Below are 461,373 nucleotides of genomic sequence, written 5' to 3'. Positions count from 1 at the left end.
GGGGCGGACGCCGGTGACGGACGCCTGTGACGTCACGATGTGGGTGGAAGGCGGTGCCGGAACGGCGGAGACGGAACGGGCGCAGACGGAACGGCGCATACGGAACGGCGGAGACGGAACGGCGCAGACGGAACGGTCGTCGGCCGGTGCGCGGCGGCCGGGCCCGGCCGCACCTCCTCCGCCCGGGGCGGTGACCGTCCCAGCCGGGCGGCGACCCGGGTGACCGGGGGCGACCGGGGCGACCGGGGCGACCGGCGTGACCGTCCCGACCGGTGGATGAGCGGTTCCGACCGGCCGGCGACCGCGCTCGACAACTGTTGGCCATCCCCTGACCGACGGTGACCGTCCCGCGGCATGGCGGGGCCCCGCCGCGGAGCACGGGACGGACGGGCCCGTACGGCGGCTACAGTCGGGGAAGCCAGCCCGTCCGGGGGAACCGCCGTGCCGCGCAAGGGCGGTGCGGCCGTCGCACGGCACCGTCCCCGGCTCCGGGTCCAGCGGGGGAGGGAGAACCGTGCAGCCGCTCCAGCCAGACGACCCCGGGCGGGTCGGCCCCTACCGGCTGCTGGCCCGACTGGGCGCGGGCGGCATGGGCGCCGTCTACCTGGGCAGCTCGCCGGGCGGCCGGATGGTCGCCGTCAAGCTCGTCAGGACGGGCCTCACCCGGGACGCCAGGTACCGCGCCCGGTTCCGCCGCGAGGTGGCCGCGGCCCGCACGGTCACCGGCGCGTTCACGGCCCCGCTGCTGGACGCCGACCCGGACGCCGAGGTGCCGTGGCTGGCCGCGGAGTACCTGCCGGGGCTCTCGCTGCGCGCGGCGACCGGCGCCTTCGGGGCCCTCCCCGTGGACACGGTACGACTACTGGCCGGCGCCCTCGCCGAGGCGCTCGCCGACATCCACCGGGCCGGGCTCGCGCACCGCGACCTCAAACCGGAGAACATCATCCTGACCGCCGGCGGCCCCCGGGTGATCGACTTCGGCATCGCCCGTCCCGACGCCGCCACCGCGATCACCCTGCCCGGCGCGCTCCTCGGCACACCGGGCTTCATGTCCCCCGAGCAGGCGTCGGGCGGGCTCGCCGGTCCGCAGAGCGATGTCTTCTCGCTCGGCGCGGTGCTCGTGTACGCGGCGACCGGACGGGAGCCGTTCCGCGCCGCGGACCGGGCGGCCACGCTGGAGCGGGTGCGGCTGGCCCGGGTGGACCTCGGCGGGCTCACGGACCGCCGGCTGCGCTCGCTGGTCGCGGCCTGCCTGCGCCGCGACCCGGCCCACCGGCCGTCCGCGGCCACGCTGCTGGCCCGTCTCGGCGAGCCCACCGCCTCGGTGCACGGCACCCGCTGGCTGCCGGCACCGCTCGCCGAGGAGGTCGACCGCCGCCTCGCCCACCCCCAGCCACCGCCCGGCACGGTGCTGCCGCCGACCGCGTTCCCGCTGCCCGCGCCCGGCGGTGCGGCGCCGGGCGGTGCGGACGCGGCCGGGCCACCGGGGCTGCACGACGAGACGACGGAGGACCCGGCCGCGGGTCCGGGAGCGGTGGGCCCGGGAGCGGTGAGCCAGGGGGCGGTGAGCCCGGGGGCGGTGAGCCCGGGGGCGGTGAGCCCGGCACCTCTTCCCGTGGCGCCCGCCGCATACTCGGCGGTGACGGCGGATTCGGCGGATCCTGCGGACGCGGGGGATTCGGCGGGCGTGAGCGATTCCTCGGGATCCGCCACGGGTTCAGGGGCCACGGGCCCGGGCGCGGCCGGTCCCAAGACCCCGGGCCCAACGGCAACGGCTCCGGGTGCGGCGAGTCCAGCGGCGACGGGCCCGAAGGCCGCGTACGAACCGACGGTCACGGACCGTCAGGCCGACGGGAGCCGGCCGGGGCGAGGAGCCGGAGCCTCCGCCGAAGCGGGGAGCCCCGCAGGCCCGGGGAGCCCCGCCGGGCCCGGCACACCCGGGACACCCGCCGCCCCCGGCACACCCGGCACACCCGGGACGCCCGGAACACCCGGCACACCCGAAACCCCCGGGGGACCCGCAACAGCCACAACGACCGCAGCACCCAGAACAATCGTGCCGCCCGAATCACACGGCACACCCGGCACACCGGGCGCCCCTGGCATGCCCGAGCCACCCGGCATACCCGGACAGGCCGCCACACGCATACCCGGACCGGCCGCCACACGCGTACACCGCGCCGCACCCGGACCGGGCGCCGCGCCACCGGCACCGGGCACCGCCCCACCCGCACCGGACACCACGCCCGCACCAGACACCACGCCCGCACCAGACACCGCCACAGCCGCACCGGACACCGCACCCGCACCCGCACCCACAGCCGCACCGGACACCACACCCGCACCGGACGCCGCCACACCCGCTCCGGGCATCCCGCCCGTGCCCGGCGTCCCGCCCGCCGCGGGCGCCCGGCCCGGGGCGGCCGGAACCGCCACCGACCACCGCTCCCGCACGCCGTTCCCGTGCCGCCCGAGCCGCCGCGGCCTGCTGACGGCCGCGGTGGCCGTGCCCGTGGCCACGGGGGCGGCCCTGCTGGTCCGGGAGTTCCTGACGGCACCGGACCCGGGGAAGCCCTCCGCGCGCCCCCACTCCCCGGCGCCCTCTCCCCCGTCGTCCTCCCCCGCCCCGCCTCCCGTGGCCGCCCGGCAGTGGCGGACGAAGGTGCTCGGGGGCGACTCGTCGTACCCGGACCTCTACGCCACCGGCGGCGTGGTGCTCGCGACGGACACCGGGGGCAGCAAGGTGCACGCCCTTGACGCGCGCACCGGCCGGGCCCTGTGGTCGCGCCCCGCCGACATGGGCCCCGCGGAGAAGGTCACCACCGGCCCAGGGGGCGTGTACCTGGTGGACCCACGGGCGCACGACTCCTCCGTCCTGCACGCCCTCGACCCGGTCTCCGGCCGTACCCGGTGGTCGTACACCGTGCCGCTGAACGACTTCGCGTGGGGCGTGGCGGCCACCGGACCGGTGGTGTGCGTGGCCCTCAGCGGCCGGCTCAGGGGACTCGACGCGAAGACCGGCCGGATCCGCTGGACCGCCCCCGCCAGCGACACGACCCTCACCGCGGGCGCGGGCCTCCTGCTGGTCCTCGCCAAGGACGAGCTGATCGCGCTGGACCCGTCCGACGGGCGCACCCGGTGGACGTACAAGGTGCCGGACTCCGCACAGCCGCCGCTGGTCGGCGACGGCGTGGTGCTCGTCCAGGACACCTTCGGCACGCTGTTCGCGATCCGCTCGAAGGACGGCGAGGGCGCCTGGAAGAAGCCGCTCGACTACCGCAGCACGGTCCGCCGCGCCGGCGCCGGCATGGTCTTCGTGGACGACCAGGACGGCCGCATCCGTGCGCTGCGGGCCGGCACGGGCGAGCCCGCGTGGTCGCGCCGGCTGGGCCAGGGGGAGCAGAACCCGTACGGCGGGTCCAGCGCGCTCGGCGTGTCCGGCGGGATCCTCTGGGCGGGCAGCACCGACCGGACGGTGTACGCGCTGGCCGCCGCGGACGGCCGCATCCTGTGGACCTACGGCGCCGACGCGACGTACAGCAGCAGCTCCGCCCACGGGTCGGGCGCGCTGGCCGTCGCGGACCTTGTGGTGCTCAGCACCCAGGAGGGACACGTGGAGGCGGTACGCCCGCCCGGAAGCGACGCGGAGGGCGGCAGCGGCGCCGGTGACGGGAGCGGTGCCGGTGACGGGAGCGGTGCCGGTGACGGGAGCGGTGCCGGTGGCGTCAGCAGGACGGGCGGCGGCAACCGGCGGGTCAGCGCACGCCGGGCGGCCGGCGGGCGGGCCGGGGCGCCGAACACGCGGGCAGCGGGGGCCGGAACGCAGAGCGGGGGGACACCGGGCGCGGGGACCCCGAGAGCGGGGACACCGAGCGCGGGGACGCTTGCCTCCGCGGCGCCCGCCGCCTGGACACCCACCGCCGCGACGCCCACGGCCGGGACGCCCGCCACCTGGACACCGGGCGCCGGAACGCCGGGTACCGGAACGCCGGGCATGGCCGGCCGGGCGGAGAGGACCGCACATGGAACCGCTTGAGCAGGGCGATCCCCGCACCGTGGGAGGCTTCAGGATCCTCGCGCGGATCGGCGCGGGCGGCATGGCCGCCGTCTACCTGGGGCGCTCCCGGGGCGGGCGGGCGGTGGCGGTCAAGGTGATGCACCCGGAGCTGTCCGCCGAGGCGGAGTTCCGGGACCGCTTCCGGCGCGAGGTGGCGGCGACCGCGGCGGCCGGCGGGGTGCACAGCCCGCCCTTCGTGGCCGCCGACCCCGACGCGGCGCCGCCCTGGATGGCGACGGCGTTCCTGCCGTCGGTGCCGCTGCGGGAGGCGGTGGAACGGTTCGGCCCGCTGCCCGCCGCGACCGTACGGCGGTTGGCGGCCGGGCTCGCCGAGGCGCTGGCGGCGCTGCACGGCGCCGGGATCGCGCACTTGGACGTCAACCCGTCGAACGTCCTGCTGACGGCCGAGGGCCCGCGGCTGATCGACTTCGGCATCGCGGCCTGGCCGAGCGGGGAGCCCTCCGCCGCGCCACCGTCCACCGCGCCACCCTCCGCCACGCCACCGTCCACCACACCACCCTCCGCCACGCCCCCCTCCGCCTCGCCACCCCCCGCCACGCCCCCCTCCGTCGCCCCGCGAACCAGCCGCTCCTCCGAGCCGCCCCCGGCCACCCCGCACCGGCCCGCCGGCCGCGCCGGTGCGCCACCGCGGCCCCCGGCCCCCGCCGGCCGCCCCGCACCCGGCACCGCCCCCGCCCCGTCCCCCGTCCACGCCGGCACCTGGGGCTTCATGTCGCCGGAGCAGGTGGCCGGGGCCGCCGGGGCGCCGAGTGACGTGTACTCGCTCGGCGCCACGCTGGAGTACGCCCTCGCGGGCCGGGGCACCGCGGACGGCCGCGCCGGCGGCCGGGACACCGCGAACGGGCCGGGCGGCCGACGCCCCGTCACCTCGGACGCCGCCCTGGCCGCGCTGATCGCGGACTGCCGGCGCGCCGACCCGGCCGCGCGGCCGACCGCCGCGGGCCTGACCGCCCGGCTGGCCGGTCCCGTACCGGGTGAGGACCACCCCGGCGCGCCCTGGCTGCCGCCGGCCGGCAGCCCCTGGCTCACCCCGGCGGTGCTGGCGGCGATCCACGCGAGGGCGAGCGAGGAGGACAACCCGCCGGTGCCGCTCACCACGCCGCCGCGCCGCCGGCTGCTGCTCGCCGTGGGCGCCGCCGCCGTCGCGGCCGTGACCGGCGGGACCGTGCTCGCGCTCGGCCATGACGGGACGTCGAAGGACCGGCCGGCACCAGGCGGCGACCGGGCGTCCGGCGCGCCCCCGCCCGCCGCGCCCGCCGCGCCCGCGGCCACCTCCGGGTCCACGGCCGCGTCCCCCTCGCCCACCGCCGCCGGGCCGCCCGTGAAGCTGGAGTTCGAGCTGACCGGCGAGGGACCGCTGACCTCGCTGGCGTATGCGGTGGACGGCAGGTTCACCAGGCTGAAGGACGTCCGGCTGCCCTGGCGCAGGACCGTCGAGGCACCGCGTACGGCGTCCGGCGGCTTCGACTGGCGGGTGCGCTTCACGTTCCCCCAGGGCAAGGTCCGGCTGCGGGTGCTGGTGGACGGGGCCGAGCAGCGGGACGAGACCTACCCCGTCAAGATCGCGAACTTCCCGGTCCCGTACCCGTACGACGTCGACACGAGCGGGGCCGGCACGATGCCGGGACCCCTCCCCGGCGTCGGTGGTTAGCGTGGGGCGAAGGCGCCGCGGGCGCGGCAGTGGGCGCCGCGGGGCGGCATCGAGGGAGGGCACATCATGGCGAGCAAGGTCAGCTTCCTGCCGAAGGGCATGGGCAGCCTCAGCCGCGGACTGCCCCCGGCCCAGCCGGGCACGCTCTTCGTGCTCGGCGCGGACGGCGGGATGAGCGTGGCGCCGGACGCCGGCTTCCGGCTGCTGTTCGGGCGGAACCAGCCGGATGTGCACGTGTGCGTCGGGGCCGGCGACACCTGCGTCAGCCGCAGGCAGGGCCTGATCACGCACGAGTACTCGCGCTGGGTGCTGCGCAACACCGGCAAGCTGCCGATCCGCTTCCCCGGCGCGCGCATGGTGCTCAGCGGCGACGAGGCGGAGCTGCCCGCCGGGTACACGCCGCTGTTCATCGTGGCGCCCCGTCAGGAGCACCTGCTGGAGGTCAGGATCGCGGCGGGCGCGCTGCCGCAGCGGGTGGACGGCGCGGAGCTGTACGGCGAGGAGACGCAGGACCGGGACGCGCGGGACGTCAGCGAGGCGGAGAAGCTGGTGCTGGTCTGCCTCGCCCAGCGCTACCTGCGCAACGACCCCCAGCCGCAGCCGCTGACCTGGGCCCAGGTCGCCTTCGAGCTGAGTGAGCTGCGGCCGGGCGAGCGGTGGACGCCGAAGCGTGCCGCGCATGTCGTCGCGCGGGTGCGCAAGCGGCTCAGTGCGCGGCACGGGGTGCCCGGGCTGATGGAGGACGAGGTCCCCCAGCCCGTGGGCAACGCCCTCAACCACCACCTGATCACCGACCTCCTCGTCACCACGACGATCGTCAAGGCGGACCTGCACCTGCTGACCGCGCCCCGATGAGGGCGGCGCCCTGCGGGCGGAAACCGCGGGCAGGCCACGACGAGCCCCCAGGCGTCCCCGAAGGCGCGCCCCGCGCGGAACCCGCTCCGGAGGAGCGGCGATCCTCCCGACCCACGTGTGCCGCCGGTGGGGGTGCCGGCGGCACACGTGCCCGCTGCGGGCGGTCAGCGCACCAGGGGCAGGAAGACCGTGTCGACGATCTCTTCGAGGACGTGGTCGGGCACGGGGGCGAAGGTCGTGAGGATCTCGTGGCGCAGCAGGTCGAAGGGGAGGGACTTGATGCGCTCGGTGAGGCGTTCGGGGCTGATCTCGCCGCGGTCGGCGGCGCGGTCGAAGAGCACGTCGACGGACTTCTTGCGCCCCGTCGCGAGGGGATCGCGCAGGTCACCGGGGCTGGTTCCGGTCTCCTGGTAGTAGCCGGCCAGGTGCACGCCCATGAGGGTGATGAGCTGGACACGGGTGGCGTTGATCTCCCGCATGAGGGTGAGGACGTCCTCCCGCAGGCTTCCCGTGTCGGGGATGCCGAGGCGGTACTCGTTCAGGATGTGGACGATGGCCGCCCGGACGAGTTCGTCGCGGTCGGACCAGCGGCGGTAGAGAACGGAAGGGCTGGTGCCCGCGCGCTGGACGACGGCGTCCACGGTGAACCCGGCGTAGCCGCTGTCCGTGAGTTCTTCCCAGGCCGCATCGAGGAGCGCCTTCTCCAGTGCCGCCCCGCGGCGCCGCTCGGGCATCCACACCTCCGTTAGATAGAGTTGCCTATCTTATTCCGGCGCCCTACTCTGGCAGCCGTAAGATAGAACTCTATATCTTAGGTGGCTGTTCGTGAGCACTCCCCACGGGACCGGACCCGCGCCCGCGGCGGTCCGGTCTCCCGGCGCGCCCCGGTCGCTGCGCGAGGCCTGGGTGGCCCTGGCCGGGCTGTCGGCGGTGTTCCTGTTCGAGATGCTGGACAACTCGATCCTGAACGTCGCGTTGCCCACGATCGGACGCGAGGTGCACGCTTCGACGGTCGCGCTCCAGTGGGTGACCGGCGCGTACGCGGTCGTGTTCGGCGGGTTGATGCTGCTCTTCGGGGCGATGGCCGACCGGTTCGGCCGACGGCGGGTCATGCTCGTCGGTCTGGTGCTGCTCGGCGTCGCGAGCCTGGCGACCGCGTTCGTCACCACTGCGGGGCAACTGATCGTCGTCCGCGTGCTGACGGGTGTCGCGGCGGCGATGACGACGCCGGGGTCGATGGCGCTGGCGTTCCGGCTGTTCGACGACGACGGCCTGCGCGTCCGGGCGACGACCCTCATCTCGACGGTGGGTCTGGTCGGTCTCGCGATCGGCCCGCCGGTGGGTGGCTTCGTGCTCGCGATCGCCCCGTGGCAGGTGCTGCTGCTGGTGAACGTGCCGATCGCCGTGCTCGCCGTCGTCGGCGTACGCGCAGGCGTCGCCGAGGACCGAGCGGCCGATCTCCACCGCGATCCGGTGGACGTCCTCGGCGCGGTGCTGGGCACGGCGGCGATCGTGCCGGCGCTCGTCGCGCCCACCGTGTTCGTGGACGACGGCACCGGTTCCTGGCAGCCGTGGACGGTGACCGCCGCTGCCGCCGTGGGGGCGGTCCTCTTCCTCCTCCGCGAGCGCTCGGCGCGCCATCCGCTCCTCGACCTCCGGCTCCTCGCCCACCCCCTCGTCTCGGGCGGCCTCGCCCACAAGGCCGCGGCCGGGCTGGCGACCGCCGGTCTCGGGTACCTGGTGACGCTGCAACTCCAGCTCGACTGGGGCTGGACGCCCGGCCTCGCCGCCATCGGAATGCTGCCGCAGGTCATCGTCCTTGTCGCGGCCGGACCGTTCGTCAGTCCGCTCGTGCGGCGGGTCGGCAGCGGCCGGGCCGCGTGGCTCGGCTCTCTGGCGGTCGTGTGCGGGCTCGCTGACTACGGTCTGCTGAGCGGCTTCGGATACATATGGGTGGCGGTCGCACTCGTACTCGTGGCCGCCGGGATGCGCGTGGTCGGCGTGGTCGCCGCGGTCGACGTGCTCCGTGGCCTGCCGGAGAACCGGACCTCGATCGGCGCCGCGCTCACCGACACCGCCACCGAAGTCACCTCCGGCGTCGGCATCGCCGTCAGTGGCACCGTCCTCGCGGCGCTGTTCACCGGAGACATCGCCACACCGAACTGGACCACGCGGCAGGCCGCGGAGTTCCACGACGCGGTCACGACCTCCGGCCTCGTACTCACAGTCGTGGCCGCATCACTCGTCGGCTGGGCGATCCGGCGCACGCGGCACGCCCCGAACGCCCAACCGAGCACGCTCGCCGCCGACCCGACGGGCACGTAGGCCAAGACCCCGCGTCGCGGGCCCGCAGGAGGGCCTCGGCCGGCAGGACGGGACCGGCTCCGGCACCACACACGCGGACGCAGCGGCACCCCCTGCCGCGGCACCCCCGGAACGGGCCGGCACCGGCAAGCAGGGCTGCCCCGGCGCACCGGGACCCGGCGCACCGGGCCCCGCCGCCGGGCCGCACCGCGGGGCCGCCCCGCCTCACCGCGGGCCCCCCGGCCCCTCCCCCCGTCCCCGCGACCGGCGTGCGTGGACGGTGCCGCCGATCACCCCGCACACCAGCCCCGGCACCAACGTGACCACCACCGGTGAGAAGACGTCCGCCGTCGCGCCGTCCAGCCCGTCCAGGGCGCCGCTGAGCAGGAGTACGAGGAAGAGCACGACGAAGACCAGCATTCCGCCGAGCCCCACGGCCGTGCCGACCATCCAGGCGCCGTACCGTTCGGTGCTGCGGTGTGCCCGCGCGACCCGGACGGCGGTCTCGGGACGGGCCGTCCAGCCGGGGCCGCGGTGCCGCTCCCACAGGGCGCGCAGGTGCCCCACCTCGTCCCGAAGCGCGGGCACCGCCTTGTCGTCGAGGTGCGGCAGGACGGTGCTGCGCCCCTCCGCGTCGTGGACGACGACCATCTGCGCCACCATCTTCGCGTCCGTCATCGCGGCCGGGTTGCCCTGGATCTCGATCGCCTGGATGTCGCTCCAGGCCAGCGCCCGGGTACGGAACGGCGTCCGGGCGGTGATGCCCGCCGCGTCCGTGACCGTCGCGCTCCGCCGGCCCACCGCCCGCATCGCCAGGTACAGCACGACGAGCAGCACCGGCAGCCCGATCAGCAGAAACGGCGGCGCCCCGGCCCTGGTGAGCTGGGTCAGGCCGATGAGGATGCCCACGAGCCCGAAGCCGGGCACCGCCACGCCTCCGCTCCGGTCCGCGGCCCGGTACTCCGGAAACCGCTCCTTCTCCGCTTCCGCCCGCGCCCCGCCGTCCATCGGATCCTCACCTGCCCCGCTCGCCGTTCGGGCCCTGCGCCCCGGTGCCGACGCACGCTACGGGGTTCCGCCGGGACCGGTCCCCCACCACCCGGGTGGCCCCCGCAGGAGCGCCGCGTGCGCACCGCACCGAGCCGGCCACCCCGGGACCACCCCGAGCGACCACGCCGAGCCGACCACCCCGAGCCGGCCCCCGGCCGACCGCCCCGGCGCACCGCCGTGCGGCCACCGCCGTGAGCCCTCCGACGCGCGCCCGTCACACACCCCCGTGCGCGGAAACACCTCCGTCACCCCGCGCGCCGCCCGGTGAAACACCACGCCCCTACCGTCCGGGACATGGACACAGGGCTGTATGCACGGCGGGACACACCGGACGGTGCCGGCCCGCCGCCCCGCCGGGAGCTGGTGTACGCGCGGCTCCGCGAGGAGGTGCTGGGCGGCGGGATCGGGCCGCGCGAGCGGCTGACCGAGGTGCGGCTCGCGGGGCGGTTCGGGGTGTCGCGGACGCCCGTGCGGGAGGCGCTGGCGCGGCTCGTGGCGGACGGTCTCGTCGAGCGCGGCGACGGCGGCTACTTCGTGACCGTGCCCAACCTCGCGCAGCTCAGGGACCTCTACGAGCTGCGGGTCACCCTGGAGCTGCGCGGGGTCGCCCGCGCCCTGGAGGACCCCTCCCTACGGCACGACCCGGCGGTGCTGGCGGCGGAGCTGACGCGCTGGTACGCGCTGCGGGCCGCGCCGCCGGCGCCGGGGCCGCAGTTCGTGGTGCTGGACGAGGAGTTCCACACCGCCCTCTCCCGGGCCTCCGGCAACCCCGCGCTCACCGAGGCGCTGGTCGCCGTCAACCAGCGCATCCGGCGCGTGCGGATGTACGACTTCCTCACCCGCGACCGGGTGGAGACCACCGTCGACGAGCACATCGAGATCATGGAGCTGGTGCGGGACGGCCGCCTCGACGAGGGCTACCGGGCGCTGCACCGCCATGTCGGGGCCTCCATGGACGTGGTGATGGAACGCGCGCAGCGCGCCCTGACCCACCTCGCCCTGCACACCGGCCCCACCTGACCCGCGCCGCCCGGCTCCCCGCCGCCCGGCTCCGAGCCACCCGGCTCCGCGCCGGCACGCACGCCCCCGTTCCCCCGCGGGCGCCCGCGACCGCACACCGTCCCGCACCCCGCACCCCGCACCCGCACCCGCACCCGCACCCGCACCCGCACCATCCCCCAGCACCCGCCGTACGCCGTCGACCTGTCGCAACCCCCACCGCACCCAGGAGGCGTGGATGAGCGCTGAGCCAGGAGTGGCAGCACCCGACAGCAGTCACAGCAGGCCGGTACCGGGCGGTGCCCGCACCGTCGCCGGTACCGCTCCCGTCCCCCGTACCGCTCCCGTCCCCGACGCACCCGCCGAGCACACCGGCCGCCCGGCCACCGTCCGGGAGACCCTGGAGGACTACACCCTGCGGTTCGCGCCGCGCGGCTACCGCCGCTGGGCGCCCATGGTGGTGGCGACCACCGCGCTCGGCGGCATCGCCTACATGGCGGACTTCTCCATCGGCGCCGGCATCGGCCTCACACACGGCACCGGCAACGCCCTCGGCGCCATCCTCGTCGCCGCCGTGATCATCTTCGTCACGGGCCTCCCGCTCGCGTACTACGGCGCCCGGTACAACCTCGACCTGGACCTGATCACCCGCGGCTCCGGCTTCGGCTACTACGGGTCGGTGCTGACCAGCGTCATCTTCGCCAGCTTCACGTTCATCTTCTTCGCCCTGGAAGGCTCGATCATGGCGCAGGGCCTGAAGCTGGGCCTCGGGCTGCCGCTCTGGCTGGGCTATCTGGTCTCCACCTTCCTGGTGATCCCGCTGGTCGTCCACGGCATGAAGGCGCTCAGCACCCTCCAGGTGTGGACCACACCGATCTGGCTGCTGCTGATGGTGGCCCCGCTCCTGTACCTGATCGCCGCCGACCCGGGCACCGTCGACCGCTTCCTGTCGTACCCGGGTACCGACGGCAGGGCGGGCGTGAACACGGCGTCCGTGCTGCTGGGCGCCGGGGTCTGCCTGTCGCTGATCGCGCAGATCGGCGAGCAGATCGACTACCTGCGCTTCATGCCGCCGAAGACGCCCGCGAACCGCCGCGCCTGGTGGACGGCGGTGGTGCTGGCCGGGCCCGGCTGGGTGGTGCTGGGCGCGCTGAAGCAGGCCATCGGGGTGTTCCTCGCGGTGTACGTGCTGGCCGAGGTGGGCCCGGCCGCGGCGACCGAGCCGATCCAGCAGTTCAGGGGCGCCTTCGACGCGATGCTGCCGGGCTGGCTGGTGGTGCCGCTCGCCGTGGTGCTGGTGGTGATCAGCCAGATAAAGATCAACGTCACCAACGCCTACTCGGGCTCGCTCGCCTGGACGAACTCCGTGACGCGGCTGACCCGGCGGTACCCGGGGCGGCTGGTGTTCGTGCTGGTCAACCTGGCGTTTGCGCTGGCGCTGATGGAGGCGGACATGTTCAGCTTCCTCAACGGCATCCTGAGCTTCTACTCGAACTGCGCCATCGCCTGGGTCGTCACCGTCGCCGGCGACATCATGGTCAACAAGTACGTGCTGCGGCTGTCGCCGCGGGTGCCGGAGTTCCGGCGCGGGATGCTGTACGCCGTCAACCCGGTGGGGGTGGTGGCGTTCGTCGCCGCGTCCGGGCTGTCGATCGCGCTCCACTTCCGGGCGTTCGGTGCGGGCCTCCAGCCGTACTCGCCGGTGGCGGCGGCGGTGATCGCGTTCGTGCTCACACCCCTGATGGCCGTCGCGACCCGGGGGCGGTACTACCTGCGGAGGGACGCGGACGGGATCGAGGAGCCGCGGTTCGACGCGGACGGGAACCCGTCCGCGGTGCGGCTGAGGTGCCATGTGTGCGAGCAGGAGTTCGAACGGCCCGATCTTGCGGCGTGCGAGGCGCACGGGGCCGTCGTGTGCTCGCTGTGCCTGAGCACGGACCGCACCGGTGCGCACGTCCTGGCCGCTCAGCGGCCCGTGTAGAGCGGGCCCACGCCCGGTCACCCGGCTTCGGGCCGGTGGACCGGCGGTCCGGCCGCCCGGCCGGCGGCCCCTGGCGGTTCGGGCTGCCCGTGCGGCCGGTGACGATCCGACGGTGTCGTCGGGTCGGTCGCGCAGTTCCCCGCGCCCCTTCCGGGGCGCCGCACCCCCGGTGCCCGAGCACCGTTGCCCCGCGCACCACCACGTTGGCTCGCCCCTCCGGAGGAGAACCGTGTTCGACACCGTGCTCATCGCCAACCGCGGCGAGATCGCCTGCCGGATCATCCGCGGCGCCCGGGCGCTCTCCCTGCGGACCGTGGCCGTGTACTCGGACGCCGACGCCGCCGCCCCGCACGTGCGGATGGCCGACGAGGCCGTGCGGCTCGGGCCCGCGCCCGCCGCCGAGAGCTATCTGCGGGCCGACCTGGTGCTGGCGGCGGCCCGGGACACCGGCGCCGGGGCCGTGCACCCGGGGTACGGGTTCCTGTCCGAGCACGCCGCCTTCGCCGCCCGGGTGGAGGCGGCGGGGCTGGTGTGGATCGGCCCCACCCCGGAGCAGATCGAGATGTTCGGCGCCAAGCACACCGCGCGGACCGCCGCCGCGGCCGCCGGGGTGCCGCTGCTGCCCGGCAGCGGGCTGCTGGCCGGCGTCGACGACGCCCTGCGCGCCGCCGGCGAGACCGGCTACCCCGTGATGCTCAAGGCCACCGGCGGCGGAGGCGGCATCGGCATGCAGGCGTGCGCGGGTCCCGACGAGCTGCGGGAGGCGTTCGCGCGGGTGACCCGGCTGGCGCGCGGCAGCTTCGGCGCGGGCGGGGTCTTCCTGGAGCGGTACGTGGCGCGGGCCCGGCACGTCGAGGTGCAGGTCTTCGGCGACGGCACCGGGCGCGTGGCGGTCCTCGGCGACCGCGACTGCTCCCTCCAGCGCCGCAACCAGAAGGTCCTGGAGGAGGCGCCCGCGCCGGGCCTGCCGCCCCGGCTGCGGGAGCGGCTGCACACCGCGGCCCGCGAGCTGTGCGCGTCGGTGGCCTACCGGTCCGCGGGCACGGTCGAGTTCGTCTACGACGCGGACCGCGGCACGGCGGCGTTCCTGGAGGTCAACACCCGCCTCCAGGTGGAGCACCCGGTCACCGAGGAGGTCACCGGGGTCGACCTGGTGGGGTGGATGCTGCGGCTGGGGCGCGGCGAGAAGGACGTACTGGCGGCGGAGGCGGGGCCGTTCGCGGAGACGCGACCGTTCGCGGAGACGCGACCGTTCGCGGAGACGCGGCGGTTCGGCGGGACGGGACCGTTCTGCGGGACGGAGCAGGCGCCAGGGACCGGGGCGACCGCCGGGACACAGCCGGCACCCGGGACGGGGAGGAGCGCGGGGACGAGGACGACCGCGGGGGCAGGGACAGCCCCCGGGACGGGGACGGCCGTCAGGTCGGGGGCGGTCGGCGAGGCGGGGCCGTTCGCGGGGACGTTCGCGGGGACGTTCGCGGGGACGCCGGCGTCCGCCGGCGAGACGGTGCCGGCCGGCGGTGGGGCGGGCGTGGGACATGCTGTGGAGGCGCGGATCTACGCCGAGGACCCGGGCGCGGGGTACCGGCCGAGTCCGGGGCTGCTGACCCGGGTGGAGTTCCCCGCCGGGGTGCGGGTGGACGGGTGGGCGGAGACGGGGCAGGAGATACCGGCCGCCTACGACCCGCTGCTGGCGAAGGTGGTCGCGACGGGGCGGGACCGGGCGGAGGCGTTCGCGCGGCTCGCCGAAGCGCTGGACCGCACCCGGATCGACGGCGTCGAGACCAACCTCGGCCTGCTGCGCGCCGCCTGCCGGGACGCCGGCGTACTGGCCGCCCGGCACTCCACCGGCACGCTCACGGGCCTCGCGGACCCCCGGCCCCGGATCGACGTGGTGCGCGGCGGCACCCTCACCACCGTCCAGGACTGGCCGGGCCGCACCGGGTACTGGGAGGTGGGTGTGCCGCCCAGCGGGCCGATGGACGACCTCTCGTTCCGGCTGGGCAACCGCGCCGTCGGCAACCCGGCGGGCGCACCCGGCCTCGAATGCACCTTCCAGGGCCCGGCCCTGCGCTTCTCGCACCCGCTCACCGTCTGCGTCACCGGCGCCCCCGCCGAGGTGACGGTGGACGGGCGGCCCGCCGCGCAGTGGGAGCCCCTGGACGTACCGGCCGGCGGGCTGCTGGAGGTCGCGGCGCCGCCCGGGCCCGGCGTGCGGACGTACGTCCTGGTGCGCGGCGGCCTCGATGTGCCCGAGTACCTGGGCAGCGCGGCCACCTTCACGCTGGGCGGCTTCGGCGGGCACGGCGGGCGGGCGCTGCGCACGTCGGACGTGCTGCGGCCCGCCGCGCCGGCCGCGGACGCGCCGCCGCCCGCGCCGGTGCCGCGGAGCGAGCGGCCCCAGTGCACCGGCGAGTGGCGGATCGCGGTCAGCGAGGGCCCGCACCCGGCACCGGACTTCCTCACCCGGCGCGGCATGGCGACGGTGTACGGCGCACGCTGGAAGGTGTCCGCGCAGTCGGCCCGCACCGGGGTGCGGCTGATCGGACCGAAGCCGGAGTGGGCGCGCGCCGACGGCGGCGAGGCGGGCCTGCACCCGTCCAACGTGCACGACACGCCGTACTCGGTCGGCGCCGTCAACTTCACCGGGGACACCCCCGCCATCCTCGGTCCGGACGGGCCCAGCCTCGGCGGCTTCGCCTGCCCCGTCACCGTCGTGCGCGGCGAGCGCTGGAAGGTGGGGCAGCTCAGGCCCGGTGACACGGTGCGCCTGGTGCCGGTCACCGAGGCCACGGCCCAGGCGCTGCGGGACACGGCACGGACGCCGGGCGGCACGGCACAGGCATCGGGCGGCACGGCGGAGGCGCGGCGGGGCACGGCCACGGGGAGACGGGAGCGGGGGCAGGGGCGGGAGCGGTCCAGGGCCCTTGGGCCGTCCCGGACCGCCCCGGCTCCCGGCCCGTACCGGACGCCCGACGGGCCCGACGGCGACGACGGCGTGCTGGCGCGCCGGCCCGCCACGGAGAGCACCCCGGAAGTGGTGCACCGGCGCGGCGGGGACGACAACATCCTCGTCGAGTACGGTCCCATGTCCCTCGACCTGGGCCTGCGGATGCGGGTGCACACGCTCGCCCGGCACCTCCACGAGCACCGTCCGCCGGGCCTGGTGGACATCACCCCCGGCGTCCGCTCCCTGCACCTGCACACCGACCCCGACGTGCTGCCGCTGCGCACCCTGCTGGGACTGCTCGCGGAGGCGGAGGACGCGCTGCCGCCGGCCGGCGAACTGACCGTGCCGAGCCGTGCGGTGCACCTGCCGCTGTCGTTCGACGATCCCACGGTGGGCGAGGCGATCGACCGCTACACGGCGTCGGTGCGCGCGGACGCGCCCTGGAACCCGTCCAACATCGAGTTCATCCGCCGCGTCAACGGCCTGGACAGCGTGGCGGACGTGCGCCGCACCGTCTTCGACGCGCAGTACCTGGTGCTCGGCCTCGGCGACGTCTACCTCGGCGCGCCCGCCGCGACCCCGCTGGACCCGCGGCACCGCCTCGTCACCACCAAGTACAACCCGGCCCGCACCTGGACCGCCGAGGCCGGGGTCGGCATCGGCGGGGCCTACCTGTGCGTCTACGGGATGCAGAGCCCCGGCGGCTACCAGCTCATCGGCAGGACCGTGCCGATCTGGGGCGGCCTGCGCCCGCCGCGCTCCTTCGCGGACGGCACGCCCTGGCTGCTGCGCTTCTTCGACCGGATCGTCTGGCACCCCGTCGGACCCGGGGAACTGCTGGACATCCGGGCCGACCTGGCCGCCGGGCGCACCGGGCTCGACATCCGGCCCGGCACGTTCGCGCTCGCCGAGCACGAGGCGTTCCTGAGGGAGAACGCGGCGTCCATCGCCGCGTTCCGCCGCCGGCAGGCGGCGGCGTTCGAGGCGGAGCGGCGGGCGTGGGAGGCGGCGGGGGAGTTCGCGGACCGGGCCGCCCCCGTCGTCTCCGCCCCCACCGCGGGGGCGCCCGCGCTGCCGCCCGGGGTCTCGTCCGTGGACGCGCCGCTCAGTTCCTGTGTGTGGAAGATCGTCGCGGCGGCCGGCACGCGGGTCGAGGCGGGGGCGCCTCTCGTCGTTCTCGAGGCGATGAAGATGGAGATCGTGGTGCGGGCACCGGTGGCGGGGGTGGTGGGGCCGGTGGTCGTTGCTCCGGGGGAGCACATCGCCGCGGGGGCGCGGTTGACCAGCGTTGAGGCGGTGTGAGGGTGCGCCTCTTGGCCCGGCACGGGCTCCGGTTGTCGCTGTTCGTCGTGATGGGAGAGGAAACCGTATGAGCCCGGGTCAGGTCTCCACCGGAGTATCGGGTGCCGTCGAACGTGTCCGTGCCGCCTACCGGCGGATCGCCGAGGTGGACCGGAGCGAGGTGTGGATCACCCTGCGGCCGGAGGCGGAGGCGGTGGAGGAGGCGCGGCGGGTGGACGGGCGGGCGGCGGCGGGCGAGCGGCTGCCGCTGGCCGGGGTGGTCGCCGCGGTGAAGGACAACATCGACGTGGCCGGGCTGCCCACCACCGCGGCCTGCCCGGGGTTCGCCCGCACCCCGGCCGCCTCCGCGCCGGCCGTGGCGCGGCTGGTGGCGGCGGGGGCGGTGGTGCTGGGCAAGACGAACATGGACCAGTTCGCCACCGGCCTGGTCGGCACCCGGAGCCCGTACGGGGCCGTGCGGGCGGCCACGCGCCCCGAGAAGGTGGCGGGCGGGTCGAGTTCGGGCTCGGCGGTCGCGGTGGCGCTGGGCATCGTGGACGTGGCGCTGGGCACCGACACGGCGGGCTCGGGCCGGGTGCCGGCCGCGTTCAACGGCATCGTGGGGCTGAAGCCGACGCTCGGCCTGGTGCCCACGACCGGGGTGGTCCCGGCGGCCCGCCCGTACGACGCGGTGACCGTCTTCGCCCGCACCCTCACCGAGGCCCAGCGGGCGCTCGCGGTGCTGACGGGTCCGGACGACGGCGATCCGGGCGGCCGCCGCTGGCCCGACGGCGTCCGGCTCGCGGCACCGCCCGCGCCCCGGGTCGCGGTGCCCCGCGGCGCGGACCTCGGACCGCTGACGCCCGGGTACCGCACGGCCTTCGAGGCAGCCGCCGAGCGGCTGAGGGCCGCCGGCGCGCGCACGGCGGCCGTGGACGTGGGGCCGTTGCTGGCGGCGGCCCGGCTGCTGTACGACGGGGCGCTGGTCGCGGAGCGGTACGCGGCGGTGGGCGAGGTGCTCGCCGGGCGGCCGGAGGGCGCGGACCCGACGGTGGCCGGCATCATCCTGGCCGCGGCCGCGCTGCCCGCCCATGCGCTCGCCGCCGACCAGGAGCGCCTGGGCCGGTACCGGGCCGCGGCGGCGCGGCTGCTGGCCGGCCACGACGCGCTGCTGCTGCCCACCACCACCGAGCACCCGGACATCGCCGCGGTGCGGGCCGACCCGGTCGGCGTCAACGCGCGGCTCGGCACGTACACCAACTTCGTCAACCTGCTCGACCTGTCCGCGGTCGCGGTGCCGGCGGGCGAGGCGGACGGGGGGCCGTTCGGGGTGAGCGTGGTCGCCCGCGCCTTCGACGACCAGGTCGCGATCGACGTGGCCGCGCTGCTCACCGGGGAGCAGGCGCCCGAGCCGTACCCGGGCGGCGGCGTAGCGCTGGCCGTGTTCGGGGCGCACCTACGGGGGCAGCCGCTGAACCACCAGCTCACGGAGTTGGGGGCGCGGTTCGGGAGCGAGGTGGTCACCGCCCCCGAGTACCGGCTCACCGCGCTGGCCACCAGCCCGCCGCGGCCCGGGCTCGTGCACACCGGGGCCGGGGCCGGCGGGGCGGCGATCCGCGGGGAGCGGTGGTTGCTGAGCGCGGCGGCGCTCGGCCGCTTCCTCACGGTCGTACCGGCGCCGCTGGCGCTGGGGCAGGTGCGGCTCGGGGACGGGGAGTGGTGCCTGGGGTTCGTCTGTGGGGCGGGGGTGGGAGTGGAGGGGGCGCGGGACATCAGTGAGTACGGGGGGTGGGTGGAGTATCTGGCGGCGGGGGAGGGATGAACGGCGCGGACTGCACGCGCGCCCCCACAACGAAACCGTCGGCCAAGGGCCTGGGAGGTGCCCCCGGGACGGACCGCGCGGAAGGCCGCACGCGCGGACTGGACGGGGCCCTCCGGCGCCGGACGGCCCGCGGTGAGCAGCCGGGGCCGTCCCTCAAGCCCGTCGCGGCCGCCGCGTACAGGCCCGCGAGACCGGTCGCGGAGGCGACCGCGCCCGCACCGGGCGGCTCCATGCCGAGCAGCGCGGGGTCGTTCCAGCCGCGCGGGTCGTCGAGGCCGGGGAAGACCAGCGCCCCGTTCATCGTGACGATCCGGGTGAGCAGCGACTCCGGCGGCGGCATCGGAGGGCGTCCCCGGCCTCCACCAGCACGAACGCGCCGGCCACGGGCCGGAAGCCCTCGTCGGCCCATCCGTTGTTTTCCACAGCCGCGGGCCCCGGCGGCCGGGCGCACGCCGTTGGAGTGAGGGGAAGGTACCCGCCATGCCCCGCACCGCCCCCCACCCGCACCCCCTGTGACCTGCGACGGCACCCCAGGGGATCACCCGTTCGGCGGCACTGCGGTGGTGGGGCTCCTGACGGGCGCACACGCTCGAAATGAGCTAGGGACACGGGCGTGCCGCCAGGTGTCCCCCTCCGACATAAGGAGCCCTCTCATGGCACAGTCAGCAGCACCCCGCACGCCCCACCGCCCCCCGCCCACCGGGATGGCCGGCGGCCTGGCCAGGGGTGGCACGATCTTCGCGGGCATCCTGCTCTTCGTGGAGGGCGTGCTCGGCATCCTCAAGGGCATCGCGGGGATCATCACGAACGACGCGTTCGCGGGGGTGGGCAACTACGTCTACCGGTTCAGCGTGAACTCGTGGGGCTGGCTGCACCTGGGCGTCGGCATCGTGGTCGCCCTCGCCGGCCTGGGCATTCTGGCCAGGGCACCGCTGGCACGCGCCTTCGGCGTGGCGGTGGCGTCGCTGAGCCTCATCGCCAACTTCATCTGGCTGCCCTACCAGCCGGTCTGGGCGATCATCTCCATCGCCATCGACATCTTCGTGGTGTGGGCACTGTGCACGGACCGCAGGCGTGCACAGGTGGACTGACCACGGCGAAGGCGACCGACCCCGCTCCCGCGGGGACGACCGGCCGCACCCCGGCGGGGGCGACCCCGGCGGGCCGGTGGGCCCGGGGCGCCCCGCCGGCCCCGGCCCCGCGCCGGGCCCGGGCGGGCACCGCCCCCTCGCGCCCGCGCGGACGTACACGGCGGCGGTCCTGCTCGCGGGCGCGATGGTGACGGCGTACTGGCTGCTCCCCCTGGACGGTCTGGGCCCGAGCCACCCGGCGGCGAGCTGGACCGGCTTCACCGCCGCCCTCACCCTCGTCGCCGCGGTCCTCGTCCGTCAGATCCTGGCGGTCCTCAGGGACCGACCGGGCACCAGGCCCGGCCTGGCCATCCCCCTCCTGGTCTGCCTCACGGCCCTGATCTTCTCGGCCGCGTACTTCGCCCTCGCGAAACAGCCCGGCGAGATCCGCGGCATCCACACCCGCCTCGACGCGGTGTACTTCACCCTCGTCACCCTCTCCACCATCGGCTACGGCGACATCGCCCCGACGGGCCAGTCCGCCCGCCTGGTGACGGTGATCCAGATCCTCTACACCTTCGTGTTCCTCACCGCCGCGACGACGGCACTGTCACGGTTCGTACGGAAGAAGGTGGGTGCGTAGCGCGCCTACGGTGCGCCGTCCCGGCCGGCCCGAGCGGTGGGGCCGCGCTCACCGATGGCGCGGCCACCGGCGGTGCCTCAGGGCGGCGGGGTGTGAAATGGCCTCATGCAACCTGTCCCCCTGGAGCCCGACCGGGCCACGATGGCCGGCATGGGCAGGCTCGTGCTGGACCGGATCGTCGACCGCACCGAGCGGCTTCCCCACCGCCCGGCGAGCAACCCGTTGGGCCGACAGGCCACGGCGGACCTGGTGGAGTCCTTCCTGGCGCCGCCGCCCGCCCAGGGCGGCGACCTGAAGACGCTGCTCGCTCTCCTGGACGAGGCCGCCGACTGCGCCCAGGAGAGCGCCGGGCCCGGTCACCTCGCGTACATCCCGGGCAGCGGCCTGTTCAGCGCCGCGCTCGCCGAGTTCTACAACCGCGCCACCAACCGCTACGGCGGCGTGGCCGCGGCGGCCCCGGCGCTCGCCGCGCTGGAGGAGAGCGTGGTCCGCTGGATGGCGACAGAGGTGTGCGGACTGCCCGCCGGCAGCGGTGGCGTGCTGACCAGCGGCGGCTCCATGGCCACCTTCTCCGCGACCGTGGCCGCCCGCCACGACCGGCTCGGCGAGGACCTCGCCACCGGCACCGTTTACACCACCGCCTTCGCCCACCACTCCGTCGCCAAGGCCGCCCGCCTCGCCGGCATCCGCGCGGCACACGTACGCCTCGTGCCGCACACCCCCGAGCTGCGGATGGACCCCGACGCCGCGGCCGCGGCGATCCGCGCCGACCGGGCGGCCGGGCTGCGGCCGTTCCTGCTGGTGGCCACCGCCGGCACCACCGACACCGGCACCATCGACCCCCTTCCGCGGCTCGCCCGGCTGGCCCGCCGCGAAGGCCTGTGGTTCCACATCGACGCCGCCTACGGCGGCTTCTTCCGCCTCACCGCACGCGGCCGGGACCGCCTCGCCGGGTTCGAGCAGGCCGACTCCATCACGCTGGATCCGCACAAGACCCTGTTCATGCCCTTCGGCACCGGCGCCCTCGTGGTCCGCGACATCGCTGTGCTCGACGCCGCGCACGGCGGCACCGGCAGCTACCTCCAGGACGTGGACGACGGCGGCGGCGTGCCCGACTCCGGGCGCCTCGGGCCCGAGCTGACCCACGAGATCCGCGGCCTGCGCGTCTGGCTCCCCCTGCACCTGCACGGCACCGACGCCTTCCGCGCGGCCCTGGACGAGAAGCTCGACCTGGCCGAGCACGTGCACGCCGCCCTGTCCGCCGTCCCGGAGCTGGAGGTCCCCCAGCGCCCGGACCTGTCCACGGTGATCTTCCGCATCCGTCCCGCGGACGTCAGCCGGGCCGCCGCGGAACGGGCCGACGAGGCGAGCCGGCGCCTGCTGGCACGCATCAACGCCGACCGGCAGGTCCTGCTCTCCAGCACGGTCATCGACGGCCGCCACACCCTGCGCGTCTGCGTCGTGTCCCACCGCACCCACCATGAGCGCATCACCACGGCACTGGAGACCATCACCGCCGAGACCGCCCGTACCGCCTCCCGCGCCGCCCCCGGGGACGGGTGAGGCCCCGCCGCCGGACGGCCGTGGGCCGAGGCCACGTTCCAGGGAGCCGGACGCCGTCTTCCGACGACTGCCGGGGTCAATGTGCCCGAACGGCTGGGACGATGGGGGCATGAGTGCCGAACAGAGTGTCGTGGGCCGGGCCGTCGTGCTGGAACAGGCAGGACGGCCGACTGTGTTGCGGGAGTTCGACGTGCCTCAGGCGCCGCCGGGAGGCGCGGTGGTTGCGTGCGGGTACGGCGGGGTGTGCGGGACCGATCTGCATCTGCAGCAGGGGCACCTGCCCGTGCCCACCCCGCTCGTGCTCGGGCACGAGGGCCTCGGCACCCTGCGCGAACTCGGATTCGGACTGACGCACGACGCGACGGGCGCGCCGCTGCGCGAGGGCGACGCGGTGATGTGGGCGTCGTCGATCGCCTGCGGCACCTGCCCTCCGTGCCGCCTGCACCGCGAGCCCACGCTCTGCGAGAACCGCCGCACCTACGGCGTCAACCGCTCGATCGCCGACGGCCCCGCCCTCTCCGGCTCCTGGGCCGACCACATCGTCCTGCAGCCCGGCACCACCCTGGTCCGCGCCCCGGGCGACGTGTCACCGCTCGCCGCGATGGCGCTGGGGTGCGCGGGCCCCACGGTCGTGCACGCCCTCTACGAGCGCCGTCCGGTCCGGCTCGGCGAGACCGTGGTGGTGCAGGGCAGCGGTCCTGTGGGGCTGGCCGCCGCGGCGCTGGCGCAGCTGTCCGGCGCGGGGCGCGTGATCATCGTGGGCGGGCCCGCCGAACGGCTGCGGGTCGCCGCCGCGGCCGGCATCGGCGACGTCCACCTGAACATCGTCGACGGCGACGACCCCGGGGCCGTCCTCGACGAGGCGCGCGCCGCCGCCGGGGGAACCGGGGCCGACCTGGTGATCGAGTGCGCGGGCGTCCCCGCGGCCGTCGCCCAGGGTCTCGCGCTGGCCCGGCGCGGCGGCTCCTACCTGGTGATCGGCCAGTACACGGACGCCGGGGACACCCTCCTCAACCCCCACCAGATCGTGCACCGCCAGCTCGACGTCATCGGCTCCTGGGCGTTCTCCGGCGCCCACCTCGTCGAGTACGTCCGCCTCCTCCCCGCCCTCACCGCCCGCTTCGACCTCACCGGCCTGGTGACGCCGTTTCCGCTCGCGGACCACGGCCGCGCGCTGTCGGCTGTCGCCGAGGGGGCCGTGATGAAGGCTGTCCTCACGAGCTGACGTGCTCGTATGCTCCGTGCCCCGTCCGGGGCGCGGGGAACTGCGCGAGCATCCCACCACTGGCCTGCGCCCTGGCTGCGACAGAAACAGCCCCCTCGGGCCGGTGACGACCCAACGGTCTCGTCGTGGCCGATCGCGCAGTTCCCCGCGCCCCTGAGGTGGGCCGGGGCACGCCCGACGTAGGGGCACACACCAAAAGGGGCGCGGGGAACCGCGCGAGCAACCCACCACCGCCGGTGGTTCCGGAGACGGCAGAGACCGCCCCCTTCGGACGGCGACGAACCAACGGCGGGCCGGGGCGCAGCCCCGCCTTGAAGGGGCGCGGGGAACTGCGCGAGCAACCACCCACCCGCCGGTGGTCCGCCTGCGACAGAAACAGCCCCCTTCGGACAGCGACGAACCGACGGCCTCGTCGCGGCTGGTCACGCCCACGCGACGGAACCGCACGATGAACACGGACCCGCGCCCCTCCCGGGGCGCGCCCCAGAGGGTCAGGAGGTGCCTTCCTCCGTCTCCGTGCCCTCCTCCAGTGACGCCTCCGCCTCCAGGAACGCCTCCCGCAGGGCCGCGAGGATCTGCGGGTCCGGCTTGGACCACATGCCGCGGGACTCGGCCTCCAGGAGGCGTTCGGCGATACCGTGCAGGGCCCAGGGGTTGGACTCCTGGAGGAACGCGCGGTTCTCCGGGTCGAGGACGTACGTCTCGGTGAGCTTGTCGTACATCCAGTCGGCGACCACGCCCGTCGTCGCGTCGTACCCGAAGAGGTAGTCGACGGTGGCGGCCAGCTCGAACGCGCCCTTGTAGCCGTGCCGGCGCATCGCCTCGATCCACTTCGGGTTGACCACCCGGGCCCGGAACACCCGCGAGGTCTCCTCGGTGAGGGTGCGGGTGCGCACCGTCTCGGGGCGGGTGGAGTCGCCGATGTACGCCTCGGGGGCGCTGCCCGTGAGGGCGCGGACCGCGGCGACCATGCCGCCGTGGTACTGGAAGTAGTCGTCGGAGTCGGCGATGTCGTGCTCGCGGGTGTCGGTGTTCTTCGCGGCCACCGCGATCCGCCGGTACGCCGACTCCATCTCGGTGCGCGCCGGGCGCCCTTCGAGCCCGCGGCCGTACGCGTAGCCGCCCCAGACCGTGTAGACCTCGGCGAGGTCCGCGTCGGTGCGCCAGTCGCGGGAGTCGATGAGCTGGAGCAGGCCCGCGCCGTAGGTGCCGGGGCGGGAACCGAAGATACGGGTGGTGGCGCGCCGCTCGTCGACCCCGGCCGCCAGGTCGGCGCGGGTGTGGGCGCGGACGTGGTTCCGCTCGTCCGGCTCGTCGAGCCCCGCGACCAGCCGCACCGCGTCGTCCAGGACGGCGACGGTATGCGGGAACGCGTCCCGGAAGAAGCCCGAGATGCGCAGGGTGACGTCGATGCGGGGCCGGCCGAGGTCGGCGAGCGGCACCGGTTCCAGGCCGGTGACCCGGCGCGACGCGTCGTCCCACACCGGGCGCACCCCGAGCAGCGCCAGCGCCTCCGCGACGTCGTCGCCCGCGGTGCGCATCGCGCTCGTCCCCCACAGCGACAGGCCCACGGACGTCGGCCAGGCGCCGTCGTGGTCGGCGCGGTAGCGCTCCAGGAGGGAGTCGGCGAGGGCCTGGCCGGTCTCCCACGCGAGCCGGGACGGCACCGCCTTCGGGTCGACGGAGTAGAAGTTCCGGCCCGTCGGCAGGACGTTGACGAGGCCGCGCAGCGGCGAACCCGAGGGGCCCGCGGGCACGAAGCCGCCGTTCAGGGCGTGCACGGTGCGGTCCAGCTCACCGGTGGTGGCGGCGAGGCGGGGCACCACCTCGCGGGCCGCGAAGCGCAGGATGTCCGCGACGGCCGCCGGCCGGCCCGCGGCCACCTCGGACACGGCCGCCGGGTCCCAGCCCGCGTCCTCCATCGCCTCGACCAGGCCGCGGGCCTGCTCCTCGGCGGCGTCGGCCGCACCGCGGGCCGCCGCGGACTCGTCCAGGCCGAGCGCCTCGCGCAGCCCGGGCAGCGCCTCGCCACCGCCCCAGATCTGGCGGGCCCGCAGGATCGCCAGCACCAGGTTGACCCGGTCGGCGCCGGCCGGCGCCGACCCCAGCACATGCAGGCCGTCGCGGATCTGCGCGTCCTTCACCTCGCAGAGCCAGCCGTCCACGTGCAGGATCAGGTCGTCGAAGCCGTCGTCGTCGGGCCGGTCGTCGAGGCCCAGGTCGTGGTCGAGCCGCGCGGCCTGGATCAGCGTCCAGATCTGGGCGCGGATCGCCGGCAGCTTCGCCGGATCCATCGCCGCGATCTGCGCGTGCTCGTCGAGGAGCTGCTCCAGGCGGGCGATGTCGCCGTAGGAGTCGGCGCGGGCCATCGGCGGCACCAGGTGGTCGACGAGGGTGGCGTGCGCCCGGCGCTTGGCCTGGGTGCCCTCGCCCGGGTCGTTCACCAGGAACGGGTACACCAACGGCAGGTCGCCCAGCGCCGCGTCCGGCGCACACGCCGCGGACAGGCCCGCGTTCTTGCCCGGCAGCCACTCCAGGTTGCCGTGCTTGCCCAGGTGGATCACGGCGTCCGCGCCGAAGCCCCCGTCCGCGGTGGGCGCGGCGAGCCAGCGGTAGGCGGCCAGGTAGTGGTGGGACGGCGGCAGGTCCGGGTCGTGGTAGATCGCGATCGGGTTCTCGCCGAAGCCGCGCGGCGGCTGGATCATGATGAGGACGTTGCCGTGCCGGAGCGCGGCCAGCACGATATCCCCGGCGTCCCCGGCGTCCGCGCCGCTCGCGGTGCCGGCCCCCCCGGTCGGTGCGCCGCCGGAGCCCGCTCCCGCCGCGGTCCGGCTGTGGCCGGTCCGGCTGTGGTCGGTCCGGCTGTGGTCGGTCCGGCTGTGGTCGACGAACATCTCCCCCGGCGGCGGCCCCCAGTGCCGCTCGACCTCGTCCCGCAGCTCCTTCGGGAGGGTGGCGTACCAGCGCAGGTAGTCGGCGGCGGGGATGCGCACCGGGTTGCGGGCGAGCTGCTCCTCCGTCAGCCAGTCCTGGTCGTGGCCGCCCGCGTCGATCAGCGCCCGGATCAGCTCGTCCCCGTCGCCGGAGGCCAGCCCCGGCACGGCGGGCACGCCCGTCTCCGGGTCGGCCGCCCCGAGGTCGTAACCCTCCGCCCGCAGCCGGCGCAGCAGCGCCACCGCGGAGGCGGGGGTGTCCAGGCCGACGGCGTTGCCGATCCGGGAGTGCTTCGTCGGGTACGCCGACAGGACCAGCGCCAGGCGCTTGTCCGCCGCGGGTATGTGCCGCAGGCGGGCGTGCCGGACGGCGATTCCGGCGACCCGGGCGGCCCGCTCCGGGTCGGCCACGTACGACGGCAGCCCGTCCTCGTCGATCTCCTTGAACGAGAACGGGACGGTGATCAGCCGGCCGTCGAACTCGGGCACCGCGATCTGGCTCGCCGCGTCCAGCGGCGAGACCCCCTCGTCGTTCTCCTCCCACGCGCTGCGGGAGCTCGTCAGGCAGAGCGCCTGGAGGACGGGCACGTCGAGCGCGGCGAGCGCGCCCGCGTCCCACGCCTCGTCGTCGCCGCCTGCCTGCGCCTCGGCGGGCCGGCTGCCGCCCGCGGCGAGCACGGTGGTGACGATCGCGTCGGCCGCCCGCAGCTCGTCGATCAGCTCCGGCTCCGGGGAGCGCAGGGAGGCGACGTACAGCGGGAGGGCGCGCGCCCCGGCGTCCTCGATGGCGGTGCACAGCGCCTCCACGAAGGCGGTGTTCCCGCTCATGTGGTGGGCTCGGTAGTAGAGGACGGCGACGGTGGGGAGGGGGGCCGGGTCGGGGGCGGGTGTCGCTGCGGGGGCGGGCGCGGCCGTCGGACCGGTGGTGCGTTCGGTGCGTTCCAGGGGGCCCCAGGTGGGGGCGGGGGCGGGCGGTTCGAAGCCGTGGCCGGTGAGCAGGACGGTGTCGGAGAGGAACCGGGCGAGCTGCTCCAGGTTGCCCGGGCCGCCGTGCGCCAGGTAGGCGTGCGCCTCGGCGGCGATGCCGATGGGCACCGTGGAGGCGGCCATGAGCTGGGCGTCCGGGGCCTGTTCGCCGGTGAGGACGACCACGGGGAGGCGGGGCACACCGGGTGCGCCGTGCCCGCCCGCACCCGCCGCGGCGCCCGGTGCCCCGGCCCCGGCCGCGTCCCGGCCGAGCAGCAGGTCGAGACCGTCCTGCCAGGCCCGGATGCCGCCGAGGAGGCGGACGACGACGAGGTCGGCCCCGTCGAGCAGGGCGGGCAGCTCGTCCAGGGAGAGCCGGGCCGGGTTCGCGTACCGGTAGCGGACGGGGCCGGTGGCGGCGCGGGCGCTGAGCAGGTCCGTGTCGGAGGTCGACAGCAGCAGGATCATGCGGGGCCTTCCTCGGGGTGTCCACGCCCCGGGTGGTCGTGAGGACGGCGGGAGTTCCTGACTCGCCCGGTCCGGGGTCACCCCGGACCGGGTTCACAGTGGCGGGACCGCGCCGGACTCACACCGGCTTCCTCCCTCGGGCCCTGCGCGGGCCCGCGCCGTCTCGGTCAACCGAATGGTACGGGTCACCGCGTGGGGCGCGCCCCGAAAGGGCGCGGGGCTGTGCCTGGGGTACCTCTGGGGTACCTCTGGGGTACCTCTCGGGCACCTCTGGGGGAGGCAGGCAGGAGCCCAGCCGCCTCCACCGCCGCACGCCCGCGACCCCCGCCCCGCGCCCCTCCGGGGCGCGCCGCTCAGGTGCAGCCCCGCTTCTTGACGGCGGCCGGGAAGTAGGACCGGAAGGAGGAACTTCGTCTGCCGGGTCGGGTCCTCCCCACGCGGTGGTCCGCCGTGCGTGGCGCGGGCGAGTGTGGGGGCGGGCACTCGGGGGGCGAGCCCCTATGGGGTGGAGGGGGGTGCGGGGTGAGGGGGGCGGTTGCGTGCCGTGGCGTGGGTGAGCGCGGCCGTGGTGGCCAGGGCCGCGCTGGTCCACGCCGCGTGGGCGTAGGCGTGGCCCGCCGTGGTGGCCCCGGCCAGGAGAGGTCCCGCGAACGCCCCGGCGTTGAGGGCCGCCGTGGCGAACGAACCGGCCAGCGAGGGCGCGTCGGACGCGGCGGACAGTACGCGGCTCACCAGCACGGACCCGGCGAAGAAGGACAGCGCACCCTGGACCACCGTCGCGGCGAACAGCGCCGGCGGGTACGGGCCGGTCACCGCCAGCACCGCCCAGCCCAGCGGCAGGAGACCGAGGGCGGGCCCCAGGCCCCGCCCTCGGCCGGCGGCTGCGACCCCCACGGAGGCCCCCACGCCGAACGCGGCGAGCAGTCCCGGCACCGCACCCCCGGGCAGCTGCGCGACCCGGGTCGCGATGACCGCGAGATAGGCGAACGTCGCGAACGTCGCCCCGTTGACCAGCGCCCCGAGCCCCAGCGCCAGCCGCACCGGCCGGGACCGCAGCGTCCGCGCCTCGCGCCGCAGCGACACCCGCCGCCCGTCCGCCCCGCGCGGCGCGGACCTGAACACCAACGCCAGCGCCGGCAGGCACAGCGCCGCCACCGCCCAGAAGGCCGCCCGCCAGCCGGCCCGCTCCCCCAGCAGCGCCCCGGCGGGGACGCCGGCGACACACGACAGCGTCACCCCGGACAGCAGGACCGCCGTGGCCCTGGCCTGGCGCCCGGGGCCCGCCAGCACGGCCGCCGTGGACATGGCGACCGCCAGGAACCCGGCATTGACGACCGCCGCCACCACCCGGGTGGCGAACAGCACGGCGAAGTCGGTCGCGACGGCGCCGGCGACGTGCACGGCCACGAACGCGGCGAGAAAACCCGCCAGCGCACCCCGCCGCGACCACCGCGCACTGAGCGCCGCCATCGCCGGCGCACCGGCGATCATCCCGACGGCATACGCGGACGTCAGGCTCGCCGCCGCGCCCACCGGCACGGACAGGTCATGGGCGATGCCCGGGACCAGCCCGGACAGCATGAACTCGGAGGTGCCCTGCGCGAAGACGGCAAGGCCCAGGACATGGATGAAGAACGGCAACGGACGGCTCCGGCACTCGGCACTGCGGGATGCGGACGGAAGGCATCCGTGCGCCGGCAGCCGACGGGCGCGGCGGCGAGGCCGCGCCGCGCGTCCAGGTGGATGTCCACGGCGGGCGCCGCGTAGCAGGGGGCCGGACACACGGATGGTGTGCGTCCGGTTGCCGGTGGCGAGGTCGGAGGGGGACCGGTCGGCGACCGGTCAGTGGGCGATCCGCCGCCGGGCAACCGGCGGCTCCGCTCTGTCCGACTCAGGGCTTGTCATGGGCCGCACCGTATCCGTCGGGACGCGGCGGCATCAACCGGTCGAGCCCGATCGCCCGGCGTCGATCCCGGTCGCCCGGCGCGGTGCCGGAGGCGCCCGGGGTCCGGCCCTGCGGGACCGCTGTCAGGACGAAGGGACCGCGCCGTTCAGGGGGACGCGGCGCGGGGACACCTTCCGGTAGCGGATGCGCCAGCCCTCGGAGGTGCGCACCACGATGTCGTCGTACGAGACCGAGCCGCACACGCCGTCCGTGGTGATGCCCAGGCCCTTGGACCGGACCCGGACGCCCCGGCCGCCGTCCGTCAGCCCGACGATGACGATGTTGGTGACGTGGTGCGCCACCGGGTTGGCCGCGCCCAGGGCCAGGGCCGCCTCGCGGATGGCCGCGACGCCCGCCAGTTGGCCCTGTTCGAAATCCGTCAGGTCGTAGAGCGCCTCCGTGGTGAACAGCTCCCCGAGCCGGTCGAGGCTTCCGTCGTCGACGAGGTGTCCGTGCAGCGAGATCAGGTCGGTGATGGCCAGACGGTCCTCGATCGTCAGCGTCATGCGGGTGCCTTCCGTGCCGGTTCCCTGTGCGTGGGGTTCTGCCATATCGGTTCTCCGTTCCGGTTCTCTCCGTTCCGGTTCTCTCCGTCCCGGTTCTCCCCGTCCCGGTTCTCCCCGTCCCGGTTCCCTCCGTCCCGGTTCCCTCCGTGTGGGGTTCTCCCCTGCCCGTTCGCCCCTGTCCGTTCTCTCCGCGCGTGTTCCCCCGCCGGTTCCCCCTGACGGGTCGCGCCTTACCGGTTTCTGCGGTTATGCGGTGGTGGGTTGTCCGGTGGGGCTCCGCGGTTCGTGATCTGCCGGTCGGGTGGCCTGCCGGTCGGGTGGCCTGCCGGTCTTGTGGCCGCCGGTCTTGTGGGCTGTCGGGGTCCTCCGGAGGGCCATGGCTTTGAACGGTATCCGGCCTCGGGAGCTTGTGGTGTCCGCCACGGCGAGGCGCGGTCCGCCGGCGTCCGGCCCGTCCGCTCCCGTCCGGTCCCGCGGCCTTCCGCGGCGTGGACGGTCCTGTCCCCGGCGGGAGGGCCGGACGGTGCGTACATTTCGGCTGAAGACCGTAGGTATGCTCGCCCGCATGCCCCCACCCAGCAGGTCCACCCCCGACGCGTGCCCCGGCGCGCTGCGGTTGCACCGTGCCGAGGACGGCCGGGTGGCCCGGATCCGGGTGCCCGGCGGTGTGCTGACGGGGCGGCAGGCCGGGCTGCTCGCGGATGCCGCCGAGCGCCTCGGGGACGGCCGCCTCGGCCTCACCTCCCGAGGCAACGTCGAGATCCGCGGCCTCGCCGAACGGCACGCCCCCGAGTGGACGGCGCTCCTCACCGACGCGGGCCTGCTGCCCTCGCACCGGCACGAGCGGGTCCGCAACATCATCGCCACCCCGCTCGCCGGCCTGGACGGCCGCGGCCACGCCGACGCCCGCGCCTGGGCCGCACGGCTCGACGCCCTGCTGTGCGGGCAGGACTGGACGGCGGAACTGTCGGGCCGGTTCCTGTTCGTGCTCGACGACGGCCGCGGCGACGTCGCCGGCCTCGGCGGCGACGTGACGGCGGTCGGCGCGCCCGGCGGCCGTGCGGTCCTGCACGTGGGCGCGCAGCGGGTGGTCCTCGCCGCGTCCGACGTGCCCCGCGCCGCCCTCGCCGCCGCCCGTGCCTTCCTCGACGCGGCCCGTGCGGCCGGCAGCGGCGCCTGGCGGGTGGGTGAGCTGCCCCCCGGTCACCGGCCGGACCTGCCCGGCGCCCTGCGCCGCGCGGGTCTCACGGACGCGGAGCCGGACGGCCCCTCCGGTGGTCTGCCGGGCGGCGGTGCGGAGGGCGAGTCCGGCGCCGCGTCCGGCGCGCGCCCCGGGCCCGGCGGGTCCGGCGGGTCCGGCGGGTCCGGCGGGTCCGGCGGGTCCGGCGGGTCCGGCGGGTCCGGCGGGTCCGGCGGGTCCGGCGGGTCCGACGGGGGGCCGGGGCCCGGGCTGCTTGCGGCCCCCGACGGGACCGTCGTGCTCTCCGTGTTCCCCCGGCTCGGCCGGCTCTCGGTCGTGCAGTGGCGGGCGCTGCTGCCGGCGCCCGGCGGGGAACTGCGGCTCACGCCGTGGCGCGGGATCCTGCTGCCCGGGTGCCCGGCGGCGGACGCGGATGTGCGGCTGACGGAGCTGGAGCGGGCCGGGTTCGTCACCCGGGCCGACTCCCCCTGGTACGGCGTCGGCGCCTGCACCGGGCTGCCCGGGTGCACCAAGTCCCGTACGGACGTGCGGTCCGACGCGGCGGCCGCCGTGGCGTCCGGGGCGCGGGTCCCGGGTGCCGGGCCGGCCGGCGGGCGGCGGCTTCCCGTCTACTGGTCGGGGTGCGAACGGCGCTGTGGCCATCCGTACGGCGAGTGGATCGACGTCCTCGCGACGGGCCGGGAGCCGGAGCCGGGTCCGGATGGTCCGGGCGGTTCGGGAAGCCCGGGAGGCTCGGGAGGCTCGGGCGGCTCCGGTGACGCGCCTGGTCCCAACGGTGCGGGTGGGTTGCCCGCCGCTGCGTCCTCCGGCGGCAGCCAGGCGGTCCACGCGCCGCCACCGGGCTACCGCGTCACCGTCCGCCGCACGCCCGCCGCGCCCCCGCCCCCGGAACCCGCACCGGCACCGGCACCCGCACCCGCACCCGCACCCGCACCGGCCGACCACGTCCCCGACCACGTCCCCGACCCGGCACCGGAACCCCCGGCCGGATCCCGCCCCGTACCCGCCCCACCGACCCGAGCGAGCGCACAGTGACCGTGTTCGAGTATGAGAAGGACGGAGCTGCGATCTACCGGCAGTCCTTCGCGACCATCCGCGCGGAGGCGGACCTCGCGGGCCTGCCCGCCGACGTGGCGCAGGTCGCGGTCCGGATGATCCACGCCTGCGGCATGGTCGACCTGGTGCGCGACCTCGTGTACACGCCGGGCGTGGTGGCGCGGGCCCGCGCCGCGCTGCGCGCCGGGGCGCCGGTGCTGTGCGACGCGCAGATGGTCGCGAGCGGAGTCACGCGCCGTCGGCTGCCCGCCGGGAACGACGTCGTCTGCACGCTCTCCGACCCGTCCGTGCCTGCGCTCGCCGCCGAGCTGGGCACCACCCGCAGCGCCGCCGCGCTGGAACTCTGGCGCGACCGGCTCGACGGCGCCGTGGTCGCCGTCGGCAACGCCCCCACCGCCCTCTTCAGGCTTCTGGAGATCCTCGCCGAGGGCGGTCCCGGCGGGCCCCGCCCGGCGGCCGTCATCGGGGTGCCGGTCGGGTTCGTCGGCGCCGCCGAGTCCAAGGAGGCGCTGGTCGCGGACGCCTCGGGTGTCGAGCACCTGGTGGTGCGCGGCCGGCGCGGCGGCAGCGCGATGGCAGCCGCCGCCGTCAACGCGATAGCGAGCGAGGCGGAGTGAGCAGGGAGCAGAGCACCGGGTCCGGCCCGCGTCCGGGCGCCCCGGCCGCGGGCGGCACGGCGCACACCGGCACCGGCACCGGCACCGGCACCGGCACCGGACAGAACCAGATCCGCACCGGCACCGGTCAGGGCCACCCCGCCACCCAGCAGGGCCGCCGGGCCGAAGCGGACGGCGCGCCCCCCACCGGGCGGCTCTACGGCGTCGGGCTCGGCCCGGGCGACCCGGCGCTGCTCACCGTGCGGGCCGTCGAAGTGATCCGCGCGGCGGACGTGGTGGCGTACCACAGCGCACGGCACGGGCGGTCGATCGCGCGGTCCATCGCGGCGCGGTACCTGCGCGCGGACCACATCGAAGAGGCGCTGGTCTACCCCGTCACCACGGAAGGGACCGACCACCCGGGCGGCTACCGGGGCGCGCTGGACGAGTTCTACGAGACGGCGGCGGCGCGGCTGGCCGCGCACCTCGACGCGGGGCGCAGCGTCGCGGTGCTCGCGGAGGGCGATCCCCTCTTCTACGGCTCCTACATGCACATGCACAAGCGCCTGGCGCACCGCTACCCGACCGAGGTGGTGCCCGGCGTGACGTCGGTGAGCGCCGCCGCGGCCCGGCTGGGCACCCCGCTGGTGGAGGGCGAGGAGGTGCTGACGGTGCTGCCGGGCACCCTGCCCGAGGAGGAGCTGGCGGCACGGATCGCGGCGACGGACGCCGCGGTGGTGATGAAGCTCGGGCGCACCTTCACCACGGTGCGCGGCGCGCTGGAGCGGGCGGGACGGCTGGCCGACGCGCGCTACGTGGAGCGGGCCACCATGTCCGGCGAGCGCACCGCCGAACTGGCCGCCGTCGACCCGGAGTCCGTGCCGTACTTCTCGGTGGCGGTCCTGCCGAGCCGCCGCACGCTCCCGCCGGTCTCCCCCGGCCCGGCGACCGGGACGGACCCGACCGGGACGGACACCCGGGCGGACACGACCGGAACCGACACCCGGGCGGACACAACCGGAACCGACACCCGGGCGGACACAACCGGAACCGACACCCGGGGCCCGGGGACGGACGCCGAGGACCCGGGCACGGATGCCGGGGCTCCGGCCGCGGGCACCGCGGGGCCGGCCGCCGCGGGCACCCCGTCACCGGCCGCTCCGCGCACCGGCGACCCCACCTCACCGGCCCCCGACGCCGCGCCGGACCCGGCTCCCGCCCCGCGCGGCGAGGTCGTCGTGGTCGGCACCGGGCCCGCCGGGCCGCTGTGGATGACGCCGGAGACCCGGGGCGCGCTGGCCGCGGCCGAGGATCTGGTCGGGTACACGACCTACCTGGCGCGCGTGCCGGTCCGGCCCGGGCAGCGGCGGCACGGGTCCGACAACAAGGTGGAGGCGGAGCGCGCCGAGTTCGCGCTGGACCTGGCGCGGCGCGGGCGGCGGGTCGCGGTGGTGTCGGGGGGCGACCCGGGCGTCTTCGCGATGGCGACGGCGGTGCTGGAGGCCGCGGCGCAGGACGCGTACCGGGACGTGCCGGTGCGGGTCCTGCCGGGCGTGACCGCGGCGAACGCCGCCGCGGCGCGTGCGGGTGCCCCGCTCGGGCACGACTACGCGGCCCTGTCCCTCTCCGATCGGCTGAAGCCGTGGGAGGTGATCGCGGCACGGTTGCGGGCCGCGGCCGCCGCGGACCTGGTGATCGCGCTCTACAACCCGGGGTCCCGCAGCCGCACCTGGCAGGTCGGCAAGGCCCGTGAGGTGCTGCTGGAGCACCGCGCCCCGGACACCCCCGTGGTCGTCGCGCGGGACGTCGGCGGGCCCGGCGAGCGGGTCCGTGTCGTGCGGCTCGCCGCGCTCGACCCGGCCGAGGTCGACATGCGCACCCTGCTGATCGTGGGCTCGTCCCGGACGCGGACGGCGCGGCGCGGCGGCCCGGGCGGCCCGGAGACCGTGGTCGCGTGGACGCCGCGCAGCTACCCGGACGGCGCGGGCGCCACGGACGACGACGCGGGCGGAACAGGCGGCATGGACGACATAGACGGCATAGGCGGCGCGAAGGGCTCGAACGGGACACGCAACACGGACGGCACGGACGGAACACGCGGCCCGGACGGAACTCACGACCCGGCCGGCGCGAACGGCGCGGACAGCCCGCACGGCGCGGACAGTCCGCACGGCGCGGACAGTCCGCACGGCGCGGACGGAACACGCGGCCCGGGCGGCAGAGGCGCCGCGGGCGGCGCGGGCGGCGCCCCGCTACCCCTCGCCCCACCGCACCCGTAGCCAGGCGACCGCCTCCTCGGGTGTGGTGACCACGGGCACGCCCTCGGGCAGCGGCGGTCGGCGGACCATCACGACCGGGACGCCGGCCTCGCGGGCCGCGGTCAGCTTGGGCGCGGTGGCGAGGCCACCGCTGTCCTTGGTGACGAGGACGTCGACGCGGTGCCGGCGCAGCAGGTCGCGCTCCCCGTCGAGGGTGAACGGGCCGCGGTCCAGCAGCACCCGCATGCGCGGCGGGCAGGGCGGCTGCGGCCGGTCCACGGAGCGTACGAGGAACCAGAGGGTGTCCAGCGCGGCGAACGCGGCGAGTCCGGTGCGGCCGGTGGTGAGGAAGACCCGGGTGCCGAGCGCGGGCAGCAGCGAGGCGGCGTCGGCGAGCGAGCCCGCCGGATGCCAGTCGTCGCCCGCGGTGGGCACCCACCCGGGGCGGCGCAGCGCCAGCAGGGGAACATGGGCCCTGTCGGCGGCCTCGGCCGCGTGGAAACTGATGGTCCTGGCGAAGGGGTGGGTGGCGTCGATGAGCACGTCGACCCGGTGGTCGGTCAGCCAGCGCGCCATGGGGCCGACGCCGCCGAAGCCCCCGACGCGCACCTCGCCGGGTGGCATCCGGGGCGCGGCCACCCGGCCGGCGAGCGAGGTGGTCACCCGCGTCACGGGCCCCTCCGGCACGGGCCCGGGGGCAGCGGACGCGTGCGGGGCGCCCGGAGCCCGGCCGGGGACGCCGGACGGGCCCACCGGGGGAACCGTGTCCGTGGCACCCGCCGCACCCGCCGCACCCCCCGCGGCCAGCAGCTCCGCCACCCTCCGGCCCTCCGTGGTGCCGCCGAGGACGAGTACGTGCATCGCGGGGAGGTCCTTTCGTGAGTGAGGCGGCGGACGGCGCGCCGCGGGGCGGGCGCCGGGGTCAACTGAAACACAGCGGCCTGCGGCCCGGCTGGACCACCGGGGCCTGTGCGACGGCCGCGGCCACCGCGGCGTACGTCGCGCTGCGCACGGGCGAGTTCCCCGACCCGGTGACGATCGTGCTGCCGGGCGGCCGGAAGGTCGCGTTCGCGCTGGCCGTGGAGGAACGGGACGAGGACGGCGGCGCGGCCATGGCGGGGGTCGTCAAGGACGCCGGGGACGACCCGGACGTCACGCACGGCGCGCTGGTCAGGGCGACCGTGCGGGGCCTCGCGCCGGGCTCGGGCGTGGTCTTCAGGGCCGGCCCCGGCGTGGGCACCGTCACCCGCCCGGGCCTGCCGCTCGACGTCGGCGAGCCCGCGATCAACCCCGTGCCGCGGCGGATGATCCGTGCCAACCTGGCCCGCGCCGCGGCCCCCGCCCCCGCCGGCCGGCCACCCGGTCCGCACGCCGGCCCGGACGGACGCACCGACCCCGGATCCCACCCCGACGTGGACGTGGACGCGGAGGTGACCCTCTCCATAGACAACGGCGCGGAGATCGCCCGCTCGACCTGGAACCCGCGGCTCGGGATCGTCGGGGGCCTCTCCGTCCTGGGCACCACCGGCATCGTCGTGCCGTACTCCTGCTCGGCGTGGATCGACTCGATCCGGCGCGGGGTGGACGTGGCGCGCGCCGCGGGGCGCCGGCACGTGGCCGGATGCACGGGGTCGACGTCCGAGCGTACGGTCGTCGCCGAGTACGGGCTGCCGGAGGACGCCCTCCTCGACATGGGCGACTTCGCGGGCGCGGTGCTCAAGTACCTGCGCCGGCACCCGGTGGACCGGCTCACCGTCTGCGGCGGCTTCGCGAAGCTGTCCAAGCTGGCGGCCGGGCACCTCGATCTGCACTCGGCGCGTTCGCAGGTGGACAAGGGCTTCCTGGCCGGCCTGGCCCGGCGCGGCGGGGCGGGCGAGGCGCTGGCGGCGGCGGTCGCGTCCGCCAACACCGGCCTTGAGGCGCTCCAGCTGTGCACGGCGGCGGGCGTGCCCCTGGGCGACCTGGTCGCCGAGGCCGCCCGCGACCACGCCACGGCGGTACTGCGCGGCGCGCCGGTCGCGGTGGACGTGATCTGCATCGACCGGGCGGGGACGGTGGTGGGGCGCAGCACCGTGCGGTGAGCGGCGAGCGGGCCGCCCGCGGGGCGGGCGCGCCGGTACCGAGGGCTGAGGCGTACCACGCGCCGGGCCCGTCGCTCGTCTACGGAGGCGGGGCCGCCGGGTATCCGGGCCACCCCGCGCCGACGGCGGGCGGCGCGGACGCGGACGCTCGCGCGGGCACCGCCGCGGGTGCGGGCACCGCCGCGGGTGCGGGTGCGGGTGCCGGTGCGGATGCGGGTACGGCCGGGGCGGCGGCTCGGCGGGAGGGTTTCCGGCGGCTCGCGCCGGTGGGCCGACGACGGCCACGGCGGAGACGGGCTCCTGGTGGGCCGAGGGCGGCTTCTGGTGGCCGAGGCGGGCTCTGGTGGGCCGAGGCGGGCCCCGGTTGGGCCGAGGCGGGCCCCAGTTGGGCCGAGGCGGGCTCCTGGTGGTTCTACTGCAGGCGGGAGACCCGCCCGCGGTCCGGGACGGCGGGGGCGGCGGGGACGGCGGGTGGGGGCGCCGGGGTCCGCGGTGGTGCCGGGCGGCGCGCCCAGACCGGGATCCAGGTCCGCGTCGTGGGGGTCGGCGTCACCCGCTTCCGTGGGGTCGTCGGGGTCCGTGTGCCGCGGTCGGCGGGTGGCAGGGCGGCGGCGAGGTGGGCGCGGAGTGCGGTGAGCGCCGGGTGTGGGTTGTCGGCACGCCAGATCAGCGAGTGCGGGTAGACCGGTGTGGGGTCGTGCAGGGCGACGCGCCGCAGGTCGTAGTCGGCGGGCCAGACGAACTGGGTCTGCTCGCCGATGAACGTCGCCACGGCGGGGGAGCCGGCGACGGTGTCGAGCAGCGGCTCGGTGCCGTAGTGCGGGCCGATGGTGTCGATGGTGAATCCGAACGCCGCGGCGAGATCGGTGTAGTAGGCGGCCCACTCGGTGCCGGTGACCATGTCGGGCATCCAGATGGTGCGCCCGGCGAGCCGGGTGGGGCTGATCGCGCCGGCTCCGGCGAACTCGTGGCCGGGGCCGGTCAGCAGCTCGACCGGTTCGTCGAAGACGCGGGTGGCCTCGACGCCGTCGGGAAGCTGCTGGCCCGGGGCGGGCACGGCGCGGAAGGACGCGTCGATGGCGCCGGAGCGCACGGCGGTGACGGCCGAGTCGGCGTCGAAGTAGGTCACGACGTCCAGTACGACCTCGGGGTGGGCGCGGTGGAAGTCGCGCAGCAGCACCGCGGGGCCCAGCCGCCTGCCGATCACGTCGACGCGCAGCGCCCGGTGGGCCGGGCGCACCGAGGCGGCCGCCCGTTCCTCGGCGCGGAGCAGGTCGCGGGCGTGCGGCAGGAACGCCTGCCCGTCGGGGGTCAGCCGGGCGCCGCGTGGTGTGCGCGTGAACAGGCGGGTGCCCAGTTCCCTCTCCAGCGCGGCGACCCGCTTGGAGACGGCCTGCTGGGTGATCGACAGGTCGTCCGCCGCGCCCTGGAACTGGCCCGCGTCGGCGACGGCGACGAAGGTGCGCACGGCCTGGAGGTCCACGTCGGCCACCCTAACCTCGCGCCCCTCCCGGACCGCGCCCCGGCCGACGCGGAACCCCCACCCGGTCTCGCCGTACCCGATCGCGCAGTTCCCCGCGCCCCTTGGGAGAAGCGGGGCCGCTCGGCACCGACACGGCAGAGACAGCCCCCTCCGGCCGGTGGCGACCACCCCGTCTCGTCGTGGCTGGTCGCGCAGTTCCCCGCGCCCCTTGAGGAAACCGGGGCCCCCGGCACCACCACTCCCGGCAGCGGCGCCAGAAACCGCCCGCGACAACCCACCACCGGGCCGGTGGCCCGCAGACGACCAAGACAGCCCCCACCGGCGGTGACGACCACCCCGTCTCGTCGTGGCTGGTCGCGCAGTTCCCCGCGCCCCTTGAGGAAACCGGGGCCCCCGGCACCACCACTCCCGGCAGCGGCGCCAGAAACCGCCCGCGACAACCCACCACCGGGCCGGCGGCCCGCAGACGACCAAGACAGCCCCCACCGGCGGTGACGACCACCCCGTCTCGTCGTGGCTGGTCGCGCAGTTCCCCGCGCCCCTTGAGGAAACCGGGGGGCTCGGCGCGGTCGGGGCGAGGTGGGGCTAGTCCAGCCGCGGGGCGGGGGCGCCGGCGTGCCGTTCGCGTTCCGCCGAGTACAGATGGCTGTCGCGGAACTCCGCCGCGGCCAGTGTGCGGCCCACGATGATCACGGCGGTGCGGGTGACGCCCGCTCGGCGCACCTGGTCCGCGATGTCGGCGAGGGTGCCGCGCAGCACCAGTTCCTCCGGCCGGCTGGCGAAGGCCACCACGGCGGCCGGGCAGTCGGGGCCGTAGTGCGGGAGCAGTTCCGCGACGACCTCGTCCGCGTACCGCACCGCCAGGTGCAGTACGAGGAGGGCGCCGCTGCGGCCCAGAGTGGCGAGGTCCTCGCCGTCCGGCATCGGGGTGGCCTGCCGGGCGAGCCGGGTGAGGATCACGGTCTGGCCGACGGTCGGCACCGTCAGCTCCCGTCCCAGCGCCGCCGCGGCCGCCGCGAACGCGGGTACGCCCGGCACCATCTCGTACGCCACGCCGGCCGCGTCGAGCCGCCGCATCTGCTCGGCGACGGCGCTGAAGACGGACGGGTCGCCGGAGTGCAGCCGCGCCACGTCCTGCCCGGCACGGTCGGCGGCCACCAGTTCGGCGGTGATCCGGTCCAGATCGAGCTGCGCGGTGTCCACGAGCCGGGCGTCCGGCGGGCAGGACTCCAGCAGTTCGCGCGGGACCAGGCTGCCCGCGTACAGGCAGACCGGGCAGGCGGCGAGCAGCCGCGCGCCGCGCACGGTGATCAGGTCGGCGGCGCCGGGCCCCGCCCCGATGAAGTACACGGTCACGGCCGGCCTCCTGGGCGCTCGGGTACGTCGGGTGTGACGGGTGTGCCAGGTGCGATGGGTGTATCAGGTGCCATGGGTGTGTCAGATGCGATGGGGGTGTCAGATGCGTCCGGAGCTGCGGATGCTTCGGGAGCCTCGGGTACTTCGGGGGCCGCGGATGCTTCGGCAGCCTCGGGTGCCTCGGGTGCCTCGGGGTGCTCGCGGTTCCGGCGGGGGACGGCGACGGACCCGGCTGGGCGGTCGGAGGGGCGGTCGGAGGGACGGTCGTCCCGGTCCTCCTCCGGCTTGGTCACCGCCCACTGCGTCACCGGCATGGCCGCCCGCCAGCCGGTGAAGGTGCCGACGGGGACGGCGTGGGCGACGGTGAGGCGGACGAGGTCGCCGCCGTGTCTGCGGCGGGCCTCGGCGAGGAGCGCCTCCGACTCCAGGGTGACGGTGTTGGCGACCAGCCGTCCGCCGGGCGGCAGCGCGGCCCAGCAGGCGTCGAGCAGGCCGGCGGCGGTCAGGCCGCCGCCGATGAACACCGCGTCGGGGGCGGGCAGACCGGCCAGCGCGGCGGGCGCGGTGCCGGTGACGACGCCGAGTCCGGGCACACCGAGCCGGGCGGCGTTGCGCGCGATCCGCTCGGCGCGGACCGGGTCGCGCTCGACGGTGTAGGCGCGGCAGGACGGGTGGGTGCGCAGCCACTCGACGGCGATCGAGCCGGAGCCGCCGCCGATGTCCCACAGCAGTTCGCCGGGCGCGGGGGCGAGCGCGGCGAGCGTGGCGGCACGGACGTGCCGTTTGGTCAGCTGTCCGTCGTGTTCGTACGCCGCGTCCGGCAGCCCCGGCACGGCGCCGAGCCGGAGTGCGCCGGGTGCCCTGCGGCACTCCACGGCCACGATGTTGAGCGGGTCCCCGGGCGGTTCCGCCCAGGTGTCCGCGGTGCTGCCGGTGCCGCCGACGACGTTCTCGCGCGGCCCGCCGAGCTGTTCGAGGACGCGCAGGGTGCTCGGGCCGAAGCCGCGGTCCCTGAGCAGCTCCGCGACCTCGGCGGGTGTCGTGGCGCCGGCGCTGAGCACCAGCAGCCGGCGGCCGTGGTGCAGCGCGGCGGCGAGCCGGGCGGTGGGGCGGCCGACGAGGGTGACGACGTCCGTGTCCTCGACGGCCCAGCCGAGCCGGGCGCAGGCGTACGACACGGAGGAGGGGTGCGGCAGGAAGCGGGGGGCCGCGACGCCCCGGCCGTGCAGCGCCGCCGCCTCCTCGGCGACGGCGCGTCCGACGCCGTGGAAGAGCGGGTCGCCGCTGGCGAGGACGGCCACTCTGCGGTCGGCGTGGGCCACGAGCAGCCGTGGCACGGCGGGGCGCAGGGGGGAGGGCCAGGTCACCCGCTCGGCGTGGCACTCCGGGGGGAGCAGGGCCAGTTGCCGGGCCGCGCCGATCACGACGTCCGCGGCCCGCAGCTCGTCCCGGGCCGGGTCCGTGAGTCCGGCCCACCCGTCGGCCCCGATGCCGACGACGCTCACGCCGGGGCGCGGGGCGGGGGCGGGGGGCATGGGGGTGCGGTGCCTCTGGGGTTCGGCCGGTACGGCGGGGTGGGCGGGTCGGTCCGGTCGGCCACTCTACGACGCCGGTGAGGCGCGTGTGCGCGTGGCCCACCACCGGCCGGTGGTCCGGGAGCGACCGGGACGGCCCCCTTCGGCCGGCGGCGAACCTCCCGCTCCGCCGTGGCTCGTCCCGCGGTTCCCCGCGCCCCTCCCCGGCGGTGTAGAAGTCGGCGGTGTCGATGAAGTTGCCGCCTGCATCGAGGTAACGGCGGAAGATCGGCCGCGCCGACCAGCCCGCCACGGACCGACCCGCACCGACCAGCCCGTTCCCACGCACCGACCCGCGCATCGGGGAACCGGTCCCCCGCCCTCTTCGAGCGCCGGCAGCGGAGGCCGGCCAAGGGGCTTACAGCTACGTGATCGGCCGGACAGCTCCTCGGTCTACGCCTTGCGGGCGAGGAGCTGAACCTCCTGGAACTGCCGCTTGTCGGTGGGCTTCGGCTCGATCACCGTACGGGCCACCTCCGCCAATCCGTGCTCGCGCAGCAGCGCGGCGAGGCGGTCGGGTGACCAGCGGTAGGCCGTTACCACCGCGTGGTCGTAGGCCTGTGTCTCGTGGTGGGGGCCGTCAGTGGCGGGGAAGCCGATCAGCAGGTGCCCGCCGGGAGCCAGCACCCGGGCGATCTCGGCCAAGACGGCGGGCACGTCCCGCGGCGGGGTGTGGATGAGGGACCACCGCGAAAGCACTCCGCCCAGCGCGCTGTCCGCGATGTCCAGCGCGGCCATCGAGCCGACCTCGAACCGCAGACCGGGGTTGGCTTCGCGGGCGAGCCGGATCATCACGGGCGAGGCGTCGACACCGAAGGCATTCAGGCCCAGCCCGTGCAGCTGAGCTGTGACGTAGCCCGGACCGCAGCCGAGGTCCGCGACCTCGCCGTCGCCGTTCGTCCGCACCAGCTCGGTGAAGGCGCCCAGGAGGGCACGCTCCACGGCCCTGTCACGCAGGGAGTCGCTGAACTGCTGCGCGTAGAGGGATGCGACGGCGTCGTAGGCCTCGCGGGTGGCGTCCAAAGTGTCGAGTTCGGTCACCCGGAGACCATAGCGGGAGGCGGGACATGCGCCTCAAGAACGTGTGACCGATTGACCGAGGCGCTGCGCGGCCGTCATGTGCGGAGCCGCACCACAAGGGCCGCCGCGGTGGCGGTTCCGGGGAACACCTCACGGGCCCACGCCCACGCCCGCAGCCGTACCGGGGAGCGCGGACCGGCGCCCTCATCGGTCGCCGTGCCGGTCTCACCGCGCCCCGCGTCACTCCCGGGCCGTCGGCCGCCCCAGGTACGTCACCTGGCCCGGGTCCGGCACGGCCAGTTCCCGGAAGCCGAGCCGGTCGTAGAAGGCGCGGGCCCGGACGTTGGCGGTGGCCATGGTGAGGTGCACCGCCGGGACGCCCCGGCCGTGCAGTTCGTCCAGGAAGCGGTGCATCAGGGCACGGCCGAAGCCGCGGCGCTGCCACTCGGGGAGCAGGTCGATGTGCAGGTGGGCGGGGTGGTCGGCGAGTTCGGGGCGGACCATGCGCTCCGGGTCGCGCAGGAGCGTGATCATCATTTCGGTGGGGGTGGCCGGCGGACCGCTCGGCACCGGGTAGCGGTCCGCGACCCTCGGCAGCCACTCGGCGCGGAACCGCGCGACAAACCGCGGGGTGTCCGCGGTGCCCAGCACATAGCCGACGGCGTGCCCGGCGCCGTCGTCCAGCACGAACGTCAGCTCGGGTTCCAGCTCGGCGTAGGGCGCGGCGAAGATCGTCGACAGCAGGGCGTGGTCCGGGTAGACCGGCCGCGCGTCACCGCCCTGGTGGCCGGTGCGGACGCAGATGTCGTCCAGCGCGGGGCGGTCCTCCGGACGGTAGCGGCGCACGGCCGGTTCATTGCTCACCCCGGCATCCTCACCCGTGAGAGAGCGCTCCCACAAGGGAGACCGGCGCCACACCGCCGACACCGCCCGCAGCGGCGCCGGCCAGCCCTCTGGTCCCGCCGGATCCACCGGGACCACCGGGACCACCGGGACCACCGGGACCACCGGGACCACCGGGACCACCGGGACCACCGGGACCACCAGACGCATCGCACGCACCGGACGCACCGGATGCACCGGACGCACCGGACACACCGGACACACCGGACCAATTGAACCCATTGGCCCCATTGGCCCCACTGGCCCCACTGGCCCCACTGGCCCCCAGGCCACCAGACCCACCAGACCCACCAAGCCCCACCAGCCCCCGGACCGCGGACGTACGGCCCAGCTCAGGTGTTCAGAACCGCCAGGTCCAGGGACCGGAGGCCGTCAGGGTCGGCGTGGACCGTGTAGGACGTGATGCGGCCGGACTCGACGGTGACGGTGAGGGCCAGACGGAGGCTGCCGTGCGGGGCGACGACCAGGCCGGGCGCGCCGTCCACCAGGGCGGGCGCGGCGTGAGCGGCGTTGGCCGCGAGGAGAGCCGTCTCGCGGGCCACCTCGTCGGCACCGCGCAGCACCGGTGCCCCGCCCGGCCGCAGCGCCGCCGGGTCCGCGCGGCGCACGACGTCCGGGGCCAGCACCTTCAGCAGCGCCGCGATGTCACCACCGCGCGCCGCCGCCAGGAACGCCTCCACCACGCGCCGCTGCCGGCCCAGTTCCGGCTCCGCCACCACCGGCGTGCCCCGCACCCGCCGCCGCGCCCGGCTCCCCAACTGCTTCGCCGCCGCCTCCGAGCGGCCAAGCACCGCCCCGATCTGCTCGAACGGCACCGCGAACATGTCGTGCAGCACGAACGCCACCCGTTCCGCCGGCCCCAGCCTGTCCAGCACCACCAGCAGCGCCCGGCCCACCGACTCGACGAGCACCGCCTCCTCCTCCGGCGACCGCTCCGGCGCTGCCCCTCCCGGCTCCGCGGCACCGTCCGGCCTGCGGGCGTCGTACCCGACCGGCCCGTGCACGTCGTATCCGGCCGGATCCTCCCGGCGCGCCCGCCGCGCCCGCAGCATGTCCAGGCACACCCGCGAGACCACCGTCGTCAGCCACGCCGCCAGATTGCCGATGCCGTCCGCGTCCACCCGGCCCAGCCGCAGCCAGGTCTCCTGCACGGCGTCCTCGGCCTCGGCCGCCGAGCCCAGCATCCGGTAGGCGAGCGCGTGCAGCCGGTGGCGGTCCCGCTCGAAGCGTTCGGCCAGGACGCGTGCGTCCTGGCCGTCCGCAGGTCCTGAGGAACCGTTCCACTCCCGCCGCTGAGCCATCCGTCACCTTTCCTCATGCCGAGCCGTCGGTCCCGTGCCGGCGAATCACCGCTCCCACGACAGCGCGCCGCCGCACCCACGACAGCAAGCCACCACTCCCACGACGACGCGCCGCCGCACCCACGACAACAAACCGCCCCCAGGGCAGCGAGCCGCCGCCCACCCATGACGACTCGGCACGAGCAGAAGTGACAGAAGGAGACGCACCATGCACGACACGCCCGTCCTGCTCCACCTGGACGCCAGCGCCGGCCCGCCGGAGGAGTCCGTCAGCCGGGAGCTGACCACCCTCTATGCCGACCTCTTCCGCGCCCGGCACGGCACGGCCGGGTACCGCCACCGCGACCTCGTCGCCGACCCCGTGCCGCCCATCGGTCCCGGTTACGCCGCGCTCGGCCGCCGCGTGGAACGGCACGGCGGCGTCCCGCCGCACAAGGTCGCCGCGCTCGCCGAGACCCCCGGGGAGGCGCGCGAATGGGCGCTCACGGAGCCGCTGATCCAGGAGGTGCGCGCCGCGCACACCCTCCTCATCGGCGCGCCGATGTACAACTTCTCCGTCCCCGCCGCCCTCAAGGCCTGGATCGACCGCCTCACCTTCCCGGCCGCCTTCACCGACCCCGACACCGGCGCGCCCCTCCTCCGCGGCACCCGCGTCGTCGCCGTCCTCACCCGCGGGGGCGCCTACGGCCCCGGCACGCCCCGCCGCGACCACGACTTCCAGGCCCCCTACCTGCGGGCCTACTTCGCCAACCTGGGCATCGCCGAGGAGCGGGTGCACTGCGTCAAGGCCGAGATGACCATCGCGGGGCTCGTCCCGCACCTGGCCGGCTTCCAGCAGTTCGCCGCCGACTCCCTGGCCTCCGCCCGCGCCGCCCTGCGCACCCTCGCGACGGACGGCGACCGGTGAGCCCCCGGACGCGACGGGCCTACGTGGGCCCGGCCCCCGCGCCCGCCCCGGGGCGGGGCCGTGCTGGGGAGGGCGGTCGGCGCGGGGGTGGCAGGCCTTCCCTTTCGTCCCTGGTGCGCCCGGTGAGGTCCGGGCAGCATGGCTGCCCGGACCCCGCACAACGCGACACCCTGCGGATCCCGAGAGCCAACTCCCACCACTTCAGCCCGTCCGGCGTTTGAGGACGAGCCCGGAGGGCGACCCCACCACCCCCCACCCGCAGACGAGAACGACACCACAACCACCCACACCCACCAGCCCGTCCGGCGTTTGAGGACGAGCCCCGAGTGCGGTCACTCAGGGGCGGGCGGGAGGGGAATCCCCCGGAAGACGCCCCCGGCGTCATACCGCCCCTTGACCGCCCCCAACCGCGCCGCATTGGGCCCGTACGCGTGCGCGACCTGCTCATGGTGATCGTCCCCGAGCAACCCCGCGTACCCCCCGGGCAACGCGTGCGAACCGAGCGCACGGGACACCCGCTCGCACCACGCCCGCTCCGCGCCCCCGTCCCCCTCGTCCCAGCTCGCCACGATCTCCACCACGAAGTGCGCCCGCCGGAAACCGAACGCCGTCGCCACGTCCGGCATCCGCGTGACCGCCCCGTGGACATGGTGGATCGCGACAGCGGTCGACGCGGACGGCAGCGTGTCCCCCGCCTCGACCAACTCGGCGATCACATGCGGGCTGAACCGCGACACCGTCCTCGTCCGCAGGTCGTAGCTGCGGCCCGTGGTGACCCAGACGTCCGTGAGCGCGAACATCTCGTCGTACGAGCGGGGCCCGACCTCCGCGAGCACCGGCGTCCCGAGGCGCTGAAGCTCGTCGACGTAGGTCCGGCCCTCCTCCAGCACCCCGCACCACACCGGGCTCAGGAACACCACCAGCTCGCCCTCCGGGCCGGTGATCAGGCCGCTCTGGACGGTGAGTTCGTCGGGGGCGGCGCGCAGGGCGGTGCCGAGGCGCTCGAAGACGTCCGCCGCCTGGGACCAGGGGTAGAGGATCAGGCCCGCGAGCACCCTGGGCACCGGGTGCAGCCGGACGCGCATCTCCGTGACCACGCCGAAGTTCCCGCCGCCGCCCCGCAGCGCCCAGTACAGCTCGGGCTCGCGCCTTGCGTCGGCGGTCACGGCGCTGCCGTCGGCGAGCACGGTCTCCGCGCCGAGCAGGTTGTCCGCCGCCAGGCCGTAGCGGCCCATCAGCGGACCGTAGCCGCCGCCGAGGGTGAGCCCGGTGAGACCCACGGAACGGACGGTTCCGGTGGCGGCGACCAGGCCGTGCGGGAGGGTGGCCGCGATGACGTCGTCCGCGGTGGCGCCGCCCTGGACGGTGGCGGTGTGGTACTCCGCGTCGACGGTGGTCCGGCGCATGGCGGTGAGGTCGATGACGAGGCCGTCCGGGCGGAGGGCGCGGCCCGCCCAGTCGTGGCCGCCGCCGCGGACGGAGAGCGGCAGATGGTGGGCGCGCGCGGCGCGGACGGCCGCCTGGACGCCGGAGGTGTCGGTGGGGCGGACGACCAGGACGGGCCTGTGGGTGACGGCGGCGTTCCAGAGGCGGATGGCCTCGTCGTACCCGGGGGTGCCGGGGAGGATGACATGGTCCGCGGGGAGGTGGGCGCGGAGTTCCGCGGCGGCGGCCTCGGCGGCGGTCCGGGCGGTGTGCGGGACGGATGTCATGCCGGTGCTCCTCCGCGATGGGGTGCACGTTCCGCGATGGCAGCGACCCACCGCGTGCGCATGCGGTACCTCGTACGCGACCAGGCTAGCCCCAAAAGCGACATACGGAATAATCGATGAATAATCTATACATTCACTCCCTCACAGGTGCACCGCTCGCACCCCGCAGCCGCACCGCTCGCACCCCGCAGCCGCACCCCTCACCCCCGCGGCTTCCGCCACACCGACACATGGGTGCGGCTCTCCGCGGTGAACGGGTTCTCCCGCCAGTCCTCCCACCGTTCGCTCGGCTCCAGGCCCGCGAGCCTGGCCATCAGGTCCAGCTCGGAGGGCCAGACGTAGCGGTGGTGGGAGAGGAACGTGTCCGCGCGGCCCTCGGCGATCCGGTAGTGGTGCGAGACCATGCGCTGGCTCGGCAGGTCGTAGGTGTCGAAGCCCACGTGCCCCGCGCCGATGTGGAAGGGGCGCGCCGTCTCCCCCGGCGGCAGGCGCCGGAGGTCCGGGACGAAGACCTCGATGACGAAGCGGCCGCCGGGGCGCAGGTGGCGGGCGGCGTTACGGAAGCAGTCGACCTGTCCGTCCTGCGAGAGGAGGTTGGTGATGGTGTTGTAGACGAGGTAGACGAGGCTGAACTCACCCGGCACCCGGGTGGTGGCCATGTCCCCGACGGCCACCTCCAGCTCCGCGCCGCCGGGCTTCCCACGCAGCTCCGCCAGCATCGGCTCGGACAGCTCGATGCCGGCCACCCGGACACCCCGGGCGGCCAGCGGCAGCGCGACGCGGCCGGTGCCGACGGCGAACTCCAGGGCCGGGCCGCCGTTCGCGCGGGCGGCCAGGAAGTCGACGGCCGGACCGAGCACCTCCGGCGTGCTCATGAACGCGGACGACTCGTCGTAGTCCCGCGCCACCCGCTCGTCCCACACCTGCGTGTCCGTCGTGTCCGTCGCCACGACCCGCAAGGCTGCCACCCCGGCCGCCCGCCGGCCACACCTTTTCGCGCGGGGGGACGGACCGGCCGGGCCCGGAGCTTACGGAGATGTGACGTGCGGCCGCGGCACCGGCGGCGCGGGCGCCGCGGACTCTAGCGTGAGGCCATGCACGTACTGGTCACCGGAGCAGCCGGTTTCATCGGGTCGCAGATCGTGGAGGTGCTGACGGACCGTGGGCACGACGTCGTCGGGTACGACGTCCTGCTGCCCGCGGCACACCGCGAGCCGCCCCCGCCCACACCGGACGGCGTGCCGCGCGTCATCGCGGACGTCCGGGACGGGGACGCCCTGCGGGCCGCGCTGACCGGCGTCGACGTGGTCTGCCACCAGGCCGCGATGGTCGGCCTCGGCAAGGACTTCTCCGACGCCCCCGACTACGTCGGCTGCAACGACCTCGGCACCGCCGTGCTGCTCGCCGCGATGGCGGAGCGGGGCATCAAGGCACTCGTGCTCGCCGGTTCGATGGTGGTGTACGGCGAGGGCCGCTACGAGTGCGGCCGGCACGGCGTCGTACGCCCGGGCCCGCGCACCGTCGACGACCTTCAGGCCGGCCGCTTCGAGCCGCGCTGCCCGCGGTGCGGGGCAGAGCTGCGCCCCGGTCTGGTCGGCGAGGACGCGCCGATGGACCCGCGGAACGTCTACGCCACCACCAAGCTCGCCCAGGAGCACCTGGCCGCTTCCTGGGCGCGCACCACCGGCGCCCGCGCCACCTCCCTGCGCTATCACAACGTCTACGGCCCCGGCATGCCCCGCGACACCCCTTACGCGGGCGTGGCCTCGCTGTTCCGCTCGGCGCTGGCACGCGGCGAGGCGCCGCAGGTCTTCGAGGACGGCGGGCAGCGACGGGATTTCGTCCATGTGCGTGATGTCGCGGAGGCGAACGCGCTGGCCGTGGAGGAGGTGACGGCCCCGGACGGCGCGGCGGGCCCCGGCGGCGGCCGCGCCGGAACGCTGGTCGCCTACAACACGGGCAGCGGGGACCCGCACACCGTCGGCGAGATGGCCGGCGCGCTCGCCGACGCGTACGGCGGCCCCGCCCCGGAGGTCACCGGCGGCTACCGGCTCGGCGACGTGCGGCACATCACGGCCGACTCCGCGCGGCTCCGCGCAGCCCTGGGCTGGCGGGCCAGGGTCGGCTTCGAGGAGGGCATGCGGGAGTTCGCCAAGGCCCCGCTGCGCGGCGGAAGTTGAGCGGTCGCGAGGGCTTCGCTGACGCAGCGGCACGGAGCGAGAGCCATACGTGTTCATTTGGTGACCGAGTCAACGCGTTGCCATCACATTAAGGATTAGCTCCTTGACGCCGTGGGGCACCCGGGGTTGGCTTTCAGCCAGCTCGGGCCCGTGCAGTGGCCACGCCAGGGAGGTGCACCGGAGTGAAGGCCTTTATACGTGGCACAGCTGAACCCGGCACGGCGCGCGGTGTCGCGCCCGGAGCGGCGCGGGGCCCGGCCGACCGGTTCTCCGACCGGTTCTCCGACCGGTTCTCCGACCGGTTCCCGGCCGCCCGGTTCAGGGCCGCCCGGGGCCCGTTGGGACGCGGCGGGACCGCAGCCGCGGCGGTGTGCGCGCTGGCGCTCTCCCTCACCTCCTGCGGCCACCTGCTGGGCTCCGACGACGCCGACCAGCACCGCGAGGTCAAGGGCGACGACGTCAGGGTGGGCCTGCTGCTGCCCGAGAGGGAGACCGCGCGCTACGAGAAGTTCGACCGCCCCGTGGTCGAGCAGGAGGTCAAGGCGCTGACGCACGGCAAGGGAACGGTCGTCTACGCCAACGCCGACTCCAGCGCCAGCAGGCAGAAGGCCCAGATGAACAAGATGGTCGACGCGGACGACGTCGACACCATCCTCGTCGACGCGGTGGACGCCAAGGCGATCGCCCCGGCCGTCAAGCACGCCAAGGCCGCCGGCATCAACGTCATCGCCTACGACCGGCTCGCCGAGGGCCCCGTCGACGGCTACATCACCTTCGACGGCGAGCTGGTCGGCCAGGTGCAGGGCCAGGCGCTGATGGAGGCGCTGGGCAAGCACGCGGACAAGAGCAGCAAGATCGTCATGATGAACGGCTCGCCGACCGACCCGAACGCCGCCCTCTTCAAGAAGGGCGCGCGCTCCGAGCTGCAGGACGTGACGATCGCCAAGTCCTACGACACGGTGGACTGGAAGCCGGAGAACGCCCGCGCCAACATGGCCGCCGCCATCAGGTCGATCGGCGCGCAGAACATCGCGGGCGTCTACTCCGCCAACGACGGCATGGCGGGCGGCATCATCACCGCCCTCAAGAAGGCCGGCGTCACCCGGATGCCGCCGATCACCGGCCAGGACGCGGAGCTTCCCGCGGTGCAGCGGATCGTCGCCGGTGAGCAGTACATGACCGTGTACAAGCCCTACCGCGAGGAGGCGGCGGTGGCCGCCCAGATGGCCGTCAAGATCTCCAAGGGCCGCATGATCGAGTACGACGCCCTCGCCATGGACCGCTCCAAGAACGCCACCACCACGGACATCCCCTCCCACCTCGTCCCCGTGCGCCCCATCACCCGGAAGACGATCGCGTCCACCGTGGTCAAGGACAAGATCTACACGGTCGGGGACATCTGCACGGCGGCGTACAAGCTGGCCTGCCAGTCGATCGGGCTGGAGAAGTAGGGGCGGGGTCGGCCGGACGCGTTGCCGGTCCGCGCCCGGGCCCCACACGCCGTTCCGCGTGACCGCCGGACGCGTTGCCGATCCAGGGCCCAGGTCCCGCGCCACCCCGCGTGACCGCCGGACGGATGACCGCGGGACCCGTGACCGCCCGACCCGTGACGCCGGACGGATGACCACCCGACCCGTGACGCCGGAGGGAGGACCGCCCGCCCCTTGGCGCCGGACGGAGGACCGCCCGCCCCTTGGCGCCGGACGGAGGACCGCCGGGCCGGGGTCCGTCAGCCCGCGGGCTCGGCGGCCGGCAGGGTGACCTCGAAGCGGCAGCCGCCGGTGACGTTGCGGACGGTGGCCTTGCCGTGGTGGGCCTCCACGATGCCGCGCACGATGGCGAGGCCGAGGCCCGCGCCTGCGGGGGGCGTCCGGGCGTGGGAGCCGCGCCAGCCGGTGTCGAAGACGCGGGGCAGGTCGTCCTCGGGGATCCCCCCGCAGCCGTCCGTGACCGACAGCACCACGCCCTGCCCGGCCCGCCGCGCCGCCACCGCGACCGTGCCGTCCGCCGGGGTGCGGCGGATCGCGTTGATGAGGAGGTTGCCCAGCACCCGGCTCATCTCCTTGCCGTCCACCTCCACCGGCACCGCCTCTATGCCGTCCCCCACCAGCCGAACGCCGTGCTCGCGCGCCAGCGGGTCGGCACCCGCGAGCGCATCACCGACCAGGTCGTAGACGGACATCCGGGACGGCGTGAGCGCCAGCGTCCCGGCATGGATCCTGGACAGCTCGAAGAGGTCGCCGACCATGTCGTTGAGCCGCTCCACCTCGGTGCGCATCCGGCGCAGGTAGCGGTCCGGGTCGGCCACCACTCCGTCCTCCAGCGCCTCCGACATGGCCCGCAGCCCGGCGAGCGGGGTGCGCAGGTCGTGCGAGATCCATGCGACCAGCTCCCGGCGCGAGGTCTCCAGGGTGCGTTCGCGGTCCCGGGAATCGGCCAGCCTGGCGCTGGTCAGCTCCAGCTCGCGGGTGAGGGCGGCCAGCTCGGCGGTGGCCGGCTCCTGTGGGGCCGCGAAGCTGCCCGCCTCGCCGAAGGACCGGGTCGCCGCGGCCAGGGCGCGGCCGCTGGCCACCACCCAGCGGCCCAGCAGCAGGGCGGTGGCCAGCGAGACGACGGCGGCCATCGCCACCACCGTCGTCACCACCGACAGGTCGTGCTCGGAGAGGAACATCGCCCACGCCACCGCCAGCGTGCCCGCCAGCATCGCGGTCACCGCGACCCCGGCGACCACCGCCAGCGACACCATCAGCGACCGCCGCCGCAGCGCCCGCAGCACCACGACACCGAGCAGCCCCGCGGCGGCGGCGCCGAGGAAGGCGAAGAGGGCGATGAGGAGGGTGGCGTGCACGGGAGTCCCTTCGGGAACCTTCGGTCCGGGGGCGGACGCGGCGGGTACGGCGCCGAGGAGGGGTACGGCGCCGAGGCGCGGCCTCGCGGGCCCGGCCCGGGGAGCGGGACCGCGGGCCGTCCGGCCCCGGCAGAAGTCTAGGAGGGGGCCGGACCGGACGGGGTGACCGGGCCGGGCGAATCGAACAGGGCAGCCTGACCAGACGAATTACGTGAACCAGGCGAACCGGAAAAATAGGCCTATGTCACCTGGCCGGACGATCCCGCGGGGGCGGAGGGATCGGCGGTGCCTCCGGCTGCGGGACCGGCGGTGCTTCCCGCTTCCCCGCCACGGCCGGACGCGTCCATGCGGTAGCCGACGCCCCAGACCGTCTGGATGAGCGTCGGCCGGGCGGGGTCGTCCTCGATCTTGCCGCGCAGGCGGCGGACGTGGACGGTGACCGTGGAGAGGTCGCCGAAGTCCCACCCCCACACCTCGCGCATCAGCTCCTCCCGGCCGAACGCCCGGCCGGGGTTGCGCAGGAAGAAGGTGAGCAGGTCGAATTCGCGGACGGTGAGGGCGAGCTCCGTCCCGGACTTGGTGGCGCGCCGCGCGTCGGGATCGACGGTCAGCCCCGCGGCGGACAGCAGGCCGCCGGGCTGCCGGCTGCCCCCGGACGCCGACAGCCGGCTGCGGCGCAGCACGGACCCGACGCGGAGCACCAGCTCACGGGGGCTGAAGGGCTTGGTGACGTAGTCGTCCGCGCCCACTTCCAGGCCGAGGATCCGGTCATCCTCGTCACCGCGCGCGGTGAGCATGATCACCGGAACGGGGCCCTCCGCGCGCATCCGGCGGCACACCTCCAGGCCGTCCATGCCCGGCAGCATCAGGTCGAGCACCACGAGGTCGGGCCGGTGCGCGGCCGCCCGCTCCAGCGCGGTGGGCCCGTCGGCGGCGCGGTCCACGGTGTGCCCGGCCCGTTGCAGGTAGCCGGCGACCACCTCGGCGACGGTGGGGTCGTCGTCCACGACGAGAACGCGGGCGGCCGCCGCCGCCCGGTCCGCGGGCCGCTCGGCCGCCGCGGCCGGCCCGGCCGCCGGGGGCCGGTCAGGGGACGGGGACTGGTCCGATGACGGGCGCTGGTCCGATGACGGGCGCTGGTCCGATGACGCGGGCTGGTCCGATGACGGGGAGGAGTACGCCATACCCCTCAGCGTCGCACCACCCCGCCCGCCCACGGCCTCCCCACCGGTACGAACCGCACGATGTTCCCGATTCGTAAGGACTCCGGCGCGTCCTCGGCCAGGCCCCGACGCCCTCGGCCCATGCGCCCCCACGAGTGGCCGCCCGCCCGCCTCACGCGGCCGTGCGGTGCAGCCCGAGAACCATCACGTCGTGCAGGACCGCTCCGTCCCAGGGATGGGCCTCCCCCACCTTGCGGTAGCCCCATGCCCGGTAGGCGGCCTGCGCCGCCTCGACGTCCGGCCGCGCGTTGAGCAGCACTCGTTCCTCCGCACCGCCGGCGAGGACCGCCTCGTGCAGGCGCCGCGCCACGCCCCGACGCCGCCAGTCAGCCCGCACGGCGAGCTCCATCAGCCCGAACGTCCGGCGTCCGTCCTCCCGGCGCAGCTCGTCACTCACGGGCGTGGTCAACCGGTCCCACCACCCGGTGGCCGGACTGAGCGGATAGCCGTACGCGATGCCGACCGGTTCACCGTCGCCCGTGCGGGCGAGGGCTCCGCGGAACGTCGCTTTGCGGACCTGGGAGCGGAAGCGGCGGAAGTTCGCTTCGACCGAGTCAGGCGTTTCCCGGTACGGCTCTTCGGCGAACACCTCCGCGTAGACACGCCGGAAGGCGGCCTCGGCATCCCCGGCTGCCGCTCCGTCCATCCGCTCGATCACGATGGTCTCCGGTGGCGTCATGGGTGGCCTCCTGGCACGGCTTCTCGTATCCGGTCCGAGAGATCGCGGGCTACTGGGGTGTCGATCGTGTGGACCATCTTCTGGAAGCCGCGGATGCGATCGACGAGGCGGTCGGAAGCGACTTCCCGGCAGGACTCCAGGACGCCCGTCATCTCCGCGCAAGCCTCCTCCACCTCTCCTACCTTGAGAAGCGTGTGGGCAAGCTTCGACCGGTACCATGCCGTGTTCCGGCCATATCCACCCCCGAGCCCGTCCACGGCGGCGCGTAAGAAGGGCACAGCACGCTGCGGTTTCCCGGCCCTCGCATACATGTCCGCCGTTGCGTAGTCGATCTCCACGGGACCCGCGAACCGTGCCCACGCAGGCACCTCGTCGCCGCCTGCGTTCCGGCCCTGGAACGTAAGCGCGCGGCTGAGCGCGCGAGAGGCGGCAGTGGTGTCCCCGATGTGCGTGGCGACATTCGCCTCCCGCAGAGCGATCACAAGGCGCACAGCCGGCCCTGCCCCCGCCTCTTCTGCCAGGTTGTACGCGGTCTCGACAGCTGATCGGGCTTCCCAGTGCCGGCCTGTTCTGACGTCGATCAGCACGAGCGTCTCCAGTGCCGAGATCTGCAAAAGGCCATCGCCGATGAGCTGGGCCGTCGTCAGGGCCTCTATCGAGGCGTCGCGGGCGTGCTCAACAGGACCAGTGTCGTAGCCGTACCACGCTTGGTTGCTCTGCAGTTCGGAGAGCAGGCGTTGAAGCTCCCGGCCGATCCTGCTCGTGTAGACGCTGTTGGCCAGAGCACCTGTGATCTGCCGCTCAAGGTGGAGTGCCCGCGCCTTGGCGGGGATGCCTCCGGAGCGGTGGTCGACGGTGTAGAGGTCGGCCAACCGGAGCCGGAGCGCCGCCACCTCGGCGGCGCCGATGCGCGGGCCGCGCCGCTCGGGGAGCATCGCCGCGGCGGCGATCGCCCCGGTACCGGTGACCAATGCCCGACGTTTCACGTCTCCATCGTCACCCATTTCGGCGATTCCGTTCCGATGGGCGGGAACCTCGAACCCCATCTCGGCCAGTGGTAGGCCGAACATCGCTTCCAGAACGGCCTGCTGGGCCGGGTGCGGTAACGGCGGAGGCGTCTCGCTCTCCCACCGCCGCAGTTGGCGAACGCTCACCGAGGCGGCGACGCCGAGGCGCGCGGCCTCACGGGCGAACGCGGCGACGAAGGTCACCTGCGTGTGTCCGGCGGCCTTGCGCAACCGCGCCAGCCGACCGGAGTTGATGTCCCCCATGTGCTCCCCCCAACGTTCTACGGATCGTTCTGCCACCGTCCTGCCCAGCCCCGGAGCCGGATGGGAAAACGTCCGCCCAAACGTCCGGTCGTCCACGGCCCACATCCGCCGCCGAGGCGGTGCACTGGTGGCACAGGGTCAACGAGCCGGAGGCCGGCAAGGTGACCGGTGCTCAGCGATGCCTGGTCGAAGGCGTGCGGGGAAGAGACGGGAGGCACGGAGGCCATGGTCGACGGGACCGATTCGGGCCCTGCCCTTGCCGGGGCGCACGGCCCGCCGGACAAGCCGCGGGGAATGCGTGAACCCGGCGGCGGCCCGGAGTCCGGCGCCGGTCGGCCGCCCGTGCCCGTGGCCGGATGCGCGACGTGCGCACGGCTCTCGGCGCGGCGGCGCGCCGCGCAAGCCGTGTTCGATCGCAGCGAGGAGACCGACGCGAATGTGTTGCTCCGTCGCCATCAAGCGCACGAGCACGCTCCGCCCGACCACTGACGATCGGCCGAAAGACGCCATGCCGAAGGCAGAAGAGAAGAACTGCGACCACCGGAAAATCGTGCAGCGCGACGGCAAGACCTACTGCAAGCGCTGCAAGCGACAGCTCTACCTGTGAGATGAGCGCTCCCCGCCGCAGAGGTGGGTGCAGGCCCGCTGCGAGTCCACCACCGACCTCAGCACCACCCCATGGCGACCGTTCGGGTCAGGGTCGCACCCCCACGACGCCCTCAACGGGCGTAACCGATATCCAACCGAACCAACGGAGGGACAGTTCAGTGTTCGCTCACTCGGACCGGTTGCCGGCCGGCACTCCTTTGCCGAACGGCGTTTCCACCCCGCGCACGTGGGGAGTACGGCGCCTGGCGCCGTATCCGGCGAGCGGTTCCACGGTCTACGCTCGGGCCGTGTTGGACCCCGATACGCAGACCACGCGCTACCTGGACGCCGGTGGCGCAGTGATCGAGGCGCCGGGGCACGGCACCAGCACGGGAACCAACCCGCCAACCGGCACGGGGAACCCGAATGACGGTGCCGGTCCGGGCGGTCCCGGCGGCGGCGGAGACCAGGACACGGGGAACGACAGCGACCAGTGAGAGACACATCCCGCTTCACCGTTCGCCAGGGCGGCCCCGTGCACATCTGGGACGTGATCGAGCGCGCTGTCGGAGACTGGCGCGAACAGGGCTCGCCGGGGGTCACCGACTTCCGACTCCGGGTGACCCACGAGGCGCATACGATCCACCTGGAATCAGCGCCCGACGTCTCCTGGGTGAAGCCGACCGGCCGGGCGCCGGCCCGCTGAACGCCGGCGCCCGCTCCCACGCTTCACCCGATCGGCCCAACCCCGCCCCCACGGCCCCGCGCCCGCCCCATCGCGGCCGGCGGCCGCCGACGTCCGAGTTTCGTAAGGCACCGCCACCCGATTTGCCCGTTTTGCGTCCGTAGGGTGAGGGGCGTGACTCCCTCAGATCCCCCACCCCGACCAGCCCCGCGGGAACGGGCCGCGTCGGCCGTGCCGGCACCGTCGGCCGTGCCGGTACCACCGGTCGCGCCCGCGCCCGAGGCCTCCCCCACCGTCGACGTCGTCCTCCCCTGCCTGGACGAAGCCGAGGCACTCCCGTGGGTCCTCTCCCGCATCCCCGGCGGATGGCGCGCCATCGTCGTCGACAACGGCTCCACGGACGGCTCCGCCGACCTGGCCAGGACGCTCGGAGCCACCGTCGTCCACGAGGCGCGGCGCGGCTTCGGAGCCGCCTGCCACGCGGGCCTGACCGCGGCCACCGCGGAGATCGTCTGCTTCTGCGACTGCGACGCGTCCCTGGACCCGGCGCTGCTGGCGCCGTTCGTACGGGAGGTGACGGCGGGCCGGTCCGACCTGGTGCTCGGCCGCAGGAGGCCACAGGAGCGCGGCGCCTGGCCGCCGCACGCGCGCGTCGGCAACTTCGTGCTGGCCCGGATGCTGCGCCGGCGCACCGGCGTGCGCCTGCACGACCTGGGCCCGTTGCGCGCCGCCCGGCGCACCGCACTCGTCGGCCTCGACCTCACCGACCGGCGCAGCGGCTACCCCCTCCAGATGGTGGTGCGCGCCGCCGACGCCGGCTGGCGGATCGCGGAACACGACGTGCCGTACCGCCCCCGCGCCGGCAAGTCCAAGGTCACCGGGACCTGGCGGGGCACCTGGCACGCGGTGCGCGACATGCGCAAGGTCCTGGCGGAACCGGCGCCCGAGGGAGGCCCCGCGACCGGCCCCTCGGCGGGCCCCGCGACCGGCCCCTCGGCGGGCCCCTCCGCGAGTCCCTCGGCGGGCGGCCGATCGGCCCCGTTCCGCTCCTCCGCGCACCCTGTGGACGGGCCCGGCACCACCGCAGCGCACCGCGCACGTCCCGCACACCCCGCACACACAGAAACCCCCGCCCCATGAGCGCGGCGCAGAGGACCGGGAGAACGGTCGGAACGTCACGGACCAGGCCGACGCCGGCCGGCACCGCGCCGCCCAGGCGCACACGGGCCGTCCCGGCGCCGACCGACACCGCACCGACCAAGCCGGCACCGGCCGAGGCACCACGGACCACCCCGACGCCATCCGGCCCCACACGACCGGATCCGGCACCATCGGGCCCCGCACGGCCCACCCCGGCGCCATCCGGCCCCGCACGGCCCACCCCGGCGTCGGTCGGGGTCGGCCCGGCCCGGCGCCGTGGTGGCACCACCGTGCTGGTCATCGCCAAGGAACCCCGCCCGGGCCGGGTGAAGACCCGGCTGACCCCCCGCTTCACCCCCGGGGAAGCCGCCCGGCTCGCCGCGGCCGCCCTCGCCGACACCCTGGACACCGTCCTGGCCGTCCCCGCGCGCCGCCGCGTGCTGGTGCTGGACGGCGCGCCGGGCCCCTGGCTGCCCCCGGGCGTGGACGTGCTGCCGCAGGCGGCGGGCGGCCTGGACGAGCGGCTGGCCGCTGCCTTCGCGCAGTGCACCGGGCCCACCCTGCTGGTCGGCATGGACACCCCGCAGCTCACACCCGCACTCCTCGCCCCGGCGCTCCGCCCGGACGCGTGGCGGGACTGCGAGGCGTGGTTCGGTCCCGCCGAGGACGGCGGCTTCTGGGCGCTCGGCCTGGCCGCGCCCGACCCCGCGCTGCTGCGCGGCGTCCCCATGTCCACCGCCACCACCGGCGCCGTCCAGCGCGCCCGGCTGACCGACGCGGGGCTGCGGGTGCGCGACCTGCCCCCGCTGCGGGACGTGGACACCCCGGACGACGCCGAGAAGGTCGCCGCGGACGCCCCGGCCACCCGCTTCGCCGCCACCCTGGCCGACCTCACCCGGGCTGGCGCCCGATGAGCCCGGCGAGGACGGAACGGATGCGGCAGCGGACCACCCAGCAGACGCCGCAGCGGACGCCACAGCGGCCGGCGGAACGGACAGCGGCACGGACAGCGGCACGGACAGCGGGACGGACGTCCCCACAGGCGCCCCGTCAGACACCCCCGCAGACGCCCCAGCAGATGTCCCACCGGACAGCGGAACCGACAGCAGGACGGACAGCAGAACGCACAGTGGAACGCACAGCGGAACGAGTGTCCTGGTCCGTGGGACCCGTCGACCCGTACGCGGAGGCGCTGCGCAGCGGGCGCGGGCCGCTGTTCCTGCGGCGTACCGACGGCTGGCTGCTGCCCCTGGAGGTGGAGCGCTGGTGCGCGGGCCCCGACGCGGCCGACCTGTCCGCGCTGCGGCAGTGCGAGGGCACCGTGCTCGACATCGGCTGCGGTCCCGGCCGGCTGGTCGCGGAGCTGGCGGCGCGCGGCCACCGGGTGCTCGGCATCGACGTCAGCGAGGCGGCCGTCGCGCACACCGTCCGGCGCTTGGCGCCCGCCCTGCTTGAGACCGTTCGAGAGCTCGGGGAGGGGCAGGCCCTGCGGCGCTCCGTCTTCGAGCCGCTGCCGGGCGAGGGCCGCTGGGACACCGCCCTGCTGATCGACGGCAACATAGGCATCGGCGGCGACCCGCTCGCCCTGATCACCCGCGTCGGCACCCTGCTCGCGCCCGGCGGGCTGCTGCTCGCCGAGACCGCTCCGGTGGACGTCGACGAACGCGTGCTGGTCCGGGTGGACGACGGCCGGGGCGCCGCGGGCTCACTCTTTCCGTGGGCCCGGGTCGGCACCCCGGCACTGCTCCGGTACGCGCGCCGGCTCGGCTGGCACACGGTGCGTCAGTGGACCGCCGGCGGCCGGTCCTTCGTCGCCCTGCGCCGGCGCGCCACCCGGCCGCCGGCGATCCGCGCCACCAGCCACAGCGCGGACAGCGCGAACAGCCCGACCGTGATCAGCAGCCAGCGGGACAGGAAGCCGCTGCCGGTGAGGGCCGTGGCCGACTCGTAGTGCGCCCTGCGCTGCCCCGAGATCAGCGGGAAGTACACCAGCAGGAGGAGGGCGGAGAGGAGGGCGGGCACGCGGAGGTGGTTCAGCCAGGCGGTACGGCGCCGCCGGCGCACGTCCGCCCGGCCACCGGCTCCGTCCTCGCGGGCTCCGTCCTCGCGCCCGTGGCCGGCCCGCGCGTACGCGCCCACGGCGAACACCGCCTGGGCGGCGCGGTCGGCGAACCCGTACACGGGGACCAGGACCAGGTCGTGCACGAGGGCCGCACCGACGAACCACAGCACCAGCGTGAGCGCGCTGTCCGCGCCGTGCACCAGCCGCACGCCCGCGTACGCCGCCACCGCGAACGAGACGACGAGCAGCACCAGTTGGAGCGGCCCCTCGCCGTACCAGCGCGCCGCGCGCCGCGCGAGGGCGCCGCCCGGCGCGTGGGAGCCGCCCGGCGCCTGGGAGCCGCCCGGGGCCTGGGCGCCGTCCAGGCCCCGGGCCCCACGAGGTCGGTGGTCGTCGGGGCCGGGGCCGCGATCGGAGCCGTTGCCGGAGGCGCCGGAGGCATCGGACGCGCCGGACGCGCCGGAGGCATCGGAGGCGTCGCCGGGTCCGTCGCCCGAGCCGTCCGCGTGGGCGTCGCCGGGGTCGTGGTCGTCGGTCATCACAGGTCTCCGAAGGTCAGGCCGGACACCCACTTGGTGTTGAGGACACCGGGCGCGGCGGGGACGATGACGCGGGCCGGGAAGCCGTGGTCGGGGGAGAGGTCGGCGCCGTTGACCCGCAGGGCGAGCAGTGAGCGGGCGTCACGGACCTGGTTGGAACGGAGCGCGGCCTTCCGGAAGGCCCCGCGGCGCTGGAGGGACTCGACGAACACATCCGGCGCGGGCCGGCCGCCGCCGCGCACGGTTCCGTCGTCCCGGTAGTCGTCCCCCGCCGCGTAGCCCACGAGGGCGGCGAGGTCGCGCAGCCGTACCCCGCTCCAGTGCTGGTCGTCGGTCGACCAGCCCTCGACGCAGGCGATCGGCAGCGCCGCGGTGTGCTGCGGCATCCGCAGCAGCGCCGCCCGGTCGAGGCGCACCGTGCCCCCGGGACCCTGCACGGTGAGCCGCCAGGCCGTGCCCGTCTCCCGGTCGTCGATCGCTATCGAGGCGGCGGTCTTGTTGATCTGGAACGAGTTGGGGCCGCGGTTCGCGCCCGTGTCCGGGCTGCTCCAGCCGTGCGGGGCGAGCAGCGCGAGGCGGCGCAGCGGACCGCCGATGCTCTGCCCGGCGGTCACCACCAGCAGCGCCAGCGAGCCCGCCCCGACCAGGCCGAGCGAGCCCCGCCGGCTGAGCGTGGCCGCGGCGGGCCGGGGCGAGGTCAGGCCCTCGGCCTCGGCCGCGACCCGCTCGGCCGCGGGGCCCGCGCCGCCGGTCCGCCACCGGCCGTCCCGCAGCACCCGCACGGCCTGCGGCGCCCGCAGCACCACGTGCAGCAGGAACGCGCCGAAGAACACCCACGCGCCGTAGAAGTGCAGTGGATAGAACGAGCCGGGGAAGATGTAGTCGAGCTGGACGTTGAGGACGCCGGTCGTCAGCTCGAAGAGGATGCCGCCGACGAGCAGCAGCAGCGAGATCCGTTCCAGCGCATGCCCGATCGAGCGGGCCGGCGGCAACTCGAAGAGCTTGGGCACCACCGACCAGAGCTTCGCCAGCACGACCGGGATCAGCACGATACCGAGCGTGACGTGTACGCCCTGGGTCAGCCGGTACAGCCAGTGCGGGTGGGTCGGCCAGGAGAAGAGGTAGAAGCCGAGCAGGCCCTTGTCCGGGGTCTGGTCGTTGACGCCGCCGAGATTGGGGTTGTACGCGGCGTAGGAGAGCAGCCCCGTGACGAAGACCAGGGTGATCCCGCCCAGCAGGACGACACCCAGCAGCGAGGTCAGCCAGGGGCCGCGCAGTGGGCTGCGCCAGAAACGGGGGGAGGTGGGGAGTCTGTCGTCCCGTGGATCGAGGTGCCGTAGGTCGAGCATGGGGCGACCGTAAGCCGGTGCCGGGCCGATCCAGGGTTCTTCCCCGATGACGAAACGCTGACGTCGTGGCGGGTACGGCCGGGTGGGCGGCGAGGTGGCAGCGGGTGGGTGGCGGGATCTGACGGTTCGGTGACAGGGGGCCGTCAATCGGGGCTTGGGGCGCGTTTCGCGCCTAGCGTGCCGAAGGTGACGCCCGCGATCCCCGACGACGGCTCCCCGCTCCAGCCCGGCGCCCGGTCCCCTTCCGGCACCGGCGAACGGCCCGCCTCCCGCACCAGCGCCCGGCCGGCCTCCGGTGTCGAAGAACGGTCCTCTTCCGGCCCCGGCGAACGGACTCCTTCCGGTACCGGCACCGGCACCGGCACCGGCACCGGCACCGGCACTCGGTCTACCTCCCGGACCGGCGGCCGGTCCGCCTCCCGCACCGGCGGTCCCGTCCCGGGGCGCCGGGCGGATCTGGTGGTCGTCGGTCTCGCTGCGGTCCTCTTCGCCGCCGCGGCCGGTGTGGGTACGTACATCGAGCGCACCGACCACAGCCTCTTCCTGAGCTGGCCGCCGCTCTTCGCCTCCTGGGAGCCGCACGTGGGGCCCGGGACGCCCGCGGCGCTCGCGGTCGCGGCGGCCGTGATCGCGTACGGGCCCGCGCTCGCCGACCGCCTGCGCTGGCGCGCCCTGCTCCCCGCCGCCTGGGCCGCCGCGCTCGCCTGGACCTGGTCACTCGCCCTGATCGACGGCTGGCACCGGGGCGTCGCGCGGCGGCTCACCACCGGCAACGAGTACCTCCGGTCCGTCGGCAGCTTCCGCCACGTCGGCGCGGCGCTGCGGGACTTCACCCACCACATCCTGCTGCACTCACCGCAGCACTGGCCCGCGCACGTCGCCGGGCACCCGCCGGGCGCCACGCTCACGTTCGTCTGGCTCGACCACCTCGGGCTGCGGGGCGGTGCCTGGGCGGCCGTGTGGGTGCTCGTCACCGGTACCTCGGGGGTGGCCGCCGTGCTCGTCGCACTGCGCGCCCTCGCCGGTGAGGCCCTCGCGCGCCGAGCGGCGCCCTTCCTCGTCCTCACGCCCATGGCGGTCTGGGCGGGGGTGTCCGCGGACGCGTACTTCGCCGCGGTCGCCGCGTGGGCCGTGGCGCTGCTCGCGCTGGCCGCCACGCGCACGGTGCGGGTGCCCGCCGCCTGTGCGTTCGGCGGCGGGCTGCTGCTGGGGCTGACCTGCTACCTCTCGTACGGCCTCACCCTCATGGCGGTGCCCGCCGCGGCCGTCCTGCTGCTCGCCCGGACGCTCCGGCCGCTGCCGTACGTGGTCGTGGGCGCGGCGGTGGTGCCGGCCGCGTTCACGGTGGCCGGCTTCGACTGGTGGGAGGCGTACCGGTTGCTCGTCACCCGGTACGACGAGGGGGCGGGGGGTGTGCGGCCGTACTGGTACTGGATCTGGGCGAACCTCGCCTGCACGGTGCTTGTGGTGGGGCCTGTGACGGTGGCGGGGGTGCGGCGGGTGCTCGCGGCTGCGCCGGGGGTGGTGGTGCGGTGGCGGGGGGTGGCCGGGTTCCGGGGTGTGCGCGGGGCGGGGTCTCGCGGGGCGGAGGCGCGCGGGGCGGAGGCGCGCGGGGCCGAGGTCCGCGGGGCGGAGGCGCGCGGCGCGGAGGCGCCGGGGGCGCGGGGGGCTGAGGCTCTGGTGGTGTTGGTGCTGGCCGGGCTGGTGGCGGTCCTGCTGGCGGATCTGTCCGGGATGAGCAAGGCGGAGACGGAGCGGATCTGGCAGCCGTTCGCTCTGTGGTTGCTGCCGGCGGCGGTGCTGGTGCCCGCGGCGGCTGGGCGGTGGTGGCTGGTGACGCAGGCGGGGCTGGCGCTCGTGGTCAACCACTTGCTGCTGACGGGCTGGTGACTCCGTAGCTGACCCCGGTACGCCTTCTGTCGCGTTGCGGGGCGGGTGCTTGCCGTGGACGCGGGTCAGGAGCGGGTGAGGTGGTCGGGGCGGACCTCTGTGACCTGGTAGTAGTAGTGAGTCATCGCGATCGTGCCGGCCGCAGTCAGGATGCTGATGATCACCTCACGGATGTGCGGTGCGTCCGTGAGGCTGTAGATCCAGCCGAAGGTCACCCCGGCGAAGACGCCCCAGGAGAGGGAGCGGAGCCCGCGGGGCAGCCGTGGTGACACCTGGTGGAGGGCGAAGCTGAGCACGGCGACCGCCAGGCCGCTGAAGACGCCGAAGAGGACGTTACCGGTGGTGATGGGACCCGCGTCGCGGTCGATCATGCTGGACCAGAAGCCGTAGACGATGCCCAGCGTCAGGGGCAGCGACCAGGCAGCGGTGCTGCGCGGACGGACGGGGCGGGGCAGAACCGCGGCACGGTTGTCGCGCGCGGTGATCGCATGGGTCATGGCGGACTCCTCTCGGTAATCCTTATCTCCCGCACTACCCCTTTTGTTCGCACTGACGCCCGAGAGCCGCGGGCGGCCGACCGGCACCCGGATGCAGTCCCCCCGCTCGCGCCCCGCGCACCAGGGCTTTTGCCTTGGGGTATGTCCCAGCGACGCACCACCCTGCGGAACATCCTGTCGACGGTGCTGATCACCGTCGCCTGCATCCTGGTGCCCCTGGCGACGGTCTCCGCCTGGGCCGTCCACGACATCGCCGACACCGACACCTATGTGGCGACCATGGAGCCGCTGGCCTACGACACCGCCGTCAAGGACGACGTGGCGGACGCCGTCACCGGCGCGATCATGACCTACCTGAGTCACAACCACCGGGACGGCGGCGACTCCGGCGAGCGGGGGCCGCTGCACGGCAGCGTCAGGATCTTCGTGAACGACGCGGTGCGGTCGTTCACCGGGACGAAGGCGTTCCGGACAGCCTGGAACGCGGCGAACCGGGCCACCCACGACGCGGTGCTGCGGGAGCTGCGGAGCGGGCACAGCGGGAAGGTCGACTTCGATCTGGCGCCGATCAGCGCGCACATCAAGCAGCAGTTGCTGGACGACTCGGTGCCGTTCGCCGAGCACATTCCGGTGGAGCACACCGATGTCACGCTGCTCGGCTCCGAGGACCTGGCGGTGTCGCGGAAGGGGTTCCGGATGCTTCAGGTGATGGCCGTGTGGTTGCCGATCGCGGCGGCGGTGTGTGCGGCGGTGGGTGTGCTGGCCGCGGTGCGCAGGCGGCGGGCGGTGGCGGCGACCGCGCTGGGGACGGCGCTCGGGTCCGGCCTGCTGCTGGGGGCGATCGCGGTGGGGCGGGGGCTCGCGCTGGGGGATCTGCCGCCGGATGTGTCCCGGGCGGCGGCGGGGGCGGTGTACGACGCGTTGACGCACACGTTGTGGGTGGCCGCGTGGAGCATCCTCGCGGCGAGCCTCGCCGTCGCCACGGTCACCTGCCTCACCCGCCGCAAGCGTCCGTCTCCCTGAGCCGGGGCCCCTCCCCCGCCCCCGACGGTGCGCCCGTGCGGCGCGCCGGGCCCCTTCGCCGGCACCGGTACGCCGGCCCGGGGGCAGCAGCAGCGCGGTCGCGGTGGCGAGCAGGGCGGCGGCGAACGCGGTGAGGAACGCGGCGCGGAAGGCGCCCTCCGTGGGGACGAGGCCACCGCGGAAGACGGTCACCCTGCTGGTCAGGATCATCCCGAGTACGGCACCGGACGACGAGGTCCCGAGCGACCTCGTCAGGGTGTTCAGGCCGTTGGCGGACGCCGTCCGGTCGGCCGGTACGGCGGCCATGACCAGCAGGGGCATCGCCGCGTAGGCCAGCCCGGCACCGGACCCGGTGAGGCAGCCGGCGGCCACCAGCTCCCAGGCCGTGTGCATGAGCGGCACGCTCAGCACCCAGCCGAGCGCGACCACCGCGCAGCCGGCCACCGCGGCGGCGCGCTCGGGGTCGCCGCCCCAGACGGAGCCGCCGAGTCCGAAGTGGGTGCCGTTCGCCCGGGCCAGCTCGTCCGCCACGTCGCGGTAGCCGATGATCGGCAGCGCGGGCCCGAACTGCTCCTCGTCGACGATCCGGACGCCGTCGCTGATGTCGGTGAGGATCGTGGGCTGGTAGAAGAAGCCGCTCCCCTCGATCTCGCGGCCCCCGGCGGCGACCCTCGCCCCCTGCCGCACCGCGTCGCCGACCAGCTCCGCGACGCGCTCGCGCTGGGGGCGGTTGTTGAGCGGGCCGTACTGCGTCGCGGGGTCGGCGCCGTCGCCGACGCGAGCACCGCGGGCCAGCTCCGCGAACGCCTCGACGACCGCCGCGCGCAGCGTCTCGGGGACGTAGACGCGCTTGGGGGCCACGCAGACCTGGCCGGTGTTGTGGAAGGCGCGGGGGAAGGTGCCCACGGCGACCGTGGCGGGGTCGGCTGCCGGAGCGCGCATCCGACCTCATCAAGAACTAGTTCGTTCGGTATGCTGGTCGCGTGGTCAACGACTCCGGCGCCACCAAGGCGCGCATCCTCGAAGCGGCGTACCGCGAGTTCGCCGCCCACGGCCTGGCGGGCGCCCGCATCGACCGGATCGCCGAGCAGGCGAAGGCCAACAAACGCGCGATCTACGAGTACTTCGGCAAGAAGGAACACCTCTTCGACCACGTCGTCACCACACGTCTGGAGCTCAGCCTGGAGACGGTGCCGGTCTCCCTGGAGGACCTTCCGCGGCACGCGGGTGCCGTCTTCGACTACTACGCCTCCGACCCCGACCGCGTGCGCCTGACCCTGTGGCGCCAGCTGGAACGCCCCGCGCCCACCCAGCCGGAGCTCGACTTCTACCGGCAGCGCCTCGGCGCGCTGGCCGAGGCCCAGCCCGACCGGTCGCTCGCCGCCGCCGACCTCTACGCCCTGGTCTGGGCCGTCCACCACGTCCACGTGCTCACCCCGCTGGGCCTCCAGATCGCCGACAGCGGTGCGCCGTGGACGGCCGAGCGGTGGCGGCAACTGCGGGAAGCCGTCGTCGCCTCCGTCCGCCGCATCGTCGAGGAGCACACCTCACAGCGCTGACGGCTCCCTCCGGCCGGGGGCCTCGTGCGGCTCCGCCGCGCGGGCGCGCGGACCACGAGCCACCCGGGGGCTCACGGGGTGCGAGAAGATGCGTCCAGGATGAGCAGGCGTGGGAGTGTCGACGGGCCGCCGGCCGAGTGGCCGGGCGGGGAGGGGGCCGCGCCCGGCGACGGCCGCACGGCGCGGCGCCGGGGCCACCCCGGGGCCGCCTGGCTCGCCGCGCTCCTCCTCGCCGCCGTCACCACGGTCGTCATCTGCCGGGCCACCGACACGGACGCCGTCACGCCCGTCCCCCAGCTCCTCGCGTTCTGGCCCTGGCTGATCGCCCCCACCGCCCTCGCCCTCCTCCTCTCCGCCTTGGCCCGCTCCCGCACCGGCCTCGTCTGGTCCCTGGCGGCCCTCGCCGCCCTCGCCTGGTACACGGAGCCCTACGGCAAGGTCTCCGACCCGCACGGCCTGCCCGTCGCCGAGCTCCGCGTGCTGACCTCGAACGTCGAGCACGGCCGCGCCACCGGTGCCCTCACCCGCGCCGTCCGCCGCGAACGCCCCGACCTGGTGTTCGTCGAGGAGTGCGACGGCCACTGCTTCCAGGTGCTGGACCGAGCCTTCGGCGCGCCGGAGTCCGCCGGGCGGGACCATCCGCAGGCCGGTCCCCGTGGCACGTACCCGTACCGCCGGGAGGCCAGGGCGCCGGGCTCGCACGGCTCCGTGATCCTCAGCCGCTACCCGCTCACCCCGGCACCCCCGGTCCGGGGCACCATGGCGATGCCGGGCGCCACGGCCACCGTGCGCGGCCACCCGGTACGGCTCCAGTTGGCGCACCCGATGCCGCCGTTGCCGCGCGGCCTCGACCGCTGGCGCACGGAGCTGGGGGCACTGCGCGGCTTCGCCGCGGCGGCCGCGGCCGAGCACCGCTCCACGATCCTCGCCGGCGACTTCAACGCCACCCAGGACCACGCGGCGTTCCGCCGCATCCTGGACACCGGCCTGCGCGACGGCGCCCGGCTCGCCGGCGCGGCCCGGGCCCCGAGCTGGCCGTCCCGCACCACGCCCACACTCGGCGCGCAGATCGACCACGTCCTCGTCAGCGCCGACTTCTCCGCCCGCGGCGCCCGCTTCCTGAAACTACCGGGCACCGACCACCGCGCGCTCCTCACGGATCTCACCCTGCACACCACGCCACACCCAGCCGCCGGAACGGAGTGAGGCACACCCCGGATCCGGACATGGAACCGGCCTCCCCGGGCCGTTCGTGACGGTACGGACCGCACGGTGGGAGAGCGGCCCGTACCGGTGGGGGGTGACGGCCGGGGGAGGCCGGAGCTGGCGGAACGGGTGCGCGGGGCCCGGAAGCGTTCCGGACGCCGAGGAAGGGGCGCGAGGAACCGGGGCACCTCCCGCGCCCTTCAGGCAGTGGGGAGCGATCAGCCCCCACCGGCCCGCACCCGGGACACGGACCGCAAGGGCCGGCCGCCCCAAAGGGGCGCGGGGAACTGCGCAGAAACCCCACCGGCCCGCACCCGGAACACGAACCGCAAGGGACCGACCGGACCGGCCCCGCCCGGCCGACAGGCCGCCCGCGCGCGAGCGCCGGACGGAGCCGAGCCGGGCCGGCCGGAACACGTCAGTGAACCTTGTTCAGCTTCTGCAGCGCCTTCTCGAACCCGTTGGCCCACAACTGGTTCACCCGCGCCCGCTCGTTCGAGTCCGGGTACCGGTTCGTGCAGGACGGGCCGGGTCCACCGCCGGACATCAGCTCGCTGCACGGGCCGGAGTAGTGGTCCGGCAGCCCCAGCACGTGACCGGTCTCGTGCGCCACGATGCGGATCTGGTCGTACTGCTGGCTCTGGGCGTAGTCGATGAAGATGTAGCCCCGGCCGTGGCCGTCCGTGGACGCGTACGACCCGCGCGGGTCGTTGCCCTCGCGGTAGGAGAAGTCCGAGCCGCTGCCGCCCGCGGCGAGCCGCACGTTGGTGACCGAGCTGTTCCAGATCTGCGCGGCGCTGGATATCTGCGACCGGTAGGTGGGCGCCCCCGAGGGGTTGTACGTGATCGTGACGGCCTGCAGGCTCGGGTTCGCGGCCCGCTTCTCCGCCACGGACTTGAGCACGGCGTCGAAGAACGCCCTGGTGTTGGCGGCGTCCTCGGCCGAGCCCGCGTACCGCGCGTACGAGGCGGTGGTGGCGGCGGGGGCGGCGGGGGCGGCCGGCTGCGCGAGCGCCGGGCCCGCGGTCGTCAGGGCCGCGGAGGCGAGGCCGAGGCCGAGCACCAGGGCGAGAAGTCTCTTGGAGGGCTTCCTGCTGGACATGTGGGGGCTCCTAGTCGTTCATGTGTGGGGTCGAGAACGAACTGTCGGTAGCAGGAGTGTCACGGAGCACTCCGGCCCAGCGGATGATGGCACTTGGGGATAGTCCGGAGCTATCAGCCCCGGACTAGTGGCGTTCTGGCCCGGTTTGACCATCTGGCGCGGCGCTGGGGGCGGGCCTAATCTCGGGCCATGGAGCTGGAGGTCAGGCACCTGCGTGTGCTGTGTGCCATCGCCGACACGGGCAGCCTGCACAAGGCCGCGCGTGAACTCGGCATGGCCCAGCCCTCGTTGAGCACCCAGCTCCGCCGTATCGAGCAGGCCCTCGGCGGGCAGCTCTTCGCCCGGGAGCGCACCGGCTGCCGGCCCACCCCGCTCGGCCGGGCGGTGCTCAGCCGGGCCCGGCCGCTGGTCGCCGAGCTGTCGGCGCTGGTCCGCGAGGCCCGTTCGGCCGCGGCACGCGCCGCCGGCGGCCCCCACCTGCGGATCGGCGCCACCGCGAGCCGCGCCATACCGGGCTGGCTGCGCAGATTACGCGCGGGGCCGGCGCGCGGTGAACCCACCCTCCAGATGGACGTCTCCGCGAACGCCCTGCTGCGCATGGTGGCCGCCGGCCGGCTCGACGTGGCGTTCGTCCACGAGGTGGAGGGCAGCCCGCTGCGGATCCCCCAAGAGCTGTGCGTGCGGGTGCTGGTGGAGCGTGAGCCGCAGTTCGTGATGGTCGCCGCGGACCATCCGGCGGCGGCCCGCCCGGTGGTGCGGCTGTCCGACCTCGCCGGGGACCGGTGGATGGTGGACGCCACGGTCGACGGCGAGTGGGACGCGATGTGCCGGGTGTTCCGGGACGCCGGGCTCGACCCGTGCATGCTGCACGGGGACTACCTCACCGCCTGCTCCCTGGTCGCCACCGGCGATGTGGTGACGGTCAGCCAGCCCACCTCACGGCCCCGGCCCGACCTGGTGATACGGCCCCTGGAGGGCGATCCGGTCGGCGTACGGCTGCTGCTCGCCGCCCGCTCGGAGGCGGAGGCCGACGCGGTCTTCGCGGAGTTGGAGGAGGCGTACTGGGAGGTGGCGTGGGAAGCGCCCGCCTACCGTGCGTGGTTGCGGCGGTCTCCTCCCGCACTGCGGGAGGAGGACATGCGCTTGCTGCGGGCCGACCTCACGAACCTGTAGGGAATGCCGGGAGTGTGGGGACGTGCGGGTGTCCCGCGTCCCCGGCGGTCCGCCACCCTTCCCAAGATCGAGTGCCGTGGGGGCTAACCTTACGTGTCCGTCCTGGCCATGGATTACCAGGGATCTTGGGAAGCACGTCACGCGGAGGGTTGTGCACATGGGCATTCTGAGTCGGCTGCGGGATGCGTGGGGAGGGCGGTCTCGGAAGCGGGCGCAGTCGGGTGCCCCGGTGGACGACGCGGGCTCGGCTCCTGCGGCCGCTGCGGCTTCTCCGGAGCCCGAGGCCACTGCGGCGCCTGCGGCCACTCCGGGGCCTGCGCCCTCCCCGGCGCCTGAGGCTGAGTCCGTGGCCGCTCCTTCCGCTCCTTCCCCCGCCTCCGCGTCCTCGCCTGCGGCGGGCTCGCCTTCGGCGGGTGGGTCCATGGCGGACGATCTTGTGGCTGCGGCGTTCGACCGGGTGGAGGTGGGATCGGACGCGCCGAAGCGGGCGGCAGCCGCCGGGGCCGGGGACGAGACGGTGGACGGCGACCCCGAGTCGCCCGAGCCATCGGCCGCCGCCACGGCCGACCCTGGGTCGGTGGACGTCGACCCCGACGCACCGGAACCCGTGGAGTCGGAGCCGGCGGCCGACGCGGCGCCCGAGCCCGAGACCGCCGGCGAACCGGCGACCGAGCCCGCAGCCGCCGGCGAGTCCGAGCCGGAGACCGCGCACGCCGCCGAGAGCGCGCCGGAGTCCCAGGCCGAGGACGAGGCCGAGCCCGAGCAGACGGTCGACGTCCCCGCGGAGCCCGCCACCGAACCCGTGGCCGCCACCGAACCCGCGCCCGAACCGGAAACCGAGCCCGCCGCCGGACCCGCGCCCGAACTGGAGCACGAGCACGAGCCCGAGCACGCCGCCGAGACCGTGTCCGCGGCCGCCGGCGAGCCGGAGCCCGAGCCCCAGCCCACCGCCGAACCGGAGCCCGGCCCGACCGCCGAGCCCGAGCCCGAGCCGGCCGCCGAGCCCGAGCCGAAGCCCCAGCCCACCGCCGAGCCGGCCGTGGGGACCGCCGAGGACCCCGTCTCCGCCGAACCGGCCGAAGCCACCGAGCCCACCGCCCCCACCGAACCGGCCGAAGCCACCGACCCGGCCCAAGCCGCCGACCCGGCCGAAGCCACCGACCCGGCTCAAGCCAGCGAACCGGCCGAAGAACCGGAACTCGCCGAAACGCCCGAACCCACCGCCGTCCCCACCCCCACCCCCGCGGCAGCTGCCGCCGCCCCCGCCCCCGGTGACGGGCGTGCCGCCGATGTCCCTGCGGGGCTGGCCGCGGCCTACCGGGCCGCGGGAGACGCGCTCGGACGGGCCGGGATCGCCGGGGCGCGGGCGCGGGTGTACCTCGTGCTCGACCGGTCCGGCTCCATGCGCCCGTACTACAAGGACGGCTCCGCACAGAGCCTCGGGGAGCAGGTGCTCGCGCTCGCCGCGCACACCGATCCGCAGGCGACCGCGCACGTCGTGTTCTTCTCGACGGACATCGACGGGACGGGCGAGCTGACCCTCGACGCCTACGACGGCAGGATCGACGAGCTGCACGAGGCGTGCGGCCGGATGGGCCGCACCAGCTACCACCGGGCCGTCGAGGAGGTCGTGGCCGACTACGAGAAGTCGGGCAGCACGGACCCCGCGCTGGTGGTGTTCCAGACCGACGGGCCCCCGGACACCAAGGGCCCGGCCACCCAGGCGCTGGCGGAGGCGGCGCGACTGCCGCTGTTCTTCCAGTTCGTGGCGTTCGGCGAGCACGACGCCAAGGGCTTCGACTACCTGCGGAAGCTGAAGGCGGACAACGCCGCGTTCTTCCACGCGGGGCCCACGCCCCGCGAGCTCACCGACGCCGAGCTGTACGACGGCCTGCTCGCCGCCTGGCGCCCCTAGGCACCGGCCGGCTCACGCACGCGACTCCGGCCTCCGGCCGGCCCGTGACCGGGCCGGCCGGAGGCACAACTGGTCACCGTACGTAATCGGTGTGAGTCGATCTTTCCCGGACCAGTAGGATTTCGAGCATGGCGGCCACTGGATCCGAGAAGCAGGGTGGCAAGGCGTACTACGTCTCCACCCCCATCTATTACGTCAACGACGCTCCTCACCTGGGCCACGCCTATACGACCGTCGCAGGCGACGTGCTCACGCGCTGGCACCGTCAGCGCGGCGAGAAGGTGTGGTACCTCACCGGCACGGACGAGCACGGTCAGAAGATCATGCGCACCGCCCAGGCGAACGGCGTCAGCCCCCAGGAGTGGTGCGACAAGCTCGTCGAGGAGGCCTGGAAGCCCCTCTGGGAGCACCTGGAGATCGCGAACGACGACTTCATCCGCACCACGGAGAAGCGGCACACCGACCGTGTGCAGGAGTTCGTGCAGGCGCTGTACGACAAGGGCGAGGTCTACAAGGGCGGGTACGAGGGCCCGTACTGCGTGGGCTGCGAGGAGTACAAGCTCCCCGGCGAGCTGCTGGACGGCGAGGGCGCCTTCGCCGGGCAGAAGCTGTGTCCCGTGCACAAGACGCCGGTGGAGATCCTCAAGGAGGAGAACTACTTCTTCCGGCTGAGCGAGTACGGCCCGAAGCTGCTGGAGCTGTACGAGTCCCGTCCGGACTTCGTCCAGCCCGAGTCCGCGCGCAACGAGGTCGTGAACTTCGTCAAGCAGGGCCTGCAGGACCTGTCGATCTCGCGCTCCACCTTCGACTGGGGCATCAAGGTGCCCTGGGACGACAAGCACGTCATCTACGTCTGGATCGACGCGCTGCTGAACTACGCCACGGCCGTCGGGTACGGCGCCGACCAGGAGCGGTTCGACTCGATCTTCCCCGCCGACATCCACCTGGTCGGCAAGGACATCCTGCGGTTCCACGCGATCATCTGGCCGGCGATGCTGATGGCGAACGGCCTGCCGGTGCCGGGCCGGGTCTTCGCGAACGGCTGGCTGCTCGTGAGCGGCGAGAAGATGTCGAAGTCCAACCTCACCGGCATCAAGCCGCAGGACCTGACGTCGCACTTCGGCGTGGACGCGTACCGCTGGTACTTCCTGCGCGCCATCGCCTATGGCCAGGACGGCTCGTTCTCCTGGGAGGACTTCTCCGCCCGGTACACCAGCGAGCTGGCCAACGACTACGGCAACCTGGCGTCGCGGGTGGCGGCGATGGTCGCCCGCTACTTCGACGGGGCGCTGCCGGAGGCGACGGCGGTCGGCGCGGCGGAGACGGCGGTGCACGAGGGCCTGACGAAGGCGGTCGCGGAGGCGGACCGGCGGATCGGCGAGGAGCTGGACTTCTCGGGCGGCATCGCCGCGGTCTTCGAGTTCATCCGGCTGGTCAACGGCTACCTGACCGAGCAGGAACCCTGGAAGGTCGCGAAGGACGAGAGCGCGGAGGGGCAGGCTCGGCTGGCCACCATCCTGTACACCGCGGCGGAGGCGCTGCGGGCCGTGGCCGTGCTGCTGAATCCGGTGATGCCGGAGACGTCCCAGAGGCTCTGGGACTCCCTGGGGGCTCAGGCGGCCCTGGGCGCCCTGGCCGACCAGCGCGTCGCGGACGCGGGCGTGTGGGGGCGGCTGCCCGCGGGTGCGACGGTCACCAAGGGTGCGGCTCTCTTCCCCCGCCTGGAGGAGCGTCCCGGGGCCTGACGGCCCCGGTCACCCGTTTCTTCCGGCCCGGCCCGTGCTGGGGCCACCTGCCCGGTGGCCCCGGCGGGCCGGGCCGCCCCTTTTCGCCGGGGGGGCGACCCGCGCGTCTCGTCGTGGCTGGGCGCCCAGCCCCCACCGGCAGGAGGCCGAGAACGAGACCTCAGGGGGCTGGACGCGCCGCGGGCGCTACTGCGTGGGCCGGCGCAACGAGATGTGCAGCTCCCGGAGCCGGGCCTCGGTGAGTTCCGAGGGTGCGCCCATCATCAGGTCCTGGGCCTGCCCGTTCAGCGGGAACGCGATCGTCTCGCGGATGTTCGGCTCGTCGGCGAGGAGCATCACGATGCGGTCCACGCCGGGCGCGATGCCGCCGTGCGGCGGCGCGCCGAAGCGGAGGGCACGGAGCATGCCCGCGAACTCGCGCTCCACGGCCTCGCGCTCGTAGCCCGCGATCTGGAACGCGGTGAGCATGATCTCCGGCTCGTGGTTCCTGATCGCGCCGGACGACAGCTCCACGCCGTTGCAGACGATGTCGTACTGCCAGGCCAGCACATCCAGCGGGTCCTTGGTGCGGAGCGCCTCCAGGCCGCCCTGGGGCATCGAGAACGGGTTGTGCGAGAAGTCGATCTGGCCGGTGTCCTCGTTCCGCTCGTACATCGGGAAGTCCACGACCCAGCAGAAGCGGAAGACGTCCTCGGTGAAGTGGCCGGCGCGCCGCGCGGCCTCGACCCGTACCGCGCCCATGATCCGGGAGACCTCGTCGTACTCCCCCGCGCCGAAGAACACGGCGTGCCCGGGGGCGAGTGAGAGCCGCTTGGTCAGCTCGGCGATGTCCGCCTCGGTGAGGAACTTCGCGATCGGCCCGGACAGCGCACCGTCCGCGCCCACCCGGACCCACGCCAGGCCCTTGGCGCCCTGCTCGACGGCGTACTCGCCGAGCTGGTCGAAGAACCTGCGCGGCTGCTCGTCCACGCCCGGCACCGGCAGCGCCCTGACATGCTTGCCCGCGAAGGCCTTGAAGCCGGAGGACGCGAAGACGTCCGAGACGTCCACGAGCTCCAGCTCGGCCCGCAGGTCCGGCTTGTCGGAGCCGTACTTCTCCATCGCCTCCCGGTAGGGGATGCGCGGGAACGGCGAGGTGACGTGCCGGCCGCCGCCGAACTCCTCGAACAGCTCCGTCATCAGCTTCTCGACCGGCTGGAAGACGTCCTCCTGCTCGACGAACGACATCTCCAGGTCGAGCTGGTAGAACTCGCCGGGCGAGCGGTCCGCGCGGGCGTCCTCGTCGCGGAAGCAGGGCGCGATCTGGAAGTAGCGGTCGAAGCCGGCGATCATCAGCAGCTGCTTGAACTGCTGCGGCGCCTGCGGGAGCGCGTAGAACCTGCCCGGGTGGAGCCGGGAGGGCACGACGAAGTCGCGCGCGCCCTCGGGGGAGGTGGCGGTGAGGATCGGGGTCGCCAGCTCGTTGAAGCCGAGCGCGGTCATCTTCTGGCGGATCGCGGCGATGACGGCCGTGCGCAGCATGATGTTCCGGTGCATCCGGGCGCGGCGCAGGTCGAGGAAGCGGTACTCGAGGCGGCGCTCCTCGTTCACGCCGTCCTCGGTGTTGACGGTGAACGGCAGCGCGGCGGCCTCGCCGAGCACCTCGACCTCAAACGCCTCGATCTCGATCTCGCCGGTGGGCAGGTCGGGGTTGACGTTCTCGGCGCCGCGGGAGACGACGGTGCCGTCCACGCGGACCACGGTCTCCTTGGAGAGCTTGTCCAGCGCCTCGGCGGCGGCGGTGCCGGGGCGGGCGACGAGCTGGGTGACGCCGTAGTGGTCGCGGAGGTCGATGAAGAGGATGCCGCCGAGATCCCGGCGATTGTGCAGCCAGCCGCTCAGCCGGACGTCCGTGCCGACGTCGGAGGACCTGAGTTCGCCGCACGTATGGGACCTGTATCGGTGCATCGTCTCTTCCAGTCGTCGAATTGCGGGTGCGCTGCGGGTGGCTTTCCGGGGCCGGTGGCCCTGAAGGCCCGCGCCCCGGGGCGGGGCGCGGTGGTGCGGGCGGCCGGGCGGGCCGGGGCCGTGGGACTGCGCCGGGCTCCGGGCGCCGGTGGCCGGCCCTCAAGGTTACCGTTCGGCCCCGAGGCGCCGGGAGTCACGCTCAGTGGCCGTTAACGCCCGCATATTCCTACAGTGGACTGATGCGCACCAATAATCCCCTCTCCCAGGTAGGGGATGACTCGCACCCCGAGCTCGGCGGCGGCCCGGAGTCCCGGGCGGAGGACAGGCCGCTGCCACGCGCGGGTGAGCCGGGCGGCGCGTCCCTGGAGGACCCGCTCCCCCCGATGAGCAAGGCCGACGAGGCCGCGGAGGGCGCGCTGCCCGCACCGGACGCCGTGCTGTCCGCCGTCGGCACCGGCGTGTGGCGCTGGGACGAGGCGGCGGGGACGGTCACGCTGGACACGGAGGCGGCCCGGCTGATAGGCCTCCCCACCCGGGCGGTGACCGTTTCCATCTCGAACATGCGTTCGCGCTTTCACCCGGTTGACTGGACCGAGCTGGAGAACATCTCCCGGCTCGCCATGACCGAGGGCACCCTCGCCGAGGCCCGGCTGCGGATCGTGGACGAGCACGGCCGGGAGCTCCGGGTGGTCCGGGCGCGGTGCAGCCCGCGCGCGGCCCCGGAGGGGGACGCCCACGAGATGACCGGCACCCTCCAGGAGGTGACCGGCGCCTCGTCGGGCCCCGCCGCGCTGAGCGACGTCACCGGCGACTGGCGGCGCTCCCGTGAGGCGTTCCTGCTGGACGCCGGGCGGGCGCTGGCCGAGGCGGGGTCCACCTCGGAGGTGCTGCGGGTGGCGGCGGGCCTGTCCATGCCCGGCTTCTCGCCGGACGGCCTGGGGGTCTTCAGCACGGAGGGCGACCGGCTGGTCCTGGTCGGTCACCAGGGGCACGACCCGGGGGACGTCGGCCCGTTCGCGGAGATGCCGCTGGACTCCGACTATCCGGCCGCGGAGGTGATACGCACCGGCCGCGCCGTCTACCTCTCCTCGCCGCGCGAGTACGAGGAGCGGTACCCGAGCGCCTGGCCGATGGCGGCGCGGTTCGAGCGGAAGTCGTGGGCGTTCCTGCCGCTGACCTCGGGCGGCCGCACGATGGGCGCCTGGCTTGCGGCGTTCGCGTACCCCGTGCGGTTCACGCCGGACGAGCGGTCCGTGCTGACGACCGTCGCGAGAATGCTGGGGCAGGCGCTGACACGGGCGAGCGCCGCGGACTCGGAGAAGGCGCTCGCGCAGGGCCTGCAGCGCTCGATGATGCCGGACCTGGGGCCCCAGGTGCCGGGCCTCGGTGTGGCGGGCCGCTATGTGCCGACCGGCGGCGGCCTGGAGGTGGGCGGCGACTGGTATGACGTGATCATGCTGCCGACCGGCCGGATCGCCCTGGTCATCGGGGATGTGCAGGGGCACGACGTACGGGCCGCGGGGCTGATGGGGCAACTGAGGATCGCGCTGCGCGCCTATGCCGCGGAGGGGCACACCCCGGACGCCGTGCTCAGCCGCGCCAACCGCTTCCTGGCCGGTATCGCCGGGGCGGACGGCTTCGGGACGGGACAGGGCGACCGGCGGGAGCCCGGCGACGAGCGGTTCGCCACCTGCCTGTACGCGGAGGCGGACCCCGCCGACGGAACGCTGGCGATCGCCCGCGCCGGCCACCTGGACCCGGCGGTGCACATGGCCGACGGCACCACGCTGCTGCGGCCCACCTCGGGCGGGCTGCCGCTCGGCGTCGATCCGGATGGCGACTATCCGGTCACCCACCTCGTCATGGAGCCCGGCGAGACGATGCTGCTCTGCACCGACGGTCTCGTGGAGACGGGCGGGCACGACCTGCTGACCGGCTGGACCCGGATCAAGTCCCTCCTGGAGTCGTACGGCCCGGAGGACCTTCAGACGCTGGCGGACCGGCTCATCGAGTCCGTGCACGGCCCGGCGTCACACCACATGACCGGCCCGTACACCGACCGCCGCTACGACGACATCGCCCTGATGCTGCTGCGCAGGACCAGCGCGCCGGAGCCCGGCCGGCCGGCCCGGCGCGCCATGCTGTCGATCGCCCAGGCGGAGCCGGACCGGATCGCACAGGCCCGTTTCCAACTGCGCGGGCTGCTGCACGACTGGCCGGACCGGGACCAGGTCGACTCCGCGGAGCTGCTGGTCTCGGAGCTGCTGGCGAACGTGCTCAGGCACACGGACAGCGACGCCCGGCTGGTCGCGGAGATCACCGGGCGGCCGGGGCGGCGGTGCCTGCGGGTGGAGGTCACCGACAACAGCATCGCGCCGCCGCACCGGCGGCAGCCGGGTGAGCTGGCGTCGTCCGGGCGCGGACTGCTGCTCATCGAGTACCTGGCGGACGCGTGGGGGGTGGCGCCGCGGGGGACCGGCAAGACGATCTGGTTCGAACTGTCCGAGCCGTAGCCGAGGGGCACCGCCCCTCCGCCCCGGTGGCGTCCTGCGGGTCTGGCTGCGGCCGGTCGCGCAGTTCCCCGTGCCCCTTTTCCGGGCCACAGCCCCGTTTTGATCGGGGCGCAGCCCCGCACTGATCGGGCCGCAGCCCCGCACTGATCGGGGCGCAGCCCCGCACTGAAGGGGCGCGGGGAACTGCGCGACCAGCCACGACGAAAGCCGCAGGACGCCACAACAGGAAGGGGCTGCCCGCCCCGCACAGGCCCACCGACCGAAGAGGCCCACCGGCCGAAAAGGACCGGCCGAAAAGGACCACCGACCGAAGATGGCCACCGGCCGAAAAGGCCCACCGGCCGAAAAGGCCCACCGGCCGAAGAGGGGCCCCGCCCCGCAGGGGCGGCCGGAACCGGCCGAAGGCCGGAAACATTCGGCGCGCCCACGGCACTACTTACGCAAGGACGCCAGCACCCCGAACGCCGCAGCCGTGAGCGGCACCGCGAGGAGCAGCCCGAGGATCCCGGCCACCGACGCCCCCGCGGTGAGCGCCAGCAGGACGGCGGCAGGGTGCATCTGCACCGTCCTGCTCTGGATGAGGGGCTGGAGCACATGCCCCTCCAGCACCTGCACCGCGAGCACCACCCCCAGCGCCCACAGCGCGATGGCGAAACCGCGGTCGGCCAGCGCGACGAGCACCGCCACCGCACCCGAGATCACCGCCCCCAGGTAGGGGATGTACGCGCCGACGAACACCAGCGCACCGAGCCCGACCGCACCCGGCACCCGCAGGATCAGCAGCCCCGCGGCGATGCACAGCGCATCGATCAGCGCGATCAGCGTGGTCCCGCGCATAAACCCCTCGACGGCCCCGAACGCCCGCCGTGCCATCGCCTCCAGCGCGGCCCCGCTGTCGCCCGGCGCCACCACCCGCAGGGCCCGCAGCGCGCGCCCGCCGTCCCGCAGGAAGAAGAAGACCAGCAGCAGGGCGAGGATGGCGGTGGCGATCCACTCCGCCACCACGCTCAGCCCGCTGATCACGCCGGACGCGGCCGTCGCGCCGAACTTCGACAGCAGCTTCCCGGCGTTCGCGGCCACATCGTCCAGGGAGGTGCCCGCGGCCCCGAAGTGCTGGGCCACGGAGGTGCCCGCCCGCTTGAGCGAGGCGGTGATCTGGTCGCCGTTGTCGACCAGCGAGGCCACCACGACGTAGACGGCGCCGCCGACCACGGCGACCACGGCGACGCAGGTCAGCGCGGCGGCCAGCGAACGGTTGACGCGGGCCCGCACCAGCCGCAGGTACAGCGGCCTGAGCAGCGCGGTGCCGAGCAGCGCGAGCAGCACCGGGGTGAGAGCCGTCTGCAGCACCACGCACAGCCAGATGACGACCGCCGCGACCCCGGTGACCAGCAGGATGACGGCGCACCAGGCCGCGGTGCGCCGGACCGGTTCCGGGAGCAGGGGCTGCACGGGCTGCACCCTGACAGCCGATCACGCACCCGGTCCGCCGTCATCCGGGCCGGGCCCACGGGGGTGAAGCCCCCGATCACAGAATGTGTCATACATCACATCATCCTGATATAGCGGGCGCCCGGACACGCTGCGAATCTGCTCACCCACGGGGCGTCATGCCAGGGCGCGAGGAACAGCGCGTTGTCGAGCACGTCCGGCCACGGGGGGACGCACAGTGCCGATCCGCACAGCGAGCACCGACGGCACCATGGACGGCGCACCGCACGCGGCGTACCGGGCGGTGTGGTACGCGCTCTCCGCGGGCGTGCTCACCGCCCTGCTCTTCCTCGCCTACCACACGGCGGGGGCCTGGCAGTTCGACCTGTCCGTGTACCGGCAGGGCGTCGCCCAGGTGCTGCACGGCGCGCCGCTCTACCGGAACGACATCGACTTCACCTACCCGCCGTTCGGCGCGCTGCTGCTCGCACCGCTCTCCCTTCCCGGCGGGACGCTCTGCGCGGTGCTGGTGCTGTTCGCGTCGACGGCGCTGCTGCACGCGGCGGTGGGCGCGTTCCTCGCGCATGCCCGGTGGCCGGCGCCCCGGGTGCGGCACCGGGCCGTCATCGCCTTCAGCACCGTCTTCGTCTGGCTGTTCCCGGGCCGCACGAGCCTGATGCTGGGCCAGGTCACGTTCCTGATCCTGGCCGTGACGGCCTGGGACCTCACCCGGCCGGACACCAGTGCGGCGAAAGGAATCGGCATAGGGCTGATGGCGGGGCTGAAGCTGATCCCGGGCGTGTTCGCCGCCTACTACCTGTGCACCGGGCGGCCGCGCCCGGCCCTGGCCGCGGCGGGCACCTTCGTGGCGACGGCCGCGCTCGGCTGGCTGGTGCTGCCGCGCGACTCCGCCGACTACTGGACCCGCTACGTCTTCGCCAGCGACCGGATAGGCGCGCCGCAGACCGCGGACAGCGAGACGATAAAGAGCCTGCTGGTCCGCGCGGTGCACGGCACCGCGGGCACCACCCTGCCGTACCTGCTGACCGCGACGGCCGTCCTGGCGGCCGGGCTGTACCTGGCCAGGCGGTGCTGGCAGCGGGACGAGGAGCTGCTCGGCCTCGCGGTTGCCGCCACCCTCATGCTGCTGGTGCTGCCGGTGGCATGGACCTTCTACTGGACGTGGGCGCTGGTGCCGCTCGTGCTGCGCCTGACCCGGCTCGCCGTCGCGGACCGCTCCCGCCGGGCGGTCGCGTTCCTGCTGGTGCTGCTGGCCCTGTTCGTCCCGGACACCGTCACGCGGATCCGCGCCGAGGAGGCGGAGCTGACGCTCGCCCCCGGCGACCAGCTGCTCGCCGCCACGCACGCCGCCGCGGCGGCCTTCGTGCTGGGCATGACGGCGTGGCTGATACGGGGCGGGGACGGGCGGCGGGCCCGTCCCCCCGGCTGAGGACGGGCCCGCCGCACCCGGCGACCGCCGCTCAGGTGTGCGGGACCGGGATGGTGCCGAGCCGGCCCTTCTGGAAGTCCTCGAAGGCCTGCTGCAACTCCTCCTTGGTGTTCATCACGAACGGCCCGTAGTGCACCATGGGCTCCCGGATCGGCCGGCCGCCGAGCAGGACGACCTCCAGGTCCGGGGTGTTGGAGTCCTGCTTCTCGTCGGCCCGCAGGGTCAGCGAGGAGCCGGCGCCGAACACCGCGGTCTGCCCGGTGTGCACGGGCCTGTGCTCGGTGCCGGCGGTGCCGCGGCCCGCGAGGACGTAGGCCAGGCCGTTGAAGTCGGCGCGCCAGGGCAGCGTGACCTCGGCGCCCGGGCGGACGCTGGCGTGCACCATCGTGATCGGCGTGTGGGTGCTGCCCGGGCCCTCGTGCCCGTCCAGCTCGCCCGCGATGACGCGCAGCAGGCTCCCGCCGTCCGGGGTGCTGAGCAGCCGCACCTGGCCGCCGCGGATGTCCTGGTACCGCGGGTTCTTCATCTTGTCCGCGGCCGGGAGGTTGACCCACAGCTGAAGGCCGTGGAAGAGGCCGCCGGAGACGACCAGTTCCTCGGGCGGCGCCTCGATGTGCAGCAGGCCGCTCCCCGCGGTCATCCACTGGGTGTCGCCGTTGGTGATGGTGCCACCGCCGCCCTGCGAGTCCTGGTGCACAAAGGTTCCGTCGATGATGTAGGTGACGGTCTCGAAGCCACGGTGCGGGTGCCAGGGGGTGCCCTTGGGCTCGCCCGGCGCGTACTCCACCTCGCCCATCTGGTCCATCATGATGAACGGGTCCAGGTGCTTGTAGTTGATCCCGGCGAAGGCACGGCGCACCGGGAAGCCTTCGCCCTCGAAGCCGCTGGGGGCGGTGGTCACCGCCAGGACCGGACGGGGGGTGGCGTCTGTGGGGGGCGCCACGCGCGGGAGGGTCAGCGGGTTTTCGACGGTCACTGCGGGCATGGGGTGTACCTCCTTGTGCGCCAAGTTTAGTTGAACGTAGAACTTTCTGCCACCGCAGAACATTCCCCGGCCGCCGGGCCCGTGCCGACCCGCCGAGAATGGCTTCGAGTTCACGGGCGCGCGGACGCCCGCCCGTTCGCGGACGAGGCGCCGGAAAGGCGGAGGAGGGCCGATGAGCCGGAGGAACCACCACGTCGCCGTGCTCGTGCTGGAGGGCGCGAAGCCGCTCGACGTCGGCATCCCCGCGCAGGTGTTCGCCAACCGGCCGAGCATGCCCTACGAGGTGCGGGTGTGCGGCGCCGCACCCGGCCCCGTGACCGGCGGCGACGGCCTCTCGTACCACGTGGCCGAGGGCCTTCGGGCCCTGGAGCACGCCGACACGGTCTTCATCCCCGGCTACCGGGAGCCGGCGACCACACAGCCGCCGGCCGCGGTCGTCGGCGCGCTCATGGCCGCCCACGAGCGCGGCACCCGGCTCGCGGCCATCTCGACGGGGGCGTTCGCGCTGGCGGCGACGGGCCTGCTCGACGGAAAGCGGGCGACGACCCACTGGCACTACACGAAGGCTCTCGCGCAGCGGCATCCGCTCGTACGGGTGGACGAGAACGTGCTGTTCGTGGACGAGGGCGACGTCCTCACGTCGGCGGGCGCGGCCTCCGGCATCGACCTGTGCCTGCACCTGGTGCGGCGCGACCACGGCGTCGGGCTCTCCAACCATGTGGCGAGGCGGCTGGTGGCGGCGCCCTATCGCAGCGGAGGGCAGGCGCAGTACGTGCCGCGGAGCCTGCCCGAGCCGCTCGGCGACCTGTTCGCGAGCACGCGCGAATGGGCGCTCGCGCACCTCGCGGAACCGCTGACCCTTCAGGCGCTCGCCCGCAACGCGCGGGTGTCGGCGCGCACCTTCTCGCGGCGGTTCGTGGAGGACACCGGCTACACGCCGATGCAGTGGGTGCTCCGGGCCCGCGTGGACCTGGCACGCGAGCTGCTCGAACGCACCGATCTGGGCGTGGAGCAGATCGCCGACCGCGTCGGGCTCGGCACCGCCGCGAACCTGCGCCTGCACTTCCACCGCATCCTCGGCACCTCCCCGACGGAGTACCGCCACACCTTCTCGGCCTGAGCCCCGAAGACCACCGAGGGGCTGCTTCTGTCGTGTTCGGACCACCGGCCGGTGGTGGGTCGCGGCGCTCAGTTCCCCGCACCCCTGGGGCACCATGGGCGCTGGGGCCGCCAGGGCCGGCCACCCCGTCCTGAAGGGGCGCCGAGCACGCCGCGGGCGCCCGGCCCGCGGTGTGGCGAGATCCTTGCGCACGGTGGCGAAAGGTGGGGCGGGATCCTTGCGCACGCTGTCGTTCAGGCCACTGGCCCCCCGGCATCCGGGTGCCGACCATGGGCGGCGGGAACGAAAGGAGCCCCCATGACCCGCATCGCCGTCAACGGATTCGGCCGCATCGGACGCAACACCCTCCGCGCCCTGCTCGAGCGCGACAGCGACCTCGACGTGGTCGCCGTCAACGACCTCACCGCCCCCGAGACCCTCGCGCGTCTGCTCAAGTACGACAGCGCGCTCGGCCGCCTCGGCCGCCCCGTCGAGGTCGACGGGGACGGACTCGTGGTCGACGGCCGCCGCATCAGGGTGCTCGCCGAACGCGAGCCCGCCAACCTGCCGTGGGCCGAGTTGGGCGTCGACATCGTGCTGGAGTCCACCGGCCGCTTCACCTCGGCGGACGCCGCCCGCGCCCACATCCGCGCCGGCGCGAGGCGCGTCCTGGTGAGCGCGCCCTCGGCGGGCGCCGACGTCACGCTCGCCTACGGCGTGAACACGGACGCCTACCGCCCCGCCGAGCACGTGATCGTCTCGAACGCCTCGTGCACCACGAACGCGCTGGCTCCGCTGGCGTCCGTGCTGGACGACCTGGCCGGCATCGAGCACGGCTTCATGACCACCGTGCACGCCTACACCCAGGAGCAGAACCTCCAGGACGGCCCCCACCGCGACCCGCGCCGGGCCCGTGCCGCCGGCGTGAACATCGTGCCCACCACCACCGGAGCCGCCAAGGCCATCGGCCTGGTGCTGCCGAACCTCGACGGCAGGCTGTCGGGCGACTCGATCCGCGTGCCGGTCCCGGTGGGCTCGATCGTGGAGCTGAACACCGCGGTCTCCCGCGAGGTCACCCGCGACGAGGTGCTGGCGGCCTACCGCACCGCCGCCGACGGCCGGCTCAAGGGCATCCTCGACTACGCCGACGAACCGCTGGTCTCCAGCGACATCACCGGCCAGCCGGCGTCGGCGATCTTCGACGCCGCCCTCACCCGCGTCGACGGCAGGTACGTCAAGGTGGTGGCCTGGTACGACAACGAGTGGGGCTTCTCGAACCGCGTCATCGACACGCTCGAACTGCTCGCGCGCGACTGACCGCGCGGCGGCGCGGCTGACCGCGCGGCGGCGCGGGCCGCACACGGGAGATCAGCCGTACATCCGCCGCATGGCGAAGTCGACCATCTCCTCGACCGCCTTGGCGTCGAAGACCATGCGGTGGTCGCCCTCCATGTCGAGCACGAACCCGTACCCGGTGGGCAGCAGGTCGATCACCTCCGCACCGGTGATCACGAAGTACTTCGAGTCCTTGCCCGCGTACCGCCGCAGCTCCTTCAGCGAGGTGAACATCGGGATCACCGGCTGCTGGGTGTTGTGCAGCGCCAGGAAGCCGGGATTGTCCCCGCGCGGACAGTAGACCTTGGACGTGGCGAAGATCGACTGAAAGTCCTCGGCGGACATGGAACCGGTGGTGAAGGCACGTACGGCGTCGGCCAGCGAGGGCGGCGACGGCTCCGGGTACAGCGGTGGCGGCGGCTGTCCGTAGCCACCGGGCATCTGGGGCGGCGGCTGGTGCGGCGAGTACTGCTGCCCTGAAGCCGCGTGCTGGTCGTAGCCGTACATGTACGTAAGCGTACCCAGCGGAACGCCGCCCGGGGTGCCCGTGCTCCGGCGGGCCGCGGCGAGCGGCCGGGAACCGGACGAACCTCCGCACCGTGGGGAACGAAACCCCAGGAAGGGGTTGATTTTTATTACCGACGGGTAGCATGATGCTGCATAGCGGGTTACCAGCCGGTAGAAGGACAACGGAGCCGTAGCCATGGGCCACTACAAGTCGAATCTCCGCGACGTCGAGTTCAACCTCTTCGAGGTCCTCGGCCGCGACAAGCTGTACGGCACCGGCCCGTTCGCGGAGCTGGACACCGACACCGCCAGAAGCATCCTCGCCGAGGTCAGCCGCCTCGCCGAGCACGACCTCGCGGAGTCCTACGCGGAAGCGGACCGCACCCCGCCGGTCTTCGACCCGGAGACCAACACGGCCCCGCTCCCGGAGTCCTTCAAGAAGACGTACCGCACGTTCATGGACGCGGAGTACTGGCGCCTCGGCATCCCCGAGGAGCTCGGCGGCACCACCACACCCCCGTCCCTGATCTGGTCGTACGCGGAGCTGGTGCTCGGCGCCAACCCGGCGGTCTGGATGTACGCCTCGGGACCGGCCTTCTGCCGCATCCTCTTCGAGGAGGGCACCGAGGAGCAGAAGCACATAGCCCAGCTCGCCATCGACAAGCGGTGGGCCTCCACCATGGTGCTCACCGAGCCGGACGCCGGCTCGGACGTCGGCGCCGGCCGCACCAGGGCCATCCCGCAGGACGACGGCTCCTGGCACATCGAGGGCGTCAAGCGCTTCATCACCTCCGGCGAGCACGACCTGGAGGAGAACATCCTCCACTACGTCCTCGCCCGCCCCGAGGGCGCGGGACCCGGCACCAAGGGCCTCTCCCTCTTCCTCGTGCCCAAGTACGAGTTCGACTTCGAAACGGGTGAGCTCGGCGCGCGCAACGGCGTCTACGCCACGAACGTCGAGCACAAGATGGGCCTGAAGGTCTCCAACACCTGCGAACTCACCTTCGGCGACCGGCATCCCGCCAGGGGCTGGCTGATCGGCGACCGGCACGACGGCATCCGGCAGATGTTCCGGATCATCGAGTTCGCCCGCATGATGGTCGGCACCAAGGCCATCTCCACCCTCTCCTCCGGCTACCTCAACGCCCTGGAGTACGCCAAGGAGCGCGTGCAGGGCCCGGACCTCGCCCAGTTCATGGACAAGTCCGCGCCCAAGGTCACCATCACCCACCACCCCGACGTCCGCCGCTCGCTGATGACGCAGAAGGCGTACGCGGAGGGCATGCGCGCCCTGGTGCTCTACACCGCCGCCGTGCAGGACGAGATCGCGGTCAAGGAGGCCCGTGGCGAGGACGCCGCACAGGCGCACGCGCTGAACGACCTCCTGCTGCCGATCGTGAAGGGCTACGGCTCGGAGAAGGCCTACGAGCAGCTCGCCCAGTCCCTCCAGGTCTTCGGCGGCTCCGGCTACCTCCAGGAGTACCCGGTCGAGCAGTACATCCGGGACGCCAAGATCGACACCCTCTACGAGGGCACCACCGCCATCCAGGGCCAGGACTACTTCTTCCGGAAGATCGTCCGCAACCAGGGCCAGGCGCTGAACGCGCTCGCCGAGGAGATCAAGAAGTTCCTCGCGGTGGGCAGCGGCGGCGAGGAGCTGGCCGCCGGCCGCGAGGAGCTGGCCAAGGCCGCCGTCGAGCTGGAGGCGATCGTCGGCACCATGCTCACCGACCTCGCCGCCACGGAGAACGACGTCAAGAGCATCTACCGGGTCGGCCTCAACACCACCCGCCTGCTGATGGCCTCCGGCGATGTGATCGTGGGCTACCTGCTGCTGCGCGGCGCGGCCGTCGCCGCCGAGAAGCTCGCCGCGGAATCAGGCCTGACCGCCAAGGACACCGCCTTCTACCGCGGCAAGATCGCGGCGGCGAAGTTCTTCGCGGCGAACGTGCTGCCGGGGGTGGCCGTGCAGCGCGGCATCGCCGAGTCGGTGGGACTGGACCTGATGGACCTGGACGAGGCGGCCTTCTAGGGCCGGCCTGTCCCAGGCCCGGCCCGGCACGTTCACCACCACGAGCGGCCGGGGCGCCGGCCCGCCGGCCGGGACCCCCACCCCCGTCCGACCACCGGAGCCCCGGCCACCCACCGGCCGGCGAGACCGGCCGACGGACCGGCGCCCCGGGCCCTTCGCCCGGGGCGCGGGACCGTTCCCAAACCCTCGTTCGAGGGCCCGTTCCGCATCGCGGGGAACGGGCCCTCGAGCGTCGTTAAGGTGAACCCATGAGCACTGACGCCCGCCCGTCGACCGCCGCCGCCCCGCCAAGGGGGGCGTCGCGCGCACCCGGATCCGCCGACCGCGGCCACACCGACGATCTCATGTCCTTCCTGTCCGCCAGCCCCTCGCCGTACCACGCCGTGGCGGGCGCGGCCGAGCGGCTGGAGAAGGCGGGATTCCGGCAGGTCGCCGAGACCGACGCCTGGGACGGCTCGACAGGCGGCAAGTACGTACTGCGCGGCGGCGCCCTCGTCGCCTGGTACGTGCCGGCGAACGCGGCGGCGCACACCCCCTTCCGGATCGTCGGCGCCCACACCGACTCCCCCAACCTGCGGGTCAAGCCGCTGCCGGACACCGGTGCGCACGGCTGGCGGCAGGTGGCGGTGGAGATCTACGGCGGGCCGCTGCTCAACTCCTGGCTGGACCGTGACCTCGGCCTCGCCGGCCGGCTCTCGCTCCGCGACGGCAGCTCCCGGCTGGTGAACGTCGACCGGCCGCTGCTGCGGGTGCCGCAGCTCGCCATCCACCTGGACCGCGGCGTCACCTCGGAGGGGCTGAAGCTCGACAAGCAGCGCCACATGCAGCCGGTGTGGGGCCTCGGGCAGGTCCACGAGGGCGATCTGATCCGGTTCCTGGAGGAGGAGTGCGGGCTCGACGAGGGCGAGGTCACCGGCTGGGACCTGATGACGCACTCCGTCGAGGCCCCGTCGTACCTCGGGCGGGACCGGGAGCTGGTCGCCGGTCCCCGCATGGACGACCTGCTGTCGGTGCACGCGGCCACCGTCGCGCTGGCCGCGGTGACGGGCGCGGACGGCGGCCGGGCGGCCGGCGCCGGGCAGCCGCACGCCCAGGAGCTGCCGCACATCCCGGTACTGGTCGCCTTCGACCACGAGGAGAACGGCTCGCAGTCCGACACGGGTGCCGACGGCCCGCTGCTCGGCTCGGTACTCGAACGGTCGGTCTTCGCCCGCGGCGGGACGTACGAGGACCGGGCGCGGGCCTTCGCCGGCACCGTCTGCCTCTCCTCCGACACCGGCCACGCCGTGCACCCCAACTACCCGGAGCGGCACGACCCGACGCACCACCCGCTGGCCGGCGGCGGCCCGATCCTCAAGGTCAACGTGAACAACCGCTACGCCACGGACGGCAGCGGGCGTGCGGTGTTCGCGGCGGCCTGCGAGAAGGCGGGCGTGCCGTTCCAGTCGTTCGTGTCCAACAACTCGATGCCGTGCGGCACCACGATCGGCCCGATCACCGCCGCCCGGCACGGCATCAGGACCGTCGACGTCGGCGTGGCCATCCTCTCCATGCACAGCGCCCGCGAACTGTGCGCCGCGAACGACCCGTTCCTGCTGGCGAGCGCGCTCAAGGCGTTCCTGGCGGGCTGACGGCCGGCGTCCCGGCGCACCCGGCGGCATGCTCGCCCCGGCCGGGGGTACCCGGAGGTCGGGTCCGGATGTGCCTCATCCGGACATGAGCCGGGCGGGGCGGATCCCCTGACCCGGGCTCACCATCCGGGCGGGGATCTCCTGACCCGGACTCACCGGCCAATCCGCAAACGGGCGGACAGGAGGGAGCGAACCATGGGTCTCGGCGGATGCATCATCCTGATCGCCGCTGGCGCCATCCTCACCTTCGCGACCGACTGGCACATGAAGGGCGTCAACCTCGATCTCGTCGGCGTGATCCTCATGGCCGTCGGCCTGATAGGGATCACCACCTTCAGCAGCATCGCCAGGCGGCGTCGCGTACTGATGCCCAACTCACCGGTGGTGGAGGAGGAACGGCACCACCATCACCATCACACGAGCGGAACGTACGGGGACTACAGCGGCTACGAGTGAGCCGCCGCACCCCGGCACCGCCCGCCTGCCCCGGCCTACCTGGCCGCGGGGACCTCGGGCCCCGCGGCCGGGTCCTCCGGGAGGCGGGCGGTGATGGCTTGGACGGCGGCGAGGACGGTGCCGAAGCCGGCGTTCATGCGCTCTTCCAGGCCCGTGAACCGCGCGTCCCATTTGCGGTCCTGCTCAAGCTGCGTCTCCCGCAGCGCCTGAAGCGTCTGCCGGTGGGCCCGCAGCTCGGTCCTGACCTCCGCCACATCGCGGTCGTTTATGGCGACGAAAGCCCGCGTCGTGGTGACCTGCTCGCGCAGGGCGTCCATCTCGGCCTCAAGAGCACTGATGCGCTGGTCGAAGCGCCGAAGGTCGTCAAGCTCACTCATACCGACCACCATAGCGGAACGGACATAACGCAAATTCGTTACTGCATCATGCTATGTCGCTCATCACACCCGCGCCGCGGCCCGGCACCGCAGCGTCACTCCTCCCCCGCATCCATGCCCGCCAGCACCAGCGGCAGCCGCTCCGCGCCGCCCGCGGCGAGGCGGACCGGGACGCCCCAGTCCTGCTGGTGGACATGGCAGGCGGGGAACTCGGTGTCGGGGGAGTCGTCGCAGGAGGCGGCCATGGCGGAGATGTGCAGGACGCCCTCCGTGACGGCCGGGTTGAGCGTGAGCGTCCGGCTCAGGGCCGTGTCGGGGCCCGCGCCGTCGAGCAGCAGCTCCGGCGGGGTAGACGAGACCAGCAGGCGGGTGGCGGGACCGTACCGCTCGTCCAGCTTCTGGCCCGCGGGCGCCTGGAAGATCACATCGATCCTGAGGTCGCCGGGGGCCACCTCGGTCGCGGCGCGCTGGGTGCGGTGCGCGACGGGCGCCACGCGAACGGCCTCGTCCGGCAGCCGCAGCCGGGTCAGCCGGTGCCGGGCCGACTCCACGACCACGATCTCGTCGCCGTCGACCACCGCGCCGGAGGGCTCGCGCAGGTCGGTCGCGAGCGTGCTGACCTCGCCGGTGGCCGGGTCGTAGCGGCGCAGCGCGTGGTTGTACGTGTCGCTGACGGCGACGGAGCCGTCCGGCAGGGCGGTCACGCCCAGCGGGTGCTGGAACAGCGCCTGGTCCGCGGCGCCGTCGCGGTGCCCGAAGTCGAAGAGGCCGGTGCCGACGGCGGTGTGCACGGCGCCGTCGGTGTCGATCCAGCGCAGCGCCGAGGTCTCGGAGTCGGCGAGCCAGAGCCGGTCCCCGGCGGCCGCGAGCCCCGAGGGCTGCGCGAACCAGGCCTCGGCGCCGGGCCCGTCGACCAGCCCCTCGTTGGTGGTGCCGGCAGCGACCGCGACGGTGCGCTCCGCCGGGTCGTACGTCCACAGCTGGTGGACGCCGGCCATGGCGATCCACACGGAGCCGCCGAAGAGGGCGACGTCCCACGGTGAGGAGAGCGCCACCTCGCGCGCCGGTCCGCTGGTGGGCTCGCCCTGCCACCACTGCCGGCCGGTGCCCGCGAGGGTGGTGACGGCGCCGGTGGCGAGGTCGAGGGCGCGCAGGGCGTGGTTGACGGTGTCGGCGACGACGACCGTCTCCTCGTCCAGCAGCGCCAGGCCCTGCGGCTCGCTGAAGGCCGCCGCGTCCGCCGGGCCGTCCAGGAATCCGCGCTGCCCGGTGCCGATCCGCCGCACCACGCTCTCGCCGTCCGGGGCCAGCTCCACGAGCTGGTGCCGGGTGGTGTCCGAGACCAGCAGGTTCCCCGACGGCAGCAGCAGCGCCTTGCCGGGGAACCGGAGGTGCGTCGCCACCGGCTCCGGCGCCACATAGGGCCCTCCCCCAGAGCCTTCAGGGCCTGGGAGGGACCCCCAGCGCCGCAGCGTGCCCTTGGCCTCGTGCTCCGCCTCCAGCTCCTCCACCAGCCGCTCGATGGCGTGCGCATGCCCCTCGCCGGCGTGCTGGGCGACCACATGGCCCTCGGGGTCGATCACGACCAGCGTCGGCCAGGCCCGCACCGCGTACTGCTTCCAGGTCGCGAGCTCCGGGTCGTCGAGCACCGGGTGCTCCACCTCGTACCGCTCCACCGCGTCCACCACGGCCTGGTGCTCTGCCTCGTGCACGAACTTCGGCGAGTGCACCCCGACGATCACCACGGTGTCCCGGTGCTTCTCCTCCAGCTCACGCAGCTCGTCCAGGACATGGAGGCAGTTGATGCAGCAGAACGTCCAGAAGTCGAGGATCACGATGCGGCCCCGGAAGTCCGCCAGGGACAGGTCCTTGCCGCCGGTGTTCAGCCAGCCGCCCTTGCCGACCAGCTCGGGGGCCCGGACGCGGGCGCGCCGCGGGGCGGAGGCGGGGGCCGGGACGGGGGCGGATGCGGGGTTGCTCATGCGTCCCAGAATGCCATCGCTGTGGGCGGGTATTCCCGGGGGCCGCTCTCATGGGCATCCGTCCTGTCCGGCACAGGACCGTCGCGGGCCGACGCGCGCGTCAGGAGACGGTGGCCGGCGGCGGGGTCCAGCGGTGGGTGCGGGGGACTCCGCCGGGGACGCCGTAGGCCTTCCTCAGCTCTTCGGGGACGGCGTAGTGCATGACGCGGCCGCGGGTCAGGGAGGACAGCTCGAAGACGGTGGTGAGGTGGCCGAGACGGTCCAGGGCCCAGGCGCCCAGCGGTGAGCGGTCCTCGATCGTCTCCAGTGCGCCGAGCAGGTGGGGGACGGCCCTGACCACGGTGTCCCAGGCGGTACGGGGGACCCGGAGCCAGTCCGCGCAGGTGTCGCCGACGAGGTGCCGGATCAGGGCGGAGACGATCGGGTCGAAGAAGGTGCCGGGGACGACCTCCTCGTACAGGTCGATCAGCTGCCTGGTGAGGTGCGCGCCCTCGTCCGACGGGCCCATGTGGCGCAGCATGTACAGGTCGAGGAACTGCCGCGCTTCGGCGAGCGTCCGGGGGACGGCGTCCTGGTCGACGCCGAGGATGGCCCCGACCACGCGCCACGCGTAGTAGTAGGCGTCGGCCCCTTCGGCGGTCATGTGGATGCCGAGGCGGTGCAGGCTGTCCAGGACGAGCAGGGAGAAGAACATCTGCCCGCCGATCATGTCCTCCTGGCAGATCGGCACGCCGAGCGCGCCGGCGTCCCAGCGGTTCTCGCGCGTGAGGTGGTGGCGGATGGCCGCGTGCAGCAGCCGCACCTTCTGCGCGGCCGGGATGAAGCGGCCGCCGGCCTCGAACGCGTCGGGCTGCATGAGGTAGACGGTGAACTGGCCGGTCTCCGCCATCCGCTTGGCGGGGTAGTCGAGCCCGTGCGTGGCCGACAGCAGCTTCGCGACGTGCGGGACGACGTAACAGGCGGGCATGGAGGCGAACGACAGCGCGGTGGAGATGTGCACGTTGTTGTCGGTGAAGAACAGCCGGGCCCGCTCCATCTCGTCCCAGTCCACCCAGGACGGCGGCGCGCCGGTCGCCCGGAGGTACTCGCGGGCCACCTCGGGCAGGCCGTCCGGAAGCTCCTGACCGGCGGTGGACACGTAGCGCATCAGGGAGTTGAACGTGCCGGCCTCGCCGCGCTCGAAGAGGGTGGCGACCACGGCGTCGGCCAGTTCGTCGCCGCGGAGGCGGAGGGCGTCCATCGACGCCTCGGTGTAGGTCATCACGGTCTCCTCGCGTGGCGGCCCGGGTGGGCGGGGGTGCGGTCGCGTCGGGGGTGGGTGGCCGGGTGGGTGGGTGGCCGGGTCGTCGGCCGGGGGCTGGGGATCCGGTCGGGGGCGGCTTCGGTCGTGGTCGGGGCTCCGCTCGGGGGGAGGGGGCGGGGGGCGGGTCAGTGGGTGCGGTCGGTGGCCCGGCGCGCGAGGTCCGTCAGGACCCGCCGTGCCTGCGCGGGCACGGCGACGGCGTCCAGGGCGCGCGTGGCCTGCTCCACCCGATCGCGGATCATCCGCTCGACCCGCTCCGGCGCCCTCAGCCGGAGCATCAGGTCGCGGACGCGGTACAGGTCGGTGTCGTCCAGGTCGCCGCGGCCCAGCACGCGGCGGAGCTGCTCGCGCTGCGCGGCGTCGGCGGTCCGCCAGGCCTCCGCGAGCAGCGCGGTGGGCCGGTGGGCGGTCAGGTCGTCCAGCGCGGCCTTGCCGGTACGTTCCGGGCTGCCGAACAGGCCGAGCAGGTCGTCCCGGAGCTGGAAGGCCTCGCCCAGCGGCAGCCCGTAGGCGGAGAGGCACTCCCGCAGGTCGGGCGCGGCGCCGCCGAGCAGGCCGCCCATGAGCAGGGGCTGCTCCACGGTGTACTTGGCGGTCTTGTAGCGGATCACCTGCAAGGACGCGGCGGTGTCCGGGGGGCCGCCGGTTCGGAGGATCTCCAGGCACTCGCCGGCGACCAGGTCGCGGGCGAGGGCGGCCCACAGGTGCCGGGCACGGGCCAGGTAGGCGGCGGGCAGGCCGCTGGTGGCGAACAGGTGCCCCGCGAGGGCCATCAGGTGGTCGCCCAGCAGCATCGCCAGGGACCTGGCGGCGGCGCGGGCGCCCGGCCGTCCGCTCAGGGCCGTCTCGAGGGCGATGTGCGCGGTGGGCAGCCCGTGGCGCAGCGGGCTGTCGTCGATGAGGTCGTCGTGGACGATCGCCGCGGCGTGCACCAGCTCCATGGCGGTCGCCGCCCGCACCACGGCGTCGCTGTCGGGCTGGCCGGCCGCCCGCCATCCCCAGTAGCAGAAGCTCGCCCGCAGCCGCTTGCCGTGGACGGCGGAGTGCCGCAGACGCTCGGCCACCGGCGCGAGGTCGTCGTCGACGGCGACGAGCTGGTCGGCCTCGTCGGCCAGGAAGTCCCGCAGGACGGCGTCGACCCGGGTTCTGAAGGCGGCCGGATCCCACCCGTCAGTCATCGGATCCGGAATCGGCCTCGGAACCGGCATCGGAACCGGCCTGCGGTGCCTCCGGGGGTTGCGGTGTGTCGGAGGGCTGCCGCCTGACGGGGGGCTGCCGCGTCGTCGGGCCCTGCGATGCCCCCGGCGTCCACCCCGCCGACCCCGCCCGCCCCGCCTGCGGTGTCTCCTGCGTCTGCCCCGCCTGCCGCAGCTTGTGCCGGGCGAGCACTTCCAGGTGGGCGGGCGGCATGCTCGTGCGGCCCGCGCTCGCGCAGCGGTCCAGCGCGAGGCGGCCGCGCGCCTCAAGGTCCTGCTCCGCGTCGCGGGCCAGGTCGGCCAGGTCCGAGCGGCGCAGCAGGCCGCGGAGCGCACCCACGGCCGAGCCGACCGCCGAGCCGGCCGCGCGCACGGCCAGATCGGCCAGCCCGGCGGCGACCAGCACGGCCTGTCTGTCGAGGCCCGGGCCGCTTTCCGTCGTGTGCGTCATGGCCATCCCCCCACCCCGGGCCCATGTCCCAGGGAATCGTTTTCCCTGAAGCGGTGCGCGGGCCCGCCCGCCGCGCACACGCTCCGAGCATGACCGCCTAGACGGAACGGAATGAACCGATTACCCGATCGAGTGATGGATGGAACATATGTTCACAGGGATGCAGCGGTGTTCTCGAGCTTTAGTCGAGGGCATGGCCCGTCGTGGCGTCCACATGGGCGGGGACGGGGTCGTGGCGGTCGCCGACCGTCAAGGTCCCGGTGGGTTCGAGGAGGAGGATCGAGGCGCCGGTGGGGGCGATGGGCTTGTGCTCCGTGCCGCGCGGGACGGTGAAGACGGCGCCCTTGGAGAGGGTGACGGTGCGGTCGCCGGACTTCTCGCGCAGGGCGATGGTCAGCTCTCCGTCCAGGACGAGGAAGAACTCGTCCGTGGAGTCGTGCACGTGCCACACGTGCTCGCCGGCGACCTTGGCGATCCGGACGTCGTAGTCGTTGACGCGGGTGACGATCCTCGGGCTCCAGAGGTCGTCGAAGGTGGCCAGGGCGGCGGCGAGGGAGATGGGGCCGGTGGCCCCGGCGGGTGAGGGCGCGGCGGGGGCGGCGCCCCGCTGCTCGGGTTCGGTGCTCATGCGCCTCATCGTCCGCCGTGACCGCGCCCGGTGGCGAGTGCTAGAAATCGCATATGGCGCAAGATTTCTCGCACAGGTGGCCGGGGGCGGCCGCGGGACTCCTCCGGGACGCCGCCGAGCCCGGGGCCCCGGCCCCGGCCGGCGCCGACGGCGGTCCCCACCGCACCGCCGGAGCCCGGAAGCACCCCACCCCCGTGGTCCAGGTCCGCCCCACCCCCGTGGTCCCGGGCCGCCCCACCCCCGTGGTCCCGGGCCGCCGCACCGCCGACGCCCCCGCACCCCACCGGGTCGTCGTGATCGTCGACGACAACTCCAACCCCTTCGAGCTGGGCTGCGCCACGGAGGTCTTCGGCCTGCGCAGGCCGGAGCTGGGCCGCCGGCTGTACGACTTCCGGCTCTGCGCGCCCGAGCCCGTCACCCGGATGCGGGACGGCTTCTTCGCGCTCACCGGTGTCGAGGAGCTTGCGGCGGCCGAGGAGGCCGACACCCTGATCGTGCCGAACCGCCCCGACACCGACACCCCCCGCACCCCGGACGTCCTGGCCGCGATCCGCCGCGCGCACGCCCGCGGGGCTCGGCTCGTCGGGTTCTGCAGCGGTGCGTTCACGCTCGCCGAGGCGGGCCTGCTGGACGGGCGCCGGGCCGCCTGCCACTGGATGTGGGCGGACTCCTTCCGGGCCCGCTTCCCCCGGGTGCGTCTCGAACCCGACGTCCTCTTCGTCGACGACGGCGACATCCTCACCGCGTCCGGCAGCGCGGCGGCGCTCGACCTGGGGCTGCACCTGGTGCGCCGCGACCACGGCGCCGAGATCGCGAACGCGGTGAGCAGGCGGCTGGTGTTCGCGGCACACCGGGACGGCGGCCAGCGGCAGTTCGTGGAGCGGCCGATGCCCGAGACGGCGGACGAGTCCCTCGCCCCGCTGCTGGCCTGGGCCCAGGAGCACCTCGGCGAGCCGCTGACCGTGGCGGGCCTCGCCGGGCACGCCGCCGTCAGCACCGCCACCCTGCACCGCCGCTTCCGCGCCCAGCTCGGCACCACCCCGCTGGCCTGGCTGACCGGCGAGCGCGTCCGGTACGCCTGCCGGCTAATCGAGCGCGGCGAGGAACGGCTGGACGTGGTGGCCCGGCTGAGCGGCCTCGGCACGGCGGCCAACCTGCGGGCCCGGCTGCGCCGCGAGACCGGGCTCAGCCCGTCGGCCTACCGGCGGCGTTTCGGACCGGCGACTGGGGAACGGGTAGCAGTATGAAGTTCCAGGTGCGAGACCGGATCCTCGGCATCGGCGAGGACTACTGGATCGAGGACGAGCACGGCGCCAAGGTCTTCCTCGTCGACGGCAAGGCGCTGCGCCTGCGGGACACCTTCGAGCTGAAGGACCGGCAGGGGAACGTACTGGTCGTCATCAGGAAGAAGATGTTCGCGCTGCGCGACACCATGGTCGTCGAGGGGGACGGCCGGACGCTCGCCACGGTCCGGCGCAAGCGGCTCTCCCTGCTCCGCCACCACTACCGCGTGGAGCTCACGGACGGCTCCGAGCTGGACGTCAGCGGCAGGATCCTGGACCGCGAGTTCGTGATCGAGTACGACGGCGCCATGCTCGCCCACGTCTCGCGCCGCTGGCTGCGGATCCGGGAGACCTACGGCGTGGAGATCGTCCGCGACGACGCCGACCCGGCGCTGCTGATCGCCGTCACGGTGTGCGTGATCCACCTGGCGGAGAAGGAGCACAGGGGCGACTAGGCCTCGACCAGGCCGTGTCGTCGAACTCCCGTCGGCCGTGTCGTCGAACTCCCGTCCGCCGCGCGGGCACGACCGCGCCGGGCCCGGCCCGGACCACCGTCGGCGGCTGTGCGCCGGTCAGGCAGGCCGCTGTTCGTTGTGCAGGATCGTGTAGGCCACCATCATCGAGTCGAGGTACGCCCGCACTTCCACGATCATGTCGCCGTCGAACCGGCACACCCAGCAGTAGCGGTTGTCGAACCGGTCCCCCGCGTTGGTGCGCGAGTCGGCGACCAGCTCGGCGATCGTGGTGTCCCCGTCGACGTACAGGTGCTCGACCCTCAGCCCCGCGCCCTCCGGCAGGACACCGGCCAGCCGTTCAAAGGTGGCTTCGATGAACGCCTGCTTGCCGCGGTAACGGCCCGCCAGCGGATGCGTGCCCTGCACCGTCCAGTCCACGTCGTCCGCGACCCGGGCGAAGAACGCCGCCTGCGTCCGCCTGCTCGCCAGGTTGCCGAACAGGGCCGCACGGTCCTCGCGAACCTGCGTCATCGCACCCTCCAGACCCGCACCGACCGGCGTACGCGCGGCCACCGGCCGGCCACGCTCGACGCCGAGCGCACCAGGACCGGCGCTCACGGGCCGGTCACAAGGACACCGCCACCACGGTATCGCCCCCTTCCCGTGCGGGACCGCCGGCGCCGGCCGGCCCGGGACGGCGTCACCCCGACGGGCCAGCCGTAGCGCCCTGGGGGCGGCCGGGAAGCCACACGGCGTTCCGGAGGCGGGGAGACCACACGGGCGCCCCCGAAGCGGCGAACCGGACAGGCGATCCCGAAGCCGCGAACCACACGGCCGTCCCGAAGCCGCGAACCACACCGGCGTTCCCGAAGCCGCGAACCACAGATCGTTCCTCGGGCAGCGGTTCACGCACCGGCCCCCGGCCGGCCAGCCCGCCACCACCCCTCCGCTGTCTGACGGCGGTCAGCTCTGTCCTGCTCTTGCTGATCCATACCGAAGGATGCCCAGATGGCGAACGCTGCGCAGGAGGCCCGGCTTCGGCTGGCCGCAGCACATACGAGACGCAGATTCCTGACCGCCGGCGGCGCGGCGATGGCGCTCGCGTTCGGCACGGACCTCCCGAGCAGGGACAAGGCCTACGCGGACACGCAGCAGCTGCGTTCGGACCCGTTCACGCTCGGTGTCGCCTCGGGCGATCCCCTCCCGACGGCCGTCATGCTGTGGACCCGCCTCGCGCCGGAGATCTTCGACCCGATGGGCGGGATGCCGGACAAGAACGTCGAGGTCACCTGGCAGGTGGCGACGGACGAGACGTTCACGCGGGTCGTCCGGACCGGCTCGGCGACCGCCCGTCCCGAGTACCGCCACGCGGTGCACGTGGACGCGCGCGGCCTGGAGCCGGGCCGCGTGTACTTCTACCGCTTCCGCACGGGCTCCCACATCAGCCCGACGGGGCGGACGAGGACCACGCCGGACCTCTCGGCGCGCCCGTCCGCGCTGCGGTTCGGCATCGCCTCGTGCCAGGCCTACCTGGACGGCTACTACACCGCCTACCGGCACCTGGTCGAGGAGGATCTGGACGTCCTGTTCTTCCTCGGCGACTACATCTACGAGAACGCCGTGAACACGGTGGCCGGGGACCGTTTCGGCACCTCGGCCAACGTGCCGGACGTCTTCCAGACCTCGCCCACCACCCTCGACCAGTACCGGCTGTTCTACTCCCTGTACAAGTCCGACCCCGACCTGCAGGCCGGACACGCGGCCCTGCCCTGGATCGCCACCTGGGACGACCACGAGGTCGTGGACAACTACGCCGGCGACGTCAAGGGGACCATCCCGGTCGACGACTTCCTCGTGCAGCGCGCCAACGCCTACCGGGCCTACTGGGAGCACATGCCGCTGCGGACGGCGCAGCTGCCCGCCGGGCCCGACGCCCAGCTGTACCGGCGGTTCGACTTCGGCGACCTCATGCAGGTCAGCGTGCTCGACACCCGGCAGTACCGAACGCCCTCGCGACGGGCGGGACGGTCACCGGTGTGGCCGTCCCGCCCGCAGCGAGTACATCAGCGGCACCCGGGGCCGGCCGGCCGGGAACGTGTAGCCGTCCTCGCCGCGCTCCAGCACCGGGTACCGCCCGAAGAGCGTCGCCGGGTGCTCGCGCAGGAACTCGATCCGCAGGCCGGCCGCGGCAATCGCCGTGACCACCTCGCCGAGCGTGTGCTGCCACTCGACGTGCAGGCCGCTGGTGAGCGGCGGTCCGTCCGTGTACGTGTGCTGACTGACGTAGCGCTGCTCGCCGCCCGTGAAGTAGTCGTACGCCACCGTGGCCCCGTCGTCGTCCAGCACGTCCGTCACCGGGTGGAACTCCGCGAGGTACAGGAAGCCGCCGGGCGCCAGCAGCGACGCCACGGTCCCGGCCCACCGGGCCAGGTCCGGCAGCCAGAGGAGCGCGCCGGCGCCGGTGTAGACGACGTCGAAGCGCTCACCGGCCAGCGCCTCCCGCGCCCGGTACACGTCGGACTCGACGAACCGGGCGCGGTCCGCGAGGCCGGTCTCCGCGGCGAGACGGCGGGCGGTGCGGATCGCGGCCGGTGAGAAGTCGAGGCCGGTGACGGCGGCGCCGCGGCGCGCCCAGGACAGGGTGTCCTGGCCCATGTGGCACTGCAGGTGCAGCAGCCGCAGCCCGGTGACGTCGCCGACCTCGGTCACGTCGCGGGCGGGCAGCGTGCTGCGGCCCGCGCGGAAGCCGGGCAGGTCGTAGAACGCGCTCGCGGCGTGCACCCGCACCCGGTCGTCCCAGTTGTCGCGGTTGATGCGGAGCCAGTCCGGCACGGGTTCCGTCGTCATGGCGGCGACCGTACTGAGCGACGGGGGCGGGGCGCACCCGGATTAGGGGCGGCCGGGGCGGGGCAGGGCGGCCCGGACCGCCGGGCCCCGGTCGGCCGACGATCCGGTCGGCCCGCCGGGCCCGGCGCGGAAGGGCGGCTCAGCGGCGCGGTGCCGTGACCCCGAGGACCCGGTCCTTGAGCACCGGGAAGCGCTCCCGGGTGCTGCCCACCTTCGCCACGTCGAGGTCGACCGTCAGGATCTCCTCGCCGGGGCCCGCCTCGCCCAGCACCTCGCCCCAGGGGTCGACCGCGATGCTGTGCCCGGCCTGCGCGATGCCGGCGTGGGTGCCGGCGCTGCCGCAGGCCAGGACGTACGACTGGTTCTCCACGGCGCGGGCGCGGGCGAGCAGGGTCCAGTGCGCACGGCGCCGCTCGGGCCAGCCCGCGGGGATCACCAGGACCTCGGCGCCGTCGTCCACCAGCCCCCGGAACATCTCGGGGAACCGCAGGTCGTAGCAGGTGGCGACGCCCACGGTGGTCTCCGGCAGGCGGACCGTGACCAGCTCGGACCCGGCGCCCATCAGCACCGCCTCGCCCTTGTCGAAGCCGAAGCGGTGGATCTTGCGGTAGGACGCGGCGAGTTCGCCGTCGGGGGAGAAGACGAGGGAGGTGTTGTAGACGGTGCCCCCGCCGTCGCCGGGGGCGTCCCCGCCGTCCCCCTGGGCACTCCGGGCACCCTGCGCACCCTGGCCGCCCTGGCCTCCCCCGCCGGCCGGGCTCCGCTCCGGGATGGACCCGGCGTGCAGCCACACGCCCGCGTCGCTCGCCGCCTTGGCCATGATCTCGTACGTCGGTCCGCGCAGCGGCTCCGCGCCGGTCGCGAAGGCCTCGTACGCGAAAGCGCCGACCGTCCACAGCTCGGGGAGCACGACCAGTTCCGCGCCCGACTCGCGGGCGGCGTCCGCGACCAGGGACGCGGCGCGCTGCCGCCGGGTTTCGACTGGTTCGTCGTCGGTCACGGCGATCTGGATCAGAGAGGCGCGCACACTACCACCGTCCTGGCTTTCGAGCCGTCCATACCGGCCTACCATCGTCACGAAAGGACTGCCGGTGCACCACCGGGCAGCGTACTGTGCCTTTCCGGGGGATCAGGGGGATCCCCCGGATCCCCGGCCCTCGCCAGCCCTGCCCGGACGCCACCGCAGTCACGCACGTCAAGTCCCGTACCCGACCAGCACTCCCGTCACTCAGCCGTACGCAACAACCGCCCGAGGGGTCTCGTGAGTCTCCATCCCAGCCTTCAGACCTATGCCGACGCCTGGACCCACTCCGTGGAGTCGATCGCCGAGCTGGTGCAGCCGCTCGTGGAGGGGGAGTGGAGCAAGGCCACGCCCTGCCCGGGCTGGTCGGTGCGGGACATCGTCTCGCACGTCATAGGGCTCGACTGCGAGATGCTGGGCGACCCGCGGCCCATCCACACGCTGCCGCGCGACCTCTTCCATGTGAAGACGGACCACCAGCGGTACATGGAGATGCAGGTCGACGTGCGCCGGCACCACACCGCGCCGGAGATGACGGCGGAGTTGGAGTACACCATCATCCGCCGCCAGCGGCAGCTCAGGAACGAGTCCCGGGGACCCGACCACATCGTGCGCGGCCCGATGAGCACGGAGGAGACGCTGGAGAGCGCCATGCGGCGGCGGGCGTTCGACATCTGGGTGCACGAGCAGGACCTGCGCGCCGCCCTCGACGAGCCCGGCAACCTCGACTCCCCCGGCGCCCACGTCACCCGGGACGTCCTGCTGGACCTGCTCCCCGAGGTGGTCGCCAAGCGGGCCAAGGCCCCGGCGAACTCGGCGTTCGTCTTCGACGTGCACGGCCCCGTGGAGTTCCTGCGCACCGTCCGCGTCGACGCCGAGGGCCGGGGCACGGTCGACGGCGCCCCGTCGCTCGGCCCGCTGGTCACGTTCAGCATGGACTGGGAGACGTACGTACGGCTGGCGTGCGGGCGCGTGACGGCCGAGGCGGCCGAGGGACGTGTCAAGGCGGAGGGCGATCAGGAGATGGCGGACTCGATCCTGTCGAACTTCGCCGTGACGCTCTGAGCGGCGGGTGCCGGCGGCTCGGCTGGCGGAGCCTGCGACTCGGCTGGCGGGGCCTGCGGCTCGGCTACCGGTGCACGGGCTTGCGCCAGGTCTCCACCCGGCTGACCACCAGCCGTTCCCGCTCGATCCGGGCCACCCGGCCGCGCAGCCGGAGGATCTGGGTGATGCCCAGCGCCTCCAGGACGAAGATCACGGAGAACGCGAGGCGGTAGTCGTCGCCGGTGGCGTCCAGCAGCACGCCGACGGCGAGCAGGGTCGTCATGGAGGCGGTGAAGCCGCCCATGTTGACGATGCCGGAGGCGGTGCCCTGCCGCTCGGGCGGGTTGGCGGGGCGGGCGAAGTCGAAGCCGAGCATGGACGCGGGCCCGCACGCGCCCAGCACCGTGCAGAGCACCACCAGCACCACCATCGGCACCCGCTCCCCCGGGTAGCCCAGCGTGGCACCCCACATCACGGCCGTCGCGCCGACCGTGCCGAGCGCGAGGGGCAGCCGGGCCGCGTGGTGCCGGGCGACGACCTGCCCGTAGACGAGGCCGACCACCATGTTGGAGACGACGACCAGCGTGAGCAGGTCGCCCGCGCCCGCCGCGGACAGGCCCTGGGCCTGCACCAGGAACGGCAGCCCCCACAGCAGCAGGAAGAACATCGCCGGGAACTGCGTGGTGAAGTGCACCCACATGCCCAGCCGGGTGCCCGGCTCCCGCCAGGCCGCCACGATCTGCCGGCGCACATAGGCGGCGCCCCGGTGCGGCGCGTGCGCGGGCTCGTACCCGTCCGGGTGGTCCTTGAGGAAGAGCACCAGCAGGACGAGGACGACCACGCCGGCGAGCGAGCTGCCCGCGAACGCGGCGGTCCAGCCGAGGGAGTGCAGCAGCCGGGCCAGCACCAGCGTGGAGATGAGGTTGCCCGCCATCCCGACCAGGCCCGCGAGCTGCGCGATCAGCGGCCCGCGGCGGGCCGGGAACCAGCGGGTGCCGAGCCGCAGCACGCTGATGAACGTCATCGCGTCCCCGCAGCCCAGCAGCGCCCGCGCGGCCAGCGCCATCCCGTAGGAGGGCGAGAGCGCGAAGGCGAGCTGCCCGGCGGTGAACAGCACGGCGCCGAGGCCCAGCACCCTCTTGGTGCCGAGCCGGTCGACGAGCAGGCCCACCGGGATCTGCATGCCGGCGTAGACGAGCAGTTGGAGGATCGAGAACGTGGACAGCGCCGAGGCGCTGACGTGGAAGCGGGCGGCGGCGTCCAGGCCCGCGACGCCGAGCGAGGTGCGGAAGGTGACGGCGACGAAGTAGACGGCGACGCCGATCGACCACACCAGCACGGCCCGCCGCCCACCCGGCGGATCGCCGGGCAGGGCTATGCCACCGGACGGGCCGGAGGACGGCGGAGGGGAGGACGAGGAGGAACCCGAGGAAGAACCGGACGAGGGCCCGGACGAGGAACCGGAGGAGGAACCCGACGAGGAGGCGGAACCGGAGGAGGCGGCGCTCATCGCTCCTCGCCCCGGGCGAGGTTCGAGAACCAGTTGACGTGCCGGTGCACCAGCGCCACGGCGGCGTCCGCGTCGCCGGAGCGGAGCGCGGTCAGCATCTCCTCGTGCTCCGTGAGGGTCTTGGCGATACGGTCCGGGTGGGCGTGCATCACGGCGACGCCCATTCTGAGCTGGCGGTCGCGGAGCTGGTCGTAGAGCCGGGAGAGGATCTCGTTCCCGCCGCTGCGCACGATCTCGGCGTGGAAGCAGCGGTCGGTGACCGCCGCTTCGGCGAAGTCGCCCGCCGCCGCCTGCCGTTTCTGCTGTTCGAGCAGCTCCTCCAGGCGGGCGATCAGCCGCGGCGGGGCGGGCACCGCCTTGCGCGCGGCGTGCGCCTCCACGAGCTGCCGGGTCTCGACGACGTCCGCGATCTCCTGCGCGGAGACCGGCAGGACCAGGGCGCCCTTCTTCGGGTACAGCTTGATGAGCCCCTCGACCTCGAGCCGCAGCAGCGCTTCCCTGACGGGCGTCCGCGACACCCCCACCGCCTCGGCCAGCTCCCCCTCGGTCAGCAGCGTCCCACCCTCGTACCGCCGCTCAAGCACCCCACGCTTCACATGGTCGTAGACCCGGTCGGCGGCAGGCGGCTGCTTCCCGGCGGACGAGGCGTCCGGACGGGTACGGGGAGCACGGGGCGTACGGGGGGTGGCGGCCGTGGCGGTCGTGGGCGTGGTTGTCGTGGTGGGGGCGGCGGATGGCATGCGTACAGCATAGATACAACGTGTACGGATGACTTTTCACGTCCACCATCCGGACGTGGGGGCTCCGCTGCGCCGGTCGGGGATCAGGCACCAGGCAGGACCAGGCCCGGCATCCGCGGATGCCTCAGATGCTGTCCGCCGCCGTCGACCCGGAGCGTGAACGCCTCCGGTCCCGGCGCTCCAGCGGCGTCGTAGGCATCCAGGACATGCTCGATACGCTCCCACAGCCGCGCCGGGTCCGCCGGGCTGCCCTCGCGCACCTCCCATCCACCGCCCACGGGAGTCAGGCTCGCGGCGGAGCCGGTGACGACATCGACCAGGTGCACCACCTCGCCGACGGTCGTCATCTGGGCGTCCGGAACGGCGCTCTGGGCGAGGAACCGCAGGTGGAACGCCTCCTCGGTCGCGGCCGTGATCCGCTCCGGGGAGTGCCGCGCTGCCCGAGCCCGCGCGGGCAGGCCGGCGGCCCAGTGGGCGGGGTTACCGAACGGCGGTGCGGCGTGGGTGCGCGCGGACATGAAGGAAACGGTGCCCGGAAGCAGCGGCCCCTCGGCGGAGCCGTCCCCGTCCACCGTCAGCAGGACGCGTGCATAGCCGTAGAGCCAGCCCGACAAGGTGAGCAGGATCTTCCCGCCCGGCCGGACCTGCGCGAGCAGGGCGGGCGGGACGGCGCGGAAGGAGCAGGCGGCCACGACCCGGTCGAACGGTGCCTCGGGCCAGTACCCGTACAGTCCGTCCGCCACCGCGAGGGTGGGGGAGTAGCCGCACCCGTACAACGCGTTCGCAGCCGTCTCCAGCCGGTGCGGGTCCACCTCGATCGAGGTCAGGAGGGTGGAGCCGAGGCGTTCGCAGGCGAGCGCGGTGGAGTAGCCGGTCCCCGTGCCGATCTCCAGCACCGTATGCCCCTCCCGCACATCGGCGTCGGCCCACATCCGTACGACGAGCGACGGCAGTGTGGACGAGGAGGTCGGGGCTCCGCCGTGCCGGACGGCCGGCTGCTTCCAGTCGGGTTCGTCGCCGTCGAACTGCGTGATCAGCGTGCTGTCCGAGTAGGCGGCGGCCAGCCACCGGTCGTGGTCGAGCTCCGCGGTGACCGGCTCCCACACGGTCATGCCCTGCTCGTCGCGCCCGTCACCAGGCAGGTAGAACCCTGGCACGAACCGGTGCCGTGGCACCGCCTCCAACGCTGCCCGCCAGGCCGGATCTCCGAGCAGTCCCTTCTCGACGAGTCCCTTCACCATGGCTTCCCGCAACCTCGGGGCACCGCCCTCCCCGCCGTCGGACATGATCATGACCCGCCGGATCCTTCCGTGCTCAGAATGTCGGCGAACGCCTTGGCGATGTCCGGCGCGTCCGGGAGCCACCCCCACTGGCCGTTGGGATTGCACTCGATCGCCCACCAGTCCTCATGATTCTTCCCTGGGCCGGTGAGCGCGAAGTCGAAGCACCCGAAGACCAGCCCGAAGGACTCCAGGTAGGCGTAGAGAGCCGCCGCCACTCGGGCCGGAACGGCCACAGGGGTGTGGATCAGTTGATTCCAGTCGCCGCGGCGCCAGTCCAGCGTGCCGTTCCGGGTGGCGATCTGCTGGGCGAACACGCGGTGGCCGACCACGGTGACCCGCGCGTCCCCTGTTTTCGGGACCTCGGCCTGGAACCAGTGCGCGGTCACCGCCAACGTGTCATCGAAGGCGTCGGCGTCCACACGCTGGGTCCAGATCGCACCGGTGTGACCGTCCTCCGATCGAGGCAGACCACGGAACGTCTTGTAGATGACGTGTCCCTGTTCCGCGGCGAAACTCCGCGCGGCCTCGACGTCGTTGGTGATCAGAGTCGGCGGGATCTGAAGGCCCAGCTCGCTGAACCGCTGGAGCTGTGCGGGCTTGAAGTCCGCGTGGGTCACCGCTCCCGGGTGGTTGACGTACCGCGCGCCGCGAAGACTGGTCAGCACGCCCCCGAGTCCATGCCTCGCCTCGGCGACCGCGAAGTCCCTCTGCTGCTGGGGCAGATGTCCGAACCGGGTGGCGTAGGGCGTGGGGCGGCGGTAGTAGACCGCCGCCACCTCCTCCAGCTCCACGTTCCGGCTCGCCGTACTCAGCCGTCCACCCCAGGCCGGGCTGCCTGACCCGATCCGGAAACCGAAGGTCAGGTCGGACCCGACGTCAGCCGGATCGAGACGTGCGACGGGTACTGCGCGCTCGCTCAGCGCACCGATGACCCGGTCTGCGGTGACGTCTTCCAGAGCCGTGACGACGAGGACGGTGGAGGGCACCGGTTCAGTCCGACTCGTAGTCGGTCGTGTGGTCGTCCTGCGCCTGTGGCTGAGGACTCTGCCCGTCCCCACCGCCGGACAACGACGCCGTACCGGTGGTCTTCGAGGTACCGTGCTTGCCCATCTCCACGACCCGCCCGGCGGCGTCCGTGTAGCGAGCGGTCTGTGTGGCCTGGTCCAGTACCACGGACGCGTACGCCGGCGGGCTGACCGGCAGCCTGTCGGTCACCAGTCGCATCGCCCACGGCGCCTGGGCAGCCTCAGTCGCCACGTGTTCACCCCTCCCTCATCAATGCGGCGCAAGCCGATCGGCTCGCCCTGGGGCAAGCATCTGCCAGTGCGAGGGGCATGACCAGTGCCCTGAGGAACACGAGAGGGCGCACAGGCGCAACGCTGTGTGACGAGCAAGTCGCTGATGCGCCGTCGGCGCCTCAACCGTCGCGGCCCCTCGCCAGACGCTCTCGGCTCCCTCCGCACTCCGAACGAACGCGGCACACGCCTCCGGCGCACCGCACCACGGTGCTTGCACGTGGCCGATAGTTCCTGTGGAAACTCCTTATGGCCGGTACTGAGATGCGGTGCCCGGACGGCGGTGCGCGCCACGCTCGAACCGGGCTGGCAGTGGTCAAGGCACGTCAAACCCCTCATGGGCACGGAGAGCTGCGAGATCCCTCACCTCGGTTACCTCGCCGAGGGCAGGCTGCGGGTCCGCATGAACGACGGCCAGGAGCAGGAGTTCGGCCAGGGCGACTTCCTGAGCATCCCGTCGGGGCACGACGCATGGGTGGTGGGTGACCAGCCCTGCGTCTTCATCGACTGGCACGGCTACACGGAGCAGGCCCAGGCCGGGCGGTAGCCCGGGGCGGGTGTCCGCGCTGTTCCCGTTGCGGCACCCCGCACGAACGCGGCCCACGCCTCCGGCCCCACCCGCAGCACGGCGCCGTCCGGCGCCTTGGAGTCACGGACGGCTATGACACCGCGTATGTTGCGGGCGACTTCTACGCACTCGCCGTTCAAGGCGCTGTAGCTGGACTTGGTGAAGCAGAAGTTCATCACTCACTCATTTCCTTCGCCAGACCTTCGATGTACCGCTCCGAGTCATAGGGTGACAGGCTCACCTGGGCGATTCGTGCGAAGAGCGTTCCGTAATGCGCACTCTCCTCGGCGCCTTCGGCCCACGCAGTGGAGCGCAGGCCGTCCATGTGCACGACGTCCAAGGCGTCATCCTCAGCGAAGGACAGGATGTTGAAGGGCCCTCCGATGCACGGGTGACCACCCGCGCGATAGGGCAGCACCTGAAGCGTCACGTTCGCCCTCCGAGCCACCTTGAGAAGGTGGACCAACTGCCGAGTCATGACCTCGCGCCCGCCGACCAGCTGCCGCAGAGCCGCTTCCCAGACGATGGCGTGCATGTGCAGTGGGTTGTCGCTGTACAGGCGCTCCTGCCGTCTGGCGCGACTGTCCACGATGTGCTCGATCCGGTCGAGCTCGTCCCAGGAGAGGTCGGCGACCGCCAGGGCCCGGACGTACTCCGCCGTTTGGAAAAGTCCCGGAACAAGGGACATCTGCCAGACGCGGAGCCGGAGGGCAACGTCTTCCAACGCGATGTACTCGGCGAGCGAGTCCCGGTGCGACCCGTCCCACCAACCGCGCGCCCGCCGACGCTCCCGATCTGTCCGCGCCAGCGCCAGCAACCGGCGCACGAATTCCTCGTCACGTTGCCCGTACAGATGGCACAACGCGCGGATGTCCGGGTCCCGCATCGGCACGAGCCCCCGCTCCATCTTCGCCACCTTCGACACCGACGCCGTGAGCGCCTCGGCCGCAGCACCCTGGCGCAGGCCGCACGCCTCCCGCATGCGCAGCAGTTCACCTCCCAGTCGCCGCCCGAGGACTGTGGACACCGTCTGCCCTCGATCCGGATTGTTCCCCGCCACGCCGCACTCCTCCCTCGCCACCGTTCACCCGGGGCAGCGAATTTTCTGCCCGACTTCTTGCTGCCCTCGGGATTATATCGCTACGTTGAGTGCCCAACAGCCCACGCAGTGACACCACTCCCCGTAGGGCGGAAGCGCACCGTGCTGCCCGAAACGGGTGCCCGGCAGGCCACCGCACCGTCGGGACGAGGTCACCGCGCCGGGCGCCGCAGACGCGTGCAAGGAGGGGTGGCATGACCACAGTTCACGAGGGAATCGACGAATCCGGCGAGACGGGGAACGACCCGGACCCGGACAACGAGCCCCCGTACATCCCCGTGACCCCGCCACCGGCCGCCGTCACCGGCCCCGTCCTCCGCGAGGACGCGCACAACTACACCCCCACCGCCCACAGCGTCACCCTCGCCCGCCGGCGCGCGGAGCGCCTGGTCACCGAGTGGGGCCACCCCGCACACGCGGAGGCCACCGCGCTCATCGTGAGCGAGCTCGGCACCAACGCCCTCCTGCACGGCTGCGTGCACGACCGCCTCTTCCAGGTCAGGCTCGTCCTCACCGAGGACGTCCTGCGCATCGAGGTGAGCGACCCGCGCGGCGACCGCCCGGTGCGGATCAAGCCGCCGGGCCCGGCGGACACCTTCGGCCGCGGTCTCCTCCTCGTCGACCACCTGGCCGTCCGCTGGGGCACCGCGCCCCGCATCGTCGGAAAGACGGTGTTCGCGGAACTGGCGCTGTCGTCGGGCAGCTCTGCCGCCGGTCCGCACCACAGCCGAGCATCGGAGCGGCCGCCCTGCGGGGCGTCGCGAAAAGGCCGTCCGGACACGCCGGCTTGACGGTCCCCACAACTGGCGGGGCCCGGCGGGCAACCCTTTCGCGCCCCCATGGACTCTCATCGGCATGGAGTCGATATGACAGCGTCGGCGTCGTCGGACGACGCCTTCCGGGAGTTCATGGGCGTCCGGTGGGCCCGACTGCCGAGGGTCGCGTTCCTGGGAGTCCACCTCTCCCACCGACCACGCCCGCCCCGACGCCCTGAACCGCCGTCCGGCCGCCCGCCTCGCCGCCCGGGCCTCGCCGAGCGTGCCCGCGAACCACCGGGCGCCGAAGCCCGGTTCAGCGCCGCCCAGGCTGATGCGCCAGATGCCGTTGCAGGTCGAGGTGGCGGAACTGGTACACCGCCCCCACCTGCCGCAGCACACCCCGGTGCTCGTGGGCGTCCTGGAGGAACGCCATGAGTCTCCACGGGACGCGGCGGCGCAACGCCAGGTAGGCCCTGGCCACCACCAGGACTCCCCACGCCGTGCGTTCGAGACCCACCGCGAGCCCGGCCGTGGGACCGACGGTGAGTCCGACCATCAGTCCGGCCACGAGTGAGCCGCCGGGGAGCGCGACCGTCAGTCCGGCCGCCAGTCCGATCGCGCTGCCGAGTGAGAGACCGACCGCGAGGAAGGTGCGGCGGTCCTGGACGAGCAGCGTGACCGGTCCGACCACCGTGGTCAGGTCGGGTACCTCCGCGGTGAGGCCCCCCGTGAGCCACACGGTGAGTCCGACCGCCAGGCCGACCGTCAGCCCGGCCACCGACCCCGACGCGAACCCGGCCCCGAACCCGAGCGTGAGCCCGACCGCCAGCCCCAGCGCGAGCCCTCGTGTGAGCGAGCCGGACGACCAGCGCAGCCGCCCGCTCGGGGTGCTCGGGTGCATGTTCCTGCCGGCGATCCCGACCGCCGCCCCGCCCACGATCGCGGCCGCGAGCCCGAGCCAGGGCCCGAACCTGAGCCCGAGCCCGAGCCCGAGTGAGAGCCCGGACAGGGAACCGACCACCAGGGTGTGGGTGTGTGCGGGGATCGCGTGGCGGAGTTCCCACCAGGCAAGGTCGGGGCTGCCGCCGCAGTGGGCCTGAAGATGCCGGGCGAGGAAGACGAGGGTGCGGTGGGCCCGCGGTGCCGACCAGCGGGGCGGATTGAGGGTGCCCGAGGTGTAGGCGGCCGGAGTGAAGGCGTTGAACAGGTGGGTGTCGAGGGCGGCCCGGGTGGGGAACGCCGCGGTGTCGGCCAGTTCGTCCGGCTCGGGGACGAGGCCGGAGGCGGCACGGGCGCCCGGGCGGGGGTTGTAGATGGTGCGGGCCAGGAACAGGCCCAGCGGAGTACTCAGCGCCTGCCCGACGGAGGCAGCGGTGCCCAGGTGGGCGATCACGGTGTTCCACCGGTCGGCGGTGGGGGTGCCCGGGCCGCCCGCGTCGCGGCGCAGGTAGGCGGCCGCCTGGTCGGCGGTGAGCGGCAGCAGGTGGATACCGGCGGCGCCGTTCAGCCGCACCATGGTGCCGGGTCGGGTGAGGGCGGCACGGTAGGCGGCGGCACGACTGGCCACCACCAGGGGTTGTTTCGCCGGCACGCCCCGATTGAGGGCGTCGACGGCCAGGGCGTGCAGGGCAGGGGGCAGTTCGTCGAAACCGTCGAGGAGCGGCAGGATGCGCCGGGCGTCCAGCAGGGCCTGGGCCAGGTCGGCCTGGCCCGCACCGGGCACGGCCACCGGGGCCGGGGCACGCAGGCCGGGGTGGCTCCGCCGGAGCTGCTCCGCCAGCCAGCCGTCCAGGGGCCGGCGGGCGGGGTCCCAGGACGCCAGGGAGAACAGCACCGGCACCATGTCGCCGCCCCGCCGCCGTTCGATCAGGTCCTGCAGGAGCCGGATGAGCAGCATGGTCTTGCCGGTGCCGGGCTCGCCCAGCACCACCAGGCGGCGGGTGGGCACCCGCTGGGCGAACACCTCGCCGATCTGCGCGTCCACGCCTGCCAGTCCCGCGGCGTCCGCGGGCCACCGGGTCGGATCCCCCGGCGGCCCGCCGGGCCAGGCGGATGCCACCTCGGTCAGCAGGGGCCAGGGCTCGATCAGGTCCGGATCGGCGGCACGCCAGGCGACCGGCAGGGGGTAGGGGTCGTTCACCCGGCGGATCGCGGCCTCATGGTCCCACTGCTTCTTCACCACCTGCGCCAGCTGGTCGGCGACCGTCTCCAGGCCCACCGCGGCGGCCTCGGCCTGGTCGCGCTGGAACGACTTCCAGGCCAGGTAGGCCGGTGCCAGGGTGGGCAGCCCCGTGGCCGCCGTCGCGACCATCCCCAACTCGAAGTACCAGGCCAGCGCCAGCGCTCCGGCGATCCCCAGCACCAGCAACAGCAGATACCGCACGCCCACATGCTTCGGCCCCCGGCCGCGCCCCCCACCCCTCACGGAGAGTCATTGTGTGGCGTCCCGTCCCGCCTGAACACGGACGGGTCTCATCTACACCCTGATGAGTGAAGATCGTTTTTGACGAAGACCTCTTCCTCGGAAGTCCGGCACACAAAAAAGAGCCCTGGGCCCCGGCAAAAAGCCAGGAACGCCAGAGCACCCACCCGGTCGGCCGACGGGGGCGGCGCCCCGTCGGCCGGCCGGGTCCTAGGCCCAGGAAATCAACCGCTTGGGCTCCTCCAACAACGCCCCCACGTCCGCCAGCACCCGAGACCCCAGCTCCCCGTCCACCAGCCGGTGATCGAAGGACAACGCAAGCGTCGTCACCTGGCGGGGCTTGACCTTCCCCTTGTGCACCCACGGCTGAAGCTTGATCGCCCCCACCGCGAGGATCGCCGACTCCCCGGGGTTGAGGATCGGCGTCCCGCTGTCGACGCCGAACACCCCGACATTGGTGATCGTCACCGTCCCGCCCTGCATGGCGCCCGGTGACGTACGGCCCTCCCGGGCCGTGCTCACCAGCTCGGCCAGCGCCTGCGCCAGCTCGGGCAGCGTCTTGGCGTGCGCGTCCTTGATGTTGGGAACGATGAGGCCGCGTGGCGTCGCCGCCGCGATGCCCAGGTTCACATAGTGCTTCTGGACGATCTCCTGCCGTTCCTCGTCCCAGGAGGCGTTGACGCCGGGATTCCGCTTGATCGCGACGAGCAGCGCCTTCGCGACCATCAGCAGCGGATTGATCCGCAGGCCCTCCAGACCGTACGTCGAGGCGTCCCGCTTCAGCTCGTCGATGAGCTTCATCGTCCGGGTGACGTCCACCGTCACCCACTCCGTCACATGCGGAGCGGTGAACGCCGAGCCGACCATCGCCTGCGCGGTGGCCTTCCGCACCCCCTTGACGGGGATCCGTGTCTCGCGCACCCCGGCAGCGGCGAAGCCGGGGGCCGTGGCGGCCTCACCGGCACCGACCGGCGCACCGGCGACCGCACCGGCCGGCGCGGCGGGAGCCTTGGGCGTGGGCTCCTCGGGCGCCGGAGCCGTCGGCGCCGCGGCCGCGTGCACGTCCTCCCGGGTGATGATCCCGTCCGGCCCGGACGGGACGACCTGCGCGAGGTCCACACCGAGATCCTTGGCCAGCTTCCGCACCGGCGGCTTGGCCAGCGGCCGTGCCGCACCGGAAACCGCACCGGCCGCGGGCACCGCACCCGCCGCTGGCGCCGTCCCCGAGGGCGCACCCGTGGCCACCGCACCCGCAGGGCCCGCCTCCGGCGGAACCGTCCCCGCCGTGGACGCCGGACCCGCCGTGCCCGCCGGCCCCGCGGGGCCCCCGCGCCCGTTCAGCTCGGCCTGGACCGCCTCGGCCGCGACCCCCACGTCGCCGCCCGCCGCACTCTTGCGGGGCCGCCGCTTCGACGACGACTGCGCGACCCCGTACCCCACGAGCACGGCCTGCCGCTCCTCGCCGTCCTCGGCACGCCCGGGGGCGGCGGGAGCCCCGGAACCGCCGGGCTCGCCGCCTGCCGCGGCGCCCCCACCGGGCGCGCCGGTGTCGTCGGGCGCGGCACCGCCGGAGACGTCCACGGCGATGATCACCTGGCCGACGTCCACCGTGGTGCCCTCCGGGTAGCGGAGGTCCCGCACCACGCCGTCGTACGGAATGGGCAGCTCCACGGCCGCCTTGGCGGTCTCGACCTCGCAGACCACCTGGCCGTCGGTGACCGCGTCCCCGGGCTGGACGTACCACTTCAGGATCTCGGCCTCGGTCAGCCCCTCGCCCACGTCGGGCATCCGGAACTCGCGTACCGCGCCGCTCGCGTTGCTCGTGTTACTCGTGCTAGTCACCGTTCCGCGCTCCTCAGTACGCCAGCGCGCGGTCGACGGCGTCGAGCACGCGGTCCAGGCCCGGCAGGTACTCCTCCTCCAGGCGCGCGGGCGGGTACGGGGCGTGGTAGCCGCCGACCCGGAGCACGGGCGCCTCCAGGTGGTAGAAGCAGCGCTCGGTGATGCGCGCGGCGATCTCCGCGCCGGTGCCGAGGAACACGGGCGCCTCGTGCACGACCACGAGCCGGCCGGTCTTCTCCACGGACCGCTGGACGGTGTCGAAGTCGATCGGCGACATGGAGCGCAGGTCGATCACCTCCAGGGAGGTGCCCTCCTCCTCGGCGGCGGCCGCGGCCTCCAGGCAGACCTTCACCATCGGGCCGTAGGCGGCGAGGGTGAGCTGGGTGCCCTCACGGACCAGGCGGGCGGCGTGCAGCGGGCCGGGGATGGCCTCCGTGTCGACCTCGCCCTTGTCCCAGTAGCGCCGCTTGGGCTCGAAGAAGATCACCGGGTCGTCGCTCTGGATGGCCTGCTGCATCATCCAGTAGGCGTCGGAAGCGGTGGACGGCGAGACCACCTTCAGGCCCGCGACATGCGCGAACAGGGCCTCCGGAGACTCGGAGTGGTGCTCGACGGCGCCGATGCCGCCGCCGTAGGGGATCCGGACGACGACGGGGAGCTTGACCTTGCCCAGGGCGCGCGCGTGCATCTTCGCGAGCTGGGTGACGATCTGGTCGTAGCCCGGGTAGACGAAGCCGTCGAACTGGATCTCGACGACCGGGCGGTACCCGCGCAGGGCGAGGCCGATGGCGGTGCCGATGATGCCGGACTCGGCGAGCGGGGTGTCGATCACCCGGTCCTCGCCGAAGTCCTTCTGCAGGCCGTCCGTCACGCGGAAGACGCCACCGAGCTTGCCCACGTCCTCGCCCATCAGGAGGACCTTGGGGTCGGTCTCCAGCGCCCTGCGCAGCGACTCGTTGAGGGCACGCGCGAGCGGAAGCTTCTGTACCGCCATGGTCACCGGCTCCCCTCGGTGTCGGATGCGTCGGCGAACGACGCCTGGTAGGCGGCGAACTGCGCGCGCTCCTCGTCCACGAGCGCATGGCCGTCCGCGTACACGTGCTCGAACATCGCGAGGTGATCCGGGTCGGGCATGGACCGCACCACCTCGCGCACTCGCCTGCCCAACGCTTCGCTCTCCTCTTCGAGTTCCGCGAAGAATCCCTCATCAGTGTGGTGTTCGGACTCCAGATGGCTGCGGAGGCGCCCGATCGGGTCCTTCGCCTGCCACGACTCGTACTCCTCGGCGTCGCGGTAGCGGGTGGGGTCGTCGTTGGTGGTGTGCGCGCCCATGCGGTAGGTGAAGGCCTCGATGAGCGTCGGGCCCTCACCGCGCCGGGCCCGCTCCAGCGCCCACCTGGTCACCGCGAGGCAGGCGAGCACGTCGTTGCCGTCGACGCGTACGCCGGGGAAGCCGTAGCCCTGGGCGCGCTGGTACAGCGGCACCCGGGTCTGGCGATCGGTGGGCTCGGAGATGGCCCACTGGTTGTTCTGGCAGAAGAACACCACGGGGGCGTTGTAGACGGCGGCGAAGGTGAACGCCTCGGCGACGTCCCCCTGGCTGGAGGCGCCGTCGCCGAAGTAGGCGATCACGGCGGAGTCGGCGCCGTCCTTGGCGACGCCCATCGCGTAGCCGGTGGCGTGCAGCGCCTGGGAGCCGATGACGATCGTGTAGAGGTGGAAGTTGTTGGTGGTGGGGTCCCAGCCGCCGTGGTTCACGCCGCGGAACATGCCCAGCAGGTTGGTCGGGTCGACGCCGCGGCACCAGGCGACGCCGTGCTCGCGGTAGGTCGGGAAGACGTAGTCGTCCTCGCGGGTGGCGCGTCCCGAGCCGATCTGCGCCGCCTCCTGGCCCAGCAGCGACGCCCACAGGCCCAGTTCGCCCTGCCGCTGGAGGACGGTCGCCTCCGCGTCGAAGCGGCGGGTCAGCACCATGTCCCGGTAGTAGCCGCGCAGGTCCTCGACGGTGACGTCGGCGATGTACTCGGCGAGTTCCTCGGGTGTGGGGGCGCCCGCGGTACGGGAAGTCCGCGTGCCGCGTGCGCTCTTCGAGGGGGCGACCCGCCTGCCCTCGGGCGTCAGCAGCTGGATGAGATCGGGGTCGGGCGTGCCGCCCGGCGGCTTCTTCGCCCCTGTGCGCTTGCGCGGCTTGCGCGCGGCAGTGCTCTCCACGGTCACGTGTGCTCCTCCGTCGGTCCGGCCCCCGGGGTCGCCGGGAACTGGGAACCCTCCCGTCCTGGTGGACGGAAGGGAGCGGCTCGCCCGGACCCGGCCCCCGCACGGGGTGGGTGCGACTCGGCCGGGAACAGGCGTGACAGGTGCTCCGGCGAGTGCCCTGCAAGAGGCACGTTACCCAGAGCTTCGCATATCTGCGAAACCCCATCTGACCTGGGATTTTGCTTGGATTTCCAAGTAAAAACCGAGATTCGGACAACGTTGCTGGTCAGGACCTCGGAAGGTCCACGTCTCAGCGTTGCAGGCCACCGGAACACCGGCACGTTATCCCGCCGACCGGAGCAGCGGAAGAGATCGTGAGCGGGCGTCGTACCGGCACCGCCCCCGCGTCGGTAGCCGCCCACGGGGCCATGTGCGTATCCGGCGGGCGCGAGCGGCCTGGTGGGCGTGTACGGGTCCCGTGGACGCGCGTGTACGGGGCTTGGGACGGGGTACCTGACCGCTCGCGAGAAGCCACGAGGGCGCTCGCGAGAGGCCACGGGGGCCGGTCACGGAGACGGGCGCACGCGCGCGTGGGGGCGCGCTTGCGGTGCCGTCCCGAGAGACCGGGGGCCCGGGGCCGGGTGCGTGGGGGCACCGGGGCTCCGGGCCCGGAAAGAGCCGTTCGGATGGGCCTGCTGCCGCGTCGGCGGCTACCGCGTCGGCGGCTACCGCGTCGCCGGCTGCGGCGTCGCCAGGCGCCGCGTCGCCGGGCGCCCGTGGCGGGTCGGTGCGCGTACCGCGCACGACGGATCCCGTGTGCACCGCCGGTCAGCGGGCCGGCGGATGCCCAGCGCAGGGAGGCGGGCGGCGGGCCGGCGGGCCGGTGGGTGGAGGGCGGAGGGCCGGACAGCCGTCCGCGGTTCAGAGGCCGTTAGGGGTTCGGTGGCCGCCGCGGTTCCGTACCGCCGCGGTTCCATGGCCGTCGGCGATTCAGCGGCCGCGACGCGTGGCCGCCCCGATCCGTGGCCGTCAGCCCCCCGTTGTGGTGCCGGGGTCGCCCGTGGAACCGCCGTCGGTGCCCTCGGTCGGTCCTGTCGGCTCGTCGGAGGGCTCGGTGCTGGGCGGGGTCGGCTTGTCCGTGGGCTTCTGGGGCGGCGGGGGCTTCTGGCGGGTCTGCGAGGGGTTGCCGGACGGGGCGGATTCGGTGGGCGTCGGGTTGGACTGGCCGCCGTCCGTGGGAGGCGACGACGGCGTGAAGCCGGTGCCGGCGTCCGAACTGGTGCCGGGGTCCGTGGCGCCGTCCGTGCTCTGGTCGTCCGAGGACTGGCTGGGCTGCTGGTCGTCGGTGCTGTGCGTGCTGGACGGCGAGTGGTGCGTGGACGGCGACTCGGTGCCGCCGCCGGCCTGCTTGAGCGCCACCGCGACACCCACGGCGATCACCAGCACCGCGAGCACCACGAGCAGCCACGCCTTGCCGTGCCGTCGGCGCCCGCCGCCGTGGCCGCCGTCGCCGGGGCCCGGGTACACCACCGGGACCTGGGTGGTGCCGTGCTCGCCGGGGTGCGGCAGCGCGGCCGTGCCCGCGAGGCCCATGGCCGGGGTGTTGCCGCGCTCGTGCACATCGACGGGGCCGGTGTTCCAGGTGCCGTTGTGGCTGCCGTGGTCGTAGAGCATCTGGAGCGCGTACTGGACGAGGCCGCGCATCTCCTCGGCGGTCTGGAACCGGTCGTCCGGCTCCTTCGCCAGCGACCGCATCACCAGGCCGTCCAGCTCGGGCGGCACGTCCCCGGAGACCTGGGACGGCGGCACCGGCGGGTCCTGGACGTGCTGGTAGACCACGGAGAGCGGGGTCTCTCCGGTGAACGGCGGGCGCAGCGCCAGCAGTTCGTAGAGCAGGCAGCCCGTCGCGTACAGGTCGGAGCGGTGGTCGACGGTCTTGCCGAGCGCCTGCTCGGGCGAGAGGTACTGGGGCGTGCCCATGACCATGCCGGTCTGGGTCATGGTCTGCTGCGCGCCGTGCAGGGCACGGGCGATGCCGAAGTCCATCACCTTGACCGCGCCGGTGTTGGTGATGATCACGTTCGCCGGCTTGATGTCGCGGTGCACGATGCCGTGCTGGTGCGAGTACGCCAGCGCCTCCAGCACCCCGGAGACGATGATCAGCGCCTGCTCGGCGCCGGGCGCCTCGGCGTTGAGCAGCAGGTCGCGGATGGTGCGGCCCTCGACCAGCTCCATGACGATGTACGGGACGGTGTTCCCGCCGACGACGTCCTCGCCGGAGTCGTAGACCGCGACCACCGCATGGTGGTTGAGGCCGGCCACCGACTGGGCCTCGCGCGTGAAGCGGGCCTTGGAGATCGGGTCCTCGGCGAGGTCGGCGCGGAGCAGCTTGACGGCCACGGTGCGGCCGAGCCGTACGTCTTCGGCGGCGAACACCTCGGCCATGCCGCCCCGGCCGAGTCTGCGGGTCAGCCGGTAGCGGCCATCCCCGACAAGCCCGCCGTTCCCCCACATTTCCGGCGCATCTGACATTCCACCGCCAGTCGCCTCGGGGTCGGACGGGCCCTGGGCGCGTTGCGTCTGTGCCATCTGTCCTCGCCGTCGTTTCTGCCCGCGTCGTGCGGTGTTGCTCCCGCGACCGCGCGGTGGTTGTTACGGTCCTCCGGGGTCTCCCACGGGCCACGCTACAGCCTTCCCGCACCCCGCCGTCCCGGGATGGCCGACCGGACGACCGGCCCCGGAGCCGACCGGCCATCGAACCGCTTGCCGCCGCGCACCGCAAATCCGCCCCGCACCAGCGCGGAAGCCTGCGGGGTCGACGGCCGGGGGGAGCCGCGATCGGGCGCGGGGCCGGAAAGCGCCGTTTGCAAAGCCGTAAGGAATGCAAAGAAAACAGCAGGAACCCGAAGGAAAGGGAACCATTTCCACCCCTTTCCCGCCACGCACGCCAACCCCCGCACCAACCCCCGGGAGACGCTGAACCCCACGGCCGACCACCCGACGACGCAACAGCAAGGTGCCACCCTCCCAAGGGGCGCGGGGAACTGCGCAGAACAACCACCAGTGGCCGCCCGCGACGAAACAGACAAGAGACCACCCCGCAAGGGGCGCGGGGAACTGCGCAAAACGCCCTCCGACAGCCAGCCGGCCACGAAAGAGCAGCAGACCACCACGCGAGGCCGATCCAGGGGGCGGGGAACTGCGCAGAACAACCACCGGCGGCCGCCCGGCGACGAAAGAGCAGCGGACCACCACGAGGCGCCGCGCGAGGGGGCGCGGGGAACTGCGCGAAACCGGGGCCGGGCCCACCCGGAGCAGACCTGGAGCGAACCCGGAGCGAACCCGGAACCAGATCCGGAGCGAACCCGGAGCGAACCGGGGCGGGCGCCCCCGCCGCGCGCCGTCCGCAGAAGGCGCACGCCGGGCGCCCCGAAGACCGGCCCCCGGGCCCGCCGGGAACCCCGCACGTACTGACCCTGTAACGCTTGCCGACCGTAGGGTCACGGAACGGGCACCGAACTTGACGTGTCAGTGCCCTCGGGCAGACTTGGCCGGGAATAAGGCACGATCACGAGCCGCGGGAGCACCCGAGCAGCTACCGCCGCGCCGATGGGGGACGCAGAACATGAGCCAGGACGGCGCACAGGGCCGGGGCGCACGGGGCCGGTACGCGGGGCGTTCCGTGGCCGGAGGCCGCTACCAGCTTCGTGACCTGCTCGGCGAGGGCGGCATGGCCTCCGTCCACCTGGCGTACGACGCGGTGCTCGACCGCCAGGTCGCCATCAAGACACTGCACACGGAGCTCGGCCGGGAGCAGGCGTTCCGGGAGCGGTTCCGTCGCGAGGCCCAGGCCGTGGCGAAGCTCACGCACACCAACATCGTCTCGGTCTTCGACACCGGCGAGGACGAGTTGGAGGGCATCGGCGCCACGCCCTACATCGTCATGGAGTACATCGAGGGCCGCCCGCTCGGCTCGGTACTCGACCAGGACATCCGGCAGTACGGCGCGATGCCCGCCGACAAGGCCCTGAAGATCACCGCGGACGTCCTCGCGGCCCTGGAGATCAGCCACGAGAAGGGCCTCGTGCACCGCGACATCAAGCCGGGCAACGTGATGATGACCAAACGCAACGTCGTGAAGGTCATGGACTTCGGCATCGCACGCGCCATGCAGTCCGGCGTCACCTCGATGACCCAGACCGGCATGGTCGTCGGCACGCCTCAGTACCTCTCGCCCGAGCAGGCCCTCGGCCGCGGCGTCGACGCCCGCTCCGACCTGTACTCGGTCGGCATCATGCTCTTCCAGCTGGTCACCGGCCGGCTCCCGTTCGACGCCGACTCCCCGCTGGCGATCGCGTACGCGCACGTCCAGGAGGAGCCGGTCGCGCCCTCCTCGATCAACCGCTCGCTGCCCCCCGCGGTGGACGCCCTGGTCGCCCGCGCCCTGCGGAAGAACCCCAACGAACGCTTCCCCAGCGCCGAGGCGATGCGCGACGAGTGCCTGCGCGTCGCGCAGTCGTTGCAGCCCGCGCCCCCGAGCATCGTGCCGGGCACGCCGTCGGCGAGCGGCCAGGGCGTGGGCTCCGCGGTCTTCCCGCCCGTCGACCAGAGCACCCCGGCGCCCACCGGCCCGGTCCAGACCCCGTACCAGCCCGGTCCGTACGGCACCCCCGCCCCGGCCCCCGCCGCCGGGTACGGCTACCCGCAGCAGGGCGGCTACCAGGCGCCCGTGCCGTCCACACAGGGCCCTGGGGCGTACGGCGGCCAGACCCCGCCGCCGTACCCGATGTCGCCCCAGCCGACCACCGCCACGTCCGGTCCGTCCGACGGCGGCGGCCGCAAGGGCAGCATGCCGCTGATCGTCGGCTCGATCGTCGTGGCGCTGCTCGCCGTCGGCGGCCTGATCACGGCCCTGACGCTGAACAACGGCGACGGTGGCGAGGCCGGCGGCCAGGCGGACAAGTCCCCGTCGGCCGTGCCCGGCCACCGCGGTCCGGACCTGACCAAGACCATCGACACCACCAAGTGCACCGATCCGCAGGAGTCGTACAACGACCCCAAGAAGGTCCAGATGCCCGATTTCCAGTTCAGGAACTGGAAATCGGTCCAGGCCTGCCTCCAGGCGGCCGGCTGGCACTACGAGACCACCATGGTCGACGAGAACGTCTACGGCCAGGACTCGGTCATGAAGCAGTTCCCGGCGGCCGGCACGGACGTCGACCCGAAGAACCCGGGGAAGATCCAGCTCGACATATCCACCGGGAACCCTGCGTGAGGGTGTGACCGCGGGGCGGGTGCGGCCACGTGGCCGCGCGGCGCGGGACGGTGCGGCGCGAGGCCGTGCGGCGCGGGACGGTGCGGCGCGAGGCCGTGCGGCGCGGGACGGTGCGGCGCGGGACGGGTGTGACCGTCGGGACGGGTCTGCGCGGACGGGTGCGGCGCGGGGTGGCGCACCGGTAACGCATCGGCGGTTCGGTGAGCGACAGCCGCAGCCCCGTCTGTCGTGGGGCTGCGGCTGCGGACGTCCGTGCGGTGGGCTTCGGTGCGCCCCGGTGGGCTGCCGCTACAGGTACGGGCCGCCCGAGCGGCCGCCGGTGCGGTCGTCGCCGCCCTCGTCGGAAGCGGGGACGACGCCGGGAGGCAGCGCACGGCGCATCTGCTCCAGCTGGGCCCGCGCGGCCATCTGCTGGGCGAACAGCGTCGTCTGGATCCCGTGGAAGAGGCCCTCGAGCCAGCCGACCAACTGGGCCTGTGCAATGCGCAGTTCGGCGTCGGTGGGCGTGGCCTCCTCGGTGAACGGCAGGGACAGGCGCTCCAGCTCCTCCACCAGCTCCGGCGCCAGACCGTCCTCGAGCTCCTTCACGGAACTGGAGTGGATCTCCTTGAGGCGCTGCCTGCTCGCTTCGTCAAGGGGCGCGGCACGCACCTCCTCGAGGAGCTGCTTGATCATGCTGCCGATCCGCATGACCTTGGCGGGCTGCTCCACCTGATCCGTTACCGAGACCTCGCGGGAGTCCTCGTTGTCTCCGCCGCCGAGTGCCATGCCGTCCTGGCCCACCACCAGAACCTTGGGGCTCTCCTGCGACCTTTCGTTCCTCGGCTTCTCCATGCGTCCATTGTCTCCCATACCCCCACCCACCGGGGCCGCAGCCCCTCCCCGGCCTCTCTGCACACACCATCTACTTGCCCAGGTCATGGCCCTTGTCGTGGAGCCTGTCGTGACGCCTGCCTGTCGTGGCGCCTGTCGTGGGCCCTGCGACGGGCCGGGGCGGGTCCCTGCCGTCCGGCCTGGGTGCGGGCTGCACGGGGGCGGAGGGGCGCAGTCATGCGCGGGAACGGGGGATCATGCGCCTCTGGCGCCCCTTATTGCTTCCTCACTCCGCTTCGGGACCTCGGGAGGGTGCTGCTCCCGGCGGCGTGCCTCGGAGCCATCCCGCTCGCTGTGCCGAGCCGTGCCGTCAGGTCGTCCCGGAGCCGCGCTCCTCGCGGACCGGCGCTTCCGGGCGCCTCACCCGCGGCGCAGGTGGAGGCCCAGGAAGCCGATGCCCAGGCCGATCAGCAGGAGGCCGGCGCCGAACGAGAGCACTCCGGACGTCGCCCCCTTCACCCGCACCCGGTCCGTGCCCGTGCCGGCCGCGTCCACGTCGCCGCGGGTCCTCTCGGTGGCCGAGCTGTCGCCGTCCGTCCGGTCCCCGTCCCGCGAGGAGGAGTCCTCATCTCCATGGTTCCGTCCGGACTCCCGCCCGGACGTCCGGGACGCGGACGGCTCCGCGGGTGCCGTCCGTTCTGCCTGCCGCCTGGGCTCGGGGTGCTCTCGCCCCCGCTCTCCGGCCGGGCCGGGGGGCCTCGCCGGGCGGTGGTCGGTGTCCCGGCCGTCCGGGCCCGCCCGGTCCCGGTCCCAGGGCCGGTGGCGGTCCCAGGGCCGGTGGCGGTCGCCGCTGCCGGGGTGGCGGTCGTTCCTGTCGTCCCGGTCATGGTGCCGGTCATTCCGGTTCCGGTCGTGGGGCGGGGCTCCGCTCCGGTCGTGAGGGTGCTCCGGACGCCAGTGACGCCATTGGTGCTGCCCACCCTCGTTCCGTTCCCCGTGTCCGCCCCCGTCGCCCTTCTCGCCGGGGCCACCGGCACCCCCGGTTCGTGGTCCGGGGCGCCGTTGGGGTGCGTCGCCGGGCACGCCGTCGTACCGGGCGGCCGGCGTGTCGATTCCGGTGCGTTCCCGCCCTCCGGGGCGTGCCGTGCCGGTACCCCCCGTACCCACGTTCCGCTCTCCCGTGGGGCGCGCCCACCGGAGGGCCGCCGGGTCGTCGCCGCGGCCCTCCGCTCTCACGGGTCCCGGTTCTCCCAGAGAGCCCGGTCCTCCCAGTGATGCCGGTTCTCCCACGTGTACCGCACCGCGGGCGGCCGACCCGATCGCCCGCGCCGCGCCGGCCGCCACGTCCAGGCCGATGCCGTACTCGACGCCGCCCTCGTCCGCAACCGCGGCGCCGTACACCGGGCCCCCCTGCCAGACCAGTGCCCCGAGCGCCAGAGTCGTGACGGCCGCGCGGAGCGCCGCCCGGCACGGCCCGCGAAGGCCTCCGACGTAACCGCCACGGGGGTCACCGTGGTCACCGTGGTCACCGTGGTCACCGTGGTCACCGGCATCGTCGGGCTCGCTGGCGTCGGACTCCCCAAGGTCACCGGCATCAGCGAGGTCACCCGGACCACCGGCATCAGCCGCGTCAGCGGGCGCACTGCCACCGCCAGTTCCACCGCCCGCATGGGACGCCCGGTCACCACGGCCTGCACCGCGCTTACGGAACCTGCTGAACCGCGGAGCCACTGGGGTGACCCCCTCCCGGGCGGAGCCGTCAAGACGTACGCCATTAAGCGTTGCATAACGGCATAAGCCCGGCATCTTGTCCGCCCGGAGGCCGGGCGACCCGGCGACCCGGCGACCCGGCGACCCGGCGACCCGGCGACCCGGCGACCCGGCGACCCGGCGACCCGGCGACCCGGCGACCCGGCGACCCGGCGACCCGGCGACCCGGCGACCCGGCGACCCGGTAGGCGCGTGGGCTGCGCCCGGCGCGCCTACCGCACCAGCACCACCTTCCCCACGTGCCCGCTCTCCTCCACCACCCGGTGTGCGGCCGCCGCCTCGCTCATCGGCATCGTGCGGTCGATGACGGGCCGGACCTGGCCGCTCCCGATCAGCGGCCAGACGTGCTCCCGTACCGCCGCGACGATCGCCGCCTTCTCGGACACCGGGCGTCCGCGCAGGGAGGTCGCGGTGACGGCGGCGCGCTTGGTGAGCAGGGCACCCAGGTTCAGTTCGCCCTTGTTGCCGCCTTGCAGGCCGATGACGGCCAGCCGGCCGTTGACCGCGAGCGCCTTCACGTTCCGTTCCAGGTACTTGGCGCCCATGATGTCGAGGATCACATCGGCGCCCGCCCCGTCGGTCGCCTCGCGCACCGAGGCGACGAAGTCCTGCTCGCGGTAGTTGATGAGCACATCGGCGCCCAGCTCCGCGCAGCGCTGCAGCTTCTCCTCGCTGCCCGCCGTGACGGCCACCTTGGCGCCGACCGCCTTCGCCAGCTGGATCGCCATGGTGCCGACACCGCTGGAGCCGCCGTGCACCAGCAGGCTCTCGCCCGGACGCAGGTGGGCGACCATGAAGACGTTCGACCAGACCGTGCAGGTCACCTCGGGCAGCGCCGCCGCCTGGACGAGGTCCGTGCCCTCGGGCACGGGGAGCAGCTGCCCGACGGGCACGACGACCTTCTCCGCGTAGCCGCCGCCCGCGAGCAGCGCGCACACCTCGTCCCCGACCGCCCAGCCGGAGACGCCGGGACCGAGCTCGGCGATCCGGCCCGCGCATTCGAGTCCGGGGTACGGCGACGCGCCCGGCGGGGGGTCGTAGTGGCCCTGTCGCTGGAGGATGTCGGCGCGGTTGACGGCGCTGGCCGCCACCTCCACCAGGACCTCGCCCTCACCGGGCACCGGGTCGGGGACCTCCGCCCACAGCAGCGCGTCGGGCCCTCCGGGTTCAGGAATCGTGATCGCATGCATGGGGTGGACGGTACTCTCCGGGGCCACGGCGGGCGGTGTGCCCGGGGCCTGTCCCGTGTGGCCGCCCACCGGAGGCGGGCGCGGCGCGGACGATGGTGATCAGGCGGTCGGTGAGCTGCAGCGGGCCGACGGCGGGGTCGTCGTACCCCAGCACCCGGTGCCCGCGTACCACGCTCACCACCAGGTCCTCGGACTCCCGCACGTCACGTCCCACCTCGGCCTTGATCACGGGCCGCTCGACGAGGTCGAGCCCGCTGCCCTGCTGGATGAGGTCCTCCATGACCATCCCGGCGCTGGGGCTGAGCACCGAGAGGCCGAGCAGGCGCCCGGCCGCGCCCGCGCTGACGATAACGGCGTCGGCGCCGGACTGCCGGAGCAGCGGCGCGTTCTCCTCCTCGCGCACCGCGGCCACGATCTTCGCCCCGGCGTTGAGCTGGCGGGCCGTCAGGGTGACCAGCACGGCGGTGTCGTCGCGCTGGGTGGCGATGATGATCTGCCGCGCCCGCTGCGCCTCGGCGCGCAGCAGGACGTCGGTGCGGGTGGCGTCGCCGACGATGCCGGCGTACCCGGCGGCCATGGCCGCCTCGACGGCCTTGCCGCTGGGGTCGACGACCACCACCTGACGCTCCCGGGGGCCCGTGGCGCACAGGGTCTGGATCGCCGAGCGGCCCTTCGTACCGAAGCCGATGACGACGGTGTGGTCACGCACGGGACCTCCAGCACTGCGACGGGGCGGCCTCGGTGCGGCGAGTGCGGCCCCGGGACAGGGACGACAGGAACGACGGGGACGACGGGGACGACGGGGACGACGGGGACGACGGGGACGACGGGGACGACGGGGACGACGGGGACGACGGGGACTCAAGTCTTGCGGGAGCGTGCCCGCTCGGCGGCCCCGGAAATCCCGGGGGACACGTCCGTTCCGCGCGACGGTGCGCGGGGGCTTCCCGACGGGTCCCGTCGAGGGTCGGGCGGGAGTCTCGCGGGAGCCATATGGGCGTCCCGCGGGAGCATGTGGGCGTCCCGCGGGAGCGCCGCGGTCGCCGAACGCCACGAATACCAACCCCTTCACCGGCGTTCAGATATTTTTGCAGCAATGTTTGATTACCCTGGTTTTTCTATCTTGGCAGATCTCACCGTATATCCGGAATGCCTTTTCCCGCACCGTTTCCCACCAGCACAATTGCTTGCATCAGGCCCTCGCCACCGCTAATTTGATGCCGCATCACCGGAAATCCCGCGTCGGAGACCCATGCCTCCAGGATCCCCGGCACGGCAGGAGATTCCGCCGCACAGAAACCACTGAACCGGCGCGAGGAATTCACGCGGTATCCGCGCGCCATATGTGTTGCCGAGGAGCTGGTGTGCGCAGCCTGATGTCATCGACGACGAATCCCGGGAAATCGGTGGACCGCCCCAGGCGCCGGGGCAGACTCCGGCGGTCGGCGCTCACGAGCGCCCTCGGCGCCGTGGTCCTGGTGGTGGCCCTGCCTGCCACCGCGAACGCGGACGTCCTCCAGCCCCTGCCCCAGAACGCCGACGGACTGGAGCAGTCGTTCTCGCCCGCGTACGACTACGACGGCGACGGCTGCTACGCCACCGCCGCGATCGGCGCGGACGGCACCATCAACCCCGGCCTGAAACTGGGCGGGGACGTGAACGGGCACTGCCACGACATGGCCCAACTGGACGCCGCCAACACCTACTCACGCGAGAAGTGCAACAACGACTGGTGCGCGGTCGTCTACGCCAGCTACTTTGAGAAGGACCAGGCCACCCTGGGCCCCGCGGCCATCGGGCACACCCACGACTGGGAGCACGTCGTGGTGTGGATCAACAACAACCAGGTGCAGTACGTCTCGGTGTCCCAGCACTCCGGCTACCAGGTCGCGCCGAGTTCCTCGGTGCGTTTCGACGGTACCCACCCGAAGATCGTTTATCACAAGGACGGCATCTCCACGCACGACTTCCGGTTCGCCAACGACAACGACGAGCCCCCGGAGAACGCCACCGGCGGCTGGTTCTACCCCCGCCTCGTGGGATGGAACGGCTACCCCGCCGGGCTGCGCGACAAGCTCATGAGCGCCGATTTCGGCGAGGCCACCATCAAAATCACCGACAGCACCTTCAACTCCGCCCTGGCCAACTCCAAGCCGGACGGAATCCCGTTCGACCCGAACGCCTGACCCTGGCCGGACCACCGGGCCGGACCGCCGGGCCGCCCCGAATGCCCGGTATCGCATATAGAAGCCCTCCGCGGAATCACGGAGGGCTTCTGCGCGTCACCCGAAGGCTCCGGCCGGTCACCTCTGAGGGCCTCTGCCCAACACCGATGGCTGCTGCCCGTAACCCCGAAGGCTGCTGCCGGTCGCCCTGAGCGCTTCTGCCGGTCAAGCCCGGAATGCTCCTACCCGTCAGCCCGGAATGCTTCTGCCGTTCACGATCTTCCCCGCCCGAACTTCTTCCGCGACCATGGTCCGTGCTGACGGACTCGATCACGGGCGCGGGGAGCGAGCGATGAAGGACGGCGACCGGCCATCGGCCAGGGCAGGCAGGCTGTCGATCGTGCGGTCCCTGTGGTATCGGTCGCGATCGGAGGCCCACGACGCCGAGGCCGGACGGTCCATCACCATGCCGGTGGAGGGCACCGCGCCCCTCCAGCAGGTGCTGCGCCGGCTGGCGATGGCGCTGGCCCTCCTGGCCGTCACCACCTGCCTCGTCTGGGTCGACCGGGCGGGCTACAACGACAACTCCGACGGCAGCGTGGACCTGCTGGACGCGGCGTACTACTCGACCGTCACCCTCTCCACCACCGGCTACGGCGACATCACCCCCGTCAGCGATGCCGCCCGGCTCATCAACATCTTCGTCATCACCCCGCTGCGCGTGCTGTTCCTGATCATCCTGGTCGGCACCACGCTGGAGGTGCTCACCGAGCGCACCCGCCAGCAGGTGCGCGTGCACCGCTGGCGCTCCCGGATGCGCGACCACGTCGTCGTGGTGGGCTATGGGACCAAGGGTCGGCACGCCGTGGAGACGCTGGTCGGCCAAGGGGTCTCCAGGGAACGGATCGTGGTCGTGGACGCCCAGCGCAAGGCGGTGGACGCCGCGAGCAACGACGGCCTGGTCGCGGTCCTCGGGGACGCCAGCCGCACCGACACCCTCCGCAAGGCCGAACTGCCCGGCGCCGCCCAGGTGATCATCGCCCCGCAGCGCGACGACACCGCCACGCTGGTCACCCTCACGGCCCGGCAGCTCAACAGGCGCGCCACCATCGTCGCCGCGGTCCGCGAGGACGAGAACGTGCCGCTGCTCAAGCAGAGCGGCGCCACCACCGTCATCACCAGCTCCAGCTCCGCGGGGCGCCTGCTGGGCGTCTCCATGGCCAGCTCCCACGCGGCCAGCACCCTGGAGTCCCTGATGACCAGGGGCAGCAGGCTGGAACTGGTGGAACGCCCGGTGGCCCAGGACGAGATCGGCCGGTCCCCGCGCGGCTGCTCCGACCTCGTCGTGGCCGTCGTACGCCGCAAGCGGGTGCTCGACTACACCGATCCGGAGGCGGCGACGCTCCAGGTCGCGGATCGGGTGATCGCCATCAGGAGATCCACCTTCCGCGCGTGACCGGGCCACACCTGACCGGTCCGCACCTGACCGGTCCCCGCACCTGCCGGGCTGCCGCTGCCCATCTGTAGCTGCCTGGCTACGGCTACCGGGCTACGGCTACCGGGCTGTAGCTGTCGGGCTGTAGCTGTCGGCCTACGGCTGGCTGACGGTGGGAGTGTCAGTGCTTGACAAGCGACGGGACCGTTTCACGTGAAACACCCGGCACGCCCACAGTCCCTCGAACGTCGGCCCAGCTCCCCGTTGAGCACCCGGTCAGCCTTCCCAAGCCCCACCTCCGCCACGTGCCCACGGCAGATCCAGGATGTCGAGCTCGTCACCCGCCTCCGCGCCACCCGGCGGGACCACTGCCAGCGCGTCGGCCGCCGCCACCCCCCGGAGCATCGCGGGCCCATTGAAATGCAACGGCAGGGCATCGACGCCCCTGAGGGCGACGGGCACCAGCCGAGTGTCCCGCGGATGCCCCTGGACCGCGTCGCGGACCACGGCCCTGTGCCCCTGAGAACGGGCGGCGGCCGCCTGCGACCCACGCTCGGGATGGCCCCGGCCCCGGTACGACGCGGTGGCGGGCGGGGAGGTGGGGGACGAGGAGGCGGGCGACGACCAGTGGACGGGCCTCTCGGCGCCGGAACCGTCGAGGCCGCCGGGGTTGCCAGGGCTACCGGGGTTGCCGGAGCCGCCGAGATCACCGAGGCCGCGGAGCGCGCAGATCAGGGGCTCGGCGAGGGTGAGCAGGCCGGAGACCGCGGCGAGCGGGTTGCCGGGGAGGCCGACGAGGTGCTGGTGCTCCCCGGTGCGGGCCAGCAGCATCGGGTGGCCGGGGCGCACGGCGACCCCGTCCACGAGGAGTTCGGCACCGATCCGCCGCAGCGTCGGATGCACGTGGTCGACCGGGCCGGCGGCCGTGCCACCCGTGGTGACCAGCAGGTCGGCCCCGGATCCGGTGATGGCCCGGTAGAGCGCCCGAGCATCGTCGCCGAGCCTGTGGACGGCGGTGACCTCGACGCCGAGGGCCCGCAGCCAGTGCGGCAGCATGGGGCCGAGCGCATCCCGGATCAGCCCATCGTGCGGCAGGCCCTCGGTCAGCAGCTCATCGCCCAGGATGAGCACCTCGGCGCGCGGCCGGGGCACGGTCGGCACCTCGTCGTACCCCGCCGCCGCGGCAAGGCCCAGCACGGCCGGGGTGATCACGACGCCGGCGGGCAGCAGCCGGTCGCCCTTGCGGCACTCCTGGCCCCGGGGCCGGATGTCCTGACCGTGCACCACCTCGTGAGTGGCGTGCAGCCGGCCGTGGTGGTCGGTGCGGCCATGCTCGCTGCGGATGACGGCGGTGGCGTCGTGCGGGATGCGGGCGCCGGTGGCGATCCGGACGGCGTTGCCGTCGCCAAGGAGCTCAGGACCCTCGTGGCCGGCCAGGATGCCGGGGGCGGTCCGGGCGGTGGAGAGGCCGCCGCGGGACGAGGCGCCACGGCCGTCCTCCCCCTGGACGAGCCAGGGGCCGGGACCCGCCACGGCCCAGCCGTCCATGGCGGAACTGTCGAACGACGGCAGGTCGGTGAGCGCGATCAACGGCGCAGCCGTCACCAGCCCCAGCGCCGCGTCCAGGGGCGTCCATCGGGCCCCGGCACCGGCACCGGCTGGGGCTTCGGATCCGGCTGCGGCCTGCGGGTCCTGGGCGGGACGCCCGGGCCGTGCGCGCTGCGCGGGGTGCCCTGGCTGTGCCGGCTGTGGGGGCAGGCCGGATCGGCGGGGACGGCCGGTGTCGCCCTGGCCCCCGGCGCGGGCCGCGTGTTGGGCTCGGCCTGCCCGTGCCGCGATGGCCCGGGCCTCGGGCCAGGGGGTGGCGGCGTGGTGGTGCGGGTGGGTGTGGGAGGACGGCCGGTGCGCCTGGGGGCCGGCCTGATGGCCTCCGGAGCCGGACGGACGGCCCGCGGCAGCCGGGGGCTCCGCAGCGGCCGGGTGCCCCGGGGCGGGGTGGCCGGGCGTGGGCGGGGGGTCCGCGGCGGTCCGGCCACCGGGTGCCGGGTGCACGGGGGCGGCCGGGCGTCCCTGGGCGTCCCGGCGTGCGGGGCGGCCGGTCATCCCGCGTCCGGTTTGCCGGGCCGGTCCTCGGCCTCCCAGCGGGCGGCGAGCGCCGCCGCCTTGCGGGCCGCCTCGGCCACGGCCTCGCGTCCGCCGCCGTTCAGCGCCGCGGCGTACCCGACGAGGAAGGACGTCAGCGGTGCCGCCGGCCTGGCCACGCCGTGCGCCACATCGCGTGTGAGGTCGAGCAGGACGCCGGTGTCGACGTCGAGATCGAGGCCCAGCTCATCCTTGACTGCGGTCATCCATTCATCCAGCACGTGCCCATGCTCCCTGATCCGTGATCGCGCCGTGGCAATGTCATCCCAGGTGTCGCAGTCGAACGACGCGACCGGGTCGGACATGCGTGTGAGGGACAGCTCCGCGGTGAGCAGCCGCAGCGGCAGGCCCGTCAGGCCACCGTGCTCGGCCGCGAGCAGCGCGATCTCACGCTGCAACGGCTCACTCAGATAGGCCCCGACCAGGGGTTGCTCACGCCCCTCATCGTCCACGAGCACCACGCCCTCGGGGCGGCCCGCGGCAGTCGTGGCAGCGCCGGCCGCGGGGGTGCCGACTGTGGCGGCACCGGCAGTGGGGGTGCCGCTTCGGCCCGCGTCGACCCCGCTGCCCCGGCCGGAACCGGGGCCCTCGCCCGTACCATGGCCCCCGCCCGTACCAGGGCCTCCGTCGGCACCGGACTCGGCACCGGCCCCTGCGCCGGTGCCGTCGAGTGCCGTCAGCAGGCGCCGTACCGTCTGCTCGCCGAGGAACGGCAGGTCGGCGGAGAGTACGACGACGCGGTCGGCCGTCGTCCTGCGGAGACCGGCGTGCAGCGCCGCGAGGGGACCACCGCCCCGAGGCTCCTCCAGAGCCCACTCCACCGGCCGCGAGGTGGGCCTGCGACCGCCGACGACGACGGTGGTACCCGCGGCCGCGCAGGCGGCCAGCACCCGGTCGAGCAACGACCGGCCACCCACGCTCACCCCCGGCTTGTCGGCCCCGCCGAGCCGCCGGGCGGCACCGCCCGCCAGGACGACGGCGTCGAAGACGGGCCAGGGCGCGCCCGCACCGGCCTGCCCGTGGGCGGGGCCGGTCCCGGGGGCGCCGTCCCCGTCGGCTGCGGAGCCCGGCTCATCCGCGGGCTCGGGCGCATACGCGGTCATCCCCCGAGTATGAGCGCCCGGGCGATCTTTGCCACCCCCGCGCAGACCCCCAACTGGTCGAATCCCACGTCACAGTGCGCGCAGCAGTACCGCCGGCTGCTCCACGCTGTCGGTGACGAAGCGCAGGAAACCGGCCGCCGTGCCGCCGTCGCACACCCGGTGGTCGAAGGTGAGCGAGAGCTGCACCACCTGGCGTACCGCCAGCTCGCCCTGGTGCACCCATGGCTTGGGGGCGATCCTGCCGACGCCGAGCATGGCCGCCTCGGGGTGGTTGATGATCGGAGTGGAGCCGTCGACGCCGAACACACCGTAGTTGTTCAACGTGAAGGTGCCGCCGGTGAGTTCCGCCGGGGTGAGGGTGCCGACGCGGGCGGCTTCGGTCAGCCGGGCCAGTTCCCCGCTCAGCGACTCCGTATCCCGGGTGTGGGCGTCCCGCACGACCGGCACCACCAGGCCCCGATCGGTCTGCGCCGCGAAGCCCAGATGCACCTCCTCGAACCGGACGATCTCGCGGGCCTCCACGTCCACCGTCGAGTTGAGCTCCGGGTAGCGGGCCAGTGCGGCAGCGCATATCCGGGCGAACAGCGCCAGGACGGAGATCTTCGGCCCCTGGACGGCGTTCATGGCCGCTCGCGCCGCCAGCAGCTCGGTGGCATCGGCGTCGACCCAGCAGGTCGCCTCCGGGATCTCCCGGCGGCTGCGGGCCATCTTCTCGGCCACGGCACCGCGCACGCCGCGCAGCTGAACACGCACCCCGGGGCGGGCCTCGGCACCCTCGCCGTCCTCAGCACCCCCGGTGCGCGACCGGGCGAGCGCTCCCTGGCCCGCCGGCTGTCCGGGAGCCGCCGTCCGCCCCACCACGGCCTGCCCGGGGGCGGGCGGCTGCCCAGCGACCGTCGCGTTCCGGCCGTCGTGCTCTCTGCCGTCTCCACCGGGGGCGGCCCGACCGGGTGCGCCAGCGAGGGCGGACGCCCGTCCGCCGGGGACGGTAGGGGCCGACGGGGCGGTGGGCGCCGTCCGCGCGCGGGTGGTCTCCGGCGCCCGGGCACCGGCGGCCCGCACCGCGTACTCGACATCCGCACGGAGAATCAGCCCATCGGGCCCCGAGCCGGCCAGCTCGCGCAGGTCGAGACCGTGATCGCGGGCCAGCTTGCGCACCAGCGGCGATATGACCGGCACCGGGCCCCGGGCCCGCGTCAGGTCCGGCGGCCGCACCCTGCGGCGGCGGACCGGCGCCGCGGCCGTGCCGTATCCGACGAGGACATTGCCGGAGCCCTCGTCCGCGGTCGGCCGCCCCGCCGCCCGACCGGCGCCGGCCGCCGGCTTCGCGTCCGCGGGCCGAGCGCCCGCAGGCTGAGCGCCCTCGGGCTGGGCGTCCGCAGGCCTGCCGCCCGCAGCCTGCGCCGTGCCCTCCGGCCGCCGGCCCCCGGCCGAGTCCGCGGCCGGTCGCGTCCCGTTCCCGCCGAAGGCCACGCCCGAAGCCGCACCGGCCGCGCCGGAAGCCGTCCCGTCAGCATCGGAAGCCGGCCCATACGCCCCAGGGCCCGCCCCGGCCGGGGCCCGCGCCGCCCGACCCGCAGCCGCGTTCCACCGGGCTCCCTCGGGACCCGCACCGCCGGCTCCGCCCCCGGCACCGCCGCGCTCGGCCCGCTCGCCGCCGCCCGCGCCGGGGGCACCGGCGCCGGCCCCGGCCTCGGAAACCGCCGCCGCGCCGGGCCCCGTGCCGTCGGCCGGTCGGCCGACCGCGACGGTGAGCAGCGGCGCCCCCACGGGCAGCTCGGTGCCCTCCTCTCCGAAGCGGGCCGTGACCACGCCGCCGTAGGGGCAGGGCACCTCGACCATGGCCTTGGCCGTCTCCACCTCCACCACCGGCTGGTCGACGGCGACGAAGTCGCCGACCTCCACCAGCCAGCGGACGATCTCTGCCTCGGTGAGCCCCTCCCCCAAGTCGGGCAGCCTGAACTCCAGGCTGTGCATGTCAAAGGCCTGCCCCATCAGCCCTCAGCCTCCCACTGCAATCGCGCCACCGCGTCCAGGATCCGGTCGACCCCGGGCATATGGTGCCGTTCCAGCATCGGCGGTGGATAGGGGATGTCGAAGCCCGCCACCCGCAGTACCGGAGCCTCCAGGTGGTGGAAGCAGCGCTCCGTGACGCGCGCGGCGATCTCCCCTCCCGGGCCGCCGAAGCCGCCCGACTCGTGCACCACGACCGCCCGTCCGGTGCGCCGCACCGACGCGCAGACCGTCTCGTCGTCGAACGGCACCAGCGAGCGCAGGTCGACGACTTCGAGGTCCCATCCCTCGGCCCGCGCCGCCTCGGCCGTCTCCAGACAGACGGGGAGCGAGGGACCGTAGGTGATGAGCGTGGCGCTGCGGCCCCTGCGGCGCACGACCGCGCGGCCGATGGGTTCAACGGACGGCGGATCGTCCTGGTTCCACGCCTCCTTGGACCAGTAGAGCCGCTTGGGCTCCAGGAAGACCACCGGGTCGTCGGAGGCGATGGCGGCCCGCAGCAGGCCGTAGGCGTCGGCGACCGTGGCGGGGGTGACCACGTGGAGGCCCGGGGTGGCCATGTAGTACGCCTCGGAGGAGTCGCTGTGGTGCTCCACGCCGCCGATGCCGCCTCCGTACGGCACCCTGACGGTGATCGGCAGCGGCATGGCGCCCCTGGTGCGGTTCCGCATCCGTGCGACGTGCGAGACGAGTTGCTCGAACGACGGGTAGGCGAACGCGTCGAACTGCATCTCCACCACCGGCCGGAGCCCGTACATCGCCATGCCGACGGCCGCGCCCAGGATGCCGGCCTCGGCGAGGGGGGTGTCCGTGCAGCGGTCGTCCCCGAACTCCTTCGCCAGGCCGTCGGTGATCCGGAAGACGCCGCCCAGGGTGCCGACGTCCTCGCCCATCACATGGACGGACGGATCCGCGGCCATGGCATCACGCAGCGCCCGGCGGAGCGCCTGCGCCATGGCGACGGGCTTGACGGCACTGTCGGCCGACGTGGCCCCGGTGGTCTCCGCGGTGATCATCGCTGCGTCCCCTCCGTGCCGGTGCCGGTACCGCTGACGCCGCCCGCGCCGTCCGCGCCGCCCGCCTCGCCGCCCGCCGTGGCGGCCGCCGTTTCGGGCGCAGCAGGGGCCTGGCCCGGCACGCCGGGCACGGGGCCCTCCGCCTCAGCCGCCAGCTCGGCGCGCAACTGCGCGGCCTGCTCCCTGAGCTGACCGGTCTGCTCGGCGAAGACATGGCGGAACAGATCCATCGGGTCGAGCCGCGGGTCCTCGTTCATGTGCGCGCGCAGGGCGGCTGCCATGGCCTCGGCCTCGTCGCGCACGGCCGCCTTCCCCGCCTCGTCCAGCAGCCCACGCTCGGTCAGCTCCCGCTCCAGGAGCTCGACCGGGTCGTGCGCGCGCCAGGCCGTCACCTCGGCGTCGGTGCGGTAACGGGTCGCGTCGTCGGCGTTCGTGTGCGCGTCCAGGCGGTAGGTGACGGCCTCGACGAGGGTGGGGCCGCCGCCCTCGCGGGCGCGGCGCACGGCCTCGTCCAGGACCTCGTACACGGCCAGCGCGTCATTGCCGTCCACCAGGCGGCCCGGCATGCCGTAGCCGACGGCCTTGTGGGCCAGCGACGGCGCCGCGGTCTGCTTGGCGAGCGGGACGGAGATCGCGAAGCCGTTGTTCTGCACCAGGAAGACCACGGGGGCCTGCCAGACGGCGGCGAAGTTCAGTGCCTCGTGGAAGTCTCCCTCGCTGGTGCCGCCGTCGCCGACCAGGGCCAGGGCCACGACGTCGTCCCCCTTGAGGCGGGCGGCGTGCGCCACGCCCACGGCGTGCGGGAGTTGGGTGGCAAGGGGGGTGCACAGCGGGGCGATGCGGTGCTCGCGGGGGTCGTAGCCGGTGTGCCAGTCGCCGCGCAGCAGGGAGAGCGCCTGCGCCGGGTCGAGGCCGCGGGTGACGGCGGCGAGCGTGTCCCGGTAGCTGGGGAAGAGCCAGTCCTGCTCCTTGAGCACCAGCGCGGCCGCCACCTCGCAGGCCTCCTGGCCGGTGCTGGACGGGTAGACGGCGAGGCGGCCCTGGCGGGTGAGCGCGGTGGCCTGGGTGTTGTACCTGCGGCCGCGCACCACGTGGGCGTAGAGGCTGCGGAGCAGGGCGGGGTCGGCCGTGCGGACGGCGTCGGTGCCCAGGGCGCGGTACGGGGCCGGCTCGGGCAGCAGCGGGGCCGGGTCCGTCCGCGGCTGCCAGGCCGGCGGCGGGGCCGGCCGGTATGCGTCGGGCTGCTCCATGACGGGCGTGCTGTGCCTCTTCACCGCGTGCACCTCCTCGTGAACGGGTCTCCTCGTGGGAGCGGTGGAGGCGTGTGGGGATCCGGCACGCCTCACCAACCGATTGTTCGGTCGACAGCGCATTTTGGCTACAGGCGCCCTCAGCCTGTGGACAAACGGTTCTCCACAGCTTGAGATGGAAGCAGTGCGTCCATGCTAGGGAGGCAGGGGGACGTGGCAGCTGAACGAATGGCCCAGGACAGGGCGGGGGCACGTCCCGCGGCGGCTTCACAACGAGGGGAGCCGCCGGGGAGCGCTCAGGACGGAGCGGCACGCGACCCCGCGCACCAGGCGCCTTCCCGCGCACCAGATGCACCGGGCCACACGACGGGGACGCAGGGCCGGTCGCCGGACGTCTCGGGCCAGGCACCGGACGCTCCGGGCCGGGCCTCGGACACCCCGACCCGGGCCTCGGACACCCCGACCGTCGGGCGTCCGCGGCGCCCGGAGACGGCTTCCCGCGTGGACGACGGTGCCGCCCCGCAACTGCCGCCGCCCCGCCCGCTGGACGCCATCGACCGCGACATCCTGCAGATGCTCCAGGCCGACGGCCGCGCCTCGATACGGTCCGTGGCCGAGCGGGTCCACGTCTCCCGCGCCAACGCCTACGCCCGGATCAACCGGCTCATCGAGGACGGCGTGATCCGCGGCTTCGGCGCCCGGATCCACCATGAGCGGGCGGGGCACGGCGCCTCCGCCTACATCACGCTGAAGATCGTGCAGAACACCTGGCGGACGGTGCGCGACCAGCTCGCCGCGCTGCCGGGCGCCTCCCACATCGCCCTGGTCAGCGGCGACTTCGACGTGCTGCTGCTGGTGCACACCCCGGACAACAGGGCGCTGCGCGAGCTGGTCCTCACCAAGCTGCAGGCCATCCCCGAGGTCCTCAGCACCCGCACGCTGCTGGTCTTCGAGGAGGAGGACCTTGAACAGGACATCTGACGTGGAACGGTGGCACCGATGGAGCGGTGCCCCGGGAGTTCACTCCTCGCCGCGCAGCCCGGCGAAGATCAGGCGGACGACGGTGTCGGCGAGCCTGCCGTCGCCCGCGTCCCGGCCGTCCGGCCTGTACCACTCCACGATGGAGTTGATCATCCCGAAGACCAGCCGGGTGGCCAGGCGGACCTCGACGTCGCCCCGGACGTCGCCGTCGGCGGCGGCCTCCTTGAGGAGCTCCGCCACCTGGTGGTCGAACTCGCGGCGCCGCTCCAGCGCCCAGCGCTCGGTGGCCGTGTTGCCACGCACGCGCAGCAGCAGGGTGACATAGGGCAGTTCGGCCGTGAGCACCTCGACCATGCGCCGGGTGACGAACTCGAGCCGCTCCACGGGCCGCCCCACGCGTGCGTGCTCCTCGTCCAGGATCCCGAAGAGCCCGTCGAGGGCACGGCTGACGGCCCGCCGCAGCAGCTCCTCCTTGCCGGACACATGGTGGTATATCGACGACTTGGAGATCCCGGCGGCCTTGGAGAGGTGCTCCATGGAGGTGCCGTCGTACCCGCGCTCGTTGAAGACGGTGACCGCGACCGCGAGCAGCGAATCAGGTGTGTAGGTGTCGCGCTTGGCGGTGGTCATGAGAGTCCCTGCTTGTAGGCGAGATCCGAGCGGTGCGCGAGCGGCAGGCAGGCGCCGTAGCGCCCGCCGGGATAGGCGGCGTGCAGATTCTGCAGGGTCTGCCACGCCCAGCGCACCCCCACCTCGTCGCACCATTCCAGCGGGCCGCGCGGGTAGTTGACGCCCAGTTTCATGGCGGTGTCCACGTCCGCCCGGTCCGCCACGCCCCGTGCCTCGGCGTCCAGGGCGAAGTCGATCAGCATGGCGACCGTGCGGCCCACGATCATCCCGGGGGTGTCGGCGACGACGCTGACCTCCTTGCCGAGCTTCTGGAAGAGGCCGATCGCGGCGCGGACGTCCAGGGGGTCGGCGTCGGCGCCCGGGGCGAGCGCCACGCGCGTGCAGGTGCGGTAGTCCAGGGCCAGGTCGAGGCGGATGGCGGGGCCGGCGACGTCGCCGGTGGCGGTCGCGCCGTCGGTGACGGTCAGCCGGGTGCCCCGGGGGAGCACGATGGAGGTCATGGCGGTCTCCGACCCGGCCGGTGCCGGGTCCCGGACGGTCCGCACGCCGGCTTCCTCAAGCAGCTCGACCACGGTCGTCAGCAGGCCCTTCCGCCCGCGGTGCACGCCTATCCCGGCGGGTGCCTCGCAGGGCTCCGCGGTGTGCGGGCGGGCGGACTCGGCGTCCTGCCCGTAGTCGTACCAGCCGCGGGCCGACTTGCGGCCGAGTCTGCCGGACTCCACCAGGCGGCGCTGGGCCGGCGACGGGGCGAACTTGGGGTCGTGGAAGAACGACTCCCACACGGAGCGGGTGACGGCTTCGTTGACGTCCTGGCCGATCAGGTCGGTCAGCTCGAAGGGGCCCATGCGGAAGCCGCCGCTCTCCCGCAGCACGGCGTCGATGGTAGCGGGGTCGGCGGCCCGCTCCTCGTAGAGGCGGAAGGCCTCCGCGTAGAACGGGCGGGCGATGCGATTGACGATGAAGCCCGGGGTGTCCGCACAGCGGACCGGTGTCTTGCCCCATGCCGCGGCGGTGTCGTACGCGCGCGTGGCCGACGCTCCGTCCGTGGCGACGCCGGAGACGACCTCCACGAGCGGCAGCAGCGGCGCCGGATTGAAGAAGTGCAGGCCGACGAGCCGGCCGGGGCGGCGCAGCGCGCCGCCGATGGCGGTGACCGAGAGGGAGGACGTGTTCGTGGCGAGCAGGCACGAGTCGTCGACGATCTCCTCCAGTTCACGGAAGAGCGCCTGCTTGACGTCCAGCCGCTCGACGACGGCCTCGACCACCAGGCCCGCGCCGGCGAGCCCGGACGGGCTTCCCGCCGTCTCCAGGCGGGCCAGCGCGGCGTCCCGGCCGGCCGCTGTCAGGCGACCCTTCTCGACCAGCCTGGCCAGCCGCCCGGCGATCGCCTCCTCGGCGTCCTTCGAACGGTCCGGCACCGCGTCATGGAGCAGCACGGGATGGCCGGCCAGCAGTGCGACCTGGGCGATGCCCTGGCCCATGGTGCCGCTGCCGACGACCGCCACGGTGCTCTTCAGGTCGAGTGCTGTCATGTTCGCGATCCTCCCGCACGAGTTGTCCACAGGTTCGCCGGATCCCCCTTGCCCCGACCGATCGTTCGGTTACTCTAACCCTGTCCGCCCGTCCGCCGCGCCCGATCCCGGAACGGGGGATCCCCGCCGCAGCGCCCAGCGCCCAGCGCCCACCCGATCCCGTCCCACCCAGCCGCCGGTTCGACGAGGAACCGGCGCGAGGAGGAGTTGGTCCCTCATGGCAGCCGCACTCACCGCGCCCCAGCTCATCGCCCGCCACCGGCCCACGCTCGACGCGGCCCTGAAGACCATCGGCACGCGCGCGTACTGGTCCCCCCACCCGGAGCACCCCAAGGCCTACGGCGAGCAGGGCAGCCTGAGCCCCGAGGAGGGCCGGGCCGCCTTCGACGCCCTGCTCGGCACCCGCGTGGACCTCGCCCAGCCGGGCACCGACGACTGGGTGGGCACCGAGACGTCACCGTACGGCCCGAAGCTCGGCGTCACCTACCCCCACCCCGACGTCGACGTCCTGCTGCCCGCCATGCGCGCCGGGATGCGCGCCTGGCGCGAGGCGGGCCCGGAGGCACGCGCGGCGGTCTGCCTGGAGATCCTGTCCCGGATCAGCGCCCGCACCCACGAGTTCGCCTACACCGTCATGCACACCACCGGTCAGGCCTTCATGATGGCCTTCCAGGCCGGCGGGCCGCACGCGCAGGACCGCGGCCTGGAGGCGGTGGCGTACGCGTTCGCGGAGCAGACCCGCACGCCCGACGCGGCGGAGTGGACCAAGCCGCAGGGCAAGCGGGACCCGCTGAAGCTGGAGAAGCGCTTCACCGCGGTGCCGCGCGGCATCTCCCTGCTGATCGGCTGCAACACCTTCCCGACGTGGAACGGCTACCCGGGCCTCTTCGCCTCCCTCGCCACGGGCAACGCCGTCCTGGTCAAGCCCCACCCGCGCGCGGTGCTGCCGCTCGCCCGCACGGTCCAGGTCTGCCGTGACGTGCTCGCCGAGGCGGGTTTCGACCCGAACCTGGTGGCTCTGGCCGCCGAGCGGCCCGGCGAGGGCATCGCCAAGACCCTCGCCGTGCGCCCCGAGATCAGGATCATCGACTACACGGGCTCGTCGGCCTTCGGCGACTGGCTGGAGACCCACGCCCACCAGGCCCAGGTCCACACGGAGAAGGCCGGCGTCAACACGGTCGTGGTCGAGTCCACCGACGACTACCGGGGCATGCTCGCCAACCTCGCGTTCTCGCTCTCCCTGTACAGCGGCCAGATGTGCACCACTCCGCAGAACCTGCTGATCCCGCGCGCGGGGATCGCCACGGAGACCGGCCCCAAGGCCTTCGACGAGGTCGTCGCGGACCTCGCCCGTGCCGTGGACTCCCTGCTGGGCGACGACGCCCGGGCCGCCGCCCTGCTGGGCGCTCTGGTGAACCCGGAGGTGAAGGACCGCCTGGAGGCGGCCCCCGGCCTCGGCGAGGTGGCGCTCGCCTCCCGCGAGGTCCGGCACCCCGAATTCCCGGAGGCGGTGGTCCGCAGCCCGCTGATCGTCCGGCTCGACGCCGCCGAGCCGGACGATCTCGCGGCCTGCCGCCAGGAGTGGTTCGGCCCCGTCTCCTTCGCCGTCGCGGTCGACTCCGCCGCCGACGCGGTTGAGTTCCTGCGGCACACGATCCGCGAGCGCGGCGCGATGACCGTCGGCGCCTACACCACGTCCGGCGAAGTGGAGAAGGCCGTCGAGGAGGTCTGCATGGAGGAGTGCGCCCAGCTCTCCCTGAACCTGACGGGCGGCGTGTACGTGAACCAGACGGCCGCGTTCTCCGACTTCCACGGCTCGGGCGGCAACCCCGCGGCGAACGCCGCCCTGTGTGACGCCGCTTTCGTCGCGGGCCGGTTCCGGATGGTGGAGGTGCGCCGGGAGGTGTAGAGCGGGCGCTACGTGCGGTCCAGCGACCAGTGGTAGAGCGCCATGGCGACGCTGGTGGCCAGGTTGTAGCTGGACACCTGGGGTCGCATCGGCAGGGAGACCACGCGGTCCGCCCGCGCCCGGAGCCGGTCGGACAGGCCGCTGCGCTCGGAGCCGAAGGCGAGCAGGGCGTCGTCGGGGATCACGGTCCCCCGGATGTCCTCACCGTCGGCATCGAGGGCGAAGAGGGGCCCGTCCGGCAGGTCGCCGACGTCCATACGGGCCACGGCGGTGGCGAAGTGCAGACCCGCGCCACCGCGCACGACCGCTGGGTGCCAGGGGTCGAGGGTGCCGGTGGTGATCACCCCGGTCGCGCCGCAGCCCGCCGCGAGGCGGATCACCGCTCCCGCGTTGCCGAGGTTGCGCGGCTGGTCGAGGACCACCACGGGGGCGGTGCGCGGGCTCCGCGTCAGCGCGGCGAGGTGCGCGGCGCGGGCGGGCCGTACCGCCAGCGCGGCCACCCCGGTGGGGTGCAGCCGGGGCACCAGGGACCGCAGGACGTCCACCGGCAGCTCCACCAGATCGGCGGCCAGGGACGGCCGTACGTCGGGCGCCAGGTCGTCGGCGAGGGCGAGGGCGGCCGGCAGGTCGCCGGTCAGCGCCACCAGCAGCTCCGCCCCGAAGCGCAGGGCGTGCTTGACGGCATGGAAGCCGTCGAGGAGGACGGCGTCGTCCACGGCCCGTCGCCATGCGCGTACGGCATCGGCGGCCCGGTCTTCCGCCTGTCCGCTGCCGTGCACAGCGCCGGGCGCGGCGCCGGTCTCCCGTGGCTGCATCGTTCCGCCTTCCGAGCCTGGGGCGCCTCGGTCCTCTCCGCGCCAGGAGCCCTGTCCGTGCAGCGTACGTGCGGTGCGGCCGGGGCGGGCGCCCGGGCCGGGCCGTTCCGGAGCGCTCTAGCCGTGCGTGCCGGCCGGGCTGAGGGGCGCCTCCGGGTGGGGCTCGCGGAGACCGCCGTCCCGATCCGTACCGTCGTCCCGTCGAGCGCCGGAGCCGGGCCGCCGTGAGCCCGGCAGCAGCCGCCCGTACACGCGCGTCGCCAGGCCGCCGAGCCTGGTGAGGAACGACGTCGGCAGGAACACCGCGTCCGCGGTGATCATCGCCAGCGAGAAGAACGGCAGGCCCAGTGTGATAGCGATGACGGTGTGCTCGATGATCATCGCCACCAGCAGCACGTTCTTGACCCGCCGGTTGAAGAGGGTGAAGGGGAAGGCCACCTGGGCCATGACCGTGCCATAGGTGACCACCATGACGACCAGGCCATGGGCACCGAGTTGGTCGGAGAGGGCGGGCCAGGGCGAGAAGTAGTCGAGGTGCAGGGGGTAATAGACGGCGGTGCCGTCCTCCCAGCGGCTGCCCTGGATCTTGTACCAGCCCGCCGTGGCGTACACCAGGCAGGCTTCGGCCATGATCACCAACAGGCCGGCGTTGTGCAGCAGATTGGCGATGACGTCGAGCAGCAGCCGGGGCTCGTTGCGGCCCGGGCCACCGGGTACCGCGTCCACGACCGCCGCGTCGGCGACCGCCGCATCACGTGCGGCCGCGTCGCGGGCTGCCGCGTCTCGGGGCGCCGCGTCTCGGGGCGCCGTCTCGCGAAGCACGTCGGCGGGCAGCGCGTGGGCGGAAAACGCGTCGGCGGAAAGCGCGTCGCCGCCGCGGGCCGAGCGCCGGTTGGCGGCCCACCACAGGGCGTGCGCCCCCCACATCCCCCAGAAGACCAGCATCCAGCCCGGGCTGAGACAGCCCCGGCCGGTCACCACCACCAGCGCCGCACCGAGCACGACCCACAGCGCCGGACCGGACGCGTCCGCGCGGAAACGTGCGCCACGCGCGCGTGCCGCCGCACCGCGCCGCTTGCGGCGGGCGTCCAGGGACCAGACGGCACCGCACCGGGTGAACACCAGGTAGATCGACATCAGATGGAGGACGTTGTCGCCACCGTCACTCATGAAGATGCTGCGGTTCTCCAGGGAGAGCACGCCCACCATGAAGAGCACCGACATGGCCCGGGTGTGCCAGCCGAGCAGCAGCAGTGCGCTGGAGACGATCGCCAGGGCGTACACGATCTCGAACCAGGTCTGGCTGTCGGTCCATATGAGGGCCGTGAAGGCGCCGTTGGAGTCGATCAGCTCACGCGCCATGGACCAGCTCCACGGCCCGTCGGGCCCGTAGAGCTCCTGGCGGTGCGGGAACTCCCGCAGCAGGAACAGCAGCCAGGTGGCGGAGAAGCCGATCCGGATCACCGCGGACTGGTACACGCCGAGCGGGGCGGAGGTGATGCGGTTGATGCCGCGGGCGAGCCACACTTCGATGCTGGTCATCGGGCATCCGCCTCCGTCCGGGCGTCCTCAGGGTGCGTGTCCGCGGCGGCGGCCAGCGGCAGGTCGCCGGGGCCGACCTGCCACCAGGAGAGCGTGCGGTAGAGGGGCTTGGTGTTCATCCGGCCCTCACCGCTCCACGGCGGCGGCTGCACATTCGTCGTCCTGGACCGGACCTGAATACGCACGACCACGTCCTTGGCGCCCTCTCCGCCCACCCCGACCCGGCTGAGCCGCAGCACCATGATGCGGCGCAGATAGCCCTCGGAGAGCTTGCCGCGGGTGCCGACGGGGCGGTTCTGGTTGTCGTGCGAGGCGACGAAGAAGTCCCAGGCTCTGCGCAGTTCGTTCTGCTGCGTGTGGCTGGGCAGCGGATTGCCGTCGATGGCCGCGCCGTCCAGCGCCGAGAAGTTGTACCAGCCGGTGGTCCGCACCTTTCCGGAAGCGGAGCGCACCTCCGCCCGCGCCTCGACGGCTATGTTCTGCTGCAGGGGGTTGGGCGCGAACAGCTTCCAGTTCTGCTCGAACTCCGGGAGCACCCAGTCGTTCACCGCCTGCCCGTGCTGCCTGGTCGCCGTGTTCGACGGAGCGACATGCAGGAAGACCATCAGCAGATGCACGCACACGACGACCCCGATGCAGGCCAGGGCGACGGCGGCGATCACCTGGTAGCGGAACGAGAGGCCGTTGATTCCGGTGCGGGGGCCTATGGGTGGGTCTGTGGACGGGTCTGTGGGTGAGCCGGCGGTCGAGTCCGCCCACGGACCCGTGGGCGGGTCCGTGGGCGGATCCGTGGGCGGGTCGCCGGGCGACTCGCCGTGGCCGTGGTGCCGACCGGGGGCGTGACCGTGGTCCCGGCCGGAGTCGTGGCCGTGGTCCCGGCGGAGGCCCTGCCGGGGATCGTGGCGGGGGCCCTGGCCGGATTCGTGGCGGGGGCCCTGGCCGGATTCGTGGCGGGGGCCCTGACCCGGCTCCGCCTTGTCGCCTGCGGGGCCGCCTGCGGGCGCGGCGGTGCCGGCCCTGGGGGCTGCCCGGGGGGTGCCGGGCCGTTCGGCTGAGGCTCCTGTCGCGGTGGGCGTCCCGGGCTGCGGCCCCGGGTCGGCGGATGCCTCGGCCGACCGGGGCGCGGCGGGCTGCCGTGCGCCGGGCCGTGGGTTCGTGCGCTCGTCGTACGAGTCCATTCCGTCCCGTTCCCGCTTCTCATTCCGGTCAGTTCCGGTCAGTTCGATCCGGCCGTCCGCGGCCGTCCGGCCGGACATGCGGGGATCGTTCACGCCCGCCGCAGCCGGGGCCCATGCTGGTGCATGCACCTTCGCACAGGGCCGCGCGGCCGCACGCGCACGAGCACGGTACTCACCTCCGGCTCCGGGCGCAGGGCGCCTTGAGGTTATCCACAGGGTTGACACGTTATGGAATCGCGACCCACCATGGTCATGGCTGACCGAACGATCGGTCGGTACGGGGGAGCAAGGGTCCCGTCGCGAGGCCTGCCCGGGCACCACACGCCGCCCCGGATAGGGCCGCGGCCGAACGAGTCGAGACGAGCCAAGTCGGGAGTCGAGAGGATCGGCATGAGCACAGCGACCGTGCAGCAGACGTCCGGGGCGGGGCCCGCCCCCGGTCCCGGCTCCGCCGAGCCGGACACGGCCGCGCTGGAGGCCGGCTTCGACGCCGCCGTGGCGGCGGACGAGCGCATCGAGCCGAGGGACTGGATGCCCGACGCCTACCGCAGGACACTCGTCCGCCAGATGGCGCAGCATGCCCACTCCGAGATCATCGGCATGCAGCCGGAGGCCAACTGGATCACTCGCGCCCCCTCCCTGCGTCGCAAGGCGATCCTGATGGCCAAGGTGCAGGACGAGGCGGGACACGGCCTCTACCTCTACTCGGCCGCCGAGACACTGGGCACCAGCCGCGACGAGCTCCTCGACAAGCTCCACTCCGGCCGCCAGAAGTACTCGTCGATCTTCAACTACCCCACGCTGACCTGGGCCGACGTCGGCGCCATCGGCTGGCTGGTGGACGGCGCCGCGATCACCAACCAGGTCCCGCTGTGCCGCTGCTCCTACGGCCCGTACGCGCGCGCGATGATCCGCATCTGCAAGGAGGAGTCCTTCCACCAGCGGCAGGGGTACGAGCTGCTGCTCGCCCTCAGCCGCGGCACCGAGGCCCAGCACGCCATGGCCCAGGACGCCGTGGACCGCTGGTGGTGGCCCTCCCTGATGATGTTCGGCCCGCCCGACGACGAGTCGGCGCACTCCGCGCAGTCCATGGCCTGGAAGATCAAGCGCCACTCGAACGACGAGCTCCGCCAGCGCTTCGTCGACATCTGCGTGCCCCAGGCCGAGACCCTCGGCCTCACCCTCCCCGACCCCGACCTGGCCTGGAACGAGACACGGGGGCACTACGACTTCGGCCCCATCGACTGGACCGAGTTCCGCGAGGTCCTCGCCGGCCACGGCCCCTGCAACGACCAGCGCATCACCCAGCGCCGCCGGGCACACGAGGAGGGCGCCTGGGTCCGCGAGGCCGCCACGGCCTACGCCCACAAGCACAACGGCGGCCACCCGGACGCGGAGGCGGCGGCATGAGCGGCACCACGGCTCCGCCGGACGGGAGCACGGCGGAGGGTTCGAGGGGAGAAGACATGACCGAAGGTGCCGCGGGGGGCCACGCGGGCGAGGGTTCCGCGGGGGGCCACGTCGGCGACGATCCGGCGGGCAGGAACACGGGACAAGGCGCCGCGGGCAGCCACGCGTGCGAGGGTTCCGCGGGGGGCCGCGTGGGCGAGGGTTCCGCGGGCAGGAACGCGGTCGGCGGCTCCGCTGGAGGGAGCGCGGCGCCGTCTTCGGCGAGCGGGGCACCGGGCGGGCCGGCGGCGGGGGACTGGCCGCTCTGGGAGGTCTTCGTACGCGCCCGCCGCGGGCTGTCGCACACGCACGCCGGCAGCCTGCACGCCCCGGACGCGCAGTTCGCCCTGCGCAACGCCCGCGACCTCTACACCCGACGCGGCGAGGGCGTCTCGGTCTGGGTGGTCCCGTCGGCGGCCGTCACGGCCTCCTCACCGGACGAGAAGGACCCGTTCTTCGAGCCCTCCGCCGACAAGCCCTACCGCCACCCGACCTTCTACGAGATCCCGGAGGGGGTGAAGCACCTGTGACCGGCACCGCCGAGACCGTCCCCACGGCGACGGCCCTCGCCCTGGGCGACGACGCCCTGGTGCTCTCGCACCGCCTGGGGGAATGGGCCGGGCACGCCCCCGTCCTCGAGGAGGAGGTCGCCCTGGCGAACATCGCCCTGGACCTCCTGGGGCAGGCTCGCATCCTGCTCTCCCTGGTCGGCGACGAGGACGAGCTGGCGTACCTCCGCGAGGAACGCGCCTTCCGCAACTGCCAGCTGGTGGAGCAGCTCAACGGCGACTTCGCCCACACCATCGCCCGGCAGCTCTACTTCTCCACCTACCAGCACCTGCTGTACGAGCGGCTCTCGGCCACGGGCGACGGCACCGGGCCGCTGGCCGCGTTGGCCGCCAAGGCGGTGAAGGAGGTCGCCTACCACCGGGACCACGCCCGGCAGTGGACCCTCCGCCTCGGCGACGGCACGGAGGAGAGCCACCGCCGGATGCAGCGCGGCTGCGAGAGCCTGTGGCGGTTCACCGGCGAGCTGTTCCAGCCACTGGGGGAGGCACCGCCGGGCGTCACTGCCGGCCGCGGGGGCGGCAGTGACGCCGGCGGTCACACGGCTGGGAGCCGTGACCGCAATGAGGGCGACGGCCGCGGCGGTGACGGTCGCGCCGGCGCCGGCGCCGGCGCTGACGCTGACGGTCTCGGGATCGACCGGGCCGCTCTGGAGTCCGACTGGCTGGCGTCCGTCACGGCCGTCCTGACAGAGGCCACCCTCGCCGTTCCCGAGGGCCCCCGCCGGGGAGCGTGGACCGCGGGGGCGGGCCGTCAGGGCCTGCACACGGAGCCGTTCGGCCGGATGCTCGCGGAGATGCAGCACCTGCACCGCAGTCACCCGGGAGCGTCCTGGTGACCGGCCGCACGGTGCGGGGCCGAGACCGCGGCACCCACCCGGACGACACCCGCCGGACCGCGGCGGACCACGGCATGGACGGCCCGGCGGACCACGGCACGGAAGGCCCGGCTGACCGCGGCACGGAGGACAGGGCAGACCGCGGCACGGAGGACCGGCGAGCCGATACCCCGACGTCCCTGGAGACGGAGCTGCGCAGGCTGGCCGGTGCCGTACCGGATCCGGAGCTTCCGGTGCTCACGCTGGAGGAGCTGGGCGTCCTCCGCGGCGTGGAGATCACCGGCCCCGGCCGCGTCGAAGTCACGCTGACTCCCACGTACACGGGCTGCCCTGCGATCGAGACCATGTCGGCCGACATCGAGCGGGCGCTGCATGACCACGGCATCCCCCAGGTGACCGTCCGCCCGGTGCTGTCGCCGCCCTGGACGACCGACGACATCTCCGACGAGGGCCGGCGCAAGCTCCTCGGGGCGGGCATAGCCCCGCCCCGCGCCCGGGGCACATCCGGCCCGGTCCCCGTCCCCCTCGGCCCGACCCGCGCGGCGGACCGCCCCAGCGGCACGACGACCGCTCCGCACGCGTCGGCGCCGACCGCCGGTTCCGTGACGGTCCCCGGCTCCACTCCGGCCGCGGCAGATTCCGCAACGGCCCCCGGCTCCACGCAGAGCACGGGCAGCGCACCCGGCACGGCCACCGCACCCGGCACAGGCAGCGCACCCAGCACAGGCACCGCACCGGACACCGGCGCCGCACCCGCGCAGGGCGACGATCCCGTGCGCTGCCCGCACTGCGGGTCGGGCGCGACCGAGTTGCTGAGCCGGTTCTCCTCCACGGCCTGCAAGGCACTGCGGCGCTGCCTGGCCTGCCGGGAGCCGTTCGACCACTTCAAGGAGTTGTGATGGCCCGCTTCCACCGGCTCCGCGTGACCGCGGTCGACCGGCTCACCGAGGACGCCGTGGCCCTCACCCTCGCCGTGCCGCCCGGTCTGCGCGAGGAGTACCGGCACGCCCCCGGCCAGCACCTCGCCCTGCGCCGCACCGACGACGCCACGGAGATACGCCGCACCTACTCGATCTGCTCCCCGGCCCCGGCGCCCGGTGGCGAGGGCCCCCGCACCCTACGGGTGGGCGTGCGGCTCGTGGCGGGCGGTGCCTTCTCGACGTATGCGCTCAAGCAGCTCGCCGTCGGGGACGAGCTGGACGTGATGACGCCGGCGGGGCGCTTCACACTGGAGCCCGCAGCCGGCCTGTACGCGGCCGTGGTCGGCGGCAGCGGCATCACACCGGTGCTGTCGATCTCCGCCACCCTGCTGGAGCGTGCTCCGGGGGCACGGTTCTGCCTGGTGCGCAGCGACCGCACCGCGGCCTCCACGATGTTCCTGGAGGAGGTAGCGGACCTGAAGGACCGGTTCCCCGAGCGGTTCCAGCTGGTGACGGTGCTCTCCCGTGAGGAGCAGCAGACGGGCCTGCCGTCCGGCCGGCTCGACCGCGAGCGCCTCAGCCGCCTGCTGCCCGCGCTGCTGCCGGTGGACGACGTGGCGGGATGGTTCCTGTGCGGGCCGTTCGGCCTGGTGCAGGGAGCGGAACGGGCGCTGCGCGGACTGGGGGTACGGCGGTCCCGGATCCACGAGGAGATATTCCACGTGAACGACGGCCAGGCCTCGGAGGGATCGAAGGGATCGGCCCGGGGGCGGTCCGCCGCGAGCCGGTCGGTTCCGGCGCGGAGCACGGTGACCGCGCGACTCGACGGCCGCACCGGTTCCTGGCCCGTCGGCGAGGGCGATTCGCTGCTGGAGGCGGTCCTGCGCAACCGTCCGGACGCCCCCTACGCCTGCAAGGGCGGCGTCTGCGGCACCTGCCGCGCCTACCTGGTCACCGGCAGCGTCCACATGGACCGCAACTTCGCGTTGGAGCCGGAGGAGACGGCGGCCGGGTACGTGCTGGCCTGCCAGTCCCACCCGACAACGGAGCGGGTGGAACTGGACTTCGACCGCTGAACGACCGCGGAGCGCGGCCGGCGTCACCGGCCCCAGGGACGGACGGCCACCCGCCCGGGCCCGACCGGCCCCGGGGTCAGAGCACCGCGCCGGGCTGACCCTTGTCGTCCACGACCGGGCGGCCCGACGCGGCCCAGGCCTCCATGCCGCCGTCGACGTTCAGCGCGTCGACACCCTGCTGGGCCAGGTACATCGTCACCTGCGCCGAGCGGCCGCCGGACCGGCAGATGACATACACCTTGCCGTCCTGCGGCGCCGCCTCGGTCAGCTCGCCGTACCGGGCGACGAACTCGCTCATGGGGATGTGCAGCGCACCCTCGGCGTGGCCCGCCGCCCATTCGTCGTCCTCCCGGACGTCCAGCAGGAAATCCCCGTCGGCGACATCGCCGACCCCGACCGTAGGCACACCAGAACCGAAAACCATGGGTTCGACGCTACCCGACCCGGCCCCCTGCCCGGCCATCCCACCACGGAGACCTGTCGGCCGGGCCGCCGCACCGTGCCGGGGCAGCCGAGGACACCTCGGCCCCGGGGGCAGCCCGGCCCCGGGGGCAGCCCGGCCGGGCATGTCATAGGCGAGTGTCAGCCCAGGAGGGCCGCCAGCTCCGCCTCGCGCTCGGCGACCTGGGCCAGCAGTTGCTCCGCGATCTCGTCCAGGAGGCGGTCCGGGTCGTCCGGCGCCATCTTCAGCATGGCCCCGATCGCGCTCTCCTCGAGATCGCGGGCGACCATGGTCAGCAGCTCCTTGCGGTGCGTGAGCCACTCAAGACGGGCGTACAGCTCCTCGCTCTTGCTGGGGCGGCGTTCCTCGGGGGCGGGCCCCGCGGCCCACTCCTCCGCCAGTTCGCGCAGCAGCGTCTCGTCACCGCGACCGTAGGCGGCGTTGACACGGGCGATGAACTCGTCGCGCCGGGTCCGTTCCTTCTCGTCCTGGGCCAGGTCGGGGTGGGCCTTGCGGACGAGCTCGCGGTAGAGCTTGCGGGCCTCGTCGCCGGGCCGGACCCGGTCCGGAGGCCGGACGGGCTGCTCATTGAGCATGGCGCTGGCCTCGGGCGACAGGCCATCGGAGCCCAGCCAGTCGTGGAACAGCTCTTCCACGTTCGGCATGGGCATCACCCTGGCCCGTGCGGCGTCCGCCGCGCGGATGTCCTCCGGGTCGCCGGTGCGGGCCGCCTTGGCCTCGGCGATCTGCGCGTCGAGCTCGTCGAGCCGGGTGTACATCGGACCGAGCTTCTGGTGGTGCAGGCGGGAGAAATTCTCCACCTCGATCCGGAACGTCTCGACAGCGATCTCGTACTCGATCAGCGCCTGCTCGGCGGTTCGGACCGCCCGCTCCAGCCGCTCCTCCGGCCGCTCTCCCGTGCGCGTCCCGGCCCGTGCGGCCCCGGCCGTCGCCTCACCGTCACCGCGCCGCTCGCCGGTTCGCCGCCCGGTCGCCTCGTCGGCCCCAGATCCCTCACGCGCCGCCCCGACTCCCGCCGTTTTCTGGAACGCCTCCGCAACGGGCTCCTGGGCCACGGGCACCTCCACGGGCTCCTGGGCCCCCTGTTCCGAGGAGGACGGCCGCTGCTCGGACGAGGACGACCGCTGCTCAGAGGACGACGACCGCGCCGTGGGCTGCGGGCCACCGCCAAGGGGGGACGCCGGCTCCCGCGCCTCGGCAGGCGAGGCGGCAGGACTCTCGGGCTGGGGCGGCTCGGCTTCCGGGGTCATCACCCGTCCAGGGTAGAGGGTGGGGCCCATGGCCCCGGCGCCCCCGCTCGGGCCCCTCCGGGAGCCTCCCATCCCGGCTCCCCTCCCGGCCCCGCATCACCCCGCGGCCACCCGCTAGTCGTCCTCACACCCCCTTCTCCGCCGCCACCAGCCCGCTGCGCACCGCAGTCACCAAGGCGGCGTGGTCGGCCTCGGTGCGGTCGGCGTAGGTGACCGCGAAATCGGCGATGGCCGCGTCGAGCGAGTCGTTCTTGCCGCAGTAACCGGCGATCAGGAGGGGGTCGGCGCTGTGGGCGTGGGCGCGGGCCAGGAGGGCACCGGTCATGCGGCCGTAGTCGTCGAGCTGGTCCGCGGCGAGGGCGGCGGGGTCGACGCTGCCTTTGCGGTTGCGGAACTGCCGGACCTGGAACGGCCTGCCCTCCACCTGGGTCCAGCCCAACATGATGTCGCTCACTATCTGCATGCGCTTCTGCCCGAGCACGACCCGGCGGCCCTCATGGATCACTTTCGGCACCGGGAAGCGCGCGGTGGCCAGATGGGGGAGCAGCACGGACGGACGGGCCTCCTTCACCTGGAGCACCAGCGGCTCGCCGCGGTGGTCGAGCAGCAGCACCACATAGGAGCGGGTGCCGACGCTGCCGGTGCCGACCACGCGGAAGGCCACGTCGTGTATGGCGTGCCGGGCCAGCAGCGGGAGCAGGTCCTCGGGGAGGGTGTCGGCCCAGTCGCCGAGCGACGCGGCCACGGCCGCCGCCTCCGCGTCGGGAACACGGCGCAGGACCGGTGGGGCGTCGACGAACCGGCGGCCGCCGCCCTCCACCGGCTCGGTCGACTTGGCCGCGAACCGGCCGCTGGTGTTCTTCCTGGCCTTCTCCGAGACGCGCTCCAGGGTGCCGAGCAGGTCGTGGGCGTCCGTGTGCGAGACAAGTTCCTCGTCGGCGATCGCGTTCCAGGCGTCCAGGGCGGGGAGCCTGGCCAGCAGGCGCATGGTGCGCCGGTAGGCGCCCACGGCGTCGAACGCCGCTTGGCGGCAGACGTCCTCGGCCGCGCCTGCCTCACGTCCTGCGAGGACCAGGGAGGTGGCGAGGCGTTTGACGTCCCACTCCCAGGGGCCGTGGGCCGTTTCGTCGAAGTCGTTCAGGTCGATGACGAGATCGCCTCGGGCGTCGGCGTACAGGCCGAAGTTGCCCGCGTGCGCGTCACCGCAGATCTGGGCGCCAATGCCGGTCATGGGGGTGTGGGCTAGGTCGTGGGCCATGAGGCCGGCGGAGCCGCGCAGGAAGGCGAAGGGGCTTGCGGCCATTCTGCCGACCCTGATGGGGACGAGGTCGGGGAGACGGCCTTCGTTCGACTGCTGAACCGCCGTCACCGCGTCAGGGCGGGTGGTGCCGCTGGGGAGTTCGGCATGGGACGAGCGTGGCACCCGGTCTCTCAGCGCCTTGCCGTCCCGCTTGGGCGAACCCTTGGGAGCACGCTCGGCGAACCCCCGTACACACGGCAGGCGGAGATCCGGTGACTGCGCCGGGCCCGGGGCCGGCGCGTCCGGACGCGGGCCCGTGGGCACAGCCGCCGCGCGCTCCTCCGGCACCGCCGCACCGCTGCCGGTCATGCCGACCACCCCCGTCTCGCCGTGGGCGCGCCCGGCCCCGTCCGGCCATCGGACCGAGTGCGCTGAACATCAACTGGCCCTGACGGTACCGCCGGCGGACGAACCGCGTGAGGGCCTGTGGATAACGGGCAGCGGGGCACCGGGAGCCTGTGGATAACTCGGCGCGGCAGGCGTGGAGTACGGCAGAGCTGCGGTTTTCCGCGACGTCACCGCCACGACGGCCGCGCGCCACAGCCACGACGATCGCGCACCACCGCCACGGCGGCTGCGCAGCATCGCCGCAACGGCCAGCGAGCCGGCGCCGCGACAATCAGCGAGCCGGCGCCGCGGCCAGCGAGCCAGCGCCGCGACAATCAGCGAGCCGGCGCCGCGGCCAGCGAGCCAGCGCCGCGGCGGCCAGCGAGTCGGCGGCGCCGGTGCCCCGGCGGCAAGCACCGCCGCGGGGGGTATTCAGGTCGTGTTCGGACCATCGGGCCGGTGGGGCCTGGTCGCGCAGTTCCCCGCGCCCCTGTCAACTGCGCCCCTGTCCCCAAGGCCTGGCGACCCCGGGACACCCGGATCCCGGACACCCGGATCCCGGACGCCCCGATTCCGGATACCCGGATCCCGGACACCCATATCCCCAGGTCCCCGAAGGCTGACTCCCCCCAGACACCGGAGCCCGGCCCCCAGACACCGGAGCCCGGCCCCCAGGCACCGGAGCCTTGGCCCTCAGGCACCGGAGCCTTGGCCCTCAGGCGCCGGGGAGCACCGGCCCCCGGCCCCGGACCCGGCAGTCCGGCCCACCCCGCCCGAACGCGGGCCTACTTCCGGAACTCCTCCGGGCACTGTCCGCCCTCGGACAGGTACCGCTCGGACCACCGGCGCAGTTCGCCGAGGGCGGGGCCGAGGGCGGCGCCGGCCTCGGAGAGGCGGTACAACACGCGCAGCGGCGGGCCCTCGGCGACCTCGCGGACGACGAGGCCGACGTTCACCAGCTCGGCCAACCGGTCGGAGAGCATCCGCTCGCTGATGCCGGGGATGGCCCTGCGCAGGTCGGCGAAGTGCACGGGCTGCTGCATGAGCACGGCGATGACCAGCCCCGACCAGCGCTTCCCCAGCAAGGTGAAGACGCGCGTCATGTCGTCGTCGACCCTCGTGCAGGCCTCTTCGGTTTTCGCGCAGGCCGCCTGGGCCTCTGCGCCTACCGCCACGGCCCCCGCACAGGCCGCCTCAACGTGGATCCGGTCTGCCGCCATGGGTCCAGGGTACTGCGCCTCCGACATGGGGTGAGAAAAAGTAAGGGACTGTGGTAGTAATAGTTGCGTACTCAATAACAGGCACAGCGGCCGGCCGACCACCGGCTGTCTGGTACCACCCATTTTGGGAGAGAACGACATGGCCACCCTGCTGCACCTGGACTCGTCCATTTTCCCGGGCTCCGCATCCGCGTCCCGCACCGTCACGGACGCCTTCCGCAAGGCATGGGAGGAACAGCACCCGGAGGGCACGGTGATCTACCGCGACCTGGGCGCCAACCCCGTCCCCCACCTCGATGCGCACGGCGCGACGGCCGGCTTCGCCGACCCGTCCACGCACACCCCCGAGCAGGCCAGCGCCTTCGCCGAGCGCCTCAAGCTGATCGAGGAGCTGGAGCAGGCCGACGCCGTGCTGATCGGCGCGCCGATGTACAACTTCACGATTCCCTCGACGCTGAAGGCGTGGCTGGACAACGTGATCCTGGTCGGCCGCACCGTCGGCGAGACCTCCAAGGTCGCGGGCACCCCGATCACGGTCGTGGCCAGCCGTGGCGGCGGCTACTCGCCCGGCACGCCGCGCGCGTCCTTCGAGTACGCGCAGAGCTACCTTCAGGCCACCCTCACCGAGATGTTCAAGGCCGAGGTCGACGTCATCGTGACCGAGCTCACCCTGGCGCACTCGAACCCGGCGATGAAGGACCTCATCCCGCTCGCCGAGGAGTCCCGCGCCAAGGCGCTGGAGGACGCGGTCACCAAGGCCAAGGCCCTCGCCCAGCGCCTCGCGCCCGCCGGAGCCTGACATCCGGGGTCCGGACCCGGGCCCGGACCCCGGTGACGCCACGAAGGCGCACCGCAACCCTCCGTTCAGCCACAACGGAGGCCCGGCAGCCCGGCGCGGCGGACCACCCCTTGGGGGCCGCCACGCCGGGCTCCGTCACGCTCGGCGGACACAGCGCACCACGGACGAAGCGACGACACCGACCGCCGGCGCCGGGACGACGGCGACCTCCGGCACCACGCCCACACCGACCGCCGGCACCGCACTCACAGCGAAGCACAGCGAACACAGCGAACACAGCAGCCGGACCCACAAAAGCGAACACAAGGACATCACGGCACAACAGCAAAGGACGCGACATATACGGCACCGGAGGTCGCCCGGAAGACGCCCTCCACACTCCGCACACAATTTGAGACCCTTCTCACACCCCAGGGCCACCGCACCGCACTGCACCCCGCGGCACCCCCACTGCGCCCCGCCACCCCCGCCTCACCCCCGCGACATCCCCACTGCGTACCGCCGCACCTCCACCGCGCCCCGCCGTACCCTCTGCGCGACCCGCACCGGCCCACACCAACGCAGAAGAGCACAAAAGAAGAAGAGCACAAAAGAAGCGGTCTTCATGGTGACCACCATGAAGACCGCTTCACTGTGCGCGAGGGGGGAGTTGAACCCCCACGCCCTTGCGGGCACTGGAACCTGAATCCAGCGCGTCTGCCTATTCCGCCACCCGCGCATGGGCTGTGTCCTCGGCCCCCTCACCTCTCGGCGAGAGCGCCTTCCGACATCCAGAAGGTTAGCACGGTGGCAAGGGTGACTTCACATCCGTTTCCCCGTGCCCGCCACCCCGCCCGCCGCGCCCACCCACCCCGCTCGCGCCCCCGCTCGCGCACCCCGCTGCCGCGCCCGGCCTCCCGCCCGCGCACTCTCCCCACCACGGGAACCGCCCGCGAAACGACTCCCCGCACCGGCCCCGCCACAGCCTCCGGGCCTCCGGGCCTCCGGGCCTCCGGGCCTCCGGGCCCACCGGCGCGGCCCTGTGGAACAAGGGTTGACAAAGCAAGGCGTGTCACCACAGAACGATATGTTGACGGATCCATGTGTCACATCGGGTGTTTCTGCGTGTCGCGGAGCGAAGCGAGCTGCACCGCCGACGCGGCCGGCCCGGAAAGCCCGCCGCCCCTGCTCGCGCCCCCACCCACACCCCCCAACACATCCCGCCCGCACGCCCCACCGCGTCCCCCCATCCCCCAGACTCGCACCCGACCCGCCCATCCCCGCGCACCAGCACCAGCACCAGCCCCAGCAGCCGACACCGGCACCGGCACCGGCACCGGCAGCCGACACCCCAGCGGACCCCACCAGCCGACGCCCCCACCGACACCCCGACCAACCCCACCCCGGACACCCCGCCCGCCGCCTCCCCCCACCTCCCCCACCCCACCCGTCCCCCCGGCCCCACCCCGGCCCTCGCTCCGTATCAACCCCGCATCAACCCCGCACCAGTCCCCCCGCCGCGGGCGCGCGTGGTCCTGAGTGTGCCGCGGGTGCGGGACACTGGATTCCGGCCCCCTTTACGATCCCTACTGGGAGGTGGCCGAACGGCCGTCCTTCAAGGGCCGGACCGGTGTTCCGCGAGGCACACGGGCCGCGTCCGGCAAGGGGGCCTCGCAAGGGCCCGGGGCGGATCCCGGGGGGCCGGCGAGGGCATGTGCTGTGAGAGTCGACACCCGTCGGCCGGGCAGACAGGGGGAACCAGCCGATTTACCGGCGCGTGGATACGATCAGTAAGCAGTACCGGAACGAAGCAGAAGACCGGCAAGGCGAGCACGACGAACACCGCGGTGGGCGAGCGGTGGTGGGAAGAGAAGGAGGAGGTGCCCCGTGGGAGTCCTGAAGAAATTCGAGCAACGCCTCGAAGGTCTGGTCAACGGCACCTTCGCCAAGGTCTTCAAGTCCGAGGTCCAGCCCGTCGAGATCGCCGGCGCCCTGCAGCGCGAGTGTGACAACAACGCCACGATCTGGAACCGCGAGCGGACCGTCGTCCCCAACGACTTCATCGTGGAGCTGAGCGCACCGGACTACGAGCGGCTGAGCCCCTACGCGGGTCAACTCGGTGACGAGCTCGCGGGCATGGTGCGCGACTACGCGAAGCAGCAGCGCTACACGTTCATGGGCCCGATCAAGGTCCACCTGGAGAAGGCCGAGGATCTCGACACCGGCCTGTACCGGGTGCGCAGCCGCACGCTCGCGGCGAGCACCTCGCAGCCGTCCGGCCAGCCCCCGGCGAGCCCGGGCGGCTACAGCCACCCTTCCCAGAGCGCGCCCGGCGCCGGGCGCGGCGGCTACGGCTACCCCCCGCAGCCCGTCGGCGCCCCGCCCATGCCGTCCGCGCCGCCGCCCGGCATGCGCCAGGGCACGTCGGGCGGGCACCCGGGGGCGCCGTCCGGCGCCCAGGTCCGGCGCTGGATCGAGATCAACGGCACGCGTCACCAGATCGCCCGCCCGACGATGGTGCTGGGCCGCAGCACCGACGCCGACGTGCGGATCGACGACCCCGGTGTCTCGCGCCGGCACTGCGAGATCCGGACCGGAACGCCCTCGACGATCCAGGATCTCGGGTCCACCAACGGCATCGTGGTAGACGGACAGCACACCACCCGCGCTACGCTCCGCGACGGCTCGCGGATCGTCGTGGGCAGCACCACCATCATTTACCGGCAAGCCGAAGGGTGAAGCGGGGGCAATGTCAGAGCTGACCCTGACGGTCATGCGGCTGGGTTTCCTGGCCGTTCTGTGGCTGTTCGTGATCGTGGCCGTCCAGGTCATCCGCAGCGACCTGTTCGGGACCCGCGTCACCCAGCGCGGGGCGCGCCGCGATGCCGGGCGGTCGGCGGCCGCGAGGGCCGCGCGGGAGGCTCCCCCGCAGCAGCGCGGCGGGGCCGGCGGCCGGCAGCGCCGCGGCGCGCCGACCAAGCTGGTCGTCGCCGAGGGCACCCTGGCCGGCACCACCGTCGCGCTCCAGGGCCAGACGATCACCCTCGGTCGTGCGCACGATTCGACGATTGTGCTGGACGACGACTACGCGTCGAGCAAGCATGCCAGGATCTACCCGGACCGTGACGGCCAGTGGATCGTGGAGGATCTCGGGTCCACCAACGGCACCTATCTCGACCGGACCCGGCTGACGACGCCGACGCCGATTCCGCTGGGCGCACCGATCCGCATCGGCAAGACCGTCATCGAGCTGCGGAAGTAGTGCTACGTCATGAATGAGCGCGAGCGGAGCGAGCGAGCCGACGCTGTCCCCACCACGGACGCCAGCACGCTCCCGACCGGAGGGTGGGCAGTGTGGCTCGACACGACCGGCTGCAGTCGGAGCCGACGGGCGAGGTGCGCATGAGTCTGTCACTGCGCTTCGCCGCCGGATCGCACAAGGGCATGATCCGGGAGGGCAACGAGGACTCCGGCTACGCCGGGCCCCGGCTGCTCGCCATCGCCGACGGCATGGGCGGGCAGGCGGCGGGCGAGGTCGCCTCGTCCGAGGTGATCTCGACGCTGGTCACACTCGACGACGACGTGCCCGGCTCGGACATCCTCACCTCCCTCGGCACCGCCGTGCAGCGCGCCAACGACCAGCTGCGGGTGATGGTCGAGGAGGACCCCCAGCTGGAGGGCATGGGGACCACGCTCACCGCCCTGCTGTGGACCGGCCAGCGGCTCGGCCTCGTCCACGTCGGCGACTCCCGCGCGTATCTACTCCGTGACGGCGTGCTCAGCCAGATCACCCAGGACCACACCTGGGTGCAGCGGCTCGTCGACGAGGGCCGGATCACCGAAGAAGAGGCCACCACCCACCCGCAGCGGTCGCTGCTGATGCGCGCCCTGGGCAGCAGCGAGCACGTCGAGCCGGACCTGTCGATCCGCGAGGTGCGCGCCGGCGACCGCTATCTGATCTGCTCCGACGGCCTCTCCAGCGTCGTATCCCACCAGACGATGGAGGACGCCCTCGCCAGCTACCAGGGCCCCCAGGAGACCGTTCAGGAGCTGATCCAGCTCGCGCTGCGCGGCGGCGGCCCCGACAACGTCACCGTCATCGTGGCCGACGTCCTGGACATCGACAGCGGCGACACCCTGGCTGAGCAGCTCTCCGACACGCCGGTCGTGGTCGGCGCGGTCGCCGAGAACCAGCACCAGCTGCACGACGGCGGCGCCATGGAGACCCCCGCAGGCCGTGCCGCGGGCCTCGGCAGAGCGGTGCCAGGGCAGGGCGGCGCGGTCGGCCAGTTCGGCCCGCCCGGCTCCGGCGCGGCCGGCTACGCCTCGGAGGACGGCTTCGGGCCGTACGGCGACGAGGACTTCGTCAAGGGCCGCGGGCGCCACCCCTGGCTGAAGCGGTCCGCGTACATCGTGCTGGCGCTCGCCGTGGTCGGCGGGGGCCTGTACGGCGGGTACCGCTGGACGCAGACGCAGTACTACGTGGGCGCCAAGGGCCAGCACGTGGCGCTGTACCGGGGCATCAGCCAGGACCTCGCCTGGGTGAGCCTGTCCAGGATGGAGGCCGACCACCCGGAGATCGAGCTCAAGTACCTGCCGCCGTACCAGCGCAAACAGGTCCAGGCGACCATCACCGAGGACGGCCGCGCACAGGCCACCGACAAGATCGACGAACTGGCGGTGCAGGCCTCCGCCTGCAAGAAGGACGCCCAGCGGCGCGCCGCCGACCGCGATGCCGCGCCCGGCGGCCAGACCGGCGGCCAGACCGGCGGCGGCCAGGACAGCGGCGCCAAGAAGCCGCTCGGTGAGAGCACCAAGGCCACCGGCACGTCCTTCGAGACGTCCGCGGGCCAGGCCACCGGGGGCACGGGCAGCACGGCCGGCACCGATGGAACCGGCGACACCGGCAGCACCGGCAGCACCGGCAGCACCGACCAGAGCAAGGACGGCCAGAGCGCGGGCACGAGCTCCGACGACAAGAACACGACCGCACCGAAGCAACCCACACCCGGCCCCAGCCTCTCGGAGGAAGAGCAGAAGCTGGTCGCGCTGTGCGGTAAGCAGTAGCCGTGAGGGGCCCTGTCACACCATGAGCAGCACGCATACGGCGCAGACCGCGCATACTTCGACCATCGGGTCCATCGGCGCGCCGAGCCGCCGCAACACGGAGCTGGCGCTCCTGGTGTTCGCGGTCGTCATCCCCGTCTTCGCCTACGCCAATGTGGGCCTCGCCATCAACAACACCGTCCCGCCTGGCCTGCTCAGCTACGGCCTCGGGCTGGGTCTGCTGGCCGGTGTCGGCCACCTCGTGGTGCGGAAGTTCGCCCGGTACGCCGACCCGCTGATGCTGCCGGTGGCGACCCTGCTGAACGGCCTCGGCCTGGTGATCATCTGGCGGCTCGACCAGTCCAAGCGTCTCCAGGAGATCCACCAGGCGGGCGACGCCGCCCCCCGCCAGCTGCTGTACACGGCGATGGGCCTGGCACTCTTCGTCGTCGTGCTGATCTTCCTGAAGGACCACCGGGTCCTGCAGCGCTACACGTACATCTCCATGGTCGGCGCCCTGGTGCTGCTGCTGCTGCCGCTCGTCCCCGGGCTCGGCGCCAACATCTACGGCGCGAAGATCTGGATCTCGGTGGCCGGGTTCTCCATCCAGCCCGGTGAGTTCGCCAAGATCGTGCTGGCCATCTTCTTCGCCGGGTACCTCATGGTGAAGCGGGACGCCCTCGCGCTCGCCAGTCGCCGTTTCATGGGTCTCTACCTGCCGCGCGGGCGTGACCTCGGGCCGATCCTGGTCGTCTGGGCGATCTCGATCCTGATCCTGGTCTTCGAGACCGACCTCGGTACGTCGCTGCTGTTCTTCGGCATGTTCGTGATCATGCTGTACGTGGCGACGGAGCGGACCAGCTGGATCGTGTTCGGTCTGCTGATGTCCGCGGCCGGCGCGGTCGGCGTCGGCTCCATCGAGCCGCACGTGCACCAGCGCGTGCAGGCCTGGCTCGACCCGCTGCGCGAGTACAAGCTGAGCCAGCAGGGCGTCACCGGGCACTCCGAGCAGTCCATGGAAGCCCTGTGGGCCTTCGGCTCCGGCGGAACGCTCGGCACCGGCCTCGGCCAGGGCAACTCCGACCTGATCAAGTTCGCCGCCAACTCCGACTTCATCCTCGCCACCTTCGGCGAGGAACTGGGCCTGGCCGGCATCATGGCGCTCCTGCTCCTGTACGGCCTGATCGCCGAGCGCGGCATCCGCACCGCGCTCGCCGCCCGCGACCCGTTCGGCAAGCTGCTCGGCGTCGGCCTCTCCGGCGCCTTCGCGCTCCAGGTCTTCGTGGTCGCCGGCGGCGTCATGGGCCTGATCCCGCTGACCGGTATGACGATGCCGTTCGTCGCCTACGGCGGCTCCTCGGTGATCGCCAACTGGGCGCTGATCGGCATCCTGATCAGGATCAGCGACACCGCGCGGCGCCCAGCCCCGGCCCCCGCCGCCAATCCCGACGCCGAGATGACCCAGGTGGTCCGACCGTGAACAAGCCCCTGCGCCGGATCGCGATCTTCTGTGGACTGCTCGTCCTCACCCTCCTCATCCGCGACAACTGGCTCCAGTACGTCGACTCGGACAAGCTGAAGACCGACCCGCTCAACCGCCGGGTCTCGATCGAGCGCTATGCCGTGCCCCGCGGCGACATCATCGTCCAGGGCGGCCAGGACATCACCGGGCACACCACGACGTCGGGCAGCGACTTCAAGTACAAGCGCACGTACAAGGACGGCCCGATGTGGGCGCCCGTCACGGGCTACGCCTCCCAGGCCTTCGGCGCCTCCCAGTTGGAGAGCATCGAGGACGGCATCCTGTCCGGCACCGACGACCGGCTCTTCTTCCGCAACACCCTCGACATGCTCACGGGCAAGAAGAAGCAGGGCGGGAACGTCGTCACCACCCTGAACGCCGCCGCGCAGAAGGCCGCCTTCGACGGCCTCGGCCACAAGAAGGGCGCCGTGGCCGCGATCGACCCGTCCACCGGGGCGATACTGGCGCTCGCCTCCACGCCGTCGTACGACCCGTCGAGCTTCGCGGGGAACTCCGAGAAGGACGCCGAGGCCTGGAAGAAGCTCCAGAAGCAGAACGACCCGGATGACCCGATGCTCAACCGGGCGCTGCGCCAGACCTACCCGCCGGGCTCCACCTTCAAGGTCGTCACCGCCGCCGCCGCGCTGCAGAACGGGCTGTACACGGATCCGGACCAGGCCACCAAGTCGCCGCTGCCGTGGATCATGCCCGGCACCACCACCCCGCTGAACAACGAGGGCAACATCCCCTGCAAGAACGCCAGCCTGCGCCAGGCGCTGCGCTACTCCTGCAACAGCGTCTTCGGCAAGATCGGCGCCGACCTCGGCGAGGACAAGATGCTGAAGGAGGCGGAGGCGTTCGGATTCAACTCCGAGCAGTTCACCCCGGTTCGCTCGAACGCGTCCAACTTCGACAAGAAGATGAACCCCTCGCAGACGGCGCTCTCCTCCATCGGCCAGTTCGACACCGCGGCCACCCCGCTGCAGATGGCGATGGTCGCCTCGGCGGTCGCCAACGACGGCACCCTGATGGAGCCGTACATGGTCGACGAGCTCCAGGCCCCCAACCTGGACACCATCGAGAAGACCACGCCGAAGAAGCTCAGCCAGCCGCTGTCGCCGGAGAACGCCCAGAAGCTCCAGTCGATGATGGAGACCGTCGTCAAGCAGGGCACGGGCACCACGGCACAGATCCCGGGCGTCACCGTCGGTGGCAAGACCGGTACCGCCCAGCACGGTGAGAACAACTCCGGCAAGCCCTACGCGTGGTTCATCTCCTATGCCAAGACCGCGGGCGGCTCGCCGGTCGCGGTCGCGGTCGTCGTCGAGGACGGCAGCGCGAACCGGGACGACATCTCGGGTGGCGGCCTGGCCGCACCCATCGCGAAGAACGTGATGAAGGCGGTCATCGACAGCAAGCGCTAAGCCCGGACGTGACCTTGATCACGTCCCCTTCACATCGGTGCACGATGCGGTACCGGTCCGGTATCGGGTGACCGGGAGGGCCGTGGCACGCAAGGTGAGCCGGGTACGGTAGCCCGGACAGCACACCGCCGGACCACACATCGGGTGCGGTCAAGGCCGACGGAGAGGGCTGGTAGGTAGCTATGGAAGAGCCGCGTCGCCTCGGCGGCCGGTACGAGCTGGGCCAGGTGCTCGGCCGCGGTGGCATGGCGGAGGTCTACCTCGCGCACGACACCCGCCTCGGTCGCACCGTGGCGGTGAAGACGCTGCGCGCCGACCTCGCCCGTGACCCGTCGTTCCAGGCCCGGTTCCGCCGTGAGGCCCAGTCGGCCGCCTCGCTCAACCATCCCGCGATCGTGGCGGTCTACGACACCGGCGAGGACATGGTCTACGACCAGGCCGCCGGCGGTGGCGGGGTCTCCATCCCGTACATCGTCATGGAGTACGTGGACGGCTCCACGCTCCGTGAGCTGCTGCACTCGGGCCGTAAGCTGCTGCCCGAGCGGGCCCTGGAGATGACCATCGGCATCCTCCAGGCGCTGGAGTACTCACACCGCAGCGGCATCGTGCACCGCGACATCAAGCCCGCGAACGTGATGCTCACCCGCACCGGCCAGGTCAAGGTCATGGACTTCGGCATCGCCCGCGCCATGGGCGACGCCGGGATGACGATGACGCAGACCGCCGCAGTGATCGGCACCGCCCAGTACCTCTCGCCCGAACAGGCCAAGGGCGAGACCGTCGACGCCCGCTCCGACCTGTACTCCACCGGCTGCCTGCTGTACGAGCTGCTGACCGTCCGCCCGCCGTTCGTGGGCGACTCCCCGGTCGCGGTGGCCTACCAGCACGTCCGCGAGGAGGCCCAGCCGCCGAGCGCCTTCGACCCCGAGATCACGCCCGAGATGGACGCGATCGTCCTGAAGGCCCTCGTCAAGGACCCGAACTACCGGTACCAGTCCGCGGACGAGATGCGCGCCGACATCGAGGCCTGCCTCGACGGCCAGCCCGTGGCGGCCGCCGCCGCGATGGGCGCGCCCGCCTACGCCGGCTACGGCCCCGACGACCAGCCGACCACCGCCATGCGCCCCCAGGACCCCGGCGGCGAGCGCACCTCGATGCTGCCCCCGGTCAACCCGGACGACGGCGGCTACGGCTACGACGAACGGCCCGACCGGCGCCGCCAGAAGAAGTCGAGCACGTCCACGGTCCTGCTGGTCGTCGCGGGTGTGCTGGTGCTGATCGGCGCGGTCCTGATCGGGAAGTGGGTATCCACCGGCAACGGCTTGGGCGACGCCCAGGTTCCCGTGCCCACCCTGGTCGGCGAGACCCTCTCCGACGCCAAGGCCAAGGCGGCCAATGTCGACCTGGAGGTCTCGGTGTCCGGCAGCAAGGAGTGCAAGGACCAGCCCAAGGGCCGGGTCTGCACCCAGGACCCCACGCCCGGCGGGAACATCGACAAGAACAGTACGATCAAGGTCGTGATGTCGGCGGGCGCCCCGAAGGTGGTCGTGCCCGGGGTCGTCGGCCTCTCGCTCGACGATGCCAGGGACCAGCTGACCAGCAAGAAGTTCAACGTCGACGTCAAGTACAAGGAGTCCGACCAGCCGGTCAACCAGGTGCTCTCCCAGGACCCCTCCGCGGGCGCCAAGCGCGAGTCGGGCAGCACCGTCACGCTGACCGTCGCCCAGGAGAAGAAGCAGGTCACCGTCCCCGACGTGACCGGCAAGAGCTGGGAAGAGGCCAAGGCCCAGATCGAGGCCAACAACCTCAAGGCCGTGCGCCAGGACGTCGACAGCACCAGCGTCCAGCCGGGGAAGGTCGTCCAGACCAGCCCCGCCGCGGGCACCCAGGCCGACCCGGGCTCGACGGTCACCGTCCAGGTCGCCAAGGCCGGCCAGGTGGCGGTGCCGCCGCTCACCGGACAGACCCTGGGCGCCGCCAAGCAGGCGCTGACCCAGGCGGGCCTGCAGGTCGGCAAGATCAACGGACCGCAGGACGACACCGCCTACGTCATCACCTCCACCCCCCAGGCGGGCCAGCAGGTCGCCCCGGGCACGGCCGTCGACCTCCAGACGGTGGGCGGCGGCGGCGACGGAGGTGACGGAGGCGGCGGCCCGGGCGGACCGGGTGGCAATGTCTTCGGCGGGCAACGAGGCTTCTAGCGGCCCCCGGCCAGCCCCGGGCCCACGGTCCTCCACGAAGCCCCGGGCACGGGCCCGGTCATGGCGATGACGGGGCCCGCACAGCCGGGAAGCCTCCCTTCGGCCCCTCACCCCCGTCGCTCCTCCGGGAGCGGCGGGGGTGAGCCGTCTCTTGCCCACCGGCCCCGCCCTACCAGGGGCGCGGGGAACTGCGCGCCCAGGCCACCACCGGCCGGAGGCCCGGAGACGACAGAGACCGCCCCTTCGGGACCGGTGACGACGCTCATGTCTCGTCGTGGTTGGCGCGCGGTTCCCCGCACCCCTTCAAGGGGGCTGCGCCCCGATCCCGCGCCGGCGCAGGCGTCGTCTTCTGCATCCGCACCGCACCTCGGGCTACCGAGCCCGCCCGACCACCGCCTGACGCACCACCCCGGGACCCGGCCTGGGCACTGGCGTCGCCGCCCCAGCGGCCGAAGCGGCAGCGGGGCCGGGCCGGGCCGAGGCCGGAGACGGGGGCGGGGGCGGAGACGGGGGCGGAGACGGGGACGGGGACGGGGACGGGGACGGGCCGGGGCCGGGCCGGCAGCGTAGTCGGGGCTAGCGCAGCTCCGCCGGAGGCGTCCGCTTGCTGTCGACCTTCTCCGTGCGCTCCAGCTCGCCCCAGACCACATAGCGGTACAGGGAGGTGTACACGGGCGTGCAGGTGGTGAGGGTGATGTACCGGCCGGGCTTCTTCTTGCCGGACTCCCTGGGGATCTGGTCGATCACCTGCACGTTGTACTTCGAGGTCTCCTTGAGGATGGCGTAGACCTTGTAGACGTACCAGGTGTCCTTGGTCTCGAAGACGATCGGATCACCCTTCTTGACCTTGTCTATGTTGTGGAACTTCGCCCCGTGCCCGTCCCGGTGCGCGGCCAGCGTGACATTGCCCTCGGGGTCGCCCGGCAGGGCCGACTTGACGGGGTGGGTGTAGTAGCCGGCCACGCCGTCGTTCAGCACCTCGGCCGACGTGCCCTTCTTCACCAGGACCTCGCCGTTGTGCATGGCGGGCACGTGCAGGAAGCCGATGCCGTCCTTCGTGTCGAGCGCGCCCGGTCCCTGGTCGGCCCAGTGGTGCCTGATCTCGTCGCTCTGGCGGTGCGCCTCGCGGTCCGCGGTGACGTTCGTCCACCACAGGGAGTAGACGACGAAGAGGCCGAGCACCAGCCCCACCGTTATCAGCAGCTCCCCGAACACGCTCACCGCCAGGGCGATCCGGTGGCGCGGCCGCCGGGCGGGCGGTGGCGGCGAGGACTCTGCGGTCCTGTCGTCGGGGTCGGTCGTCGCTACCACTGCACCTGCCCTGTCTGTCCGATCCGGCCGGGCCGGGGGCACGGACCCGCCCCGCCCCGGCGCGTGCAGCCGGTGTTGTCCGTGTCAGTCTGCCTTGTCCGGGCGGCCGTCCGTCAGGCGTGCGTGCTCAGTTGACGAGGGCTGCCGGCTTGCCCTTGCTGCGCGGCCGTTCCTCCACCATCTTGCCCCAGACGATCAGCCGGTACTTGCTGGTGTACTCGGGCGTACAGGTCGTCAGGGTGATGTACCGGCCGGGCTTGGTGAAACCCGAACCGGGAGGTATGGGGCCGATGACGCCTATGTTGCTCGGCGGGGTCTGCGGCAGCATGCTCGTCACCTTGTAGACGTAGTAGGTGTCCTGCGTCTCGACGACGATCACGTCGCCCCGCACCAGGCGGTTGATGTAACGGAACGGCTCGCCATGGGTGTTGCGGTGGCCGGCCACCGCGAAGTTGCCCGTCTTGGCGTCGGGCATCGCCGTCTGGATGTCGTCGGGCCCGCCGTAGTGGCCGACCATGCCGCGGTCGAGGACCCGGTGCTTGTCGGTGCCCTGGGCGATCGGCACGATCACGTCCAGCTTGGGGATGTGCATGATGGCGAAGCCCTGGCCCGGCGCGAAGACGCCCGGCTTGCCCTTCCCGTTCGCCCAGTCGTCCTGGAGACTGTGCGCCGCGCCGTCCGCCTCCTGGTGCGCACGGACGTTCGTCCACCAGAGCTGGTAGGTGACGAACAGCAGCATCAGGACGCCGATGCTGATGAACACCTCGCCGATCGCCCGGCTGGCGATCACCCCGGCGCTTGGCTTGGCCGCGCGGGCGGCGCGCCGTGCCGCCACCCGGGACAGCGGGGCGGACTCCGCCTCGCCCTCGTCGCCGGCGGACCGCTCGCCGCCGGCCTCGGCCGGCTCGGCGGCCGCCCGGTGGCCGCGGGCGCGGTGCCCGCCGCGGCCGGCACCCCTGCTGTCGTGCCGGGCCCCGGCACGGCGCCTACCGCCGCCGGAGCGCTGCTTGGCGGCCCGCCGCCGCGCAGCGCGGCCCCCGGCCGCCGCTCCCACGGCCAGACCTGCCGCCCCCGCGGCACCCAGGGCGCTCCCGGCCGCGACCGCACCGGCCGCTGCGCCGGCGGACTCCGTCTCGCCCGTGCCCGTGCCCGTGCCCGCGCCGCTCGGGGGGGCGTGCGGGTCCTCGCCGGGGGCGGTGCCGGGAGCCGGGGGGCGCCCGGTGCGGCGGCGTGTGCCCGTGCCTGCGGCACGGCCCGCGGCGGTGCCCGGGCCGCCCGTCGCGCGGCGGATATCGGCGGTGTGCAGGCTGACCGTCGCGTCGTCCTGGGCCGACGGATCGTGGGCCGACGGCACGTGGACCGACGGGTCGTGGGCGGGGCCGAGGAGGGTCTGGGCCGCCTCCTGGTGGTCCTCGGGGGGCTTGCGGTGCGATGCGCGCCGCGCGGACCGCTGGGGGGGTTGAGGCTGCTGCGGCTCGTGCGACTGCTCCGCTGGGGCGAGTTCGGACGGCTCGTCGCTGAACCACTCGGACGAGTGACGGCCCGCGGCGGACGAGGGTTCACCTGCCGACGGCTCGTACCCGAGCGCATACGGCCCGGCCGGCGCATCGGGGGCCGGGGCGCCCAGCACGTCGTGCGCCACGGCGCCGTCGCTCAGCGGGCGCCGCGCGGCGGCGCCCGGGCCGAGCAGCGGATCCGGCGCGGGGGCGCCGCGGCCGGGCAACGGACCCCGTGCCCGGGCGGGGCCGGGCAGGGGGTCGGACGCAGGAGCGGGACCGGGCAGCGGGTCCGGTGCCGGGGTGTGCCGGAGCGTCCCCGGGTCGTACGGCGCCGCGTACCGGCCGGGCTGCTCGGGCCGGGTGGGGTGCGGGAACGGCTCGGGGGCCGCGTGACGGCCGGGCTGCTCCGGTGCGCCCGCGCCCTGGCCGGGCAGGGGGTCGTTCAGCGGGTCCGCGAGCTGCTCGACGGCCGCCTCGAAGGCGGTGGCGTCCCCGTAGGCGCCGGCCTCGAAGCGTGCCGCGTCGCCGTACGCGGCGGCCTCGAAGGCCGTGGTGTTCCTCAGGAGCGCATTGCCGAACTCGGCGCGCTCGCCCAGCTCCGTGTGCTCCCCGAACGCGGCGTGCTCCCCGAACGCGGACTCGTCCCTGTAGGCGTACGCGTCCTGCGCGTCGTACTCGCCGTACGGGGCTGCTCCGTCGCGCTCGGGGCGCAGCGCGGTCACGCCGAGGCCCTGCCCACCACGGGCGCCAGGCCCGCCGATCGCCGCACCGCGCCCTCGTCACCGCACTCGGCAAGCCAGTTGGCCAGCATCAGGTGGCCGTGTTCCGTGAGCACGGACTCGGGGTGGAACTGCACGCCCTCCACGGGCAGGTCGCGGTGGCGGATGCCCATGACGATGCCGTCGCGGGTACGGGCGGTGACCTCCAACTCGGCGGGGACGGTGGTGGGCTCGGCGGCGAGGGAGTGGTAGCGGGTGGCGGTGAAGGGGGACGGCAGGCCGGCGAAGACCCCCCGGCCGTCGTGCTCGACGGGTGAGGTCTTGCCGTGCAGCAGCTCGGGGGCGCGGTCGACCACGCCGCCGTACGCCACCACCATCGACTGCATGCCCAGACAGACGCCGAAGACCGGCAGGCCGGTTTCCGCGCAGGCGCGCACCATGTCCACGCAGACTCCGGCCTCCTCGGGGGTGCCGGGGCCGGGGGAGAGCAGCACGCCGTCGAAGCGGCCGTCCTGCTGGGCGTAGGCGGGGGTGACGGCGTCGTTCCTGAGCACTTCGCACTCGGCGCCGAGCTGGTGGAGGTACTGGACGAGGTTGAAGACGAAGCTGTCGTAATTGTCGACGACGAGGATGCGGGCGGGGCGGCCCGCGCCGGGCCGGCCCGGGGCGCCGGCGGCCGCGGGCCCTCTCACACCGGCCGGCGGGCGGGTCTGGCTGGTCATCGGAGCGCCACCGATCCCGGCCACGGCGCGCTGCCGTTGACCGTGACGTCGTTGAAGGGGAGCAGGGGCTCGGCCCAGGGGAACACGTACTGGAAGAGGACGTACACCACCGCCAGGGCGAGGACGAGCGAGATCAGCGCCTTCACCCATGTGTTGCCCGGCAGATGCCGCCAGATCCAGCTGTACATGCCGTCCCTACTCGCCGTCGCCAAAGCTTGCGTCCCCCAGACTACGGTGAGGCGAAGGGTACGTGGGCAGCCTGTGGATAACGTGACGATCGCCTCGTTCCGTTGGGCCGTGTGCCCACGTACCCACGTACTCGCGCGCCCGCGTCGCCCGCGCATCCCCTATGCCCGCGCGCCGGCGCGTACCCGGCGCCGGTGCGCCCTTGTCGCCGGTGCGCCCTTGTCACTGGTGCGTCACTGGTGCGCCGGTGTGCCTGTGAGGCATGCGGACCGCTCCGCCGGAGCCGGGCCGGGCTACTCAAGGGGCCGGGCGTAGTGGAGGTCCACAGTGCCCTTGTAGCCGGGCAGCGTCCGCGTCCCCTCCTCCTCGACGCGCCAGCCCAGGCCGTAGGCGTTGACGTACAGCATGTAGTTCTGGATCTCGGGTGAGTCGGCGAGCGCCTTCTGGAGGGTGTCCGGGTCGCCGACGGCCGTCACCGTGTAGGGCGGCGAGTAGACCCTGCCCTGCAGGATCAGGGTGTTGCCGACGCAGCGCACGGCGCTGGTGGAGATCAGCCGCTGGTCCATCACCTTGATGCCGCGGGCGCCGCCGTGCCACAGGGCGTTGACGACGGCCTGCAGATCCTGCTGATGGATCACCAGGTCGTTGGGCTGCGGCTCCGGGTAGCCGGGGAGCTTGGCGGTGGCGTCCGGCGGGGCGTCGTCCAGGGTGACGCTGACGGTCCTGCCGCGCAGCGGCCTCGTGGCCGCCTCCTTCTCCAGTGCCGTGAGCTTGTCGTCCTCTTCCTTGCTGCGGCCGTCGCCGCGGGCGGCGAGGGACTCTATGTCCGCGCGGAGCGTGCCGTTGGTGTTCTCCAGGGCGCCGTTGCTGCGGCTGCGCTCCTGAATGAGGTCGGACAGCTTCAGCAGGGAGGCGTCCGTGCGGATGTCCGTGCCCTTGGCGGTGTTGAAGCTGGTGACGAAGATCAGGCCCGCGAGCGCGAAGACGCCGGCGGTGAGCACCCTGCCGCCGTGCCGCAGAGACGCCGGCCGGACCCGCGCCGGCCGGTGGCCCCCCGCGTGCGCGGGGTTGGTGCCGGTCCCCGGGGAGTCGGCAGAATGACTCTGCTTGCTCAACGCTATCCTTACTCCTTACGGCTCCCCCAGTTCCTGGAGGGCCTGGGAGGTACCCCTGGAAGGCACTACGCTAACGGACGCCCTGGGGAGCGCTCGGTGCCCCTCGTACTTCCCCTTGTACGCTGCCCGGGAGCCCGCCCGTTTCCCTGCGCGGCCACGCAGCGCATCGACAGGAGAGTCTCTCGTGCCGAAGTCACGCATCCGCAAGAAGGCTGACTACACGCCGCCGCCGACCAAGCAGACGGCGGCGATCAAGCTGACGAACCGCGCCTGGGTGGCGCCGGTGATGCTGGGGATGTTCCTGATCGGCCTCGCCTGGATCGTCGTCTTCTATGTGACGGACGGGGACCTGCCGCTCAGCGCGCTGGGTAACTGGAACATCGTTGTCGGCTTCGGCTTCATCGCGGCGGGCTTCGGCGTCTCCACCCAGTGGAAGTGACGGCCTCGGCGGGCGCCCGGCGGGTGCCCGGCGGGACGTGACGACCCCGCGCCCCGCGCCGCCGCACCAGACACCCGAACCGGTCCCGGGGCGCGGAAACCCCGGGCGACGGCCGGGTGAACCGCGTCCCACCAGGGACGATCCGCCGAGTTATCCACAGGCCTGTCCACACGTGGGGATATTCTGAAGATCTGTGGATAACCCACGGGACGTTGACGCCGGTATGACTTCAAGACCGGACTCGGGGGCGGTCGAACGGTTCCGCCAGCTTCGAAAAAAGCCCTGGTCAGCGCGGTGACGAACAATCCGTGCAGCTGGTGCGCGGGGTGGTGCCGGGCGTTGCCCACAGTATGCACAAGATCGGCCACACGCTGTGGACAACTTCCGCCAGAGGGCGCCCGGCAACGCGCCGGGCGCACACCCTGGGATGACCACGCCGGGTGAGCGCCGCCCTACGCACCGCGCGCGTCGGTGAGCGCTGCCGGCGCGGCCATGGCCCGGGCCTCAGCCGCTCGCCTCACGCCGGCACCCCGCACCCCGCACCCCGCACGTCAGGTGAGGGCCACCGTGCGCGCCGCGAGCACGATCGCCTCGACGAGCAGCACCCCCGCGCACGTCCCCCACTGCACCAGCGCCCGCCTCGCGCGGGGGGCATGCACCATCGCGTAGGCCATCGGCACCCCGGCGACCAGGCCGCCGATGTGGGCCTGCCAGGCGATACCGCTGATGCTGAAGGTGAAGATCAGGTTGATCACCAGCAGCGCGATGACCGGGCGCATGTCGTAGCGGAGCCTGCGCACCAGGACGGCCGTCGCGCCGAAGAGGCCGTAGATCGCGCCGGACGCGCCCAGCGAGGCCTGGGTCGGGGAGGCCAGCACATACGTGAGTGCGCCGCCCGCCAACCCGGCCACCAGGTACAGCGTGAGATAACGGGCTCGTCCGAGCGCCGCCTCCAAGGGGCCGCCCAGCCACCAGAGGCTGAGCATGTTGAACCCGATGTGCCAGATCTCCTGGTGCGCGAACATGGACGTGAACAGGCGGTACCACTGGCCGGCCGCGAGGCCCTGCGTCGCGTGGTAGGGCACGCCGGGCGGGAAGAGGTTCCTCGGCGGCCAGCTGCCGATCAGCACCAGCTTGTCGACCAGGGTGTCGTTGAGCGAGATCGCGATGAAGACGGCGATGTTGATCCCGATCAGGATCTTGGTGATCAGATGCGGGTCGGCCGTCACCGCGCCGCCCGCGATCGTGCGCGGCCGGCCGGCCGCCGGGCCGCCGCCGACACCGGTGCCCGTCCCGGAGCCGCTGCGGACACAGTCCGGGCACTGGAAGCCGACCGAGGCGCTGACCATGCACTCCGGGCAGATCGGGCGGTCACAGCGGGTGCACCGCACGCCCGTCTCCCGGCCCGGGTGGCGGTAGCAGACCGGTGCGCCCCCGGCGCCCCCCGCGCCCTGCGCGCCGTCCGCACCCTGCCGGTCGCCCGGCGGCGGAGTGTCCGGCGCCTGGTCCGCCTGGCCCATGGGAATCCCCTCATTCTCCGTACGAAGGCCCGGGGCGGCGGGAAACCTCCCCCAGTGCCTCAAGGGCCCGGGCGGTACGCCCAGCCCCGCCCTTCCTTACGGACGGGCGGGGCGTATTGGTTCCCGAACGGGCGCACGAGCGCGACCGGAGCCGTACCGGGCCCGTACCAGGCCCCTGCCGGGCCCCTGCCGGCCACCGGCGGTGCGCCGGCAGTGCCTCGTCGGTGCCTCGTCGGGTGCCTCTGCGTGGTGTCTGCGCGCGGCGCCCCGGCGACGTGGCCCCGGCGGGCGGCGCGGCGGCGCCGGCCCCTCCCCCGGACGCCCTGCTCAGCTGCTGCGGGTCTCCACGACGACCGACTCGATGACGACGTCGTTGACCGGCCGGTCGGTGCGGGGGTTGGTCTGGGTGCCGGCGATGGAGTCGACGACCTTCTGGCTGGCCGCGTCGGTCACCTCGCCGAAGATCGTGTGCTTGCGGGTGAGCCACGCGGTCGGCGCGACGGTGATGAAGAACTGCGAGCCGTTCGTGCCGGGACCGGCGTTGGCCATGGCCAGCAGGTAGGGGCGGTCGAAGGCGAGGTCCGGGTGGAACTCGTCCTCGAAGGTGTAGCCCGGGCCGCCGGTGCCGTTCCCCAGCGGGTCCCCGCCCTGGATCATGAAGCCGCTGATCACCCGGTGGAAGACCGTGCCGTCGTACAGCCGGTCCGTGGACTTCTTGCCGGTCTCCGGGTGGACCCACTCCCGCTCGCCCTGGGCGAGCTCGACGAAGTTCTTGACCGTTTTCGGGGCGTGGTTCGGCAGCAGCCGTACCTCGATGTCGCCGTGGTTGGTCTTCAGGGTGGCGTAAAGCTGCTCAGCCACGATCTGCCTTCCGTTGTCGTCTGGGACCCCACGATCCTCGCATGGACCCGTCCGGCGGGGCGCTGCGACCACGGCCGACGCCCGCGCGCGGGTGCGGCCGGGGCGTCCGTCCGGGCGGCACCGTCCTGCCGTCCGCGTGCTGTCCACGTGCCGTCCGTGTGCTGTCCACGTGCCGTCCGCGTGCTGTCCGCGTGCTGTCCACGATCCTGCAAGGCCTTTCCGGGGGCTTTCCGGGCCCCTTTCGGGGCCACTTCGGCGCCTACCCGGGCCGTGCCTGGGGAACCCGGGCAGACATCCCGCGCCGGACGTGACCCGGATGCCCGTCCTCGCATGCCGGGGCACAGTCCGGCAGGCATGATCCGTAAAGGGGTGGAAAGGTGCAATACCGTACGCCACCAAGGAGGAGGATTCCCGTGACCCGCATCGACAGCGTGCGCGCCGCGACGGACTCGGCGAAGGACAGCGTGCTGCACGCCGCGGAAGTGGTGGCGCCCTACGCCGACACGGCCAAGGACCGGGCCGCCCAGTACGCCCGCGAGGCCCGGGTGCGCATCGCGCCCAAGGTCACGCTCGCCGCGGACCAGGCCCGTCTCCAGTACGACGCGCGCCTGGCGCCTCGGCTGGAGCTGGCCAGGAAGCAGGCGCGCTCGTACGTGCCGCCAGCGGTGGACGAGGCCGCCGCCCGCACCCGCAAGGCCGCGCGGCAGGCCGCCGCCGTGTCCATGCCCAGGATCGAGCAGGCCGTCGCGGTGTCGCGGCCGCGCATCGAGCAGGCCGTCGCCGTCGCGGGGCCCGCGCGGAGCGAGGCGGTCTCGCGCAGCGCCGCGGCGCTGGCGGCGCTGCGCGGGCAGGTGTCGGCGAAGGACGTCGAGAGGATCATCCGCCGCCGGGAGCGGCGGAGCCGGGCCGGCCGGGTGGCCAAGGGGGTCGTGCTCGTCGCCGCCCTGGCGGGCGGTGCCTTCGCGGCGTGGAAGTGGTGGGACAAGCAGGCGAATCCGGACTGGCTTGTCGAGCCGCCCGCCGCCACCGAGGTGCCGCCGGAGAGTTCCCGGCTCTCGGCTGTCGACGGCAGCGGGGGCCGGTCCGGGGAGGCGGACCGGCCGGGTGAGGGGGAAGGGGGCGGTGAGTCGGCTGAGGGGGTTGCTCGGGAGCGGCGCCGGAGGAAGTGATTGCAGGGCGCCCGGCGCACCCGCGCCCCTCGGCGTGGGGTGACCCCGACCCGACTCTCCCGGTGTTCCGGTATCCCCTTTGTTGCGCTTTGCTGGATTTCGGCGCGCTGGCGCGGCTTGGCGCTGTCGCGCGGCTTGGCGCTGTCGCGCCCCTCACACCGGAAGCCCCCGGGACGCCGGGGGCTTCCTTCTGTCGTCGGTCCGGGCGTCGGGCGGCGGTCGTCGATCACTGATCATCGGTCGTTGGTCGTTGGTCGTGGGTCGTGGGTCGTGGTGGTTGGTCGTGGGTCGTGGGTCGTGGGTCGTGGGTCGTGGGTCGTGGGTCGTGGGTCGTGGTGGTTGGTCGTGGGTCGTGGGTCGTGGGTCGTCGTGTGGTGCGGATTTTTCGCCCTCCGGGCTCGTCCTCAAACGCCGGACAGGCTCATTCATCGCCCTTCGGGCTCGTCCTCAAGCGCCGGACGGGCTTTTTATGGCGGCGCCCGCGCCCGCCGAGGTGCCCATCGAAGAGGACGCTGCGGTGCCCCCAGTCTCCCCGAAACGGGACGGCACCCGCCCCCACAAAGCGGCGCGGGGAACTGCGCGAACAACAAAGGGGCGCGGCGAGCTGAGCCGGTGGTCCACCGCCGGCCCGCAGCCCGAAGGTGCCTGAACGTAGCCGGGGTTGCCGGGGCGGGCGCGGCGGGGTCGGGGAGGCGTCGACGTCCGGCGGTGGGGCATTCGCCCCGGGACGCGGGAGGGGGCGCCGACCATAATGGCCGGCACATGCAGTGCTCTGACTCGCGAACGGAGCTGGGGGGCAGTGGCAGACCACGAGCACGGCCGCGCCGCGATCGACACCGGCAGGCCGCACCCCGCACGCGTCTACGACTGCCTGCTGGGCGGCAAGGACCACTACCTCGTGGACGAGGAGGTGGCCGCGCAGTTGCCCGCGGAGGCGAGGGATGCCGCACGGGAGAACCGGGCGTTCATGCGGCGCGCCGTCGCCTGGGCCGCGGACGCGGGCGTGACGCAGTTCCTGGACATCGGCACGGGGATCCCCACCGAGCCCAACCTCCACCAGGTCGTCCAGGAGATCCGCCGGGCCGCCCGGGTCCTCTACGTGGACAACGACCCGATCGTGCTGCGCCACGCCGAGGCCCTGCTGGTGAGCTCCCCCGAGGGCGCGACCGACTACCTGGAGGCCGATGTCCGTGAGCCCGCCGCGATCCTCGGCCACGCCCGCCGGTTCCTGGACCTGAGCAGGCCCGTCTGCCTCTCCCTGGTCGCCCTGATGCACTTCGTCCCGGACGAGGACGACCCCTGGGACATCACCCGTACCCTCCTCGGCGCCCTGCCCGCCGGCAGCTGCCTCGTCCTGTCCCACGGCACGTTCGACTTCGTCCCCGGCCAGGCCGGGAGAGTCCGGCGGGAGCAGCGGCGCCTGACCCCCTACACCACGCACATCACGGCCAAGGCCCGCACCCGTCCCGAGGTCCTGCGCTTCTTCGACGGCCTGGAGCTGATCGGCCCCGGTCTGGTGGCCGCCGTCCAGTGGCACCCCGAGGGGGCGCGGACGGACCTGGCCCCGAGCGGGATGTACGCGGGGGTTGGGCGGGTGCGGTAGGGGGCGCGCGGCACGTGCAGCTCCGCGGCCGAGCCGCGCCGTGACCCTCCGCACCGTCCGTCCGCCGTGACCCGCCGCACCGTCCATCCGCCGTGACCCGCGGGGCGGGCCCGGGCGCCCTCGTTCAGGAGCAGGCCCGGGCGCCGCCCTTCGGGAACGGGCCCGGGCGTCCGCCCTCAGGACTGCGGCTTGTAGCACACCGTGTACGTGCGGGCCCCCGCCACGCCGGAGGCGAAGCCCAGGTGGAGGCGGGGCGCGGAGCCGAGCTGGACGGCGAGGCCCTCGGGCTCGCGGTAGTCCAGGGAGTACGCCGCCTCGGTGCGGGCCCGCTGTTCCACCCGGCTGGTGGGCAGGTGAACCCTGGTGAGGTAGGTGTTGCCGTGCCCCGAGGGCGGGTTGTCGCCGGATTCGTCCGTGTAGTGGGTGCCGGTCATCTGGTAGACGTAGTCGCCCAGGATGGCCACGCCCTGGGGGGTCTCGGTGGCGTCGATGCCGACGCGGGGGATGTCGAAGAGCGGGCGGACGTCGCCCCACTTGGCGCGGTCCAGATCGAGCACGCGGTAGCGGTAGCTGCCGTCGTCGAGCATGTACTGCACCAGCAGCCTGCGGCTGCGCATGTCGAGCGCCGGCCGGTTACTGGTCGAGCCGCGCACCACGTGGAGCTTGTGGACGGCACTGGAGTCGCTGTCCACGACGCCCCCGTCCGCGTAGGCGAATCTCGCCACGGCCGTGCCGTATCCGCTGTCCGGATTCGCTTCCGCCTCCGTCCAGATGTACGAGGTACGGCCGGCGGGCTCCACCCCGATCGATGCGCCATGGCCGAAACCGCGGAGGTACATATGGCCGAGCTGGTCGCCGGCGAGACTCAGCTTGGTGAGGCACATGTCGCCGCGCGCGCTGCGGTCGCTGCCCGAGACGGGCCCCGGCTCCCCGGGGAGCTGTATGCCGCCCTCCATCAACTGCACCGCAAAAATACAGCCGTTGACGTCGTCGAAGGCGAACGACTGCAGGATCGTGGAGTTGAACAGCGTCTTCTCGCGGATGAACTGAACGGCGGGGGCGGTGAGATCGAACCGGTCGCCGAAGGCGGCGGCACGAGCGCCCGCCGTTCCGGCGCGGGCACCGGCCGCGGAGGGGCGGGCGCCCGCCGCCGCGGCGCGAGTGCCCGCCGCCCGGGCACGGATCGCGGCGTCCGCGGCGGCCGCGGCGGCCGAACTCGTCCAGGTGGCGGAGGCCGCCAGTCCTGCCGCGCCGGCCAGCACAAAGGCCCTTCGATTGATCATGCGGGACTCCCCTGCCTCATCCGTCACCTGGGCCACGAGATGTGCCGGCGAATGTTTCGCAGGCATGTCAGGTGCATGCCCTTCGCGCCGATGAGTCAGCCTTTGGGGCGTCCCTTTCCAGCCGCCCGATCCCGTGTTCCCACGCTCCTCGTGACAACTGAACTCCGGTCATAAAGGAAACGCGCCATAGCCTTTACGGAACACGCGGCCGGATCTGAGCTACCGAATCGCGGCCGGGGCGGGCGCCAGACAGGCGCGTTGACCGGCACATGCGTCACCCCGTCCCCCGCAGGAACAGCTGTTCACCCCCTCATCCGTACCGTGTCTCCTCCCCCATGCGCCGCCTCGCGCCCCAACGCACCCGGGACCCCTCGCGGCACCTCCCGCACCGCACCCGACCGGGGCCACCACAAGAGGGCCGAAAAGAGACATACGAACAGGAACTCTTCAGAGCGGGGTCACCGATCCGCCTCGATCGGTTCACACGCCGTTGGCCGCGACGCGGGCGGACCGGGGCCTCCGCCGACCCCGCGCCGGCCCCCGCGCCGACGCCGTGCCGATTCCCCCGCCGACCCCGCGCCGACCCGGGCCGGCGCGTGTGCGCGTCCGGGCACGGACCGTGTGCGTGAACGCGTGTGCGCCCCTGTACGTGTACGGGGACGTGGACGTGTAAAGGGACGTCGACGTGCACGACGTGTACAGCGACGTGGACGGGTAAGGGGACGTGGGCGGGGGCGCACGGAAAGGCCCCTTCAGCCCGCGTTCGCGCGGGCCGGAGGGGCACTGGGGACGTGGAGCCTAGGGGAGTCGAACCCCTGACATCTGCCATGCAAAGACAGCGCTCTACCAACTGAGCTAAGGCCCCTCGCGGGAAGCGTCCGGCCGGGCCGTGGAGCAATCCTGATCCGGGCGGGCGCCGCGACAAGAGTACCGGGTCTTCCCCGGTATTCCGCAAAAGGATTGGGGTCCCCGCATGCGACCACGCTCCGTAGGATGCCCCTCACGGGTTCGCTGGAGCGAACCGCGGTTCATGGGGAAGCGATGGGGAGACGCAATGGATGCCGCACAGCAGGAAGCAACAGCCAGAGCCCGCGAACTGCAGAGGAACTGGTACGGGGAGCCGTTGGGGGCGCTCTTCCGCAGGCTCATCGACGATCTCGGCCTCAACCAGGCACGGCTCGCCGGGGTACTCGGGCTCTCGGCTCCCATGCTGTCCCAGCTGATGAGCGGCCAGCGCGCCAAGATCGGCAATCCCGCGGTCGTCCAGCGTGTGCAGCTGCTCCAGGAGCTGTCGGGGCAGGTCGCGAACGGCAGCGTGAGCGCCGCCGAGGCCACCGACCGGATGGACGAGATCAAGAAGTCGCAGGGGGGTTCCGTGCTCAGCAACACCGCGCAGACGACGAGCAGTTCGGGGGCGCCGACCGTCAAGCGCGTGGTGCGGGAGATCCAGTCGCTGCTCAGGTCGGTCGCCGCGGCCGGCGACATCATCGACGCCGCGGACACACTCGCCGACACCCACCCGGAGCTGGCAGAGTTCCTGCGGGTGTACGGGGCGGGGCGCACGGCGGACGCGGTGGCGCACTACCAGGCGCACCAGAGCTGAGGCGGCGGGGAGCACCGCCACCGCGCTGAAGGAGAGCGACGCACGATGGGTGAGGTCTTCGCCGGCCGGTACGAACTGGTCGACCCGATCGGGCGCGGGGGAGTCGGCGCCGTCTGGCGCGCCTGGGACCACCGGCGGCGGCGGTACGTGGCCGCCAAGGTGCTCCAGCAGAGCGACGCGTACACCCTGCTGCGGTTCGTCCGGGAGCAGGCGCTGCGGATCGACCACCCCCATGTGCTCGCCCCGGCGAGCTGGGCCGCGGACGACGACAAGGTGCTCTTCACGATGGACCTGGTCGCCGGCGGCTCGCTCGCCCACCTGATCGGGGACTACGGGCCGCTGCCGCCCGCCTTCGTCTGCGTCCTGCTGGACCAGCTCCTCTCGGGGCTCGCCGCAGTGCACGCGGAGGGGGTCGTGCACCGCGACATCAAGCCCGCGAACGTGCTCCTGGAGGCCACCGGGACCGGCCGGCCCCATCTGCGGCTCTCCGACTTCGGCATCTCCATGCGCAAGGGCGAGCCGCGGCTGACGGACACCAACTTCGTCGTGGGCACGCCCGGCTACTTCGCGCCGGAGCAGATCGTCGGCTCGGAGCCGGACTTCCCGGCCGACCTCTTCGCCGTCGGCCTGGTCGCGCTCTATCTCCTCCAGGGTGCCAAGCCGGACGCGAAGGCGCTGGTGGACCGCTTCCGTGCGCACGGCACGCCGTCCGCGCCGCAGGACATCCCCGAGCCGCTGTGGCAGGTCATCGCCACGCTGTTGCAGCCCGACCCGGACGCCCGCTTCCGCACCGCTACGGGGGCGCGCAAGGCACTCGCGCACGCGGCCGAGATGCTGCCCGAGCCGGGCCCCGACGACGAACTCGTCGAGGTCTTCGACCAGATCGGTCCGCTGCCCGCGGACTTCGGACCGGACGGGCCGCTGCGGGGGGCGCCGCGGATCCCCGGGGCGGGGGCCCAGGTCGCGACTGAGGCTGCCGCAGGAGCCGACGGGGTCGGCGGGGTCGGCGGGGTCGGCGGGGCTGGCGGGGCCGGGAGTGCTGGGGTGGACGGTGTGGGTGGTCCTGGTGCGGACGGTGCGGACGGTGCGGGGGGCTCGGCAGCGAACGGTGCGGGGGCCCTGCCGGCGCACGGTGCGGGGGTCCCGGGCGCGCAGGATGCGGGCGTCCCGGGCGCGTACGGGGCCGGGCTGCCGGGGGCGCCGGGCGCGGGGGCGCAGGCGCCCGGCGCGGGGCCGGACGCCGGACAACCGTCCGCGGCCCACGCACGGCCTGCACAGTCTCCCGGCGTCCAGCCCGCCCCCGCGGTCGAGCCGTCTCCCGGCCTCCAGCCGGCCCCTGCCGTGCAGCCGGCTTCCGGGGACCGGCCGCCGCAGCCGCCGCACGTGGCCCAGTCGTCCGGCGAGGAGGCTCCGGCGGCGGGGCCGGCCATGTCCGAGACGGGGAGTTTCCACCTGCCGCCTCCTCCGGCGACGGGGACGGGCGCGGGGGCGAGGGCGAGGGCAGGTGCAGCGGCCGGGACAGGCGCAGGCGCGGGAGCCGGGAGCGAGGCCGGGGCGTCAGCGGACCAGGGCTCCTTCTCCGGTGCGGCTGCCGGTGGGACGGCGGCCGCCCCCTCCGCGCCGGGTACGGGAACGGACGCGGCCTCTCCCCCGGGTGCGCGGACGGGCGCCGTCTCCGCCTCGGACGGGGCACGGGACGCCGGCTCGTTCACCGGGGCCACGGGCGGCGGTCAGGCCGCGGGCGGTGGCTTGGGGGCCGGAGAACCGTCACGGCAACGGGGTCCCCGGGACGGTGGCCACCAGACGGGGCCCGGTGGCCACCAGACGGGGCCGGGAAGCGGGTCCCAGACGCCGCCCTCCGCGGAGCCGCATCCGGGACCGCCGCACGGAGTGGCTCCGGCCGCTCCCGCCGGACCGGGGCAGGAAGCCGCACCGGAGGCGGTGCCGGGGCAGGGCGGAGTGCGGGAGAGTGCGCGGCCGGGGATGCCGCTGTCGCACGATGCGCCCCACGCCCCGGCCGAGCACGGCGGGCCTCAACCGGCCGCCGAGCACGGCGCGCCTCAACCGGCTCCGCCCACGGGCCCCGTCACACCCCCAGGTGGCCCGTTCACAGGTGAGGGTTCATTCACCGGGCATGGCCCGCTCGGAGCGCCCGCCCCGTCCCTGGGGCCCGCGGCGTCCGCGGCGTCCGCGGCGTCCGCGGCGTCCGCGCAGGGTGCCGGACACGCACCGCCCCCGGGCCAGGAGTCGGGCCCCGTCGGCCCTCACTCGCCGCGGGCACCGCGGACACGCCCTCCACAGGCGCCGCAGACACCCCCGACACCGCAGGCACCCCAGCCGCCCGGGCACCGAGCGGCCTCCGCTCGGGAGGCGGCGCCGGGGCACCCCGCCGCGCCCGCACGACACCCGTCAGCCCCGCTCCCGCCGGCACCCTCGCACGCCCACGGGGGCTTCGAGGGCCACGGAGACCCCGAGGGCCACCTCGGCCCCGCCGGTCACCAGGCGGCGCACGCCCAGCAGTCCCCCGGGCCGGCTGTCCAGCCGTACCCCGGGCCATCCGCCCACCCGGCCGCCCGTGGCGGCCCGCACCAGAGCGCGCTGGGTGCGCCTTCGCCGGTCGGCCCGCTGTCGCCCGACCCCTCCCAGACCCCCACCACCCCGGCGCAGCGCGAGACCTCCCCCACTCGTCCTTACACCGGTCAGCAGCCGCATGTTCCCCTCCCGCCGCAGAACGGGTCTCCCTACGAACCGGTGCCGTACGAACCCGCTCCCGGCGTGCTCACGCATCCGGGCGGACGGGACGCCGACGCGGCGCACCCGGCGGCAGCGGTGGACCCCGTCCCACGCGGCCCCCGGCCGTCCCGGCGCCGGGCACGGCAGCGGCGGCCGGGGCCCTCCCCGAAGGTCGCGGTCCCGATGCTCCTCGTGGCGCTGGCCTGCATCGCCTTCGGCCTGTGGGCGGTCATCCAGGGCTGACCGCTCCGGCCCGCACCCGACCCGACCACACCCGACCCGACCGCGCGTGGCCCGACCGCGCGTGGCCGTGTCCCCGGTCGCGAGCAGGCCCCGAGCGGATCCCGAGGGAACATGGACACCGAAGCCGGCCCGCCCCGCCTTGCGGCGCCTACCAGGCCCCCGGCGGCCCGTACGGCCCCGTCCGCCCCTGCGGCGTACCGTGACCGCCCGTGCCGCCCCCACCGGCCGTACCGCCGTGCTGCGCGCCCGTGCCCGCACCCCAGCCGGAATCGGTACCGGTACCGGCGCCGTACTCGGGCCGACCGTGTTCCGCCCGGCCGTACCCGGCGCGACCGTACTCCGCGCCGCGGTCGCCGCCGTGGCCCCCGCCGTCGTACTCACCGCGGTCCCCGCCGCCGTGGGCCGCGCCGTACTCCGCACCCTCCGCACCGCCATGGCCGCCGTGGCCGCCATAGCCGCCATGGCCGCCGTGGTCCGAGGACGAAGACTCGTACCCGCTCCCGTACCCACCGATGTCGCCGGGGCCGGGAACGTGGCCGTACCCCTGATCGGAGAGGGGATCCGGCACGTCGACGGCGGCGGTACCGCGGGCGGCGCGGTCGCCGTCCCCCGTGGACGCCGGGCCCCCGGCGGACGCGGCCGCGGGCTCAGTACGGGATGCCGACGCGCCGCCCGCCGCCGCGTACCGGCGCCTGGCCAGCACCGTCCACGCGGCGAGGACCAGCAGGATCGCGGTGCCCACGCCGAGGGCGGTGACGCCGAGCGGGCGCAGGGAGCCGTCGCCGGAGACGCCGGACGTGGTGGTCCCGCCCCCGGCCGCCCCGCCGGACGGGACGTCGAACAGCCCCGCGGGCTGCGGCGCCCCCACGTAGCCGGGGCCCTCCTGGACGCTGCCGCTGACCGTCACCCGCAGTGTCACCCCGTACCCGCCGTCGCCGAACTCCTCGGCGAGCTGCGGATTCAGATTCACCGCCAGGTAGTACCACCCCGCGAAGGGCATCCCCTCGACCTGGGGCACACTGGAGTAGCGGTTCCGGTACGAGACGGGGGCCAGCGGCGGGAAGGCGGCCGACGCCTGCCGGCCGTCGTACGTGGCGCCCTCGGTGTCGACCTGGCCGCGCACCGGGTTGTAGAGGCGCATGACCAGCGCAGACCCCACGGATCCACCCCCCGTGGCACCGCCCGCGGACCCCTCACCCGTCGCGCCGCCCGAGGCGCCGTCCGAAGTCCCGTCCGAGGCGCCGCCGCCCGGGGCGCCGTCCGGGCCGCTCAGTTCGGCCGTGGCGGAGAGCCGCTGGCCCCAGCCCACGGGCACCCGGTAGAAGGCCGTCTGACCGGGCCGCACGGAGTCCCGCCAGACGCCCGCGCCGATGCGGGACGCGGTGCTGAAGCTGGTGCCGCCGTGCCGCCGCTCGCCGTGGCCGCCGGCGGGCGGGGGCGGGGAGGCGGAGTCCGGGTTCTCGGGAGGGGTGGTCGGTCCCGGCGTCCTCAGGGCGGCGGGTTCCGTGGCGGTGCTCAGCTCCAGGCCCCAGTCGTCCGACGGCGAGCCGGCGGCACTCTCCCGCTCGACGACCAGGTAGTACGTGCCGGCGTGCGCGCAGGAGGGATCGGTGGGGTCGATGATGCGGGTGGCCGTGGCCGCCACCGGCCAGGGGCTCTCCGTCGAGCCGAACTGCGCGGTGTCGTCGGAGCATTCGTAGCCCTCGGCGTCCTGGATGTGCACCTTGAGGCCGTCGGCGTAATCCGCCTTGGTGCCCAGCCGGGGGACGGCCGTCACGGACGCGTAGACGTTGTCCTTGGTGCCGAGTTCCAGCCGGTAGTAGAGCTTTCCCTGGGAGCCGCCCGACGGGCCGATCGTGCTCCTGTAGGTGGTGCCAAGCCCGATCTCCTGGGCGGCGCCCTCGCTCGCCGCGCCCTGCACGGTGCGCGCGCGGGGGTCGTAGGCGTAGGGGTCGGACGTGCCCTGCTCCGGCTGGTCCGGCTGGTCCGCCAGCGCGGTCCCCGGCAGCGCGGCGAGCGCGCAGAGGGCGACCGTCGCACAGAGCGCGCTGCGCGCGGCCGCCACGCATATCGCGCCACGGCCGGCCGGCACGCCTCCCCGGGCGCTCCGGTACGCCTCCCGGCCGGCGGCGGCCACGCCCGTGCGCGGCACGGCGAACAGGCCGGGAGCGCCGGGAGCGGACCGCTCGGCACCGGACCGCTCGGCACCGGACCAGACGGCACCGGACCACTCAGCACCGGACCACTCGACGGCGGACCACTCGGCACCGGACCACTCGACAGCGGACCACTCGACAGCGGAGCAGTCGGCAGCGGACCGGACGGCAGCGGACCGGCCGGCCGATGGCACGGGGGTGCGCGACGCGGCCCGGTCACCGTGCCGCCGGATCGTCACCGGACGCCTCATCACGCGCCACATCGTGCGCCACCCCTCCGTCCCCTGGTCGTCTCTGTCCCCGGTCGTCGACCCACTGGCTCCGCCCGGTCGCCGGCCCGGAGACTCCGCCTGGTCGCCGCCCCGGGAGACTCCGCCCGGTGGTCACCGGAAGCGCCCCTCCGGAAGCGACCCGAATCGAACCCTCGGGAAGCACCTCTCGGGAAGCCCCCTCCTGAAGCACCCCTCCGGTCACGCACCTCCCAGAGCGTGCCTCCGCGCCGACCGCTGCGGCCGCCCGCCCGCCGCCCGCCCGCTGCACCCTGTGCAGCCGAGCGCGTGCGCGCGGCAACCGCAGCGGTGACATCCTGCCTCGCCCAGGTGTCCACTGTCCGCACCGGCGACTCAATCACCCGTAAGGTCCGGCTTGTGCGCGGGCCGATGCACCCCTGCCGCAGCTTCGCGCCGTGCTCCATAAGCACCATCGACCCGAAATAAACGTCGGTTATGCGCCACCACTGGGACGCCATGTCCAACTCGACGGACGATCATTTGCTGGCGTGAATTCAATGGCCACGAGTTTGCTTCTCCGTGCCGGCGTCACGTGATCGGGATCGCAGCCGGTTCACACAGCACAGGGCCCCGGCCGCATCCGCGGCCGGGGCCCTGGCGAAAAATCTCGGGGAGTACTCACGAACCCGTGGGCACGGAGTCGGTCGCCTCCGTCCACAGATCCTGCTCGGCGCGATCCGCCTGGATCTGGCGGTACACGAGGAGCCCGCCGATGGCGGCCAGTGCGACCAGGAGAAGCTTCTTCACCGCGCGACCTCGTCTTTCCTTGACGTAGGGGACTTCTGCCGCCCGACTATACACACCGACCGATACCGATCGGTGACCTGCATCCCGGGGCTCCGCTGCCCCGTGGAACCGCTCCCCACCTGCCTCACGGCGCCCGCCGGCACCCACCCGCCCACGCCTGCCGCACCCCTGGCACACCCGGGCGGATCCCGGGGCAAACCCGGGACCAGCCCCGGACGACCGCCGGGCCGACCGGTGCAGAAGCCCACCTGCGCCACACGGCCCATTTCTGATTTTTCCGCGGTACGCCGCTATTCAGGTGGTGTTCCCCTCGCAATCACCAGGAGCCGAGCGTCGGTCCCGCGCAGGACGACCCGTATACACATCATGAGGAAAGTACGCAAATCGCCTGACCCGAAAGTGAGGGGCCATGACCGGAAACAAGGCCGCGAAGCTGTGGTCCGTCATCCTGGCCGCTTTTGTCGCACTGCTCACCGCCCTTGGACTCGCCTCCACGGCACCGACCGCTGCCGCAGTACCCCAGAGTGGGGAGATGCGCAACAGCGCCCCCGACCAGACGGCTCCCCAGCCGGTGCCGGAGCAGTTCTCCGCGGTGTTCCTGCGCTCGCTGCCCCCCACGATCAAGCAGCGGATCATGGCCGAGGCGCACGGCTCCTCGCCGAGTTGCCGGCACGGCGCGGTCCTCCCGTCCGGGGACATCGCCTGGCCGTCCGCGGAGGCGTTCGACGACGACGCGTGCTCGCCCGCCCCCACGGCTCCCTCCGGCTCGTCCACCTCCGGCAACCCCGCCCCGGACAACAGCGCCCCCAACACGACGTCCCCCGACGCCGGCTCGCCCGCGGCCCCGGCCGACCCCGCCCAGGGCCAGGCCGACGCCGCGCAGCAACAGGCCGACCCGGCGCAGCAACAGGCGGACCCCGCGCAGCAACAGGCCGCACCCGACCAGCAGCAGACCGGCCCCTCGGAGGCCGCCGCCCCGGCGGAGACGGACACCGCACAGCCCGGCGAGGGCTCCCAGCCCACGGACGCGCAGCCCGCGCAGAGCGGCGGCACCCCGGAAGGCCGGCCCGCCGAGGCCGGCGCCCCCACCACGGCCGACGGCCCCGAGGCCGCCCAGCCCGACCGCCCCGCCGAGGACACCCAGGGCGCACAGCCCACCGAGGGCGCACAGCCCACCGAGGCCGAGGGCCGCCAGGACGCCCGCCCCACTGACGGCACCGACCAGGCACGGCCGGAAACCGACCAAGGACAGCCGAACGCCGACCAGGGACAGCCGGAGTCGGGCCAGGGACAGCCGGAGTCGGGCCAGGCAGAGCCCGCCGCCGACGAGGAACAGCCGGACACCGACCAGGGACAGCCCGGCCCCGGGCAGGCAGAGCCCGCATCCGACCAGGCACAGCCGGACACCGACCAGGAACACCCCCGCGCCGACCGGGACCGGCCCGCTCGCAACCAGACGCACCGGGACAGCAACCGGGAGCAGCCAGCCCGCGACCAGGGACAGCCGGACACCCACCGGGAGCAGCCCGCCTCCGACCAGGCCCAGCCCGACACCAACCAGGGACAGCCGGACACCCACCGGGAGCAGCCCGCCTCCGACCAGGCCCAGCCCGACACCAACCGGGAAAACCCCGCCTCCGACCAGGCCCAGCCCGACACCAACCGGGAAAACCCCGCCTCCGACCAGGCGCAGCCCGCCCCGGGCCAGGCACAGGCCGCCCCCAACCAGGGCCTCGGTCCCCAGCTCCGCCCCCAGGACAGGTCGCTCGCCCAGGCTCTTCTGGGGGCGCTCACCGGCCGCAGGATCTGAGCCCAGGCCCCCCACCTCCACCGGAGTACACAAAGGCCCGGTAACTCACCAGAGTTACCGGGCCTTCCGGTGTCCGGGGACAAGACGAAACGGAGTGATCGGAAAACACCAGAGGCGGGAGGGTCCGCTTTCCGCAGACCATCCCGCCTCTCGCAATGGGGCTAACAGGACTTGAACCTGTGGCCTCTTCCTTATCAGGGAAGCGCTCTAACCGTCTGAGCTATAGCCCCGCATCATGCGGCCCGGTGACCGGACCCACGCGCAATGCGCGCTGACCACTGAAGATTAGCGCACGACAGGGTCAGTCCCAAAATCGATATCCCCGGCCCGCGAACCACCAGGACACCACGGACGCCGACGAGTGGGGGACGCCCCCGAAGGGGCGCGGGCAACTGCGCGACAAGCCCCCACGGGCCCGGGGAACCACCCCTGCCCCAAGGGCTTGCCCGCCCCACCGGGGGCACCCCGGCCAGGGGAACCCCAGCCGACTACTCGTCCTCCGCCAGCGTCAGCTCGACCCCGCCCACGAACCCCGCGGAGAGGTTGTAGATGAACGCGCCGAGGGTGGCGAGGGCGGTGGCCAGGACGACGTCGATGACCGCGATGACCCCGGTGAAGACCAGGACGTGCGGCAGCGACAGGAACGACTGGAGGTCGAAGCCGCCTGAGTCGTTGGACCCGGTGGCCTCCGAGATGGTGCCGCCCACGGTGGAGAAGACACCCATCGCGTCCATCACCATCCACAGCACCGCGGCAGCGACGACCGTGCAGATGCCGAGGGCGATGGAGAGCAGGAAGCTGACCTTCATCACCGACCACGGATCGACCCGGGCCACCCGCAGGCGCGCCTTGCGGGTCCGCGGTGTGGTGCGGGCGCCGGTCCGCGGCCGGCGCACCGCGCCGGAGGGCGTCTGGTACGCCTGCGGCGGGTGGTACGGGCCCTGTGGCGGCGAGGGCTGGCGCTCACCGGGCAGGGGCGTCGCCGCCGCGGGGACCCCCGCGCCGCCGGACGTCCCCGCGCCGTACTCCTGCGGCGCGCCGTATCCCTCGTAGGCTCCCGATCCCTCGTAGGCTCCCGCCTGAGACGGTCCCGCCTGAGACCCGCGGGTGTCGGTCACAGTTCCCCCCTGGGGTCCGTGAGGCCGCTTCGCATGGCCTCCGTGGGGCTGCTGCGCATCGGCGGCGCCACGGACGCCGTCTGCTCCGGTTCCGCCTGCTCCGGGGCCCGTGGCTCCGCTCACGATGACTCTCTCCTCGCCTTACTCGGCCGGGGGCCGGGTGTCGTCGTCCGTGCCGTCGGCTTCCCGGTCCTCAGCCGGTGCGCCGCCGGCGCCGTCGGCCGCGTCCCCTGCGCTCTCCGCAGGCTCCGGGGCCCGGGCGGCGTCCGCCGCTTCCACGGCGTCCACCCCCTCCGCCGCTTCCGCGGCTTCCGCAGCTTCCTCTACTTCCTCGGCCTCGCGGCCCGCCTCGGCGTTGCGTGCGATGCCGACCACCGCGTCGCGCTTGCCCAGGTTGATCAGTTGGACGCCCATGGTGTCACGGCCCGTCTCCCTGATCTCGTTGACCCGCGTACGGATCACGCCGCCGCCGAGCGTGATGGCGAGGATCTCGTCGCTCTCCTCCACCACGAGCGCCCCGACGAGCGAGCCGCGATCCTCGACGATCTTGGCTGCCTTGATGCCGAGACCGCCGCGTCCCTGGACGCGGTACTCGTCCACGACGGTCCGCTTCGCGTACCCGCCGTCGGTTGCGGTGAACACGAACGTACCGGGCCGGACCACATTCATCGAGAGGAGCTCGTCGCCCTCGCGGAAACTCATGCCCTTGACGCCGGAGGTGGCGCGGCCCATCGGGCGCAGGGCCTCGTCGGTGGCCGTGAACCTGATGGACTGCGCCTTCTTGCTGATGAGCAGCAGGTCGTCCGCGGCGGAGACCAGCTCGGCGCCGATCAGCTCGTCGTCGGAACCGGCCTCCGTCTCCCGGAGGTTGATGGCGATCACACCGCCGGAGCGGGGCGAGTCGTAGTCCTTCAGGGGCGTCTTCTTGACTAGGCCCGCCTTGGTGGCGAGCACCAGGTAGGGCGCGGCCTCGTAGTCGCGGATGGCCAGGATCTCGGCGATCGCCTCGTCCGGCTGGAAGGCCAGCAGGTTCGCGACGTGCTGGCCGCGGGCGTCGCGGCCCGCGTCGGGCAGCTCGTAGGCCTTGGCGCGGTAGACGCGGCCCTTGTTGGTGAAGAACAGCAGCCAGTGGTGGGTGGTCGACACGAAGAAGTGGTCGACGATGTCGTCTTCCTTGAGCTTGGCGCCGCGCACGCCCTTGCCGCCGCGCTTCTGGGCGCGGTAGTCGTCGGTCTTGGTGCGCTTGACGTAGCCGCCGCGGGTGACCGTGACGACGATGTCCTCCTCGGCGATCAGGTCCTCGATGGACATGTCACCGTCGAAGGGCACCAGCTTGGTGCGGCGGTCCTCGCCGTACTTCTCGACGATCGCGGCCAGTTCCTCGCTGATGATGCCGCGCTGGCGGATCGGGGAGGCCAGGATCTCGTTGTACTCGGCGATCTTCGCCTGGAGTTCGTCGTGCTCCTGGACGATCTTCTGGCGCTCCAGGGCGGCCAGCCGGCGGAGCTGCATCTCCAGGATGGCGTTGGCCTGGATCTCGTCGATCTCCAGCAGCCCCATCAGGCCCTCACGGGCCGTCTCGACGGTGTCGCTGCCGCGGATCAGGGAGATGACCTCGTCGATGGCGTCCAGGGCCTTCAGCAGGCCGCGCAGGATGTGCGCACGCTCCTCGGCCTTGCGCAGCCTGAAGCGCGTACGGCGGACGACGACCTCGATCTGGTGCGTCACCCAGTGGCGGATGAACGCGTCCAGGGAGAGGGTGCGCGGGACGCCGTCGACCAGCGCCAGCATGTTGGCGCCGAAGTTGGTCTGCAGGTCGGTGTGCTTGTAGAGGTTGTTCAGGACGACCTTGGCGACCGCGTCCCTCTTGAGGACGATCACCAGGCGCTGGCCGGTGCGGGAGCTGGTCTCGTCGCGGACGTCGGCGATGCCGCCGATCTTGCCGTCCTTGACCCCGTCGGCGATCTTCTGCGCGAGGTTGTCGGGGTTGACCTGGTAGGGCAGCTCGGTGACGACCAGGCACTGGCGGCCCTGGATCTCCTCGACCTCCACCACGGCCCGCATGGTGATCGAGCCGCGTCCCGTGCGGTAGGCCTCCTCGATGCCCTTGCGGCCCACCACCAGGGCGCCAGTCGGGAAGTCGGGCCCCTTGATGCGCTCGATCAGGGCGTCGAGCAGCTCCTCGTGGGTGGCCTCGGGGTGCGTCAGGTACCACTGGGCGCCGTCGGCGACCTCGCGGAGGTTGTGCGGGGGGATGTTGGTGGCCATGCCGACCGCGATGCCCGCCGAGCCGTTGATCAGCAGGTTCGGGAAGCGGGCCGGCAGGACCGTGGGCTCCTGGGAGCGGCCGTCGTAGTTGTCCGTGAAGTCGACGGTGTCCTCGTCGATGTCGCGGACCATCTCCATGGACAGCGGGGCCATCTTGCACTCGGTGTAGCGCATGGCCGCGGCGGGGTCGTTGCCCGGGGAGCCGAAGTTGCCGTTGGAGTCCACCAGCGGCATCCGCATCGACCACGGCTGGGCGAGGCGGACGAGCGCGTCGTAGATCGAGGAGTCGCCGTGCGGGTGGTAGTTGCCCATCACGTCACCGACGACGCGGGCGCACTTGTAGAAGCCCTTCTCGGGGCGGTAGCCGCCGTCGTACATGGCGTACAGCACCCGGCGGTGCACGGGCTTCAGGCCGTCCCGTACGTCCGGCAGGGCCCGCGAGACGATGACGGACATCGCGTAGTCGAGGTACGAGCGCTGCATCTCCGTCTCGAGCCCGACGGGCTCGACGCGCATGGCCAGCTCCGCGGGGTCCTCGATGCCCACGAGGCCTTCGGGGACCTCGGGTCCCGTGGGGCCCTCGGGTGGGGTGGGGGTGTTCTCGTCGGCCATTGCCGTAACTCAATCCTTTCGGACTTCTCGCATCCGGGCTTCCCGCATCCGTCACCGACGCGCGCGTGCCGCATCGGGTGCCGGGTCAGATGTCGAGGAAGCGGACGTCCTTGGCGTTGCGCTGGATGAACTGGCGGCGGGCCTCGACGTCCTCGCCCATCAGCACGGAGAAGAGGTCGTCGGCCTGCGCGGCGTCGTCGAGCGTGACCTGGCCGAGGACGCGGTGCTCCTGGTCCATGGTGGTGATGCGCAGCTCCTCGGCGTTCATCTCGCCGAGGCCCTTGAAGCGCTGGACGGAGTCCTCCCTGATGCGCTTGCCGTGCTGGCGGCCGAGCTCGATCAGGGCGTCGCGCTCACGGTCCGAGTACGCGTACTCGAAGTCGTCCCGACCCCACTTGATCTTGTACAGCGGCGGCCGGGAGAGGAACACGTGCCCCGCCTCGACCAGCGGCCGCATGAAGCGGAAGAGGAACGTCAGCAGCAGGGTGTTGATGTGCTGGCCGTCGACGTCGGCGTCCGCCATCAGGATGATCTTGTGGTAGCGGAGCTTCTCGATGTCGAAGTCCTCGTGCACACCGGTGCCGAAGGCCGAGATCAGCGCCTGGATCTCCTGGTTCAGCAGGATCTTGTCGACGCGGGCCTTCTCCACGTTCAGGATCTTGCCGCGGATGGGCAGGATGGCCTGGTACTGCGGGTTTCGGCCGGACTTGGCCGAGCCGCCGGCGGAGTCGCCCTCGACGATGAAGATCTCGCACTTGGACGGGTCGTTCGACTGGCAGTCCGAGAGCTTGCCGGGCAGGGACGCCGTCTCCAGCAGGCCCTTGCGGCGGGTCAGGTCGCGCGCCTTGCGGGCGGCCACGCGCGCGGTGGCCGCCTGGATGCCCTTGCGGACGATGTCCGCGGCCTCGTTGGGGTTGCGGTCCAGCCAGTCGCTGAGGTGCTCGTGGACGACCTTCTGGACGAAGGTCTTCGCCTCGGTGTTGCCCAGCTTCGTCTTCGTCTGGCCCTCGAACTGCGGCTCGCCCAGCTTGACCGAGATGATCGCGGTCAGGCCCTCGCGGATGTCGTCGCCGGTGAGGTTGTCGTCCTTCTCGCGGAGCAGCTTCTTGTCGCGCGCGTAGCGGTTGATCAGGGCCGTCATCGCCGCCCTGAAGCCCTCCTCGTGCGTGCCGCCCTCGTGGGTGTGGATGGTGTTGGCGAACGAGTACACGCCCTCGCTGTAGCCGCTGTTCCACTGCATCGCGACCTCGACGGAGAGCATGCGCTCCCGGTCCTCGGACTCGATGTCGATGACGGTGTCGTGGATCACCTCTCCCTTGCGGGAGTTGAGGTACTTCACGAAGTCGACGATGCCGCCCTCGTAGTAGTACGTCACCGAGCGCGGCTCGGCCACGGTCTCGTCGACCGCCTCGCCGGCGTCCGCGCCGCTGGTCGCCTTCGCGGACTCGCGCTCGTCCGTGAGCTTGATCCGCAGGCCCTTGTTGAGGAACGCCATCTCCTGGAAACGCCGGGAGAGCGTCTCGAACGAGTAGTCCGTGGTCTCGAAGATGTCGGGGTCGGCCCAGAACGTGACCGTGGTGCCGGTCTCGTCCGTGGCCTCGTTCCGCTGCAGGGGGGCGGTGGGGACGCCGAGCTTGTAGTCCTGCGTCCAGCGGTAGCCGTCGCGCTTGACCTCGACGCTGACCTTGGTCGAAAGGGCGTTCACCACGGAGACGCCGACGCCGTGCAGACCGCCGGAGACGGCGTATCCGCCGCCGCCGAACTTGCCGCCCGCGTGCAGCACCGTCAGCACGACCTCGACGGCCGGCTTCTTCTCGGACGGCACGATGTCCACGGGGATGCCACGGCCGTTGTCCACGACGCGCACGCCGCCGTCGGGCAGGATCGTGACCTCGATGGTGTCGGCGTGGCCCGCGAGGGCCTCGTCCACCGAGTTGTCGACGACCTCGGTGACGAGGTGGTGCAGGCCGCGCTCGCCCGTCGAGCCGATGTACATGCCGGGCCGCTTGCGGACCGCGTCAAGACCTTCCAGAACCGTGATGGCGCTGGCGTCGTACGCGGCAGACTCCGCGGGCTCAGCGGACTCCGCCGACACTGTGGTCCCGGTCACGGCTTCCGAGGCCGCCGCGGCGGCCTCGGAAGCGCCCACGCGGGCCTCGGCGGACTCGCCTGCGGCGGTGGACGGGATGTTCTCGTTGGGGTTGCCGGAATCGGCCACGAAGCGCCCTTTCTGGCACAGCACAACCAGGGTCCCGGCAGGGGCCGGAGCGGCTGCGGCGTGGTGCGTTGGTAAGCCTTGTCAGCGTTGCGCAGCTAGGTGCAGCGTCTGTTGGTGATCTTCGGGGTGGGTCTGTGGTACTCGGGGTGGTCCCGCGTCATGCGTGGTCGTACAGCATTCTCCTCATGCGTGGTCGTACAGCATTCTCCGAATGCGTGGTCATACAGCATTCTCCGAATGCGGCGTGCCCGGCATGCTCCGAAGTGCTCCCCCCACGAATGGACGAGATTGGCTTCAGTCTACCGGTACCGCGGACGGTGATGGGGGTTTGCGGGTACCTGAGTCCGCATGTGCCGCCCTGAACCGGCCGCCGCCGACTCCCCATATGCGGCCCCCGCCCCTAAGAGGCTCACAGCGGCACTCAGCGCTTCGGGCCGTCAACCCCCAGCTACCGGGCCAACGCCTCACCCAGGGTGCCCGGTCGCTCACCCGTAGGTGTCGCGCGGGCCCACGCTGCCGGGGGCGCGCAGAGGTCCGAAACGGCGCCCAGGGGTGTGCGGTCCCAGCACCTTGATCCGCTTCACGGTGCCCTGGCCCAGGTCGGCGTTGAGACGGGCGAGGAGCTGCGGGGCCAGCAGCCGGACCTGGGTCGCCCAGGCCGTCGAGTCGCACTGGACGGTGAGCACCCGCTGGTCGGGGGCGTCGTCATAGGAGAGCGGTGTGCAGTGGTGCGCCAGGTCCTCGCCGACGATCTGCGGCCAGCGGCCCATGACACCGCCCACCGCGGCCGGGGTCTCCCAGGCCTGGTCGGCGATCAGCCGGCTGATGGCGGAGGACAGCGGGACGGGGTCCCGGCCGTCGGCGCGCGCGCCGGACCTGAGTCCGCCCCTGCGTGCCTGCCGTTTCTGCTGGACGAGGGCTCCACGCGCGCGTGCCTCTTCCTTAGCGGCCCGCAGGGCGACGCGCGCGAGGTCCACGCCGGAGGGCGCGGGGGCCGGCGCAGGGGTGGTGGGCGGGGCGGCCGGGGAGCGCTCGGCGGGGGCGGAGGGATCGGGCAGTGGCTCGGGCGCGGGCGCGTGGGCGGCGGGTTCGCTTCGGGACGGGGAACCGCCGTCGGCCTGGGGGCCGTTGGGAGGCGGGGACCCGGGGGACCCGCCACCGGTCCGGAAGCCGCTGACCGCTGGGGAGCCGCCGCCGACCCGGGAGCCGCCGCCGGTGTCACCGGGCCCGGAGCCGCCAGTCCTGGAGCCGCCAGGCCCAAAGCCGCCGCGGGTCGGCAAGCCGCCGCCGGTCGCGGGCCACCCGCCCGGCAGGGCGGGGCCCGGGGTGGCGCCGAGTGCGGGGGCGGCACCTGATCCGGGGGCGGCACCGGCGGTGCGGGCGGGTCCGGGAGCGCCGGAGGGTCCGGGAGCGGCGCCCCGGCCCGGCAGTCCTCCGCCGCCGGGCGTGCCCTCTCCGGACGGGCCTCCGTGCGGTGTGATGTCGCTCATACGCGCTCCACCCTCCCCTCGGTCACCGCGTACCGCCGGCCCGTGAGCACGGCCGGCACGTCCTCGTCCACCGCGGCGGTGACCAGTACCTGCTCGCCCGGCGCGACCAGCTCCGCCAGGCGCTCGCGGCGGCGGGCGTCCAGCTCCGCGAAGACGTCGTCCAGCACCAGAATCGGTTCGCCGGCCCGGCGGGGCGGGGGCGGGGGGGCCGGGTCCCGGCCCTCGGGGGATCCGGCGGGCGGGGTGTCCCGGCCGGGCGGGGTGGTCGGGGGCTCCTGGGGCGGCGGCACGGCCTGGCCCGGCTCGGGCTGCTGCGGTGGCGGCACCGGCTGCGCGGACCCGGGCTGGGGCGCCCAGGGGTCCTCGGTGCGCAGCAGGTCGTAGGAGGCCAGGCGGAGCGCCAGCGCACAGGACCAGGACTCGCCGTGGCTCGCGTACCCCTTCGCGGGCAGCCGCCCCAGCTTGAGCAGCAGGTCGTCGCGGTGCGGGCCCACCAGGGTCACGCCCCGCTCGATCTCCTGCTTGCGCCCGCCGGTGAGGGCGGCCATGAGCTGCTCGAACAGTGCCTCGCGGGTCTCTCCCTCGCCGGGTGCGGACGGCCTGTACTCCAGGGTGACCGGGCCGCCGCCGGGCGCGAGCTGCTCGTACGCCTTGTCCGCGAGCGGCTGCAACGCGGCGATCAGGGCGAGCCGCTGCGCCAGCAGCTCGGCGCCCGCGCGCGCGAGGTGCTGGTCCCAGACGTCCAGCGTGGACAGATCCATCGAGCGGCCGCCGTGCCGCCGGGCGAGCGCGGCCGACTTCAGCAGGGTGTTGCGCTGCTTGAGCACGCGCTCGTAGTCGGCGCGCACCCCCGCCATGCGCGGCGCGCGCGCCGTGATCAGCTCGTCGAGGAAGCGACGGCGCTCGCCGGGGTCGCCCTTCACCAGCGCGAGGTCCTCCGGGGCGAAGAGCACCGTCCTGACGATGCCCACCACGTCACGGGACCTGACCTGGGACGACCTGTTGATTCTGGCGCGGTTGGCCCGGCCCGGGTTGAGTTCGAGCTCGATCAGCTGCCGGCGCTCGCCCTGGCGCACCGCGGCACGGACCACGGCACGCTCCGCTCCCACGCGGACCAGCGGGGCGTCCGAGGCGACCCGGTGGCTGCCGAGCGTGGCCAGGTAGCCGACGGCCTCGACGAGGTTGGTCTTGCCCTGTCCGTTGGGGCCGACGAACGCCGTGACGCCCGGTTCGAGCGGCACGTCGACCGCCGTGTACGAGCGGAAGTCGGCGAGCGAGAGATGCGTGAGGTGCATGGTCGGCGCCGACCTCCCCCTGATGTCACTGAGAACTACGGGTACGCCTGAGTGCGCGATGCTAGTGGCCCGCGCCGGCCTGTGCGCGGCCCGTGCGCGGCGCGGGCGTCCGCACGGGCCGGGAGCGGGCCGTGAACGACCGGGAAGCGCCCTGGAGCCGTGCCGACCGTGCCGACCGTGCCGGCCGGGGCCGGCACGGGCCGGACCGGCCGGGGACGGCGGTGGGCCGGAGGCGGCCAGGACGGGCCTGTGCGGGCGCCCGCGCCGCCGCACAGCGGCTCGCCCGGCCGTGGACGGACCACGGCCGGCTCCGGCCGCTGCGCCCGGCTCAGGCCTTCTCGACCTCGTGGCCGCCGAACTGGTTGCGGAGCGCCGCGATCATCTTCATCTGCGGGGAGTCCTCCTGGCGGGAGGCGAAGCGGGCGAAGAGGGACGCGGTGATGGCGGGCAGCGGCACGGAGTTGTCGATGGCGGCCTCCACCGTCCACCGGCCCTCGCCGGAGTCCTGGGCATAGCCCCTCAGGCTCTCCAGGTGCTCGTCCTCGTCGAGCGCCTTGACCGCGAGGTCGAGCAGCCAGGAGCGGATCACGGTGCCGGACTGCCAGGACCGGAACACCTCGCGGACGTCGGTCACCGAGTGCACGGCCTCCAGCAGCTCCCAGCCTTCGGCGAAGGCCTGCATCATGGCGTACTCGATGCCGTTGTGGACCATCTTGGCGAAGTGGCCCGCGCCGACCTTGCCGGCGTGCACCGCGCCGAACTCACCCTCGGGCTTGAGCGCGTCGAAGATCGGCTGCACCTTGGCGACGTTCTCCGCGTCGCCGCCGTACATCAGGGCGTAGCCCTGCTCCAGGCCCCAGATGCCGCCGGAGACGCCGCAGTCGACGAAGCCGACGCGCTTGAGGCCGAGCTCGACGGCGTGCTTCTCGTCGTCCGTCCAGCGGGAGTTGCCGCCGTCCACGACGACGTCGCCGGGCTCCAGGAGGCCGGCCAGCTCGTCTATGGTCGCCTGGGTCGGGGCGCCGGCGGGCACCATCACCCACACCACCCTGGGGCCCTCGAGCCGGCTCACCAGCTCCTCCAGGCTGCCGACATCGGACAGATCAGGATTGCGGTCGTACCCGATGACGGTGTGGCCGGCGCGGCGAATGCGCTCACGCATGTTGCCGCCCATCTTGCCGAGGCCGACGAGACCGAGCTCCATCAGTGGTTCCTTAAGTAGCGACGTCGCGTGGGGTCCCCTGCTCGAACGGAGCCGAGAGTTCGGGGGAGGCACTGTGCGTACCCGCCCCGAGCCTACGCCCGGCGTCTCACGCACACCTGTGGGCACAGCCGCTCAGGCGTCACCCGCGCGCTCCGGGGGAGGGCCCCGGCGGCGGGCTCGCCCCGGCGGCGTGGGCGGGCTCCTGGCGGGGCTCAGCCCGACAGGCGCACCGGCATGATCAGGTACTTGTAGGCGTCGTCCGCCTCGGCGTCCAGCGCGGGCTTGCCGCCCAGCAGGGCCGGCTTGGTGGAGGTCGTGAAGGAGAGCTGGGCGACGGGCGAGTCGATGGCGCTGAGGCCGTCCAGCAGGAACGTCGGGTTGAAGGCGATGGAGATGTCGTCGCCCTCCAGCCGGGCGTCGACCCTTTCCACAGCCTGTGCGTCGTCGCTGGAACCGGCCTCCAGGGTGAGGACGCCCTGCTCGAAGCTGAGGCGGACCGGGGTGTTCCGCTCGGCCACCAGGGCGACGCGCTTGACGGCCTCCACGAAGGGGGCGGTCTCGATCACCGCGACGGAGTTGAACTCCGTGGGGAAGAGGGTGCGGTACTTCGGGAGGTCGCCTTCCAGCAGCCGGGTCGTGGTGCGCCGTCCCGCGCCCTCGAAACCGATCAGGCCCTCGCCGGCGCCGGAGCCGGACAGGGCGATGGTGACGCTGTCGCCGCTGGTGAGCGCCTTGGCGGTGTCCAGGAGCGTCTTGGCGGGTACCAGGGCGACCGCGGAGGCGTCGGCCGCCTCCGGCTTCCACAGGAACTCGCGGACCGCGAAGCGGTAGCGGTCGGTGGACGCCAGGGTGACCGTGTCGCCCTCGATCTCGATGCGGACGCCGGTGAGCACCGGGAGGGTGTCGTCGCGGCCGGCGGCGATGGCCACCTGCGCGGCGGCCGAGGCGAAGACCTCACCGGGGACGGTGCCGGTCGCGGACGGCATCTGCGGCAGCGCGGGGTACTCCTCCACAGGCAGGGTGTGGAGGGTGAAGCGGGAGGAGCCGCAGACGACGGTCGCCCGTACACCGTCTGTGGAAATCTCCACCGGGCGGTTGGGGAGAGCGCGGCTGATGTCGGCCAGCAGGCGGCCGGAGACGAGGACGGTGCCCTCCTCCTCCACCTCGGCCTCCACGGAGACCCGGGCCGAGACCTCGTAGTCGAAGCTGGAGAGGCTGAGTGCGCCGTCCTCGGCCTTCAGCAGCAGGCCGGCGAGGACAGGCGCCGGCGGACGGGCCGGGAGGCTGCGTGCCGCCCAGGCCACTGCCTCCGCGAGTACGTCGCGTTCCACCCGGATCTTCACCGTAAGCCGCCTCCTGCTGTGGCCGGCCGCCTTGCGCCGGCCGCTCTCTGCTGCTGCCGGCCCGTGCCGCGCCGGCTGTGCCGTCTGGTTGCCATCTGCCGTCTGACTCGGTGTCGGCTCGTCCCCTGCGGGGAAGGACACCGGGGAACAGTCTGACGCACACCACTGACACTAGGAGCCCGTCGGGGTCAAGTCATGCCGCCCCGCGCTGGAGCGCCGTGTCGCCGCGAGCCGCGAGTTGTGCACAGCCCCCACTTCGAAACCAATTCCCCGCTCTCTCCGTGTGGGGGTAGTAGTAGGGCCTGTGGAAACCGTGGATAACCCCGTTTTCGCAGCTCAGAGGGCAGATTTTGTCCACTGCGCCTGTGGGCGCCGCCCGTGGACAACCCGGGTCCGCTGTGGACGGGGAAAAGTTCTGCACACCCGATGCACAGGGTGGAGCCACTTCTCCCCAGCTGCGTCCCCAGGTTTACCCACGTTGCCCACAGGTCATGCCGGCGTACCGATGTGACGCCTTTCACTCGACCCGGTGAGATGGCGCGTCGTGTTGCCGAACAGTGGACAGCGATGTGGAGAACTGGGGAAAAGCTGGGGACAACGGCCCCCGGGCTGTGGGCGCGCGGTGGACAACGGCCGGGAGACCCCTGTGGACGGCGGCGTCGTCCACAGTCTGTGGAGAGCCGTTGTCCACGAATCCACAGCCGGTTGACCTGGCACGAAGGATCTTGAGCAGCCTCCCCTGTGGATGCCGTCTGGACAACTTCGCTCTCCCCAGGGTGTGGACGGGAAAAAGTCCCCGCATCTGTGGAGAACACCCGTGACCTGCCCAGAAATCGAACAGCCCCGCCGCGTGCGGGCGCGCGGGGCCGCGTCGCGCGGCGCGTCGGCACGCGGCGCGTCGGCACGCGAGCGGCGGGCATGACACCCCGCCCGCGACCGGCACGGGCGGCTCTGTCTCCGCTCGCGATCGGGCAGCAGCCCGGCTCGTAGGCGGTCGGGGGGATCGGGATGCGCCCCGCCTGAAGGCGCGTGGAGGCGAACGGTCCAGGCCCCGTCCGAAGAACGCGCCGGGTGACTGGGCCGCGGGGCGAACCCTGTACTGACGGGGCCGCCAGGGGAGGATCGGGGCGCAGCCCCGCACCGCAGGGGCGCGGGGATGGGGGTACCTCCCACGCTTCGACGCAGTGGGGGAGCGACAAGCCACGACGAGACGGTCGGAGAGCCACCGGCCCGCAGGGGCAGGTCACTGTCCCCGCGAGCCCACACGGCGACGGCCCGGGCAGGCCGGAGGCCGGGTCAGGGCGGTGGACGCCGGAGACCCGCGGGTCCCGGGGCCGACGGGGCCGATGGGGTCAGGTCGACGGGATCCGAGGTCGACGGGGTCCGAGGTCGACGGGGCCCGCGATCGACGGGGCCCGAGGCCGATGGGGCCCGAGGCCGATGGGGCCCGAGGGCGAGGAGGTCCAGGGGACGGACGGGCCCGGGGCTGGCGGAAGCGTCGCCGCGCGAAGGCGCGGCGCGAAGGCGCGGCGCGAAGGCGCGGCGCGAAGGCGCGGCGCGCCTCGCCTCAGCCGTTCTTGATGCGGTTGGTGAGCTCGGTCACCTGGTTGTAGATCGACCGCCGCTCAGCCATCAGCGCCCTGATCTTCCGGTCCGCATGCATCACCGTCGTGTGGTCCCGCCCCCCGAACTGCGCACCGATCTTGGGCAGCGACAGATCCGTGAGCTCCCGGCACAGATACATGGCGATCTGCCGCGCGGTCACCAGCACCCGGCTCCGTGAGGAGCCGCACAGGTCCTCGACCGTGAGCCCGAAGTAGTCCGCCGTGGCCGCCATGATCGCGGTCGCCGTGATCTCCGGGGAGGCGTCCTCGCCGCCCGGGATGAGGTCCTTGAGGACGATCTCCGTGAGGCCGAGGTCCACGGGCTGCCTGTTGAGCGAGGCGAACGCGGTGACGCGGATCAGCGCGCCCTCCAGCTCACGGATGTTCCGCGAGATCCGCGAGGCGATGAACTCCAGCACCTCCGGCGGTGCGTTCAGCTGCTCCTGGACGGCCTTCTTGCGGAGGATCGCGATCCGGGTCTCCAGCTCGGGCGGCTGGACGTCGGTGATCAGGCCCCACTCGAAGCGGTTCCGGAGCCGGTCCTCCAGGGTCACCAGCTGTTTGGGCGGCCGATCCGAGGACAGCACGATCTGTTTGTTCGCGTTGTGCAGCGTGTTGAACGTGTGGAAGAACTCCTCCTGCGTCGACTCCTTGTCCGCGAGGAACTGGATGTCGTCGACCAGCAGGATGTCCATCTCCCGGTAGCGCTTGCGGAAGCTGTCGCCCTTGCCGTCCCGGATGGAGTTGATGAACTCGTTGGTGAACTCCTCCGAGCTCACGTACCGCACCCGCGTGCCCGGGTAGAGGCTGCGGGCGTAGTGCCCGATGGCGTGCAGCAGGTGCGTCTTGCCGAGGCCGGACTCGCCGTAGATGAACAGCGGGTTGTACGCCTTGGCCGGGGCCTCGGCGACGGCCACCGCCGCCGCGTGCGCGAAACGGTTCGAGGCACCGATGACGAAGGTGTCGAAGAGGTACTTGGGGTTCAGCCGCGCCGTCGGCTCGCCGGGACCCGTGGCCGGCGCGGGCTGCGCGGCGAGCGGTCCGGGCGCGCCGCTGGGAGCGGGCAGCGACGAGCCCACCGGCCCGCCCCCGCGCACCCCGCCGTGCCCACCCGGGCCGCCGGGCAGCCCGGCGCCCGGCATGCCGGGCCCGCGCATTCCGGGGGACGCCGGCTCGGGCCGCTCCCCGCGGTCGCCGCGCGAGGCGTAGTCCGACCGTCCCTCGTAGCCGGGCCGCTGCGCCTCGTAGTCGGTGCGCTGCTGCTCGTACTCCGCGCGCTGCTGCTCGTACGGGGAGCGCTCCTGGTCGTAGGGGGAGCGCTCCTGCTCGTAGCCGCGGCGCTCGCCCTCGTAGCCGGGACGGCCCTGATCGTACGGGGAGTGCTCGGGGGACGCCGGGTGGTAGTCGTGGCCCGCCTGCTGGGCGGTGGTGGCGTACGGGTCGCGTTCGGGGAAGCCGAGCCGGGGCTGCTGCCAGCCGACGTCGTCCCCGGGCCGGGGCCAGCCGCCGGGTTCGCGGCGCTCGTACTCGTCCGGATACGCGGGGCGTGCGGTGGGGAGCTGGTCGCCGCGCGGCGGGAGGTCGGGTTCCTCGTAGCGCTGCGGCGGGACGGGGTTCGGGGCGGGCGGCGCCGGGGGCTCGCCCGCGGAGTCGTCGACGGTGATGGCGATCCGGATCGGGCGGCCGCACTCCCGGCTCAGGGTGTCGCTGACCACCGGCGCGAGCCTGCCCTCCAGTACGCCTTTCGCGAATTCGTTCGGTACGGCGAGCAGAGCGGTGTCCGCCACCAGCGCCAGGGGCTGGCAGCGCCTGATCCAGTGCTCGTCCTTCGCCTCGACGCTGTGTTCCCGGTGGCCCCGGCCCTCGCCGAGGAGCTGCTCCAGAACTCGTGGCCACACTGCGGCAAGATCGGCAGGTACGTCAGCCACAGGGCACGCTCTCTCACAGGTCCCACGGACGGGTGGTGTCCGGGACGGGTCGGAAGAAAATCTTGAGGGGCCCGGAAGGACTCGGACCGTGGGGCTTTCGACGGGTGGCGGAACAGAGACGACGGGTCATGGAAGGGACGAATCGGAGTCCAGCCACGGTAGTCAGGGCGCTCGTACGGTTCAAGTTGTTGTCCACAGGCTGTGCACAGTGTCTCAGTGTCTCCCGGTCACGGATGCGCGCGGTCTCCGGGTCACGGGTGCGGGAGCGCCACGGGCGCTGGTTTGACCCAATGGCCTAGGCCGCCGTACCGTTACGAGGTCGAGTTGTCGATGGCTGCTGCCGCCTGCCTTCGAAGGGCGAAGATCACGCAGAGTGGTCGGGAAGCGGTGCACTCGGGCGTAGGCGAGCTACTCGTGGGCGCACGGTGACAGCCAGCCGACGCTCGTCATCCACCGACACCTTTCTGGAGCCCCCGAGTGAGCAAGCGCACCTTCCAGCCGAACAACCGTCGCCGCGCGAAGACCCACGGCTTCCGGCTGCGTATGCGCACCCGTGCCGGCCGCGCGATCATCGCGTCCCGCCGCAGCAAGGGTCGCGCGCGTCTGTCGGCCTGAGCCCCTGTGCTGAGGCCGATGTCGCTGTGCTGCCTACCGAGCATCGGCTGAGGCGGCCCGAGGACTTCGCGACCGCGGTACGACGGGGACGCCGGGCCGGGCGCCCGCTCCTCGTCGTCCACCTCCGCAGCGATGCAACGGACCCGCACGCCCCCGGGGAAAGCGTTCCCCCGGCGCGTGCGGGTTTCGTCGTGAGCAAAGCCGTGGGTGGAGCGGTGACGCGAAACACAGTAAAACGAAGGCTCCGCCACCTTGTGCGGGACCGATTGGCTCTTCTGCCTGCCGGTAGCCTGGTAGTCGTGCGCGCGCTGCCCGGTGCGGGCGACGCCGACCACGCACAGTTGGCCCGAGACCTGGACGCCGCTCTTCAGCGATTGCTGGGAGGGGGTGCGCGATGAAGTACCCACTGCTTGCCTTGATCAAGTTGTACCAGTGGACGATAAGTCCACTGCTCGGGCCCGTGTGCAAGTACTACCCGTCGTGCTCCCACTACGGATACGAGGCCATCGACCGGCATGGTGCGGTCAAGGGCACGGCACTCACCGCCTGGCGCATCCTGCGGTGCAACCCTTGGTCGCTCGGCGGTGTGGACCACGTACCGCCGCGCAAGCGTCCACGATGGCACGAAATGCTGCGTGACGCATGGCGTACACGCAAGGGCGGGCCTTCCGCCACCGGCGAGCCTTCCGGGGACCACCCCGCCGAGACCCAGAGCCCGGTCGCCGAGACCCCGACCCATGCTCAAGGAGCCTGATTAGTGGACAGTATTGCCGGCCTGTTTAGCTTCATCACGACACCCGTCTCGTGGATCATCGTTCAGTTCCACACGCTGTTCGGTGCGATCTTCGGTCCCGATACGGGGCTGGCCTGGGGCCTGTCCATCGTGTCCCTGGTGGTTCTGATCCGGATCTGCCTGATCCCGCTCTTCGTGAAGCAGATCAAGGCGACCCGCGCCATGCAGACGCTGCAACCTGAGATGAAGAAGATCCAGGAGCGCTACAAGAGCGACAAGCAGCGTCAGTCCGAAGAGATGATGAAGCTGTACAAGGAGTCGGGCACCAACCCGCTCTCCTCGTGTCTTCCCATCCTGGCGCAGTCCCCGTTCTTCTTCGCCCTCTACCACGTACTGAGCGGTATCGCCTCCGGCAAGACCATCGGCGTGATCGACCAGCCGCTGCTGGAGAGCGCACAGAAGGCACACATCTTCGGCGCCCCGCTGGCCGCGAAGTTCCTGGACAGCTCGGACAAGGTCGGGGCGCTCGGCGCCTCGCTGACGGACGTCCGGGTCGTGACCGCGGTCATGATCGTCCTGATGTCGTTCTCGCAGTTCTACACGCAGCGCCAGCTGATGACGAAGAACGTCGACACCACGGTGAAGACGCCCTTCATGCAGCAGCAGAAGATGCTGATGTACGTCTTCCCGCTGATCTTCGCCGTCTTCGGCATCAACTTCCCGGTCGGTGTCCTCGTCTACTGGCTGACCACCAACGTGTGGACCATGGGCCAGCAGATGTATGTCATCCACAACAACCCGACCCCGGGTTCCAAGGCCCAGGCCTCCTATCTGGAGCGCCTGCACAAGCACGTCACGCACCACGGCAAGACCCGTAACCGCCGTGAGCGCGCCATCGTCAAGGCCATCGTCGCCAAGGGCCGGGACCGCAACGAGTTCGAGCGCAAGTTCATCAACGGCCTCAACAAGGCCGGCCTGGCGGCCCAGGCCGACGGCACGGTGGTGCCCAGCGAGAGCGTGAAGGCCGCGGCCGGCGTGGAGAGCGCCGTAGACGGCGGCGCCCCGGCCGGGGGCGGCGTTCCGCGGCGCCAGCAGCCCAAGCGGCAGTCCAAGGCGCAGCGGCAGTCGGGTGGCGCCCAGAGCCATGGCGGTGCCAAGCCGGGCGGGGGCGCCAAGGACGCCACGGGCGGCGCCAAGGAGGACACGGACGGCGCCAAGGAGGACACGGACGGTGGTAAGTCCGAGGGCCAGCGGTCCGGCAAGCCCTCGCTGCAGAAGTCGGAGAACGCCCCGAAGGACGCCAAGCGGGAAGAGTCGGGGGATGCCAATGCGCCTGCCAAGCCGGCCCGCAGCCGGGCGTCGTCCGGTAACGCACGCCAAGCCAAGTCCGGACAGCGCAAGGGCCAGCAGCGGCCCAAGCACCCGTCCAAGAAGTAAAAAGGAGTCCATCCGTGACGGAAGGCACCACCACGGCCGCTGCCGAGGCGAGTGACAGCCTGACCCGCCTGGAGCAGGAGGGCGAGATCGCCGCCGACTACCTTGAGGGGCTGCTGGACATCGCCGACCTCGACGGCGACATCGACATGGACGTCGAGGCCGACCGGGCGTCCGTGTCGATCATCAGCGACAGCGGCAGCCGTGATCTGCAGAAGCTGGTCGGGCGGGACGGCGAGGTCCTGGAGGCTCTCCAGGAGCTCACCCGTCTCGCCGTGCACCGGGAGACCGGGGACCGCAGCCGGCTGATGCTGGACATCGCCGGGTACCGCGCCAAGAAGCGCGCGGACCTCTCCGAGCTGGGCGCGAAGGTCGCCGCCGATGTGAAGAGCTCCGGGGAGCCGGTACGGCTCGACCCGATGACCCCCTTTGAGCGCAAGGTGGTCCATGACGCGGTGAAGGCCGCCGGCCTGCGCAGCGAATCCGAGGGCGAGGAGCCGGAGCGCTTCGTCGTGGTGCTCCCCGCCTGATCATCGAACGTCCCCGGCCCCGTCTGTTCGCAGGCGGGGCCGATCTTTGTCAGCCTGATAGTCACCAGCCGTGCGCCAGCGCGGTACGGAAGGACGGTCCTCGTGACGGAGGCAGCGGAGCTTCCCCCGGCGCCCGAAGCGGCGCGGGCGATCTTCGGCGAGCGTTTCCCGGATGCGGTCCGGTACGGAGAACTGCTTGCCGATACGGGAGTACGGCGCGGCCTGATCGGGCCACGTGAGGTGCCCCGGCTCTGGGAGCGCCATCTGCTCAACTGTGCGGTGCTCTCCGAGGTCGTACCGGATGGCGTCACCGTCTGCGATGTGGGCTCGGGGGCCGGGCTTCCCGGCATCCCTCTGGCGCTGGTCCGCCCCGACCTGAAGATCACGCTCCTGGAGCCACTTCTGCGCCGCACCAACTTCCTCTCTGAGGTGGTCGAGCTGCTGGGGCTTGATCATGTGAGTGTGGTGCGGGGCCGCGCGGAGGAGGTCCTGGGCAGCCTTACCCCCGTGCATGTGGTCACGGCCCGTGCTGTGGCTCCCCTCGACCGGCTGGCGGGCTGGGGGGTGCCGCTGCTACGACCCTATGGGGAGATGCTGGCACTCAAGGGCGATACGGCCGAGGAAGAGGTGAAGGGAGCCCGCGCGGCCCTCGGAAAGCTGGGTGCCGTCGAGACCTCAGTTCTCCATGTAGGTGAAGGTCTGGTAGACCCTCCGGCGACTGTCGTCCGGGTCGAGGTCGGAGAGAGCCCTGGCGGGGTGCGGTTCGCGGCCAAGCGGGCCAAGGCGGCTCGGACGGGGCGTTCTCGGCGCCGACGGTGATCGTGTAACCGGCTCCGCCCTGGTCGGAGCCGTGATCACGGAATGATTACGTGGCTGGTCGTCCCCCGCGAGGCCGAAACCGCGGACGACGGTCATCCGTCTTGGCGATAGGCCGTACTCCACACAAGCTGCCGAAAGTACGCATCTCGGAGTGTCGCGCGGGTGTGGCGTTGACGGCTAGGCATCGTGTTTCACGTGAAACGTCGCTCACTTCTGCATGGCATCATCAGTCGAGGTCGCGCTGCGGCCCACCCGCGTGATCGGGGGCGTTTTGGCGCCCTGGGGTCACCCGAAGAGGGCATGGAGTTGTCCACAGAAGCGGATTTCTCCACAGAAGAACAGACCTCGCTGGTTCACGACCCCAAAGACATGGGAGGCTCTGTTCATCGCGAGCCTGAAGTCGAGGAGAGTGAATCCTTGCGGTCCGACGCCAACATCGCGGGACCGATGACCGATCCGGTCCCCGGTCCCCGTACCGAGACGGCGGGGGAGGATGTTTCACGTGAAACACCGACCCCGCTGGACGACACCCCCATCGGTCGTGCGGCCCAGCTGGCCGTAGAGGCTCTGGGCCGTGCCGGTGAAGGCTTGCCACGGCCAGAGCAGACCCGGGTCATGGTGGTCGCCAACCAGAAGGGTGGGGTCGGCAAGACCACGACCACCGTCAACCTCGCCGCCTCGCTGGCGGTGCATGGCGGCCGGGTCCTGGTGATCGATCTGGATCCGCAGGGCAATGCGTCCACAGCGCTGGGAATCGATCACCACGCCGAAGTCCCGTCGATCTACGATGTGTTGGTCGAAAGCAAGCCGCTGTCGGAGGTCGTACAGCCGGTCCCTGATGTGGAGGGGCTCTTCTGTGCGCCTGCCACGATCGATCTGGCCGGTGCGGAGATCGAACTGGTCTCGCTGGTAGCACGGGAGAGCAGGCTACAGAGGGCCATTCAGGCGTATGAGCAGCCGCTCGACTATGTCCTGATCGACTGCCCGCCGTCCCTGGGTCTGCTGACCGTGAACGCCCTGGTGGCCGGTGCGGAGGTCCTGATCCCCATCCAGTGTGAGTACTACGCGCTGGAGGGGCTGGGGCAGCTCCTGCGCAATGTGGACCTGGTCCGAGGGCACCTCAACCCGACCCTGCATGTCTCCACGATCCTGCTGACCATGTACGACGGCCGGACCAGGCTGGCGTCGCAGGTCGCGGAAGAGGTGCGGAACCACTTCGGGGACGAGGTCCTCCGGACGAGCATCCCGCGCTCGGTGCGTATCTCGGAGGCGCCGAGCTATGGGCAGACCGTCCTGACCTACGATCCAGGGTCGAGCGGCGCGCTCTCGTACCTTGAGGCTGCGCGCGAGATCGCCCTACGGGGGGTCGGCGTGCGGTACGACGCCACCCACGCCCATCTGGGCTCTCAGAATGAACAGCAAAGCATCGCGGAGGGGATCCAGTGAGTGAGCGACGGAGAGGGCTGGGCCGCGGCCTCGGGGCCCTGATCCCTGCGGCCCCGACAGCCGAGAAGTCCACGCCCCCGGCCGTGGGCAATGGCACATCGTCGTCGGCGTCGCCCGCCCCCGTCCTCAGTGCCGAACGGGGAGCGCCGCCGGCGGCCAAGGTGGCCACGCTGCCCAGAGGCACCGTCTCTCCCGAGGTGGAGGAGTCCTCTCCGGCGCCCCAGGTCACCGAGGCGCTGGAGCAGCATCCCTCCGGGGCGTACTTCGCGGAGCTTTCGCTCGACAGCATCACGCCCAACCCACGGCAGCCGCGTGAGGTCTTCGACGAGGATGCGCTCGCGGAGCTGGTGACCTCCATCAAGGAGGTCGGCCTTCTCCAGCCGGTCGTGGTGCGCCAGGTCGGCTCGTCCCGCTACGAGCTGATCATGGGCGAGCGGCGCTGGCGGGCCTGCCGTGAGGCGGGCCTGGAGCGTATCCCCGCCATCGTCCGTGCCACCGAGGACGAGAAGCTCCTCCTGGATGCCCTGCTGGAGAACCTGCATCGGGCACAGCTGAACCCGCTGGAAGAGGCGGCCGCCTACGACCAGTTGCTCAAGGACTTCAACTGCACCCACGACCAGCTTGCCGACCGCATCGGCCGCTCGCGGCCCCAGGTCTCCAACACCCTGCGGCTGCTGAAGCTCTCGCCGGCCGTTCAGCGTCGGGTGGCCGCCGGTGTGCTGTCCGCGGGGCATGCTCGGGCGCTGCTCTCCGTGGAGGACTCCGAGGAGCAGGATCGGCTGGCCCATCGGATCGTGGCCGAGGGACTCTCGGTGCGGGCCGTGGAGGAGATCGTGACCCTGATGGGGTCCCGACCGGCGAGCGCGCCCCGTCCCAAGGGGCCCCGGGCCGGTGCCCGGGTGTCCCCCGCACTGAGCGACCTTGCCACCCGGCTCTCGGACCGCTTTGAGACCCGGGTCAAGGTCGACCTGGGGCAGAAGAAGGGCAAGATCGTCGTTGAGTTCGCCTCGATGGACGATCTGGAGAGGATCCTTGGGACGCTGGCTCCCGGGGAGGGTCCGGTGCTGGGGAACAGCCTTCGGCAGGAGGAGTCGGAGGACAAGGAAGCCTGAGTGCGACGGCCTGGGGCCGCTGCCTCCTGAATGAGCCAGAAGCGGGCCGTGTCCGGTGTGTACCGGAACACGGCCCGCTCTTTGCTTTACTACGGTATCGGTGCAATCACTTCGTGGCTACGATGCGATCAGGTATGGCGCACCCACCTGGCGGGACTTCATCGGAGGCGGGGCCATGCAGCCGGTGAGCGGCACCGCGCTGGTGACTGCAGGGCCCGTGCTGGGGGTGGTCGGCGATCGCCGACAGCCTGCTCGGGAAACGGGGCGCTCTGGCGGCCGTCCGTGGCGCGTCGGGCGGCGGAGGAAGTGAGGAACTGCCTTCATGGGGCGTCGGCTCGTACCGCTTACCCTGGACAACCTTCCGGATCTCCCCAAGCGCTGTCGGACCTGTGTGTTCTGGGAGCTGGATCCCGTCAGCGGTGAGGCCGCACAGAAGGCCGGCACCCCCGACCTGGAGAAGGAGGCGTGGATCTCCGCCGTCCTTCTGGAATGGGGATCCTGCGGACGTGTCGTCTACGTCGACGATGTGCCCGTGGGCTTTGTGCTCTACGCACCCCCGGCCTATGTGCCGCGGTCCACGGCCTTTCCCACGAGTCCCGTATCGCCGGACGCCGTACAGCTGATGACCGCGTGGATCATGCCCGGATACCAGGGGCAGGGACTGGGCCGGGTGATGGTGCAGACGGTCGCCAAGGATCTGCTCCGCCGGGGTTTCAAGGCCATCGAAGCCTTTGGCGACGCCCACTGGAAGGAGCCTGGCTGCCTCCTGCCCGCCGACCATCTGCTTGCGGTGGGCTTCAAGACGGTCCGTCCTCACCCCGCCTATCCGCGGCTGAGGTTGGAGCTACGGACGACGCTGTCGTGGAAGGAGGACGTCGAGATGGCGATCGACCGCCTCCTGGGCGCGGTACAGAAGGAGCCGGTGCTACGGCCACTGTGAGATCCATGACGACGCCCGATACGACGACGGGCCAACCCCATGGGGTTGGCCCGTCGATGTTTCACGTGAAACAGCGCCGCAGCATCACTCAGAGATGAAGTCCTCAAGGTCGCGGACAATCGCCGCCTTGGGCTTGGCACCGACGATGGTCTTGGCGACCTCGCCACCCTGGTAGACGTTCAGCGTCGGGATGGACATGACGCCGTACTTCGCGGCAGTCCCCGGGTTCTCGTCGATGTTGAGCTTGACGACCTCGATCTTGTCGCCGTACTCGCTCGCGATCGCCTCCAGGGACGGGGCGATCTGGCGGCAGGGACCACACCAGGCGGCCCAGAAGTCCACCAGTACGGGCTTGTCGCTCTTGAGGACATCCTGCTCAAAGGAATCGTCAGTCACATGCTTCAGGGGGCCGGCCACGGCTAGCTCCTTAGATCGGTGTGGGTGGGGTGTGAGTCAGACGACGGCGCTGGCTGATGCGTTCTCGGCGTCGGCGAGAGCGGCAAGGAACCGCTCTGCGTCGAGGGCCGCGGAGCAGCCGGTACCCGCCGCGGTGATCGCCTGACGGTAGGTGTGGTCGACGACATCACCGGCAGCGAAGACGCCGGTGATATTGGTGCGGGTGGAGGGGGACTCCACCTTGAGGTAGCCCTCGTCGTCCAAGGTGAGCTGGCTCTTGAAGAGCTCGGTACGGGGGTCATGCCCGATCGCGATGAACAGTCCCGTCACCGCCAGGGGTGAGTTCTCGCCCGTCTTCACGTTGCGCAGGGTCAGCCCCGAGAGCTTCTGGTCGCCATGGATCTCGGCGACCTCGCTGTCCCAGATGAACTTGATCTTGGGGTCGGCGAAGGCGCGGTCCTGCATCGCCTTGGACGCACGGAGGGCGTCCCGGCGGTGTACGACGGTGACGGACTTGGCGAACCGGGAGAGGAAGGTGGCCTCCTCCATGGCGGTGTCACCGCCACCGATCACCGCGATGTCCTGGTCCTTGAAGAAGAAGCCGTCACACGTGGCACACCACGAGACACCGCGTCCGGAGAGGGCGTCCTCGTTCGGCAGGCCGAGCTTGCGGTGCTGCGAGCCCGTGGTGACGATGACGGCCTTCGCCTGGTGCACGGTCCCCGCGGTGTCCGTCACGGTCTTGATCTCGCCGGTGAGGTCGACCGAGACCACATCGTCCGGCACCAGCTCGGCACCGAAGCGCTCGGCCTGAGCCCGCATGTTGTCCATCAGCTCGGGGCCCATGATGCCGTCTCGGAAGCCGGGGAAGTTCTCCACGTCTGTGGTGTTCATCAGCGCGCCACCGGCGGTGACCGCGCCCTCGAACACCAGGGGCTTCAGCGACGCACGCGCAGTGTAGAGCGCCGCCGTATAACCGGCGGGCCCAGACCCAATGATGATCACGTTACGGACGTCGCTCACGGCTGATTCCTCGTCTCTGGGGACTGGCTGCTACTCCTGGCGGGAGCCGTTTCTGGACTCACACACCACCCAACGGATCCTACGGGGCCCACATTCCCGGCGTCTGCGAGCCCGGTCGACGCGTGTGTCGACACTCCTCAGGGCCGCCGACGAGTCCCCCGCACGATGCCATGGCGCAGCGCTCGGGGGCAGCTCTCCGGCACCGCGGCGCCCGGCAGGCCCCCGCGTCAGTGCCGCGCGTATGACTCCGTGAGCAGGACCGCACCGGCCGGCAGGGTGGGGCGGTGGATGCAGGTGGCATCCACCACATAGGCCGAGACCTTGTGGGGGTCGGTCGCATGGGGGAGCACGACAAGGTAGGCATCCGTGCCCTGGAAGACACCCTGCTCCGCCGCGATCGCCGGCTCGGGACGACCGATGCCCTTCCGGACGCAGTCCGGCACCGCCACAGGGGGATCGGTCCGCTGAAGCGGAGTCGCCGTCTTCGGTGGCGCTTCCGGGGATCCCATATCAAGTGAGGGCGATTGCGTGGGGGCGGGCGGGGCAGAGTCGGGACCGCTGTCCGTCTCGTCCGGAGCGGACTGATCTTCGGTGGGATGCTTCTTGAGGAGCGTGGTGACCTGCCCCTCCAGGGTGTGCTTCGAGAACGTGTGGCGGGAGTCGGACGGGCGGACGCTGGACGCCTCGGCCGGCCGCTTCGAGGAATCGTCGTCGCCGAGGGACTGGATCAAGAAGGAGCCCAGGCCCAGTACCACCAAAGTGAAGACCGCACCCAGGGTGATGGTCCGCCGGCGGTTGATCGAGCGGCCCCGCCCGGGGCGTCCCGGGCCGGTGGAGCCTCGGGGGTGGCCGGCCGGCCGACCGCCGGAGGTCGGGGAGCTCTCTCCGGGCGATGTTTCACGTGAAACATGCGTCGCGGAGGAGGACGAGGGGTCGATGGTCGCACTGGAGGCCGCGGAATCCGTGGGGGCGCCGGAGGGTGAAGCTTCCGTACCGGAGGGCGAGGAACCCATGTGTGCAAGAAGGGCCTCCGCCGCCAGAGCCGCATCGATGCGGTCGGCCACATCCTCCGGCATGGGGGTGGGCGTCGACAGCTCGCCAAGGAGCGCACGGACCTCCTCCAGGGAGGTGTGGATGTCGGAGCAGTCAGCACACCCCTCCAGATGTGCCTCGATCTCCTCGCGCTCCTCAGGAGGGAGAAGGCCTTCGACGAGCGCGGAGATCCGGTCCACGTCAGGATGCCCGGCCGCGCCGGTCGTGGATGTCACCCTCGCCCACCTCCGCCCTTCACAGAAGCTGAGTTGCCTGATTCCTCACCCACGGGGTCTTCCGCAGGTGGGACGGATGCCTCGTCCGTCCGGTTCCTTCCGGCACGGGGCTTCCTGATGCGCCCGCGCCCTCTGTGTTCCCCGGGGGAGTCTCCTCTGTTGTCAGGCCTGGCGTCATCCCCGCCCGTGCTCCCCCGCGCGGTCCCGTCCTGCGTGCCGTGGTCCGGGGCGCGGTCCAGACCGTGGTCCGGGGCTTCCTCGTCCAGCGCGCGCCGGCCCTGGGGGCCGCCGCCCGGGGTGTCGGGCGGTGCGCTGCCGTCGGCTGCGGCCCCGCTCTCGGCGCGCCGGGCGTCGTCTCTGCTGCTTCTGCGGCTCCCCCTGCTCCTGCCGCTCCCCCCGCTCTCCCCACTCCGTTCGGGACGCAGGTGGGTGAGCAGCGGCAGCAACCTCGCTCTGCCGCGCGCGCAGCGGCTCTTCACCGTGCCCGTGGCGACGTCGAGGATGCCCGCCGCCTCCGCCACCGGGTAGCCCTGCATATCGACCAGGACCAGGGCGGCACGCTGCTCCGGCGGAAGGGTCCGCAGGGCGTCCAGCAGTTCCCGGTGCAGATCCTTGCGCTCCGCGGGAGCGGAGGCGGCCTCGTGGGGCTCCAGGAGGTGCTCAAGACGCTCGGTGTCCTCGACGGGGGAGGTCTTACGGGAAGCGGTCTTGCGGGCCCGGTCCAGGCAGGCGTTCACGGTGATGCGGTGCAGCCAGGTGGTGACGGCGGACTGTCCGCGGAAGGTGTGGGCGGCGCGGTAGGCGGAGATCAGGGCGTCCTGGACCGCGTCGGCGGCCTCCTCACGGTCCCCCAGGGTCCGCAGCGCCACCGCCCACAGCCGGTCCCGGTGGCGTCGTACCAGCTCACCGAAGGCGTCCGGGTCTCCCGCGACATGACGGGCCAGGAGGGCCTTGTCGGAATCCTCTGAGGAGGTCTCCTCCGCTCGCACCGTGCCCCCTAAGCCGTCCAGGGCGCTCAGAATATAGGCGGCCCAGGTGCCTGTAAACGCCGGGCCTGAAGGAGGCAAAGGAAATGGCCCAGAAGCGGTTGACTTCTGGACCAGGTATTAGTGACGCGCATTTAACGGGCCTCGGCCGTGCACCGGCGCTCCTCGGCGCCTGCGTATCCACCCACGGTGCCGCCCCGGCCGGCCCGAATGGCGGGGCCGCCGGGCCGGCGGGAGAAACGGCTGAGGCGCTTTGCGGGGCTATTCGGAGGATGCGCCGAGGACCTTTATCTCGGAAATTCCGCCACGATATCGACTCGGTGATCCGTCTGTTGGCAATGAGGTGATGTGGATCAGGACGTACCTGGTCCGCACCGCCTTGCCCAGGGTCGTCTTGAGCGTGGCGCCGACCGTGTCAAGCTTCGTGAGCCGCTGGGGGAAGTCGCTCAGGGAAGTGGGACCGGACGCATTCGCGTCGGCCGCCAGGACCTCCACCTGCTGCCCGCTGCGGTACAGGTCGACCTCGATACCGGAGACCTCCTGCACGCTGCCGAGGTCGACGACGATGCCGCTGCCCTCCTGGCGGTTGGGGAGATTGCCGAAATTCGCATGGTTCTCGTACTGGGGGGTGACCCAGGCGGTGGCGGTGCTGCCGTCCACGGCACGGGGAACCTGCTCCCCCTTGACCGGGGGCCCCGTGGGGGCGAACTCGTCCGCAGAGACGATCTTCAGCGGCTGTCCTGCCCGGGGGGACTTCCTGCCCGTGCCGCCGTCATGGGTCCCGGAGGCACCGGGCTCCCCGCCCGACGTGCCGCCGCGGTCCATCAAGGCGTCCGCCAGCTGCCAGCTGCCGAGCCCGAGCGCGGCGATGAGCAGCGCGGAGACACCCCATTTGAGCACTCGGCCGGTACGGCTCTGCAGCGGCGGGGGCGGCTCCACGGGCGCCGGCACGGCAGGCCTGCCCGTCGGGGTCCTGCGGTACACGCCCGGCTGGTACGTGGTGCCCCGGTACTCCGGGGGCGGGGTGAACGCCGGCTCCGGCGGGCGGATCCGCGGCAGCGCGGCGATCGCCTTGACCAGCTCCTCCGCGGTGGTGCAGGGCTGCTCCTGGCGGGACGCCGTCGCCCCGTCGTTGACCAGCGCCCGCATGGCGAGCTCGGACAGCCCGCGGTGCACTCCCGCGCGCACCTGGTCGGGGGCGATCAGGCCCACGCCCTTGGGCAGCCCGTGCAGGCCGTAGGCGTCGCTCTCGTAGGGCCAGCGCTGGGTCAGCGCGGCGTACAGCAGCGCCCCGACCGCCTCCACGTCGGTGCGCTGCGGGGTCTCGGAGGTGATACCGCGCAGGGCGGCGTTGACCGCCAGCCCCCTCACCCGCCACTGGCCGGAGGAGGTCCGCAGCACGGCGTTGGGGTTGAGCCGCAGATGCGCCAGACCCTCGCGGTGCGCGGCCGCCATCGCCTGCGCCACCTGGGTGACCATCTGGTACGCCTCGTGCACCTCCAGCGGGCCCGAGGCGAGCAGCGCGGTCAGCTCCGTGGCGTCGGGTAGCCACTCCTGGACCACATAGACGAGATCGTTGTCATCGGCGGCGTCCAGCACCTGAACGAAACGGGGGTCGCCCAGCAGCGCGGAGGAGCGAGCCGCGGCGAGCACCGAGCGGGCCCGTGGATGGTCGGCGGGCAGCACATGGACGCCCACGGCCCGGCGCAGTTTCTCGTCCACCGCACGCCAGCTGCTGAATCCGTCCAAACGGGTGACGCATTCTTCGAGGCGGTAGCGCCCGGCGAGCTTGTGCCCGCTGTGCAGCTCGGGCGCGGGCGACTGGGGCGACTGTGGCGCCGCGGCCACGGGGACGGGGGGTTCGGCGGGCTGGGGGGCGGTGGGCCCGGTGGCGGTGGGCTCGGCGGTGCGCCTGGTGGGTGCCTCGGTGGTCGACTCGGCCGGCTTGGCGGTCCAGGGCGCGGTGCGGCGTGCGGCAGGCCCAGCGGGCTCGCCGGAGGCTTTGGCGCGGGGCTCCGCGGACGGCTTGGCGGTGTCCGTGGGTGCTTCTGCCGGCTTGGCGGTGGCCGTCGCCGACGGCTTGGCGGACGCTTCCCCGGCCCGCTTGGAGGCCGCTGCGGTGGGCCGGCCGCCGGACCTGCCACCGGACGCCTTCGCGGCCGCTCCCGCGGACTCTCCGTCCGGCCTCTTCACCGCGGCGGCCGGCTCACCGGACGTCCTGCCCGGACCCACCGCGCCGGTCTTCGTCGACGTCCGGTCCGGCACCCCGGCGTCGGCCTTCTCCGGCTCGCTCCCCGAATCCTCCGCAGCGGGGCGCGCGGACTTCCCGTCCCGCTTCCCGGCCGTGAGCTTTGCATCCGGCCCCTCGGACCTCGGCTTCGGGTCCGGTCCCTGGGTGGACGGCGTCGCGTCGTCGTCCGTCTTCTCGGCGGCCTCCGTGGTCTCTTCGAGGGACTCGCCGGGCGCCCGGGACACCGCTCGGGATGGAGCGGCGGCCCCGCCGGACGAGTCGTCGGACGGGTCGTCGGGCGTTCCGGGACCGGTGCCGGTCGGCTCGGACGCCTGGTCCGGGCCGACCGCGGACGCGAATGCGGTGTCCGGCTCCCGGGTCCGTGCCACCTCGTCGGCCGTGGCCTGATCCGCCTTCGCGGTCAGCGACTTCTCGCCGCTGCTGTCTGCCACGTCGATGGCAGCCGTGCTCCGTTCCGCCACCGTCGTTCCTGCCTCCCCATCCATTGCGTTCGACGCCAACCCCAATTGTGCCCACAGTCCACCGCTATGCACGACACGCGAGGGGTGGCGATGGTTGTGCGCGGACCCCCACCCGCAGCGATCGCCGGTGCTCAGCGCCCGAGTCTGCCGCGGACCATGCCGAGTACCGAGTTCAGCTCCTGGACATGCATCCGGCGGGCGGCCAGGACGAAGACCGCGATCAGCGCGAGCCCGCCGCCGAGCAGGGACGCGATCGAACCCAGCACGCCATGTCCGAGCGCCCGGGTGATCAACAGGCCCAGTGCGCCGCCGACCAGCGCCGCGGGAACGGAGGCCATGCACAGCCGCGCATAGCTGCGCAGCACCTGCCGGCCGTCCAGGTCGCCGTCCAGCCGCCTGCGCAGCCGCCGCCAGGCCACGCCCACGCCCACCGCGTAGGCCAGGCCGTACACCCCCGCCATGCCGACCACGGCCCACCTGGCGGGCAGCAGCAGGTAACAGAGCCCGGACCCGGCGGCGTTGGCGATCGCCACGATCACCGTGTTGTAGAACGGCGTCCGGGTGTCCTCGAAGGCGTAGAAACCACGCAGGACGACGTACTGGACCGAGTACGGGATCAGCCCCACCCCGAAGGCCATCACGATGTAGCCCATGGACATGGCAGGTCCCGCGCCGTTGGACGAGTACAGCAGCGTGCACATCGGGACGCCGAGGGCGACGAAGGCGAAGGAGATCGGGACGATCACCACGGCCGAGGTCCGCAGGCCCTGCGAGATGTCGTCGCGGATAGCCCCGAAGTCGTTGTCGGCCGCGGCCCGCGAGATGCGCGGCAGCAGCGCGGCCATCACGGAGACGGTGATGATGGCCTGCGGCATCGCCCAGATGAGCTGCGCGTTCGTGTAGGCGAGGAAGCCGGTGCCGTTCACATGGGAGGCCGTGCCGGCCGCGGTGGACAACTCGGTGACGACGAGCAGTCCCGCCTGGTTGGCCAGCACGAACAGCATGGTCCACTTCGCGAGCGCCACCGTCTTGCCGAGCCCGTGGCCGCGCCAGTCGAAGCGGGGGCGGAACCGGAAACCGGCCTCCCGCAGGTACGGGATCATGGCCAGGGCCTGCACGACCAGGCCGAGCAGGGTGCCGATGCCCAGCAGCCGGACGCCCTCCGGCGGGATGGTCTCGACCCCCATCCGGGTGTGCGCCGAGGTGCCGTACACCCAGATGAAGGAGCCGAAGGTGGCGATCATGACGATGTTGTTGAGGACCGGGGTCCACATCATCGCGCCGAACTTGCCGCGGGCGTTGAGGATCTGGCCCATCACCACATGGATGCCCATGAAGAAGATCGTGGGCAGGCAGTAGCGGGCGAAGGCGACGGCGACGCTGTTCGCCGCCACGTTGTCGGCGATCGTGGGCGACTGGATCCGGATCAGGTACGGGGCCCCCACCACCACGACGACGGTGATCAGGCCGAGGGTGACCATCACCAGCGTCAGCAGCCGGTTCGCGTAGGCCTCGCCGCCGTCGTCGTCCTCCTTCATGGAGCGTACGAGCTGCGGCACGAAGACGGAGTTCAGGCCGCCACCGACGGTCAGGATGTAGACCATCGTGGGCAGCGTGTAGGCGATGGTGAAGCTGTCACCGAGCAGGCCGGAGCCCAGCGCGGCGGTGATCACGATGGTGCGGACGAAGCCGGTGAGGCGGGAGACCATGGTGCCGGCCGCCATGACCGCGCTGGACTTCAGGATGCCGGAGGCGCGGCCGCCGGTCTTCGGCGCGGGAGCGGGGGCGGCCGCAGGTGCCGCCGTGTCGGTCGCCTCCGCGCCGGTCTGGCCCGGGGCGACCGGGCCGGGGCCGGACGCCCCGGGGGCCTCGGATCCCGCCACGGCGGCGGTGCCGGGGCCGGCGGGCCGTCCGGTGTCGTACTGCCGAGGTCCCGGGTCGTACGGTCCGGGACCCGCGTCGTACTGCTGGCGTCCTGCGTCGTACTGCTGGCGGCTCACGTCGTACTGCTGGCGTCCCGCGTCGTACTGCTGGTCGCGGAAGAGGTACGCGAAGGCGTCCTGCTGGGGGCTCTCCTGGCTCGCCCCGGCCATCAGGCCGTCCACGCCGACGTACTGCGTCGTCGCGTCGTCGCCGTAGGACCCGGGAGGCGTGGACCCGGGGTGCGCCCCGTCCGGCCCGGCGCCCGGGTCCGCGGCCCACATCCGCGGGTCCTGGACCTCACCGCCCGCGACCGGTGTGCCGTACGGCCCCTGCCCCGATCCGTGGCCCTGCCCCGATCCGTGGCCCTGCCCCGATCCGTGGCCCTGGCCCGGGCCGAAGCCATGCCCCGGGCCGTGGATCTGTTCCTGCCCCTGGCCCCGGTGGCCGCCGGGATACGGCGGGGGGTGGGCGGCACGGTCGTAGAGCGCCTCGGCGACCGGGTCCTGGGCGGTGGGGTCCTGCCCGCGGTACGGGTCCTGTGCGTAGGCGTCCTGTACGTACATGTCCGCGGCCTGCTGCTGCGGCATCCGGGGATCGGGCGAGCCGACGTGGCCCGAGTGGCCGGACCCCGGTCCGGTGCCGGGAGCGACGTGGTAGCCGGCATCCGATGCGTCCTGGGGGCCGGGGCCGGGCGCGCCCGGGTACGCGGGACCGGAGCCGCCGGGGTAGCCGGAGCCGGGCGCGCCGGAGTACCGGGCACCCGGGTCGGCCGGGGGGCCGGGGTGGCCGGCACCTGAGTCGCCGGGGTACCCGGTGCCGGAGCCGCCGGGAGGGCCGGGCTCGGAGTCGCCGGCGTGGGCGGGACGGCCGGGAGGGCCGGGCTCGGGCGGGCCGGGGTAGGGGTCACCGGCGGGTGGACCGCCGCTCCCCTGGCCGCGGTCACCGTCGTACGGCGCGTTCATGGTCTACCCCACCTCATCGTCCCCGGCCGGCCCGGCCACGACATCGCTCAACGGTCCACTCTCTCACCCGTCCCGGACGGGTCGGTGCTTTCCGGAGCGGTGTCCGGCGCCGGGTCACTCGGCTGCCCCGAGGCGGTGACCCGCGGCTCTTCCAAGGTGTCCGAAGCGGCCCCGGCGCCCTGGGCAGCCGTTCCGGGGGCTTCGCCGCCCGCCGGGGTGGCGGAGCCGGGCGTACCGGCCGTAGCGGGCGTGCCGGCCGTGGAGAGGCCTCCCGCGCCGTCCACCGGCTCGGGCTCGGGGCTCGTGCCGGGCACGCCCGCGTCGTCCGCCGGCGCGGCAGCCGCCTCGGGACCGCCCTCAGAACCGCCCTCTGGCCCGCTCTCGGCACCGCCGGCAGGCCCACCACCCGCGGACCCGCCGTCCGCCTGCCGAGCCGCCCTGCGCTTGCGCTGGGTGTACATGCGGAACCCGGCGAGCACCAGCAGCAGCACGCCGCCCGCGATGACCAGCATCACCGTGGCTGTGATCTCGGTTACATCCACATCGAAGGTGACCGGATCGCCGTACGGCTGTCCGTCCTCGGTGTAGAGCTGGGCGACCACCGGCACCTGACCGTTGGCGTTGGCGGTGGTGGTGAACTTCACGGACTGGCTGTGGCCACCGCTCACCTTCACAGGCTGCTCGTAGTAGGCGCCGTCGCCGATCTTGAGGCGGGTGGGCTTGGTCGAGGTGAGCCGGAGCCTGAGGTGGTCGGCGCCCTGGACCAGGTTGTTCTGCACGGTCACCGGGATCGTCGCGCTGCGCCCCGAGAGCTTGGTCTCGGACTTGTCGATCAGCCGGACGCCCTTGGTGAGGCCCTCCAGATAGGAGAAGACTCCCCTGCGGAACGTCCGCGCCTCGCCCTGGTGGCCCCGCCAGGACGTCGACATCTCACGGTCCATGGCCCGCCCGAAGGGCGTGACGACCCGGGAGGAGTCCGAGAGGATCGCCTTGAAGTCGTCGAGGGTGTGCTCGGTCCTCTCGATGGCCTCGAAGGCCCGCTTCGGCATCTCCTGCCGACGCAGTGCCGCCGGGTACGAGCGGCCGGAGGGCACGCGTGTGGCGGCGCCCGGGTCGGGCTTGGCCTTGGCGGCCGCCGCCAGGTCCTGCGGCTGGGACCAGCCGCCGCCCTGGAGGGCCTTCACCGCCTTCGCCATCGTCTGCGCCTGGCTGGCGGTGGGCATGCGCTGCGGGGCCACCACGATGCTGCGCTGCTTGTCGGGGGCCTGCTGCCGGATCATCAGGCTCTGGGCGAGGAAGTCCTGCACGGCCAGCGTGGAGGCCTCGGCACGGGTCATATCGCCCTGGAAGGCCTTCGAGAGGCCCGCGTCGGCCACCACGGCGGTCGTACCGCCGCCGATGGGCCGGGCGGCCGTGGGCGTGTAGGGCAGGGTGCCCGCCTCGTGGAAGCTGTCGCTGCGGGCGATCACCGCATGCGCGCCCGCCGAGGTGGCCACCTCGATGATGGACGGGTCGACGGCCCCGTCGGCCGGCCAGGCGAAGTCGGTGTCCGGTTTCACGTGGAGCACCGTCTCCACGGTGGTGGCGGCCACATCGGTGGCGTCCTGGAGGTGGCTCAGCGAGCCGGAGACGTTCTTGCCGGTGTGCGCGAGAGAGGCCAGATCGGGGTCGCCGAACGGCAGGGCGACGACCTTCGCCTTCGCCACGGCCTTTTCGAGGTCGTTGAGCCACTGCTTGGCCACTGCCTGGTTGGTGCCCGGCTTGGTGGTGCCGTCGGGCTGCTGGATCCGGTAGCTCCGGGTCATCGCGTCGACCGACGCCAGCAGGTCCGGGTCGATGACCCAGGTCACGTCGAGCTTGCTGCCCAGCGCGAGCATCTGCTCGAGCCGGCCGCCCGGGCCGATCTCCTTGGCCAGCGAGTCGTCGTGGAAGACGGGCGTCTGCTGCTCGTCCGAACCGGTCTCCGCGGTGACATGCGTGGCGGAGATCAGCGGCCACAGATAGGTGGTCCTGGTCTTGCGGGGGGCGGGCTCGGGCTGCCACGGCAGGACGGTCCGCTGGACACCGAGCACCTGGTTCCAGGGCTGCGCGGCGGTCTGCCCGCTCAGGGTGACACCGAGCTGGTAGACCCCGTCGGAGCCCAGATGCAGCTTGCTGACCGGCACCGAGAGGGCGAAGGTCGCGGGGACGCCCGGGGCGAGCTTGGCGATGTTCTTGCTGTACTTGTCGTCGATGTCCGAGCCCTCGGGCACCGATCCGAAGGCCGCCTGCTTGGAGACCGCCTCGACCGCCGACCGGCCGCCCAGCACGGGCCCCACACGAAGGGCCAGGGACGCGGCGGTGATCGTGTGCCGGCTCCTGTTGGTGACCGTTCCGGAGACCCTCAGGGTGTCCCCCGGCCCAGGCGTGCTCGGGGAGAGCGAGTTCAGCGCCACGTCCACGGTCCGCGACCCGCTGGCCTCCGCCTGCTCGGTGGCCCGGGCAGCCATGCCGCGGGCGGGGGAGTCGGGCGCGGTGCCGGCCGCCGCTGGGGTGGGCGAGTGCAGGGCCATGCCGACGACGAGCGGTGCCCCGGCGAGCAGTGCCCCCGTCCGCCGCAGCCACCGCCGGGCGGCCGAGGCACTCGTCCCCTGGATGTCTGCCGCCTCGGCCACGTGCTCGCCCGTCCTCGTCGTCGTCAGTGGTCGTCGGTGCCCGCCGTCGCGTCTCCGCGCCGGCGGGAAAGCTGTTCCCCGCATGGTAACGAGGCTCGCTGTGGCCACGCGCCACGCACTGCCCCGTGCGATCGCCCGACCGGTCCGGGCAGGGTACCGGGAGCCATGGTCATCACGGGCGCACGAGGGACCGTGGGCGCCCCCCGGCTCCGGGCGGCCGCTCCGGGACGCCCCCTCGGAGGCACGGTGCGTGACCGCGGCCACGTACCCTTTTCTGTTGTGCCGAACGCCAACGAAGACAAGCCCAGCGAAGACAAGTCCACCGCCCTGAACCAGGTGCAGCACCGCGCGGTCAGCGAACTGCTGCGCGTGTCCCCCGTCGCCGACGACCTGGCCCGCCGGTTCCAGGCGGCCGGGTTCTCTCTCTCGCTGGTGGGGGGCTCGGTCCGGGATGCGTTGCTGGGGCGGCTCGGCAATGATCTGGACTTCACGACCGACGCCCGTCCCCATGACGTACTGAAGATCGTCCGGCCCTGGGCCGACGCGGTCTGGGAGGTGGGGATCGCCTTCGGCACCGTGGGCTGCCACAAGAACGGTCACGTCGATGGGACCGATCAGACTTTCCAGATCGAGATCACGACTTTCCGGTCCGAGTCGTATGACCGCACCTCGCGCAAGCCCGAGGTCTCCTACGGCGACTCCATCGAGGAGGACCTCGTCCGCCGTGACTTCACCGTGAACGCCATGGCGGTGTCGCTCCCGGAGAAGAAGTTCATCGATCCGCACGGCGGGCTCGGGGACCTGGCGGAGCGGGTGCTGCGCACCCCGGGGACCCCGCAGGCCTCGTTCTCGGACGACCCGCTGCGGATGATGCGGGCCGCGCGGTTCGCCGCCCAGCTGGACTTCGAGGTCGCCCCGGAGGTCGTCTCGGCCATGACGTCGATGGCCGGGCGGATCGAGATCGTCTCCGCGGAACGGGTCCGAGATGAGCTCAACAAGCTGCTGCTCTCCGCGCATCCCCGCAAGGGACTGACCCTGCTGGTGGAGACAGGTCTTGCCGACCATGTGCTCCCCGAGCTGCCCGCCCTCCGCTTGGAGCGCGATGAGCACCACCGGCACAAGGACGTCTACGAGCACACGCTGATCGTGCTGGAGCAGGCCATGGCCCTGGAGGAGGACGGCCCCGACCTCACCCTCCGGCTGGCCGCCCTGCTGCATGACATCGGCAAGCCGAGGACCCGGCGATTCGAGAAGGACGGACGGGTCTCCTTCCACCACCATGAGGTGGTGGGCGCCAAGATGGCGAAGAAGCGGCTGACCGCGCTGAAGTACTCCAACGAGCTGGTGAAGGACGTCTCGCGCCTGGTCGAGCTCCACCTTCGCTTCCATGGTTACGGCACCGGGGACTGGACGGACTCCGCCGTGCGCCGGTATGTGCGGGACGCCGGGCCCCTGCTCACCCGGCTCCACAAGCTGACCCGCTCGGACTGCACCACCCGGAACCGGCGCAAGGCGGCCGCCCTCTCCCGTGCCTACGACGGGCTGGAGGAGCGCATCGCCCAGCTCCAGCAGCAGGAGGAGCTGGATGCGATCCGGCCCGACCTCGACGGCAACCAGATCATGAAAATCCTCGACATCCCCCCGGGGCCGATCGTGGGCGAGGCCTACTCCTTCCTGCTCGACCTGCGCCTGGAGCATGGGCCGATGGAGCATGACCAGGCGGTGGGGGCGCTGCTGGAGTGGTGGCGGGGCCGGCAGAAGGGTGTTTCGGAGGGGGAATGAGGAAGGGGCAGTGATGTTTCACGTGAAACATCACCCCTTGCCTCCCGAACGCGGACGATCGGTCGGGTTGTGGGCGACGGATCGATGTCATAGACGACGGGCCGATGTTTCACGTGAAACATCGGCCCGTCGTCGTGGTGTGACCTCTTGCGGACTCCCAGCCGCGACCTGGCTGATCCCTACCGGCGGTCCTGGCTGATCGATCCCTGCGTGGAGTCCTCTACTTGTAGTCCTTCAGACAGAGCAGGAAGCTGTCCCCGTCGCCGGTCTCGGTGTAGGCGGACTGGAAGTCCTTGGCCTGGGCCGCGCACTTCTCCTGTGCCTCGGTCTGGCCGAAGGAGCCATTGATCTTCGCGAGCACCTTGTACTGCGCCTTGGCGTCGCCGCAGTCGACGACCTCCAAGTCCGGGTGGGTGGGGTCGGAGCTGCCCTGGTGCATGCAGTCGCCGACGCCGGCGGTCTTCGCGTCGTCCCGGCTGGCGTACCAGCCGCCGATGGCCACCACCACGACGACGGCGAAGCCGACTATCCGCAGGATCGACCTCGGGCTGCGACGCGGACGTGTCGGAGCCATCGGGGCGGGAGCGGGCTGGTTGAAGTAGGGCGAGGGGCCCGGCTGTCCCGGCTGTCCCGGCGTGCCCGGCTGCCCGTGCTGCGGCGGGTAGCCAGGGCCACCCTGCGCGGGAGGCGGCGGCTGCTGCCCGTAGGCGTTCTGGCCCTGGGCGAAGGGATTCTGGCCCTGGGGCGGCGGCGTGGTCATGGGGTCCCCCTTGGATGCGGCGCGTTGGCGCGGATAAGACCCACGTAAGTTACCGGCCCCGAGCACGTGCTCCGCACCCGGTGAAATCTCTGTGGCCCTGATGTGACACTTACCGACCGTCAAACCTGGCCATTGCCCCGGCAATCGCCGCATAGACGACGGTCACGGTGACGATCAGGGTCGTGGACCGGCCGTCCGGCGGCAGGATCAGCGCGGCGACACCCGCGGCGCCGACGAAGGCGACGTTGAAAAGCACGTCGTACACGGAGAAGATCCGTCCGCGGAAGCGGTCCTCGACGGAGGACTGCACCACGGTGTCCGTCGAGATCTTCGCGCCCTGGGTGACCAGCCCCAGGACGAAGGCGGCGACCAGTAGCGGCACCGGGGCGAAGGGCAGCCCGAGCGCGGGCACGAGGACGGCTGCCGCCCCCGAACAGGCGATGATCCACCCGCCGGCGCCCAGCAGCGCCACGGCGGCGGGCGTCAGCACGGCCGCGGCGAAGAAGCCCGCCCCCGAGAGGCTCACCGCCAGCCCCAGCAGGGCAAGCCCGCCGCCCGCCCCCACGGGCCCGCCGTGCCCGGCGGGCCACGCATAGCGGCAGAGCATCAGCACCATCACCGTCAGGGCGCCGTAGCAGAACCGCATCAGCGTCATCGCCAGCAGCGCCCGCGCCGCGGGCCGCCGTCCCGGGGCCGTCAGATGCCGGATGCCGGCCGCGAGGCCACGCGCCGTGCCCACCAGAGCGACGCCGAGTCCGGGGCGCGCGTCCCCGGCACCGGGGCCCAGCAGGGCCCGGCCCATCCGCAGCGCGGCCAGCGCCGAGGTGAGGTAGAGCGCCGCGGCCAGCAGCACCACCGCCGTGGGCTCGCTCTCGTCCGGGCCCGCCAGCCGGACCACGAAGGCCAGCCCGCCGCAGACGGTCGCCGCGAGGGTGCCGGCCGTCGGGGACAGGGAGTTGGCCAGCACCAGCCGCTCGGCGTCGACGACCCGGGGCAGCGCCGCGGAGAGGCCGGCCAGGACAAAGCGGTTCACGGCGGTGATAGAGAGCGCGGAGGCGTAGAAGAGCCAGCCGGGGGCGGTGCCCGCCATCAAGGCGGCGGTGGCCACGGCCAGCAGGGCGCGCAGCAGATTGCCGTACAGAAAGACCTGCCGCCGCTGCCAGCGGTCCAGCAGGACCCCGGCGAAGGGCCCGACGAGGGAGTACGGCAGCAGCAGGACCGCCATCGCGGAGGCGATGGCGCCGGCCGAGGACTCCTTCTCCGGGGAGAAGACGACATAGGTCGCCAGGGCGACCTGGTACACGCCGTCGGCGCCCTGGGAGAGCAGTCGTACCGCGAGGAGCCGCCGGAAGCCCGGGAAGCGCAGCAGCACGCGCAGGTCACGGACGACAGCCATGGCCCCAGCCTCACATATGGCCCCCAGCGGCAGAGGCCCCGGGCATGCGCCCGGGGCCTCTTGACCGCTCACGGCAGGACAACCCGGTCAACCGGGCTGTGACTCCCTGATCCGTGCCAGGAGCGGAGTCAGCGCTCGACCTCGCCCCTGATGAACTTCTCCACGTTCTCGCGGGCCTCGTCGTCGAAGTACTGCACCGGCGGGGACTTCATGAAGTAGGAGGAGGCGGAGAGGACGGGGCCGCCGATGCCGCGGTCCTTGGCGATCTTCGCGGCGCGCAGGGCGTCGATGATGACACCCGCGGAGTTCGGGGAGTCCCAGACCTCCAGCTTGTACTCCAGGTTCAGCGGGACATCGCCGAAGGCGCGGCCCTCCAGGCGGACATAGGCCCACTTACGGTCGTCGAGCCAGGCCACGTAGTCGGACGGGCCGATGTGGACATTGTCGGCGCCCAGCTCGCGGTCGCGGATCTGGGAGGTGACGGACTGGGTCTTGGAGATCTTCTTGGACTCCAGCCGCTCACGCTCCAGCATGTTCTTGAAGTCCATGTTGCCGCCGACGTTGAGCTGCATCGTGCGGTCCAGGATGACGCCGCGGTCCTCGAAGAGCTTGGCCAGGACGCGGTGCGTGATGGTGGCACCGACCTGGGACTTGATGTCGTCACCGACGATCGGGACGCCGGCCTCGGTGAACTTGTCCGCCCACTCCTTGGTACCGGCGATGAAGACCGGCAGGGCGTTCACGAAGGCGACCTTGGCGTCGATGGCGCACTGGGCGTAGTACTTCGCGGCGTCCTCGGAACCGACCGGGAGGTAGCAGACGAGGACGTCGACCTGCTTGTCCCTGAGGACCTGGACCACATCGACCGGAGCCTCGGGGGACTCCTCGATGGTCTCGCGGTAGTACTTGCCGAGGCCGTCGAGCGTGTGGCCGCGCAGCACGGACACCCCCGTGCGCGGCACATCGGCGATCTTGATGGTGTTGTTCTCGCTGGCTCCGATCGCGTCGGCCAGGTCGAGACCGACCTTCTTGGCGTCGATGTCGAAAGCCGCGACGAACTCGATGTCACTGATGTGGTAGTCGCCGAACTGGACGTGCATCAGGCCCGGGACCTTGGTCTTCGGATCTGCGTCCTTGTAGTACTCGACTCCCTGCACCAGCGATGCGGCGCAGTTGCCCACGCCCACGATGGCTACACGAACCGAACCCATTCCGCTTGCTCCCTGTGATCTCTGCGGATAAGGCCTGCTGGCGTGCAGGTCCTTACTTGGCGGTGTCGTCGGACGGATCCGGCCGGGTCTCCCCGGACCGGGGCAGGCCGCCCGACGTCCCCGATGTGTCCTGCTGAGCGGCGTCCCCCGAGGCGGTCGGGGCGGCGTCGGCATGCTGCCGCTGGTCCCGGCCCGCTCTCTCGCTCTCGATGAGCTCATTCAGCCAGCGCACCTCGCGCTCCACGGACTCCATCCCGTGCCGCTGCAACTCCAGCGTGTAGCTGTCGAGGCGCTCCCTGGTACGGGCCAGAGAGGCGCGCATCTTCTCCAGGCGCTCCTCCAGCCGGCTACGACGCCCCTCCAGTACACGCATGCGCACATCCCGTGACGTCTGTCCGAAGAAGGCGAAACGGGCGGCGAAGTGCTCGTCCTCATAAGCGTCGGGGCCGGTCTGCGACAGCAGCTCCTCGAAGTGCTCCTTGCCCTCGGCGGTCAGCCGGTAGACGATCTTGGCCCGGCGGCCCGCGAGAGGAGCGGCGAGGGCGTCCTGCGCCGTACTGCCCGGTTCCTCGATCAACCAGCCCTGGCTGACCAGAGTCTTCAGGCAGGGGTAGAGCGACCCGTAACTGAAGGCGCGGAACACCCCCAGTGACGTATTGAGCCGTTTGCGCAGCTCGTAGCCGTGCATCGGGGACTCACGGAGCAGGCCGAGGATGGCGAACTCGAGGATGCCCGAGCGCCGGCTCATCGTCGCCTCCTTCTGCACGGTCTGGCTGTACCCGCCGTCCGGTCTGTCTCCGCGACCGGTCCGCGCGGACGCTCCGCACGGTGGGCGGACGGTCCGGGCGGTGGCGGGATCCAGTGCTGCGATCCGCGCTTATCTCGTGCTGATGTATCGGCTCGATACATCTCGACGATAGAACGGCCTGCCGGATGCGACAAGTGGGGAAGCGGTGAACGGCATCACATCAGGGATTCGTAGGAAAGAGTTGCCTGATTTTGGGCGGCCTTCCGTCTTACGCCGGTTTTGACGGTGCGTAGTCTGTGCGCCATGCAGACCACCGGGAACCGAGTGACGCTCCCCTTTCGTCGTTCTCCCTGGTGCAGTGCGGGTGAGCGCCAGCCAGGCCGCATCCGTATGTCGGGGGAAGCCGGAAAACCGTTGTCGTGCCCAGGCGGACCAGCGCCTGTCCGAGGAGTAGTCCTTCGATGAGCGAGCACCGTCGCAAATCGCCGCAGCCAGGAGGTGGCGGACGGGCCGCGGCCCGCCGTGGTGCGTCCGGCGCCTCACCAGGTCGCCGGGCCGCGCCCCGTGGCTCCGGCGCCCCTTCCGACGCATACGACTCCTATGGCTCCCATGCTTCGGGCGCCGGCGAAGAGCGGCCCTATGAGGGCCGAGCCGCCGCCCGGCGCGCCGCACAGCGTGGCGGCCGGCGCAGAGCCGCCGACGGCGCGGGCCGCGGCGGTCACGGCGGCCGAGGCCGCCGGGGCGGCGGCCCGGGCGGCCCGAACGGCCCCGGACGCGGCAAGGGCCGGGGCCCGGCGCCCAGGAAGCGATTCATCGACTACCCGCGCGCCGGCAAGTACGGCTGGGCCCGCTGGGTGCCCTCCTGGCGCCTGGTGACCGGCATGTTCGTCACCTTCTTCGGCGGCATCCTGGCGGTCGCGGGCCTCGCGTACGCGATGGTGACCGTGCCGAACGAGGCCGCGTCCGCGAAGGCCCAGAACAACGTCTACTACTGGGCGGACGGCACGCAGATGGTCGCCACGGGCGGCGGGGGCGCCAACCGTCAGATCCTCAAATACGAGGACATCCCGGAGGCGATGCGCTGGGCCGTCATCTCCGCCGAGAACAAGACGTTCTGGACGGACAGGGGCGTCGACCCCATGGGTATCGCCCGAGCCATCGTCAACATGGCCAAGGGCGGTGAGACCCAGGGTGGCTCCACCATCACCCAGCAGTATGTGAAGAACGCCCGGCTCGACGACCAGGAGCAGACCTTCAGCCGTAAGTTCAAGGAACTCTTCATCTCGATCAAGGTGGGCGCCAGCGTGCGCAAGACCGACATCTTGGCGGGGTACCTGAATACGGCGTACTACGGGCGCAGCGCCTACGGCATCCAGGCCGCCGCCCATGCCTATTTCAACAAGGACGCCAAGAACCTCGACCCCAGCGAGTGCGCCTTCCTCGCGGCGGTCCTCAAGGGCGCCACGTACTACGACCCGGCCGGCAACACGAACTACGACCCGGCCGCCACGGCGGCGGCGAACAAGGCGCGCGCCGAGCAGCGGTGGAGCTGGATCCTCGATCAGGAGGTCAGGTATCACCACATGAGCGCCCAGGAGCGGGCCAAGTACACCGCGTTCCCCCACGTGCAGGACCCGCACTCCAACGGCCAGCTCAGCGGACAGATCGGTTACCTGGTCGACCTGGCCAACGGGTACGTCGTCAACACCGCCCACATCCCGCAGTCGAACCTCGAGCGCGGCGGCTACCAGATCTATACGACCTTCGACAAGAAGAAGGTCAATGAGCTGCAGCAGTCCGTGGACAAGGTCCGGAAGGCGAAGATCAAGCCCAAGGAACGCCCGAAGACGGACACACACGTGCAGTTCGGCGGCGCCTCGGTCGACCCCAGTACGGGGGCCATCGAGGCGATCTACGGCGGTGAGGACGCCACCAAGCACTTCACCGACAACGCCGACCAGACGGGTGCTCAGGTCGGTTCGACCTTCAAGCCCTTCGTCCTGGCCGCCGCCATGAGAGACGGCGTACGGGATCCCCATGGGCCCCCGGAACAAGGCGAGGACGAACGGACCATCGTCTCGCCGAAGAGCATGTTCAACGGCATGAACAAGCTCAAGATCAAGAACTACGACCACACGGTCTGGACGGACAAGGAAGGCAAGGAGTGGCTCCAGACCAACGACGGCAATGAGTCGTACGGAACGAAGCCGGACTACCTCATCAGCCTCCGTGAGGCCATGCAGTTCTCCGTGAACTCGCCGTATGTGCAGCTCGGCATGGACGTGGGACTGGACAAGGTCAAGCAGGCGGCACTCGACGCAGGCGTCCTCGACGGCAGTCTCGCCAGCTCCAACTACCCCTCGTTCTCGATCGGTACCTCCGACCCCAGTGCCATCCGCATGGCCGGTGCCTATGGGACGTTCGCGGCCCACGGCCAGCAGCGCGACCCGTACTCGGTCAAGCAGGTCAAGCACGAGGGCGACATCGCCTACCAGCACAAGGACAAGGTCGAGCAGCCCTTCACCCCGCAGGTCGCCGACAACATCACCGATGTGCTGAAGACGGTCGTCGACAAGGGCACCGGTACCGCCGCCCAACTGCAGGGCCGCGATGTCGCGGGCAAGACGGGTACCACGGACGGCAACAAGTCCGCCTGGTTCGTCGGCTACACCCCGCAGTTGTCCACGGCGATCTCCATGTACCGCCTCGACGACAACGAGAAGAACAAGCAGCGTCAGTTCCTGGAGATGTTCGGCACGGGTGGCGAGGAGAAGATCCACGGTGCCTCGTTCCCGGCGCAGATCTGGCACGACTACATGACGCAGGCGCTCCAGGGGAAGAAGCCGATTCCCTTCACCAAGCCCCAGCCGATCGGTGAGGTCGTGGGGGCGACCCCTTCGCCGTCGACGTCGCCGTCCGACAGCGCGAGCCCGAGCGACTCGCCCACGCCCTCGCCGTCCGACTCCGGTCCGAGCGACAGCCCGTCCCCGTCGGACTCCCAGACCTGTGGTGCCTGGTACCCCTGTAACGGTGGCACGACCAATGGCGGTACCAACGACGGAGGTACCACCGACGGCGGCGCCCTCGGTGGGGGTACCGACGCCGGAACCACCGATGGCGGCACCGATCCCGGTGGCGGCACCAACGGGAACGGCAACGGCGGCAACGGCGGTAACGGTGGCAACGACGACGGGGAACTCTTCGGAGGGCCATCGGGCTGAGCCGTTGATCGCCGGGCCGGTCCGGTGACCGCCGTCACCGCTCGGTGTTTCACGTGAAACGGTGGCTGCATGAGGCCGTGTGAGGCCTCCGAGGGCCGTAGAGGGCCGTCCCCCCGGGGGGACGGCCCTCTACCCGTTCCCGGTCTTCTTAGGCTTCCTCAGGCACGTACGGCAGGATGGGCGGCATGCCCAGTGCAGAGATGATGCCCACGAGCGCCCACGAGCCCGGGACCGTGCGGCCCACCAGGGAGGACGAGGTCGCCGCGGCCGGCAGTGAGCTGATCGGCGGCCCGCTGGGACGCCGGGCGCTCCAGGGGTTCTCCTGGTGGACTCCGGTGCGGGTCATCGCGCTCGTCATGCTCGGAATGTTCGCGCTGGGCATGGTGCAGAAGTTCCCGTGCTACGACGGTGCCTGGTTCTTCGGGGCCAGCTCCCAGTACACCCATGCCTGCTACTCCGACATCCCCCACCTCTACCAGGGCCGGGGTTTCGCCGACGGTCTCGTGCCGTATTTCGACCGGCTGCCGGGGGACATGGACTACCTGGAGTATCCGGTCCTGACCGGTGTGTTCATGGAGGTGGCCTCCTGGCTCACTCCGGGCAGCGGCACCCTGCAGCACCGGGAGCAGGTGTACTGGCTGGTCAACGCCGGGATGCTGATGATCTGCGCGGCCTTTGTCGCCGTCTGTGTCACCCGCACCCACCGGCGTCGTCCCTGGGACGGCCTGCTGGTCGCCCTGGCGCCCGCCCTGGCGCTGACCGCCACCATCAACTGGGACCTGCTGGCCGTGGCCCTCACGGCCGGGGCGATGCTGATGTGGGCGCGTGGGCGGGCCCTCGCGTTCGGTGTGCTGCTGGGCCTGGCGACCGCCGCCAAGCTCTACCCCGCGCTGCTGCTGGGCCCGCTTCTCCTGCTGTGCTGGCGCGCCGGCGCCTGGCGGCAGTTCCGGGCCGCGTTCACGGGCGCGGTCGCCTCCTGGCTGGTGGTGAACCTGCCGGTGATGCTGCTGGCTCCGGAGGGCTGGGCGAAGTTCTACACGTTCAGCCAGGAGCGGGGGGTGGACTTCGGGTCCTTCTGGCTGATCCTCTCCCAGCGGATGAGCAGCCCGCTGGCCACCGGCACGGTGAACACCCTGGCCATGGTCCTGATGGTGGCGGCCTGCGCGGGCATCGCCGCCCTGGTCTTCACCGCACCCCGCCGGCCGCGCTTCGCCCAGCTGGCCTTCCTGGTGGTGGCCGCGTTCGTGCTCACCAACAAGGTCTACTCGCCGCAGTACGTGCTGTGGCTGATCCCCCTGGCCGCCCTGGCCCGGCCGCGCTGGCGCGACTTCCTGATCTGGCAGGCCTGTGAGACGGCGTACTTCCTGGGGATCTGGATGTACCTCGCCTACACGACCAGCGGGGACAAGCACCGCGGCCTGCCGACCGACGGATACCACCTGGTCATCGCCCTGCACCTGCTGGGCACGCTCTACCTGTGCGCGGTGGTGGTGCGTGATGTGCTGCTGCCGGAACGGGACCCGGTGCGGCGCTCCGGTGACGACGATCCCTCGGGCGGTGTGCTGGACGGCGCCAGGGACGTCTTCGTCCTCGGCCAGGCGGCTCATCCACCCCGGCACGCGGCCCACGCGGCGGGGGCTCAGGCGGTGCGCTGGGGCGCGCAGGATCCCGGGGCCGGGGCCTCGGGGGACCACCGGTGGGAGTGAGCGGGCCCGGCGGGTCCTGTGCGCGTGCGCGGGGAAGCCGCGGCCGGCGGTGAGCCTCGTCTGGCGGTGAGGCCTCGTCGGCGGGGAAGCCTGGGCTGGCGGTGGGCCTAGCCTCGCGGTGAAGCCTCGGCTAGCGGTCGACCAGCCGGTCGAACTGCGTCGTGGTGTGCCGCAGGTGGGCCACCAGCTCATCGCCCACCTTGGGCTCGGGGGAGCCGTCGGCCGGCACGAAGAGGATGGACACCTGCATGTGCGGCGGCTCGGCGAACCAGCGCTGCTTGCCCGCCCAGACGAACGGGGAGAGGTTCCGGTTGACCGTCGCCAGGCCGGCGCGGGCGACGCCCTTGGCGCGCGGCATCACGCCGTGCAGGGCCTTGGGAGCCTCCAGGCCCACCCCGTGCGACGTACCGCCCGCGACGACCACCAGGAAGCCGTCGGAGGCGGCCTTCTGCTGCCGGTAGCCGAAGCGGTCGCCCTTGACGACCCGGGTGACGTCGAGGACGGCACCGCGGTACTCGGTCGCCTCGTGGTCCCCCAGCCAGAGCCGGGTGCCGATCCGGGCGCGGAAGCGGGTCTGCGGGAACTGCTGCTGGAGGCGGGCCAGCTCCGTCGCCTTCAGATGGCTGACGAACATGGTGTGCAGCGGCAGCCGGGCGGTCCGCAGCCGGTCCATCCAGCCGATGACCTCCTCGACGGCGTCCGAGCCGTCGGTGCGGTCCAGGGGCAGGTGGATGGCGAAGCCCTCCAACCGCACGTCCTCGATGGCCGCGTGCAGCAGGGGCAGGTCGCGCTCGCTCACACCGTGCCGCTTCATGGACGACATGACCTCGATGACGACACGGGCGCCGACGAGTCCGTGCACCCCGTCGACGGACGAGACGGACCGGATGACCCGGTCGGGCAGCGGCACCGGCTCCTCGCCACGCCGGAACGGCGTCAGGACCAGCAGGTCACCGCTGAACCAGTCCTTGATCCTGGCGGCCTCGTACGTGGTACCGACGGCGAGGACGTCCGAGCCGAAGCGCGTCGCCTCCTCCGCGAGACGTTCGTGACCGAAGCCGTAGCCGTTTCCCTTGCAGACCGGGACGAGCCCCGGGAACTGCTCCAGCACATGTTTGTGATGTGCACGCCAGCGCGCGGTGTCGACGTACAGCGTGAGCGCCATGGCCGGTCCCGGAACCTTTCTCGTGTCTGCGGTGTATGAGGTGTATGTCATGTATGGACGGAGATTCTGCCGGATACGCCGGTGAAGCCGGTGTGACCCTCGTCTGCCTCGGCCGTGGCCACCGCCCAGGTTCGCTCTCGCGCCGGCCCGGCCGCGCTCAGCGGCGCGACATGTATATGTCGAGCGCCTTGTGCAGCAGCTTGTTGAGTGGGAAGTCCCATTCGCCGAGGTACTCGGCAGCCTGCCCACCGGTGCCGACCTTGAACTGGATCAGGCCGAAGAGATGGTCCGACTCGTCGAGCGAGTCGCTGATCCCCCTGAGGTCGTACACGGTGGCGCCGAGCGCATAGGCGTCCCGCAGCATCCGCCACTGCATGGCGTTCGACGGCCGTACCTCGCGCCCGATGTTGTCCGAGGCCCCGTACGAGTACCAGACGTGCCCGCCCACGACCAGCATGGTCGCCGCGGAGAGGTTCACCCCGTTGTGCCGCGCGAAGTACAGCCGCATGCGGTTGGGGTCCTCGGTGTTCAGGGCCTGCCACATCCGCTGGAAGTAGCCGAGCGGTCGGGGCCGGAAGCGGTCGCGCTCGGCCGTGATCTCGTAGAGCCGCTGCCACTCGGGAAGGTCGTCGTATCCGCCCTGCACGACCTCGACGCCGGCCTTCTCGGCCTTCTTGATGTTCCGCCGCCACAGCTGGTTGAAGTTCTTGTGGACCTCTTCCAGGGAGCGGTTGGCCAGCGGCACCTGGAAGACGTAGCGGGGCTGCACATCGCCGAAGCCCGCGCCACCGTCCTCGCCCTGCTGCCAGCCCATGCGGCGCAGCCGGTCGGCGACCTCGAAGGCGCGCGGCTCTATGACGTCCGCCTCGATGTCCCGCAGCCGCTTCACATCCGGGCTCTGGATGCCCTTCTTGATCGAGGCGGCGTCCCAGCGCCTGATCACCACCGGCGGACCCATCTTCACCGAGAAGGCGCCCTGCTGCTTGAGGTGCGCGAGCATCGGCCGCAGCCACTCGTCGAGGTTCGGCGCATACCAGTTGATCACCGGGCCCTCGGGCAGGTAGGCGAGGTACCGCTTGATCTTCGGCAGCTGCCGGTACAGCACCAGACCGACACCGACCAGCTCGCCCGTTCTGTCCTCGAACCAGCCCAGGTTCTCGGAGCGCCACTCCGACTTGACGTCTGCCCACGCCGGGACCTGCATGTGACTGGCCGCGGGCAGGTTCTGGATGTACGCCAGATGCTGCTCACGACTGATGGTCCTCAAGGTCAGGCTCATTCGGGACGCTCCTCGGGCTGGTGTGTCCCCATGGGTCAGGGGCTCCGGCTCTCGCGCCGAAGCCTACTGCGCCCCGTGAGCGCCTTGTCCGGGCATGCGGAAGCTCGTCCGCGGGCATGCGGAACCTCCGCCCCGGCGGGAGATCCGGACGGGGCGGAGGGCACCTCCCGGTGCGCCGTTCAGCCGATGAGGCCGCCGAAGAGGCCGCCGTGCGCCATGCCGATGAAGAATCCGATCGCGGCAGCCCCGAGCCCGATGACCAGAAGGAAGCGGGCCCGGGTGGTCTCCGAGATGAACTGTCCGTAGCCGCCCGTGAGCACCCCGATCAGGCCCGTCCAGGAGCTGAGCAGGTGGAGGTCGCTGTCGATCGTGGTGAGGGCCGCGATCGCCCCCAGGATCAGCGTCACCACCAGCAGGGAATCCTGGAGGGGGTGGGGCTTGCCGTCGCCGGAGAACAGGACGGACACGGCGTTTGATCGCATTGCATGTGCCATGGAGGGCACCTCCTGCAAGAGGCCGCGCATCGTAGTGCCGGACACACCCGTTGCTTACAGACTGCAAGCCGTGGGTGCCGGATTTCAACCGGAAGCGGGTGTGCGGGTAGTCTGTACCGTCTGCATCGGTGTCTGCCCAGGCCGAGGCCCGGGTACTCCCCCACGGGACAGCCAGTCGGCATGGCGCTGTCAGTGGCGGCTGATGTACTCGTCGGACACCGGTGAACAACGCATCACGACCCTCCTGCCACGGAACGACCGTGGCCGCTGAGTCCAAAGGAGGTGGGTTCCACATGCGTCATTACGAGGTGATGGTCATCCTCGACCCCGATCTCGAGGAGCGCGCTGTCTCCCCGCTGATCGAGAGCTTCCTGTCCGTGGTCCGCGAGGGCAACGGCAAGGTCGAGAAGGTCGACACCTGGGGCCGTCGTCGTCTCTCGTACGAGATCAAGAAGAAGCCCGAGGGCATCTACTCGGTCATCGACCTGCAGGCAGAGCCCGCGGTCGTCAAGGAGCTCGACCGCCAGATGAACCTGAACGAGTCGGTCCTCCGGACCAAGGTCCTCCGCCCCGAGACGCACTGAGCCGTCCGGCTCAGCGGCGTACCGGTCACGAGTAGCAGCACAAGCAGCCAGCAGCAAACCCGCCGAGAGGTTCCCCATGGCAGGCGAGACCGTCATCACGGTCGTCGGCAATCTTGTCGACGACCCCGAGCTGCGCTTCACCCCTTCCGGCGCGGCGGTCGCGAAGTTCCGTGTCGCGTCCACCCCGCGTACCTTCGACCGTCAGACCAATGAGTGGCGGGACGGCGAGAGCCTCTTCCTGACCTGCTCCGTCTGGCGCCAGGCCGCGGAGAACGTCGCCGAGTCGCTGCAGAGAGGCATGCGCGTCATCGTGCAGGGCCGACTGAAGCAGCGGTCGTACGAGGACCGCGAGGGCATCAAGCGCACGGTCTACGAGCTCGACGTCGACGAGGTCGGGGCGAGCCTGCGCAATGCCACGGCCAAGGTCACCAAGACCACCGGCCGCGGCGGCCAGGGCGGCTTCGGCGGCGGTGGCGGTGGCGGCCAGCAGGGCGGCGGCTGGGGCGGCGGCCCCGGCGGCGGTCAGCAGGGGGGCGGCGGCGGGGCGCCCGCCGACGATCCCTGGGCGACCGGCGCACCGGCCGGCGGTGGCCAGGGCGGCGGCGGTGGCGGCTGGGGCGGCGGCTCCAGCGGCGGCGGCTACTCGGACGAGCCCCCCTTCTGAGGGGCCGTACCCCACACTTCTTGATCACACAGGAGAAACACCATGGCGAAGCCGCCTGTGCGCAAGCCGAAGAAAAAGGTCTGCGCATTCTGCAAGGACAAGGTCACGTACGTGGACTACAAGGACACGAACATGCTGCGGAAGTTCATCTCCGACCGCGGCAAGATCCGTGCCCGTCGTGTGACCGGCAACTGCACGCAGCACCAGCGTGACGTCGCCACGGCCGTCAAGAACAGCCGTGAGATGGCGCTGCTGCCGTACACGTCCACCGCGCGCTGAGGAAAGGGTGACCTACTGATGAAGATCATCCTGACCCATGAGGTCTCCGGCCTCGGTGCCGCGGGCGATGTCGTCGAGGTGAAGGACGGCTACGCCCGTAACTACCTGATCCCGCGGAAGTTCGCGATCCGCTGGACCAAGGGTGGCGAGAAGGACGTCGAGCAGATCCGTCGTGCTCGGAAGATCCACGAGATCGCGACCATCGAGCAGGCCAATGAGATCAAGGCTCAGCTCGAGGCCGTCAAGGTCCGCCTGGCCGTGCGGTCCGGCGACGCCGGACGCCTCTTCGGTTCCGTCACCCCGGCCGACGTCGCCTCGGCGATCAAGGCCGCCGGCGGGCCCGAGGTCGACAAGCGCCGGGTGGAGCTGGGCGCGCCCATCAAGACGCTGGGCGCCCACGCGACGTCCGTGCGTCTGCACCCCGAGGTGGCCGCCCAGGTCACCGTCGAGGTTGTCGCCGCCTGAGCGAGCGCGGTACGACAGCACGTCAGGGGCCGCACCTTCGGGTGCGGCCCCTTTGCTGTGCCGTTCCCGTTGCCGTTCCCGTTCCCGTTGCCCCCTGCCTCTTGCCACGCTGTGCCGTTCCCGTCGTTCGACCCCCCCGGGGTTTCCGGGGAAGGACGGTGTTTCACGTGAAACAACCGAAACCGGCGGAAGCCGGCGGGGCTGCCACCGAGGACGGGTCGGCGGTGAGCGTCAGCGTGTGGCGCCGGTGATGATCCAGCGGCCGGAGCGGGAGCGGAGCCAGAGCGTCAGCATCCGCACCACCATCATCAGCGTCATGGCCCCCCAGAGGGCGGTGAGTCCACCGCCGAGCACGGGCACCAGCAGCGCCGCCGGTGTGAAGACGGCCAGCGTGATCAGCATCGCCCAGGCCAGATAGGGGCCGTCCCCGGCGCCCATCAGGACACCGTCCAGGACGAAGACGATTCCGCAGATCGGCTGCGAGACGGCGATCACCAGCAGGGCGGGCAGGGCGGCGTCCTTGACGGTGGCGTCCGAAGTGAAGAGTGGCAGAAACAGCGGCCGTGCCGCCACCACCAGCAGGCCCAGCACCACACCGGTGGCGATCCCCCACTGCACCATCCGGCGGCAGGCCTCACGGGCCCCCTGGGCGTCCTCCGCGCCCAGATAGCGGCCGATGATCGCCTGGCCGGCTATGGCTATGGCGTCGAGCGCGAAGGCCAGCAGGCTCCAGAGCGACTGGACGATCTGATGGGCTGCGATATCGGCGTCTCCCAGCCGGGCGGCGACCCCGGTGGCGATCATCAGGATCGCCCGGAGTGAGAGCGTACGGACCAGCAGGGGCGCACCCGCACCGGCGCTGGCGCGGATCCCGGCGGCGTCGGGCCGGAGCGAGGCGCCGTGCCGGCGGGCACCGCGGACGACGACGGTGAGGTAGACGGCCGCCATGCCGCACTGGGCGATGACGGTGCCCCAGGCGGAGCCGGCGATGCCGAGACCGGCCCCGTAGACCAGGCCCGCGTTGAGAACGCCATTGGCGACGAAGCCCGCGATGGCGACGTACAGCGGGGTGCGGGTGTCCTGGAGGCCGCGCAGGACACCGGTGGCGGCGAGCACCATCAGCATGGCGGGGATGCCGAGGGCCGAGATCCGCAGGTAGGTGGCCGCGAAGGGGGCGGCGGTGGGTGAGGCGCCGAAGAGCGCCACGAGTGCCGGTGCCGTGGGCAGGACGGCGAGGATGATGGCGACGCCGAGGATGAGGGCGAGCCAGATGCCGTCCACGCCCTGCCGGATGGCGGCCTGGAGGTCGCCGGCGCCGACGCGGCGTGCCACGGCGGCCGTGGTGGCGTACGCCAGGAAGACGAAGACGCTGACGGCGGTGGTGAGGAGCGCGGAGGCCACACCGAGTCCGGCGAGCTGGCTGGTGCCGAGGTGGCCCACGATCGCACTGTCGGCCATGACGAAGAGCGGCTCGGCGACGAGCGCGCCGAAGGCGGGGATGGCGAGTGTGAGGATCTCCCGGTCGTGCCGCCGGTGCTTCTTTTGCGGGGCGCGGTCGGCCGCCGCGGGAGCCTGTGTCATAAGCACCAATGTAATCTTCCACAGGTAAGAGACGCAATGCGGTTGTGACCATTACCTCGCCTCGCTTGGGCGGACCCTCGTACAGGGCCCGGGGTGATCTTGAGCCGACCGGGGAAGTTTTTCTTCTGCACAGTCGGTGGATGCTGAATTGCCAGGTCAGGGGTGGTCTCCCGGGAAGCGGGCGGGCTTGTTCACAGTGCTGTCCACCGGCTCGTGCACAGGTTTTGGCGGGTTCTCCACAGCCTGGGGGCCGTTATCCACAGTGCCTGTGGATAACCAGATTGGCTGACGGTGCGGAGCGGCCTACGGTAGTGCGGCGCCCATCCCGTTCTGAGACCGCGGACTCCACTCAGTGACGCGCCCGAACCGGACCTGGGCCTTCTTACTTTGTCAGTGCCGTGCCGTAGGAAAGAGGGGCACGGCTAGGTCCGCCCGGCGGACGCGAGGAGGTGGCCCGGTGAGCCTTTCCGAGCCCTTGGACGATCCGTGGGCCGACAGCGGACCAGGTGACCGTCTGCCCGCCTCCCGCCGCCGTCCCGACGGCGACCGCTCGACCGGCAGCCGCCGCACCCGCGACGACCAGCACGAACGAGGCCGGGAGGGCGACGGCTGGGACGGCGGCGCGTCCTTCGAGCGGGTGCCGCCCCAGGACCCGGAGGCCGAGCAGTCCGTCCTCGGCGGCATGCTCCTCTCCAAGGACGCCATCGCCGACGTCGTCGAGGTGCTCAAGGGCCGCGACTTCTACCGCCCGGCCCACGAGACCGTCTTCCAGGCGATCCTCGACCTCTATGCGAAGGGCGAGCCGGCCGACCCCATCACGGTCGCCGCCGAGCTCACCCGCCGTGGCGAGATCACCCGCGTCGGTGGCGCCGCCTACCTGCACAGTCTGGTGCAGACGGTGCCGACCGCGGCCAACGCCGAGTACTACGCGGAGATCGTCCGTGAGCGCGCGGTCCTGCGCCGCCTGGTCGAGGCCGGCACCCGTATCACCCAGATGGGTTACGCCGCCGACGGCGACGTCGACGAGATCGTCAACAGCGCCCAGGCCGAGATCTACGCCGTCACCGAGCAGCGCACCAGCGAGGACTACCTGCCGCTCGGCGAGATCATGGAGGGGGCGCTCGACGAGATCGAGGCGATCGGGTCCCGCAGCGGTGAGATGACCGGTGTGCCCACCGGCTTCACCGACTTCGACTCCCTGACGAACGGCCTGCACCCGGGCCAGATGATCGTCATCGCGGCGCGGCCCGCCATGGGCAAGGCCCTGGCCCTGGACACGGTCCTCCCCACCCCCACCGGCTGGACGACGATGGGAGAGGTGGAGGTCGGAGACCACCTGATCGCCGCGGACGGGACGCCGACGCGCGTGACCGCCGCCACCGACGTCATGGTCGACCGCCCCTGCTACGAGGTGACCTTCGACGACGGGACCACGGTGGTCGCCGACGCCGACCACCAGTGGCTCACCGAGACCGGAGCCTCCCTGGGCGCCGTCGGCGAGAGCGGTCCGTCCGGCCGGCGGGACCATGCCGCGGTCAGGACGACCAAGGAGATCGCCGCCACGCTGCGCCGCCTGGACGACGACCGCCTGAACCACTCCGTGCGGAACACCGCCCCGCTCGACCTGCCCGGCCGGGAGCTGCCGGTGCCGCCCTACACGCTGGGCGCGTGGCTGGGCGGCGGCCACAGCGCAGCGGCGAGCGTCGCCGCTGCGGAGCCCGAACGCACTCCTGCCGGTGCCGAACGCACTCCTGCCGGTGCCGAACGCACTCCTGCCGGTGCCGAACGCACTCCCGCCGGTGCCGAACGCACTCCTGCCGGTCCCGAACGCACTCCCGCCGACCCCGAGCTGTTCCGGCGCGTCACGGGCGACGGCCGCAACCGCATCCCCCAGGAGTACCTGCGGGCTTCGGCCGCGCAGCGCCGGGCGCTGCTGGCCGGCCTGCTGGACACCGGCGGGACGGTCACCGGCAGTGGGTCGATCCGGTTCACGGCCACTGAGTGGGCCCTGGCCGAGGACTTCCGTGAACTGGTCGTGAGCCTCGGCTACCGCTGCGGCTCACCGACCGAGGACGTGAGCGTGCCCGAGGGCCGCCCGGAGACGACGCCGGCCCCGGCGGGCACCGTTACCCCGGCGGGCACCGTCACCTTCAGCACGACGGACGACGTCTTCCGGCTTCAGAGCAAGAGGCGGACGCACGCGGAGCGCGGGAACTCTGGCGCGCCCCTGTCGGGGCGGCGGTTCATCACCGAGGTGCGGGAGGTCGGCAGCGTTCCCGTCCGCTGCGTCCAGGTGGACCACCCGGACCACATGTACCTGGCCACCGCGTCGATGGTGCCCACGCACAACAGCACGCTGGCGCTGGACTTCGCCCGCGCCGCCTCCATCAAGAACAACCTGCCGAGCGTCATCTTCTCCCTGGAGATGGGCCGGAACGAGATCGCGATGCGGCTGCTGTCCGCCGAGGCGCGGGTGGCGCTGCACCATATGCGCTCGGGCACGATGACGGACGACGACTGGACGCGCCTGGCGCGCCGGATGCCCGAGGTGACGGCGGCTCCGCTGTTCATCGACGACTCGCCGAACCTCTCCATGATGGAGATCCGGGCGAAGTGCCGCCGCCTGAAGCAGCGTCACGACCTGCGGCTGGTCGTCATCGACTATCTGCAGCTCATGCAGTCCGGCGGCTCCCGGCGCCCGGAGAGCCGTCAGCAGGAGGTCTCCGACATGTCGCGGAACCTGAAACTGCTGGCCAAGGAGCTGGAGCTGCCCGTCATCGCCCTCTCCCAGCTCAACCGCGGCCCCGAGCAGCGTACGGACAAGAAGCCCATGGTCTCCGACCTGCGCGAGTCGGGCTGCATGACCGCCGACACGACGCTGCTCCGCGCGGACACGGGCGCGCCGGTCACGTTCGCCGAGCTGATGGCGGACGGCCACCAGGGCGTTCTGGTCTGGTCGCTCGACGAGGACGGGCGGCTGGTGCGGGCACCGGTCACGAACGTCTTCTCGTCCGGTACGAAGCAGGTGTTCCGGCTGCGGCTGGCGTCTGGACGCCAGGTCAAGGCGACGGCGAACCATCCGTTCCGCACCCGAGCGGGCTGGCGGCCGCTGGGGGAGCTGGCCGTCGGCGACATGCTCGCGGTGCCGCGGCGTATTCCGGCCCCGCTGAGCACGGGACTCGACTGGCCCGCGGCCCGCATCGAGGCCCTGGCGGACGAGGTCGGGGGCGCTGCGGGGGGTACGCGGGGGCGCGCGGCGCGGGTTCCGGAGGAGGTGTACGCCGCCGCCGACGCCGAGGTGGCGGTCTTCCTGCGGCGCCTCTGGGCGGGCGGCGACGCGTGCGCGGCCGCTGTGGACGTCGTCTCCCCGGACGCCGGCGCCCGCTCTTCCGGAACGGCCCCGTCCTACGCCGCCTACGCCGCCTACGCCGCCTACGCCGCCTACGCCGCGTCGAGCCGGGAGCTGGCCGACGGCGTGGCGGTCCTGCTGGCCCGGTTCGGGATCGTCGCCCGGATCGAGGAGCGCGAGGACGGCCGCGTGTACGTGGTGGTGGCCGACGAGGACGGGGCGCGGACGTTCCGCCGGGTGATCGACGCCGGCGACACGCGCACCGGCACGTCGCGCCCCGGCACGTCGTCCGACGACCAGGACGACGTGTTCTGGGACCGTGTGGCCGCCATCGAACCGCTCGGTGAGCAGCCGGTCTTCGACGCCACCGTGAAGGGCACGCACAACTTCGTCGCGGACGGCATCCTCGCCCACAACAGCATCGAGCAGGACGCCGACATGGTCATCCTGCTGCACCGCGAGGACGCCTACGAGAAGGAGTCCCCACGCGCCGGCGAGGCCGACCTCATCGTGGCCAAGCACCGCAACGGCCCCACGGCCACGATCACCGTGGCCTTCCAGGGCCACTATTCACGGTTCGTGGACATGGCGGGGACGTAGTGGGCTGGGGCGTGGGTTCTCAGACACCCCGGGGTCTCGGTGCACACCACGCGCCACTAGGGTGTGCCGATGGCGTCGGTCAAGCAGGTCCAGATCACCTTCGACTGCGCGGAACCTGAGCGCGTCGCTCGTTTCTGGTGCGAGGTGTTGGGGTACGTCGTTCCGCCGCCACCGGACGGGTTCGCCACGTGGGACGATTTCGACCGCGCGCTGCCGCCGGAGCGTCAGGGTTCGGCGTTCGCGTGCGTTGATCCCACAGGCGCGGGCCCGCGCCTGTTCTTCCAGCGCGTTCCCGAGGGCAAGGTCGTCAAGAACCGGCTGCATCTCGACGTGCGGGTCGGCACCGGGCTGGTGGGTGAAGAGCGCCTGGCCGCACTTGAGGCCGAGTGCGCACGACTGGTCGCGCTCGGCGCGGTGCGCGTGCGGCTACTGCTTGCCGATGGAGTCAACGAGTCGTGCCTCGTGATGCAGGACATCGAGGGCAACGAGTTCTGTCTCGACTGAGGGGCGCGAACGTGTCCTCGTTCTGACCCGAGGGGCCGAGGCGAAGAGCCGTCCCCGACCTGTCAGGGCGCCAGGCGCAGATCGCCGGATCAGGCGGGGACGGGTGAGCCGCGCCCTCAGGAGGAGTCACGGCCGTCGGCGAAGGTGGTGCTGGGCGGGCGGGACGTGCGGGCGCGGGCCGATATTCGGGTGAATCCGGGTGGGTGACCGCATAGCGTGGTCGCCATGGATGTGACGTTCACCAAGCTGCCCGCGCGCCGGTATGCGATGACGGTGGTCCGTGAGCGTCGGCCCGAGCTGGCGCCGCGTCAGGGGCCCGGCTACGACGACCACATCCCGCATGACGCCGTGCACTTCATGGTGGAAGTGGAGGCGGGGCTCTCCGGTGGGGCGTTCGGCCGGATCGCCGCGGGGCGGAACAACATCTTCTGGCCGCTCGATCCGGCGGAGCGGAGGCGTCAGGCCCGCCGTGAGGCGAAGCGGCCGCCCACGGCCGCGGAGCATGCCGACATGGCACGCTCCGAGCGGCTCGCCTCCGTCTGCCAGTGGCTCTGGCAGTTGCGCGCCGGGCACCGCGACGAGCTGCCGCCCTGCTTCGACCTCGTCGCAGAGCTCGACGGCTCCGGGTCCCCCCTGGTCGAACGCATACTGGCGCGGATGGACGCGTTCGCGGAGCGTTGGCACGCGCTCCCGCCGGATGGCAGCATCACGCTGACCTGGCCCTCCGGCGTACGGCACGCGGCCGGACGGGGCGGTGCACCGGAGTCTGCCGGCCGCCCCCGGTCCCGGACCCCGCGGTCACGCGAGCGCGGCGCGACGGCCGGACGCCGCCGGAGCGCGCGCTCCGGCGTGCGGCGCTGAGGTTCGGGGGAGCCGGTGCCTTCGCGCCGCCGGTAGGTCCGGTGGCGGGCCCGGTGGCGGGATCGTCGGCAGGCCCGGTTGCCAGCCGGGTGGGCATCCACGTGGCGATCGGGAACCCTGAATCGGTCCTCGCCAGGAAGACACCGACCCCGGCAACCTCTCCACCGTCGCCTCCGACGGTCTCGACCGCCCGTTCCTGCTGGTCGGCAAGGACGGCGACGACCTCGGCACGGAGCCGTCCTGGGCCTCGCTGTGGCGGCTCAGCACCGGTTGGCACCGGGGGCTCGCGCTGCGCGGTGCCCAGCACGCCACGTACACGGACGCCGAGGCGCTCGTCCCGCAGATCGCCGCCCGGCTCGGTCTGCCGGGCGGGACCGTCGAGGAGAACATCGGCACGATTCCCCCTGGCCGTGCGATCGCCGCGGACCGCGCCCACCTCGCCGCCTTCTTCGACCGCTGGCTGCGCGGCCGGGACGACCACGACCTGCTCGAAGGCCCTTCGGCCCGCTTCCCGGAAGCACGCTTCTTCCCACGGCCCGCGTAACGTCCACGGGGTGCGCCGCCTGACGGCCGCCCCGGGCGGCCCCAGGGGGCGCCGAGGCGGGTTGCCGGTCCGGTGGGGCGCGGGCCGCCAGGGGAGCCGGCACCAGGAAATCCGCTCGACGCCCGGCCCGTCCCGGCGATGGACTGGCCCCATGACGACACCCACTTCCGCCGAACCCCCGCCCGGCACCGCCGCGCTGCTGCCCGCCACCTCCCGTGCACTGCTCCAGCGGCTCGCCACCGCCCAGCGCGAGGGCCGGACGCCCTCCGTGGTGGCCGCGGTGTTCCGCGAGGGCGAGACCGTCTGGCACGGCGCGCGGTCATGCGTGCCCGGCCATGCGCCCGACGGGCAGGTGCAGTACCGGGTCGGCTCGATCACCAAGACGTTCACGGCCGTCCTGGTGATGCGGCTGCGCGACGAGGGCCTGCTGGACCTCGGTGACCCGCTGGAGAAGCACCTCCCTGGCACGGGGGCGGGGGACGTCACCATCGCCGAACTCCTCGCCCACACCGGCGGCCTGTCCGCCGAAGGGCCGGCGCCCTGGTGGGAACGGAGCCCTAGTTCCCTGCGGCCCACCCTCGGTGACGTCCTCGGAGAGGCACCGTTCCGACATCCGACGGGCCGCAGGCACCACTACTCCAATCCCGGCTACACGCTGCTGGGCGCCCTCGTCGAGAAGCTACGGGGCGCCCCCTGGGAGGAGGCGCTGCGCCGTGAGGTGCTGGAACCGCTGGGCCTGCGCCGCACAAGCCGTGAGCCGAGGCCCCCGCACGCCGGAGGCTGGGCCGTGCATCCCTGGGCGGATGTGATGCTGCCCGAGCCCGTGGAGGATCTGGGCCTGATGGCGCCCGCAGGGCAACTGTGGTCCACGGCCGGCGACCTGGCACTGTTCGGCCTCTTCCTCATGGAGGGCGACGACCGGGTGCTCGGCGCCGAGTCCCTGCGCGAGATGCGGACTCCCTCGGCGCCCGCCGAGACCGCCGATGTGTCGGCCGGGTACGCCTATGGCCTCGGCATGCAGATCCAGGCCCGGGATGGACGGGTCCTCGTGGGGCACTCCGGCTCGCTGCCCGGGTTCCTGGCCGGCCTGATGGTCAGTGTGGAGGAGCGGCTCGGTGCCGTCGTCCTCACCAACTGCACCTCGGGCCCGGCCGCCAGTGCCCTGGCCGGCGACCTGGTGCGGATCGTCGCCGAGGCCGAGCCGCCGATCCCGGAACCCTGGCGGCCGCTCACCGAGGTGGACCCGGCCGTCCTGGAACTCGCAGGGCCCTGGTACTGGGGCACCCAGGCCCATGCCCTGCGGCTGACCGCCGGGGGAGCGCTGGAACTCGGCCCGCTGGGAGCGAGTGGACGGGCGGCCCGGTTCCGGGCCAACGCCGACGGCACCTGGACCGGCCTCAGCGGTTACCACGCCGGGGAGGTCCTCCGTGCAGTGCGCCGGCCCGATGGCTCGGTGAGCCACCTCGACCTGGGGTCGTTCGTCTTCACCCGCCAGCCCTACGACGAGGGCGCCCCGGTGCCGGGCGGGGTGGACCCGGACGGATGGCGGCCGCTCCCGGCGTAGCCGACGCGTTGGCCTTGGCGAGGGCGAGGGCGGTTAGGGCGACGGCGAGGGCACGGCCTCGGCGATAGCGACGGCCTCGGTGGTGACGGGGAGTGGGGGCGGCGGGGAGTGCGGGCGACGGGGGCGGTGGCGGTGAACGCTGGCGGGTGTTTCACGTGAAACACCCGCCAACCACCGCTCCGTCCCCATCGCCCCGGTCACAGCGCCAGCTTGAACCCGAGGTGTGTGGCGGTGAACCCCAACCTCTCGTAGAAGCGGTGGGCGTCGGTACGGGTCATGTCCGAGGTGAGCTGGACCAGGTGGCAGCCCTGGCGCCGTGACTCGTCGACGGCCCAGGTGATCAGGCGGCTGCCCAGGCCGCTGCCGCGCTCCTCCGCGTGGATCCGCACTCCCTCGATGATGGAGCGGGTGGCGCCCCGCCGGGACAGGCCGGGAATGACGGTGAGCTGGAGGGTGCCCACCACGCGGCCCTCCCGCACCGCGACGACCAGGTGCTGGTTCGGGTCGCCGGCCAGCCGCTCGAACGCCGCGGTGTAGGGCGCCAGGTCGTCCGGCGATTCCCGGGTGGCCCCCAGCGGATCATCGGCCAGCATCTCCACGATGGCCGGGATGTCCTCCACGGCGGCCGGTCGTATGTCGAGTTCTCCCATGTTTGCCGAGCATACGTGCCCCGGCTCACCGTAGCCGGGGCACGGGGGCGAGCCCGGGGCGGGTCGGGGCAGTCGCGGTGGGCGGCTCCCTGCGGGGGCGAGCCTCGGGGGCTCGGTCAGCCCGTGGCCACGGTCAGCGGCGCGAAGTTCCGGGTCCAGTCACCGGGGAGGTCCGGGATGCCGAGAGTCATCACGGTGTCGGTGCTGTTCGAGGTGAGGCCCCGCTCCTTGAGCCAGGCCACCAGCTTCTCGTGGCGGCTGTCGACATTGGTTCGCAGGGGCAGGTCCGTGCCGGCGGCCAGAGAGGCGATCAGGGCCTGTGCGGTCCCGAGGTCCCGGGCGACCAGCGGGCCCACGACCTGGGTGGTCACGTTCGGCCAGGCCGCCGCGTATCCGGTGATCTCGCCGTCGGATTCGGCGACCCGGAGCTGGTCGGCGAAGGCGGGCAGGCGGGTGATCATATGGGTGCGGTCGGTGCCGAAGACCGCGTTGTCGAGACGGAGGATGGCGGGCAGGTCCTCGGCCACCGCGGGGCGGGTGCCGAGCGTAGGAGTCCCGTCCGGCACGAAGCGCCCCCTCAGCGTCGGGGCCTGCCCGATGGCCTTGAAGCCCAGCTCCTCGTAGAGCGGACGTCCCTGGGGCGTGGCGTAGAGGGTGAGGGGTGTGCCGCTCGCGGTGTCGACGATATGCCGCATCATCCTGCGCCCGACTCCCTGCCGGGCATGCCGTTCGGCGACCAGCATCATGCCGACCGCGCCGAGGCCGGGGGTGTCCGGGGGACCGTAGGAGGTGAGGACACAGGCGCTGACCAGGCCGCCGCGCGGGTCGTCGATGCCGTAGCCGGTGCCGGCGGTGAGGAGGAGGCCCCACTTGTGCTCTTCACGGGGCCAGCCGCGGTCTTCGGACAGATCCGCGCAGGCCTGAAGATCGCGGAGGGTCAGACGGCGGATGGGGAGTGCGGTGAGGGAAGGTGTCGACACGCAGGTCAGGCTGTCGGACGCAGCACCGTGACGTCCACCGGTTTGTGGGCACGGGACCTCAGCTTTCGGCCACGCTTGGTCAGCCCCCAGGGCTTCAGCACCGAGATCGCCGTCATAAAGCCATAGGTGGCCAGGGCGACCGAGGGGGCGACGACGAGGTCCGACGCCTTGGTGACCGGCTGGCCCGCGATCGCCTGCTGAGCGGCTCCGGTGATCTCCGGCCGGAGGGCGAAGATCGTCAGCCCGGTGGCGGCGAGGGTCATCCAGAACTTGGTGTAGACCCAGCGGTGCCGCGCCAGCCCCCAGGGAGTGCCGAGCGAGAGCACCACGCCCGACGCCAGGCTCAGCAGGGCTATCGGGATGTTCAGCCAGTCGGCGAACACCTTCATCGAGCGGTACGACGCCTCCGCGACCTCGGGGGAGCCCGAGGTGGCCGCGGTCACGCCGAGCGCCAGCAGCCCGAGCGTGAGTCCGAGCCAGCCGACGGAGGAGACGGTGTGGACGACGAGGAGGGCCCGGCGGGGCCGGCGTTGGAGTCTCATGTCCGCCACGGTGCCGGGCGGGAGCCCCGCCCGGCGTCTGACGGAGGGAGTAACCGGACGTACTAGCGTCGGCGTAGGCCCGTTGTGTCCGAGACCTTCATCGCCCCCATGGCTCAGCCGCCCGCGCCCCTTACCCCAGGTCAGGCGCGTGCAGCGCCCGTACCCCCTCGATATTGCCGTCGAGGTAGTGCCGCAGCGAGAGCGGGACCAGGTGGACGGAGGCGATGCCGACCCGGGTGAAGGGCACATGGACGATCTCATACTCCCCGCAGGGAGCGTCGACCTCCGGGCCATGCCGCAGGGCGGCGTTCATGGACTCCAGACGGCAGACGAAGAAGTGCTGCACCTTGACCCCGGTGGCGCCGCCGTCCTCGCCGATGTGCTCCACGGTGTCGACAAAGCAGGGCACCACATCGAAGATCTTGGCGCCGAGTTCCTCGTCCACCTCGCGGTGGAGGGCATCGATCACGGTGGCGTCTCCGGGCTCCACCCCGCCGCCGGGGGTCACCCAGTACGGGTCGACTCCGGGTTTGGTCCGCTTGATCAGGACCAGATCATCGCCGTCGAGCAGGATGGCGCGTGCGGTGCGTTTGACCACGGGTCGGACGGTCATGGGAGGAATGTGGCCCGGCATGTTCCACGTGAAACATCCCGGAGCGGACCGGTCGCGGCTCCAGAGCGGTCCGGCCGCGGGTCAGTCCCAGTCAAGCGCGGCCCGGAGCAGCCACTCGTGTGCCCGGTTGATGGGGGGCAGTGCAAGGGTGCCGGTGCGGACCACAAGGAAGTAGGTGCGCAGTGGCGGCACCGGCGGGTTCAGCAGCGCCACCACCTCGCCGCGCTCCAGTGCGGCGGCACAGAGATAGCGAGGCAGGACGGCTAGACCGGCGCCGGAGATCACACAACTGAGCACGGCCCGCAGGTCCGGCACGATCACGGTGCCGGAGGCGGCGGGCAGGCAGTCGAAGACCTCGGCCCAGTACCGGCTGACCAGCGGCAGGGACTCATGGACCTCCACCACCGGCATGTCCTCGATCGCAAGGGCACCCTTCATCCGGAGAGTGCCCGGAGGGATGCGGGCCGCCCAGCGGGGGGCCGCGACCAGAACGTGCTCCTCGTCGCAGAGCGCCGTCGCCGTGAGCAGCGCTCCCCGGGGGCGGGCCGTGCTGATGACCAGGTCGTACCGACCGGCGGCAAGCCCCTCCAGTGACTCGTCGGCATGCCCGAACGACGCACGCAGCGCCATCCGGTATCCGTCCTCGGGCAGCGCCGTCAGGGCAGGCAGGGCCCGCTCCGCGACAAACTCCGGAGGGCCGTTGAGATGGAGGGTACGCAGCGGCCCCGCGTCGTCGAGTCCGCTCTCCGCGATCTCCATCAGCGCGTCCAGGTGCGGCGCCGCCTTGTGGGCAAGCTCGTCGCCGATGGAGGTGGGCGTGACCCCGCGCGCCTGCCGCAGGAAGAGCGGACGCCCCAGTTGCCGTTCCAGCGCCTGGATCTGCGCGGTCACCGCCGGCTGAGAGAGCCCCAGCAGCGCGGCGGCCCGGGTGAGGGAACCGGCCCGGTGCACCGCCACAAAGGTGCGCAACAGGGCCAGATCCATATCGAAACCCACCCTCCCCACCATGAACCGCGGAACGATAAATAAGTCGATAGCCCTCTGCCAGTAGGGTGATTGGACACTGACAGAGAGTCAACTAGCCTGTTTTATACGGTTCTCCGCGCGGAGACCCAGGGGGACACACGGCCCGAGCCACGAGGGGGGAGGCTCGGGCCGTTCGACGCGTCTCGCCCCGCCGTCCGGGGGACCGGGGACGACGGGGGCCGGGGATGCGGCCGGAGGGAGGAGACTGCGGTCCGGATCCGGGTGATGGGTGCGGTGCGGCTGTCGGAGTGAGGGCGGGGGCGGAGGCTGAGGCGAGGGTGAGGGCAGGGTCGGGTGCGGCGCGGGCCCGGGGCGGGCCGACCGGGTGCGTTCGGTCGCCCGGGTGGAGTACGCCCGGGGCCGGGCCGGAACGCACGCCCGCGGGGCTCCATAGGCTTGCGGTGCGCTGAGCGCCGGCAGCTCATACGCTGGCGGTGCGCCGACCGGAGGAGTGCGTGCCGCATGGGCCTTCGTCTGACACCCATCACTCGTGAGCAGCACCTGGCCTTCGTCAGGTCCCGGCCCTCGGCGAGCCATCTGCAACTCCCGTCCTGGGCCGGTGTGAAGCCGGACTGGCGGGCGGAGAGCCTGGGATGGCTGGACGACGACGGTCGGCTCCTCGGTGCGGGGCTGGTCCTCTTCCGCCCGCTGCCCGGCATCGGGCGCTCCCTCGCCTACCTGCCCGAGGGGCCGCTCATCGACTGGTCCGCGCCCGGCCTGGACCGCTGGCTCGATCCGCTGCTCGCCCACCTCCGGTCACGGGGTGCGTTCGCCGTGCGGATGGGCCCGCCCGTCGTCACCCGGCGCTGGGACGCGGAGACGGTCAAGGCCGCGCTGGCCGATCCGGGCGCCAAGCGGCTCTCCGACGCGAAGCCCACCGCCCACGACCCGGCCGCGGCGGCCGTCGCCGACCGGCTGCGCGCGACGGGCTGGCGGGACACGGGGGCCGGCGACGCGAACGGCTTCAGCGCGGGGCAGCCCCGCCATGTGTTCCAACTGCCGCTGGCCGGCCGGACCCTGGACGAGGTCCGGCAGGGCATGAACCAGCAGTGGCGCCGCAACATCAAGAAGGCCGAGAAGGCCGGGGTCAAGGTGGTGCAGGGCGACCGGGACGACCTGCCGGCGTTCTACGAGCTGTATGTGGAGACCGCCGCGCGCGACGGGTTCGTCCCGCGCCCGGCGGCGTACTTCCAGCGCATGTGGACGGCGCTGACCGCCGAGGACCCGGGCCGGATGCGGCTCTACCTCGCCCACCACGAGGGGGATCTGCTGGCGGCGGCCACCATGCTGACCGTCGGCGAGCACGTCTGGTACTCGTACGGGGCCTCCACCGCCCGTAAGCGCGAGGTCCAGCCGAACAACGCCATCCAGTGGCGGATGCTGTCGGACGCGCACGAGCGCGGCGCCGCCGTCTACGACCTGCGCGGTATCACCGACACCCTGGACGAGGACGACCACCTGGCCGGCCTGCTCCGCTTCAAGGTCGGCACCGGCGGACAGGCCGTGGAGTACCTCGGCGAGTGGGACTACCCCCTCAACCGCCTCCTGTACCGGGCGTTCCAGCTGTATATGTCCCGGCGCTGAGGCGCGTCCTCCGGCGCGGGGTGCGGTTCCCCGGTGCCGAGGCCTTCCCAGGGCGCTGAGTGGTCCTGCGGTGCTGGGCGCGAGCCGATGTCGGGGCGTCCGTCGGCGCTGGGGCGTGTGCGCCGCGGTTCGACGTGCTCCGGTTCCCTGCGGTCCGTTTACGCTCCGGTCCCGCACGCCGGCTTCCGTACGCCGACTTCCGCGCACCGGGCACGTCCCGGGATCCGGGGGCACGTCCCGGGATCCGGGCATGTCCGGGGACCGCCTTTCCTTGCCAGGCTCCGTCCCGGAAGCTCCCCGTCCCGGAAGCCCCCCGTCCCGGAAGCCCCCGTCCGGAAGCACCCCCGCGCCCCCGAACCGCCCGTGGCCGAGACCCCCGCGGCCGAACCGCTCGTGGCCGAAACCGCCACCACCCACACAGAGAGACGACATGCCGCTTGACCCGCCCCCGGCCGGCTCCCAGCCTGCTGGCATGGCGCAAGGAACCCACAGCGCGGGTACGCGCACGCACGCCGTCGTGCTCGGCGGCGGACTGGCGGGAATGCTGGCCGCGGCCGCCCTGGTCCGCCACCTGGACCGGGTCACCGTCGTGGAACGCCACCCCCTTCCCGACGGCCCCGACGCGCGCAAGGGCGTGCCCCAGGCGAGGCACGCCCATCTGATGTGGTCGGGCGGCGCCCGGGCCGCCGAGTCGCTGCTGCCGGGCATCACCGAACGGTGGCTCGCGGCCGGCGCGAGGAGGGTCGGCGTCCCCGACGAACTGGTCCTGATGTCCGCTCATGGCTGGGCCCGCCGCTGGCCGTCGATGCAGTACCTCGTGGCCTGCAGCAGGGACCTCCTCGACTGGGTGCTCCGCACCGACGTCCTCGCCCACGACCGGATCACCCTGGCCCCGCCCGGCCGGGCCGTCGGCCTGCTGGGCGGCGCCGCCCGTGTCACCGGCGTGCTCGTGCGCGACGAGGAGAGCGGCCGGGAGACGGAGCTCGCGGCCGACTTCGTCGTAGACGCCACCGGACGGGGCTCGCAGGCCGGGCGGTGGCTGACCGGGCTCGGGCTGCCGGGCGCACCGGAGGTGACCGTCGACTCCGGCCTCGCCTATGCGACCAGGATCTTCAGGGCTCCCCCGGCCGCCCCGGCCGACTTTCCGCTCGTCAATGTGCAGGCCGACCCGCGGGTGCCGAGGCCCGGCCGGACCGCCACCCTGGTCCCCATCGAGAACCGCCGCTGGCTGGTCACCCTCTCCGGCACCCGGGGCGGCGAACCGCCCACCGACGCCTCGGGGTTCGTGGACTTCGCACGCGGTGTGCGCCACCCCGTCGTCGGCGACCTCATCGCCCACGCGGAGCCCGAGGGCCCGGTGCACGGCTCGCACAGCACCGCCAACCGGCGCCGCTGCTTCGAGCGGCTGCCGCGGTGGCCGGACGGCTTCGTCGTCCTCGGTGACGCGCTCGCCAGTTTCAATCCGATCTACGGCCACGGCATGTCCGTCGCCGCCCAGGGCGCCGTCGCCCTCCACCAGGGACTGGCCCGCCACGGCCGGCGGCCCGGGACGGCGCGCCGCATCCAGCGGGCCGTCGCACGCACCACGGAGGGCGCCTGGTCGATGGCCACCACGCAGGACGTCCTCTACCCGAACGCCATCGGCGCACCGCCCACCGCTTCCGCGCGCCTCCTGCAACGCTATGTGGACCGGCTGATGGCCGCAGCCGGCGACCGCCCCGCCGCGGCGGCCGCCCTCTACGACGCCTTCACCCTCTCCCGGCCGATGACCCGCCTGGTGTGGCCGCGGGCCGCCGTCGCCACTCTCCTCGGCCCCGCCGGCCCGGCCCCCGAGACGCCACCCCTGGACGCCGCCGCCCTCGCCCTCACCCGTCCCCTCTCCGCGCCGCCACCCGACGGGCACGACGGGCACGACGGTTCCCCCGCGGCCCCCGGTGGCTCACCCGGCACCTGACGCGCTGTCGGACGGCCCTCGGACGCCCCCTCACACGCCCCTCGGACGCCCCTCACACGGCCCTCGGACGCCCCCTCACACGGCCCTCGACGACTCCTCACCGCGACCCTCGGACAACCCCCTCACGCGGCCCTCGCGGCCCGCGATCGGTCCCGCGACTCCCCAACCCGCCTCTATACACTCCATGTATACACCTCATGTATAGTCACTCTCATGACAGCCGCGTACGTACTGCCGATCAAGACGGCCGCCGCTCTCTTCCCGCTGCTGGCCCTGGTGCTGTTCCTGCCGACGGCCGTCGTCCTCTACCGGCGGCACGGCGTGCTGTGCCGGTGGCGTGCGCTGTCCCTGTGCGGCTTCCTCTACTACGCGGTCACCGCCGTCTGTCTGACCGTCGTACCGCTGCCCAGGCGGACGCCCGGGATGTGCCGGACGTTCGCGCCCGTCGCCCACCCCCAGTGGGTCCCGGGCAACACCTTCGGTGACATATGGAAGGAAGCGCACCACAAGGTCACGCTGGACGCGCTGGTGCTGCACAACCCGGCGGTCGCGGGAGCGGTCTTCAACCTGGTCATGCTGCTGCCGCTGGGCGTCTTCCTGCGCTACCACGTCCGCCGCGGGATAGGGGCCGCCGCGGCGGCCGGCTTCGGCGCCTCACTGTTCTTCGAGCTCACCCAGGGCACCGCCCTCTGGGGCGTCTACCCCTGCCCGTACCGCCTCTTCGACGTGGACGACCTGCTGATCAACACCGCGGGGGCGGTCGTCGGCTGGCTCCTCGCCGGACCTCCGACGCGCCTGCTGCCCACGATGGAGACGCTGGACGAGCGTGTCCTGGCCCGTCGCCCCGTGGCCTTCGGCCGGCGGCTCACCGCCCTGGTGGTGGACCTGCTCGGGGTCGCGTGCGCGACCGCGTTCGGTGTGCTGGCCATGGCGTACGACGGTCGCGGCGGGGCGGAGAACGTGCTGCGGGTGCCGCTCGTGGTGTTCACGCTGTGGTTCGTGCTGCTGCCCTGGCTGACCGGGGCGACGCCCGGCAAGCGGCTGCTGCTGCTCAGGCTGGTGACGGCCGACGGCGACCGGCCCGCACCCTGGCGGCTGGCCGTGCGCGCGCTGGTCCTCGGCGTGGTCACCCTGCCCCTGCTGGCGTCCGGCGCGGCGCTCCCCACCGCCCTTCTGTACGACCCGTCCCTGCCCAGGGTGCTGGACAGGGCCCGGGAGGCGGGCACCGGTGACGCGCTCTACCTGGTGGCCCTCCACCCCGCCCAGACCCTGCTCACGGTGCTGCTGCTCGGCTCACTCGGGGTGTACGCGGTGATGACGCGGCGCCGCTCCGGAGGGCTCGGCATCCACGAGGTGGCCTCCGGTGTGCGGAACGAGGCGCTGCCGCACGCCCGCGCTCTCCCCAGCGCCCGCGCCCTCCGCGGTGCCGCACGCCCCGGTGCCGCACGCCGCCGTGACGCCCGTCGCGTGGACGCCGGACGGCTCAGCGCCCACAGCCGTGCCGGCCGGCCCGGGCCCCGCCCCGTCCGCGCTTGGCGCCCCTGCCCCGGCGGGCACGGTCCCAGGGGGTGCGCGTCTAGCGGCCCAGGGGGTGCGCGTCTAGCGGACCCGCCCCACGCCGGCGTACATGTTGACGTCCTCGTCGGGCGCCACGTTGCCGGGCTCGGGTTTCCAGCGGTTCATGGGCACCACGCCCGGGTCGACCATCTCCAGGCCGGTGAAGAGCCCCTCGACCTCGCTCCGGGTGCGCAGGAACATCGGCACGTCGCGCCGGGTGTACTCCTCCGCCATGGCGGTCACCTCGTCCGGGGTGAGGTCGGCGGTGGCCGTGGTCAGCGCCAGGTAGCTGCCGGACGGCAGCGCGGCGGTCAGCTTCCGCACCAGGCCCTCCGCGTCCTCGACGAACTGCAGCATCGCGATCACGGTGACGCCGACGGGACGGCTGAGGTCCAGCGTGCGGCGGAGCTCGGGGGCGTGCAGCACCTGCTCGGGGGAGCGCATGTCGGCGTCGATGTAGGCCGTGCGCCCCTCGGGGCTGCTGGTGAGCAGGGCGCGGGCGTGTGCCAGCACGATCGGGTCGTTGTCGACGTAGACGACATGGCTCTCCGGGGCCACCTCCTGCACCACCTCGTGCAGGTTGGGCGCGGCCGGCAGGCCCGTGCCGATGTCGAGGAACTGGCGGATGCCGGCCTCGGCCGCCAGCCAGCGGGCCATCCGCCGCATCGTGTCGCGGTTGATCCGCATGCTGGTGGCGAGCTTGGGCCAGGCCGCCAGCAGGGCGTCGGCCGCGGCCACGTCGACGGGATAATTGTCCTTGCCGCCGAGGATGTGGTTGTAGACACGCGCGGAGTGCGCCTTGCCGGTGTCGATCCGGGGAGTACCGGGCGCCGGCGGCGCGGCGTCGCGTTCCCCCGCTTCCCCGTGCTCGACCGGGTCCGCTGAGTCGTCGTGCTCCATGGGTTCTCCTGGCGGTTGGCGGCGGGCCGTCGAACCGCCCCGGACGGCGGTTCGACGGCTCCTCGGACCCCATGCTTCCCCATGGCCCCACGCTTCCCCAAGGCCCCGGCGGACGGCTTTCCCGAGGCGCCGCCGGACCGCTCCCCCGAGGTACCCGGCCCCCGCCGGACCGGGTCAGCCCGCTGCGGCGTCCAGCGCCCGCAGGACGTCCCGTACCAGGTCGGCGGTGTCCTCCGCGCCCGCGGAGAACCGGATGAAGCCCTCCGGTACGGCGTCGCCGCCCCAGCGTCCGCGGCGCTCGGCGGTGGAGCGCACCCCGCCGAAGCTCGTCGCGTCGTCGACCAGGCGCAGCCCGGCCAGGAACCGTTCGGCACGCGCGCGCGTGGGCAGCGTGAACGACAGCACGCACCCGAAGCGCCGCATCTGCCCGGCGGCCACCTTGTGCGCGGGATCGCCGGGCAGTCCCGGGTAGCGCAGCCCCGTCACGTCGGGCCGTCCGGCAAGGGCCTCGGCGAGCGCGAGGGCGTTGGCGTTCTGCCGCTCCGCCCGGAGCTGGAGCGTGGCGAGCGACCGGTGCGCCAGCCAGGTCTCCATCGGCCCCTGGACGGCTCCCGCGATCTTGCGCCAGCGCCGTACCGCGGCCATCAGCCCGGCGTCGCGGCCGGCCACGTAGCCGAGCAGCACATCACCGTGGCCGGTGAGCTGTTTGGTGCCGCTGGCCACCGAGAAGTCGGCGCCCAGCTCCAGCGGGCGCTGGCCGAGCGGCGTGGCGAGGGTGTTGTCGACGGCGACCAGCGCCCCGCCCGCGTGCGCCGCCGCCACGAGGCGCCGGATGTCGCACACGTCGAGACCCGGGTTCGAGGGCGTCTCCAGCCAGAGCAGTCGGGCCCCTTCCAGCACGCCGAGCTGGGCGTCGCCGCCGGTCGGCGCCGTGCGCACCTCGATGCCGTACGCGGTGAGCTGCTCGGCGATCAGGGGCAGCGCCTGGTAGCCGTCGCTCGGCAGGACCACCGCGTCGCCCGCGCGCAGCTGCGAGAAGAGCACCGCGGAGGTGGCGGCCATCCCGGACGCGAACACCAGTGTCTCGACGCCCGCCCCGGCGGGCGCGCCGGCTCCGCCCGCCTCCGCGGCGCCCGCCTGCACGGTGCCCGCCTGCACGGTGCCCGCCTCCGCGGTGCCCGCCTGCACGGCGCCCGCCTCCGCCGGAACCCGTGGTGCCTCCAGCTCGCCGATGGCCTGCTCCAGGCGCGTCCAGGTGGGGTTCTCGTCCCGCCCGTACGTGTACGGGCCGGTGGGCTCGCCCGGCAGGTGGTAGTGGGCCGCGAACACCGGGCCGGGGAGCGCGGGCTCGTACTTCTCGGGGGCCGGCAGCCCCGCCCGCACCAGCCGTGTGCCGTCGCCCGCGGCCGGCTCCGGAGCGCCGGGGCCACCGGTACCGTGCGCGTCGCCCTGTCCGCCCGAGCCGTTCGCGCCGCCCACCGAACCGTTCGCGCCGCCGGTGCCGTCCGCGCCGGCCCGCCCGGAGCCGTGCCGCTCGTTGTCGTCGCCCACGCGCGCGTGCGTCATGCCGCCCTGCCCTCCACCGCCTCGGCGACGGCGGGGAGCAGACCCTCACAGGCCGCCTCCACCATCTCCAGGCAGTCGTCGAAACCGTCGATACCCCCGTAATAAGGGTCGGGCACGTCCAGATCGTCACCGGCGGCGGGGTCGTACGAGCGCAGTAGCCGCACCTTGCGGGCGTCCGCCCCGGTCGGCGCGAGGGCCCGCAGTTCGCGCAGGTGACCGGAGTCCAGGGCGATCACCAGGTCCAGCCGGGCGAACCAGGACGCATGGAACTGCCGTGCGATGTGATCGCTCTCGTATCCCGCGGCCGTCAGCACGGAGACGGTGCGCGGGTCCGCGCTGTCCCCCTCGTGCCAGCCGCCGGTGCCCCCACTGTCCACCTCGACGAGCCCGGTGAGCCCCGCCTCGTCGATCCGGGTGCGGAAGACGGACTCGGCCATGGGCGACCGGCAGATGTTGCCGCTGCACACGAAGCACACCCGGTACGGGCGCGGGGTGGGGTCCGATGGCCGTGCTGTCTGAGATGTCCCCGACGTCGTCATCGTCCGCCCTCAGTCCTCGTCGGGCAGGACGAGGTGCAGCGCCCAGGAGACGACCGAGACGATCAGGCCGCCCAGCACCGCCGTCCAGAAGCCCTCGACGTGGAAGCTCACGTCCAGCGTGCCCGCGACCCAAGAGGTCAGCAGCAGCATCAGGGCGTTGACCACGAGAGTGATCAAGCCCAGGGTGAGTATGAACAACGGGAACGTGAGTACCTTGACGATCGGCTTGACCACGACGTTCACCAGGCCGAAGATCAGCGCGACGATGATCAGCGTGAGCGCCTTGCCACCGGTGCTTCCCCCGCTGAGGGTGATCTTGTCGAGCACCCACACCGCCACGGCGAGGGCCGCCGCGTTGGCGATCGTCTTGACTAGGAAATTCTTCATGTGTCTGATCGTGGCAGACGCGGCAGACCAGCTGGGACGGATCGTGAGCAGGGCCACGGGGGCGCAAGGGCGCCTCACGCGGCGGACGAGGGGCGGACGGGGCGATGCAGGAATTCCGACTGGACGAGCTGGACGCGGAGCGTGCCGCGAACAACGGGGCGTACCTGCAGTTCCTGCGCTCCAGGAACATGTCCGCCGGGCTCTACGCCCTCGACGCGGGTGCCCAGGACCCACAGCAGCCGCACCGGCAGGACGAGATCTACTTCGTGGTGAGCGGCCGCGCCTCCCTCACCGTCGGCGCGGAGACCACCCAGGTCGCCCGCGGCAGTGTGGTCCACGTCCCAGCCGGGGTGCCGCACAAGTTCCACCACATCAGCGAGGACCTGCGGGTCCTGGTGGTGTTCTCCCCGCCGGAGGGTGCCTGACCTGCGGTTTCGCGCTGGTGGCGGCGTGGCGTGTACGGCGCCGGCTCCGGCACCGGGCTACGGAGCCGGTACCGGGACCGGGCTACGGAGCCGGCGTCCCGCTCCCGGCGGAGGCGGAGCCCCGGATTCCCTAGGGGACGGGTCAGGGAAGGACAAGGGCCGCGGAGACGCCCGTTATGCCTCCGGGCCGCTTAGCATCGAAGGCACGAACAGCGTCGGTGCGCGAGCACCGGGCCGAGCGGTTCCCGGAGAGACCGGGGCCGTGCCGGCCGGAGAGCTAAGGACGGTAAGGACGATGGCGGTGCGTGGAATCTTCGCGGGCGTGCCCTGGTGGCTCAAGTGGGTCGTGGTGCCGGTCATCGCCCTCTTCGTGTTCGGCGGGCTGATCGTCGGCATCCTCTCGTTCCTGATAGGGCTGCTCTTCAAGGTGCTCATCTTCGTCGCGGTCGTGGGCGCGCTCCTGTACGTGGTCCGGAAGTTCATGTCGAACAAGTCCTCGCACGGCGGGTGGTGACCCGGGCCCGCCAGCCCCTCGGGGGACGCCGGCCCCTCCGGCTCTCCGGTCCTCTCCGGTTCACCGGTTGTGCCTGCGCCGGTGGCCCCGCCCGCCCCGCCCGGGACGGTCGTCGCCCGCCGCCGGTACGCCGTCCGCGGGCACCCCGGGCCCCGGCACCCGCCCGGTGGACGTTCCGGTGCCCGCGCCCACGGCCGCCTCCGCCCCCGAGTCGGTCCGGTCGGCGGAGACCACCAGCGCGGCCAGCGCGGTCGTCACCGGCACCGACGCCACAAGACCGATCGACCCCACCAGCGTCCGGACGATCTCCTCGGCCACCAGCTCGCTGTTGGCGACCTGGGCCACCCCGCTCCGCGCGATCGAGAAGAGCAGCAGCAGCGGCAGGGCCGCGCCCGCGTAGGCCAGCACCAGCGTGTTGACGACCGAGGCGATGTGGTCGCGCCCGATCCTGATGCCCGCCCGGTACAGCCCCCGCCAGCCCATCGTGGGATCCGCCTGGTGCAGCTCCCACACCGCGGAGGTCTGCGTGACCGTCACGTCGTCGAGCACGCCCAGCGAGCCGATGATCACGCCCGCCAGCAGCAGGCCGCTCATGTCGATCGACGGATACAGGCCGTGGATCAGCCCCGTGTTGTCGTCGGTGTTGCCCGTCAGCGCGGACCACCCGATGAAGAGCGAGCCGAGCACCCCGATGAGCAGCAGGGACACCAGCGTGCCGAGGACGGCGACGGACGTGCGCGCGGTCAGACCGTGGCACATGTAGAGCGCTATCAACATGATCGCGCTTGCGCCGACCACGGCCACCAGCAGCGGGTTCGCCCCCTGAAGGATCGCCGGCAGGACGAACTGGTTGAGCACCAGGAAGCTGACGGCCAGCGCGACCAGCGCCGTGACGCCCCGCAGCCGGCCCACCACGACCACCGCCAGCGCGAAGATCCCGGCGAGCAGCGCCATCGGGAACTTCCTGTCGACATCGGCGACCGAGTACTGGAGGTCCTTCGGCGCGTCGGGCGCATACGCCACCACCACCTTCTCCCCCTGGTGAAGCTGGCGCGGCGCGTCCGGCTGGACGATCTCCGTGAAGGTGCGTCCGGTGTCCTTGCCCGTGGTGACCCGGACCGTCGCCTTCCCGCAGGTTCCGTTCTTCTCCTGCTGGGCGGAGCTGCCCTCGGCGGTCGAGGTGTCCCCCGTGGGCGACTCCCCGGAGGCGTTCACAGACGCACAGCTCACCTTGTCGACGCGGGCCACCACCGCCTGCTGGGTCTGCCGGTCGAAGCCGACGCCGGTCCGCTTGTGCGGTGGCGCCCCGCCCGGCCAGAGCGCCACCATGCCGACCGCGACCGCCACGGTGAAGGGGATCAGGATGGCTGCGATCACCTTGCGCAGGTGGCGGGAGACGGGGGCGGCGGGGCCATGACTGTGGGTGTGCCCATGGCCGTGGGCGTCCGGCGAGGCGATGCGGGAGTGGTCGCCGGAGTGGTCATGGGCGGCCGGCGGGTGACCCTGCGGGGTGCGTGTGGTGTGTGGGCCGGTGCGAGTGGCGTGTGGGGCACCCGGGGCACCCGGGCCGGGTGCGGGGTCCGGGACGGGCAGGGCGCCCGTGTCGTAGGGGGTGCCCGGTACCTGCGTGGCGCCCGTGTCGTACGGGATGCGCGAGGGGCCTGTGTCGTAGGGGTCTCTCGGGACCTGCCTGACACCCGTGTCGTACGGGTCTCTCGGAACCTGCGTGGCATCCGTGTCGTACGGATCACGCCCGTACGAACGTCCGCCCCCGCCCCGGTCGTCGTACCCGCCCGATCCCTCGTATCCGCGCGACCCCTCGTACCCGCCGGGCTCCTCATACCCGCCCGACCCCTCGTAGCGGCCGTAACCCGGGTATCCCTCATACCCCTCGTACCCGTCGCGGCCATGCCCCTGACCTGCGGGTTCCGACCCGGGGCCGGGGTGGCCGCCGGGTCCTGGACGGGGCTTACGCCCCGGCGGCGGCGGGGGAGACGGCTGCATGCTGGTCACCGACCGATCTTCGCAAGTACTCGCTCGTGGGCGTGGGCCCTCTGTTCAGCGTGCCCGGCATGACGCTAGCGTGGATGCACCTTTGCACACGCGGGAGCTCGGAGCACCGGGCTGAGAGGGCGCTGAATCTCACACACGGGACATGTGCTGTATGCGTACGAATGTACGCATCTACGGATCCAGGTCCCGTCGTCGTGGAGTGGCTGCGTCGACCGCCGAACCTGTTACCGGGTAATGCCGGCGTAGGGAGTAGGTCTTATGACCAGTCAGGATGCACACACGCCTGCCGCCACCCCGACCACGTCTTCCCCGTCTCCTGACCAGGAGAACGGAAAGCCCGTCGGCTGGCACAAGGCGTATCTGCCGGGTCCAGAGGGGTCGCACCCCGATCTGCGCGTACCGGTCCGTGTGGTGCACCTCACCAACGGAGAGTCGGTCACGCTGTACGACACCTCGGGCCCGTACACCGATCCGGCCGTCGAGACCGACGTCCGCCGGGGTCTGCCGCCGCTGCGGGAGAACTGGATCACGGCGCGCGGGGACACCGAGGAGTACGCGGGCCGTCCGGTCCGCCCCGAGGACGACGGCATCAAGCACACCACGCCGCGCGGTGGGCTGCGCAATCTCGACGCGGTCTTCCCGGGCCGGCCGCGCAGGCCGCTCAGGGGCCGGCCGGGCGTCGCGGTCACCCAGCTCGCGTACGCGCGCCGGGGCGAGATCACCCCGGAGATGGAGTACGTGGCCGTCCGGGAGAACATGAGCCCCGAGGTGGTGCGCGAGGAGATCGCGGCGGGCCGCGCGGTGCTGCCCGCGAACATCAACCATCCGGAGTCCGAGCCGATGATCATCGGCAAGCGGTTCCTGGTGAAGGTCAACGCCAACATCGGCAACTCCGCGGTGACCTCCTCCATCGAGGAGGAGGTGGAGAAGATGACCTGGGCGACCCGCTGGGGCGCGGACACGGTCATGGATCTCTCCACCGGCCGCAACATCCACACCACCCGTGAGTGGGTGCTGCGCAACTCACCCGTCCCCATCGGCACCGTCCCGCTCTACCAGGCGCTGGAGAAGGTCGACGGCAAGGCGGAGGAACTCACCTGGGAGATCTACAAGGACACCGTCATCGAGCAGGCCGAACAGGGCGTGGACTATATGACGGTGCACGCGGGCGTGCGCCTGTCGTATGTGCCGCTGACCGCGAACCGCAAGACCGGCATCGTCTCGCGCGGCGGCTCCATCATGGCCGCGTGGTGCCTCGCGCACCACAAGGAGAGCTTCCTCTACGAGCACTTCGAGGAACTCTGCGAGATCCTGGCGGCCTACGACGTGACGTACTCGCTCGGCGACGGCCTGCGGCCCGGCTCCATCGCGGACGCCAACGACCGGGCGCAGTTCGCGGAGCTGGAGACCCTGGGCGAGCTCAACAGGATCGCCAAGCGGCATGACGTGCAGACGATGATCGAGGGCCCGGGACACGTCCCGATGCACAAGATCAAGGAGAACATCGACCTCCAGCAGGAGATCTGCGAGGAGGCCCCGTTCTACACGCTCGGCCCGCTGACCACCGACATCGCACCCGCCTACGACCACATCACCTCGGGCATCGGCGCGGCGATGATCGGCTGGTGGGGCACGGCCATGCTCTGCTACGTCACGCCGAAGGAGCACCTGGGCCTGCCCAACCGCGAGGACGTCAAGACCGGCGTGATCACCTACAAGATCGCCGCCCACGCGGCGGACCTCGCCAAGGGCCACCCCGGCGCCCAGGACTGGGACGACGCACTCTCCGACGCCCGGTTCGAGTTCCGCTGGGAGGACCAGTTCAACCTGGCCCTCGACCCCGACACGGCCCGCGAGTTCCACGACGAGACACTCCCGGCCGAGCCGGCGAAGACGGCGCACTTCTGCTCCATGTGCGGGCCGAAGTTCTGCTCGATGAAAATCAGCAAAACCATCACATCACGCTTCGGCGGCGATGCGGTCGAAGGCGCCACCGAAGAGGAGATCACGGAAGGGATGCTCCAGAAGTCGCGGGAGTTTGCCGCGGCGGGGAACAGGGTGTACCTGCCGTTGGCGGAGTAGGTCCAGGTGAGCGCCGGCCCAGGGACTCCTCAGGGGCCCTGGGCCGGCGGCAGCTCCTTGCTGACCGACCAGTTCCCCGGGGAAGAACCCGATCGCCATCTCCGCGCCATCGCCTGACGTGTAAGGCGAGTCTCCGAAACGCCTGAACTCACCTTCACGGGCCTCGACAAGGACTGTGAGGGCGACGCGGGTCCCTGCATATGCGCGCACGCGCTGGAGTTGCCCACCATTGTTTTCGGTGGCAAGACGACCGGTCGGTGATCGACCACAAGGCTCCGCGACAACTGATCGACCGCGCAGCGTGGAGACGCCCCGGGCGTGAGTCGCACACCGCGGCCGGCCGAGGAGAGCGCGGAGATCGTCGTGCGCATGGCGACCATGGGGCGGGACGGTTCCACGGGGACGTTCCAGGAGCCCCCGGGGGGCTTGCCTGGTGAGGCGGGCCCGTTGTCAGTGGGTGGGGTTACGTTGCCTGTACGTGGCTGGTGGATGCCGATCGAGGGGGAGGGCGCAGGTGGCCGGGGTGGGGTCGATGGTGGCGGTGTCGTACGGGGAGGGGTGGGATCTTGCGGCGCGTTCGGTGCTGCGGCCGCTGACGCGGGAGGGCGCGGTGGCCCGGGACTCGGCCGGGCTGCCCTATGTGGTGGTGTACCGGCGGCCCGGGAGGGCCGCTCCGGTCGAGGTACGGCTGGTCGCGTGGCGGGACCACTACGTGGGCGTGTGGGGGTACGACGAGCTGGGCCGCCGTACGCAGAGCATCGACCTGCGGCTCCTGGACGGCGACCGGCTGTTCCACCGCGAGTCCAGGAACTGGCTGTACACCTCCTCCGGCATGCCCGAGTTCGACCCCGAGTGCCCCCGCAGGACGCTGCGGCTGTCCCCGGACGGGAAGGGCACGTCCTCCTGGGAGCCCCGGGGGGACCGCGGCGACCGGATCGACACCGCCCCCGAACTGCCCGGCGGCCAGCGGTGGCTGGACCGGCCCCCCTTCGGCGGCTGGCCGCTGCTCTCCATGGAGGGGCAGGGGCTGGGGGAGGGAGTGACGTTCCAGGACGCGCAGGCGCCCGGCGGGGGTGCGGACGTGCCCGGCGGGGATGCGGACGTGTCCGGTGCCGTCGGCGAAGGGCCGGGCGGGGGTGACGGGACGGCCCGGAGCGGTGCAGGCATACGTGGTGGTGCGGCTGGTGGTCCGGCTGGTGGCGCGCCCGGTGGCGCGCCCGGTGGTGTGGACGCCGGCGCGCCGGGTGGTGCGGCAGGTGACGCGGCTGATGGTGCGGCCGACGGCGCGGTCGGCGGTGTGGCAGGTGGCGCGACCGGGGCGTGGCGGCCGCCTCGGCCCGCGCACCCCGGTCCGCTGGGCGCGCTGTTCCTCGCCGGTGCGCGGTTGGCCGATCCCGACGATCCCGACGGGATGGAGAGCACCGTCCTGGAGCCCCGGGAGTGCGGGAAGCTCCGCGTGCCCAGCGGCTGGCTGGCCGTCGCGGAGCCCAGCCTCGACTTCCTCGACGAGCCTGACATCACGGTCGCCATACCGCCGGGCGAGTACCTGCTCGAAACGGCGCGCGTCACGGTGCGGGGCCGCGTGGAGACCCCCGCGGTCCGGCTGCGGGTGAGCGACGCCGCCCCGGTGTCCTGGGAGATGGCCGTCGGCCCGGGCGACGACATACGGCTGCTCGGCGAGGGCGAGGCGTACGGCTTCGGCACGGACGGCGCCACGGGCTGCTTCGCCGATGCAGGGGCCTGGGAGCCGCTGGTGCGGCTCTTCGAGCGCGCGATGGTCGACGACGACCCGGACGCCGGAGAGGATCTCGACGACCCCGGCTACCTTCTGCGGACGACCGACGAGGACACCGGCGCCGATCTGGTCGCCTTCTACACGGTCGCCGACGGCCTCTTCCCCGTCTGGGTGGGCCGCTCGGCTTCCGGAGACGTCGTCTGCGTCGATGTGAAGGTGGACTGCTTTCTGCCCGAGCTCACGGTGCTCTGACGCGGAGGTGCGCCCGGGTACCCGGATCCGGTCGCGGGCGTGCCGGTGGGCCGATTACCCGGATGTGCCGGTGCGCCGGGGATCGGATCCGGTCGCTGGCGTGCCGGTCCGGAGCCGCGGACGCGCGTACGCCGGTTCGGAGCCAGGTACTCAGGGGTGCCGGTCTGGAGCCAGGTACGCGGGGGTGCCGGTTCGGAGCCGCGGACTCGGGGGTGCCGGTCCCCGCCTCGTACTCGGCTCTGCCGAGTTCGCACGGCGTACCGGGTCTCCCGGTGCCCGTCGCATCCGTGGCCCACCTCCCGGGGTGATCCCCGGCGCCCGGGGCACCCGGTCAGCGCATCCTGGCCTCCCGTCCCTGGCCTCCCGTCCCGGGCCGCTCACTCCGGCTGGTGCTCCGGGCCCCCGAAGTCGGGGCTGGTGAAATCGGGGCTGCTGTAGCGGGGGCGGGCGGCCGTGGTGCCGGTCTCGGGGCTGCTGAAGCCGGGGCGGTGGTAGCCCAGGTGGGGCATGCGGCCGGTGTGCTCCGCTTCTGCGGGCTCCGCGCCGCCCCCCGCCGCGGGGCGGCGTTCCCGCAGGGCCTCCTGGAGGAAGGGCCGGATCCCGTGCTCCAGCAGGGCCCGCTGCCAGGCCTCGCGGGCCCGCCGCACCTCCTCGTCGAGCTGGTCGCGGTCCTCGGCGCGCACGGAGGTCGAGCCGTTGCGCAGCGCGGTCAGCAGCAGGCCCGCGGCGGCGACGAGGATGGCCGCCGCGGTGAGCGCGGCGAACACCCATCCCGTGGTGCGCAGCGTCTGCGCGAACGCCGGCTCCGGGCCGACCATCTTCAGCGCATAGCCGACCAGCAGGAAGATCAGCGCGGCGGCTCCGGAGAGCAGAGGCGCGAGCACCGCGAGCACGGCGGCGAGTCCCGCGCCCGCGGGCTCGCCGGGTTCGGCGCCGCCGCGCGCGAAGTCGCCCAGGGCACCCGCGTCCTGAGCCGCTTGGCCCGCTTGACTCACCTGTCCCGCGCGGCTCGCTCGGCCCGCTTGCCTCGATGGGCTCGCCTTGCTGGCTTGGCCCGCTTGGCCCGCTTGGCCCGCTTGGCCCGCTTGGCGCGCGCCGCGGCGCACGCTCGCCGCCCGGGATGCACGGGTGGTGCGCGCGGGAGCGCGTAGTTCGCCGCGCACCCTTACATAGTGCTGGTACTCGGCGGCGGCCGCGGCCGTTATGAGGGCCGTCGCATCGAGTGCCATGGTGCGCAGCTGCCCGGCGGTGAGCGCCTCGCCGGCGACGGTGAGGTCCCGGCGGTGTGCGCGCAGCGCTTCGTCGAGGATCCGCTCGTAGTCCCTGCGATCCTCATTGAGCAGGTGTGGAGCGATGTTCATCTGCTTCCCCCGATGCTCCGTAGGACGTGGGGCCTGCTGGGACGCGGGCCGCGGGCAGAGACGGAGGGGGCCCTGCTACGGATGAACAGATGGTAGAGCGGTCACGGCGCACGGTGACAGGGGGTTTCCGAAAATTGCCCCACTGGCCAGGGCGATCCCAGGACCGCCAGGGGTCGAACAGAGGATCGGCCGGTCAGGCGGGCAGGGGAAGCGGGCAGACCAGCAGCTTTCCGGCCATGGTCACTCCGCCGTCCATGGCGATGGCCAGCCCGTCCGCGTACACATGGGGCCCCTCGACGACGGGTCCCGCGGTCTCCTCGCCGTCCTCGGAGCCGACCTCGCCCAGCAGGTACGGGATGGGGCTGTGCCCGTGCACGATCCGGCTGCCGCCGTAGGTGCTCAGCAACTCGCGTACGGCCTGGGGGCCGTTGTCGTCGCGGAAGGCGAAGCGCTTGGTGAACTTGCGGAAGAGGTCCCAGCACTCGTTGGCGTCGTTGCGCGTGAGGGTCTCGCGGACGGTGTCGTTCACGGCCTCGATGGAGTCGCCGTAGTCGAGGTAGGCGGTGGTGTCGGAGTGCACCAGCAGGTGGCCGTCCTCCTCCTCCATCGCGTCGAGGCGGGCCATCCACTGCAGGTGGTGGTCCTGGAGCCGGTCCATGTCGGTCTTCTGCCCGCCGTTCAGCAGCCACGCCGCCTGGAAGGTGGCGGTGCCGGCGCCGGAGTTGACGGGTGTGTCCCCGAACCGCTTCGCGCCGAGCAGCAGCAGTTCGTGATTGCCCATCAGCGCCTTGCAGTAGCCGCCCGCGGCGGCGGCCTCCGCGGACAGCCGCATGACCGTGTCGATGACGCCGATCCCGTCCGGCCCGCGGTCGGTGAAGTCGCCGAGGAACCACAGGCGCGTGTTGCCGGCGATCCACTGCCCCTCGGCGTCGATGATGCCCTGGGCGCGCAGCGCCGCGAGGAGTTCGTCGAGGTAGCCGTGCACATCGCCGACGACGAACAGCGGGCCGGGGCCGTCCGGACTGCCCGGCACCGGTGCCGGGCCGGAGGCGGGGGCGGGGGCGACCGGCACCTGAAGCGTGTCACCGCGGTTGATGACAGGCAGGTCGCGCTGGGTGGGGGTGTATCCGTCCGGTTCCTCGACCGCCCCGGGTGCCCCGGGCGCGTCGAAGGACGCGGTGGTGGTGGGCGGCACGGGGGCGCCGGGGGCGTGTTCCAGTGCGCCGCGGCCCGGGCCGGGCACGGTACGGAAGGCGCTGGATGCGGGAGCGGCAGGGGTGCCCGGAGCGGCAGGAGTGTCAGGAGTGGGGAGGGCGGCCTGAGCGGACGCGACGGACGGGTCCACGGCGCCGGGCGCGGGACGCGGGAACTCCGGCGGGAGGGGCGGGAGCTGCACTGCGGCCGGCGCCAAGGGGTCCTCGGCAAGCGCATCGTCGCCGTACTGTCTGCCGCCGGCGTGCTCTCCCGCGCCGTCGGCTCCCGTCCGGGGGCCGGGCGCCGGACGGCCGGTGAGGACCGTCACGGCGTCTCCGGGCCGGACGGCGGCGGGTTCCTCGTCCGCGGGACCGATGCCGCGCACATACGCGGGTACCCGGAAGTCGCGTAGCGTCGCCGTCCGCATCACGGGTCCCTGACCGGCCCCCTGAGTCATCGACCCCTCCACCACCATCGCGCCGCAACTGCACCGGATCGGACTGCCTGGTCGCAGCGGCCCGCGGTGTCGTCCGCCCATCATAGGAATGCGGCTCGCGCTGTGTGATGACCTAGGGGTGGTGAATCGGGACCTGACGCCGTTTCACCGAGCCTTTCGCCCGAATTATCCGCTCGTTTCCGCTGAGTTTTCCTTGGTCCTTCCTCGGACTCCACGCCGGACGTCCTCGGACTCCACGCCGGACGTCCTCGGGGCCCGCCCGGAGCCCGTCCTCCTGTGCCGCCGGTGCCGACCCCGCGTCCCTCCGCGGGTGTTGCCCGGCTCCACGTCCCCAGGACCGCCGGCGCACGCCGGGGACCCGGAGCCTGGGGGCCTGGGGACTGCGGGGCCCCAAACGGACCGCGAAACCCCGGAGGACCGCGACTCCAGAAGACCGCGGAGCCCCGCCGGGGAGCCGCTAGCCCTGCCCCGGCGACCGGGGCGGGCTCACCGTGGTGCGCGGCGGTCGCCGCTGGGACGAGCTCCGCACGATCAGCTCCGTCGGTATCACCTGCTCGACCGGCTGCCCCGAGTCGATGCCCTCGATGGCGTCGATGAGGAGCTGGACGACGGCCGTACCGATCCGGCGGGGCTTCAACGAGAGCGTGGTGACCGGCGGTTCGGTGTTGGCGTACACCATGGACTCACTGCAGCAGATCAGCAGCAGGTCGTCGGGCACGCGCAGACCGTACCGGCGGGCCGCCGCGAGCAGGTCGGTGCCGTTGGGGTCGAAGAGGCCGTACACCGCGTCGGGGCGGTCCGGGCGCGCCAGCAGCCGGTCCGCGGCGTCCGCTCCGGCGCGCGGGTCGTGCGCCGGGTAGCTCTCGTACACCGGGTCCTGCCCCATGCGCTCGCACCACCGCAGGTAGGCGGTGGTGGAGAGGTGGGTGTACGTGTCCGTGGAGGTGCCGGTGAGCAGGCCGATGCGGCGGGCGCCGGCGTCCGCGAGGTGGTTGAGGATGCCGGTGACGGCGGCCTCGTGATCGTTGTCGACCCAGGCGGTGACGGGGAGCTGGCCCGCCGGGCGCCCGTCGGAGACCACTGGTAATCCCTGCCGGACCAGCTCCGTGACGACCGGGTCCTTGTCGGACGGGTCGATGACGACGGTGCCGTCCAGGGCGACGTTCGACCAGACGTCGACCGGGCTGCGGCGGGAGGTCGCGGGGAGGATCACCAGCGCGTAGCCGCGGGCGAGCGCGGCGGACGTCGCGGCCCTCACCATCTCGGCGAAGTACGCGAACTCCGTGAAGGTGAAAGGTTCATCCCCGTACGTGGTGACGGTCAGGCCGATGAGCCCGGACTTGCCGGTGCGCAGGGTGCGGGCCGCGGCGGACGGCCGGTAGCCGAGCCGGTCGGCCACCTCCCGCACATGGCGGCGGGTGGCGTCAGGAAGCCGCCCCTTGCCGTTGAGGGCGTCGGAGACGGTCGTGATGGAGACACCGGCCGCGGCGGCCACATCTCTGATGCCCGCCCGCCCCGGTCGACGCGCCCGACGGGCGGCCTCCGCCCGGCTCACCTGGTGCTTCCCTGCTGCTGTCATGGCGAGCCGATAGTAGGGCTCACGGGGTGGGGTGGCGCGGCCGTCCAGGCATGCATTGACAGGCACGTTTCTGCATGGCGGAAGGGGTTTGATCGCCTTGGAAAGGAAGGGCAGGCAGAGGATCAGGGACTATTGGTTTGCTCTTGGCCCGCATAAACCTGCCAAATGAGCCATGTTTCGAAGAGGTCTCAACTCACCTTGACGAGCGATGCGTGCAAGGGCGCAAACAACCGGCGCGCGCCGTTCCGCAAAACGCGCCCCCCGGTCCGTCCGGGGCCGGGTCTCGGGAGATCCGCATGCACGGCGGAGGGGGAGCGGGTGGCCCTCGGCGGGACCATCGGCCTTTGCGGCACGGCCTGTTGGGGGCACGGCCTGTCGGGGCACGGCTCGTTGGGCACGGCTCGTTGGAGCACGGCCTGTTGCCGCACGGCTCGTTGGGGCACGCCCGTTGGGACGTCGCCCGGCGGGGACATTCGCGGGGGAATCCTGTCTTGTGACGGATTTCGCCCGTGGGGTCATCGCCCGTCGGGACATTCGCGTTGGGGCCTCGTCCCGTGGCGGGCCACCGCAAGGTGAGGGCGAAAGCCCGGTGCGCCGGCTGAGTTATCCACAGGCCATTCGCTGCCGGTCGCCTTCCTCTTATGGTGAGCAGTGTCGAAGCCGGCGGTCGCCGGGTGCCCGTGAGGAGGACAGCGGTGAGCGATACGTATCCGAAGCTGCGCCCCGAGTTGGAGGGGATCCCCACCTACAAGCCGGGCAAGCCGGCGGCCGCCGCGGCCCCTCAGGCCCCCGCCGCCTACAAGCTCTCGTCGAACGAGAACCCGTACCCCCCGCTCCCCGGCGTCATGGAGCGCGTGATGGCCGCGGCCGACTCTCTCAACCGCTACCCGGACATGGTGTGCACGCACCTGACGAGCGAGTTGGCCGAGCGCTTCGCCGTCCCGGTCTCGCATGTGGCGACGGGCACGGGCTCGGTCGGCGTCGCCCAGCAGCTCCTGCAGGCCGCCGCCGGCGCGGACGACGAGGTGATCTACGCCTGGCGTTCCTTCGAGGCGTACCCGATCATCACGCGGATCAGTGGTGCGAGAGCGGTGCAGGTCCCGCTGACGTCCGGCGAGGTGCACGACCTCGACGCCATGGCCGGCGCGGTCACCGACCGCACCCGCCTGATCTTCGTCTGCAACCCCAACAACCCCACGGGCACGGTGGTTGCCCGCGCCGGGCTGGAGCGCTTCCTCGACCGGGTGCCGGACGACGTCCTCGTGGTGCTCGACGAGGCCTACTGCGAGTTCGTCCGCGATCCACAGGTGCCGGACGGCATAGAGCTCTACCGCGAGCGGCCCAACGTCTGCGTCCTGCGCACCTTCTCCAAGGCCTATGGGCTCGCGGGCCTGCGGGTCGGGTTCGCCATCGCGCACGAGCCGGTGGCGGCGGCGCTGCGGAAGACGGCGGTGCCGTTCGGGGTCAGCCAGCTCGCCCAGGAGGCGGCGGTCGCCTCGCTGCGCGCGGAGGACGAGCTGCTCGGCCGGGTGGGTCTCCTGGTCGACGAGCGCACCCGGGTGGTGGACGCGCTCCGCGCCCAGGGCTGGACGGTCCCCGAGACCCAGGCGAACTTCGTCTGGCTCCGCCTCGGCGACCGCACGGAGGAGTTCGCCGCCGCCTGCGAGGAGATGGGCGTCGTGGTCCGGGCCTTCCCGGGCGAGGGCGTCCGCGTCACCGTGGCCGAGACCGAGGCGGACGACCTGTTCCTCCAGACGGCGGAGGCCTTCCGCAAGAAGGGCTGAGCCCGCCCCGCCCTCGCCGGGTGCCCCAGGGCGGGGATCCGGCGTCCTCCGGTGCCTCACCAGGGCGCGGGGCCGTGCACCTCGACGGGCCTCGCGCCCTCCCGGATGCGGCCCCGTCGGTCCCCTACGTCCCGAAGGGGACCCCCCTGAATCCTCCGCCATGTGAGTGAGTCATAATGCTTGTGAATGTGAACGCGTTCACAAGCACATCCGCTTGATCCTGTTATCGCACGATCAAGGCGGCCGGATCGACCAAGGAGAGGTCGACGTGGACATGGCTCTGGCGCCGGAGACCCTGGCGCGCTGGCAGTTCGGCATCACCACCGTCTACCACTTCCTCTTCGTTCCCCTGACGATCTCGCTCGCCGCTCTCACGGCGGGCCTGGAGACCGCCTGGGTGCGGACGGGGAACGAGAAGTACCTCAGGGCGACGAAGTTCTGGGGCAAGCTCTTCCTGATCAACATCGCGATGGGTGTCGTCACCGGCATCGTGCAGGAGTTCCAGTTCGGCATGAACTGGTCGGATTACTCCCGCTTCGTCGGCGATGTCTTCGGTGCTCCCCTGGCGTTCGAGGCCCTGATCGCCTTCTTCTTCGAGTCGACCTTCATCGGCCTGTGGATCTTCGGCTGGGACAAGCTGCCCAAGCGGCTGCATCTGGCCACGATCTGGATGGTCGCCCTCGGCACGGTGCTCTCCGCCTACTTCATCCTGGCGGCCAACTCCTGGATGCAGCACCCCGTCGGCTACCGCATCAACAAGACCACGGGGCGCGCGGAGCTCACCGACTTCCTCGCCGTGCTGACCCAGAACACCGCCCTGGCGCAGGCCTTCCACACCCTCGCGGCGTCCTTCGTCACCGGCGGCGCTTTCATGGTCGGCATCGCCGCCTACCACCTGGCCCGCCGCAGGCATGTCCGGGTGATGCGGACCTCGCTCCGGCTCGGCCTGGTCACCGTCGTGATCGCCGGGCTGCTCACCGCCGTCAGCGGCGATGTGCTCGGCAAGGTGATGTTCAAGCAGCAGCCGATGAAGATGGCCTCCGCCGAGGCCCTGTGGGACGGGCAGCGGCCGGCGCCGTTCTCCCTCTTCGCCTACGGGGATGTGCAGAAGGGCCACAACACCGTCGCCATCGAGGTGCCCGGCCTGCTGTCCTTCCTCGCCGACGACAGCTTCCACTCGTACGTCCCCGGGATCAACGACGTCAACAAGGCCGAGCAGCAGAAGTTCGGGCCCGGTGACTACCGGCCGAACATCCCCGTCGCGTTCTGGGGGTTCCGCTGGATGATCGGCTTCGGCATGGCGTCGTTCGCGCTGGGCACGGTCGGGCTCTGGCTGACCCGGAGGAAGTTCCTGCTGCCGCAGCGGCTGCGTACGGGCGAGGACGACGTCCCGCACCTGGTGCCGTTCCGGACGCCGCTCGGCTCCCGGCTCACGGGCTGGTACTGGCGGGCCGCCACCTGGACGCTGGCGTTCCCCCTGGTCGCCAACTCCTGGGGCTGGATCTTCACCGAGACCGGCCGGCAGCCCTGGGCCGTCTACGGCCTGCTCCAGACCCGGCAGGCCGTCTCCCCCGGGGTCTCCCAGGGTGAGGTGCTGCTCTCCCTGTCCGTCTTCACCGCCCTCTACGCGGTGCTGGCGGTGATCGAGGTCCGGCTGCTCGCCACGTATGTGAAGGCCGGGCCGCCCGAGCTGACCGACGCCGACCTCGACCCGCCCACCCGTATCGGCGGTGGGCACGACGGTCCCGACCACCCCGATCACGACCCCGACAGGCCGATGGCCTTCTCGTACTGAGGCCAGGACCTGCACCACCGAGCACCGAGCACCGAGAGCCGAGGAGCGCGGACATGGAACTCCACACCGTCTGGTTCGTCCTCATCGCCGTCCTGTGGACCGGCTATTTCTTCCTTGAGGGCTTCGACTTCGGCGTCGGCATCCTCACCGGGCTGCTGGCCCGCGACCGAGCCGAGAAGCGGGTGCTGATCAACACGATCGGCCCGGTCTGGGACGGCAACGAGGTGTGGCTGCTGTCGGCCGGCGGCGCCACCTTCGCCGCCTTCCCCGACTGGTACGCCACCCTGTTCTCCGGCTTCTACCTGCCGCTGCTGCTCATCCTGGTCGCGCTGATCGTGCGCGGGGTGGCCTTCGAGTACCGGGCGAAGCGGCCCGGCGAGCGGTGGCAGCGGTCGTGGGAGCGGGCGATCTTCTGGGCCTCGCTGGTGCCTGCACTGCTCTGGGGGGTGGCGTTCGCCAACATCGTGCACGGAGTGCGGATCGATGCCCACGGCGACGTCGCCGGTGGGCTCGGCGACCTGCTGCGGCCGTACGCCCTGCTCGGCGGGGTGGTCACCCTGCTGCTCTTCACGTTCCACGGTGCGGTCTTCGTGGCGCTCAAGACGGTGGGGGACATCCGGGTGCGGGCGCGGCGGCTGGCCGGGTTCGCCGGAGTCGTCGCGGCGGTGGCCGCCCTGGGGTTCCTGCTCTGGACCCAGGCCGACACCGGCAACGGCCGGAGCCTGGTGGCGCTGGTCGTGGCGGTGGCCGGGCTGGCGGGGGCGCTGCCGGCCAATGCGCGGGGCCGTGAGGGGTGGGCGTTCGCCTTCTCCGGGACGGCGGTGGCGGCGAGCGTCGCCATGCTCTTCCTGGCGCTGTTCCCCGAGGTGATGCCGTCCACGCTGAACGCCCACTGGAGCCTGACGGTCTCCAACGCCGCCGCCAGCCCCTACACACTCACGATCATGACGTGGTGCGCCGGCATCGCCACACCGCTGGTCCTGCTCTACCAGTCCTGGACGTACTGGGTCTTCCGCAAGCGCATCGGCACGCAGCACATAGCCGGCACGGGGCACTGAGCGATGAGGCGGGGTGAGCCGTGGACGGTCGAGGCGGCTCAGACGGTCGAAGCGGCTGACATGGCCGGGTTGGTCGAGGGGCGGTGTTTCACGTGAAACCAGTCGATCCACGGTTGCTGCGCTATGCCCGGCACACCCGGGTCTTCCTGATCGCCGTGGTCGTCCTTGGACTCGCGGGGGCCGGCCTGGTCGTGGCGCAGGCGACGCTGATCGCCGATGTGGTGGTGGGCGCCTTCCAGCATGGACTCTCCGGTGGGGAACTCCGGCGGCCGCTGGTGCTGCTGGTGGCGGTCGCGGTGGGTCGCGGTGCGGTCGGCTGGCTCACCGAGCATGCGGCGCACCGGGCCAGTGCCGCGGTCAAGTCCGAGCTGCGCGGACGGCTGCTGGACCGGGTGGGTGAACTGGGGCCGGGGTGGCTCGGCGGACAGCACACCGGCTCCCTGGTGACGCTGGCCACCCGGGGCGTGGACGCGCTGGACGCCTATTTCGCCCGCTATCTCCCGCAGGTGGGGCTGGCCGCTATGGTGCCCGTGGTGGTGCTGGCGCGGATCGTCACCGAGGACTGGGTGTCGGCGGTGATCATCGCCGGCACGCTGCCTCTGATACCGGTCTTCATGGTGCTGATCGGCTGGGCGACGCAGGCCCGGATGGACCGTCAGTGGCGCCTGCTGTCACGCCTGTCGGGCCACTTCCTGGATGTGGTCGCGGGCCTGCCGACGCTCAAGGTGTTCGGCAGGGCGAAGGCGCAGGCCGACTCCATCCGCCGGATCACCGGCGCCTACCGCCGGGCCACCCTGCGCACTCTCCGGATCGCGTTCCTGTCGTCCTTCGCGCTGGAACTGCTGGCCACGCTCTCGGTCGCGCTGGTCGCGGTCACCATAGGGATGCGGCTGGTACGCGGAGAGCTCGACCTGCACACCGGGCTGCTGATCCTGGTCCTCGCCCCGGAGGCGTATCTGCCGGTGCGGCAGGTGGGCACGCAGTACCACGCGGCGGCGGAGGGACTCGCCGCGGCGGAGGAGGTGTTCGCGGTCCTGGAGGCGGAGGGGGACGGCGGGCCGGGTGCCGCCGGGTCGGATGCCGCAGGACCCGGTGTGCTCGGGCGCCGCGCCGCTGTGCCGTCGTCCTTGGTGGCGTCGCCGGTCGTGCCGTCGCCGGTCATGCCGTCGGCCCTCATGCCGCCGGCCGTCGTGTCGTCGGCCGTCGTGTCGTCGGCCGTCGTGCCGTCCGCCGAGCGGCCGGGGGCCACCGAGCCGGTCACCGATCTCGGCCGGGGCGGGGCCGGGGTGCCGCGGGGGCTGTGGGGGATCCGGTTCGAGGGGGTGTCGGTGCGGTATCCCGGGCGTTCCGTGGACGCGGTCTCCGATGTCTCGTTCGTGGTGCGGCCCGGGGAGACGGTGGCGCTGGTGGGGCCCAGCGGGGCGGGCAAGTCGACGCTGGTGGGTGTGGCGCTGGGACTGGTGCGGCCCACGACGGGCCGGGTGTGCGCCGGGGGCGCCGACCTGGCGGGACTACCGCGGGAGGAGTGGCACCGCCGCGTGGCGTGGGTGCCGCAGCGGCCGCATCTGTATGCCGGGTCCATCGCCGAGAACGTCCGCCTGGCGAGCCCCGGGGCCGGCACGGCGCAGGTCAGGAAGGCGCTGGACGATGCCGGTGCGCTGGAGTTCGTGGACGCGCTGCCCGACGGGGTGCGCACGGTGCTCGGCGAGGACGGCGCAGGTCTCTCCGCGGGCCAGCGCCAGCGGATCGCGCTGGCCAGGGCGTTCCTCGCGGACCGCCCCGTTCTGGTGCTCGACGAGCCGACGGCGGGTCTCGACGGCGCGACCGAGGCCGCCGTGGTGGCGGCCGTCCGCCGTCTGGCCCACGGCCGCACGGTCCTGCTGGTGGCCCACCGGCCGGCCCTGCTCACGGTCGCGGACCGGGTGGTGCGGGTGCCGGGCCCCGACTTCGGCCTGGCCCCGGGCCCGGCGGTGGCTCGTGGTGCGGCGGACGCGGGCAGTGCCGGTGCCGGTGCCGCGGAGGGTTCCCATGGGGGTGCCGATCCTCGGCTGGGTGCCGGTGCTGCCGAGGTTGTGCCCGCGCATGCGGACCGCCGTCCGGTTGCCGGTGCCGCCGGTACGGGGGTCGGGGTGGGGGCCGGCGTGGACGGTGCCGTCCTCGCACCCCCGGAAGCTGGTGGTGCGGACGGCGCACACGGCGAGTCCGTGCTACGGCGGGTGCGACGCATGGCGGGGGCGCGACGCATGGCGCTGGGCCTGGCGCTGCTGCTCGGAGCGCTGGCGCTGAGCAGCGCGGTGGGCCTGATGGGCACCTCCGGGTGGCTGATCTCACGGGCGTCCCAGCGGCCCCCGGTGCTGTACCTGATGGTCGCCGTGACGGCCACCCGGGCCTTCGGGATCGGTCGGGCCGCGTTCCGGTACGCCGAGCGGCTGGTGTCGCACGACGCGGTGCTGCGGATCCTGGCCGACGCACGGGTCGCCGTCTACCGCCGCCTTGAGCGGCTCGCGCCCGCCGGGCTGCGCGCCGCACGCCGCGGGGACCTGCTCTCGCGGCTGGTCGCCGACGTGGACGCGCTCCAGGACTACTGGCTGCGCTGGCTGCTGCCCGCCGCTGCGGCCGTGCTGGTCTCGGCCGGCACCGTGGCCTTCACCGTCTGGCTGCTGCCTGCCGCCGGTGCCGTGCTCGCCGCCGGACTGCTCTCAGCCGGACTCGGCGTACCGCTGCTCGCCGCCGCGGTGGCCCGGCGCGCCGAACGCAGGCTGGCGCCCGCCCGCGGCGTGCTCGCCACCCGGGTCACCGACCTGCTCACCGGCACCGCCGAGCTGACCGTCGCCGGTGCGCTGCCGGCGCGTACCGCCCTCGCGAAGCGCGCCGACGCCGCGCTGACCGGGATCGCCGCGCGCGCCGCGGCGGCCACGGCGCTCGGCAGCGGCCTCACCGCGCTGCTGTCGGGGCTGACGCTGGCGGGCACCGCGCTCTGCGGTGTGACGGCCGTCCGGGAGGGGCGGCTGACCGGGGTGGCGCTCGCCGTCGTCGTCCTCATCCCGACCGCCGCCTTCGAGGCGCTGCTCGGCCTGCCGCTCGCCGCCCAGTACCGGCAGCGGGTGCGCAGGAGCGCGGAGCGCCTGTACGAGGTGCTGGACGCGCCCGTGCCCGTACGCGAACCGGCGGTCCCCGCCGCCGCGCCCACGTCTCCGTTCCCGCTGGAGCTGCGGGGGCTGACCGCGCGTTACGCGGAACGGGCCGGGGCCGCCGGGCGGCACGGGACCGGGCCGACGGGCACGGGCGGCGCGCCCGAGCGGGACGCGCTGCACGACGTCGACCTGACGCTGGAGCGGGGCCGCAGGATCGCCGTGGTCGGGCCGTCCGGCGCGGGCAAGTCGACGCTGGCGCAGGTGCTGCTGCGGTTCCTTGACGCGTCCGCGGGGACGTACACGCTGGGCGGCACGGACGCGTACGCCCTCCACGGGGACACGGTGCGGCGCCTGGTGGGCCTGTGCGCCCAGGACGCGCACGTCTTCGACAGCTCCGTGCGGGAGAACCTGCTGCTGGCGCGGAAGGGCGCGAGAGATGCCGAGCTCCGCGGCGTGCTGGCCCGGGTCAGGCTGCTGGGCTGGGTGACGTCGCTGCCGGACGGCCTGGACACGCTGGTCGGCGAGCACGGCGCGCGGCTCTCCGGTGGACAGCGGCAGCGGCTGGCGCTGGCCCGTGCGCTCCTCGCCGACTTCCCCGTCCTGGTCCTGGACGAGCCGGCCGAGCACCTGGACCTGCCGACCGCAGACGCCCTCACCGCCGATCTGCTGGCCGCGACCGAGGGCCGCACCACCCTGCTGATCACCCACCGGCTCGCCGGCCTGGCGGACGTCGACGAGGTGATCGTGATCGACGGCGGCCGGGTGGTACAGCGCGGCCGGTACGCCGAGCTGGTCGCGGAAGAGGGACCGTTGCGGCGGATGCGGGAGCGGGAACGGCTGAGCGAAGGGGACGCGGTGCCGGCCTGAGGGGTGAGGGGGAGGCGGAGGCGGAGGCGGCGGCAGAGGCAGAGGCAGAGGCAGAGTCCCGCTGGGACCGGCCGCGCGGATCAGTGCCCCGGCGGCCGGCTGTGCGCATCGGCGTCGCCCGGCAGTCGCCCGAATGTACCGGTGCGACCCGGGCCGCCGGTCGTGTGCGGCTTGTGCCGCCTGGTCGCCGGTCGTGTGCGGCGCTGCCGCCCACCTGCTCTCAGCGGTTGAGCAGGAGCTGTTCGATGACCGCGGCGACACCGTCGTCGTTGTTGCCGGCCGTGCGGCCGGAGGCGGCGGCGAGGACCGCGGGGTGGGCGTTGTCCATGGCGTACGAGGTGCCCGCCCAGGTGAGCATCTCGACGTCGTTCGGCATGTCGCCGAAAGCGACCACCTCGGCCGGTGAGATGCCGCGCTCCGCGCAGCACAGCGCCAGGGTGCTGGCCTTGGAGACACCGGCGCCGCTGATCTCCAGCAGCGCGCTGGGGCTGGACCGGGTGATCGTGGCCCGGGCCCCCACCGCGGTGCGGGCGAGCGTCATGAACGCGTCGGGGGCCAGCTCGGGGTGGTACGCGAGGACCTTCAGAACGGGCTGGCCGGCCACGTCGGAGTGCGCGGAGAGCAGCTTCTCCGCGGGGGCGACGCTCTCCCCCGGCTCCAGGTGCAGCGGCGGGTACGTGGGCTCGTGGTGCAGCCCGCCGGTCAGTTCCACCGCGAAGGAGGTGCCGGGCGCGACGGACCGCAGGATCTCCACCACCTCCCGCGCCCTGGACCGCTCCAGCGGCCGTATCTTCACGAAGCGGTGCCCGCCGAACCACTGGCCCTCGGCGTCCGCGGCGCCCATGGCACGCCCGGCACGCCCCGCCCCGGCCGTGCTGCCGTGCAGGTCCACCACCGCCGCGCCGTTCCCGCAGATCGCGAGGCCGTGCCCGTGGACGTGGTCGCTGACGACGCCCATCCAGCGGGCCGGGCGTCCGGTCACGAAGAAGACCTCGATGCCGGCCTCCTCGGCGGCGGCGAGGGCGGCCACCGTGCGCCGTGAGACGGACTTGTCGTCGCGGAGCAGCGTGCCGTCCAGGTCCGTCGCGATCAGCCGGGGCCGGAGGGGAGGGGCGGGCTGCCGGGGCGGTGCGGTAGCTGAGGTCACGGTGGCATTGTCCCGCATATGCCAAACAGGCGTGCGCATATGCCGACACGGGCGTGCGCCCGGCCGCACATATGAGTACCGAGCACCGCGCCGTCCCGTCCCCTTACAACGTCAGCGCCGCGCGCACCGTGTGCTGGAGGAGAAGGGCCGTGGTGACCGGGCCGACGCCGCCCGGGACCGGGGTGATCGCGCCGGAGCGCGCCCCCGCGGCGGGGTCGACGTCGCCGACCAGGGTGCCGTCCTCGGTGACGTTGGTGCCCACGTCGATGATCACCGTGCCCGGCGTGACGTGCTCCGCGGTGATCAGCCGGGGCCGTCCCACGGCGGCGACCAGCACGTCCGCGGTGCGGGTGAGCGCCGCGAGGTCCGTGGTGCGCGAGTGGCAGACGGTGACCGTGGCGTCGCGGTCGAGCAGCAGGTGTGCGGCGGGTTTGCCGACGACGGTGGAGCGGCCGACGACGACCGCGTGCCGGCCGGTGAGCGGGATCCTGTGGTGGTCGAGCAGCGCGATCACCGCCTCCGCGGTGGCGGGCGCGAAGGCGGGCAGACCGGCGGCCAGGCGCCCGAGGGAGAGCGGGTTGGCGCCGTCCACGTCCTTGACGGGGTCGATCGCGGACGCCAGATCCTCCAGGCGAGCGCCGGCGGGCAGCGGGGTCTGCAGGATGACGCCGTGCACGCCCGGGTCGGCGCTCAGCTCCCGCAGCCGCGCCCGGACGGCGGACACGGACGCGTCGGGCCCGAGATCCACGATGGTGCAGTGCAGGCCCGCCTTCTCGGCGCTGCGGGCGATGGAGCGCACGTACCACGCGCTGGACTCGTCCGCGGTCGCCGTGACCACGGCGAGGTGCGGCGCGGTGCCGCGGGCGGCCAGCTCGGCGGCACGCTCCGCGACGTCGGCGCGCAGCGCCGCGGCCAGCTCCCTGCCCTGAAGCTCCCGGACCCGGGGCGGAGCGGACGCCTCGGCGGCGGTCTGCCCGCGGTGGGGCGGGGCGTCCGGGGAGGCGGCGGGCGTGTGAGGGGTGGGGCCTTCCGCGGCCGGGGCGGTCGTGCGGGTGCTGGCGCCCGGGGCCGGGGCGGGCGTCCGCCCGTCGCCGGCGTCCGGGGAACGGGGCGTCATGCCGTCCTCGGGAGGGCCGGGGACGGCAGGGGAGCTGGGAGTGCCGGGGGAGCCGGGACCGTCAGGGGAGCCGGGACCGTCGGGGTCGCGCAGGGAGGGGGCCGTCATGCGGTGATCTCCTTGCGCACAGCAGCGGTGACCTGCTCGGCGCGGGCCATGATGCCGTCCACCCGGTGTACGGCCTCGGTCAGCTCGGCGCGCACCAGGGGATCCTTGATGCCGGTGAGGTTGATCTCGACGTTGACCCGGGCGGTGGTGGCGGCCGCGCGGGCGGCCTCGGCGGCGGCGGCCACGTCGGTGAGGACGTTGCGGTTGGCGGCCGGCAGCAGTTCCTCGGCCAGTTCGACGGTGCGCAGGGCGGTGCAGATGACATCGGCGGGCGGGGTCGCGGCGGCCGCCAGCGCACGCGCGATCGCCGCCGACCTCGCGGCCTTCTCCTCGTCGGTGGCGCGCGGCAGCCGGTAGGCGTCGGTGACGGCGGTGAAGGCACGGGCGTCGTCCTCCGCCAGGCGCATCGCGGTCGCGCACAGGTCGTCGGTGGCGGCGGTGACCCGGGCGACGAGCGCGGCCTGTGCCGCGTACTTCTCGCCGGTGCTGTAGCGGGCGACCATGCCCAGCAGGGCGGCGGCCTGTGCGGCGTGCAGCGCGGCGGCCGCGCCGCCGCCGGGGGCGGGCACCCGGGCGGCGAGGCGGGCGAGGAAACCGCCGATGGACTCGTCCCGCAGGGGGCGTTCGGCAGGCGGGGAGTGATCGTTGCGCATGGGCGCTCGCCCTCCAGGACGTCGGTGCGGATCCGCGGCCATCCTTTCACGCGGGAGCACCGCCGCCCCGTGCGGACGCACCGGCACCGGGGCCCGTCACGGCCTGCGGCGACGCGCCGGGGGCGCTCTCCCTCGCGGGTTCTGTGCGCCTCCGGCCCCGGGGTGGTGCCACCGTGCCGGGGCGCTCACCCGTGTGTGCCCGCCTCGGCGTCACCTCCAGGTGGACGGAAATTCACTGGAGAAAATGCCCGGCTGAGGTTTGATCCACAACGAAGTACAGTTATCCACAGGTGAATTGGCGATTCCTGTGGACAACCGGCGGGCGACTCGGGGCCTTTGGGCGGCCCATGCCGCTTTGCTGCCGCACCGGCGCCGGTGGCACGCCGTGCGGGGGTCCGAGGCTGCCGGGGTCCGAGGCTGCCGGATCCGAGGCCGCCGGGTCCGAGGCCGCCGGGTCCGAGGCCGCCGGGTCCGGGACCGCCGGGTCCGGGACCGCCGGGTGCAGGGCTGCCGGGTCCGGGACCGCCGGGTGCAGGGCTGCCGGGTCCGGGACCGCCGAGCCCCATGGCTGCCCGCTTCGGGCGTGACCGCAGCCGGTCCCGCCGGCCCGGCCGGCGTCAGCCACCGTCGGGGCGCCGCCCCGTGCCCCGCCGGACCCCCTCCCCCCGGAGTCTTACCCCTACGGGCCCGTACGCCTGGAGGCTGAGACGGGTCCGGCACTCTGGTCTGACGCCGGGAGCGGGCGCCACCCCTACCGTCGACGTGTGACTGTGATCGCGACCGAAAGCCTGAGCAAGCGGTTCCCGAGGGTGACCGCTCTTGACCGGCTCTCCGTGGATATCGGGCCCGGTGTGACCGGACTCGTGGGGGCCAACGGAGCCGGCAAGTCCACACTGATCAAGATCCTGCTGGGTCTGTCGCCCGCCACCGAGGGGCATGCCACCGTGCTGGGCCTGGACGTGGCGACGAAGGGCGCCGAGATCCGTGAGCGTGTCGGGTACATGCCCGAACACGACTGCCTGCCGCCCGACGTCTCGGCCACCGAGTTCGTCGTGCACATGGCCCGGATGTCGGGGCTGCCGCCCACCGCGGCCCGCGAGCGCACCGCGGACACCCTGCGCCACGTCGGCCTCTACGAGGAGCGCTACCGGCCCATCGGGGGCTACTCGACCGGCATGAAGCAGCGGGTCAAGCTGGCGCAGGCGCTCGTCCACGACCCGCAGGTCGTCTTCCTCGACGAGCCCACCAACGGCCTCGACCCGGTGGGCCGGGACGACATGCTGGGCCTGATCCGCCGGGTGCACACCGACTTCGGCATCTCGGTCCTGGTCACCTCGCACCTGCTGGGCGAGCTGGAACGCACCTGCGACCACGTCGTCGTCATCGACGGCGGAAAGCTGCTGCGCTCCAGCGCCACCACGGACTTCACACAGATCACCACCACGCTCGCCGTCGAGGTCACCGACACCGACGAGCACCCGGACGGCACGGCGGCCCTGCGGGAGGCGCTCGCCGCCCGGGGCCTGACCACCGAGTCCGGCAGCGGCCTGCCCGGCGCCGGCCACCTCGTGCTGCTCACCGCCGACGGCGAGGAGACCTACGACGCCGTCCGCGACACCGTCGCCGACCTGGGCCTCGGCCTGGTCCGCATGGAGCAGCGCAGGCACCGGATAGCCGAGGTCTTCCGTGCCGAGGAGAGCGGCGGCACCAGCCCGGGCGACGGCCCGGGGGCCGGCGGTTCCGGTTCCGGCGGCCCCGGCCAGGGCCCGCGCCCCGGCGACGACACCGCCCCGGGCGCGCCCGCCGGCGGCGCCCACCCCGACGAGCAGCACAAGGAGGCGGTCCGCAATGGCGGCTGAGCACAGCGGGCCGGCCGGCCGCGCGGCCGGGAACCCGGCCCCCGGGGCCGGAGCGGCCACCCTGGCCGAGCAGTCCCGGATCCACAACATCGGCTACCGCACCTACGACGGCCCGCGGCTGGGCCGCGCCTACGCCACCCGCTCGCTGTACTCGCAGTCCCTGCGGGGCGCCTACGGACTCGGCCGCTCGGCCAAGTCCAAGGTGCTGCCGATGGTGCTGTTCGTGGCGATGGTCGCGCCCGCGCTGATCCTGGTGGCCGTCACCGTCGTCACCAAGGCGAAGGACCTGCCGCTGGACTACACGCGCTACGCGATCGTCCTCCAGGCGGTCATCGGCCTCTACCTGGCCGCGCAGGCCCCGGTGGCCGTCTCCCGCGACCTGCGGTTCAAGACGGTTCCGCTGTACTTCTCCCGTCCTCTTGAGCACGGCGACTACGTGCGCGCGAAGTACGCCGCCATGGCGTCGGCCCTGCTCATCCTCACCGCGGCGCCCCTGCTGGTGCTCTATGCGGGCGCGCTGCTCGCGAAGCTCGACTTCGCGGACCAGACGAAGGGTTTCCTCCAGGGGTTGGTCTCCGTGGTGCTGCTCTCCCTCCTCTTCGCCGGGATCGGCCTCGTCATCTCGGCGATCACACCGCGCCGCGGCTTCGGCATCGCGGCCGTCATCGCCGTCCTGACGATCTCCTACGGCGCCGTCTCCACCGTGCAGGCCATCGCGTTCAACCAGGGCAGCTCGTCGGCCATCGGCTGGCTCGGCCTCTTCTCGCCGATCACGCTGATCGACGGCGTGCAGAGCGCCTTCCTCGGCGCCCACTCCTCGGCCCCCGGCGGGCCCGACATCTCCGCCGGCCTCGGCGTGGTCTACCTGGTGGTCGTGCTGGGCGTCATCGCCGGCTGCTACCGCCTGCTGGTGCGGCGCTACCGGAAGGCGGGCCTGTGACGACCGCACGCCCCCTCGCCACCCCACCCGCCGCGCGGCCGGGCCCGTGCGCCACCGGTCCGTCGCCCACCACCGGTCCGTCGCCCGCCACCATCCCCCAAGGACGGGGCTGAACCCATGAGCACACTGCACATCGACCACACGTCCCGCTGGTTCGGCAACGTCGTCGCCGTCAACGACGTCACCATGGACATCGGCCCCGGCGTCACCGGCCTGCTCGGCCCGAACGGCGCGGGCAAGTCCACCCTCATCAACATGATGGGCGGCTTCCTGGCCCCCTCCACCGGCACGGTCACCCTCGACGGCCGGACGATCTGGCGCAACGAGGAGATCTACCGGAGCATCGGCATCGTGCCGGAGCGTGAGGCGATGTACGACTTCCTCACCGGCAAGGAGTTCGTCGAGGCCAACGCCGAACTGCACGGACTCGGCCCCGCGGAGGCGCGCCGCGCGCTCGCCACCGTGGAGATGGAGTACGCCCAGGACCGGAAGATCTCCACCTACAGCAAGGGCATGCGGCAGCGCGTGAAGATGGCGTCCGCGCTGGTGCACGAGCCGTCCGTGCTGCTGCTCGACGAGCCGTTCAACGGCATGGACCCGCGCCAGCGGATGCAGCTCATGGAGCTGCTGCGGCGGATGGGCGACGAGGGCCGCACGGTGCTGTTCTCCTCGCACATCCTGGAGGAGGTCGAGCAGCTCGCGTCCCACATCGAGGTGATCGTCGCGGGCCGGCACGCCGCGTCGGGCGACTTCCGCAGGATCCGCCGTCTGATGACCGACCGCCCGCACCGCTACCTGGTCCGCTCCAGCGACGACCGGGTGCTGGCCGCGGCGCTGATCGCGGACCCGTCGACGGCCGGTATCGAGGTGGACGTCCAGGAGGGCGCGCTGCACATCCAGGCGGTCGACTTCGGGCGGTTCACGGCGCTGCTGCCGAAGGTCGCGCGGGAACACGGCGTCCGGCTGCTCACCGTCTCGCCGTCCGACGAGTCCCTCGAGTCCGTCTTCTCGTATCTAGTTGCGGCCTAGTCGCGGTCGTAGGAGGCCGAACGATGTACAACCCCACAGTCGCCCGGCTCACCTACCGGGCCCTGCTCGGCCGCCGCCGGGCTCTGATCCTCTTCGCGCTGCCGGCCCTGCTGCTGGTGATCGCCACGGCGGTGCGCGTCCTCACCGGCGCCGACGACCAGGTCGCCTCCGATGTGCTGGGCGGCTTCGCGCTGGCCACCATGGTGCCGATCATCGGCGTGATCGCGGGCACCGGTGCGATCGGGCCGGAGATCGACGACGGCTCGGTGGTCTACCTGCTCGCGAAGCCGGTGAAGCGGCCCACGATCATCGTCACCAAGCTGATCGTGGCGATCGCCGTGACCATGGCGTTCTCGGCCATCCCCACGCTGCTCGCGGGCCTCATCCTGAACGGCAACGGCCAGCAGGTCGCGGTCGCCTACACCATCGCCGCGCTGGTCTCGTCGATCGCGTACGCCGCGGTGTTCCTGCTGCTAGGCACGGTCACCCGGCACGCGGTGGTCTTCGGCCTCGTCTACGCGCTGGTGTGGGAGGCGCTCTTCGGCTCGTTCGTGTCGGGGGCGCGCACGCTGAGTGTGCAGCAGTGGTCGCTGGCCGTGGCCCACAAGGTGGCCGGCAACGACCTGGTCACCTCGGATGTCGGGTTGACGACGGCGACGGTGCTGTTGGTTGGCGTGACGGTTGTGGCTACGTGGTATGCGGGGCAGAAGTTGCGGGCGCTGAAGCTGGCGGGTGAGGAGTAGGGCCCCCTCACCCGGGGTCCGCCCCCGGCCCGGGGTCACCCGTGCTTCCGGCCCGGCACCCCGCCCCACCTGCCCCTTCGGGGCGGTGTCCCCTCCGGGCCGCCCCTTCGGGGCGGTGCACCATCCGATCTGCCCCTTCGGGGCGGTGGTTCTCTGCCGGTTTCGATGTGGCTGGTCGCGCAGTTCCCCGCGCCCCTTTTGGGCGGGGCTGTGCCCGCCCTTTTTGCCTCTGGGCTTGGGTGGGCGCGTAGTTCCAGGTGGTCCTGGTGGGTGGCGGGGCGCAGCCCCGGGTTGAAGGGGCGCGGGGAACTGCGCGCGCAACCGGTCACCGGCCGAGAGGAGAGAGGCGGGCCGCGCCGAGACGGCGCTGGAGGGGGCGCGGGGAGGCGCTAGCGCACCCCGCGAAAGCCATCCCACCGCTTCGCCGACGGCGTACACATCTTGACGCCGCCTTCACCCTCCCACCCGGACACTGGGTGGGAGGGTGCGCGTTTCAGGGCCCACCGGGCGCGGAAACCGCAGGCAGGGCGCCGTGCGCGCCGTCGAGTGAGGAGCAGTGATGGGCAGCGAGCCCAGGCCGGACGGGGAGCAGCCCCCCGGCGAAGAAACGTGGGACGAGGTCAGTCTCGATGAGGACTTCATACGCCTCGCCCCGCGGCGTGAGCCGTCCGCACGGGCGCGAATGCTCGCCGCGCGCTGGCGCAACGGCGCCCCCGAGCCCCAGCCGTGGCGCTCCGACGAGCCCCCGGCGGGCTGGTTCTTCAGCCGGGCGCGGCGTCGCTGGTGGCGCAAGAGGCACTGAGCAGGTCCTCAAGGACGAGGGCGATGCCGTCGTCGTCGTTGGAGGCGGTGACCTGGTCCGCGACGGCCCGCAGGTCCGGGTGGGCGTCCGCCATCGCCACCCCGTGCGCGGCCCAGGAGAACATGGGAATGTCGTTCGGCATGTCGCCGAACGCCAGGGTGTCCGCGCGCCGGGCGCCCAGCCGGCGGGCGGCCAGAGCGAGACCGGTGGCCTTGGTGAGGCCGAGCGGCAGCAGCTCGACCATGGCCTCGCCCGCCATCGTCACCTCCACCAGGTCCCCCGCGGCGCCGCGGGCCAGCCGCACCAGCTCGTCGTCGCCGATGCCGGGGTGCTGGAGGTATACCTTGTTCAGTGGCGCGGACCACAGCTCGGCCCGGTCGGTGAACGGGGTCACGGGCAGCGGCCCCTCGTGCACCCGGTAGCCGGGGCCGACGAGGACGTCCGCCTCAAGGCCGTCCCGGCTCGCGGCCAGCGCCAGCGGCCCGGTCACGGCCTCGATCCGCTCCACGGCGAGGGCGGCCAGCTTCCGGTCCAGCGTCACCGAGGTGATCAGCCGGTGCGCCCCCGCGTCGTACAGCTGCGCGCCCTGACCGCACACCGCGAGGCCCCGGTACCCGAGGTCGTCCAGGATGTACCGGGTCCAGGCCACGGCACGACCCGTGACGACGAGGTGCGCGGCCCCCGCAGAGACCGCCGCGGCCAGCGCCGCCCGAGTCCGCTCCGAGACACTGCCGTCGGACCGCAGCAACGTCCCGTCGAGATCGGTCGCGACCAGCCGGTACGGGAAACCCCCGCCCGCGCTGCGGCCCCGGGCCGTACGGGGTGCCTGCTCGGTGGTCTGGTCCAAGCCCGCACGGCGAGCCTGTTCGGTGGTCCGGTCCAAGCCCGCACTGCGCGCCACTCCGGCGTCCGGACCTGAGCCCACCCCATGAGCCCGTCCGGCGTCCGGGGACGAGCCCGGGGGGCGATCCGGGGTGCGCGGGGCGGACGGGTCCCCCGCGCCGACGGAACCGGTGCTCACTTGGGCTCCAGAACCTCCCGACCCCCGAGGTACGCCCGCAGTACCTCGGGGACCCGCACGGAACCATCCGCCTGCTGGTGGTTCTCCAGCAGCGCGACGATCGTGCGCGGCACCGCACACAACGTGCCGTTGAGCGTGGCCAGCGGACGGACCCGCTTGCCCTCGCGCATCCGGATGGTGAGCCGGCGCGCCTGGAACTCCGTGCAGTTCGACGCGGAGGTCAGCTCGCGGTACTTCCCCTGCGTCGGGATCCACGCCTCGCAGTCGAACTTCCGCGAGGCCGACGCGCCCAGGTCGCCGGTGGCCACGTCGATCACCCGGAAGGGCAGCCCGAGTGCGGTCAGCCACTGCTTCTCCCAGGCGAGCAGGCGCGCGTGCTCCGCCTCCGCGTCCTCGGGCGCGACGTACGAGAACATCTCGACCTTGTCGAACTGGTGCACCCGGAAGATCCCGCGGGTGTCCTTGCCGTAGCTGCCGGCCTCGCGGCGGTAGCAGGGCGAGAAGCCCGCGTACCGCCGCGGTAGGCGCTCGGCCTCCAGGATCTCGTCCATGTGGTACGCGGCGAGCGGGACCTCGGAGGTGCCGACGAGGTAGTAGTCGTCCTCCTGGAGGTGGTAGACGTTCTCCGCGGCCTGGCCGAGGAAGCCGGTGCCCTCCATGGCGCGCGGCCGGACCAGCGCGGGCGTCAGCATGGGGATGAACCCGGCCTCGGTGGCCTGCGCGATCGCGGCGTTGACGAGCGCCAGCTCCAGGAGGGCGCCGACGCCGGTGAGGTAGTAGAAGCGCGACCCGGAGACCTTGGCGGCGCGCTCGACGTCGATGGCGCCGAGGGCCTCGCCCAGCTCCAGGTGGTCCTTGGGCTCGAAGCCCTCGGCCGCGAAGTCGCGGAGGGTGCCGTGCGTCTCCAGCACCGTGAAGTCGTCCTCGCCGCCCACCGGGACGTCCTCGTGGACGATGTTGCCCAGCTTCAGGAGGAGGTTCCTGGTCTCCTCGTCCGCCGCGTCCCGCTCGGCGTCGGCGGCCTTGACCGCGGCGGCCAGCTCGCCCGCCTTCGCCAGCAGCTCCTGCTTCTCGTCCCCGGACGCCTTGGGGATCAGCTTGCCGAGCGACTTCTGCTCGGAGCGCAGCTCGTCGAAGCGGACGCCGGACGACCTGCGCCGCTCGTCGGCGGAGAGCAGGGCGTCGACGAGCGCGACGTCCTCGCCACGGGCGCGCTGCGAGGCGCGGATGCGGTCGGGGTCCTCACGGAGCAGGCGAAGGTCAATCACGCGGTCAAGGCTACCGGTGCCCGCTCCCGGGCCACGAGCCGATATTCCGGGTCGTTCCGGAATCGGCGCTCTCCCGTGCCGGGCGCGCCCCGAGGTGATCGAATTGCCCGAAAGGGAAATGCCGAATGCGGGCCGCCGCGGGGCGGGGAGAGAAGCGGAATTGTGCGTTCCGGGGTCGTCAACCGGCTGCCCCGCATTCCCTGGGACGAGGGAGCGTGCGGGCGGCCGCTTGACCCGATTCCGGTGCTGAGAAGGGGACTTGGAGGCCGTGGGGGACGTGGGTTGTCCACAGGTGTCCACACGCTCGGGAGAGTTATCCACAGCCTGTGTGGAAGATCTGTGGACATCGCAAGGTTACCTCGGAGGCACGGAAAGTGATCATTCCGAAATCGGTCGACAACGGGACGATTCCCTCAGCAAACCCCATGCGGCCCCACCTTCGAGTGGAATTGGTTCGCTCCAAAGAGTTGATCAAGGGAAAATAGTGGACGAGTGATGACGGGGGCGGCCGTGGGGTGGCATGGGGGCATGTGGTACTTGTGGGGCGATTTGTCGACTGTGTCGCGCTTCCTTGTCGACTTGTCCCCAGGTCTCCGTGCCGCCTGTGGATAACCCCTGTGGATAACGTCCCCAGGGGATGGGCTGAGCGGCCGCGGTAAGCGCGGGAGCAGCCGTGACCGGCTCCGAAGCCACCGCGCCCGGGCCCGTGACCGTCTTCACGTCGGCCAGCGTGGTGCCGGGCCGCGCCAGCAGCGCGAACGCGATCGGCAGCACCACCTAGCGGTAGATCATCAACGGCTCGCCCCTGGCCAGCTCGTCGACGGTGGCGGTGACCCCGCCCTCGACCGAGTTCTCGATCGGCACCAGCGCGCCCGAGGCCTCGCCGCTGCGTACCGCGTCCAGTGTGGCCGGCACGGACACCATGGGCACCAGCTCCCGGGTGGCGGATTCCGGGAGCGTGCGCAGGGCGGCCTCGGTGAAGGTTCCCTCGGGGCCGGGATACGTGAAACGCGTCGCCGACATGGCGTCACCCTAGCCTGCGCCACGAGTGACGCCGGACACACCCGGGTGCCCCGTTCTGTACGCCCGGGGGAAGTTCAGCGCCTACCCCTCCGGGACGCCCCACCTCCCCGAGCCTCGTCAGGCACCCGCCTGCGCCTGTGGGACGCCCCACCTCCCCCAGGCCGCTTCAGGCTCCCATCGCCTACGCCTCCAGGAGGCGCTGGCCCACGTACTCGCCGTCGGCCGCGCCCCCCGGTACCGCGAAGAGGCCGCTGGCCTCGTGGCGGATGAAGGCCGAGAGGGCGTCACCGCGGTCGAGTTTGCGCTGGACGGGGACGAAGCCGCGCAGCGGGTCGGCCTGCCAGCAGATGAAGAGCAGGCCCGCGTCCGGGGTGCCGTCGGCGTCGAACCCGTCGTGGTAAGAGAACGGGCGGCGCAGCATCGCGGCACCGCCGTTCTGGTCGGGACGGGTGATCCGGGCGTGGGCGTTCAGCGGGATCACCGGCTTGCTGTCGGCGCCCAGCCGGTCGAGCCGCATCTCGGTCCGCTCGGTGCCGCCCGTCAGCGGCGCGCCGGTGGACTTCCGCCGCCCTATGACCTTCTCCTGATCCGGCACGCTCAGCCGCTCCCAGTCGTCGAGCAGCATCCGGATCCGGCGTACGACGACATAGGAGCCGTGCGCCATCCAGCCCGGGGTGCCGTCCGCGGGGACGAAGATCCGCTGGTCGAAGTCGTGGTCGGACGGTTCGGGGTTGTCGGTGCCGTCGATCTGGCCCATCAGGTTGCGGGTGGTCATCGGGTGGGCGGTGGCGCCGGGCGACCGGTTGAAGCCGTTCATCTGCCAGCGCACCCGGGCCACGTCCGCCGCGTCCTTCTGGACGGCGCGCAGCGCGTGGAAGGCGACCAGGGCGTCGTCCGCGCCGATCTGTACCCAGAGGTCACCGTTGCTGCGGGCCGGATCGAGCCGGTCGGAGGAGAAGTCCGGCAGCGGGTCGAGGGCCAGGGGGCGCTGCTTCTCCAGGCCGGTACGGCCGAAGAAGCCATGGCCGAAGCCGAACGTCACGGTCAGCGAGGCGGGCCCGGCGTCCAGGGCGATCCCGGTGTCATGCCCGCCCGCGGCCACCGGCTCGCCCGCCATCAGCTGTGCGGCCGTCGCCGACCAGCGGCGCAGCAGCGCGGCGGCCTCCTTGCGGCCGGTGCCGGGGCGCAGGTCGAAGGCGATGAGATGGCCGCTGGCCTGCATGGGGGTGGTGATGCCGGGCTGATGTTTCCCGTGAAACACCGCCGCGGTGGAGCCGAGGGTGGTCAACGGGGTGGTGGCCCCGCTCCCCGCTCCGTGAGCCCCGGCCGGCGCGTCGCCCCCGGCCACGGCATAGCCCGCGGCGCCGCCTGCCGCTCCCAGGACGAGGCCGGCCGCTCCGGCGGCTCCCGCGGTGCCGAGCAGACGGCGCCGGGTGAGCTGGGCGGGGATGGTGGGGTTGCGGGTGGCAGCGGGAGCGGGGTCGGCGGGTGTGGGCGGACCGGAAGCGGCTGCCGAGGTGCTGGTTTCCGCTGGGGCGCCCGCCGCAGGGGTGCCCTCGAAGGACGCGGCCGGTGCGGGGGGCGGGGGCTCGGCGTGGTCCGGCGCCGGCCGGGGGCCGGGGGCGTCCGCGGGGTCGGAGGGGTGGGCAGGGTCCGCCATGGTGGGTCAGCCGATCTTCGCGTTCTTGTAGACGGTCACTTCGTCGATGTCGGAGGTGCGGACGGTCACGGCGAACTGCCAGTCGCCCGCCATGGGGACGTCCACGCCGTTCGCGGTCCACTGGCCGGCCGCGGTGCGCCTGGGCGTGATCCGCAACGGCCCGAGGTGCCGGGACCCCAGCGTGAGGGCGACCGTCACCTCGGGGACGTCGAGGGCCCCGCCCTCCGGGTCCATCACCATGATGTCCATGCTGTTGCGGCCCGGCCGGCTGGGGTCGAGGTCGAGCATCACCGTGCCCTGGCCCTTGGGACCGCCGGTGTCGAACGGCACGTCCAGGGAGACCGGCGGGGCCTGCTCCCCGGGGACGACGGCCGCCGCGCCGGCGTGCGCGGCCTGCTCCGCGGTGCGGCCCGTCTCCGTCGTGGTCAGGATGGTCGTGACGGCCAGCACCACGACCGCCACGGCCGCCTCGGCGAGTACCGAGCGGCGCAGTCCGGCGCGGGCCGGGTCGGCGTCGCGCTGCCGCCTGCGCCGCGCCGTGGCCATCGCGGCCCGCTGCCGGGCGAGCTGCGCGGCCCGGGCGGGTCCGGTGGCTTGGACGGAACCGGACGGCTGGGCGGCCCCGGTGTCCTCGGGCCGGGGGACCGGGGCGGGGATGGCGGGGGCGACGGTGTCCGAGGCAGCCGGGTCCCGGGTGGCGCCCGGGGCTGCTGCGTCCGCTGCGGCGGCGTCCGCAGGCGCGGTGGTCGATGTGCTCGATGTGCTCGGTGTGCTCGGTGTACTCGGTGTGCTCGGTGTACTCGGTGTGCTTGGGGAGCCCGAGGCGCCCGAGGACCTCGGGGGGCCCGAGGCGGCCGTATCCGTGCCGGTGGTCCCGGAACCGGGGGCATCTGGGGCGCCTGTGGCGGCGTATGGTCTGGCACCGTCCGGCCCGCGAGCGTCCGACTCTGGTCCGGGCGCGTCCGATCCAGGCTCGGCCGCGCCCGGTCCGGTCATGCCCGGACCGGTCATGACCGGCCCCGGAGCGTCCGAACCCGCCGCCGTGCCGACCGTGGCCGCCGTGCCGACCGTGGCCGGCGTCCGCCGCTCGGCGTGCGCGGCCCGCTCCACCGCCGCGGCGGTGTCCGTCAGCCGCGCGGTCCAGCGGCGCGAGGTACCGGCGATGCCGACGACCACGGCGACCAGGCCGACCTTGACGAGCAGGAGCCGCCCGAAGTCCGTGCCGGTGAGCGCGGAGAAGGAGCCGACCTGCCGCCAGGTCTGGTAGAGCCCGGTGGCCACGAGGGCGAGCACGCTGCCGAAGGCCAGCGCCGAGAAGCGCCGCACCGCGGCCGCCTCGATCGACGGTACCCGGTACAGCGCGGTGAGCAGCGCCGCGAGCCCGCCGAGCCAGGCCGCCACGGACAGCAGGTGGACGACGTCCAGCGGGATGGCGAGCCCGGTCTGGAGGCCGACGGAGGCGTGCTCCGACAGGGCCCAGGTCGCCGCGAGCCCGATCGCGACGACCGCCCCGCCCACCGCGAGCCCGAACGCGAGGTCCCCCGCGCCGTCGGCCCCGGCGCCCGAGCCACCTCCGACGACGCCGGCGGCCGGGGCACCCGTGCCACCCGCGCCACCCGCGCCGCGGGCACCCGCACCGTCGACACCCGGCGCACCGGGCCCACCCGGCGCACCCGTGCCACCCGCGCCGCCGTCTCCCGGGCCGCCGTCGGCCCCCACGCCACCACCGCCCCCCGCCCCGGCCCCGTTCCGCCGTGCGTACGCCCCGAAGAGCACCGCGACGAACAGCGCCGCCACCGCGAGCAGCAGCAGCCGGGAGACGAGTGCGGTGCCCTCCTTGGTGCCGAGGACGTCGTGCAGCAGGCCGAGGTCGACGATGTCGGCCACCTTGCCGGAGCCGGTGTAGGCGCCGCGCATCAGCAGCAGCGCCAGGGTCGCCGCGGTGATCGCCACCCAGCCGGAGACCACCAGGCGCTGCACCGGCCGCACCCCGGCCCCCCGCGGCCAGCAGACCAGGACGAACGCCGCCCCGCCCACCAGCAGGATGAACCCCGCGTACGACGCATACCGGGCGGTGTCGTACAGAGCGCCGACCACACCGCCGCCCGCGGCCCGGCTCGGCAGCGACACGGAGGTCTTGGACGGCGCGCCCACCGAGAAGGTGTACGCGCCGGAGACGGGGTGGCTGTCCGCGGAGATCACCTGGTAGGCGACCGTGTAGGTGCCGTGCGGCAGGCCGGGGCGCAGGCGCACCTGGTAGGTGTCGGAGCCGGTGTGGGCGACCGCGCCGGTGGTGGCGCTGTGGCCCGCCGGGTCGAGCACCCGCACTCCGTCGCTCTCGATGCTGACCTCCTCGGAGAAGGTCAGCGACACCTGCGCCGGTGCCGTCCGCACCACCGCGCCCTGCCGGGGGTCGCTGCCGGTGAGCGCGGCGTGCGCGCCGGCGGGCGCCGCGGTACCGAGCAGGACGGCCAGGCAGGCGAGGGCGCAGAGGACGACCGCGTACAGCGCACGGCGGCCGGGCCGGGAGCGGAGGGGGATGCTCTGCACGGTCAGCTCCTCACGAGGTGGTGGGACCGCCGGTCCCGCCGGCCCCGCCCGCAGGCGTCCCGGACGGGGCCCCGGCGCCGGGGTTGTAGGTGGCGGGCCGCACCGGGACCTTGACGGTGAGGGTTCCGGAGCGGGTGAAGTGCAGCCGGACGGTGACCGTCTCGCCCACCTTCGGCTTGTGCGTGAGCTGTTCGAACATCAGGTGGTTGCCGCCGCGGGTGAAGTCCAGCGAGCCGTGCGCGGGCACGCGGAAGGAGTCCTGCATCTCCATCCGGCCGCCCGTGGTGTGGTGCAGGGTGACCCGGGCGGCGATGTCGCTGGTCACCGAGGTGAGGGTGTCGCCGCCGCCGGTGTCGTGGACGGTGAGGAAGCCGGCGGCCAGGCCGGTGTCCACGGGCTCGGGGAGGAAGGCGCCGCTGACGCGCAGGTGCGGCGCCGCCGTCTCCGCCGCGGCCGGGCCGCCGTCCTTGCCGTCGGCTCCCGCGCCGCCCCCGCACCCGGCGAGCGCGCCGCACCCCACTGCGGCCACCAGCGCGAACGCGGCCACCCGCGCCCGGGTCCGCGCCCCCGCACGGGCACGGGAGGGGCCCTGCGCGCCGGTCACGGGTGCCTCGCGCAGGCCGGAGCGGCGGCCGGTCACGGGGGCCTCGGGCAGCTCGGCCCGGCGCCCGGTCACGGCCGCTCCCCCCGCACTATCTTCGGCAGGTCCTTGGTGTAGTCGTCGACGGTGGCGTCCTCGTGGTACAGCAGGTAGCCGCCGTTCGTCTTCGGCGAGAAGGCCACGACCTGGGTGCCGTGCGTGGACACGACGGTGCCGTCCTTCTCCTTCTTCGGCGGCTCGATGCTGATGCCGAGCGACCGGGCCGCGCGCTGGATGGTCGCGAACTTCCCGGTCAGGCCGATGAAGTCGGGGTCCTGCTGGCGCAGCCAGCTGCCGAGCGCGGCCGGGGTGTCCCGCTCCGGGTCGGTCGTGACGAAGACGACGCGCAGCTTGGCCTGCTCCGCCTCGGGGAGCTGCTTCTTGGCCACCGCGATGTTGCTCATCGTCAGCGGGCAGACGTCGGGGCAGTGCGTGTAGCCGAAGTAGAGGAGCGTGGGCCGGCCCTTGGTCTCGGCGCGCAGGTCGTACTTCTTGCCGTGGGTGTCGGTGAGCACGAGGTCCGGCTTGGTGAAGGGCGGGTCGAGCACGGTCAGCGCCCGTCGGCCGGACTGCCCGGACTGGGTGTCCGCCTGGACGGTGGCGGGCTTGTCGGAGTCATGGCCCCCGCCGCCGCTCCCGCACGCGGACAGCGTGAGCACGGCCGAGGCCAGCAGCGCGGCGGTCAGGGGCAGGGTCTTGTTGCGCATCAATGGTCGTCCCAGATGGTGAGGTCCCGGGGGCACCGGAGCGGTACGCCCCGGGCTGGTGCCTCCGGGGTGTGTGGCGGCGCGCACAGCGTGCGCCCATACGCCCGTACGGTGCCGGGCGCGCGCACCGTGCGCCCGCGCCCTTACGGCACCGTACGGCGCCACTCATCCCGGAAGGCGCCCGGGTAGGCGGAATGGCCCCGGACCGTAGCCGGGACCGGGGACCGGGGAGCCGGTGTGGGCCTCCCCCCGAGCCCCGCTTTCAGCCGTTCGGCCGTTCATCCGCTCAGCCGATGCAGGTCGGCAGGTCGGCTGGTCGGCAGGTCGGCAGGCTGGGAGGTGGCGAGGCCGGCTGGTCGGCTGGTCGGCTCGACCGGTCAGCCGGTGCGGCGGCGCCCGGCCAGCACGCCGAACGCCACACCGAGCACGCCGACGACGATGCCGACGACGCCCAGGACGCGCGCAATGGTGTCGGAGCCGCCGGAGTCACCGGCCGCCTGGGTGCCGCTCTGCCCGGCGGTGCCGCTCTTCTCGTCGCTCGCCGCCTGCGCACCGCCCTGCCCGTGCTGAGCGGGCGCGGTGGTCAGCTGGAGCACGGGCGCGGGGTTGTCGGGCTCGGGCCGGCCCTTCTGCTGCTCCTCGATCCAGCGGACGACCTCGTGGTCGGAGTACGTCTGCAGGGCCTTGAACGTGAGCGTGTCGGCGTCCTCGGGCAGCTTGCCGACCGAGACCGGGAACTTCTCGAAGTAGCCGGGCTCGATGCCCTTGCCGTCCGCCGTCCAGGTCACCTTGGAGACGGCCTCGTCGATCGTGCCGCCCTCGGACTTCAGGGGCGTGCTCAGCCTGCTCTTCGTGATCTTGATGGACCAGCCGGGGACGGGCTCGGGCGCGACGGAGGCCAGCGGGTGCTGCTGGTAGGGGAAGTTCACCTCCAGCTTGGTGGTCGAGGCGTTGTCGCGCTCGTTGGGCACCTTGAAGTCGAGCACGGCGTAGCCGCCCTTGGCGGCGTCGCCCTCGGACGCCACGGTGACGTGCGCGAAGGCGGGGGCGGACAGGCCGAGCACGGCGAGCGCGGCGGCGGCGCCCACCACGGTGACGCGGGAAACCTTCATGGTCGGAACACTCCACAGTCAGGAGGGGGTCGTGCGCACCGGTGGACACCGGCGCGGGAGGCACGCGGACGCGTGCCGGGCGACACCGCTCCGTTCGGGGCGGACCGGGGCAGGGCGGGGGCCTGGCCGATGGCGCACCGGCGCCGGCCCGGGCCGAGGGGCCGGGGCGGGGCGCGGAGACGACATGGCCGGGCGTGCCGAACCGGTGCCCGATACAGCGGTGTCGCGTCAGGCTGCGAGCAGGAAGGCGCGGGTGGTGGGCGGCCCGCGCCGGATCACCGAGTGCTGAAGGACCGCCGTGGGCGGCGGGGGTGGGGCGGTTTCCGCCGGCCGGGGCGGGCGCGGTCCTGTGCCTCCGGCGCCGGGCAGCCCCGCACGCAGGGCGCGCACCAGGGCGAGCGCGGCGCGCAGCGCACGGACCAGCGCGGCCTCGGCGACGCCCTGCGCGGAGAGCGCCACCAGCCGGAAGACGGCGACGTCACCGCGGCGCAGCAGCCATCCGGCGACGACCCCGGCCAGCACATGCCCGAGCAGCATCGGCGGCGATGGCAGCATGAGCATGACGTGCAGCAGCGGCACGGTGTACGCGCTCACCGCCGAGAAGCCCCCGAGCCCGGGAAGGCCCCCGCCCGTCTGTGCGAGCACGTCTGCCGCGTGCGACGACATGCCGCCCAGGGACGACGACATGCCCGCCCCGTGGGGACCGCCCATGGCGGACGCGATGCCGGCCATGGAGGACGCCATGGCCCCGCTGTGCGGCATGGCCCCGCTGTGCGCCATGGCCGCGCCGTGCGGCATGACCATGGTGTGCGGTATGACCATGGAGCACTGGCCGAGGCCGAAGAGGACGTGCAGCGCGATCTGCCCGGCCCCGAGCACCGCCGCCATACCGGGCAGCGAGCGCTGCCGCCCCGCGAGCGGCAGCACGACGAGCAGCAGGCCGCCGAAGCCGGCGGCCAGCGTCCACAGCGGGACGGCCGTCTCCGACGCCAGGCCGTGCCCCGCCGCGGACAGCGCGACGCAGGCCGCGGTGAACACCGCGGCCCTCAGCAGCCGGAGGCCGACTCCGGCGCGTGCCTCGCACGGGCGGGGGGCAGTCATGGCGGGGCCATCATCCCATTGCGCACAGATGTTTCACACGGCAGGTCCGCAAGGTCATATTAGGTCCACGAGGTTACGCAGAGTCGGTATTCCGCTCACTATCGGTAAAAATTCCCGAAATCAACGTCGATAGCCCGGTACTGATACCGCACGACCCGTGTCCGCCGCCGAAGACCTGGCCTTTTGACAGAAATGCCGGGCCTGTTCCGAGATTCGGAAATGATGCGCAGGCCGGGGGCCGCACCCGGCCGCATCCACCCGTTCGCGCAGGTCGGGGGTCCGGACACCGCCCCGGGACCGTTCTCCATACCCTGACGCGCGCACTCCGCGCATCCGCCGAACGGGCGGTGTCGGATAAGCGTAGGGCTTACTTCCGCCTGCTTGAGGCAATACGTATCGGTATGTCGAGCCGCACCCAGGAGGCTGGAGCATGAGCATCTTGTGGTCACTCCACTTGCGGCGCGAAGCTGCGAGCGTTCCGCTCGCCCGGCGCCTGCTCGTCGGCGCGATGGAGACCGCGGGGGTCGACCCCGACATCTCGTACGACCTCTCCGTCGCGCTCAGCGAGGCGTGCGCCAACGCCGTCGCGCACGGCGGCTCCGGATCCGTCGGAGCGTCGGGCGCGTACCAGGTCACCGCCTATCTCGACGGCGAGAAGTGCCGGATCGAGGTGGCCGACTCGGGCCCCGGCTTCCCGGCCGGCCGCCCGCGCCCCGTCACCCGCCCGGCGCCGCCGAGCACCGAGCACGGCCGCGGTCTCTGCCTGATCGAGGAACTGGCCGACCATGTGCACTTCGGCAACAAGCCGGGTCGCAGCGGCGCGGTGGTGAGCTTCGACAAGATCCTCAAGTGGCGCGACGACGCCCCGCTCGTGGCGGTGTGACCCGCACGGAGGGAGGTATGACGCCCCGTCCGCCACGGCGCCGCCGCGGCGGACGGGCGAGATCGCGCATCGGGCAACGCGCCGTACGTGAGCGATGGTCCGTCAGACCGGAACCCGGTGGACGCAGGCGCCGGCGCCGGCAGACCGCGACCGCGCACGGCGCCCCACGATCCGTCAGACCGCAGGCAGCCCGGCCGGGGAACCCCCGGCCGACCGCCCGGGCCCGGCTCACGTCTTGAGCCGGGCCTCACGCCTTGAGCCGGGCCTCACGCCTTGAGCCGGGCCTACCGGGCCTCGCGTCTTGAGCAGCCTCACGCCCTGAGCCGGGCCATCCACTGCTCCACCTCGTCGGCGCGGCGCGGCAGGCCCGCGGAGAGGTTCCTGTTGCCGTCCTCCGTCACGAGGATGTCGTCCTCGATGCGCACGCCGACGCCGCGGTACTCCTCCGGCACCGTCAGGTCGTCGGCCTGGAAGTACAGGCCGGGCTCGACGGTGAGGCACATGCCCGGCTCCAGGACGCCGTCGGCATAGGTCTCACGGCGGGCCACGGCGCAGTCGTGCACGTCCATGCCGAGCATGTGCCCGGTGCCGTGCAGCGTCCAGCGGCGCTGGAGTCCCAGCTCCAGGACCCGCTCGACCGGGCCCTCCAGCAGCCCCCACTCGACGAGCCGGGTGGCCAGCACCCGCTGGGCCGCGTCATGGAAGTCGCGGTACTTGGCGCCCGGCCGCACGGCGGCGATCCCGGCCTCCTGCGCGTCGTACACCGCGTCGTACACCTTGCGCTGCAAGTCGGTGTAGCGGCCGTCGATGGGCAGGGTGCGGGTGACGTCGGCGGTGTAGAGGGTGTGCGTCTCGACGCCCGCGTCGAGCAGCAGCAGCTCGCCGGGGCGCACGGGGCCGTCGTTGCGCACCCAGTGCAGGGTGCAGGCGTGCGGTCCCGCGGCGCAGATGGAGCCGTAGCCGATGTGGTTGCCCTCGACGCGGGCCCGCAGGAAGAAGGTGCCCTCGATGTAGCGCTCGCTGGTGGCCTCGGCGCGGTCGAGCACCTTCACGACGTCCTCGAAGCCGCGCACCGTGGAGTCGATGGCCTTCTGCAGCTCGCCGATCTCGAACTCGTCCTTCACCAGGCGCGCCTCGGAGAGGAAGACGCGCAGCTCATCGTCGCGCTCACCGGTGACCTTGTCGGTGAGCGCAGCCTCGATCCCCGCGTCGTGCCCGCGTACCACGCGGACCGGCCCTGTGGCCTCGCGCAGGATGCCGGGGAGCCGGCGGACGTCGGCGGCCGGGATGCCGTAGAGCTGCTCGGCCTCGGCGAGCGAGTGCCGCCGCCCGACCCACAGCTCGCCCTGGCCGTCCAGCCAGAACTCGCCGTTCTCGCGGTTGGAGCGGGGCAGCAGGTAGAGCGTCGGGGAGTGGCCGTCCGCGGTCGGCTCCAGGACGAGGACGCCGTCCTGGGTCTGGTCGCCGGTCAGGTAGGCGTACTCGACGGACGCGCGGAACGGGTACTCGGTGTCGTTCGACCTCGTCCTGAGGTTGCCGGCCGGGATCACCAGGCGCTCGCCCGGGAAGCGGGCGGAGAGGGCGGCACGGCGGGCCGCGGTCCGGTCGGCCTGGGCGATGGGCGCCAGGCCGTGCAGCTCCGTGTCGGCCCAGCCGGACTTCATGTTCTCGGCGAGCTCATCGGAGACGCCCGGGTACAGACCGTTCTTGCGCTGCTTGACGGGTTCCTCGTCCTTCTCGCCGACCACGGCCCACTCCTCACCCACGACACACCACTCGAACAGCCCCATCGTAATTCCGCCCACCCACCGGGTGGAGGGGCCTTTCCCCTCCGACCTCGCGGAGCGACTGCCCACAGCGGCAGCATCAGGCCGGCACCAGGTCCTGTCGTCGAACTCCCGTCGTTCGCCCGGAGGGCGGGTCGCGCGGCGGACGAGGGGTTGGACGACAGGGCCCAGCGGTGGGTCGGGACCGCCCAAAGGCCCAGGACCCGCGCGCCGGGCCGCAGTCGCCGACGAGGCGGGAGGGGACGCGCACCGGCCACACCAAGACCGCACACGCCGAGCGCCTCATTCCGCCTCAGCCGAAGCAAGCCGCCAGCAGCACCACGTCCGCGTCGTCCCCACAAGACCGCCCGCCCCCACCACCAGACCCCTCAGCCCCAGCCCCAGTCCCACCAGCCCCGATCCCACCAGCCCCGGTCCCACCAGCCCCGGACCCGCCGGGTCCCGCAGCACCACGAGACCCCACAGCCCCACCAGACCCTGCCGAGCCCCCGCCCCCCATGCACCCCAGCACATGATCAACCACAGCCCCCGGATCCCCCCGCAACCCCCCGGGCACACTCGCCCCCGCCGCATGCAGCCGGGCGAACGCCCGGTCCATCGGCTCCCCCGTCCGCCGCAGCACCCCGTCCGTACACAGCAGCACCGTTTCTCCCGGCAGGGCCGAAACCTCCACGCTCGGTGCCTCCCAGCACGACAGCATCCCCAGCGGCGCGGACAACGACGTCTCCACGAACTCCGTCCTCTGCGCCCCCACGATGAGCGGCGGCGTATGCCCGGCCCCGGCGAACGTGATCTTCCGCAGCGCAGGCTCGCAGTACGCGAAGAGAGCGGTGGCGGCGCGCGCGGGCTCCGTCAGACGCATCAGCAGTTCGAGATCGGACAGCACGGCCACCGGATCCTCCCCCTCCATCAGCGCATACGCGCGCAGAGAGGCCCGCAGCCGCCCCATCGCCGCCACCACCCCCGGCCCGGACCCGGTGACGGACCCCACCGCGAGCCCGAGCGCGTCGTCGGGCAGCGGCAGCGCGTCGTACCAGTCGCCGCCCCCGCCCCGCCCCGCCCGGTGCCGCACGGCCAGCCGCACCCCGGGCACCCGGGGCAGCCGCGCGGGCAGCAGCTCCTGTGCGACGGCGGCGAGCGCGGACCGCGCGCGTTCCAGCTCCAGCAGCCGCCCCAGGTGCTCGGTGGCGTGCCGGGCGTAGAGGCCGATGAGGTGGCGCCGGCGCTCGGTGGGCTCGGCGGGCTCGTCGTAGAGCCAGACCACCGCCCCGAGCCGTCCCGCCGCCTTGGTGGTGAGCGGCAGCGCATAGCTGGCGGCGCAGCCGAGCCGCGCGCTGACCTCGCGGTGCCGCGGATCGAGCCCGTCCTCGGACGGCAGGTCCGCGTGCACGATCTCCCGCTCGCCACCGGGCAGCCCGGCGGGCGTGTCGAGCAGCCGCCCGTGCGAGGTGGCCGCACGCGGCACGGTCTCCAGGTGTCCGAGGTCGGCGCGGGAGAGGCCGAAACCGAGCGTGGTGTCGGGGCCGAGCCCGTCGGACGGTTCGAGGACCACCAGCCCGCGCCGGGCACCTACGAGGGCGGCGCCGGCGCGCAGCAGTTCGTGCAGCGCGTCCTGGAGGCGCCCGGTACGCGTCAGGCGTTCCGTCAGTTCTTGGAGTGTGGTGAGGTCGGAGACCCAGCCCGCGAGCCGGTCCTGGAACACCGCCGCGGGGGCGGACGGTCCGGCGGAGTGGCCGCCGGGGGGCGCGGAGGAGTTGGACGGGGGAGCAGGGTGGCCGCCGGGGGGCGCGACAGTGTGTGCGGGCGCCGGCACCGTGGAGTCGATTCCGGCCACTTTCGGCAGATGCGGAGCGCTCATGGTGCCCAGCTCTCAGGCTGGTACGTACTCCACAAAAGCATGACAAACCCCCTGTCGTCCCACGCCATCCCACGCCATCCCGCGTCGTCCGCGTCTCTCCGCGCCGCTGACCCTGCCGGCAATGGCTCCACATCTACACGCAGAGATACACAGATGTCCAGCATTGTCCTGTTCGGTTTTGCAGTGTCTGTACCCGGTCGGTCACACAGGGAACTTGGCCAAAAAACGCCGCATGGAAAGGCATATTGCGGTCGACTGGTTTCGTTCAACGGAGCGTCACGACGGCCGCGATGGGTACGTAACCGGTGAAAGCCGGGGGTACCGGGAACGCATGATCTCGGAACCCGGCGGCGGACCCCGGCGTCCTTACCACCGACGGTCGTGCTTCTATCCTCCGTGGCGGAGGCGGCGAGAGCCATGCGCGACGGCGCATCGCCGGGCACCGCCACCCCATGCCATGCCCGTGCTCTGAGCAGCGCAGTATGGCCGACAGTCCAGCGTCGGCCCAGGGGTATCCCCCTGTCTCCGCAGGGTGTGACGCGCCAGTACGTACGCGTAGTGAAGTGATCGACACATGGTGTGATGTGGTCCTCGGCGTTCAACGCGGAAAGGAACGAGCGCTCATGCGCGAGATCCTCGGAAGGCGACGCAGGCTCCTGTCCAGGTGGACCTTCGGACGGAAGAACGGCAACGGCAGCGGGGAGGAGCGCGGCCCCGCGAGCGGCGCACGCACCGGTACGGCAGGCAGAGGCGAGAGCCCCAGGTCCGGCGGCCGGAAGAGCCGCCCCGACATGTGCGGTGCGGCGCTGACGTTCGCGACGGAGTGGCACTGGCCCGTCCTGCCCGGCGTCGGCCTCCAGTCGCACCGCGGCACCCCCGGCACCCGCTGTGCCTGCCCGGACCCCGAGTGCGTGGTGCCGGGCGCGCACCCCTTCGATCCCGGTCTGCTGGCCGCCACCACCGACGAGCGCATGATCCGCTGGTGGTGGACGAACCGCCCGGCCGCCCCCATCGTGATGGCCACCGGAGGCGGCGCCCCGTGCGCCGTCAGCCTGCCCGCCGTCGCGGCGGCGCGGGCGCTGGCCGCGCTGGACCGGCAGGACATCCGGCTCGGCCCCGTGGTCGCCACCCCCACCCGCTGGTCGATCCTGGTCGCCCCCTACTCGATGGAACAGCTCGGCGACCTCCTCTTCGCCAAGGACTTCGTCCCCGGCTCGCTGCGCTTCCACGGCTCGGGCGGCTACCTGGCCCTCCCGCCGTCCCTCACCGGTGCGGGCCCCGTCCGCTGGGAGCGGGCACCACTGCCCGGCTCCGCGGCCCCCTGGGTACCGGACGTGGAGGCCGTGGTGGACGCGGTGGTCGACGCCCTGACACACCGTGGAGTGAGCGCACCGGAGATGTGAGCCGTCATGTGAGGCGCGCCTCGGATGCCGGGGGCGCGCCCTGTGCACGGCGCGTCCTGTGTACGGCCCGCGCTGTGTACGGGCGCGCTATCTGCGGGCGCGCCTCGGAAGCAGGGCGGGCCCTCCGATGTGGGCGCCGATCCGCAGCTCTGGGGGCGGCACCCCAGGCTCCTTGAGGCACTGGAGGAGGGCGGCCTCCCGCGACACGCCGACCTGAGGATCCGTCCCACCGCGTCGGGAACGCCCCGTTCTGCTGACACGAAGGCCAACCACCGCGCAGGGGCCCTTCCCGGCCAACCCCGCCCGCGGACCGTCACTCCGCCGCTGACCTGCCCCGCGCCGGGGCCGGCTGACCGACCGGTCAGCCGCAGAGCGCGGGAAACGGCGGGTGACTCCTGTCACAACTCCCCATCCACGCAGGTAAGTCCGTGTGCGAATGGCCGAGATCGAATTTGCTAACCGCCGATCTCTTGTTACGGTTCATATAGCCCGGTTGCTGGTGCATCCCCCGTCGCCAGCAACCGGGCGCTTCTGTGCGTGCCCCGCGCCAGGCTCCGCCCGTCACCCTGCGCAGCATCCGCGGCCCGCGGGCCGCGCCCCGGTAGGGGCGCGGCGAACTGAGCGACCAGCCACGACCGAACTGCGCGACGCGAACCGCGACGCCACGACGGGACCGTCGGATCCGAGGCACCTCTGGGGTACCTCCCACGCCTTCAAGGCAGTGGGGCCCTCGGGAGAGCGCTGGGGGAGACCTGGGGAGCCCTTCAACCAGTAGGAGAGTTCGCCGGGAGGGACAGTTGCTGCCGTCTCCGGGGCTCTCCGGACCACCGGCCCGGTGGTCGGATGCCCGCTCGGCCCCGCGGCCCCCACCGGGCCCAGCCCCGCACCGCCCTGATGAGGCGCGAGGCCCAGCGAGGCCCTGAAGCGGTGCCGCGTCAGCTCAGCGTGACCTGCCGGTTGGTGAGGCCGCCGCGGGCGCGGCGCTCCTCCGCGGTCAGCGGAGTCTCCGAGGCGAGGGCGGTGGCCAGCCGCTCCGCGAACTCGGCGGCGGGCTTCTCGGTGTCCTCCGCGGACATCCCGGTCGGCAGATCCCAGACCGGCACGGTCAGTCCGTGCGCCCGGAACGAACCGACCAGACGGGTGCCCTCGCCCAGCGACGACGCGTCCGCCGCGTGCAGCCGGGCGAGCGCGTCGAGCAGCCGCTCCTCGGGGTGCGGCATCACCCAGCGCAGATGGTTCTTCTCCGGCGTCCCGCACCAGTACGCCGACGGCACGCCCGACAACTTTGCGGTCGGGATCGCCGCGGCGTTCGCACGCTCCAGCGAGGCGGCGACCTCCGGGGTGGCGTTCTCCGCGTCGGGCACCCAGAACTCGAAGCCCGCGTGCACCACGGGCTCGAACGGCGCCTCGGGATCCAGCAGATCCTGGAGCCGGGGCCCGTCCGCCGGCACCCGCCGGCCCGCTACCGGGGAGCCGGGCTCCGCCGTCAGCGCGTGCTGCAGCGTGTCGGCGAGGTCACGGCTGATGTCGCCGGACGAGGTGTCGTTCTGCAGACCGAGCAGCACCGAGCCGTCGTCGCGGCGCAGCGCGGGCCACGCCATCGGCAGCACCGTGGCCAGCGTGACGGAAGGGACGCCCTCAGGCAGGCCCTCCTTGAGGGTCAGCTCGGCGGTCGCGGCCGGCACCAGCTCACGCAGCGCCACCCAGTCGCCCTCCCCGGCCAGCCCCTCGAACGGCCGCTGCACCAGCTCCGTCGCCGCCTGCGCCGCGGCCCTGCCGTGGCACGCCTTGTAGCGGCGGCCGGAACCGCACGGGCAGGGCTCACGGGCGCCGACGACCGGAATGCTTCCGTCCGCGCCTGCGCTCTGCTGCGGGCGCCTGGCCTTGGTCTGGGGGCGCTTCTTCGCCATCGTGGGCATCTCCCGGGTACGGCTCGGTCTGGTACGCGCGAGCCTAGCCGCTCGCACGGACAACGGGAGAAAACGCGGCATCCCGCCGCAGGTACGGGGACGGCAGGCGGGCCCATCCCCGGAGGGCGCCCGCGACGTGCCTCACTCGGGGTCGTCGAGGGCGTCCGCGAAGTCGCGCTCACCGCGCGCGGGCAGGGGGCGGGAGGGCATGCGTGCGCCGAGGTCGCCGCCGCGCCGGTGCGCAGGGCGGTGGGCGTGGGCGACGGGGGCACTTCCGGTGGTCCTGCGGGTCTGCTTGCCCAGGGCGGCGGCGCGGCCGTTGGCCTCCGGCCGGGGGCCGTGGCCACCCTCCGGGCGCACCGTGCGGCCGACCGTGCGGGCCGTGGCCTCGGGGATGCGGGTGGGAGCCGGGTCGCCGTGCACCACGACCCAGACGGTGACCTCGCCGTGCGGGTCGTCCCGTACGCCCCAGTCGTCGGCGAGAGCGGTGATGATGTTCAGCCCGCGGCCGCCGTGCGCGGTGACCGAGGGCTTGGCCGGGACGGGGCGCGTCGGTCCACCGCCGTCCGTGACCTCGACCGTCAGCCGGCCCGCCGCGTCGACACGCCAGGCGGCCAGCACGTCCCCGTCCCCGTCCCCTTCCCCGTCGCCGGCCTGCGTGTCGCCCAGGGGTCTGCCGTGCCGGCAGGCGTTGCTGAGCAGTTCGGAAAGGATGAGTACGGCATCGTCGACGACCGCGTCCGAAACCCCGCTGACCCGCAGCTGGTCACGCATGCGACGTCTTGCTTTTCCCACGCCCGCAGGGCCATGGGGTACGGCCATGCACGACGACGTGGGCACCTCCTGTGCCACCACCAACGCCACCCCCGAGACCTCCTTCGCCCCACGCCACGGTGTGGATGCCCCGGGCCACGGAAGGGGAAACCGGCCGACGGCCGTACCGTGACGCATTACTCACCCTCGAATACGCATCGAACGCGCCGGTGCACGCCCGGTAACTGCCGTTATGCACGGCCGAGGCGTCGCAGCACCTGTTTCGGGCGGTTGGTGATGATGGCGTCCACACCGAGCGCGACGCACAGGTCGACGTCCGCGGGGTCGTCGACGGTCCAGACGTGGACCTGGTGCCCCGCGTCCTTCAGACGGGCGACGTACCCCGGGTGATTGCGGACGATCCGCATCGAGGGCCCGGCGATGTGCACCCCCTCGGGCAGCCGTCCCTCCCGGTGCCGCGGGGAGATGAACTGCATCAGGTAGACGGTCGGCAGCCCGGGCGCGCCGGCACGCACCCGCTGCAGGGAGCGGGACGAGAAGCTCATGATCCGCACGGGGGACGGGCCGGGACCGGCCGCATACCGCGACGCCTCCGAAGCGACTCCCCTGGGCACGGCCCCCGAACCGTTCTCGCTGGGCACGTCCCCCGAACCGTTCTCCCTGGGCACGTCCCCCGAACCGTTCTCCCTGGACGACGCCCTGGAACCGTCCTGCCTGAACGTGGCCTCGGAACCGTCGCCCTCCTGCGGGGTCCCCGAACCGTCACCCCTCTGCGGGGCCCCCGAACCGTCCTCCCTCTGGACGCTCCCGGAACCGTCCTCCCTCTGAGCAGACCCGGAACCGTCCTCCCTGTGCGCATCCTCACGCGGACCCGCGGCGGGTCCCGTCGGGGCGTCCAGGCCGAAGCGGCGGAGCAGGGAGAGCAGCCGCTCCTCGACCTGACCCGCCCAGCGGGTCGGGTGTTTGGTCTCGATGGCGAGCTCGACCCTGCGGTCCGTCTCCGCGACCAGGGTGAGCAGGCGCTCCAGGGTCAGGACGGAGGTGTCCTCGGGGCGGAGCAGGGCACCGGCGGCGCCGTTCGCCGGGTCCCAGTCCGGGCTCTCCTCCCAGCCCGGGGCCTCCGCGCCGGGCGCCCGCCTCTTCCAGGAGCCGAAGTCGAGCGCGGCGAGTTCGGAGAGCTCCAGTGCGGAGACCGCTCCCCGGCCGTTGGACGTACGGTTGATCCGCCGGTCGTGCACGCATACGAGGTGGCCGTCGGCGGTGAGGCGCACATCACACTCCAGGGCGTCGGCACCGTCCTCGATGGCCTTCCTGTACGCGGCCAGGGTGTGTTCGGGCGCGTCCTCGGAAGCCCCGCGGTGGGCGACGACCTGAATGGCATGCTGGCGTGCGTCGGTCACCGCGTCATGGTGCCACCCCGACGGGGTAGGCGTGTGCCCGGTGACGGCCCGCGCCCGGCCGCGTTGAGGATGCGCCGATCGGGCGTGAAGTGTCCGATGTAAAGGATGGCGTCGGACGCACAGCCTCGGCTTACAGTGCCCTGACGTCCGGTAGGAAAGGCTGACCGCGTACAGAAGGCACAGCTGGGCCGCGCCGGGCCGTGCATGCATGCGCACGCATGCGACCGAGTGCTGTCGACACCTGCAGCCGTGGATTGAGGAGAAGAGCTGTGAGCACCGAGAACGAGGGCGCTGCGGTACCGCCTGCCCCGTCTGCACCTCCCGTGCCGGTGGAGTCTCCCGAGCCGGCGGGTTCGCCTGCGGCGCCTCCCGCTGCGGAAGCCCCGGCCGCCGGACGGCCGGCCCCCGGCCAGGATCCGTCCGCCACGGTCCCGCAGCGTCCCGCCCAGGATCCGCCGCCCCCGGCCGCCCCCGACGCCGGGACGACCGCGACGATGCCGGCGTACCCGCCGCCTGCCGCGCCCGCCCAGGGCGCCGGGGCGCCGTCCCCCGGCCCGGGGGCGGCCGGCCAGCCGGGCCAGGCAGCGGCAGCGGCCGGCCAGCCCGGTCACCCCGGTCACCCGGGTCACCCGGGACAGGCCCCCGGTCAGCCGGCTCAGCCCCCGGCCCAGCCCGGTCACGCTCCCGGACAGCCCGGCGTGGCCGCGTCGTCGCCGGTCTCGGGCGAGTGGCCGCCCCCGCCGCCCGCCACGCCCTCCTACGGCGACCCGGGCGGAGGCACGCCGTCGTACGGTGATTCGGGCGGCGGTACGCCCTCCCACGGTGACCCGGGCAGCGGTACGCCCTCCTACGGTGATTCGGGCGGCGGCGCCGGATGGGGCTCCTCGTACCAGCCGCCCGCGCCGCGGCCGGGCGGTCGGCGCGGGGGCGGTCTCGTCGCGGCCGTGCTGGTGGCCGCGCTGGTCGCGGGCGGCATCGGCGGCGGCGTCGGCTACTGGGCCGCCGAGCACAGCGACAGCTCGACGGATTCGACGACCGTCTCCGCCTCCGGCCCCTCGGACGTCAAGCGCGCGCCGAACTCCGTCGCGGGCATCGCGTCCCGGGCGCTGCCGAGCGTCGTCACCATCGACGCGCAGAGCGGCAACGGCGACGGCGGCACCGGCACCGGCTTCGTCTACGACAAGCAGGGCCACATCCTCACCAACAACCACGTGGTGGCGGCCGCGGCCGACGGCGGAACCCTCTCGGCGACGTTCTCCAACGGCAAGAAGTACAGGGCCGAGGTGGTGGGCCGCGCGCAGGGCTACGACGTCGCGGTCATCAAGCTGAAGAACGCCCCGTCCGACCTGAAGCCGCTGGCACTCGGCGACTCCGACAAGGTGGCCGTCGGCGACCCCACGATCGCGATCGGCGCGCCCTTCGGCCTGTCCAACACGGTCACCACGGGCATCGTCAGCGCCAAGGACCGCCCCGTCACCACCAGCGAGAGCGGCAACACCAACGACGCCTCCTACATGAGCGCCCTGCAGACCGACGCCTCGATCAACCCCGGCAACTCCGGCGGCCCGCTGCTGGACGCGCGCGGCGCGGTGATCGGCATCAACTCCGCCATCAAGCCGTCCAGCGACGGCGGCCTGAGCGGCAGTGGCCAGGGCGGCTCGATCGGCCTCGGCTTCGCCATCCCGATCAACCAGGCCAAGAACGTCGCCAACCAGCTCATCAAGACCGGCCAGCCGGTCTATCCGGTGATCGGCGCGTCCGTCGCCCTGGACGACCAGGCACAGGGCAACGGCGCGGTCCTCTCCGACCAGGGCCCGAACGGCTCGCAGCCCATCACCCCCGGCGGCCCCGCGGACAAGGCGGGCCTCAAGCCCGGCGACGTCATCACCCGCTTCGACAACTCGGTGATCGACAGCGGCCCGACCCTGATCGGCGAGATCTGGAACCACCAGCCCGGAGACACCGTCAAGGTCACCTACAAGCGCGGCGGCCAGGAGCACACGGTGAACGTGACGCTGGGCGAACGCAAGGGCGACAGCCCGAGCTGACCCCCGTGAGGGGCGCCGCAGTACCCGGCGCCCCTCACTCCGCCCACCGGGCGCGCGGCACGCGGGGGCGCATCGTCCAACCTGCTAACCGCCCGCACACGGCCCCGACACAGGAGGCCGGCCCACCGAGCCCGCCGGCCGCCTTCGGCCACAGCACCACGCCCACCCGGCCGAACGACCACTTCGGCGCCGCCCGACCACCGACCCTCCCCCGCACGACCAGGACCTCCCCCTCCCCGCACCACCAGGACCGCCCCCTCCCCCGACCCACCCGGTAGTCTGTACCTGCCCCGCCCAGCCGGGCGTCGGCAGGGAGGCGTGCCCGAGCGGCCGAAGGGAACGGTCTTGAAAACCGTCGTCGTGGCAACACGACCGTGGGTTCAAATCCCACCGCCTCCGCGGTAGTTACGGCCCCTGACCAGGCAAGACGGTCGGGGGCCGTTGGCATGGGTGCTACCCGCCCGGCACCGCTGTTCCCCGCACGGCTGGCCCCTGCGTCGGGTGGCGGAGCGCTTCCAGGTCTCGCCGACCACCGCCCAGTGGTGGTCCGACCGCTACCGCGCTCAGGGCCGGGCCGGGATGAGTGATCTGTCCCCCCACCCGCGCGCAAGCCCGCGCCGCACCCCGACCCAAACCGAGCGCCGGATCACCAAGGTTCGCATCCTGCGCCGGTGGGGACGGGCCCGTGTCGTGCACCTGCTGCACCTGCTCCTCGACCGTGCACCGCGTGCTCACCCGCTACCGCCTGGCCCGCCTCGCCCATCAGGACCGGGCCACCGGCCGTCTCATACGCCGCTACGAACGCGACCGCTCCGGCGAACTGATCCATGTCGACAGCAAGAAACCCGGCAACATCCCCGACGGCGGCGGCCACAACGTCCTCGGCCGGGCGGCCGGCCGCAGGAACCGCACGAACGCCGGCTACAGCTACCTGCATACCGCCCTCGACGACCACTCCCGCCTGGCCTACAGCGAGATCACACCGACGAGAAAAAGGAGACCGCCACCGGCTTCTGGAACCGGGCGCGAGCCTTCTTCGCCTCGTTGATGTCAGCCATGGATGTCACCGCATCGGCTCACGACCTCAGCGCTTGCACGTGGACGTTCCGGACGTGCAACTGCTCCGGCTCATTCCTGAGCCCGACGATGCTCGATCTACGCCACTTTCGGGAGCCAGGGACCCATGCCTATGGATCATGCAGGCAGTTGCGACGTGAGGCATCGTCTCCCGCATCCGGGGTGGTCGGCCTGTCAGGCGGCGATGCCCCGGCTCCGGAGCAGTTCGGTGTAGGCCGCCTCGGCGGCACGTCCCGCGAGAGTGCCGGGTGGGGTGTGGGTCAGAAACGTGCCGGTGTTGCCGTGGTGGAGGACCGTCCCGGCGTGCACAACGGTGACGTGGTCGGCCTCCTCCGCGAGGTCGGCGACGTCGTGCGTGGACAGCAGCACCCGCACGTCGCCGGTCAGGCCGCGCAGGATGTCGCGGAAGACGCGGCGCTGGTAGGGGTCCATGCCGGCGGTGGGCTCGTCCAGCAGGAGGATGCGCGCGCCGTGCACGAGTGCCCCGGCCACGCCGACGCGTCGCATCTGGCCGCCGGAGAGCCGGCTCGTGCGGGTGTCGGTCTGCTCGGCCAGGTCCACGCGGGCGAGGGCTCTGCGGGCCTGTTTCCAGGCGTCGGTGCGGTTCATGCCCTTGAGCCAGCCGATGTAGGCGACGTACTCGCGCGCGGTGAGCGTGGGCATGGGCGCGATGTCCTGCGGCATCCAGGCCACGGCCCGCCGATATGCCGCGGTGCCGGCCGGCGCGTCGTCCAAGGTGACGTGTCCCTTCTGCGGCCGGGTCACCGAGGCGGCGAGCTTCAGCACGGTGGACTTGCCGGCGCCGTTGGGGCCGAGCAGGACGGTGAGGCCGTCCGGCAGGGTGTAGCAGAAGTCCCGCAGCACGGGGCTTTTCCAGCGCCGGTAGCCGTAGGTGCAGTTGCTGAGTTCGAGTGTCACGCTGTCTTCCTCGACGTGCGGATCTGGGCGGCGAGGCCGACGGCGAACGCCACCAGGGAGACGGTAGCCGCGAAGAGGTTGTCCGCGGGCAGGGCGACAATGGTCCAGGTGTGCGGCACGTTGGCGTGGAACCCGGTGAGCGTGACGAAGAACAGCCACCCCACAGGGATCATGACTGCCGCCTGACCGGCCCACGCCCGCCCCAGCAGCATGAGCCCGGCCAGGAAGGCCGCGTTACGGCCAGCGCAGGCGGCCGTTGCCGTGCCCTGCACGGCTGAAATGAGAAGGCCGCACAGGATCCCCGCAGCCAGAACCGTGGTGATGAGTACGCTGTCGAGCCGGTTCACGGACCGGACCGCGGAGTCCTCGGCTGCGGAAAGCCGGGATTCGAGGACCGTCATGAGGAGGGCGAGCAGAGGGACGGGAACGAACACGGAGAGTGCGATCTGGGTGTTGCCGGCGAGTGCGGGCAGGATCACCGTGACGTCCTGCACCGCGAAGAGGGTGGCTGCGAAGACGACCAGGGCGAGCGGCAGCAGAAAGTGCCCCCGTCGGGCCTTGAACCACCACCTCACCGCGACGTCGCCCCGCATGTGTCGAGCGATCGTCTGACCCATGCGGCCTGTTCGGCTTTCGGCTCGGCCAGTACACGGGCCACGTCAGCGTGCACCTGCTTTTCCAGCTCCTGAGCTCGAGGGTCTTGGTCCTCTCGCTTCCGGTACTTTCGGTACTGCTGCTCCTGACCGGTTTTCATGGCCGCCCACAGCCAGACGGAGTGGGCGGTACGGGTGTCGACCTGGGTACAGCGGAAATGCAGGGAACGCGCCACGATCTGGTATACGGCATCACCGCTTCGTACCGGGCCGGTCAGGATCATGCGCCAGTCAGTCGATGTCGAGGGTTTCCCTGAACGGTGGTAGGTATAGCTGTCGGTGATCAGCCGGGGTGGTGCCGGAACAGCCCCGGCGTCATGCAGGACGCGCAGTGCCTTTGCGGTGTCGCGCTGGAGCTGCGGCAGATAGCGTGCGTTGTACTCCGGTACGCACATGCGCGGCGCGCTGCCCGCGCACGTCATGGTCACGTGCCCGCCGGTCACCGGCGGAGTGGCCCGCCAGCCCTCGGCCGTGTGGTAGGCCCCGAAGACACCACACACGGCGACCGCGGCCGCAACCACGACTCGGAGCATCCGCCATCCGTATGGCAGCCAGAGGATCGCAAGTCCGACGGCAATCCCACCCGCGAACAGCACGGGCACCACAACGGTGACCAGTTTTGGCACCTCGCCGATGCCGAAGATGCCGAACTCCCCGGAGACATGGCGAGGCCAGTACGGCTGCACCGCCACGGTGAAGGCCACGATGATCCAGTCGGCCACAGCCACGATCGGTGTGGCGATGACCCGGGAAATCCTGTAGCCGACGGCGAATCCGACGACGGCATGGACGACACAGAGCACCATGGCGGCGCAAGGTAGCCGCAGGCTGTCTAGGGTGGGTATGGTTGCCGACCGTGCAAGTGAGATCGCCGGAGGAAGCAGCAGAACGAGCCAGGAGAGTGCAATCACGGGGGCCAGCACATTGGCCGCAATCCGGTAACGAGAACGCGCCGGGGCCAGCGCCCATATGCGTGCGTTCTTCAAGCCCCCGCTCTCCCAGCAGGCAAGAGCCGCTGCCACCGCATACGCCAACGCATACAGCGAATCCAACGGTTGGGCGACGATGGCAAGCGCGTAATGGTAATGACTTGAGAGAGGGGCCGTCTCTCCCACAACGTAGTAGAAAAGTGTGAGCAGGAGGGTGATGGGCGCGGCCCATCGCATGCATCCGCCACGCAAGGCGGTAATGAACTTCACGGAATCCCACCGAACCAGTCGTCGACTACGCAGGGCGCCCTGGCGGGGCACCCTGGCGGGACGCCCTCGGAGCTGAAGCTCGGCCAGTGCCGTCGGCCTTGGTGGTATCCACGGTGAGCGAACCCACGGTGAGCACAGGACCGGCCGTACCCGATCCACCGATCTTCATAATCTCCAAATAATAATCCAATTGCACGTCCGTGGAGTGCGTCGTGGCGTCCGTACGGCAGTCGTGGAAAGTAATCTGCGAGTACAGCTCATCCTGCCAGCGCCGGGATTCGAAGCCTGGGCTGGCAGCGATAATGGAGCTGGTCCAGCTGGCTTCGGCGGTGGGAGCAAGGGCGAGAGTGATCATCGCTGCTGTGCCGAGCGCCATGGATATGCGTCTACCGTGCTTAATTTCTCTCTTCTCTCCGGGAATCCTGGTAAAGCGAATGCGAAGGTAGCTTGGGAGTGATAAACCGGACACATGGCGGTCTCGCCATCTCCGCAATGCGCAGCACTGGCCCAGACCAGTCATGGCGCGTGATTACTGTAGAGGAGGGCACATGTGTTCGGCTCCATTCGTCAAGGCGTGACGGAAAATCGACCTCACGCGCCCATGGCGAATCCACCTCTCAGCGGTATCTCCTCGCCCCCGCGCCTGCGCGCTTGCCCTACATCGCAGCGTGACGAGGCAGTGAAGGGTGGGCCGTGAACTTGGCTGAAGTGTGATCACGCGGAAACGTCGAGGTGAACGATGCGGGTGGGATCCGGGGTCGTCTTCGATGAGGGCAGAGAGGGAGCGCGGCAGACGGGCCGTGGTGGGGACTGTGCAGGCCCCACCTAGGGCGTGTTTCAGAAGTGGATCTTGATGTGTCAAGATCCACTTCATGGGGAGGCACGACCTGACGAATGCGCAGTGGGCGAAGCTGGAGCCGCTGCTCCCGGTCGGGAAGAAGCCCGGACGGCCGCCGGTACACACCAAGCGGCACCTGATAGACGGAATACGCTGGCGCACCTGCGCCGGTGCTCCCTGGCGGGACGTGCCCGAGCGGTACGGCCCGTGGGAGACGGTGTATGGCCTGTTCCGGCGTTGGCAGCGGGACGGCACCTGGCACCGCATCTTCGAGCAGCTGCAGGCCCGGGCCGACGCCGAGGGACTGATCACCTGGGATGTCTCGGTGGACTCGACCGTCGTTCGCGCCCACCAGCATGCGGCTGGTGCCCGCAAAAAGGGGATCTGCAGATCGAGCCGCCCGGTGGTGTCTTCGCCGAGCCCGACGACCACGGGCTCGGACGCTCCCGGGGCGGGCTGACCACCAAGCTCCACCTGGCAGTCGAGCAGGCCCAGAAGCCGATGTCACTGGTGATCACGGCCGGACAGCGCGGTGACTCCCCGCAGTTCCAAGTGGTCCTGGGTGTATCCGGGTGCCCAGGCTCGGGCCCGGCCGCCCGCGCACCCGGCCGGACAAGGTTCGTGCCGACAAGGCGTACGGCTCCCGCGCGAACCGCGCCTACCTGCGCAAGCGCGACATCCGCTGCACGATCCCGGAGAAGCGCGACCAGATCGCCAACCGCAAGAAGCGCGGTTCCCAGGGTGGTCGGCCGCCGAAGTTCGACGCCGCGGATTACAAAGAGCGCCATGCGGTGGAGTGCGGCATCAATCGCCTCAAGCGACACCGAGCAGTGGCAACGAGGTACGACAAGCTCGCCGTCCGCTACGAGGCGACCGTGCTGGTCGCGGCCATCAATGAATGGCTGTGACCTGCACGGTGGCGGGGACCTCGCGAGGCTGCGACGAGCTCAGGGCTGGTGACACATCACTCGATTCCGAGGGGTCCGATGCCCAAGTCCTCACGCATGAGGCGACGCATCTGCGCCATAGCCTTGCGTCGCCGCTCTATCAGGGGCGCCTCGTCGGCGGAGCCGACAGCCACTCCACGGGCATAGGCGTCGCGGATCGCGCGCAGGCGTTGGAACGCCTCGTTCCCCGCCTCCACGACCTGCGGGGGGCCCACGAGCCAGAGGCGTTCGCTCGCCGTGTAGACGCCGGTGCCGCGCACGGCTTCCCGCACCGCCGCGTCGCGTGCCGACTCGGACATGTGGTCGCCCAGGGCGACGGCCCGTATCTCCTCACCCGCGGCTTTGAGGGCGGAAACATACTCCGTGTAGACCTCGCGCCGTACTTCCAGAGCGTGCCTTGCTTCCTCCCGCCGCCACCGGTTGCGGTCGGCGATCAGAGTGGCTGCGATGCCGATGACGGCACCGCTCAGTGTGGAGAGCAGGGGCGTCCAGTCCATGTGTCGCAGCTTGTCGAAACCGGTGCGCTGGCACCAGTGCTTTCGCTACGCATGGCTGTGACCAGCACTTCGAAACACGCCCTAGCTAGCCCACGGAGGGGCGGTGGTGGTGCTGACCTCAGCGCTCTTGCACCCCACTTCCCACCTCAGCTCTCATCCCGTCTGCCGTCGACCCGCACGCAGTGGAGCGGGCGCTCGACCTGGGTGGTGGTCGGGGGCCGTCGGCGTGTGTGGGGTCATCGTGGGGGGCCGCTGAGTCCCGTGGCTCATCGGTGGGTGGGGCAGGAGTGGGGGTCACCTTGTGCGGTTGGCGGTTGGGCGGTTTCGTTCGTCTCCGTCTCACTGGGCCGTGCCCGTGAGGAGCCAGTGGGTTGTCTGGATCTTGATCAGGACGCGGCGGTCGGTGTGCGATGTGGTTGCCGTGACGTCCCATGTGTACTTGGCCTGGAAGGCCGATGTGATGTCCGGGGGGAAGTCGGTGTGGAGGACGGTGGCTGTTCCTTCGGCGACGACCGGGTGGGTGGGGTTCTCCAGGGCGAGGGAGACTCGGGGGTCGGCCGCGATGTTGCGGGTCTTCACCGCGTGGGCGTCCGCGCCGATCCACCAGGCGGGGGCCGGGGCGGCGGTGTCGGTGCAGACGAACCAGACCGGTGTCACGTGGGGGGTGCCGTTCGGGCGCAGGGTGCAGAGCCAGGCGTTGCGTTCCTCGGCCAGGCGGGTGCGCACGGCCGGGTCCGGGGTGCGTGCGGGTCTTGTCACATGACGTATTCGAACAGGGGGTTCCGGCGCGCGCATCGGGCGACGGCTCGTGCGTGCGTCCTACGTCTTCCGGCGGGGCGCCCTCGGCGGCGGTGGTGTCCGGGTGCGGCCGGTCTGCGGGGGTCTGCGGGGTCTGCGGTGGCGCGTGTGGCCGCGCGGGTGCCTCCACTGCCTGCCGCCGGTGTCCCCCCTGCCTGCCGCCGGTGCCCCGGCCGGCCGCGGGTTCCTTCACCCCAGGCCGCGGCTGCCCTCACCCCCGCCCGCGTGTGGCCGTCAGGCGGGCGGCTGAGGCGATGGTGGTGCGGGCCTCCTGTTCCGTGAGGCCGGTTTCCAGGGCCGCGGCGATCAGGGGGGCCGTGAGCGTCTCCGCGAGGCCGTTCTCGTGGGCGCGGCAGGCGGCCCAGAACAGACGGGTGTTCCGCTGGCCTTCGTGCGAGGCGAGCACGAACTGGACCAGGCCCGCGCCCCGCTGCTCGGCCGGCACGTCCGGCCCCGGCACCGCCTGGTACGGGCGCGTGGGCGGCAGCAGCAGGCGCAGGAGCGCGGGCGGGCAGGGCGCCGGCCGCAGGTGCCCCGTGCCGGGCACGGCGCTGTACACACCGCGCGCGGTGAGGGACCCGGGGCCGACCAGATAGCCGCCCGCCCCCCGTATGTCGATGCCGGGAGCCAGCCGGCCCACCGAATTGGGCACCGCCACGTCGGGTGGACCGCTCAGCCACACATGGCGGCCGTCGCTCGGGGTGATCACCACCACGGTGGGCGGGATGGTGAACAGGTGCCGTAGTGCCAGTTCGCGGAGCGCGGCCGACGAGTCCGTGCCCGGCTTGGTGTCCAGGTCGACGCCGATGAGGTGGTGCGGCGCCACACCGCAGGCGATGCCGTACGCGGTGGCCCGGGGCGCGGCCGCGAAGAGGGCGCGGACCCGGTGCGGGTCGGACGAGGCGTCGTACACGCCGTGCCCGAACCGTCCGCACTCGCCGCGGCAGAGCGGGGGCACCGGCTCGTCGTGGTGCGGTGACCGCAGCGCCGGCAGCTTGTTGCGGGAGAGCGGGAAGACGGCCAGCCCGCGCTCGGCGGCGGCGAGGGCATGGGCGAGGGTCAGGGCTGCGGGGGGCACGGCATGCCGGTCGGTGGTGGGCATGGCGCTATTTTCGTACGTACGTTCGATAAAGGGAAGGGGGGTGGGTGGCGCGTGGGGAGGGATTCGGCCGGTTGGGTCGAACTGCTGTGTCGAACGGTGGGGAGGGCTGGACGGCCCGTGGGGGCGGGGACAAGGGCGGTTCGCCCTCGGGGCGGGGCGGGGTGGGGGGCGGGCCTCGGTTCGTACGCGGCCGGCCGTCGAACGGCGTCCCCGACGCGGGTGGCGCGGGGAGCACGGGAGGTTTACGGGGATGGGATCACGCTTGCGAGCGAATCGGGACGCTGGAGGTGGTTCGGCCGGTTCCGGTGGGCAACTCTGAACTCGCAACGCCGTGATCACCGCATCCGGTGTGGTGATCGTCCGTTGTCGGCCCGAGGGACGGGGAGTTGGGAAGCGTGCGGAATCCGGGAGTTCCGAGGCGCGGGGAGCCGGTGTGGGGGCCGGTGACCGGGGGCCGGAGGTCGGGGGCGGGGTTCGGGGGTTGAGGAAATCAGGGGAGATCAGGGGAGACCAGGGGAGATCGACGGGACCGGAGGAGATCGAGGGGACCGGAGGGGATCGGAGGGGATCGAGGGAGGCCACGAAGGAGATCAGAAGGAAGCAGAGGTGGTGGCGGGGAGCAGGGCCGTAGGGGAATTCCGAGGTCTGTTGGGACGGACGCCTGAGGAGGTGGTGACCGAGGTCATTCATGGGGGTGGTGTGAGGGACTGCGCGGCGGTGCACGACGCACCGCCGCGCAGTCGCGTACCGGGACACCGGCGGGTCACGAGGTGGGCCGAACCGGGTGTTCAGGCGCCGTGCGCGGGAACTCCGGCACCGTGCGCGCGAACGCCGGCGCCGTACCTGGGAACTCCGGCACCCGACTCCGGCCGGGCCTCAGGGACGACCCGCAGGGGACGCCGTGCCCGCCTCCACCCTCAGGAGGTGGAGACAGCCCCCCTCGTACAACCTGAGGGGGACAGCGCTTCGGGACCTTCGGCCGATCCGCAGGGAGGGGCACGAATCTAGCGTGGAGCCATGACCGTTCTTCTGGCGCCAGTCCGCACCAGTACCGCCACGACCACGGCCCGCGTGCCCGCGGCGGCCGCAGCTCCCGTGGTCCCCGCGGCGAGCCCGGCGCATCCGGCGCGCACGGCGCGGAATCCTGCCGTGCGCACGGCGCGCACGGCGCACGAAGCCTATGGGGTACGGCACACCTACCCCTCCTTCGCCTCGTACGTCCAAGCCCGTGGCCCCGTACTGCTGCGTACGGCCCGGTCGCTGACCTCCAACCCGTCCGACGCCGAGGACCTGCTGCAGACGGCGCTCACGAAGACGTACGTCGCATGGGACCGCATCGAGGACCACCGCGCCCTCGACGGCTATGTCCGGCGGGCGCTGCTGAACACCCGTACCTCGCAGTGGCGCAAGCGGAAGGTCGACGAGTTCGCCTGCGAGGAACTGCCGGAGCCGGAGACCGTCCCGGGCGAGGACCCCGCCGAGAGCCAGGCACTGCGGGACGCGATGTGGCGGGCGATCGTCAAACTGCCCGCGCGGCAGCGCGCGATGGTGGTCCTGCGCTACTACGAGGATCTGAGCGAGGCCCAGACCGCCGAGGTGCTGGGCGTGTCGGTGGGCACGGTCAAGAGCGCGGTCTCACGTGCCCTGAGCAAGCTCCGCGACGACCCCGAGCTGACCCCGGCGGCCTGATCGGTCCCCCAGGGCCGCCGACGCGCAAGTCCGCCCATGCGGTGAGACCGCCACGCGCAGGGCCGCCCATGCGGTGAGACCGCCACGCGCAAGCCCACCCAAGGCGGCCGACGAGCACGCTCCTCGCCTAGGCGCAAGCCCCCCACGCGCAAGCCGCGCTCCCGCGCGACACCCGGCCTCCGGGTGACACCGCGCAACACGCCACCGGGCAACGGCACGCCCCCCGCACGAGCCATGCAGAAGCCCGGGCGACCCGGGCGATCCGAGCGACCCCAGCGACCCGGGCGATCCGAGCGGCCCGAGCGGCCCGAGCGGCCCAAGGACCGAGTGACCGACCGACCCAGTGAGCGAGTGACCCTAGCGACTCCGGTGACCACGGCGCACCGGCGCACCGGTGCACGGCCGTCATGATCGATCATTGCCACGGGTAGTGACGTACCAGCCGGTATGCACAGACAATCGCCACACCCCTACTGCCGCGTAGGCGCCGCCCACCCACGCGCAGCCGCCCGTGCGTGAACTGGTGGACGGCCGCCGGCAGGTGTCGCGACGCCGCCCGGGAGGACGTTGTGCTGAGCACGATGCAGGACGTACCGCTGACCGTCACCCGTATCCTCCAGCACGGCGCGCTGGTACACGGCGCGTCCCGGATCACCACCTGGACTTCACAGGGCGAGCCCCGCCGCCGCAGTTACGCGGAGGTCGGCGCGCGGGTGGCGCAACTCGCGCACGCGCTCCACGACGAACTGGGAGTCCGCGGTGACGAGCGCATAGCCACCCTCATGATGAACAACGCCGAGCATGTGGAGGCCTACTTCGCCGCTCCGGCCATGGGCGCCGTCCTGCACACCCTGAACCTCCGGCTCCCCGCCGACCAGCTGGTCTGGATCGTCAACCACGCCGCCGACCGCGTCCTCATCGTGGGCGGCTCGCTGCTTCCGCTGCTCGCCCCGCTGCTGCCCAAGCTGCCCACCGTCGAGCACGTCGTCGTCTCCGGTCCGGGTGACCGGGCCGTCCTCGACGCCGCTCTTGAGCAGGGCCCGGTACGGCCCCACGTCCACGACTACGAGGAGCTGATCGCGGGCCGGCCCACCGCCTACGACTGGCCCGAGCTGGACGAGCGCCAGGCCGCCGCCATGTGCTACACCTCCGGCACCACCGGGGACCCCAAGGGCGTCGTCTACTCGCACCGTTCCATCTATCTGCACTCCATGCAGGTCAACATGGCGGAGTCGATGGCGCTGACGGACGAGGACACCAGCCTCGTCGTGGTGCCGCAGTTCCATGTGAACGCCTGGGGCCTGCCGCACGCCACCTTCATGACCGGCGTCAACATGCTGATGCCCGACCGCTTCCTGCACCCGGGGCCGCTCGCCGAGATGATCGAGACGGAGCGGCCGACGCACGCCGCCGCGGTGCCGTCCATCTGGCACGGGCTGCTGGCCGAGCTGGCGGAGCGGCCGCGTGACGTCAGTTCGCTCAGGCTGGTCACCATCGGCGGCTCGGCCTGCCCGCCCGCGCTGATGGCCGCCTTCGACGAGCTGGGGGTGCGGCTCTGCCACGCCTGGGGCATGACGGAGACCTCCCCGATCGGCACGGTCGCCCGGCCGCCCGCGCGCGCCCTCGGCACGGAGGAGGAGTTCGGGTACCGCGTCACCCAGGGGCGGTTCCCGGTGGGCGTCGAGGCGCGGCTGTCCGGCGCGGACGGTACGCGGCTTCCGTGGGACGGCCGGTCGGCGGGCGAGCTGGAGGTGCGCGGGCCGTGGGTCACCGCCGCGTACTACGGAGGTTCGGACGGCGAACCGCTGCGGCCCGCGGACAAGTTCAGTGCGGACGGCTGGCTGAAGACCGGGGACGTCGGCACCATCAGCCCGGACGGTTATCTCACCCTCACCGACCGGGTGAAGGACGTCATCAAGTCCGGCGGTGAGTGGATCTCCTCCGTGGAGCTGGAGAACGCGCTGATGGCGCACCCTGACGTCGCCGAGGCGGCCGTCGTCGCGGTCCCCGACGACAGGTGGGGCGAGCGGCCGCTGGCCACGGTCGTCCTCAAGGAGGGCGCCACCGCCGACTTCGCCGCGCTGCGCGCCTTCCTCACCGGCCGGGTGGCCAAGTGGCAGCTTCCGGAACGCTGGACGCTGCTGGAGGCGGTGCCCAAGACGTCCGTCGGCAAGTTCGACAAGAAGGTACTGCGGCGGCAGTACGCGGCGGGGGAGCTGGACGTCACGCGCATCTGAGCGCCGGGCGGGCCCCGGTCAGCGTGGGATCGCCCTGAGCAGCGTGCGGGCGAGGCCCCGGGGGTACCCCCGGGGCGCCCCACTTCCCGCGCCTGTCGGGGTGGCTCCCAACGGGCTTGTTCCCGGTCGGCCGGGCGCCGGCACCCGGCGCTGGACCCTGCCGTCGGCACCCGGCACCCTCGGCACCCGGGATCCGGCACCCGGCGCTCGACGCGCCGCCCGCACCGGCGGGCCCCGTCGGCCCGTCGGCCCGTCGGCCCGCCGGGCCCACCGGCCCGCACCTCCTAGTTCGTCCCGATCTTCGCCAGCAGGTCCACGATCCGCGCCTGCACCTCCCCGCTGGTGGAGCGCTCCGCGAGGAAGAGGACGGTCTCGCCGGCCGCGAGGCGGGGCAGGTCGGCGTGGTCGACGGCGGCGGTGTAGACGACGAGCGGGGTGCGGTTCAGCTGGCCGTTCGCACGGAGCCAGTCGACGATGCCGGCGCGCCTGCGGCGTACCTGCATCAGGTCCATGACGACCAGGTTCGGCCGCATCTGGGCGGCCAGCGTCACCGCGTCCGCGTCGCTGGCCGCGCAGGCCACCTGGAGGCCGCGCCGTTCCAGCGCCGCGGTCAGCGCGAGCGCGATCTCGGGGTGCTCCTCGATGAGCAGCACCCGCGGCGGGTGCTGCTCGCTGTCGCGCGGCGCGAGCGCCTTGAGGAGGACGGCGGGGTCGGCGCCGTACGCCGCCTCCCTGGTCGCCTGCCCGAGCCCGGCCGTGACCAGGACGGGCACCTCGGCCGCGACCGCGGCCTGCCGCAGCGACTGAAGGGCGGTCCTGGTGATCGGGCCGGTGAGCGGGTCGACGAAGAGGGCGGCGGGGAACGCCGCGATCTGCGCGTCGACCTCCTCGCGGGAGTGCACGATCACCGGGCGGTAGCCGCGGTCGCTGAGCGCCTGCTGCGTGTAGACGTCGGGGGCCGGCCAGACGAGCAGGCGGCGGGGGTTGTCCAGTGGTTCGGGAGGCAGTTCGTCGTCCAGCGGCTGCGGCGCGGGCTGGTCGGAGACCTCCACGGCGCCACCGGGACCGTCGAGCGGCTCGGGGCCCTCGTCGGCGTCCTCGTCGGGCGCGCCGATGGCGTAGGAACGCCCGGCGCCCTCGGACGCCGACGCCAGGCGGGTGTGCGCGGCGGGCGGGGGCGGGGTCGGCGTCTGCGAAGTAGGCCTGGCCGGGCCGAGCGGCGACGGCGTCCCCGCCGCGGGCGTCGCGGGCGTGCCGCCCTCCGCCTCGCGGGTGCCGAGCTTGCGGCGCCTGGCGGCGGCCTGGGTGGAGCCGGTGGCCTGGGCGGGGGGCTGGGCGGGGGGCTGGGCCTGGGCGCCGGGCTGCTGACCGGACTGCTGCGGGGGCTGCGCGGCGCCCGCAGGCGTGGTGGTGGCCTGCCGCGGCGGGTGGGACGGGCCCGGGGCCGGCGGGGAGGCCGGGGGGCCGGAGGGCGCCTGCGGCCGGCCGGTGCCGGGCTGCTCGGGAATCCGCCGCCCGAACGGCACGCCCTGCCCGAGGGTGCGCACGCTGATCGCACGCCCCTGGGTCGAGTCCGGGTCCGGTGCACCGGCCTGGGCGGCACCGCGGGCGGACGGTGCCGCCTGCTGCCCGCGGCCGACGCGCTCGGCGGGCAGGGGGGCACCCGACTGCGGTGTGCCCGGCTGGGGTGTGCCCGGCTGTGGTGTGCCGGGGTGGGGTGTGCCGGGGTGGGGTGTGCCGTGCTGGGCCGGGGGCGTGGGCGCGCCGGGCGCACCACCCGGGGCGGTCCCGGGGCCGGCGCCGGGGCCGGCGGACAGCTCGGGCCGTGGGCGCTGGTCCTGCGCGGCGGGCCCGGTGGGCGCACCGGGCGTGGCAGGCACGCCAGTCGCGGGCGCGGGGCGCGCGGGGCCCTGCGGTGCGCCGGTGCCGGCGGCCGGGACAGGCCCTCCGGATGCTCCCGACCCGCCGGGTCCCCCGGGCCAGGACTGGGCCGCCGGGTGGGCGGGCGCGCCCGCGGCCCCAGCTCCGGACCCAGTTCCGGCCCCGGCCCCGGTGCCGTGCCGCGGGCGGGCGGACTGCTGTGGCACGGGGCCGACGCGGGGATCGACACGGGGGTCCGCCTGGTGGCCGGGGCGTGCCGTCGCGGCACGGCGGCGGCCGGTGGGTTCCAGGGGGTGCGGCTCGGGCGGCGTGTGGTCGTCGGCGGGGTTGTGCAACGCCGCCGCGTGCCCACCGGTGCCGTCCGTGTCGGCGTCGGTGCGGTCCGCCTCCGCTGGCGGCAGCGCGAACATGGCGCGCGGGGCGGGGCCTTCGGCCGGTGTGCGGTCCCCGGCCGTCGCGAGCGCCCGGCGCGCACGGCGCCCGGAGGGCCCTCCGGCAGCAGTGTGCGCCACCCCGCCGCCCTCAGTACCGGACGCGCCCTGCGCGGCACCCGTGCCGTGCCCCGCGCCCTGCGCGCCGCCGCCCACCGGGGCGTCCGAGGGCTTGGCCAGCGGCACCGGCGAGCCCGGCGGAATCGCCGTACCCGGCGGAAGCACCGAGCCGGGCGGCACCGGGGCGCCCGCTGGCACCGGCGCGCCCGCAGCAGGTGCCGTCCCGTGCGGCAGCGGGCTGCCGGGGGCCACCTGCGTGCCCGGCGGCACCTGGACCGGTGCGCTGGGGGCCACCTGGACCGGTGCGCCGGCGGGTACGGGGACCGGGGCGCCCGGCGGCGTCTGGACCGGCGTGTTCGGCGGTACCGGAGCGGCTGCCGCAGGATCGGCGGCGCCCGGCGCCCGGCCTGCCGCGCCGGTGGACGGCCCCGCGGGCAGCGCGGGCGCGGGCGGCAGCGCCGGTTGGGCGCCCTGGGCGCCCTGGGAGGGTTGTGCGGACTGGCCCGGGAGCTCGGCGGCGGCCCGGCGCGCGCGCCGCCCGGTGGGCGCGGGCCCGCTCTGCGGCACGCCCTGGGGCGGCACCGCCTGGCCCTGGGCCGCGGCGCCCGCCGCGTGCTCCGCGGCCGTCGTGACGGCGCCCTCCGCGGGGCGCCCGCGCCTGCGGCCCGTACCGCCGGCCGGCGTGGGCGCCGCGCTGGGTGCCTGGGGAACCTCCTGGGGCTCCTCGGCGCGGCGGCCGCGGCGCCGCCCGGTCCCGCCCTTCGCGGGCGTCCCGGAACCGTCCGTGCCGTCGCCCCCAGCGGGCTCCTGCCCCGGCGCCCCGGTCGCGCCGCCGGCTCCGCCCGCCCCGCTCTCCAGGAAGGCGTCCACCGAGGACCGCCGCGCCCTGCGCCGCCCGCCCGTCGCCTGCTGGGGCAGCGCCAGTGCGGCGCCCGGCTCCTGGGCCGGTGCGGCCCCGGCGGCGGGGAGAGCGGCGGGCGCGGCAGGTCCGGCGGGCGCCGCAGGTCCGGCGGGGGCGGCAGGGCCGGCGGGCGCGCCGCCCGCCGCGGGATCGTCCGGGTAGGCCGCGGGAGCCTCCGGATAGGCGGAGGGGTCGGCCGGGTAGGCGGACGGGTCGTCGGGGTAGGCCGAGGGGGCGGTCGGGTACGCGGAGGGATCGCCTCCGTAGAGTGCGACACCGGCCCCTGACGGGCTCCCCGAGGAGCCGCCCTGGGAGTGGCCGCCGAGGGGCGCGCCCTGGGCGGGGTCGCCCAGGGCGGGGTCCGTGCCCGGGGGTTGTGCGCCCGGCACACCGGGCATCCCGGCCGCACCCGCGGGCGCCGCCGCGCCAAACCCGCTGGGCGCCGCCGAGCCCCCGATCGGCACTTCCAGGACGTACGCGGTGCCGCTCATGCCCGGCACCTCGTGCGTCTGCAGAACACCGCCGTGCGCGCGCACGATGCCGCGCACGATCGGCTCGTGCACCAGGTCCCCGCCGGCGTACGGGCCGCGCACCTCGATGCGTACGACGTCGCCGCGCTGCGCGGCGGCCACCACGATGGTGGAGTCCATGTAGCCGCCGGCCGTGACGGGCGCGTTTCCGGTGGCGTCCACGCCGGCCACGTCGGCGACGAGGTGGGCGAGCGCCGTGGCGAGCCGGTCGGGGTCGACCTCCGCCTCGATGGGCGGGGCGTGCACGGCGAACTGCGCGCGTCCCGGCCCGATCAGCTCCACCGCCCCGTCCACGCCCGCGGCCACCACGCCGTCGATCAGGACCGGCCGCTTGTAGAGCTGGTCGGTGCCCGCGTCGAGCCGCTGGTAGTGGAGGACGTTGTCGACGAGCGTGGTGATGCGGGAGTAGCCGGCGGCGAGGTGGTGCAGCACCTGGTTGGCCTCGGGCCAGAGCTGGCCGCCGTCGTCCTGGGCCAGCGCGAACAGCTCGTGGCGGAGTTCGTCGAGCGGGCCGCGCAGGGAGCCGCCGAGCACCGCGAGGAGCTGTTCGTGCCGCTCGTCCAGGGCCTCGTAGCGGTCCTTCTCGCGCTCGGCGAGCGCCGCGTAACGGTCCTTCTCGACCGCCAGCTCCTCCTCGTGCGCCTCGACGGTCGCCTCGAACGCCTCGGCGTGCTCCGCGCGCAGGGCGGCCAGCTCGGCCGCGTGCCGCTCGTTCAGTTCGGCCAGCTCGGCGGCGTGCTCCTCGCGGAGCCGTGCCAGCTCCTCGCGGTGCCGGGCTGCCTCCTCGTCCTTCTCGGCGGCCAGGCTGTCGTACGGGCGCCGGTCGGTGAACGTCATCACGGCGCCGACGAGCTGGTCGCCGTCGCGGACGGGGGCGGTGGTGAGGTCGACCGCGACCTTCTCGCCCTTCTTCGACCACAGCACCTGCCCGCGCACCCGGTGCTTCCGCCCGGACCTGAGCGTGTCGGCGAGCGGCGACTCGGCGTACGGGAACGGCTCGCCGTCGGCGCGCGAGTGCAGGACGAGGGTGTGCAGCTCCTTGCCGCCGAGGTCGCTGGCGCGGTAGCCGAGGATCTGGGCGGCCGCCGGGTTGACGAGCACCACCCGGCCCTCGGTGTCGGTGCCGACCACGCCCTCCGCCGCGGCGCGCAGGATCATCTCCGTCTGCCGTTGCGAACGCGCGAGTTCGGCCTCGGTGTCGAGGGTGCCGGACAGGTCGCGCACCACCAGCATCAGCAGCTCGTCGCCGGTGTAGCCATGGGTGTCGTACGCCGTCTGGCCGCGTTCCAGATTCGCGCTCGTGACCTCGACGGGGAACTCGCTGCCGTCGGTGCGGCGGGCCATCATCCGGGTCGGCTTGGTGCGGCCGAGCTCGTCCGTGGTGTCCGGGCGGCGCATCGAGCCGGGGATCAGCCGGGAGTCGAAGTGCGGCAGCAGGTCGAGCAGCCCGCGCCCGACGAGGGCGGTGCCCGGCGCCTCCAGGAACTCCAGGGCCATGGTGTTGGCGTTGACGACCGTGCCGTTGGCGTTGACCAGCACCAGAGCGTCCGGGAGTGCGTCGAGTATGGCTGCGAGGCGAGCAGCGCCTCGGGATGGCCTGCTGCTCACGACGACGCATCCTCCCTGTTACCGCTCCGTACTGGCCGCCCGGGCCATCTTGCCTCTCTGCCCGCAGCGTGTCACGCGAGCGAGTCTACGGGCAGCGGTTGCGCTCGCGACGCCGGATGAGCGGGTGTTGCGGGGAGGGCGCGGGTGGAAGCTGTGCTTCCTCGAACCCGTGCCTGGTCATGGCGGCCGTGGGGGCCGCCATGACCTCTGGCATGACCTCTGGCATGACCTCTGGGGGCATATGTGTGCGGTGGGGTTGTTCGGTGGGGTGTGGGCGGAGGGTTGTCCGGAGGGGGCGCGGGGGTCGTCCGGAGAGTTGTTCGGAGGGTGTGCGCGGGGTCGGCGGTGGGGCGTGCGCGGGGCTGCCCGGTCTCCTCGGGTGCGCTCCCCCGGGGCCCGGGGAGGGGCCGCGTGGAGGGGCCTGATCGCGCGTGCGTCCTATCGCGCGTGCGTCCGGCGGGCGGAGGGTCAGCTGGGGGTCACGGACGGTAGGACCGGGACGAGGGCGTCCCAGCGGTTGACCTCGCAGCCGTCTTTGCGCGTGAAGGTGGCGTCCACGGCGCGGCCCTGCCAGGTGCCGGTGACGTGGGCGGTGGCCGGGCCGCCGTACTGGAGGGTGCAGACGCTGCGTTCCGGCAGGGCGGCGAAGGGATCGCGGCCGTCCTGGAGCAGCTGCCCGAGTCTGCCGCAGGCGCCGACCGGGTTGGGGTGCGTACCGCCGTTCGGGCGGCATTCGAGGCTGTACGTTCCGTCGATGCCCGGGCCCGCGTCGGTGACCATGACCGTGAGCGTGTCGTGGTCGGCGAACAGCGGCGGCAGGCCCAGCGAGGGTGCGCTCTCCGCATGGGCCAGCGCGGGCGCCACGGACACGGCGGCGAGGGAGGCGGCGGCGGTGAGGGCGAGTCGGTGCAGCATGGCGGCTCCTGGGGTTACGGGTACGCCGGGGGCGTACGCGGCTTCACCGCGTCTAACGCCGAGCGCCCCGAGACGTTGCGCGCCGAATGGGCTTTGCCCTGTGGCCTGCCTGCCTAGTACCGTGGGGGCCGATTGGTGACAGCCCGCTCGGCTGTGTCATCATCTGCTCGCGCCGCGCTTGCGCGGGCGAGGTTTGGAGGCGTCGCCTAGTCCGGTCTATGGCGCCGCACTGCTAATGCGGTTTGGGGCTTAAACCCCATCGAGGGTTCAAATCCCTCCGCCTCCGCACCGTGATCCGAAGCCCCGGCCCCTGCGGCCGGGGCTTCGGCGTGTCCGAACACCGCCCGCCCGACCCGCCCCCGATCCGGGGCCCGCCGCACCGCCCCGCCGCCCCGCCGGCCGCCATCCGCCCCGCCTCGCCCGCACCGACCCACCCGCCGGACGGCGTCCCCCTCCCGGGGGAACAAATCGCAGGTCAGCCTGGGTGACCCAAACGGATTTCGCCTGACGGCACGGGTCATGTAATGTTGTTCCCGCGCAGCGGACGGGGCGCGGACCCCGGACGAAACCAGCGCAGCACAAGAGAACACGGGCACTCGTAGCTTAACGGATAGAGCATCTGACTACGGATCAGAAGGTTGCAGGTTCGAATCCTGCCGAGTGCGCAGCACGCCAGGGGCCCCGGAGCGATCCGGGGCCCCTGGCGTTTCGGGGGGCGTACAGCGGCGAAGTACAGCAACCCGGCGGAGGGCAGCGACGGTCTCAGCCGGCGGTACCCATGGCGTCGGACGGCTTGCCGGGAGCGGCGCACCTCCTCGTCACGTGCCGCCGCATGGACCTCCACCCGCATGGCGATCCCCGAGTGCCTGAGGATCCGCTGCCCCACCCCTGGCCGGCATCATGGTGCTCCTGCTCCGCCACGGTCTGATCGCCGAGCGCGGCCCTTCGGGTGAACACCCAGCGCGACCAGGGGTGAGCTGCGTGTGTGCCGGGTGTTCCGCAGCGGGATCACCCGGAGGCCGGCGCGACGGGTGCGCGGTGCGAGCATCCGGGGCAGGTTTCCCGGCTCGGTCGGGGTTCCGTACGGCGTCCCGGAGACCAGGCCCCGGCTGCTGCGCCGTGGGACCCGGGGCGAGAAGGCAGGACTTGACTCCGACCTCGGTGGGTGGAACCGGACGGCAGCGGTGCGGCCTCCTGTTCAGAGACCGTAGTTGCACCCATGGACGCTCAGAGGGGTGATGTTGACGTGTCACGACGATGGAAGATCACGATCATCGTGCTGACCGCGGGAGTCGCTGTCGTGGTCTGGTGCTTGCTCTATGGGCCCTATTACTTCCTTCGCTGGGCCGACGACCCGGGCAAGTAGGGCACGCGCACGGGCGAGTGCCGGGTCTCGGCGGCGAGGATGTCGGACGGTGAAGCGGGTGCTCACCACGAGGGCGTCGACCGGCACCAGGGTGCCGTCGGCCAGGCGCATGCCGGTCAGGTGGCCGGCACGGGTCTCCGCAGCGGTCACCTCGCCGTCCACGACCGTGATGCCGCGCGCCGCAAGGAGCCGTTCCTCCTCCGCGGCGGGCCGGGGCGCGGTGTGGGGGAAGAACGTCAGGTTCGCGCTCCACTGCCGCCACAGCAGGGCCAGCTCCACGTCGTCCATGCCGTAGGCCAGCAGGCCGATCGCCTGGTCGCGCAGTTCCCATCCGTGGCAGTACGGGCACGTCACGACCCGGCGTCCCCACTGCTCGGCCAGGCGGGGATGTCCGGTAGCTCCTCGGTCAGGCCGGTGGCGAGCAGCAGTCGTGAGCCGGTGACGGCTGATCCGTCGTCCAGGACGGCGCGCAGCCCCTCGTCGTGCTTGTGCGCCGTCACCACGGTGCCCGGGAGGATGCGTCCGCCGTAGCCCTGCACCTCCGCGTGGCCCACGGTACGCAGGTGGTGCGGTGCTGCGCCTTCGTTGGCTTGTGGGATCGGCTCGTTCAGGCCCCGCGCGCGTGCACGGTCGCACGCGCTCTCGGTCCGGGCACGACGCAGCATCCCTTGGTGACGGCGAAGAAGCGTTCCAGGCCGGGGGTGAAGGCCGTGACCGTGGCGATGCCGTTGGGCTCGGTGTGCAGGACGTGGCCGTAGGCGCGGTGTCCGCGTCCGGCCAGCGCCTCGTCGAGCTGCCGCAGATGCCCGCGCGGGGTGGCCGGTGCGCGGGTCGGTGTGAACGGGGTGGGCCTGGCGGCGTCCAGGTGGGAGTCGAAGTCCGCCCGTGCGGCGGCCAGCAGCCGGGGATACGGCTCCAGGTCATCCAGCGAGGGCGGAGAGTGGTCTTCTTCCCTGGCCACCGCCGCCACCTGCACCAGCTCGCCGAGGGAGCGCTGGACGGCGTACTCGGCCGACAGGGAGGCGCCGTAGCCCTGCATCAGGTGGCCGCGCCACGGGGAGGCGTGGGCGCAGCAGGCCGGGACGCCCAGGTCGGTGGTCATGTCGAGCAGCGCGACCGGGCCGGCCAGGTACTGCTCGGCGCGGGCGTGGAGGGCCCTGAGGTGCGGGGGCAGGCTGTCGTGCTCGACCAGCCGCAGGGGTGCGGGTGTCGGGGAGAGGAAGGTGGTCACGAGCAGCAGGGAGTAGGCGTCGCGCTCGATCGCCTCCGCCAGGGCGTGGCCGAGGGCTTCGGTGGCGTCGGTGCCGATGGCGGTGCCGCTGTTGCTGCTGAACCGCTCCAGGGACAGGTAGCCGAACGTGTCCGCCACCGCCTCCTGGCGCTGCTGCGGCCTCAGCTCGAGGTACGCGGGGCTGTGCAGGAAGACGGGCACGTCCAGGGGCGGGGACGGCCTTGCGGGGTCAGGTCGACGGTTCCCGTGCTGCGCCGGCGTCGATGAGGAGTTGTTCCGGCTGGGTGACGTTGTCGGCGCGGACGGCTTGGGCCATCGCGGCGCGCGCCGCCTCCGGCGCCGTCTGCGGGGGGATCACCAGCAGCGAGAAGTAGTCCTCGTCGCCGCGCGTGATCAGGACGGTGTCGTCACCGATCGCGAACGAGTCGATGTGCACCACGCGGTCGTCGATGACCAGGCGGGTCGGAAGCTCTTCCCAGGCCGCCTCGTCCAGCCCCACCCGGGTGATGGGTCCGATGTGCCCGGTGAGCGCGCGGACCAGTGGGGGAAGCTCGGTGGCGACGGTACGGGAGCGCGGCCACCAGGCTCCGTCGAGGATGCCCTCGCGGGACTGTGTCGTCTCCAGGCGAAGGAGCGCCGTCCCGGGCCTGACAGCCTCGGGGACGCTGTTCGGCAGGCGCCGGGGAGCAGAGGATGTGCCGGAGTCGGCCATGGGAGTCCGCCCCTCTGCGTAGTCCTGGTAGTCCTTCGGGAACGGTTGATGCGCTGCAAGCCAGGTTACTCCGCTCACCTCATGCGGCCGGGGTGCGTGCCCGGCGGCCCACTCTGGGCAGCCTGTCCGACACGCAGAGCGCTCGCGGTCGGCCTACGCTGGGTGCTGAGTCCGTGCAGCACGGGAGGTGTCGTCCATGGGCGGGGAGCCGTTGCCCCCGGCGGGCCGCGCCGAGATCCGTGTCGTCGCGGCGACGCCCGAGGTGGCCCGTCGTGTCGCGGAGGTGCTCCGCCGCTGCTTCTCCGCGACCGAGCAGCGCAGCTACCCCGCCGGCGGCGAAGGCGGCACCCGTCTGCACCTCACCGTCGACACGACGCATCCCGCGGAGCCCGCACGATCCTGGCTGGCGAGCACCGAGTCGTCCTCCGATGACCGTTCCCAGGACGGCTTCCAGAACGGCTCCCGGGGCGGTGACCGTTCCCAGGCGGACGACGGTGACCAGGGCCCGGACCCGTCCTGAGCGGCAGGCCGGTACGGTGCCCCGCTCGCTCCGCCCCGGCGCCCGGGCAGGGGCCGGGGCCTCCCGGCTCACCCGGCCGAGGTCCAGCCCCGCCAGACGTCGACGTGGATGGTGATGACGGGACCGGTGGGAGGTGTCGTAGCGTACTGGGGGTACTTCTCGCGGAGGAGCGCCACGGCACGGCGGTGTGGCTCGCCCGTGTGGTGGATCTCCGCGCGGCCGTCGGCGCGGGCCCACCAGAGGGACGACCAGTCGGCGGTGTAGTGATCCGCGAGGACGGTCACGCGGGGGTTGGCCGCGATGTTCCGCAGCCGGCGGAGGCGGGCCGCCCCGCCCGTTCCGCCCGTCCGGCCCGTTCCGCCCGTCCGGTCCGTCTCGCCCGTTCCGCCCGTCCGTTTGGGCTTGTGGTCGATCGCGGTGTGGATCACGTCGTCCTGCACGGCGAACGTGATCGGTACGAGGTGCGGGACGCCGTCGGCGTCCGCCGTCGCCAGTCTGGCGACGGCGCAGGCGGCGAAGCGGGCACGGGCCTCGGCCGGGGACAGGTCCACGCGACGACCGTACCTGCCGCCTGCCGCCTGCCGCCTGCTGCCCGCGCGGCGTACCGCGCTCGGTGAACCCCGCTCCGGTGCCGTCCGCCATGGTTACGCTCGCGGTGTGAGCGACGGCGCGCGTACGGGGACGTGGGAGGCGGCGGCCGCGGGGGTGATGCGGCTGCCCTCCGGGCGGACGGTTCGGGGACGGGGGCTGCGGCGCGGGGTGCCGGAGGGGCCCGTTCCGGAGTTCGGGCTCTACCTGCTGGGGCGGGAGCCGGCGCCCGTCGGCTGGGAGAGCCGCTGGGTGCGCTGGCCCGACTTCCGTCTTCCCGCCGACCGTGCCGAGGCCGCCGGGGCGCTGCGGGAGGCGTGGCGGCGGGCCGCGTCCGAGCGGGTCGAGATCGCCTGCGGCGGCGGGTACGGCAGGACGGGCACGGCGCTGGCCTGCCTGGCCGTCCTGGACGGGGTGCCCGCGGACCGCGCCGTGGACTACGTCCGTGAGCACTACGCCCGCCGGGCCGTGGAGACACCCTGGCAGCGGTGGTTCGTGCGGCGCTTCGGGTAGTGCGGAGCGCACGTCGACGCCGGCGGCGGGGGAGGCACGGCTCGTTCTCGGTGGCTCGGTGGCTCGGTGGCTCGGTGGCCACGGCGGTGGGCGCTGACGGCGGGACGGGACGCCTGCCGTCAGCTCCACACGAGGTGGACCAGCGCCACCGTGCCGACCGCCACGATCAGGGTGCGCAGGACCCGGGGGCTCAGGCGGCGGGCCGCCCGGGCGCCGAGCCCGCCGCCGAGGGCCGAACCCAGGGCGATGAGGGCGACGGACGGCCAGTCGAAGGGGGCGACGGCGAGGAAGAAGAGCGCGGCGACCGTGTTGACGACGGCCACGAGGACGTTCTTGACGGCGTTGAGGCGTTGCAGGGGCTCGTCCGGGCCCAGGGACATGCCCATCAGGGAGACGTAGATGATGCCCTGGGCGGCGGAGAAGTAGCCGCCGTAGACGCTGGCGAGGGTCAGCCCGGTGAGCAGGAGCGGGCCGCCGTCCGGCCGGGCGGGGGCGTCGGGTCGGCGGCGCCGGACGTGCCGAGCGATGAGGGGCTGGCACGCGACGAGGACCAGGGCGATGCCGACCAGCACCGGAACGATCGTCGCGAACGCCGCCGCGGGCAGCGTCAGCAGCAGCGCCGCCCCCGTGAGGCCGCCCGCCAGCGCCCCCGCGCACATCCTCAGGATCCGGCGGCGCTGGCCGCGCAGCTCGGCCCGGTAGCCGAGGGCGCCGCTGAGGGAGCCGGGGATCAGCCCGAGCGCGTTCGAGACGGTGGCCGTCACCGGCGGCAGGCCGGTGGCCAGCAGCACCGGGAACGTGATCAGCGTGCCGGAGCCGACGGCCGTGTTCACGGCCCCCGCCGCGAGGCCCGCGCCGAACACGGCGGGCATCTCCCAGACCGTCATGCGCCCCTGCCTTCCGCTGCCGCACTGCCGTGCGGTGCCACAGTGGGCAGCGGCGTGCGGCGGCCGTTCCTTCGCCGAGATCCCATGCGCGGCACGTTAAGCGGCTGATTCTTCGATCCCGGACGAATCGTTCCGGCCGTGCGGCCCGGCCAAGGGGCCCGGCCAAGGGGCCCGGCCGTGCGGCCCGGTCATGCGGCCCCCGGCCATGCGCCCCGGCCAAGGGGCCCGGCCGTGCGATCCGGTCACGTGGCCCGGCCGTGCGGCCCTGCCAACGGGCCCGGTCATGCGCTCCGGTCATGCGGCGCCGTCCGGCCGCCGGGGGCCCCGAGACGGGCGCGGGGAATCGCGCGACCAGCCTCCACCGGCCGGTGGAGCCCCCACCGGCCGGTGGGCGGGCAAGCGTCCGCAAGGGGCTCGGCCCGGTGGCCCGCTGCGGCGGCGTCGTGGCTGGTCGCTCCCCACTGCCCGGAGGCCGTGCCAGGTGCTCCCGGTTTCCCGCGCCCCTTCAGGGCGCACGGCGCCTCCGGCGGCCCCCGCGCGCCGTTCGCGTTTTCTCAGGGAATTCACAGACAAGGCCAAGATCCCCTTCACGGAGGCCCAGGAACCTGAGGCCATGACCGCGACCACCTCGCCCCAGGGGCGTACCGAACTGCTCAGGCCGGACGGGAGGCCCGTCCGGGTGCTAGTCGTGGACGACGAGGCGTCCATCACCGAGCTGCTGTCGATGGCTCTGCGCTACGAGGGCTGGCAGATCCGCAGCGCGGGGGACGGCACGGGGGCGGTGCAGACCGCACGCGCCTTCCGGCCCGACGCCGTCGTGCTCGACATGATGCTGCCGGACATGGACGGCCTCTCCGCCCTCGGCCGGCTCCGTCGTGAACTGCCCGACGTACCGGTGCTGTTCCTGACGGCGAAGGACGCCGTCGAGGACCGGATCGCCGGGCTGACGGCGGGTGGGGACGACTACGTGACCAAGCCGTTCAGCCTGGAGGAGGTCGTCGCCCGGCTGCGCGGCCTGATCCGCCGCTCCGGCGCGGCCGACCGGCGCAGCGACTCCACGCTGGTCGTCGGGGACCTCGTCCTGGACGAGGACAGCCACGAGGTGAGCCGGGGCGGGACCAGCATCCATCTGACCGCCACCGAGTTCGAGCTGCTCCGCTTCCTCATGCGCAATCCGCGCCGGGTGCTCAGCAAGGCGCAGATCCTCGACCGGGTCTGGTCGTACGACTTCGGCGGGCAGGCCAACGTCGTCGAGCTCTACATCTCCTACCTGCGCCGGAAGATCGACGCGGGCCGTGAGCCGATGATCCACACGCGGCGCGGTGCCGGGTACCTGATCAAGCCCGCCGTCGCGGCGTGAGGGACGCGCCCCGTGGGGGCGCGCAGGACCGCCCGCCCACCCCGCCACCGGCCAGTGGTCCGGGCACGGACCGGGCTGCCCCCGTGGGGCGGTGGCGCCGGGCGGGCCCCGGGCCCGGCCGGCGCCGCGGGGCACGGTCGCGGCGGCCCCCGCGGAGCCGGTCGCTGCGCACCCGGCTCGTGTTGGCGGCGGTCACCCTGATCGCCGTCGTCTGCACGGTGATCGGCACCGTCACCACCATCGCCCTGCGCTCACACCTCTACGAGCAGCTGGACGGGCAGCTGGGCGAGTTGGGCGCGCGGGCGGCGGGGCCGCACGCCTACGTGTCCCGGTCCGAGCGGCCGCCCGGAGCGCAGGGGCCGCCGCCCGGCCCCCTGCTGCCGAGGCACGATCCCCTGGACTTCGTCAGCAGGGGCCCCCAGGAGCTGGGCACCATCGGCGCCACGCTGAACGGCGACGGCACCATCACGCGTGCCGTCGTCAGCGAGGAGCAGCAGGCGGCCAGGTCCGGCGGACAGGCGCACGCCGCAGCGCTCACGCGGGCGCAGGAGACGGCGCTCGGGAGCGTCCCCCGGGACGGGCGGCCGCACACCGTGGACGTTCCCGGCCTCGGCGAGTACCGCGCGGCGGCCGTCAAGGGCGAGCGCGGCGCGTTCCTCGTGGGGCTCCCCACCGACCGGGTGACCAACACGCTGCACACCCTGATCGCCGTCGAGGTGAGCGTCACCGCGGCCGGGCTCGTCGCGGCGTCCCTCGCGGGCGCCGCCGCGGTCGGGGTCGCACTGCGTCCGCTGCGCCGGGTCGCCGCGACCGCCACCCGGGTCTCGGAACTGCCCCTGCACCGCGGGGAGGTCACCCTCTACGAACGGGTTCCGGACGCGGAGGCCGACCCGGCCACCGAGGTCGGGCAGGTCGGCGCGGCGCTGAACCGGATGCTCGACCATGTGCACGACGCGCTGGACGCCCGGCAGCGCAGCGAGACGCGGGTGCGGCGGTTCGTCGCCGACGCCAGCCACGAACTGCGCACCCCGCTGGCCTCGATCCGCGGCTATGCGGAGCTGACCCGGCGCGGGCACGAGCAGATCGGGCCCGACACCCGGCACGCGCTGGGCCGGATCGAGTCCGAGGCGCGCCGGATGTCGGGGCTGGTGGAGGACCTGCTGCTGCTCGCCCGGCTCGACGCGGGACGCCCGCTCTCGTACCGGAGCACCGACCTCTCGCCGATCGTGGTGGACGCGCTCAGCGACGCACGGGCGGCGGGCGCGGCGGGCGCGGGCCACGCGTGGCGGCTCGACCTGCCGGACGAGCCCATGCCGGTGTCCGGCGACGCCGCCCGCCTCCACCAGGTCCTGGTCAACCTGCTCGCCAACGCGCGCACGCACACCCCGCCCGGCACCACCGTCACGGCCCGCGTCCGGCGGGACGGGTCCTGGGTGCGGCTCGACGTGGAGGACGACGGGCCCGGCATCCCGCCCGCGCTGCTGCCGCACGTCTTCGAACGGTTCGCCCGCGGGGACGCGTCCCGGGCACGGGTGCCGGTGGGTGGCGACGGCACCCCGGTGCCGGAGGGGGAGGCGGCGACGGACGGCCCCGCGGACGGCCCCACGGACCCGGCCCGCGCCACCCGCGCCACCCGCGCCACTCGCTCCACCGCCTCCACCGGCCTCGGCCTCGCCATCGTGCAGGCCGTGATCGCGGCGCACCGGGGGACCGTGAGCGTACGGAGTGTGCCGGGGCGCACGGTCTTCACGGTGCTGCTCCCCGCCGAGCGGCCGCCCGCGGGCGGGGTGCCGTAGGACGCCGCGCGACCGGGGCCATGGGCGAGGGAACCACCGCACCGCACCGACTCACAGGCCCGCCACAGCCTCGGCACACGCCCCTGACAGCGCGTTTCGCGAGCGTCGACGGCATGCGAACCGAATCTTCTGCGGGCGCGGGCGCGGGCACGGGCGCGGGCGCGGGCACGGGCCCGGGAGTGGGCCCGGGCGCGTGCGCGGGTGCCGGCGCGGGCGCGGCCGCCGGCTCGGGCGCCGGCCCCGGACACCGCCTCGGCCCCGGGGCGCTGCCGGCGCGGGAGCACCTCCCGGCGGGGGGCGGGGGCGCCCCGGGGACGCCCGGCGTGCCCATTCTGGACGTCGTGATCCCCGTCTTCAACGAGGAGAGGGACCTCGAACCCTGTGTGCGGCGGCTCCACGCCCACCTGGCGCGCACCTTCCCGTACCCGTTCCGGATCACCATCGCGGACAACGCCTCCGCCGACGCCACCCCGCAGGTCGCGGCGCGGCTCGCGGCGTCCGTGCCCCGGGTGCGCAGCGTCCGGCTGGCCGAGAAGGGGCGCGGGCGGGCGCTGCGCGCCGTGTGGTCGGCGTCCGAGGCACCGGTCCTCGCCTATATGGACGTCGATCTCTCCACCGACCTCAACGCCCTGCTGCCGCTGGTCGCGCCGCTCATCTCCGGCCACTCCGACCTGGCCATCGGCTCCCGGCTGTCCCGTGGCGCGCGTGTGGTCCGCGGATCCCGGCGGGAGCTGATCAGCCGCGCCTACAACCTCATCCTGCGCGGCTCGCTGGCCGCCCGGTTCTCCGACGCGCAGTGCGGTTTCAAGGCGATCAGGCGGGAGGTGGCGCGGGAGCTGCTGCCGATGGTGGCGGACACCGGGTGGTTCTTCGACACCGAGATGCTGGTGCTCGCCGAGCGCGCCGGGCTGCGGATCCACGAGGTGCCCGTCGACTGGGTCGACGACCCGGACTCCACCGTGCGCATCGTGCGGACCGCCGTCGACGACCTGAAGGGCGTCTGGCGGGTGGGGCGCGCGCTGGCGGTGGGGGCGCTGCCGCTCGACCGCCTTGCGCGCCCCTTCGGCGACGACCCACGGGACCGGGCGCTGGCCGGGGTGCCCCGCGGGCTCGCCCGGCAACTGGTCGGATTCTGCGTCGTCGGGGTCCTCTCGACACTCTTCTACCTGCTGCTGTACTCCGGTTTCCGGACGTTCTGCGGGGCGCAGGCCGCCAACGCGCTGGCGCTGCTCGTGTCGGCGCTGGCCAACACCGCGGCCAACCGGAGGCTTACGTTCGGCGTGCGCGGCCGTGAGCGTGCGCTGCGGCACCAGGCGCAGGGGCTTGTGGTGTTCGCCATCGGGCTCGCGCTGACCAGCGGGTCGCTAGCGGCGCTGCACACGGCGCGCGCCGATGCGCCGCACTCCACGGAACTCGCGGTGCTCGTGGCCGCTAACCTCGCGGCCACCGTGCTGCGGTTCCTGCTGATGCGGGTGTGGGTGTTCGCGGAGAGCCGCGAGCCGCCGTACCGGACGGGGGACGCGCACCCCGCGGCCTCCACCACGCCTTCCCCCGCGTCCTCCCCCACGCCGCCTCCCGTACCCGCGTTCCCTCCCGTACCCGCGTCCCCTCCCGTACCCGCGCCCCCTTCCCCTCCCGTACCCGCTTCCGCCCGCGACCTCGCGTCGGCCCCCGACGCCGTTTCCGCCCCCGATCCGAGGACTCCCCGATGACGACCCATCCCCTGACCCTCCGTCCGGCCCGTACCGGTCGCCTCGCCCTGCTGTGGCGGGGCCGGGCCGAGGACGCGGCGTGGGTGCGGCCGGCCCTCCTGCTGTCGCTGCTCGCCACCGGGCTGCTCTACCTGTGGAACCTGAGCGCCTCCGGGTACGCCAACTCGTTCTACTCCGCCGCCGCGCAGGCCGGCAGCCAGAGCTGGAAGGCGTTCTTCTTCGGTTCGCTGGACGCCGCGAACGCCATCACCGTCGACAAGCCGCCCGCCGCGCTGTGGCCCATGGCGCTCTCGGTGCGGATCTTCGGCCTGGGCTCCTGGCAGATCCTGGTGCCCCAGGTGCTGATGGGGGTGGCCACCGCGGCCGTGCTGTACGCGGCGGTGCGGCGCCGGTTCAGCGCGGCGGCCGGACTGATCGCGGTGGCCGTCCTCGCCCTGACGCCGGTCGCGGCGCTGATGTTCCGCTTCGACAACCCGGACGCGCTGCTCGCCCTGCTGATGACGGTCACCGTCTACTGCGTCCTCCGCGCGCTGGCGCACGGCAGCACGAAGTGGCTGGTGGCGGCCGGGGCCGCGGTGGGCCTGGCGTTCCTCGTCAAGACCCTCCAGGCGTTCCTCATCCTGCCGCCGCTCGCCCTGCTGTACGCGGTGTGCGCGCCGGTGCGGCCGGCCAGGCGGCTCGGGCAGCTGCTGCTCGCCACGGTGGTCCTGGTGGTGTCCGGCGGCTGGTGGGTCGCGGTCGTGGAGCTGTGGCCCGCGTCGTCGCGCCCGTACATCGGCGGCTCCCAGCACAACTCCTTCCTTGAGCTGACGTTCGGCTACAACGGCTTCGGGCGGATCAACGGCGACGAGACCGGCAGCGTCGGCGGGGGCGGCGGCCCCGGCGGGTCGGGCGGGCCCGGCGGGGCCGGGCACTGGGGCGGGACCGGCCTGACCCGGATGTTCACCCCGGAGGTCGGCGGCCAGATCTCCTGGCTGCTGCCGGCCACGTTGATCCTGCTGGTCGCCGGACTGGCGGTGACCCGGCGGGCGGCCCGGACGGACACGGCGCGCGCGGCCTTCGTGGCGTGGGGCGGTGCGCTGCTGATGACGGCCGGCGTCTTCAGCTTCATGGCCGGGATCTTCCACCAGTACTACACGGTGGCGCTCGCCCCGTACATCGCCGCGCTGGCCGGCATGGGCGCCACCGTGCTCTGGGAGGAACGGTCCCGCCTCTGGGCGCTGCTCGGCCTGGCCGGCACGGTCGCGGTGACCGGCTGGTGGTCCTTCACCCTGCTCGGCCGCACACCCGACTACCTGCCCTGGCTGCGGTGGGCGGTGCTGTTCGGGGGGCTTGCGGGGGCACTGGGCCTGGTGGCGACGGGACGTCCGGGGCGGGCGGCGCTGGGCGGGGCCCCGATGGGTGGGGCCCCGGTGGGCGGTGCTGTCGCGGGGCCGGCTCCGGCTGCCGGTTCCGCCGGGGAGCCGGACCACGGGCGTCATGCCGCCGCTCGGCCGGCCCCGGCGGACGGTGCCGTGGGCGCCGGGGCGGTGCCCGTCGTGCCGCCCCTGCCGCCGGGTGCCCCGGTCACGGCTTCCGCGGCTTCCGCGGCTTCCGCCGGTCCGGCGGCTCCCGCGGGCCCTGCGGTTCCGGCGAGTCCGGCGAGTCCGACGTGGCCCGCGGCCGGTGCCGCGGGCCGCCGCGGCGGGGGCTTCGGGCGGGTGCTCGGCCGGGCGCTCACCGGGCGCGCCGTGCGGCGCGGGGCGGTCGCCGCGGTCGGGCTGAGCATCGCCGCCTGCCTGGCGGGCCCGTTCGCATACTCCCTGACCACCGTGAACACCGCCCACGCGGGCTCCATCGTCACGGCGGGCCCGCCCGGTGCGGGCATGATGGGCCCCCGCGGCCGTGGGTGGCGCGGCGGTGCGCCGGGCGAGGGGCGCCCCGGTGCGGCCCAGGGCATGGGTGTCCGGCCGGGCTTCCCCGGTGCCGGCGGCCAGAGGCAGGGCTGGGGCGGTGCCCGGCAGGGCGGCGGGGCCACCGGAGGGTGGGGCCAGGGCCGTCCTCAGGCGGGTGCCCGGGGCTGGAACGGCGGCGTTCCCGGCGGCCGTGCTGCCGGGGGCATGCACGGCGGCAGGGGAGGCGGCATGGGCGGCCTGCTCGACGGCGCCAGGGTGTCCGACGCCGCCGCCGCGCTGCTCAAACGGAACGCCGACGCGTACACCTGGCCCGCCGCGGCCGTCGGCGCCCAGAACGCCGCGAGCTACCAGCTGGCCACCGGCGATCCGGTGATGGCGATCGGCGGCTTCAACGGCAGCGACCCGTCGCCGACCCTCGCACAGTTCAAGAAGGACGTGGCGGACGGGAGGATCCACTACTTCATCGCGGGCGGCATGGGCCGAATGACCGCACCCGGGGCCGAGGGCCACACCCAGGCCGGCTTCCAGGCCGGCTTCAGCCACGGCGGCAGCCGCATCTCCTCGGAGATCAGCTCTTGGGTGGAGACGACCTTCAAGAAGGTCACCGCGGGCGACGCCACGTTCTACGACCTGACCCAGAAAAACTGACCGAACACACGCCTCACGGGGGCGCTTCACATCGCGGGACGGGGCCCCGTGTGAAGGGGCGCGGGGTACGGCGCGACCAGCCACGACGAAGGCCGCGGGTCGCCCGGGCCCCAGGGGGCTGCCCGTGCCGCTCTGGGCCACCGGCACGCGCTGCACGCGCAGCCGCGCGCCCGCGCGCCTTGGCGGGGCGCAGCCCCGTGTGAAGGGGCGCGGGGAACTGCGCGACCAGCCACGACGAAGGCCGCGGGTGGCCCGGGCCCCAGGGGGCCGCCCGTGCCGCTTTGGGCCACCGGCCCGCGCTGCACGCGCAGCCGCGCGCGTTGGCGGGGCGGGGCCCCGCATGAAGGGGCGGGGCGCAGCCCCGTGTGAAGGGGCGCGGGGAACTGCGCGACCAGCCACGACGAAGGCCGCGGGTGGCCCGGGCCCCAGGGGGCTGCCCGTGCCGCTTTGGGCCACCGGCACGCGCTGCACGCGCAGCCGCGCGCACCCGCGCGCCTTGGCGGGGCGCAGCCCCGTGTGAAGGGGCGCGGGGAACTGCGCGACCAGCCACGACGAAGGGCGCGGGTGGCCCGAACCTCAGGGGGCCGCCCCTGCCGCTCCGGGCCACCGGCCCCGCCGGAAACCCGCCGCCGCGCACAGCGGCAGCCCGCCCGGCAGCCCGCCGGAACCGGGGCGCCCTACCCCCGCCGCAGCGAGACGTCCGCAACCACTGGACGGTGGTCCGAGGCCACCGTCCCGGGCACCGACACCTTCCGCACCGTCATGGCCGCCCGCGACCCGGTCACGAAGTCGATCCGCTTCTCCGGCTCGTCGGCCGGATACGTGTACCCCGCGGCCCCGGCCGTCGCATCGGGCCCGGCGTCCCGCAGGTCCCGCCAGAGCGGCGCGAGCTCGGCCGCGTCGGGCGTCGCGTTGAAGTCGCCGACGAGAATCTGCCGCGGGCAGCGCCCCAAGGGCCCGCAGTCCTCTGCCATGATCCGCCGGGTGTCCGCGACCTGCGCCACCCGCACGACCGGATCCGCGCGGTAGTCCAGATGCGTGACGTACACGTGCACCGGCAGGCCCCGCACCTTCACCACGACCTCCGGAAAGCCCGGCGCCGGCGCGGGCACCGGGTTCGGGTCCTGCGTGGAGAGCCGCGTGATCTCGTGGTTCTCCGCCGAGCGGAACGCGTACCTGGAGAGCACGGCCACCCCGTACTGGCGGCGCGGCGCGCCCTCGGTGGCCGGATCCTCGTCGTAGATGGGCGCGAAGTACACGTGCATGTGCGTCCGCCGCGCCAGCTCGGTCGCCAGGTCGCGCCACTCGCTGCGCGCGTCCCAGTGCACGTCGACCTCCTCGAGGCCGATGACGTCCGCACGCAGCGCACGCAGCTCGGCGGCCGTGCGGTCGAGGTCGAAGACGTTGTCCATCCCCGCGCCCGCGTGGATGTTGTACGAGGCGACCCGCAGCGGCACCGCGCCGCCGACCGCCGCACCGGCGTCCGCCGCCGCGCCGCCGCCCGGCGCCGCCCCCGCCGGCCCAGGCCAGCCGCCCAGCACCCCCAGCACCGCACCGGCCGTGACCAGCCACCGCACACTCCGCCGACGCCGTGACATACGACCCCCATCCGCCCGCGGCGGGATCCTCGGACCCCGCCCCTCGGGCCTCGGTTACGCTTCTCCGCTCCGCCGCACAGGCTCCGGCCGTCGTTCCCGCCCGCCGCCCGTGCGCTCGTACCTGCCGCGAACGCGCCGGCACCCGCTGCTCGTGCCCGGCGCCTGCCGCCTGTGCTCCGGCACCCGCCGCTCGCGTGCTCCGGCAGCCGCCACTCACCCCGGCAGCCTGGTGCGCGGAGAACGCTACCGTCTGAAATCAAGTGGTACACCGTACGACGCCATACCCACGGTGCGGGAACCGCCCTCCCGTACCGCGCAGAAGCCCGCGGTGCTGCCCGCCAGTCAGTTCGCGCGGAGTGGTTGCCGTTACCGCTCGGCGGGCTCCTCGCGGTGGTGTTGCCGAAACGGGCGATGCTGGTGCATACCTGACGGTATGAGGGTACGTACCCTACGGCGTTCCGACGGCGTATCTCCGGTCGTCGACCCTGCCCACCAGGCCCTTTCGGGGAAGCGGCGCCGACGCCCGGTAACGGAACCGGCCTTTGGCGCGCATAGCATCGAGAGAGGCGGACCGGGTTTCACCGGTGCGGACGAGGCGTACGGCGCATCGAAGGGGTAGCCATGGTGAGGGCAGCCGACCGGACGAACCGTCCGCCGCGGGCCAGCGTCTGGCTGGACGTCAGAGCCCGCCGCGGCGCCCCCCGCGGTGGTGCCGGCCGCCGGTCGTCCGACCAGCCGAGCGGCCTCGACCGGGACCGCATCACGGAAGCCACCGTCCGGCTGCTGGACGCCGAGGGGCTCGCCCGGTTCTCCATGCGCCGGCTCGCCGCGGAGCTCAACGTCACCGCCATGTCCGTCTACTGGTACGTGGACACCAAGGACGACCTGCTCGAACTCGCCCTGGACGCGGTGTTCGGCGAGCTGAGCCTGCCGTCGGACACCGACCCGGGCGACTGGCGCGAGCAGGTGCGCATGCTCGCCACCGAGTACCGCGCCCTGCTGGTGCGCCACCCCTGGCTCTCCCCGCTCGCCGGCCGGTTCCTCAACATCGGCCCCAACTCCCTCGAACTCTCCAGCGCCGTCCGGCGCGTCATCCGCGGCACCGGCCTGCCCCCGCACGGGCAGGCCGGGGCGATCTCCGCGATCTTCCAGTTCGTCTACGGCTTCGGAACCATCGAGGGACACTTCATCCAGCGGTGCGCCGAGGCCGGGATGACCCAGGACGAGTACGTCCACGAGGCGATGAACTCCATAGCGGCGACGCCCGAGGTGGCGGGCTCGATGCGGGAGTCGGCGGAGCTGGTGGGGGCGCGCGGGGAGGGGGCGGTGGAGGAGACCCGGGAGGGGGAGTTCGCGTTCGCGCTCCGGGTGCTGATCGCGGGGATCGAGGCGATGGTGGAGCGGGGGTAGGGGGCGGCTTCGGCGGGTGGGTGCGCCGGGTTCGCCTGCGGGGCGGGCGCGGGCCGGTTCTCGGTGCGTGGCGCTGGTGCGCCGGTCTCGGCGTGAGGTGCCGGTGCGCTGGTCTCCGTGTGTGGGGCTGGTGCGCCGGTCTCGGCGTGAGGTGCCGGTGCGCTGGTCTCCGTGTGTGGGGCTGGTGCGCCGGTCTCGGCGTGAGGTGCCGGTGCGCCGGTCTCGGTGTGTGGGGCTGGTGCGCCGGTCTGGGTGTGGTGGTCGGTGCGCTGGTTCGGGCGCGGTGGTGGGGCTGGGTGCGCCGGGTGCGCTCGTTCTGTCGCGGTGGTTGCTCCGGGTGCGTCGGTTTGCCCGCGGTGGTTGCTCCCGGGGGCGGGAGAGGGAGGCTGCTCCGTCAGGTGGGGCTGACGGAGTGTCGCTGCTTCCTCCGGAGGCGTCGGTCGGCGCTCAGGCGTCCTCGGCCAGGCGGGCCGGGAAGCCGCCCGTCGCCACGGGGCCCCAGCGCTCCGGGGTGATGCGGATCAGGGACTTGCCCTGCTTGCGCATGGCCTCGCGGTACTCGTCCCAGTCGGGGTGCTCGCCCGCGATGTTCCGGTAGTACTCGACCAGGGGCTCGACGGACTCGGGGACGTCCAGGACCTCCGCGGTGCCGTCCACCTGGACCCAGGGCCCGTTCCAGTCGTCGCTGAGCACCAGCACGCTGACGCGTGCGTCCCGCTTGGCATTGCGGGTCTTCGCCCGCTCCGGATACGTCGAGACGACGATCCGGCCCGCGTCGTCGACACCACAGGTCAGCGGCGAGGCCTGTGGTGCGCCGTCGGCGCGCCGGGTGATCAGGACGGCGTGGTGCCGGGGGCGGAGGAAGTCCAGCAGCTCCGCCCGGTTGACGGGGGTGTTCGTTGCGATGTTCCGTGCCATGGCCGGAAGCCTACGCCTCTGGCAGGTTCTCGCCCTGGACCGCCTGGATGTTCAGCTCGACCCTGAGCGTCGTGCCGATGGCGGCTATGCCCGCCTGGACGACCTGGTTGTAATTGATGGCGAAGTCCTCGCGGCGCAGCTCCGCGGTGGCCCGGAACGCGGCGCGGACGCCGCCCCACGGATCGGGGCCCGTGCCCAGGTAGCTGAGGTCCAGGTCCACGGGGCGTACCACGCCGTGCAGGCCGAGTTCGCCGTGGACCGTCCAGCGGTCCGCGCCGGCGGGGGAGAGGCCCGTGGAGCGGTAGGTGATCTCCGGGTGGCGCTCCACGTCCAGGAAGTCGGCGGAGCGGAGGTGGCCGTCGCGCATGCTGTTGCCGGTGTCGATGGATGCGGCCTTGATGACCGCCTCCACGCGGGAGTTCTCGATGGTCTCCGCGTGGCTCGCGTGGCTCGCGGGGTTCGCGGCGTGCGCCGGGTTGGCGGCGGTCGGGGTCACGCCCTCGCTGTACTTGGCGATCTCGATGCGGCCGCTGAAGTCGGTGAAGCGGCCGTGGACGCTGGAGATGCCCAGGTGCTGGGCGACCGCGGCCACGGAGGAGTGGGCCGGGTCGATGGTCCAGATGCCGGGTGGCGGGAGTTCGGAGCCGCCCTGGCGGGCCAGGGTGACCTGGCCGATCTCGGCTCGGCCTGCGGCGGAGACGATGGCGGTGGAGGCGGTGGGGGTGTAGCCGAGGGCTGTGATGATGACGGTGTAGGGGCCGGGGGCCAGGGGGGTGTCGTCGTGGATGGTGCCGTCGTCGTCGGCTTCGGCACGGAGGATCTGGGTGCCGGTCATGTCGGTGACGGTGACGACCGCGTGTGACACGCCCCAGCCGTCCCGGGTGCGGACCCGCGCGCTCAACGCCATGGTGTGTGGTTCTCCTTCGGGGTCGTTCCTACTGCTACCGGCTCTTGGGGCCGGCTCGTCTTTCGTGGCGGGCTCGTGGGGGCCTGCTGTCTCGTTGTCGGGTGGCGGTCCCGGTGGGGGGCGCCTGCTGTTTCGTTGTGGGGCGGGGCCGCGGGGGGAAATCCCTCCTCGGTCCGGCGCCTTCCGCACACTGGATGGTTCTCTGGTCGTGGCGCCGGACTCCCCCAGTGCCTTAAGGCCTGGGAGGTACCCCCAGGGCGGACATCCCCCCACGTCCCCTCACGTCTCGTCGGCGACTGCGGCCCGGTGGGACCGCACCTTCCCACCTCGTTCCCACCGCTGTGGGCAGTCGTTCCGCAGAGCGGGGGGTACCTCCCAGGCCCCCAGTGCCAGGGGCCACAGCCCACGGCGCCCGGCGCCCGTACGATGCCGGTCCGCCCCGCCAGGGGCAGGCGGGGAAGGGGGCGGGCCGCCTCCGCCCCAACCCACCCGGGACGGGGAAGAGGGCCGCCTCCGCCCCCGCCCACAACGAGGGGACCGGGGTGCCGTAGGCCCCGGGGGAGCTAGTCAGTGGGGTGGGTGAGTTCGACGTCGTGGTTTTCCACACCGCGGCCGCTGACCCAGACGCCGGTGGCCACCGGCGGATACCCCGTGGCGATCACGGTGTACTCCCCTTCGTCCAGATCGGCGAAGCCATACGCCCCGTCGTCCCCGGTCGTCGCCGTCGCCACCACGTTCCCCGCCGCGTCCACAAGCGTGACCCGCGCATCGGAGAGCGGCCCGCCCGCGCCGCGCACCGTGCCGCGCACCCGTGCGCCGGAGGAGAGGACCACGTCGGCGCGGGTCATCCCCGCGCCGCCTATCTCCACGGGCAGGGCCTGCGGCCGGAACCCCTCGGCGTTCACGGCGACCGTCACATAGCCCGGCACCAGCTCGGTGAAGCCGAACTCACCCTGCGCGCCGGTGGCCCCGGTGGCCAGCACGTCGCCGCGTACGTCGGTGACGATGACCACGGCGTTCGCGACGGGGCCGCCGTCCGCGGAGCGGACCGTGCCGGTGAGGCCGCTGGTGCCGCTGAGCAGGATGTCGAACGAGACGGGGGTCTCGCCGACGACGACCGTGGACGCCTGCGGCTGGTAGCCGTCCGCGGAGGCGATCAGGACGTAGGAGCCGGCGCCGGGCGCGTCGACGGTGTAGCCGCCGTCGAGGTGGGCCATGGACCGGCTGAGCTGCCGCCCGGCGAGTGAGATGAGGGTCACCGCGGCCCGGGCCACCGGCAGCCCCTCGGCGCCGCGGACGAAGCCCTGCACGGGGATGCCGCCGCCCGCTCCGGCGGCGGTGCCGCCCGCGGGGGCGCTGGACGCGGCCGCCTGGAGCCGCTGGGTGCCGTACGTGTCGTCCGGACCTTCCCCCAGCCTCGACTCCGCTCGACCGGGGGCGCCCCCGGCCCAGCTCGGCACGCGCTCACGCTTGGGGAGTTCGGGGCGCTCCTCCGCGGCCTCAGCGGCCGCTGCCGCCGGTGCGGCCTCGGTCTGCTCGGCCGCTGCGGACTGCTCCTGTGCGATACCGGCGTTGGTGCGCAAAGGGACCTCCTTGATGAACAGGGTGACCAGGAAGGCGACTCCGGCCAGCGGTGCCGCCGTCAGGAAGAGGTCGGCTATGCCATGACCGTACGCGCTCTCCACGACGGTGCGCACGGGGGCCGGCAGCTTGCTCAGGTCGGGGATGGCGGTACTGTCCGAGCCGCCCGCGGTCATCCGGGCCGCCTGGGGCCCGAGGACGGCGAGGCCGTCCCTGACGTAGTCGGTGATGCGGTTCGACATGACCGCACCCAGCGCCGAGACGCCCATCGCACCGCCCAGTGAGCGGAAGAACGTCACGGTGGAGCTGGCGGCGCCCAGGTCGGCGGGCGCCACCTGGTTCTGGGTGCACAGCACCAGATTCTGCATGGTCATACCGATGCCCAGACCCATCAGGGCCATGTAGATCGCCAGGTGCCAGTACGGGGTGTCGTACCGCATGCCGCCCAGCAGGCCGAGGCCCGCGGTGAGCAGGATGGTGCCGCTGACCAGCCAGATCTTCCAGCGTCCCGTCCTGGTGATCACCTGTCCCGAGAGGGTGGAGGCGATGAACAGGCCGCCGATCATCGGGATGGTGAGCACGCCGGACATGGTGGGCGTCTTGCCCCGCGCGAGCTGGAAGTACTGGCTGAAGTAGACGGTGCCCGAGAACATCGCGACACCGACGAAGAGTGAGGCGACGGACGCCAGCGAGATGGTCGGGTTGCGGAACAGGCGTAGCGGGATGATCGGCTGCCTGGCCCTGCTCTCGATCAGGAGGAAGACCAGGCCCAGCAGGATCGAGCCGCCCACCATGGCGTACGTCTGCCAGGACAGCCAGTCGTACTTGTTGCCCGCGAAGGTCACCCAGACCAGCAGCAGGCAGACCGCGGCGGTGATGAAGAACGCGCCGCCCCAGTCGACCTTGACCTCACGCCTGACCACCGGCAGCTTCAGCGTCTTCTGGAGCACCAGCAGGGCGATGACGGCGAAAGGCACCCCGACGTAGAAGCACCAGCGCCAGCCGAGCCAGCTGGTGTCGGTGATCACACCGCCGAGCAGCGGGCCGCCGACGGTGGCGACGGCGAACGTGGCGCCCAGGTAGCCGCTGTAGCGGCCCCGCTCCCGGGGCGAGATCATCGCGGCCATCACGATCTGCGCCAGCGCGGACAGGCCGCCGACGCCGATGCCCTGCACCACACGGCAGGCGATCAGCATGCCCGGGTTCTGCGACAGACCGGCCACCACGGAGCCGGTGACATAGATCACCAGGGCGGACTGGACCAGGATCTTCTTGGAGAACAGGTCGGCGAGCTTGCCCCAGAGCGGGGTCGTCGCCGTCATCGACAGCAGCGCCGCGGTGACGACCCAGGTGTAGGCGCTCTGCCCGCCGCCCAGGTCGGAGATGATGTGCGGGAGGGCGTTGGAGACGATCGTCGACGACAGGATCGCGACGAACATGCCGAGCAGCAGGCCGGAGAGCGCCTCCATGATCTGCCGGTGTGTCATCGGCGCGCCCGCGGGGGCGGGGCCGTGCTTGGCATGGCTGCCCCGCACACCGGTCGGTGTGGTCGTTGCCATGGATGTCCCTATCTCCTACGTGGTCATGCGTTCGGTGGGGGGAGGGTGCGCACGTCCGCCGGGGTCACTGGGGCGTGACCGTCGCCTCCGGCGGGTGCGCGCGGCGGGCCGCGGCCGAGCGTGAGTCGTCGAAGCTGTCGCGCAGCCGGGCCAGCTGGGTGTTGAGCTGGTCGACCTCGTCGTCCGACCAGTCGGCCAGGTAGCCGGCGAGGGCGCGGACATAGGACTCGGAGAGCTCGGCGAGCTTGGCCCGGCCGGCGTCCGTGAGTGTGAGGATCCTGGAGCGGCGGTCGACGGGGTCGGGGGACCGGTCGATCCAGCCGCGCTGCGCCACGTGCGCCACATGACGGCTGGTCACGGACATGTCCACGGCGAGCAGCTCCGCGAGCCTGCTCATGCGCATGGGGCCGTACCGGTCCAGCAGGGTGAGGACACCGGCGGAACCCGTCGGGCACTCCGGGGGGAGGATCCTGGCGAGTCCGCGCTTCACCGCGCCGATCGCGCTGAGCTGCCTGGCCAGCTCCTCGTACTGGTGGCGTGCCGCCATCACACCTCCCGGGCCCCGGTCTTTGTTGCTCAAGGCAACTGTACGTTATTTGGTTGCCGCAGGCAAATGATAGGATTCTCACAGGATTCAAGCCTTGGCAAAGCGATATGTATGCGATGGCAAATATCTGACTCAGGGGTGCGGGGGTGACCCTTGGGGGAGCTGCCGTGATTCGCTAGGGTCTCGGCCCATGGCACACAACCCCCAAGCCCCGCAGGGCCCCGAGGGCAATCACGACCCCGCGGGCAGCACCCAGATGTTCCGCGCCTTCGTCGACGACGGAGCGCCGCAGCGCCGGCCGCAGACGGCGAGCGCCCAGGGCGGACCGCGCGTCGGCGTGATCGTCGGCGTCATCGCCGTGATCGTGGTGGTGGCCGCGGTCGCCTGGCTGGCGCTCTCCTAGTCGCACTGGTCGCACTGTCCCCATGGGCCCGGTCTCTCGGGGCTGCTCCGGCCCGCCGGATGGAGTGGTCCGCTGACCCGGGTCCGGTACCCCGGGTCCGCCCGGGCATGCGAAACCGCCCTCCGCGTGCGCGGAGGGCGGTTCGGTGGCTGTGCGGTGCGAAGGCCGGCCCGGGGGTCGGCCGCCGGGCGGTCAGTCCGAGGTGAGGCCGTCCCTGAGCTGGGCCAGGGTGCGGGTGAGCAGCCGGGAGACGTGCATCTGGGAGATGCCGACCTCCTCGCCGATCTGGGACTGCGTCATGTTCGCGAAGAAGCGCAGCATGATGATCCGGCGCTCGCGCGGCGGCAGCTTGGCCAGCAGCGGCTTCAGGGACTCCCGGTACTCGACGCCCTCCAGGGCGCTGTCCTCGTACCCGAGGCGGTCCGCGAGCGAGCCCTCGCCGCCGTCGTCCTCCGGGGCGGGGGAGTCCAGGGACGAGGCCGTGTAGGCGTTGCCCACCGCGAGGCCGTCGACCACGTCCTCCTCCGACACCCCGAGCGCGGAGGCGAGTTCGGGCACGGTCGGGGAGCGGTCGAGGCGCTGGGACAGCTCGTCGCTGGCCTTGGTGAGGGCGAGGCGGAGCTCCTGGAGGCGGCGCGGCACCCGGACCGACCAGGACGTGTCCCGGAAGAAGCGCTTGATCTCGCCGACGACGGTGGGCATCGCGAACGTCGGGAACTCCACGCCCCGTTCGCAGTCGAAACGGTCGATCGCCTTGATCAGGCCGATGGTGCCGACCTGGACGATGTCCTCCATCGGTTCGTTCCGGCTGCGGAAGCGGGCGGCCGCGTACCGGACGAGTGGGAGGTTCAGCTCGATCAGCGTGTCCCGTACGTACGCGCGCTCCGGGCTGTGCTCGTCCAGCGCGGCGAGCCGCAGGAAGAGGGAGCGGGACAGGGTCCGGGTGTCGATGGTCTCCGGGTGCGGGAACGCGTCGGGTACGGGTACCGGTGCGGGCGCGGGCTCACTCACGTCGAGCGTGAGCACCTTCGAGCTGCCCTGATCTACGGACATGCCACCCCCTTGAGGTCGCGGACGGTCACTGCGGCCGCTCTCGTCGAGGGAACGCCGAGAAGCACAGCCTCCACCTGAATACCGGATGCTGAGCCCCGGCAAACGCGCTTCCAGCAGAATGTCACATGTCGGCAACACGCTGTAGTGACTTGTCGACAACACGGCATTGGGTCTGTACGGGAAAGAAGGGGTACAGGCGGAAATGCCCGGTGACGCTGTCGTGAAAGAGCCGGGATTCGGTCCACTCTTTTCAGCTATGCGTCGATTCTGTTTGCGGATCTCAGCCGGGCGAAGCTGCGGGCCAGCAGCCGCGACACATGCATCTGGGAGACGCCGAGTTCGGCGCTGATCTGGGACTGCGTCAGGTTGTTGTAGTAGCGCAGCAGCAGGATCCGCTGCTCGCGCTCGGGCAGTTGTACGAGCAGGTGGCGGACGAGGTCGCGGTGCTCGACGCCGTCCAGCGCCGGGTCCTCGTAGCCGAGCCGGTCCAGCAGCCCGGGTAGCCCGTCGCCCTCCTGGGCCGCCTCCAGGGAGGTGGCGTGGTAGGAGCGGCCCGCCTCGATGCAGGCCAGCACCTCCTCCTCGGTGATGCGCAGCCGCTCGGCGATCTCGGCGGTGGTGGGCGACCTGCCGTAGGCGGTGGTCAGGTCCTCCGTCGCGCCGTTCACCTGCACCCACAACTCGTGCAGCCGGCGCGGTACGTGGACGGTGCGCACGTTGTCGCGGAAGTACCGCTTGATCTCGCCGATCACGGTGGGCATCGCGAAGGTCGGGAACTGCACGCCGCGGTCCGGGTCGAACCGGTCGATCGCGTTGATCAGGCCGATGGTGCCGACCTGGACGACGTCCTCCATGGGCTCGTTGCGGCTGCGGAAGCGGGCGGCGGCGTAGCGGACCAGCGGGAGGTTGGCCTCGATGAGCGCGCCGCGCACCCGGCCGTGCTCCGCGGTGCCCGGGGTGAGGCCCTTCAGCCGGCCGAAGAGCACCTGGGTCAGGGCACGGGTGTCGGCGCCCCGGGTGTTCGGCTGTGCGGGGGCCTCGGGCGGGGGCGGGCTGCCCGGCACGCCGGGGGTGCCGGGCGGGGCGGGACTGCCGGGCGTGTCCGCGGTGCCGGGCGGGGTGGCCGGGTGCGCGGCGGGGGTGGACGTGTGCGGCGAGGGGGCGGACGGGTGCGCCGGTGGATCGTGACGGGTCGGGGCCTGGGGCGCGGTACTGGCCGGCACGGACAAGGCCACCCCTTCCCTTTCGTACGACGGCTCGGCTGGCCGCGGACTGGGGGGCGGCACAGGGGGAATCGTTCACCTCGGCTAGCAAAAGCGGTCATAGCATCACAAGACATGTGCACTGTGTGCAAGCACCGCATAATGCCGTGTTGAAGGCGAGTTGAGGCCACCGGAGAGCGGGTGAGCCCCTCACCGCCAAGGTGAGGGGCTCCTGTCGCGGGCCGCTCAGAACTCGTAGTCGGCGATCACCCACGTGGAGAACTCCCGCCACAGTGCGACGCCCGCCTGGTGGTCGGGGTGGGCCAGATAGCGGCGCAGCGCGTCGGCGTCCTCGACGGCGGCGTTGATGGCGAAGTCGTAGGCGATCGGCCGCTCGGAGATGTTCCATGCGCACTCCCAGGATGTCAGCTCCGGGACGCGGTCGCCGAGCTCCTTGAAGGCGCGGTACCCCTCGACGACCCGGGGATCGTCACGCTTGACGCCTTGGTTGAGCTTGAAGAGGACCAGATGGCGGATCACGGGGACTCCTTCGCGGTCGGGGGACGGACGGCGGTGCGGGTGCGGGTGCGGGTGCGGTGCGGGGGCGGCGGGGCGGCTGGGCCCCGGCGCGGTCCGGGGCGCGGTGGGGGGGCGCGGTGCGTTCGGGGGCGCGGCGTGGCGCGTTCGGGGCGCGCGGTGCCATGCGGTGGGCCGGCGGGGCCCCGGGGCGTGGCGCGGGGCGCGTGCGCCGAAGGGCCGTGGCGGTACGCGGGTGGAGGAACGCTTGCGGCGGGACGCGGGCGCCGGGGACACGGGAGCCGCGCGGAGTCAGTGCGCGCCGTTGATGACCCAGGTCATGAAGTCGCCTATGGACTTGGCCGCGCTCGATATGCCCTCGAACCCTATCTGGACATAGTCGGCAGCCTTGGCCGGGTCCGTGATGATCAGATAGAGCACGAAGACGATCACTACGTAGAGCGCGATCTTCTTCGGCTGCACGGCTGTGGCCTCCCCTGCCTGCGGTGTCGCGTGGGTCCCCTGGTGCCGGCGGTGAGTGTAACCCGGCTGACCATGCCGGACGAGGACGCGCGGCGCCTCCGGCTGCGCCGGCGGGGGCGGTGGGGGTCACCCCGTGCCGCTCTCCCCCGGCTCCCCCGGCTCCCCCAGCGCCACGGCGACCACCTCCCGCAGGGCCCCGGGGTCCGGGGCCGTCGGCAGGGCGCCCTGGGCGACACGGGGGTTGCCGCCGCCCGCGCCGCCGAAGCGGTCCGTGATCCGGGCCAGCAGCCGGGCCGCGTGGAGGCGCCGCCGGTAGCGGTCGGGGACGCTGACGACGACGTTCGTCCGTTCGCCGCCGGTCAGCCAGAGCACCGCGACCCGGCCCTCCCCGGACAGCCGCCGGGCCTGACCGCGCAGTCCGGCCGGTGCGCCGGCGGCCTCGGCGAGGGTCACCTCGGCACCGTCCAGGACGGCGTCCCAGCGCCGGCCGACGGTGGCGGCGCCGGGCGCGGGCGCGGCGGAGCGGGCCTGGCGGGCCAGCCGTTCGAGCGCGGGCAGCAGGTCCTGGGGCGCGGTGCGCAGCACGCCGGCGGCCTCGGCGAGCATCGTGGACTGTTCCAGCGTCAGCTCCACGGCCCGCTCCCGGGTGACGGCGACGATCCGCCGCACCCCGGCCGCCACGCTCTGCTCCGACACGATGCGGAACGAGCCGATCCGGGAGGTGCGCTCGACGTGCGTGCCGCCGCACAGCTCCTTGGAGAAGCCCCCGAACGACAGCACCCGCACCTCGTCGGCGTACTCCTCGACGGGCAGCGAGAGGGCGCCGGCGGCGAGCGCGTCGGCCGGGGGCATCGACTCGACGTGGCGGGGGGCGTCGGCGAGCACCCACTCGTTGACGAGGCGTTCGACGCGGGCCAGCTCCTGCTTGGTGACGGGCCGGGGGTGGGTGAAGTCGAAGCGCAGCCGCGCGGGCTCGACCAGCGATCCCGCCTGCCGGACATGCCCGCCGAGCACCTCGCGCAGCGCGGCGTTCAGCAGGTGGGTGGCGGTGTGGTTCGCGGCGGTCATGGCGCGTGCGCCGGCGTCCACGGCGAGGTGCACGGTGTCGCCGCGGTGCAGTTCGCCTGCGGTGACCACGGCGCGGTGCAGGAGGCGCCCGCTCTCGTGCGCCACGGTGTCCGTGACCTCGGCCTGGCCGCCGGCCGCGGTGACGGCGCCGCGGTCGCCGACCTGGCCGCCGCCCTCGGCGTAGTACGGGCTGCGGTCGGTGATCAGGTCGACCTCGGCGCCCTCGGCCGCCCGCTCCACGGGGACGCCGCCGCTGAGCAGTGCGAGGACGCGGCCCTCGGCCTCCAGCGTGTCGTAGCCGAGGAACGTGGTGCGGGGGGTGCCGGAGAGCGTGCCGGGCAGGACGTCGCCGGGGCGGGTGCGGCGGGCGGCGCCGGGCTCGGCGGGGCCGCCGCGGCTGAGGGCGCGGTGCCGCTCCAGGGCGGCGTCGAAGCCGGCGCGGTCCACCAGCACGCCGCGGGCCGCGGCGATCTCGCCGGTGATCTCGACGGGCAGGCCATAGGTGGCGAAGAGCCGGAAGGCCTCGTCGCCGGGGATCTCGTCGTACCGGTCGAGGACGCCGTCGAGGTGCTCCAGACCGCGCCGCACGGTGCCCTGGAACTCGTCGCACTCCCGGGCCGCGGCGGCGGCGATCTCGGCGTGCCGGGCGGCCCAGTGCGGGTAGTGGACGGCCATCCGGCCGACCACGGCGTCGATGACCGGCTCGGGCGCGAAGCGCTCGTGGCCCCGGCTGAGGGCCAGGGTCGTGCACTTGCGGACGAGCCGGCGCGGGATGTGACCACGGCCCTCGTTGCCGGGCCTGACGCCCTCGGCGAGGATGGCGACGGCCGCGCGCATGTGGTCGGCGATCACGCGGTGGTGGTGCTGCACGGCGCCGCGCTCGCCCAGGCTCTCCTGGACGGCGGTGACGACCGGGGCCAGCAGGTCGGTGTCGTGGACGCTGTCCAGGCCGTTCAGCGCGAGCTGGAGCCGTTCCAGGCCGGAGCCGGTGTCCACGCTGTGCTGCGGCAGCGGCCGCAGCACGCCGCCCGGCCCCTTGTCGAACTGCATGAACACCCCGGCGTTCCAGATCTCGATGTACCGCCGGCTGGTGTCGAACGGGCCGCCGGGCACGTACGCGGGCCCGAACGTGTCGCCGGTGTCCAGGAACACCTCGGTGGACGGACCGCAGGGGCCGCTGTCGCCGGCGGGGCCCCAGAAGTTGTCCTCGGCGGGCAGCGCGACGATCCTCTCCCGCGGCACACCGACCCGCTCCCAGGCCGCGGCGGACTCCTCGTCCGGGGGCAGCCCGAGGCCTGCGTCACCCGCGAAGACGGTGACGTAGAGCCGGTCCTGCGCGAGCTCCAGGTCGCCGGTGAGCAGTTCGAAGGCCAGCTCGACGGCGCGCTCCTTGAAGTAGCCGCCGATGGACCAGCTGCCCAGCATCTCGAAGAACGTGATGTGGTGCCGGTCGCCGACGTCGTCGATGTCCTTGGTGCGGACGCACCCCTGGACGTTGCAGAGGTCGGTGGCGGGCGGGGCGCTCTCGCCGGTGAAGTACTTCTTCAGCGGCGCCATGCCGGAGTTGACGAACAGCAGCGTCGGGTCGTTCCCCGGCACGATCGACGCGCCCTCGATACGGGTGTGGTGGTGCCGTTCGAAGAAGCGCAGGAAGCGTTCCCTGATCTGCTCACTGTCCATGGAGGGCACGGAAAGCACCCCTTTCGAGGCCCGGTTCCGGAAAGGTCCCGCAGCTCAATTCCCACCCACGGGCCCCCGCCCGGCAATTTCCGGGCGCCGGGCACCGGGGGTCACGGCCGGGGCGCGAGGGGCCGGGAAACGAGACGGAAACGAGCCGAAGGGGCGCACCCGTACGGGTGCGCCCCTTCGTTCACCTGCGGTAGCGGAGGGATTTGAACCCTCGGTGACTTGCGCCACACTCGCTTTCGAGGCGAGCTCCTTCGGCCGCTCGGACACGCTACCGAGACAGATCCTAGCCCACCGGGGGCCATGCTCAGAAATCCGTTCCCGGGGCGGCGCCGGGTGGGTCAGCGGGTGCGGAAGAAGTCGGTGAGGAGGCGGGCGCAGTCGTCGGCGAGGACGCCCGCGATCACCTCGGGGCGGTGGTTGAGCCGCCGGTCGCGGACCACGTCCCAGAGCGAGCCCACGGCGCCGGCCTTCTCGTCGCGCGCGCCGTAGACCAGCCGGTCCACCCGCGACTGCTGAATCGCGCCCGCGCACATGGTGCACGGCTCCAGGGTGACGACGAGGGTGCAGCCGGTCAGCCGCCAGCTGCCGAGCGCGGCGGCGGCGCGCCGCAGGGCGAGCAGCTCGGCGTGCGCGGTGGGGTCGGCGATGGCCTCGCGTTCGTTGTGCCCGGTGGCGAGCAGGGTGCCGTCCGCGGACAGCACAACGGCGCCGACGGGCACGTCGCCGCCCTGGACGGCCTTGCCGGCCTCGTCCAGGGCGCGCCGCATGGCCGCCCGCCAGCGGTCTCGTACGGGGTCCCGGGAGGGGCCGTGCGCCGTGCTCATACGGGGAGAGCGGTGCGCGGCCCGGGGGGACCCGCGGGCCCGTGGCCGGGCCCTGCCGTGGAGTTCAACGAACGGTTTCCAGCACCTCCGCCGCCCCCAGCGCGTCGGCGATCTCGCTGAGCGCGTCGCCGCTGTCCAGGGCCAGCAGGTCCTTCTCCTCGACTCCCAGGTCCGCGAGGATCTCGAAGTCGCCGAGGGGGCCGGACGGCACGGTCTCGTCGGACCCGAGGTCGCCGTCGTCGGTGGCGCCCACCGGCTCGCCGTCCTCGGTGCCGTCGAGGTCGAGGGCGTCCAGGTCGTCGCCGTCGTCGTCGGCCCCTGGCTCTCTGCCGAGCAGTTCGTCGGTGAGCAGGATCTCGCCGTACGCGCTGCGGGCGGCGGCGGAGCCGTCCGAGACGTAGATGCGCGGGTCCTCCTCGCCGTCCACGCGGACGACGCCGAACCAGGCGTCCTCCTGTTCGATGAAGACGAGCACCGTGTCCTCGTCGGACGCGGCCTCGCGGGCCAGGTCGGTCAGATCCGAAAGGGTCTCCACATCGTCGAGCTCCGTGTCGCTCGCTTCCCACCCGTCTTCGGTGCGCGCGAGCAGTGCGGCGAAGTACACCGTGACTCTCCCACTGGTCATAGGCGTGCCGGTTGGTGGTCCCCCCGGCGGCGGCTTGAGGCGGGTGCTGCGCCGAGCCCTGCCCCAATCGGAATCGTGGCAGAAAGAACGGCTTCAGGAGAGGTCTTCCGCCCCCTGTGTCCGCTCTTGTTTTCGCTCGGTCCGCCTTTCGGGCATTCTTCCGTATCGCCGTCCGTTCCCGAACAGCCCTCCCCCCGCCCACGGCCTGCGCTTTCTCCGGGACGCCCGGGCGCCCCCGCCGAACTCGCCGGACCCGTCCCGCGGGCGCACGGGCGGAGGCGCGACTGCGGCCAGGAGGGCGAACGGGGGGCCAGGTGAGGGAATCCGGAAGGAGCCGGAGGAGCGGATGGACCCGCGCCGCCGGGCGGCCCCGTCGTGCGGCCCGCCCGCCGGACCCGCCGGAACCCTCACAGGTCCCGGTGTTCCATCCTGCGCGAATCCGGCTACCAGCGGAAGGTCCGCATACGCATCGCCTGTCTCATCCGTTCCGCACGGGCGTGGCGCGGGCGGACTCGGGCGCGCAGCTCGCGTGCCTCGGTGAGCTCGCGCAGGAACTGCGCCCTGCGCCTTCCGCGCTCGGCTTCGCTCTCCCGCGGCCCGGCGCCTCCGGGGTCCTCGACGGTTCCGGTGTTCCCGGTGTTCCCGGTGTTCCTGAGGGGCCCAGTCCTCCCGGTATTTCCAACGGTTCCGGTGCTCCCGGCGGTTCCGGTGCTTCCGGTGTTCCCGAGGGCTCCGGTGCCTGCCGTGTCTCTGGCGGCTCCGGTGCCTTTCCTGTCTCCGATGCTTTCGGTGGGTCCGGTGGGTCCGGTGGGTCCGGTGGGTCCGGTGGGTCCGGTCGCCCGGGCCCCGGCGGGGCGGGGTGCGGCTCGGGGGGCCGGCGGGTTTCCGGCCCGCTCGGCCGGCCGCCCGTCCGGTCGCTCCGGCTTCTGCTCGCCAGTGCCTCCCGGCCTTTCCGGCCTTTCCGGCTGGGCCGGTCGCTCCGGTCGCTCCGGCCGTCCCGGCCGTCCCGGCCGCCCGTCCGTCCCGTGTGCTCTGTGTACATCCCCGCTGCCGTCAGGCATCGGCCCCACCACCCCAGCCCCCGAACCCCCGTCGAAATCATCATCTTCCCTCTACCGGGCGGTTTGATGCCGGCGCGGCCGCGGCCGGGGCCCCGTTACTGTGGGGGCATGCGTCTCCACGTCGTCGACCACCCCCTGGTGGCCCACAAGCTGACCACGCTGCGCGACCAGCGCACCGACTCCGCGACCTTCCGGCGGCTCGCCGACGAGCTGGTCACGCTGCTCGCCTACGAGGCGACCCGGGACGTGCGCACGGAGCAGGTCGACATCGTGACGCCCGTGTCGACCACCACGGGCGTGAAGCTGACGCATCCGCGGCCGCTGGTCGTGCCGATCCTGCGGGCCGGGCTCGGCATGCTGGAGGGCATGGTGCGGCTGCTGCCCACCGCCGAGGTCGGCTTCCTGGGCATGATCCGCGACGAGGAGACGCTGTCGGCGTCGACCTACGCCAGCCGGATGCCCGAGGACCTCTCCGGCCGTCAGGTGTACGTGCTCGACCCGATGCTGGCCACCGGCGGCACCCTCGTCACGGCCATCAAGGAGCTGATGAGGCGCGGTGCGGACGACGTGACCGCGGTGGTGCTGCTGGCCGCGCCGGAAGGCATACAGGTCATGGAGCGTGAACTGGCGGGCACCCCGGTCACCGTGGTCTCCGCCGCCCTGGACGAGCGCCTCAACGAACAGGGGTACATCGTCCCGGGCCTCGGCGACGCCGGCGACAGGATGTACGGCACGGCCGCCTGAGCGTGCCCCGCGCCTCCCAAGGGGCGCGGGACTCCGTCCTGGGCGTCCGGGTGTCCGGGTGTCTGGGGGGCCTGGGGCCGCCTTTGGGCGTCCCTCTCCTGACCGCGGCCCGTGGCGGTGACCGCCGGGCAGTGGCGGGTCGCGCAGGACGGCGCCGGGTGGCGGCGTCGCGCCGCGCGGCCGCCGGGCCTCAGCAGCTCCTGGAAGGCGACGGCGACGGTGCCGGGTGCGTCAGCACGTGGAGGGCCTTCGCCGCCGCCGCCTCGCTCGCCAGCCCCTTGAAGCCGTCGCCGATGATCAGATCGACCGTCGTGCCCTTGCGGCCGTCCGCGTGCTTCTCGGCGCCCGTCAGCTGGGTGCCCAGCACCGGGATCGCCGTGCCCATGGCGGACGGCGGTCCGAGCAGCACCCCGACACCCTTGACCTTCTTGTCGTACCGGGGTGTGGCGTTGCCGACGTCGCCGATGGTGAAGCCGCGCTTCTTCAGCTCGTCCGCGGTCTTCTTCGCCAGGCCGCTGCGCGTGGTGGCGTTGAGGACGTTCACGGTGATCTGCTTCGGCTTCGGCAGCTTCGCGCCGGGGGAGGGCGAGGCGCTCGCGGCGGGGGCGCCCGCGGCCCTGGACTCCGCCTTGCCGGTGCTCCTGGACGTCACGCAGTCCTTGCCGCGGCCCGCGGCGCTGGCCGTGCCGCCGCCCGTGAACACGTCGACGAGTTGCACGCTCCCCCAGCCCAGCAGCCCGACCACGGCGGCGGAGGCGATGACGGCGAACACGAGTCTGCCGCGCCGGCGTCCACGCCGCATACGAGGGTATTTGTTCCCTGTGATGCGGTATTTGCCGCCCAAGCCGGGGGGAGTGAGCATGCTCATGGCCGCAGCGTAGTGCGAGGGGGCGGCGATGCCTACCGGATGATCATCGTATGACAGGCATTCTGCCCCGAAAGGGTTATCACGGGCCTCCGTCCGGCCCACGCACGGGACAGGGGAGCGAGCCCGTCTCCGGGAGCGGGGCGCGAGCCACTACCCGGGACCGGGGCAAGCCCGGGAACGTGGGGCAGCACACGACGATGGGGCGGGTGCGGGACCGTGGGGGCTCAGTCGAGTTCGAGCACGCGGGCGTGCAGCACCTGGCGCTGCTGGAGCGCGGCGCGCACGGCGCGGTGCAGGCCGTCCTCCAGGTAGAGGTCGCCCTGCCACTTCACGACGTGGGCGAAGAGGTCGCCGTAGAACGTGGAGTCCTCGGCGAGCAGGGTTTCCAGGTCGAGCTGGCCCTTGGTCGTCACGAGCTGATCGAGGCGGACCGGGCGCGGCGCGACGTCCGCCCACTGCCGGGTGCTGTCCCGGCCGTGGTCGGGGTACGGCCGGCCGTTGCCGATGCGCTTGAAGATCACACGGAAAGCCTACCGGGCAACGCTCCGTGGGCGCAGCCGCGACGGCCGTAATTCCCACCCGGCGGCTCCCCCGCCGGCCCCCGGCCCCCTGGGCCGCCACCGCCCCGGGACGGGGCCCGGAAGACGGGCTCCGGGAGCCGGGAGCGGCCCGGTCCCGCTCAGCGCCGCTTCAGCTCCCGCTTGTGCGCGCGCACCTTCGCCAGGGACTCCTCGCCGGTGATGTCGGCGACGGAACGGTACGCGCCCTCCTCCCCGTACGCACCCGCCGCCTCCCGCCAGCCCTCGGGGCGGACGCCGAGCTGCTTGCCCAGCAGGGCCACGAAGATCTGGGCCTTCTGCCGCCCGAACCCGGGCAGGTCCACCAGGCGCCGCAGCACCTCGGCGCCGTTGGCCGCGCCCTCCCAGACCCCCTCGGCCCGCCCGTCGTACCGCTCCACCAGGTACTGGCAGAGCCGTTGCACGCGGTTCGCCATGGATCCCGGGTAGCGGTGCACGGCGGGTGGCCGGGCGAGCAGCGCGGCGAAGTCCTCGGGATCGTGCGCGGCGATCGCGAACGGGTCGAGGTCGTCGGTGCCCAGCCGCTGCGCGATCGTGTACGGCCCGGTGAACGCCCACTCCATCGGGATCTGCTGGTCGAGCAGCATCCCGACCAGCGCGGCCAGCGGACTGCGGCTCAGCAGGGCGTCGGGCTCGGGCTGCTGGGCGAGGTGAAGGGAGGCGTCCATGCCTCTGATGATCGCCCCCGCCCCGCCGCCCCGCCCCGCTCACCACGGCGCGCCGTGCCGGGCGGAACCCGAAGCGGGGGGTGTGGTGCGCCGTTCGGGTGAGACGGGGGCCCGTTCGGCCGTCCGGGTGGGGACGGGCTCTGCCGTGAGGTCGAACGGGTCCGGTTCCGCCGTCCGGGTGGGACGGCGTCCTTGGGCCGTTCGGATGGGGGCGGGGTCCTTGGGCCGTCCGGGTGGGAAGGGTCCGTTGGGCCCTTCGGGTGGGAAGGGTCCGTCGGGCCGTTCGGGTGGCCGTTCGGGTGGTGGCTCCCCGGCGGGCTCTGCCCCGCCGCGTCAGGCGTCCGGCTTGCGGGCCTCGATGAGGTAGCGCGTGGAGTGCGCGACGAACGGGCCCTCAGCGCGGATCCGCGCGTCCAGCTCGCGCAGCCGGTCGCGGTGGCCGTCGACGGTGAAGCCGGGCACCATCCAGACGACCTTGCGCAGGAAGTAGACCACCGCGCCGACGTCGAAGAACTCGATCCGCAGCCGTGTGTACCGCAGGTCGACCACGTCGAGGCCGGCCGCCGCGGCCCCGCTGCGGGCGGTGTCCGGGTGGCGCCCCCGCCGTTCCTCCGCGGTGCGCGGCCCGAGGAAGTACTCGACGAGCTCGAAGACGCTGGCCGGTCCGACCTGCTGGGAGAGGTAGGTGCCGCCGGGGCGCAGCACCCGGGCGATCTCCTGCCAGTGGACGGTCACCGGGTGGCGGCTGGTCACCAGGTCGAAGGCGTGGTCCGCGAAGGGCAGCGGCGGCTCGTCGGGGTCCGCGACGACCACCGCGCCGCGCGGGTGCAGCAGGGCGGTGGCCTTGGCGATGTTCGGCGGCCAGGACTCCGTCGCCGCCATCAGCGGCGGCAGCCGCGGCACGCCGGCGAGTACCTCGCCGCCGCCGGTCTGGATGTCCAGCGCGGCCGAGGCGCGCGCCAGTCGTTCGCCCAACTGCCGCTGGTAGCCCCACGGCGGCCGCTCCTCGGTCGCCCGGCCGTCCAGCCAGGAGAAGTCCCAGCCGTCGACGGGAGCGGCGGCGGCTTCGGCGATCAGGTCCTCGAACGTGCGGACGGCGGCGGGGCGCGCCCCGCCGCCGTCGTCGTCGTCGTGGTCGTGGTCGTGGTCGTGGTCGTGCCGTGCGCCGGCCGGTTCGCGGTGCCATTCGGGGGTGGCGCGGGGTGGGGGCGGATCGGTCATGGGGTGAGGGTGGCAGGGGTGGCGAGGGGTGCACCACGGGTTATACGGGCGCTGTTGTCGGAGGTGGGGGGAGCGGGCAGGGGGTGCCCCTGGGGGCGGTGGCGACGTGCGGGGCTCGTCGTGGTTGCGCGCGCGACCACCCACCGCCCGGTGGCCCGGAGACGACAGATACTCCCCTTGGGACGGGGCGACCCTCACATGGACGCGGGACCGCCGGCGGCCAACCGTTCGCCCAGCCTGACGTTCCACCGCCCGCCGCGGCCGCTCAGCACCACGGCGGTCAGGGGGCGTACGTCGAATCGCCAGAACATTCCGGGTGCCGCGTCCAGCGCCGCCACCAGGGCGGCTCGTACGACGTCGGGCTCCACGACGGCCACGACCCGACCGTCCCCCGCCGCCTCCGCCAGCCACCCGCGCACCCGTGCGCAGAGATCCGCCAGGCACTCCCCGCCGGGCGGTGCGGCGCTCGGGTCGAAGAGCCAGGCGGTCACCGCGTCCGGTGACTCCTCGGCCAGCTCCGCCAGGGCCCTGCCCCGCCAGGTCCCCACCGACCACCCGGCCAGTGCCGCCTCGGGGCGCGGCAGCAGCCCCAGCTCGCGCGCGGTCTCCCGGCAGCGGACGGTGTCGGAGACGGGTACGGCGGCGGGGGCGGCGCCGGGAGCGAGACGGAGGGCCGTCCGCAGCGCCGGGGCGGCGGCCCGGGCCGACTCCCGGCCGGCGGGCGTCAGCGGATCCCCGGCCTCGAAGCGGGCCGCGGCCGTGGCCGTGCTGACGGCGGATGAGACGAGGGTCACGCGGACCGTCATTCGGGGCTCCGTGCTCTCTGCGCGCCGGTCGGGACCGTCGGGGCCGGCACAAGTGCCGTCGGTCGCCGCCGGGTTGGGCGGCGCCACCGGCCGGACGGGGCCGTTCCGGCCGGAGAAGGCGGTGTTGGCCTGCGGGCGGCCGGGCGGTACCGTTCCGATCATATTCACGCGACACGGCGGAACCCGGTGGGAGACCGGGGCGGTCGCGCCACTGTATGTCCGGCCAGGTCCGGACGAGCCAGACCCGCCGTGCCGTACCGAGCTCCACCTATCGGGACGCGAGTTCCCCGCAGGAGGTCCATCATGGCGCAGTCCATCGCCTCGCCGGCCACGGAATCGGCCGCCCCCCAGACGCTTCCCGTCACCAAGCTCTCGGTGCGGGCCGTGCTCCCCTGGGCGGTCTTCTTCGGCGTGCTGATGCTCGTACTGCTGTACTTCGTCGGCGCCGAGCAGGGCGCCACCTCGGTCTTCTCCGGCACCGACGTGCACGAATGGGTGCACGACGGCCGCCACCTGCTCGGTTTCCCCTGCCACTGACGGGCCGGGGCACCGTGCGTGACGAGCGGGCAGTGGACTCCACCGCTGTCCGGAACCTCCTGGTGCGTGGCATGCTCGCGGGTCTCGCCGCGGGCGTGCTCGCCCTGGTCGTCGCATACCTGCTGGGCGAGCCGCGGATCGACTCCGCCATCGCCTTCGAGGATGCGCACTCCCACGATCACGAGATGGCGGTCGTCAGCCGGTCGCTGCAGTCGACGGCGGGCCTGGCGACGGGCGTGCTGGTGTACGGGGTCGCCTTCGGCGGCATCGTCGCGCTGGCGTTCTGCTTCGCCCTGGGCCGCGCCGGGCGCTTCGGGCCGCGGGCCACGGCGATGCTGGTGTCGGGCGCCGGTCTGGTCGCCGTTTATCTCGTACCGTTCCTGAAGTACCCCGCCAACCCGCCGGCCGTGGGCGATCCCGGCACCATCGGCAGGCGGACCGCGCTGTACTTCCTGATGATGCTGCTCGGCGTGCTGCTCGCCGTGGCCGCGGTGCTCGCGGGCCGGCGGCTCGCGCCGCGGCTCGGCACCTGGTACGCCACCGTGGCCGCGGCGGCCGGCTTCGCCGTGGCGGTCGGCCTGGCCTACGCCTTCCTGCCCGCCGTCGACGAGGTGCCCGACCACTTCCCGGCGAGCCTGCTGTGGCAGTTCAGGCTGGCCGCCCTGACGATCCAGCTGGTGCTGTGGACGGCTTTCGGGCTGGTCTTCGGCGAACTGGCGGAACGGCTGCTGCGGCCGGCCCCCGCGGTACGGACCGCGGCGGGACGGGAAGCGGTGGGACGTGAAGCGGTGGGCGACGATGCGCCGGACCGCGGTGCGTCCCTTCCGGCGGGCGGCCGGACCGCGGGGCAGTAGGGGCGATCGGCGCCGTCGGGCGTGCCGCGTGCCGGTGCGCCCGGATCGCCGGCGAGCCGGCCGGCGTTCCGCACGGCGTGCTGATTCCGCTCATGTCGCCCAGGGCCGGCCCGCCCGCCTTTCCTACGGCGTGGGCCGCGGGTGCCGGCGTCGGCGCCCGTGCCGGGGTTCTCCCGCCCCGGGGGCGGAGGTCCGCGGACCGCCTCGACGGTCGACCGCCGCGGCCTGGGCGTCGACCACCAGGTGCTGTTGGGGCGGGGCGGAAGCGATGTGCCCTCGCCCGTCCGTGTCCTGTTCCCCGGCCATGCCTCGGCCCCGGCCGAGTCCTGCCAGGCATGCGGAGCCTCTGACCCGAGCAGACGTCCAGCAGCGGGGTACGCACTGGACTAGGGATTCCGGGAGAGGAGTGGGAGCTGCGATGCAACACGGCCGTGGTGCGGTGCCGGACATGAGCCGTCCCGAGGCCGGGGTCACCCTGCTGAGCGAGTGGGTCGCCGCGCCGGGCCGGCAGGAGGACGTGGCCGACGCGGTGGCCGGCACGTGGGCGCTGGGCCCCTGGCCGGACGGGCTGCTCTCCCGATCCTGCCTGACCGGCGCGGACGGTCCGTGGGTCGCCCAGCTCTCCCAGTGGGCGGACGACGACGCGGCACGCGCCTTCGCGGCCTCCTCGGAACCGCGGCTGGCCGGAGAGGTCACCGAGGCGGTTCCGGGCACGCGGTGGGTGGGCACGGTGCCGTATCTGCGGTGCCGCGGCAGGCAGTTCGGGCTGCGCCGGATACCCGGGTGCATCGTCCTGGTCAGCCATGAGTTCGACGCGCCCGATCTGGCGCGGGCCCGGCAGTGGGTGGACGCGACCTTCGCGATGCCGGCCTCGGGGCCGCCGCCGGGGCTGATCTCCACGCACTTCCATGTCGGCGTCGACGGGTCGAGGGTGCTCAACTACGCGGAGTGGACGTCGCACGACGAGCACCGCGCGGCGGCGGGGCAGGACGCCGCGGGGCCCGGCCCCGGCGGCCCCGGGCGCACGGAGCCCCCGGCGTGGCCCGGCCTCCGCCGGACGACCACCCGACGCTTCTCGCCGTACCGCCACACCACGGGCCGCTCACGCCCCACGTGAGCCCGATGGTGCGGCTCCGCCGCGGTTGGCGCGCTGCCCGGCCACGACGCGCCTGCGGCGGGCCACCGGGCCGAGCCCTTGCGGTCTCGTTTCCGGCCACCGGTCGGTGGGGTCGGTCGCGCAGTTCCCCGCGCCCCTGGAGGGGGTGCCCCTTGGGGTTTCGTTTCGGTCATCGGTCGGTGGGGAGGGGGCTGGCCTGCTCAGGGGCGCGGGGAACGGCGCGCCCAGCCACGGCGCGCCTGCGGCGGGCCACCGGGCCGAGCCCCTTGCGGTCGGAGGCCTGGCCCCCGGCCGGTGGGGGCAGGGCGGAGGAGTTGGCCGCGGCCCACGCGGCCCACGCGGCGCAGCCGCACCGCTCCGTGGGCCCCGTCCTCCCGGGCCCACCGGAGGCGTGCTGCGAGACTGCACAGGACTCCCCGACGTACCAGGAGTAGTCATGACCACCATCGCCATCATCGGAGCGGGACCCGGCCTCGGCGCCGCGGTCGCCAGGCAGTTCGGGCGGCAGGGCCTGGACGTCGCGCTCGTCTCCCGCAGCCAGGAGCGTGCCGAAGCCCTCGCCGCCGCCCTCACCGCCGACGACGTGAACGCGCGCGCCTTCGCCGCGGACGTACGCGACCCGGCCGCGCTCGCCGCAGCCCTGGAAGCCGTGACCGAGACGCTGGGCCCGATCGAGGTCATGCAGTACAGCCCGCTGCCGCAGAAGGACTTCATGCGGCCGGTCCTGGAGACCACCCTCTCCGACCTGGTGGGACCGATCGAGTTCTCCGTGTTCGGCCCGGTCGCCGCCGTGCACCAGGTGCTGCCCGGCATGCGGACGCTGGGCCGCGGCACCATCCTTTTCGTCAACGGCGGCACCGCCGTACAGCCCCGGCCGCACCTCGCGGGCACCTCGATCGCGTTCGCCGGCGAGAGCGCCTTCGCGCGGATGCTCCACGAGGAACTGGCCGACGAGGGCATCCACGTCGCACAGCTCGTGATCCCCGGCGCGATCACACCCGGGCACCCGAGGAAAGACCCGGCCGTGCTGGCGCAGACCCTGTGGACGCTGCACGCCGAGCGGCAGGGCTTCCGGCACTTCGCGGAGGAACTGGAGGACATCGCCGAGGGCTGACGGTCGCCCGGGCGCGGGGCCGCGGCGGCGCCGGGCGGCACGGGCCGGCGGCGGCACGGCAACCGGGCCGGCGGCGGCTCAATGGCGGAACGGCGGCGGCTCAACGGCGGAACGGCGGCGGCCCGACGGCCGGGTGGCGGCGGCTCGGTGACCGGGTGGCAGCTCGGCGGCCGAGGACGCTCGGGGACCGGCGGCGGGCGGGTGCGCAGGGCTTCCGCGGCTTTGGCGCGCCCGGTGCGCGCACGGCACCTGGCCCCGCCCCCACCCGGAGACGGGCGGGGACGGGGCGCAGCCGGCGGGGCCCCGTGCGGCGGTGGCCTGAACGGCAGCGGCCTGAGCGGTCGGGCGCGGCCACGGCCGTGGGAGGCTCCGCCGGATCCGACCGGCCGGGCGGTCGACTGGCCGACTGGCCGACTGGCCGGGTGGCCGACTGGCCGGGTGGCCGGGTGGCCGGGTGGCCAGGCGGTCGGTGGCCGGGTGGACGCTCGTCGGATGGTCCGTCAGCGCCCGGCTAGTCCGCCGGGCACTCCTCCCAGGCGAGCTGGTAGGTGGTGCTGACGTCGCCGTCCGTGGAGTCCATCGCCATGAAGCTGGTGGTGGCGGTGGTGTCGGACGTCCCGCCGTTCACCCGCAGCTCGGTGTTGATGTTGAGGTTGCGGATCTCGCCGCACGGCGCCCAGACCAGCGAGGCGATGTCCGTGCTGTCGGTCGCCTCCCAGTTGTCGTCGTACGGTCCCGTGAAGTTGTGCGTCCGCTGATCGGTGTCGGCCTGGCCCTGGAAGTAGTACTGCGCCTTCTGGGAGGCGCTCGCGCCGCTCTCCAGGAAGGCGTAACCCCGGTAGTTGACGCTGACGATCGCGTAGGTGAAGCCCTGTGGGACCTTCACGGCCAGGTTGAGCTGGCAGTTCTTCCGGAAGTCCGTGGGCTTCGCGCCCACGCCCACCTGGGCGAGGTAGTCGCTGTAGGTGACGGTGAAGGCGGTGTTGTCCGGGGAGACCGCCACCGCGGCGGTGCCCGCGGGACAGCCCGAGCCGTTCACGGTGACTAGGTCGATCACCATCTGGTCGGCCGGCGCGTCGTCGAAGTCGGGCGGCTGCGCGACGCCCGGCTGGTTGGGACCGGTGAAGCCGGCGGCCGTGTCCACTCCGGTCAGGGTCAGGCATGAGGCAAGGAACGCGGCTATCGCCCCACCCGCCACAAGAGCACGAGACATGGTTCTCCCATCGGTTGTGCGGACCGCTGTCCGCTGGGGTGCTGATGTCTGCCGGGGTGCTGACGTGCGGGGATCATGCGGCGGACGGGCATTCCTTCCACGCGAGCTGGTAGGTGGTGCTGACGCCGCCGTCGGTGGCGTCCATCGCCATGAAGCTGGTGGCGTCGGACGAGCCGCCGTCGACGCGCAACTCCGTGTTGACGTTGAAGTTCCTGGTCACCCCGCAGGGCGCCCAGACCAGCTCGGCGACGTCCGTGGTGTCGGTGGTGTGCCAGTTGTCGTCGTACGGGCCGTTGAACTGGTGCGAGCTGGCGGAGGTGTCCGAGGAGCCCTGGAAGTAGTACTGCGCCTTCTGCAGCCCGCTCGCGCCGTCCGCCAGGTACGCGTAACCGCGGTAGTCGACGCTGGCGATGGCGTACGTGAAGCCCTGCGGTACCTTCACGGCCAGGTTGAGCTGGCAGTTCTTGCGGGACTCCGTGGGGTTCGTGGCCGCTCCCGCCTGGGCGAGGTAGTCGCTGTAGGTGACGGTGAAGGCGGTGTTGTCGGGCGCGGCGGCGACCGCGGCGGTGCCCGCCGGACACCCGGAGCCGTTCACCGTGTTGATGCCGACCTCGATTCTCTGCGAGGGGACCTCGACGGTGGTGCCGGTGCTGTGCGCGCCCGCACTCTCTGCGATCGCGCTCTGCGCTCCGAGGGCGGAAGCGATGAGGGCGGCTACCGTGCCGCCTGCCAACAGGTACCTGGACATGGGTACTCCCATCGGTTGTCGTGAGGCCGTGCGGGATCGGCACACCGGCACGCCGGCGTACGGGATCGGCACACCGGTGCCGGACGGCGCCGGGTGTGCGGGTGCGCGGACGCCCGGTGTGTGCGTCGTGCGTCGTGCGTCGTGCGTCGTGCGCGGGGTGGTGCGTGGCGGTGCGTGGCGCGCGGTGCGCGGTCACGTGGGGTGCGGGGGTGCGGGGGTGCGGGTGCGCAGGGGTGCGCGGTGCGCCGGTGCACGCGGGAACGTCTCCCGCTCGGGCCTCGCCGGTGTGTGGGTGGTGCTGCGGTGGCTTCGCGCAGAGAGCGCAGGAGTGCGTGCACGGGTCCGCTGTGGGGCGCGGACGGAGACGTGCGGTGAGCGCGGAGCCGTGTGCGATGTGAGGGCGGCAGCCGTTGTGCCGTGGTCGTGCCGTGGTGCGGGGCGGCACATCGGTCCTGCCGTGAGGTGGCCGGACGGAGGGTGACCCGTCAAGAGCGTCCGGCGGTGAGCGGCGGTGCGGAGGCGGTGCGGGCGCGGAGGACGGACGAGGGCCCTCGGCGCGCCGGGTGCGCGCGTCCCGGGTGCGCACAACGGGGTTCTGCTCCTGCCGGATGCCTTCGTGAGGCGGGTGGGAGCGCTCCCAAAGTACGGCCGGCGAGGGTGCGAGGGCAAGATGTGGAGCCGCGAATTCTTTACAAGTCCCTTACCGATCGGGCGAATTGGGAGGGGGTTCGCGAGGCGGTACCCGAAGCGTGGTGATTGCCCGAAGCGTGGCGTTTCCGGGGTGCGGCGTTCTGTGGAGTGCGGCGTTTGGGGGGTGCGGTGATTCCCGGCGTGCGGCGTTTGCGGGGTGCGGTGATTCCCGGCGTGCGGCAATTCCGCCGGAACGGTCGGAACGCCGGTTAACGGAAGCCGGAACGGTCGGTCGTTGAATTACGTAGGGCGGACCGGCCGTTCGTTGCCTCACGGGAGAGGGCGGGCCCCGACGGCTCTCCCGGTTGCCGGAGGGACGGCTCTCCCGCCGAGTCGCCCGACCGTCGACGGCGGTGAGCGCACACCTCGTTCACCGGTGGTGGCGCCTCTCGCTCTTGCCCGGCGAAAGATCGAATCCGCGCCGATCGCGTCTGTCGCCTCCGCGTCCGCCTCCGCCCCCGCTTGCGCCTCCGCCTCCGCTTGCGCCTCCGCCACATCGCTCTTGCCCCCTGGCGCCACCTCCACCGTCATCGCCATCGCCGCCGTCCCCTCCGTCGGCTGTCGCGCGCAGCCGCGCGGGGCAGGCGCTCTGCGTCCTGCGGCGGCAGCCCGCACCTCTGTCGCGGGCCGTGGAGGATCCAGGCCGGTGAACGGACCCGTCGGCGTGGCGTCAGGAGAAAGCTTTCCGTAACTGTTCGATTACGCTCAGTGTTGTGAGTAGGAGGGGAACGTGGTGGTGGGGCTGAAGAAGGCGGTGTAGGCCTCGCCGTGGTGGCGGCGGTGGCGGCCGGAGCGGCGGCGGTGGTCCGCGGGGGGCTGGTTCTGGTACTCGGGCCGGGGGTAGTCGGAGCGGGCGTACTCGGGCCGGGTGTAGTCGGACGCCCGGTAGTCGGACCTGGTCTGGTCGGCCGGCGGGCCGGGCGGCACGGTCGGCGAGAGCAGTCCGTCGTCGGCGAGCACCTGCACCCTGAGCAGCAGGGTCCGCACGTCCAGGCCGAGTTCGGCGGCCACGGTCCGCAGGTCGAGCCCCGACTTCCAGCTCCACAGCAGCACCGAGTCCATGCTCGACGACCAGGTGACCGGCTTCTCCGGCTCGGGGACGGCCTGGCCGGTGGTGCTGGTCGTCGGGTCGTGCGGGGTGCCGTAGGGGGCGGGCGGGGTCGGAGGCGGCTCCTCGCGCGGGTGCGGAACGTGCGCCTCCGCCGGGGCCGCGGGGGCGTGCTCCGGTGCCGGGGGCTCCCGCTGCGGGGCCTGCTGGGGGTGGGGAGGCTGCTGGGTGGGGGTCAGGAGGTTCTGGGCGACGGTGCGCGCGTCGCCGCGGCCGACGGCGCGGCGTGCCGTGCGCACCTCGCGTTCGTGCAGGCCCATCAGGGCGGCGATGGTGCGGTCGCTGCCGACGGTGACGGCGAACGCGGCGAGCGTTCTGGACCGTTCCGCCCGTGCTTCGTCCAGGAGGGACTGGACCTGGCGCACGCGTTCGTCGCTGGCGCAGAAAGCTTCGGCCAGGATGGTGTTCCGGTCCCAGAATTCACGTGGTCTCACGATCGTGACAACGCGGGTGGGGCCGTTTGGGACGGATTCCGCGGTTGAAATACACCTGGATGGCTTAAAGGAGTAGTCAGTCCACTAGCGGATTAAATGGTTTGCGGAACCGCGCGGTTCCCTCTCCCGAAGGAGCCCGCGAACTGCCGGGCAGGACGCCGTGGCGCGGCGGGATTCACCCCCTCCTGTCGGCCAGCACGGCGGCGAGAAGCCCCGGGAAGCGGGCGTCGAGATCGGCGCGACGCAGGGACATCAGGCGGGACTTTCCGGCCCGGCGGGTTCGCGTGATGCCGGCTTCGCGCAGGATCCGCCAGTGGTTGGACAGCGTCGACCTGGGCACGTCGAGGCCGTCCGGGCTGCACGCGCTCTCGCCGTCCTCGGCCATCCGGCGGACCAGCGTCAGCCGAACCGGGTCGCCGAGGGCATGGAGCACCGCGGCCATGTCCGCGTCCACATGGTCGGTCCGTCCCACTGTCCCTCCTCGTTCTCATCCGAGCGGCACCCGTAGTATGCGGAACGATTCGTTGTTTCGGGAACATCGAAATGATCTGGGGGATGGACCTGTGACGGTGCTCGCCACCTTCGCCCGCGTCTACGTCGACGACCTGGACGTGGCCTTGCCGACCTTCGTCGCCCTCACCGGGGAGCAGCCACGCCTGCGGTTCGGCCATCGCGGCCTGGACCTCGCGACCGTCGGGGGCTACCTGCTCCTCGCGGGTTCCAAGGAGGCCCTCGCGCCGTACCGCGGCACGCACGCCACCACGATCGTCGAGTCCATCCAGGAGGTCCTTTACATCACGGAGCAGCAGGGCGGAGAGATCGTGGACGGCCCCAACGAGGTGCCCACCGGCCGCAACCTGACCGTGCGCCACCCCGGCGGCGCCACCATCGAGTACGTCCAGTTCGACACGGCGGCACGCTCGGCCCTGGGGTGAGCGGGCCCGTCCGGCCCGGAGACGCGCCAGGTTTCCCGGCCACGCCGGCCATCGGCTCCTCACCCCCACCTGCCGCCGTGCTCCTACGCGCCCCGCCGTGCGCCGCCGGCTGGCCGCTTGAGAGCGGCCGGCGGGCGGTCCCAGCCATCGAGGGCGAAAGGCTGTCGTTTGGCGATCCGCGCCAGGGCTGCGGCTGTGTAGGGGACGGTGTTGACGGGTGGGGCCGCAGGATCCGCCCACAGAAGCTGCGCGCATTTGTGCGGCTCGCGGTTGACCGGCCGGCCCCGCCAGCTGTCTGCGAGGAAGAAGAAGCCAATGCGTGCCTCTTCGTCGCCGTTGCGGTGGTGGACGACGTGGGCGAAGCCGAGGTCGGCTTCGCTGAGCTCGACACCGACCTCCTCGGCGGCTTCGCGGATCGCGCCGGCGATCACCGATTCTCCCTCTTCCAGGTGTCCGCTGGGTGGGCAGAGCTGACCGTCTGCATAACCCGTGTTGGCACGTTCCATGAGCAGGATGCGGCCGTCGGCTCTGCGCAGGAGCACGTGGACGTCGATGATGCTGCGGTAGCGGCTGGTCATGAGGGCCTCCCGATTCCTGGTCGACCTGGGCCCGCGTGGCGGCGTAGGGGGCGTCCCCGCGAGGTGGCTCCGTCCCGGCGGGCCGAGCCGGTGGACCGGGTCCGTCCCCGGCGCCCCGCGCAAAGGCGGGGCGCCGGGGACGGCGGGGTCAGTGGGACGCTGACGTTTGTTCGAAGGTGATCTTGTGGAGCTGGCCCGGGAGGTCGTTGACCAGGTACAGCTCGCCGTCGGCGCCCTCGCCGAAGGCGGTCACCTGGGTCGGCAGGGTGCCGAGCGTGCCCGTGGTGTAGGTGCCGTCCGCGTTCTGGCGGATCGCCCAGGCCGTGGACGTGCAGTAGTCGCTGGCGAGGTAGGTGCCGTCCGCCAGGCCGCCGAACTCGGCGCCGTGGTAGACGTAGCCGCCGATCACCGAGCAGCCCTGCGTCGACGTGTGGTACGTGAAGACCGGCTCGGTGAACTCCGTGCCGTCGGCGCACCGGTCCGGCAGGTGCGCCTCGGTGCCCTCGCGGCACGACCAGCCCAGGTTGGCGCCGCCCTGGTCCGGCGTCAGGTGGTCCACCTCCTCCTGCGAGCCCTGGCCCACGTCACCGATCCACAGTGAGCCGTCGTCGTCGAAGGAGAACCGCCACGGGTTGCGCACCCCGTACACCCAGATCTCCGGGCGGGCGTTCGCGACCCCGACGAACGGGTTGTCGTCCGGCACGCAGTACGGCAGGTCGCCGCAGGTCCTGCTGACGTCGATGCGCAGGATCTTGCCGAGCAGCGTGTTCAGGTTCTGCGCGTTGTTCGGCGGGTCGTCGGCCCCGCCGCCGTCCCCGATGCTCCAGTACAGGTTGCCGTCCGGGCCGAACGCCAGCTGTCCTGCGTTGTGGTTGGTGTTCGCGCTGTGGTCCTGGGAGAGCAGCACCTCCAGGGAGTCGTCGGCGAGGGAGTAGCGGGCCAGGGTGTCGGCGCCGTTCGGCCGGGCCGTGTAGGCCAGGTACACCACCTGGCTCTGCGCGAAGTCGGGCGCCGGGACGATGCCCAGCAGCCCGCGCTCGTTGCCGGACTCGTCCACCTTGTCCCTGATGTCGATCAGCGGGTCGGGCAGGAGACCGCTGTCCGGGTCGTAGACCCGGACGTCCCCCGCCTTCTCCAGGATGAACAGGCGTCCCGTGCCGTCGTCCGGCGCGGTGATCCCGACGGGCCGCTGAAGTCCCTGCGCCAGCTGGGTGGTGGTCACGGTCAGGTCGTCCAGCGGAACGGACGCGCTCGACGTGCCGGACGCGGCGGAAGTCCCGGGTGCGGCGGAGGTGTCGGACGCGCCGGACGCCGCGGACGCCGCGGAGGCGCCGGCCTGGGCGGCCGTCAGCGGCGTGAAGAACATCGCGGAGATGGCGAGAACGAGCAGCTTGGTCCATCGGCGTTGCTTGGTCCATCGGCTTTGCGTCATGGATGCTCCAGAGGTTGCGTGGGGGTTTCCTCATGGGCGGTGGCGCAGTGGAACGCAAGAACTTCTCAGGCCGACGAGAACTTCTCAGGCCGAGCGGGGAACGACGGTACCCGCCCGACCGTTCGGACAACAGAAGGTTCTTGGGCAACTCCTGGCAGGTGTGGCTCGCGGCGCGGAGCGCCCGCAGGACGCGTCGGGCCCGTCGGGAACCTCGACCGCGCCGTCGAGCGCGGACGGGGCCTTGGGGGTTGTCGGGCCGGTCAGGGGCGTGGGGGTCGTCGGGCCGGCCGGTCAGGGGCGTGGGGGTCGTCGGGTCGGCCGGTCAGGGTCGTCGGGATCGGCGGGCCGGTCAAGGCCGTCCGGATCGTCAGGCCTGGACGAAGACTCCCGCCCGTGCCGCAGCATCCGCCGCCCGTGCGGCGCGTCCCGCCGCGGTGGCGTCCAGGGGGGCCCCGGTGGTCAGCAGACGGTAGTAGAGCGGGGCGGACACGGCGCGGATCACCTCGTGGGGGTCGGTGCCGGCCGGGACCTCGCCGCGGTCGACGGCCTGCCGGACGCAGGGCGCCCACTCCGCGACCCGGGTCTCGTAGAAGCGGTACAACTCCCGGGCCGTGCGGGGGTCGTCGGTCGCGGCGGCGATGATCGCCTTGAAGAGGGGGCCCTGCCTCGGGTCGGTGAGGGTGCGCACCACCAACTCGGCGTTGGCCGTCAGGTCGCCCAGCAGCGAGCCCGTCTCGGTGCGCGGCAGCGACTCCTCGGCCATCTCCCTCAGCAGGTCCGCGACCAGGCCCGGGACGCTGCCCCAGCGCCGGTACACCGTCGTCTTGCCGACCTCCGCGCGCCGCGCCACGTCCGCGAGGTCGAGCCGGGCCAGACCGTGCCCCGCCAGCGCGTCGCCGGCCGCACGCAGTACGGCGGCCCGCACCCGGGCCGTCCGCCCGCCGGGCCGCACGGTCCCCGGGCCACCGCTCGTACGGACGCCGGCCCCTTCAACGCCTGCGTCCCCCGCGCCGGCGCCTTCAACGCCTGCGTCCCCCGCGCCGGCGCCTTCAACGCCTGCGTCCCCCGCGCCGGCGCCTTCCACGCCTGCGTCCCCCGCGCCGGCGCCTTCCACGCCTGCGTCCCCTGCGCCCGGGTTCCCTGCGGCCACGTCCCCCGCGGCCACGCCTCCCACGCCGCGCTCACGCGTCATAACGGGTCTCCAGTTCCAGTAGTGCGGGTGCCGGTGTTAGGGTAGGGCAAAACGTTAACGGGACTATGGAACCGTTAAGGATGAGGGGACGGAAAGCGCATGGACGGACGGCGCATCGGGGCGGGGGCGGGTGGGATGGAGTACCGGCGGCTGGGCGCGTCCGGGCTCGACGTGCCCGCGCTGAGCTTCGGCGCGGGCACCTTCGGCGGACGTGGACCGCTCTTCGGCGCCTGGGGGAGCACGGACGCGGCGGGGGCGCGGCGGCTCGTGGACGTCTGCCTGGCGGCGGGCGTCACGATGTTCGACACCGCGGACGTGTACTCGGACGGCGCGTCGGAGTGCGTGCTCGGACAGGCCGTCAAGGGCCGCCGCGACCGGGTGCTGCTCGCCACGAAGGCGGGACTGCCGACGGGCGACGGGCCGTGGCACGCCGGTACGTCACGGGCCCGGCTGATCGGGGCGGTCGACGCCGCGCTGCGCCGGCTGGACACCGACTGGATCGACCTGTTCCACCTGCACGCCTTCGACGCCGCCACACCCGTCGAGGAGGTGCTGGAGACGCTGGACCAGCTGGTGCGGGCGGGGAAGATCCGTTACGCGGGGGTCTCCAACTTCTCCGGCTGGCAGCTGATGAAGTCGCTCGCCGTCGCCGGACGGTACGGCTACCCGCGATATGCGGCGCACCAGGTCTACTACTCGCTGGTCGGCCGGGACTACGAGTGGGAGCTGTTGCCGCTCGGTCTCGACCAGGGCGTGGGCGCCGTCGTCTGGAGCCCGCTGGGGTGGGGCCGGCTCACCGGCAAGGTACGCCGCGGGCAGCCGCTTCCCGCCAGGAGCCGGCTGCACAGCACCGCGGACTACGGCCCGCCGGTGCCGGACGACGTGCTCTTCCGGGTGGTCGACGCGCTCGACGCCGTTGCCGCGGACACCGGCAGGACGCTCCCCCAGATCGCCATCAACTGGCTGCTGCGGCGGCCCACCGTGTCGTCCGTGATCATCGGTGCCCGTGACGAGGCCCAGCTCCGCGAGAACCTCGGCGCACTGGGCTGGACCCTCGATCCCGAGCACCTGGCCCTGCTCGACGCGGCGAGCGGCAAGCCGGCGCCGTATCCGTACTTCCCCTACCAGCGGCAGGAGGGATTCGCACGGCTGAATCCGCTCCTGGCGGAGCTGACCGGGGGCCCGGCGGGGTGGCCCCCTTCGGCGTCGGCCGCGGGGGCCACCCCCACCCGGTAGGCCTCAGTAGTTGCCGCAGGGTGCGGCGTGGGACCCCGGCCGGGTGCGGTACCGGGTGCTCCTTGGGGCCGGTGGCGGTGTGCGGGCGTCGTCTCGGCTGGTCGCCCGCCACTGTCTGACGGGTTCCTCCTCTGCCTTGAAGGCGTGGGCGGTATCCCCGGAGGTGCCTCCAGTTCCTCGCGTCCCTTGCCCGAGCCGGGGTGTCCCGGCCTCTGCGGGAGCCCGGGGCTCCCTTCTTCTTGGGCCGTGCCCCGGCGGGACCACCGAGGGACGCTCGGCGGGGCGGCATTCGGTCGGGTGCCGGTCGGGTGCCGGTCGGGTTTCGGCGGAATGGTGCGTAACGGGCCGGCGGGCGGCCCCTTCGCCGGATGATGGAGGGGCACGGCACAGGGCGTGGGGACCGCACGGGTACGGGATCGCGGTGCGTACGGACGTGTGCCGGACGGCGCCCGGGGCTCCAGGGGGGTGAGCCCCGGGCACGTACGGAAAGGGGGACGCCCGATGGGCTCCGGTGGAAACGAGGCCCTGCGGGACCGGGCCGTGCGTGCCGTCGCGGCGAGCGGTCCGCTGGTCTCCAGGGCGAAGATGGAGGACCGGCCGGGCTCGACACCGGCCGACCCCGGTGCCGTTCGGCGCGCGATGGACGAACTCGCCGCGCTGGAGGCGGAACTGTGCGCGGCCGTGGGCGACGCCGACGGTGCCATGGGCGACCCCGACGGTGCCGGGGGCTCCGGCACCGTGCCGTCCGACGGCAGCGGGGGCTCCCGCACCGTGCCGCGCGCGGAGTCGTCGGGCGAAGAGGCGACGCCCGCGGAGTCCCCGCTCGCCGCGACGCCCGCGGAGTCCCCGACCGCCGGGACACCCGCCGCCCCGCCTGCCGGGACCTCCGTCGCCCCGCCTGCCGGGACCTCCGTCGCCCCGCCTGCCGGGACCTCCGTCGCCCCGACCGCCGGGACATCCGTCGCCCCGCCCGCCGGGACACCCGCCTCGCCCCGCCCGGGGACACCCGCCCCACCGCACGCCGAGGCGGGCACGCTCGCCGTACCGCTCGCCGCGGTGCGCGCCCGGCTCGGGGAGCTGTACGCCGACCGGTACCTGGCGCAGAGCCAGGACGCCGACCGGACGCGTGCGCGGACGCTGCTGCGGGCGGCCCGGGGCGGTGGCCTGCTCGACGCGCGGGAGCACCGGCGGGTCACCGCGCTGCTGGCCGCGGTGCTGGTGCGGCCGCTGATACTGGGGCGCTGGGAGGGGAGCCTGGCGCAGCTCGGGGAGATCAGCGAGGTGGGCCGGAGGGTGGCGGCCGGGGACTCGTCGCTCGTGGCGGACCTCGCCGAACTGCGCACGCTGCTCGACGAACTGACGCCGGGTGCGCCCGACGAGATCGCGACGTCCGTACGGAACTTCGGCGCGGCCCTGGACCTGCTGCCGCGCGCCATGACCACCGGTGACGTCGGGCCCCTGCTCGACCTGCTCCCGGCGGACGCCCTGCCTCCCGGGCTCCCGTCCGGGCTGCTCCAGGCCGGCGTCCGGATGATGATGGAGTTCGCCCGCTTCCACGCGCCCGGGGCCACGGTCCCGGCGCCGCCGCGGCCCACCGGAGAGCCCGCCTCCGCCGTCGGTCCCGCCTCCGTCGGAGAGCCCGGCTCCACCGAACGGCCTGCCTCAGCCGAAGAGCCCGCACCCACCGGACGGCACGTGTCCGCCGAAGGACCGGCGTCCGGCGGGCAGTCCGCCCCCGCGGCGCGGGATGCCCACTCCGCCCCAGCTGACGGGGCGGCCGGGGCGGCCGGGGCGGCAAGGGCAGACGAGGCAGCCGGGGCAACCGGGACAACCCGGGCAGCCGAGGCGGCCGGAGCTCCGGGGAAGGAGGGCGTGGAAGGGGCACCCGCGGAGCACGACGCCCCCGACGGGGCCGGGCCGGCGCACGGGACCGTCGTTCACGGACCGCCCGTCCCCCGGGACCTCCCGGAGGAGGCCCTGAGCGCCGCAGCCATCCTGATGCTGGAGCTGGCGAGCCCCGGCACCGTCCGCCCCGAGGAACTTCAGACGCTGCTGCGGTCGATGTCCGCGGGCCGGTCCGGGGAGGAACTGGAGCTGCCCGCCGGGGTGGGGCGGATGGCGCTGAGCGTACGGGCCGGCGACCCCGAGGGGCTGGCCGCGGCGGCGGGCCTGCTGGACGCCGCGGCGGCCAGGGACGGCAGCGGCCGGGACGGCTGGCTGGCCGGCATGCTGGGGCCCGGCCTGCTCACCGCGGCCACCGCCATCGGCGGCAGCCGGCTCGACCGGGACGCCGCCCGAGACCGGCTGGACCGGATCTTCGCCGCCGACTCCGGGGTGTTCGACTCCCCGTTCGCCCATGGCCCGGGCTCCGACGGGCTGCGGCTGGCCAACCGCTGCCTCCGGATCCACCTGCACATCGACGAGGCCCGCAGGAACAGGGACACCGCGCGGCTGCGCGAGCTGATCGAGGAGCTGGGCACCCTCCGGGCCCGGGAGGACGACCAGCTCGACTTCTTCTTCATGGTGCTCCTGCTGCTCGCCGTGGCCCAGCTGGCCCTGCTGACGATGACGGGCGACCAGGAGCTGCTGCGGTCGACCGTCGACCTCCTGGAAGAGGCCGAACGGCTGCCGTCCGTGCTGCCCTTCGCGGGGCGGATGCTGGAGACCGTCCGGGTACCGCTGCTGGCCATGCAGTCGATGTTCGAGCCGGACGCCGAGCGGCTGTCCGCGGCCGTCGAGCGGGCGCGCGCCTCGCTGGACGCCCCCGTGTCCACCGCGGACCAGCGGGTGCGGACCCGGCAGGCGATCGCCATCGCCCTCGAAGTGCTGCACACCGGCGACCGCGATCCGGCCACGCTGGACGCCGCGGTCGCCGAACTGGAGCAGGCCAGGGACGAGTTCACCGACGCCAACACCACGGACACCGTCCAGACGATCCTGTGGGAGCTGGCCGTGCTCCGGCACAAGCGCGGCGACCCGGCCCGCGGTGACCTGGCCGCCGCGGTGGCCGCCGCCCGTCGGTCGCTGGACCTGCTCGCCGAGGACGTGCTGCTGCAACTCGGCCCCGAGCACGGCCTCGAAGTCGCGCGGACCGGTGCGAGCCGGGGGGTGCTCGCCGCGTCCTGGGCCGTCGCGGACGGCCGCCTCGACGCCGCCGTGGAACTGCTGGAGGCCGGCCGCACCCTGGTGCTGCGGTCCGCCGCCGCGGCCGCCGGGGTGCCCCAGCAACTGGCCGACCTCGGCCATACGGACCTGGCCGAGCAGTGGCGCGCGGCGGTGCCGCCGCCGGTGCCGTCCGCCGGGGTGCCCGGCGGGCGCGCCGCGGAGCGGGCGCAGGAGGCCGAGGCGCTGGTGCGGCGGTCCCTCGACGGCGGCGTCACCATTCCCAGCACGCTGCGCCGCCGCGCCCTGGCGGCGCTGCGCGGCACCCCGGGCACGGCGGAACCGCTGCGGGACCTGCTCGCCACCAGCGGCATCACCGACCTGCGCGCCGGCCTCACCGCGGCGGGCGCCGACGCGCTGATCTACCTCGTGCCGGGTGAGGATCGCGACGCGGCGGACGGCATGGCCCTGCTGGTGCCGGCCGCCGGGGAGCCGCACCGGCTGTCCCTGCCGGGCCTGGCCCCCGGCGGCCGGGCACCCCTGGAGCGCTACCTGGACGCCGCCGCCGTCCGATCCGCCACCGGCGGCCCCGGGGCCGACCAGGACGCGGCGGACCGCGCCCAGCGGGACTGGCGCGACGCCCTGGAAGACCTCTGCGACTGGGCCGGCCCCGCGGTCCTGGCCCCCGTCCTGGCGGCCCTCCCGCCCACCGGCGCCCCACCCCGTCTCGTCCTCGTACCCTGCGGAAACCTGGGCGCGGTCCCGTGGCACGCCGCCCGCCTGCCGGCCCCGGCCGAGCCGGATCACACCCGCCGGCGAGACGCGAGGGGACACGGGGGGACGTCCGCCCACCGGGGGCACCTCCCACGCCCTTCAGGCGGTGGGGGAGCGACCGGCCCGGACGGGACCGCCACGTCGCCTCCGGAACAACCGGGACAACCAGAACAGAGGGGCGGTCTCCCCAGCGCGCCGCACGCCCACCGCTACGCCTGCGAACAAGCCGTGATCTCCTACGCCGCATCCGGCGGCGAGTTCCTGCGCGCCACCGCACGGCAGCGCATGCCGGCCGGTGACCTCGCCGTACTCGTCGCGGACCCGCAGGGCAGCCTCCTCCTCGCCGAGGACGAGGTGGACGCCCTGGCCCGGTACTACCCGCACGCCGTGCTCTACGGCTGCCACCGGACGCTGACGGACATCACCGGCACCCCCGGGGACGTCCTCGCGCACCTGCCGGGCGGAGACGGTCCGCCCGCCTCCGTGCTGCACCTGGTGGCGCACGGCACCGCCGCGCCCCTGCCGACCGCCTCGGCCGTGCACCTGGCGCCGCCCCCGGACGCGCGGACGCCCGGCGACGCGTTGCTGACGGTCACCCGTGTGCTCGGCACGGAAGCGGACGACCGGCCGGGCGAGCCGGGCCCGTTGGTGGTGCTCAGCGCCTGCGAGACGGACCTCAGCAACCGCGACCACGACGAGGCGCTGACCCCCACCACCGCGTTCCTGGCCCGCGGCGCCGCCGACGCCGTCGGCACCCGGTGGCAGGTACCGGACCTGGCGTCCGCGCCGATGATGGTCGTCCTCCACCACCACCTGACCGTCACCGGCCTCGCCCCGCCCGACGCGCTGCGCGCCGCCCAGCTGTGGATGCTCGACCCGGGCCGCGAGCCCGTGCCGGGGCTCTCCGGCGACCTGCTCGCCCTGGTGGCGGACCACGCGGACACCCTGGCCGCGCTGCCCGCCTGGGCGGGCTTCATCCACCAGGGCAACCCCCGCCCCCGGTCGCCGGGAAACGGCCGGTCAGCGCAGTCGCCGGACGGCCGCCGAGCCGGGTCGCCGGGAAGCGGCCGGTCAGCGCAGTCGCCGGACGGCCGCCGAGCCGGGTCGCCGGGAAGCGGCCGGTCAGCGCAGTCGCCGGACGGCCGCCGAGCCGGGTCGCCGGGAAGCGGCCGGTCAACGCAGTCGCCGGACGGCCACCGAGCCGAGTCGCCGAAAGAGCGGCCGACCAGCCCCGTCGCCGGCCGCCGCCGGACCCCGTCGCCGAGGAGCCGATCGTGACCACCGATGACCTGCTGGCGCTGCTGCGCCGGCACCTCCCCGCGATCCGCGCGGCCTTCACCGCCGAGCAGCTCGCCGCGCTCACCGACCTCGTCGGCGCGCTGGGTGCCGCGGGGGACGACGGGCCCGCGCTGCGCAGGGCGATCCGGGACATCGGCAGGATGCTGCTGATCAACCTGCCCGCGGGCGACCCGCTGCGCGAGCGCCTCAGTCAGGAGGTGCGCTCCGCCGCGCCCGTGGAGGCGCCGCCCGCGGACCTGCGGCCCGACCCGGCCGCGCTGGCCGAGGTGCGGTCGCTGCTGGAGACCGTCGACTGGCCCGCCCTGCCGCCCGAGAGCGCCGAGCTGGCCCGCGCGGTGCGGCGCCGGCTGCTCGCGGCACCGGCCCGCGGCGCCGACCGGCTCACCGCGGACACCGCCCAGGACCCGCTGAGCGCCGGCCTGATCCGGCTCACGGACCCGGGCGGCGGACACCGGTATCCGGACTTCCAGTTCGACCCCGACACCGGAGAGCCGCGGCCGGTCGTCCAGCGGATCAACCGGCTGCTGCTGGCCGACGAGGACCCGTGGGGCGTCGCCGACTGGTGGCTGGGCGGCAACCGGTGGCTCGCCGGGGCGCCCGCCGCGCTGCTCGGACAGGTGCCCGACGACCTGCTGGTCGACGCGGCCCGTGCGCTGGTGGAGGACGCGGCATGGTAGCCCAGGGACCGCTGCCGGAGGGCGTCCGCATGCACCCGGCGGTGCGGGAGCTGCCGGCCGGCACCACGCTGTGGCGCTGCCACGACTCGAAGTTCGCCGCCACCGCGTTCAACGACAGGATGGCGCACGCCCAGTTCGGCGGCAGCCGCTTCGACGGCACCACCGCGGACCCGTACCCGTATCTGTACGCGGCGGTGGAGCCGACCACCGCGCTCGCCGAGGTCTTCCTCCGGTCGCTGGAGTTCACCCCGCCGGACGGGGCGCGCCGGGTGCCGCTCGCGCAGGCCAGGCGGTACACCCTGAGCGAGGTGCGCACCACGCGGGAGCTGAAGCTGGTGAGCCTGGTGACCGAGGAGGACCTGGCGCGGGTCTTCCAGACGGGCTGGCTGCTGGAGGCGGAGGGGCTCGCCTACGCGCAGACCCGGTTCTGGGCCTCGGAGATACGGCGGCACGCGCCCGGCGCCGAGGGGCTCGTGTGGCTCTCCCGCAGGCACCGGCCGCGGCTGGCACTGGTGCTCTTCGGGGACCGGTGCGGCGGCGACCCCGTGGCGCCCGTCGTCGGCAGCGCGCACGACCTCGGCACGTCCGACGGACTCGCCGAGGCCAACCGGCTGCTCGCCCCGCTCCGGGCGGTCATCGTGCCGAGCGGCTGGGACGCTCCGTGACCGGCTGCGCGGCGCCGCCCGTGCCGGGGCCGCGCAGCCGTACGCAGAAACTGAGGGTGTGCAGGCCGAGGCGCAGCTCGTCGCCGTCGCGCAGTTCGGCCCGCACGCCCGGGGTCAGGCGGGCGCCGCTCACGTAGGTGTGGTTCCTCGTGCCGGTGAGCGGTTCCTCGGCCCAGCCGGTGCCGTCCGCCTCGATGCCCACGAGGACATGGCGGCGGGAGACCGCGCGCAGGTCCGCAAGGAGCGTGGCGGTCTGGGGGGCCCAGCCGGGGTCGCGGCCGATGCGGAGGTGCGCGTCCGCGCCCACCCGTAACTCCAGCCTCGGTGTGGTGGATGTCAGCACCAGGTGCGTCTGGGGGTGGTCGCAGAAGGGGCAGTCGGCTGTGGCTTCGGGGAGCTCGGCGCGGCAGTGCCAGCAGAGGGAGGCCGGTGCCCCGGCCTCGCCGGCCTCACCGGCCGGGGTGGTTCCGGCCTCCCCGGCCGCCGGGGCCCGCCTGTCGGCGGTTTGCCCGGTGGGTCCGCCGGTGGCCTCCTGGGGGCTGTGACTGCCCCGCTGTGCCGGTGGCGGGCTGCCGGTTTCGTCGTGGTCGGTCGCTCCCCCACTGCCTGAAGGGCGTGGGAGGTGCCCCCAGTTCCCCGCGCCCCTTTCGGTGGCTGGTGTCGGTGGTGTGGTACCGGTTTCGGCGTGGTCGGTTGCTTCCTCGCTGTCCGGAGGGTGGGGGGAGTGCCCCCGGTTGCCCGTGTCCCCGCCGGGGCTCGGGGGGTCGTCCTCGTAGTCGTCGTCCCCGCCCGTCCAGTACGGCTCCGTGCTCATGCGCCGGTCGCCCTCCTCCCCGGCCCGCCCGGTGCCGTCGTGATCCGGAGGTCGAGTTCGACGGAGTCCGCCTCGTCCACGTGGGCCGCGGCGACCGTGACCGTGCTGCCGGCCGGCTCGTCGAGGTCGAAGAGGCGGCGGGCGAGGGGGTTGATCAGATGGGTCTCCAGGGCCATGCCGATGCCGCGCCCGCCCTGGTACGGGTCGCGGGTGCACTGCTCGCACAGCACCTTGCGGGCCGCGTCGGACAGCCGCAGGTGGACGCCCTGACCCTGTGCCAGGGTGCGCCTGATGTTGTCGACCTGGGAGTCGAAGATGCCGGCGGCGACCTCGGGGCCGATGTAGTCGAAGACGACGATGTTGCCGCCGAGCCGGTTCAGCAGTTCGGGCCGTTCGATGTCGGAGACGAAGAACTCGCGGATGTTGTCCAGGATGATCCGCTCGACCTGGTGGTAGGGCATGCCGGGCCGTGCCACCTGCACGCTCGGCCCGGTGCCGTCGCCGGGCTTCTGCAGCACGCCCTTGTTCGAGGTGAAGATCAGCACGCACTCGCTGAAGTACGTGGTGACGCCCTGCCCGTCGGTGAGCCGGCCGTCCTCCAGGACCTGGAGGAACTTGTCCAGCACCCCCTTGTGCGCCTTGTCGATCTCGTCGAAGAGCACCACCCGGAACGGGTCGTTGCGCACTGCCTTCGTCAGCTCGCCGCCCGCCTCGTAGCCGACGTAGCCGGGCGGCGCGCCGACCAGCCGGTCCACCGCGTGCGGCGCGGAGAACTCGCTCATGTCGAAGCGCAGGCAGGCGTCCTCGCTGCCGAACAGCACCTTCGCCACGGACTTGGCCAGCTCCGTCTTGCCGGTGCCGGTCGGCCCCGCGAAGAACAGCACACCGCGGGGCCGGCTGCCGGGGTGGGCGGCCTGCGCGCCGGACAGGCCGAGCGCGGCGCGCTTGAGGATGTCCAGGGTCTTGCCGACCGCCTTCTCCTGGCCCTTCACCCGGCGGCGGACGTACTCCTCGCCGTCCCTGATCTGGGCGCGCACGAACTCGCGCTGCCAGGGGTTGTCCTCCACACCGAGCTGGTAGACGCGCACCGCGTCGCGCATCCTGGCGAACGGCAGCCCGCGGTCCAGGGCCATCCGGGCGCTCTCCCGCATGCCGCGCAGCGTCAGCCCGGCGGCGGCCTGTGCGAAGTCCTCGACGTCGGCGGGGGCGGGCGCGGGCTCCTTGCCGAGCGGGTCGCCGGCCCCGGTCCTCGCGCGGTGCTCCTCGGCGAGCAGCGCGGCGATCCTGCGGCGCTGGCCGAGGTCGGGCAGGGAGAGGCCGACGGTGCGCACCCGCTCGCTGCCCGACACCAGCCAGGCGGGCAGGTCGCGGTCCCCGTCGGCCAGCCAGATCACCGGGTTGAAGAGCCGCCGACCGCTCCTCGGGTCCCGGATCGGCCTCGCCTCCTCGGCGAGCTTCAGGCAGCTCAGGAAGAAGTCCCGTTCGGTGTCGCTGAGCCGGGTGACGTCCGTGGCGATCCGGGCGGCGTAGTCGATCAGCAGCACCAGGCGGAGCGGGTCGGGCCGGTACGGCGTGCGGTCGTGGCCGCGGCCGGGGCCCGGTGCGCCCTGCGGGGGCTGCCGCCAGCCGGAGGTGATCAGCCGGAGGGTGCGTTCCGCGCCGGGCAGCGGCGAGGGCTGCTCGCCGCGCGGGGCGGGCAGCGGGCGCTGGGCGGCGAGCAGTTCGCGCACCTCGCCGGCGGCCCGGCCGGTCTGGACGGTGAAGCCCGCGGCGATGTCCCAGCGGATCAGCGCGTCGTAGCCCTCGTCGCGCAGCGCGTTCCACAGCACCGTCACCAGGCTGTGGTGCTCGTCGTGGCCCGGCGCGTCCACGCCGTCGGCGGGGAGCGGGGGCTGGGTGACGAGGTGCAGGTCCCGGATGTTGCCGTGCAGCACGTACTGCGCGTGCACGCTGAGGGTGCCGGTGACCTCCTCGACGAAGGCCGGGACGGTGCGCGTCCTGCGGCGCGGCGGGGCGGCGGGGGCGGTCTCGGTCATCGCTGCTCCTGATCGTGGCGGCGGGCGCGGGGCCCGGGGCGGTCGTCCCGGGCGCGCCTGCGGTGGTCGGCCGCACGGTGGCCGGGGTCCGCGGTCGGGTCCGCGGGCCATGACGGGTCCGCGGGCCAGGCGGCGGACGGGTCGGCGGGTGCCTCCGCGCGGTCCGCGGTGGGCCGGTCCGCGCTCCGCGGCCCCGGCGGGTCCGCCGGCTGCCCGGGCAGGTCCTCGAAGACGAACGGCAGGTCGAGCCCGGCCCGGCCGGTGAGGCGGCGGACGTCCTCGGCGTAGCCGGCGGCCTCGGCGCACCGCCGCCGGTCCAGGTCCCGGGCCTCGGGGGTGTCCTCGGCGGGGGTGCGCGGGCGGTGCTGGGTGGAGACGCGCACGGTGCCCGAGCCGTCCTGGGTGATCCGCAGCCAGTGGTCGTCGTCCCAGCCGGGCGGCGGCCAGTCGATGACGTGGGTGCCGTCGGCGGCCGTGTGCTCGGCGACGACGGCCGCGCCGGCCCGCAGCGCCGCGTCGAGCGCCTGGGCCGTGTAGAGCCGCTCGAAGAGCGCGGTGCGCTCGCGGATCCGGTCCCGCACCGCGTCCCGGTCGGCCTCGGTGAGCCGCCGGCCCGGGTGCTCCAGGTACGCCTTCAGCGCCGCGATCTCGGGGCCCGCGTCGGGCAGCGGTACGCCCTCGGGCGGGGCGGCGAGGAAGGCGAGCTGGGCCGCGGCCGTCTCGCGCTCGCGGACCTCCTCCGCCACCCCGTCGGCGAACTTCCGCGCCTCCCGCAGCGCCCGGGCGGCCGCGGCCCGGTTGGTGCCGGCCGCCTCGGCCGCCGCGGCCACCTTCGCCTCCAGCAGCCGGTAGTCGTCGCCGGGCGCCCCCGGCGGCAGCGCGGCCAGCAGGTCGCCGCCCTGCCGCAGCACCTCCTCGGCGGTGAGGTCCCCGGCCGCGGCGGTGGCCAGCGACGCCAGCGAGGCCTCGCCGCGTGTCCGGCCGGCCGTGGCCGCCGCCTCGGTGGGAGCCGCCTCGTACGCGGCCAGCTCGCGGCGGCGCCGGGCCCGCAGCCGTTCGTGGAAGCCGGCCGTCCTGCTGCTCATGCCGGGCGCGGGGCCGCGCGGCACGGCCAGCGCGGCGCGCGCGTGGTGCGCCTCGGCGCGCCGCAGCCGGCAGTCGGTGTCCGCCAGCAGCCGCCACACCTCGGCGAGGCTCCGGCCCACCGGGTCGATGAGCGGCGGGATCCCGGGCCCGCCGGACCCGCCGGGCCCGCCCGAGCCGTCAGGTCCGCCCCACCCGCCGGGGCCGCCGTCCGCGGCAGGCCCGGAGCGGGCGCGCAGCGCGGTGATGCGGGCGTTGAGGCGCGCGGTCGCGTACGCCGCGTCACGCCAGCACTCCGCAGACCTGCGGGCGTCGAGCTGCCGGGCGCGCAACTCCTCCTGGTGCCGCCCGGCGCGCAGCGCCGCCTCCGACAGGAGCTGGGCGCCGGCCATCACGGCCCGCCCGGCGAGCAGCGCGCCGCTCAGCGAGCCCAGCGCGATCAGGGCCGGCTCGACGAGCTGGTGCGCCTCGTGCAGCGCCCCCTGGAGGACGTGCCCGGCGAGGTCGTGCGCGGCGGTCAGCGGGTGGGGCACGGAGCCCCCGAGGCCGTCCAGCGCGTGGTGCGGGAGGCCGAGCCCGTGGGCCGCCCCGGCGTGCTGCTGGACGGCGTCGTGGACACCGAACGGCTGGGCCGCGCCCGGCGGCGGGGCGAACGCCTCCGGCGGCGGGAACGCCATGTCCGGCAGCACGTCCACGATCTCGGGCACCGCGATTCCGGAACTCATCGCCGCTCACCCGCCCCGGGCAGGGCCCCGCGGGCCGCCGTCGGTCCCCCGGCGGCGAGCGCCCTGCCGCGCAGCTGGGCCGTGTGGCGCCGCCACGCCCGATCGCGGTGCCAGGTCCACCAGGCGAGCCCCGCCACCGTGCCCGCGGGCCAGGCCCACGGCGCGTACGCCACCATCAGCCACAGCACGAGCCCCGGCACGAGCAGCAGCAGCCCGCGGACCGGGAAGCGGGCGCCGGGCCTGCGGATGAACCGCGCCGGGCGCTGCGCCCGGTCGACGACCAGTCCCATCAGGGACCGGTCCGGGTGGTAGCCCGGGCTGCCGATGCGGTAGGCGATCCACAGCTCCAGGGCCAGCACGGCCGCCGCCCCCGGCACCGCGAGCATCCAGGCGACCAGCACCGCCTGCGGCCCGGGCCGGCCGATCACGTCGCTCAGCCCGATGACGAAGACCCAGGGCACGATGAGCGCGAGCGCGCCGCCGGCCGCCCGGCCGAGGGTGGGCGGCATCTCCTCCCGGCGCAGCCAGGCCGCGGCACCGTCGCGGGCGAGCGCGACGCGTAGCTGGCCGAGGTCCTCGTCGATCCGCCGCCGCGCCTCCTCGGCCTCCCGGCGGGCGAACCCGGACAGCCGCTGCGCCAGGTGCAGCGACAGCAGGTCGTCCCGGTCGGCCACCATGCGCCGGTACCACCCCACCGTCCCCGCGGGGCCGCCGAGCTGCGCGTCGGCCTGCTCGCCCAGCCTGCGGCGGGCCCCCGAGGGCGCCGCGGCCAGCCACAGCAGCTCGACGTGGAGCCGCGCCGGGGGCCCGAGCGTGTCCCACACCTCCCGGCCGGCGTCGCGCAGCACCGCCGAGTGCGCGAGCACGCCCTCGACCCGATGCCGCCAGGTGGACATGGCGGTCAGCCAGCGCTGCTGCACCCCGGCCAGGTCGGCGCCGCCCGGGCGGTCCGCCAGCAGCGGCAGGATGGTGTGCCGCCGCAGGTCCTCGATGACGGACAGCGCGGCCTCGTCGTCGTTCCAGGCGCTGTCGACGAGCTCGTTCAGGCCCGTCAGGTCCAGCGGCAGCCCCTGGTAGGACGGCGGCCGGGCCGGGCCGAGGCAGGTGATCAGGCGGACCAGGCCGGCCGGCCCCGGTGCCTTGGCGAGCAGCCGGGCGGCCGTGTCGAGCACGCCGTCGTCCAGCAGCCCGGACCCTTCGAACTGCCGCAGCCACTCGACCAGCGAGGCCCGCCGGGACCGGCTCGCGAGCCACCGCTCGGCCGCGCGCCAGTGCTCGTCGAAGGCCCCCGCGAGCCGGCCGGGACGGGTGTACCGCTCCTGGAGGAACACGAGCGGCTCGACGTCGGGGCCCGCCTCCTCCGCCGCGCCCGCGGCCGTCCCGCCCGGCTGCGGCGGCGCCACCCGCGGGGAGCCGCCGGCCAGCCACTGAGCCACCTGGACGGTGTTCCAGCGGTGGTCGTAGTCGCGGGTCAGCAGGCCCTGGCAGAGCAGCCCGAGACGGGCGTCGGTGACACGGGAGAGGTTGGGACCGCGGGTGGTGATCTCGTCGCGGATGTGGTCCGGGTCGGTGGTCGGGTACACCGGGTGCCGCCCGCCCGCCATCTCGGCGACGACCATGCCCAGCGCCCACCAGTCGGCGGGCGGATGGATCAGCTGGTGGCGGGTCGCCGTCTGCGGCGACATGTACGCGGCGGTGCCCACCCAGCGTTCGGCGGAGGTGGTCCACCGCTCCTCGGGCGCGTACGAGGAGACGCCGATGTCGACGAGGACGACCTCCGGCTCGCCCGGGCCGAGCGACCTCAGCATGACGTTCGCGGGGCTGACGTCCCGGTGCACGATGCCCAGCTCGTGCAGGGTCGTGAGCGCGTCGTGCAGTTGCCGGACGACGGACGTGACGAACGCCGGGTCCACCGGCCCCGGGTTGGCGCGCAGCCAGGCCGCGAGGTCCGTCTCGCCGTAGGACGGGGCGAGGTCGTAGGGGTGGCCGTCCGCGCCGGACGGAGAGCTCTCCAGCAGGTGCGGCAGGTGCGGGCGGGGGCGTTTAGCCAGCAGCCGCCACACGGCGGGGTCGGGGGCGTGCGCGCGGTCGTACCACTTGAGGATGTACAGGCCGTGGGCGTCCGCCACCCGGAAGACGGCCGCCCGGTGCGGTACGTCGGGGCTGCGCAGCACGGCCCGCAGGGTGAACCGGCCGCGCAGCGCGACCGGCAGCTGCCGGGTGTCCCCGCGCGACCGCGGGCCCGCGGCCGGCGGCTCCTCGTACGCGGTCTCGGGCGCGGGGGCCCGGCCGGGGGCGTGCACCCGGCCTGGGGCGGCGCCCGGTGGGGCGGCGCCCGGTGGTGCGGCGCCCGGTGGTGCGGCGGGTTCGTAGGTGGTTTGGGGGGCGGTGCCGCCCGGTGGTGCGGAGGCTGGTTCGGGTTCCGGTTCGGGGTCGGGGTCGGGGGCGGGTTCGTACGCGGTGTCGGGTGCGGTGCGCGGTGGCTCGGGTGCGGTGCGCGGTGGCTCGGCGGCGGACTCGTACGTGGTCTCGGGCGCGGGCGGGTGCCCGGGTGCGGTGGCGGGCGGTTCGGCGGGTTCGTACTCGGTCCGGGGCGCGGGCGGGCGCCCGGGTGCGGTGGCGGCCGGGGCGCCCGTGGGCTCGGCCCCGGTCCCGGGCGCGAAGGGCGGCTCGTCCTCGGTGGGGTGGGTCATGGCGCCGGCACCTCCGGGCGTGGTTTCTCGTAGCGGTTTTCGACTCTCGTATGAGCGTTCGGCGCCCTTGAATTCATATCCGTCACTGCCGTCCTTCTGATAAATCCCGTACCACCCCGGGGGAAACCGTGGACACCCGGAATTGGCGCGTCCGCACCCGCCGGAACCGGCCACATTCCGCACCGTTCGACCGGCCGCTATCTTGGTGCGCATGAGTCAGGAGCCGTCCTCTTTAGCTCTTCCGACGTACGATCAGCTTCTTGACGAGCTCAAAGCCCTGCGCAGACCCGGGCTCGCCGATCTCCGCAGCACGGAGCGCCCCGCCCTGCGCGCGGCCGCGCAGGCCGCGGGTCTCTGCGAGGGGCCCGACGCGATACCCGCCGGCATAGAGGCGCTGCTGGCCGCCGCCGTCCGCAGGCTCGGCGAGAACGACCTGCTGGGCAGGGCCGCGGCCCAGACGTTCGGCCTGGCGCAGGGCCGCAGGGGCGCCCCCGCGGTGGAGCGCCGCAAGGCCGCCGCCGCGCTCTACGGCGTCAGCCCCGAGCGGTTCCGCAGACAGCAGGAGCCGCAGGTGATCCAGCAGCTCGCCGAGGCGGTGCTCGCGGTGCTCCGCCGGCCCTTTCCGCCGGCCGGCCTCGCGTCCGGCCCCGCGGCGGGTGCCGCCGCCGCGCCGGGCGCGGGCCCCGGCGGGGGCGGGAGCCTCGGCGCCGGGCTCGGCGTGGGGCTCGGGACCGGCCTCGGCGCGGGCCTCGGCGCGGGACTCGGCCCCGGTGGGCCCGGCGGCCCAGGCGGTCCCGGTGTTCCCGGCCCCGGCCCCGGCCCGGGCACCGGCACGCGGCTGCACCCCGCCGCGCACGAGCCGCCGCTGCACATCGACGGCGTACGGGTGGGCGAGCTGGGCGCCATCACGGTCCATGTGTCGCCCATCGAGCTGCTCCGCGACATCGACATCCTGGTCTCGCCCGAGAACATCTACCTGGAGCTGTCCAAGACGTTCCACCCCACCGTCTCCGGCACCCTGCGGCTGGCCGCCGCGGACCGCGACGCGGCGGGGGAGATCCACGACGACGTGCTCGCCAGGGAGTTGGGCGGCTGGCTGCGCGAGCACGGCAGACCCGGGCTCCCGGTGCGGCCCGGCACGGTGGTGCCCACCTCCTCCGGGCGGCTGATCGAACGGGGCGTCAAACGGATCTACCACGCCGCCGTGGCCACCCCGCAGGGCTGGGACTACCAGGTCCAGCCGGAGACCGTGGCCCGCGCGGTCGCCGAGTGCTTCGCGCTGGCCCGCGCCGAGCGCGGTCACCTCGACGCCACCCTGTCGTCCCTGTGCTTCCCGCTGCTCGGCGCCGGCCGCGGCGGACTGCCGCACGCCACCAGCGCCACCTGGCTGACCTGGGCGATCCGCGACGAACTCGCCCACGACGACTCCTGGCAGGTGCACCTGGTGGTCAGGAGCCGCGACGTCGCCGAGGCCATCGGCGCCCTGTGACTCCCCGGGGAACCCGGGCGACCCGGGCACCTCTGGCACCCGGGTCGCGGACACCCCCGGCACCCCGGGCACCTCACCGCCGCCAGCTCGGTGCGGCCAGCCGGACGCCCGAGCGGGCCAGCCGCCGTTCGACCGCCGCCAGTTCCCCGCGCAGCGGCACCCCGTAGAGCCGTACATCGCCCTCTTCCCCCCGCACCATCTGCAAGCGCGGACCGGCCGGGCGCCGGTCCAGGTGTGCCGCGTACCGGGCCCGGCCGAGCGCGGTACGCGGCACCAGGCGCTGGTTGGCCGAGCCCCGCCAGGCCAGGGCGGTCGGCTCGGCGGCCCGGAACCGGCCGGTGATCAGCGCGTCGGCGTGCCGGACGGCCGCCGCCCGCGCCGGGTCCGCCGCCACCTCCTGCTCCTCGTAGCCCGTGTAGACCAGCAGGTCGGGCGCGCGTCCCGCGGCCCTGCCCAGGGCGGCGGCGCCCGCGAGCAGGGCCGCCAGCGGGCCCGGCTGGTCGAGCGGCTCCCCGCCGCTGACCGTCAGGCCCTCCGCACCGGCCTCCAGCGCGGCGGCCCAGCGGCCGAGCAGCCAGCGCACCGTGCGCGCGGTGCCGCCCGCCGGGTCCCAGGTGTGCCGGGACATGCAGCCGGGGCAGGCCAGGCCGCAGCCCTGCACCCAGATGCCCAGCCGGGGGCCGGGGCCGAGGGTGTGCAGCGGGAAGTGCGTCTGGCTGACCCGCAGCACCTGTGCCGGCGGCGTGTCCGGCGTCTTGCCGCGGGCCTCGCGCGGCGGCGTGTCCGGCGTCTTGCCGTGGGCCTCGCGCGGCGCCTCGTCCCCTGCCTGGCCCGGGGTCCCCGGTGCCTCACCCGGTGCCCCGGTGGGTGCCTCGTCCCGGGCGTGGGCGGAGGCCCCGTCCCGCGCCGCGCGGGGCGCCCCCCGCGCCGTAGCCGTACCCTCCGGTGTGTCCGTCACCTGAACCGTCCCCTCCCCTCGGTTGCCGCTCCCGGCTGTCCGGCGCCGCGCACGGCACCGCATCACCCCGCCGGCGTGCGACCGCGCGAACGCGGCGGCGTACGCGCCGGACAGCGATGCGACTCCGCCGCATACGACGCGCTCCGCATACGACGCGCGCTGAACACGGCCCGCGCCGAATGAGCGCCGCGCCGAATGAGCGCCGCGCCGAATGAGCGCCGCGCCGAACGCGTGCCGCCCGGGCGCCCGGGCAGGCCGTGCCGGTGGGCGATATCAGTATGTAGGCGGCGGGGAAAGGAAACCGGTCGGCTTCCGGTCGAAAGCCGGTCGCTTTCCGGTGCGGCCCCGAATTCCGCTTTTCCGCGGCGCAATTACGCGGCGTTCTCCCGTACTCTCTCCAGCACGGCGGGCCGGAAACACGAACTCCCTTCCGCGGCCGCCGTATTCACGGGGCGTCATTCATGGGGGAAGGCATGTCATGATCGCAGCAGAGAGAGTGGGAGGGGTGGTGCGCCGCGGCACGGCCGGGCCGCTGGCCCGCGCCCGGGCCAGGCGGCGCGGCAGGCGGGACGCCGCCGGCGGCATACCGCACGCGCCGCTCACCGTCCGCATCGGCACCGACCCGGTACCCGACCTGGTGCTCACTCCCTACGTCCGTGAGGTGTGGGACACCGCGCGGCAGAGCACCCAGCAGATGCGGTCCGCGCTGATCGGGCAGCGCCGGGAGCTGCTGGCCCGGCTGCGCGCCGAGTCCGTGCGGGTCGTCACCCAGTACGACGTACGGCGCTCCCCGGCCCCCGCCGCGCTGGCCCGGTACGGCCACTGGGTGGCCGGCTGGCGCACCGACGTCGACCTGTGCCGCTCCCGCGCGCAGGCCGTCGTCGATCACTGCAACCAGCTGCTGGCCTGCTACTGGGACGCGCTGCGCGCCGTGGACCCGCGGCTCGCGGCGCCCGCCGGGGACCCGGGGGCCCGGCCGCTGCCCGCCCGGGTGGAACTGGACGACTCCTGGCGCCGCCCTGTGACGTGGCTCCTGGACGACGACCCGCAGACCGCGACGGCCACGTCACGCGCCCTGCGGATCCTTCAGCAGCGCGAGGGAGACCTTCGGCAGCGGGGCGGAGAGGAGAACACGCGATGACGAGGAACGCCCGGGGCCGGACCGTCCACCACAGCCGCAGCCGGGTCCACGGCGGCCAGGACCACAGCCGCACCGAGGGCCGCGAGGCGAGCCGCAGCCGCATCGGGGGCAGCGACGAAAACCGCAGCCAGGGCCAGAGCCAGGGCCTGGCACAGAGCCGGAGCCAAGCCCAAGCCCAGGCCCAGAGCGAGAGCCAAGCCCAGGCCCAGAGCCAAGCTCAGGCCCAGAGCCAAGCCCAGGCCCAGAGCCAAGCCCAGGCCCAGAGCCAAGCCCGGGACCAGAACCAAGCCCAGGTCCGGAACCAAGTCCAGGCCCGGAACCGCAAGCAGGGTCACAACCGCAGGCAGGGCCACAACCGCACCGGTGGCCGCGCCCGTCCGGGTGGCCCGGGCCGCGTCTCCCGCCTGCTGCCCGCCGCCGTGGCCCTGCTGCTCGCCGCAGCCGGCACCGCCTGCTCGCAGCTCTCCAACGAGCCCACCAGGTACACCCTGGCCTGCGGTGTGGTGGTGGACGGCTCGGGATCGGCGGCGCCGGGGAAGAAGGGGTTCGACTCGCGGGCCAAGCTGACCGCGAAGCTCCAGCCGTTCCTGGCCGACCACAAGTGCCGCAAGGTGTCGTTCGCGCCCATCACCAAGGTGTCGCAGACCTCGCCCTGCCAGGTCAGCACGCTCGACCTCGACCCCGACCTGCCCGACGAGGCCGACCGCGACAGCACCCGGGTGAGCATGCGTGCCGTGGCGCTCTCCACCGCCCGCAGGCTGCTCGACTGCGCCGAGGAGCGCAACCCCGGCTCGGACGTGCTCGGCGGCCTCTCCCGGATCGCGCTGGCCAGGCCGTCCGGTGACGCGCCGTTCGCCGTCCTGGTGGTGAGCGACTTCGACCAGGGCGACACCGACTTCCGCCTCGGCGAGAAGGACCTGACCACCGCGGGCAAGCGGAAGACCGTCATCGACCGCTTCCTGACCACCCACGGCACACCGCACCTCTCCGGCGCCGACGTCTACCCCACCGGGTACGGCATGGCGTACGAGAGCGCCCACCGCTACCCGCAGTTCGACGCCTTCTGGAAGGAACTCCTGGAAGAAAGGGTCAAGGCGCATGTCCACACCGACTACCGGTAGCGGCGACGACCGCCAGGCCCTGCCCTTCCGGATCCGCCGCCGTGGCGACGACGGGCGCACCCGCGGCCGCGGACCCGGGCGGCGCGGTTCCCGGGGCGCGCCGTACGGGAGCCTGCCGCAGCCCGAACCCGTCGAGCCGGAGGCGATCCGGGCCACCGACCGGGACGCGCTGCTCGCCGGCGCCCGGCGGCACGGCGCCGAGGCCGCCGCGCGGGGCGTGTACGACCCCTGGGTGCTGGCGGGAAGGGACCAGGTGCACTACTTCACCGAGCTGGCCGGCCGGCGCGACCGCGTCAGGCGGCGGCTCGTGGTGGCGGACGCGCGCGCCGACGAGGATGCCCGCCTCGCCGCCTCCCGGATCAGGGCGGAGGCGACGGCCGCGGACCAGCGCCGAGAACAGGCCGCCGTCCGGCGCGCCGAGCTGGTCGAGCAGCGCGCGCGGACCGCCGCCCAGCTCGACCGGGTGGCCCAGCGGGCCGACCGCTGGCAGGACTTCCGCGACTCCGTGCGGGAGGGCTTCGAGCGCCGACGGCTGCGCGAGCGGCTCGCCGGCATCGACGACGCGTCCGCGAAGGCGGTCGGGCGCCTCTCGGACGACGACCTGACCGCCGAGGAAGCCGTGCGGGTCTCCTCCGCGGCCCGCGCCAGCGCGGCCTGGGAGGGCGAACCGGCCTCCTCGGCGATGGGCCGCTGGGGCCGGATGATCGTCCTGCTGGGCCTCGCCGTGGTGGAACTCCCCGTCTACTACACCGTCTTCGAGAACCTGCACGGCATCGGCCCGCTCGCCAACCTGCTCTCCGTCAGCCTCACCTTCGCCACCGCCGCGGTGATGATCCTCGCCCCGCACATCACGGGCCGGGTGCTGCGGCGGCGTGCCGCGACCGGCGCCGTCAAGCTGTCCGCCGTCCCCGCGCTGGGGGCGCTGGTGGCCTGGGGGTACGGGGCGTGGGCGCTGGGCGAGCTGCGCGCCAAGGTGGTCTTCAAGAAGCCCACGCCGCCCACCCTGCCGCCGGACGTCGCGGACACCGTGCCGGAGAGCGTGCGGCACCCGCAGGGCATCGTCGAGTCGCTGCACCTGGACCCGCACAGCGTCACGCTGATGTTCGTGGCGCTGCTGCTGCTCTCCGGCGGCATCGCGTTCCTGCTCGGGCTCGCCGAAGAGCACCCGTACCTGGCCGCGTACCGCGGCATCGGCCGGCGGATCGCCCGGGTGGACCGCGCGATCGCGGCGGACGCCGCACTCGCCGCGCAGGCCCGGGAGGCCGACGACGCGCTCGCGGCCCGGCTCGCGGACCGCAAGGCGGCCCAGGAGGCCCGGCTGCACGCCGTCGACGACCTGTACGAGGCGGCCGCCCACGCCTACCTCGACGGCATCGCAGGCGCCGCGAAGGACCCGGCGATGACCGAGGCGGTCATGCGGCTCGCCGGCCGGTGGCCTCTGCTGCCCGAGCGGCCCTACGCGCCGGCGGGCGGGGCGTATGACGGCGCGTGAGCGCGGGCCCGAGGGGCTCGGCACCGGCGCCGGCGCGCGGGGTGGCGCCGGCGCCGGTGGTGCCGGCGGTGGTGCGGACGCCGGTGGGGGCGTCGGCGCCGGTGGGGGCTCCGGTGGTGCGGGCGCCGGTGGGGGTGCCGGCGCCGGTGGCGGCTTCGGTGGCGCGGGCGCCGGCGGCGCGGCGCCGGAGACGACGTACATCCTGATCACGCAGTGCCTGCAGAACGACTTCTTCCTGAACCTGGACTGCCGGCTCTCCCTCCCGGACGCCGCCGTGGCGAAGTTCCTCGCGGACCCCGAGAGCGCGGAGGACCTCCCCGCCGACGGGCACCGCAGGACCCCGTCCGCCGCGGGGCTCGAGCGCTCGCCCCTGGCCCGCTTCCTGGACGCCACCGTGGGCGCCCGGCTGCGCGGCCTGGGGGACGGCGTCCTGCACCTGGTCAACATCCGTGACTGGCACGTCCCGGGTGAGTCCTACGAAGTGGAGCGCCGCCAGTACGGCGCGCACTGCGAGGCGGGCACCTGGGGCGCGGCGTACATCGACGGGTTCGGGCGGTGGCTGGCGCCCGGGGAGGGGGACAGGGCGGTGGACGCGGACGGGGCGCGGGAGCCTGGCGGGGCGGACGGCGTCGGCGAACCGGTCCGCCCCGGTGATCCGGGCGACTCCGGTGATCGGGGAGACGCCGGTGGCCCGGTCCGCCCCGGTGATCCGGGAGACGCCGGTGGCCCGGGCGGCGCCGGTGGCCCGGGCGGCGCCGGTGGCCCGGGCGGCGCGGGAGCCCCGGGTGGCGGGCGGGTGCTGGGTGGCGGGCGGCTGCATGTGCACCACATCCGTTCCAACTCCCTCTTCGACCTCCAGCACCACACCGGTGGCCGCCCCGTCCCGAACGCCCCCTCCGCGCTGTCCGTGCTCCTCGACGACCTGCTCGCGGACGGCCGGCACGAGCGCGCGCACGTCGCGGTGGTCGGGGTGCTCACCGACATCAAGGTGCAGCTCACACTCACCGCGCTGCGCTCCCGATACAACGTCCGCAGGCTCGTCGTCTCCGACGCGCTGACCGCGAGCAGGACCCTGGACCGGCACCTGTCCGCGCTGGACTTCTGCGAGCGCGTGCTGCGTGCCGAGGTGATGAACGGCCTCGCCGAGCTGGCCCGTTTCGTCGGCTCCCGGCCCGCCGACGACCGGCGGCTGACCCGTGGCGGCGACGCGGAGTACGCGGACCACTCCGGCTACTTCCAGGACCGGCAGGGCATCCTCTCCTACGAGGACGCCAGGCTGCGCGACTACCGCGTGCGCGCCGCGGGGCGTCTCAGACAGGCCCAGCACTCGGCCGGCTTCGCCGGCAGGTTCCTGCTCGGTCTCGGCGCCGTGCTGATGGTCGCGGCGCTGGTCCTGTCGCTGCTTGGGGTGCTGCTGCCGGGCCGGATCCAGTGGCAGGTGCCCGCGCTGTTCGGTGCCCTCGGGGCCGGGCAGATCGTCACCCTCTTCTTCACCCGCCCGGTCCGCTCCCTCCAGGACGCCCTCGCGGAGGAGACGATCTACCAGATGATCCTGGAGAGCCGGAGCCTGAAGGTGGCCCTGGCCCGCTTCCACGTCACCTCGGCCGGCTCGCTGCGCCGGCACGGCGACGCCGCCCGCCAGCTCGACGCCCTCGAACGCCAGCTCGCCGTGCTGGACCGCATCGACGCCGCCGACTTCGACCGCCTCAAGTCCCTCGGCGTCCGCGTGACCGCCCCGGCGCCCAGCCCGGACACCACGGGGTCCCCACCGGCCTGAGCCGGCGGGGACCCACCGCGACCCGGGGGGCTTCTGATGGATCTCCGTGCGTCCGTGGGCACGCGTGAATCGGACGGGGCGGGCCGACCCCCGGTGACCCGCCGCTGTCGGCTACAGCTGGGTACCGATCCCGGTCAGCGCACGCACTTCCATCTCCGCGGCCTTGTCCGGATCCGCGGGGTGCCTGCTGAACACGGTGCCGAGGTATCCGCACACGAAGGAGAGCGGAATCGACACGACGCCCGGATTGGTGAGCGGGAACCAGTGGAAGTCGACGCTGGTGAAGATCGACGTCGAGGTTCCCGAGACCGCCGGCGAGAAGAGGATGAGCACGAGGCAGGACGCCAGACCGCCGTAGATGCTCCACAGCGTTCCCGAGGTGTTGAAGCGTTTCCAGTACAGCGTGTAGAGCATCGTCGGCAGGTTGGCGGACGCGGCGAGCGCCAGGGCCAGCGACACGAGGAAGGCGACGTTCTGACCGTCGGCCACGATCCCGCCGGCGATGGCCAGGCATCCGATCACGATCGCCGTGAGGCGGGCGACCCGGATCTCGGACCGGGGATCGGCCTTCCCGCGTCGTATCACATTGGCGTAGACGTCATGCGCAAAGGAAGCCGAGGCGGCCAGGGTCAGACCGGCCACGACCGCCAGGATCGTCGCGAAGGCCACCGCCGAGACGATTCCCAGGAGCACGACTCCACCGATACGGAAGGCGAGCAGAGGCGCTGCGGAATTCTCCCCGCCCGGGGCGTGCACAATGGCGTCGGAACCGACCAGAGCCGTGGCGCTGTAACCGACGACCATGATTCCCAGGTAGAACGTGAACATCGACCAGGAGCACCACACCACCGAGCTGCGTGCCTCCTTGGCGTTGGGCACGGTGTAGAAGCGCATCAGCACGTGCGGCAGGCTGGAGATGCCGAGCACCAGCGACAGAGCCAGCGAGACGAAGTCGAGTTGGCTCGTCGCGTCCGTGCCGTACGAGCTGCCCGGATCAAGCAGTCGTCGGCCCATCGGGCTGTGCTGCGTGGCCTGTTCCAGGAGCGCGGAGAAGTCGAATCCGAACTTGCCGATGAGGAAGACGCTGATGAAGGTCACACAGACCAGGAGCAGAGTGGCCTTGATGATCTGCACCCAGGTGGTGCCCTTCATCCCGCCCACCAGGACGTAGAGGACCATGACGATCCCCACGCCCGTGATGAGGAGCGCCTGCCCACCCCTGGTGTGCACGTCCAGCAGCAAGGCGATCAGCCCGCCGGCGCCGGCCATCTGGGCGAGCATGTAGAAGAGCGTGATCACCAGGGTGGCGTTGGCCGCCGCGGCCCGCACCGGGCGCTGTTTCATACGGAAGGCCATCACGTCGCCCATCGTGAACCGCCCGGTGTTGCGCAGTCTCTCACCGATGAGCAGGAGGGCGACCAGCCAGGCGACGAGCCATCCGATGGAGTAGAGGAATCCGTCGTAGCCATGGACGGCGATCGCCCCGGAAATACCCAGGAAGGAAGCGGCGGAGAGGAAGTCGCCGGACATCGCGATGCCGTTCTGCAAACCCGTGAAGGCGCTGCCGGCGGCGTAGTAGTCGGACGTCGTCTGGTTTCTGTTGGTGACCTTGTAGACGACGAACAGGGTGATGGCGACAAATATCAGGAACACGCTCAGATTGAGCGTGGGACTACCGGTCGCGGGGGCCGCGAGCTGCGCTGTCATTGCTTGCCGGCTCCTGCCAGGTCATTGATCCTCTGCACCTCCGGATCAAGCTTCTTCCGGGCGAAACGCTGGTACGAGAGGACGATCGCGATGGTTGTCGCGAACTGCATCAGGCCAAGCACGGTGCCGGTGTTGATTTCGCCGAGCAGCTTGTGACTCATGAACGTGTGGGCGTAGGCGGACAGCACGGCGAACGCCATGTACCAGAGGAAGAAGGCGGCACTCATCGGAAAGACGAAGAGCCGGAGCCGTCTGCGTAGCCGCAGGAACTCCGGGCTCTGCTGAATCGCGCGGTAGGCAGGCTCGGCTGCGTCGCGGGCGCCGATGAACTCCCCTCCAGCAGGCCGCTCGGACGTTTCGGCGGTGGGCGACCCTACCGGTTTCGACACGTTCCCCTCCTGGGGTTTTCGGGCAGGACGGCCAACTGGGTGCTCCTGGGGCGAGAGACGGGAAGGTGTGAGCCGTGGCCCGTTGAGCCGTGGAGAGTGTAGTGAGGTGCCGCGCGCCGTCAAACAACGCCCCACCATTCACATGGTGCGCACAAAATCTACACGCGGCTCTTCATGTGCCCCCGAGTTCTGCCCCCTTCGGCCATGTGTAGCCTTGGATGCTTATGAGTTGAGGGAGGGTTGATCTTCTCTTTGTTGAGTATTTACCGTCTTGGGTATTTGCGTGCCCGGTGCCGCCCGTTCGGTTGCCGGGTAAGGCGAACCTGCGGGTGCGGGATTGCTCGTCACTGCCCGGGGTGGAGTGGGGGCGGCTTGTTACCGATCCCTCGACTGCCCTAAACTCGCCCGCGCTACCCAGTACGTGACGAGCAGACACATTATGGGCGGGGGATCGGGCCGGGAGAGAAGGGGAGGGCGGCGCGCACCAATGGATTTCCTGTGGCGCACTCCCCGTGTCGACCGGCCGGCTGGGATCCCTTGGCTGAACCTTCGCTTAGCTCTTGAGGTGCTTCTCCACCGGCCGTGCGTCGCCTGCTCGTAGGGTTCGCGCACCGTGCGTGACCGCGGGTGGTCGCGCCATCTCGCTGGCATCGCCTTTTGCTGCCGAGCATTCCAGATCCTGTTCAGGGGAAACCCAGGAGAAACGGCACCGTGATAGGTCCCTGTGAGCAAGCTGTTCCGACTGCGGGGCTCGGCTCGTGACCGCGGCGAGGCATGCGGCCCCGCGGCCGGCCGGGCCGTCGCGGTGGGCCAGGCTCGTGCAGTGGCGGAACTGGCGGCTGCTGATGAAGCTGGCGGCGGTGCTGATGGTGCCGGCGCTGCTCGCCGTCGCCCTGGGCGTCGTCCAGATCCAGGGCGACGTCGCACGCGCCAACTCGTACGCGGACATGCAACGACTGGTCACGATGCGCGGCGAGACGCGGACCCTGCTGGAAGCCCTGCAGATGGAACGCACGATGTCCGTCGAACGGCTGAGCGGCAGCGTTCCCCTTGAGCCCTCCGCCCTGCGGCAGCAGACGCGGCGCGTCGACAGCGCCGGGACCGCTGTCATGAACGCCAGGAACCAGGACGTCTCCCTCGCGGGCGTCGCGGCGAGCCGCTACCGGGACGCCGCCGGCCTCCTGACCCGCCTGCCCGCCCTGCGCGAGCGGGTGGCGTCCGGCCACATCTCTTCCTGGACCGCCCTCAACGACTACAGCACGATCATCAGGGGGCTGCTCAATCTGGACCAGGCGCTCTTCAGCCCGCTCAGCGCTACTCAACTGTCCAGGTCGGCGACCACGTTGTACGACCTGGAGGCGGCCGAGGAGCAGATCCACCTCCAGCACGTGATTCTGCTGCAAGCGGTCGGCCCGGACCATTCGATGACCCCGGTGCTCGGCAGGGCCCTACAGGAGTCCGACGTCCGCCTGCGGGACGCGCTTGGCGACTTCCGGACCGTGGCCACCCCCGGGGAACTGGACGACTACCAGAAGACGGTCACCGGCCCGGCCGTCAGCGGGCGGGCGCGAGCGGTGAGCGCCGCGCTGGCCGTCGCCTCCGGGGCGGGCGCCCGGCAGGGTGCCACCACCTCGCTGCCGTTCGCGGCCGAGCGGTGGAACCACGACTCGGAACACACCGGAATGCTCGTCGGCAAGGTGGGGGACGACCTCACCCGCACGTTGCTCACCACGTCGGCCAGGCTGCAGGACCAGACGAGCAACCGCGCAGGCGCGGCGTCCGTGATCGTCTTCGCGGTGCTGCTGCTCGCCCTTGCCATCGGTCTCGCGATCGGCCGGCATCTGCTGCGGTCGCTGACCGTCCTGCGGACGACGGCACTCGACGTGGCGGAGCACCGGCTGCCCGCCGCGGTCCTGAGCATCCGCGAGGGGCAGGTGGCGGACGCCGCCGTCGACGTTGTACCGGTCCACACCACGGAGGAGTTCGGCCAGCTCGCCAGGGCGTTCGACACGGTGCACTCCCAGGCCCTGCGCCTGGCGGCGGAGCAGGCCCGGCTGCGCGGCGACCTCAGGAACACCCTGGTCAACCTCTCCCGGCGCAGCCAGAGCCTGGTGGACCGCCTGCTGCTGCTGATGGAGCAACTCGAGCGCCGCGAAGAGGACCCGGACCAACTGGCCAGCCTCTTCACGCTCGATCACCTGGCGACACGTATGCGGCGCAACAACGAGAATATGATGGTGCTGTGCGGCAGCACGCTGGTGCGCCCATCCCAACAGCGTGTGGCGCTGGACACCGTGCTGAGGGCCGCCGTCTCCGAGATCGAGCGGTACCAGCGCGTGCTCGTCCAGCCCAGCCCGCCCGTCGACGTGATCGGGTACGCCGCCGGTGACCTGGGGCGGCTCGTCGCCGAACTGCTTGACAACGCCACCGCGTTCTCCCCGCCGCACACCCAGGTGATCATCGGCGGTACCCGGGAGTCCGACGGCTCGATACTGATCGAGATCCAGGACGAGGGAATCGGAATGAGCGAGAGCGACCTGGCCATGGCCAACCAGCGGGTGGCGGCGGAGGCCGTCACGGACACGCCCGCGTCCCGGCAGCTGGGACTGTACGTGGTCGGTCGCCTGGCCCATCGGCACGGCATCGCCGTCAACCTCCGCTCGCAGCCGGGCCGCAGGGGACTGGTGGCCCGGGTTCGTCTGTCGGCCACGCTGGTCAAGGCGCAGGCGCAGGCGCCGGCCCGCACCGACCGGCGGGGCACCATGGCCGAACGGCCGACCGCCGCCAGGATTCCGGTGCCGGCGAGCGGCGGCCGGATGGACGACGGCAAGACGGCGTCGCGCCGGCCGCGGCCGTTCGTCGGCACTGCCCCACGGCCCGCCCCGGCCGACGAGGGCACCGCCCGGGAGCCCGTCGGCCTGCCTGTCCGACGCCCGGCCGGGCGAGCCGCGCAGGAGCCCGACGGACCGGCCGACCGCACCCGGGCCGGGTTGCCCAGAAGGCCCCCGCCCGCGACCCCCGCCCCACCGGCGCCCCGGGCTGAGCGGTCCCCCGCCGCGGACGGGACACCCGCGGGCTTGAACGCCAGCCGCGCCCACAGCTTCCTCAGCAGCTACCAGGCGGGCCTCCGTCGGGCGCGACCCGACCAGACACAGAATCCATCGGCGACGGGCAGGAAGAAGCCATGACATCACCCCACTCCGGGGAGGTGAGTCAGTTCGGATGGCTGGTCACCAACTTCACCGAGCGAGTTCCCAACGTGGCGCACGTCGTGGTGATCTCAGCCGACGGACTGCTGCTCACCGCATCAGACCGGCTGGAAGACGAGCGTGCCGAGCAACTCTCCACCATCGCGGCCGGTGCCATCAGCCTGATCCACGGCGCCGCCCGCTGCATCGACACCGGAGACGTGCGGAGCACGGTGATCCAGATGGAGCACGGCAACATGCTGATGATGTCTATCCGAGACGGCTCGTGCCTGGTCGCCCTGGCAGCCCCGGACTGCGAAATAGGCCAGATCGCCTACGAGATGTCCGTGCTCGTCGACCAGGTCGGCGAGATGCTGACCCCGGAACTCCGGGCCGAACTACAGCAGTCGCGGCAGAGTGCCGCCCGGTAGCGCGGACGAGAAGAACATGAGCACCGGTGGAGGCCAGGCCGGGCCTCGCAGAGATCAGGACGCGGACGACGAACAGACCTTCGCCGACGTGCTCAACGCGTTCAGTTTCGGCAACGCGCGACGCAGGCGGAAGACGTCCGGCGCTCCCGGCACGCCGCAGGACACGGCGCAGCAGGAGAAGGAGGAACCCTCGCCGGCGCCTGCCGACGAGTCGTTCGGGCAGGCGCCCGCGGGGGACGACCGGCCGGCCACCTGGGAACCCGGGAGCGCCGACCGGGCGGTATCGGCCGCATCCGTCCGCGCCTACGTGTGGACGGGCGGCCGGACCAGGTCGCGCCACAACTTCGAGGTCGAGACCCTGGTCACCGCTACCGAACCGATCAGCGACGCGGTCACACAGCCCTACCGCACGGTGCTCGGGCTGTGCCGGGAACCGAGGTCGGTGGCCGAGGTGGCGGCGCTGCTCGCGATGCCGCTCGGCGTGGCCATCGTCCTCCTCGGTGACATGGCGGATCGCGGGATGATCGTTGTGCACGAGGCGGCGACCGGCGCCGGCGGCGCCCCGAGCCGCACGGTGATGGAGAGGGTGCTGATCGGACTGCGTCAGCTCTGAAGGACCCGTCCTCACCCTCGGGGCGTCGCCGGGGTCACCAGGACCCGTACACCTCGAACTCGTACAGGGAGTCGCCCCACTGACCGGCGTCCACCTGGTCGGCCTTCAGGGTGAAGTAGTTCAGGCCGTCCAGGTAGCAGCGGATCTGCTCCTCAGACGTCGACCTGTCCAGCTCCACGGCGTACGTGTGGTAGCCGCTCCGGCACCCGGCGCACGGCCGCCCGCCGCTGAGAGCGCTCTGTGTGAGAGCGCTCTCAGGAGCGTGTTCCCTGGGTGGTCCGGTGTCAAGGAACGTGAGCGGAACGGGGGTTGGGAGCGCGCGGGGGTGGGGCGGGGCGGGAGCGGGCGGCGCAGGGGGACGGTGGAAGGTGCGGTCCGTGGGACGATCGGGGGCGTCGCGCGCGGGGTCCGAGGGAGTGCTCGCGGGGCAGGCGCGGGTGCGGGCGGGCGCGGGCGGGCGCGGGACCCCTGAGCGCGTGGCGGTGGGGAACCGCCCGTCGGGCGTCCGGGAGCGGAACACCGGGCGCGTCTGTCCGGAAGCCGAGGTCCGCCGACATACGATTTCCGAACCATTCGGATTCGGAATTTCCGGAACAAACCGTATCGCCGAACGCCCCGGCGAAGCCCGCGCCCGGCCGAGGAGACGGACATGAAGGCACCCGCGCAGAATCAGTTCGCCATCGACGTGAGCAAGATTCGCGAAGAGGCCAGAAAACACATCACACGGGGCCCCGTGACCCCCGCGAACACGTCTGACCTGGACCGTCTCATCGATGTGCTCAACCAGGTCGTCGCCACGGAGATGGTGTGCTACCTGCGGTACACGCAGAACGCGATCGTGGCGCAGGGCATTCACCGTGAACAGGTGGCCGCGATGTTCCGGGAGCACGCGGACGAGGAACTCGACCATTTCCGCCGGGTGTCGGACCGCATCAACCAGTTGGGCGGCAGCCCCGACATGGACCCGGGCTCCCTGGTCGCACGCTCCCACACCGAATACGCGGCGCCCGCGGACACGGACCTACAGGGCATGATCCGCGAGAACTTCGTCGCGGAACGCATCGTCATCGAGACGTACACGGAGATCGTCCGCTGGATCGGAGAGAACGACCCGACGAGCCGCCGCCTCATCGAGGACATCCTCGAAGAGGAGGAGGAACACGCAGACGAACTGAACGACCTCTACCAGCCCACCCCCACAGACGAGCCGTAACACCCCGATGACCTCAGCCCCGAAAGGGGGGCGGGTAACTGCGCGAGAACCGGGACGGGTGGGTGGTTGGTCGACGGCGGGGTGGGGCTGGGCCCAGGGCTTCGGCGCAGTCGCGTGACGTCCGTTTCGTGGTCATGTGAGTCCGATGAGGCGAGAGGGCGGCTGGCGTCGCGGGCGTTGCGCCGGAGGCCGGCGGCGACGCTGCCCGTCCCGGCGAGGCGAAGGGCGCCGACGGCGGGGTTGCGCCAGGTCGCCATGGCGCGGGGTGCGGAGCCGGTTCGCAGCTGGGAGGCGTCTTCGGCGAGCGTCACGTCTCGGACGTGGTGCAGGGCCTCGGTCTTCCAGTGGCTGCGGATCAGCCGAGCGAGTTCGGCGGGTGTGGCCTGTTCCGCAGTGAGGCTGGTGACCGCGTAGACGGTCTTGACGCCGACCTTGCCGTCGACCGCCACTGGCATGCAGCCGGCCGTCGACCCCAGCGCGCCGGTCGGCCGGCCAGCGGCCCACCGCCCGGTCCAACGCGTCGCCGTCGATGCGGCCCGGCAGCCGACGCACCGTCGCCTCCGCCGGCAGGCACCGCTTCGGGGACAGCGGATCGGGCCGTACGCCGAGACGCTCCAGGACGGACGGCGGGGCGTCGGTGATCCAATCGCCCACCGCCGGCAGGGAGCCAGCAGGGAGGTCGCTCCGGCCGGAACCGCGCACGCGGTCAGCGCAAGCACGACGACCAGAGCGTGCCGTACGCCGCGCGGATCGCGAGGGTCGGGCACCTCGGCCAGAGCTCCAGCAGGCCCGGGATCTCTCCGGGTACGGCCCCGGGATGCTCGTGGAGTTGGTTGAAGGCAAGCGGGATCGGCGATGACGCGTCGGCAGGCACGGTTCATTCGCCCGCGGTGTCCTCGGCCTCCCAGCGAAGCAGGTCGCCTGGCTGGCACTTGAGCACCTCGCAGAGCGCGGCGAGCGTCGCAAAGCGCACCGCCTTGGCGCGGCCGTTCTTGAGGACCGCCAGGTTGGCGGGCGTGATGCCTACGCGGTCTGCGAGCTCGCCCACGGACATCTTCCGCCTGGCCAGCATCACGTCGATGTCGACGGCGATCGGCATCAGATCACCTCTTCCAACTCGGCCTGCATCTGCGCCGCTTCGACGTCGCGGGCGACGGCCTGGGCGAGCAGCATCCGCAGCACGAGCACGATGAGCGCTACTCCCAGGATGGCCACGCCGATCCCGCCCATGATGAGGGTGACGCCCGGGTCGTCCCGCTGGCCGGGCGCATTCAGGGCCGTGACCGCGAACCACACGAGAGCAGCCGCGACGATCGCGCCGATGATGACGTCCACGTACCGGAAGGCGGCGTGGGAGAACACGGTTCCGCGTCGCACCATCGTTACCAGTCGCCATATACAGACCAGGGCGACCTGGGCCGCCCCGATGCCCAGGATCGTGATCACGCGCAGCGGGGTCAGCGGGAGCGACCCGTCCTCCGGGTCACTCCCGCTGACCAACGCCCACACCATCAATGCCTGTACGAACAGGGTGCCGGTGAGCACCACCACGAGCACGGCGCGAAGCGCGCGCACTGTCAGCTTTCCCATGCCCCATCCTCCCATCGAGCTACGATGGGAATCTATCGAATTTCGATAGATAAAGCAAGGCTGGATCGGAGGGCGAGCGGCGGCTTCACACCATGGCGGGATGCCGCCGCCCCCTCCCGCGGCATGGCCCGATGCGAAGGTTCTCGATCTTGCCGAAGTCGACCTCGCCCAGCCATAGATCGGACGCCATCCGACCACGCCGAAGCCTTGGGGGTGGGTCTGATGACGGGCGCGGGGAACTGCGCGAAAACCCCGACGGGTGGGTGGTTGGTCGACGGCGGGGTGGGGGTTGGGCCCGATGAGGGGCGCGGGGAACTGCGCGAATACCCCCACTGGCGGGTGGTTGGCTGACGACCGGATGGGGCTGGGCTTTGGAAGGGGCGCGGGGAACTGCGCGAATACCCCCACCGGTGGGTGATTGGCTGACGACCGGACAGGGCTGGGCCGGATGAGGGGCGGGGGGAACTGCGCGAAAACCCCCACCGGCGGGTGGTTGGCCGACGCCCGGACAGGGCTGGGCCGGATGAGGGGCGCGGGGAACTGCGCGAAAACCCCCACCGGCAGGTGGTTGGCCGACGCCCGGACAGGGCGGGGCGGGCGGGTGGGCAATTCAGCTCGCCGGATCCACAAGCACCCGCAGAACCCCCTCGACCCACCGAACCAACTCCCCCTCCTCACCCCCCACAAGCCCCCGCGTCCCCAACACCCTCCGCATCAACCACACCCCCGCAAGAACAGACAGAACCAACTCCGCCCGCTCCTCCACCCCCCGCCCTCCCAACCGCTCCGCAAGCTCCCGCCCGACATGCCGCCCAACCCCGTCCCGCACGATCTCCACCGCCCGCGGATTCCCCGCGGACCGCAGCATCAGCAGGAACGGATCAAGTGGTTCCGCCCCGGGCGCGGTCCGTGCGACGAGCGCCTCGGCCGTGTCCCGGGCCAGGGTGTCCGCCGCCCCGGTCACCACCGTCCGCGGCGCGAAGGATACGTCGACCACTTCGGCGAAGAGCTGCTCCTTGGAGCCGAAGTACCGGTTGATCAACATCGCCGTCACCCCGGCGTCCCGGGCGATCTCGCGCACCCCCGCCCCGTCGTACCCACGGCGCGTGAAGGCGGCCGTCGCGGACCGGAGGATCGCCTCCCGCGTCGCCGTGGAGTCGCGCGTCCGCCTGGGCGTGGCGCCGGCCCCGCCGTTGCGCCCGCCGTTGCGAGGGTCTGCAGAAGAGGTCATGTCTACCAGCGTATACATCACTCCGAGCCATGTATACACTCGTAGACATAGCGCGCAGCGGCACGGCGCATGGCGCGTCCGAGACAGGGACCACCCGGAAGGGAGGACGAGGAGACCTCATGGACATGCAGATGACGGGCAAACGGGCCCTGGTGACCGGATCGAGCTCCGGACTCGGCGAGGCGATCGCCAGGATGCTCGCCGCGGAAGGCGCCGAGGCCGTGGTGCACGGCCGCGACGCCGACCGTGCGAAGGCGGTGGCCTCCGCCATCCGGGCCGCGGGCGGCCGGGCCGGCGTCGCCCTGGGCGACCTCGCGACCGACGCGGGCGCCGACGCGGTCGCCGCGGCCGCACTGTCCGGCGGACCGGTCGACATCCTGGTCAACAACGCCGGAGGCTACGGCCACCTCTCCTGGTCGGAGGCGACGCCCGAGCTCTGGACCAGGACGTACGAGGTGAACGTGGTCTCCGGGGTCCGGATGATCCAGCGCCTGGTACCGGCGATGCGGGAGCGCCGCTGGGGCCGGGTGATCCAGATCGGCGGCGGCCTCGCCGTACAGCCCACGAAGGCCCAGCCCCACTACACCGCGTCCCTCGCCGCCCGGCACAACCTGGCGGTCTCGCTGGCGCGGGAGCTCAGCGGCTCGGGCGTGACGTCGAACGTGGTGGCACCGGGAGCGATCCTGGTGGACTCCGTCCAGCGACTGCTCACCGACATCGCCCCGTCCCACGGCTGGGGCGAGATGTGGAAGGACATCGAGCGGGCCGCGGTCGAGGAACTGGTGCCGAACGACACCGGCCGGCTGGGCCGCCCCGAGGAGATCGCGGCGGCCGTGGTCTACCTGGCGAGTCCCCTGGCGGACTACGTGAGCGGGGCCACACTCCGTGTGGACGGCGGGACGATCCGCTCGGTCCAGTAGTCGCGGGCGCGGGCGCGGGCGCGGGCGCGGGCGTGTGGGCGGGCGCGGGCATGCCCGCGGGCGCGGGCGCGGCGGCGCGAGACGGGGCCGAGCGGGCGCGGGCCGGCCGGCCCTGCTGTCCCGCCAGGGCCGTGCCCGCACGGCGGTGCCGCGCCGCCGCGCTGGCACCGCCCCGTCCGTCGGCCCGGCGTCAGTCGCCCGGCTGCCCCCCGGCCCGCCACCCCAGCGCGGGCCCCAGCCGAGTCGCCATATCGGTCAGGATCTGGACGTAGTCCTCGTGCTCGAACGTGAACGGCAGCGCGAACGCGACCTCGTCGACCTCCCGGAAGGCGGCATCCGCGTACAGCCGCTCGGCGATCTGCTCGGACGTGCCGACGAGATCGGCGGCGAAGAGCATCCGCGCCGGCCCCTGCGGCGCGGCCGTACGCGGCATCCGCTGCCGTGCGAACGCCTCGTACTTCTCCCGCTGCTCCGCCGTCGCGCTGTCCGTCGGAATGACCACGAGCCCCTGGGAGACCCGGGCCCGCTCCCCGTCGGGATGGTGCGCGCGGAAGGCGCGGATGTGCGAGAGCTGGATCTCGGCGAACCGCTCGGACTGCTCGGCCTTAACGACACTGCTGGTCAGCAGGTTCATGCCGTGCTCACCGGCCCACCGGGCGGACCGCAGGCTCCCGCCGCCGTACCACATCCGTCCACCGAGGCCGGGCGAGTGCGGCTGGACGCGGTCGGAGAACACCTCGAAGCCCTCCGTGCCGGCGAAGTCGGTGGCCGGCTCCCCGCGTACGAAGGACAGCAGCCGCCGCACCCGCTCGTAGCCGAAGTCCTCCGCCTCCGCGGTGTCCGGGTACAGCGCGGGCCCGACCCGTTCGAGGTCCCGCGGCGGCCCGACGCTGACCCCGGGGTTGAGCCGGCCCCCGGAGAGCACGTCGACGGTGGCGAGGTCCTCGGCGAGCCGGAGCGGGTTCTCCCAGCCCACCGGGATCACTGCGGTGCCGAGCTGGATCCTGCGGGTGCGCTGCGAGGCGGCCGCCAGCAGGGCGACCGGTGAGGAGATGCCGTACTGGAGATGGCGGTGGCGCACCCAGGCGCTGTCGAAGCCGAGTTGCTCGCCCAACTCGATGATCTCCAGCGTGCTCTCGTGACCGGGACGGGGGTCCGCCCCGTCGAACAGCCCGATGGTCAGAAAGCCCAGCTTCCGCAACGGCTTCGAGCTCGGCGGCACGGCGTCCTCCCAGATCCGCGGCACGGCCGCCGGACGGCCGCACGCCTGCGCTGATCCAATTGTGTCCGACGGGTGCCAGGGGGCCTCGGCGGGTCGGCTGCGACGGGGCGTACGACGGGCGGCCGGCCAGCCAGACGGCCGGGTGGCCAGACGGCCGGGCGGCCGTGCGCGGCGGCGGGCGCCCGTCAGCCCTGGCGGAAACAGCCCGCCGGCAAGGCGGCCCCCGTGGCAGACAGATGCCTGAGGGCCGCGGCGAAGGAACGGCAGTCGAAAAGGGCGGAGTGCTCTTCGCCGGCACCGGGCTTGGGCAGGCCGAGGACCTTCCACAGGCGGCCCACGTTTGCGGACCGCGTCGCGGGAGCAACAGTGTTCAGCCAGGGCCGGATATTCAGGAAGCCGGCGGCGAGGTAGCTGTTCTCAAGCTCCTCTCCGCGCGCGCGGATCCACCCCACGTTCTCCCCGAGCACGACCATGTCGTTGCCGTACGAGAGCACGGACTGGCCTTTGCAGAACCCCAGGAAGTCACCGATCGCCTGAGCCGGAGCGAGGCCGTCCCGGTCCACCGTCTCCTGGCCGATGCCGGTGAGCTCGGTGAAATACGGGGACAGCTGCGGATTCACGGTGGGCCGGACCAGCGCTTCGTACTCGTCCACCACAGAGAAATCCTCATCCAGACGCAGAGCGCCGATCTGCACGATCTCACGGAGCTGCCCGGGGGCTGCCCAGTCCTCCTCAAGAGCTCCCGGCCATGACGTGAACTCGAGATCAAACACCACACAGGTGGCCAACGCCGACACTTCCATTCCCTCTAGGCGATTTCTCCGGCGATTTCGCAGTACGCCGCGCGCGGCCGGCGCGGGCGGCCGCGCCGGCGGCCGGGCCCCATTCTCATCGCCGGGCACGGAGGCCGGGCGCGGTGCCGCGGCGACCGGGGCCGGGCGCGGTGCCGGGCACGGTGCCGCGGCGGCCGGCCGCACCGGACCGGCGTGTTCCGGCGCGGTCACGGTGACGAGACCGGTGGGGCCGCTCCGTCAGGACCGGCGAGTCCTCCACATCGGCCCTCCGGCACTTCCGTCCGACTCCGGACCGTGGCCGCGGGGACCGGGAAGTTATCGGCACCCGCACCCAACGCCATGCCGCCGGCGCAGGACCGCCCCGGAGCCAACGGGTTGTCCATCCGCCCGGATCGGCCATTCGATCGTTTGAACTGCGCGTTCATCCACAGAGGCCTACAGAGGCCTGCGAAAGAGTTTCGGCTTTTCTCGCGAATCTTGCGAGAGGCATTGACGCCGTTCGCCGTTTCTCTATCATCCAACGTGGTCGACACTTCGACCCTTGTTCGATACTGCGAACGAACACCATGGCTGCTCCACTCGTGCAGCAGGGCACCTCCCCGATCACGACCACCGCAACGGCCGAGCCGCAAGGAGCACGCCGCTCATGCATATGTCATGGCCTCGTCAATGGCGCCGTTGTCACGCGCCCACGCCCGCGGCCGCCACCGGCCTCGCCACCGCCGGTGCGGTTCCCCCGTCTCTCCCGTCTCGCAGGACCGGTAAGCCACGAGGGGCAGCCCGGTACCCACGGGTCGCCACGAACCGCACCACTTCGACAGTCCGGACAGCCTCCGAGGGGGCCGACCGGAAACGCCTACTCAAGGATCAAGAGGTCCCCATGCGCAGAGGAAGTCTCAGTCGCAGAAATCTGTCCGTGGTGCTTACCGCCGCGGTCGCGGCCCTGGTCGCGTTGGCGGCGACGCTCGTCGCCAACCCGGCTCAGGCGGCCGTCGGCGGCGCATCGCGAAGTGCTGGTCCCGGCGCCCCGGCGGCGGGGGACGCGTGTTCTCTTCCGTCGACGTACCGGTGGTCGTCGACGGGTGTGCTGGCGCAGCCGGCGAACGGGTGGGTCTCGCTGAAGGACTTCACCAATGTGGTGTACAACGGCAAGCACCTGGTCTACGCGTCCAACGTGTCGGGATCGTCGTACGGCTCGATGACGTTCAGTCCCTTCACGAACTGGTCGGACATGGCGTCGGCCGGCCAGAGAGGGATGAGCCAGGCCGCGGTGGCGCCCACGCTGTTCTACTTCGCGCCCAAGAACATCTGGGTGCTGGCGTACCAGTGGGGCGCGTGGCCCTTCATCTACCGCACGTCGAGCGACCCCACGAACCCCAACGGCTGGTCCTCGCCGCAGCCGCTGTTCACCGGTAGCATCTCCGGCTCCAGCACCGGCCCGATCGACCAGACCCTGATCGGGGACGGCCAGAACATGTACCTGTTCTTCGCCGGTGACAACGGCAAGATCTACCGGGCGAGCATGCCGATCGGGAACTTCCCGGGCAACTTCGGCTCGTCGTACACGACGGTCATGAGCGATTCGACGAACAACTTGTTCGAGGGGGTGCAGGTCTACAAGGTTCAGGGCCAGAACCAGTACCTCATGATCGTTGAGGCGATGGGTGCGAATGGGCGCTACTTCCGCTCGTTCACGGCCTCCAGCCTGAACGGTTCGTGGACCCCGCAGGCCGGCAGCGAGAGCAACCCCTTCGCGGGCAAGGCCAACAGCGGTGCCACCTGGACCAACGACATCAGCCACGGTGACCTGGTCCGCAACAACCCCGACCAGACCATGACCATCGACCCCTGCAACCTGCAGTTCCTCTACCAGGGCAAGTCCCCCAGCGCGGGCGGCCCCTACGACCAACTGCCCTGGCGGCCGGGTGTCCTCACCCTCCAGCGCTGACCTGCCTGATCCACGGTGATCGCGATCCGGTGCGGCCTGCCGGCGCGTGGACGGGCTGTTCACGGCGACGGCGACTCCACTTGCTGACCGGTATCCACCGCCTCGGGGAGCCCCGGCCGTGCGTCGGCCGGAGACCCGAGCCACTCGTCGGCTCGCGCGCCCCCGCAGTGCGGCAGGAACCATCCCGATCGCCGGGCGCGGGAAGCGCAGCACAGGGCATCTCGGACTGAGACCACACAACAACCCACACAACAACCCACACAACAACGAGGGCCCCGACCGCCCAACGGTCGGGGCCCTCGTACAGCCCGGTGAGAGCTGGGCGGAGGATACGAGATGAGGGCACTCAACTTCGCAGGAGCCCCATTAGCGAGTCGCGGCGGATCTGTTGCGTGAACGTTAGCTGCTCCTGCAACCGTCGCTCGTGTTCATCTAGTTGCCTCATCGCGTCGGCGATCGCCTGTTGCACCCCGAGATCTGGCAGTGCGACTGGCAATTCACTCAACGCGTTGAGAGAGATGGTCTTCATGGTCATACTCCCCGTGGAGTGGGCCTCGAGCCACTGGCGTGCCTCCGAACTCCGTAGGTAGGCCGCGAAGTAGTCGGCGTCCAGATCAGCGGGCGGCCGAAGCACGAAGCAGCCAGTTCCGCAGAGCCATCCCTGTTGCTCCTCTCGGGCTACCGCACATCGCCCCAGCTCTCCGCGACGTGCCAGGACCACGTCACCGAGGTGGAGGCGAAAGCGTTCCAGATCCTCGGCTTGATCCTCGGCGATGTATTTGATGCTCGCCGTGCTGATGCCATTGCTGGTGAGGTCCTTGGGCATCACTACGGGGATGCCGGCGTCAACGTAGTCCTCCGCATGGAGGCGACTTCCCGAAGGTCCGGCGAAGAGCAGGCCGGGCACCGGTTCGTCGAATGAGCCTGCTCGAGTGCCCTTCACAATGCGCCCAAGAGATATACGCGGAGGATCGATCCCCCTGCGAGTCAATCGCCCGCATACGCTGAGACTTCCATGCACGGCGCGGCTCGAACTTGACGTTGCACCGTCATGCCAGTCCAGGCCATCGAGCATGAGATCAAGATCTGGTGCCGTTGGTCGCTGCTGATCGAAGTGGACGTACCGGCGTGGGTCGAGGTTGCCGTCGTTCTGGTCGATCTCGGCATGTGAAACCGAACGAGAGAAACCTGGTTCATCGGGCGTTGTGGGAGGGGACAACCGCCACGCGTGGAACCGTCCGCTGATGCGATCAATGTCCTCGGCGGTCAAGGTGCACGGCTGCCGTGGAACCTGTGTACCGAGTCTGCTTGCATCGATGAAGAGGACGGATTCGGTATCGCCTACCGGCAGGTGGCGGGACTTGTCGCGAGCCAACACCCAGATATGCACGGGGATGGAGGTATGAGGCGCGAAAAGGTTCGCCGGCAACGCAATGACAGCGAGGAGAGTGCCACTTGCGATCATGTTTCTGCGGATGAGCGCTTCACGGCCGCTGGACCAGGCGGCTCCCGGCGGCATGATCACCACTGCGAACCCCTTCTCGCTCAGTCGGCTCCACGCGAGCTGGAGCCAGGCGAAGTTCGCATTGAACTCGGGCGGTTGTCCGAAGGGCCAGCCGACTGTGTGGGTAGTCTTGATGCGCTGGTTAAACGGCGGGTTGCTCAGAACTCGGTCAAAAAGGCCGGTGCCCCGGTGCTGAAAGAGCGACACGGGATCGGAGGCAGCTACGACGGGCTGATCCACTCCGTGGATGGCCAGGTTCATCATCGCTAGCCGGGGATTGCTGCGATCTGTGGCATAAGCCTCGAAGGAAGCACCGTCTAGCTTGCCGTGTTCCGCGATTCGCTCCGCTGCGACTGCGAGAAGACCGCCAACCCCGCAAGCCGGATCAAGGATTCGGTCCCCCGGCCGCGGGTCTGCGGTCTCGACAAGCAGGCGCGCAACGGCGCGCGGTGTGTAGAACTCTCCTGCCAGAAAAGCCCCTTCCTGAACGTGGCGTTCGAGGAGCAGCTCACAGACTTCCGCCAGGCTGGCTTCGGCCAGCGTCGGACGTTGCGTTAGGGCAGCAAGGAACGCAGCTGCCCAGGGAACATCATCCGCTCCTTCACTCCCGTCGAGGAACTCGACGTCAAGCCTGTCGATGTCAGGCACAGGAAAGAGTTGATGCCTACTCGCGCTCCTCAGGGCGGCGCGCAGGTCCATCAGTGGCGAGATGCCGATCTGGGCCTCCGCGGCCGCTCGATCCCACCGCTTGACGAACTCATCCTCCGGTTCACCGACCGACTCAACAAACCCTGCAAGAAGCAGGATTGTGGTCATGGAGGTGAGGTCGCCGAACGTGTTCCGGCCTCGTTGGAAAGGTGCGTATGCCCGCCAGAGCCGGTCCACAACGTCTGCAGATGCGCTTCTTGTTTCCACTTGTGGGTCTCCTTGCTCCACGTCGACCTACTGCAGTTGGCTGATGGCGTATGCCGCTGCTGAGGCGACAACCATCAGCAGGCATAGACGCAGCGTCATGCCTGTGCTCTGCATCGCCTTCCCCAGCAGCTCGAAGAACGACTTCACTCTGTGGTGCCCCCTGCCACTCTCGATTGGTCTCTGCGCAGTAGCACTGCGCACCTCTTGAAGTCCGGGCCCAGGTGGCACGGTGGCGGTACCGGGCCCTGGACTAGAGGTAGATTGATGGGAAATCTAGCAGTGGACGGCGATGAGCGTGTGGCTAGTGTTTCCTTGCTCTCGCTTGATTCGCCATCTGCGCAGCGATGCTGCGCAGATGGCGTGACGTTAAGTCGCTGATGGCAGACGTGCGGGGTCTGCGGCGGCGGAAAGGTGGCGCCTGGGGCGGCAGCCGGATTGTGAGTCAGATCACTTGCTGTGCTGGCTGGGGTTGCCAGACCGCTCAGCTCGTCCTCTGCCCGCCAAAGATCACATCGCACCGCATCCCCTGGATCTGCTTGGTCGACAAGCTCGCGCGTACCGAGGGGAACCGGCCCTGTACCCAGGGGCGCCCTCGCGCCTGCCCGTACCGCGCGACTGAGATCACGCACCGGCGAAGGCTCTGACCGCTAGGTGGTCGGAGCCTTCGTTTGCCCAGGTGGGCGGCTGCGGAGGATACGAGATTCGAACTCGTGAGGGTTGCCCCCAACACGCTTTCCAAATGTTCGGCCGGGGATCCTGGGACGTGCCGGAACGTCCTCACCTGCGGTGCAGTAGGGGCGGATGGGGTTTCTGAACGGTGCTGCACGGCGGTGAATGCAACCAGAACTGCTACCACGGTTCGTCCTGGCGAGGGGCCGAGACGGGTTGGCTATGGACGCGGGTGGTGCTGAAGGATGCCTTCGATGTCTCGGAGCCAGCGGCGCAGGGGGACCCCTTCCGGAGGGTAGACCTGGAGGCCCAGGATCTTGGCCGCACGGTCGAGGCCGGTGTCGTCCTCAACCGAGGCGAGGAGGGAGCGGATCTCCTTGGCTGCCTCGTCGATCGTCTCCGGGCCGTTGGCGTCGAGGTAGTCGTCCAGGGCTTCTCGATGGGATGCGTAGAGCTGCGAGAAGTTCTGATGGAAGTAGCCGCCCAGCATGTCGTGCAGTTCGGGGAACTGCTTGGCCCACTCCCAGTCCGTGCGGGGAATCTGCGAGTGCTCGTAGTCGCCGCCGCGTCGGACCTGGTCGAGATGGTCTCGGGCAAGGGCGAGGCACTGCTCGACGGTGCGGTCGGCGGACGGCTTGATGTGGGGCAGGGTGTCGACCTCGTCGGCGATCTCGTCACTGAACAGGCCGACGGCCAGCAGGTCGTCGATCTCGGCGATCACAGTGTCCAGCAGGCCCGGAGCGCGGACGGCCTGGCGGATGTAGGACTGGAGGGCTTCGCCCGGCTGTTGCGGTGTGTCTGTGAAGACGTATCCGGCTGAGGCGTAGGCGTGGAGGAGGTCGTGGACTTCGGGGAATCGGATGTCGTCCAAGAAGCCTTCGGGGGGGATCATGGGCCGGTCCTTGGTGGCTTGTCGGTGCTCGCGGTCAGGCGACGGGGTAGGACGTGTGGATACGGAAGCCGCTGGGCATGTCCGGATCTCGGCGTAGGACGAGCTGCACCTGATGCACGTCGTGGGGCCCGGTGCCACGGATGAAGTCCTCGCGGGACAGGCTACGACCGGTGACTTCGTCACCAAAGTCCACCTTGATCACCTTCTGCCCGCTGGACGTGTTCTCCAGCCAGCGCCGTACATCGTGCTGCCTCTGGACGATCGCCCGGTCGGTGAGGTCTTGCGCCGACTGCTCGTTGATGAAGCTGGAGCTACCGGTGATCTTCTTGTCGGAGCGTAGCCGGGCACGTAGCTCGCGGTCTGTCTTCTCGACGTGTCGCTCGATGGTGTGAGCGCCCTTCTTCCCCTCGTCACCTGCGAGATCACCTCTGTACTTCGGCCTCTGGGCTCCTTTGCGTTTGCTCCGTGGCCAGGCGTTGGTTTCCCCGTCGCCCTTGATGAGCAGTCCGAGGTCGTCGAGGCCGGCCGATTCGCCGCCTGCGATGGCCATCTGTGGTCCGAATCCTGGTACGCGTACGCCGCCGAGCAGTTCGGTCATTCCGCCCGCGTTCTTCACGGCCTGGTAGGTGGCGCCCGCGCCGCCGAGGGCTCCGCCGGTGAGGGCGCCGTAGAGCCCGGCCTGACGGGCTTCGTCGAGGCTGAGGCCCTTGCTCTCGCCGGTGGCCATGGCGACGGGCTGGGTGACGGCGAGGTCGACGGTGATCGATTCGATGCCTGCTATGGCGGCGGTGGCGAGGGTGGTGCCGGCGATGGTGGCGATCTCGGTGGAGACGGTCACGCCGAGGGTGGCGGCGAGTTCCACGACGCTTGCGGTTGCCGCTGCGGCTGCGGCCTCGGAGATGCCGGCGGTGAAGATGGCCAGGGCAGTGCCGGCGATGATGGTCGCGCCGACGATCTCCAGTTCGTGTTCCAGGCGGTTGACGGCGTGGTGGACGGAGTCGGCGTACTGGTCGAGGGCCTTGGCCATGTCGCGGGCGCCGTCGATCATGTCTTGGAGCCAGCCGTGGCCGTCGTAGTAGTAGCGGCGCCAGAACGGGTCGTCGAAGGCGGATATCGCCTCGCCCTTGTTGTGCTCGATGATGCCTCGTGCGGACCTGTTCGCGGCGGCCGTGACCTCCTCCAGGTCGTCGGCGAAGTCCCGCCATACCTTCGCCGCGTCGCGTAAGCCGCCTTCGTCGGCATCCGGCCACCACATGCCGGTCATGTCCTGGACGATCTTCTTGGCCTTGTCGGCTGCGCTCACCGCGCGGTCCCGTTGCCGTCATGCGGGGTTGCCTGGATCTTGCTGAACATCGAGCGGATCAGCTCTTCGTTGGCGATGTGGCCGTCGGCCATGTCGGTCATCGCGTCGTGGATGCTGGCCAGGCCGAGTGCCAGGATCTCGGAGGCGCGTTCCATCTTCTTCACGTGCGGGCCGTAGTGCTCGTGGAATTTCCGGCCCTGCTCGTCATCGCCCCACGGTGAACCGGTTGCCGCAAGGCCCGTCTTGAGCTTGGCCAGTGCCTTGGCCAGGTCGGTGCTGTGGGTGTGGAAGTGCGGGGCCGTCGCCTTCAGGTCGGCGATCTTGATGTCGAGTATCTTGCCGTCGCTGCTTTCGCCCATGGCGTCGTCTGCTCCCCGTGAAGTGGCTGACCGGCCCGAAGACGGTAGTTGGTCCTGAACCTTCGTGAGTGCGATGAACGCAAAGAGGAGGCAAAAGTCCGATTGAGGGTAGTCAAGCGTTGGGGCGTGTCGACGGTCACGTAACTCGGCTCTGGGGTGTGGTCACCTGATTCCCCAGGTGGGCCGTAGCAGGTGTCGGGCCCCGCTCGTGATGCGGGCCCGACGGCTCGGTCTTGCAGCTGGGGCTCGGGATTCGATGGAGCGCGCGTCTTGGCGACGTGCGGCGGACTCTGGCCAACTCAATCCCGGCCCGCAGACTTCCCGCGATCAGCACGCCTACCAGAAACTGCAAACACGGAACGGCAAGGGCTCCGACCCAGATCTGGTCGGAGCCTTCGTTCGCCCTGCTGCGGCAGCGACCTGGGATGGCGTCGTGCGTCGGACAACGGCTGAACGGCGCTGGACGATGTGGGCTGGGAGGGGGCGGGGTGCGGCTGTACGGGTCGTGCTGGTGGTGTTCTGGTCGGTCGTGTGGCCGTATATCACTGGGGCAGTGATCCTCGGCGGCGTCGGAGCTGCAGGCTGGTGGCTGTGGCGTACGGACCGGCTCGTGCGGGGGCGGGGCCGTCTCTGGCGGCATGAAGAGGCGGTGAAGGCCGGCCGCCGGACGCTTGCCGAGGTGGATGCGATGACACAAGGCCGTGTCCTAGGAAGAGCTCCGGATCTTCGCCGACGAGGAGACCGGCGTCCTCGAACTGCTCCGGGACGAGGAACCGCGGGCCGCGTTCCAGATGTGAGCGGCCAGGCCCGAGCCTTGCCGCCACGCCCCTCGGCGCCAACTTGAACCACACCACGACGAAGGCCCCGGCCAGCTTGCGGTCGGGACCTTCGTTTCGGCTGGTCAGCCACGGCGGAGGATACGAGATTCGAACTCGTGAGGGGTTGCCCCCAACACGCTTTCCAAATGTTCGTCTGAGGGTTCGGCGAGGGCCAGGGATGTTCCGACCTGCGGTGAAGCGGGTGGTGGTGGGCCTTCTGGACGCTGCTGGACGAGGGTGAATGAGGCCAAAACTGAGACCATAGAGCAACTGGCCTTCGCTGGTTGGCGGAGCGTGGTGGCTGTGTCTACGGAGTGGCGTGTGGATCTTGCAAGCAGGGCCAGCCGCCTCGACTGGAAAGCGTCGTGGAACGCGCTGGCGCAGTAGAGAGTCTCGGTGATCCAGGTGCTCAGTGACCTTGGTCGCCCTATCCTGATGGGAGGTCAGACGAGTGGGGGCGATGGGAGCATCGGGGGAGACGAGGCCGGAAGCCGCAACGGTGCGGAACGAGTTCGCCCTGGAGCGGTACCGGTACATCCTGCAGCAGATCCACGCGGTGAACGAGAATGCGCACCGTTTCCTCGCCATCTATCAGACGCTCGCCACCACCCTTGTCGGCGCGGCTCTGGCGCTCTTCGTGGGATACCGCAAATGGGATGTGGCGTCGGATACCGCGCGGAGCGGCGTGATCGGGCTTCTGGTCCTCACGACGGTGGTCGCCGCGTTCACCATCACGCTGATCGTCGTGGGCGCCCTCGCCTGGCTGGACTACCGCAATGAGGAGTGCGACATCACGGACGAGATTGTCGGACCCGGCTTCCGGAAGCGCCCACGTCCGGGCAATCTCCTGCGCTGGTACGAGACTTACGTGCTGTTGTTCATACTCGTCTCGGTGATCGTCATGTGGCTGCTCGCCGGGCTCTTCGTCCTGCCAGCAATGAGGTGATCATTCCCAGTGCCTGAGCTTGACTTCGTCAGTGCGCCTCTGTGGCAGAAGACCCTTGCTGCGCGTCTGCGTAACGATGACCACTACAGTCAGCGTGAGCGATTGCGCGTGTCGTATCTGGCCATGCGGGACAACGCGGCTGTACTCCTGGCAGAGAACGCACGCAGTATGCCCGAGTTCACTGTGCATGACATCAGCCACGTGGACGCGCTGTGGGAGACGGCCAGTCTCATGTGCGGTGATCAGGTGGGGCTGAATCCGGCTGAGGCATACGTTCTGGGCTGTGCCTTCGTGTTGCACGATGCCGCGATGGGGGCGGCCTCCTACGAGACGAGTGTTCCTGACGCCCTAGGACAACAACGGTGGCGTGACCTGGTGTCGGTCGCTTATTTCCATCGGAAGGGATGCTGGCCGGATCGGGCTGAGCTGGACACGCCGCCGGCCGAGATCGCGGAAGCGTGTCAGGCGACCGCAATCCGTGAGACGCACGCTGAGCAGGCTCGGAAGCTGGTGGACCAGCCGTGGCCGTCCAGTACGGGCAACGAGATCTTCCTCATGCAGGACGTTCAGCTACGTGAAGCATATGGTCCATTGATCGGCGAGCTGGCAGCCAGTCACTGGTGGTCAGTGGACAAACTCGCGGATCGGTTCCGTACAGCGAAAGGCTCGCTGACCTGGCAGCCAGCGGATTGGATCATCGAACCGCTCAAGCTGGCCTGCATCCTGCGGCTTGCCGACGCGGCCCAGATCGACAGCCGTCGTGCCCCGACGTTTCTATTCTCCCTGCGGAAACCACAAGGCATTTCCCGTGAACACTGGCGTTTCCAGGAACACGTGAGCCGCCCACACCTGGACGGCGACCGGATCACTTACACGTCGCTGAGACCGTTCTTCCCTCATGACGCCAGTGCCTGGTGGCTGGCCCTGGACTACCTGCGTGGCGTCGATCAGGAGTTGAAGAAAGTCGATGCCCTCCTGCACGACCTGGGTCACAGGCGGCTCGCCGCCCGTGCGGTCGCCAGAGTCGACTCTCCCGAGCGCTTCGCGGAACTCTTCCCGGTGTCTGACTGGCCGCCCATCGATGCCACCGTCAAAGTCTCCGATGTACCTGCCCTGGTCGAGACCTTGGGCGGGGAGCAGCTATACGGCAACGAACCCGAGGTCGCTGTTCGTGAGCTGATCCAAAACGCCCAGGATGCTGTCCTCGCTCGCCACGCCTTAGAGGCTGACGCCAGCGAAGGCCGGATCGACGTAACCCTCACCGCCGCCGAGGGCTCCTGGTACCTGGAGATTCGCGACAACGGCATTGGAATGGACGAGGAGACCCTCGTTCACGGCCTTCTCGACTTCGGGACCAGCGGCTGGAGCTCCACCCGCATTCGCAATTGTCTCCCCGGCCTGGCCAGCGGAGGATTCCAGCCTGCAGGCCGATTCGGAATCGGCTTCTTCTCGGTGTTTCTGCTTGGCGACCAGGTCGAACTGATCAGCCGCCGCTACGACGCCTCTGTGGCGGACGCGCGTCGCCTGACATTCGACGGCCCCGCACATCGGCCACTGCTTACCCCACTACCTGCTGGCGGCCGTGCTGCGACGGGCACGACGGTGCGCGTCAGGCTCAAGATGAACCCCTATGACATTCAGGGGCTCCTCCGCAGGACCAGCGATGATCGGCTCGGCCAGTTGATTCGCCGACTGGTCCTGGAGAACGCTGTCCCGATCCGCATTTGGGAGCCCGATGCGACGCAGTCCGACACCATTCCACCCTTCGCACTGGCCACAGGAGCACCCGAGGAAGTCTTCGATCGCCTCTACCCACCCTTGATGGACAGTTGGCGTGCTGGGCAAGAGAAGCAACGTCTCCAACTGCGTGACGCCTTTGTTGAACGGGCAACAGAGCTGGTGGACGGATCCGGGCGGCGCATCGGACTGGCCACACTCTGGACGGACTTGAACTACCAAGGGCAAGGCAACTTCAGTGGGATTGTCCCAGTGAACGGCTTCCTGGCTGACCAAACAATGGCCTTCGCCGGATACCTTGCCGGTCAGCCCAGCCGGGCTTCGAGGGACAAGGCGAGCCTGGTGGCAGATCAGGCTCAGGTTCGTCAGTGGTTGCGCACCCAGGAACAACAGCTTCGCGACATCGGGCACTTCGGCAACTCGGTCCAAGTGGAACTGGCCAGCACGCTGCACAGTGCGTGCAACAGCCTCTCGGACGACATCGCTTTTGCCCTTACAGCACAGGGCCTGCTCCGTCCGATCGATGTCGCGGCATGGGCCGCACAGCGGACAGAAGTCTTCCTGGCATCAGGCCCAAATGTCGCTGCCCGGACCCGGCCACCGCAGGTCTATCACTACCTGTCGGGACGGAACGTGCAACTCCCCGACAACTGGGTCGTCTTCTTCCTGAGAGCGCCTCTTCCTCCTTTCGCAGGCGTTTTCCCGGACATTCTGAACCGTGACACGGAGTATGAATCCGCGCGCAACCATCCCACTCTGACCTGGGAGAAGGTCTGGTGGCGAATGTCCGGTGGCCTTTACGGGCTCTTCTTGCGTGCCCTGTGCGAGGCTTGGCTGTGCACCATTGAGGACCTGCTTGCTCCGCTCGAACAGCGTCACTGGTCCGACTCCCTGGCCTTGGACGACGAGGCACTGGACCCTGTCTGGGGCTATCTATTGCAGCGTCCTGACAACCCCAGCTGAAGGCAGCTGATCATCTCCGTGGTGGCTGCCGTTCCGGTCTCGGTGCGCGCCTTCACTCCTGGCTGTAGAGCGCAGCCAGGTCGATAAGACGGACATCAGTGTCGGCTTCCGCTGCTGCATGGGCTTTGTCGTTGAATCCTGCTCCGCTGAAACAGATGAGCCGAGTGTCGGTGGTGTCATAACGTCCGGCCTGGCTGACAAGGCTGCGGATATGCCGGAGGCGGTCGATGTGGGCAATGCCCATGGTGTCGTTCCACTTGGCCTCTCCGATGGCCAGGAGCGGAGGTTTGCCGACGTCGGCGATGCCGATCACCGCCACGTCGACCTCATGGCCGATGCGGGCCTCGGAGTCGCGCACCACGCCATGTCCCACGTGGGCGGGCAGACCGCCCAGAAGGTCGGGATCGGCGTGATGGAGCGCCCAGTCGCGGCAGACCTGTTCGAAATGAGGCCCCAGGACATTGCTCACGAAGCGTCGGCGGCTGGCTTGCCAGACCCGTGTCGCACTGCCCGGGCGTTCGAGCTGGTCCCATACCGGGCGCATGATCGCATGGTAGAAGCCGATCAGCGGTTCTGCGATGCGATACGTGGGACGGTTGTCACGGAATGCGTCCGCGTCGCGGTGGAGCAGTCCCGCGTCTTCCAGCACGTTGATGGGGTGCGCGATATCGGTGGCCTTGCGTTCCAGATAGCTGGCCATGCCGCCTCGGGTGGCGTTGCCATCAGCGACGGCGGCCAGGACGGACAGGTACAGGGCGGTGTCGCGAAGGTCGGGCTCTTCGGCGAGCAGGTAGCGGGCCTCGCGGAAGAGGGGGGTCTCGGGATTGAGGACGGTGCGGACAACCCAGTCGTCGAAGTCGTCCGGCCCCTTGGGAGTGTCGCCGCGCGCGAACTCGCGCCGATAGGCGGGCGTGCCGCCGACGATCGCGTTGACCTTCATGGCCAGACGGGGGTCGGTGATGTCCCAGAAGTCCGCGGCGAGGCGGTGGTCGAGGGGGCGGACGACCAGTTCCAGGCCAGCCCGTCCGCGCAGCGGGGCGTTGCCCGACAGTAGCCGGCCCATGAAGGACAGCGCTGAGCCGCACAGCAGCAGCCGAGTGCGCGAGCGGGTGCGCTGATCACGCAGGGGCCGCAGAGCCTCCTGGATGATTGAGGGCAGTTCCGGGTTGGCCTTGGCCAGGTACGGAAACTCGTCGATCACAACGGGGACGGGGCGTTCGGAGCCGAGGGCAAGAAGCGTGTCGACCGCCTCGGACCAGTTGGCGAAGTGGAACGGGCTGGCGGGCCGGACGTGATCGGTCAGGGCGGTGCTGATCCTCCGCAGTGACTCGGCGTCCGTGGCTTCGGTCGCACCGAAATAGAAACCTCCGGCGGCGCGGCACGCGGCGTCCAGCAGGAAGGTCTTGCCTTGGCGGCGACGTCCGGAGACCACGCCGAGAGTCGCGCCCGGTTGTGGGTCGGTGATGAACCGCCTCAGCGACGACCACTCGTAGTCCCGGTCGAACATCTCGGCAGGCTTGTCCATGCCACACCCCAGATATAGAAGTAAGCCTCCATGAAACATACCCCTATATTGTGAGCGGTGCGTACCTGCGCGGATGCCGCTCGGTAATCGCCATGCCGCATCCGCGAGTGCCCCCCTTGAAGGGGATCAAAGCTCGCGGGAGCGGCGAGCCGCACATGCGAGAAGAATGCCTTGAATGTCGGAAGTAAACGAGACCAAAACTGAGACCAACGCACAACGAGGAGTCGGACCGCGCAGAGCGGTCCGACTCCTCGTTTCGCCTGTTCAGGCGGCTGCGGAGGATACGAGATTCGAACTCGTGAGGGGTTGCCCCCAACACGCTTTCCAACTGTCCGCATGGCCGTGCGGGGCCGTTCACGGCGGTTCACTCGGCAGGTCAGACGAGCTGCGTGTACCGCCATGAACAGCAGCGTCCCGCGGTGCACTGGACAAAGATCAGGACAAGGATGGGGTGATTGAGGCAACGGCTGACACCACACGCGACACCAGGTGGCCCAGACGGGCCACCTCCACTCCTGGCCTACGGCATGCGACGCTTGACCCCGACGACAGACACAGAGAGGGAGTGCGAGTGTCGCGGCAGGCCAGCCCTCGGGGGACCTTTCTGAAGATCGCAGACGTGTTGAGCGCGCGGATCGAGAAGCACCCGGAGATGACGGAGCTCCCGTCCGCAGCAGAGATCATGCGCGACCACGGGGTCTCCCGTGGTGTGGCACTTCGGGTGTTCGGCGTGCTTCGTGAGCAGGGACTCGCGGAGCCCGTACCAGGCGGGCGCTGGCGCGTGATCCGCAGTGGTCATCACGCGGACCGCCGCCCACTTGCCGACCGTATTGTCGACGTCTTCACCGACGACAAGCTCAAGGTCGGGGATCCGTTCCCCAGCGCTTCGGCGCTCTCTCAACGGTTTGGCGCATCGCGTCCGACTGTCACCCGAGCACTGGAAAAGCTGGAAGCCGCCGGTTGGCTTTCGGAAGGAAGACAGGGAGCGGTGCGGACGGTCCGCGCGCTGCCGAATCGAGAGGAGCACTTCTAGCCTTGTCGTCGCTGACTGAGTGGGCGTACCCGCTCGCCGAATCCCTGCTCGCCGAGCCGCTGCCCCGCCGATGGGCACACTCGCAAGGCGTCGCCGCCCGGGCGAAGACGCTCGCGCCCTGTCTCGGGCCGGACGCCGATCTGCTGACGGCCGCTGCGGTGCTGCACGACATCGGCTACTCGCCGGATCTCATCAAGACCGGGCTTCATCCCTTGGACGGTGCGCGGTACCTCCGTGCTGTTGCGCGCGCTGATGAGCGTCTTGTGCGGCTGGTCGCACACCACTCCTGTGCGTGGATGGAGGCTGAAGCCCGGGGTCTGCGAGAGGAACTGGAAGCCGAGTTCGCTCGCATGGACGAGAGCCTGAATGACGCGCTCTGCTACTGCGACATGAACACCACGCCGGACGGCACGCCCACGAATCCGGTGGACCGGATCAACGAGATCTCCGGCCGCTACGGGCCGGACAGCCTGATCGGCACGTTCATCCGCCGCGCCGAACCGGAGATCCTGGCAAGCACCGCCCGCGTGCTCGAACGGGTGGCCGCGGCCAAGCGTCAGCCGATGTAGGGCTCCGTCCGGCTCCGGTCTAGCGCGTGCTCGATCCGGAGTCGCATGGTCGGGTGTACGTCGAAATTCAGCAGGTCCGCTGGGGAGACCCAGCGGACCTGCGTCGTCTCGTCGCTCGTACGCAGGTCGCCTGCGACCGGCCGCGCGCGGAAGCACATGCTGAACTGCTGGCGTACCTCTCCGTCGTCGTACTGCATCACGTGGCCGGGGTCGGTGTAGATCCCGGACAGGCTCACGACCTCCACTTTCAGGCCGGTCTCTTCCCAGACCTCCCGGACCACGGTGTCCTTGATGGACTCGCCGAGGTCGTGCCCGCCGCCCGGCAGGGCCCAGCGTCCGTTGTCGGACCGCTCGATCACCAGAATGTCCCCGGTCTCGTTCTGCACGAACGCCACGACCGATGGCACGACGGAGTTGGCCGGCGGAGCGTCCGGGTCGTGGTAGTAGTCGATGCGTCCCATGGTCAGCCTCCTGTGATGTCGCGATCGGTGACCTTCCGGGCCCCCTCCCAGGTGTGCTCGATGCTATTCGCGTACGTGTCGAACAGGCCGCCACCCGGCAGGCGACGGAGATGGAAGACGGGCGCCAAGTAGGCCCCGATCCCGTAGACGTGGGGATTCACCAACATCTCGTCGTCAGCCCGATAGATCGAGTTGTACAGGGTCGTGTCGTGCAGCCGTAGGTCGATCTCCGGGCGGCTCGCCACGACCGGCCTGTAGTTGAGCAGGGCATTCCGGATCTTGCCATCCATGATCTGATGACCTTCGTCTATCCCTCGTTGCTTGACCGCCGCACAGCCGGGATCACCCAGCAGCACACGGACCTGGGCGCTTCCGGCCTTCGCTTTGAAGATGTCGAGGACCGTGGGGTCCTCCGACAGAAAGAGCCCGGAGTACACCAGCACGTCCAGATGCTTGCTGGCCCGCGCGTACATCTCACGCCAGAGCCTCGGAGGCACCGTGTGTCGGTGCGGGTACACGGTGACGATCTCTGCCTTGCTCAGGTCGGCGGCGCTCTCGACAGCCCTGCCGTCGTCCGGCCACAGCGTCGTCACGTCGACCTTGAGTGCCGTTGCCGTCGCGTACTGGTGCCGCCGGTACGGCACCTTCCCCTGAGCGATCCAGCGTTCGACCGTCTTGGGGTTGACCCCGATCACTTCCGCGAGGTCTTGCACAGACATGCCCTGAGCCAAGAGGGCAGACCTTAAGCGCTCGTTGGACATCTCACCCTCCGAGGGGACGTCTAGGGACGTCTTGACGGTAGCCAGATGACCCGGAGCTGTCCAGAGATTGGGTAACCAAGTCCCCCGACCTGCGGCGATTCTGATGGGGCGACAAGGAAGCCGACAGCAAATCCAAGGATCTCGACCGGCTGACTTGACGCACCCCCATACAGTACCTGTAAAACAGGTACTACAACGCAACGCCCGGAGGGCCCTGGAAGGGGTTCGAAGGAAGCGTCTGTGCCTTGAGAACTGAACAGCGTGCCAAGTCGACGGGGTGAGAGTCCCCGTCCCCGCAACGGCCCGGGTGATGGCCGCCCGGCGACCACTTCCTTGCCCGCCAGCTCTGGAGAAACGGCCCGGGGGATCATGCCTCCTTTTCGGGAGGAAACCCCTCGGGGCGCCACCTGGTGGGCGTCGCCCTGCTGGCGTCAGAGCAGTGACGATGACGCGCCCGATTTCCCGGCTCGGGACCGGTACTCCGCGGCAGCGGCGTACCGGTCATCTCCGGTCCGCTCTGGTCTCGCAGCGTTGACGCTGCGGCCGGCTGCCTCTCCCGCCCGTCCGTTCCGCGCACCGCGTGAGGACGTACGGGCGGGAGCGCGGGGAGCCGGAGAGCCCGACTCCATGCCTGCGGCATCCCGGGATGCCCCCCGGGATGCCGCGTACAGGCACCTGACGTGGAGGAACCTGTGTTCACCAGTCTTACAGATGCGGAGCGGGAAGAGCTGTCCCGCAAGAACGCGGAGCAGAACCGGCGCAGCGAGAACGGCTGGGGGCGCCGCTGATGGCCGGCAGCGAGCACGAGCGCACGAAGGAGCCGCTGCCGATCCGCCGGCCGTCGCACCCGTACCTCTTCCCGACTTTCTGGGCTCTGGATCCGGTCCGCTCGCCTCGGCCGGTCCGTCCGGGGGACACCAGCCCGGAGCTCCGGGCCGCTGCGGGTGGTGAGTGAGCGTGGATCTCGCTGAGCACTTGCAGCAGTACGGGGAGAACGTGGCCGCTGCCATCGACAACGACCCGCCCGCCACGGGCGCGGAACGTGAATGGATGCAGCAGCAGGCACGCGACGCGCAGAGCGACGCCGCGCACCTCACCAGCCAGTAACCCCCTCGATCGCCGCGGTCACGGCATATCCGTCCCCCGGTCGCCGTGACCGCGGCTCCCACTCACCTCATCACCGCCCGAGCAACCAGCGCCAAGGGAGTTCCTGTGACCACAGAAGAGCTGGCCAACGTACTTCGCGAGCACCTGAACACCACCCCACACCCTGCTGTCGAGGCAGCCGACGAGATCCCCGATGACCCCAGCACCGTCGGGATCCGCTGTGCAGACGGGACCCTCCTCTTCCTGGAGGTCCAGGCGATCTGACGCCACGACCGCCACCTACGTCATGCGCGATGCCCGTGACCTGGCCGAACTTCAGGCCATGCGGCAAGCCGCACTCGATGCACACGACCGGTTCGTGATGACCGCAGGCGCGTACTTCGCCTGACCGGTACTCGGACCGGCCAGCCCCGGACAAGCCGCGAGGGCGCCGGATCGGATCCGGTCCGGGGCGCGCACCACCAACCTGATTCCTGACCTTCCTGGAGTGTGTTCATGACCAGTGCTGAGCTCTTCGAGACCATCCGGTACACCGCCGACGTCCTTGCCGTCACCCCCGACGGCCACGTGCTCCTCATCCAGCGCGGCGACGAGCCGTTCACGGGGCACTGGGCCCTGCCCGGGGGCCATGTGGACCCGGGTGAGACCAGCCGCGCCGCCGCAGCCCGCGAACTGGCAGAGGAGACCGGGCTGACCGTGGCGCCCGCTGACCTGCGCCAGATCGGCACGTGGGACCAGCCCGGCCGGGACCCGCGCGGCCGGTACGTCACCGTCGCCTACCAGGCCACCGTCCCGGCCGGTACCCCGATCACCGCCGGGGACGACGCCGCCGTGGCCCGCTGGTGGCCGCTCACCGCGCTGCCGGAGCAGGTGGCGTTCGACCACGCCGACATCCTGCGCGCAGCCACCGCACGCTGACCCGCCACATCCCGAAGGGTCATCTCGCCGCGGCGTCGGCGCACGCGCCGCGACTGGCACCACCGCCCCGATGGTCGAAGGCCGGGTTCGACTCCCGGCCGGGGCACTTCGCCCTCCGCTTGGCGGTGTGGCGCTTCCCTGAACGGCCGCGGCCCCGGTGGTGACGCACCGGGGCCGCTCTTGTGGGCCGTTCCAGATCCGAGAGGAAACGTGACCCGATGAAGCACATCGGTGCTGATCAGGGCTCTGTTACGGAGCCCTCACCGTGGGTGGAGCCCACGGATGTGGACCTGTACGCCACCGGGCTGGAGATGCCCGTCGTTCTGGCGGAGGTCGACTTGCTTGACGTGGAGATCGGTCTCCTGGACCGCCCGGCCACGGAGCTGGACGCGCGGCGCTTGCGGCGGGCGGAGTCCCGGGTGCTGGGCGCCCGGCGCGACCTGGCCAACCGCGTCACCGGCCTCGCCAACCGCTTCGCCGAGATGGGTGGTGCGGCGTGAGCGAGCGACTGACGCTGGACGCGCTGGCCGCGCCCCTGCGGGTGCTGCGGCTGCTGGCCGCGGATTTCGGGCACTTGCCCGCCCCGAACGTCGACCTGACCGATGTCTACCCCGAGCGGCTGAACCTGCGGTTCCACGAGGGTCTGGACGCGTTTGAGGCGTGGCGGGAGGCGCTGGCCGTGCCGCCGGAGCAGGTGACGCACGGGGTCCAGTGCGGGCGAAGCGGCACGACGCGTGTGCTGAAGGCGTCGACCGACTACGCGGGCGCTGAGGTGCACCTGACCGGCTACACCGACATCCCCTTTGTGGACGGGGGTGCGGCGTGAGCACGCCGGTACAGCGGTCCCTGAGTAGGGGCCAGCAGGTCGTGTTGGGTGCCGCCGCGGTGCCCATGGTCGCCTTCGGGAGCCTGGGTGCGTACGGCACCTACAGCAACATCACGTCCGTCTTCAAGCGGTCCGCCACCGCGCTCGGCGTAGTAGCGGCCGGCGAAGGCGCGACGCTGGTTCTGGCGCTGACCCTGGTCGGGTTGACCATGCTCGGGCAGTCGTCCCCGGCCCCGGTCCGTATCGGGCTGTGGACGCTGCCCGCGGTGGCCTCCCTGACCGGCGCCGCCGTCGCGAAGTCGACCACGGAAGCGGTGGTCTTCGCGGTCACTCCGATGGCCATGTGCGTCTCGGCTGAGGGTATGGGGCTGCTGGCCCGGCGGATCGTGGTCTACCGCACCGGCGTGGACGCCGAAGCCCAGCGCCGCAACGCCGCGGTCATGCAGCGGCTCGCCTACCACCGGGCCCGCGCCGCGAACCACCCCGATAAGGGTGCCCGGCAGGAATCGGAGCTGGAGTCCTGGAAGCTGGCCAAGAAGGTCGGCACCGGGGATATGCAGCTCGGTGCGCACCTGGTGGACGTGCAGCGCGAGCGGATGACCGACGGCGCGGATGCGGCCCTGGCGGGCATGTTCGCCCTGCCCGTCACACCCGTGACGCCCACCGTCACGGCCGTGACGCCTCCCGCCCTCGACACCCCCCAGGCCCCCGCACCGGCCGCTGTAGAGCACCCGGCGGTCCAGGGTGAGGCTCTGCCCACAGCGGAGCCCGAGCCGCAGCAGGACGCGCAGGTCACGCCCGATCCCGTGGAGCCGGAGCCGCAGGCCACCGAGCCCGTGACTCCCGCGACGGACCCCGGCGTCACGCCCGTGACGCCCACCGGCACACCCACCCCGGCGGAGCCTGATCCGGACATGGTGAAGCTGCCGGCGCAGGGGCCCGTGACGCTGGAAGAGGTCGCGGCCGTCGCGGGCGTGACGACCCCCGCCACGGGTGAGCCGCTGTCCGACGTTCAGCTCATCGTCGTGCTGCGGCACCTGCGCTACTCCGCCGACCCGCCCATGTCCTACCGGCAGGCCGCGACCGCCTTCCGCGACGCCGGATACGTCGGCGGGGAGCAGCGCGTCCGCAAGGCGTGGGGCGTGCTGATGTCCCACGAGGAGAACACCCCGTGAGCCGCCTGCCCGTCTACCCCTGGCGCTGCGCACCCGACGGGCTGGCCACGCGCCGTCAGCTCCGGTCCCGGGGCCTGCGGCCGGGTGGTCAGGACGTGGCCGCGGAGCTTCGGCGGTCCCGGCGGCGCCGGCCGCCACTGGTGGCCTACCTCTACCGCATCGACGCCGCGAAGCCCGTGCGGCCGATGACCCCAGCCCGGTGGGCGGCGCTGGCTAAGGCCAACACCGCCCGCCGCACCTGCCCCGAGTGCGGACAGCAGAGGTGGTACGTCATCCCACCCACGCTCGGCATGTGCGTCACCTGCGCCGATCTGTGCGAAGTCCCGCTCTGACCAACCCCACCAGCCCCTGGACCTGCCGGTCCGGTCCATTCCCTCTGGAGTCCGCATGAAGCCCTCCCGGGTCCGCCGCCACCTGCCGCTCTTGATCGAAGTAACCGCCGCGGTCGGCATCGCCACGGCCGTCGCTGTCCGCCTGGCCGCCTACGACGTGCCGCCGCTGCTGATCGCCCCGTGCTGGTTCGGCGTCTTCGGCTCGCTGCTGGAGCTGTTCGACCGCATCGTGCAGACCGCCTCTATGACTACGCACCGCTGCCGCGAGGCCGGGTGCGACTTCAAGGTCAGCCTGGGGCACGTGAGCGCCGCGGAGAACCGCCATTGGCAGGAGATCGCCGCCGCTCACCCGCACCACCACGTCTGAACCCTCCCGCCGTCCCCTGGCCCGGCCGCCGCATCCCACACGCGGCCGGGCCCCTCTCCTGATCTGGGGGTTTTCCCTGTGTCCAAACGAACGACCGGCCGTGGTCCGGGTGTGACGGCTGTGCGGATCCCGCATCAGCGCGGGCACCGCTCGGATCCGTTCCTTGTCGTGGTGCCGCACCGCCCGTCGTGGGCCCTGCTGGCCGCCGGTGCGGTGGTGCGGTGGCTGTGGCGCCACCGCCGCCCGCTCGTCCCGGCGGGCGCGGCCGTGGCGGCTGTGCCGCTGGCTGTGGTGCTGCATGCGCTGGGCTGGTGGACCTCGCTGGTCCTCGCCCCGGCGGTGGCCGTCCCGGCCGTGTGGCTGGCCGTTCATGGCCATCTGCGGTTGCGGGACCCGCTCGATCACCTCGTGCCCGCCTTACAGGCCGCCGTGGTGACTTCCGCCCTGGCCTGGCTCGCCCTGGCCGCCGCCTTCGGTCCGCTGGCCGGCGCCCTCGACACCGCGTGGGTGCTGCTCGCCCTGGCTGCTCAGTCTCTCTGGCTGCTCCTCGGTCTTGGAAGGAAGCACTGAATGACCGCCTACGACACCACCGGCCCGGCCGCGGCATCCGCGGACCCGACCCACAAGTTCACCAACTCCGCGAAGTGGGGCGCCACCTTCGCGCCCGGCATCACCCTGAACGTCAACGCCGGCAACCGCACCAACACCGCCCCCGCCCAGTCCGGCAGGCAGTCCAGCAGCGGCGGGCAGGGGCAGACGCTTCTGCCGGAGCCGGACTTCTCCTCCCCGGCGCAGGTGCGGCACTACTGCAACAGCCTGCGCGCCGCCGGGGTCGCCCTGTCCATTGAGGTGGCCATGGGCGCCGAGATCCTCAAGGGCGTGCTCGGGGCCGTGCCGGACCCGGAGGGCCGCCTGGGTGGCTCGCGTAGCAGGGCGAACAAGGTGGCCCGCAAGTTGCAGAAGTCCGCGGATGCACTGCGTTCCGCGGCCATGAACGCCGCCGCCACGTACGCGACATTCCAGCAGCAGTACGAGGAGGAGATCAACCGCGTCCGTCACCGTGCCCGGCGCCCGCAGGGCCCGCGCATGGACTGGGCCCAGCAGTAAGGGAGGAACGCTCATGGTGACCGAGCACGCCGCCGCTGAGCGGCAGCACGAGGAACAGCTCCGCGGCGCCTCCGACGCCGCGGGGATCGGCAAGTACCTGCTGCACCGGGCCAAGCCCCACATGCCGCCCTGGCTCGGCGTCGCCGGCACCGGCCTGGCCGGCGTCCTCGGCAACGCCCGCTGGGCCGACAGCGCGGGCGCCGCTGTGGGCCTGACGCTCACCTCGGTGGCGCTGACCGGCGTCACCTGGTGGGCCGCCCGTGACAACAGCAAGCAGCGCCGCCTGCACTCCGCCATCACCGTCGCCGCAGGCTCCGCCTGGCTCACGGCCGCGTGCCTGGCCGGGCCGACCACCGGCCCGATTGACGACATGTACCTGATGGGCGGCCCGGCGGTCGCGGTGAGCTGGAACGTGCGGATGGTCCTGCGCCGCAATCCCGACCCCACCGGGCAGTCCTCGGACAAGGGGCTGCTGGAGAAGGTCGGCCTGGCCCGCGCCCAGATCGGCGCCGCGAAGGTCGAGCCGAACCGGGTCACCGCCAAGGTGGCCCTGGAGGCCGGGGTGCAGACCAACGACGACATGGCCAAGAGCCTGGGCAACATCGCCTCCGCTCTCGACCTGCCGACCAGCGCCGTGCGCTACATCCCTGACCCCGACTCCGCACGCCGCGGGGAGCTGGTCATCGTCCCCGAGGACATGCTCGCCGAAGTGGTCGAGTGGGAGGGCCCGTCGAACCTGGGCGGCTCGATCGCGGAACCGCTGCTCCTGGGCCGCTACGACGACGGCTCGCCGCTCGTCCTCTGGCTGCCCGGTGACCCCGAGGCCGGCCGCAACAGCACCCACGTGCTGGTGGCCGGGGTGTCCGGATCGGGCAAGGGCGACGCCGCCCTGAACCTGATGACGGAGATCATGTCCCGCCGGGACGTCGTGCTGTGGCTGTCGGACCCGAAGTCGTTCCAGGACTTCCGGCCCCTGCTGCCCGGTATCGACTGGCCGGTAGAGGGCGGCACCGGCACCGAAGTCATGGTCGAAGCCGTCCAGGCCGTCATCCCGGCCCGCACCCGCTGGCTCGGAGCCCACCACTACCGCCAGTGGGCCCCCGAGGCGGCCCAGCAGCAGACCAGCACCGAGCACACCTGCCGCCCCGACGGCCAGCCCTGCGGCTGCCCCGGCATGCCCTTCCTGGTCACCTGGTTCGAGGAAGCCGCCAACACCCTGCGCGCGCTCGGCGACGACGCCTTCACCGGCATCTCACAGGAAGCCCGCTCCGCAGGCGTCTGCCTGATCGTCTCCCTCCAGCGACCCTCCTACGACCAGATGTCCACCAGCACCCGCGCCTCCCTGCCCTCCGTGGTTGCGCTCGGCTGCGATCCCCGCGACGAAGGGTTCTCCCTGCCGGACAGGGTTCTCGACGCGGGCGCCCACCCCGGCGCCTGGGGCAACCGGCGCCCCGGCTACTGCTACGTCGTCTCCCCCGGGATCCCCGAGGACCGCTACCCCTCCCCGGGCCGCACCCGCCGCTTCACCCACCGCGCCGTGCCCGTCATGGAACTGCTGGCCACCTGGGCACAGCGCAACGGCGCCCACCCCGACCCCATCACCACCCAGTCCGCCACCAGCATCGCCGGAAAGCTCTACACCAGCCGCACCGCCGACCAGCCCACCCCGGACCCCGCTGAGGACGACGACATGACCAACACCGCGTCCCTCGTGGACCCCGAGGACACCGGCATCGACCCCGAAGCCGACCTCCCCCCGGCCGAGCAGGGCGACGACGCCCCGATCTTCGCCCAGCAGGGCCGCAAGCCCGACCCCGACGAAGCGCGCCAGCTCTTCGCCGACGCGCTGCGCGAGTTCGAGGAGCAGGGCCTCATGGTCGTCGGCCCGAAGGACTTCACCGACTGGTGCGACCGCCACAGCCTGTCCCGGACATGGGTGTCCCTGCGGCTGAAGGAAGCCGCCCTGGAAGGACGCCTGGAGCCGACCAGCAAGACCGGCCGCTGGCGCATCGTCCCCGCCCTCACGGCGGCCTAACACCTCGTAACGCGTTACGGGGACCTAACACCCAAACCCCTAGGCAGACGCGCCGTTACGGGTGTCTAACAGCGGCCGCTCACGCCGCCTAACGCCTCACCCTCACACTCGCCACGCGGGCCCGCGCCCCTCCCGGCGCGGGCCCGCCCCACACCCCCGGGAAGGCCCCGCATGCCCTACCCCGACCACATCCACCAGCCCACCCAGATCACCATCCACCCCACCGACCCCCACGCCTTCCCGGGCCCCCTCGCCCACCGCCCGATGCACCCCGCAGAGATCCCACCCGGCGTCCAGATGGTCACCCTCCCCAACGGCATCCGCACCCTCGCCTACACCGACCCCGCCCCGACCGCCACCCTCCCCACCCCCACAAGCCAGGCCCTGCAGTCGGTCCCCGCGTGGGCCAAGACCACCGCCCTACTCGCCCCGACCGTCGGCACCGGCCTGGCCGGCGGCGGCATCGGCCTCTCCTACGCCGCACCAGGACTGATCGCCATGAGCCACGCCCTGTGGGCCGCTGTCGCCCTCATCGCCGCCGGCGGCACCGCCGGGGCCGCCTTCCTCGGCCGCGCCCGCAAGCTCGCCGCCGCCCGGCGGGCGCCCACCCAGATCACCCAGAACATCACCGCCACCGGCATCTTCGGCCGCGCCAACGGCACCATCCACCACCACTGACGGCACCTAGCAGCCCACCCGCACGGCACGTCACAGCCGCTAGACCTAGCACCCCCGCTAGCGGCCCATACCTGCTGTGACCAGCCCTCTAGCACCTAGCACCACATCGAATCCGAGTAAGGAGACTCACCGTGGAGTGCGAAGCCGAGTTCATCGACGGCTCGTGGACGTACTGCGGCTGCGACGACTGCGACCAGCGCGAGTACGACGACATCGAAGCCGACGTCGAGATGGGCAACCTCACCGAGGCCGAAGCCCTCGACCTACACCACCGCAACGGCGCCCTCTGACCGACCCCGGGACGGCCGCCCCATCTCGCCAAAGATCGGCGGCCGTCCCGGCTCTCCCAGTCCTTCTCAGCCCCCCGGACGTCCACCACCACTACGAGGGCCCCGTCTACCAGGACCAACGCAACGTCCACAGCCAGACAACCGGCGTAGGGGCCAAGACCAGCAACCAGCCCTGACCTGAGGAGTCCCGTGCGTGACCAAGAGCTGATCTGCATCACCCTGCCCGTGGCGGGCGCGCCCGAATGCATCGACTGGGACGGCGCCCGCAAGACCACCGTCACCCCCAAGTCCTGCGCCCTGTACTACCGCCCCGGCATCCCCGGCGCCGTACGAGCAGAGGTCACCGGCCCGTGGCGACCCAGCCGTCCCGGCATCATCCACGACGGCTCCCCAGCGGCGACCGTCGTCTACTACGCCCAAGATCCCGAGCACTGGCCCGACTGGCTCCGCGAACTGGAAGCCCGCTACCAGCCCTGACCCGACACACCAAGGGCGGCCCCCTCATCTCGCCAAAGACCCGGGGCCGCCCTCGATCCAGCACCACTCAGAGAACTGGAGCCTCCAGCATGACCCAGCCCATCCCCATCCGGCGAGCGGCCGGTGAGCCGTTGCGGATCCTGGCGCTGTGCGCCGGCTACGGCGGTCTCGAAATGGCTGTCCGTGCCGGTATCGGTGGCCAGGTCGTCGCCTACGCGGAAAGCGACCCGTACGCCGAGGCCGTGTTCGCCACTCATCACCCGGGGGTGCCGAATCTCGGGGACATCACAGCCATCGACTGGCAGCAGGTCCGGGACGCCTTCGCCCCGGACGTCATCGGCGCGGGCTTCCCGTGCCGCAATATCTCCAACGCGGGACGAAGGGACGGCATCCATGGCCAGTGGTCGAAGGTCTGGAAGAACGTTGCTCAGGCTGTGGGCATCGTTCGACCCCGCTACGTCTTCCTGGAAAACGTGGCGGCGCTCACGCGGCGGGGGCTGGACGGGAGGGCTGCCGCATGAGCAGCACCCTGAACGCCGCCCTAGCCGCCGCCGAGTACGGCTGGCACGTCTTTCCCCTGCGGCCCGGCACCAAGCGCCCGGCGCTGCACGGTGAGGGCTCCTGCCCCGGCATCGGCGACTGCGCCGACGTCCACCGCAAGTGGGAGGACCGCGCCACCACCGACCCCGACCGCATCCGCCGCGCCTGGGACCACGTGCCGTTCAACGTCGGCATCGCCTGCGGCCCGTCCGGGCTGCTGGTGGTCGACCTGGACCTGCCCAAGGACAAGAGCAGGAAGGACGCCCCTTGCGGGGCGACGACCTTCGGTGCGCTCTGCGAGCGCGCCGGGCAGCCCGTCCCCCACACGCTCACCGTGCGGACCGCGAGCGGCGGAACCCACCTGTACTTCACCGCCCCGCCCGGGGCCCGCATCGGCAACAGCGCGGGCAAGCTCGGCAGACTCATCGACACCCGCGGCTGGGGCGGATACGTCGTCGCCCCCGGCAGCACCACGCCCGGCGGCACCTACGAGATCATCGACCCGGCACCCGTCGCCCCACTGCCCGGATGGCTGTACGCCTTTGTGACGCCCCGTCAGGCCGTGCGGGCACTCACCAACCCGAACGCCGCCCACAGGCGCCACAAGGCCCCGCGCTACGTCACCAGGGCCCTCACCGCGGAGACCGCGGCCGTGCAGCACGCCCCGGAGGGCGAGCGCAACGCGACGCTGCTTCGGGCCGCGCGCGCTCTGGGGCGGTTCATCGCCTCGGGCGACCTCCCCCGCACGGTGGTGGAGGAGGCTCTTCAGGAGGCGGGAGCGGGGGCCGGACTGCCGGATGCGGAGTGCCGCACCACCATCCGCAGCGGCCTGAACTGGTCCATCGCCCACAACCCCAAGCAGGGGGCCGCATGAGCACCCCCGCCCGCCCCTCCCTGAAGAGCATCACCCCAACCCCCACCGGCCCCAGCCTCGCCGAACCGGGCCGCGCCAGGTCCGGCAGTAGGGCGCCGAAGGACGCCGCCCGCAAGGGCGTCCCCACTGCTCTTAGCCCTGACCCGCACACGGCCACCGTCACCGGCATCCGACCCGGCTTGTCCGTGCGTGGTCTGGGACGCGGCGCCGTGCCGGCCGCGGACTGGCTGTGCGCCTGCGGAAGGCACGAGCGCGCCCGCGGCCGGGACGCCGTGGCCGACCTCACCGCACGGGCCAGCGTCCGCGAGTGCCCCCACCGCACGACCATGACCAGTGAAGGGAGGGCCGCCGCATGACGGGCACGCCCACCGACGGCGCCGCCCTGCTCGATGATGTCGAGCGCTTCCACCGGCGCTTCAACGTCTTCCCCCTGGAAGCTGCCTACGTCGCGGTCACCCTGTGGGACGCCCACGCGCACCTGCTCGACTGCTTCGACAGCACGCCGCGGCTGGCGTTCCTCTCCCCGGAGCCGGGGTCGGGCAAGTCCCGGGCGCTGGAGATCGTGGAGACCCTGGTTCCCGCGCCGATGGTCGCCGTCAACGCCAGCGCGGCGGCCCTCTTTCGCGCCGTCTCCGGTGCCGAGGGGCGCCCGACTATCCTCTTCGATGAGATCGATACCGTGTTCGGCCCCAAGGCGGGGGAGAACGAGGAACTGCGCGGGTTCCTCAACGCAGGTCACCGCCGCTCCGGAGTCACCTACCGGTGCATCGGCGACGGGGGCAACCAGACCGTGCAGGCCTTCCCCTCGTACTGCGCCGTGGCCGTGGCCGGACTCGGCTCCCTGCCGGACACGATCCTCACCCGCAGCGTCATCATCCGCATGCGCCGCCGGGCCCGGAACGAGAAGGTGGAGCCGTTCCGGCAGCGGCTGCACACCAAGCAGGGCCATGCCCTGCGGGAGCGGCTGGCGAAGTGGGCCGAGGCGGTACGGCCCCTGGTCGACGGGGTGTTCCCGGAGCTCCCGCCGGAGGTCACCGACCGGCCAGCCGACGTGTGGGAACCCCTGATCGCTGTGGCCGACGCGGCGGGCGGGGACTGGCCGCAGCGTGCTCGCGCCGCCTGCGTCGAGCTGGTCAAGGCAGCCCGCGCCGACGACAAGGGCAGCATCGGCATCCGGCTGTTGACCGACCTGCGCGATCAGGTCCTCAACGGCATTGACCGCCTGCCCACCGTCGCCGTGCTGGAACGGCTGCACAGCCTCGATGAGGCACCGTGGGCGGACATGGGCGGCCGGCCGCTGGACTCCCGCGGACTGGCCAAGCTGCTGCGCGAGTACATGACTGCGGACAACGAGCCCATCTGCGCCCGCAACATCAAGACCGGTGCCGGAGTCCTCAAGGGCTACTACGCCTCTGACCTCGCCGACGCGTGGGCGAGGTACTGCCCGCCACCCCCCACCCTCTGAAGTCCGCTACTTCCGCTACCGCCGCTACCTCGCAGGTCAGCGGCCCCATTTCGGTAGCGGAAGAGCCGGATTTCTCCGCTACCACACACGCAACAACCGCTACCGGCCCCCGGCACCCCGCCCGGGGCCGGTAGCGCATTTATCCGCTACCGCTACCCCCTATCCGCTACCTCGATCATGCCCCTGACCAGGGCGGTAGCGGAGGTAGCGGAAGTAGCGGACCTGACAGGGGAGGGGGTCGAACCCCCTCCGTCGTGCTCCGAAGGAGAAGACCTCCCATGGAAACGGCACCCGCATCCGAACGCTTTGACACCACCCTCGCACTCCTCACGGTCGAAGAGGCCGCCCGCCGCCTCAGCATCGGCCGGACCCTCTGCTTCCGGCTCATCCGCACCGGACAGCTCGAATCCGTCACCCCCGCTGGCACCCGCCTGCGCCGAGTGCCCGCCGACGCCGTACCGGCCTACGTCGCCCACCTCCGCCGCGCCAACGGCGCCGCCGCCTGAAGGGACTCCGTTGGAAGAGAAGAAGCGAACCCGCAGAGCGAACGGCGAATCCGCCATCTACTTCGGCAAGGACGGCCGTTGGCACGCCCGTGTGCCGATGGGCTACAAGGACGACGGAACGCCGTACCGCAGGCACCTGACGCGCCCGACCCGCAAGGAGCTGGTGGACGAGGTCCGGCGGCTGGAGAAGCAGCGGGACGAAGGGGCGGCGCGGCGCCCCGGCAAGCCGTGGACCGTCGAGAAGTGGCTGTGGCACTGGGTCGAGGACATTGCCAAGCCGGTCGTCAGCGAGAACACGTACGCAGGCTACGAAGTTGCGGTTCGGGTCCATCTCGTCCCCGGCATCGGTAAGCACCGCATCGACCGCCTGGAGCCTGAGCACCTGGAGAGCCTTTACCGCAGGATGCAGAACAGCGGGAGCAAGGCGACCACTGCTCACCAGGCTCACAGGACGGTCCGCACCGCTCTCGGTGAGGCGGTGCGGCGCGGTCACGTCGCGAAGAACGCCGCCGCGCTGGCCAAGCCGCCACGGACCGAGGAAGAGGAAGTGGAGGTGGAGCCCTACTCCGTGGAGGAGGTTCAGAGTCTGCTGCTCGAAGTGAACAAGCGCAGGAACAGCGCCCGGTGGATGCTGGCGCTTGCTCTGGGGCTACGCCAGGGGGAGACGCTGGGACTTCGCTGGTCGGACGTCGATCTGGACAACGAGTACCTGAAACTCCGCCGGAACCGGCTCCGACCCAAGTACGCGCACGGGTGCACCGATGCGGCTCCCTGCGGGCGGAAGCCGGGGTACTGCCCGGACCGGGTGCAGGTACGGCGCGAAACCAAGAACACCAAGTCCCGGGCAGGGCGCCGAGCCGTGCCCCTCCCCGGTCCTCTCGTCGCGATGCTCCGGGCACATGCGGAGGCGCAGGCGTGCGAGCGGAAGGCTGCTGGGGACCTGTGGGTCGACTCGGAGTACGTGTTCACCAAGCCGCTCGGCGGACCTCTGAGCCCGAACACGGACTACCACGACTGGAAGCGACTCCTGGACGATGCCGGCGTCCGGGACGGCAGGCTCCATGATGCCCGGCACACGGCCGGCACGGTCCTGATGCTGCTCGGCGTCCCGGACCGAGTCATCGACCAGATCATGGGATGGGAGCCGGGCGGTGCCGCCCGGATGCGGGCTAGATACCTCCACGTGACCGACCCCATGCTGAAGGAGGTGGCCCGGAAGATCGGAACAGCCATCTGGGGAGCCGGGACACCCCTTGTGGACAAAGACCAGGACAACGGGACCTGAGACAACGCCGTAGGGCCCCCTCGCAAACGAGAGGGCCCTACGGCGTTATGCCCGGTGAGAGCATGAGCGGAGGATACGAGATTCGAACTCGTGAGGGGTTGCCCCCAACACGCTTTCCAAGCGTGCGCCCTAGGCCTCTAGGCGAATCCTCCGGCGGAAACATTACATGACGGGCTGGAGTGGTCGCGAACTCGTTCGTGGGGCCCGGTATCGGGTACTGTGTGGGCAGCCCCTCACGTGGCGCTATCTGACTGAACTCCCCCAGGGCCGGAAGGCAGCAAGGGTAGGTTGGCTCTGGCGGGTGCGTGAGGGGCGCTTGTGTGCCGGGTCCTGTGCCGAGACCGGCGCGCGGGCCTGTGCGCGGCCGGTGTGCGTCGGGGCCGGGGCGTTGTCAGTGGGCGGCATTAACCTCGTAGGCGTGTCGTCTCTCGCGCTGTACCGCCGCTATCGCCCGGAGTCGTTTGCCGAGGTCATCGGGCAGGAGCATGTCACTGACCCGTTGCAGCAGGCCCTGCGGAACAACCGGGTCAATCACGCGTACCTGTTCAGCGGGCCGCGCGGGTGCGGGAAGACGACCAGCGCGCGGATCCTGGCCCGCTGTCTGAACTGCGAGCAGGGGCCCACGCCCACCCCCTGCGGCGAGTGCCGCTCCTGCCGTGACCTGGCGCGGAACGGGCCGGGCTCCATCGACGTCATCGAGATCGACGCCGCGTCCCACGGAGGCGTGGACGACGCCCGTGACCTGCGAGAAAAGGCTTTCTTCGGGCCCGCGGCCAGCCGGTACAAGATCTATATCATCGACGAGGCGCACATGGTGACCTCGGCCGGGTTCAACGCCCTGCTGAAGGTCGTCGAGGAGCCGCCCGAGCACCTCAAGTTCATCTTCGCGACCACCGAGCCGGAGAAGGTCATCGGCACCATCCGGTCGCGTACGCACCACTATCCGTTCCGTCTGGTACCGCCGGGCACACTGCGTGACTACCTGGCCGATGTGTGCGGCAGGGAGCAGATCCCGGTGGAGGACGGCGTTCTTCCGCTGGTCGTGCGGGCCGGCGCCGGATCCGTGCGGGACTCCATGTCCGTGATGGACCAGCTGCTGGCCGGGGCGGGCCCGGAAGGCGTGACCTACGCCATGGCCACGGGGCTGCTGGGCTACACGGACGGCTCCCTGCTGGACGCCGTCGTGGAGGCCTTCGCCGCCCACGACGGAGCCGCCGCCTTCGAGGTCGTCGACCGCGTCGTCGAGGGCGGAAACGACCCGCGTCGCTTCGTCGCCGACCTCCTTGAGCGGCTCCGCGACCTGGTGATCCTCGCCGCCGTGCCGGACGCCGCCGAGAAGGGGCTCATCGACGCGCCAGCCGATGTCGTCGAGCGGATGCAGACCCAGGCCGGGTCCTTCGGCGCCGCCGAGCTCAGCAGGGCCGCCGACCTGGTCAACGAGGGCCTCACCGAGATGCGCGGCGCCACCGCTCCCCGGCTCCAGCTGGAGCTGATCTGCGCGCGCGTGCTGCTGCCCGCGGCCTACGACGACGAGCGGTCCGTGCTGGCCCGGCTCGATCGGATCGAGCGCGGGGTCCAGGTGATGCCCGGCGGTACCGGGCCCGCCATGGGGTACGTGCCCGGGTCGGATGCGCATGCGCCGGGGGCGGGCCCCGGCGGTTCCGGTCCGGCCTTCGGCGGCGCCGGCCCGGGCTCCGGCGGACCGGGGCAGGCGGGTGGAGGTGCTGGTTCCGGTGGCCCGGGTGGCCCGGGTGGTCCGGGTGGTCCGGGCGGGGCCGGCGGTCCTGGTGTTGCCGGTGCGGGCGGGGCGCCCTCGGGAGGCGGGGCCTCGGCCGCACGTGCCGCCGCGCGGGCCGGGGCCGCGGCCTCCGGGGGCGGACTCCGGGGTGGTGCGGGCGGCTCGGGGGGTGCGCCTGGGGCGGTCGGCGGTGGTGCGTCCGGTGGTGCGGCTGGTGCTGTTCCGCAGGGGGGCGCGGTCGCGGGTGGTGCGGCGCCCGCTGGGGGCGCCGAGGATGCCGGGGGCCCTGGCGCGGGTGGCACCGGGGCGGGTGACACCGGCGCGGGTGCCCCGGGGGCCGGTTCCGCTTCCGGGCGGACCGGGCCCGGAGCCTGGCCGACGGCGGCCGCGCGGCACCCCGGCGGGGAGTCCGGCCCGGGCGGCGGAGGCGGCAGGGGCGGTTCCGAAACGGGGCCCGGAGCGGGTGCGGAGAGCGGGAGCGGCGGTGCCGCAGGCCCGGGAGCGGGCGGTTCCGGTGCGCCGGCGCGGCGGCCCGGCGGCTGGCCCACCGCGGCCACCACGGGCGGCGGTGCGCGGTCCGCGCCGGGTACCACGTCCGGTGCGGCGGAGACGTCCGGGTGGGGGAGCCGGGCCACGGGAGCCCCGGGTGCCGGTACCCCGGCAGGGGGCACGCCCGGCCCCGCCCCGTCCGGCGGCGCGGGCGGCGGCCTCGACCCCCGTGCCCTCTGGCCGAACATCCTGGAGGCGGTGAAGAACCGCCGCCGCTTCACCTGGATCCTGCTCAGCCAGAACGCCCATGTCGCGGGCTTCGACGGCACGACCCTCCAGATCGGCTTCGTCAACTCCGGCGCGCGGGACAACTTCGCCGGCAGCGGCAGCGAGGACGTACTCCGCCAGGCGCTGACCGAGCAGTTCGGGGTGCAGTGGAACATCGAGGCGATCGTCGACCCGTCCGGCGGGTCCGCGCCGTCCGGTGGCGCGGGCGGTGCCGCCGGCCCCCAGGGCGGCCGGGCCCTCGGCCAGCCGTCGGCCCCGCCCCGGCCAGGCCCGTCCCAGCCCGCGCCCGCCCCGGCGCCGGACGCACAGGGGCCCGGGGCCGGTTCCGGGCCGTCCGGGGCGTACTCGTCCGCCTCGTCCGGGGGGCACTCGGCCGGTGCCCCAGGGCGGGGTGGATCGTCCCACGGGGCGCCGGGAGCGTCCGGTGCCGCGAGTGCCACGGGCTCAGCGTCGGCCGCGCCCGCCCGTCCCTGGTCCCCGGATCCCGGTACGCCCCCGCCGGTCGCCCCCGAGGACGACATCCCGGAGGACGACGACCCCGACCTCGACGAGTCCGCACTCTCCGGCCACGACCTGATCGTCCGCGAGCTGGGCGCCACCGTCCTGGAGGAGTACGCCGCGGAGTGAGCGGCGGAGGGTCGTGGCGCCCCTCCGCTCATGAGCTTGTTCCGCGCTGGACGTCGTTGACCTCGCCGGACCTCGCCGGACCTCGCCGGCCCTCGTCGGACGTCGTCGAATACCGCTGGACGGGGTCGCCGGATAGCGCCGTATGTCGTCATGTCGTCGAACGGCGCGGCTGAACGCCATCGGACGCTGCCGGGCGCCGCCCCGGACGCTCCCGAGCGCCCTCGGCCACCGTTGAGCGCTGCCGAACGTCGCCCGCCGCCGCCGAGCGCCGCCCGCCATCGAACGCCGCCGCCGGACATCACCGCACGTCAGGGGCCGACGGTCAGGGGCCGCACGTCAGGCACCGCACGTCACGGACCGCACGTCACCGGACGTGTGGGAACCCTCGAACCCAGAGCCCGACCCCCGTGTCCCGCGTCCACCGCCCCCGGAGGAACACGCACCCCACCCTGAAGGAACACGCGCCCCACCCGCGCCCCACCCCGAGAGGAACCCACAAACCTTCGGAGAACCCACAAACCTCTGGGGGAACCCACAACCCCTCCCGCCCCACCCCCCCGGAGGCCCGTACAAGAGGCCGGCCGCCCGGCGGCTACGCTGGCTGCCGTGAAGGTCCTTGTCATCGGCGGCGGCGCCCGCGAACACGCCCTGTGCCGTGCCCTGTCCCTCGACCCCGCCGTCACCTCCCTGCACTGCGCCCCCGGCAACGCAGGCATCGCCGAGGTGGCCGAGCTGCACGAGGTCGACATGCTCGACGGCGCTGCCGTGACCGCGCTGGCGCAGCGCCTGGACGCGGGACTGGTCGTCGTCGGCCCGGAGGCACCGCTGGTCGCCGGGGTCGCCGACGCCGTCCGGGCCGGGGGCGTCCCCTGCTTCGGGCCGTCCGCGCAGGCCGCCGCGCTGGAGGGGTCCAAGGCCTTCGCCAAGGAGGTGATGGCCGCGGCCGCGGTCCCCACCGCCCGCAGCTACGTCTGCACCACCCCACAGGAGGTCGACGAGGCGCTGGACGCCTTCGGCGCGCCCTACGTCGTCAAGGACGACGGGCTGGCCGCGGGCAAGGGCGTCGTCGTCACCCGTGACCTGGCGACCGCGCGGGACCACGCGCGCGCGTGCGGACGCGTGGTCATCGAGGAGTACCTGGACGGGCCCGAGGTCTCGCTCTTCGCGGTCACCGACGGCAGCACGGTGGTACCGCTCCAGCCCGCCCAGGACTTCAAGCGCGCGCTCGACGGCGACGCGGGCCCCAACACCGGCGGCATGGGTGCCTACTCCCCGCTGCCGTGGGCGGACCCCAAGCTCGTCGACGAGGTGACGCAGACCGTTCTGCAACCGACCGTCGACGAGATGCGGCGGCGCGGCACCCCCTTCGCCGGACTGCTGTACGCGGGACTCGCGATCACGTCGCGGGGCGTGCGGGTCATCGAGTTCAACGCACGGTTCGGCGACCCCGAGACACAGGTGGTGCTGGCCCGCCTGAAGACCCCGCTCTCGGCGGTGCTGCTCGCCGCCGCCGACGGCAGCCTCGCCGACCTGGGGCCCCTGCGCTGGAGCGACGACGCCGCGGTCACCGTGGTGGTCGCCGCGGAGAACTACCCCGGAAAGCCCCGCATCGGCGACCCCGTCGAGGGGCTGGACGAGGTCGCGGCGGAGGACGCCCCGCACGCGTATGTCCTGCACGCCGGGACACGGCTCGAGGACGGGGCGGTGCTGAGCGCCGGCGGACGCGTGCTCTCCGTGACGGCGACCGGCGCCGACCTGGGCGAGGCCCGCGAACGGGCGTACACGGCGATCGGACGCATCCGGCTGGACGGTTCCCAGCACCGCACCGACATCGCGGCGCAGGCGGCGCAGGCGGCGCAGGCGGCGCAGGCTGCGAGGGCCGCCGAAGGGGCGGTGGGACGACCGTAGCGGCTGCCTGACGCCCGTAGCGGCCGGGCCTCCCGGACACGGGAACGTACGGGACAGGGCACCCGGACACGGGAACGTACGGGACAGAGCATCCGGGCAGGGGAACGTACGGGACAGAGCACCCGGACACGGGAAGGGGCACCATTCCCGTGGGGTCGCCGAATGCCGCGTTCCGCGGGCCCCGGGGGCCGTACGCGCGGGAATCGTCCGCACACGCCGAAGCATCGGCACACACGGAAAACGTCCGTTCCCGACGGCAACCGGACATCCCGGCCCCGGCGAGCGCGTGCGCATGCAGGATGGCGCCGGAGCCGCCGGCGCACGAAACGTGGTGCACGGCAGCGAGCTCCTGCCCGATCGGGGGCGGATACGTCATCCGGCTTTGCCCAAAGCCATTCCATCGAGTGACCGCCCGAGCTTCCTGCTGACGGGCCTCGGAGCCCCAACTAGGGTGCCGCGCAGGCATTCCGGCACTTGGCTCATAGACATTGCGATGTCAGTGCCGGGTGCCACAGTGGGGGAGTGAGCAGTGCCATGGATGTCCGTCCGCGGTGGCTGGGACAGCGTGCGCCGGGCGGGCAGTGCGGAAGGGGGTGACATCCGATGGTGTCCGGAACGCCGGTAGAGGCGGGGGCGCGGGCCGCCCGTGCGCGGGCGCTCGCCGTGCTGCGGGTCCGCGGCAGGGCCCTCGGTCTTGCGCTGCTGCCCGCGGCCGTGGCCGTGATCCTGCAGGTCGGCGGTGCCACCGGGCACCTCACGGGCCCTGGCTGGGCCGCCGGAGCCTGGGTGGTCACGACGCTCGCGGTCGTGGTGCTGCTCGCCGCGGTCTTCTTCGGCCTGGTCGTGACGCGCGCCCGCCCCGCCGTCAGCCCCACGGTGACCCTCTCCGAGACGGCGGCCCCCGACCTCTACCGGCTGGTCCGTGACCTGGCTGACCGCCTGGAGGTCCCCGCACCCTCGGCCATAGCGCTCACCCCCGACTGCGACAGCTGGCTGGAGGACCGTACGCACCGGGCGCACCACCAGCCGCCCGCGCCGGCGGACTCCCGCGGCCGCGCCGCAACCGGTGGGCGGGCGGACTCCGGCGGACAGGCAGACCCGGCCGCGGGCGCGCGCGGGCACACGGACGGGCGGGACGACCGCGCCGGGTCGGGCGGGGCCCGCCGCGGAGCCGAGTCCGGCGCACCGGGCGCCGACGCCCTGCCGGTGCCGAGCGGCCCGGGCGCATGGCCGGACCCCGGGCACCCGGTCGGGGGCGACGGCCTCCCGAGGGGCAGACGGACAGGCGGGGCAGGCGGGCCCGGCGTTACTGGCAGAGCCGGCAAGACACGCCGGAGGACCACGGGCTGGACAGGACGGACGGGCTGGACAGGACGGACGGGCTGGACAGGCCGGACGGGCGGAACGGACGCCGGCGGCAGAGCAAGCCAGGCCGCCGGATCCGCCCGCGCGCGGCGCCCCGCCACCGCCCCGGTACTGGTCATCGGCTCGCCCTTCCTGTGGTGGATGCGCGTCGCCGAGCTACGCGCGCTCCTCGCCCCCGTCGTCGCGGGGACCGGCCCCTCGGCGCACCCCGACATAGCAGCGGCCCGGCGCTTCGTCCGCGGTCTCGACGCGGCCGTCGCGGTCGCCGCCGCACCCGGCCGCGGTCTGCTCCCGACCGCCGCGCTGCGCTGCGCGGGCTGGGCCGCCCGGCTGCTGCTGCGGATCTGCCGCGAGCCCGCCACCGAGATGGAGCGCGGTGTCGCCGCGGCCGCCGCCGAGCGTGCACAGGCTGTGGACTACGGCCTGCGGATCGTCGCCCAGGAGCAGGTGGGCCTGGCGTACGCCGGGTGGGACAGACTGCTGACCAGGGTGGCGCTGCCCGCATGGCGGATGGGACGGTGGCCCTCGCGGCTGGACGCCGGGGTGGTGGCCGCCCTCACAGAGCTGTCCCGTCGCGACCGGCTTGCCGAGGGCTTTGCGTCACGGCTCGGCGAGCGCCCCGCCTGCGATCTGCTGGAGGAGCCCGGGGCGGTCGACGAGGCCGCGTCTCTGCTCGCCGCGCGGCTCTTCCACGGCGGCCCCGCCGAGCCCGGCCCGGACTGGGTGCCCGTGGACTGGCAGCAGTACCCGGCGGAGGTCGTCGACCGGAAGTGGCGTGCCGACGCCGCCCGGCTGCAGCGCGTGCTCGACGCCCTGGGGGTGCGCCGGCCGGCCGGCGCCGCGCACGGCGGAGGCTCCGATCCGCCGGACGCGAGCCTGGCGCGCGTGCTGGACCATCTGTCGGCACCGGACCCACTTGCGGAGCCGGCCCCCGCGCCGCTGCCGTCCAAGGCCCCCGGTCGCACGGAACCGGCCACCCAGGACTGGGCGAGCGCCCCGGGGAGAACGGGTGCACCGGAGACCCCCGGCGCGCCCGGCAGGGCACCGGCACCGCAGAAGGCAGGCGCCCCGCACAAGGCAGGCGCACCGGAGAAGGCAAGCGCACCGCAGAGAGCTGGCGCACCGGAAAGAGCGAGCGCACCCGAAAGAGCGGGCGCACCGGAATGGCAGAGCGCCCCCGAGGAACCCCCCGCACCACCCCACGCATCCGGACTGCCGGACCCCTCATCCGCACCGGAACCCGTCGGGGAAGCCGGCGGCGAAGAGAGCCGCCGCGCCAACGAAGGCTTCCACGCGCCCGGCGCCCAGCATGCGCCGCACGCCCCCGCCACGCGCTCCAGCCACGGGATCACCCCGGGCAGCGCTGACGGCGCCCGGCACCCATACCCGAACACGGATACGAACCCGGACCAGAGCACCGACCACGACAGCCGGCGTACCGACCACGACAGCCGGCCTACCGACCACGACCGGCGGCGTACCGACGCCGCCGGCCGGGCTCCCGCCCCTGACAGTCGTCCCACCGCCCCCGACGGCCGCTCCGCCGCCCCCCACGGCCCTTCCAGCGCGCCCGATGCCTGTCCCGCCGGCCCGGACAACCGAGGCCCCGCCCTGGACAGCCAGGGAGCCGCCCACCGCGGCCGGGGCGCGGCGCTCGCCGCCGAGCTCAGTGCCGAGCTGGCCCGCGAAGAGGCCGCTCACCTGGGTGGACGCCGGGATGCGCTGAGCGCGTCCGGGCCCTGGGGCCCCGACGGGGCCCCGTGGGACGAGGGCATGCTCCCGCTCTTCCCGAAGCAACCGCCCCGCACCGGCCGCGAACTGCTCGCCGACCACGTCACCGCCATGGTCTGCTGCGCCGCCGTGGACACCGCCGGTGCCGTCCCCGGCCTCGACTGGCTCGACGGACCCTCGCTGCTGGTCGGCGGGGAGCGTGCCGCCGATCTCGGCCCCCGGGTGCTGAGCCTCATCGAGGACGGCGACCCCGAACCATTGCGCGGCTGGCTCACTCGAATCGGTGTCCGTCCCGAAAAGCCAGTACGCCTCGTTTAGCGGTCAATAACGTCAACAGTACGGAAAGAGGTTCTTGTCGCCTTCCGATCGCGACGAACCGTGAGCGATTGTCTGCGTAGTGTGATGTGCTGAGGGCCGGGCCGCGCACCGGGTGGGCGTGGAGCGGGGTCTCGGGTGCGAGGGAGGGGAGCACGATGGGCACAGACGGGCTGAGGCGGCCGCCCCAACCGATCCGCCGCTGGGAGTCGGGCGCGCTGGCGCACGCGGTGTCCGATCCCTTCGGCCAGGGGCCCCTGCCATGGCTGCGCGGCAGTGAGAACTACTTCGACGACACCGGCCATGTCGTCCCCTGGTACGTCGACCACGCCCCGGCCCCGGGCGCCGCCGGCATCCCCCACCAGCGCTCCGCCACCGGCCTCCGCACGGCCGACGACGTGCACCGCCAGATCAAGGGGTTCGCGTCACCGGGCGCGGCCGCGCCGGGGGAGGCGATCGACTTCCATGTCACCGTCGACCCGCCGCAGCAGTTCAGCGTGGACATCTACCGCATCGGGCACTACGCGGGCGACGGGGCCTCCAAGATCACGACCAGCCCGCGGCTCTCCGGCATCGTCCAGCCCGCGCCGCTCAGCGCGGACCGCACGGTCTCCTGCCACCACTGGTGGCTCTCCTGGCGCCTGCAGATCCCCAGCTACTGGAACGTCGGCGCCTATGTGGCCGTGCTCACCACGGCCGACGGCTACCGTTCGCACGTCCCGTTCACCGTTCGCGACGACCGCGTGGCCGACCTGCTGCTGCTCCTGCCGGACATCACCTGGCAGGCGTACAACCTCTACCCGGAGGACGGCCACACCGGCGCCAGCCTCTACCACGCGTGGGACGAGCACGGCAGGCTGCTCGGCGAGGAGGACGCGGCGGTCACGGTCTCCTTCGACCGGCCGTACGCGGGCGCGGGCCTCCCGCTGCACGTGGGCCACGCCTACGACTTCATCCGCTGGGCCGAGCGGTACGGCTACGACCTGGCCTATGCCGACACCCGCGACCTGCACGCGGGCCGTGTCGACCCGGGCAGGTACCGGGGCCTGGTGTTCGCCGGGCACGACGAGTACTGGTCCGTACCCATGCGCCAGGCCGTGGAGCGGGCCCGCGACCACGGCACCTCGCTGGTGTTCCTGTCCGCCAACACCATGTACTGGCAGGTCGAGCTGGGCCCCTCGCCGTCCGGTGCGCCCGACCGGCTGCTGACCTGCCGCAAGAACCGCGGCCCCGGGCGGCCCACGCTCTGGCGGGAGATCGACCGTCCCGAGCAGGAACTGCTGGGCATCCAGTACGCGGGCCGCGTCCCGGAGCCGTATCCGCTGATCGTCCGCAACGGCCACCACTGGCTCTGGGAGGCGACCGGCGCGGAGGAGGGCGACGAACTGGAGGGTCTCGTCGCAGGTGAGGCTGATCGTTACTTCCCCCGCGCGCCCCTGCCCGAGCACCGGCGCCGGATCCTGCTCGCCCACTCCCCGTACCTGGACGCCGAGGGCGGTGCCCGGCACCAGGAGACGTCCCTGTACCGGGCGCCGTCCGGCGCGCTCGTGTTCGCCTCCGGCACCTTCGCGTGGTCCCCGGCGCTGGACCGCCCCGGGCACGTCGACACCCGTGTGCAGCGCGCCACGGCCAACCTCCTCGACCGGATCTGCAAGCGGGACTGAGCGCCTGACAGGAGGCTGGGTCCGCGGGCCGGGTGCGGGCGCCTCGTGGTTGCTCGCTCCCCCACTGCCTGACCCCGGTTCCCCGAGGCCTGCCGGGCTGGCGAGCGCGCCCTGGAGGAGCCCTGGCGGTGGCCGGGCAGAGGGATACGGGAGAATTGGTTCCACTTGGACAGAGCCGCGGGAGGAACCGTGTCCGGATTCGTCGACAAGCCCGAGCCGATCCAGGTTCCGGGACTGGTGCATCTGCACACCGGCAAGGTGCGCGATCTGTACCGGAACGAGGCGGGCGATCTGGTGATGGTGGCCAGCGACCGCCTCTCCGCCTACGACTGGGTGCTGCCCACCGAGATCCCGGACAAGGGCCGGATCCTCACCCAGCTCTCGCTCTGGTGGTTCGACAGGCTCACGGACCTCGTGCCCAACCATGTGCTGAGCACCGACCTGCCCCCGGGCGCCCCCGCCGACTGGGCCGGGCGGACGCTGGTGTGCAGGTCCCTCGCCATGGTGCCGGTGGAGTGCGTGGCGCGCGGCTATCTGACGGGCTCGGGCCTGGTCGAGTACCGGCAGAGCCGGACCGTCTGCGGCCTGGCGCTCCCGGAGGGCCTGGTGGACGGCTCGGAGCTGCCCGCGCCGATCTTCACCCCCGCGACCAAGGCGGAGGTCGGCGAACACGACGAGAACGTGTCGTACGAGGAGGTGGCCCGCAAGGTCGGCGCGGACGTCGCCGCCCAGCTCCGCCAGACCACGCTGGCCGTGTACGGCCGGGCCCGGGACATCGCCCGCGACCGGGGCATCATCCTGGCGGACACCAAGTTCGAGTTCGGCTTCGACGGACAGACGCTGGTCATCGCGGACGAGGTGCTGACCCCGGACTCGTCCCGGTTCTGGCCCGCGGACCAGTGGCAGCCCGGGCGGCCCCAGCCGTCGTACGACAAGCAGTTCGTACGGGACTGGCTGACGTCCCCCGAGTCCGGCTGGGACCGGGCGGCCGAGCAGCCGCCGCCGGAGCTTCCCGGGCACGTGGTCGCGGCGACGCGGGCGAAGTACGCGGAGGCGTACGAGCTGCTGACGGGAACGTCCTGGGACTGAGCCCGACGCCGGGCGGGCGGTTGCGCCCGGCCGGGGCGCAACCGCCCCGGCCGCACCCGGGTGCGGGAGTCAGACATGCACTAGCCCCCGGTGGCCGGCCACCGGGGGCTAGGTGTGGAGCGGACGACGAGGCTCGAACTCGCGACCTCAACCTTGGCAAGGTTGCGCTCTACCAACTGAGCTACGTCCGCACGTCCACAGGCGACCGCCGGGCCGCCCGCACGGGGGAGCGCCCGCCGCGGGGACGGCCGCCCGCACATCGGCGCCCGCGCCCGGGGTGACGAGCACTCCGGCGACGTCACTATACCCAACCCCGCTCGCGGGCGAGACGGACAGCGGTGTGCCGGTTCTCGGCGCCGAGTTTGGAGACGGCGGAGGAGAGGTAATTGCGGACGGTCCCCGGCGAGAGGGCGGCGCGCTCGGCGATCTCGGCCACCGGGGCGCCGTCGGCCGCGAGTTCCAGGACCTCGGTCTCGCGCTCGGTCAGCGGGGAGTCGCCGGCCGATATGGCGTAGGCGGCCAACTCCGGGTCCACATAGCGGTTTCCGGCGTGCACGGTGCGGATGATCTCGGCGAGGTGCTGTGCGCTGACCGTCTTGGGCACGAAGCCGCGGACCCCGGCAGCCAGGGCGCGCTTGAGGTGGCCGGGGCGGCCGTGGCTGGTCACGATCAGCACCTGGCAGTCGGGCAACTCGGTGCGCAGCGTGGCGGCGACGGCTACTCCGTCGGCGCCCGGCATCTGAAGGTCGAGCACGGCGACGTCCGGGGCGTGGGCGCGGGCCATGGCGAGGGCCTCGGGGCCCGAGGCGGCCTCGGCGACCACGACCAGGTCGTCCTCCAGGGTGAGGAGCGTGGTCAGGGCGCCGCGGATCAAATGCTCGTCGTCCGCGAGCAGCAGTCGAATGCACGTCATGACACCCTCCGCTCCGCCGCCCCGGCCCTGGCCTCCGGCACTTCGGCCCGCGCATCCGGATCCGGATCTCCGGCATGGGCGTGCGCGTGCGACGCCCCGGCTCGGGGTCCGGGAACTCCGGGCCGGGCCTCGGCGGGGCGGTGGTGTGTGCGGGGTACGACCGCCGTCACCCGGAAACGGCCGGCTTCTGCCGGACCCGCCTCCAGCGTTCCGCCGACCTCCGCCAGCCGCTCCCGGAGGCCCGCGAGACCCGTACCGCCGGAGGGCCCCGGCCGGGCAGGGGAGCGGTCGGGGCCGGGGACCGCGCTGGGGTCGGGGTCGGGCGCAGGGTGGGCAGGGGGCGGGGTGGCCGGAGCGGTGGGCATGGGGCGCCTCGGGGGTGGAGTGGTGCCGGAAAGGGGCTGGCCGGTGACGGGGTGGCCGGGGGCATGCCGGCTCTCGGCCGGGGCGCCGGTGGCTGGTCGGTCGTCCGCCGGGGTGCCGGGTGCGGCCTGGTTGTCCCCCGGGGTGCCGGGTGTGTGGTGGCCGTCGGCTGGCGCGCCAGGTGTGTGCTGGCCGGTGGCGGGAGCGTCCGCTGGTGGGCGGCTGCCCGCCGGGGAGCGGGTGGTGGTGGGCGCCGGGGCGCCGTCGTTCTCGATGGTGAGGGTGGTGTGGGTGGGGTGGTGGGTCAGGCTGACCGTGCAGCGGGTGGCGCTGCCGTGCCGCAGTACGTTCGTCGTCGCCTCCCGTACCACCCAGCCCAGCGCCGCCTGGACCGGCGCGGGCAGCGGGGCCGGGTCTCCGGTGATCGCGCAGGTGATGCCGGCCGCCCTCAGTACGCCCTGTGCGCCGGCGAGTTCGGTGGCGAGGTTGGCCTCGCGGTAGCCGTGCACCACGTCCCGCACTTCGCGGTGGCACTCCTGCGCGATGTGCTGGACCTCGAGCATCTGGTCCACGGCCTGGGGGTGCCCGCGCCGGGCGAGCTGGGTGGCCAGCTCGCTCTTCAGGGCGATGACGGCGAGGTTACGGCCGATCACGTCATGCAGGTCGCGCCCGAACCGCAGCCGCTCCTCGGCCACCGCCAGGTGGGCCCGGGCCTCGCGGGCGGCGTCGAGTTGGTAGACGGCGTCGAGGAGCCAGACGGAGAACACCGTCGCGAAGGTGAGAAAGCCTGCGGAGAGCAGGAGCACTCCGGCCAGGACCATGGCGGCGGGTCCGGGCATGCCGAGCGGGAAGGAGACCACGGCGGCGCTTGTGGCCCCGCTCGCCACCGCAATGAGTACCTTCCTGGTGTTCTTCAGGCCCAGGGCGAGGATGCCGATGCCGTAGGAGAGGACCCCGAGGTAGACCGTGGCTCCGGCGGTGAGACTGCCCCGGTCGGCGGGCCGCCAGTCGGTGCCGGTGAGCGGCAGGCACACGGTGGCGATCGCGACGGTGAGGAGTGTGAGCGCGCCGAACAGCCGGGCTGGGGGCAGTGGACGGAGGCCGCGCCTCCAGTCCAGGGCACGGGACGCCGTCACTCCGCAGAGCACCGCGTGGGCGAGCACCATGGCGAACAGGCACCAGGCCAGCTCCCTCCCCACCTGCCCGAACGGGGCGATACCGAAGCCGCAGACCTCCACCAGGCAGAGGAAGTGGAAGGACCACCGGGTGTAGCTCTCGACCTTCTGCGGTGTGCTCTTCGCACGCCAGTTGGTTGGCCGGTCGCCGCCCCTCTCGGGGCGATGATGGCCGGTTGCCCGCGGCGCGGCACTGCGCGCGTGCGTAGCGGCCACGGGCGTTGGTTGCTTGCCCGCTCGACACCCTCTCAGGGGCGATGAGGCCCACGAGGCCACCACTTTCCGCATGCCTGCCCTCCCCCTTGAGCCGGCCGGCCAGGCGCCCGGCTCAGCGTCGCGGCTCCCAGCGGAACCGCCGTCGTACAGCAAACACTCCTGCCGTGATCCAGGCCACCGCGATCACGAGCGCGCGGAGGGTTTCGCCCGCGGACAGGTCGCCGGTCCAGCCGCCGCGTATCAGGGTGAGTACCGGCGTCATCGGCAGCACCTGGCACACGGCCGCGAGCGGGTCGGGCATCACCTCCAGAGGGACCGAGAGACCGGAGCCGAGGAGCGAGAGAAACAGCACCGGCACGCCCGTGACCTGTGCACTTTCCGTCGTGCGGCTGACGCTTGCGGTGACGGCGGCCATCACCACACATATCGCGATCCCCAGCAGCAGCCCAGCGAGCGCCAGGTGGGGCGCGGGCGGCGCCGGCACGTGGAGCAGCACGGTGCAGGCGGCGGCCAGCAGGGTGCTCTGCGCGATGCCGATGGTGATGGCGGGCAGCGCGGCTCCCGCCAGGATCTCGCCGTCCCGCAGCTCACCGGTCCGCAGCCGCTTGAGCACCAGCTCCTCGCGGCGCGACACATACACGGTGAGCAGAGCGGCGTAGACCGCGAAGAGGAGGGAGAGGCCGATGGCGCTGGGCAGGACCATGGTGCCGGTGGTGAGGCCGACGCTCTTCAGGTCCATGCTGCTGGTGGCGGAGCGGATGCTCATCGGCAGCACCATCGGGACCACGACCACGCTGAACAGCGTGCCCTTGCTGCGACCGAGCAGGGTGAGTTCGGCGCGGGCGAGGGCGGCCATCCGCCCCGGTGCCGTGGACGGTTTTCCCCGCGCCGGCTCCGCCCCGCTCGGCGTCCCGGCCGTGGCGCTCACCTCGCCGGCTGTGGCGCTCATACCGCGGACTCCTTCCGCTTCCGTCTCCCGGCATCTCGTGCGGCGGCCGGTCCCGGCCCGCCGGTGTATCCATGGCCGCCGCCTCCTGCGTCGCCGTGCGCACCGGACTCCGCTCCCGCCTCGCGTGCTATGCCGAGGAAGACCTCCTCCAAAGACGCCGACCTGATGTCGAGCCCTGTCAGCTCGACGCCCGCCTGCTCGGCCCACACGAGCAGGCGGGTGGCGGCGCGCTGTAGCTCATGGGTGCGGAGCCGGAGCCTGCGGTCGCGCCCGGTACGCCGGCCATCGGTGGTACCCGTGCGCCGCGGCGTGCCGTCGGCTGCTGACGCCGCTCCGGACGTGGCCGGCGCGGCTCCCGATGCGGCCGCTCGCGCCCCGGCGTCCTGTCTCGCCCCGGGGCCGTCATGGCCGATCACTCCCAGGGAGGCGAGCGGCGGGAGGTCGCCCACCGTGTAGCCCTCGGGCAGCTCGAAGGAGATCTGCGAGGGCTGCCGGGCGACGACGTCGGAGAGCCTGCCGTGGGCCGCGATCCGGCCCTCGTGCAGGATCGCCAGCCGGTCGGCCAGCTCTTCCGCCTCTTCCAGGTAGTGGGTGGTGAGCAGCACGGTCGTCCCGGTGTCGCGCAGGGCGCGGACCAGCTGCCAGGTCTCGCGTCTGCCCTCGGCGTCGAGGCCGGTGGTGGGCTCGTCGAGGAAGAGGACCTCGGGGCGGCCCAGCAGGGCGAGCGCCAGGTCCAGGCGGCGCTTCTCGCCGCCGGAGAGCTGCTTGACCCGGACGTCTGACCTGCGGGTGAGGCCGACCGCCTCGAGTGCCTCGCCCATGGGGCGCGCGCCGCTGGTGCAGCCGGCCCACATCCGGACGGTCTCCGCGACCGTCAGCTCGGAGGGGAAGCCGCCTTCCTGGAGCATGACGCCGATCCTGGGGCGGATGGCGGCCCGCTGGGTGTACGGGTCGTGACCGAGCACGCGAATCCTGCCGCCGTCCGGCCGGGCGAGGCCTTCCAGCAGCTCGACGGTGGAGGTCTTGCCCGCGCCGTTGGTGCCGAGCAGGGCGAAGAGCTCGCCGCGTGCCACGGAGAAGGTGACTCCGCGCACCGCCTCGAAACGCCTCGCACCGCGCCTGGCTGGCCCGGGGCCGCCGGTGTAGGAGCGGCGCAGATCCGTGACGTCGATCACGGGCTCCTCGCCGTCCGTCACGCGCTCGTCGGTATCCATGCACCGAGCGTCGCCCAAGCCGCGACAGCTCGTCAGTGCGTCATGTCAGCGGATCAGATGACAGATGTCACGTTCCGCGGCCTCCCCGCACGTGTATGCCTTCGCCCAACGCCCCTGCCGTCTCGTCACACGACCACGCCGTTCGCCCGCCGCGCACGTTCTCTCGCCCCAGGTGCACGCTGCCCGTGGTAGCCGGGTGAGGACGATCCTCCCTGCCTGTCCCCTGCCTGTCGTGGCCGGGTGGGGCCGGACCGCCCTCCCCCGGGCGTGGAAGCGGTAATCCACCGAGCCCGGTCGACCCGCGGCACCGAGCCCGCCTGGCACCGAGCCCGTCCGCAGGGCCGAGCCCACCGGCGAATCCGGGCTCACGCACAAAGTCGTACCGTTGGCGGGCACTTGGCCGATGCCGCTTACGGATGCAACTGGTCACGCTTACGGATGCCACTGTCCGTTACGCGGATGCACTATGTGCGCAGACGAAGAAACCCCGGCCCACGAGGACCGGGGTTTCGCTGGAGCGGACGACGAGGCTCGAACTCGCGACCTCAACCTTGGCAAGGTTGCGCTCTACCAACTGAGCTACGTCCGCATTGCTCCCGACCGGCTCTCACCGATCGGTGCAGGCACCAGCCTACCTGATTCACCCGAGTGGTCGCCGACCACCCCGAGTGCTCGATGGATGATGCAGAGCGGGTGACAGGAATTGCACACTGCGCCTCCCCCTTGGAAAGGGGGTGTTCTGCTACTGAACTACACCCGCAAGGACGCTCCGAGGAAATCGCCCGGCCTTCCGGCCTTGTTCGCCCCTCGGCGTGCTCCAGACTCTAGCTGATCAGCGGGGGTGCCGCGCAAGTCGATTGCGGCAGACGCGCGATCGCCGCAACTCGGTGCCAGTGTCGGCCGGGTGGCGATTCGGCGCACGGCGCGGATGCCCGCGTGTGGCGGGCGGTCGCCGCGTCGGGCGGCTCCGGGCGGGCGCTTGGCGTGGGACCCCGAGAGAAGCTGCATGCCACATGCGCCACGTGCCTCCGCGGGGGCGGCGTCCACCGCGCCGCGGCCCACGGCGGGCACGGCGGGCACGGTGGACACGACGATCACACCCGTACCGACGATCACGCGCGTACCGCTGTGCGGCGACGAAACCCGGCCGACGTGCGCCCTCGGGCGGGCGTGGCGCCCGCCCGCCGCGGTACGGGGACGGCCGCAACGCCCGCGAACGGCCCCACGTCGACGACCACAGCCCGCCCGCGCCCACCGCGGCGCATCGCGGCTCACTGCGGCGCATCGCGGCCCACCGCGGCACCGACACCACGAGCGGGGCCGACCCGACGGCGATGACCGGCCACCCCGAGACGGCGATGACCGACCCGCCCCTCCCGAGACGGCAACCGACCCGCCCTCGCGAGACGGCGACGACCGACCCGCCCAGACGGCACCGAGCGGACCCCCGCACAGCAGAGGGCCCGCTCAAACGCCGAATGCCGATGCCGAGCGCACCGCGAGACACCCCGCGGCTTCGCGACCCGGTCGGTGCGCGCGGGCCGGCTCGCGCGCCCTGCGCCCGCCGGCCCGCGCCCGCGCCCTGCGCCCGCCGGCCCGCGCCCGGCGGATGCGAGCCCGCTGGCCCGCGCCCGCCGGCCCGCGCCCGCGATCACCCGCCCTAGTTCGCCGCCTCGAACGCCTCGTACACCTTCTTGGGGATCCGCCCGCGCGGCGGGACCTCCATCTTGTGCGACCTGGCCCAGGCGCGGACGGCCGCCGGGTCGGGGGTCAGCGAGGTGTACTTCAGCGCCTTGGCCGGTTTCCCGGCGCGCGCGGCGGCCTTGCGGCCGGCGTGCATGTACGGGGCCAGGGCCTTACGCAGTTTCTTGGCATTGGCTGGATTGAGGTCGATCTCGTACGACTTGCCGTCCAGGCCGAAGGCGATGGTTTCCGCTGCTTCGCCTCCGTCAATGTCGTCGTAGAGCCTGACCACAACACGCTGCGCCACGAATATCGGTCCCTTCGTGCGACATCACAGCCTTGACGTGCGGTGATGGCGACTGT

The 461,373-nt window shown here is 72.9% G+C and carries 348 protein-coding genes, 11 tRNA genes, 1 other RNA gene, 15 pseudogenes and 1 riboswitch; of the genes and pseudogenes, 174 read left to right on the top strand and 201 right to left on the bottom strand.

All coding sequences use genetic code 11. The features are described from left to right. Positions 1-514: 514 nt before the first annotated feature. From ACSMXW_RS18290 to ACSMXW_RS18280, 3 genes are all read left to right on the top strand, one after another. The gene (locus tag ACSMXW_RS18290; RefSeq protein ID WP_485797790.1) at positions 515-4,036 is read left to right on the top strand and encodes a serine/threonine-protein kinase; all 3,522 of its coding nucleotides are present in this window, start codon (positions 515-517) and stop codon (positions 4,034-4,036) included. Further along, the gene (locus ACSMXW_RS18285) at positions 4,023-5,729 is read left to right on the top strand and encodes a serine/threonine-protein kinase (protein WP_485797789.1); all 1,707 of its coding nucleotides are present in this window, start codon (positions 4,023-4,025) and stop codon (positions 5,727-5,729) included. The genes ACSMXW_RS18290 and ACSMXW_RS18285 overlap by 14 nt, the downstream gene beginning before the upstream one ends. 66 nt (positions 5,730-5,795) lie before the next feature. After that, positions 5,796-6,584: a hypothetical protein gene (locus ACSMXW_RS18280; protein WP_485797788.1), complete on the top strand. Its 789-nt coding sequence runs from the start codon at positions 5,796-5,798 to the stop codon at positions 6,582-6,584. A 164-nt stretch (positions 6,585-6,748) separates the two neighbouring features. On the opposite strand, the gene ACSMXW_RS18275 is transcribed toward ACSMXW_RS18280, so the two are convergent. Continuing rightward, the gene (locus tag ACSMXW_RS18275; protein ID WP_485797787.1) at positions 6,749-7,318 is read right to left on the bottom strand and encodes a TetR/AcrR family transcriptional regulator; all 570 of its coding nucleotides are present in this window, start codon (positions 7,316-7,318) and stop codon (positions 6,749-6,751) included. A 91-nt stretch (positions 7,319-7,409) separates the two neighbouring features. Here ACSMXW_RS18275 and ACSMXW_RS18270 point away from each other — a divergent pair, with 91 nt between their 5' ends. Continuing rightward, a complete protein-coding gene (locus ACSMXW_RS18270) occupies positions 7,410-8,909 on the top strand; it encodes an MFS transporter (protein WP_485797786.1) in 1,500 nt (499 codons plus the stop codon). A 204-nt stretch (positions 8,910-9,113) separates the two neighbouring features. Here ACSMXW_RS18270 and ACSMXW_RS18265 read toward each other — a convergent pair whose 3' ends face one another. Beyond that, on the bottom strand, positions 9,114-9,896 hold the full coding sequence (locus ACSMXW_RS18265) for a PH domain-containing protein (RefSeq protein WP_485797785.1): 783 nt from the start codon (positions 9,894-9,896) through the stop codon (positions 9,114-9,116). A gap of 336 nt (positions 9,897-10,232) precedes the next feature. Between ACSMXW_RS18265 and ACSMXW_RS18260 the strand changes: the two genes are divergently transcribed. From ACSMXW_RS18260 to ACSMXW_RS18225, 8 genes are all read left to right on the top strand, one after another. Continuing rightward, entirely contained in the window at positions 10,233-10,958 is a 726-nt protein-coding gene (locus tag ACSMXW_RS18260; RefSeq protein ID WP_485797784.1) for a GntR family transcriptional regulator, read from the top strand. A 217-nt stretch (positions 10,959-11,175) separates the two neighbouring features. After that, positions 11,176-12,918, top strand: coding sequence for a purine-cytosine permease family protein (locus ACSMXW_RS18255; RefSeq protein ID WP_485797783.1), 1,743 nt, complete (start codon positions 11,176-11,178; stop codon positions 12,916-12,918). A gap of 229 nt (positions 12,919-13,147) precedes the next feature. Next, positions 13,148-17,170: a 5-oxoprolinase/urea amidolyase family protein gene (locus ACSMXW_RS18250; RefSeq protein ID WP_485797782.1), complete on the top strand. Its 4,023-nt coding sequence runs from the start codon at positions 13,148-13,150 to the stop codon at positions 17,168-17,170. Between the two features lie 67 nt (positions 17,171-17,237). Continuing rightward, a complete protein-coding gene (gene atzF, locus ACSMXW_RS18245) occupies positions 17,238-18,971 on the top strand; it encodes an allophanate hydrolase (protein WP_485797781.1) in 1,734 nt (577 codons plus the stop codon). A 653-nt stretch (positions 18,972-19,624) separates the two neighbouring features. Next, the gene (locus ACSMXW_RS18240) at positions 19,625-20,062 is read left to right on the top strand and encodes a DUF7144 family membrane protein (RefSeq protein ID WP_485797780.1); all 438 of its coding nucleotides are present in this window, start codon (positions 19,625-19,627) and stop codon (positions 20,060-20,062) included. Then, positions 20,046-20,684 carry a potassium channel family protein gene (locus ACSMXW_RS18235; RefSeq protein ID WP_485797779.1) on the top strand — a complete coding sequence of 213 codons (639 nt, stop codon included), beginning with the start codon at positions 20,046-20,048 and terminating at the stop codon, positions 20,682-20,684. Before ACSMXW_RS18240 ends, ACSMXW_RS18235 begins: the two co-directional genes overlap by 17 nt. Positions 20,685-20,789: 105 nt before the next feature. Further along, a complete protein-coding gene (locus ACSMXW_RS18230) occupies positions 20,790-22,247 on the top strand; it encodes a pyridoxal phosphate-dependent decarboxylase family protein (protein WP_485797778.1) in 1,458 nt (485 codons plus the stop codon). 109 nt (positions 22,248-22,356) lie between these two features. Further along, positions 22,357-23,472, top strand: coding sequence for a zinc-binding dehydrogenase (locus ACSMXW_RS18225; protein WP_485797777.1), 1,116 nt, complete (start codon positions 22,357-22,359; stop codon positions 23,470-23,472). Between the two features lie 491 nt (positions 23,473-23,963). Here ACSMXW_RS18225 and cobN read toward each other — a convergent pair whose 3' ends face one another. The 3 genes from cobN to ACSMXW_RS18210 all read right to left on the bottom strand — a co-directional run bounded on the left by cobN (position 23,964) and on the right by ACSMXW_RS18210 (position 30,335). After that, positions 23,964-27,572 carry a cobaltochelatase subunit CobN gene (gene cobN, locus ACSMXW_RS18220; protein WP_485808130.1) on the bottom strand — a complete coding sequence of 1,203 codons (3,609 nt, stop codon included), beginning with the start codon at positions 27,570-27,572 and terminating at the stop codon, positions 23,964-23,966. A gap of 298 nt (positions 27,573-27,870) precedes the next feature. Next, positions 27,871-28,015: riboswitch (cobalamin riboswitch) on the bottom strand. Positions 28,016-28,337: 322 nt separating this feature from the next. Then, complete coding sequence (locus ACSMXW_RS18215) at positions 28,338-29,480, bottom strand: Cmx/CmrA family chloramphenicol efflux MFS transporter (protein WP_485797776.1); 1,143 nt, start codon at positions 29,478-29,480, stop codon at positions 28,338-28,340. Between the two features lie 387 nt (positions 29,481-29,867). Beyond that, positions 29,868-30,335: a nuclear transport factor 2 family protein gene (locus ACSMXW_RS18210; protein WP_485797775.1), complete on the bottom strand. Its 468-nt coding sequence runs from the start codon at positions 30,333-30,335 to the stop codon at positions 29,868-29,870. Positions 30,336-30,855: 520 nt separating this feature from the next. Between ACSMXW_RS18210 and ACSMXW_RS18205 the strand changes: the two genes are divergently transcribed. From ACSMXW_RS18205 to cobJ, 3 genes and pseudogenes are all read left to right on the top strand, one after another. Further along, a complete protein-coding gene (locus ACSMXW_RS18205; RefSeq protein WP_485797774.1) occupies positions 30,856-32,526 on the top strand; it encodes a cobalamin biosynthesis protein CobG in 1,671 nt (556 codons plus the stop codon). A 2-nt stretch (positions 32,527-32,528) separates the two neighbouring features. Continuing rightward, complete coding sequence (locus ACSMXW_RS18200) at positions 32,529-33,164, top strand: precorrin-8X methylmutase (protein ID WP_485797773.1); 636 nt, start codon at positions 32,529-32,531, stop codon at positions 33,162-33,164. 230 nt (positions 33,165-33,394) lie between these two features. Then, positions 33,395-35,122, top strand: a pseudogene (cobJ, locus tag ACSMXW_RS18195) (precorrin-3B C(17)-methyltransferase); the annotation flags it as partial. A gap of 273 nt (positions 35,123-35,395) precedes the next feature. On the opposite strand, the gene ACSMXW_RS18190 reads toward cobJ, so the two are convergent. After that, complete coding sequence (locus ACSMXW_RS18190) at positions 35,396-36,262, bottom strand: cobalt-precorrin-6A reductase (protein ID WP_485797772.1); 867 nt, start codon at positions 36,260-36,262, stop codon at positions 35,396-35,398. Between the two features lie 17 nt (positions 36,263-36,279). On the opposite strand from ACSMXW_RS18190, the gene ACSMXW_RS18185 reads away from it, so the two are divergent. After that, complete coding sequence (locus ACSMXW_RS18185; RefSeq protein WP_485797771.1) at positions 36,280-37,482, top strand: cobalt-precorrin-5B (C(1))-methyltransferase; 1,203 nt, start codon at positions 36,280-36,282, stop codon at positions 37,480-37,482. A gap of 412 nt (positions 37,483-37,894) precedes the next feature. On the opposite strand, the gene ACSMXW_RS18180 is transcribed toward ACSMXW_RS18185, so the two are convergent. From ACSMXW_RS18180 to ACSMXW_RS18155, 6 genes are all read right to left on the bottom strand, one after another. Continuing rightward, positions 37,895-38,965 carry a LysR family transcriptional regulator gene (locus tag ACSMXW_RS18180; protein WP_485797770.1) on the bottom strand — a complete coding sequence of 357 codons (1,071 nt, stop codon included), beginning with the start codon at positions 38,963-38,965 and terminating at the stop codon, positions 37,895-37,897. Positions 38,966-39,550: 585 nt separating this feature from the next. After that, positions 39,551-40,321 (bottom strand): precorrin-4 C(11)-methyltransferase, encoded by a 771-nt coding sequence (cobM, locus tag ACSMXW_RS18175; protein ID WP_485797769.1) that lies wholly within the window; start codon positions 40,319-40,321, stop codon positions 39,551-39,553. Then, positions 40,318-41,856, bottom strand: a complete 1,539-nt coding sequence (gene cbiE / locus ACSMXW_RS18170; RefSeq protein ID WP_485797768.1) for a precorrin-6y C5,15-methyltransferase (decarboxylating) subunit CbiE — start codon at positions 41,854-41,856, stop codon at positions 40,318-40,320. Before cbiE ends, cobM begins: the two co-directional genes overlap by 4 nt. A 432-nt stretch (positions 41,857-42,288) precedes the next feature. Next, positions 42,289-42,936, bottom strand: a complete 648-nt coding sequence (locus ACSMXW_RS18165; protein ID WP_485797767.1) for a class I SAM-dependent DNA methyltransferase — start codon at positions 42,934-42,936, stop codon at positions 42,289-42,291. Between the two features lie 219 nt (positions 42,937-43,155). Next, positions 43,156-43,779 carry a GNAT family N-acetyltransferase gene (locus ACSMXW_RS18160; RefSeq protein WP_485797766.1) on the bottom strand — a complete coding sequence of 208 codons (624 nt, stop codon included), beginning with the start codon at positions 43,777-43,779 and terminating at the stop codon, positions 43,156-43,158. A 371-nt stretch (positions 43,780-44,150) separates the two neighbouring features. Beyond that, positions 44,151-45,119, bottom strand: a complete 969-nt coding sequence (locus tag ACSMXW_RS18155; RefSeq protein WP_485797765.1) for a sigma-70 family RNA polymerase sigma factor — start codon at positions 45,117-45,119, stop codon at positions 44,151-44,153. A 208-nt stretch (positions 45,120-45,327) separates the two neighbouring features. Here ACSMXW_RS18155 and ACSMXW_RS18150 point away from each other — a divergent pair, with 208 nt between their 5' ends. Continuing rightward, on the top strand, positions 45,328-46,026 hold the full coding sequence (locus ACSMXW_RS18150) for an FMN-dependent NADH-azoreductase (protein ID WP_485797764.1): 699 nt from the start codon (positions 45,328-45,330) through the stop codon (positions 46,024-46,026). A 332-nt stretch (positions 46,027-46,358) separates the two neighbouring features. Here ACSMXW_RS18150 and ACSMXW_RS18145 read toward each other — a convergent pair whose 3' ends face one another. Both ACSMXW_RS18145 and ACSMXW_RS18140 read right to left on the bottom strand, forming a co-directional pair. Further along, a complete protein-coding gene (locus ACSMXW_RS18145) occupies positions 46,359-47,738 on the bottom strand; it encodes an FAD-binding oxidoreductase (protein WP_485797763.1) in 1,380 nt (459 codons plus the stop codon). Positions 47,739-47,938: 200 nt separating this feature from the next. Then, positions 47,939-48,613: a class I SAM-dependent DNA methyltransferase gene (locus ACSMXW_RS18140; protein WP_485808129.1), complete on the bottom strand. Its 675-nt coding sequence runs from the start codon at positions 48,611-48,613 to the stop codon at positions 47,939-47,941. A 219-nt stretch (positions 48,614-48,832) separates the two neighbouring features. Between ACSMXW_RS18140 and ACSMXW_RS18135 the strand changes: the two genes are divergently transcribed. Together ACSMXW_RS18135 and ACSMXW_RS18130 are read left to right on the top strand one after the other, a co-directional pair. Beyond that, positions 48,833-49,918 (top strand): NAD-dependent epimerase/dehydratase family protein, encoded by a 1,086-nt coding sequence (locus ACSMXW_RS18135; RefSeq protein WP_485797762.1) that lies wholly within the window; start codon positions 48,833-48,835, stop codon positions 49,916-49,918. Between the two features lie 338 nt (positions 49,919-50,256). Then, complete coding sequence (locus ACSMXW_RS18130) at positions 50,257-51,369, top strand: sugar ABC transporter substrate-binding protein (RefSeq protein ID WP_485808127.1); 1,113 nt, start codon at positions 50,257-50,259, stop codon at positions 51,367-51,369. Positions 51,370-51,647: 278 nt separating this feature from the next. On the opposite strand, the gene ACSMXW_RS18125 is transcribed toward ACSMXW_RS18130, so the two are convergent. From ACSMXW_RS18125 to ACSMXW_RS18110, 4 genes are all read right to left on the bottom strand, one after another. Beyond that, positions 51,648-52,766, bottom strand: coding sequence for a sensor histidine kinase (locus tag ACSMXW_RS18125; RefSeq protein ID WP_485797761.1), 1,119 nt, complete (start codon positions 52,764-52,766; stop codon positions 51,648-51,650). A gap of 239 nt (positions 52,767-53,005) precedes the next feature. Further along, the gene (locus ACSMXW_RS18120) at positions 53,006-53,950 is read right to left on the bottom strand and encodes a response regulator transcription factor (protein WP_485797760.1); all 945 of its coding nucleotides are present in this window, start codon (positions 53,948-53,950) and stop codon (positions 53,006-53,008) included. A 151-nt stretch (positions 53,951-54,101) separates the two neighbouring features. Further along, positions 54,102-54,668 carry a GNAT family N-acetyltransferase gene (locus ACSMXW_RS18115; protein ID WP_485797759.1) on the bottom strand — a complete coding sequence of 189 codons (567 nt, stop codon included), beginning with the start codon at positions 54,666-54,668 and terminating at the stop codon, positions 54,102-54,104. Then, the gene (locus ACSMXW_RS18110) at positions 54,665-55,939 is read right to left on the bottom strand and encodes an NsdA family TPR-like regulatory protein (RefSeq protein WP_485797758.1); all 1,275 of its coding nucleotides are present in this window, start codon (positions 55,937-55,939) and stop codon (positions 54,665-54,667) included. The genes ACSMXW_RS18115 and ACSMXW_RS18110 overlap by 4 nt, the downstream gene beginning before the upstream one ends. Before the next feature lie 608 nt (positions 55,940-56,547). Here ACSMXW_RS18110 and tgmA point away from each other — a divergent pair. From tgmA to ACSMXW_RS18085, 5 genes and pseudogenes are all read left to right on the top strand, one after another. Beyond that, positions 56,548-57,024, top strand: a complete 477-nt coding sequence (gene tgmA / locus ACSMXW_RS18105) for a putative ATP-grasp-modified RiPP (protein WP_485797757.1) — start codon at positions 56,548-56,550, stop codon at positions 57,022-57,024. Further along, entirely contained in the window at positions 57,021-57,233 is a 213-nt protein-coding gene (locus tag ACSMXW_RS18100; RefSeq protein ID WP_485797756.1) for a hypothetical protein, read from the top strand. The genes tgmA and ACSMXW_RS18100 overlap by 4 nt, the downstream gene beginning before the upstream one ends. A 228-nt stretch (positions 57,234-57,461) precedes the next feature. Further along, positions 57,462-58,172: pseudogene (locus ACSMXW_RS18095) on the top strand (glycosyltransferase family 2 protein); the annotation flags it as partial. Between the two features lie 470 nt (positions 58,173-58,642). After that, positions 58,643-59,266 (top strand): TIGR04282 family arsenosugar biosynthesis glycosyltransferase, encoded by a 624-nt coding sequence (locus tag ACSMXW_RS18090; RefSeq protein ID WP_485797755.1) that lies wholly within the window; start codon positions 58,643-58,645, stop codon positions 59,264-59,266. A 164-nt stretch (positions 59,267-59,430) separates the two neighbouring features. Next, complete coding sequence (locus tag ACSMXW_RS18085; protein ID WP_485797754.1) at positions 59,431-60,303, top strand: methyltransferase domain-containing protein; 873 nt, start codon at positions 59,431-59,433, stop codon at positions 60,301-60,303. A 649-nt stretch (positions 60,304-60,952) separates the two neighbouring features. Here the strand turns inward: ACSMXW_RS18085 and ACSMXW_RS18080 are convergent. Continuing rightward, positions 60,953-62,302, bottom strand: coding sequence for a molybdopterin-dependent oxidoreductase (locus ACSMXW_RS18080; protein ID WP_485797753.1), 1,350 nt, complete (start codon positions 62,300-62,302; stop codon positions 60,953-60,955). A gap of 186 nt (positions 62,303-62,488) precedes the next feature. Here ACSMXW_RS18080 and ACSMXW_RS18075 point away from each other — a divergent pair, with 186 nt between their 5' ends. Further along, entirely contained in the window at positions 62,489-64,192 is a 1,704-nt protein-coding gene (locus ACSMXW_RS18075; RefSeq protein WP_485797752.1) for a hypothetical protein, read from the top strand. 65 nt (positions 64,193-64,257) lie between these two features. On the opposite strand, the gene ACSMXW_RS18070 is transcribed toward ACSMXW_RS18075, so the two are convergent. Further along, complete coding sequence (locus tag ACSMXW_RS18070) at positions 64,258-64,689, bottom strand: hypothetical protein (protein ID WP_485808576.1); 432 nt, start codon at positions 64,687-64,689, stop codon at positions 64,258-64,260. Between the two features lie 141 nt (positions 64,690-64,830). Here ACSMXW_RS18070 and ACSMXW_RS18065 point away from each other — a divergent pair, with 141 nt between their 5' ends. Continuing rightward, on the top strand, positions 64,831-65,712 hold the full coding sequence (locus ACSMXW_RS18065) for a hypothetical protein (RefSeq protein ID WP_485797751.1): 882 nt from the start codon (positions 64,831-64,833) through the stop codon (positions 65,710-65,712). A 99-nt stretch (positions 65,713-65,811) separates the two neighbouring features. Here ACSMXW_RS18065 and ACSMXW_RS18060 read toward each other — a convergent pair. Beyond that, positions 65,812-66,654, bottom strand: a pseudogene (locus tag ACSMXW_RS18060) (aldehyde dehydrogenase family protein); the annotation flags it as partial. 41 nt (positions 66,655-66,695) lie between these two features. Between ACSMXW_RS18060 and ACSMXW_RS18055 the strand changes: the two are divergent. Both ACSMXW_RS18055 and ACSMXW_RS18050 read left to right on the top strand, forming a co-directional pair. Beyond that, the gene (locus ACSMXW_RS18055; RefSeq protein ID WP_485797750.1) at positions 66,696-67,271 is read left to right on the top strand and encodes a TetR/AcrR family transcriptional regulator; all 576 of its coding nucleotides are present in this window, start codon (positions 66,696-66,698) and stop codon (positions 67,269-67,271) included. Between the two features lie 99 nt (positions 67,272-67,370). Further along, positions 67,371-68,477 (top strand): endonuclease/exonuclease/phosphatase family protein, encoded by a 1,107-nt coding sequence (locus ACSMXW_RS18050; RefSeq protein ID WP_485797749.1) that lies wholly within the window; start codon positions 67,371-67,373, stop codon positions 68,475-68,477. Positions 68,478-68,895: 418 nt separating this feature from the next. Here the strand turns inward: ACSMXW_RS18050 and snpA are convergent, their stop codons facing one another. After that, the gene (gene snpA, locus ACSMXW_RS18045; protein ID WP_485797748.1) at positions 68,896-69,579 is read right to left on the bottom strand and encodes a snapalysin; all 684 of its coding nucleotides are present in this window, start codon (positions 69,577-69,579) and stop codon (positions 68,896-68,898) included. Positions 69,580-69,768: 189 nt separating this feature from the next. Between snpA and ACSMXW_RS18040 the strand changes: the two genes are divergently transcribed. From ACSMXW_RS18040 to metG, 3 genes are all read left to right on the top strand, one after another. Beyond that, positions 69,769-70,752, top strand: a complete 984-nt coding sequence (locus ACSMXW_RS18040) for a LysR family transcriptional regulator (RefSeq protein WP_485797747.1) — start codon at positions 69,769-69,771, stop codon at positions 70,750-70,752. Between the two features lie 421 nt (positions 70,753-71,173). Further along, positions 71,174-72,667 (top strand): VWA domain-containing protein, encoded by a 1,494-nt coding sequence (locus tag ACSMXW_RS18035; RefSeq protein ID WP_485797746.1) that lies wholly within the window; start codon positions 71,174-71,176, stop codon positions 72,665-72,667. Between the two features lie 128 nt (positions 72,668-72,795). Beyond that, positions 72,796-74,412 carry a methionine--tRNA ligase gene (gene metG, locus ACSMXW_RS18030; protein ID WP_485797745.1) on the top strand — a complete coding sequence of 539 codons (1,617 nt, stop codon included), beginning with the start codon at positions 72,796-72,798 and terminating at the stop codon, positions 74,410-74,412. A 186-nt stretch (positions 74,413-74,598) separates the two neighbouring features. Here the strand turns inward: metG and aspS are convergent, their stop codons facing one another. Further along, positions 74,599-76,359, bottom strand: a complete 1,761-nt coding sequence (gene aspS, locus ACSMXW_RS18025; protein ID WP_485797744.1) for an aspartate--tRNA ligase — start codon at positions 76,357-76,359, stop codon at positions 74,599-74,601. 383 nt (positions 76,360-76,742) lie between these two features. Between aspS and ACSMXW_RS18020 the strand changes: the two genes are divergently transcribed. Continuing rightward, positions 76,743-78,872 (top strand): SpoIIE family protein phosphatase, encoded by a 2,130-nt coding sequence (locus tag ACSMXW_RS18020; RefSeq protein ID WP_485808125.1) that lies wholly within the window; start codon positions 76,743-76,745, stop codon positions 78,870-78,872. Between the two features lie 432 nt (positions 78,873-79,304). On the opposite strand, the gene ACSMXW_RS18015 is transcribed toward ACSMXW_RS18020, so the two are convergent. After that, positions 79,305-80,333 (bottom strand): AI-2E family transporter, encoded by a 1,029-nt coding sequence (locus ACSMXW_RS18015; RefSeq protein ID WP_485797743.1) that lies wholly within the window; start codon positions 80,331-80,333, stop codon positions 79,305-79,307. Positions 80,334-80,541: 208 nt separating this feature from the next. Here ACSMXW_RS18015 and ACSMXW_RS18010 point away from each other — a divergent pair, with 208 nt between their 5' ends. Beyond that, positions 80,542-81,753 (top strand): glycosyltransferase 87 family protein, encoded by a 1,212-nt coding sequence (locus ACSMXW_RS18010; protein ID WP_485807738.1) that lies wholly within the window; start codon positions 80,542-80,544, stop codon positions 81,751-81,753. 31 nt (positions 81,754-81,784) lie between these two features. Here ACSMXW_RS18010 and ACSMXW_RS18005 read toward each other — a convergent pair whose 3' ends face one another. Further along, positions 81,785-82,738 (bottom strand): pirin family protein, encoded by a 954-nt coding sequence (locus ACSMXW_RS18005; RefSeq protein ID WP_485807736.1) that lies wholly within the window; start codon positions 82,736-82,738, stop codon positions 81,785-81,787. Between the two features lie 172 nt (positions 82,739-82,910). Here ACSMXW_RS18005 and ACSMXW_RS18000 point away from each other — a divergent pair, with 172 nt between their 5' ends. Continuing rightward, positions 82,911-83,858 (top strand): GlxA family transcriptional regulator, encoded by a 948-nt coding sequence (locus ACSMXW_RS18000; protein ID WP_485807734.1) that lies wholly within the window; start codon positions 82,911-82,913, stop codon positions 83,856-83,858. Between the two features lie 297 nt (positions 83,859-84,155). Further along, positions 84,156-85,154 carry a type I glyceraldehyde-3-phosphate dehydrogenase gene (gene gap, locus ACSMXW_RS17995; protein WP_485807732.1) on the top strand — a complete coding sequence of 333 codons (999 nt, stop codon included), beginning with the start codon at positions 84,156-84,158 and terminating at the stop codon, positions 85,152-85,154. Positions 85,155-85,205: 51 nt separating this feature from the next. Here the strand turns inward: gap and ACSMXW_RS17990 are convergent, their stop codons facing one another. After that, on the bottom strand, positions 85,206-85,679 hold the full coding sequence (locus tag ACSMXW_RS17990) for an SseB family protein (RefSeq protein ID WP_485807730.1): 474 nt from the start codon (positions 85,677-85,679) through the stop codon (positions 85,206-85,208). Between the two features lie 196 nt (positions 85,680-85,875). Between ACSMXW_RS17990 and ACSMXW_RS17985 the strand changes: the two genes are divergently transcribed. The 3 genes from ACSMXW_RS17985 to ACSMXW_RS17975 all read left to right on the top strand — a co-directional run bounded on the left by ACSMXW_RS17985 (position 85,876) and on the right by ACSMXW_RS17975 (position 89,798). Continuing rightward, complete coding sequence (locus ACSMXW_RS17985) at positions 85,876-87,711, top strand: acyl-CoA dehydrogenase (protein ID WP_485807728.1); 1,836 nt, start codon at positions 85,876-85,878, stop codon at positions 87,709-87,711. Between the two features lie 248 nt (positions 87,712-87,959). Continuing rightward, positions 87,960-89,342 (top strand): M18 family aminopeptidase, encoded by a 1,383-nt coding sequence (locus ACSMXW_RS17980; protein ID WP_485807726.1) that lies wholly within the window; start codon positions 87,960-87,962, stop codon positions 89,340-89,342. A 195-nt stretch (positions 89,343-89,537) separates the two neighbouring features. Beyond that, positions 89,538-89,798 carry a DUF6458 family protein gene (locus tag ACSMXW_RS17975; protein WP_485807725.1) on the top strand — a complete coding sequence of 87 codons (261 nt, stop codon included), beginning with the start codon at positions 89,538-89,540 and terminating at the stop codon, positions 89,796-89,798. Positions 89,799-89,833: 35 nt separating this feature from the next. Here the strand turns inward: ACSMXW_RS17975 and ACSMXW_RS17970 are convergent, their stop codons facing one another. The 6 genes and pseudogenes from ACSMXW_RS17970 to ACSMXW_RS17945 form a co-directional block, all read right to left on the bottom strand. Further along, complete coding sequence (locus ACSMXW_RS17970) at positions 89,834-90,175, bottom strand: hypothetical protein (protein ID WP_485807723.1); 342 nt, start codon at positions 90,173-90,175, stop codon at positions 89,834-89,836. Positions 90,176-90,270: 95 nt separating this feature from the next. After that, complete coding sequence (locus ACSMXW_RS17965) at positions 90,271-92,157, bottom strand: NHL domain-containing thioredoxin family protein (protein ID WP_485807721.1); 1,887 nt, start codon at positions 92,155-92,157, stop codon at positions 90,271-90,273. Between the two features lie 100 nt (positions 92,158-92,257). Further along, complete coding sequence (locus ACSMXW_RS17960; RefSeq protein WP_485807720.1) at positions 92,258-93,418, bottom strand: oxygenase MpaB family protein; 1,161 nt, start codon at positions 93,416-93,418, stop codon at positions 92,258-92,260. A gap of 167 nt (positions 93,419-93,585) precedes the next feature. After that, the gene (locus ACSMXW_RS17955; protein ID WP_485807718.1) at positions 93,586-94,638 is read right to left on the bottom strand and encodes a polyprenyl synthetase family protein; all 1,053 of its coding nucleotides are present in this window, start codon (positions 94,636-94,638) and stop codon (positions 93,586-93,588) included. A gap of 190 nt (positions 94,639-94,828) precedes the next feature. Continuing rightward, positions 94,829-95,107, bottom strand: a pseudogene (locus ACSMXW_RS17950) (polyprenyl synthetase); the annotation flags it as partial. Between the two features lie 181 nt (positions 95,108-95,288). Next, the gene (locus ACSMXW_RS17945) at positions 95,289-95,735 is read right to left on the bottom strand and encodes a cupin domain-containing protein (protein WP_485807717.1); all 447 of its coding nucleotides are present in this window, start codon (positions 95,733-95,735) and stop codon (positions 95,289-95,291) included. Between the two features lie 53 nt (positions 95,736-95,788). Here ACSMXW_RS17945 and ACSMXW_RS17940 point away from each other — a divergent pair, with 53 nt between their 5' ends. Then, on the top strand, positions 95,789-96,982 hold the full coding sequence (locus ACSMXW_RS17940) for a GlxA family transcriptional regulator (protein ID WP_485807716.1): 1,194 nt from the start codon (positions 95,789-95,791) through the stop codon (positions 96,980-96,982). Beyond that, the gene (locus tag ACSMXW_RS17935) at positions 96,979-97,473 is read left to right on the top strand and encodes an LURP-one-related/scramblase family protein (protein ID WP_485807714.1); all 495 of its coding nucleotides are present in this window, start codon (positions 96,979-96,981) and stop codon (positions 97,471-97,473) included. The genes ACSMXW_RS17940 and ACSMXW_RS17935 overlap by 4 nt, the downstream gene beginning before the upstream one ends. 117 nt (positions 97,474-97,590) lie before the next feature. Here ACSMXW_RS17935 and ACSMXW_RS17930 read toward each other — a convergent pair whose 3' ends face one another. Next, a complete protein-coding gene (locus tag ACSMXW_RS17930) occupies positions 97,591-98,004 on the bottom strand; it encodes a nuclear transport factor 2 family protein (RefSeq protein ID WP_485807712.1) in 414 nt (137 codons plus the stop codon). 477 nt (positions 98,005-98,481) lie between these two features. Between ACSMXW_RS17930 and ACSMXW_RS17925 the strand changes: the two are divergent. Then, positions 98,482-99,480, top strand: a pseudogene (locus ACSMXW_RS17925) (alkaline phosphatase D family protein); the annotation flags it as partial. A gap of 21 nt (positions 99,481-99,501) precedes the next feature. Here the strand turns inward: ACSMXW_RS17925 and ACSMXW_RS17920 are convergent. Together ACSMXW_RS17920 and ACSMXW_RS17915 are read right to left on the bottom strand one after the other, a co-directional pair. Next, on the bottom strand, positions 99,502-100,320 hold the full coding sequence (locus ACSMXW_RS17920; protein ID WP_485808124.1) for a class I SAM-dependent methyltransferase: 819 nt from the start codon (positions 100,318-100,320) through the stop codon (positions 99,502-99,504). 139 nt (positions 100,321-100,459) lie between these two features. Further along, on the bottom strand, positions 100,460-101,347 hold the full coding sequence (locus ACSMXW_RS17915) for a carbon-nitrogen family hydrolase (protein WP_485807711.1): 888 nt from the start codon (positions 101,345-101,347) through the stop codon (positions 100,460-100,462). 234 nt (positions 101,348-101,581) lie between these two features. On the opposite strand from ACSMXW_RS17915, the gene ACSMXW_RS17910 reads away from it, so the two are divergent. Further along, entirely contained in the window at positions 101,582-102,406 is an 825-nt protein-coding gene (locus tag ACSMXW_RS17910) for a maleylpyruvate isomerase family mycothiol-dependent enzyme (protein ID WP_485807709.1), read from the top strand. A 64-nt stretch (positions 102,407-102,470) separates the two neighbouring features. Here ACSMXW_RS17910 and ACSMXW_RS17905 read toward each other — a convergent pair whose 3' ends face one another. From ACSMXW_RS17905 to ACSMXW_RS17885, 5 genes are all read right to left on the bottom strand, one after another. After that, positions 102,471-103,895, bottom strand: a complete 1,425-nt coding sequence (locus tag ACSMXW_RS17905; protein ID WP_485807707.1) for an MFS transporter — start codon at positions 103,893-103,895, stop codon at positions 102,471-102,473. Continuing rightward, positions 103,892-104,635 carry a GntR family transcriptional regulator gene (locus ACSMXW_RS17900; RefSeq protein ID WP_485807705.1) on the bottom strand — a complete coding sequence of 248 codons (744 nt, stop codon included), beginning with the start codon at positions 104,633-104,635 and terminating at the stop codon, positions 103,892-103,894. The genes ACSMXW_RS17905 and ACSMXW_RS17900 overlap by 4 nt, the downstream gene beginning before the upstream one ends. A gap of 83 nt (positions 104,636-104,718) precedes the next feature. Continuing rightward, positions 104,719-105,927 (bottom strand): ATP-grasp peptide maturase system methyltransferase, encoded by a 1,209-nt coding sequence (gene tgmC, locus ACSMXW_RS17895; RefSeq protein ID WP_485807704.1) that lies wholly within the window; start codon positions 105,925-105,927, stop codon positions 104,719-104,721. Next, positions 105,924-106,904 carry an ATP-grasp ribosomal peptide maturase gene (tgmB, locus tag ACSMXW_RS17890; RefSeq protein WP_485807702.1) on the bottom strand — a complete coding sequence of 327 codons (981 nt, stop codon included), beginning with the start codon at positions 106,902-106,904 and terminating at the stop codon, positions 105,924-105,926. Before tgmB ends, tgmC begins: the two co-directional genes overlap by 4 nt. Before the next feature lie 4 nt (positions 106,905-106,908). Beyond that, positions 106,909-107,142: a putative ATP-grasp-modified RiPP gene (locus ACSMXW_RS17885; RefSeq protein ID WP_485808122.1), complete on the bottom strand. Its 234-nt coding sequence runs from the start codon at positions 107,140-107,142 to the stop codon at positions 106,909-106,911. Positions 107,143-107,496: 354 nt separating this feature from the next. Here ACSMXW_RS17885 and ACSMXW_RS17880 point away from each other — a divergent pair, with 354 nt between their 5' ends. Continuing rightward, complete coding sequence (locus ACSMXW_RS17880; RefSeq protein ID WP_485807700.1) at positions 107,497-107,760, top strand: cupin domain-containing protein; 264 nt, start codon at positions 107,497-107,499, stop codon at positions 107,758-107,760. Here ACSMXW_RS17880 and ACSMXW_RS17875 read toward each other — a convergent pair. Further along, a complete protein-coding gene (locus tag ACSMXW_RS17875; protein WP_485807698.1) occupies positions 107,730-107,957 on the bottom strand; it encodes a DUF397 domain-containing protein in 228 nt (75 codons plus the stop codon). The genes ACSMXW_RS17880 and ACSMXW_RS17875 overlap by 31 nt on opposite strands. After that, positions 107,957-108,841, bottom strand: a complete 885-nt coding sequence (locus ACSMXW_RS17870; RefSeq protein WP_485807696.1) for a helix-turn-helix domain-containing protein — start codon at positions 108,839-108,841, stop codon at positions 107,957-107,959. The genes ACSMXW_RS17875 and ACSMXW_RS17870 overlap by 1 nt, the downstream gene beginning before the upstream one ends. Positions 108,842-109,074: 233 nt before the next feature. Between ACSMXW_RS17870 and ACSMXW_RS17865 the strand changes: the two genes are divergently transcribed. Next, positions 109,075-109,671: an ATP-binding protein gene (locus tag ACSMXW_RS17865; RefSeq protein WP_485807694.1), complete on the top strand. Its 597-nt coding sequence runs from the start codon at positions 109,075-109,077 to the stop codon at positions 109,669-109,671. Between the two features lie 280 nt (positions 109,672-109,951). Here the strand turns inward: ACSMXW_RS17865 and ACSMXW_RS17860 are convergent, their stop codons facing one another. From ACSMXW_RS17860 to ACSMXW_RS17840, 5 genes are all read right to left on the bottom strand, one after another. After that, positions 109,952-112,021 (bottom strand): NACHT domain-containing protein, encoded by a 2,070-nt coding sequence (locus ACSMXW_RS17860; protein ID WP_485807693.1) that lies wholly within the window; start codon positions 112,019-112,021, stop codon positions 109,952-109,954. A gap of 249 nt (positions 112,022-112,270) precedes the next feature. Next, positions 112,271-113,848, bottom strand: a complete 1,578-nt coding sequence (locus ACSMXW_RS17855) for a dihydrolipoamide acetyltransferase family protein (protein WP_485808121.1) — start codon at positions 113,846-113,848, stop codon at positions 112,271-112,273. A gap of 67 nt (positions 113,849-113,915) precedes the next feature. Continuing rightward, entirely contained in the window at positions 113,916-114,896 is a 981-nt protein-coding gene (locus tag ACSMXW_RS17850) for an alpha-ketoacid dehydrogenase subunit beta (protein WP_485807691.1), read from the bottom strand. Between the two features lie 2 nt (positions 114,897-114,898). Further along, the gene (gene pdhA / locus ACSMXW_RS17845; RefSeq protein ID WP_485807689.1) at positions 114,899-116,119 is read right to left on the bottom strand and encodes a pyruvate dehydrogenase (acetyl-transferring) E1 component subunit alpha; all 1,221 of its coding nucleotides are present in this window, start codon (positions 116,117-116,119) and stop codon (positions 114,899-114,901) included. Between the two features lie 1,008 nt (positions 116,120-117,127). After that, positions 117,128-118,687, bottom strand: coding sequence for a protein kinase domain-containing protein (locus ACSMXW_RS17840; protein WP_485807687.1), 1,560 nt, complete (start codon positions 118,685-118,687; stop codon positions 117,128-117,130). A 1,036-nt stretch (positions 118,688-119,723) separates the two neighbouring features. Between ACSMXW_RS17840 and ACSMXW_RS17835 the strand changes: the two genes are divergently transcribed. Continuing rightward, positions 119,724-121,373 carry a protein kinase domain-containing protein gene (locus ACSMXW_RS17835; protein ID WP_485807685.1) on the top strand — a complete coding sequence of 550 codons (1,650 nt, stop codon included), beginning with the start codon at positions 119,724-119,726 and terminating at the stop codon, positions 121,371-121,373. A 288-nt stretch (positions 121,374-121,661) separates the two neighbouring features. Here the strand turns inward: ACSMXW_RS17835 and ACSMXW_RS17830 are convergent, their stop codons facing one another. Both ACSMXW_RS17830 and ACSMXW_RS17825 read right to left on the bottom strand, forming a co-directional pair. Next, positions 121,662-122,207: a bacterial proteasome activator family protein gene (locus ACSMXW_RS17830; protein ID WP_485807684.1), complete on the bottom strand. Its 546-nt coding sequence runs from the start codon at positions 122,205-122,207 to the stop codon at positions 121,662-121,664. A 399-nt stretch (positions 122,208-122,606) separates the two neighbouring features. Continuing rightward, complete coding sequence (locus ACSMXW_RS17825) at positions 122,607-122,741, bottom strand: hypothetical protein (RefSeq protein WP_485807682.1); 135 nt, start codon at positions 122,739-122,741, stop codon at positions 122,607-122,609. Positions 122,742-123,707: 966 nt separating this feature from the next. Between ACSMXW_RS17825 and ACSMXW_RS17820 the strand changes: the two genes are divergently transcribed. Further along, the gene (locus ACSMXW_RS17820; RefSeq protein WP_485807681.1) at positions 123,708-123,983 is read left to right on the top strand and encodes a hypothetical protein; all 276 of its coding nucleotides are present in this window, start codon (positions 123,708-123,710) and stop codon (positions 123,981-123,983) included. A gap of 185 nt (positions 123,984-124,168) precedes the next feature. Here ACSMXW_RS17820 and ACSMXW_RS17815 read toward each other — a convergent pair whose 3' ends face one another. Next, positions 124,169-125,146 carry an NAD(P)H-quinone oxidoreductase gene (locus ACSMXW_RS17815; RefSeq protein ID WP_485807679.1) on the bottom strand — a complete coding sequence of 326 codons (978 nt, stop codon included), beginning with the start codon at positions 125,144-125,146 and terminating at the stop codon, positions 124,169-124,171. Further along, positions 125,124-125,855, bottom strand: a pseudogene (locus ACSMXW_RS17810) (potassium channel family protein); the annotation flags it as partial. The pseudogene ACSMXW_RS17810 and the gene ACSMXW_RS17815, both read right to left, overlap by 23 nt. 667 nt (positions 125,856-126,522) lie before the next feature. On the opposite strand from ACSMXW_RS17810, the gene ACSMXW_RS17805 reads away from it, so the two are divergent. Beyond that, the gene (locus tag ACSMXW_RS17805; RefSeq protein WP_485808119.1) at positions 126,523-127,332 is read left to right on the top strand and encodes an NPP1 family protein; all 810 of its coding nucleotides are present in this window, start codon (positions 126,523-126,525) and stop codon (positions 127,330-127,332) included. A gap of 331 nt (positions 127,333-127,663) precedes the next feature. Then, entirely contained in the window at positions 127,664-128,767 is a 1,104-nt protein-coding gene (locus tag ACSMXW_RS17800; RefSeq protein ID WP_485807678.1) for a potassium channel family protein, read from the top strand. A gap of 255 nt (positions 128,768-129,022) precedes the next feature. On the opposite strand, the gene ACSMXW_RS17795 is transcribed toward ACSMXW_RS17800, so the two are convergent. The 5 genes from ACSMXW_RS17795 to pdhA (ACSMXW_RS17775) all read right to left on the bottom strand — a co-directional run bounded on the left by ACSMXW_RS17795 (position 129,023) and on the right by pdhA (ACSMXW_RS17775) (position 136,270). Then, complete coding sequence (locus ACSMXW_RS17795) at positions 129,023-130,849, bottom strand: molybdopterin molybdotransferase MoeA (RefSeq protein WP_485807676.1); 1,827 nt, start codon at positions 130,847-130,849, stop codon at positions 129,023-129,025. Further along, positions 130,846-131,991, bottom strand: a complete 1,146-nt coding sequence (locus ACSMXW_RS17790) for an NTP transferase domain-containing protein (protein WP_485807675.1) — start codon at positions 131,989-131,991, stop codon at positions 130,846-130,848. Before ACSMXW_RS17790 ends, ACSMXW_RS17795 begins: the two co-directional genes overlap by 4 nt. 69 nt (positions 131,992-132,060) lie before the next feature. Further along, positions 132,061-133,986, bottom strand: coding sequence for a dihydrolipoamide acetyltransferase family protein (locus ACSMXW_RS17785; RefSeq protein ID WP_485807673.1), 1,926 nt, complete (start codon positions 133,984-133,986; stop codon positions 132,061-132,063). Beyond that, positions 133,986-135,020, bottom strand: coding sequence for an alpha-ketoacid dehydrogenase subunit beta (locus tag ACSMXW_RS17780; protein ID WP_485807672.1), 1,035 nt, complete (start codon positions 135,018-135,020; stop codon positions 133,986-133,988). The genes ACSMXW_RS17785 and ACSMXW_RS17780 overlap by 1 nt, the downstream gene beginning before the upstream one ends. After that, the gene (gene pdhA, locus ACSMXW_RS17775; protein ID WP_485808118.1) at positions 135,017-136,270 is read right to left on the bottom strand and encodes a pyruvate dehydrogenase (acetyl-transferring) E1 component subunit alpha; all 1,254 of its coding nucleotides are present in this window, start codon (positions 136,268-136,270) and stop codon (positions 135,017-135,019) included. The genes ACSMXW_RS17780 and pdhA (ACSMXW_RS17775) overlap by 4 nt, the downstream gene beginning before the upstream one ends. A 501-nt stretch (positions 136,271-136,771) precedes the next feature. Between pdhA (ACSMXW_RS17775) and ACSMXW_RS17770 the strand changes: the two genes are divergently transcribed. Continuing rightward, positions 136,772-137,251 carry an Lrp/AsnC family transcriptional regulator gene (locus ACSMXW_RS17770; RefSeq protein ID WP_485807670.1) on the top strand — a complete coding sequence of 160 codons (480 nt, stop codon included), beginning with the start codon at positions 136,772-136,774 and terminating at the stop codon, positions 137,249-137,251. Between the two features lie 39 nt (positions 137,252-137,290). Here ACSMXW_RS17770 and ACSMXW_RS17765 read toward each other — a convergent pair whose 3' ends face one another. After that, the gene (locus tag ACSMXW_RS17765; RefSeq protein ID WP_485807668.1) at positions 137,291-137,881 is read right to left on the bottom strand and encodes a TetR/AcrR family transcriptional regulator; all 591 of its coding nucleotides are present in this window, start codon (positions 137,879-137,881) and stop codon (positions 137,291-137,293) included. Further along, the gene (locus tag ACSMXW_RS17760) at positions 137,878-139,413 is read right to left on the bottom strand and encodes a 3-hydroxyacyl-CoA dehydrogenase (protein ID WP_485807666.1); all 1,536 of its coding nucleotides are present in this window, start codon (positions 139,411-139,413) and stop codon (positions 137,878-137,880) included. The genes ACSMXW_RS17765 and ACSMXW_RS17760 overlap by 4 nt, the downstream gene beginning before the upstream one ends. A 217-nt stretch (positions 139,414-139,630) precedes the next feature. Between ACSMXW_RS17760 and paaN the strand changes: the two genes are divergently transcribed. Further along, entirely contained in the window at positions 139,631-141,322 is a 1,692-nt protein-coding gene (paaN, locus tag ACSMXW_RS17755; protein ID WP_485807665.1) for a phenylacetic acid degradation protein PaaN, read from the top strand. Between the two features lie 8 nt (positions 141,323-141,330). Here the strand turns inward: paaN and ACSMXW_RS17750 are convergent, their stop codons facing one another. The 3 genes from ACSMXW_RS17750 to ACSMXW_RS17740 form a co-directional block, all read right to left on the bottom strand. Further along, positions 141,331-142,137 (bottom strand): TrmH family RNA methyltransferase, encoded by an 807-nt coding sequence (locus ACSMXW_RS17750; RefSeq protein WP_485807663.1) that lies wholly within the window; start codon positions 142,135-142,137, stop codon positions 141,331-141,333. Between the two features lie 117 nt (positions 142,138-142,254). Further along, positions 142,255-143,679: an HTTM domain-containing protein gene (locus ACSMXW_RS17745; RefSeq protein ID WP_485807661.1), complete on the bottom strand. Its 1,425-nt coding sequence runs from the start codon at positions 143,677-143,679 to the stop codon at positions 142,255-142,257. Continuing rightward, the gene (locus ACSMXW_RS17740; protein WP_485807659.1) at positions 143,676-144,935 is read right to left on the bottom strand and encodes a DUF5819 family protein; all 1,260 of its coding nucleotides are present in this window, start codon (positions 144,933-144,935) and stop codon (positions 143,676-143,678) included. The genes ACSMXW_RS17745 and ACSMXW_RS17740 overlap by 4 nt, the downstream gene beginning before the upstream one ends. 312 nt (positions 144,936-145,247) lie before the next feature. Between ACSMXW_RS17740 and paaA the strand changes: the two genes are divergently transcribed. From paaA to ACSMXW_RS17715, 5 genes are all read left to right on the top strand, one after another. Then, complete coding sequence (paaA, locus tag ACSMXW_RS17735) at positions 145,248-146,267, top strand: 1,2-phenylacetyl-CoA epoxidase subunit PaaA (protein ID WP_485807657.1); 1,020 nt, start codon at positions 145,248-145,250, stop codon at positions 146,265-146,267. A 335-nt stretch (positions 146,268-146,602) separates the two neighbouring features. Beyond that, a complete protein-coding gene (gene paaB / locus ACSMXW_RS17730; RefSeq protein ID WP_485808117.1) occupies positions 146,603-146,836 on the top strand; it encodes a 1,2-phenylacetyl-CoA epoxidase subunit PaaB in 234 nt (77 codons plus the stop codon). Continuing rightward, positions 146,833-147,711 (top strand): 1,2-phenylacetyl-CoA epoxidase subunit PaaC, encoded by an 879-nt coding sequence (gene paaC, locus ACSMXW_RS17725; protein ID WP_485807655.1) that lies wholly within the window; start codon positions 146,833-146,835, stop codon positions 147,709-147,711. The genes paaB and paaC overlap by 4 nt, the downstream gene beginning before the upstream one ends. Positions 147,712-147,890: 179 nt before the next feature. Then, positions 147,891-148,610, top strand: a complete 720-nt coding sequence (locus tag ACSMXW_RS17720) for a PaaD-like zinc ribbon domain-containing protein (RefSeq protein ID WP_485808116.1) — start codon at positions 147,891-147,893, stop codon at positions 148,608-148,610. Continuing rightward, positions 148,610-149,707, top strand: a complete 1,098-nt coding sequence (locus ACSMXW_RS17715) for a 2Fe-2S iron-sulfur cluster-binding protein (RefSeq protein ID WP_485807653.1) — start codon at positions 148,610-148,612, stop codon at positions 149,705-149,707. Before ACSMXW_RS17720 ends, ACSMXW_RS17715 begins: the two co-directional genes overlap by 1 nt. A 76-nt stretch (positions 149,708-149,783) precedes the next feature. Here the strand turns inward: ACSMXW_RS17715 and ACSMXW_RS17710 are convergent, their stop codons facing one another. From ACSMXW_RS17710 to ACSMXW_RS17695, 4 genes are all read right to left on the bottom strand, one after another. Beyond that, positions 149,784-150,113 (bottom strand): rhodanese-like domain-containing protein, encoded by a 330-nt coding sequence (locus ACSMXW_RS17710; protein WP_485808115.1) that lies wholly within the window; start codon positions 150,111-150,113, stop codon positions 149,784-149,786. Between the two features lie 176 nt (positions 150,114-150,289). Continuing rightward, on the bottom strand, positions 150,290-151,231 hold the full coding sequence (locus tag ACSMXW_RS17705) for a J domain-containing protein (RefSeq protein WP_485808114.1): 942 nt from the start codon (positions 151,229-151,231) through the stop codon (positions 150,290-150,292). A 313-nt stretch (positions 151,232-151,544) separates the two neighbouring features. Next, positions 151,545-153,029 carry a DUF2252 domain-containing protein gene (locus tag ACSMXW_RS17700; protein ID WP_485807652.1) on the bottom strand — a complete coding sequence of 495 codons (1,485 nt, stop codon included), beginning with the start codon at positions 153,027-153,029 and terminating at the stop codon, positions 151,545-151,547. Between the two features lie 803 nt (positions 153,030-153,832). Then, positions 153,833-154,150 carry a winged helix-turn-helix transcriptional regulator gene (locus ACSMXW_RS17695; RefSeq protein ID WP_485808113.1) on the bottom strand — a complete coding sequence of 106 codons (318 nt, stop codon included), beginning with the start codon at positions 154,148-154,150 and terminating at the stop codon, positions 153,833-153,835. A 256-nt stretch (positions 154,151-154,406) separates the two neighbouring features. Here ACSMXW_RS17695 and ACSMXW_RS17690 point away from each other — a divergent pair, with 256 nt between their 5' ends. Beyond that, the gene (locus tag ACSMXW_RS17690; RefSeq protein ID WP_485807650.1) at positions 154,407-155,066 is read left to right on the top strand and encodes an FMN-dependent NADH-azoreductase; all 660 of its coding nucleotides are present in this window, start codon (positions 154,407-154,409) and stop codon (positions 155,064-155,066) included. Between the two features lie 634 nt (positions 155,067-155,700). On the opposite strand, the gene ACSMXW_RS17685 is transcribed toward ACSMXW_RS17690, so the two are convergent. After that, positions 155,701-155,784, bottom strand: a tRNA-Leu gene (locus tag ACSMXW_RS17685). Positions 155,785-156,932: 1,148 nt separating this feature from the next. On the opposite strand from ACSMXW_RS17685, the gene ACSMXW_RS17680 reads away from it, so the two are divergent. From ACSMXW_RS17680 to pknB, 6 genes are all read left to right on the top strand, one after another. Beyond that, positions 156,933-157,784 (top strand): FHA domain-containing protein, encoded by an 852-nt coding sequence (locus ACSMXW_RS17680; RefSeq protein ID WP_485807648.1) that lies wholly within the window; start codon positions 156,933-156,935, stop codon positions 157,782-157,784. Positions 157,785-157,794: 10 nt separating this feature from the next. Beyond that, positions 157,795-158,307, top strand: a complete 513-nt coding sequence (locus ACSMXW_RS17675; protein ID WP_485807647.1) for an FHA domain-containing protein FhaB/FipA — start codon at positions 157,795-157,797, stop codon at positions 158,305-158,307. Between the two features lie 140 nt (positions 158,308-158,447). After that, on the top strand, positions 158,448-160,112 hold the full coding sequence (locus ACSMXW_RS17670; protein ID WP_485807646.1) for a Stp1/IreP family PP2C-type Ser/Thr phosphatase: 1,665 nt from the start codon (positions 158,448-158,450) through the stop codon (positions 160,110-160,112). A gap of 22 nt (positions 160,113-160,134) precedes the next feature. Further along, positions 160,135-161,571 (top strand): FtsW/RodA/SpoVE family cell cycle protein, encoded by a 1,437-nt coding sequence (locus tag ACSMXW_RS17665; RefSeq protein ID WP_485807644.1) that lies wholly within the window; start codon positions 160,135-160,137, stop codon positions 161,569-161,571. After that, entirely contained in the window at positions 161,568-163,037 is a 1,470-nt protein-coding gene (locus ACSMXW_RS17660; RefSeq protein WP_485807642.1) for a peptidoglycan D,D-transpeptidase FtsI family protein, read from the top strand. The genes ACSMXW_RS17665 and ACSMXW_RS17660 overlap by 4 nt, the downstream gene beginning before the upstream one ends. A 182-nt stretch (positions 163,038-163,219) precedes the next feature. After that, entirely contained in the window at positions 163,220-165,238 is a 2,019-nt protein-coding gene (gene pknB / locus ACSMXW_RS17655; protein ID WP_485807641.1) for a Stk1 family PASTA domain-containing Ser/Thr kinase, read from the top strand. A gap of 576 nt (positions 165,239-165,814) precedes the next feature. Here pknB and ACSMXW_RS17650 read toward each other — a convergent pair. From ACSMXW_RS17650 to ACSMXW_RS17630, 5 genes are all read right to left on the bottom strand, one after another. Then, a complete protein-coding gene (locus ACSMXW_RS17650; protein ID WP_485807639.1) occupies positions 165,815-166,549 on the bottom strand; it encodes a class E sortase in 735 nt (244 codons plus the stop codon). 127 nt (positions 166,550-166,676) lie between these two features. Beyond that, positions 166,677-167,855 carry a class E sortase gene (locus ACSMXW_RS17645; RefSeq protein WP_485808112.1) on the bottom strand — a complete coding sequence of 393 codons (1,179 nt, stop codon included), beginning with the start codon at positions 167,853-167,855 and terminating at the stop codon, positions 166,677-166,679. Positions 167,856-168,766: 911 nt separating this feature from the next. Continuing rightward, on the bottom strand, positions 168,767-169,489 hold the full coding sequence (locus ACSMXW_RS17640; RefSeq protein WP_485807637.1) for an aminodeoxychorismate/anthranilate synthase component II: 723 nt from the start codon (positions 169,487-169,489) through the stop codon (positions 168,767-168,769). After that, positions 169,486-169,677, bottom strand: a complete 192-nt coding sequence (locus ACSMXW_RS17635; protein WP_485807635.1) for a hypothetical protein — start codon at positions 169,675-169,677, stop codon at positions 169,486-169,488. Before ACSMXW_RS17635 ends, ACSMXW_RS17640 begins: the two co-directional genes overlap by 4 nt. Positions 169,678-169,968: 291 nt before the next feature. Continuing rightward, a complete protein-coding gene (locus ACSMXW_RS17630; RefSeq protein ID WP_485807633.1) occupies positions 169,969-170,790 on the bottom strand; it encodes a DUF881 domain-containing protein in 822 nt (273 codons plus the stop codon). 184 nt (positions 170,791-170,974) lie between these two features. Between ACSMXW_RS17630 and crgA the strand changes: the two genes are divergently transcribed. Continuing rightward, entirely contained in the window at positions 170,975-171,229 is a 255-nt protein-coding gene (gene crgA, locus ACSMXW_RS17625; protein WP_485807631.1) for a cell division protein CrgA, read from the top strand. 551 nt (positions 171,230-171,780) lie between these two features. Here crgA and ACSMXW_RS17620 read toward each other — a convergent pair. Then, positions 171,781-172,749, bottom strand: a complete 969-nt coding sequence (locus ACSMXW_RS17620; RefSeq protein ID WP_485807630.1) for a rhomboid family intramembrane serine protease — start codon at positions 172,747-172,749, stop codon at positions 171,781-171,783. 327 nt (positions 172,750-173,076) lie between these two features. Then, a complete protein-coding gene (locus ACSMXW_RS17615; protein ID WP_485807629.1) occupies positions 173,077-173,610 on the bottom strand; it encodes a peptidylprolyl isomerase in 534 nt (177 codons plus the stop codon). Between the two features lie 413 nt (positions 173,611-174,023). Here ACSMXW_RS17615 and ACSMXW_RS17610 point away from each other — a divergent pair, with 413 nt between their 5' ends. Both ACSMXW_RS17610 and ACSMXW_RS17605 read left to right on the top strand, forming a co-directional pair. After that, the gene (locus tag ACSMXW_RS17610) at positions 174,024-174,779 is read left to right on the top strand and encodes a DUF5324 family protein (protein ID WP_485807627.1); all 756 of its coding nucleotides are present in this window, start codon (positions 174,024-174,026) and stop codon (positions 174,777-174,779) included. Positions 174,780-175,578: 799 nt separating this feature from the next. Further along, positions 175,579-176,382 carry an SAM-dependent methyltransferase gene (locus ACSMXW_RS17605; RefSeq protein WP_485807625.1) on the top strand — a complete coding sequence of 268 codons (804 nt, stop codon included), beginning with the start codon at positions 175,579-175,581 and terminating at the stop codon, positions 176,380-176,382. Between the two features lie 176 nt (positions 176,383-176,558). Here the strand turns inward: ACSMXW_RS17605 and ACSMXW_RS17600 are convergent, their stop codons facing one another. After that, a complete protein-coding gene (locus ACSMXW_RS17600; RefSeq protein WP_485807623.1) occupies positions 176,559-177,665 on the bottom strand; it encodes a phage baseplate protein in 1,107 nt (368 codons plus the stop codon). Between the two features lie 792 nt (positions 177,666-178,457). Continuing rightward, positions 178,458-178,530 (bottom strand) — tRNA-Ala (locus ACSMXW_RS17595). Positions 178,531-178,719: 189 nt separating this feature from the next. On the opposite strand from ACSMXW_RS17595, the gene ACSMXW_RS17590 reads away from it, so the two are divergent. Further along, entirely contained in the window at positions 178,720-179,268 is a 549-nt protein-coding gene (locus ACSMXW_RS17590; protein ID WP_485807621.1) for a helix-turn-helix domain-containing protein, read from the top strand. A 45-nt stretch (positions 179,269-179,313) separates the two neighbouring features. Continuing rightward, positions 179,314-180,202, top strand: a pseudogene (locus ACSMXW_RS17585) (serine/threonine-protein kinase); the annotation flags it as partial. Between the two features lie 2,190 nt (positions 180,203-182,392). Here ACSMXW_RS17585 and ACSMXW_RS17580 read toward each other — a convergent pair. Together ACSMXW_RS17580 and ACSMXW_RS17575 are read right to left on the bottom strand one after the other, a co-directional pair. Next, complete coding sequence (locus tag ACSMXW_RS17580) at positions 182,393-184,654, bottom strand: hypothetical protein (RefSeq protein ID WP_485807619.1); 2,262 nt, start codon at positions 184,652-184,654, stop codon at positions 182,393-182,395. Positions 184,655-185,308: 654 nt separating this feature from the next. Then, positions 185,309-185,437, bottom strand: coding sequence for a DLW-39 family protein (locus ACSMXW_RS17575; RefSeq protein ID WP_003999697.1), 129 nt, complete (start codon positions 185,435-185,437; stop codon positions 185,309-185,311). Positions 185,438-185,846: 409 nt separating this feature from the next. Here ACSMXW_RS17575 and ACSMXW_RS17570 point away from each other — a divergent pair, with 409 nt between their 5' ends. Beyond that, the gene (locus tag ACSMXW_RS17570; protein ID WP_485807613.1) at positions 185,847-187,247 is read left to right on the top strand and encodes a DUF6344 domain-containing protein; all 1,401 of its coding nucleotides are present in this window, start codon (positions 185,847-185,849) and stop codon (positions 187,245-187,247) included. A gap of 156 nt (positions 187,248-187,403) precedes the next feature. Here the strand turns inward: ACSMXW_RS17570 and ACSMXW_RS17565 are convergent. From ACSMXW_RS17565 to dnaA, 10 genes and pseudogenes are all read right to left on the bottom strand, one after another. After that, positions 187,404-187,477, bottom strand: a tRNA-Ile gene (locus tag ACSMXW_RS17565). Positions 187,478-187,735: 258 nt separating this feature from the next. Beyond that, positions 187,736-188,488, bottom strand: coding sequence for a DUF3566 domain-containing protein (locus ACSMXW_RS17560; RefSeq protein WP_485807611.1), 753 nt, complete (start codon positions 188,486-188,488; stop codon positions 187,736-187,738). 18 nt (positions 188,489-188,506) lie between these two features. Further along, the gene (gene gyrA / locus ACSMXW_RS17555; protein ID WP_485807610.1) at positions 188,507-191,245 is read right to left on the bottom strand and encodes a DNA gyrase subunit A; all 2,739 of its coding nucleotides are present in this window, start codon (positions 191,243-191,245) and stop codon (positions 188,507-188,509) included. A gap of 85 nt (positions 191,246-191,330) precedes the next feature. Beyond that, positions 191,331-193,487 (bottom strand): DNA topoisomerase (ATP-hydrolyzing) subunit B, encoded by a 2,157-nt coding sequence (gene gyrB, locus ACSMXW_RS17550; protein ID WP_485807609.1) that lies wholly within the window; start codon positions 193,485-193,487, stop codon positions 191,331-191,333. Between the two features lie 461 nt (positions 193,488-193,948). Continuing rightward, positions 193,949-194,521, bottom strand: coding sequence for a DciA family protein (locus tag ACSMXW_RS17545; protein WP_485808110.1), 573 nt, complete (start codon positions 194,519-194,521; stop codon positions 193,949-193,951). Positions 194,522-194,949: 428 nt separating this feature from the next. Then, positions 194,950-195,138 (bottom strand): annotated as a pseudogene (locus ACSMXW_RS17540) (DNA replication/repair protein RecF); the annotation flags it as partial. A gap of 177 nt (positions 195,139-195,315) precedes the next feature. Next, positions 195,316-196,248: pseudogene (recF, locus tag ACSMXW_RS17535) on the bottom strand (DNA replication/repair protein RecF); the annotation flags it as partial. A 328-nt stretch (positions 196,249-196,576) separates the two neighbouring features. Beyond that, positions 196,577-197,452: a phosphogluconate dehydrogenase (NAD(+)-dependent, decarboxylating) gene (gene gnd, locus ACSMXW_RS17530; RefSeq protein ID WP_485807608.1), complete on the bottom strand. Its 876-nt coding sequence runs from the start codon at positions 197,450-197,452 to the stop codon at positions 196,577-196,579. A 212-nt stretch (positions 197,453-197,664) separates the two neighbouring features. Further along, on the bottom strand, positions 197,665-198,795 hold the full coding sequence (gene dnaN, locus ACSMXW_RS17525; protein ID WP_485807606.1) for a DNA polymerase III subunit beta: 1,131 nt from the start codon (positions 198,793-198,795) through the stop codon (positions 197,665-197,667). 1,567 nt (positions 198,796-200,362) lie between these two features. Continuing rightward, positions 200,363-202,327, bottom strand: coding sequence for a chromosomal replication initiator protein DnaA (gene dnaA / locus ACSMXW_RS17520; protein WP_485807605.1), 1,965 nt, complete (start codon positions 202,325-202,327; stop codon positions 200,363-200,365). Positions 202,328-202,804: 477 nt separating this feature from the next. Between dnaA and rpmH the strand changes: the two genes are divergently transcribed. The 9 genes from rpmH to ACSMXW_RS17475 all read left to right on the top strand — a co-directional run bounded on the left by rpmH (position 202,805) and on the right by ACSMXW_RS17475 (position 209,956). Then, positions 202,805-202,942 (top strand): 50S ribosomal protein L34, encoded by a 138-nt coding sequence (gene rpmH / locus ACSMXW_RS17515; protein ID WP_031511218.1) that lies wholly within the window; start codon positions 202,805-202,807, stop codon positions 202,940-202,942. Positions 202,943-202,968: 26 nt separating this feature from the next. Further along, positions 202,969-203,340: a ribonuclease P protein component gene (rnpA, locus tag ACSMXW_RS17510; protein ID WP_485807603.1), complete on the top strand. Its 372-nt coding sequence runs from the start codon at positions 202,969-202,971 to the stop codon at positions 203,338-203,340. Then, positions 203,337-203,696 (top strand): membrane protein insertion efficiency factor YidD, encoded by a 360-nt coding sequence (gene yidD, locus ACSMXW_RS17505; RefSeq protein ID WP_485807602.1) that lies wholly within the window; start codon positions 203,337-203,339, stop codon positions 203,694-203,696. Before rnpA ends, yidD begins: the two co-directional genes overlap by 4 nt. Before the next feature lie 3 nt (positions 203,697-203,699). Continuing rightward, positions 203,700-205,112: a membrane protein insertase YidC gene (yidC, locus tag ACSMXW_RS17500; RefSeq protein WP_485807601.1), complete on the top strand. Its 1,413-nt coding sequence runs from the start codon at positions 203,700-203,702 to the stop codon at positions 205,110-205,112. Positions 205,113-205,126: 14 nt separating this feature from the next. Next, entirely contained in the window at positions 205,127-205,639 is a 513-nt protein-coding gene (locus ACSMXW_RS17495; protein ID WP_485807599.1) for a Jag family protein, read from the top strand. Positions 205,640-205,741: 102 nt separating this feature from the next. After that, a complete protein-coding gene (gene rsmG, locus ACSMXW_RS17490) occupies positions 205,742-206,458 on the top strand; it encodes a 16S rRNA (guanine(527)-N(7))-methyltransferase RsmG (protein WP_485807598.1) in 717 nt (238 codons plus the stop codon). A 369-nt stretch (positions 206,459-206,827) separates the two neighbouring features. Next, entirely contained in the window at positions 206,828-207,904 is a 1,077-nt protein-coding gene (locus ACSMXW_RS17485; protein WP_485808109.1) for a ParA family protein, read from the top strand. Next, positions 207,901-209,016: a ParB/RepB/Spo0J family partition protein gene (locus ACSMXW_RS17480; protein WP_485807597.1), complete on the top strand. Its 1,116-nt coding sequence runs from the start codon at positions 207,901-207,903 to the stop codon at positions 209,014-209,016. The genes ACSMXW_RS17485 and ACSMXW_RS17480 overlap by 4 nt, the downstream gene beginning before the upstream one ends. A 322-nt stretch (positions 209,017-209,338) precedes the next feature. Next, positions 209,339-209,956, top strand: coding sequence for a GNAT family N-acetyltransferase (locus tag ACSMXW_RS17475; RefSeq protein ID WP_485807595.1), 618 nt, complete (start codon positions 209,339-209,341; stop codon positions 209,954-209,956). Between the two features lie 84 nt (positions 209,957-210,040). Here the strand turns inward: ACSMXW_RS17475 and trxA are convergent, their stop codons facing one another. From trxA to ACSMXW_RS17440, 7 genes and pseudogenes are all read right to left on the bottom strand, one after another. After that, positions 210,041-210,373, bottom strand: a complete 333-nt coding sequence (gene trxA, locus ACSMXW_RS17470) for a thioredoxin (RefSeq protein WP_485807593.1) — start codon at positions 210,371-210,373, stop codon at positions 210,041-210,043. Between the two features lie 36 nt (positions 210,374-210,409). Further along, complete coding sequence (gene trxB, locus ACSMXW_RS17465; protein ID WP_485807592.1) at positions 210,410-211,375, bottom strand: thioredoxin-disulfide reductase; 966 nt, start codon at positions 211,373-211,375, stop codon at positions 210,410-210,412. Between the two features lie 227 nt (positions 211,376-211,602). Continuing rightward, positions 211,603-212,643 (bottom strand): anti-sigma factor family protein, encoded by a 1,041-nt coding sequence (locus ACSMXW_RS17460; RefSeq protein ID WP_485807590.1) that lies wholly within the window; start codon positions 212,641-212,643, stop codon positions 211,603-211,605. Between the two features lie 281 nt (positions 212,644-212,924). Then, a pseudogene (gene sigM, locus ACSMXW_RS17455) lies at positions 212,925-213,632 on the bottom strand (RNA polymerase sigma factor SigM); the annotation flags it as partial. Between the two features lie 258 nt (positions 213,633-213,890). After that, positions 213,891-216,341, bottom strand: a complete 2,451-nt coding sequence (locus ACSMXW_RS17450) for a protein kinase family protein (protein ID WP_485807589.1) — start codon at positions 216,339-216,341, stop codon at positions 213,891-213,893. A 131-nt stretch (positions 216,342-216,472) separates the two neighbouring features. Further along, positions 216,473-219,226, bottom strand: coding sequence for a murein biosynthesis integral membrane protein MurJ (gene murJ, locus ACSMXW_RS17445; protein ID WP_485807587.1), 2,754 nt, complete (start codon positions 219,224-219,226; stop codon positions 216,473-216,475). Positions 219,227-219,273: 47 nt separating this feature from the next. Further along, on the bottom strand, positions 219,274-221,880 hold the full coding sequence (locus ACSMXW_RS17440; RefSeq protein ID WP_485807586.1) for a DUF6049 family protein: 2,607 nt from the start codon (positions 221,878-221,880) through the stop codon (positions 219,274-219,276). A 279-nt stretch (positions 221,881-222,159) separates the two neighbouring features. Between ACSMXW_RS17440 and ACSMXW_RS17435 the strand changes: the two genes are divergently transcribed. Next, on the top strand, positions 222,160-223,662 hold the full coding sequence (locus tag ACSMXW_RS17435) for a CCA tRNA nucleotidyltransferase (protein WP_485807584.1): 1,503 nt from the start codon (positions 222,160-222,162) through the stop codon (positions 223,660-223,662). A 220-nt stretch (positions 223,663-223,882) separates the two neighbouring features. On the opposite strand, the gene ACSMXW_RS17430 is transcribed toward ACSMXW_RS17435, so the two are convergent. The 4 genes from ACSMXW_RS17430 to ACSMXW_RS17415 form a co-directional block, all read right to left on the bottom strand. Further along, positions 223,883-224,422, bottom strand: a complete 540-nt coding sequence (locus tag ACSMXW_RS17430; RefSeq protein ID WP_485807582.1) for an LppU/SCO3897 family protein — start codon at positions 224,420-224,422, stop codon at positions 223,883-223,885. Between the two features lie 109 nt (positions 224,423-224,531). Beyond that, a complete protein-coding gene (locus tag ACSMXW_RS17425) occupies positions 224,532-225,818 on the bottom strand; it encodes an MFS transporter (protein ID WP_485807580.1) in 1,287 nt (428 codons plus the stop codon). A 128-nt stretch (positions 225,819-225,946) separates the two neighbouring features. Continuing rightward, positions 225,947-227,029, bottom strand: a complete 1,083-nt coding sequence (locus ACSMXW_RS17420) for an inositol-3-phosphate synthase (protein ID WP_485807578.1) — start codon at positions 227,027-227,029, stop codon at positions 225,947-225,949. A gap of 52 nt (positions 227,030-227,081) precedes the next feature. After that, a complete protein-coding gene (locus ACSMXW_RS17415) occupies positions 227,082-227,777 on the bottom strand; it encodes a PadR family transcriptional regulator (RefSeq protein WP_485807576.1) in 696 nt (231 codons plus the stop codon). A 461-nt stretch (positions 227,778-228,238) separates the two neighbouring features. On the opposite strand from ACSMXW_RS17415, the gene ACSMXW_RS17410 reads away from it, so the two are divergent. Both ACSMXW_RS17410 and ACSMXW_RS17405 read left to right on the top strand, forming a co-directional pair. After that, positions 228,239-230,998, top strand: coding sequence for a transglycosylase domain-containing protein (locus ACSMXW_RS17410; protein WP_485807574.1), 2,760 nt, complete (start codon positions 228,239-228,241; stop codon positions 230,996-230,998). A gap of 176 nt (positions 230,999-231,174) precedes the next feature. After that, complete coding sequence (locus ACSMXW_RS17405) at positions 231,175-232,704, top strand: glycosyltransferase family 87 protein (protein ID WP_485807572.1); 1,530 nt, start codon at positions 231,175-231,177, stop codon at positions 232,702-232,704. 130 nt (positions 232,705-232,834) lie between these two features. Here the strand turns inward: ACSMXW_RS17405 and ACSMXW_RS17400 are convergent, their stop codons facing one another. From ACSMXW_RS17400 to ACSMXW_RS17390, 3 genes are all read right to left on the bottom strand, one after another. Further along, positions 232,835-233,869, bottom strand: coding sequence for an alanine racemase (locus tag ACSMXW_RS17400; RefSeq protein WP_485807571.1), 1,035 nt, complete (start codon positions 233,867-233,869; stop codon positions 232,835-232,837). A gap of 157 nt (positions 233,870-234,026) precedes the next feature. Next, a complete protein-coding gene (locus ACSMXW_RS17395; protein ID WP_485807569.1) occupies positions 234,027-235,148 on the bottom strand; it encodes a lipid II:glycine glycyltransferase FemX in 1,122 nt (373 codons plus the stop codon). Positions 235,149-235,327: 179 nt separating this feature from the next. Beyond that, complete coding sequence (locus ACSMXW_RS17390; protein WP_485807568.1) at positions 235,328-235,642, bottom strand: hypothetical protein; 315 nt, start codon at positions 235,640-235,642, stop codon at positions 235,328-235,330. A gap of 293 nt (positions 235,643-235,935) precedes the next feature. Here ACSMXW_RS17390 and rpsF point away from each other — a divergent pair, with 293 nt between their 5' ends. The 4 genes from rpsF (at position 235,936) to rplI (ending at position 237,634) form a co-directional block, all read left to right on the top strand. Beyond that, on the top strand, positions 235,936-236,226 hold the full coding sequence (gene rpsF / locus ACSMXW_RS17385) for a 30S ribosomal protein S6 (RefSeq protein WP_485807566.1): 291 nt from the start codon (positions 235,936-235,938) through the stop codon (positions 236,224-236,226). Positions 236,227-236,302: 76 nt separating this feature from the next. Then, positions 236,303-236,890, top strand: coding sequence for a single-stranded DNA-binding protein (locus ACSMXW_RS17380; protein ID WP_485807565.1), 588 nt, complete (start codon positions 236,303-236,305; stop codon positions 236,888-236,890). A gap of 42 nt (positions 236,891-236,932) precedes the next feature. After that, positions 236,933-237,169, top strand: a complete 237-nt coding sequence (gene rpsR / locus ACSMXW_RS17375; protein ID WP_003949403.1) for a 30S ribosomal protein S18 — start codon at positions 236,933-236,935, stop codon at positions 237,167-237,169. 18 nt (positions 237,170-237,187) lie between these two features. After that, the gene (rplI, locus tag ACSMXW_RS17370) at positions 237,188-237,634 is read left to right on the top strand and encodes a 50S ribosomal protein L9 (RefSeq protein WP_485807538.1); all 447 of its coding nucleotides are present in this window, start codon (positions 237,188-237,190) and stop codon (positions 237,632-237,634) included. Between the two features lie 231 nt (positions 237,635-237,865). On the opposite strand, the gene ACSMXW_RS17365 is transcribed toward rplI, so the two are convergent. Then, entirely contained in the window at positions 237,866-239,215 is a 1,350-nt protein-coding gene (locus ACSMXW_RS17365) for an MATE family efflux transporter (RefSeq protein WP_485807536.1), read from the bottom strand. A gap of 352 nt (positions 239,216-239,567) precedes the next feature. Here ACSMXW_RS17365 and dnaB point away from each other — a divergent pair, with 352 nt between their 5' ends. From dnaB to ACSMXW_RS17345, 4 genes are all read left to right on the top strand, one after another. Further along, positions 239,568-243,164: a replicative DNA helicase gene (dnaB, locus tag ACSMXW_RS17360; RefSeq protein WP_485807535.1), complete on the top strand. Its 3,597-nt coding sequence runs from the start codon at positions 239,568-239,570 to the stop codon at positions 243,162-243,164. 69 nt (positions 243,165-243,233) lie between these two features. After that, positions 243,234-243,668 carry a VOC family protein gene (locus ACSMXW_RS17355; RefSeq protein ID WP_485807534.1) on the top strand — a complete coding sequence of 145 codons (435 nt, stop codon included), beginning with the start codon at positions 243,234-243,236 and terminating at the stop codon, positions 243,666-243,668. 225 nt (positions 243,669-243,893) lie between these two features. Further along, on the top strand, positions 243,894-244,529 hold the full coding sequence (locus ACSMXW_RS17350; RefSeq protein ID WP_485807532.1) for a hypothetical protein: 636 nt from the start codon (positions 243,894-243,896) through the stop codon (positions 244,527-244,529). A gap of 695 nt (positions 244,530-245,224) precedes the next feature. After that, positions 245,225-246,637: a serine hydrolase domain-containing protein gene (locus tag ACSMXW_RS17345; RefSeq protein ID WP_485807530.1), complete on the top strand. Its 1,413-nt coding sequence runs from the start codon at positions 245,225-245,227 to the stop codon at positions 246,635-246,637. A gap of 197 nt (positions 246,638-246,834) precedes the next feature. On the opposite strand, the gene ACSMXW_RS17340 is transcribed toward ACSMXW_RS17345, so the two are convergent. The 5 genes from ACSMXW_RS17340 to ACSMXW_RS17320 all read right to left on the bottom strand — a co-directional run bounded on the left by ACSMXW_RS17340 (position 246,835) and on the right by ACSMXW_RS17320 (position 250,406). Next, positions 246,835-247,287, bottom strand: coding sequence for a GNAT family N-acetyltransferase (locus ACSMXW_RS17340; protein ID WP_485807528.1), 453 nt, complete (start codon positions 247,285-247,287; stop codon positions 246,835-246,837). 116 nt (positions 247,288-247,403) lie between these two features. Continuing rightward, a complete protein-coding gene (locus ACSMXW_RS17335; RefSeq protein ID WP_485807526.1) occupies positions 247,404-248,267 on the bottom strand; it encodes a GNAT family N-acetyltransferase in 864 nt (287 codons plus the stop codon). 5 nt (positions 248,268-248,272) lie between these two features. Next, a complete protein-coding gene (locus ACSMXW_RS17330) occupies positions 248,273-248,809 on the bottom strand; it encodes a DUF2269 domain-containing protein (protein WP_485807525.1) in 537 nt (178 codons plus the stop codon). A gap of 130 nt (positions 248,810-248,939) precedes the next feature. After that, positions 248,940-249,422: an NUDIX domain-containing protein gene (locus ACSMXW_RS17325; protein WP_485807524.1), complete on the bottom strand. Its 483-nt coding sequence runs from the start codon at positions 249,420-249,422 to the stop codon at positions 248,940-248,942. A gap of 81 nt (positions 249,423-249,503) precedes the next feature. Beyond that, on the bottom strand, positions 249,504-250,406 hold the full coding sequence (locus tag ACSMXW_RS17320) for a LysR family transcriptional regulator (protein WP_485807523.1): 903 nt from the start codon (positions 250,404-250,406) through the stop codon (positions 249,504-249,506). 504 nt (positions 250,407-250,910) lie between these two features. On the opposite strand from ACSMXW_RS17320, the gene ACSMXW_RS17315 reads away from it, so the two are divergent. From ACSMXW_RS17315 to ACSMXW_RS17305, 3 genes and pseudogenes are all read left to right on the top strand, one after another. Further along, a complete protein-coding gene (locus tag ACSMXW_RS17315) occupies positions 250,911-252,032 on the top strand; it encodes a lipid II:glycine glycyltransferase FemX (protein ID WP_485807522.1) in 1,122 nt (373 codons plus the stop codon). Positions 252,033-252,504: 472 nt separating this feature from the next. Next, on the top strand, positions 252,505-253,986 hold the full coding sequence (locus tag ACSMXW_RS17310) for an FAD-dependent oxidoreductase (RefSeq protein ID WP_485807520.1): 1,482 nt from the start codon (positions 252,505-252,507) through the stop codon (positions 253,984-253,986). Between the two features lie 213 nt (positions 253,987-254,199). Next, positions 254,200-255,090: pseudogene (locus ACSMXW_RS17305) on the top strand (VanZ family protein); the annotation flags it as partial. 495 nt (positions 255,091-255,585) lie between these two features. Here ACSMXW_RS17305 and ACSMXW_RS17300 read toward each other — a convergent pair. Together ACSMXW_RS17300 and ACSMXW_RS17295 are read right to left on the bottom strand one after the other, a co-directional pair. Next, positions 255,586-256,443, bottom strand: a complete 858-nt coding sequence (locus ACSMXW_RS17300) for an SAM-dependent methyltransferase (RefSeq protein WP_485807518.1) — start codon at positions 256,441-256,443, stop codon at positions 255,586-255,588. 174 nt (positions 256,444-256,617) lie between these two features. After that, positions 256,618-257,586 (bottom strand): cystathionine gamma-lyase, encoded by a 969-nt coding sequence (locus ACSMXW_RS17295; RefSeq protein WP_485808108.1) that lies wholly within the window; start codon positions 257,584-257,586, stop codon positions 256,618-256,620. On the opposite strand from ACSMXW_RS17295, the gene ACSMXW_RS17290 reads away from it, so the two are divergent. Continuing rightward, on the top strand, positions 257,473-258,111 hold the full coding sequence (locus ACSMXW_RS17290; protein ID WP_485808107.1) for a pentapeptide repeat-containing protein: 639 nt from the start codon (positions 257,473-257,475) through the stop codon (positions 258,109-258,111). The genes ACSMXW_RS17295 and ACSMXW_RS17290 overlap by 114 nt on opposite strands. Here ACSMXW_RS17290 and ACSMXW_RS17285 read toward each other — a convergent pair. Together ACSMXW_RS17285 and ACSMXW_RS17280 are read right to left on the bottom strand one after the other, a co-directional pair. Further along, the gene (locus ACSMXW_RS17285) at positions 258,006-258,548 is read right to left on the bottom strand and encodes a low molecular weight protein-tyrosine-phosphatase (RefSeq protein WP_485807516.1); all 543 of its coding nucleotides are present in this window, start codon (positions 258,546-258,548) and stop codon (positions 258,006-258,008) included. The genes ACSMXW_RS17290 and ACSMXW_RS17285 overlap by 106 nt on opposite strands. A 9-nt stretch (positions 258,549-258,557) precedes the next feature. Continuing rightward, the gene (locus ACSMXW_RS17280) at positions 258,558-258,935 is read right to left on the bottom strand and encodes a phage holin family protein (protein WP_485807515.1); all 378 of its coding nucleotides are present in this window, start codon (positions 258,933-258,935) and stop codon (positions 258,558-258,560) included. A 104-nt stretch (positions 258,936-259,039) separates the two neighbouring features. Between ACSMXW_RS17280 and ACSMXW_RS17275 the strand changes: the two genes are divergently transcribed. Both ACSMXW_RS17275 and ACSMXW_RS17270 read left to right on the top strand, forming a co-directional pair. After that, positions 259,040-259,360, top strand: a complete 321-nt coding sequence (locus ACSMXW_RS17275) for a cupin domain-containing protein (RefSeq protein WP_485807514.1) — start codon at positions 259,040-259,042, stop codon at positions 259,358-259,360. A gap of 301 nt (positions 259,361-259,661) precedes the next feature. After that, entirely contained in the window at positions 259,662-259,874 is a 213-nt protein-coding gene (locus ACSMXW_RS17270; protein WP_485808105.1) for a DUF5326 family protein, read from the top strand. A gap of 60 nt (positions 259,875-259,934) precedes the next feature. Here the strand turns inward: ACSMXW_RS17270 and ACSMXW_RS17265 are convergent, their stop codons facing one another. Continuing rightward, positions 259,935-261,467, bottom strand: a complete 1,533-nt coding sequence (locus ACSMXW_RS17265; RefSeq protein ID WP_485808103.1) for a YibE/F family protein — start codon at positions 261,465-261,467, stop codon at positions 259,935-259,937. Between the two features lie 678 nt (positions 261,468-262,145). Here ACSMXW_RS17265 and thiC point away from each other — a divergent pair. Together thiC and ACSMXW_RS17255 are read left to right on the top strand one after the other, a co-directional pair. Beyond that, positions 262,146-263,969, top strand: coding sequence for a phosphomethylpyrimidine synthase ThiC (thiC, locus tag ACSMXW_RS17260; RefSeq protein ID WP_485807512.1), 1,824 nt, complete (start codon positions 262,146-262,148; stop codon positions 263,967-263,969). 514 nt (positions 263,970-264,483) lie between these two features. After that, positions 264,484-265,956: a DUF4241 domain-containing protein gene (locus ACSMXW_RS17255; RefSeq protein ID WP_485807510.1), complete on the top strand. Its 1,473-nt coding sequence runs from the start codon at positions 264,484-264,486 to the stop codon at positions 265,954-265,956. A 377-nt stretch (positions 265,957-266,333) separates the two neighbouring features. Here the strand turns inward: ACSMXW_RS17255 and ACSMXW_RS17250 are convergent, their stop codons facing one another. The 3 genes from ACSMXW_RS17250 to ACSMXW_RS17240 form a co-directional block, all read right to left on the bottom strand. Beyond that, positions 266,334-267,317, bottom strand: coding sequence for a hypothetical protein (locus ACSMXW_RS17250; RefSeq protein WP_485807509.1), 984 nt, complete (start codon positions 267,315-267,317; stop codon positions 266,334-266,336). 193 nt (positions 267,318-267,510) lie between these two features. Then, positions 267,511-268,560, bottom strand: coding sequence for a metallophosphoesterase (locus ACSMXW_RS17245; RefSeq protein WP_485808101.1), 1,050 nt, complete (start codon positions 268,558-268,560; stop codon positions 267,511-267,513). Between the two features lie 865 nt (positions 268,561-269,425). Continuing rightward, positions 269,426-270,547: a LacI family DNA-binding transcriptional regulator gene (locus ACSMXW_RS17240; protein ID WP_485807508.1), complete on the bottom strand. Its 1,122-nt coding sequence runs from the start codon at positions 270,545-270,547 to the stop codon at positions 269,426-269,428. A 695-nt stretch (positions 270,548-271,242) separates the two neighbouring features. On the opposite strand from ACSMXW_RS17240, the gene hisC reads away from it, so the two are divergent. The 4 genes from hisC (at position 271,243) to cydC (ending at position 279,185) form a co-directional block, all read left to right on the top strand. Beyond that, positions 271,243-272,331 carry a histidinol-phosphate transaminase gene (hisC, locus tag ACSMXW_RS17235; RefSeq protein WP_485807507.1) on the top strand — a complete coding sequence of 363 codons (1,089 nt, stop codon included), beginning with the start codon at positions 271,243-271,245 and terminating at the stop codon, positions 272,329-272,331. Between the two features lie 268 nt (positions 272,332-272,599). Further along, a complete protein-coding gene (locus tag ACSMXW_RS17230) occupies positions 272,600-274,126 on the top strand; it encodes a cytochrome ubiquinol oxidase subunit I (protein ID WP_485807505.1) in 1,527 nt (508 codons plus the stop codon). A 53-nt stretch (positions 274,127-274,179) separates the two neighbouring features. Continuing rightward, a complete protein-coding gene (cydB, locus tag ACSMXW_RS17225) occupies positions 274,180-275,184 on the top strand; it encodes a cytochrome d ubiquinol oxidase subunit II (RefSeq protein ID WP_485807504.1) in 1,005 nt (334 codons plus the stop codon). Positions 275,185-275,276: 92 nt separating this feature from the next. Beyond that, entirely contained in the window at positions 275,277-279,185 is a 3,909-nt protein-coding gene (gene cydC / locus ACSMXW_RS17220) for a thiol reductant ABC exporter subunit CydC (RefSeq protein WP_485807503.1), read from the top strand. A gap of 220 nt (positions 279,186-279,405) precedes the next feature. Here cydC and ACSMXW_RS17215 read toward each other — a convergent pair whose 3' ends face one another. The 3 genes from ACSMXW_RS17215 to ACSMXW_RS17205 all read right to left on the bottom strand — a co-directional run bounded on the left by ACSMXW_RS17215 (position 279,406) and on the right by ACSMXW_RS17205 (position 282,210). After that, a complete protein-coding gene (locus ACSMXW_RS17215) occupies positions 279,406-280,350 on the bottom strand; it encodes an HAD family hydrolase (protein WP_485807501.1) in 945 nt (314 codons plus the stop codon). 85 nt (positions 280,351-280,435) lie between these two features. After that, positions 280,436-281,557: a bifunctional 5,10-methylenetetrahydrofolate dehydrogenase/5,10-methenyltetrahydrofolate cyclohydrolase gene (locus ACSMXW_RS17210; protein ID WP_485807500.1), complete on the bottom strand. Its 1,122-nt coding sequence runs from the start codon at positions 281,555-281,557 to the stop codon at positions 280,436-280,438. Further along, positions 281,554-282,210, bottom strand: coding sequence for a cyclodeaminase/cyclohydrolase family protein (locus tag ACSMXW_RS17205; protein WP_485807498.1), 657 nt, complete (start codon positions 282,208-282,210; stop codon positions 281,554-281,556). Before ACSMXW_RS17205 ends, ACSMXW_RS17210 begins: the two co-directional genes overlap by 4 nt. A 770-nt stretch (positions 282,211-282,980) precedes the next feature. On the opposite strand from ACSMXW_RS17205, the gene ACSMXW_RS17200 reads away from it, so the two are divergent. From ACSMXW_RS17200 to ACSMXW_RS17180, 5 genes are all read left to right on the top strand, one after another. Continuing rightward, positions 282,981-284,069, top strand: coding sequence for an ABC transporter ATP-binding protein (locus tag ACSMXW_RS17200; RefSeq protein ID WP_485808100.1), 1,089 nt, complete (start codon positions 282,981-282,983; stop codon positions 284,067-284,069). Continuing rightward, complete coding sequence (locus tag ACSMXW_RS17195; RefSeq protein WP_485807497.1) at positions 284,059-285,009, top strand: ABC transporter permease; 951 nt, start codon at positions 284,059-284,061, stop codon at positions 285,007-285,009. Before ACSMXW_RS17200 ends, ACSMXW_RS17195 begins: the two co-directional genes overlap by 11 nt. Before the next feature lie 117 nt (positions 285,010-285,126). Further along, the gene (locus ACSMXW_RS17190) at positions 285,127-286,038 is read left to right on the top strand and encodes an ABC transporter ATP-binding protein (RefSeq protein ID WP_485807495.1); all 912 of its coding nucleotides are present in this window, start codon (positions 285,127-285,129) and stop codon (positions 286,036-286,038) included. Positions 286,039-286,061: 23 nt separating this feature from the next. Continuing rightward, positions 286,062-286,781, top strand: coding sequence for an ABC transporter permease (locus ACSMXW_RS17185; protein WP_485807494.1), 720 nt, complete (start codon positions 286,062-286,064; stop codon positions 286,779-286,781). Positions 286,782-287,340: 559 nt separating this feature from the next. Continuing rightward, complete coding sequence (locus ACSMXW_RS17180) at positions 287,341-287,583, top strand: SGM_3592 family protein (RefSeq protein WP_485807492.1); 243 nt, start codon at positions 287,341-287,343, stop codon at positions 287,581-287,583. Here the strand turns inward: ACSMXW_RS17180 and ACSMXW_RS17175 are convergent. From ACSMXW_RS17175 to ACSMXW_RS17135, 9 genes and pseudogenes are all read right to left on the bottom strand, one after another. Further along, on the bottom strand, positions 287,543-288,430 hold the full coding sequence (locus ACSMXW_RS17175; protein ID WP_485807490.1) for an HAD family hydrolase: 888 nt from the start codon (positions 288,428-288,430) through the stop codon (positions 287,543-287,545). The genes ACSMXW_RS17180 and ACSMXW_RS17175 overlap by 41 nt on opposite strands. Before the next feature lie 170 nt (positions 288,431-288,600). Beyond that, the gene (gene serS / locus ACSMXW_RS17170; protein WP_485807488.1) at positions 288,601-289,872 is read right to left on the bottom strand and encodes a serine--tRNA ligase; all 1,272 of its coding nucleotides are present in this window, start codon (positions 289,870-289,872) and stop codon (positions 288,601-288,603) included. A gap of 702 nt (positions 289,873-290,574) precedes the next feature. Next, positions 290,575-290,895: pseudogene (locus ACSMXW_RS17165) on the bottom strand (prephenate dehydratase domain-containing protein); the annotation flags it as partial. 181 nt (positions 290,896-291,076) lie between these two features. Beyond that, the gene (gene efeB, locus ACSMXW_RS17160) at positions 291,077-292,555 is read right to left on the bottom strand and encodes an iron uptake transporter deferrochelatase/peroxidase subunit (protein ID WP_485807486.1); all 1,479 of its coding nucleotides are present in this window, start codon (positions 292,553-292,555) and stop codon (positions 291,077-291,079) included. A 6-nt stretch (positions 292,556-292,561) separates the two neighbouring features. Beyond that, entirely contained in the window at positions 292,562-295,105 is a 2,544-nt protein-coding gene (locus tag ACSMXW_RS17155) for a copper resistance CopC/CopD family protein (RefSeq protein ID WP_485807484.1), read from the bottom strand. A gap of 10 nt (positions 295,106-295,115) precedes the next feature. Beyond that, on the bottom strand, positions 295,116-295,781 hold the full coding sequence (locus ACSMXW_RS17150; RefSeq protein ID WP_485807482.1) for a copper chaperone PCu(A)C: 666 nt from the start codon (positions 295,779-295,781) through the stop codon (positions 295,116-295,118). After that, positions 295,778-296,452 carry an SCO family protein gene (locus ACSMXW_RS17145; protein WP_485807480.1) on the bottom strand — a complete coding sequence of 225 codons (675 nt, stop codon included), beginning with the start codon at positions 296,450-296,452 and terminating at the stop codon, positions 295,778-295,780. Before ACSMXW_RS17145 ends, ACSMXW_RS17150 begins: the two co-directional genes overlap by 4 nt. A gap of 377 nt (positions 296,453-296,829) precedes the next feature. After that, the gene (locus ACSMXW_RS17140) at positions 296,830-297,564 is read right to left on the bottom strand and encodes a YcnI family copper-binding membrane protein (protein WP_485807478.1); all 735 of its coding nucleotides are present in this window, start codon (positions 297,562-297,564) and stop codon (positions 296,830-296,832) included. Between the two features lie 228 nt (positions 297,565-297,792). After that, a complete protein-coding gene (locus tag ACSMXW_RS17135) occupies positions 297,793-298,665 on the bottom strand; it encodes a hypothetical protein (protein WP_485807477.1) in 873 nt (290 codons plus the stop codon). A 430-nt stretch (positions 298,666-299,095) separates the two neighbouring features. Between ACSMXW_RS17135 and ACSMXW_RS17130 the strand changes: the two genes are divergently transcribed. Next, on the top strand, positions 299,096-299,548 hold the full coding sequence (locus ACSMXW_RS17130) for an ATP-binding protein (protein WP_485807475.1): 453 nt from the start codon (positions 299,096-299,098) through the stop codon (positions 299,546-299,548). Between the two features lie 311 nt (positions 299,549-299,859). Here the strand turns inward: ACSMXW_RS17130 and ACSMXW_RS17125 are convergent, their stop codons facing one another. Both ACSMXW_RS17125 and ACSMXW_RS17120 read right to left on the bottom strand, forming a co-directional pair. Continuing rightward, positions 299,860-301,338 carry an aminopeptidase P family protein gene (locus tag ACSMXW_RS17125; RefSeq protein WP_485807473.1) on the bottom strand — a complete coding sequence of 493 codons (1,479 nt, stop codon included), beginning with the start codon at positions 301,336-301,338 and terminating at the stop codon, positions 299,860-299,862. A 289-nt stretch (positions 301,339-301,627) separates the two neighbouring features. After that, positions 301,628-303,193: a PP2C family protein-serine/threonine phosphatase gene (locus tag ACSMXW_RS17120; protein ID WP_485807471.1), complete on the bottom strand. Its 1,566-nt coding sequence runs from the start codon at positions 303,191-303,193 to the stop codon at positions 301,628-301,630. Between the two features lie 623 nt (positions 303,194-303,816). Here ACSMXW_RS17120 and ACSMXW_RS17115 point away from each other — a divergent pair. After that, positions 303,817-304,596 carry a bifunctional DNA primase/polymerase gene (locus ACSMXW_RS17115; RefSeq protein WP_485807469.1) on the top strand — a complete coding sequence of 260 codons (780 nt, stop codon included), beginning with the start codon at positions 303,817-303,819 and terminating at the stop codon, positions 304,594-304,596. A gap of 935 nt (positions 304,597-305,531) precedes the next feature. Here the strand turns inward: ACSMXW_RS17115 and ACSMXW_RS17110 are convergent. The 3 genes from ACSMXW_RS17110 to ACSMXW_RS17100 all read right to left on the bottom strand — a co-directional run bounded on the left by ACSMXW_RS17110 (position 305,532) and on the right by ACSMXW_RS17100 (position 308,680). Then, complete coding sequence (locus tag ACSMXW_RS17110) at positions 305,532-306,506, bottom strand: DUF5926 family protein (RefSeq protein ID WP_485807467.1); 975 nt, start codon at positions 306,504-306,506, stop codon at positions 305,532-305,534. Positions 306,507-306,647: 141 nt separating this feature from the next. Beyond that, on the bottom strand, positions 306,648-307,370 hold the full coding sequence (locus tag ACSMXW_RS17105) for an ATP-binding protein (RefSeq protein ID WP_485807465.1): 723 nt from the start codon (positions 307,368-307,370) through the stop codon (positions 306,648-306,650). Between the two features lie 140 nt (positions 307,371-307,510). Further along, positions 307,511-308,680: a glycerophosphodiester phosphodiesterase family protein gene (locus ACSMXW_RS17100; protein WP_485807464.1), complete on the bottom strand. Its 1,170-nt coding sequence runs from the start codon at positions 308,678-308,680 to the stop codon at positions 307,511-307,513. A gap of 698 nt (positions 308,681-309,378) precedes the next feature. Between ACSMXW_RS17100 and ACSMXW_RS17095 the strand changes: the two genes are divergently transcribed. The 3 genes and pseudogenes from ACSMXW_RS17095 to ACSMXW_RS17085 form a co-directional block, all read left to right on the top strand. After that, positions 309,379-310,728: a trypsin-like peptidase domain-containing protein gene (locus ACSMXW_RS17095; protein ID WP_485807463.1), complete on the top strand. Its 1,350-nt coding sequence runs from the start codon at positions 309,379-309,381 to the stop codon at positions 310,726-310,728. A gap of 312 nt (positions 310,729-311,040) precedes the next feature. Then, positions 311,041-311,127: transfer RNA gene (locus ACSMXW_RS17090), tRNA-Ser, on the top strand. A gap of 84 nt (positions 311,128-311,211) precedes the next feature. After that, a pseudogene (locus tag ACSMXW_RS17085) lies at positions 311,212-311,769 on the top strand (transposase family protein); the annotation flags it as partial. Positions 311,770-311,979: 210 nt separating this feature from the next. Here the strand turns inward: ACSMXW_RS17085 and ACSMXW_RS17080 are convergent. Genes ACSMXW_RS17080 through ACSMXW_RS17070 form a run of 3 tightly spaced genes read right to left on the bottom strand, consistent with a single transcriptional unit; the run spans position 311,980 to position 314,575 of the window. Continuing rightward, positions 311,980-312,723 carry an ATP-binding cassette domain-containing protein gene (locus tag ACSMXW_RS17080; RefSeq protein WP_485807462.1) on the bottom strand — a complete coding sequence of 248 codons (744 nt, stop codon included), beginning with the start codon at positions 312,721-312,723 and terminating at the stop codon, positions 311,980-311,982. After that, entirely contained in the window at positions 312,720-313,316 is a 597-nt protein-coding gene (locus ACSMXW_RS17075) for a hypothetical protein (RefSeq protein WP_485807460.1), read from the bottom strand. Before ACSMXW_RS17075 ends, ACSMXW_RS17080 begins: the two co-directional genes overlap by 4 nt. Further along, positions 313,295-314,575, bottom strand: coding sequence for a DUF7224 domain-containing protein (locus ACSMXW_RS17070; RefSeq protein WP_485807459.1), 1,281 nt, complete (start codon positions 314,573-314,575; stop codon positions 313,295-313,297). Before ACSMXW_RS17070 ends, ACSMXW_RS17075 begins: the two co-directional genes overlap by 22 nt. 872 nt (positions 314,576-315,447) lie before the next feature. Between ACSMXW_RS17070 and ACSMXW_RS17065 the strand changes: the two are divergent. Next, a pseudogene (locus ACSMXW_RS17065) lies at positions 315,448-316,321 on the top strand (IS5 family transposase). Between the two features lie 56 nt (positions 316,322-316,377). Here ACSMXW_RS17065 and ACSMXW_RS17060 read toward each other — a convergent pair. The 3 genes from ACSMXW_RS17060 to ACSMXW_RS17050 all read right to left on the bottom strand — a co-directional run bounded on the left by ACSMXW_RS17060 (position 316,378) and on the right by ACSMXW_RS17050 (position 318,757). Beyond that, positions 316,378-316,857, bottom strand: a complete 480-nt coding sequence (locus ACSMXW_RS17060) for a hypothetical protein (protein WP_485807457.1) — start codon at positions 316,855-316,857, stop codon at positions 316,378-316,380. A 339-nt stretch (positions 316,858-317,196) separates the two neighbouring features. Further along, positions 317,197-317,616: a pyridoxamine 5'-phosphate oxidase family protein gene (locus tag ACSMXW_RS17055; protein ID WP_485807455.1), complete on the bottom strand. Its 420-nt coding sequence runs from the start codon at positions 317,614-317,616 to the stop codon at positions 317,197-317,199. Between the two features lie 250 nt (positions 317,617-317,866). Beyond that, complete coding sequence (locus tag ACSMXW_RS17050; protein WP_485807453.1) at positions 317,867-318,757, bottom strand: bifunctional DNA primase/polymerase; 891 nt, start codon at positions 318,755-318,757, stop codon at positions 317,867-317,869. 1,017 nt (positions 318,758-319,774) lie between these two features. Here ACSMXW_RS17050 and ACSMXW_RS17045 point away from each other — a divergent pair. Together ACSMXW_RS17045 and ACSMXW_RS17040 are read left to right on the top strand one after the other, a co-directional pair. After that, complete coding sequence (locus tag ACSMXW_RS17045; RefSeq protein ID WP_485807452.1) at positions 319,775-320,446, top strand: SigE family RNA polymerase sigma factor; 672 nt, start codon at positions 319,775-319,777, stop codon at positions 320,444-320,446. A 569-nt stretch (positions 320,447-321,015) separates the two neighbouring features. After that, a complete protein-coding gene (locus ACSMXW_RS17040; protein WP_485807451.1) occupies positions 321,016-322,683 on the top strand; it encodes a long-chain fatty acid--CoA ligase in 1,668 nt (555 codons plus the stop codon). Positions 322,684-322,967: 284 nt separating this feature from the next. Here ACSMXW_RS17040 and ACSMXW_RS17035 read toward each other — a convergent pair whose 3' ends face one another. Next, positions 322,968-328,094, bottom strand: a complete 5,127-nt coding sequence (locus ACSMXW_RS17035) for a PAS domain-containing protein (protein WP_485807449.1) — start codon at positions 328,092-328,094, stop codon at positions 322,968-322,970. A gap of 468 nt (positions 328,095-328,562) precedes the next feature. Further along, positions 328,563-329,009, bottom strand: a complete 447-nt coding sequence (locus ACSMXW_RS17030) for an SSI family serine proteinase inhibitor (RefSeq protein WP_485807448.1) — start codon at positions 329,007-329,009, stop codon at positions 328,563-328,565. A 195-nt stretch (positions 329,010-329,204) separates the two neighbouring features. Here ACSMXW_RS17030 and ACSMXW_RS17025 point away from each other — a divergent pair. Further along, positions 329,205-329,295: transfer RNA gene (locus ACSMXW_RS17025), tRNA-Ser, on the top strand. A 306-nt stretch (positions 329,296-329,601) separates the two neighbouring features. Then, a tRNA-Arg gene (locus ACSMXW_RS17020) sits at positions 329,602-329,674 on the top strand. A 584-nt stretch (positions 329,675-330,258) separates the two neighbouring features. Here the strand turns inward: ACSMXW_RS17020 and ACSMXW_RS17015 are convergent. From ACSMXW_RS17015 to ACSMXW_RS17000, 4 genes are read right to left on the bottom strand one after another with little or no spacing between them, the layout of a single operon-like run. Further along, on the bottom strand, positions 330,259-330,729 hold the full coding sequence (locus tag ACSMXW_RS17015; RefSeq protein WP_485807446.1) for a hypothetical protein: 471 nt from the start codon (positions 330,727-330,729) through the stop codon (positions 330,259-330,261). Further along, positions 330,726-330,929 (bottom strand): hypothetical protein, encoded by a 204-nt coding sequence (locus ACSMXW_RS17010; protein WP_485807444.1) that lies wholly within the window; start codon positions 330,927-330,929, stop codon positions 330,726-330,728. Before ACSMXW_RS17010 ends, ACSMXW_RS17015 begins: the two co-directional genes overlap by 4 nt. A 53-nt stretch (positions 330,930-330,982) precedes the next feature. Next, a complete protein-coding gene (locus tag ACSMXW_RS17005; protein ID WP_485807443.1) occupies positions 330,983-331,807 on the bottom strand; it encodes a YcaO-like family protein in 825 nt (274 codons plus the stop codon). Positions 331,808-331,835: 28 nt separating this feature from the next. After that, positions 331,836-332,318 carry a DUF5994 family protein gene (locus ACSMXW_RS17000; protein ID WP_485807442.1) on the bottom strand — a complete coding sequence of 161 codons (483 nt, stop codon included), beginning with the start codon at positions 332,316-332,318 and terminating at the stop codon, positions 331,836-331,838. A gap of 196 nt (positions 332,319-332,514) precedes the next feature. Here ACSMXW_RS17000 and ACSMXW_RS16995 point away from each other — a divergent pair, with 196 nt between their 5' ends. Next, positions 332,515-332,838, top strand: coding sequence for a hypothetical protein (locus ACSMXW_RS16995; protein WP_485807441.1), 324 nt, complete (start codon positions 332,515-332,517; stop codon positions 332,836-332,838). 68 nt (positions 332,839-332,906) lie between these two features. Here the strand turns inward: ACSMXW_RS16995 and ACSMXW_RS16990 are convergent, their stop codons facing one another. Next, positions 332,907-333,389, bottom strand: coding sequence for a pyridoxamine 5'-phosphate oxidase family protein (locus ACSMXW_RS16990; protein ID WP_485807439.1), 483 nt, complete (start codon positions 333,387-333,389; stop codon positions 332,907-332,909). Positions 333,390-333,546: 157 nt separating this feature from the next. On the opposite strand from ACSMXW_RS16990, the gene ACSMXW_RS16985 reads away from it, so the two are divergent. Further along, the gene (locus tag ACSMXW_RS16985; RefSeq protein WP_485808098.1) at positions 333,547-333,939 is read left to right on the top strand and encodes a protein-tyrosine phosphatase family protein; all 393 of its coding nucleotides are present in this window, start codon (positions 333,547-333,549) and stop codon (positions 333,937-333,939) included. Positions 333,940-334,058: 119 nt separating this feature from the next. Here the strand turns inward: ACSMXW_RS16985 and ACSMXW_RS16980 are convergent, their stop codons facing one another. Next, a complete protein-coding gene (locus tag ACSMXW_RS16980) occupies positions 334,059-334,826 on the bottom strand; it encodes a sulfite exporter TauE/SafE family protein (RefSeq protein WP_485807437.1) in 768 nt (255 codons plus the stop codon). Between the two features lie 613 nt (positions 334,827-335,439). On the opposite strand from ACSMXW_RS16980, the gene ACSMXW_RS16975 reads away from it, so the two are divergent. The 4 genes from ACSMXW_RS16975 to ACSMXW_RS16960 all read left to right on the top strand — a co-directional run bounded on the left by ACSMXW_RS16975 (position 335,440) and on the right by ACSMXW_RS16960 (position 342,237). Further along, on the top strand, positions 335,440-336,186 hold the full coding sequence (locus tag ACSMXW_RS16975) for a response regulator transcription factor (protein ID WP_485807436.1): 747 nt from the start codon (positions 335,440-335,442) through the stop codon (positions 336,184-336,186). Between the two features lie 83 nt (positions 336,187-336,269). Then, positions 336,270-337,982: a sensor histidine kinase gene (locus ACSMXW_RS16970; protein ID WP_485807434.1), complete on the top strand. Its 1,713-nt coding sequence runs from the start codon at positions 336,270-336,272 to the stop codon at positions 337,980-337,982. Positions 337,983-338,095: 113 nt separating this feature from the next. Further along, complete coding sequence (locus tag ACSMXW_RS16965; RefSeq protein ID WP_485807433.1) at positions 338,096-339,694, top strand: bifunctional glycosyltransferase family 2/GtrA family protein; 1,599 nt, start codon at positions 338,096-338,098, stop codon at positions 339,692-339,694. Then, a complete protein-coding gene (locus ACSMXW_RS16960; protein WP_485807431.1) occupies positions 339,691-342,237 on the top strand; it encodes a glycosyltransferase family 39 protein in 2,547 nt (848 codons plus the stop codon). The genes ACSMXW_RS16965 and ACSMXW_RS16960 overlap by 4 nt, the downstream gene beginning before the upstream one ends. A gap of 677 nt (positions 342,238-342,914) precedes the next feature. Here ACSMXW_RS16960 and ACSMXW_RS16955 read toward each other — a convergent pair. Continuing rightward, positions 342,915-343,835 carry an endonuclease/exonuclease/phosphatase family protein gene (locus ACSMXW_RS16955; RefSeq protein WP_485807430.1) on the bottom strand — a complete coding sequence of 307 codons (921 nt, stop codon included), beginning with the start codon at positions 343,833-343,835 and terminating at the stop codon, positions 342,915-342,917. A 621-nt stretch (positions 343,836-344,456) separates the two neighbouring features. Between ACSMXW_RS16955 and ACSMXW_RS16950 the strand changes: the two genes are divergently transcribed. Beyond that, on the top strand, positions 344,457-345,245 hold the full coding sequence (locus tag ACSMXW_RS16950) for a TetR/AcrR family transcriptional regulator (protein WP_485807428.1): 789 nt from the start codon (positions 344,457-344,459) through the stop codon (positions 345,243-345,245). A 447-nt stretch (positions 345,246-345,692) separates the two neighbouring features. Here ACSMXW_RS16950 and ACSMXW_RS16945 read toward each other — a convergent pair whose 3' ends face one another. From ACSMXW_RS16945 to ACSMXW_RS16930, 4 genes are all read right to left on the bottom strand, one after another. Next, a complete protein-coding gene (locus ACSMXW_RS16945; protein WP_485807427.1) occupies positions 345,693-346,163 on the bottom strand; it encodes a PPOX class F420-dependent oxidoreductase in 471 nt (156 codons plus the stop codon). 10 nt (positions 346,164-346,173) lie between these two features. Then, positions 346,174-347,070: a YceI family protein gene (locus ACSMXW_RS16940; RefSeq protein WP_485807426.1), complete on the bottom strand. Its 897-nt coding sequence runs from the start codon at positions 347,068-347,070 to the stop codon at positions 346,174-346,176. Between the two features lie 563 nt (positions 347,071-347,633). Continuing rightward, positions 347,634-350,138, bottom strand: coding sequence for an MFS transporter (locus tag ACSMXW_RS16935; protein ID WP_485808096.1), 2,505 nt, complete (start codon positions 350,136-350,138; stop codon positions 347,634-347,636). A gap of 136 nt (positions 350,139-350,274) precedes the next feature. Next, positions 350,275-350,757 carry a MarR family winged helix-turn-helix transcriptional regulator gene (locus ACSMXW_RS16930; protein ID WP_485808094.1) on the bottom strand — a complete coding sequence of 161 codons (483 nt, stop codon included), beginning with the start codon at positions 350,755-350,757 and terminating at the stop codon, positions 350,275-350,277. 190 nt (positions 350,758-350,947) lie between these two features. Here ACSMXW_RS16930 and ACSMXW_RS16925 point away from each other — a divergent pair, with 190 nt between their 5' ends. Further along, positions 350,948-351,160: a hypothetical protein gene (locus ACSMXW_RS16925; protein ID WP_485807425.1), complete on the top strand. Its 213-nt coding sequence runs from the start codon at positions 350,948-350,950 to the stop codon at positions 351,158-351,160. Between the two features lie 192 nt (positions 351,161-351,352). On the opposite strand, the gene ACSMXW_RS16920 is transcribed toward ACSMXW_RS16925, so the two are convergent. The 8 genes from ACSMXW_RS16920 to ACSMXW_RS16885 all read right to left on the bottom strand — a co-directional run bounded on the left by ACSMXW_RS16920 (position 351,353) and on the right by ACSMXW_RS16885 (position 358,599). Continuing rightward, positions 351,353-352,213: an RNA polymerase sigma factor SigF gene (locus ACSMXW_RS16920; protein WP_485807424.1), complete on the bottom strand. Its 861-nt coding sequence runs from the start codon at positions 352,211-352,213 to the stop codon at positions 351,353-351,355. 254 nt (positions 352,214-352,467) lie between these two features. Then, positions 352,468-353,436 carry an RNA polymerase sigma factor SigF gene (locus ACSMXW_RS16915; protein WP_485807423.1) on the bottom strand — a complete coding sequence of 323 codons (969 nt, stop codon included), beginning with the start codon at positions 353,434-353,436 and terminating at the stop codon, positions 352,468-352,470. Positions 353,437-353,661: 225 nt separating this feature from the next. Next, entirely contained in the window at positions 353,662-353,955 is a 294-nt protein-coding gene (locus ACSMXW_RS16910; protein WP_485807422.1) for a Dabb family protein, read from the bottom strand. 288 nt (positions 353,956-354,243) lie between these two features. Beyond that, positions 354,244-354,414 (bottom strand): hypothetical protein, encoded by a 171-nt coding sequence (locus tag ACSMXW_RS16905; RefSeq protein ID WP_485807421.1) that lies wholly within the window; start codon positions 354,412-354,414, stop codon positions 354,244-354,246. Between the two features lie 126 nt (positions 354,415-354,540). Then, positions 354,541-357,162, bottom strand: a complete 2,622-nt coding sequence (gene alaS, locus ACSMXW_RS16900) for an alanine--tRNA ligase (RefSeq protein WP_485807420.1) — start codon at positions 357,160-357,162, stop codon at positions 354,541-354,543. 197 nt (positions 357,163-357,359) lie between these two features. Continuing rightward, positions 357,360-357,444, bottom strand: a tRNA-Ser gene (locus tag ACSMXW_RS16895). Between the two features lie 65 nt (positions 357,445-357,509). Beyond that, positions 357,510-357,995 carry a tRNA adenosine(34) deaminase TadA gene (gene tadA, locus ACSMXW_RS16890; RefSeq protein ID WP_485807419.1) on the bottom strand — a complete coding sequence of 162 codons (486 nt, stop codon included), beginning with the start codon at positions 357,993-357,995 and terminating at the stop codon, positions 357,510-357,512. A 64-nt stretch (positions 357,996-358,059) separates the two neighbouring features. Continuing rightward, a complete protein-coding gene (locus tag ACSMXW_RS16885; RefSeq protein WP_485808092.1) occupies positions 358,060-358,599 on the bottom strand; it encodes a tRNA adenosine deaminase-associated protein in 540 nt (179 codons plus the stop codon). A 1,190-nt stretch (positions 358,600-359,789) separates the two neighbouring features. Between ACSMXW_RS16885 and upp the strand changes: the two genes are divergently transcribed. Then, positions 359,790-360,425 (top strand): uracil phosphoribosyltransferase, encoded by a 636-nt coding sequence (gene upp / locus ACSMXW_RS16880; protein ID WP_485807417.1) that lies wholly within the window; start codon positions 359,790-359,792, stop codon positions 360,423-360,425. A 190-nt stretch (positions 360,426-360,615) separates the two neighbouring features. Here upp and ACSMXW_RS16875 read toward each other — a convergent pair whose 3' ends face one another. The 5 genes from ACSMXW_RS16875 to ACSMXW_RS16855 form a co-directional block, all read right to left on the bottom strand. Next, positions 360,616-361,293 (bottom strand): LytR C-terminal domain-containing protein, encoded by a 678-nt coding sequence (locus ACSMXW_RS16875; RefSeq protein WP_485807415.1) that lies wholly within the window; start codon positions 361,291-361,293, stop codon positions 360,616-360,618. A 224-nt stretch (positions 361,294-361,517) separates the two neighbouring features. Further along, positions 361,518-361,814, bottom strand: coding sequence for a type II toxin-antitoxin system VapB family antitoxin (locus tag ACSMXW_RS16870; protein WP_071268372.1), 297 nt, complete (start codon positions 361,812-361,814; stop codon positions 361,518-361,520). A gap of 158 nt (positions 361,815-361,972) precedes the next feature. Further along, positions 361,973-362,539 carry an HhH-GPD-type base excision DNA repair protein gene (locus ACSMXW_RS16865; protein WP_485807413.1) on the bottom strand — a complete coding sequence of 189 codons (567 nt, stop codon included), beginning with the start codon at positions 362,537-362,539 and terminating at the stop codon, positions 361,973-361,975. 333 nt (positions 362,540-362,872) lie between these two features. Beyond that, positions 362,873-363,760 (bottom strand): class I SAM-dependent methyltransferase, encoded by an 888-nt coding sequence (locus ACSMXW_RS16860; RefSeq protein WP_485807411.1) that lies wholly within the window; start codon positions 363,758-363,760, stop codon positions 362,873-362,875. 194 nt (positions 363,761-363,954) lie between these two features. Beyond that, positions 363,955-364,566: a histidine phosphatase family protein gene (locus tag ACSMXW_RS16855; protein WP_485807409.1), complete on the bottom strand. Its 612-nt coding sequence runs from the start codon at positions 364,564-364,566 to the stop codon at positions 363,955-363,957. 303 nt (positions 364,567-364,869) lie between these two features. Between ACSMXW_RS16855 and ACSMXW_RS16850 the strand changes: the two genes are divergently transcribed. The 4 genes from ACSMXW_RS16850 (at position 364,870) to ACSMXW_RS16835 (ending at position 368,188) form a co-directional block, all read left to right on the top strand. Next, positions 364,870-365,103: a CbtB domain-containing protein gene (locus tag ACSMXW_RS16850; protein ID WP_485807407.1), complete on the top strand. Its 234-nt coding sequence runs from the start codon at positions 364,870-364,872 to the stop codon at positions 365,101-365,103. 32 nt (positions 365,104-365,135) lie between these two features. Further along, positions 365,136-365,957 (top strand): CbtA family protein, encoded by an 822-nt coding sequence (locus ACSMXW_RS16845; protein WP_485807405.1) that lies wholly within the window; start codon positions 365,136-365,138, stop codon positions 365,955-365,957. A gap of 418 nt (positions 365,958-366,375) precedes the next feature. Further along, positions 366,376-367,074: an antibiotic biosynthesis monooxygenase gene (locus tag ACSMXW_RS16840; protein WP_485807403.1), complete on the top strand. Its 699-nt coding sequence runs from the start codon at positions 366,376-366,378 to the stop codon at positions 367,072-367,074. 436 nt (positions 367,075-367,510) lie between these two features. Continuing rightward, entirely contained in the window at positions 367,511-368,188 is a 678-nt protein-coding gene (locus ACSMXW_RS16835; protein ID WP_485807402.1) for an SDR family NAD(P)-dependent oxidoreductase, read from the top strand. Between the two features lie 511 nt (positions 368,189-368,699). On the opposite strand, the gene ACSMXW_RS16830 is transcribed toward ACSMXW_RS16835, so the two are convergent. The 4 genes from ACSMXW_RS16830 to ACSMXW_RS16815 form a co-directional block, all read right to left on the bottom strand. Then, positions 368,700-369,401 (bottom strand): DUF4360 domain-containing protein, encoded by a 702-nt coding sequence (locus ACSMXW_RS16830; RefSeq protein ID WP_485807400.1) that lies wholly within the window; start codon positions 369,399-369,401, stop codon positions 368,700-368,702. A 73-nt stretch (positions 369,402-369,474) separates the two neighbouring features. Then, positions 369,475-370,149, bottom strand: coding sequence for a DUF4360 domain-containing protein (locus ACSMXW_RS16825; protein ID WP_485807398.1), 675 nt, complete (start codon positions 370,147-370,149; stop codon positions 369,475-369,477). Between the two features lie 1,395 nt (positions 370,150-371,544). Continuing rightward, positions 371,545-372,381, bottom strand: coding sequence for a hypothetical protein (locus ACSMXW_RS16820; RefSeq protein ID WP_485807396.1), 837 nt, complete (start codon positions 372,379-372,381; stop codon positions 371,545-371,547). A gap of 175 nt (positions 372,382-372,556) precedes the next feature. Then, on the bottom strand, positions 372,557-372,853 hold the full coding sequence (locus ACSMXW_RS16815) for an ArsR/SmtB family transcription factor (RefSeq protein WP_485807394.1): 297 nt from the start codon (positions 372,851-372,853) through the stop codon (positions 372,557-372,559). 91 nt (positions 372,854-372,944) lie between these two features. Here ACSMXW_RS16815 and ACSMXW_RS16810 point away from each other — a divergent pair, with 91 nt between their 5' ends. Beyond that, entirely contained in the window at positions 372,945-373,316 is a 372-nt protein-coding gene (locus ACSMXW_RS16810) for a VOC family protein (protein ID WP_485807392.1), read from the top strand. An 83-nt stretch (positions 373,317-373,399) separates the two neighbouring features. Here the strand turns inward: ACSMXW_RS16810 and ACSMXW_RS16805 are convergent, their stop codons facing one another. From ACSMXW_RS16805 to ACSMXW_RS16795, 3 genes are all read right to left on the bottom strand, one after another. Next, positions 373,400-373,894 (bottom strand): NUDIX hydrolase, encoded by a 495-nt coding sequence (locus tag ACSMXW_RS16805; RefSeq protein WP_485807390.1) that lies wholly within the window; start codon positions 373,892-373,894, stop codon positions 373,400-373,402. Positions 373,895-374,042: 148 nt separating this feature from the next. Next, positions 374,043-375,326: a PQQ-dependent sugar dehydrogenase gene (locus tag ACSMXW_RS16800; protein ID WP_485807389.1), complete on the bottom strand. Its 1,284-nt coding sequence runs from the start codon at positions 375,324-375,326 to the stop codon at positions 374,043-374,045. 367 nt (positions 375,327-375,693) lie between these two features. Beyond that, positions 375,694-376,278 carry a TetR/AcrR family transcriptional regulator gene (locus ACSMXW_RS16795; RefSeq protein WP_485807388.1) on the bottom strand — a complete coding sequence of 195 codons (585 nt, stop codon included), beginning with the start codon at positions 376,276-376,278 and terminating at the stop codon, positions 375,694-375,696. Positions 376,279-376,653: 375 nt separating this feature from the next. Here ACSMXW_RS16795 and ACSMXW_RS16790 point away from each other — a divergent pair, with 375 nt between their 5' ends. From ACSMXW_RS16790 to ACSMXW_RS16775, 4 genes are all read left to right on the top strand, one after another. Next, a complete protein-coding gene (locus tag ACSMXW_RS16790; RefSeq protein ID WP_485808091.1) occupies positions 376,654-377,754 on the top strand; it encodes an aldo/keto reductase in 1,101 nt (366 codons plus the stop codon). Between the two features lie 501 nt (positions 377,755-378,255). Further along, a complete protein-coding gene (locus ACSMXW_RS16785; protein ID WP_485807386.1) occupies positions 378,256-382,908 on the top strand; it encodes a CHAT domain-containing protein in 4,653 nt (1,550 codons plus the stop codon). Then, positions 382,905-383,606 carry a hypothetical protein gene (locus tag ACSMXW_RS16780; protein ID WP_485807384.1) on the top strand — a complete coding sequence of 234 codons (702 nt, stop codon included), beginning with the start codon at positions 382,905-382,907 and terminating at the stop codon, positions 383,604-383,606. Before ACSMXW_RS16785 ends, ACSMXW_RS16780 begins: the two co-directional genes overlap by 4 nt. Next, entirely contained in the window at positions 383,600-384,271 is a 672-nt protein-coding gene (locus tag ACSMXW_RS16775; RefSeq protein ID WP_485807382.1) for an RES family NAD+ phosphorylase, read from the top strand. Before ACSMXW_RS16780 ends, ACSMXW_RS16775 begins: the two co-directional genes overlap by 7 nt. Here the strand turns inward: ACSMXW_RS16775 and ACSMXW_RS16770 are convergent. From ACSMXW_RS16770 to ACSMXW_RS16755, 4 genes are read right to left on the bottom strand one after another with little or no spacing between them, the layout of a single operon-like run. Beyond that, positions 384,240-385,085: an FHA domain-containing protein gene (locus tag ACSMXW_RS16770; protein WP_485807380.1), complete on the bottom strand. Its 846-nt coding sequence runs from the start codon at positions 385,083-385,085 to the stop codon at positions 384,240-384,242. The two genes, ACSMXW_RS16775 and ACSMXW_RS16770, sit on opposite strands and share 32 nt — an antisense overlap. Further along, on the bottom strand, positions 385,082-387,121 hold the full coding sequence (locus ACSMXW_RS16765) for an AAA family ATPase (RefSeq protein ID WP_485807378.1): 2,040 nt from the start codon (positions 387,119-387,121) through the stop codon (positions 385,082-385,084). The genes ACSMXW_RS16770 and ACSMXW_RS16765 overlap by 4 nt, the downstream gene beginning before the upstream one ends. Then, positions 387,118-388,929: a hypothetical protein gene (locus ACSMXW_RS16760; protein ID WP_485807376.1), complete on the bottom strand. Its 1,812-nt coding sequence runs from the start codon at positions 388,927-388,929 to the stop codon at positions 387,118-387,120. Before ACSMXW_RS16760 ends, ACSMXW_RS16765 begins: the two co-directional genes overlap by 4 nt. Beyond that, the gene (locus ACSMXW_RS16755; RefSeq protein WP_485807374.1) at positions 388,926-391,622 is read right to left on the bottom strand and encodes a protein kinase domain-containing protein; all 2,697 of its coding nucleotides are present in this window, start codon (positions 391,620-391,622) and stop codon (positions 388,926-388,928) included. The genes ACSMXW_RS16760 and ACSMXW_RS16755 overlap by 4 nt, the downstream gene beginning before the upstream one ends. Positions 391,623-391,833: 211 nt before the next feature. On the opposite strand from ACSMXW_RS16755, the gene ACSMXW_RS16750 reads away from it, so the two are divergent. Further along, on the top strand, positions 391,834-393,111 hold the full coding sequence (locus ACSMXW_RS16750; RefSeq protein ID WP_485807373.1) for a macro domain-containing protein: 1,278 nt from the start codon (positions 391,834-391,836) through the stop codon (positions 393,109-393,111). A 73-nt stretch (positions 393,112-393,184) separates the two neighbouring features. On the opposite strand, the gene ACSMXW_RS16745 is transcribed toward ACSMXW_RS16750, so the two are convergent. Then, entirely contained in the window at positions 393,185-394,069 is an 885-nt protein-coding gene (locus tag ACSMXW_RS16745) for a 4Fe-4S cluster-binding domain-containing protein (RefSeq protein WP_485807371.1), read from the bottom strand. A 478-nt stretch (positions 394,070-394,547) separates the two neighbouring features. On the opposite strand from ACSMXW_RS16745, the gene ACSMXW_RS16740 reads away from it, so the two are divergent. The 4 genes from ACSMXW_RS16740 to ACSMXW_RS16725 are packed head-to-tail and all read left to right on the top strand — an operon-like array spanning position 394,548 to position 399,600. After that, positions 394,548-395,210 (top strand): hypothetical protein, encoded by a 663-nt coding sequence (locus ACSMXW_RS16740; protein ID WP_485807369.1) that lies wholly within the window; start codon positions 394,548-394,550, stop codon positions 395,208-395,210. Next, complete coding sequence (locus ACSMXW_RS16735) at positions 395,207-396,331, top strand: hypothetical protein (RefSeq protein WP_485807368.1); 1,125 nt, start codon at positions 395,207-395,209, stop codon at positions 396,329-396,331. The genes ACSMXW_RS16740 and ACSMXW_RS16735 overlap by 4 nt, the downstream gene beginning before the upstream one ends. Continuing rightward, the gene (locus tag ACSMXW_RS16730) at positions 396,309-397,823 is read left to right on the top strand and encodes a hypothetical protein (protein WP_485807367.1); all 1,515 of its coding nucleotides are present in this window, start codon (positions 396,309-396,311) and stop codon (positions 397,821-397,823) included. Before ACSMXW_RS16735 ends, ACSMXW_RS16730 begins: the two co-directional genes overlap by 23 nt. Further along, entirely contained in the window at positions 397,810-399,600 is a 1,791-nt protein-coding gene (locus ACSMXW_RS16725) for a hypothetical protein (protein WP_485807366.1), read from the top strand. The genes ACSMXW_RS16730 and ACSMXW_RS16725 overlap by 14 nt, the downstream gene beginning before the upstream one ends. Positions 399,601-399,711: 111 nt before the next feature. On the opposite strand, the gene ACSMXW_RS16720 is transcribed toward ACSMXW_RS16725, so the two are convergent. Next, complete coding sequence (locus ACSMXW_RS16720; RefSeq protein ID WP_485807365.1) at positions 399,712-401,307, bottom strand: solute symporter family protein; 1,596 nt, start codon at positions 401,305-401,307, stop codon at positions 399,712-399,714. Further along, positions 401,304-401,696: a DUF485 domain-containing protein gene (locus ACSMXW_RS16715; RefSeq protein WP_485807363.1), complete on the bottom strand. Its 393-nt coding sequence runs from the start codon at positions 401,694-401,696 to the stop codon at positions 401,304-401,306. The genes ACSMXW_RS16720 and ACSMXW_RS16715 overlap by 4 nt, the downstream gene beginning before the upstream one ends. Before the next feature lie 818 nt (positions 401,697-402,514). Here ACSMXW_RS16715 and ACSMXW_RS16710 point away from each other — a divergent pair. The 3 genes from ACSMXW_RS16710 to ACSMXW_RS16700 are packed head-to-tail and all read left to right on the top strand — an operon-like array spanning position 402,515 to position 405,928. Beyond that, positions 402,515-404,884, top strand: a complete 2,370-nt coding sequence (locus ACSMXW_RS16710; RefSeq protein WP_485807361.1) for a sensor histidine kinase — start codon at positions 402,515-402,517, stop codon at positions 404,882-404,884. Next, positions 404,881-405,315 (top strand): roadblock/LC7 domain-containing protein, encoded by a 435-nt coding sequence (locus tag ACSMXW_RS16705; protein ID WP_485807359.1) that lies wholly within the window; start codon positions 404,881-404,883, stop codon positions 405,313-405,315. The genes ACSMXW_RS16710 and ACSMXW_RS16705 overlap by 4 nt, the downstream gene beginning before the upstream one ends. A gap of 16 nt (positions 405,316-405,331) precedes the next feature. Then, positions 405,332-405,928, top strand: coding sequence for a DUF742 domain-containing protein (locus tag ACSMXW_RS16700; RefSeq protein WP_485807357.1), 597 nt, complete (start codon positions 405,332-405,334; stop codon positions 405,926-405,928). Positions 405,929-405,962: 34 nt separating this feature from the next. Here ACSMXW_RS16700 and ACSMXW_RS16695 read toward each other — a convergent pair whose 3' ends face one another. Further along, on the bottom strand, positions 405,963-406,106 hold the full coding sequence (locus ACSMXW_RS16695) for a hypothetical protein (protein ID WP_485807355.1): 144 nt from the start codon (positions 406,104-406,106) through the stop codon (positions 405,963-405,965). Between the two features lie 471 nt (positions 406,107-406,577). Between ACSMXW_RS16695 and ACSMXW_RS16690 the strand changes: the two genes are divergently transcribed. Beyond that, positions 406,578-407,141 (top strand): ferritin-like fold-containing protein, encoded by a 564-nt coding sequence (locus ACSMXW_RS16690; protein ID WP_485807353.1) that lies wholly within the window; start codon positions 406,578-406,580, stop codon positions 407,139-407,141. Here ACSMXW_RS16690 and ACSMXW_RS16685 read toward each other — a convergent pair. The 4 genes from ACSMXW_RS16685 to ACSMXW_RS16670 all read right to left on the bottom strand — a co-directional run bounded on the left by ACSMXW_RS16685 (position 407,111) and on the right by ACSMXW_RS16670 (position 409,962). After that, complete coding sequence (locus ACSMXW_RS16685; RefSeq protein ID WP_485807352.1) at positions 407,111-408,022, bottom strand: transposase family protein; 912 nt, start codon at positions 408,020-408,022, stop codon at positions 407,111-407,113. The genes ACSMXW_RS16690 and ACSMXW_RS16685 overlap by 31 nt on opposite strands. Then, a complete protein-coding gene (locus ACSMXW_RS16680) occupies positions 408,019-408,240 on the bottom strand; it encodes a helix-turn-helix domain-containing protein (RefSeq protein ID WP_054237256.1) in 222 nt (73 codons plus the stop codon). Before ACSMXW_RS16680 ends, ACSMXW_RS16685 begins: the two co-directional genes overlap by 4 nt. Continuing rightward, on the bottom strand, positions 408,240-408,731 hold the full coding sequence (locus ACSMXW_RS16675) for a DUF2975 domain-containing protein (protein ID WP_485807350.1): 492 nt from the start codon (positions 408,729-408,731) through the stop codon (positions 408,240-408,242). The genes ACSMXW_RS16680 and ACSMXW_RS16675 overlap by 1 nt, the downstream gene beginning before the upstream one ends. Before the next feature lie 610 nt (positions 408,732-409,341). Next, a complete protein-coding gene (locus tag ACSMXW_RS16670; protein ID WP_485807348.1) occupies positions 409,342-409,962 on the bottom strand; it encodes a TetR/AcrR family transcriptional regulator in 621 nt (206 codons plus the stop codon). A gap of 119 nt (positions 409,963-410,081) precedes the next feature. Here ACSMXW_RS16670 and ACSMXW_RS16665 point away from each other — a divergent pair, with 119 nt between their 5' ends. Then, positions 410,082-410,882 (top strand): SDR family NAD(P)-dependent oxidoreductase, encoded by an 801-nt coding sequence (locus ACSMXW_RS16665; RefSeq protein ID WP_485807346.1) that lies wholly within the window; start codon positions 410,082-410,084, stop codon positions 410,880-410,882. 190 nt (positions 410,883-411,072) lie between these two features. Here ACSMXW_RS16665 and ACSMXW_RS16660 read toward each other — a convergent pair whose 3' ends face one another. Continuing rightward, positions 411,073-412,104: an LLM class flavin-dependent oxidoreductase gene (locus tag ACSMXW_RS16660; RefSeq protein WP_485807344.1), complete on the bottom strand. Its 1,032-nt coding sequence runs from the start codon at positions 412,102-412,104 to the stop codon at positions 411,073-411,075. 185 nt (positions 412,105-412,289) lie between these two features. Then, entirely contained in the window at positions 412,290-412,907 is a 618-nt protein-coding gene (locus ACSMXW_RS16655) for an exonuclease domain-containing protein (RefSeq protein ID WP_485807342.1), read from the bottom strand. Positions 412,908-413,943: 1,036 nt separating this feature from the next. On the opposite strand from ACSMXW_RS16655, the pseudogene ACSMXW_RS16650 reads away from it, so the two are divergent. Continuing rightward, positions 413,944-414,846 (top strand): annotated as a pseudogene (locus ACSMXW_RS16650) (non-reducing end alpha-L-arabinofuranosidase family hydrolase); the annotation flags it as partial. Between the two features lie 346 nt (positions 414,847-415,192). On the opposite strand, the gene ACSMXW_RS16645 reads toward ACSMXW_RS16650, so the two are convergent. From ACSMXW_RS16645 to ACSMXW_RS16630, 4 genes are all read right to left on the bottom strand, one after another. Beyond that, complete coding sequence (locus ACSMXW_RS16645; RefSeq protein WP_485807341.1) at positions 415,193-417,166, bottom strand: type I restriction-modification system subunit M/S; 1,974 nt, start codon at positions 417,164-417,166, stop codon at positions 415,193-415,195. Between the two features lie 988 nt (positions 417,167-418,154). Next, positions 418,155-418,826: a contact-dependent growth inhibition system immunity protein gene (locus ACSMXW_RS16640; protein ID WP_485807339.1), complete on the bottom strand. Its 672-nt coding sequence runs from the start codon at positions 418,824-418,826 to the stop codon at positions 418,155-418,157. A gap of 34 nt (positions 418,827-418,860) precedes the next feature. Next, positions 418,861-420,129, bottom strand: a complete 1,269-nt coding sequence (locus tag ACSMXW_RS16635) for an RNase A-like domain-containing protein (RefSeq protein WP_485807337.1) — start codon at positions 420,127-420,129, stop codon at positions 418,861-418,863. Next, positions 420,126-420,488, bottom strand: coding sequence for a hypothetical protein (locus ACSMXW_RS16630; protein ID WP_485807335.1), 363 nt, complete (start codon positions 420,486-420,488; stop codon positions 420,126-420,128). The genes ACSMXW_RS16635 and ACSMXW_RS16630 overlap by 4 nt, the downstream gene beginning before the upstream one ends. A 1,317-nt stretch (positions 420,489-421,805) precedes the next feature. On the opposite strand from ACSMXW_RS16630, the gene ACSMXW_RS16625 reads away from it, so the two are divergent. Together ACSMXW_RS16625 and ACSMXW_RS16620 are read left to right on the top strand one after the other, a co-directional pair. After that, positions 421,806-422,252, top strand: a complete 447-nt coding sequence (locus ACSMXW_RS16625; protein WP_485807333.1) for a hypothetical protein — start codon at positions 421,806-421,808, stop codon at positions 422,250-422,252. Positions 422,253-422,261: 9 nt separating this feature from the next. Then, on the top strand, positions 422,262-424,952 hold the full coding sequence (locus tag ACSMXW_RS16620) for an HD domain-containing protein (protein WP_485807331.1): 2,691 nt from the start codon (positions 422,262-422,264) through the stop codon (positions 424,950-424,952). 52 nt (positions 424,953-425,004) lie between these two features. Here the strand turns inward: ACSMXW_RS16620 and ACSMXW_RS16615 are convergent, their stop codons facing one another. After that, positions 425,005-426,477 carry an AAA family ATPase gene (locus ACSMXW_RS16615; protein WP_485807329.1) on the bottom strand — a complete coding sequence of 491 codons (1,473 nt, stop codon included), beginning with the start codon at positions 426,475-426,477 and terminating at the stop codon, positions 425,005-425,007. 571 nt (positions 426,478-427,048) lie between these two features. Between ACSMXW_RS16615 and ACSMXW_RS16610 the strand changes: the two genes are divergently transcribed. After that, entirely contained in the window at positions 427,049-427,510 is a 462-nt protein-coding gene (locus ACSMXW_RS16610; RefSeq protein WP_485807328.1) for a GntR family transcriptional regulator, read from the top strand. Positions 427,511-427,512: 2 nt separating this feature from the next. After that, positions 427,513-428,079, top strand: coding sequence for an HD domain-containing protein (locus ACSMXW_RS16605; RefSeq protein WP_485807326.1), 567 nt, complete (start codon positions 427,513-427,515; stop codon positions 428,077-428,079). Here the strand turns inward: ACSMXW_RS16605 and ACSMXW_RS16600 are convergent. Both ACSMXW_RS16600 and ACSMXW_RS16595 read right to left on the bottom strand, forming a co-directional pair. After that, positions 428,067-428,540, bottom strand: coding sequence for an NUDIX domain-containing protein (locus ACSMXW_RS16600; protein WP_485807324.1), 474 nt, complete (start codon positions 428,538-428,540; stop codon positions 428,067-428,069). The two genes, ACSMXW_RS16605 and ACSMXW_RS16600, sit on opposite strands and share 13 nt — an antisense overlap. Positions 428,541-428,542: 2 nt before the next feature. Continuing rightward, entirely contained in the window at positions 428,543-429,301 is a 759-nt protein-coding gene (locus tag ACSMXW_RS16595; protein ID WP_485807322.1) for a helix-turn-helix domain-containing protein, read from the bottom strand. A 957-nt stretch (positions 429,302-430,258) separates the two neighbouring features. On the opposite strand from ACSMXW_RS16595, the gene ACSMXW_RS16590 reads away from it, so the two are divergent. The 20 genes from ACSMXW_RS16590 (at position 430,259) to ACSMXW_RS16495 (ending at position 443,283) form a co-directional block, all read left to right on the top strand. After that, positions 430,259-430,408: a hypothetical protein gene (locus tag ACSMXW_RS16590; RefSeq protein ID WP_485807321.1), complete on the top strand. Its 150-nt coding sequence runs from the start codon at positions 430,259-430,261 to the stop codon at positions 430,406-430,408. 105 nt (positions 430,409-430,513) lie between these two features. Then, positions 430,514-430,672 (top strand): hypothetical protein, encoded by a 159-nt coding sequence (locus tag ACSMXW_RS16585; protein WP_485807319.1) that lies wholly within the window; start codon positions 430,514-430,516, stop codon positions 430,670-430,672. A 231-nt stretch (positions 430,673-430,903) separates the two neighbouring features. Next, positions 430,904-431,326 carry an NUDIX domain-containing protein gene (locus ACSMXW_RS16580; RefSeq protein ID WP_485807317.1) on the top strand — a complete coding sequence of 141 codons (423 nt, stop codon included), beginning with the start codon at positions 430,904-430,906 and terminating at the stop codon, positions 431,324-431,326. Positions 431,327-431,544: 218 nt separating this feature from the next. Then, positions 431,545-431,826, top strand: a complete 282-nt coding sequence (locus ACSMXW_RS16575) for a DUF6284 family protein (protein ID WP_485807315.1) — start codon at positions 431,545-431,547, stop codon at positions 431,824-431,826. Beyond that, positions 431,823-432,152 carry a hypothetical protein gene (locus ACSMXW_RS16570; RefSeq protein ID WP_485807313.1) on the top strand — a complete coding sequence of 110 codons (330 nt, stop codon included), beginning with the start codon at positions 431,823-431,825 and terminating at the stop codon, positions 432,150-432,152. The genes ACSMXW_RS16575 and ACSMXW_RS16570 overlap by 4 nt, the downstream gene beginning before the upstream one ends. Further along, on the top strand, positions 432,149-433,327 hold the full coding sequence (locus ACSMXW_RS16565) for a hypothetical protein (RefSeq protein WP_485807312.1): 1,179 nt from the start codon (positions 432,149-432,151) through the stop codon (positions 433,325-433,327). Before ACSMXW_RS16570 ends, ACSMXW_RS16565 begins: the two co-directional genes overlap by 4 nt. Next, positions 433,324-433,659, top strand: coding sequence for an RRQRL motif-containing zinc-binding protein (locus tag ACSMXW_RS16560; protein WP_485807310.1), 336 nt, complete (start codon positions 433,324-433,326; stop codon positions 433,657-433,659). The genes ACSMXW_RS16565 and ACSMXW_RS16560 overlap by 4 nt, the downstream gene beginning before the upstream one ends. A gap of 55 nt (positions 433,660-433,714) precedes the next feature. Continuing rightward, positions 433,715-434,026 carry a hypothetical protein gene (locus ACSMXW_RS16555; RefSeq protein ID WP_485807308.1) on the top strand — a complete coding sequence of 104 codons (312 nt, stop codon included), beginning with the start codon at positions 433,715-433,717 and terminating at the stop codon, positions 434,024-434,026. Positions 434,027-434,146: 120 nt separating this feature from the next. Then, a complete protein-coding gene (locus ACSMXW_RS16550) occupies positions 434,147-434,596 on the top strand; it encodes a hypothetical protein (protein ID WP_485807307.1) in 450 nt (149 codons plus the stop codon). Next, positions 434,597-435,133, top strand: a complete 537-nt coding sequence (gene traA / locus ACSMXW_RS16545) for a plasmid transfer protein TraA (protein WP_485807305.1) — start codon at positions 434,597-434,599, stop codon at positions 435,131-435,133. 13 nt (positions 435,134-435,146) lie between these two features. Beyond that, positions 435,147-437,168 carry a plasmid transfer protein TraB gene (gene traB, locus ACSMXW_RS16540; protein WP_485807303.1) on the top strand — a complete coding sequence of 674 codons (2,022 nt, stop codon included), beginning with the start codon at positions 435,147-435,149 and terminating at the stop codon, positions 437,166-437,168. Positions 437,169-437,339: 171 nt separating this feature from the next. After that, entirely contained in the window at positions 437,340-437,846 is a 507-nt protein-coding gene (locus ACSMXW_RS16535) for a hypothetical protein (protein ID WP_485807301.1), read from the top strand. A gap of 131 nt (positions 437,847-437,977) precedes the next feature. Further along, positions 437,978-438,136: a hypothetical protein gene (locus ACSMXW_RS16530; RefSeq protein ID WP_485807299.1), complete on the top strand. Its 159-nt coding sequence runs from the start codon at positions 437,978-437,980 to the stop codon at positions 438,134-438,136. Between the two features lie 189 nt (positions 438,137-438,325). Further along, positions 438,326-438,613, top strand: coding sequence for a hypothetical protein (locus ACSMXW_RS16525; RefSeq protein ID WP_485807298.1), 288 nt, complete (start codon positions 438,326-438,328; stop codon positions 438,611-438,613). A gap of 89 nt (positions 438,614-438,702) precedes the next feature. Further along, positions 438,703-439,134, top strand: coding sequence for a DNA cytosine methyltransferase (locus ACSMXW_RS16520; RefSeq protein WP_485807296.1), 432 nt, complete (start codon positions 438,703-438,705; stop codon positions 439,132-439,134). After that, entirely contained in the window at positions 439,131-440,027 is an 897-nt protein-coding gene (locus ACSMXW_RS16515) for a bifunctional DNA primase/polymerase (RefSeq protein WP_485807294.1), read from the top strand. The genes ACSMXW_RS16520 and ACSMXW_RS16515 overlap by 4 nt, the downstream gene beginning before the upstream one ends. Then, entirely contained in the window at positions 440,024-440,383 is a 360-nt protein-coding gene (locus ACSMXW_RS16510) for a hypothetical protein (RefSeq protein WP_485807292.1), read from the top strand. The genes ACSMXW_RS16515 and ACSMXW_RS16510 overlap by 4 nt, the downstream gene beginning before the upstream one ends. Beyond that, positions 440,380-441,492 (top strand): DUF3631 domain-containing protein, encoded by a 1,113-nt coding sequence (locus ACSMXW_RS16505; protein WP_485807290.1) that lies wholly within the window; start codon positions 440,380-440,382, stop codon positions 441,490-441,492. The genes ACSMXW_RS16510 and ACSMXW_RS16505 overlap by 4 nt, the downstream gene beginning before the upstream one ends. Positions 441,493-441,770: 278 nt before the next feature. Continuing rightward, a complete protein-coding gene (locus tag ACSMXW_RS16500) occupies positions 441,771-441,998 on the top strand; it encodes an excisionase family DNA-binding protein (protein ID WP_485807288.1) in 228 nt (75 codons plus the stop codon). Between the two features lie 10 nt (positions 441,999-442,008). Next, positions 442,009-443,283 (top strand): tyrosine-type recombinase/integrase, encoded by a 1,275-nt coding sequence (locus ACSMXW_RS16495; RefSeq protein ID WP_485807286.1) that lies wholly within the window; start codon positions 442,009-442,011, stop codon positions 443,281-443,283. A 67-nt stretch (positions 443,284-443,350) separates the two neighbouring features. Here the strand turns inward: ACSMXW_RS16495 and ACSMXW_RS16490 are convergent. Beyond that, positions 443,351-443,435: transfer RNA gene (locus tag ACSMXW_RS16490), tRNA-Ser, on the bottom strand. 72 nt (positions 443,436-443,507) lie between these two features. Here ACSMXW_RS16490 and ffs point away from each other — a divergent pair. The 6 genes from ffs to ACSMXW_RS16460 all read left to right on the top strand — a co-directional run bounded on the left by ffs (position 443,508) and on the right by ACSMXW_RS16460 (position 454,497). Next, an RNA gene (gene ffs, locus ACSMXW_RS16485) (signal recognition particle sRNA small type) lies at positions 443,508-443,606 on the top strand. 95 nt (positions 443,607-443,701) lie between these two features. Then, entirely contained in the window at positions 443,702-446,425 is a 2,724-nt protein-coding gene (locus tag ACSMXW_RS16480; protein WP_485807285.1) for a DNA polymerase III subunit gamma and tau, read from the top strand. A gap of 606 nt (positions 446,426-447,031) precedes the next feature. Then, entirely contained in the window at positions 447,032-448,333 is a 1,302-nt protein-coding gene (gene purD, locus ACSMXW_RS16475) for a phosphoribosylamine--glycine ligase (RefSeq protein WP_485807283.1), read from the top strand. Between the two features lie 603 nt (positions 448,334-448,936). Further along, positions 448,937-451,747, top strand: coding sequence for a hypothetical protein (locus tag ACSMXW_RS16470; protein ID WP_485807281.1), 2,811 nt, complete (start codon positions 448,937-448,939; stop codon positions 451,745-451,747). 155 nt (positions 451,748-451,902) lie between these two features. Continuing rightward, the gene (locus ACSMXW_RS16465) at positions 451,903-453,408 is read left to right on the top strand and encodes a N,N-dimethylformamidase beta subunit family domain-containing protein (RefSeq protein WP_485807279.1); all 1,506 of its coding nucleotides are present in this window, start codon (positions 451,903-451,905) and stop codon (positions 453,406-453,408) included. 189 nt (positions 453,409-453,597) lie between these two features. Then, entirely contained in the window at positions 453,598-454,497 is a 900-nt protein-coding gene (locus ACSMXW_RS16460; protein ID WP_485807277.1) for a phosphoribosylaminoimidazolesuccinocarboxamide synthase, read from the top strand. Positions 454,498-454,612: 115 nt separating this feature from the next. Here ACSMXW_RS16460 and ACSMXW_RS16455 read toward each other — a convergent pair. The 8 genes from ACSMXW_RS16455 to ACSMXW_RS16420 all read right to left on the bottom strand — a co-directional run bounded on the left by ACSMXW_RS16455 (position 454,613) and on the right by ACSMXW_RS16420 (position 461,317). Next, positions 454,613-454,688: transfer RNA gene (locus ACSMXW_RS16455), tRNA-Gly, on the bottom strand. 110 nt (positions 454,689-454,798) lie between these two features. Beyond that, positions 454,799-455,410, bottom strand: coding sequence for a response regulator (locus tag ACSMXW_RS16450; protein ID WP_485807275.1), 612 nt, complete (start codon positions 455,408-455,410; stop codon positions 454,799-454,801). After that, entirely contained in the window at positions 455,407-457,164 is a 1,758-nt protein-coding gene (locus tag ACSMXW_RS16445; protein WP_485807274.1) for a histidine kinase, read from the bottom strand. Before ACSMXW_RS16445 ends, ACSMXW_RS16450 begins: the two co-directional genes overlap by 4 nt. A 112-nt stretch (positions 457,165-457,276) precedes the next feature. Beyond that, the gene (locus ACSMXW_RS16440; RefSeq protein WP_485807272.1) at positions 457,277-458,113 is read right to left on the bottom strand and encodes an ABC transporter permease; all 837 of its coding nucleotides are present in this window, start codon (positions 458,111-458,113) and stop codon (positions 457,277-457,279) included. Beyond that, positions 458,110-459,327, bottom strand: a complete 1,218-nt coding sequence (locus ACSMXW_RS16435) for an ABC transporter ATP-binding protein (protein WP_485807270.1) — start codon at positions 459,325-459,327, stop codon at positions 458,110-458,112. Before ACSMXW_RS16435 ends, ACSMXW_RS16440 begins: the two co-directional genes overlap by 4 nt. A gap of 513 nt (positions 459,328-459,840) precedes the next feature. Continuing rightward, positions 459,841-459,916: transfer RNA gene (locus tag ACSMXW_RS16430), tRNA-Gly, on the bottom strand. Positions 459,917-460,015: 99 nt separating this feature from the next. Beyond that, positions 460,016-460,087: transfer RNA gene (locus ACSMXW_RS16425), tRNA-Gly, on the bottom strand. Positions 460,088-460,987: 900 nt separating this feature from the next. After that, the gene (locus ACSMXW_RS16420) at positions 460,988-461,317 is read right to left on the bottom strand and encodes a histone-like nucleoid-structuring protein Lsr2 (protein ID WP_485807268.1); all 330 of its coding nucleotides are present in this window, start codon (positions 461,315-461,317) and stop codon (positions 460,988-460,990) included. Positions 461,318-461,373 lie beyond the last annotated feature (56 nt).

The organism is Streptomyces sp. DSM 116793 (assembly GCF_057320905.1).
This window is presented reverse-complemented; position numbering and strand designations above follow the sequence as displayed.

Excerpts from the sequence above, each read along its gene's own strand:
- cbiE (WP_485797768.1), bottom strand. The coding sequence starts at position 41,856 with ATGCCCCCCGCCCCCGCCCCGCGCCCCGGCGTGAGCGTCGTCGGCATC.
- ACSMXW_RS18240 (WP_485797780.1), top strand. The coding sequence starts at position 19,625 with ATGGCACAGTCAGCAGCACCCCGCACGCCCCACCGCCCCCCGCCCACC.
- ACSMXW_RS17975 (WP_485807725.1), top strand. The coding sequence starts at position 89,538 with ATGGGTCTCGGCGGATGCATCATCCTGATCGCCGCTGGCGCCATCCTC.
- ACSMXW_RS16600 (WP_485807324.1), bottom strand. The coding sequence starts at position 428,540 with ATGGGACGCATCGACTACTACCACGACCCGGACGCTCCGCCGGCCAAC.
- ACSMXW_RS17805 (WP_485808119.1), top strand. The coding sequence starts at position 126,523 with ATGTCATCGACGACGAATCCCGGGAAATCGGTGGACCGCCCCAGGCGC.
- ACSMXW_RS17875 (WP_485807698.1), bottom strand. The coding sequence starts at position 107,957 with ATGAACTTCTGCTTCACCAAGTCCAGCTACAGCGCCTTGAACGGCGAG.
- ACSMXW_RS16835 (WP_485807402.1), top strand. The coding sequence starts at position 367,511 with ATGACCACCATCGCCATCATCGGAGCGGGACCCGGCCTCGGCGCCGCG.
- ACSMXW_RS16705 (WP_485807359.1), top strand. The coding sequence starts at position 404,881 with ATGACATCACCCCACTCCGGGGAGGTGAGTCAGTTCGGATGGCTGGTC.
- ACSMXW_RS17795 (WP_485807676.1), bottom strand. The coding sequence starts at position 130,849 with ATGACCGGCCGCCCCGCACGCCGGGACGCCCAGGGACGCCCGGCCGCC.
- ACSMXW_RS17715 (WP_485807653.1), top strand. The coding sequence starts at position 148,610 with ATGGCCCGCTTCCACCGGCTCCGCGTGACCGCGGTCGACCGGCTCACC.
- snpA (WP_485797748.1), bottom strand. The coding sequence starts at position 69,579 with ATGTCCAGCAGGAAGCCCTCCAAGAGACTTCTCGCCCTGGTGCTCGGC.
- ACSMXW_RS16500 (WP_485807288.1), top strand. The coding sequence starts at position 441,771 with ATGGAAACGGCACCCGCATCCGAACGCTTTGACACCACCCTCGCACTC.
- ACSMXW_RS17930 (WP_485807712.1), bottom strand. The coding sequence starts at position 98,004 with ATGACGCAGGTTCGCGAGGACCGTGCGGCCCTGTTCGGCAACCTGGCG.
- ACSMXW_RS16770 (WP_485807380.1), bottom strand. The coding sequence starts at position 385,085 with ATGAGCACGGAGCCGTACTGGACGGGCGGGGACGACGACTACGAGGAC.
- ACSMXW_RS16765 (WP_485807378.1), bottom strand. The coding sequence starts at position 387,121 with ATGACCGAGACCGCCCCCGCCGCCCCGCCGCGCCGCAGGACGCGCACC.
- gnd (WP_485807608.1), bottom strand. The coding sequence starts at position 197,452 with ATGGAGCTCGGTCTCGTCGGCCTCGGCAAGATGGGCGGCAACATGCGT.
- ACSMXW_RS17180 (WP_485807492.1), top strand. The coding sequence starts at position 287,341 with ATGGGCAGCGAGCCCAGGCCGGACGGGGAGCAGCCCCCCGGCGAAGAA.
- tadA (WP_485807419.1), bottom strand. The coding sequence starts at position 357,995 with ATGAGCACGGCGCACGGCCCCTCCCGGGACCCCGTACGAGACCGCTGG.
- ACSMXW_RS17475 (WP_485807595.1), top strand. The coding sequence starts at position 209,339 with ATGGGGCGTCGGCTCGTACCGCTTACCCTGGACAACCTTCCGGATCTC.
- ACSMXW_RS16840 (WP_485807403.1), top strand. The coding sequence starts at position 366,376 with ATGCAACACGGCCGTGGTGCGGTGCCGGACATGAGCCGTCCCGAGGCC.
- ACSMXW_RS17830 (WP_485807684.1), bottom strand. The coding sequence starts at position 122,207 with ATGGAGAAGCCGAGGAACGAAAGGTCGCAGGAGAGCCCCAAGGTTCTG.
- ACSMXW_RS17695 (WP_485808113.1), bottom strand. The coding sequence starts at position 154,150 with ATGACGCGCGTCTTCACCTTGCTGGGGAAGCGCTGGTCGGGGCTGGTC.
- ACSMXW_RS16960 (WP_485807431.1), top strand. The coding sequence starts at position 339,691 with ATGACGACCCATCCCCTGACCCTCCGTCCGGCCCGTACCGGTCGCCTC.
- ACSMXW_RS16535 (WP_485807301.1), top strand. The coding sequence starts at position 437,340 with ATGCCCTACCCCGACCACATCCACCAGCCCACCCAGATCACCATCCAC.
- ACSMXW_RS17060 (WP_485807457.1), bottom strand. The coding sequence starts at position 316,857 with ATGGACTGGACGCCCCTGCTCTCCACACTGAGCGGTGCCGTCATCGGC.
- ACSMXW_RS18050 (WP_485797749.1), top strand. The coding sequence starts at position 67,371 with ATGAGCAGGCGTGGGAGTGTCGACGGGCCGCCGGCCGAGTGGCCGGGC.
- rpsF (WP_485807566.1), top strand. The coding sequence starts at position 235,936 with ATGCGTCATTACGAGGTGATGGTCATCCTCGACCCCGATCTCGAGGAG.
- ACSMXW_RS16465 (WP_485807279.1), top strand. The coding sequence starts at position 451,903 with ATGGGCACAGACGGGCTGAGGCGGCCGCCCCAACCGATCCGCCGCTGG.
- ACSMXW_RS17050 (WP_485807453.1), bottom strand. The coding sequence starts at position 318,757 with ATGCCCACCACCGACCGGCATGCCGTGCCCCCCGCAGCCCTGACCCTC.
- ACSMXW_RS16955 (WP_485807430.1), bottom strand. The coding sequence starts at position 343,835 with ATGTCACGGCGTCGGCGGAGTGTGCGGTGGCTGGTCACGGCCGGTGCG.
- ACSMXW_RS16935 (WP_485808096.1), bottom strand. The coding sequence starts at position 350,138 with ATGACACACCGGCAGATCATGGAGGCGCTCTCCGGCCTGCTGCTCGGC.
- ACSMXW_RS17745 (WP_485807661.1), bottom strand. The coding sequence starts at position 143,679 with ATGACCAGCATCGAAGTGTGGCTCGCCCGCGGCATCAACCGCATCACC.
- ACSMXW_RS18120 (WP_485797760.1), bottom strand. The coding sequence starts at position 53,950 with ATGGCGTACTCCTCCCCGTCATCGGACCAGCCCGCGTCATCGGACCAG.
- ACSMXW_RS16865 (WP_485807413.1), bottom strand. The coding sequence starts at position 362,539 with ATGGACGCCTCCCTTCACCTCGCCCAGCAGCCCGAGCCCGACGCCCTG.
- ACSMXW_RS18080 (WP_485797753.1), bottom strand. The coding sequence starts at position 62,302 with ATGCTCGACCTACGGCACCTCGATCCACGGGACGACAGACTCCCCACC.
- ACSMXW_RS16580 (WP_485807317.1), top strand. The coding sequence starts at position 430,904 with ATGACCAGTGCTGAGCTCTTCGAGACCATCCGGTACACCGCCGACGTC.
- ACSMXW_RS17390 (WP_485807568.1), bottom strand. The coding sequence starts at position 235,642 with ATGGCACATGCAATGCGATCAAACGCCGTGTCCGTCCTGTTCTCCGGC.
- ACSMXW_RS16575 (WP_485807315.1), top strand. The coding sequence starts at position 431,545 with ATGAAGCACATCGGTGCTGATCAGGGCTCTGTTACGGAGCCCTCACCG.
- murJ (WP_485807587.1), bottom strand. The coding sequence starts at position 219,226 with ATGAACGCGCCGTACGACGGTGACCGCGGCCAGGGGAGCGGCGGTCCA.
- ACSMXW_RS16470 (WP_485807281.1), top strand. The coding sequence starts at position 448,937 with ATGGTGTCCGGAACGCCGGTAGAGGCGGGGGCGCGGGCCGCCCGTGCG.
- ACSMXW_RS18085 (WP_485797754.1), top strand. The coding sequence starts at position 59,431 with ATGTCCCACCGGACAGCGGAACCGACAGCAGGACGGACAGCAGAACGC.
- ACSMXW_RS16655 (WP_485807342.1), bottom strand. The coding sequence starts at position 412,907 with ATGGAAGTGTCGGCGTTGGCCACCTGTGTGGTGTTTGATCTCGAGTTC.
- ACSMXW_RS16985 (WP_485808098.1), top strand. The coding sequence starts at position 333,547 with ATGCGGCTGCCCTCCGGGCGGACGGTTCGGGGACGGGGGCTGCGGCGC.
- ACSMXW_RS17590 (WP_485807621.1), top strand. The coding sequence starts at position 178,720 with ATGGATGCCGCACAGCAGGAAGCAACAGCCAGAGCCCGCGAACTGCAG.
- ACSMXW_RS17765 (WP_485807668.1), bottom strand. The coding sequence starts at position 137,881 with ATGACCACCGCCAAGCGCGACACCTACACACCTGATTCGCTGCTCGCG.
- atzF (WP_485797781.1), top strand. The coding sequence starts at position 17,238 with ATGAGCCCGGGTCAGGTCTCCACCGGAGTATCGGGTGCCGTCGAACGT.
- ACSMXW_RS16700 (WP_485807357.1), top strand. The coding sequence starts at position 405,332 with ATGAGCACCGGTGGAGGCCAGGCCGGGCCTCGCAGAGATCAGGACGCG.
- ACSMXW_RS17425 (WP_485807580.1), bottom strand. The coding sequence starts at position 225,818 with ATGGCTGTCGTCCGTGACCTGCGCGTGCTGCTGCGCTTCCCGGGCTTC.
- ACSMXW_RS17310 (WP_485807520.1), top strand. The coding sequence starts at position 252,505 with ATGGCGCAAGGAACCCACAGCGCGGGTACGCGCACGCACGCCGTCGTG.
- yidD (WP_485807602.1), top strand. The coding sequence starts at position 203,337 with ATGAAGTACCCACTGCTTGCCTTGATCAAGTTGTACCAGTGGACGATA.
- ACSMXW_RS17125 (WP_485807473.1), bottom strand. The coding sequence starts at position 301,338 with ATGGGGCTGTTCGAGTGGTGTGTCGTGGGTGAGGAGTGGGCCGTGGTC.
- ACSMXW_RS16520 (WP_485807296.1), top strand. The coding sequence starts at position 438,703 with ATGACCCAGCCCATCCCCATCCGGCGAGCGGCCGGTGAGCCGTTGCGG.
- tgmA (WP_485797757.1), top strand. The coding sequence starts at position 56,548 with ATGAGCGCTCCCCGCCGCAGAGGTGGGTGCAGGCCCGCTGCGAGTCCA.
- ACSMXW_RS17900 (WP_485807705.1), bottom strand. The coding sequence starts at position 104,635 with ATGCCATCCGCCGCCCCCACCACGACAACCACGCCCACGACCGCCACG.
- ACSMXW_RS16965 (WP_485807433.1), top strand. The coding sequence starts at position 338,096 with ATGCGAACCGAATCTTCTGCGGGCGCGGGCGCGGGCACGGGCGCGGGC.
- ACSMXW_RS17280 (WP_485807515.1), bottom strand. The coding sequence starts at position 258,935 with ATGAAGAATTTCCTAGTCAAGACGATCGCCAACGCGGCGGCCCTCGCC.
- ACSMXW_RS17635 (WP_485807635.1), bottom strand. The coding sequence starts at position 169,677 with ATGTACAGCTGGATCTGGCGGCATCTGCCGGGCAACACATGGGTGAAG.
- ACSMXW_RS17840 (WP_485807687.1), bottom strand. The coding sequence starts at position 118,687 with ATGGCACAGACGCAACGCGCCCAGGGCCCGTCCGACCCCGAGGCGACT.
- ACSMXW_RS16790 (WP_485808091.1), top strand. The coding sequence starts at position 376,654 with ATGGAGTACCGGCGGCTGGGCGCGTCCGGGCTCGACGTGCCCGCGCTG.
- ACSMXW_RS16805 (WP_485807390.1), bottom strand. The coding sequence starts at position 373,894 with ATGACCAGCCGCTACCGCAGCATCATCGACGTCCACGTGCTCCTGCGC.
- ACSMXW_RS17790 (WP_485807675.1), bottom strand. The coding sequence starts at position 131,991 with ATGACCGCGTATGCGCCCGAGCCCGCGGATGAGCCGGGCTCCGCAGCC.
- rplI (WP_485807538.1), top strand. The coding sequence starts at position 237,188 with ATGAAGATCATCCTGACCCATGAGGTCTCCGGCCTCGGTGCCGCGGGC.
- ACSMXW_RS17045 (WP_485807452.1), top strand. The coding sequence starts at position 319,775 with ATGACCGTTCTTCTGGCGCCAGTCCGCACCAGTACCGCCACGACCACG.
- ACSMXW_RS16940 (WP_485807426.1), bottom strand. The coding sequence starts at position 347,070 with ATGGCGTTGAGCGCGCGGGTCCGCACCCGGGACGGCTGGGGCGTGTCA.
- ACSMXW_RS16680 (WP_054237256.1), bottom strand. The coding sequence starts at position 408,240 with ATGCCGATCGCCGTCGACATCGACGTGATGCTGGCCAGGCGGAAGATG.
- traB (WP_485807303.1), top strand. The coding sequence starts at position 435,147 with ATGGTGACCGAGCACGCCGCCGCTGAGCGGCAGCACGAGGAACAGCTC.
- ACSMXW_RS17400 (WP_485807571.1), bottom strand. The coding sequence starts at position 233,869 with ATGGCGCTCACGCTGTACGTCGACACCGCGCGCTGGCGTGCACATCAC.
- ACSMXW_RS16920 (WP_485807424.1), bottom strand. The coding sequence starts at position 352,213 with ATGTCCGTAGATCAGGGCAGCTCGAAGGTGCTCACGCTCGACGTGAGT.
- gyrA (WP_485807610.1), bottom strand. The coding sequence starts at position 191,245 with ATGGCCGACGAGAACACCCCCACCCCACCCGAGGGCCCCACGGGACCC.
- ACSMXW_RS17190 (WP_485807495.1), top strand. The coding sequence starts at position 285,127 with ATGAGCACACTGCACATCGACCACACGTCCCGCTGGTTCGGCAACGTC.
- ACSMXW_RS17000 (WP_485807442.1), bottom strand. The coding sequence starts at position 332,318 with ATGGCCGACTCCGGCACATCCTCTGCTCCCCGGCGCCTGCCGAACAGC.
- ACSMXW_RS16615 (WP_485807329.1), bottom strand. The coding sequence starts at position 426,477 with ATGGACAAGCCTGCCGAGATGTTCGACCGGGACTACGAGTGGTCGTCG.
- ACSMXW_RS17300 (WP_485807518.1), bottom strand. The coding sequence starts at position 256,443 with ATGGAGCACGACGACTCAGCGGACCCGGTCGAGCACGGGGAAGCGGGG.
- ACSMXW_RS17030 (WP_485807448.1), bottom strand. The coding sequence starts at position 329,009 with ATGCTGCACCGACTCGCCCTCACCGCCGCCGCCTCCCTCGCCGCCGTG.
- ACSMXW_RS17350 (WP_485807532.1), top strand. The coding sequence starts at position 243,894 with ATGGATGTGACGTTCACCAAGCTGCCCGCGCGCCGGTATGCGATGACG.
- ACSMXW_RS16800 (WP_485807389.1), bottom strand. The coding sequence starts at position 375,326 with ATGACGCAAAGCCGATGGACCAAGCAACGCCGATGGACCAAGCTGCTC.
- ACSMXW_RS18255 (WP_485797783.1), top strand. The coding sequence starts at position 11,176 with ATGAGCGCTGAGCCAGGAGTGGCAGCACCCGACAGCAGTCACAGCAGG.
- ACSMXW_RS17750 (WP_485807663.1), bottom strand. The coding sequence starts at position 142,137 with ATGCAGCCACGGGAGACCGGCGCCGCGCCCGGCGCTGTGCACGGCAGC.
- ACSMXW_RS18155 (WP_485797765.1), bottom strand. The coding sequence starts at position 45,119 with ATGGCTCAGCGGCGGGAGTGGAACGGTTCCTCAGGACCTGCGGACGGC.
- ACSMXW_RS16670 (WP_485807348.1), bottom strand. The coding sequence starts at position 409,962 with ATGACCTCTTCTGCAGACCCTCGCAACGGCGGGCGCAACGGCGGGGCC.
- ACSMXW_RS17340 (WP_485807528.1), bottom strand. The coding sequence starts at position 247,287 with ATGGGAGAACTCGACATACGACCGGCCGCCGTGGAGGACATCCCGGCC.
- ACSMXW_RS17985 (WP_485807728.1), top strand. The coding sequence starts at position 85,876 with ATGGGCCACTACAAGTCGAATCTCCGCGACGTCGAGTTCAACCTCTTC.
- ACSMXW_RS17670 (WP_485807646.1), top strand. The coding sequence starts at position 158,448 with ATGAGTCTGTCACTGCGCTTCGCCGCCGGATCGCACAAGGGCATGATC.
- ACSMXW_RS17430 (WP_485807582.1), bottom strand. The coding sequence starts at position 224,422 with ATGACCACGCCGCCGCCCCAGGGCCAGAATCCCTTCGCCCAGGGCCAG.
- ACSMXW_RS17885 (WP_485808122.1), bottom strand. The coding sequence starts at position 107,142 with ATGCGACTGGTGACCGACAGGCTGCCGGTCAGCCCGCCGGCGTACGCG.
- ACSMXW_RS17700 (WP_485807652.1), bottom strand. The coding sequence starts at position 153,029 with ATGACCGGCAGCGGTGCGGCGGTGCCGGAGGAGCGCGCGGCGGCTGTG.
- tgmC (WP_485807704.1), bottom strand. The coding sequence starts at position 105,927 with ATGATCATGTCCGACGGCGGGGAGGGCGGTGCCCCGAGGTTGCGGGAA.
- ACSMXW_RS16950 (WP_485807428.1), top strand. The coding sequence starts at position 344,457 with ATGGTGAGGGCAGCCGACCGGACGAACCGTCCGCCGCGGGCCAGCGTC.
- alaS (WP_485807420.1), bottom strand. The coding sequence starts at position 357,162 with ATGGACAGTGAGCAGATCAGGGAACGCTTCCTGCGCTTCTTCGAACGG.
- ACSMXW_RS18265 (WP_485797785.1), bottom strand. The coding sequence starts at position 9,896 with ATGGACGGCGGGGCGCGGGCGGAAGCGGAGAAGGAGCGGTTTCCGGAG.
- ACSMXW_RS17395 (WP_485807569.1), bottom strand. The coding sequence starts at position 235,148 with ATGAGCCTGACCTTGAGGACCATCAGTCGTGAGCAGCATCTGGCGTAC.
- ACSMXW_RS16735 (WP_485807368.1), top strand. The coding sequence starts at position 395,207 with ATGACGAGGAACGCCCGGGGCCGGACCGTCCACCACAGCCGCAGCCGG.
- ACSMXW_RS17485 (WP_485808109.1), top strand. The coding sequence starts at position 206,828 with ATGGGAGGCTCTGTTCATCGCGAGCCTGAAGTCGAGGAGAGTGAATCC.
- ACSMXW_RS17135 (WP_485807477.1), bottom strand. The coding sequence starts at position 298,665 with ATGACTGCCCCCCGCCCGTGCGAGGCACGCGCCGGAGTCGGCCTCCGG.
- ACSMXW_RS17140 (WP_485807478.1), bottom strand. The coding sequence starts at position 297,564 with ATGAAGGTTTCCCGCGTCACCGTGGTGGGCGCCGCCGCCGCGCTCGCC.
- ACSMXW_RS16510 (WP_485807292.1), top strand. The coding sequence starts at position 440,024 with ATGAGCACCCCCGCCCGCCCCTCCCTGAAGAGCATCACCCCAACCCCC.
- ACSMXW_RS17365 (WP_485807536.1), bottom strand. The coding sequence starts at position 239,215 with ATGACACAGGCTCCCGCGGCGGCCGACCGCGCCCCGCAAAAGAAGCAC.
- ACSMXW_RS17815 (WP_485807679.1), bottom strand. The coding sequence starts at position 125,146 with ATGCATGCGATCACGATTCCTGAACCCGGAGGGCCCGACGCGCTGCTG.
- ACSMXW_RS17600 (WP_485807623.1), bottom strand. The coding sequence starts at position 177,665 with ATGATCAATCGAAGGGCCTTTGTGCTGGCCGGCGCGGCAGGACTGGCG.
- ACSMXW_RS18150 (WP_485797764.1), top strand. The coding sequence starts at position 45,328 with ATGCACGACACGCCCGTCCTGCTCCACCTGGACGCCAGCGCCGGCCCG.
- ACSMXW_RS17965 (WP_485807721.1), bottom strand. The coding sequence starts at position 92,157 with ATGAGCAACCCCGCATCCGCCCCCGTCCCGGCCCCCGCCTCCGCCCCG.
- ACSMXW_RS17835 (WP_485807685.1), top strand. The coding sequence starts at position 119,724 with ATGAGCCAGGACGGCGCACAGGGCCGGGGCGCACGGGGCCGGTACGCG.
- ACSMXW_RS16850 (WP_485807407.1), top strand. The coding sequence starts at position 364,870 with ATGGCGCAGTCCATCGCCTCGCCGGCCACGGAATCGGCCGCCCCCCAG.
- aspS (WP_485797744.1), bottom strand. The coding sequence starts at position 76,359 with ATGCACCGATACAGGTCCCATACGTGCGGCGAACTCAGGTCCTCCGAC.
- ACSMXW_RS17640 (WP_485807637.1), bottom strand. The coding sequence starts at position 169,489 with ATGACCAGCCAGACCCGCCCGCCGGCCGGTGTGAGAGGGCCCGCGGCC.
- ACSMXW_RS17320 (WP_485807523.1), bottom strand. The coding sequence starts at position 250,406 with ATGGATCTGGCCCTGTTGCGCACCTTTGTGGCGGTGCACCGGGCCGGT.
- ACSMXW_RS17665 (WP_485807644.1), top strand. The coding sequence starts at position 160,135 with ATGAGCAGCACGCATACGGCGCAGACCGCGCATACTTCGACCATCGGG.
- ACSMXW_RS17330 (WP_485807525.1), bottom strand. The coding sequence starts at position 248,809 with ATGAGACTCCAACGCCGGCCCCGCCGGGCCCTCCTCGTCGTCCACACC.
- ACSMXW_RS16925 (WP_485807425.1), top strand. The coding sequence starts at position 350,948 with ATGGCACACAACCCCCAAGCCCCGCAGGGCCCCGAGGGCAATCACGAC.
- ACSMXW_RS18225 (WP_485797777.1), top strand. The coding sequence starts at position 22,357 with ATGAGTGCCGAACAGAGTGTCGTGGGCCGGGCCGTCGTGCTGGAACAG.
- ACSMXW_RS17075 (WP_485807460.1), bottom strand. The coding sequence starts at position 313,316 with ATGCGGGGCGACGTCGCGGTGAGGTGGTGGTTCAAGGCCCGACGGGGG.
- ACSMXW_RS17855 (WP_485808121.1), bottom strand. The coding sequence starts at position 113,848 with ATGCCCGACGTGGGCGAGGGGCTGACCGAGGCCGAGATCCTGAAGTGG.
- ACSMXW_RS18140 (WP_485808129.1), bottom strand. The coding sequence starts at position 48,613 with ATGAGCACGCCGGAGGTGCTCGGTCCGGCCGTCGACTTCCTGGCCGCC.
- ACSMXW_RS16725 (WP_485807366.1), top strand. The coding sequence starts at position 397,810 with ATGACGGCGCGTGAGCGCGGGCCCGAGGGGCTCGGCACCGGCGCCGGC.
- ACSMXW_RS17240 (WP_485807508.1), bottom strand. The coding sequence starts at position 270,547 with ATGACAGCAGCAGGGAAGCACCAGGTGAGCCGGGCGGAGGCCGCCCGT.
- ACSMXW_RS16785 (WP_485807386.1), top strand. The coding sequence starts at position 378,256 with ATGGGCTCCGGTGGAAACGAGGCCCTGCGGGACCGGGCCGTGCGTGCC.
- ACSMXW_RS17405 (WP_485807572.1), top strand. The coding sequence starts at position 231,175 with ATGGGCGGCATGCCCAGTGCAGAGATGATGCCCACGAGCGCCCACGAG.
- ACSMXW_RS17110 (WP_485807467.1), bottom strand. The coding sequence starts at position 306,506 with ATGGCGAAGAAGCGCCCCCAGACCAAGGCCAGGCGCCCGCAGCAGAGC.
- ACSMXW_RS18035 (WP_485797746.1), top strand. The coding sequence starts at position 71,174 with ATGGCGGACGATCTTGTGGCTGCGGCGTTCGACCGGGTGGAGGTGGGA.
- paaN (WP_485807665.1), top strand. The coding sequence starts at position 139,631 with ATGGCAGCCGCACTCACCGCGCCCCAGCTCATCGCCCGCCACCGGCCC.
- paaA (WP_485807657.1), top strand. The coding sequence starts at position 145,248 with ATGAGCACAGCGACCGTGCAGCAGACGTCCGGGGCGGGGCCCGCCCCC.
- ACSMXW_RS17990 (WP_485807730.1), bottom strand. The coding sequence starts at position 85,679 with ATGTACGGCTACGACCAGCACGCGGCTTCAGGGCAGCAGTACTCGCCG.
- ACSMXW_RS16760 (WP_485807376.1), bottom strand. The coding sequence starts at position 388,929 with ATGAGTTCCGGAATCGCGGTGCCCGAGATCGTGGACGTGCTGCCGGAC.
- ACSMXW_RS17285 (WP_485807516.1), bottom strand. The coding sequence starts at position 258,548 with ATGACGACGTCGGGGACATCTCAGACAGCACGGCCATCGGACCCCACC.
- upp (WP_485807417.1), top strand. The coding sequence starts at position 359,790 with ATGCGTCTCCACGTCGTCGACCACCCCCTGGTGGCCCACAAGCTGACC.
- metG (WP_485797745.1), top strand. The coding sequence starts at position 72,796 with ATGGCGGCCACTGGATCCGAGAAGCAGGGTGGCAAGGCGTACTACGTC.
- ACSMXW_RS18205 (WP_485797774.1), top strand. The coding sequence starts at position 30,856 with ATGCCCCCACCCAGCAGGTCCACCCCCGACGCGTGCCCCGGCGCGCTG.
- ACSMXW_RS16930 (WP_485808094.1), bottom strand. The coding sequence starts at position 350,757 with ATGGCGGCACGCCACCAGTACGAGGAGCTGGCCAGGCAGCTCAGCGCG.
- ACSMXW_RS18110 (WP_485797758.1), bottom strand. The coding sequence starts at position 55,939 with ATGGGGGACATCAACTCCGGTCGGCTGGCGCGGTTGCGCAAGGCCGCC.
- ACSMXW_RS16830 (WP_485807400.1), bottom strand. The coding sequence starts at position 369,401 with ATGTCTCGTGCTCTTGTGGCGGGTGGGGCGATAGCCGCGTTCCTTGCC.
- ACSMXW_RS17275 (WP_485807514.1), top strand. The coding sequence starts at position 259,040 with ATGCAGGAATTCCGACTGGACGAGCTGGACGCGGAGCGTGCCGCGAAC.
- ACSMXW_RS17760 (WP_485807666.1), bottom strand. The coding sequence starts at position 139,413 with ATGACAGCACTCGACCTGAAGAGCACCGTGGCGGTCGTCGGCAGCGGC.
- ACSMXW_RS18260 (WP_485797784.1), top strand. The coding sequence starts at position 10,233 with ATGGACACAGGGCTGTATGCACGGCGGGACACACCGGACGGTGCCGGC.
- ACSMXW_RS18135 (WP_485797762.1), top strand. The coding sequence starts at position 48,833 with ATGCACGTACTGGTCACCGGAGCAGCCGGTTTCATCGGGTCGCAGATC.
- ACSMXW_RS18230 (WP_485797778.1), top strand. The coding sequence starts at position 20,790 with ATGCAACCTGTCCCCCTGGAGCCCGACCGGGCCACGATGGCCGGCATG.
- ACSMXW_RS16975 (WP_485807436.1), top strand. The coding sequence starts at position 335,440 with ATGACCGCGACCACCTCGCCCCAGGGGCGTACCGAACTGCTCAGGCCG.
- ACSMXW_RS16775 (WP_485807382.1), top strand. The coding sequence starts at position 383,600 with ATGGTAGCCCAGGGACCGCTGCCGGAGGGCGTCCGCATGCACCCGGCG.
- thiC (WP_485807512.1), top strand. The coding sequence starts at position 262,146 with ATGACCAGTCAGGATGCACACACGCCTGCCGCCACCCCGACCACGTCT.
- ACSMXW_RS16945 (WP_485807427.1), bottom strand. The coding sequence starts at position 346,163 with ATGGCACGGAACATCGCAACGAACACCCCCGTCAACCGGGCGGAGCTG.
- ACSMXW_RS17675 (WP_485807647.1), top strand. The coding sequence starts at position 157,795 with ATGTCAGAGCTGACCCTGACGGTCATGCGGCTGGGTTTCCTGGCCGTT.
- ACSMXW_RS17315 (WP_485807522.1), top strand. The coding sequence starts at position 250,911 with ATGGGCCTTCGTCTGACACCCATCACTCGTGAGCAGCACCTGGCCTTC.
- ACSMXW_RS18005 (WP_485807736.1), bottom strand. The coding sequence starts at position 82,738 with ATGCCCGCAGTGACCGTCGAAAACCCGCTGACCCTCCCGCGCGTGGCG.
- efeB (WP_485807486.1), bottom strand. The coding sequence starts at position 292,555 with ATGGCGGACCCTGCCCACCCCTCCGACCCCGCGGACGCCCCCGGCCCC.
- ACSMXW_RS18115 (WP_485797759.1), bottom strand. The coding sequence starts at position 54,668 with ATGACGCCACCGGAGACCATCGTGATCGAGCGGATGGACGGAGCGGCA.
- ACSMXW_RS16450 (WP_485807275.1), bottom strand. The coding sequence starts at position 455,410 with ATGACGTGCATTCGACTGCTGCTCGCGGACGACGAGCATTTGATCCGC.
- ACSMXW_RS18000 (WP_485807734.1), top strand. The coding sequence starts at position 82,911 with ATGAGCCGGAGGAACCACCACGTCGCCGTGCTCGTGCTGGAGGGCGCG.
- ACSMXW_RS18210 (WP_485797775.1), bottom strand. The coding sequence starts at position 30,335 with ATGGCAGAACCCCACGCACAGGGAACCGGCACGGAAGGCACCCGCATG.
- ACSMXW_RS17325 (WP_485807524.1), bottom strand. The coding sequence starts at position 249,422 with ATGACCGTCCGACCCGTGGTCAAACGCACCGCACGCGCCATCCTGCTC.
- ACSMXW_RS17250 (WP_485807509.1), bottom strand. The coding sequence starts at position 267,317 with ATGAACATCGCTCCACACCTGCTCAATGAGGATCGCAGGGACTACGAG.
- ACSMXW_RS16640 (WP_485807339.1), bottom strand. The coding sequence starts at position 418,826 with ATGATCCCCCCCGAAGGCTTCTTGGACGACATCCGATTCCCCGAAGTC.
- ACSMXW_RS17620 (WP_485807630.1), bottom strand. The coding sequence starts at position 172,749 with ATGGGCCAGGCGGACCAGGCGCCGGACACTCCGCCGCCGGGCGACCGG.
- ACSMXW_RS17145 (WP_485807480.1), bottom strand. The coding sequence starts at position 296,452 with ATGCGCAACAAGACCCTGCCCCTGACCGCCGCGCTGCTGGCCTCGGCC.
- ACSMXW_RS17960 (WP_485807720.1), bottom strand. The coding sequence starts at position 93,418 with ATGACCTACACCGAGGCGTCGATGGACGCCCTCCGCCTCCGCGGCGAC.
- ACSMXW_RS17195 (WP_485807497.1), top strand. The coding sequence starts at position 284,059 with ATGGCGGCTGAGCACAGCGGGCCGGCCGGCCGCGCGGCCGGGAACCCG.
- ACSMXW_RS16855 (WP_485807409.1), bottom strand. The coding sequence starts at position 364,566 with ATGACGGTCCGCGTGACCCTCGTCTCATCCGCCGTCAGCACGGCCACG.
- ACSMXW_RS17185 (WP_485807494.1), top strand. The coding sequence starts at position 286,062 with ATGTACAACCCCACAGTCGCCCGGCTCACCTACCGGGCCCTGCTCGGC.
- ACSMXW_RS17205 (WP_485807498.1), bottom strand. The coding sequence starts at position 282,210 with ATGCGCAACGATCACTCCCCGCCTGCCGAACGCCCCCTGCGGGACGAG.
- ACSMXW_RS16555 (WP_485807308.1), top strand. The coding sequence starts at position 433,715 with ATGAAGCCCTCCCGGGTCCGCCGCCACCTGCCGCTCTTGATCGAAGTA.
- cydB (WP_485807504.1), top strand. The coding sequence starts at position 274,180 with ATGGAACTCCACACCGTCTGGTTCGTCCTCATCGCCGTCCTGTGGACC.
- ACSMXW_RS16755 (WP_485807374.1), bottom strand. The coding sequence starts at position 391,622 with ATGACCCACCCCACCGAGGACGAGCCGCCCTTCGCGCCCGGGACCGGG.
- ACSMXW_RS16860 (WP_485807411.1), bottom strand. The coding sequence starts at position 363,760 with ATGACCGATCCGCCCCCACCCCGCGCCACCCCCGAATGGCACCGCGAA.
- ACSMXW_RS16685 (WP_485807352.1), bottom strand. The coding sequence starts at position 408,022 with ATGAACCGTGCCTGCCGACGCGTCATCGCCGATCCCGCTTGCCTTCAA.
- pdhA (WP_485808118.1), bottom strand. The coding sequence starts at position 136,270 with ATGGAGCAGCCCGACGCATACCGGCCGGCCCCGCCGCCGGCCTGGCAG.
- ACSMXW_RS18145 (WP_485797763.1), bottom strand. The coding sequence starts at position 47,738 with ATGACATCCGTCCCGCACACCGCCCGGACCGCCGCCGAGGCCGCCGCC.
- ACSMXW_RS17410 (WP_485807574.1), top strand. The coding sequence starts at position 228,239 with ATGAGCGAGCACCGTCGCAAATCGCCGCAGCCAGGAGGTGGCGGACGG.
- ACSMXW_RS17920 (WP_485808124.1), bottom strand. The coding sequence starts at position 100,320 with ATGACGACGGAACCCGTGCCGGACTGGCTCCGCATCAACCGCGACAAC.
- ACSMXW_RS17785 (WP_485807673.1), bottom strand. The coding sequence starts at position 133,986 with ATGGGGCAGGCCTTTGACATGCACAGCCTGGAGTTCAGGCTGCCCGAC.
- ACSMXW_RS18070 (WP_485808576.1), bottom strand. The coding sequence starts at position 64,689 with ATGACCCATGCGATCACCGCGCGCGACAACCGTGCCGCGGTTCTGCCC.
- ACSMXW_RS18280 (WP_485797788.1), top strand. The coding sequence starts at position 5,796 with ATGGCGAGCAAGGTCAGCTTCCTGCCGAAGGGCATGGGCAGCCTCAGC.
- ACSMXW_RS18275 (WP_485797787.1), bottom strand. The coding sequence starts at position 7,318 with ATGCCCGAGCGGCGCCGCGGGGCGGCACTGGAGAAGGCGCTCCTCGAT.
- ACSMXW_RS17940 (WP_485807716.1), top strand. The coding sequence starts at position 95,789 with ATGGCGCAAGATTTCTCGCACAGGTGGCCGGGGGCGGCCGCGGGACTC.
- ACSMXW_RS17570 (WP_485807613.1), top strand. The coding sequence starts at position 185,847 with ATGACCGGAAACAAGGCCGCGAAGCTGTGGTCCGTCATCCTGGCCGCT.
- ACSMXW_RS16505 (WP_485807290.1), top strand. The coding sequence starts at position 440,380 with ATGACGGGCACGCCCACCGACGGCGCCGCCCTGCTCGATGATGTCGAG.
- ACSMXW_RS17955 (WP_485807718.1), bottom strand. The coding sequence starts at position 94,638 with ATGACTGACGGGTGGGATCCGGCCGCCTTCAGAACCCGGGTCGACGCC.
- ACSMXW_RS16515 (WP_485807294.1), top strand. The coding sequence starts at position 439,131 with ATGAGCAGCACCCTGAACGCCGCCCTAGCCGCCGCCGAGTACGGCTGG.
- ACSMXW_RS16720 (WP_485807365.1), bottom strand. The coding sequence starts at position 401,307 with ATGACAGCGCAGCTCGCGGCCCCCGCGACCGGTAGTCCCACGCTCAAT.
- ACSMXW_RS17740 (WP_485807659.1), bottom strand. The coding sequence starts at position 144,935 with ATGTCCGGCCGGACGGCCGCGGACGGCCGGATCGAACTGACCGGAACT.
- pknB (WP_485807641.1), top strand. The coding sequence starts at position 163,220 with ATGGAAGAGCCGCGTCGCCTCGGCGGCCGGTACGAGCTGGGCCAGGTG.
- ACSMXW_RS16440 (WP_485807272.1), bottom strand. The coding sequence starts at position 458,113 with ATGAGCGCCACAGCCGGCGAGGTGAGCGCCACGGCCGGGACGCCGAGC.
- ACSMXW_RS18285 (WP_485797789.1), top strand. The coding sequence starts at position 4,023 with ATGGAACCGCTTGAGCAGGGCGATCCCCGCACCGTGGGAGGCTTCAGG.
- ACSMXW_RS17850 (WP_485807691.1), bottom strand. The coding sequence starts at position 114,896 with ATGGCGGTACAGAAGCTTCCGCTCGCGCGTGCCCTCAACGAGTCGCTG.
- ACSMXW_RS17345 (WP_485807530.1), top strand. The coding sequence starts at position 245,225 with ATGACGACACCCACTTCCGCCGAACCCCCGCCCGGCACCGCCGCGCTG.
- ACSMXW_RS17935 (WP_485807714.1), top strand. The coding sequence starts at position 96,979 with ATGAAGTTCCAGGTGCGAGACCGGATCCTCGGCATCGGCGAGGACTAC.
- ACSMXW_RS17115 (WP_485807469.1), top strand. The coding sequence starts at position 303,817 with ATGCGCGAGATCCTCGGAAGGCGACGCAGGCTCCTGTCCAGGTGGACC.
- ACSMXW_RS16595 (WP_485807322.1), bottom strand. The coding sequence starts at position 429,301 with ATGTCCAACGAGCGCTTAAGGTCTGCCCTCTTGGCTCAGGGCATGTCT.
- traA (WP_485807305.1), top strand. The coding sequence starts at position 434,597 with ATGACCGCCTACGACACCACCGGCCCGGCCGCGGCATCCGCGGACCCG.
- ACSMXW_RS16825 (WP_485807398.1), bottom strand. The coding sequence starts at position 370,149 with ATGTCCAGGTACCTGTTGGCAGGCGGCACGGTAGCCGCCCTCATCGCT.
- ACSMXW_RS16665 (WP_485807346.1), top strand. The coding sequence starts at position 410,082 with ATGGACATGCAGATGACGGGCAAACGGGCCCTGGTGACCGGATCGAGC.
- rpsR (WP_003949403.1), top strand. The coding sequence starts at position 236,933 with ATGGCGAAGCCGCCTGTGCGCAAGCCGAAGAAAAAGGTCTGCGCATTC.
- ACSMXW_RS18190 (WP_485797772.1), bottom strand. The coding sequence starts at position 36,262 with ATGCACGTACTCGTCCTCGGCGGCACCACGGAGGGCCGGAGGGTGGCG.
- ACSMXW_RS17865 (WP_485807694.1), top strand. The coding sequence starts at position 109,075 with ATGACCACAGTTCACGAGGGAATCGACGAATCCGGCGAGACGGGGAAC.
- ACSMXW_RS18065 (WP_485797751.1), top strand. The coding sequence starts at position 64,831 with ATGTCCCAGCGACGCACCACCCTGCGGAACATCCTGTCGACGGTGCTG.
- gap (WP_485807732.1), top strand. The coding sequence starts at position 84,156 with ATGACCCGCATCGCCGTCAACGGATTCGGCCGCATCGGACGCAACACC.
- ACSMXW_RS16675 (WP_485807350.1), bottom strand. The coding sequence starts at position 408,731 with ATGGGAAAGCTGACAGTGCGCGCGCTTCGCGCCGTGCTCGTGGTGGTG.
- ACSMXW_RS17800 (WP_485807678.1), top strand. The coding sequence starts at position 127,664 with ATGAAGGACGGCGACCGGCCATCGGCCAGGGCAGGCAGGCTGTCGATC.
- ACSMXW_RS16995 (WP_485807441.1), top strand. The coding sequence starts at position 332,515 with ATGGGCGGGGAGCCGTTGCCCCCGGCGGGCCGCGCCGAGATCCGTGTC.
- ACSMXW_RS17780 (WP_485807672.1), bottom strand. The coding sequence starts at position 135,020 with ATGATCACCGCGGAGACCACCGGGGCCACGTCGGCCGACAGTGCCGTC.
- ACSMXW_RS16730 (WP_485807367.1), top strand. The coding sequence starts at position 396,309 with ATGTCCACACCGACTACCGGTAGCGGCGACGACCGCCAGGCCCTGCCC.
- ACSMXW_RS17130 (WP_485807475.1), top strand. The coding sequence starts at position 299,096 with ATGAGCATCTTGTGGTCACTCCACTTGCGGCGCGAAGCTGCGAGCGTT.
- ACSMXW_RS16645 (WP_485807341.1), bottom strand. The coding sequence starts at position 417,166 with ATGACCACAATCCTGCTTCTTGCAGGGTTTGTTGAGTCGGTCGGTGAA.
- ACSMXW_RS17420 (WP_485807578.1), bottom strand. The coding sequence starts at position 227,029 with ATGGGTTCGGTTCGTGTAGCCATCGTGGGCGTGGGCAACTGCGCCGCA.
- ACSMXW_RS17690 (WP_485807650.1), top strand. The coding sequence starts at position 154,407 with ATGGCCACCCTGCTGCACCTGGACTCGTCCATTTTCCCGGGCTCCGCA.
- ACSMXW_RS17210 (WP_485807500.1), bottom strand. The coding sequence starts at position 281,557 with ATGACGGCCCCCTCCCTGCGCGACCCCGACGGTCCCGGCTCCCCTGAC.
- ACSMXW_RS17970 (WP_485807723.1), bottom strand. The coding sequence starts at position 90,175 with ATGAGTGAGCTTGACGACCTTCGGCGCTTCGACCAGCGCATCAGTGCT.
- ACSMXW_RS17980 (WP_485807726.1), top strand. The coding sequence starts at position 87,960 with ATGAGCACTGACGCCCGCCCGTCGACCGCCGCCGCCCCGCCAAGGGGG.
- ACSMXW_RS16980 (WP_485807437.1), bottom strand. The coding sequence starts at position 334,826 with ATGACGGTCTGGGAGATGCCCGCCGTGTTCGGCGCGGGCCTCGCGGCG.
- ACSMXW_RS17905 (WP_485807707.1), bottom strand. The coding sequence starts at position 103,895 with ATGAGCGCCGCCTCCTCCGGTTCCGCCTCCTCGTCGGGTTCCTCCTCC.
- ACSMXW_RS17945 (WP_485807717.1), bottom strand. The coding sequence starts at position 95,735 with ATGAGCACCGAACCCGAGCAGCGGGGCGCCGCCCCCGCCGCGCCCTCA.
- ACSMXW_RS16750 (WP_485807373.1), top strand. The coding sequence starts at position 391,834 with ATGAGTCAGGAGCCGTCCTCTTTAGCTCTTCCGACGTACGATCAGCTT.
- ACSMXW_RS16875 (WP_485807415.1), bottom strand. The coding sequence starts at position 361,293 with ATGAGCATGCTCACTCCCCCCGGCTTGGGCGGCAAATACCGCATCACA.
- ACSMXW_RS16740 (WP_485807369.1), top strand. The coding sequence starts at position 394,548 with ATGATCGCAGCAGAGAGAGTGGGAGGGGTGGTGCGCCGCGGCACGGCC.
- ACSMXW_RS16630 (WP_485807335.1), bottom strand. The coding sequence starts at position 420,488 with ATGGGCGAAAGCAGCGACGGCAAGATACTCGACATCAAGATCGCCGAC.
- ACSMXW_RS18020 (WP_485808125.1), top strand. The coding sequence starts at position 76,743 with ATGAGCAAGGCCGACGAGGCCGCGGAGGGCGCGCTGCCCGCACCGGAC.
- ACSMXW_RS17415 (WP_485807576.1), bottom strand. The coding sequence starts at position 227,777 with ATGAGCCGGCGCTCGGGCATCCTCGAGTTCGCCATCCTCGGCCTGCTC.
- ACSMXW_RS17355 (WP_485807534.1), top strand. The coding sequence starts at position 243,234 with ATGGCGTCGGTCAAGCAGGTCCAGATCACCTTCGACTGCGCGGAACCT.
- ACSMXW_RS17120 (WP_485807471.1), bottom strand. The coding sequence starts at position 303,193 with ATGAGCGCTCCGCATCTGCCGAAAGTGGCCGGAATCGACTCCACGGTG.
- ACSMXW_RS17215 (WP_485807501.1), bottom strand. The coding sequence starts at position 280,350 with ATGCGGGACAATGCCACCGTGACCTCAGCTACCGCACCGCCCCGGCAG.
- ACSMXW_RS17380 (WP_485807565.1), top strand. The coding sequence starts at position 236,303 with ATGGCAGGCGAGACCGTCATCACGGTCGTCGGCAATCTTGTCGACGAC.
- ACSMXW_RS16690 (WP_485807353.1), top strand. The coding sequence starts at position 406,578 with ATGAAGGCACCCGCGCAGAATCAGTTCGCCATCGACGTGAGCAAGATT.
- ACSMXW_RS18040 (WP_485797747.1), top strand. The coding sequence starts at position 69,769 with ATGGAGCTGGAGGTCAGGCACCTGCGTGTGCTGTGTGCCATCGCCGAC.
- ACSMXW_RS16435 (WP_485807270.1), bottom strand. The coding sequence starts at position 459,327 with ATGGATACCGACGAGCGCGTGACGGACGGCGAGGAGCCCGTGATCGAC.